Genomic DNA, 461,373 nt, shown 5'->3' with positions numbered 1-461,373 from the left:
CTATCTGTACCTGCTCAATCAGCGCCTCTGAAAACACTCGAGCCTTAGCCTGCCACGGCCCTTGCCGTGAGCGACATCCACTGCGTCTGTTTTTATTGAGGTCATCCTAATGGAATTCTTGCTGGACCCGTCTATCTGGGTCGGTCTGTTCACCCTGATCATCCTCGAGATAGTGCTCGGGATCGACAACCTGGTCTTCATCGCCATCCTGGTGAAGAAGCTCCCTCCCGCCCAGCGGGACAAGGCCCGGCTCATCGGCCTCTCCCTGGCCCTGATCATGCGCCTCGCCCTGCTGAGCGTGATGTCCTGGCTCGTGACGCTCACGACCCCCATACTGCACATCTGGGATCACCCCTTCTCGGGGCGGGATCTCATTCTGATGGGGGGCGGCCTCTTCCTGCTGTTCAAGGCCACCTCGGAGCTGCATGAGCGGCTGGAGGCCAAGCCGGAGGAGCAGGGCCCGGCCGGTGTCTATGCCGGATTCGGGGTGGTGATCGCCCAGATCCTGGTGCTGGATGCCGTCTTCTCTCTGGACTCCATCATCACTGCGGTCGGCATGGTGGAACACCTGGGCGTCATGATGGCGGCCGTGACCATCGCCATGGTGGTGATGGTGATCGCCTCCAAGCCCCTGACCCGCTTCGTCAACGCCCACCCCACCGTGGTGGTGCTCTGCCTGAGCTTCCTGCTGATGATAGGCTTCAGCCTGGTCGCGGAGGGCTTCGGCTTCCACATTCCCAAGGGCTATCTCTATGCGGCCATCGGCTTCTCTGTGCTCATCGAGTTCTTCAATCAGCTCGCCCAGCGCAGTGCCCAGCGCCACGAATCCAGGCAGCCCCTGCGCGAGCGCACCACGGCCGCCATCTTCAAACTGATGGGGGGCAGCCGGGCCAACCAGCACCCGCAGCAGGATGAGGAGGAGGAGCTGGAGGCCCCCCGCCCCATCAGCTTCGGAGAGGAGGAGCGTTACATGGTGACCGGGGTGCTGTCGCTCGCCGAGCGCTCCATCCGCACCATCATGACCCCCCGCGCCGAGATGGAGTGGATCGACGTCAATGACTCCCCGGACGAGATCCGGGCCCTGCTGCAGCGGGCACCCCACAGCCTGTTCCCGGTCTGCGACGGGGAGCTGGATGAGATCATCGGGGTGGTGAAGGCGCGGGATCTGCTGTTTTCCCTCAACGAGGGGCAGTCCCTGGCCGAGCTCGCCAGGCAGAATGACCCCATCATAGTGCCCCAGACCATCAACGTGATCCGGCTGCTGGCGGAGCTGCGCCAGGCCAGGGGCAGCCTCATTCTGGTGGCGGATGAGTTCGGCATCATCCAGGGGCTGGTCACCAACCACGATCTGCTGGAGGCCATCGTCGGCGAGTTGCCGGATGAGGATGAGACCCCGGACATCGTCCAGGAGGGAGAGAGCTGGCTCATCAACGGCAGCACCAACATCCACCAGATAGAGCAGACCCTGGGCCATGACGGCCTGGTGAGCGAGAGCGATGAGTACGTGACCCTCGCGGGCATGCTGCTCTCCCACTTCGGCAGTCTGCCCACCAGCGGCCAGCAACTGCGCCTGGGTCAGCTCTGCTTCGAGGTGCTGGCGGTGAGCGAGCGCCGGATAGAGCGGGTGCGGGTCACCCCGATCGGCGCCAGCGCCGCCTGATCTGCCGCGACACTGAAGAGGGCCAACAGGCCCTCTTTTTCATGGCCTCAGGCCCATTGCTGTGCCAAGGGCAATTCTCTTCTGCAATTACCCCTCTTTTTCACAATGACAATCCCCTCTAGAGTCTCCTCCATCTCAACACGAGGAATTCACCATGCACCACGATCCCCTGTTCTGCCCCCTTCGCCTCGGCCAGTTGCACCTCTCCAACCGCATCGTCATGCCGCCCATGACCCGCTCCCGCGCCAGCCAGCCCGGTGATCTGGCCAACGCCATGATGGCCACCTATTACGCCCAGCGCGCGGGCGCCGGTCTCATCATCGGCGAGGGCACCCAGATAGATCCCCTGGGCAAGGGCTATGCGTGGACCCCGGGCATCCACAGCGCCGAGCAAGTGGCCGGCTGGAAGCAGGTGACCGATGCGGTGCACGCCAGGGGGGGCATCATGTTTGCCCAGCTCTGGCACGTGGGCCGGGTCACCCACCCGGACAACATAGGCGGCGCCCAGCCCATCTCTTCCTCCGCCATCAAGGCCGAAGGGGTGAAAGTGTTTGTCGACAACGGCAGCGATGCCCCCGGTTTTGTGGAGACGGTCACTCCCCGCGCCATGACCCAGGCCGACATCGACGCCGTGGTGGGCCAGTTCCGCCAGGCCGCCCGCAATGCCATGGAGGCCGGCTTTGACGGCATAGAGCTGCACGCCGCCAACGGCTACCTCATCAACCAGTTCCTCGACTCCGAGTCCAACGCCCGCACCGACAACTACGGCGGGTCGCTTCAGAACCGGCTGCGCTTCCTGAAAGAGGTGACACAAGCGGTCAGTGCCGAAATCGGAGCAGACCGCGTCGGGGTGCGTCTCGCGCCACTCACCACCCTCAACGGTACTGTCGATGCGAACCCGCAGGAGACCTATCTGGCTGCAGCGAAGCTGCTGGGGGAAATAGGCATCGTCTATCTGCATATCGCCGAGGCGGACTGGGACGATGCCCCCCTGATGGCGGAGGGCTTCAAGCAGGGGCTGCGGGATGCCTTCCCCAACACCCTCATCTATGCGGGAAAATATGACGGCGAGCGAGCCAGAGCCGCGCTGCAGGCGGGCTGGGCCGACCTGATTGGCTTCGGTCGCCCCTTCGTGGCGAACCCGGATCTGCCGAACCGGCTGCGCCACGGCTATCCCTTTGCCCCCCACGATCCCGCCACCCTGTTTGGCGGTGGTGAGCAGGGGCTCATCGACTACCCCGTCTATCAGGCCGAAACAGCGTCACAGCCTGCCTGAGACTGGCAACCAGCCTGGCCTCGGAGCCACGCGCCCGCCCTTATCGGCGGGCGCGTTGTTGTTGAACGTCCGGGTGCTAGTAGAGAGCCACCCCATGGCAAGCACCATAGCCCCTGATCTCCTGGGTCAGCTTCACCTTGTCGGCGAGGCTCAGCCAGCTCGCCTCCACCCCATTGAGGGAGAGGCGGCAGAGCTGCTCCCGCGTGGCACCGAGACTGTTCGCCAGCGCCTGGAAGTTGGCCCCCATGTAGCCGCCAAAATAGGCAGGATCGTCGGAGTTGATGGTGACGCAGAGCCCCTGCTCCAGCAGGGTCAGTACGTTGTGATCCGCCATCTTGTCAAACACCCTGAGCCGTACGTTGGAGAGAGGACAGACGGTCAGGGGCAACCGGGTATCGGCCAGGTAGCGCACCAGCGCTGGATCCTCGGCGCAGCGCACCCCGTGATCGATGCGTTTGACCTGCAGCTCCTGGATAGTCTGCCAGATGTAGGCCGCCGGTCCCTCCTCCCCCGCATGGGCCACCACCGGCAGTCCCAGCTCACGGCAGCGGGCGAAGACCCGGGCAAACTTGCCGGGCGGATTGCCGAGCTCGCTCGAGTCGAGGCCAATGCCATGGATACGGGACAGATGAGGCCGCGCCTCCTCCAAGGTGGCGAAGGCCGCCTCTTCGCTTAAGTGCCGCAAAAAGCTCATGATGAGACGCCAGCTGATGCCAAGCTGCCGCTCACCCTGCTGCAATGCCCGCTCTATACCGCCGAGCACCGTCTCGAAGGGAATGCCGCGGGCACTGTGGGTCTGGGGATCGAAGAAGATCTCCACATGCACCACCTTGTCGGCGGCGCAGCGTTCCAGATAGGCCCAGGTGAGGTCGAAGAAATCCTGCTCGGTGACCAGCACGCTGGCCCCCAGGTAGTAGAGATCGAGAAAGGATTGCAGGCAGTCAAACTCATAGGCGGCTCGCAGGCTCGCCACGTCGGGCCAGGGCAGGGTCACCCCGTTGCGCTGGCCAAGGGCAAACATCAACTCGGGCTCCAGGGTGCCCTCGATATGCAGGTGCAACTCCAGCTTGGGCAAGCCGGCAATAAAGTTCTCCATGATGACGGCTCCATCGTCAGCGCCTGATGGTTAAGGCAAGTACAGGCGCCAACGGCGCCCTCCCTCTGCCGTCATTGTGCACCCATCTGACGCGCCGGGGGAGACTTGTCATCAAAGCGTCTTATAATGGCGGCACAAAAAAGCCATAAGTGATTGAAGACATTCGAGGTTGGCAACCACCTCCCCCTACAAGGAGTTCCCATGAAGAAAAGCGTCATCTGCGATATCGACGGCGTCATCCTGCACAACAACGATCTGGTGCCCGGCGCCGACCGTTTCGTTCATCGCCTGCTGGAGCAGGGCAGCAAGCTGTTGTTCCTCACCAACTACCCGGCCCAGACCCAGAAAGATCTGCAAAACCGCTTCCGCTCCGCCGGGATCGAGGTGCCAGAGGAGTGCTTCTATACCTCCGCCATGGGCACCGCCGACTTTCTCAAGCGCCAGGATGGCAAGAAGGCCTATGTGATCGGCGAAGGGGCCCTGACCCACGAGCTCTACAAGGCCGGCTTCACCATCACCGACATCGACCCCGACTTCGTGGTGGTGGGGGAAACCCGCAACTACAACTGGACCATGATGCAGCTAGGGGCCAAGTTCGTGGATCAGGGGGCACGCTTCATCGCCACCAACCCCGATACCCATGGCCCCATGATGCACCCGGCCTGCGGCGCCCTCTGCGCCCCCATCGAGCGGATGACCGGCAAGAAGCCGTTCTACGTCGGCAAGCCGAGCGCCTGGATCATCCGCGCGGCGCTCAACCGGATGGAGGCCCACTCCGACGACACCATCATCATCGGCGACAACCTGCGCACCGACATCCTGGCGGGTTTCCAGGCCGGTCTCGAAACCGTGCTGGTGCTTTCCGGAGTGAGCAAGGTGGCGGACATCGACCGCATGCCGTTCAGACCGAATCACATCTTCGACTCCGTAGTCGACATCGATATCGTCTGATCCCCTTCCTTGGTCCCCCTTGGCAAGGTGGCGCACATCGTTTAACGTAAGCGCAACATTGTTAAACAAACTAAACGGGAGCAGGACGCTCCCCTCGCCACCCCAAGGACGCACCATGAAGAGCCTGAACGACTGGATCCTGCTGGACCAGCACCCCGTCTCTCCTACCCCGCTGATGCCCGCCCCAGAGCGGATCCGGGCCGGCAACCCGAGCCAGACCCTCTGGAACCACTATTCGGACCCCAGTCAGCAGTTTCACGTGGGCTTCTGGGCTTGCGAGCCCGGCCGCTGGGCCATCCACTACACCGAGCACGAATATTGTCAGCTGCTGGAAGGGGAAGCGCGGATCCACGACGGCCAGGGGGGCGAGCAGCACCTCAAGCCGGGGGATCAGTTCGTCATCCCGGCGGGCTTCGTCGGCGAGTGGGAGACCCTCACCCCCTGTCGCAAGGTCTATGTGATCTTCGAGCCCGCCGCGACTTGACGCCAACGTCAACCAGGGCCCTGTCTGCGGCCCTTTTTCATGCCGGCCAGGTTGACGTTTGCGGCATGATTTTGTGCGGTTTTCCCGCTTGCAAAAGGTTTTTGCACTAGGCATTGTGATTGGCGAGGAATGTAAATGGAATTTCGAGCCCAAACGTGGGGGGCTCATATAAAAATCAAGAGGATTACCGCCAATGTGTTCTATTTTCGGCATTCTGGACATCAAGACCGACTCCGCCGCCTTGCGCAAATCGGCCCTGGAGATGTCCAAGCGACTGCGTCACCGCGGGCCTGACTGGTCCGGCGTCTACAGCTCCGACAAGGCCATCCTGGTGCACGAGCGCCTGGCCATCGTCGATCCGGGCAATGGCGCCCAGCCGCTCTACAACCCGGAGCGCACTCACGTATTGGCCGTCAACGGCGAGATCTACAACCACAAGGAACTGGAGAAGAACCTCAAGGTCGACTTCCAGTTTCAGACCCACTCCGACTGCGAGGTGCTGCTCGCCCTCTACAAGGAGAAGGGCCCCGCCTTCCTGGACGATCTGAACGGCATCTTCGCCTTCATCCTCTATGACGCCGAGCAGGACGCCTACCTGATCGGTCGCGATCATATGGGGATCATCCCCCTCTACACTGGCCGCGACGAGCATGGCAACTTCTACGTCGCCTCCGAGATGAAGGCCCTGGTACCGGTGTGCAAGAGCGTCGAGACCTTCCCGCCGGGACACTACCTCTGGAGCAAGGATGGCGAGCTCAAACAATGGTACAAACGCGACTGGATGGAATATCAGGCAGTCGAGCACAACGTCAGTGACAAGGCCGAGCTGAAAGCCGCGCTGGAAGCGGCGGTCAAACGCCAGCTGATGTGCGACGTGCCCTACGGCGTGCTGCTCTCCGGCGGTCTGGATTCGTCCGTCATCTCCGCCATCACCAAGCTCTATGCCGCTCGTCGGGTAGAAGACGATGGCAAGAGCGAAGCCTGGTGGCCCCAGCTGCACTCCTTCGCCGTCGGCCTGGAAGGCTCGCCGGACTTGGCCGCCGCCCGCAAGGTGGCCGATCACCTCGGCACCATACACCACCAGATCCACTTCACCGTGCAGGAAGGGCTGGATGCCCTGCGGGACGTCATCTATCACCTCGAGACCTATGACGTCACCACCATCCGCGCCTCCACCCCCATGTATCTGATGGCGCGCTACATCAAGGCGATGGGGATCAAGATGGTGCTCTCCGGCGAAGGCTCCGACGAGCTGTTCGGCGGCTACCTCTACTTCCACAAGGCCCCCAACGCCCGGGAGTTCCACGAGGAGAACGTGCGCAAGCTGGCCTCCCTGCATCTGTATGACTGCCTGCGGGCCAACAAGTCCATGGCCGCCTGGGGCGTGGAGGGCCGCGTGCCCTTCCTCGACAAGGAGTTCATGGACGTGGCGATGCGCCTGCAGCCCGCCGACAAGATGTGTGGCAACGGCAAGATCGAGAAGCACATCCTGCGGGAAGCCTTCGAGGAGCTGCTGCCCCACGAGGTGGCATGGCGCCAGAAGGAGCAGTTCTCCGACGGCGTGGGCTACTCCTGGATTGACAGCCTGAAGGCCATGGTCGAGACCGAAGTGACGGATCAGATGTTCGAGGCGGCGGCGTTCCGCTTCCCCGTCAACACTCCGCTCACCAAGGAGGCCTACTTCTACCGCGCCATCTTCGACGAGCACTTCCCGCTGGAGTCCGCCGCCCGCACCGTGCCCTACGGCAAGTCGGTCGCCTGCTCCACCCCGACCGCGCTGGAGTGGGATGCCAAGTTCAAGGAGATGGCCGACCCCTCCGGTCGCGCCGTGATGGACGTCCACCAGCAGAGCTACTGATCCGCAAGCGGACAGAGCCCGACCAAACAACAAGGCCCCTCTCGAGGGGCTTTGTTGTTTTCTGCCATTTCACTCCCGCTTTTTTGCTTATCTCCTTCCCTGTTTGCGGCTTGGCGAAGGGGTTCGCTCGTGTCACATTATTCCGGCTTGGAAGCAACGACAATACAAGGAAGAGACGATGAAACGACTGTTACTGCCCCTGATGCTGGGCACCCTGCTGTTCAACGGCGCCGCCCGCGCGGGTGACCACCTCTGGGCCAGGGGCTTGCCCGATTACAGTCAGGGCTATGACGAGCAGCGGGATCCGGCGAAAGATCTCGCCGCTGCCACCATCAGGGCGCAACAAGAGGACAAGCAGGTATTGCTGCTGGTGGGGGGCGAGTGGTGCAGTTGGTGTCAGGAGATGAACCGCTTCCTGGACCGGGAGCCAGCCCTTGCCAGTCAGTTCAACCAGACCTTCGTGGTGGTCAAGGTGAACGTCAGCAAGGCGAACAAAAACGCCCCCTTCCTCAAGGCCTATCCAGAATATCTGGGGGTGCCCCACTTCTACGTGCTGGACGCCAGAGGCAAGCTGCTGGAGTCCTTCAACACCGGATTGCTGGAGAAGGGGAAAAGTTACGATGAGGCCAAGTTTGGCAAGTTTATCCGCTACTTTGAGCGCCAGGATGCTCGTAGCTGACAAGCCCTGACAATGATGCAAACACCCCGCACGGTCGGCTGACGGTGCGGGGTGTTTGTTGTTTATCACGGGGAAGAATCAGGCTTGCGCATCCGGCTGATTGGCGGGGGCCGCCTTGACAAAGGCCTGCAACTGCTCGCAGTTGGCAACGATGCGCGCGATGGTGGGGTAGTCGTCCAACGTCATGTTGAAGCGGTGGGCGTTATAGACCTGGGGCACCAGCATGCAGTCCGCCAGGGTCACCTCGTTGCCCACGCAATAGACGCCGGCCGTGGTCATCAACAACTGCTCCAGGGCGGTGAAGGTCTCGTCAATCCAGTGGCGATACCAGGCATCGCGCGCCGCCTTGCTCTGCCCCAGCTCCTGCTCCAGGTAGTTCAGCACCCTCAGGTTGTTGAGGGGGTGAGTGTCGCAGGCGATCATGTTGACTATCTGGCGCACCCGGGCCCGCTCCTCGGGGGCGGAGGGCATCAGGGGGTAGGCCGGATAGGTCTCGTCGAGATACTCCATGATGGCCACCGACTGACCCAGCTGCACATCCCCGTCGATGAGAAAAGGCACCAGCCCCTGGGGATTGACCCGGCGATAGGCCTTCTCTTTCTGCTCACCCTGTCTCAGATTGACCGGGTGTTGCTCATAACCAAGTCCCTTGAGTTGCAGCACCAGACGCACGCGAAAGCTGGCCGATGAACGCCAATATCCAAACAACTGCAGCATATTATGTCCCTATGGTGGCAGGTGTGTGCCACCTGCCGTGTCGCCTGGCCGACCTTGGCCGGCCCAGGCCTTACTAGCTCGTCTGACTGGCGCCCCCTTGCGTGACCCGTTGCAAAATGGTGCCAAACAGACTCATCCCGTTGCGATCCTGCATCGCGATGGACACTGTATCACCAAAGCGCAGAAAGGGTGTAGTGGCTTGACCTGACTCGATAATTTCCAGCATCCGCTGCTCGGCGAGGCAGGAGGATCCCCGGCTTCTGTCGTAGTTGGAGACGGTGCCCGAGCCTATGATGCAGCCCGCGCCAAGGGGCCTGGTCTTGGCCGCGTGGGCAATCAGCTCGAAGAAGTTGAAGGTCATGTCGAGCCCCGCATCCGGCTCCCCGAACAGGGCGCCGTTGAGCTGGGTCACCAGGGGCAGATGCACCTTGCCCTGCTGCCAGTCGCTGCCGAGCTCGTCCGGGGTGATGGCCACCGGCGAGAAGCTGCTGGAGGGTTTGGACTGGAAGAAGCCAAAGCCCTTGGCGAGCTCCCCGGGAATGAGGTTGCGCAGGCTCACGTCGTTGACCAGCATCAGCAGCTTGACGTGCTCCTCTGCCCCCTGCGCGCTGGTGCCCATGGGCACGTCGTCGGTGATGACGGCCACTTCCGATTCAAAGTCGATGCCCCACTCCTCCGACCCCATGACGATGGGGCCGCGGGGGGCGAGGAAGCTGTCGGAGCCCCCCTGGTACATCAGGGGATCGTGCCAGAAGCTCTCCGGCATCTCGGCGCCACGCGCCTTGCGCACTAGCTCCACGTGATTGACGTAGGCGCTGCCGTCGGCCCACTGGTAGGCGCGGGGCAGCGGGGAGAGGCAGGCCGTCTCATCGAAGGGGAAGGCATCGGGGCAGGCGCCGTCGTTGAGGGCCTGATAGACGGCGGTCAGCCGGGGGGCGAGATCGCTCCACTCATCCAGCGCCCCTTGCAGGGTGGGGGCTATGTCGGCCACGGCCACCGCCCGGGTCAGATCCCGGCTCACCACCACCAGGGCGCCATCGCGTTTGCCATTGTTCAAGGTTGCCAATTTCATATCGAATTCCTTATTTGCCGATGGTGCCGTCTGGCCGCTGCCAGCTGGAGACATAGTGGGGATCCTCTATCCCTTCGCAGATCTGGCCGACTCCCAGGGCATCCCGGGTGTCGAGCATCACCGCCACCTCGTCGGTGAACTTTTTGGCATGGGCCTGCCCCGCCGCAAAGGCCTTGGGATGGGGGCCGTGAGTGAAGCCGGCGGGGTGGAAGGTGACCATGCCCCGCTCGATGTTGTCCCGGCTGAAGAAGTCCCCGGCGTGGTAGAAGAGCACCTCGTCAAAGTCATCGTTGCTGTGGTAGAAGGGCACCCGCAGCGCCCCGGGATCGCTCTCGATGGGGCGCGGCACGAAGGTGCAGATGACGAAGCGGCTCGCCACGAAGGTGGAGTGGGCCGACGGCGGCAGATGGTAGCGGTGGCTCATCAGGGGGCGGATGTCCCGCCAGTTGAGGCGTACCACGCAGAGATCCCCGTGCCAGCCCTGGGCATCCAGGGGGTTGAAGGGCCAGGTGATGACCGAGACCTGATCGTGGCGCTTGACCTGCAGCGACCAGGGATTCTCATCCTGCTGGGCCAGGAAACACTCATCGATGGCGGGCACGTCAAGGGCCGCCGGATCGAAGATGGCGTGGTTGCCCACCAGCCCCTTGTCCGGCAGCTGATAGCTATCCTCCGTCGCCTCTATCATCAGGATGAAGAGCGGCGCGGTCGGCTCGATGCGCCACATGGTGCCACGGGGGATCACCACGTAGTCCCCCTCTCGCAGGGTCAGATGGCCGTAGTCGCAGAAGAAGTCGCCGCTCCCCTCGTGAATGAACAAGAGCTCGTCGCCATCGGCGTTGCGCACCAGAAACGGCATCGACTCGGTCAGGCGCCACATCCGGTAGCGGCAGTGGGGGTTGCTGAGCAGATCCGGCATCACCCAGGGGGAGAGGGAGCTCACCGCCTCGCCGAGGGCATTGAGATCAAACAGCCGCGGTCGCAGCGGCCCCTCCCAGCTGCTCCAGTCGGTGGGGGCATGCTTGTGGTGCATGTGGGTGGCGGGGCCGAAGAAGCCGCTGCGCCCGAGCTCGCGCTCGTAGATGGCCTGCTCGGGCAGGTCGGCGTGGGCCTGGCGGGAGTGGGTCCCCTCCCGGTGGGGGAAACTTATCCAGTTACGCATGGCTGTGTACCTCCCATGAAATGAATACCGGCCGACGAGCTAGCATCCCGTTACGCATCGCTCGGCTCCCCCTTCTTCTCGCCCTGCTCGGTTCCGCTCAGCACCCCACGGCGGATCTGATCCAGTTCAATGGATTCGAACAGTGCCTGGAAGTTGCCCTCGCCGAACCCCTCGTTGCCCTTGCGCTGGATGATCTCGAAGAAGACCGGGCCGATGACGGTGTCGGTAAAGATCTGCAGCAGGATGCCGTCCTTGGTGGGCGAGCCGTCGATGAGGATGCGCAGCGCCTTGAGCGCCTCCAGATCCTCCTGATGCCCCTCCACCCGGCTGTTGACCTTCTCGTAGTAGGTGTCCGGGGTCGGCATAAAGCCGGTGCCGCGACCACGCAGGGTACGGATGGTCTGGTAGATGTCGCTGGAGGCGAGCGCTATGTGCTGGATCCCCTCCCCCTTGTACTGGCGCAGGTACTCCTCGATCTGGGACTTGTCGTCGGAGGATTCGTTGATGGGGATGCGGATCTTGCCGCAGGGGGCCGTCATGGCGCGGGAATGTAGCCCGGTCAGCTTGCCTTCGATGTCGAAGTAGCGAATTTCCCGGAAGTTGCCGATCCGCTCGTAGAAGTTGGACCAGGCGTCCATGTTGCCGCGATGGACGTTGTGGGTCAGGTGATCGATCTCGTAGAGCCCCGCATCCACCTCGGCCATGCGCACCTGCCAGTCGGGATAAAAGACGAAATCCACGTCATAGATGGAGCCCTGCTCGCCGTAGCGGTCGACAAAGGAGAGGGTGCTCTCGCCGATGCCGTAGATGGCGGGGATGTTGAGCTCCATGGGCCCTATCTTGCCGACGAAGGGTTTGGCCCCCTTGGCGATGGCGTACTGCTGAGCACGGCCCGCATCCGCCACCCGAAATGCCATGCCGCAGACGCTGGGCCCGTGCAGGCTGGCAAACTGCTCCGCCTGGGAGTGGGGCTCGGCGTTGACCACAAAATTGATGTCCCCCTGGCGGTAGAGCCAGCACTGCTTGTGCTTGTGTCTGGCCACCTCCGCAAACCCCAGGGAGACGAACAGCGCCTTGAGGGCGGCAATGCCCTTGAGATCCGGGGCAGTGTACTCGACGAATTCGAACCCATCGGTGCCGAGGGGATTGATGGTATGGGAACGGGAAGAAGAGGTCGTCATGATGCGCTCCTTGCGATGGATTGATAACGAAACGGGTCACACCGGGACCACGACAGGCAGTCGCCACCGGCATTGTTAACAACTTGTTTCATTAGAAACAGGGGCGGAGCAGAAGAGAAGAGGCGGGTTTCAGATAGTTTGGCGAAAGCCACCGCCATAAGATGTAAATAGATTGTGACATTGCAGCCTGAGCCTTGCGGACAGCCCCACGGCGCACCGCAAGGCTGTCAGCTTTGCCTTACAGCTGCCAGTTTTTCACCTCGAGATGGGGCAGGCTGACCCTGGCCTGTTGCAGCCGGCGGGCGCTGGGATTGATGAGCCAGGCCTCCTCCCCCAGTGCCAGCAGCGGCAGATCATGCAGGCTGTCACTCAAGGCCAGCGTGGCGCCGAGGGCGCGGATCCCGTGCAGGATCTTGTGCCGGCCGTGGCAGTAAAAGCGCGGCACCAGGCCGCCGAGACGATAGTGCATTCGCGAACCGATGATGCGATGGGGCAGCCTTGGCAGTTGCCGATGGAGCTGTGCCCGGACCAGGGCGCGGGGGCTGGCGGAAAGCACCCAGCAACGGTGCCCTTCGGCCAGCAGCAGGGCGCGTGCCTCCCGAAACAACCCCGGCCGGGTGTGGCAATAGGCCCGTACCAGCTGGCGCCAGCCGAGCGGCGAGAGCCCCAGGGTGATGGCCCACCAGATAAGCGAGATCCCCTGACGCCGCAGGCTGGGCACCAGATACACCAGGCCACCCAGTGCGATCACCGGCAGCAGCAGTGGCCAAAGCCGGCGGCGCAGGATGAAGCGCAGCAGGCCGGCGTGACTGTCCCCCGGCGCCAGGGTGTCGTCAAAGTCGGCCAGGATCCAGCCCGAGCCGGGCGCCGCGCGGGAGGCCATCACTCGCTCAATCCAGCGATGGCGGCGTGCAACTCGGGCAGGAGGAACAGCGCCCCCTCATCCGGTGGGCAGACGAGATCGAAAACCTCCCCTGCCAGGGTAAACTGCAGGCGCCAGGCGTGCAGGTAGCCGCGATCGGCGACCGTGCCACCGTAGCGCGCGTCCCCGAGGATGGGGGCACCAATGCTCTTGAGGGCGACCCGGATCTGGTGGGTCTTGCCGGTCTGGGGCTTGATGCGATAGAGCCGCAGCCCCTCCCGCACCGCCACCGAATCGAACCAGCTGATGGCCGGGTTCTGCTGGGTGCGGGCCAGCATCCAGCTGCCGCCACGCCCTTTTTCCATGTCTCCCTTGACCCAGCCCTGCTTCTTCTTCGGCTTGCGATCGGAGAGGGCCAGATACTGCTTGCTCACCTCCCGGGCGGCAAAGGCCATGCTGAGGGCCCGGTTAGCCTCCGGGGTGCGCGCCAGCAGCACCAGCCCCGAGGTCATTTTGTCGAGGCGATGGACAGGATAGAGTTCGAGGCCGGTATCCATCTTGACCCGATTGACGAGCCCGGGCTCACCGCCCTCGTCATGCATGCCAAGGCCTGGACCCTTGTTGATCACCATGAAATCTTTGTGCTGCAACTGTATCCGGTACATCTATAACCCTTTAGAATGTGATTTGTTAACAAGTTGAATGCGGGCCTGCTGGCCACCCCATGGATCCTCAGCACAAGAATCGCACGGATGACGAGATACCTGTTTTGGCTGCTATTGCTTGGCGCCAGTTACGCTTTCCCTGTCCAGGCAAGTGACCGTCCCCATGAACCTCCGGATCGGGTCGTCTTGCAATTGCGCTGGCTGCATCAACCCCAGTTCGTCGGCTACCACATGGCCAAGGCCAAGGGGTTTTACGCCGAGGCCGGACTGGACGTCGAGATAAGACCCGGCGGCAAGGGCATAAGCCCGGTCCAGGAAGTACTCAGCGGTCGCGCCGACTTTGGCGTCGGCAACACCGAGGTGCTGACCGGCTACGCCAATGGCGAACCCCTGCTGGCACTGGCCAGTGTCTACCAGCACTCCCCGTCCATCTTCCTGGCCCGTCGCGACAGCGGCATTCTCACCGTTGCGGACATGCGTGGCAAACGGATCATGATGTTCCCCGGCCATCAGGACGCCGAGCTGCTCGCCACCCTCTACTATCAGGGGCTGCACGAACGCCAGCTCATCCCGGTGCCGACTTCGGTCAACATCGACGATCTGATCGCCGGCAAGATAGACATCTTCAACGCCTACCTGAGCAACGAGCCTTTCTACCTGGAAGAGCGCGGCGTCTCGGTCTCCGTCATCAATCCCCGCAACTACGGCATCGATTTTTACAGCGACATCCTGTTCACCACTCAGGACGAGGAGCACACCAACCCGGATCGGGTGGCGCGGTTTCGGGCCGCGAGCCTCAAGGGGTGGCGCTACGCCCTCGCCCACCCGGCCGAGGCCATCGACCTGCTGCGCAAAGAGTATGGCGTCAACCGCAGCCAGGCCCACATGGAGTACGAGCTGCAGATGAGCAAGGAGATGATACAGCCGCTCTATGTGGAGATCGGGTATATGAATCCGGATCGCTTCGCCCACATCATGCAGCAACTGGTCGAAATAGGGCTGGTTCCAAAGCCGGTGCCACTGACCCGTTTTCTCTATCAGGCCCCCTCCGAGCAGTGGATCTTCTGGCGCCCCTGGTTCTTGCTGAGCCTGGGGGTTGGCAGCATCATACTGCTGCTCGCTCTCTATCTGCTCGCCAACAACAAGCGACTCTACCGGGAGGTGGCCCTGCGCAAGCAGCGGGAGCAGGAGATACTGCTGTTGGCCAGGCGCGATCCCCTCACCGGATTGCCCAATCGCCTGAACCTGATGGAACAGTTGAAAGCACAGGTAAAGAGCGACAGCCCCGGCTGCCTGCTGTTCTGTGATCTCGATGACTTCAAGCGCATCAATGACAACTTTGGCCACAGCCAGGGGGATGCGCTCCTCTGCCAGCTGGCTCAGCGGATCAACGATGCCATCGGCCATCACCGTTTCTTCGCTCGCCTGGCGGGAGATGAGTTCATTCTGCTGTTGCCCGGCTACAACACCCATCAGGCAGAGGAGGTCACCGAGGTGATCCGGCAGGCCATGGAGGCCCCGTTCGTGGTCAATGGCCAGCCCATGCAGGTCGGGATCAGCATCGGGGTCAGTCACTACCAGAGCGGCTGGAGCCCGGAGCAATGGCTCATCCAGGCGGACAGGGCCATGTATTGCGACAAGAACGGCGGCTTCATTGCGCTGGTGGAGCAATCCAGCTGACAGTGCCATCAACGGCGGGGCCACCCACAGCGCCCAGACAATAAGGCCACCCCAGGGTGGCCTTATTGTCATCTTGTGTTTGCTCGAGGCGGACGTCAGCCGAAGGTCTGCCCCAGGGATTTGAGCTGGCGCGCCTTGGTGAGCAGAATGTCGCTCGAGGCATCCATGTCGTGCATCTTGTTGCTGTTGGTGTGGGAGTGCTGGGAGATGGCGTTGACGTTTCGGCTGATGTCCTCCACCACCGCCTGCTGCTGCTCGGCCGCCGCCGAGATCTGGGTCGACAGATCCACTACCCGCTCTATCTCCGTCAACACCTGATGCAGGCTCTGTGACCCCTGCCGGGTCAGGGTTACACAGGACTGGGTCTGCTCCAGATTCTGTTGCATCATCCCCTTCCAGCCATTCAGGGTACGCTGGATCTGCCCTATGCTGCCCTGGATCTGCTCGGTCGCCTTGTGGGTACGGGTAGAGAGGGTACGCACCTCGTCAGCCACCACGGCGAAACCACGCCCCTGCTCCCCTGCCCGGGCCGCCTCGATGGCGGCATTGAGGGCCAGCAGATTGGTCTGATCCGCTATTCCCTGGATCTCGCTCATCAGCACCCCGATGCGATCCGACTCCTCCGCCAGCGCCACCGCCGCCGTGAAGGCCTGTTCGGCCTGGGTAGCCAGCTCGGTGACCCTGTGCTGGGTATCCTCCAGCTGCTGGTCGGTATGCTGGCAGTGCACCTTGGCCTGGGCAATCTGGTTGTCTGTCTCCTGGATGTTGCGAGCTATCTCATGGGCCGTCGCCGCCATCTCGGTGATGGCGGTCGCCACCTGCTGGGTCTGGATGTCCTGCTCGGCGATGTCGGCGCTCGCCTCGCTGGAGGCCGTCTTGAGATGGACCGCCAGATCCTGCAGGGAGAGGGTCGCATCGTCCACCCGCCCGAGCACTGTGCGGATCCTGGCCTGCAGCAGCTTGATGTGGAAATCGGCGATGGCGCTGGGTTCATCCCCCGAGTAGATGAGCCGGGTCAGGCTGTCGTACTCCTCGGCCAGCTGTTGCAGATAGCGGGGGGTGGTGATGATGGCGTGGCGATAGAGGAGGCCAAGCCACAAAAGGGGCAGCAGCATAAACAAGGCCCCCAAGGGCCCGGTCAGATAGGCACCCGCCGCCAGCATCGACAGGAGCCCGGCGATGGCCAGCCCATGGCGCACGGGGCGCAGGCTCAGGCCCGCCTTGCGATCCCCCTGCTCCACCGCCCTCAATCTCCCGTAGGTTGCGGCGGCGACGGCCTTCATCGCGGGCTCGGCCCGATTGCGTACCGACTGATAACCGCTTATCCGCCCCTGCTCGAAGATGGGGGTGACATAGGCGTCGACCCAGTAGTAGCGACCATCCTTGCAGCGGTTCTTCACCATGCCGCGCCAGGGTTTGCCCTGCTTGAGCTTGCCCCAGAGATCGGCAAAGGCTGCCTTGGGCATGTCGGGATGACGCACCATGTTGTGGTGCTGACCTATCATCTCGGCCCTGCTGTATCCCGCAACCCGGCAGAAGTGATCATTGGCATAAGTAATGACCCCCTGCAGATCCGTGGTGGAGACCAACTGTTCATTGGACGGAAAATCCACCTCTTCATCAACGAGATGAATCTGGGTTCTGTTCATGGCGCACGCCTCTTGTGTGATAACTCAGTGAGCGTAGTCAAGCCATGGCGGCCAGGCCAACGCGGCCCCTCAGGCAGTGGGGATGGCTGAGAGGCCTTCCTCTGAATCTATGACGGCGCCCTCAGTTCTCAGCCACCGGACGGCATTCACGCTCCCGGATCAGCTTCTTGTTCACCTTGCCGACACTGGTCTTGGGGATCTCCTGCACGATGCGGATCTGGCGTGGAATGGCCCAGCGATTGATGCGGCCGCTGTCGACGAACCCCTGCAGGTGGGTCTTGATGGCCTGCGCATCCAGATGCGATCCCTCCTTGCCGACCACCAGGGCCAGGGGCCGCTCTCCCCACTGCGCATCCGGCACCCCGATCACGGCCACCGCATGGACGGCGGCATGGGCGCTGATGAGACTCTCCAGCGCGAGGGAGCTTATCCACTCTCCCCCGGTCTTGATCACATCCTTGATGCGATCCTTGATCTCGACCGTGCCGTTCGGGGTGATCGAGGCCATGTCCCCCGTGTGCAGCCAGCCCCCCTGCCAGAGCTCTGCCCCCTTGTCCGGCTCTTTCAGGTAGCCCTGGGCCAGCCAGGGAGCACGCACCACTATCTCCCCCATGGTCTGGCCATCGTGAGCCAGCGCCCGGCCCTCCTCATCGATGATGCGCAAGTCCACCAGCCCGATGGGCTTGCCGGTGCGGATCCGCAGCGGCAGTTGCTCGGCCATGGGCAGCGCCAGCTCCGCCTCGGTCAGGTGCACCACGCACAGCAGCGGGCAGGTCTCCGACATGCCGTAACCGGCGTGCACCAGGATCCCCTGTCGATGGGCCTGGGTCGCCAGTCCGAGCGGCAGCGCACTGCCCCCCAGCAGCATCTTCCACCCCTCGAACGAGGTCTGTCTGGCCTCCTCGCAGTCGAGGATCATCTGCAAGATGGTCGGCACACAGTGGGAGAAACTCACCCCCTCGTCGCGGTAGAGCCGCACCAGCTTGTCTGGCTCGTAACGTCCCGGATAGACCTGCTTCACCCCCAGCATGGTCGCCACATAAGGGACGCCCCAGGCATGGACGTGAAACATGGGGGTGATCGGCATGTAGACGTCGTCGGAGCGCAGCAACGACTGGCCCGCATGGGCCGCCAGGGTGCCCAGTTCATTCAGGGTGTGCAGCACCAGCTGACGGTGGCTGAAGTAGACCCCCTTGGGATCCCCCGTGGTACCCGTGGTGTAGAACAGGGTCGCCACCGAATTTTCATCGAAGTCGGGGAAGTCGAACTGGTCGTCCGCCCCCGCCAACAGGGTCTCGTACTCTCCGAGCAGCGGCAGACCGGTGGAAGGCGACTCCCCATCGGTCAGCCGGATATAGCCGCGCACCGTGGGCAGCTTGTCCTTGATGCTGTCCATCATGGGCAGAAAGTCGTCATGGACCAGCACCAGATGATCCTCGGCGTGGTGCATGGTGAAGGCGATCTGCTCCGGCGAGAGACGCACATTCACCGTGTGCAGCACGGCGCCTGTCATGGGCACGGCGAAGAAGCACTCGAGGGAGCGATGACTGTCCCAGTCCAGCAGGGCGACCGTGTCCCCCGGCCCTATGCCCGAGGCCGTCAGCAGGTTGGCGAGACGGTGGATCCGCTGATTGAGGGTGCGATAGTCATAGCGCAGCCGATCTGCGTAGACGATCTCCCGGTCCGGGTGTTGGCGCACCCCGGATAGCAGCAGGCTCTTGATCAGCAGCGGATAAGCATGGGCTCCCTGGGCTGGCGGTATGATCCTTGTCTTCACCATACGGACTCCTTCCGATTCGTGTTTGGGCGCAGGGAGGCATCCCTCCCCTCGCAATGGGGTTAGCGGGCGTCGAGACGCCCGAGCAAGGCTTCGGCCTGGGGCCAGGGACCAAATCCGCTCGCCGGGTTGAGGTGTCCCACCGCCCCGGCATCCACCAGCTCGCTGCCCCAGTCCAGGGCCAGGGCACGCACCGCCTCCGGGCTCGCCAGGGGGTCGTTGTGGCTCATCACCACCAGGCTCGGGAACGGCAGCTTCATGCGCGGTAGCGGGTGCCAGCCCCCGGCCTGCATGGCGTGGGAACTCGGATAATGGGATGGCCAGCTGGCGTCCAGATCCGGTGGCGTTACCAGCAGGGCGCCACGGATGGAATGGCGACACCGGGTTGCGCCCTGTTGCGCCACCCAGTGAGCCACCATCAGCACCCCGGCGCTGTGAGCCACCAGGATCACCGGGCCGTCGATGCGCTCCAGCGTCTGTGCGATGGCCTCGACCCTGGCCTGGCAGCTCAGCGTGTCAGAGCCTAAAGGCGGCACTGTCACCACCTTCTCAAGCCCCTCGGCGAGCAGAGTCTGCCAATGGTCTGCCACATGCCCACGCAGGCCGGGCACGATCAATACGGTGGCCTCGGGTTGAAATGCCTTCATCTCTCTTCCCCTGTTCAGGCGCTCCGGCGACGGCCGGATGACATCAGGACCACAGTAAGGTGCCAGCTCCCCGGCTGCTTTACCTTGGATGCCATGAAGTTGTCTTTATATGACAGGAGCCGGGTGACCTGAGGATCAGAGGTCTGTGCAGAACGGGACTCGAAAGACCATGAAGTTGGTTGACGGACAGGGTCATCACATGACACCCGAGACTAACAGATCAGTTAATAAGCACTTTCCAACTTGTAAATGAAATGATAAAAACCAGTTAACAACAAGCAACCAGCAGATGAGCTGTCGCCATGGAAATTGCATCATGACCCTCCTTGCCAGAGCCGCCACCCTCACCAATTATCTCGACATCGCCCGCCAGCTGGGCCTCAATACCCCCAACCTGTTGTCGCAAGCCGGCCTCAGCGCCTCCATTCTGGATGTGCCCAATCAGCGCATCCCCGTCTCCACCATCGTCAACCTGCTCGAGCTGTCCGCCCGGACCGGGAACTGCCAGAGCCTGGGCCTGCGCATGGCGGAGCATCGTCAGCTGTCGGACTTTGGCGAGGTAAGCCTGCTGTTGAGCTACCAGCCCAACCTGCGCGAGGCCTTGCAGGTCATAGTCCAGTACATTCACCTGTTCAATAATGCCCTGGCCATCTTCATCGAGGAGGCGGGCAAGGCGGTGATCATTCGCGAGGAGATCATCACCGACGCCCCCATGCCCTCACGCCAGGCCACCGAGCTCGCGGTCGGCGTCATGTATCGCTTCTGTGCGGCCCAGGTCGGGGTCGGCGCCAACTGGCATCCCATCAGCGTCAACTTCACCCATGATGCGCCGGCGGACCTCACCATCCACAAGCGACTGTTCGGCTGCAAGCTGGAGTTTGGCAGCGAGTTCAACGGCATCGTCTGTCACGCCGCCGATCTGGACATTCCGAACCCCCTGGCCAACCAGGCCATGGCCCGCCATGCCCGCCAGTACCTCGACACCCTGCTGGTGGAGACCCAGCAATCCCTGCTGACCGACGTACGCAAGGCCGTCTACCTGCTGCTGCCCATGGGGCGCGCCACCATAGAGCAGATCGCCCGTACCCTGGGGATGAACGTGCGCACCCTGCAGCGTCATCTGGAAGAGAGCGGCGCCACCTTCAGCGAACTGGTCAACGACGTTCGCCGGGATCTGGTGATGCGTTATCTGCAAAACTCCGGCTACTCCCTCGGCCACATCGCCGACATGCTGGGCTACTCCATGCCCAGCTCCTTCACCCGCTGGTTCAACGCCCAGTTCGGCATGCCGCCGGCCACCTGGCGCTCCCGCCACAAGGGCGTGGTGGCGCAACCCGCACGCGCCGGCCTCGCCTACGGCTGAGACAACCGAGCATTGGCCAGACGAGAGCAGGGAGGCATCCAGCCTCCCTGCTCTTTTTCTCCTTCTGCATGCTCTGTCGTCTTGCTAGCTGGCGTCGGCGCCCACCGGGGTGCAGGGCTTGCCGCCCTCTTGAACATCCCCCTCCCGGTGTGCACGGGCCGTTGCCGCCCCGGTACCGGACAGCAGGAAGTAGGAGAGCGCCGGCACCCCGATCAGGGCCCCCAGCATGTTCCACAGGAACATGAAGGTGAGCAGTATGCCCATGTCGGCCTGGAACTTGATGGGAGACCAGATCCAGCCCACTACACCGGCGGCCAGGGTGATCCCCACCAGCCCCACCACCCGGCCGGTGAAGGCCACGGCCTGGCGATAGGCGTCCACCAGTGACATGCCCCGGCGCTGATGGTGCAGTTGCACGCTCAGCAGGTAGAGGGCGTAGTCCACTCCGATGCCGACCCCGAGCGCAATCACCGGCAGGGTCGCCACCTTGACGCCGATCCCCATGAATACCATCAGCGCCTCGCACAGCACCGAGGTGAGCATCAGGGGCACCAGCGCCACCACGGTCGCCCGCCAGCTGCGAAAGGTGATGAGGCAGAACAGGGTCACCGCCAGATAGACGTAAAGCAGCATGGTACGGTTGGCCTCATGCACCACCATGTTGGTGGCGGCCTCGATGCCGGCACTGCCCGCGGCGAGCAGGAACTGGCGATCCGCGGTGCCGTTCTCCTCGGCAAACCGCTCGGCGATGGTCACCACGCCGCTCAGGGTTTCGGCCTTGTGATCCTTCAAATACGCGATCACCGGCATCAGGGAGCAGTCGGTGTTGAACAGCTCTGGGGTGTTGACCGAGGCCTGCTGGGCGGCATAGTTCAGCACGTTCTGGTTGCGCTGGAGGCTGGCGAGCCTCGGGTTGCCCTCATAGGTGCCGGTGGTGATCTGGCGCACCGCATTGACCAGCGAGCTGGTGGCCTGCACGCCGGGATGCTGCTGCAGCTCCCACCCCAGGCGATCGGCCAGGATCAGGGTCCGGTAGTCGAGGCACCCCTCCGGCGCCGTCTTGATCATGACGGCAAAGAGATCGCTCGAGAGGGCGTAGTGGCCGGTGATGTAGGCGTTGTCCCTGTTGTAGCGGGAATCCGCGCGCAGCTCGGGGGCCCCGCTGTCCAGATCGCCCACTTTCAGGTTCAGGCTCACCAGGTAGCCGCCTATCCCCATGGCCAGACCCAGCACAACCACAACGGTGGCCCACTTGCGCTCGGTGCAGCGATCCAGCAGCGCCCAGAGTCTGCCGAACCCCTGGTTGGCGGCGGCGTGGGTCTCTATCCTGAGCGCTCGCTCGGCCGCCTTGCGGCCCACCCCCACATAGGAGAGGGCTACCGGCATCAGCAGCAGGGAGGTGAAGATGAGCACGGCCACCCCGATGCTGGCGGTGATGGCGAGATCCTGAATGACCGGGATGTCGATCAGCATCAGCACGGCGAAGCCCACCGCGTCGGCGAGCAGCGCCGTGACCCCGGCCAGGAAGAGGCGGCGGAAGGTATAGCGCGCCGCTATCTGGCGGTGGGTGCCACGGGCGATGTCCTGCATGATGCCGTTCATCTTCTGGGCCGCGTGGGAGACCCCGATGGCGAAGATGAGGAAGGGCACCAGCACCGAGTAGGGATCGATGGCGTACCCCAGCCAGGCGACCAGCCCAAGCTGCCACACCACGGCGATGAGCGAGCAGCCCACCACCAGCAGGGTACTGCGCACGCAGCGGGTGTAGAGGAAGATAATGACGAGCGAGGTGACTACCGCCAGGGCGAAGAAGAGGATCACCTGAATGAGGCCATCGATGAGATCCCCCACCAGCTTGGCAAAACCGATCACCCGGATCTTGTACTGACCCGTCCCCTCCTCCCCCGCCTGGTGCGGCTTGCTGTCAAATTCAATCTGGCTGCGCAGCTGCTCGATGCGCTGGGAAAAGGCATGGTAATCGAGGGGCTTGCCGGTGGCCGATGCCTTGTCCAGCAGGGGCACGATCAGCATGCTGGACTTGAAGTCGCTCGCCACCAGGCTGCCGACGATGCCGGCCCGGTTGATGTTCTGGCGCAGTTGCTCGATGTCGGCGGGCTTGCCCTGATAGGCATCCGGCATCACGGGCCCACCCTGGAAGCCCTCCTCGGTCACCTCGGTCCAGCGCACCGCCGGGCTCCACAGGGACTTCATCCAGGCCCGGTCGACCCCTTCCGTCAGGAACAGCTCGTCATTGACCCGTTTAAGTACGCCGAGATAGTCGGGGTCGAAGATGTCCCCCCGGGTATTCTCCACCACCACCCGCACCGAGTTGCCGAGGCCACGCAGGGAATCCCGGTTCTCCAGGAAGTTTTTGATGTAGGGCTGGCTCTGGGGGATCATCTTCTCGAAGCTGGGTGCCAGCGCCAGGCGGGTCGTCCCCATATAGCCAAGCACCAGGGTCGCCAGTGTCATCAATAACATGAACAGGGCTCTATGGTTGAACACCAGCCGCTCCAGCAGGTTGCCGGAGTGCCTGTCGAACTGTGCCAACTCGCGGATCACCGGCATCGCATCTTGCTTCACATGGCCCATCTCTGGATCCTCGTTATCGTTATGGGGCCGTCATCCGGTGACGGCCTGCTTTCACACACGTTATTTGGCCGCAGTCGGCATGCGCACCCCGCGGCTGCCCACCAGCGCCAGGGTGCCATCGGCGGTCAGGGCGGCGCCCGCCACCGGCGATGGCTCGGCCTGGGGCAGCAGCGTGAGCGGCTCGTTGCCACGCTGGAGCAGCATGTGACCGGCCTGGGTAAACAGGCGGAACTGGCCATCGGCCCCCTGCATCGCGGTGCTGATGCTGATGCTGATGGGCAGCGGGCTGGCCAGCCGTACCCAGTGCTGGCCGTCATCCGTGCTGCGATAGGCATGGCCGCGCAGCCCGTAGATCAGCAGCTCACCGGGTCGGCCGATGAGGCCGAAGAAGCTGCCGTCATAGGGGCTTGGCAAGGAGACGAAGCGCTGCGTCCCCGGGTCCCACTTGCGCAGCAGGCCCTGCTCACCCACGAGATAGAGGTCGTCACCGGCCCGGGCGATGGCATTGAGGTGCAGCCCCTGGGGGTTGTCGGTGCGATCCTGCAGCGGTGTCCAGCTTTGGCCACCATCCTGGGTGCGCAGGATCAGGTTGAAGACCCCGACCACGTAGCCGACCCTGTCATCCTGGAACCAGACGTCGAGCAGCGGCTTGTCGGCCCCCTCCTCCACCAGGCGCTGGCCCTCCTCCACCCATTGCGGCCACTGCGCGCTGTCCGGCTCGGCACGGGCCAGCGCCGTGTAATGACGCAAGACCAGTTCCCCGATCTGGCGGCCATCCAGTTGTTTTTGCCAGCTGGTGCCGCCATCCTGGCTGTGCAGCACCACGCCATCCCCCCCCACCGCCCAGCCCTGCTCGGGAGTGGGGAAGACGACGGCGTTCAGATCCGAACTCACCGGCACCCTGGCCTGCTGCCAGCCCTTGCCTTCGTCGTCGGAGTAGAGGATGTGACCCCGCTGCCCCACCGCCACCAGCCGCGACCCGGCACGGGTCAGATCCAGCAGAGGGCTGTGCCGGGCCAGGGCGCTCGGCTTGGCTGGCAGATCCAGCACGTCGATGTATTCAGACGCCAGCACGGCACCCTGCATCAGCAGGGCGCAGCACAGCGCCAACTTGTTGAATGAACCCATACGTCCTTGCCTCCATATGCGCCGGGGACGCCGGCACGAACAGCCGGGAGCCGGGCTCGCCTGCGGCGAGCCTGGTTCCCGTCAGCGTCAGCGGATCCCCACCCCGGCCAGAGACTCCGGCGACCACTGTGCCTTCGACAGGGAGGTGCCGTACTTGATGCCGCCGTAGGGACCCACCACGCCGTTGATGTTGTAGCTGCCCGCCACCAGGTCATAGATCATGAAGGGAGTCGCATCCGGGGTCTCCTTGTCGTAGCTCTGGCTCAGGAAGGCAAAGGAGCCACGATAGAGCTGACCACGGGCGTCGTACTGATCGGAGGCCAGCGCCACCCAGCTGTCTTCGTCCAGGTAGAAGCGACGCTTTGCGTAGATGTGACGCTCCCCGGCCTTGAGGCTGCCCTCCACCACCCAGACCCTGTGCTTCTCCCAGCGCACGTGATCCGGTGACAGGAAGTTCGGGGTGGTCAGGGCACTGGCATCGGGCTGATAGGTCAGTCGATAGGTGTTGTAGGGCACGATCATCTCCTGCTTGCCCACCAGCTTCCAGTCGAAGCGGTCCAGCGCGCCGTTGAACACGAACACATCGTCATAGGTGCCCGCCCCCGAGGTACCCGGGTTCGGGGTGTCATAGGCCAGGTTCGGCGCCAGCTTGACCCGGCGCTGCCCCGGCAGGTACTGCCAGGCCTTGCGCGGCTGCTCCAGGGGGTTGGCGGCATCGCGCAGCATGATGGCCTCGCCGGCGCGCCGGGCCGGCCCTGTGTAATGGAGCTTCATCTGGTAGTAGGTGTCTTTGGCCGAGATGGGCTTGGTCATGTCCTCGTAGATGGCGTAGTTGATGAAGGCCTGCCCCGTGGTAGAGAGGGCCGCGACCCCGGCAGAATCGACGTTCCAGGAGTCGTACTTGGTGGCGATGTTCACCCCCTGGTAGCGCAGCAGGAAGTTCCACATCGCCTCGGCCCCGCTCTTGGGGATCGGGAAGGGAATGCCCGGCAACACCTTGTCCACCGCCATGCCCCCCGCCAGGGTGGTGGCGTTCAGCGCGTTCTGCCTGGTGTTATCCAGCACCGCCTGGGGCAGCACCACGCTGCGATGGGTCGGATAAACGTCCACCCGGAAGTCCGGGAAGCGCTTGAGCAGCTCCGCCGTGGTGGCGGTCAGCGCCCCCTGGTATTGCGCCGCGTTCTTGCCGGTGATCACCTGCAGCGGCTGCTCGCCCTCATAAGGATCCGGGCGCATGCTGTCACCGGCCTTGAAGCCGGCGGAGGGCGTGGTCAGCCCCCCGCTGTAAGCGGGGATGCTGCCGTCGGCATTGGCGGCCGCGTCGGCGCCCACCCCGGTCAGGCTGGTGCCGAGCTGCTGTGCTTCACTGCTGGAGACGGCGGCCAGCGCCTGGCCCGCGAGGGCCAGGGTGAGGGCGGCGGTCAGCATGGTCTTGTTGAATGTCATATCTCGTTCTCCGACTCGGTCGCTTGACTCAGTAAGTGGTCTTCAGGGTCAGGTAGAGGGCACCTCTGTCTTCCGTGGTGGCACCGCCACCGGAGAAAGAGGCGTAACCACCGGCATAACAGGTGTTGCGCTGGGCGCCATCGAGGGCGTTGGGCGTGGTGCCATCCTCGGCACCGTCATTGCACTCGGCAGACTCGCCAAAGGAGTCCACGTATTTCAGATCGACGAAGTACTGGTTGTAGAGGGTGGCGCCGAGGCCCACCGCGTAACTCCCGGTATCTTTCGCCCCGCCCGCCTGGACCGGGGAGATCCCCGCCAGCCCCCAGTTCACCGAGAGCGGCATGCTCATGTCGACACCCGGCAATACCTGGTACCAGATCGGCGTGAAGTTGACCGCCAGCCCCCAGTTATCGCGGGTCGGCTTGTCGATGCCGGTGTAGCTGTCGTCCCCCTTGTAGAGCGCCTTGTTGTGGTCATCCAGGCTCAGCAGGTTGCTGTAGTAGAGCTCGCCGAGCAGGGCGGCCCCGTCGAACAGCGCCGTGTCGGCGATGGTCATCAGGCCGTTGAGGGTCCAGTGCAGGGTCTCACCGGTGGCGCCATAGCCATCGGAGTCATCGGTGATCACCCCGGTGTCGGCATTGCGGGGAGGCAGGGCGCCCAGGCCGGCGGCCAGCCCGCCCGGGCCCGGGGCGCTGAGCAGGGCCGGGATGCTGGAGAGCGGCATTTTGTGGCGGTAGTTCAGATCGCTGCCGACGCTGACCCCGGCCACGTCCTTGGAGAGGCTCAGGCCGAAGATGTCGATGTCGTCGCCATAGGCCATGGAGTAGCTGGTGGTCGAGATCGAATTGCGCAGGTTGAGGATCGGGTTGGCGGTGGCACCACGGACACTGAGGCCACGGGCATCGAGCACCGCCTGGGGCAGGATGTCGGCGGTGCGGCGGTAGAAGGCCCCCAGGGTCGCATCCAGCGCCTCGGGTGACCACTTGGCCATGATGCCCCAGTCGCCGTGCTTGCCCGGTTCGATGTCATCCCCCCGGCGAATGTTGCTGAGGGTGCCGCTCGGTCCGGCGAGGCCCGGCCCGCCGGTGTGGCCCAGCAGGAAGGACTGGGCACCGAAGCCCACCAGATCGGAGCTGCCGTAATAGGTGCCGGCTTCCGGCAGGCGGGCGGCGTTCCAGTCCAGGAAGTACTGGGCGGCGAAGGTCCATTCCGGGTTCAGGGTGAAGGAGGCGGAAACCTGGTTGCGGGGCACAAACAGCTCTTTCGCTTCCGTCCCCGGGGAAGCCGCCAGCTTCGCGAGATCGAGCCCCGACTGGCCATAGCTGAGGGCGTGCACCGGGCTCAGCAGGGTTTCCCCCCAGTAGAGGTTGTGCTGCCCTATCTTGACCCCGAGCAGAGACTCGTCACCCAGCTCCATGTTGTGGAACACGAAGGCGTCGAGCAGCTCGCCGGAGGGGCCATGGTAATAGCGGTCGGCATAGTCGCTCAGATGACGGTTGCCCGCCACCGGGGGCTGCCCGACGATGCCGGAGCTGGCGCTGTTGCCGTTGATGAAGGGGTTCTCGTCAGCGCCGACGTCGCGATAGGCGTAGTCATACCAGCTGGCGACGCTGATGCGAAAGCCGGTGTTGCCCTTGTTCACCACGTCCAGCTCGGTCAGCAGATCGAAGCGGGTGGTGACGGTATCGCCGGCATCCTTGAAGTTGTAATCCCCATCGTTGTTGTTCGGGGTGGCGAGCATCCGCTCGTCGGCACTCTCGGTGCGCACACCGTAGTTGAACTTGCCGGTGTTGTCGAAGCGAACGGACCACTCTTCGCTTCCGGTATCGACTTCGACCGCCTGAACGGTGGGCATGAGGACGGCCGCAATGGCCGTCGCCAGCAGGCTGAGGCGCAGGACGCCGCAACCATGACTCGTGTGCATGTAATCCATTACAGTCTCTCCGAGTGTCGTCATCTGATTTAGTTGTTGTTATCTGTTTGATCGCCGTTTCCGTTGGCTTTGCATTGATGCAAGCGAGATGACCTGGCTGATGGCGCACCACCTTGTTTGGCAGTCGAGGATGCAGCTCTGTTTTTGCATCGGCCCCGGGGTGTCGCTCACGCTGATGAGCTCGGTTTTTCTCTCTTGTGTGCCGACTGTAAGGCCTCCCTCCGGGGCCACGCTTGCCATTGAACGTCAGCCACTTTTCATTTGATGACAGCGCTGGCGGAGGATGGCAAAGGGCGCCCAAAGCGGTGCCAGACAACCCCGATTACGGGCCTGTTTGCCTGTCTGGCGGGATGGGCAGGATGCGTGGGGAAGAGTCAGGACGAAAGGGAGACGGGTGTCAGACATAAAAACGGTGGGGAAAGGCCAGGCCCCTTCCCCACCGACAGTCCGACGATCAGCGCGCGATGGCGCAGCCGGTGGCGGCCTGCAACTGCGCGAACTCGATGCCGGGGGCCAGCTCCACCAGGCGAAGGCCGGTGGGGGTCACATCCAGCACGGCGAGATCGCTGATGATGCGATCCACCACGCCGACCCCGGTCAGCGGCAGGGAGCACCACTCCAGTATCTTGTGCTCGCCCCCCTTGGCGCAGTGCTCCATCAGCACCACCACCCGCTTGACGCCGGCCACCAGATCCATGGCGCCCCCCATGCCCTTGACCATCTTGCCCGGGATCATCCAGTTCGCGAGATCGCCGCGCTCGGAGACCTGCATGGCCCCGAGCAGGGCCAGGTTGATGTGGCCGCTGCGGATCATGGCAAAACTCTCGGCGCTGTCGAAGAAGCTGCTGCCGGGCAATGTGGTGATGGTCTGCTTGCCGGCGTTGATGAGATCGGGATCGAGCTCCTCTTCGCCGGGGAAGGGGCCGATGCCGAGCAGGCCGTTCTCGCTCTGCAGCCACACCTCCATGCCGTCCGGGATGTAGTTGGCCACCAGGGTCGGCAGGCCGATCCCCAGGTTGACGTAGAAGCCGTCCTGCAGCTCCTTTGCGGCGCGCTGCGCCATCTCTTCACGAGTCCAGGCCATCGTTAACAACTCCTCTGTGCGCAATGTTGTAAAACGAACGCTGCTGGCAGCACTTGCGCGCAACACGGCGCCATCTCTTCACGGGTCCAGGCCATCGTCAGCTCCTCACTGTCCGCACTTCGATACGCTTCTCGGGATGGGGGTTCAGCACCAGCCGCTGCACATAGATGCCGGGCAGGTGGATCTCGTCGGGGTCCAGCTCGCCGACCTCGACTATCTCCTCCACCTCGGCCACGCAGATCCGTCCCGCCTTGGCGCAGAGCGGGTTGAAGTTGCGTGCGGTCTTGTTGAACATCAGGTTGCCCGCCCGATCCGCTCTGGCCCCCTTGATGAGGGCCAGGTCCGCCGTCAGGGCGTGCTCCATCACATACCACTCGCCGTCGAACTGGCGGGTCTCCTTGCCTTCCGCAATCAGGGTGCCGTAACCGGTGCGGGTGAAGAAGGCGGGGATGCCGGCGCCGCCGGCCCGCAGCTTCTCCGCCAGCGTCCCCTGGGGGGTGAACTCCAGCTCAAGCTCCCCCGCGAGGTACTGGCGCTCGAACTCCTTGTTGCCCCCCACGTAGGAGGAGATCATCTTCCTGATCTGGCGGCTATGGAGCAGCGGCCCGAGGCCGAACTCATCCACCCCGCAATTGTTGCTGATGATGGTGAAGCCGCGCTTGCCGCTCTGGCGCAGCGCCTCGATAAGCTGTTCGGGAATGCCGCACAGGCCGAAGCCCCCCGAGGCGATGGTGATGTCGTCCTGCACCAGATCGCCAAGGGCGGCCTGGGCGCTGGGATAAACCTTGTTCATAAATACCTCTCTGCTCTCTGGCTAGTCCGTTGGCCACGGGGGCGTTTGCTCTTCTTCAATGACGGGGCGTCTTGATTGGACCTGTCTCCCCGCCCCTCCCAGCCCCCTGTGAGAGGAGGACCAGGGTCGGGGTTTCTCCGTACGTTATGGCTTGATGCCCCAATGCATCAGGGTCAGCACCAGGGCGACCAGGAAGGCGGTCTCCCCCACCATCAGCAGGATGGGCTTGATGCCGACGGCCGCCAGCTCTTTCAGCTGGGTTTTCATGCCGATGGCGGCGATGGCGATCACCAGGCACCAGCGCGACAGCTCGTTGACCCCTCCCTGAACCATGGCGGGCACCAGGCCTGTGCTGTTGATGCAGGCCAGCACCAGGAAGCCGACGGCGAACAGCGGCAGCAGGGGCGGACGCTTGCCGGAGGCAGGATCCGCCCCCTGCCTGCGGGTGATCATGGCGGCGACGACGATCACCGGCAGCAGCATGGCGACCCGCATCAGCTTGACCACGGTGGCCACATCCCCGGTCTCGGTGGACATGCTGTAGCCGGCTCCCACCACCTGGGCAACGTCGTGGATGGTGGCGCCGAGGAAGACCCCGGCCTCCACCGGTGTCAGCTCGAAATAGCGGGCGATCATGGGGTAGAGGATCATCGCCAGGGTCGAGAGCACCGAGACCCCGATCACGGTGAACAGGGTGGCTCGCTCCTTCTGGGGATGGCTCGGCAGGGAGGCGGCCAGGGCCAGGGCGGCGGAGGCGCCACAGATGGCGGTAGCCCCGCCGGTCAGCATGCCAAACAGGCGCTGGAAGCCCATCGCCTTGGCGGCGACCACCGACAGGCCTATGGTGACCACCACCAGGGTGACCACCAGCAACACCGGCATCCAGCCCAGCTCGGCGATCTGGCCCAGGGTGATGCGCATGCCGAGCAGGGCGACCCCGATGCGTAGCACGCTGCGCGCGGTGAATTCGATGCCGGCCTTGCAGGTCCCCTCGGCGCTGAGGAAGTTCAACCCCATGCCGAGCAGCAGGGCGAACAGCAGCACGGGAGCCCCGTAGTGTTCGGACAGGAAGGTGGCGGCGGCCGCCACCGTGATGCTGACCGCCATGCCGGGGGCCAGCTCGCGTACCCGCGAGAAACGGGCAGTGGCGGTGGGGTTCAACGCGTGCATGAAGCGGCGTCCTCTTGTGGAATGACGATATGGAGCTGGTCACCCGCCCGCTCGACCGGGTAACAGTTGACTCTGAGCTGGGTGGAGCCCAGCAGATAGCCGGTATTCAGGTTGAAGCGCAGGCCGTGGGCACAGCACTGGATCACCTCCCCCTCCAGCCGGCCACCGCACAGGGAAGCGCCCTGATGGGGACAGCCGTCATCGATGGCGTGGAAACGGCCATCGACGTTGAACAGCACCAGGCTCTTGCCCTCAGCCTCGATGAGGATCCGCTTGCCCGGCGCAGGCACCCGCTCGGCAGGCACCGCAATCCGTGTCGCCGACGTCCGGGCCGCCGCCGCGACGGCCTGGCGCAGGCTGGCGAGCAGGCGCTCCACCGGCTGGGCTCCGGAGAGGACCTGTCCTCCCAGCACGAAGCTCGGAACCCCCTGGCTGGCGGCTCCCTCGGCGGTGCCAAGGAAGGGGATACCATCCCCCTGCAGGCTGCTCACCAGCTCGGCGGACGAGAAGCCGGCCGCCTCGGCCAGCCCCAGCAGGGTACTGCCATCCCCCAGATCCCCACCGTGCAGGAAGTGGCTGGCGAACAGGGACTCCAGCAACACCTCGCACTGGGACGGGCTGCCGAGCTGGCAGGCCCGTTGCCACAGGCGGTGGGCATCGGCGGTGTTCGGCATGCGGGGGATCTTGCCAAAGTCCAGCTCAACGCCGACGCTGGCCGCCGCCTGTCGCACCTGGGCCTGACGCAGGCTCATCCCCTGCTCGCTGCCAAGGCGCCGCAGATAGAAGTCGTGAAACGCCTCCCCCTGCACCGGCAGCGCGGGCAGCAGCTGCACCCCGCTCCAGCTCACGGCAACCTGCACCTCGGGCTGTGCCACCCGCAACTGGGCCAGCGCCTGATCCAGCTGACGCTTGCCGATGAGACACCAGGGACAGATGAAATCGAAATAGACCTCGATGCTGAGCGTCATGCCCTCACCTCGCTGCCCTGGGGGCCGGTGGTGACCAGGCGGGCGTCGCCTTCGAGCCGGGCCACGTCCTTGTGGTAGTGGCGCTTGCCGTAGAAGAAGACCACCGCCGCCGCGACACTGATGAGGGGCACCAGCTGGAAGGCGTTGTCCAGACCGATGTGGTCTGACACCTTGCCGGTGATGAAGGGACCGGGCGCGAGGCCAAGCAGGTTGTTGGCCAGCGTCAGGGTTGCAAACGCCGTACCGTGCACGCTGGCATGGGTGAGATTGGCCACCATGGCACCAGCGGGGCCCGAGGTGCCGGTGGCGATGAACATTCCCAGACCGATCAGCAGCAGCTGGGGCAACCCGGCCGGCAGGGCAAACGCCAGGGAGAGCAGGGCACAGCTGCCGAGGCAGTAGGCGATGGCGAGGCTTATCTTGCGATCTGGCCGGTTGCGGCACAGCCGATCGCTCAGCATGCCGCAGAGGATCATGCCGGCCCCGCTGCACAGCACTATGATGGCGGCCATGAGCCCCGCCTTGTCCGTGTCCAGTCCGTAGTAACGGTTGAAATAGCTCGGCATCCAGACGATGACGGTGCCGCCGACGAACAGTTGCAGACCGCTGCCCACATAGGCCGAGATCACCGAGCGGCTGGAGTAGAGGCTGCGCAGGGGATTGCGACCCACCTCCGTGTTCCCCCGTGCCGCCCGGCTGGTCTGGGAGATCCGCGCCTCCTTGACGATGAGGGGATAGAGGGCCGCCAGCACCAGACCGAACAGCGCCATGCCGGCGAAGGCCCAGCGCCAGCCGAGGAAATGCGCCAGCACGCCCCCGGTGGCCATGCCGAGCACGGAGCCGAACATGCCGCCGGAGATGAAGGCGCCGGAGAGGGTGGCCCGCATCTCCCGCGGGAACACCGAGACCACCACGGCGATGCCGACGCTGCCGTAGGCGGCCTCCCCCACCCCCACCAGGAAGCGGGCGATGAACATCTGCTCATAGTCCTGAGCCAGGGCGCAGCCCAGGGTCGCCAGGCTCCAGAGCGCGGCCATCAGCGCCAGGCTCTTGACCCGGCCGAACCTGTCGGCGAGCAGGGAGAGCGGAAAGGTCAAGAGGCCGACCATCAGCGCCACTATGCCACTGAGCAGCCCCAGCTGGGTGTCGGAGAGTGCCCACTCCCCCTTGAGCATGGGGAAGACGGCGTTGAGCACCTGGCGCGACATGTAATCTGAGATGAGCAGACCGAAGGTCAGCGCAAACACTATCCAGGCATAACGACGGGGCACGGCAACCTTGCCGGCCTGGGGGTCGTCATCGATATGATACGTAGCCATACAATCCCTCGTGCTACTTCAAGTTGGGCAGGATCCCGGTCAGGGCACCGGTGGCCGGAGCCACCGGGCACCCACTACTGATGCATCGCTCAGTTTTGCTGGGTGCTGCATAGTGCAAGGGCTGCCGCCCTTTGGCAAACAGAGTTGACGGGTCGCGGTGCGGGTTTTTCATACCGCGACCCATCTGGCTCAGCGCTGCGGCACACCGAGCTGGCCAGGGACGCGGTTCGGCGCCATGCCATTGGCCAGCAGGGTCTCCTCGATGCTGTCGTACTGCACGCCGATGCGGTAGATGGCGCGGGCCTCCTTGCCATTGGCCACCTCGCGCCCCAGCTCGTGGGCGACGCGCACGCACTGGCGGATCTGCTCCACCGAGCTCATGCGCTGACCGTGCTGGCCTATGATGGTGTCCTCGATGCCGCAGCGGGGGTGCAACCCCATGGCCATGGCCATCATGTTGAACGGCAGCACGTTTTTCAGCAGAGACTCGGCGGTGACGCAGGCACCGTCCGGCGCACGATGGACGAAGTTCATGAAGTTGAACGGGTTGGGGCCGTCGAAGCCGCCGCCGATGCCGATCCAGGTGAGGTTCAGCGGGCCCATGTAGACCCCCTTGCGCACCAGGCGCTCCAGGGTCTCGAGGGCGTGCATGCCGGTCAGCTGGAAGTGAGGCTGGATGCCGCTGGCCATCAGGCGCTTGAGGTGCTCCGCCACCCAGGCCGGGCCGGCCGGCACCGTCATCTCGCTGTAGGCGGCCTGGTAGGCCGGGTTCGCCAGCGACGTGCCTGCCAGGTACTCCGGATAGAGCAGCTCCATAATGTTCATCTGGGTGGTGTTGATGGCCACCGTGACCTGATCCGGTTTCGGGGTCAGCTCCGCCAGCATGTGGCGGGTGTCATCGGAGAGCCACTTGGCCGCCTCCCCCTCGCCTTCCGGGGCGAAGGAGATGGAGCCGCCGACCTGGATGATCATGTCCGGCACCGCCTTGCGTACCCCGGCGATCAGCTCGTTGAACTTGGACAGGCGCTTGGAGCCGGTGCCGTCCAGCTCGCGCACGTGCAGGTGCAGCACGGTGGCACCGGCCTCGTAGCACTCCACCGCCTTCTGGACTTGCTCCTCCATGGTCACCGGGATGTCTTCCGGGAAGTCGCCCGGCGCCCACTCAGGGCCATAGGGGGCCACGGTGATGACCACCTTCTCCATGTTTTCCGGGTGCAGGGAATCGTCAAAAAATTGCATCTGTTTCTCTCCTTGAGGTGAAGCTGTGCCCGGACGATCCACTCGCCCGGGCATCGTTGATCAGAACCTGTCTATCAGAAGGGGGTGTCACCCATGATCCCGGCCCGCTCCATCTTGCGATGGCTGGGGGCGTAGTCCATGGCGGCATAATGCTGGGTGCTGCGATTGTCCCAGATGGCCACGCTGCCCGGCTGCCAGCGCCAGCGCACCTGATATTCCGGGATATAGGCCTGACTGATGAGGTAACGCAGCAGATCGCTGCCTCCCATGCTGTAGTCCTGGCCGACCCGCACGTGGGCCGGTGTGTGGTAGTTGGTGAAATGGGTCGCGAAGGCGTTGACGAACAGGATCTTCTCGTCTGTCTCCGGGTGGGTGCGCACCACGGGGTGCTCCGCATCCGGAAACTGCGCCTTCAAGGCGAGCCGCTTCGGGGTGGGCATGGCCGCCCCGAAGCTCGCCTCTATGCTGTGACGGGCGCGCAGACCGGCGATCTTCTGCTTGATCTCGTCAGGCAGCTGCTCGTAGGCCACCACCATGTTGGCCCAGAGGGTGTCGCCCCCCACAGGTGGGCACTCCACGCAGCGCAGCACGCACCCCATGGGGGGTTGGGCACGCCAGGTGGCATCGGTGTGCCAGGCATTCTCGTAGCGATCACTCGGCACATCCGGCGACTTGTAGATACGCACCAGGCCGGGGTTGTCCGGATCGCTGCCCGCCACCGGGTGATCCTCCAGCTCGCCGAAGCGGCGGGCGAAGGCCACGTGATCGGCCCGGCTGATCTCCTGCTGACGCAAAAACAGCACTCTGTGCCTGAGCAGCAGGGTGCGGAGCTCGGCGAACAGCCCTTCATCATGAACGGCGTCCGCCAGGCGCACGCCGCTCAGTTCGGCGCCGATATGGCAGGTCAGTTGTTCTACACGCATGTCTATCTCCCTGAATGACAAGTCGATGCTGTCAGGCGCCGCCCTTGAGTGCGGACTGGCCTGAGATCCGTGGCCTAGATGATGAAGACGGAAGAGCCCGTGGTCTGGCGCGACTCCAGATCCCGGTGGGCCTGCGCTGCGTCCTGCAGCTCGTACTTCTGGTTGATTTCGATCTTGATCCGGCCGCTGGCCACGTGATCGAACAGCTCGCCGGCCAGCGCCTCCTTCTCGGCCGGGTCGGCGATGTAGTCGGCGAGCGCAGGACGAGTCAGGTAGAGGGAGCCCTTCATGGCCAGCAACTGGGGGTTGAAGCCGTCGATGGGGCCGGAGGCGGTGCCGACGCAGACCATCAGGCCGCGGCGCTTGAGGGAATCGAGCGACCCGATGAAGGTGCTCTTGCCGACACTGTCAAACACCACGTCAACCCCGGCGCCACCAGTCAGGGCACGCACCCGGGTGGCCACGTCTTCACGGCTGTAGTCGATGGTGAAGTCGCAGCCGTGGGCACGGGCCAGCTCGGCCTTGGCGTCGCTCGACACGGTGCCTATCACCGTCAGCCCCAGCAGCTTGGCCCACTGGGCGACGATGAGGCCAACCCCGCCCGCCGCCGCGTGCAGCAAGATGCTGTCACCGGGCTTGAAGGCATGGATGCGGCGCATCAGGTAGGCGGAGGTGAGACCGCGCATGGTCATGGCGGCAGCGGTCTCGAACGCTATGCTATCCGGCAACTTGATGAGCGGGGCGGCCGGGATCAGGCGCTGGGTGGCGTAGGCGCCAAGGGTATTGATGAAGCCGGTGTAGGTGACGCGATCCCCGACGGCGACGTTGGTCACCCCCTCGCCCAGCGCTTCCACGACACCGGCCGCCTCGACGCCGAGGCCGTTTGGCATGGGGATGGGGTAGGTGCCGTTGCGAAAATAGGTGTCGGCATAGTTCAGACCGACCGCCGCGTGGCACATGCGCACCTGGCCTGGCCCGGGCTCGCCAACACTGACCTCTTCATAACGCAGGACCTCGGGCCCCCCGGTTTCATAAAAGCGAATGGCGTTGGCCATGGCTGTTCTCCAGATTCATTCATGGGTGAAAACATCGTCCAGAGTGAATCTAGGGGTTTACGTAAACGTCCGCTTTGCATCGGGCGACAGCCACTTTTCATCTCATGACACCCCCCTTCGAATTCGTTGCCCCCCCTCGTGGAAGACGACAGAATCGGCCCTGCTCCCCATGGCGGCGTCATGCCATTGACCCGGTGCACCTGGGGCATCAAGAGCTATCCAATTGAATGGCAAGTAGTTATCAAAAGAGGGGCCACCTGTACCCGCAGATTGACGGGCCTTGGACCTAAGCATAATTGACGTTAACGTCAACGTAGTGTGAGATGGTTCTATTCACAGCGAAACATGAGCAGCATGAAAGGAGTCACTATGTCTAACTTGTCCCCCTCGGCCGGGGCGCGTTTTCGCACCGCGCTGGCCAATGAGAAACCCCTGCAGATCGTTGGCACCATCAACGCCTATATGGCGCTGATGGCCGAACGCAGCGGCTTCAAGGCCCTCTACCTCTCCGGCGCCGGGGTGGCCAACGCCTCTTATGGCCTGCCGGATCTGGGCATGACCTCCATGAACGACGTGCTCATCGATGCCGAGCGCATCACCGCTGCCACCGAGATCCCCCTGCTGGTGGACATCGACACCGGCTGGGGCGGCGCCTTCAACATCGCCCGTACCGTCCGCGCCTTCGAGCGCGGTGGGGTGGCCGCCGTCCACATGGAGGATCAGGTGGCCCAGAAACGCTGTGGCCACAGGCCGAACAAGGCGGTGGTCTCCATCGCCGAGATGGTGGACAGGATCAAGGCGGCGGTGGATGCCCGCCGAGACGAACACTTCGTCATCATGGCCCGCACCGACGCCCTGGCGGTGGAAGGGCTGGGCTCGGCGCTGGAGCGCGCCGCCGCCTATGTGGAAGCAGGCGCCGACATGATCTTCGCCGAGGCGGTCACCGAACTGGGCCAGTACGACCGCTTCAAGCAGGCAGCCGGGGTGCCGATCCTCGCCAACATGACCGAGTTCGGCAAGACCGAGCTGTTTGACAAGGAAGCGCTCGCCGCCCACGGCGTCGACATGGTGCTCTACCCCCTGAGCGCCACCCGCGCCGCCAACCAGGCCGCCCTCAACGTCTATCAGCAGTTGCGCCGCGATGGCCACCAGCGCGCCGTGGTCGACACCATGCAGACCCGGGAGTCCCTCTACGACTTCCTCGGCTACCACCACTACGAGCAGACCCTGGACAGGCTGTTTACCCAGGACCTGTCTACCAAGGAATAACACGGCGACCGGCCGTCTCATGCTGGCGGCCGGCGCTTCAACGGACTGAATGAGGAAACATGTGATGAGCGCCATTCCCGAAACCACCGGCTTCAAGCCGAAGAAATCCGTCGCCCTCTCCGGCACCACCGCCGGCAATACCGCCCTGTGTACCGTGGGCCTCTCCGGCAACGACCTGCACTACCGTGGCTATGACATCCTGGATGTGGCCACCAGCTGCGAATTTGAAGAGATCGCCCACCTGCTGGTGCACGGCCATCTGCCCAATGTGGCCGAGCTGGCCGCCTACAAGGCCAAGCTCAAGGCCCTGCGCGGCCTGCCCACCGGGGTCAGGACCGCCCTGGAGCAGCTGCCCCCCTCCGCCCACCCCATGGACGTGATGCGCACCGCCGTCTCGGTGCTGGGCTGCCTTTCGCCGGAGAAGGACGATCACAACCACCCGGGTGCCCGGGACATCGCCGACAAGCTGATGGCCTGCCTAGGGTCCGTGCTGCTCTACTGGTACCACTTCAGCCACAACGGCAAGCGCATCCATGTGGAGACCGACGATGACTCCATCGGCGGCCATTTCCTGCACCTGCTGCACGGCGAAAAGCCCCGTGACTCCTGGGTGCGTGCCATGCACACCTCCCTCATCCTCTATGCCGAGCACGAGTTCAACGCCTCCACCTTCACCGGCCGCGTCATCGCCGGCACCGGCTCCGACATGTTCTCCTGCATCACCGGCGCCATCGGTGCCCTGCGCGGGCCCAAACACGGCGGCGCCAACGAGGTGGCCTTCGAGATCCAGAAACGCTACGAGAATCCGGACGAGGCCGAGGCCGACATCCGTGCCCGCATCGAGAAGAAAGAGGTGGTCATCGGTTTCGGCCACCCGGTCTACACCGTCTCCGATCCCCGCAACAAGGTGATCAAGGAAGTGGCCCGCGCGCTCAGCCTGGAGCAGCACAACACCAAGATGTTCGACATTGCCGAGCGGCTGGAGTCCACCATGTGGGAGGCCAAGAAGATGTTCCCGAACCTCGACTGGTTCAGCGCCGTCAGCTACCACATGATGGGGGTGCCCACCGCCATGTTCACCCCGCTGTTCGTCATCGCCCGCACCTCCGGCTGGTCCGCTCACGTCATCGAGCAACGCATCGACGGCAAGATCATCCGCCCGAGCGCCAACTACGTCGGCCCGGAAGACCTGGTGTTCGTGCCACTCAAGGAGCGCAAGTGATGGTAAACACTCAATACCGCAAGCCCCTGCCAGGCACGGTGCTTGACTACTTCGATGCCAGGGAGGCGGTGAACGCCATCACCCCCGGCGCCTGGGACAGGCTCTCCTACACCGCCCGCGTCCATGCCGAGAACCTGGTGCGTCGGTGCGATCCGGCCATCCTCGGCGAGTGCCTCGGCCAGATAGTCCATGGCAAGCGCGAGCGCGACTTCCCCTGGTTCCCGGCGCGCGTGGTGTGCCACGACATCCTGGGCCAGACCGCCCTGGTGGACTTGGCCGGGCTGCGTGACGCCATCGCCGATCAGGGGGGGGATCCCGCCCAGGTCAATCCCGTGGTGCCGGTGCAGCTCATCGTCGACCATTCCCTCGCCGTGGAGTGCGGCGGCTTCGATCCGCAGGCGTTCGAGAAGAACCGCGCCATCGAGGATCGCCGCAACGAGGATCGCTTCCACTTCATCAACTGGACCAAGCAGGCGTTCAAGAACATCGAGGTGATCCCGCCGGGCAACGGCATCATGCACCAGATCAACCTGGAGAAGATGTCCCCTGTCATCCACGCCGATCGCGGCCTGGCCTACCCGGATACCTGCGTCGGCACCGACAGCCACACCCCCCACGTGGATGCCCTCGGCGTCATAGCCGTCGGGGTCGGTGGGTTAGAGGCCGAGAACGTGATGCTGGGCCGCGCCTCCTGGATGCGGCTGCCTTCGATCGTCGGCGTGGAGCTGACCGGTAAGTCGCAACCCGGCATCACCGCCACGGATCTGGTGCTGTCGCTCACCGAGTTCCTGCGCCAGCAGAAGGTGGTCGGCGCCTATCTGGAGTTCCGTGGCGAGGGCGCCGCCGCCCTGACCCTCGGCGATCGGGCCACCATCTCCAACATGGCGCCGGAGTATGGCGCCACCGCGGCCATGTTCTTCATCGACGGCCAGACCATCGACTACCTCAGACTCACCGGCCGTGACGACGAGCAGGTCAGGCTGGTGGAGACCTACGCCAAGGAGGCGGGCCTCTGGGCCGACGCCCTGGTGGATGCCCAGTACGAGCGCGTGCTGCACTTCGACTTGTCGACCGTGGTACGTACCCTGGCCGGCCCCTCCAACCCCCACCGCCGCCTGCCGGTGGCCGAGCTGACCACGCGCGGCATCGCGGTGGATCTGGACAAGGCTCGCGCCCAGGAGGCCGACGGCCTGCTGCCGGATGGCGCCGTCGTCATCGCCGCCATCACCAGCTGCACCAACACCAGCAACCCGCGCAACGTGATTGCCGCCGGCCTCCTGGCGCGCAACGCCAACAGGCTCGGCCTCAGCCGCAAGCCCTGGGTCAAATCTTCCCTGGCCCCCGGCTCCAAGACAGTCGCCTTGTATCTTAAAGAGGCGGGGCTGGACGACGAGCTTGCCGCACTCGGCTTCGGCGTGGTGGCCTTCGCCTGCACCACCTGCAACGGCATGTCCGGCGCCCTGGATCCTGCCATCCAGCAGGAGATCATCGATCGCGACCTTTACGCCACCGCCGTGCTGTCGGGCAACCGCAACTTCGACGGCCGCATCCACCCCTATGCCAAGCAGGCGTTCCTCGCCTCCCCGCCCCTGGTGGTGGCCTACGCCATCGCCGGCACCATCCGCTTCGACATCGAGAAGGACGTGCTGGGAGTGGTGGACGGCAAGGACGTTCGCCTCAAAGACATCTGGCCGTCGGACGAAGAGATCGACGCCGTGGTCAAGGCCTCGGTGAAGCCGGCCCAGTTCCGTCAGGTCTACATTCCCATGTTCACCCTCGAGGAAGAGAGCGGCCCCAAGGTGGCGCCCCTGTACGACTGGCGCCCCATGAGCACCTATATCCGCCGCCCGCCCTATTGGGAGGGCGCCTTGGCGGGTGAGCGCACCCTCAAGGGGATGCGGCCGCTGGCACTGCTGCCGGACAACATCACCACAGACCACCTCTCCCCCTCCAATGCCATACTGCGCAGCAGCGCGGCGGGTGAGTACCTGGCGAAGATGGGCCTGCCGGAGGAGGACTTCAACTCCTACGCCACCCACCGCGGCGATCACCTGACCGCCCAGCGCGCCACCTTCGCCAACCCCCAGCTGGTCAACGAGATGGCGGTGGTGAACGGCGCGGTGAAGAAGGGATCCCTCGCCCGCGTCGAGCCGGAAGGTCGGGTGATGCGGATGTGGGAAGCCATCGAAACCTACATGGCGCGCAAGCAGCCGCTGATCATCGTCGCCGGCGCCGACTACGGTCAGGGCTCGTCCCGTGACTGGGCGGCCAAGGGGGTGCGGCTGGCCGGGGTGGAGGCCATCGCGGCGGAAGGTTTCGAGCGCATTCATCGCACCAACCTCATCGGCATGGGGGTGCTGCCGCTGGAGTTCAAGCCGGGCACCAGCCGCCTCACTCTTGGGCTGGCCGGCACCGAGACCTACGATGTGGTGGGGGAGCGCCAGCCTCGCGCCGATCTCACTCTCGTTGTCCGCCGTCGCAGCGGCGAGGTGATCGAAGTGCCCATGACCTGCCGCCTCGACACCGCCGAGGAGGTCTCGGTCTACGAGGCTGGCGGCGTGCTGCAACGCTTCGCCCAGGACTTCCTGGCGTCGACGGCGCACCAGGCGGCAAGCCAGGCCTAACGTCAAGACGGCAGCCCCCTGGCTGCCGTCTTCTATCCCGAACAAGCACGATCAGGACAATTTCTATGGCCCCACTCTCTTCGACTCACGCACCTCAAGTCAGAATCCCGGCCACCTATATTCGCGGCGGCACCAGCAAGGGCGTCTTCTTCCGTTTATCTGATCTGCCCGAGCGCTGCCAGGTACCCGGCCTGGCCCGCGATGCGCTCTTCCTGCGGGTGATCGGCAGCCCCGACCCCTATTCGGCCCACATGGACGGCATGGGGGGCGCCACCTCCTCCACCAGCAAGTGCGTGATCCTCGCCAAGAGCAGCCAACCGGATCACGACGTGGACTATTTATACGGCCAGATAGCCATCGACAAGGCGCTCATAGACTGGAGCGGCAACTGCGGCAACCTCTCCACCGCCGCCGGCGCCTTCGCCATTCACGCCGGGCTGGTGGATCCGGTCCGCATCCCCGACAACGGCACCTGCGTGGTGCGGATCTGGCAGGCCAACATTGGCAAGACCATCGTTGCCCATGTGCCGGTGACGAACCGTCAGGTTCAGGAGACCGGCGCGTTCGAGCTGGACGGGGTCACCTTCCCCGCCGCCGAAATTGTGCTGGAGTTTCTTGACCCCTCCGACGATGGTGAGGAGGGCGGCGCCCTCTTCCCCACCGGCAATCTGATCGATGAACTGGAGGTGCCGGGCATAGGCACATTAAAAGCCACCCTGATCAGCGCAGGTATCCCGACTGTGTTCGTCAACGCCGAAGATATTGGCTATGAAGGCACGGAGCTGCGCGAGGCCATCAACACCGATCCCGAGGCACTGGCCCGCTTCGAGCAGATCCGCATCGCCGGGGCCCTGCGCATGGGGCTAATCAAGACTGCAGAAGAGGCAGCGACCCGCCAGCACACGCCGAAAATTGCCTTCGTCGCGCCGGCGAAGGATTACCGCACAGCCAGCGGCAAGGAGGTGAAGGACGGTGAGATCGATCTGCTGGTGCGGGCGCTCTCCATGGGCAAGCTGCATCACGCCATGATGGGCACCTGCGCCGTGGCCATCGGCACCGCGGCGGCCATTCCCGGCACCCTCGTCAACCTGGCGGCCGGTGGCGGCGAGCGCGAGGCGGTGCGCTTCGGCCATCCCTCCGGCACCTTGCGGGTGGGTGCAGAGGCGCGGCAGATAGAGGGACAGTGGACGGTCACCAAGGCGGTGATGTCGCGCTCCGCCCGCATCCTGATGGAAGGTTGGGTGCGGGTGCCAGGGGATGCCTTCTAGCCCCTTCGCCACCGACATGAAAGAGGCCCAAGCGATTGCCTGGGCCTCTTTGTGATGATGTTCACCTCAAGGACTTATCTCACCCTGGCCGCTGGCGGGGCTGCTCCACCACTCATCCGCCTGTGGTTGCGGACGCGCCACGCACTCCACACGGCGCGGGATACTCTTCTTCGCATCGCCACCGATCAACCTCTTCACCTGGTCAGCCGGGCATTTGCCGTCGTCCACATAGGCAACCTTCCCATAAGGGAGGATGCCCGGTGCAGGATCCTGGCTCAGATAGGTGATGGGGGTCGGGGCAAGGACACTGCAACCCGACACCAGACCCACCAGCAACAGCGCCCCTGACAACACCACTCTCTTCCATATGACAACCATCTGCCACTCCCTGTCATGATCTGTTACATGCATCGGCACGCCTGCACCCATGCGCCCCTGACACCGGCAGTGTGCCAGCCATCCCCCCGGGCCGACAGCCATCCAGGGCGGCGCTGTGACGATTCCAGACACAGCAAGGACCGGCACAATCACAGGGCCCAGGCCTGGCTGACGGAGCACCTTCGCACCCTTGTTCATGCGCAATACATCTTTGCTCTGGAATAGTAGGAGCCGACACAGTTGGGGGGCGCTTGAAATCAGCGCTCGTCATCCATACATTCAGTGCATACAATGCGTTAACGAAGCGGAATCTGCCGCCTCACCCCGGAAATCAAGAGGACATCAAGATGGATACCCGTTCTATCTACACTGGCACCCAGGGTGCCGTGCGCGACACCAACAAGGTGCTGCGCAATACCTATATGCTGCTCTCCCTCACTCTTGGCTTCTCTGCCGTGGTTGCCGGGGTCGCCACCGTCATGAACATGCCGCCCCTGCACTGGGCCATCTTCCTCGTCGGTGTCTACGGACTGATGTTCCTGACCGAGAAGAACCGTGACAACGGCATGGGGCTGGTGTTCACCTTCGCCCTGACCGGCCTGATGGGCTACAGCCTGGGCCCCATCATCAACATGTACATGAACAATGGCGGCGGCGAGATAGTGATGACGGCCCTTGGCGGCACGGCGCTCACCTTCTTCGGTCTGTCGGCCTACGCCCTGACCACCAAGCGTGACCTCTCCTTCATCGGCGGCATGCTGTTCGTCGGTTTTTGGGTGCTGCTGGTGGCCATGGTCGCCAACATCTTCCTGCAGATGAGCGCCCTGAGCCTGGCCCTGTCCGCCATGTTCATGCTGTTCTCCTCCGGCGCCATCCTGCTGACCACCAAGCAGATAGTGCGCGGCGGCGAGACCAACTACATCTCCGCCACCGTGACCCTGTATGTCTCCATCTACAACATCTTCCTGAGTCTGCTGAGCCTGCTTGGCGGCAACCGCAACTAAGCGCTGTTTCTGATGAACAAAACCCCGCTACGGCGGGGTTTTTATTGTCCGCCTCCCCTGCTAGGGTGAAGGCGTCAGTACAAAACCGGTATGAAGAACCCGGCCCTGATTTGGATCAGGGCTCTTTCGTAGCCAACCGGCTATTCTCTCGCTTTCGATTCGCTCAAGGGTTGCATCTATCCCATGCCCATGGTTTCTGCCGATCTGCGGCACCGTTCACTGATTGCTCACGCTGCCGATGCCCCTGCACACAAGGACAGTGTTTCCCATGCCCATTGATCTTGCGGGCCTGCTGCGCCGCCTGCTGTCTGACAGCCATATCTACTTCGCCCTCAAGGTGCTGCTGGCCATCCTGGGGCTGCTCGCTTTCGCCCTGGCCACAGGCGACATCCAGCTCACCGTGCTGCTCTCACTCGGGGTAGTGGCGGGTGCCATTGCCGAGACCGATGACAGCCTCTGGGGCCGGGTCAAGAACCTCGCCATGACGCTGGTCTGCTTCCTGTTCGCCTCCCTGTGCGTGCAGTACCTCTTCCCCACCCCCTGGCTGTTTGCCCTTGGGCTCGCGGGATCCACCTTTATCTTCGTGATGGTGGGGGCGCTCGGGCAACGTTACGCCACCATCAGCTTCGGCTCCCTGCTCATCGCCATCTACACCATGCTGGGGGCCGCCAAGGCGCCGGATCTCTTCTACCAGCCGCTGGCGCTCGGTGCTGGCGCCCTCTGGTACGGCCTGGTGTCGCTGGTCTGGCTCTGGTTGTTGCCCTACAAGACGCTGCACGAGCAGCTCGCCCAGAGCTATTTCGCCCTCGGCCGCTACCTGCTGGAAAAGTCCCGCTTCTTCCCGGCGGACGAGCACGGCGCCCAGGCCATTCGCCACAACCTGGCCCAGCTCAACATCAACCTGGTCAATGCCTTGAATCTGACCAAGACGGCGCTCAATGCCCGCCTCAGTACCCGCCATCAGGCGGCGCCCGAGCTCACCGGCCTGCTGCGGCTCTACCTGCTGGCGCTGGAGATCCAGGAGCGGGCCACCTCCAGCCACTACCCCTACAGCAAGCTGGAAGCGGAGCTCAAGCAGGGCATCGTCCTCGACGGCTTCCAGGAGGTATTCCTGCAGCTTTCGGAGGCGTGCCAGCGACTCGGTTACGCCATCTTGGTGCACAAGCCCTATGCCCATCACAAGCGCATTCACTGGACCCTGGAGGCCCTCGGCGATCAGCTGGAGTTCACCCATCTCAAGCAGCACTATCCCAAGACACTGCTGACGCCGATGAAGTTCCTGCGCCGCAACCTGGCCAGCATCAACGAGCTGCTGGCCAGCGCCGAGGAGCTGCAAAACCCCGCTGCCCCTCCTGCCAGCCTGCCGCCGCTCGCAAGGCCAGCCTCCTTGCCGCTGCTGACCCTGCTCAAGCAGCACCTGACCCCAGACTCCATGGTGTTTCGCCACGCCCTGCGACTGTCGCTGGGGCTGGTGGTGGGTTATGGCATACTGCAGGCCTTCAACCTGGACAAGGGCTACTGGATACTGCTGACGGTGCTGTTCGTCTGCCAGCCGAGCTACAGCGCCACCCGGCGCCGGCTGGTGCAGCGGATGCTCGGCACCTTCGCCGGCATCTTGATAGGCGTGCCCGTGCTCTGGCTCTTCCCCGAGCTGCACCTGCAACTGGGGATCATGGGGCTGGCCGCCTTCCTGTTCTTCACCCAGGTGCGCAGCAACTACAGCGCCGCCGTCTGCTTCATCACCCTCTACGTGCTGATGGCGTTCAACCTGCTGGACGGCATCGGCTTCGCCATCCTGGGGCCGCGCCTGCTCGATACCCTGCTCGGCTGCCTGCTCTCCTACGCCCTGGTGGCCTGGCTCTGGCCGGACTGGCAATACAAGCGGCTGCCGACCCTGATTGCCAACTCCCTCTCCGCCAACGCGCGCTATCTGTCGGCGGTACTCGCCAGCCTGCACCGCCAGCGGGACGAGTCCCTCGACTACCGGGTGGCCCGCAAGTGTGCCCACCTGGCCGACAGCGAGCTGGCAATGGCCTGGCAGAGCATGCTGGTGGAGCCGAGCAAGCGCCGCCGCTTCCTCGATCTCTGCTTCACCCTCACCTGGCGCAACCACGCCCTGCTCTCCTACATCTCGGCCCTCGGGGCCCATCGGGACAGGCTGGAGCCCATCGAGGGCCTTGACGACATCAGCCGCCACATCAGCCATACCCTGGAGCGGGCCGCCGGCCATCTGGCGGGTGAGATGCCGGCACGGCTCGAGGGGGCATGCCCGGCCATCACCCCGGACAGCAGCGAGGAGCAGCTGATGCTGACGCAGCAGCTCACCCTCATCAGCCAACTGGCGGACGAGTTGCTGATGCTGGCCAACGACGGCCAGTTGCTCACCCGGCAAGGCAACGTCTGACGGGCGAAGAAAGGCACCAGTCCAGAGAACGCACACCGGGCGGGGCGACACCCTGCCCGGTGAATTATGCCCCCTGGCGCGTCTGCGCCGGTTGCTCGCCGAAGATCAAGGCGCTACCATGCCCGCCCAATCCCGACAGCCCGAGGAGCCTCCATGTCCGAGCACCCGTCCGAACACCATCAGCTGCATTTCAACGGCCAACTCATCGAGACCGATGCCAAGGGCTATCTGCGCCACAGCGAAGAGTGGAGCGAGGCGCTGGCGCTGGTATTGGCCGAGCAGGAGGGCATAGTGCTGGAGGAGCCGCACTGGGAAGTGGTGCGCTTCGTGCGGGCGTTTTATCTGGAGTTCAACACCTCCCCCGCCATCCGCGCCCTGGTCAAGGCGATGGAGAAGCAATACGGCCCGGAGAAGGGCAACAGCCGCTACCTCTACAAGCTGTTCCCCGAGGGGCCCGCCAAGCAGGCCACCAAGATCGCAGGCCTGCCCAAGCCGGTGAAGTGCATCTAAAAACCAGATCGGCTTCTCCCTGAGAGACCATCAACAGGTTCAAAAAAATACCGCGCCCATCTGTCAAATGAGGCGCGGTATTTTTGTGTTCGGCGTTCGTCAACCCCCCATCAGGGGTTGTAGGCCACCACGGAGCCGCTCAGCCCTGTCATCTGGCTTATCCTGCTCTGCATGCCCTGCAGCTTGGCCTTGGAGACATCCGGCCCGATAAAGACCCGGTTGATCTGCCCCTGCACCGGCGTTCTCGGCGAGGTCTGGGCCGAGTAGCCGGCCGCCCGCAGCTTGCCCACCAGGGCATTGACGCTGTCAGCATTCTTGAAGGCGCCGAGCTGCAGGATCCAGCTGCCCTGAGCAGGGGCTGCCGCTGCGGGTGCCGGCGTGGCCGCCTGGGTCGTCATCTTGCTCGCGATGAGATCGTCCATGGACTTGATCTGGCCCACCTGCGGCTTGTTCTCCACCGGCTTCTTCACCTCGACAGGCTTGGGCGGCACTGGCTTGGGCTTGGGTTGCTCCACCGGTTTCTTGGCCACTACCTCGGGCTTGGGCACGGGTTTGGGCTCAGGCTTGGCCGCAGTCTGGGTCGCTGGCTGTGCCTGGGCGGCAGCAGAGGCCTGATTGGCAGCCAGAGTCACCGTATCCCCGATCTCTTCCACCTGCCATTGGGTGGCGGCAGAGGCCTGCTGCTGGCTCGCCAAGTGATCGGCCGGCAGGGTACTGGCGGCAGAGACCTGCAAGGCAGGCTTGGCGGGCTCGAGCTCAGGGCGCAGCGGGATCTTGGCAAACGCCTCCTCCTTCTGCTCCAGCTTGTTGCCGTCCATCAGATCCGGCAGAAAGATGACAACCAGGGCGACCAGGATGACGGTCCCCACCAATCTATTTTGAAACTTCGAAGCCAAGTTAATTTCCACCCATGTTACTTAAACTCAACTGCAATCTTGCGGACATCCACGATGCGAAGAGCAGGTCGGGCCGCTCAGGCGCTCGCCGCCAGCACGTCGGCGACAGTGTAAAACGAACCAAAGACGATAACCATATCATCAGGACTCGATGCGGCCAGGGCGGCACCATAAGCCGCACTCACGCCGTCAAAGGTCGCCGCCGATCCCTGTCCGTCCCCGAGGGCAGCGGCAAGCTGCTCTGCGGTGGCGGCGCGCGGGCCGGTGAGGCTGGCCAGGAACCACTGGTCGATGAGGCCATCGAGTTCGGCCAGCGACCCTGCCATGTCCTTGTCCTTGAGCATGCCGACCACGGCGCGGCGCTTGCCCTTGCAGGGGATCTGACGCAGCTGGCTCGCCAGATAGGCCGCCGAATGGGGATTGTGGGCCACATCGACGATGACGAGCGGCGCGGTTTGCAGTCGCTGCATCCGCCCCGCCAGCCGGGCATTGGCCAGCCCGTCACGGATGGCGGACTCCGGCAGCGGCAAGCCGAGGGATTCCAGCGCAGCCAGCACGGTGACCGCGTTCATCAGTGGCAGGGCCGGTTTGGGCAGCCCCAGCCAGTGGTTCAGGCCGTGGTAATCCCAGCCGGTATCCTGCTCATCGCCGTAGAAGTCGCGGCCGACTTGGCGCAGGCAGGCGCCGAGGCGCGCCGCTTCGCTGGCGATGGTGGTCGGCGGATTGGGCTCGCCGCTGATGGCGGGTTTGCCCGCCCGATACACCCCGGCCTTCTCCACCGCTACCGCTTCGCGGGTATCCCCGAGCCAGTCGCAGTGATCCAGCGCAATGGAGGTGATCATGGCCACATCAGATTCCACCACATTGGTGGCATCCAGCCGACCGCCCAGCCCCACTTCCAGCAGCAGCATGTCGGGGGCAGCGCGACAGAAGAGCCACAGGCCCGCCAGAGTGGCGAACTCGAAGAAGGTCAGCGCTATCTCGCCGCGGGCCGCTTCCACCTCGGCAAAGGCGGCGCAGTGCTCGTTGTCAGAAAGCTCGGCCCCGTCGATGCGCACCCGTTCGGTAAAGCGCAGCAGGTGCGGCGAAGAGTAGACCCCCACCTTGTAACCTGCGGCCATCAGTATGCTGGCGGCCATGGCGCAGGAGGAGCCCTTGCCGTTGGTGCCCGCCACCGTGATCACCTTGAACGGCAACTGGGTGAGACCCATGCGCCGGGCGACGGCGCCGACCCGATCCAGCCCCATGTCGATGTTGACCGGGTGGATCTGTTCCAAATAAGAAAGCCAGTCGACCAGCGACCGGCTTTGAGATTGTTGCATGTGCGAACTCATGTTCAGTCTTCGATGACCTGAGTGTTCATCAGTTTGGCCAGCAGGCCGGCCAGACGGTTGCGCATTTCGCGGCGGTCGATGATGAGATCGATGGCGCCCTTCTCCAGCAGGAACTCGGAGCGCTGGAAGCCTTCCGGCAGCTTTTCGCGCACTGTCTGCTCGATGACGCGGGGACCGGCGAAGCCGATCAGCGCCTTGGGCTCGCCCACGTTGATGTCACCCAGCATCGCCAGACTGGCGGAGACGCCACCCATGGTGGGGTCAGTCAGCACGGAGATGAAGGGCAGACCCGCCTTGGTGAGCCTGTCGAGCGCCGCACTGGTCTTGGCCATCTGCATCAGGGAGAACAGCGCCTCCTGCATCCGCGCCCCACCTGAGGTGGAGAAGCAGACCAGGCCGCGACCTTCCTTGATGCTCTCCTCGACGGCGCGCACGAAGCGGGCACCAACCACGGAGGACATGGAGCCACCGATGAAGGAGAACTCGAATGAACAGGCGACGACCGGTACCCCCTTGAGGGTCCCCTTCATCACCACCAGCGCATCTTTTTCTCCCGTCTCTTTCTGAGCGGCAGACAAACGATCCTTGTAGCGCTTGGAATCCTTGAATTTCAAGATGTCCTGCGGCTCCAGCTCGGCACCGATCTCGGTGCGGCCCTGCTCGTCGAGGAAGCTCTCGAGGCGGGCGCGGGCGCTGATCCGCATATGATGATCACACTTGGGGCACACTTCGAGATTGCGCTCCAGTTCTGCCCGGTAGAGCACCTGTTCGCAAGCGGTACACTTGGTCCACACCCCTTCCGGAATGTTGTGACGACGCGGTGTAGTGATCTTGCTCTTGGGAAGGATCTTCTCAAGCCAGCTCATGGAATTCCTTAATGCTTTTGTGCCTGACAAAACGCATCGGGCCTTGATTGTTCAATGACTTACGGCTCGATGGCAATAAATGACGGATCATTAAACCACAAATTTTCGGGCCCAGTTACTAAAAACTGGTCGTACCCGGTGCCGAGTCCGGCAGCCACAGCGGGCCGAGCGGCAACTGCGGCAAGGCAAACTCTGCCGGGTAGTCCACGTCCACCAGATAAAGCCCCCCCGCCTTGGCGGTCGGCCCCGCCAGGTTGCGGTCCCTGGCCGCCAGCACCTCGGCTATCCACTCCACGGGTTTGAGTCCCTGCCCCACCAGCAGCAGGGAGCCGGTGATGTTGCGCACCATGTGGTGCAGGAAGGCGTTGGCCTTGATATCGAGCACTATGTAGGGGCCGGAGCGGCTGACGCACAGGTGGGTCACGTTGCGCCAGGGCGTGTTGGACTGGCAGGCGATGGCGCGGAAGGTGCTGAAGTCATGCTCACCCAGCAGGCTCTGGCCCGCCTGGTGCATCAGGTCGGCATCTATGGTCTCGTGATAGTGGCTGACGCCGCTGCCGAGGATGGCCGGGCGGAAGTTGTGGTTGTAGATGACATAACGGTAGCGACGGGCGGTGGCGCTGAAGCGGGCGTGGAAGCTCTCGTCCACCTCCTTGACCCAGCGCACGGCGATGTCCGGCGGCAGGTTGGAGTTGAGCCCCAGGGTCCAGGCGCCCTCGGCGCGGTTCGCCTCGGTATCGAAATGGATCACCTGGCCGGTGGCGTGCACCCCGGCATCGGTACGACCGGCGCACTGGATGGAAACAGGGTGATTGGCGATGCGGCTGAGGGCTTTTTCCAGTTCGGCCTGCACGCTGATCACTTCGCGCTGACGCTGCCAGCCGAAATACCGGCTGCCGTCGTATTCAATACCTAGGGCAATTCGCATGGATGAATCTTGTCTTGTGGGGAAAGGATGAAAGAAACGGGCCGGATTATACGCCCTTGGGCCCAAAAGTCCCAGACCGGGCAGGCATCCCGTGCCGGCGGCCAACATGAAAGAGGGCAGCCCGCGGGCTGCCCTCTGTGTTGATCACTGGCAAAGGGGATCACCCCAGGCGCCTGAGCAGCTTCTCGGCTTCGCTGCGCTGATGCTCGCTGCCCTGGGCCGCCGCCTCTTGCAGCAGCTCGCGGGCGCTCTCCTTGTCGTCGATCTCGAGGTAGGCGCGGGCCAGATCCAGCTTTGCCCCCACGCCGCCGTCATCGGCATCCACATCGAACCCGGTGGATTCCGGCAACACCTCGGGGAAGCCATCCAGCCCCACGTCCAGGGAGAAGCCCTGGTAGGGCTCCTGCTCCGAGCTGCTGGCGTTGGCCTCGGCCAGCAGCTTGTCTATCTCCACGTAGTCGTTCGCCTGCGCCTGCTCACGAGGCTTCAGATCGCCCTGATGGGGCTCCACCTCGGTGAAGGCATCCTCGAAGTCCGCCAGGGCCAGCTCGTTGGGATCCCAGGCCGGCGCCGCCGGCTTGGTGGGCTCCAGCCCGAGTTCAGCCAGCATGTCATCGATATCATCCTTGCCATAGGCGTCGTCGCCTCGGGCAGCGGTGTCGGTGGCAGGCTCCTGGAAGCCGGTCTCGAGATCGCTGAGATCAAAGTTGGCGAGTTCCGTATCCCGCTGGCTTCGGCTCTGCTCCTGCGCCTGGCTCAGATCGGCCTCGAGATCAGCGTCCAGCTCGGCAAACAGGGCCGCTTGCAGCTCCTCCTCGCTCATGATCTCGTCGCTGGCCCGGGCTCTGGCATCGGACTCGCCGGAGAGATCGAGCTCAGGGGCCGAAGGCAGATCAAAGTCTCCGTCGAGAGCCAGATCGAGCTCGGGCACCAGATCCGGATCCCGGTTGGCCGTCGTCACCGCAGGCTCCACATCGAAGGCGGACAGGGCCACCTCGTCATCGCTGAAGATGACGTCAGTGGAGGCATTTGCCCCCTCCTGGCTGCCATTGCCAGCCGGCCCATTGAGATCCGCCATGGGGTGCATGGGTTCGTCATCGGCGATGCCGACCGTCATCAACTGGTCAAACTCGCTGCTCTCCTCCCCCATCACCATGGAAGTGGACTCGGACAGGCTCTTTTCCTGCTCTTCCAATTCGCGGCGGGCGCGGGCACGCAGCCAGAGCGTCACCAGCGCCAACACCAGCAGCACGGGCAGCAGGATGATCATGGCGAGGTTCAGCGGCGAGGCGAGCAGTTCCATTACCCAGTTCTGCTTGGGCTCGGGGGCCACCACGGGCGGTACCGGCTTGGCCTTGAGTTCCGCCACCTCTTTTTGCAGTGCAGTCTGATCCTGCAACTGGGCCTTGAGGGTCTCCACCTCTTCGGTCAGGGCTTGCAGGCGCAGCTTGAGCCTGTGGTTCATCTCGGTGACCTGACCAAGCTGGGCGTTGGCATCTTCCAGCGCCAGCGCCATCTCGGTGGAGGGTTTGCCCACCACGGTCGCGGCACTGACCGGCAAGGGGGCCGGGGCAGCGGTCGGCGCGGCGGCACTCGCCACCGGGACTGCAGCCTTGGCGATCGCCGTCACCTCGGTCGCCGCCTGGGGCGTGCTCACCTTGGGGGTGGCCGTCGGAAGGGGGGCCGCCTTGGCCACGGCCTTGACCGGCGCGCTGGCAGCCGGCTTGGTCGCCAACGGATGGGTCTGCTTCTCGGCCAGGTATTTGGGGCTCAGTCCCTTCCAGCTGGCGTTGTCGCTATTGAAGCGGCGGCGGGCCTCGGCGTCCGTGATGCGGCCCGCCTCGGCGGCGCTCGGCAGCAGAATGCGGGATCCCACCAGGATGTGGTTGATGTTGCCGTCGGCAAAACTGCGGGGATTCTTGTCATAGATCGCCACCATGGTCTGGTAGACGGTCACCCGGCTGGAGGGGCGATGCTTGCTCGCCAGGCTCCAGAGGGTATCGGTGGAACGAACAGGGCCATAGCTGCCCGCCGCCGCGCTGGGCGCCTGACGCACTATGGGCTGAGCCCTGGCAACAGGCTGGGCCGGCGCCACGGGCTGGGCCTGAGGTTGAACGACAGGAGGCGCGGCACCGTCCGGGCCCTTGAGCTCGACAAAGAAAGGCTCTCGCCCCGCCTCATCGGCCTGAGCCGTGCCCAGAAGACCCAATGCAAGTAGCGTTGCCAGCGTTATGCGGGAATGTCCCATATTCGTTCCTTCGTATGATGGCCCTATCACATTGAAAAATCTGGATAGTTACCCCAAAACAATCGGCTCAATATAAATCAGCCGCCGGTCTCAAGCCAGCGATCCGACATATTTCGCGTCCACATGCCGCCAGAGAGCGGCCCCAGACGCGAACCCGAGTGTAGAAAAAAACCTAGTCCACTGATATCACGCGACATTCTTAAAACCGGAGAGTGCGCCCCCGGTCACATCCCGGAACCCTGGCTCACTTCCTCGGGCGGGGTTCCCTCCCCGCCGCAGGCCGCAAAACGGCCTCAGAGGTAGTCGCGCACCAGCAGCTCGGCGATCTGCACGCTGTTGGTCGCAGCGCCCTTACGAACGTTATCGGCCACGATCCACATATTGATACCGCTCGGATGAGAAATATCCTGGCGCACCCGGCCAACCAGCACCTCGTCCTTGCCGGTGGCGTCGCGCACCGGGGTCGGGTAGTCGGCATCGTCGTCAAACAGGGTGACGCCGGGGGCATTGCGCAGCAGCTCCTTGACCTGCTCGGCGTCCAGCGGCTGGTGCAGCTCGACGTGGACCGCCTCGGCGTGACCGTAGAACACCGGTACCCGCACGCAAGTGGGGTTCACGGCGATGCTGGCATCCCCCAGGATCTTCTGGGTCTCCCACACCATCTTCATCTCTTCACGGGTGTAACCGTTGTCGGTGAAGCTGTCGATCTGCGGGATCAGGTTAAAGGCGATCTGCTGCGGATAGATAGTCGGCTCCACCGGACGGCCGTTGAGCAGATGGGCGGTCTGGCCGGCCAGCTCGCTCACCCCTTCCTTGCCAGAGCCGGAGACGGACTGGTAGGTCGCCACGTTGATGCGGGCTATGCCCACCTCGTCCTGCAGGGGCTTGAGGGCAACCAGCATCTGGATGGTGGAGCAGTTGGGATTGGCGATGATGTTGCGATTGCGAAAATCCGCCAGGGCATCCGGGTTCACTTCCGGGATCACCAGGGGAATGTCTTCGTCGTAACGGAAGCAGGAGGTGTTGTCGATGACGATGCAGCCCTGTTCGGCGGCGATGGGCGCCCACTTGGCAGAGACCTCGGCGCCGGCGGAGAAGAGCGCGATCTGCACCTGGCTCCAGTCAAACTCCTCGACATCCTTGATCTCGATGTTCTTGCCGCCAAAGCGCACCGTATCGCCGGCGCTGCGGCTGGAGGCCAGGGGATAGAGGGTGGCGACCGGGAAGCCGCGCTCCTCCAGGATCTCGATCATGGCCTGACCCACGGCGCCGCTCGCACCCAGTACAGCTACGTTGAATTGTTGACTCACTGATGTTCTCTCCTGTGATATTGCCCGCCGATGAGGCCGAGCGGGTCGGCATCAGGGGTGGCAGGCGTGATCTGTCTGATGGTCGGCCGGCAGGGTGCCGGGCCGAGACGGAGGACCCCGATCCGGTGATCGGAGCCCCCGCATGAATTCCGGTTTATTTTTGCGAGATGGCAAAACCCAGTTGGGCCAGCCTGTCGCAGGCGAAGGGGCCATTCAGGTGCAAGGAGGAGAGCTCACGCCGCTCCGGGTAGTCCTTGCGCTGCCCATCGAAGCTGCCGGGCAACCCGATCCGGTTGCGAAAGCGGGCATCGTCCCGGCGCACGTCATAAATCAGATGCACCAGCTGCTTGATCAACCCCTGATCGGCGGGCTGACCCGGCGTCAGCTCGCGCACCTCGGGGGCGGGCAACAGGGATTGCAGATCCTGGCGTGGCACGCGCCCCAGCTGCTGGCAGAGCGCCTGATAGAGCATCCAGGTGCCGCGGGCCTTGCCCTCCAGGCTGTAGCCAGCGATGTGCGGGGTTGCGAGTTCGGTATGGGGCACCAGGGCGGCGAGCGGCTCGGGCTCCCCTTCCCACACATCCATCACCAGCTTGAGCGGCGCCTGGCTCTGCTGGCGGGCGAGCAGGGCCTGGTTGTCCCACACCTCGCCTCGGGAGGCATTGATGAGGATCTGCCCGGCCGGACGGGCGGCTATCTCCCGCTGCCCCAGCAGGTGGAAGGTGGCATCCGGCCCCTCCCGGGTCAGGGGCACATGGAAGCTGACGATGTCGGCCGAGAGCGCCGCCCGGTAGTCGACGAAGCCAGTGGCGCCCTCCTGCCGTGCCCGCGGCGGATCGCAGCGCAGCACCCGCATGCCGAGCGCCTCTGCCTTGCCCGCCACGCACTCCCCTGTGTTGCCGGCGCCGATGACGGCGAGGCTCATCCGATCGAGGCTGAGCTCATGACGCTCCGCCAGCACCAGCAGGGCCGAGAGCACATAGTCGCCCACCGAATACTTGTTGCAGCCGGGGGCGCTGAAGAAGGGGATGCCCCGCTCGGCCAGGAGAGCGGTGTCGATGTGATCCGTGCCTATGGTGGCGGTGCCGACGAAAGCCAGCCGCGGACAGCTGGCGAGCAGCCCGGCATCGACCCGGGTCACCGAGCGCAGCAGCAGCACGTCGGCATCCTGCAGATCCGCCGCCCCTATCTGCCGCCCGGGCAGGGGCACGACTTCGCCAAATTCGGCAAACAGCTCGCAGGCATGGGGCATATTTTCATCAACGACGATCTTCATCCGCTCTCTTTTCATCCACAACCGGCCATAGGCGCGCCATTCTAGCCCAAACGCATCGAATTTTCAGAGGCTTGTTCTCGGGTTGTCATGGACAAAGAGTGCGCCGCTCTCTTGGAGCCACAGGAAGCCAGAGTATCGAAGCGGGCTCCCGGGCATCCATGGATGAGGCGCGGCACTCATATGTAACAACATGTTGCCCTCGCCTCCCCTGCCTTGACCAGGGGGGCCATGCTGGCACAATGACGCCTCTTTATCATCCGCCCCTGTCATGCGCACCTGTGATGAGCCCTCCCATGCCGACTCATGCCTCTTCGTTGCCACGCCGCCTGGTACTTGGTTTCAACGCCATACTGCTGCTGCCGCTGCTGCTGCTCGTCTGCCTGCCCTGGCAGCCCTTCATGACGAGTGCCCTGCAATCGGACTGGCTCTGGTGGCCCTACGCCCTCACCCGCATGGTGGACCTGCCCGGCCTCGCCATCACCATCGCCGCCCTGCTGCTGCTGACCCGACACAAGCTGACGCTCGGCCACACCGCCCTGCTGGCCCTCGCGGGTGCCCTCTTTACTACGCTGGCGAGCGACTGGATCATCAAGAGCCTGATCAAGCAGCTGACCGAGGAGCCAAGGCCCTATCTGCTCTGGCTGGAGAGCCAGGAGCTTATCCCCGCCATCCGCCAGTTCTATGCCGGCAGCCAGGATCTTCGCAGCGAACAGATCCATGCCGCGACCCAGTTGCTGGCGCTGCCCGCCTGGCTCGGCCACCACTGGCAGACGGAGGTGAACTACGCCTTCCCCTCCGGCCACAGCATAGCCGCCATGAGCCTGGCCCAGTTCTTCGGGCTGATCTGGCTGGCCCGGGCCCCCGCCGGGGTCTGGCTGCTGCCGCTCTGGGCCATCGGCATCGGCCTGTCGCGCACCCTGATCGGCATGCACTGGCCCCTGGACGTGCTGGCGAGCGCCCTGCTTGGCAGCCTCACCGCCCTCGTTGCCGCCCGCTGGTGGTTGCGCCATTACTGACCTCCCAAATAAAAAACGGGCACCCTGGTGCCCGTTTTTCGTTTCAGGTGCTGCTCTCAGCCCTGGCTCTGCCAGCCCTGGGGGTACTTGTAGCCGACGAAACGCTTTGCGGCATAGGCCTTGAACTCGGGGGAGTTGTAGGCCGCCGCCACATCCTTGGCGAACGGCTTGTCCACATCGGCCCCTTTGACCACCACCCAGTTGATAAAGTCATAGCTGCGCTCGAGGAAGAGACCCGTGCTGAAGGGGATCCCGCTCGAGGCGGCGAAGTTGCCGTTGATGACGGAGAAGTCCACGTCTTCACGGGAGCGGGGCAGTTGCGCCGCCTCCAGCAACACCAGCTTGATGTCGTGGGGGTTCTTCACCACATCGAATTCGCTCGCCTTGAGGGGGTTGATCCCCTCTTTGAGGGTCAGCCAGCCCAGGTCCTGCAGCATCAGCAGGGCCCGCGCCTGGTTGGTGGGGTCGTTGGGAATGGCGACGGTGCTGCCCTCTTTCAGGGCCTTGAGATCCCCCAGCTTGCCGGCGTAGAGCCCCATTGGGCCGGTCGGTACCTGGGTAATGGGTGCCAGAGAGAGGCCCCTGTCTTTGGAGAAGCTCTCCAGATAGGGCTTGTGCTGGAAGCAGTTGACGTCCAGCGACCCGTCCGCCAGGGCGATGTTGGGGGTCACGTAGTCGGTGAACTCCACCAGTTTGACCTTGTAACCCTTGGCCTCGAGCTGCGGCTTGATGGAGTCGGTCACCATGTCGGCGAAGTCCCCGACCGTGGTGCCTATCACTATCTCTTTCTTCGCCTCATCGATGGCAAAGGCGGACAGCGGCAGGCTGCTGGCGAGCAGCGCGAGGGCGGAGAGGGTGAAGAAGGAACGACGCTGCATAGAAACTCCCTGTCGAGGTGATCATCAAAATGGTGGGGCTGCGGGTGTCATCATGAAGGCCGACACCACAACCATCTAGCCATCCAAACGGCTAATTAAAGACACCATAACAGAGCTTTTCCCCTTCGCCAAGCAACAAAACCGGGCAAGCTTGGCCAGATGGCGGTGAAGTCCCTCCGGCCCCGAGCTGAAAATCTTTGATAACGCACGCAGTTATCGCGTTTGCCCCCTCCCCGCTTGAGGCACAACTGGCCTATTGTGGTGGTGTGATGTTGGAGTTGCAGCATGAGGCGGGATAATTCTAGATTTTTATAAAAATGAAATGACAGGAGGTCATTTGAAAGATAAGGAAAAAATCGCGGTATTTATTGATGCCGATAATGCTCCAGCGAGCAAGATTGAGAATGTATTGTCTGAACTAGCTCGCTATGGCGTCGTCAATATTCGCAAAGCATATGGCAATTGGAAAAACCCGACGCTCAAAGGGTGGGAGGAAATACTGCATGAATTTGCCATTCAGCCAGTACAGCAATTTGATCTGACCAAGGGAAAAAATGCCACAGATATGGCCTTGGTTATTGATGTGATGGACGTGCTCTATACCAAGGATGTCGACGTCATATGCCTCGTTTCTTCAGATTGCGATTTTACCCCTCTTGTCACTCGCTGTCTGGCTGATGGTAAATTTGTGATTGGATTTGGTGAGCGCAAGGCATCAATGCCATTCGTCAATAGTTGCTCTCGTTTCCTCTATTTGGATGCAGAGCTACAAAATATAAAAGAAGAACTGCCAGTAGCAAAGCAAACAAAAAATTTGAAAAGTGACGCTCGCCTTATAAATTTATTGCGTCAAGCCGTGGATGCAGTAGAAGAAGGTGGAGGATGGGCAATGCTGGGGGCGATAGGAAACCATATATCAAATCACGCCTCATTTGATCAACGAAACTATGGTTTCAAAAAACTCAGTGACCTTTTTCTAGCTATTGACCTATTCGAAATGAAGAAGACTGACAATTCAGTATTATGGGTCAGAGACAAGAAACGGGCGACTCAGCTAAGCAAGCCAAAATAGGAGCAACCATGCTGACCACTTCCACCACCGGCCTGTTGGTCGTCGATATCCAGAGCAAACTGGCCCGTCTGGTCGAGGGGAGCGAGTCGCTCATCGCCAACACGGCCCGACTGGTGCAGGGAGCCAAGGCACTGGGGTTGCCGGTTGTCTGGCTGGAGCAGAACCCGGACAAGCTCGGGGCCACAGTGCCCGAGTTGCAGCCGCAGCAGGCGAGCACCCTTGTGCTGGCCAAATGCAGCTTCGGCGCCCTGGGGGAGCCGACGGTCGCCGCCGCCCTGGCCGGAACCGGGGTCAGTCACTGGCTGGTATGCGGCATCGAGGCCCATATCTGTGTCTACCAGAGCGTGCAGGGGCTCTTGGCCAGCGGCGCCCGGGTCTCTTTGGTGGTGGATGCGGTGTCATCCCGCACCGCCGCCAACCGGGATCTCGCCATCAGCCAGCTGGCGGCCCGAGGCGCAGCCCTCACCTCGGTGGAGATGTGCCTCTACGAGCTGATGGGAGATTGCCGCCATCCGGCATTTCGCCAGATACTGGCACTCGTCAAATAGGCCTAGGCAGACCCCTTCCCCAGCTTCTCCTGCAGATAGCGATAGCCCCCGGCGCCGTCCGGTATGAAACTCAGCCTGTGGGTCAGGCCGGGGGGCGCATCCTCGGGGTGGTGGGAGACGAACAGCAACTGGGTGCCTTGGCCTATGAGGCGCACCACCATCTCCCGCACCAGGTGGCAGTTCAAAGGATCCAGCCCCTGCAGGGGCTCATCCAAAATGAGCAGCGGCGGATGCTTGACTAGGGCTCGGGCAATCAGCACCAGACGCTGCTGACCAAAGGAGAGGGTGTGGAAGGGCAGCGCCCCCTGATCCTTTAGCCCCAGCAGGGCCAGCCACTGGTTGGCGAGCGCCAGCTGGCGATCCCCCGGGCGGGTATAGAGGCCGATGGAGTCATAAAAGCCGGAGAGGATCACCGTCTGCACCGAACAATGGACGCGATAGTCCAGGTGCAGGGCCGGGCTGACCAGGCCGATGTGGCGCTTGATCTCCCAGATGCTCTCGCCACTGCCCCGGCGCACCCCGAACAGGCGCAGATCATTGCTGTACCCCTGCGGATGATCCCCTGTGATGAGGGCGAGCAGGGTCGACTTGCCGGCGCCGTTGGGCCCCACCAGTTGCCAGTGCTCCCCCTCGGCAATAGTCCAGTCGAGCCCGTCGATGATGACCTGGTCCCCGTAGGCGACGCGCAGGGCGCGCATCTGAACCCTGGGGCCGGCGGGCAGGAGCGTGGGCGCCTGGAGCGGCGGGGGCAGCTGCGGGCTCTGCCCCTCGGCCCGTGCCAGCTGGGCCACCTCCTGACTGCCGAGCACGGCGTCACGTTCCCCCGCCAGCAACAGGCGGCGCTCCCCGAGCAGGCCGAGGTGAGTGGCGAAGGGGGGGATCTCGTCGAAGCGGTTGACGATCACCACCAGACGTTGCCCCTGCGCCACCAATTGTGCCAGCAGCGACATCAGATCCCTGCGCGAGCCCTGATCCAGGCCATCGAAGGGCTCGTCCAGCACCAGCAGCTCGGGTCGTCCCAGCAGGGCGCGGGCCAGCAGCAGCTTGCGCCCCTCCCCGCTCGAGAGATGGCGATAGGGGCGATCCCACAGGGACTCGATGCCGAAGCGCGCCAGCAACGATCGGGCTTGCGCCTCCTCTCCCCCCTCCTCCAGCATCAGGGTCGACACCCGATAGCCCGCCTCCTCCTCTTCCCCCAGCATGTCGGTGTTGCGCCGCTGCCAGTCCAGCTCCCCGAGTCGCTGTTGCGACTCAAACGAGAGGCGCTCGGCCCTCACCCGGCCAGTCACCCCCCCTGCACGGACAGCCAGCTCGCCGCACAGGGCAGAAGCCAGTGCCGTCTTGCCACTGCCGTTGCTGCCGACGAAGGCCCAGCAGTCCTGCGGGGTGAGACAAAGTTCTGGAATAACCAGAGTGTGATGGCCATGAAGGGCCAGGGCGGCGGATTGCCACTGCAATGAGGTCATGGGGTCGTCCTGTGATTCGTGCGGAGCACCTTGCTCCCTCTCCCTTGTACCAGAAAATGGCGCTATCAAAAAAACGGCGCCCTTGCGGCGCCGTGTCATTGAAAAGCGGGGGACGGGCTTAGCCAGCCTTGTGTTGTTCGGCCAGATAGAGCCAGGTGTCGACCACGGTATCCGGGTTGAGGGACACAGAGTCGATCCCCTGCTCGACCAGCCAGGCGGCGAAGTCCGGGTGATCGGACGGCCCCTGGCCGCAGATACCCACGTACTTGCCCGCCTTGCGGGCGGCGGTGATGGCCATGGCCAGCAGTGCCTTGACCGCCTCGTTGCGCTCATCGAACAGGTGGGCGATGAGGCCCGAATCCCGATCCAGCCCCAGGGTCAACTGGGTCATGTCGTTGGAACCGATGGAGAAGCCGTCGAAGTGCTCGAGGAACTTGTCCGCCAGCAGGGCATTGGAGGGCAGTTCGCACATCATGATGACTTTCAGGCCCCGCTCGCCGCGGCGCAGGCCGTTCTCGGCCAGGATCTCCACCACCTGCTCAGCCTCACCGACGGTGCGTACGAAGGGGATCATCACCTCGACGTTGGTCAGGCCCATGACGTCGCGCACCCGTTTCATCGCCTCGCATTCGAGGGCGAAGCAGGGACGGAAGCTGTCGGCGATGTAGCGGGACGCGCCACGGAAGCCGATCATGGGGTTCTCTTCGTGGGGCTCGTAGCCGCGGCCCCCCACCAGGTTGGCGTATTCGTTGGACTTGAAGTCCGACATCCGCACGATGACCCGCTCCGGCCAGAAGGCGGCGGCCAGGGTGGCAATGCCTTCACTCAGCTTGGCCACATAGTATTCACGGGGGCTGTCATAACCCGCGATCATCCTGGTGATGGTGGCCTTGAGCTCGGGGGTCTGCTGGTCGAATTCCAGCAGGGCCTTGGGGTGCACCCCTATCATGCGGTTGATGATGAACTCGAGCCGCGCCAGCCCCACACCGGCATTGGGCAACTGGGCAAAATCAAATGCCCTGTCCGGATTGCCGACGTTCATCATGATCTTGATGGGCAAGGGCGGCATATTGCCCACTTCGGTCACCGCTACGTCGAAGTCGAGCTCGCCGTCGTAGATGAAGCCGGTGTCCCCTTCCGCGCAAGAAACCGTGATGAGCTGACCTGCCTCGATGCGGTCGGTGGCATCGCCACAGCCGACCACGGCCGGGATGCCCAGCTCACGGGCGATGATGGCGGCGTGGCAGGTACGCCCACCCCGATTGGTGACGATGGCGGAGGCCCGTTTCATGATGGGCTCCCAGTCCGGGTCGGTCATGTCGGTGACCAAGACATCGCCGGGCTGTACCTCGTCCATCTGGCTGATGGAGCTGATGACCCGCGCCGGGCCCGACCCAATCTTGTGGCCGATGGCGCGCCCCTCGATCAACACCTTGCCAGATTGCTTCAGGGCAAAGCGTTCGAGCGTGTTCGCCTCCTGGCGGCTGCGTACGGTCTCCGGGCGCGCCTGGACGATGTAGAGCTGACCGTCCTGACCATCCTTGGCCCACTCGATATCCATCGGGCGGCCGTAGTGCTGTTCGATGATGAGGGCTTGCTTGGCCAGCGCCATCACCTCCTCATCGGTGATGCAGAAGCGGTTGCGCTCGGCCTCCACGGTATCGACGATCTTTACCTGACGGCCGTGACCGGCGTCCTCGGAATAAGTCATCTTGATGAGCTTGGAGCCCAGCGTCTTGCGCACCACTGCGGGGCGACCAGCCTTGAGGGTCGGCTTGTGCACATAGAACTCGTCCGGGTTGACGGCCCCCTGCACCACCATCTCCCCCAGGCCCTGGGCACCGGTGATGAAGACCACGTCGTTGAAGCCGGACTCGGTATCCAGAGTGAACATGACGCCGGAAGCGGCAAGATCGGAGCGCACCATGCGCTGCACCCCGGCGGAGAGCGCCACGCCCTTGTGATCGTACCCCTGATGCACCCGGTAGGAGATGGCGCGATCGTTGAACAGGGAGGCAAACACATGCTTGATGGCGGTCATGACGGCATCGATGCCGCGCACGTTGAGGAAGGTCTCCTGCTGACCGGCGAAGGAGGCATCCGGCATGTCCTCGGCGGTGGCGGAGGAGCGTACCGCAAAGGAGGCTTCAAGCCCGGCACTCAGCTTGTCGTAGGCAGCACGCACGGCCTGCTCCAGCGCGGGCTGGAAGGGAGCATCCACCACCCAGTCACGGATCTGCTGGCCGGCCTTGTTGAGGGCGGCGATGTCGTCCACGTCCAGGCTGTCGAGCAGGTCGTGGATCTTGCCGTTGAGGCCGCTTAACTCCAGAAACTCGTTAAACGCAAAGGCGGTGGTCGCAAAGCCGCCCGGTACGGACACGCCGGCACCGGAGAGGTTGCTGATCATCTCGCCAAGGGATGCATTCTTGCCGCCGACGCGCTCTACGTCCTGCATACCGAGCTGTTCGTACCAAAGTACGTACTGTTGCATTTGCATGTCTCCAGGTTGGTGGGCCAGGGTGTCAACGCACCTGCTGTGCCAAGTCGTGTGTTTTTGTTAGTGTCTGTTGCCAACGACCATGAAAACGTTTTCTACTTATTGTCAAAAAAATCCCCGAGCAAGAGTTGGGGATGGCCGTTTGACACAGGCATTCTACAATACCGACACAAAAAGGTAACGACTCAGGTTTGCAAGCGAGTTCACAACTTGGGAATGGCAGACCTGTTGACAAAAGAGATATGGTTTCGAGAGATACTTAATGCTCGCAACCCCCCAGGGGCACACCACAGGAGTCCGCTGTGCACACCGTATTCTATGTATCCGATGGCACCGCCATCACCGCCGAGGTGTTCGGCCATGCCGTGTTGAGCCAGTTTCCGCTGGTCTTCGAACAGGTCACCATTCCCTTCGTGGAGACTCTGGAAAAGGCGCGCCAGGTGCGGGCTCGCATCGATGAGCAGTTTCGCCAGACCGGGGTGCGCCCCATTCTGTTTCACACCATAGTCGACCCCCTGGTACGGGAAGAGGTACTCAAGGCCCAGACTAGCAGTCACGATTTTCTCAATACCTTCGTGAGCCCCCTCGAGCAGGAGCTCGGGATCAAGGCCGAGCCCAGGCTGCACCGCACCCATGGTATGGAGAACCGCAAGCTCTACGACGATCGCATCGAGGCGGTGAACTTTGCCTTGAGCAACGATGATGGCATCACCACCAAGGAGTATGACGAGGCGGACATCATCCTCATTGGGGTCTCCCGCTGCGGCAAGACGCCGACCAGCCTCTATCTGGCGCTGCAGTTTGGCATTCGCGCCGCCAACTACCCTTTCATCGAGCAGGACATGGGTTCGCTGGTACTGCCAACCCCCCTCAAGGCCAACCGCCACAAACTGTTCGGCCTCACCATCGCTCCCCAGCGACTGCACGAGATCCGCAATCAGCGCCGCGCCAACAGTCGCTACTCCTCTCTTGAGCAGTGCGAACAGGAGCTGGCGAGCGTGGAGCGGCTGTTTCGCCAGGAGGCGATCCGCTTCCTCGACACCAGCTCCCACTCGGTGGAAGAGATCAGCGCCAAGATCCTGGAAGCAACCGGCCTTCGTCGCCAGCTCTGCTAGATAACATAAAAAAGGCAGGATAAACGCGCGTATCGACAGCCCAGTGGCAAGATAACGAAACAGAAAGACAGGGAGAAATGACGCCAGCGGGTCCGTCGGCGTCATGAGGCTCAGGGGCGAGGGCGGGAAGCTGGCTTGTTGAGCTCCCGATTGTTCATCAACATGCCATGAAAGCGCAGCAAACCATGGCGTTTGCGTACCCGTTCGCTCAACCAGCAGGCGGGAAGCAGGCCCAGCACGGCGGCGAGCGTCAGCACCATGGCGATGCTGTTCACCAGATAATCCGCCCCCTGCCATCCCCAGACCATGAGACAGGCCGCCGCCATGGTCAGCAACATGGGGGATAGCCAGACTCCCAGCCAGAGCGCTGCGAGCAGCAAGCCACCGACAATACCTTCGAACATATGAGTCCTTCCTTGAAAAACGGCTACTAGTGCATCAAATCCCCAGCAGGTCAATAACCCCAAGACCAACCGACTACAAAACCAGCAATCACTTCCAAAACCCCTTTCCAGATCATGAAAAACCTGAACATTGCCCACAAAGCAAACCAATGATGAGGAAAACAGGTGCACAAACGGTCGATTATCACTATTCTGCTCGGGTTGGTAGCCGCTACAAAAAACAGTGCGCGGCAAACCGTAACGATATTAATACGGATTTCGTCACGTTTTCGGCACAAGATGCCGCGCCTGGCACAGGAGGTGCCATGGCAGACGGGGCGCGAGACGAGTGAATTCAGCGACGTAAGGAAGGAAGAATGGATCTTCAACAAGACGGCGAAGAGCTGAAGCGCGGCCTGAAAAACCGCCACATCCAGCTCATCGCACTGGGCGGTGCCATCGGTACCGGCCTGTTCCTCGGCATTGCCGACACCATCAAGATGGCAGGCCCCTCGGTGCTGCTTGGCTATGCCATCGGCGGCTTCATCGCCTTCCTCATCATGCGCCAGCTCGGCGAGATGGTGGTGGAAGAGCCGGTGGCCGGTTCATTTAGCCACTTCGCCTACAAGTATTGGGGTGACTTCGCTGGCTTCGCCTCCGGCTGGAACTACTGGGTGCTCTATGTGCTGGTGAGCATGGCGGAGCTGACGGCGGTCGGCATCTACGTGCAGTATTGGTGGCCCGAGATCCCGACCTGGATGTCGGCGGCCTTCTTCTTCGTGCTGATCAACGCCATCAACCTCTCCAACGTCAAGGCGTTCGGCGAGATGGAGTTCTGGTTTGCCATCATCAAGGTCGTGGCTATCCTCGGCATGATAGGCTTCGGCGGTTACCTGCTGTTCTCCGGCACCGGCGGTCCCGAGGCCACGGTCAGCAACCTGTGGGCTCAGGGAGGCTTCTTCCCCAACGGCGTGGGCGGCCTGGTAATGGCCATGGCCTTCATCATGTTCTCCTTCGGCGGTCTGGAGCTGGTCGGCATCACGGCGGCGGAAGCGGATAATCCCGAGAAGAGCATTCCCAAGGCCACCAATCAGGTGATCTACCGCATCCTGATCTTCTACATTGGCGCCCTGACCGTGCTGCTCTCCCTCTACCCCTGGGGCAAGGTGGTCGAAGGCGGCAGTCCGTTCGTGATGATTTTCCATGCCCTGGACAGCAACCTGGTGGCCAACGTGCTGAACCTGGTGGTGCTGACTGCCGCGCTCTCCGTCTACAACAGCTGTGTCTACTGCAACAGCCGCATGCTGTTTGGCCTGGCCAAGCAGGGCAACGGCCCCAAGGCACTGCTCAAGACCAACAAGAGCGGTGTTCCCCTGACCGCCATCACCATCTCGGCAGCAGCCACCTTGCTGTGCGTGCTGATCAACTACCTGATCCCGGGCAAGGCTTTCGGCCTATTGATGTCGCTGGTGGTCTCCGCCCTGGTCATCAACTGGGCCATGATCAGCCTCGCCCACCTCAAGTTCCGCAAGGTCAAGGCTGCCGAAGGGGTGACTACCAAGTTCAAGGCACTGTGGAGTCCGTTTGGCAACTATCTCTGCCTCGCCTTCATGGCCGCCATTCTGGTGATCATGTACATGAACGATGGCACCCGCATCTCGGTCGAGCTGATCCCGGCCTGGGTACTGGTGCTGGGCCTGGGCTATCTGTTCAAGCAGAAGCGCCAAGAACGGATAGCCACCAATCTGGGCTAAGTCTCTCCGCTTCTCTTACGAAAATGCCGGTCACTGACCGGCATTTTTTTATGTGCTCCATCCCCCCGGCAACAGCGAAGCGGTCCATCACTCCCCTGCCTCTGGCATGCACAGCTGAGGGACGCCACCGGGCATTGCCATTTAACTTCCATGAGCAGGGACTCCATAACGACAAACCCGAGACAGGAGCCTCGGGTTTGGGGAGATCAGGATTAGTTTTGCAGTCCATCATTCCAGCAGGAAGACGGCTTCCACGTTATCTGTGATGCTGATCTGCTGCTGTTGGTAGCTATTCTCCGCCATGTCGGCGGCGGGTGCAGCGGCAGCCTTCATGGCACGGCTATATATCGGCATGGGAGAGCTGTTGCGGTACTCCACGCTGTACACCTTGCCAAGTTTCATGCCAAAGGCCTTGGCCAGAGATTCTGCCTTGCTGGTAGCGTCTGCCACCGCACCAAGACGCGCCTGCTCCTTGATGACCTGAGGCGACTTGAGGCCGTACTCAATCTGGGAGACAGATTCCAGGCCTGCCTTGAGGGCGGTGTCCATCAACTGGCTCAGCTTGTCGAGCTGGTAGAGTTTGACGGCCAACTGGCGCTGGGCTCGGTAACCCACCATCTCGGGCTGCTTGTTCTGCGGGTACTGGTATTCGGGGGAGATCACCAGATTGCCGGCCTCCACATCGCTGCGCTTGATGCCGAGGTTCTCCAGTTGACCAAAGAATGCGGCTACCTTGGTATCGACCTGCTGCTTGGCCTTGATACCCTGTTTTTCCAGCGCGGTGACGGCAACATTGAGCGTCAGCATATCGGGCTCGGCCTTCTGCTCCGCATAGCCACTGACTACCAGATGAGGGGCTTCGGGGACCTCGATGGCAAGCAGCGGAGCACTGATAACGAGCGCAGACAGGGTAAGAAGGGGACGCCACATAGAAAAAACCTCCGTCGATTAGATGGAGGCCATTATGCACGTCGTCGATTGGGATTCATATATCGTGCAATGGGGGGATCTGATCCAGCACCTGATTGGTCATGTCAATGTTGATGCTGATCTCGCCTGCCAGCGGGCTACCATGGCTCGCAAGCACGGGGGCTGGCCCCTGGGCACCCAGCAGCGAGTCTTCTTCGAAATGAAAGGAGTCCCACGACAGAACATGACCTTGGGATGGCAATACCGGGTCTGATGCCGTGACAACCGCCAGCGAGCTCCAGTCAAAGTCATCCCCATGACCAAGCAGATCCTGCAAGGAACTGTCGCTCAGACTCTGCAGTGAATACTCCTGTTGCCCCAGCTCGTGGCCAACCAGCACCACCATGTGGGGCAAGGGTGCGTCCTCTGCTGGCGTGAAGCTGATGCTCGATGCAGCGAAATCCACATTGAGCGCTCCCGCGACCTCACCATCCTCGCTCTCCAGATCCAGGGTGTTTATCTTGTTCCCCGTCATCGTGGCCTGATAGCCAAACCGGCCCGAACAGACGATGTTGTCCTGTCCGTCCCAGCTGTAGCGAATACCATCGATGTCGACCCAGTTGAATGGTTCCATATTTCCCTCACATCTTCGATCCTGCCTATCTTAACGCCCTTCATTCACAAGCAACAGAGGGCAGGCAAGCCTGCCCTCCATCTGCGTCATCAGGGGTGCGGATCTATCTTGAGGTTACCATCGTTAAGCAATTGCTCAATAATGGCCTGGTTTGTGGTGATGGTGCCACCATGGGTCAGATCCGGCCCCCCCTGGAACATAACCGTCAATTGCCCACCACCTGCAGTGCTGCCATTGGTATCGATAGTCAACTTGTTATTGACCGTATCAAACGTCAGATAGCTGTTGAGGGTACTGGCTAACTCACTATTGCTGGCACTGCCCGGCACATTGTCTAGTAATTGCGACAGATCCAGCACATCACCATTACTGCCCGAACCCAAGGTGAAGTCGGTTATCTTGTCCACACTGCCATCGGCCTCCCCTGCTAGCCACTTGAAGGTATCCTTGCCATCTCCTCCTGTCAGGATATCGTTGCCCAACCCGCCAATCAGTAAATTATCTGCTGCGTTGCCGATCAGAGTATCACTGCCAGATCCACCAATCGCACCTTCAATGGAGCTATATGTGTCTCCGTCTGCATCGCCCCCAGAACCGGTACCAGTAAGCAGATTGATGGTATGCGCAGCGCCGTCGTCGCTGTAATCCACCAAGTCATGTCCCCCACCACCGGAGATCACATCATCTTGTGAGCTGCCCGCGAGAACATCATCACCACCAGTGCCTGTCAGGGTATAACTCCCATCCCCCGATACGACGCCAATGTGGAGAGTCGAAGTGGCCGTTGTATCACCGTCTCCATCCGTTCCTTGAATGCCAAAAGACAGATCCTGATCAGCAGGCAAAATCCGTGTCGAGACAATTGCTTCCGTAAAACGCACACCTTGTCCTGATCCACTGATACCTGTAATAGTTACTACGTTGAAGCTGATCGAAGGATCAATCACCGTACTCGTACCACTCACCATCATGGTGCCCGTTTGGGTATATAGAGGATCGGACGGATCCAGGAGGGTGTTTACAGCAGTCCACTGTATGGTCAAAGAACCATTGATACTGTTATTGGTCAGCGTCAATTTATCGATCAACTTGGGATCGGATGTAGAAGGGTTGTCACCAGCCGCCCCCACATTATGAAACTCCATGGTGACACTCTCACCATTGCCCAGGAACTGGTTGTCGACACCAAAACCCTGGGTAGAAGAGTTCACACCATTACTGGTACCCGTAAACTCTATCCGCCCATCCGCCGTTTGTACCCATGGCTGCGGCCCTCCTGCCGTGAGATTCAACAACGAGAACGTCTCGTCACGGGCGACCTCCGAGTTGATCAGATTGAACTGATAATGCCCGTCAGCAAACACGGTCAAGGAGAACAAGCCACTCCCACTGGCGCTTGCCAACAAGGTGGTACTCAGCAAACTGCCATCCAGATTGTATGCACTGGATGAGCTATAACTCACACCAGTTATGGCTGGCCCAGTGATGTTGAAGGCAGACAGGCCATCGGCTCCCGGCTCTACATCAAAGAACCCCTTGAGGGATGTGAGTGGTTCATTTGCCATGAAACCTGACATAAAGCTGCCCAGCGTCGGCACGTCGTCCACGATGCGCACAATTAACTGGTCGCTGGCACTGGTGCCGCCCACCCCGTTCACCCCGATGGTGATGCTGTCGTCAAACCCGGTGCCCGTTGCACCCGCCTTGCTGTCGTTGTCGATGGTCCCGCTCAGGGTGTAGCTGTAACTCACCGTCCCGCCACTGGCCGTCCCCACGTAACTCAGCAGCGTCAGGACGCCCTCGCCCGTGTTGACGGTCTGACTGCCGTTGAACCCTTGCAGTTGCGCCAGGGTGTAGGTCGTTCCCCCTATCACCACATTCAAAATCCCGTCCGTGGCCGAGACCGTGAAGCTGCCGCTCACCGTCTCCGTGTTGGCCGCCGCATCGGACCCGTCCGGATTGAGGCCCGACTCGTACACCAGGTGGTCCGGCCCCGTCGCCGCTGCCGTCACCACGCTCGAGCTGTCATCCGCCCCCTTGATGTTGATGGTCAGCTTGGCAATGCTCTCATCCCCATCCGCATCCTTCATCGTGTACCAGACGTCGTAGCTCAGGTTCGAGCCCGCCGTCAGCGCCTGCGTGGCCGCCTTGCTGTTGTCCAGCACATAGGTCCAGGTGCCGGTGACCGGGTCCTGGGTAAAGGTACCGTAACTGTTCAGCGCGGCGACCGCCGCTCCGTTGTCATGCCCGCTCGCGCTCCACCCCACGAACACCGCCGGGGTGTCCGCCCCGCCAGCGTCGTTGCTCAGCACGTTGCCATTCAGGCTGCCCGCCACATCCTCGGTCAGGGTCCCCCCTGCGTCATTGGCAGCCGTCGGCACGTCGTCCACGATGCGCACAATTAACTGGTCGCTGGCACTGGTGCCGCCCACCCCGTTCACCCCGATGGTGATGCTGTCGTCAAACCCGGTGCCCGTTGCACCCGCCTTGCTGTCGTTGTCGATGGTCCCGCTCAGGGTGTAGCTGTAACTCACCGTCCCGCCACTGGCCGTCCCCACGTAACTCAGCAGCGTCAGGACGCCCTCGCCCGTGTTGACGGTCTGACTGCCGTTGAACCCTTGCAGTTGCGCCAGGGTGTAGGTCGTTCCCCCTATCACCACATTCAAAATCCCGTCCGTGGCCGAGACCGTGAAGCTGCCGCTCACCGTCTCCGTGTTGGCCGCCGCATCGGACCCGTCCGGATTGAGGCCCGACTCGTACACCAGGTGGTCCGGCCCCGTCGCCGCTGCCGTCACCACGCTCGAGCTGTCATCCGCCCCCTTGATGTTGATGGTCAGCTTGGCAATGCTCTCATCCCCATCCGCATCCTTCATCGTGTACCAGACGTCGTAGCTCAGGTTCGAGCCCGCCGTCAGCGCCTGCGTGGCCGCCTTGCTGTTGTCCAGCACATAGGTCCAGGTGCCGGTGACCGGGTCCTGGGTAAAGGTACCGTAACTGTTCAGCGCGGCGACCGCCGCTCCGTTGTCATGCCCGCTCGCGCTCCACCCCACGAACACCGCCGGGGTGTCCGCCCCGCCAGCGTCGTTGCTCAGCACGTTGCCATTCAGGCTGCCCGCCACATCCTCGGTCAGGGTCCCCCCTGCGTCATTGGCAGCCGTCGGCACGTCGTCCACGATGCGCACAATTAACTGGTCGCTGGCACTGGTGCCGCCCACCCCGTTCACCCCGATGGTGATGCTGTCGTCAAACCCGGTGCCCGTTGCACCCGCCTTGCTGTCGTTGTCGATGGTCCCGCTCAGGGTGTAGCTGTAACTCACCGTCCCGCCACTGGCCGTCCCCACGTAACTCAGCAGCGTCAGGACGCCCTCGCCCGTGTTGACGGTCTGACTGCCGTTGAACCCTTGCAGTTGCGCCAGGGTGTAGGTCGTTCCCCCTATCACCACATTCAAAATCCCGTCCGTGGCCGAGACCGTGAAGCTGCCGCTCACCGTCTCCGTGTTGGCCGCCGCATCGGACCCGTCCGGATTGAGGCCCGACTCGTACACCAGGTGGTCCGGCCCCGTCGCCGCTGCCGTCACCACGCTCGAGCTGTCATCCGCCCCCTTGATGTTGATGGTCAGCTTGGCAATGCTCTCATCCCCATCCGCATCCTTCATCGTGTACCAGACGTCGTAGCTCAGGTTCGAGCCCGCCGTCAGCGCCTGCGTGGCCGCCTTGCTGTTGTCCAGCACATAGGTCCAGGTGCCGGTGACCGGGTCCTGGGTAAAGGTACCGTAACTGTTCAGCGCGGCGACCGCCGCTCCGTTGTCATGCCCGCTCGCGCTCCACCCCACGAACACCGCCGGGGTGTCCGCCCCGCCAGCGTCGTTGCTCAGCACGTTGCCATTCAGGCTGCCCGCCACATCCTCGGTCAGGGTCCCCCCTGCGTCATTGGCAGCCGTCGGCACGTCGTCCACGATGCGCACAATTAACTGGTCGCTGGCACTGGTGCCGCCCACCCCGTTCACCCCGATGGTGATGCTGTCGTCAAACCCGGTGCCCGTTGCACCCGCCTTGCTGTCGTTGTCGATGGTCCCGCTCAGGGTGTAGCTGTAACTCACCGTCCCGCCACTGGCCGTCCCCACGTAACTCAGCAGCGTCAGGACGCCCTCGCCCGTGTTGACGGTCTGACTGCCGTTGAACCCTTGCAGTTGCGCCAGGGTGTAGGTCGTTCCCCCTATCACCACATTCAAAATCCCGTCCGTGGCCGAGACCGTGAAGCTGCCGCTCACCGTCTCCGTGTTGGCCGCCGCATCGGACCCGTCCGGATTGAGGCCCGACTCGTACACCAGGTGGTCCGGCCCCGTCGCCGCTGCCGTCACCACGCTCGAGCTGTCATCCGCCCCCTTGATGTTGATGGTCAGCTTGGCAATGCTCTCATCCCCATCCGCATCCTTCATCGTGTACCAGACGTCGTAGCTCAGGTTCGAGCCCGCCGTCAGCGCCTGCGTGGCCGCCTTGCTGTTGTCCAGCACATAGGTCCAGGTGCCGGTGACCGGGTCCTGGGTAAAGGTACCGTAACTGTTCAGCGCGGCGACCGCCGCTCCGTTGTCATGCCCGCTCGCGCTCCACCCCACGAACACCGCCGGGGTGTCCGCCCCGCCAGCGTCGTTGCTCAGCACGTTGCCATTCAGGCTGCCCGCCACATCCTCGGTCAGGGTCCCCCCTGCGTCATTGGCAGCCGTCGGCACGTCGTCCACGATGCGCACAATTAACTGGTCGCTGGCACTGGTGCCGCCCACCCCGTTCACCCCGATGGTGATGCTGTCGTCAAACCCGGTGCCCGTTGCACCCGCCTTGCTGTCGTTGTCGATGGTCCCGCTCAGGGTGTAGCTGTAACTCACCGTCCCGCCACTGGCCGTCCCCACGTAACTCAGCAGCGTCAGGACGCCCTCGCCCGTGTTGACGGTCTGACTGCCGTTGAACCCTTGCAGTTGCGCCAGGGTGTAGGTCGTTCCCCCTATCACCACATTCAAAATCCCGTCCGTGGCCGAGACCGTGAAGCTGCCGCTCACCGTCTCCGTGTTGGCCGCCGCATCGGACCCGTCCGGATTGAGGCCCGACTCGTACACCAGGTGGTCCGGCCCCGTCGCCGCTGCCGTCACCACGCTCGAGCTGTCATCCGCCCCCTTGATGTTGATGGTCAGCTTGGCAATGCTCTCATCCCCATCCGCATCCTTCATCGTGTACCAGACGTCGTAGCTCAGGTTCGAGCCCGCCGTCAGCGCCTGCGTGGCCGCCTTGCTGTTGTCCAGCACATAGGTCCAGGTGCCGGTGACCGGGTCCTGGGTAAAGGTACCGTAACTGTTCAGCGCGGCGACCGCCGCTCCGTTGTCATGCCCGCTCGCGCTCCACCCCACGAACACCGCCGGGGTGTCCGCCCCGCCAGCGTCGTTGCTCAGCACGTTGCCATTCAGGCTGCCCGCCACATCCTCGGTCAGGGTCCCCCCTGCGTCATTGGCAGCCGTCGGCACGTCGTCCACGATGCGCACAATTAACTGGTCGCTGGCACTGGTGCCGCCCACCCCGTTCACCCCGATGGTGATGCTGTCGTCAAACCCGGTGCCCGTTGCACCCGCCTTGCTGTCGTTGTCGATGGTCCCGCTCAGGGTGTAGCTGTAACTCACCGTCCCGCCACTGGCCGTCCCCACGTAACTCAGCAGCGTCAGGACGCCCTCGCCCGTGTTGACGGTCTGACTGCCGTTGAACCCTTGCAGTTGCGCCAGGGTGTAGGTCGTTCCCCCTATCACCACATTCAAAATCCCGTCCGTGGCCGAGACCGTGAAGCTGCCGCTCACCGTCTCCGTGTTGGCCGCCGCATCGGACCCGTCCGGATTGAGGCCCGACTCGTACACCAGGTGGTCCGGCCCCGTCGCCGCTGCCGTCACCACGCTCGAGCTGTCATCCGCCCCCTTGATGTTGATGGTCAGCTTGGCAATGCTCTCATCCCCATCCGCATCCTTCATCGTGTACCAGACGTCGTAGCTCAGGTTCGAGCCCGCCGTCAGCGCCTGCGTGGCCGCCTTGCTGTTGTCCAGCACATAGGTCCAGGTGCCGGTGACCGGGTCCTGGGTAAAGGTACCGTAACTGTTCAGCGCGGCGACCGCCGCTCCGTTGTCATGCCCGCTCGCGCTCCACCCCACGAACACCGCCGGGGTGTCCGCCCCGCCAGCGTCGTTGCTCAGCACGTTGCCATTCAGGCTGCCCGCCACATCCTCGGTCAGGGTCCCCCCTGCGTCATTGGCAGCCGTCGGCACGTCGTCCACGATGCGCACAATTAACTGGTCGCTGGCACTGGTGCCGCCCACCCCGTTCACCCCGATGGTGATGCTGTCGTCAAACCCGGTGCCCGTTGCACCCGCCTTGCTGTCGTTGTCGATGGTCCCGCTCAGGGTGTAGCTGTAACTCACCGTCCCGCCACTGGCCGTCCCCACGTAACTCAGCAGCGTCAGGACGCCCTCGCCCGTGTTGACGGTCTGACTGCCGTTGAACCCTTGCAGTTGCGCCAGGGTGTAGGTCGTTCCCCCTATCACCACATTCAAAATCCCGTCCGTGGCCGAGACCGTGAAGCTGCCGCTCACCGTCTCCGTGTTGGCCGCCGCATCGGACCCGTCCGGATTGAGGCCCGACTCGTACACCAGGTGGTCCGGCCCCGTCGCCGCTGCCGTCACCACGCTCGAGCTGTCATCCGCCCCCTTGATGTTGATGGTCAGCTTGGCAATGCTCTCATCCCCATCCGCATCCTTCATCGTGTACCAGACGTCGTAGCTCAGGTTCGAGCCCGCCGTCAGCGCCTGCGTGGCCGCCTTGCTGTTGTCCAGCACATAGGTCCAGGTGCCGGTGACCGGGTCCTGGGTAAAGGTACCGTAACTGTTCAGCGCGGCGACCGCCGCTCCGTTGTCATGCCCGCTCGCGCTCCACCCCACGAACACCGCCGGGGTGTCCGCCCCGCCAGCGTCGTTGCTCAGCACGTTGCCATTCAGGCTGCCCGCCACATCCTCGGTCAGGGTCCCCCCTGCGTCATTGGCAGCCGTCGGCACGTCGTCCACGATGCGCACAATTAACTGGTCGCTGGCACTGGTGCCGCCCACCCCGTTCACCCCGATGGTGATGCTGTCGTCAAACCCGGTGCCCGTTGCACCCGCCTTGCTGTCGTTGTCGATGGTCCCGCTCAGGGTGTAGCTGTAACTCACCGTCCCGCCACTGGCCGTCCCCACGTAACTCAGCAGCGTCAGGACGCCCTCGCCCGTGTTGACGGTCTGACTGCCGTTGAACCCTTGCAGTTGCGCCAGGGTGTAGGTCGTTCCCCCTATCACCACATTCAAAATCCCGTCCGTGGCCGAGACCGTGAAGCTGCCGCTCACCGTCTCCGTGTTGGCCGCCGCATCGGACCCGTCCGGATTGAGGCCCGACTCGTACACCAGGTGGTCCGGCCCCGTCGCCGCTGCCGTCACCACGCTCGAGCTGTCATCCGCCCCCTTGATGTTGATGGTCAGCTTGGCAATGCTCTCATCCCCATCCGCATCCTTCATCGTGTACCAGACGTCGTAGCTCAGGTTCGAGCCCGCCGTCAGCGCCTGCGTGGCCGCCTTGCTGTTGTCCAGCACATAGGTCCAGGTGCCGGTGACCGGGTCCTGGGTAAAGGTACCGTAACTGTTCAGCGCGGCGACCGCCGCTCCGTTGTCATGCCCGCTCGCGCTCCACCCCACGAACACCGCCGGGGTGTCCGCCCCGCCAGCGTCGTTGCTCAGCACGTTGCCATTCAGGCTGCCCGCCACATCCTCGGTCAGGGTCCCCCCTGCGTCATTGGCAGCCGTCGGCACGTCGTCCACGATGCGCACAATTAACTGGTCGCTGGCACTGGTGCCGCCCACCCCGTTCACCCCGATGGTGATGCTGTCGTCAAACCCGGTGCCCGTTGCACCCGCCTTGCTGTCGTTGTCGATGGTCCCGCTCAGGGTGTAGCTGTAACTCACCGTCCCGCCACTGGCCGTCCCCACGTAACTCAGCAGCGTCAGGACGCCCTCGCCCGTGTTGACGGTCTGACTGCCGTTGAACCCTTGCAGTTGCGCCAGGGTGTAGGTCGTTCCCCCTATCACCACATTCAAAATCCCGTCCGTGGCCGAGACCGTGAAGCTGCCGCTCACCGTCTCCGTGTTGGCCGCCGCATCGGACCCGTCCGGATTGAGGCCCGACTCGTACACCAGGTGGTCCGGCCCCGTCGCCGCTGCCGTCACCACGCTCGAGCTGTCATCCGCCCCCTTGATGTTGATGGTCAGCTTGGCAATGCTCTCATCCCCATCCGCATCCTTCATCGTGTACCAGACGTCGTAGCTCAGGTTCGAGCCCGCCGTCAGCGCCTGCGTGGCCGCCTTGCTGTTGTCCAGCACATAGGTCCAGGTGCCGGTGACCGGGTCCTGGGTAAAGGTACCGTAACTGTTCAGCGCGGCGACCGCCGCTCCGTTGTCATGCCCGCTCGCGCTCCACCCCACGAACACCGCCGGGGTGTCCGCCCCGCCAGCGTCGTTGCTCAGCACGTTGCCATTCAGGCTGCCCGCCACATCCTCGGTCAGGGTCCCCCCTGCGTCATTGGCAGCCGTCGGCACGTCGTCCACGATGCGCACAATTAACTGGTCGCTGGCACTGGTGCCGCCCACCCCGTTCACCCCGATGGTGATGCTGTCGTCAAACCCGGTGCCCGTTGCACCCGCCTTGCTGTCGTTGTCGATGGTCCCGCTCAGGGTGTAGCTGTAACTCACCGTCCCGCCACTGGCCGTCCCCACGTAACTCAGCAGCGTCAGGACGCCCTCGCCCGTGTTGACGGTCTGACTGCCGTTGAACCCTTGCAGTTGCGCCAGGGTGTAGGTCGTTCCCCCTATCACCACATTCAAAATCCCGTCCGTGGCCGAGACCGTGAAGCTGCCGCTCACCGTCTCCGTGTTGGCCGCCGCATCGGACCCGTCCGGATTGAGGCCCGACTCGTACACCAGGTGGTCCGGCCCCGTCGCCGCTGCCGTCACCACGCTCGAGCTGTCATCCGCCCCCTTGATGTTGATGGTCAGCTTGGCAATGCTCTCATCCCCATCCGCATCCTTCATCGTGTACCAGACGTCGTAGCTCAGGTTCGAGCCCGCCGTCAGCGCCTGCGTGGCCGCCTTGCTGTTGTCCAGCACATAGGTCCAGGTGCCGGTGACCGGGTCCTGGGTAAAGGTACCGTAACTGTTCAGCGCGGCGACCGCCGCTCCGTTGTCATGCCCGCTCGCGCTCCACCCCACGAACACCGCCGGGGTGTCCGCCCCGCCAGCGTCGTTGCTCAGCACGTTGCCATTCAGGCTGCCCGCCACATCCTCGGTCAGGGTCCCCCCTGCGTCATTGGCAGCCGTCGGCACGTCGTCCACGATGCGCACAATTAACTGGTCGCTGGCACTGGTGCCGCCCACCCCGTTCACCCCGATGGTGATGCTGTCGTCAAACCCGGTGCCCGTTGCACCCGCCTTGCTGTCGTTGTCGATGGTCCCGCTCAGGGTGTAGCTGTAACTCACCGTCCCGCCACTGGCCGTCCCCACGTAACTCAGCAGCGTCAGGACGCCCTCGCCCGTGTTGACGGTCTGACTGCCGTTGAACCCTTGCAGTTGCGCCAGGGTGTAGGTCGTTCCCCCTATCACCACATTCAAAATCCCGTCCGTGGCCGAGACCGTGAAGCTGCCGCTCACCGTCTCCGTGTTGGCCGCCGCATCGGACCCGTCCGGATTGAGGCCCGACTCGTACACCAGGTGGTCCGGCCCCGTCGCCGCTGCCGTCACCACGCTCGAGCTGTCATCCGCCCCCTTGATGTTGATGGTCAGCTTGGCAATGCTCTCATCCCCATCCGCATCCTTCATCGTGTACCAGACGTCGTAGCTCAGGTTCGAGCCCGCCGTCAGCGCCTGCGTGGCCGCCTTGCTGTTGTCCAGCACATAGGTCCAGGTGCCGGTGACCGGGTCCTGGGTAAAGGTACCGTAACTGTTCAGCGCGGCGACCGCCGCTCCGTTGTCATGCCCGCTCGCGCTCCACCCCACGAACACCGCCGGGGTGTCCGCCCCGCCAGCGTCGTTGCTCAGCACGTTGCCATTCAGGCTGCCCGCCACATCCTCGGTCAGGGTCCCCCCTGCGTCATTGGCAGCCGTCGGCACGTCGTCCACGATGCGCACAATTAACTGGTCGCTGGCACTGGTGCCGCCCACCCCGTTCACCCCGATGGTGATGCTGTCGTCAAACCCGGTGCCCGTTGCACCCGCCTTGCTGTCGTTGTCGATGGTCCCGCTCAGGGTGTAGCTGTAACTCACCGTCCCGCCACTGGCCGTCCCCACGTAACTCAGCAGCGTCAGGACGCCCTCGCCCGTGTTGACGGTCTGACTGCCGTTGAACCCTTGCAGTTGCGCCAGGGTGTAGGTCGTTCCCCCTATCACCACATTCAAAATCCCGTCCGTGGCCGAGACCGTGAAGCTGCCGCTCACCGTCTCCGTGTTGGCCGCCGCATCGGACCCGTCCGGATTGAGGCCCGACTCGTACACCAGGTGGTCCGGCCCCGTCGCCGCTGCCGTCACCACGCTCGAGCTGTCATCCGCCCCCTTGATGTTGATGGTCAGCTTGGCAATGCTCTCATCCCCATCCGCATCCTTCATCGTGTACCAGACGTCGTAGCTCAGGTTCGAGCCCGCCGTCAGCGCCTGCGTGGCCGCCTTGCTGTTGTCCAGCACATAGGTCCAGGCGCCGGTGACCGGGTCCTGGGTAAAGGTACCGTAACTGTTCAGCGCGGCGACCGCCGCTCCGTTGTCATGCCCGCTCGCGCTCCACCCCACGAACACCGCCGGGGTGTCGGCCCCGCCAGCGTCGTTGCTCAGCACGTTGCCATTCAGGCTGCCCGCCACATCCTCGGTCAGGGTCCCCCCTGCGTCATTGGCAGCCGTCGGCACATCGTCGAGTATCACCACATCCAGGCTGGCGCTGGTGCTGTCGCCATCGCTATCTGTCAGTACAACATTGAAACTCTCGGTCAGAGCCGTGTCATTGGCAGGCTGGTTGTGGGTCTCGTTATCGCTCAGGGTGTAGCTGTAAGTCACCGTGCCGGCGCCTGTCACCGGGTTGTAGCTGATACCTGTCACCAGCAACTGATTGCCCAGAGGGCTTGGGATCCCCTGCGGGAAACTGGTGATGACCTGGCCGTTACTGATCAGTACCACGCCACCCAGAGCCAGGCTCTGGATACCATCTGCCGCATTGAAGGTGAAGACACCACTCTTGGTCAGGTTCGCAGTATCCGGGCTGCTGCCATCTGCCAGTGCAGCTTCATTCAGGACAATCTCACCACCGTCTACTTGCAACCCTTCCAGGGAAACGGGTTCATCCACGGGAGTAATGGTAACCGTCAGTATGGAGACATCCGTATCGGCACCATCGGTCACAACGTAGTTGACCGGAGGCACTGATCCTGAGTAGTTCGGGGCCGGCGTAAAGGTATAGGAGCCATCGGCATTGATGATGAGGGTGCCTATCCCGTCCAATGAACTCTCGACACCAGCCGAAATACCGGTGTTGCTGCCCCAGCTATAAGAGACAATCGACGCATCAAGCGGGCCATCCGAGTTGCTGCTGTTGGTCAGCAGGTTGCCACTGATGGCTTGGTCTTCCAGGGTGACGGCAGACTCATCCAGATCATCAAGATCATTCTCGGGCAGGAGATCGTCTTCCTGAAGCACATTCTGCTCAGGCAAGGTGTCATAGCTGGTATCGAATCCGGCAGCGGCAATGGTTGCATCACCAATACGATCGATGACGACAAAGCCGCCGTTGCCGCTGGCTCCCGCGACCCCGCCGATGCCACCGCCGCCACCCGCTGCAGGTGCCCCGCCAGCTGCCGCAGCCTCAAAGTTTTGAGTCGGGTCGACCCCTTGCAAGATGGATTGTTGCAAGGCCGCAATTTCCGGCGACACCTCTGGCGAGCCAGCTTGACGATTGGCGACCGATGAGGAGGGTTGTCCATCGGCGGGAATATCCGGGCCAGCAGGGGCTGCATCGGCCGGAGCCGGGCTGTCATCGTAGGGTGCCAACATCAATTTGGCATCGTCGGCAATATTGAGTCTGGCTCCCGGCTGCAATATCTCGCCAGGCTGGAGAGGACGGCTGCTGCCATCGGCAAGCAGGATCTGAACATTGCCTTCTACGGAAGAGACGACGACGGTTTTGTCGATGATTTGGGTGCGCATATCCATTGCTCCAGGGTGACAGATCTTGATGCCTACACTCTAGATGCGCGTCCATCAGGCTTCAGTTGCAAAAATGTACAACATTGAATCTGTTTGCCTTCATCCGATGCAGCGAATCGAATGAATTTTTTTTACACAGGTAAATCAATAAACTAACAACACATTATTCAGACCTTCTGCATACTCATCGAACAAAAGCTCCTCCGTATATTCTAAATAGATATAAAAAAGGGCCCTTATTGGGGCCCTTTTCAGTATAGGGGGTATGACTCACGGCAGTGGGAATGCCGGATGAACGAAACCCTGATAACCGTCTATGTGCAGACGGGCCAGCATCTCAACCTGCTGTTGATCCTCCACTCGGGTGGCAATGGTCGTTACACCCGCATTGTGGGCCGCCCTGCAGACCGCGGCCAGGAAGGACGTATCCGCTCCCGGCTCCATGATCTGGCTGGTATAGCCATGATCAACCTTGACGTAGGCAGGGGCCAGCTCCTCCAGATACCCAAGGGACTGGAAGTGGCGACCATAGTGATCGACCCCCCACAGGAAGCCATGCTCTTGCAGCACATCGACCAGGTTGGTCACATGCTGCTTGTGTTTCATGATGGCGGCCTCTGGGATCTCGAACAGCAGTTTATCCTTCAACTCGCCGTTCACGGCCAGATAGCCTCTCAGCCAGGTCAGGAACTCATCCGAGCAGAGTGATCCTGCGGTGATATTGACCGCCAATACCAGCTCGGATTGCTGCTTGAACAAGGGCAAGCAGGCCTCCAGTATGGTCTTGTCAAACTCGGCGCCCATCTGGAACTGCTCGATGGCAGGCAAGAACTGGCCAGCGAAGTAGTCGCTGCCATCTCGCGAGATGGCAGCGAACAGCTCGGCATGCAAGCGTGTGCCATCATCGAAGCGACAAGCAGGCTGTGCCTTGAAGCGCCACAGGTTTCTGGCCATTGCATCCTGCACCAGATCACGCCAGGCGAGACGTCCCATCAAACCTTGATCCGCGCCCCCTTCCATGACGACGGCACCCCGTCGCTCGTTGCGGGCCTTGCCCAGCGCATTGTCCGCCTTGGTCAGCAGGGCAGAGAGATCATCATTGCCATCACGACCGGCGATCCCGACCACGGAGAGTGCACCGCTCTCACCCATGGGATTCACCACCAGATCGGCGATACGGCTATTGATCAGCTCCGCCAGCTCCTTGAGTTGTGACAGATCATCGGTAGGGCATAGCAAGGCGTATTCGGTAGCCGAAATCCGGGCCAGCGCCGCACCATCCCAGCCATCCAGCAACTCTCTGAGCACCTGGGCGATGGATTTGACCATGTTGTCCCTCGCGGCAAACCCTTCTTCACGATAGAGATCGTCCAGCATGTCGACGGCCACCAACATGACCCCCCCCTGTCCCGCCTCGGCGATCCAGGCATTGACCTGCCCCACGAAGTAGGAACGGTTGCCAAGCCCGGAGACTGCATCCACATAGACGCGGGCACGCAGATTCTCGGCTTCATCAGCCTGCTCCTTGAACTGCACCGCCAGCTTGCTCGAGAGGGTATTGATGGCCTGCACCACCTGTTTCAACTCGCGACTCTTGGGCTCGGGAATGGTGTGCCCGAAATGGTGAAGCTCTATCTCGACCGCCTGATCGCAAATGAGCTTGAGCGGTTTGAGCAGGTAGTTGAGTGCCCGCATCAGCAGTATGGTGGTGATCAGGAAGCCCACAAGGAACCAGGTCGCCAGCTCGCTCATCCCCTTCCAGAGCTCGTAGTAGGCCTGTCCCGGATGGCCCACGATCTTCAGCTTGCCCAGTTGCAACCAGCCCGACGTCAGAATGGATTCGTTGGATACCTCAGGGAAGAGGCCCAGCCCGATGAACCACTGCGGCACCCCTTGAATGTTGCTGCTGTTCTCGAGTTCGATGACATCCTTGGAAGCCAGCAGATCCAGGCGAACCAACCGATAGTAGCCACCGTCGAACACGGCCTTCATGACGGATTCGGCACTCACCTTGTCCCCGTTCTCCAGATAAGGTGTCAACGCCAGACCCAGGGCAGTGGAGGTGTTGATGACGGTAGTTTCCTGCTGCTGCGCCAGATAGTTGCGAGTCGAATTGAACTGTACCCAATAGGTGGCAGCAAACAGCAATCCGAACAGTAACAGCATGGTTGCCAATAGTTGTCTGTAGAGCGTCATAGGTTAATCATCCAAATTCACCACAGGCCGAGCCAATCGCCCTGAAGTCATGCGATTGCGTAAGTCAGTCCATAATCCCAAGCGGGATGAGTGCCCGGCCAGTTCCCCTTGACTACGCGCCTTCATCAACCACAAGTGACTACCGTTAAAGCTGTAAATTGGCATCAGATCCGCCCGCTGATTGGCCGGGCGAATGGCGCCGACAATATTGTCCAGAATGAGAGGGACTGATGCGGGCGTTTCATAATAGGCAACAACCATATGAAACTGGTTATAATCCAATGCCTTGACATATACCATCCGCATTTTTTCATCCGGAATGCCAAGTTCCAGCAGCGTAAAGTACTTGGAAATGCTGAAGTCTTCACAATCTCCACCAGCCGCCCCCAAAAACTCCAGCGGGGTCGCCCAATAATCCTTCTTGTGCCACAGCTTGATGTCATCGATAAATTGCATCTGATTGAAAAACTGGTTCACCTTCTCCAGCTTCTGCCGCTCTGCCAGACCCGCAGTCCGGCTCTGAAGGGCCAGAGTGCGCCAGCTGGTGACTCGCTTGCCTGCACGAGGGCCATACGTCTCCTCCGCCCGCTTGACCAGCGTCAGATCTTCTGGTGACAAAGGCTGGCTGGCGCTGAGCAGCAGAGGGATCGACAACAGAACCAGCCACAGCAGGTGGAGCCGCCAACGTTGCACGGGGCGGATGGACCATGCTGGCCAAAAGAGCCTGAAGCTCCCAGCCTTGTACCACGATGTCACATGTTTCCCCTGCGGCATTCCATCGCAATCTTCAGTTGAAAACCAGATTCATAAAAGAATGACTGCAGCAAGCTGCAGCCATTTTTTCTGACTGAGATGGCATCAGCACGATAACCATCAGTTGTTGTTGGCCTGCCACTCGGCGGGCGGCTGGACATTCATGGCATTGAGCAGTCCCCCGGTGGCATTGAGGATACGGTAATCCGCTAACAGGGAATCATACTCGGCCGTGATGTAGCTACGACGGGCCTCGAACAGTTCGTTTTCCGTGTTCAGCACGTCCAGCAAGGTCCGTTGTCCCAGACCAAACTGCTTCTTGTACGCCTGTACGGTGTCGTAGCTGGCGTCCACGTGCTCTTTCAGGAAGACCTTCTGCTTGGCCAGCGACTCCTTGGCATTCCAAGCGAGGCGGGTTCCCTCTTCCACCTGACGGAAGGCGTTCAGGTGAATATCTTTTGCCTGGGAATAGAGTGCCGAGGTGGCCTTGCTTTCTGCCAGATCGGAACCACCACGGAACAGGTTGTAACGCATCCGGACCATGGCGGTGAGATCGTCGTTACGCCCCTTGACCGCATCGATATCCTCGTTCCAGTTCTGATCCACCTCGAAGGCCACGTTCGGGTAGAACCCGGACTTGGAGCCTTCATGCTGATACTTGGCTTCTTCGATGTCTTGCAGAGAGGACAACAGGGTCGGGTGCACCTCTGTAGCCGTCTTCAGTGCATCCTCCAGGGTGGCGGGGAGCAACTGGCTGTTGGGGGCCGGTAGCACCAGATCCTTGGGCACTTCGTTCACGACACGGATGAACTCGCTCTCGGCATCCCGGTAGTTGTTCTCTGCCGCAGCCTGGTTGGAGTAGGCCCGCGCAACACGCCCATCGATCTGGGTCTGATCCGCCGTCGAACCAAGACCGGAATCGGTCCGTTTCTGGATGTCGCTACGGATCTGCTCGTGGGTTTCGAGGTTCTGCTTGGACAGTTCCAGGATCTCCTGCTGACGCAGCATGTTGAGGTACACCTCGGCCACACGCAGCGCCGTGTTCTCCGCCTCGGAAATCATGGCAAGACGCTGGGCCTGGGCGGCGGCATCGGTCCGTGCCACGTTGCTGCTGACATCGAAACCGTCAAACAGCATCTGGCGCAGGCTGATCCCGGCCTCCTTTCGGGTCATGGAATCATCGATCGTCTGCGAGTTGGCGCCCGCCGCACGGGTCGAGGGGCTGTCGGTCTTCTCGTAACCAACGCCGCCACGTAGATCGATGGTGGGATAGTAGCCGCCCTTGGCTCCATCATGCTGATACAGTCGTGCCTGATAGAGATCAAAAGCTTCCTTGATTTTCGGATGGGTAGCCAGTGACTGTGCCACTGACTGTTCCAGTGTTTGTGCCTGGCTCAGGCCCGGGAACAGTATGGTGCCACTAACCAGCATGGCAACAATCGTCTTCTTCATGGTATCTCCAGTCATGTTGTTTTTAGATTGTTGGCTTATCGTTCTCTCAGTGCCGACTGCTTAGCCCTCAAGATGGGTTTCAGCAAGTAGTCTAGGACACTCTTTTTACCAGTAATAATATCTGCACTGGCTAACATACCGGGGATGATGGGAAGTGCGTTAAGCTCATCGCCCAGATAACTCTTCTCGGTACGCACCCGAACCAGATAGAAGGAGTTGCCCTCCTCATCCTGGATCGAGTCGGCGCTTATCTGCTCAACCTTGCCATGTAAACCTCCATAAACAGTGAAATCATAAGCGGTTATCTTGACCACGGCCTCCAGTCCGGGTCGCAGGAACGCGATGTCCTTGGGTGATACTTTGGCTTCCACCAGCAAGGTATCCTCCAGCGGCACTATCTCCATCAGATCCATGCCCGGCTGAACAACCCCGCCCAGAGTATTGATCTTGAGCTTCTTGATGGTGCCCTTGAGAGGCGCAATCACGCTGGTGCGATCGACCCTGTCTCGCAGACCGACCTGGCCCTCTGACAACTGGCTCAGCTTGCCCTGGCGTTCATTGAGCTCGGTCTGGGAGTCCGCTCTGAACTTCAAGGCGATATCATTGCGTTTGGAGATGGTTTCCCGCAGCACGGAGTTGAGTTTGGGGATGAGCAACCGGTTGGCTTCCAGCTCTCCCTGCATCTCGTTGACCTGCCGTTCCAGTTTGATTAGCTCCACTTGGGGAACTATACCCTCTTTTGCGAGAGGCCGACTGATGTTCAGCTCCTGACGGGCCAAATCCACGCTGCGGCTCACTGTCCTGATCTTGGCATTGAGCTCTATGGTCTCCTGCTCCTTCTGCTCGATCTGCTGACCGAGAATGTAGAGCTGGTTGTTCAAATTGTTGAGCCTCTCGTCCTGTACCGACTTTTCACGGGCCACGTATTCCGCAAAGACATTCTCAAATCCTTCGGGGAAGACGATGGGCTGCTTGTCGATGACCACCTGCTCACGCCAGCCGAGGTTGGGTTCTCGCTTTACCACCACACTGCGGATCTCGGCACGCAGGCGGGCGATGTCGCCCTTGAGGATCACCAGCTCCTGTTCACGCTCGCGAAAGTCCGACTTGAAGCGGGTATCGTCGATGCGCAGCAGAGGCTGCCCCTTTTCGACTATGTCCCCCTCCTTGACGAAGATCTCTTTGACGATCCCCCCTTCCAGGTTCTGGATAACCTGCAACTGGCGAGATGGGATCACCTTGCCCTGGCCGATGGTGACTTCGTCAAGCTCGGCCCAGGCTGCCCAGACGATGGCGCTCATGAAAAACAGGAAACAGGCCCAGAGCAGCACCCTGGCGCGGGTTGGTGTGCTCAGCAAGACGGCGGCAGCACCATCATCGACATACTCGAGGTGCTCGGGAGCGGGCAACACCTTGTCTGATGCCGTTCTCTTGAACCAGTTGTTAGCCATTGGCCGTCTCCTGCACCCGCACCTTGCCTTCCTTCAGTTGTTGCAGCACCGCCTCTTTGGGGCCGTCAGCCACTATCTTCCCCTGTTCCACGACGATGACCCGGGAGGCCACATCCAGCATGGAGGTCTTGTGAGTGATGAGGATCAGGGTGGTTTCGGGCCCCAGCCTTGCCAGCTCCTGCTTCACATGCATCTCTGACTGGTTGTCCATGTTGGACGTGGGCTCATCCATCACCAGAATGGGCGGATCGTTGAGCAGGGCACGGGCCAGTAAAATGGCCTGACGCTGACCACCGGAGAGCTGGCGCCCACCCTCGCCTATCTGCCTGTCCAGCCCATTGGGATCCCGATTGGTAAAGTTGGTGACACCGGCCCGCTTGGCGGCGCGAACGACCCGGGCATCGTCTACCAGCGGGTTGCCCAGCATGATGTTGTCTCGCACCGAGCCAAAGAACAGGGTCACATCCTGCGGCACACAGCCGATATTGCGGCGAATGGCGGCCGGCGGCAGTTGATCCAGCTCGAAGCCATCAAGGCGCACCAGACCATCAGTGGGTCGGTAGAGTCCCATCAACAGCTTCTCCAGGGTGGTCTTGCCCGCCCCTATCCGTCCTATGATGGCGACTTTCTCCCCCGGCTCGATACGCAGGTTGATGTTGTGCAGGGTGCTGCTTTCCATGCCCGGGTACTTGAAAGAGACGTTCTCGAACTCGATACGCCCCTGGATGACAGGATGGTGGATGTACTGCCTGCCCTCCTCCTGCTCGCCCGGCGTCATCATGATCTTCTCCAGGATCTCCAAGGCAGACTTGGCCTGGTTGTAGCGGGTCGACAGCACGGAGAGCTGCACCATGGGTGCGATGGCGCGGCTGGACAGCATGACTGCAGCAATCATGCCTCCCATGGTCACCAGCCCTTCAGAAATCTGGTAGACCCCGACAATGACCAGTCCTACGGTCACCACCTGCTGGATATAACTCGCCAGAGAGGACATGGAGTTGGTGATGCGTCGTGTTTGCACACCCCAGGTCGAAATGTGGGACACCGCCTGCTCCCAACGATGCTGGAACATGCTCTCTGCGCCGAAAATCTTGACGGTCTCAAGGCCGGATATGCTTTCGATCAGGTTGGCGTTCTTCTGAGAGGCCAGGCGAGAGCCCTCCTCGATGGACTGCTTGAGGGGTGCCTGGATGTAGAAGCTGTAGGCCACCAGGATCAGCATGGCGACGATGGGCACCACCACCATGACACCGGCAAACAGCCAGATGATGAAGAGGAAGAAGACCGCGAACGGCAGATCAATCAGGGTCGATACGGTGGCGGAGGTGAAGAACTCCCGCACCGATTCAAACTCCTGCAGATGCTTGGCAAACGCCCCCGTCGAGGCCGGGCGGGACTCCATCTTCATCCCCATGACCTTGGCAAAGATCTTGGCCGACAGCAGCACGTCCGATTTCTTGCCGGCAATATCGATGAAGTAGCTGCGCAACTGGCGCATCACGAAATCGAAGGTGAACACTACCATGGCCCCCACCGCCAGCACCCAGAGGGAGTCGAATGCCAGGTTGGGGACTATCTTGTCGTAGACATTCATGGTGAACAGGGGGCTGGCCACCGCAAAGAGGTTGATGAGGATGGAGGCAATCAGCACATCGCGATAAATGCCGCGGGATTCAAACAACGTGCTCCAGAACCAGTGACCATCCCGGGTCTCCAGTACCTTGGGGGAGCGCTCATCGAACTTGAACTGCTTCTTGACGAAGAACAGCCGGCCATTGTATTCGTCGCCCAGTTGGGCGGTGCTGACCCACTGCGCCGCGTCACCGGCCTGGGGGAAGATGACCTTGGCCTGGCTCCTGTCCTTGCTCCATTCCAACAGGATGCAGGCGCCGCCATGGCGCGTCTGCAAGACGCAGGGCAACAGCAGGGGGGATATCTGTTCGAGTGGCTGGATGACCTCACGGGCGGACAGACCGCCACGTTCGGCAGCGCGGCTGAAGAGTGCCGTGCTCAGACGGCCCGAGACCAGTGGCAAACCCGTTGTGAGGGCATCCTGGCTATTGGGCACACCATAAAAACGGGTCAAAAAGACCAGGCACTCCAGTAGCTCATCTATATGGCTGGTTTCTGCTTGCATAGCATCCTGTCAAAACATGATTCAGACGGTTGTCGCAGGGAATACATCACCCGGAACCCGGTGGCGACCTGTGAACGCAGAGCAGCTTCCATCATCGCGAACCGACAACCCAATTAGCGCACTGAGCAGTGACATCGAATATCATCGCCAGACTCGCACATCGTCAAGCCGGAACGAAAAGAGCCAAGCACGTCATTTAATAACGGCAAGGGGGGGCGAGATATCCTGCCGGGTACATTAATTACTAAAGAGTTATTGATAACAATGTCTTTTTCAAGCCGACCATCTTATCAAGGCGACTTGAACGAAACTATACTGCAAAGACTGAATTTCATCTAATAACCCTCTGTTTTTTTAATGAAATTAGAGTCGTCACTGATGAGCACAAGCGAGTGAGAAGGGTCGGCCCAACGCACTCCCCTGTGGGCCGGTTCGAGCCAACTCAGTGGCAATCTCAGCCATGGCGGTCCAGCGATTCTCACACCAGGCAGGCGCCAGCAGGGTCGGACGGCGGGCCGACGCCGAGATCCTGTGATAAACCACCTCGGGCGGAGTCTGCTGGATCATGGCCACCGCAGCCTCCACATAGTGTTCCAGAGTCAGCACCTCCAGCCGCCCCGCCTGCCACGCCTTGCCAAGGATGCTCCCCTCCACCACATGGAGCGGATGCAGCTTGATCCCCTCGACCCCGGTCGCAACGATGCGATGCAGAGTATCGAGACTGTCCATCGGCACCTCACCGGGCAAGCCGACAATCAGATGGGCACAGACCTTGATGCCCCTTGCGTGGGCCCGGCTAACCGCGTCTTCATAGGCGGCATAGCCGTGACCCCGGTTGATCCGTTGCAATGTCTTGTCATTGGCGCTCTGCAGCCCCAACTCCAGCCATACCTCGTAGCCACGGGCCTGATAGCCCGCCAGCAGATCCAGCACCGCATCCGGCACACAGTCTGGCCTGGTGCCCACGCAGAGCCCCACCATGTCGCTGACCGACAGCGCCTCCTCATACATGCGTTGCAGGTACTCCACCTCGGCATAGGTGCTGGTATAGGCCTGAAAGTAGGCGAGATAACGCTTGGCACGGGTCACTTCGTCCCGGCGGGCCAGCAATTGCTGCACCACCGAGAGCTGCTGGGCCGACTCGTCGGCAAACGAGGAAACATTGCAGAAGGTGCAGCCGCCGCGGCCCAGGGTGCCATCCCGGTTAGGACAGGTGAAGGCGCCGTGGATGGAGAGTTTGTGGATCTTCTGACCGTGGCGCTGCTTTAGATCTTGGCCGAATGTATTGATGAGTTCGTGTAACTGCATGACACCTCCAATATGAGCTGTCATTGTACTGGCACGGGCCCCACGTCAGACTGAGCTGGATCAAGCTGTCCCGCCGCCAAAAATCATATAAATATTCACATTGCGTGCGATAAATACCCACAGACAGGATTTTAAGGTTACTTTTGGAAACCACAGGCCTCATACAAAGAGGGAAAACGGAAGCAATTCATCCCCTCTAACCGGCTGTTAGTACTGAAAAAATCTCCCATAGCCTGCATACAAATAAATGCAAGATGCAGGATCCTGAAATGTGATCCCCGCCCACCCCTGACGGAATGGATTGGTAAAATTACTACAGTTCAGTGACGCGAAGCAGTCAACCACCAAACCCTCCATTACTAGCCCAATAAACTTTAAAAAATAAAATAAATAGTTTTTTATATAGATAAAATCGAATTGCATCTCTGAAACCCGCATTTTGTTATGGCAGTGTAACATTGCAAACAAGCGGGATGTCCAATTGACCTTGCTCGAAAATCCCATTAGTTTGGAGATTCGCCACCTCAGGCGGACGGAACCACAAGAGCCAATCGCAATTTATGCAATCTGTTGATGACAGTGCGATGGAAGGCCGAGCAAGGGAGAAATGCAATGTCACTATATGATCCAAAGCTGGAGAGGGATAACTGTGGCTTCGGCCTGTTGGCCCACATGGAAGGGGAAGCCAGCCACAAGCTTGTCCGTCTCGCGATGTCAGCCTTGGCTCGCATGCAGCACCGCGGCGGCATCTCCGCCGACGGCAAGACCGGCGATGGCTGTGGTCTGCTGCTGCAAAAACCGGACAGCTTCTATCGCGCTGTCGCCGAAGAGAAGGGATGGCACCTGGGCCGCAACTATGCGGTCGGCATGCTGTTCCTGAACCCGGACCCCGTATTGGCCCAGCAGACCCGCGACATCATCGACGAGGAGCTGGAAAGAGAGACCCTGAGTCTGGTCGGTTGGCGCAAGGTGCCCATCGATACCAATGTGCTCGGTCCCATCGCCAAGGCCTCCCTGCCCAGCATCGAACAGGTCTTTGTCAACGCGCCGCCAGGCTGGGTCGACAAGGATCTCGAGCGCCGCCTCTATATAGTGCGCCGCCGCATCGAGAAGCGCATCAGCGACGACTACTTCTATGTGGTCAGCCTCTCCAACCTGGTCACCGTCTATAAAGGACTGTGCATGCCGGTGGATTTGCCGCGCTTCTATCTGGATCTCGCCGACATCCGCATGCAGGCCGCCATCTGCGTGTTCCACCAGCGCTTCTCCACCAACACCAGCCCACGCTGGCCGCTGGCGCAACCCTTCCGTTATCTCGCCCACAACGGCGAGATCAACACTATCGCCGGCAACCGCCAGTGGGCCAAGGCGCGCAGCTACAAGTTCGCCACCCCGCTGATCCCGGATCTGCAAGAGGCCGCCCCCTTCGTCAACACCACGGGATCGGATTCCTCCAGCCTCGACAACATGCTGGATCTCTTCCTGGCCGGTGGCATGGACCTGTTCCGGGCCATGCGCCTGCTGATCCCGCCTGCATGGCAAAAGCACCCGAACATGGATGACGACCTGCGCGCCTTCTATGACTTCAACTCCATGCACATGGAGCCCTGGGATGGCCCCGCCGGCATCGTCATGACCGATGGTCGCTACGCCACCTGCGCCCTGGACCGTAACGGCCTGCGCCCGGCCCGCTACGTCATCACCAAGGACAAGTTCATCACCCTCGCGTCTGAGGTTGGCACCTGGGACTACACCCCGGACGAAGTGCTGGAGAAGGGCCGGGTCGGCCCGGGCGAGCTGTTCGTGGTGGATACCAGTAACGGCAAGGTGTGGACCAGCTTCGAGATCGATGACGATCTCAAAAGCCGTCACACCTACAAGCAGTGGATGGACAAGCACTGCAAGCGACTGGTGCCGTTCGAGCAGATGGATGACGCCAGCACAGGCGCCCGCGAGCTCCCTGACGATCAGCTCAAGACCTATCAGAAACTGTTCGGCTACTCCTACGAGGAGCTGGATCAGATTATCCGCGTGCTCGGCGAGAACGGCCAGGAGGCGGTGGGCTCCATGGGGGATGACACCCCGATGGCGGTGCTCTCCTCCAGCCAGCGTACCCTGTACGACTACTTCCGCCAGATGTTCGCCCAGGTGACCAACCCGCCCATAGATCCGCTGCGGGAAAACCACGTCATGTCGCTGGCCACCTGTATAGGTCGCGAGCAGAACGTGTTCAACGAGACCTTCGGCCACGCCCACCGGGTGCTGTTCCAGTCGCCTATCCTGCTCTACTCCGACTTCCACCAACTGCTGGCGCTGGAAGGGGAGCACTACCGCCATGCGGTGCTGAGCCTCAACTACCAGCCCGAAGAGGGGCTGCAGGCAGCGCTGGAGCGGCTCTGTGCCGACGCGGCCGACAAGGCCCGCAATGGTACCGTACTGCTGGTGCTGTCTGACAGAGACATCAGTGCCGACACCCTGCCCATTCCGGCCGCCATGGCGGTGGGGGCGGTGCAACGCACCCTGGTGGACAACAACCTGCGTTGCGACGCCAATATACTGGTGGAGACCGCCAGCGTGCGCGACCCGCACCACTTCGCCGTGCTGCTGGGCTTTGGCGCCACCGCCATCTACCCCTATCTCGCCTACGAGACCCTGGCCAAACAGGTCGAGGAAGGGGTGCTGAAGATGAGCCTGCGTCAGGCCATGCTCAACTACCGCAACGGCATCAACAAGGGCCTCTACAAGGTGATGTCCAAGATGGGCATCAGCACTGTGGCGAGCTACCGCTGCTCCCAGCTGTTCGAGGCGGTGGGCCTCTCCCAATCCGTGGTCGAGCTCTGCTTCCGCGGCGTATCCAGCCGCATTCAAGGCGCCGATTTCACCGACATCCAGCAGGATCAGGTCAATCTGGCACGCCAGGCCTGGCTCGGCCGCAAGCCGCTGACCCAGGGCGGCCTGCTCAAATTCGTCCACGGCGGCGAGTACCACACCTACAACCCAGACGTGGTGCAGACCCTGCAAGTGGCGGTGCGCTCCGGCAACTACGCCGATTACAAGGAGTACGCCCGCCTGGTGAACGAGCGCCCCGTCGCCACCTTGCGCGATCTGCTCGTCCTCAAGCAGGGAACGACGCCGGTTGAGCTGGAACAGGTCGAGCCCGCCGCCAAGCTGTTCCCCCGCTTCGACTCCGCCGCCATGTCCATAGGCGCGCTGGGCCCCGAGGCGCACGAGGCGCTGGCTGTGGCCATGAACCGCCTCGGCGGTCAGAGCAACTCGGGCGAAGGCGGCGAGGATCCCAAGCGCTTTGGTACCGAGAAGAATTCGCGCATCAAGCAGGTGGCGTCGGGGCGCTTTGGCGTCACCCCCCACTACCTGATGAACGCGGATGTGGTACAGATCAAGGTGGCTCAGGGCGCCAAGCCCGGCGAAGGTGGCCAGCTGCCCGGTGACAAGGTGACGGCCCAGATAGCCAAACTGCGCTACTCCGTGCCAGGCGTGACCCTGATCTCCCCGCCGCCCCACCACGACATCTACTCCATCGAGGATCTGGCCCAGCTTATCTTCGACATCAAGCAGATCAACCCGGACTGCCTGGTGTCGGTCAAGCTGGTCTCCGAGCCCGGCGTTGGCACCATCGCCTGCGGCGTGGCCAAGGCCTACGCGGACTTCATCACCGTCTCTGGCTATGACGGCGGTACCGGCGCCAGCCCGCTGAGCTCGGTCAAGTATGCCGGCTCTCCCTGGGAGCTGGGGCTGGCCGAAACCCAGCAGGCCCTGGTGGCCAACGGCCTGCGCCACAAGGTGCGCCTGCAGGTGGATGGCGGTCTCAAGACCGGTCTGGACATCATCAAGGCGGCCATCCTCGGCGCCGAGAGCTTTGGTTTTGGCACCGGCCCCATGGTGGCGCTCGGCTGTAAATACCTGCGCATCTGCCACCTGAACAACTGCGCCACCGGCGTTGCCACTCAGGATGAGAAGCTGCGTCGCGAGCACTTCACCGGCCTGCCGGAGATGGTGATGAACTACTTCAAGTTCATCGCAGAAGAGACCCGCGAGCTGATGGCCGAGCTGGGCGTCACCCAGCTCACCGATCTCATCGGTCGTACCGATCTGCTGGAAGCCCTGCCCGGCCTCACCGCCCGTCAGGCCAAGCTGGACTTGTCCGGCATTCTGGCAAGCCCGGTGGCACCGGCAGGCTCCAGCCTGTTCAGCCAGCAGCACAACCCCACCTTCGACAAGGGGCCGCTGAACCTCAAGATGGTGGAGGATCTGCTGGAGGCGGTGGAAAACATGAGCGGTGGCGAATTCCGCTACGACATCCGCAACACCGACCGTTCCGTGGGGGCGCGCCTCTCTGGCGAGATAGTAAAACGTCACGGCAACCAGGGGATGGCCGCCGATCCGGTCAAGGTGCACTTCAACGGCACCGCAGGCCAGAGCTTCGGCGTCTGGAACGCCGGTGGCCTGGAGATGATCCTCACGGGTGACGCCAACGACTACGTGGGCAAAGGGATGACAGGCGGCAAGCTGGTGGTCAAACCCCACGTCGGCGTGGCGTTCAAGTCCCACGAGGCGGCCATCATCGGCAACACCTGCCTCTACGGTGCCACCGGCGGCAAGCTCTACGCCGCAGGCACCGCGGGCGAGCGCTTCGCGGTGCGCAACTCAGGGGCGCTGGCGGTAGTCGAAGGGATTGGCGACAACGGCTGTGAGTACATGACCGGCGGCATCGTCACCGTGCTCGGTACCACCGGCGTCAACTTCGCGGCCGGCATGACTGGGGGCTTTGCCTACGTGCTCGACGAGTGCGGCAACTTTGCCAAGCGTACCAACCCCGAGCTGGTGGAACTGCTGGACGTGGCTGACCTTGCCATCCATCAGGAGCACCTGCGCGGCATCATCACGGCGCACCTCAACGAGACAGGCAGCTCGCGCGCCGAGGAGATCCTGGCCAACTTCGACTCCTATGTGCCCAAGTTCAGGCTGATCAAGCCCAAGTCCAGCGACGTCAAGTCCCTGCTTGGTCACACCAGCCGTTCCAGTGCAGAACTCAGAATCCAGGCGCAATAAGGAGGGAACCCTATGAGCCAGAACGTATTCCAGTTTATCGATGTCCAGCGGGTCGACCCGCCCAAGAAGCCGCTCAAGATCCGCAAGATCCAGTTTGTGGAGATCTACGAGCCCTTCAACCAGGCCCAGGTCGGCATGCAGGCGGATCGCTGCCTCGACTGCGGCAACCCCTATTGCGAGTGGAAGTGCCCGGTGCACAACTACATCCCCAACTGGCTGAAGCTGGCCAACGAGGGGCGCATCCTGGAGGCGGTGGAGCTCTCCCACCAGACCAACAGCCTGCCGGAAGTGTGTGGCCGCGTCTGCCCGCAAGACAGACTCTGTGAGGGGGCCTGCACCCTCAACGACAGATTCGGCGCCGTGACCATAGGCAACATCGAAAAATACATCACCGACAAGGCGTTCGAGATGGGCTGGCGCCCCGATCTCTCCAAGGTGGTGAAGACCGGCAAGCGGGTCGCCGTCATAGGCGCCGGCCCTGCCGGCCTCGCCTGTGCCGATGTGCTGGCGCGCAACGGCGTCACCCCTGTGGTGTTCGACAAGTACCCGGAGATCGGCGGTCTGCTGACCTTCGGCATCCCCTCCTTCAAGCTGGAAAAAGAGGTGATGCAGCGCCGCCGCGAGATCTTCGAGGGGATGGGCGTTGAATTCCGTCTCGAGACCGAAGTGGGCCGTGACGTTACCTTCGCAGACCTCCTTGGCGAGTTCGATGCTGTCTTCCTCGGGGTCGGCACCTACAAGTACATGAAGGGCGGCTTCGAGAACGAAACGGCCCCCGGCGTGTACGACGCCCTGCCCTACCTCATCTCCAACGCGAACCGCTTGCTGGGCTTCGAGAAGGCCCAGGCCGATTACATCGACTTCGCTGGCAAGCAGGTGGTGGTACTCGGCGGTGGCGATACCGCCATGGACTGCGTCCGTACCGCCATCCGTCAGGGGGCCGACCGGGTGATCTGCGCCTACCGCCGCGATGCCGAGAACATGCCAGGCTCCAAGCGAGAGGTGAAGAACGCCCAGGAGGAAGGGGTGGAATTTATGTTCAACCTTCAACCTGTGGGCGTCGAGCTGGACGCCCAGGGCCGCACCTGCGGCATCAAGGTGGTGAGCACCGAGCTTGGCGCCCCCGATGCCAACGGCCGTCGCAATCCGGTGGTGATCGAGGGTTCCGAGCAGGTGCTGGCCGCCGATGCGGTGGTGATGGCGTTTGGCTTCCAGCCCAACCCCCAGCCCTGGATGGCGGAACACGGCATCGAGCTCGACAACCGGGATCGCATAAAGGCTCCCGAGCAGGCCGAGCATGCCTTCCAGACCAGCAACCCCAAGGTGTTCGCCGGTGGCGACGCAGTGCGCGGCTCGGATCTGGTGGTGACCGCCATCTACGAGGGCCGCAAAGCCGCCGAAGGGATCATGGACTACCTGGCCGTGTAAACTGCCGGTTAAGGTCTCAAGCAAACAGCCCCGCCAATGCGGGGCTGTTCTTTTATGTATCACCCAGAGTGACAGCCCCTAGCGCCTCACAGCCAAAAACTCCCCCTTGCCCACCGGTACCAGGGCGATCATGAAGGCCGGATCCTGCGCCACTTCTGCCATCCAGTCGTTCATCTCCTCCCGGTGGGAGATGGCGTTGTCCACCACCAGCAGGCCGCGAGGGGCAAGCAAGCGTTGGATCTCGGGCCACCAGGCCTGGTAGTGCCGGCGATCGGAGTCGAGGAAGATAAGCTGATAAGCGGCCGCTGGCAGGGTGGGCAGCAGTGTGCCTGCCTCGCCTGCCAACTGCTCAATCCAGGGTTCGAGCCCCGCACGCTGGAAGTTATGCGCCGCCAGCGCCAGCTTGCCCTCGTCCTGCTCTATGGTGGTGACCCTGCCACCCAGCCTCTTGACCGCCTCGGCCAGCCAGAGGGTGGAGTAGCCGTTGGAGGTGCCGATCTCCAGCACGGCGTCGGCCCCCCTCGTCTGCACCAGCAGCGCCAGCAGCTCGCCGGTATCCCGTGTGATGTTGAGCATCTTGTGGCCGCGAGCCTGCTGCTCGCCGTCATTGTGTGCGCCAAAGCGCTCCAGCTCCCGTTTGAGTTGTTCCAGTTCCATGTTTCCTCCTGGAAAGTCATCCAGACTGACCCGGCACTGCCCATGGCCTGCGCGGTTCAATCGGTGACAGGGGGCAGATCCCCCAGCAAATAACGGGGGCCGCAGCCCCCTGAGACGGCTTGGTCCTGCGGGTTGTAGAGAGCGCAGTGCTCCAGCGACAGACAGCCACAGCCGATGCAGGCAGTGAGCTTGCGCTTCATCAGTTGCAGGGCGGCTATGCGGCTGTCCAACAGCGTTTGCCACTGGCCGGCGATCCGCTCCCAGTCGTGGCGATCCGGCGTGCGACCATCGGGCAACCCGCTGAGAGCACCCGCTATCTCGTCGAGGGTGAGGCCCATCCCTTGCGCCACCCGGATAAAGGCGATGCGGCGCAACACATCCTGGGGGTAGAGACGCCGGCCGCCTTCGCTGCGCAGGCTCTGGATCAACCCCTTCTGCTCGTAGAAGCGCAGGGCGCTGGCGTTCACGCCGGCACGTTTGGCTATCTGGCCTATGGCCAGCCATTTGCGATCCATCTTCGTCCTTGATCTCAAGTTAACTTCAACTTGCATAATCCTGTCTCCCCCGACAAAAGGAGTCAAACGATAATGGATCATCTCTACCCCCTGCTCGATGCCAACCAGTCCTTCGCCCTCAATGGTCGCGGCACCACCAATCACTGCTCCATGGCGCTGCACGCCCTGCACGAGATGGGGGCCAGCCCCCGGCAGTTGCGGCGCTTCTTCGCCCACTGGCAGACCACTCAAGCCCTGCCCGCCGGGGTGGGCAACCAGGGTGAAGAGGAGGAGACCCGGTTCGTGGCACTGCGCCAGCAACTGCTGACCCGATTCGCCGAAGAGGGTTGGCTGCCATGCTTCGAAGAGCTGCTGGTGCAGCGTTTCTCCCCGGCAGGCGGGGCATTTCACCCCCTCATCCGCTTCGCCTGTGCTCTGGAAAACGGCCACTTGGGGGAACAGGCGGCAGCGCTGGCCGCCTGGCAGTGCAAGGCCCTGATCCTGCCAACGGGGACGGGCGCCCCCTGCCGGGACGTCACCCGCCTGCTGGCGGGGCTGGCGGCCCATTGGGAGGGATCGCGCTGGCAGGGAGAGTGGATCACCGCACGCCTGCGGCAGGTGGCAACCGATCCCCGCTGGCCGGAGTCGCTGCCGTGCAGCCTCGATGATGGGGAAAATGCGCTGGCACAGCTGGCCGAGGCCGCTCTGCCCCTCTACTGGCAGACCGGTAACTTCACCGTCTTGCATATGGTGACCGGCAGCCGGGCCGCCGCCATCGTCGCCCGTCACCTGCCGGATGAGCTGAAGGACGCCTGGCAGAGCCTGATGTGGCAGGCGGTGGCCGCCGCCTACGTCACCGTCGGGGCACCAAGGCTGCAGACGCAGCACTGGCCGGATACGGCAGTGCTGGATTGGGCTCAGGTGTTGCCGAGAGCGATCGAGAGTCTGGACGACCATGTGATCAAGCTGGTGCACTGCTGCTGGCGGGAGCAGGCAAGCTCGCCCCATTATCTGGCGATCGCCGCCCGCGCGGTGGGTTGCTAGAGACGACGTCTCATCCTCAGTTCTCCTAAGGCGCCGCCACCCGGGTAAAGTCGATGGCGGGGCAGCTGGGCGCTACGCCCTTGGTCAGCGTCAGGGGCTGGGCACGATAGCTGAGCCGGTAGCTGCCCGGCTGCGACAGATCGTAGGCCTGCGCCAGATCCGCATCGGCCTGGCTCTGCTCCCCCGGCCCTAGCAGGAGGAAGTCGCCATCACCGGGTTCGCCACGCTTGGCAAGCGGTCCCCGGTAGGCCAGCGGCTGGCCATCGCGGGTGAGGTCGATGGCATCGGCAAACCAGCCCTCGAAGGGGGTGAACCAGGTCAATACCTCAAGGGGGGCCTGCCCCCGGTTGGTCAGGGTCATCACCAGGGGCAGGGGCTCGTTCACCCGACTTTCGGCGTTGACCGACAGCTCGCACTGCAGGGGGGCCAGCGCCAGGGTGGTGAGCAAGAGTGTAATCATGGTGCCTCCGTCAAAAAAGGGGCCATCCGGCCCCTGCTTACGACTCAGTTTTCGCTCGGGGTATTCTCGGCGAAGTATTCGTGGTTGTCGGCGTTGTTCAGCGCCTTGACCGGATCCGTGCTCGCCAGATTGCGGGCATTGGCCTGACCGTATCCCAGATCGTCGGTGCCCGCCACCACGTTGAAGTGGCTCAGCTCGTGGACAATGGTGCCGGCGCGGGAATCTGTCCCGGTGACGGGCGCGGTCCAGAAGCTCTTGCACAGGTAGACCTTGTAGGGCTGATCCGGATAGACGTAGGCAAAGTAGCTCTGCTTGCAACCACAGTCGAAGGTGAGCGGCTTGTTGTCGATGGCATCCTTGATCTTGCTGAAGTTCGTCTCGGCCTGGTTCCAGCGGGCGGCGTCATAGGCGCCAAACCAGCTGCGATAGCGCTGGCCGCTCGGCTTGTCCACCGCCAGATAGCTGCTGGATTCGTTGCTGATGCCGCTGGCGGCATCGAGCGCCGCCAGGATGTCGCTCTTCTGGCTGTTGGTGCAGCGGCCGCTGAAGCTGACCAAGGCGCTCACCGCCTGGGGCTCGGCCAGGGCCGCCTTGGCCAGCACCCGATCGTCAGCCACCCCTTCCACCCACAGGGTCACGGTGTTGGACTCGCGCCCCTGGATCTGTTTGGCCTTGGCGGCTTTCCCCTCCTGTGGCAGCGTCGGCAGCCGGTAACGGATGCTGTACTGACCCTGGGCGCTCATGTCATAGAGACCGGACACCTCCGCCTGCAGCGTCAGGCTCTGGCCGGCCTTGAGCAGCTGGAAGTCCTGGTCGCTCGGGGCGGCCCGTTTGATCAGGGCCCCCTCATAGTCGACCGGCTGACCGTCACGCTCCACCTGGAACAGGGGGGCATCCTCGCTGCCCGGCAGTTGCCATTTGAGCAGGCGAACCGGTTTGTCCCCGGTGTTGGTCAGGGTCAGGTTGACGCGCACATCGTCTGTGCTGCCCTCCACCAGGGTGAGCCGGGCGTCGAGCCCGGCGGCGCAGAGCGGAGAGGCCAGTACGCCGGCCAGCAACAGGGCAAGGGGAGTCGCTTTCATCATGTTTCCTCATTCATTGAGTAGCGCCATCAGGCGGTTTGCTTCCATATGGCCCTCTTTGGGGCCCACTCACCCTAGAGCAGAAGCACCACCCCACCATCCCTCCATATGGGGGACGCCCCCCATCAGAGGGGGCACGCCCCTGCTGCGACAAAGCTTGCCCTGCCCCTTGCGCGATCAGGTAGGCCCTTTGGGCCCATCCGACCATAAAAAACCCCGGCACAGGGCCGAGGTGATGAGGCAGGCATGAGCGTCAGAACCGTGAACAGGTTCAGCCCTCGGCCAACAGCGCCAGGGCGGGCTGGGCATTGCCCGGCACCAGCCGGTAGACCTTGTGGTGCTTGACCAGGGTGCTCTTCTTGTCCCCCTGGCTCAGCAGCAGCCCCTGCTTGAAGGCCGCCTCGGCCAGCTGCTTTTCATCGCCGCGCACATAGAGGGTGAGAGGCTTTACCAGCTCGCCCCCCTCGATATGGCCCTGATACTCGCTGGCGGAGATGACCAGGCTGGACTGGCCCTGGCTCAGCAGCCGCTGTTTGGTGTTCAGCTCGCTGTCGGTAAACACCAGCCAACCCGCACTCTCCAGCTCGGCGACCAGGGTGGCGAGCCTGGCCCCCAGCTGCCCGGGCTCGGCCATGGCCCGGCCGTACTGGCAGACGATGCGCGAGAGCAGCCCCTTGAGATCGGCCCCGGCCCCCAGGGTGCGACCCAGCTGCACCCAGGCTTTCAAATCTTCCATCACCAGGCGGGAGAAGCGCTTCTCCTTGAGGGAGTCCGCCATCCAGGTGCAGAGGAAGTGGCTCTCTTGCGCCGGGGTGCGCTTGCTTGCCTTCTGCTCTGCGGTACGCGCCAGCTCGGCCAGGCTCCGGGTGGCCATGTCGAGCAGGGCCTGGTTGTACTCTTGCGGGTTCTTGACGGGTGACGTCATTGAGCTTCCTCTGTGTGAACAATAAGCAGCATCAAGGCGCCGGATGGCGCCTTGAGTGGGGAGCTGATGCCAACCCCCTCCCCGCCTCCCCCTCCACGAGAGGGAGGTACAGGGCGCCCTCCCCTGTCAAAGGGGAGGGCCGGGGTGGGATTGTTGCTCGCTTATTTCGGCTGACGGGGCTTCTTGGCGGCCGCCAGACGCTTGAGACGCTGGCCCTGCAGCTTGGCCTCGGCCATCACCTGGGCGGCGGCGTTGTCTTCCCGCTGCGGGCGCTTGCCGAAACGGCGGCGCTCCTGCAACTGCTTGATCAGCTCGTCACGGCTGCTCACCTCGTAGCCCGGCACCATGATGCGGCGGATCTTCTGGCCGATCAGTGCCTCGATCTCCAGCAGGGTGCGCTCCTCTTCCCGGCTGACGAAGGAGACGGCCATGCCGCTCTTGCCGGCGCGGCCGGTGCGGCCGATGCGGTGGACGTAATCTTCCGCCAGGAACGGCAGATCGTAGTTGACCACGTACTGCAGATCCGGGATGTCCAGACCACGGGCGGCCACTTCGGTGGCCACCAGCACCCGCACCTTGCCTTCCATGAACTCGCGCAGGGCGCGGCGACGGCTGCCCTGGGCCTTCTCGCCATGGACCACGGCGGACTTGATGCCGTCGAGATTCAGCTCTTCCACCAGCACGTCACAGCTCTCGCGGGTACTGGCGAACACCAGCACCTGTTGCCAGTTCTGCTTGCCGATGAGCTCGGAGAGCAGCTCGCGTTTGCGCTTCTGCTCCACCGGATAGACGGTGTGGCTGACGGTATCGGCGGTGGAGTTCTGCTTGTTGACGCTGATGATCTGCGGTCTGTCGAGCATCAGGTTCGCCAGCTTCTTCACGGCGTCGGAGAAGGTGGCGGAGAACAGCAGGTTCTGCCGGGTCTTGTTGACCGCCTGCAGGATCTGCTGCACATCGGCACTGAAGCCCATGTCGAGGATGCGATCCGCTTCGTCCAACACCAGGGTCTCGACGCCGGAGAGGCTGAGGTTGCAGGCGGTGAGGTGCTCCAGCAGCCGACCCGGGGTCGCCACTATGATGTGAGCGCCGGCCTTGAGCTTGCGGGCCTGCACGTCCTGCTTGCCACCGCCGACCAGGGTCAGCACGCTGATGTCCAGATACTTGGCGAAGTCATTGATGTTGCTCGCCACCTGGGCGGCCAGCTCGCGGGTCGGGGTCAGGATCAGCACCCGGGCGTTGGAAGGCTGGGCCGGTGCCGGGTTATCCACCAGACGTTGCAGTATGGGCAGCGCAAAGGCCGCCGTCTTGCCGGTACCGGTCTGGGCGCTGGCCAGCACGTCGCTGCCACGGCGTATGGTCGGGATCGCCTGCTGCTGTACCGGGGTCATCTCCTGATAACCGCACTCTGAGACGGCACGCAAAATCTCGGGGGCAAAATCGAACGATTCAAATCTCATAATGGGTTCCTGTGTTCCAGCTGAGCTGTAGTTGGCTTAAGTGGCCTGGGCCGGCGTGTGGCACGGCCTCGGCGAGGCTTGGGGCCAAGGACGGCTGGGTCTGACATGACATCAGAAGATGAGCCGGAAAATAACGGGCGCGAAGTGTAACAGATAGGCAGCAGGAATGCCGCCTCAAATGGCTTGTATTTTTACGCTACCGGCGAGCCGCCTGACCCGGACCGCACGGGAAAGAGGGCACAGGACGGGCGGCAGGCCCGTCCCCTTAAGTTCCCATGGTCAGCTCAGCGCGCCCGCTTGGTCGAGCGCTTGAGCAGCCGCATGCCGATGGCGGCCACGGCGATGACGAAGAGGGCGAAGGAGGTCACCAGCAGACACTTGGTCAACAGCTCGTGATGATCGGCCAAGAGCGGGGTCGCCATCATGAACTTGCCAACCATGCTGAGGGCCAGGGCCCAGAGGAAGGCGCTGACAAAGCTGGCCATCGCCACCCGCAGCAGGTGCAGGCGGGAGACCCCCATCAGCATGGGTGTCAGCACCCGCACGAAGGGGATGAAGCGGGAGACGAACATGGCCCAGAAGCCATAGCGGTCGAGCAGGCGGGAGGCACGGGGCAGGCTGCCCTCCGGGATCATCCGCTCCACCTGGCCCATGAAGCGGGTGCCATGGAGCGCATGGCCTTGCCAATACGCCAGGACACTGCCGACGCCGGCGGCCAGAGGCAGATAGAGGAACACCACCTCGGGGCCGAGCACCCCCATGCCCACCAGACCGCCGGCCAGCAGCACCAGGCTGTCTCCCGGCAGTGGCAGAAACACGAAGCTCGATTCGAGAAAGAGGATCACCACCAGGCAGGTGACGAGCAGGCCGACCGCCTGCAGTTGTATTAATTGCTCAAAGTCCTGATGCCATATGGCAAGCAGCATGTCCTGCATCTGGTGTGACTCCCATCAACGTAATGCGCATCCGTCATGTCGGCCCAAAGGCCCGGTCTGGTCATCCTTCCCTGGTACCACCCCCATCTGTTCCTGCGGGAGGCCCGTTATACACCCGGGGAACTGAACAATAAATTAATGTCTGCCATTTATGTGGCTGCGCCCTCATCCGCCACCGGCCCCCCGGTGCCCTGGCGGCGGGAAGATCTCGCCACGGGGCGTCCTTCGGCTCTACGACGAAAACGGCAAAGAATATAGTCAGTTGGCGCCGAGTCGGGCTGCCATGACGGTAGAAAAACCGTTACAGTGTAAGGACTCCTCAGAGGACGAGGAGGTTCACGGAGCTAGGTATGGCGCATCACCCCTCTTCTCATGTTCATGCAAGCATGCTGCTGCTTGGCGGGCTCGGGCTCTTCTGCCAGGCCGCTCACGGCAATGATGAGACCCTCATCCAGCAGCGGGCCAATGCGGTCGTCTCCTTGATGAGCTACACCGTGGTGCCGGACATCACCGCCAGCAACCTGGACATCGGCAGCGGCACCAACGAACAGTCGGCCCTGACCATCACCCAGCTCGGCGGCGGCGCCACCATGAGCGAGGGCTTCCCCATCTACCTGGAGGGCACCCTGGGATACAGCCGCTACGATCCCCAATTCGTCTTCACCGACGGCACCGAGACCCGCACCATCCCGGTCAAATGGAACAGCCTGAGTGCCACCGGCGGCATCGGCTGGGACTTCAGCCTGCACCGTGACCGCTTTGGCGGCAACCTGGTGCTGCGCCCCATCGCCAACTTCACCCTGGGCACGGTGGCGAGCGACCTGCGTATCGGCGCCGCCCTGATCGAGTACAGGACGGGCAGAAACCTCGACTTCCTCGATGGCGGCAACCTCAACGTCTATGGCCTGGGGGGCTCCCTCATGCTCGACTACGAGCTGTTCTCCAAGTCCCAGGACATCGACGCCGAGCTGCGTTACTCCTATCAGCATCTGCAAAGTTTCACCGGCACCGCCGACAGCGTCACAGGTCAGGCCGAGGCGGAGAACCTCGGCCTCTACCTGCGCCGCCGGGCCCCGCTCTTCACCTGGACCCTGCTGGATCGCCCGCTGCGCTACGTGCTGGAAGGCGCCAGAACCGAGTACCTGGGAGAGCAGCGCGGCCTGATCGGCTTCAACAGCCTCAACTCCCTGGGCCTGGGCATCGAGCTCGACAGCAGCAAGTACGACATCTTCATCACCCGCACCCGGCTGGTGGCCCGTTATATGTTCAGTCACAACACCAGCGGCTACTCTATCGGGCTGGCGATGAGTTTCTAACGCGGCCCCAGGGCAACGCTCCCCTTTTCCCTCTGACTTCCGTGCTCGCCTTTTTCAGGCGAGCCTTTTCTGCTGCGAAAATAGTGATGAACCACTCAGTTGATGGATGTTGTCACGCCTTCGCCCCTGCCGACTCGCTACAGTTATTCACTCCAGAACCCAATATTGCGCATGGCTCCTGAGGAAAGACGCCAGCCCTTGCCAATAAAGCATGCCTCGGTTGCCAGGGAGTGGTTACGGGGTCAAGGAGCAATGAGATGGACTTCACTGCCGTTATTTATCCCTTGCTGGCCCAGCTCTGGTTTCTATTGCCACTGCTGTTGTTGGCGACCCTCGTCAAAAGCCCCTGGTTCAAGGGCATGATCGGGGAGTGGCTTATCAACGTCAGCATCCGGCTCTTTCTCGACCAGCGGGAATATCACCTGCTCAAAGATCTGACCCTGCCCATCCCCCAGGGCAGCACCCAGATCGACCATGTGCTCGTCTCCCGCTTCGGGATATTCGTGATTGAGACTAAGAACATGAAGGGCTGGATATTCGGCAATCCGGCCCAAAAGAACTGGACCCAGCAGATCTATCGCCGCAAGCACAGCTTCCAGAATCCCCTGCACCAGAACCACCTGCATATGATGACCCTCAAATCCCTGCTGGGGCTGGCGGATCATCAACTCCACTCGGTCATCTACTTCATTGGCGACTGCACCTTCAAGACCCCCATGCCGGACAACGTGATAAACCGCGGACTGATCCGCCATATCAAAGGAAAAACCACCCAAGTATTGGCCCCTGCCGAGGTCACGCAAGTGGTCGAGACCATCCAGCAAGGGCGGCTGGTGGCAAACTGGCAGACCCGCAGGCAGCATGTGGCCCAGCTAAAGGCGCGTCATGGCGAATCATCACGCAAGCCGTTTTCCACCAAGGCAGTGCCTGACGAAAAGGGCGCGGCGCCCTCCCCTGTCACCATCCAACAGCTCGGTGATCCGAGTCCGCCTTGCCCCAGATGTGGCAATGCCATGGTCTTGCGTACCGCCAGCCGGGGAGAAAACAGAGGCAACTCGTTTTGGGGATGTAGCGGATATCCAACATGCAAGGGAATCGTACCCCTTGCGAAGACTCGCCATGGTGCTGCGACACGGGACATCAGAGCCTGACCCCTCAGCGGGAACTGAAACAAGGGCGGCCACTTGGCCGCCCTTGTTGTCTCTGATTATCAGCGAATGGTCGCCATCTTTCTGACACAGGCCTGCTCCCTGTCATCCACCCGCTTGGCGAACCAGGCGGTGGTGAGGTTGCGGGTGATCTTGGGGCTCTTCAGCTGGATGCCGGGCAGCACGGCGCGGGGCTGCCGTTTGCCCGCCTGCCGGTCAGCCAGGGTGAAGACCCGATGATAGAGGTCGGTCTTGGCAAAATCGGCACTGTCCCCCTTGAGCAGGCTCTGGTGGATGGCCTGCTTGCTCATGTTGACGCGGCTGGCGATGCTGTGCACCGCGAGCTCGGTCTTGCCGGGCAGGTCTGAGTCGTAGCGGACCAGATCCCCGTCCAGTGCCAGGGGCTTGCCGCTGACCCGGCTCACCGCGGCCTGGAAGGCGGCGTTGCGGCTCGCATACCAGCCTGCGTTGAAGTCGGCGAAACGGTAGAGGGTGTCCGGGTAGTCGGCGGGATAACCGAAGATATGTTTGGTGCCAAACCAGATGCCACCCCGGCGGGTGAACACCTCGTGGCGGATGGACTCCTTGACCGGATAGGGATAGCCGCGGGCGTTGGCCTCGGCGAAGGCGATGCTGACCTGCATGGGGCCGCCGGTGCGCACCGGATTGAGGTTACCAAACAGCTGCTTGCCCATGGGCACGGCCCCTATCATATCCTCGAAGATCTCGCTCATCTCCCGCTCGGTGCGAAGGGCATCGATGCGCGCTGCATAGCTCTTGCCAGTGGGAGACTTGATGGAGAGCGCCGTGCGCACCACGAATTCGGGGATCAGCAGCTTGGCCGCCCGGGCGTTGATCTCCTTCCAGGCTATCTTGCCAAGACCGGGCACCACTGGATCCGCCTGATAGGTGGCCTCCTGCTCCGCCACCGCCAGCACTGAGCAGACATTGTGATCGCTCACCGTCAGCCCCTGGGTGCTGAGCGCCGTCACCACGTCGTTGGCCCAGCCCGGCTTGTCCTGCACCTGGCGCGGCAGGAAGCGCACGATGCGGGTCTTCATGTCCGCGGGCTTGCGCGGCTGCATGGCTTTGGGCTGGTTGGCGATGACGGCCGCCTCCTCGACAGGAACGGTCGGTTCACTGGCACAGCCCGCCAGCAACACGGCCATCAGCAGCGGCAGGGGGATCAGGGCGCGCGCAGAAGAGACAACACGAGAAGGAGAGGCAAAACAGGGAGAGAATGTCATGAAGGCTTCCGATAGAGAGCGGGGGCCGGGCCCTCATTCATCACGGATGAAAGGCCCCGAACGCAAACAGGTGCCCATTGTAGAGGATTGGCTCGCCCGGCTAAAGCCTCCAACTCGAGCTTGGGGCAGCCCCGGGGAATAGGGCGCAGCGGCATGACGACAGGTGGCGTGAGCCTGTGCACAGGTCCCATCTGCCAAACCTCGAACAATGGCTTTTATTGATAGTCATTTCTATTTAGAATGCCGCCGACCGACACGCCCGCGGCATGGAGCCCATGGACAAGCTGACCCCCCTCTTCGACCCTCTGCAGCGACTGCTGATCACCCCGCTCTGGCAGAGTCTGTCGGGCTTGTTCGATCTCAACGGGCGCCTGGGCTTTGTTTTCCTGCTGATCTCGGGCACCGTCGCCTACCTGCTCTATCTGCGCCGCCGTCGCCAGGGAGATCCTGAAACCCGCAGCTTTCGCCACTTCCTGGGGGGCCGGGCCGTCTGGTTGCACCCCTCGGCCCTGCTCGATTACCAGTACTACCTGGTGCGCGCCCTGCTGCACGTGGCGGTGATCCTGCCTGTCCTGACCCTGCTCCACCCCTGGTTGCTGCAAACCGGGGACGTGCAATCGGCACTGACCCGGCTCTGGGGTGAGCGCCCGAGGCTGGCCGAGGCGAGCTGGCTGATGATGCTCTATGGCCTGGGGGTCTTCCTCATCAGCGACTTCGTCCATTACTGGCTGCACCGCGCCTTTCACAGCCGATGGCTGTGGGAGTTTCACAAGGTACACCACAGCGCGACCATGATGGTGCCGCCAACGGCGAGCCGCATCCACCTGGTGGAGAAGCTGTGCGAGATGCTGGTCAAGGGGAGCTGCCTCGCCCTCTACGGCGGCATCTTCTATTGGCTCTGTGGCGGCACAGTGCGCCCCTACACCCTGTTTGGCATCAGCTACCTGGTGCTCATCTTCAACGCCCTGGCCGCCAACCTGCGCCACACCCACATCTGGCTCTCCTTCGGCCCCAGGCTCGAACACCTGCTCAACAGCCCGGCCCAGCACCAGATCCATCACAGCCGGGATCCCCGCCACTTCAACCACAACTTCGGCACCAATCTCTCCCTCTGGGACTGGTGGTTCGGCACCCTCTATGTGACCAGCAGCCAGCCCGAGCCGCTCTCCTTCGGGGTGGGCCCGAGAGACAACGAACGCTACAGCCGATTAAGTGCCCTGATCCTGCGCCCCTTCCTGGTGACGGTGCGCAAGATTTGGCGTGCCCTGCCCCGCCCCCGCAAGCCGCTGGTGGATTGAGCAAGGCCCCATAAAGCACAACGCCACCCTGAGGTGGCGTTGTTGTTGGCGGACATGGCTCAGGCGCTTTGGCGCAGGGCGCGGATCTGGGCGGCGCCGTTAATCACCGCCTGCAGGGAGGCGTTGACCACGTCACGGCCGATGGCCACCCCGCACATGCGGGTGCCGTCGACACTCAGCAACACATAGGCGGCGGCGCGGGATTCGGTGCCGGCGCTCAGGGCATGTTCGGAGTAGTCGAGCACATCTATGTGCATGCCGGTCTGGCGCTCCCAACCGTTGACCAGGGCCGTGATGGCCCCCTCCCCCTCACCACACAGTTGCAAGCTGCCATCCGGGGTCTGCAGCTCGAGGCGCAGTGTCTCCTGGCCGTCGTGACCCAGCTGGAAGCGGCCGATACGATAACCGTGCAGCGGCTCGAGGTAGTGCTGCTCGAACAGGGCGCGGATCTGCTCCGGGCTGATTTCGCTGCTGCTCGCCTCGGCCTGGGCCTGGACCCGGCGGCTGAAGTCGATCTGCAGCCAGCGTGGCAGTTGCAGGCCGAGGTCGCGCTCCAGCAGATAGGTGACCCCTCCCTTGCCGGACTGGCTGTTGATGCGGATCACCGCCTCGTAGCTGCGACCGAGATCGGCAGGATCGATCGGCAGATAGGCCACGTCCCAGTAGGCATCGGGCTTCTCGGCCGCCAGGGATTTGCGGATGGCGTCCTGGTGGCTGCCGGAGAACGCCGTGTAGACCAGCTCGCCAGCATAGGGGTGGCGCGGGTGCAGGGCTATCTGGGTGCAGGCCCCCACGGTCGCGACGATGGCATCCATGTCAGAGAGATCCAGCTCGGGATCGATGCCCTGGCTGTAGAGGTTCATGGCCATGGTGACTATGTCCATGTTGCCGGTACGCTCACCGTTGCCAAGCAAGGTGCCCTCGATGCGATCCGCCCCCGCCAGCACCGCCAGCTCGGCCGCCGCCACCCCGCAGCCCCGATCGTTGTGGGTATGGATGGAGATGCTCACCTCGGGGCGCGCCCTGAGGTGGCGGCAGAACCACTCCACCTGATCCGCGAACACGTTGGGGGTGCTCACCTCCACGGTGGCGGGGAGGTTGAGGATCATAGGGCGGGAGGCCGATCGCCACTGGTCGATGACGGCGTCGCACACCTCGACGGCGAACTCCACCTCTGTGCTGCTGAAGCTCTCGGGGGAGTACTGGAAGCTCCACTCGGTGCCTGGGTTGCGGGCCGCGTATTCCCGTACCCAGCGCGCCCCCTGCACGGCGATGGCCTTGACCCCTTCCCGCCCGGTGTTGAACACATAGTTGCGCTGGGTCGGGTTGACCGAGTTGTACACATGAACGATGGCCCGCTTCGCCCCCTTGAGGGACTCGAAGGTACGGGCGATGAGATCTTCCCGGGCCTGCACCAGCACCTGGATGGTGACATCGTCCGGAATGAGATTGCGCTCGATGAGTTCGCGCACGAAGTCAAAGTCCGGCTGGGAGGCGGCCGGGAAGCCCACCTCGATATGCTTGAAGCCGACATGGGTCATCAGCGCCCACATCTGCAGCTTCTGGGCCACCGTCATGGGCTCGACCAGCGCCTGGTTGCCGTCGCGCAAGTCCACGGCGCACCAGAGCGGCGCGCGCTCAAGCACCCGGTTGGGCCATTGCCTGTCCGCCAACGCAATGACGGGGGCCGGGCGGTATTTGCGATGATCGAAGCTCATATTCAGATTCCCTTGGCAGATATGCTGAGGCGCCAGGCGACCGGGCAGGTAACAGAGGGTGCAAGGAGGGGGAGCGGGCTGGCGCGATAACGCTGGCCCTGACTGGAGGTGCGGCGGTAACCTCACAACCGGTTTCCATTTGCCCCTTCTGGTGGAAGGGGCCGACCAGGCTGGCGCGATAACGCCGGCCCTGATCCTCTCGCAACCCTCTGACACTGAATGCTTGCCGGTGCGGACGACCTTGTTTGCTCACGCATGTGATGAGAAACCAGTATAGGGAGACGCTCGGGGTGAGTGATTGCGAAGATTGTTGCCAATGGCATAAAATAGGCAATTTATGATTGAAATTAACTAATTAAAGGGAGTTTATCACCTTTCATTCTCGCTATTGACGCCATCTCGTGCATGAGAGGGCGATGCCCCGGGATCTGCCGGCCCCGTAAAAAGAAACACCCCGCCATCGCTGGCGGGGTGTTGTCAGGCTTGCATCCAGGGCCGTAAGCCGCCCTGGCCGCACGCACCTTAGCGGTGCTTGACCCTGTGGTGCAGCTCCTGCACCGAGTTCACGTTGGCGGTGGCATCGACGCTGATGGCCATGCAGGTGGCGAAGGCCGCGTGCAGCGTGGTGGTGTAGGCCACCTTGTGCTGCAGGGCGCCGCGGCGCAGCTGCTTGGAATCCTGAATCGCCTGACGGCCCTCGGCGGTGTTCACTATGTAGGTGTACTCGCCATTCTTGATGCGATCCAGAATGTGCGGACGGCCCTCATGCACCTTGTTCACCAGACGCGGGTTGATGCTCGCTTCACCCAGGGTCACCGCGGTGCCGTGGGTGGCGTCGAGCTCATAACCCAGCTCCAGCAGCTTGGCGGCCAGGTTCACCACCCGCTCCTTGTCGCCGTGACGCACGGAGAGCAGGGCGCGACCTTCGCTCGGCACCTGATGGCCAGCACCCAGCTGGGCCTTGGCGTAAGCCTCGGCGAAGCTGCTGCCCACCCCCATCACCTCGCCGGTGGAGCGCATTTCCGGCCCCAGCAGCGGATCCACACCCGGGAACTTGGCAAACGGCAGCACCACTTCTTTGACCGAGTAGTAGGGCGGGATGATCTCGGTGGTGAAACCTTGATCCTTCAGGCTCTGACCGGCCATGACCCGAGCGGCGATCTTCGCCAGCGGCGCACCGGTGGCCTTGGAGACGAAGGGCACGGTTCGGGCGGCACGCGGGTTCACCTCGATGAGGTAGATCTCGTTGTCCTTGACCGCGAACTGCACGTTCATCAGACCGACCACGCCGAGCTCCAGCGCCAGCTTGCGCACCTGCTCGCGCATCTCGTCCTGGATGGCCTTGGACAGGGTGTAGGGCGGCAGGGAGCAGGCGGAGTCACCGGAGTGGATACCGGCCTGCTCGATGTGCTCCATGATGCCGCCGATGACCACGTCCACGCCGTCACAGATGGCGTCCACGTCCACCTCGGTGGCGTCGTCGAGGAAGCGGTCCAGCAGTACCGGCGACTCGTTGGAGACGCTCACGGCTTCCGCGAAGTAGCGGCGCAGATCCTGCTCGTCATAGACGATTTCCATGGCGCGGCCACCCAGCACGTAGGAGGGGCGAACCACCAGCGGGTAGGTGATGCGCTCGGCGGTCAGCACAGCCTGCTCCAGGGCAGTGACGGTGCCGTTTTCCGGCTGCTTAAGGCCTAAGCGCTCGACGGCGGACTGGAAGCGCTCGCGGTCTTCGGCGCGGTCGATGGCGTCCGGGCTGGTGCCGATGACAGGCACGCCGTTCGCTTCCAGGGCGCGAGCCAGCTTGAGCGGAGTCTGACCGCCGTACTGGACGATGACGCCCTTGGGGTTTTCGACGCGCACGATTTCCAGCACGTCTTCCAGGGTCACCGGCTCGAAGTAGAGACGGTCAGAGGTGTCGTAATCGGTGGAGACGGTCTCCGGGTTGCAGTTGACCATGATGGTCTCGTAACCGTCTTCGCGCAGGGCCAGGGCCGCGTGCACGCAGCAGTAGTCGAACTCGATGCCCTGACCGATACGGTTCGGGCCACCACCGATGATCATGATCTTGTCGCGGTTGGTCGGGGCCGCTTCGCACTCCTCGTCATAGCTGGAGTACATGTAAGCGGTGTTGGTGGCGAACTCGGCGGCGCAGGTATCGACCCGCTTGTAGACCGGGAAGATGTTGTGGCGGGCACGGGCCTTGCGCACCTCGCCCTCGGCCACGCCGAGGATCTTGGCCAGACGCGCATCGGCAAAGCCCTTGCGCTTGAGGGCGCGCAGGAAGTCGGCATCGAGACCGGCCATGCCGCGCTCTTTGACCTCTTCTTCCAGCTTCACCAGATCTTCAATTTGCACCAGGAACCAGGGGTCAATCTTGGTCAGCTTGAAGATACCGTCCATGGAGAGACCGGCGCGGAACGCATCGGCGATGTACCAGATGCGGTCGCAACCGGCATCCTGCAGCTCGTGGCGGATACGGGTCAGGGAGTCGGGGGTATTGAGATCCACCATGGGGTCGAAGCCGGTCTTGCCGGTCTCGAGGCTGCGCAGCGCCTTGTGCAGGGACTCCTGGAAGTTGCGGCCAATGGCCATCACTTCACCCACGGACTTCATCTGGGTGGTGAGACGGTCGTTGGCACCGGCAAACTTCTCGAAGTTGAAGCGCGGGATCTTGGTCACCACGTAGTCAATCGCCGGCTCGAAGGAGGCCGGGGTACGACCGCCGGTGATGTCGTTCATCAACTCATCCAGGGTGTAACCGATGGCGAGCTTGGCGGCAATTTTGGCGATGGGGAAACCGGTCGCCTTGGAGGCCAGCGCGGAGGAGCGCGACACCCGCGGGTTCATCTCGATGATGACCATGCGGCCGTCTTTGGGGTTGATGCCGAACTGGACGTTGGAGCCGCCGGTCTCGACACCGATCTCGCGCAGCACCGCCATGGAGGCGTTGCGCATCAGCTGGTACTCCTTGTCGGTCAGCGTCTGGGCTGGCGCGACCGTGATGGAGTCACCGGTGTGAATACCCATGGGGTCGAAGTTTTCGATGGCGCAGACGATGATGCAGTTGTCGTTGCGATCCCGCACCACTTCCATCTCGTACTCTTTCCAGCCGATCAGGGACTCATCGATGAGCAGTTCCTTGGTCGGGGAGAGATCCAGGCCGCGCTCGCAGATCTCGACGAACTCTTCGGTGTTGTAGGCAATGCCGCCACCGGAGCCACCCATGGTGAAGGAGGGACGGATGATGCAGGGGAAGCCGACCATCTGCTGCACCTTCCACGCCTCTTCCATGTTGTGGGCGATGCCGGCGCGTGGGCACTCCAGGCCGATGCTCTTCATGGCGATGTCGAAGCGACGACGATCTTCCGCCTTGTCGATGGCATCGGCGGTGGCACCTATCATCTCCACACCGAACTCGGCCAGCACTCCGTGCTTCTCCAGATCCAGCGCGCAGTTGAGCGCGGTCTGGCCACCCATGGTGGGCAGCACGGCATCGGGGCGCTCTTTCTTGATGATCTCGCGCACCACTTCCCAGGTGATGGGCTCGATGTAGGTGGCGTCCGCCATCTCGGGGTCGGTCATGATGGTGGCCGGGTTGGAGTTCACCAGGATGACGCGGTATCCCTCCTCGCGCAGAGCCTTGCAGGCCTGGGCGCCGGAGTAGTCGAATTCGCAGGCCTGACCGATGACGATGGGGCCGGCGCCGAGGATCAGGATGCTCTGTAGGTCGTTACGTTTTGGCATGGCTCTCTTTATCCTCTTAGGCGCGATACTGCTTAATCAATTCAATAAAGTGGTCGAACAGACCGGCACAATCGTGGGGGCCCGGGCTCGCTTCAGGGTGACCCTGGAAGCTGAAGGCTGGACGATCGGTGCGATGGATGCCCTGCAGGGAGCCGTCGAACAGGGAGACGTGAGTGGCACGCAGGCACTCCGGCAGGCTGTTCTCGTCCACCGCAAACCCGTGGTTCTGGGCGGTGATCATGACGGTGTTGTCGTCCAGGCTCTTCACCGGGTGGTTGGCACCGTGGTGACCGAACTTCATCTTGACGGTCTTGGCGCCGGAGGCCAGACCCAGCAGCTGGTGACCCAGACAGATGCCGAACACCGGGGTATTGGTGCCGAGGAAGGTCTTGATGGCCTCGATGGCGTAGTCGCATGGCTCGGGGTCACCGGGGCCGTTGGAGAGGAAGATGCCATCCGGGTTCAGCGCCAGCACCTCGGCGGCCGGGGTCTTGGCCGGCACCACGGTCAGGCGGCAGCCGCGGTCCACCAGCATGCGCAGGATGTTGCGCTTGACGCCAAAGTCGTAGGCCACCACGTGGTATTTCAGCTCATCTGCGGCCGGGGTGACGTGCCCCTTGCCGAGCTGCCAGCTACCCTCGGTCCAGGCGTAGGACTCGCTGACGGTCACTTCCTTGGCCAGATCCATCCCCTTCAGACCGGGGAAGGCGCGGGCCTGGCTCAGGGCATGGGCTTCATCGAGTTGCTTGCCGGCCAGGATGCAGCCGGCCTGGGCACCCTTCTCCCGCAGGATGCGGGTCAGTTTGCGGGTGTCGATGTCGGCGATGCCAACGATGTTGTGAGACTTGAGGTAATCGGAGAGGGATTGCTGATTGCGGAAATTGGAGGCAAGTATCGGAAGGTCCCGGATGATCAATCCCTGCGCGTGGATTTGACTGGACTCTTCATCTTCGCTGTTGGTGCCGGTGTTGCCTATATGGGGGTAAGTGAGGGTGACTATCTGACGGGAATAAGAGGGATCGGTGAGGATTTCCTGATAGCCCGTCATCGACGTATTGAAAACCACTTCACCAACGGAACATCCCTCGGCGCCTATCGACACGCCTTTGAACACAGTTCCATCTTCCAGCACTAGCAATGCAGTGTGATTCAAGACAACCTCCAGTTATTTAGCTTTAAATTCAGCAATTTACCTGGGTGTTGCGGGTCCGGACGCTGTTTGAAACAGGGCTCAAACCCGGCAGATTTCTGGCAAATTGGGCGCATTCTACTTAAAAACGATCTCATTTCAACGTCTTTTCTCGTTTGAAATGCATCTAAATTCAATAAACAAGCAACATTACCCATTATCTATGCACTAAGGCGCTTTGCAACCCCCTCCCCAAAAAGAAAAGCCAAAACCCGAAACAAAAGCACCCACCCATGCCACCCGACAGACAAAAAACGATATTTTATCGTTAATAAACAGATGAATACGAATTTAAAAAACAAACAACTCAAGCCAAAAAGTGCCATTTGGCGATAGAAAACTGACTACTAAAAATAGAAAACGTTTTTCTTTGATTGCATTTTTAGTCTGTTTGACTTGATGTAAGAAAAGCAGACTACAGGGAAGATTGAGACCCAATCCCGTTACCCTCTGATGACATTTTTGTCGCAGGAGTGTGGCGCAGAAATAGGAAGGGGAAGATTTAGGCTGGTTCACCACAAAAGCGGTGCTTAACGCTTATTTTTACAAAAACCATAAACAAAACCCCGGCGAGCCGGGGTCTGACAACCAGATCGGAGAGAGGAGAGCCCTGGTCGGGCTCCCGCTACACCCTATTTGAGGTCGAGTACGTCCTGCATGTCGTAAAGACCCGCCCCCTGCTGGCCGAGCCACTTGCCTGCCCGCACGGCGCCATTGGCAAAGGTCAGGCGGCTCGAAGCCTTGTGGCTTATCTCCACCCGCTCGCCGATGTCGGCAAACATGACGGTGTGCTCCCCCACCAGATCCCCGGCGCGGATGGTGGCAAAGCCGATGGTGTTGCGATCCCGCTCGCCGGTGATCCCCTCGCGGCCATAGACGGCGCACTCTTTGAGATCCCGGCCCAGGGTTTTCGCCACCACTTCCCCCATGGAGAGCGCGGTGCCGGATGGCGCATCCACCTTGTGTCTATGGTGCCCCTCGATGATCTCGATGTCGGTGTACTCCCCCATCACCTTGGCGGCCTGCTCCAGTAGCTTGAACACCAGGTTGACGCCGACCGAGTAGTTGGACGCGAACACGATGCCGATCTGCTCGCCCGCCTCGTGCAGCGCGGCCTTGCCTGCGTCGTCGAAGCCGGTGGTGCCTATCACCATCTGCTTGCCATGGGCCAGGGCGAAGGCCAGGTTCGCCAGGGTCACCTCGGGACGGGTAAAGTCGATGATGAGATCAAACTCATCGCGCACCTTGTCCAGGCTGTCGCTGATGACGACCCCAAGCCGGCCCAGGCCATTGAGTTCACCCGCATCCAGGCCTATCACGGCAGAGCCAGGTCGCTCCAGCGCCGCACCGACCACCACGCCCTCGGCGTTGGTGATGGCCTCCAGCAGCACCTTGCCCATACGACCATTACAGCCCATCACGGCCACACGGATCGGATTGTCCATCTCCACCCTCTCATCTCTTTATTTTGGAAAGAGACCGTTTTACCAGCCCGCGCCGGCTTTGAAAAGCCCTCCGTGGCCGCCGTCTCGGCGCCGCCATATCAACAATAAATATCTGCAAAGTCCGAATAATTGACGGATTTAATCAGCACATCAGAATCACAAAAGAAAAAGACTTATCCATCTGGACGTCTATCTTGACCGAATGCCCCCGACTCACTACTGTAAGCCCCCCATAGCGGCAGGATGCCTACCCTGTGTCCGAACATACTCGGGCCAACACAGGCTGCGACAGGAGGTCATTGTTCAAGTTTCGAGGAACACATGATCCAGACCCAACCCAGTGCCAGAGCCCTGCTGCCCCTTCTGGTCTTTCTTGCTCTCTTCATCGGTACCGGCACCTGGCTGACCCTGCAGGGGGTCGAGTTTGCCTTCTACCAGCTGCCCGCCCCCGTGGCCGCCCTGCCCGCCGTCATGCTGGCGCTGATGCTGGGCAAGGAGGGCTTCAACAAGAACCTTGAAACCTTCTTCAAGGGGGTGGGTGACAGCAACATCATGGCCATGTGCCTCATCTATCTGTTGGCGGGCGCCTTCGCCACCGTGGCCAAGGCCACCGGCGGGGTGGATGCCACCGTCGCTCTCGGCCTCTCCCTGATCCCGGGCTGGTTCCTGCTGCCGGGGCTTTTCCTCATCTCCGCCTTCATTGCCACCGCCATGGGCACCTCCATGGGCACCATAGGGGCAGTGGCCCCCGTGGCCCTCGGTGTCGCCCAGGCCACCGGCATCGATCCCGTGCTGATGGCGGGCACCATTCTCTCCGGCGCCATGTTCGGCGATAACCTCTCCATCATCTCGGATACCACCATAGCGGCGACCCGCAGCCAGGGCTGCGAGATGAAGGACAAGTTCCGCGAGAACGTCAAGATTGCCGCCCCCGCCGCCGTGCTGGTGATCCTGCTCTACCTGCTGCTGGGCTCCACCGGTGAGGCCCCCGCCGCCAACGCCAGCGCTGACCTGCTCAAGGTGATGCCCTACCTGCTGATCCTGGTGCTGGCGCTCGGTGGCATGAACGTCTTCGTGGTGCTCGGCCTTGGCATCCTGGCCGCCGGTGGCGTTGGCATGATCGGAGGCTATCCCCTCGGCCAGTTCAGCAAGGACATCTACCAGGGCTTCACCAGCATGCAGGAGATCTTCCTGCTCTCCATGCTGATCGGCGGCCTCGGCGCCCTGATGGAGCGCCAGGGGGGGCTGGCCTGGATCAGCGCACGCATCGCGGCCCTGATCGCCCGCTTCACCCGTGCCCACGACGGTGAGCAAAACGAGAAGGCGGCCGAGCTCGGCATCGCCGGTGTGGTCGGCTTGACCAACCTCTGCACCGCCAACAATACGGTGGCCATCATAGTCGCCAGCAAGGTGGCCCGGGACCTGGCGGAGCAGCACGGGGTCACCCCGCGCCGCGCCGCCTCCATGCTGGACATCTTCTCCTGCGTGGTACAGGGTCTCATCCCCTGGGGCGCCCAGGCGCTGCTGCTCGGCTCCATCTTCGCCCTCTCACCGCTCTCGGTCGTGAGCATGAGCTTCTACCCCATGGCGCTGGCCCTGGCCGCCCTCGTCGCCGTCTTTATCAAGCATCAGGTGCGCGGCGGCGCCGATAATCGACAAGTCGCCTGATCATCACCTTCTACCACTGAGACCTGGGGCTGGCCGCCATAGTCGCGGCGTTCGTCAAGCACCAACTGCGCTGCGGTGGCCGAGCCGTCGGCGCAGGCCTAAGCAACTTCATCTGGCCGGGGACGATCCCGTCGTCCCCGGCCAGATCCCGGCACCGTCCCTTCCCCGCTTTTCATCCCGATGGCCCCTTGTTAAGGTAACCCAGCCCTTTAGTTCCACCACAGGAGCCCCCATGTCCGATACCCAGCCCGAACGCCAAAGCCTGCGCCAGCTCATCCGCCAGCGCAGAAAGAGCCTGAGTCAGGCCGAGCAGCAGGCGGCGGCCCAGCAACTGGTCACGCGCTTCCAGGAACACCCCGAGATCCAGGGGGCCAGACGCATCGCCCTCTACCTGGCCAATGACGGCGAGCTCGATCCCCTGCCCGCCATTCACTGGCTCTGGAGCCAGCGCAAGGAGGTCTACCTGCCGGTGCTGCACCCCTTCACCCCGGGTCACCTGCTCTTCTTGCGCTACACCGCCACCAGCCCCATGACCCGCAACCGCTATGGCATCGCCGAGCCCGAGCTCGATGTGCAGCAGGTGCTGCCCCACAGCATGCTGGATCTCATCTGCACCCCGCTGGTGGCCTTCGATGCCGAGGGCAACCGGCTCGGCATGGGAGGCGGCTATTACGATCGCACCCTGGCCTGCTGGCACGAACACGGGCTGGGCCCAAGGCCGCTGGGTCTTGCCCACGACTGCCAGCAGGTGGAGTCCGTGCCCCAGGCGCAGTGGGACGTGCCGCTTCCCCAGATCATCACCCCCGCCCGCTGCTGGCGCTTCTCCTAGCAAGTTTTGCCCTGCTGCCGGGGGGCTGGCCCCTCTTCCCCCGCCCCTCGGCTCAATAAACAGGCAAACGATTTACATCTTGGGGCTTTTTGCCCCGGAACGTGACCGCCATGGTCGCTCTGGGCAGGATGCTTGGATATAATGCGCCCGCTTTTTCCATAAGGATCCATCATGACTCAAGATGAAATGAAGAAGGCGGCCGGTTGGGCTGCGCTCAAATACGTGGTACCCGGCACCATAGTCGGGGTGGGCACCGGCTCTACCGTCAATCACTTCATCGACGCACTGGCGACCATGAAGGACGAGATCAAGGGCGCGGTATCGAGCTCCATCGCCTCTACCGAGCGCCTCAAGGGGTTCGGCATCCCGGTGTTTGACCTCAACGACATCGATGCCCTCTCCGTCTACGTGGATGGCGCCGACGAGATCAACGGGACCCGCGACATGATCAAGGGGGGCGGCGCCGCCCTGACCCGCGAGAAGATAGTCGCGGCCGTGGCCGATCAGTTCATCTGCATCATCGACAACACCAAGACAGTTGAGGTGCTGGGCCAGTTCCCGCTGCCGGTGGAGGTGATCCCCATGGCCCGTGAATACGTGGCCCGCGAGATCAGGAAACTGGGTGGCAACCCGGTGTGGCGTGAGGGTGTGGTGACCGACAACGGCAACATCATCCTGGACGTCAAGGGCATGGCCATCACCGATGCCAAAGGGCTGGAAGTGCAGCTCAACGCCATCGTGGGCGTGGTCACCAACGGCCTGTTCGCCCATCGCGGCGCCGACGTGGTATTGATTGGCACGCCAGAGGGCGTGGTCACGCAATAAGGCTGACTGCGGGAGGGAACGCGGGTCGCCAGACCCCCATTATTGCCCCCGCGAATGGACAACGGCGCCTGATGGCGCCGTTTCTATTTATCCCTCAATGGCTTGTAGCAACATCGCTGCAAAAAACGTTGATAACTTCAAAGAATTTGACTTTCGTCACAAATATTCCCTCTCCCAAACGTTTTTGCTACTTTACGGTTTTCTTCACACTGCAAGCCTGAGCGCATTTTTCAAAACAATAGAGGGAACGTCATGACAGCCAAGTTTTCGCTGGACAAGGATAAGATCAAGGTACTGCTGCTGGAGGGAGTGCATCCCAACACGGTGGAGACCTTTCGGGCAGCCGGCTACACCAATGTTGAGTATCTGAAGACCTCCCTGTCGGAAGAGGATCTGGTCGAACGTATTCGTGACGTGCATTTCGTGGGCCTGCGTTCACGCACCCAGATCACCGAGAAGGTGCTGGATGCCGCCAGCAAACTGGTCGCCATCGGTTGCTTCTGCATCGGCACCAACCAGGTTTCCCTGGATGCCGCCCACGTGCGTGGCATCCCCGTCTTCAACGCCCCCTTCTCCAACACCCGCTCCGTGGCCGAGCTGGTACTGGGGGAGATACTGCTGCTGCTGCGCGGCATCCCCGAGAAGAACGCCAAGTGCCATCGCGGCGTCTGGGAGAAGCTCGCCAACCGTTCGGTGGAAGCCCGCGGCAAGAAGCTCGGCATCATCGGCTACGGCCACATCGGCACCCAGCTTGGCATCATCGCCGAGATGATCGGCATGAAGGTCTACTACTACGACATCGAGAACAAGCTCTCTCTGGGCAACGCCATCCAGGTACCGAACCTGGTGGAGCTGCTCAACATGTCTGACGTCATCAGCCTGCACGTGCCGGAGACCGCCTCCACCAAGGATCTCATCGGTGCCGAGCAACTGCGCATGATGAAACCGGGCGCCATCTTCATCAACGCCTCCCGCGGTACCGTGGTGGACATCGATGCCCTGGCCGACGTCATCAAGAGCGGTCACCTCTCGGGCGCCGCCATCGACGTCTTCCCGAGCGAGCCCAAGTCCAACGACGAGGAGTTCCTGACCCCGCTGCGCGGCCTGGACAACGTGATCCTGACCCCCCACATCGGCGGTTCGACGCAGGAGGCCCAGGAGAACATCGGTCTGGAAGTGGCCAACAAGCTGGTCAAGTACTCAGACAACGGCTCCACCCTCTCCGCCGTCAACTTCCCGGAAGTCTCCCTGCCGGGTCACAAGGGTTCCAGCCGCCTGCTGCACATCCACCGCAACCAGCCGGGCGTGATGAACCAGATCAACCAGATCTTCGCCGACGAGGGGATCAACATCGCCGGTCAGTACCTGCAGACCAGCAGCGAGATCGGCTATGTGGTGATCGACGTGGAAACCGAGCACAGCGAGAAGGCGCTCTCCCGTCTCAAGGAGATCAACGGCACCATACGTGCCCGGATCCTGCACTGATGCCCTGAGCCCAGCGCCTGGTCAGCAAAAAGCCCGTCTAAATGACGGGCTTTTTTATGCAAGGAGAAAGGTTGCTCTCGCAAGCTACCACCAGCCGAGCAGATTGCGGCCAATCAAGGCGCCCCACACCAGGGCATTGAGGGCCAGCGCGATGAAGACGGCGGCGGAGCCGAGATCCTTGGCGCGCCCCGACAGCTCGTGATGCTCGGAGCCGATGCGATCCACCACCGCCTCGATGGCGGAGTTGAGCACCTCGACGATCACCACCAGCCAGCTGATGCAGATGAGCAGCAGGATCTCGTTGAGGGAGTTGCCGAGCCAGCCGGCCAGCGGCATCAGAGCCAAGACGAGCACCAGCTCCTGGCGGAAGGCCGCCTCGTTAATCCAGGCCGACTTGAGACCCTTCATGCTGTAACCGGTTGCGTTGATGATGCGGGTAACCCCGGTCGCGCCTGGCTTTGCCACGATAACTACCTCATTTGAAATGGCTTTTAGGCTCACATCCTATCAGAGCCGCCCAAGGTTTCCATCGGGAGAGTTTTGCTTTATTTTATTCCCTTGCATTTCGGCATCCCGCCCCCTTATTCACTCGAGAATTGAGTCGTATGTCCATTCACACCGATGAATTGCGCACCCGTCGCCTGGAGTCCCTGATCACTCCGAGCGAGCTGGCGCACGCCTTCCCGTTAAACGACACCGTCGCCCAGAACCTGCTGGATGCCCGCCACGATGTAGAAGCCATTCTGGCCGGTGAGGATCAGCGTCTGCTGGTCATCGTCGGCCCCTGCTCCATCCACGACCCGGCCGCCGCCCGCGAATACGCCCAGCGCCTGAACACCCTGCGCGAGCAATACAAAGAGAGCCTGTACATAGTGATGCGCACCTACTTCGAGAAGCCGCGCACCATAGTGGGCTGGAAGGGGCTCATCAACGATCCGCGCCTCGACGGCAGTTTCGACGTGAACGAGGGGCTGAAGCTGGCCCGCCAGCTGCTGGTGGACATCAACGAGATGGGCATGCCCACCGCCACCGAATTCCTCGACATGGTGACCGGCCAGTACATCAGCGACCTCATCACCTGGGGCGCCATAGGCGCACGCACCACAGAATCCCAGGTGCACCGCGAGATGGCCTCCGCCCTCTCCTGTCCGGTGGGCTTCAAGAACGGCACCGACGGCAACACCCGCATCGCCATCGATGCGGTGCGCGCCGCCCGCCACAGCCACATCTTCTATTCCCCGGACAAGGACGGCAAGATGACCATCTACCGTACCGCCGGCAACCCCTATGGCCACGTGATCCTCCGTGGCGGCCACAGACCCAACTACGACACCGCCAGCATAGACGAGGCGTGCGAAGCGCTGGCCGACGTGGGCCTGCCCGAGCGGCTGGTGGTGGACTTCAGCCACGGCAACAGCATGAAGGATCACCGTCGCCAGCTGCAGGTGGCGCAGGATATCTGCGATCAGCTGCGCCGCGGCCGCACCGGCATCGCCGGCATCATGGCCGAGAGCTTCCTGGTGGAAGGGCGGCAGGACGTGGAGAACGGCTGCGCCGTCACCTTTGGTCAGAGCATCACGGATGCCTGCCTCTCCTGGGGAGATACCGAGACCCTGCTGGCCATGCTGGCCGAAGCGGCCCAGGTGCGGTTGGAGAAAACCCACCAGGGTTAACGGCTGCGTCATCCTCCTTCGGCCAGAGCATCACCGATGCCTGCCTGTCCTGGAGCGACCCGAGACCCTGCTGGCCATGCTGGCCGAAGCGGCCCAGGTGCGGTTGGAGAAAACCCACCAGGGTTAACGGCTGCGTCATCCTCCTTCGGCCAGAGCATCACCGATGCCTGCCTGTCCTGGAGCGACCCGAGACCCTGCTGGCCATGCTGGCCGAAGCGGCCCAGGTGCGGTTGGAGAAAACCCACCAGGGTTAACGGCTGCGTCATCCTCCTTCGGCCAAAGCATCACCGATGCCTGGCTGTCACGGGAAGACACCGAAACCCTGCTGGCCATGCTGGCCGAGGCGGCGGCTGTGCGTCTAAGCAAACAGCTGGTTTGAACAACTAAACGTTCTGTTCAGCGATACAAAGGGCCAGACATCCCGGATGTCTGGCCCTTTGATTTTCCCGGTAAACGTTGAGTCTCAGGGCTGGTTAGCCGCTTCGCGCTATCCAGCCCGGGCGATCCTTCTCCCTTCTCCCCTCGCGGGAGAAGGGTCGGGGATGAGGGGGTAGCCTCACAGGCTCGGCATAAACCAGACCCGACCGGCCGACTCGACGCGATCCGTCCTGATCTGGAACACCCGCTCCAGCAAGGCTTCGTCGATGACCTCGACGCCCCCCTCGCTCACCACCCGGCCCTGTTGCAGGCAGAGGATGCGATCCGCCCAGTCGATGGCCAGGTTGATGTCGTGGATGGCGATCACCACCAGCAGGCCTTGCCGGGAGAGGCGCTTGAGCAGCCGCAGCAGGGCCAGCTGATGGTGCAGATCCAGCCCAGCCAGGGGCTCGTCCAGCAGCAGCACCCGTCCATCGGGGTTGAGGCCGGGCCACAGCTGCAGCAGGGTGCGGGCGATCAGCACCCGCTGCTGCTCACCGCCGGAGAGGCGGCTGAAGTCCCGCGCCAGCAGGGCATCCAGCTCGAGCGCGGCGCAGATCTCGGCCACCGCCCGACCCTGTGAGGCCGGCAGCCCCCCCTCCTCCAACCCCAGGCTCAGCACCTGGAACACCGGGATATGAAACAGCTGGGGCTGGCGCTGGGGCAGCATGGCGCGGCGCCTGGCAAGCTCGGGCCAGCTCAGGTCAGTGAGCACTTCCCCCCCCAGCAGCACGGCGCCTTCGGCGGGCAGAATGCCCGCCAGGGCACCGAGCAGGGTCGACTTGCCGCTGCCGTTGGGGCCGAGCAGGGCCACCAGCTGGCCCCCGGCCCAGGCGAGATCCAGGGGGGCGAGCCGCGCCGGGATCCCGAGGGCCCGCGCCTCCAGCAACCAGAGGGGATCGGGAGAGGACTTAACGGGAGACATCGGCATCTTGCCTCAGCAGCAGGTAGATAAAGAGCGGCGCCCCGACCGAGGCGGTGATGACGCCGATGGGCAGCTCACCGGCACTAAGGGCCGAGCGAGCCACCAGATCGGCGCCAAGCAGCAGGGCGCCCCCGCCGAGCGCCGAGGCGGGCAGCAGGAAGCGCTGATCGCTGCCGCCGCACAGCCGCAGCAGGTGGGGCACCACCAGGCCGACGAAGCCGATGACACCGCACAGGGACACCGCCACCCCGGTGAGCAGGCAGACCGCCAGCACCAGCCGCACCCGCATGCGGTCCACGTTCATCCCCATCAGCCGGGCCTGGGTCTCCCCCAGCAGCAGCTGTTGCAGTGCCCGGCCCTGCCAGCAGAGCCAGCCCAGGGTCAGCGGCAGCACCAGCCACCACCAGGCGAGCTGCTGGCTGCCATAGGAGAGGCTGCCCATCATCCAGAACATGAATTCCCGCAGGGAGCCGTCGTCGGCAAAATACATCAGCCAGGTCATGGCCGCATTGGTGAGAATGCCGATGGCCACCCCGAACAGCAGCAACCGGGTGTGGCCGAGCCGGGCCCGGCGTGCCAGGTGGATGAGCAACATGGTGACCACCAGGGCGCCGCCGAAGGATGCCAGGGACAACCCCCAGCCCGGCAGGTAGACGCCGAGGGACTTGGCTACCGCCATCGCCACCATGGCGGCGAGACCCGCCCCGCTCGAGACGCCGAGCAGGCCGGGCTCGGCCACAGGGTTATGCAGCATCACCTGCAACACGGCGCCACCACAGGCGAGCGCCGCCCCCGCCAGCAGGGCCAGCAGGGCGCGCGGCAGGCGCAGCTCCAGCAAGATGCGCAGCTCCAGCTCCCCGAGCGGCTGCCAGGGCAGCAGCACGAACTCCCCCAGGGCAAGGGAGAGCAGGAACAGGGACAGGACCAGCAGCGACAGGGCGAACAGCCAGTGGCGCTGCCAGCGCTGCTGGCGGTGGATGAGAGCGAGATACACGCGGGATCCCCGAAATGAGACAGCTGCCACCCCCGAACCGGGGCCAGCAGGAAAGCTGCATGATAACAGCGCGTTACCACCCAAGGTCAAGGCTGGTAAGGCTTGGCCAGCGTCGCTATCTCGCCACTCTCCACCATGGTCTGCAACGCCTGGGCCAGTGCAGGCGCGAGCTCATGGTGGGGTGAGTGCTTGCTCATGCCCAGATAGAGCACCACGGGATGGGGTGGACGATAGTCCGCCTTGATGAGACCGGCCTCGTTGTGCTGGCTCAGGGCGTAGTCCACCTGGCAGTCGGTGCCAATCATCAGCGGCAGATGGCCCCGCTCCACCATGCGCTGCAACTGATCCTCGGTAGGCACCCCGTGCTTGTCGAGCCGGCTGTCATCGTCGAAGGGGGAGAAATAGGCGGAGTTGAGCACATAGCCAATCTCTCGGCCGCGCAGATCCTCGTAAGTTTTCAGGGTGGCCACCGCAGCCGCCTTGCCGTAGAAGGCCGGTCGGCACTGGTAATAGGCCGGTTGCAGGTAATCGATGAAGGCCGCCCGCTCTTGCGTGTGGGCCAGCCCTATCATCAAGTCCGCCTGACCGGTCTGCATCTGCTTGAGCGCCCGTCCCCAGGGCACCCGCTTGAGGGTGAGCGCTATGCCGCTGTGAGCCTGCAGCTGGCGCAGAATGTCGATGTCCAGACCATGGAACTCGTCGTTCTGCGCGAGCATGCGAAACGGGGGCCAGACATCGGTCACCACCGTCAGGGTCGGCGCACCGTTTGCCATCGCGGTAACGGGCGCCATGCAGGCAAACCACAGACCAAGCACTCCCCAGCTTGTCTTGCCCATCCAGCCTCAACCTTCTATTGTCACATCCTTGTGGCATAAAAATACCCGCAAGCCCCACTTATGGAAACCCATGGTGTCGAGATAAAATGCATTGATTTCAAAGGAGAACCTAATGAACCCTATCATGACCAGTATCGGTCTGCTGATCTGCAGCAACGTCTTCATGACCTTCGCCTGGTATGCCCATCTCAAGAGCATGAACCACAAGCCCTGGATCATCGCCGCCCTGGTGAGCTGGGGCATCGCCCTGTTCGAATATCTGTTGCAGGTGCCCGCCAACCGCATCGGCCACACAGTGCTGACGGTCGGCCAGCTCAAGATCCTGCAGGAGGTGATCACCCTCACCGTGTTCGTGCCCTTCTCCATCTTCTATCTGAAAGAGGATCTGAAGTGGGACTACCTCTGGGCTGGCCTGTGCATCCTGGGCGCGGTGTTTTTTGTGTTTCGCGAGAAACTGACCGGTGCCTGAGGCTGTACACTCAAGCACATTGATCCCCCATCCCTTTGAGTGACGAGGCAACACATGGAATTGCGAGACATGCTACAGATCCTGGCCAAGCAGGATGGCTCCGACCTCTATCTCTCCACCGGCGCCCCCCCCTGCGCCAAGTTCAACGGTGCCCTGCGCCCCCTGAACGAGGTCCCGCTCGAGCCGGGCGAGGTGGCCAGGATCGCCGCCGATCTCATGGACTCGGAGCAGAAGCAGCAGTTCGAGAAAGAGCTGGAGATGAACCTCGCCATCTCCCTGCCCCAGATAGGCCGCTTTCGGGTCAACATCTTCAAGCAGCGCAACGAGGTCTCCCTGGTGGCGCGCAACATCAAGACCGAGATCCCCCGCTTCGAGGACTTGAAGCTCCCCCCGGTGCTGCTCGACACCATCATGGAGAAGCGCGGCCTGGTGCTGTTCGTCGGCGGTACGGGCTCGGGCAAGTCCACCGCCCTCGCGGCCCTCATCGACCATCGCAACCGCAACAGCGGCGGCCACATCATCACCATTGAGGATCCGGTGGAGTTCGTCCATCGCCACCGCAAGAGCATCATCAACCAGCGGGAGGTGGGAGTGGACACCCGCAGCTTCCACGCCGCCCTGAAAAACACCCTGCGCCAGGCACCGGACGTCATCCTCATCGGTGAAATTCGCGACCGGGAGACCATGGAGCATGCGCTGGCCTTCTCGGAGACCGGGCATCTGGCCATCTCCACCCTGCACGCCAACAACGCCAACCAGGCGCTGGACCGCATCATCAACTTCTTCCCCGAGGAGCGCCGGCCCCAGCTGCTCAACGATCTTGGCAACAACCTCAAGGCCTTCGTCTCCCAGCGGCTGGTGAAGACCACCGAGGGCGGCCGCCGGGCGGCGGTGGAGGTCATGATCGGCACCCACACCATTCGCGATCTCATCAAGCGCGGCGAGTTTGGCGGCCTCAAGGATATCATGGAGAAATCCAGGGCCCTTGGCATGGTCACCTTCGACAGCACCCTGTTCGATCTGGTGGTGGAGGGGGTGATCGACGAGGAGGAGGCGGTCAAGAACGCCGATTCCCAGAACAACCTGCGCCTCAAGATCAAGCTGTGGAAGGAAAAGGGGCAGATAGGCAACAGTGCGGAGGCCAGCGGCTGGAGCCTGGAGCCCAGCAAGGATGAGAACAACGATATCTTCTAGTCAGGCGCGATCCCTCCCCCGCTGAGCACACAGCCGCCCTCGCGGCTGTGTGCTCAATGACCGCGTGGCCGATGCCTCTCCTCTGCACTCACCTCTTTGCCCTTCATCCGGCCACAGGTGAGCCATCCCCCCGAAGCAATGACGCTCGCCACATAAATGACAAAAAAATCAACTTAAGCCCAAACCCTGCCATCAATGTGGTTGAAAACCCTTTCAAACGGGCCTCAAAAGAGGCACCATTGATGAGGTATATCAATAAAGGGGTATTCAATGTTGTTACAACCAGCCAACACAGCAAGGTCCAGACAGTTATTGAACGAGACCATGGCGTTGGTGTTAGCCGGGGGGCGAGGCAGTCGGCTCCAGCAGTTGACGGACAACAGGGCAAAACCGGCCGTGCATTTTGGCGGCAAGTTCCGCATCATCGACTTCGTCCTCTCCAACTGCATCAACTCCGGGATCCGCCGGATCGGCGTGGTCACCCAGTACAAATCCCACAGTCTGCTGCGTCACCTGCAATCGGGATGGTCCTTCCTGCGCTATCAGATGAACGAATTCATCGAACTGCTGCCGGCCCAGCAGCGCATTGACGAAGTCAGCTGGTATCGCGGCACCGCCGATGCAGTCTACCAGAACATGGACATCATTCGCGAGCACGGCCCCAAATACGTGGTGGTGCTGGCGGGGGATCACATCTACAAGATGGATTACGCCGCCATGCTGCTCGATCACGTCAACCTGGGCAGCCGGGTGACCGTGGCCTGCATCGAGGTGCCGCGCCGCGAGGCCCGCGCCTTTGGCGTGATGGCGGTGGATGAGAGCCGCAAGATCAACGCCTTCGTCGAGAAGCCCGCCGACCCGCCCGCTATGCCGGGCAAGCCCGACACCGCGCTGGCCTCCATGGGGGTCTACATCTTCGACGCCGACTACCTCTACCAACTGCTGGAAGAGGATCTCGCCAACGAGCAGTCCCACCACGACTTCGGCATGGACGTGATCCCGCGGGTGGTCAAGGAGGGTACCGCCTATGCCCATCCGTTCAGCCTCTCCTGCGTCGGCTGCTGCCCTCAGAAGCGTCCCTACTGGCGCGACGTGGGCACGGTGGACTCCTTCTGGGAGGCGAACATGGATCTCGCCTCGGTGACGCCCGAGCTCGACATCTACGATCAGGACTGGCCCATCTGGACCAGTCAGAGGATGACGGCCCCCGCCAAGTTCGTGCAGGATCAAAACGGCCAGCACGGCATGACCATCAACTCCCTGTTCGCCGGTGGCACCATCGTCAGCGGCTCCTTCATCGTGAGCTCTGTGCTGTTCACCAACGTGCGGATCGACTCCTTCTGCACCCTGGATCAGGCGGTGATCTTCCCCGGGGTCGAGATCGGTGCCGGCTGCCGGTTGCGCCGGGTGGTGATCGACAAGGGCTGCACCCTGCCCGAAGGCCTGGTGGTGGGCGAAAATGCCGATGAGGATGCCCGCCGCTTCTACCGCTCCGAGCAGGGCATAGTGCTGGTCACCCAGGAGATGCTGGCCAGGCTGTGATGGCCCGGATGGGCCCTCCCCGCCAAGACAGCAAGACAGCCAATAAAGAGACCCGCCATCGGCGGGTCTCTTGTTGTCAGCTGACGCTCTCTGGCGACAGTGCTCAGCGCCGCTGTACCAGGCCTATCCGGCCTGGCTCGCACCACTCGAACATCACCTCCTCGCTCTTGCCGCAGCAACTGCCGCCGCACACCCGGGTCTCCCGCTTGGTGACGCGGCCCTTGCGCATCCAGACGCCGAGCATGGCCTCCACCGCATCCTCCGAGGTGTGGAAGTGGCGTGCCAACTCCCGCCGGCTCACCCTCTGCTGCGCCGCCAGATAGTCACCCAGCTCTCGCAATATCATGGCGTGACCTCCCCCTGATGGGTCAATCTGCTCTTCTGCGCCGTCACAGGGTCACCACCTTGCGGGCGACGATGTCCCCGTGGCGGCGGCCAAGCCACCACAGCAGCACCAGGGAGATCCCGTAGCTCAGGGTCCAGAACAGGCTCTGCTCGGGGTGAGCGGCGAAGGTCGCCAGCTGATAGAAGAGGGTGGCGCACATGAAGGCCATGTAGTTGCACCAGGCGGCGGTGAACAGGGCCCATTGACGGCCGGTCTCCCGTACCAGGGCGCCCATGGCGGCGGCACAGGGCATGTAGAGCAGCACGAACAGCAGGTAGGCAAAGGCACCGGCCGCCCCGTCGAAGTGGGTCTGCATGTTGCCATAGGTGGAGGTGTCCACCTCCTGGGCCTCGGCGGCCGCCTGCTGATCCGCCAGCTCCCCGACCCTGAGCCCCATGGGATCGGCGGGATCGATGTCCGCCAGGTTCGCGGGAATGGTGGCCAGCGCCTCCTTCAGGCTGCCCAGCAGGGAGTATGCACTCGCCTCCTCGTCACCGGCGCCGCCGGCGTAGAGGCTGTTGAGGGTGGCGACCACCGCCTCCTTGGCGAAGATGCCGGTCAGGATGCCGACCGTGGCCTGCCAGTTGTCGTCACGGATACCGATGGGATGCAGCACCGGCGTCACCGTCTGGCTGAGCTGGCTCAACACCGAACGCTCCTGATCCTGGTTGCCGAAGCTGCCGTCGGTACCGAGCGAGTTGAGCACGCTCAGCACCGCCACCATCAGCACTATGGTCTTGCCCGCGCCGAAGATGAAGCCCTTGAGTTTTTGCCAGGTACGCAGCCCCACGTCCACCGGACGGGGCCACTCGTAGTCCGGCATCTCCATCACCATGGAGTCGCTCTTGCCCGGCAGCAGGGTGCTGCGCAGGAAGAGGCCGGTGAGCACAGCCACCAGGATGCCGAGCAGGTAGAGACCAAACACCAGGTTCTGGCCCGATTCGGGGAAGAAGGCCACCGCGAACAGGGCATAGACCGGCAGCCGGGCGCCGCACGACATGAAGGGTGCCATGGCCGAGGTCATCAGCCTTTCGCGCTCCGAGCCCAGGGTGCGGGTCGCCATCACCGCAGGTACGGTGCAGCCAAAGCCCATCAGCATGGGAACGAACGCCTTGCCGGGCAGCCCGAGGCGGCGCATCAGGGCATCCACCACGAAGGCGGCGCGGGCCAGGTAGCCCGAGCTCTCCAGCACGGCGAGGAACAGGAAGAGGCAGCCCACCACGGGGATGAAGGTCGCCACGGTCTGCAGACCGGCGCCGACGCCGTCCGCCAGCACGGCTCCCAGCCAGTCGGGGGCCGCAGCCAGCCCCAGCAGGTGGTGCACCCCGTCCACGAACAGGGCGCCCCCCAGGATGTCGAAGAAGTCGATGAAGGCGCTGCCCACCTTGATGGCGAACATGAACATCAGGTACATCACCAGCAGGAAGAAGGGGATGCCCACCCAGCGGTTGAGCAGCGCCCTGTCCAGCCACTCGCTCTGGGCGACCGTGAGCTTGCCCTGCTGACGGCACGCCTGCTGACTCCAGTGATGGATGTGGCCATAGCGCAGATCAGCCAGTTGCAGATCGATGTCCTGGGCGTGGTGGGCACGGCTGACCACGTTGCCAGCCGCCGCCTGCTGACCCGCCGCCAGGGTCTCCTGCATGGCGATGTCCTCCTCCAGCAGACGCAGGGCACGACCACGGTCGCTGAGGTGATGAGGAGCAAGCAGGCTCTCGAGCTCGGCGATGTCGGCTTCCAGCGGCTGGCCGTAATCCAGCACCAGGGCGGGCTGGGGCTGGCCGATGAACCGGTGGATCTGCTCCTTGAAGGCCGCCACCTGCTGGCGATTGTGGGCCGACAGCGACACCACGGGGCAACCGAGCGCCTGGCCGAGCAGCCCCTCGTCTATGGTGATGCGGCGCTTTTGCAGCAGATCCATCTTGTTGAGCACCACCACCATGGGCAGGCCCAGCTCCCGCAGTTGCAGGGTGAGATAGAGGGAGCGCTCCAGATTGGCGGCGTCGATGACGTTGAGCAGCAGGTCCGGCTGCTGGCCCTGCACGAAGCGGCTGGCGATCTGCTCGTCCAGGCTCGCCTCCTGATTGGCCAGGGAGTAGATGCCGGGCAGATCCATCAGGGTATACTCCTGCCCCTTGGCGGAAAATTCGCCCATCTTCTTGTCGACGGTGACCCCGCTCCAGTTGCCCACCTGCTGGCGGGCACCGGTCAGGGCGTTGAACAGCGAGGTCTTGCCGCTGTTGGGGTTGCCGACGGTTACCAGGGAATAGTTCATACCGGCTCCACCTCGATGTGCTGGGCCAGGTTCTTTTGCATGGAGAGGCAGATGCCCTGGCACTGGACCTGGAGCGGATCCCCCAGGGGGGCCGCCCGCAGATAGAGGATCTCGGTCTGGGGCAGCAGTCCCATCACCATCAGCTTGCGTCGCAGGGTGCGGCCAAGCTGGTTCATGTTCTTGATGCGAGCACGCTGCCCGGGCGACAACTCTGTGAGTACCATGACGGGCTCCTGAAGTTAAACAAGAATAATTCGCTTTTAGTGGGGAGGATTATAAGCTGTGCCCCCAACATTTATTTGCGTAAAATCAAACTCCGCTTAGCTAACCGACAAAGTATTGCCATGAGTCACGACAACAACAGCCGCCTGGTCTACAGCACGGACGGCGGTATGATCAAGGAATCCGCCCCCACCCAGAGCGCCTCCCCCTTCCCCGCCGACGGCACCGTGCGCATCCGGCGCGAGACCAAGGGACGCAAGGGCGCCGGGGTCATCACCATCCACGGTGTGCCGGCCGAACAGCAGAAAACCATCGCCACCCTGCTCAAGAAGAAGTGCGGTACTGGCGGCGGCCTCAAGGAGGGGATCATCGAGATCCAGGGGGACAAACGGGACCTTATCAAGGCCGAGCTGGAGAAGGCCGGTTTCAGCGTCAAGCTGGTGGGCGGTTGATCTGCTTGTCTCTCCCGCACTTTTTCCCTAGAATGCCGGCTCCCATCGAGGGGGAGTAGTCTCGCCACGGGTGCCAACCCGGTGCGCGATCCTGATCAACATACTTGGTGCCAACTCACCATGGTCAGGATGATCCGGGCAATGCCGGATTTGACAAGACCTTTGACGGGCCAGTGCCAATACCGGGGACGGATGGCGCAGGCTTGTCTTTGGTTTATAACAATTCCGTCCCCCGGTCATATTTATGGAAGCCTTGTTAACCTCAACCCTGAGCGTGGCCATCGCCGAGATCGGCGACAAGACCCAGCTCCTGGCATTGCTGCTCATCTGTCGTTTTCGCAAACCCTGGCCCATCATCGCCGGCATGCTGGTCGCCACCCTGCTCAACCATGCGGGTGCCGCCTGGATAGGGGAGTTCATCAGTCGCTGGATGGATCCCAAGGTGATGACCTGGCTGGTCGCCGGTGCCTTCATCGCCATGGCAGTCTGGATCCTGGTGCCGGACAAGATGGACGATGAAGAGAGTTCCCTCGACAAATACGGCCCCTTCATGGCCACCTTCGTGCTGTTCTTCATCGCCGAAATCGGCGACAAGACCCAGATAGCCACTGTGCTGCTGGCGGCCAAGTACGACTCCCTGACTCAAGTCATCACCGGCACGACCATCGGCATGATGCTGGCCAACGTACCCGTGGTGCTGCTTGGCAAGCTGGGGGCCGACAAGCTGCCCCTCAAGGGGATCCGCATCGCCTGCGCCATCCTCTTCGTGGGTCTGGGCGCCAGCACCCTGATCTTCGTCTGACGCGCCAGCAACGAGGGGATAGGATGGGCGTGAGCACCCATCCATATCCCCGTCTACCCGTCATGCCAGCCCCCTCCTCCCGGTCGGGGCTTTTTTGTTGCCCCTGCCCCTGTCGCTTCAGCGCCAGCGGGGTCTGCCCCGGGGCGCAGCGCCGTGCCATAATGCCTTACCATTCAGGCACGACGGCTTCAGGAGCCCCCATGCACGTCACCTCAAGACAGACCTTGCTCGACTGGGTCAGACGCGGTCGTCTCCCCCGGGAGTCATTGCCCGCCGCCCTCGCCCTCTGCGATCTGCCCCCGGCCCCGGTGCGCTGGCAGTGGTTGTTCGACAGGCTGCTGCTCTGGCTCGGCTGCCTCTGCCTGGGGGCGGGCCTGGTGTTCTTCGTCGCCTTCAACTGGCAGGCGCTGGGCCGTCTCTCACGCCTCGCCCTGCTGGAGCTGCCCCTGCTCGCCATGCTGCTGGTGCTCTGGCGCAAGCCCCTGGCCAATACCCCGCGCCAGGCCCTGCTGCTGGCCCTGGCCCTCAACATAGGCGCCCTGCTGGCCCTGGTGGGTCAGACCTACCAGACCGGCGCCGATCCCTGGCAGCTCTTCGCCACCTGGGCCCTGTTGCTGCTGCCCCTGGCGGCGCTCGGCAGAAGCCCCCTGCTCTGGACCCTCGCCTGGCTGCTCGGCCAGCTGGCCCTGGTGCTCTACTGGCGCCTCGGCCTCATCGATCTCTTCTTCTCCTTCGATGAGGAGGCCCTCGGCTGGTGCCTGACCCTGCTCAACGCCGCCCTCTGGGGTCTGCTCATCCTGGCCCCCGCGCGTCTGGGGCTCATGCCCTCCTGGCTCCCGGGGCTGGCCGCCGGGCTCGGGGTCACCCTGCTGGCCCTGCTGGCACTGTTCGATGCTGCCTCCCCCTGGGTCTGGCCTGCCTGGCTCGCCTGGCTCGGCGCCGCCTACCTGCGCTGGCACCACAGATTCATCGCCGGGCTCGCCATGGGATGTCTGAGCCTTATCGCCGTCACTCTCGCGGCGCTGGGCAAGTGGATGGAGCCGGACATGAACGGCTTTTTGCTGTTATCCCTCATCGCCATAGGTCTGTCGGTGATGGCCAGCCGCTGGCTGCAACAGCAACGGAGGCAACATGTCTGAACTGAGCCCTTGGGAGAGGCTGCGGGCCGCCCATCTGGTGGAGGGCGACGCCCCCCGGGACGAGCAGCCTCACTGGTCGAGCCGTTTCCTGCTCGGCATGGTGGGCTGGCTGGCCGCCCTCTTCCTGCTGTTCTTCCTGTTCATGGCCTTCGAGAGCCTGATCCGCGAGCCAAACCACGCTCTTGTCATGGGCACCCTGCTGATGGCCGCCGCCCTCGGCCTCAACCGCCTGGCCCGGCGTAGCGATCTCTGGGATCAGTTCGTGCTGGCGCTCGCGCTCGCGGCCGATGCCTGGCTGCTCTATGGCCTCATCGACCAGATTGACCCCCACTCGGCCCCGCTCTGGCTGGGATTGGCCCTGCTGTCGCTGGCCATCGCCGCCCTGTTCGAGCACTGGCTGGTTCGCCTGTTCCACAGCTTCGCCGCCGCCATCCTGCTGACCATGGGGCTCGCCTGTCTCGGCCTGCAACTGCTGGCCCTGCCGCTGGTGATGGCCGCCCTCACCTTCTGCTGGCTTTGGGCCGAGCGCGACCCAGAACGCCACTCGCTCTATGAATCCCTCACCCTGGGGCTGGCACTCTCCCTGCTGGTGCTGGGGCGACTGCATCATCCCCTGTGGGACGGCGGCACCAGCGTGCTCGACGAGCTGGGCCACTCCCGCCTGCCGCTTATGCTCAATCCCCTGCTCTGCGCCGCCCTGCTGCTCGCCGTCATGATCCGCCTCAAGCTGCCACTGCTGTATGGCCTGCCGCTGGTGGTGATCAGTGCCCTCATCCCCGGCATGGGGGCCGGCGCTCTGGTGCTGGTGCTTGGATTCTATGCCGGCAGTCTCGGGCTCATGACCCTGGCCGGCCTGCTGCTGCTCGGCTTTGGCTCTCTCTATTACTACGATCTCGGGCTGACCCTGATGACCAAATCCTGGCTGCTGCTGGGCTCGGGGGCCCTGCTGCTCGGCACCCGCCAGCTGTTGAAAATCCTCGGCAAGGAGATCGCCTCATGAAACGCTTTGCCCTTTTGCTGACCGGCCTCGCCACACAGCCGGGCTCCGGTCCCCTGTCGCAGCGCGATGACCAAGGGCTCAAACACCTGGATGGGAGTATCCCCTCATGAGACGTCTTGGTTTCTTTCTGACCGGCCTCGCCATTCTGGTGGGCATCAATGTCACCGTCTGGCGTTTCGAGCACGCCATCAGCAGCGGCGAGACCGTGCTGCTGGAGCTGGCCCCGGTCGATCCCCGCTCCCTGATGCAGGGGGACTACATGCGCCTGAGCTACGCCCTCGCCCGCCAGTTGGGGAGTCCGCACCAGGAGGGCGCCGCCACCCAGACCCTGGTTATCCGCCTCGATGAGCAACAAGTGGCACAGCGGGTGGAAGGGGGCAGAACCGACGCCCTGGCCCCGGACGAGCGGCTGCTGCTGGCCCGCTGGCAGCAAGGCCAGTGGCGGATAGGGCCGGATGCCTTCTTCTTCGAGGAGGGGACGGGCGAACAGTACGAGCAGGCGCGCTATGGCGAATTCCGGCTGCAACCGGACGGCGGAACCCTGCTGGTCGGCCTGCGGGACGAGGCGCTCAAGCCCATCGGCCACACCCGTCCGGCCTGGTGATGCGCCATCCGGGGAGCGCATTCCCGCCTCTCCTCTTGCGCCGCACCCGGGGGGCAGCCGCAGTTGTTCGCCCCCTCGGGTGGCGAAACCCCGTGGCTTGACAACACTTGAAGCTGGGCACTCGGCAGCAGGACGGTCAGGATGAGAACAGGGATGCCAGGGATCACACGCACGCTCGGGGGCACCATCACGGGCATGGCCGCCCTGCTGGCGACACTCTGGGGCGGGCCGGGGGAGATGGGAAAGGCCAGCGCCAGCCCGGCCCTTGGCAAGCTGCATTACCTCAGCGAAGAGTACAAACCCTATAACTTCACCGGAGAAGATGGCACCCCCAGCGGCTTTGCCATCGAGCTGCTGCACCTGGTGTGGCAGAAGACGGGCACCCCGCCCCAGGCGATCAGCATCCTCCCCTGGGCCCGGGGCTACTACCTGCTGACCCAGAAGCCCAACGTGGTGCTCTTCGCCACCGCCCGCACCGAGGCGCGGGATCCCCTGTTCAAGTGGGCCTGCCCCATCGGCTATGCCGAAATCGTGCTGATGGGGCTGGCCAGCCATCCCCTCAAGCTCACCCGGCTGGAGGATGCCCAGCAGCACACCATAGGCGCCGTGCGTGCCGACGTGGGTGAGCAGTTGCTGCTCAACAACGGCTTCGACGAGCAGAAGATAATGACCGCCAACCGCCTACCCCAGGCCCTGCGGATGCTCACCTCGGGCCGGGTCGACCTCATTTCCAGCAACAAGGCCACCTTGATGGATCTCATCCAGGCCCAGCAGCTGGATCCCGCCCAGTTCGAGGTGCGCTGGGTGCTGAGTTCGGAGCAGTTCTGCTTCGCCTTCAGCCATCCGGTGGACGATGCCCTGGTCAAGGAGTTCCAGCACGGCCTGACCCAGGTGCTGGCCAGCAGCGAGTTCCAGCGGATCCAGCACAAGTACTTCCCGATCCCCTGACGCTCAGCGCCACGACAAGGAGCCGGGATGGGCTCCTCCCTTTTTCTGGGCCTGGCATGCCCGCCACGCCCTTCTCGGCCGCTCCCCGCCTCGGCGGTCGCTGACTCCCTCACAAACACCATGGAATGTCAGACGCTGGTCACCACAAGGGGTGACGCGGAGCGTCCCGGCTCCGTAAAATGGTGCCGGGAGCCTGTTGGCCCCACTCTCCCGGTGCAGATGGCACTTTGTTTGGACATATCAGGACTGAACATGCATAAAACAGTGAAGTGGTTGATGGGTGTCTCGGTGTGCGCCCTGTTGATGGCGTGCGGCGGCGACAAGACCACGGGCAAGGCCTGTCTCGGCGCCAACAATGACTCTCTGGTGGAGGGGATGCAGGACAAATGCAAGGCGGGTGACACCGTGGCCACCAAGCACCCGGCCTATTTCTGCGACTTCAACTACGCCGTCGCCTACAACAGTTACAACTCCGCTATCTGCGTCTACTCGGGGGCGTTAAAACCGGAGCGCACCACCGAGAAGTCATAGCTCAGCAGGCTCACCGGGAGGTCGCCATCAGGCCGCAGAGCCAGGGCCCGGATTGCCGGGGCCCGTCGGGCAAAGAGGGACGCCATGGCGGCGCCCCTTATTTGAGCCGCATCATTTGACCCGCATCAGGCGGTGGAGCTGCCCGCCAAACTCCAGCTGGACCACCTGGGATCGCGCCATGGCATCGACCCGGGCCAGCATCTCGGCGCTGTAGCCCTTGCGGTGCATCCACTGCATGGGCTCCTCGAAACTGCCCTCGTTGACGATGAAGGTATCGGTGTAGGCGTCCTTGATGATGCTGACCACCCAGATACGCTGCTGAAACTCCGAAAGTTCCGCAAAGAGGGTGGCCACTTTCGCCGCCAGGGCGCGGAGCTGGCCGATAACGCGGTTTGCCATGGTAGAGGGTGCCTGTGTTGAGGGAGACGCATCCTAGCATCCCGGGCGCGGGGGCAACAATGCGCGGCATCAAGGGCGCGGCGCCTGGCCTCATTCCCATGGGCCGGGGCGCCCTGGATGCAAGGTTCCCGTCACCCCAGCGCGCGGCGCTGGCGCTTGACTTCATACATGCTCGCATCGGCCTGGCGCAGGGCCTCGTCCACGCTGGTGTGCGCAGGATCGACCGCCACCACTCCCACGCTGGCCCCGGGGTAGTGCAGCACCCGGGACTTGATCGGCAACTGCAGCACGCTGTGCTCGAACAGCCGATGTCGGAAGCGTTGTACCGCCGCCTCGAGCGTCTCCTCCCCCGGGATCGGGCCCATGCCCACGACGACGAACTCATCGCCCCCCATCCGCGCCAACATGTCGCCACGGCGCAGGGCCGACCCCAGTTGACGCGCCATGGTGGTCAGCAGCCGATCCCCCGCCTCGTGACCGTGGATGTCGTTGATCTGCTTGAAGCCATCGAGATCGATAAAGGCGATGAGCACAGGGTGTCCGGCCCGATCCGAGAGGGAGAACAGCCGGGTCAGCTCCTGCATCAGGGCCCGGCGGTTCGGCAGCCCGGTCAGGGGATCGCAGAGCGCCTGGCGTGACAGCTCGTCGTTGGCCCGCTGCAACTGCAGCAGCAATTGTTCTCGCTCCACATGCTCGGCGATGAGCCTCGCGAAGAAGGCAACCAGCTCCTCGGAGCCGGCTACCAGGGGTTTTTGCTCGGCGCTGGCGCCACACAGGGTGCCGTAGAGTAACCCCGAAGGGGTGCGCACCGGGCTGCTCAGATAGGTGCGAATGCCCATGGCCCTGGCCGCTTGTGAATCCCCCCAGCACTCGGTGACGTTGTCGGTAAACAAGCGCCCCTCATCGATGGCCCGCCGGCACAGGGTATCGCTCCAGTCCACCGCCGCCCCCTCCGGGATCTGCAGCCCGGCCACGTTGCGGGCATAGCGGATATGCTGGGTGCTCTGCCCGACATCGATCTCGGTGAGATAGGTCGACTCCAACCCGGTCACCGCCTCGAGCATTTCCAGCAGGGGCCGGGTCAGGCTCTCCAGATCCCGCGCCGCCGTGACCCGCTCCGACAGGGTCTGCAATATCTTGTCCATGCCTCTCTCCACTACCTGCATGTGATGGGCGACCACCTTAGCCAACCCGGGACACGCCAGACAAGTGCGAGAAAGGGGTAGGCCGGGGAAATACCACCCCGTTCACACTTTGGCGCGCCCACCGCCACGGTCTGACGCCTCGCCCCGCCCTTGGCATGCGGCCGTAACTTTGAACCAGCGCAAAAAACCTGTCGATTCTGACAGTTGAGTCAGCAATATCCGTGGATCGGGCCCCGTCGGCTCCGTAGGATGGGAGTGGGTGCCCGTTGGCCCCCCCCCTCCTGACGGCGGTTCACGACGCACTCTGGCAGCCGCAGTCAGGCGGTAGCGTCCCTGACGGATGCCAGCCCGGCATCCCGCACCTCGGCGAGGGGCGAGGGATCCCCCCTCGACGGGGTTTCCGTCGGCCCCGGGACAAGTAGGGTCGAGTAGGGTCGATTAGCGAAGCGTAATCGTCCGCGGTAATCGTCCCCTCGCCCCTTGGGGGAGAGGCATTGGGTGCCAATAAACCTGTAGGGTCGATTAGCGAAGCGTAATCGTCCACGGTAACAATCCCCTCTCCCCTTGCGGGTGAGGGGTAGGGTGCAATAAGCACAGCGCATTGCACCACGGTACCAATTCCCTCTCCCCTTGCGGGAGAGGGTTAGGGTGAGGGGTCGGTAACGCCATTGCTTGGTGGAATATCGCTCCACGCCTGAATGGCATGGCTTCGCCATGCAGGACACGAGGGCGCTGCCCTCGACGGGGTTTCGCCGCCGCTGCGCGGCTTGGCGAGTGACTTTGGAAAGACCCAAAGTCACCAAAGGTCTTCTCCCCCACTTGTTCGCCCTCCTGCGTCGGGTTCCCTCGGTTCACCCGTTTGTCCCACGGCACGCGCCGATGGGCCATCCCTGGCCCAGCGGCACTCGCTCGGCGTCCTGCCTCGCGGCCTGGACAAACGGGCTCACCTCGGCGAACAAAAGGGGGCAAAAAACCTGAATCCTCAACTCCGAGGCCAGTTAACCGAACCCAATGTATTCGTGACAATGATCGGGAGGGTTGTTATCTCTGATCCGGCCCCTCGCCCACCCCATGGCGAAATCAGATTGCCACACCTATGCAACAGGCATCATCGATATAGTTGCATAGGTGAAAAAATCATTGCGAGTACAGCAGCAAGCAGCTCGCATCCCTATTGGGAGATAGCTTTATATAGAATGTCCGAAAGTGAAAATCACACTGTGACAAAATGTTATTTCTAGAATTTCTTACTTATTTATTAATTTAAGAGCTCATTCGTAGAAGTTATTTGGAGACATACAAAATTGTCAAACGTAACACCGCAAGTGGTAAATAGCAGTGCGATCCCTGCTTGGAGTGGATTCGTTTATCAAGGGAAAGTAGCCCTCTACCATGTAATAAAAATATTATCTGAAGGTAATACTCATGCTAGGGAAGGTGCGAATAAGTCATATGGCACGAGAGCATTTACTGGTAACCCATTGATATTAAATGACTAAAATTTTCATTTTTTGTTCGTGGGATACTTGTTCGCACTTTCCCTAGGAATTTTCATTGACATGCCTGAAGGAGAGCGAAAAAATGCGACTATGAATTTTTTCACCACAAAAGATTTCCATCACGATGCAGCTCTATCCATGAGTAGCGGGCAAATTAGTGCTTTATCGTTATCATTATTCTTAGCATTAAATAAGAAGTATGCAAAAACAGCATTCTTATTTATAGATGACCCTACGCAATGCATGGATGAAATAAATATAGCATCGCTGAGTGACTTGCTTAGAGTTGAGTTCAGAGATCGACAAGTGATCATATCCACTCATGAGCAAGATATATCTAACTACTTATGTTATAGATATGGTAAAGCAGGTCTTGATAGACAAAAAATTAATTTATTACAAAAATCCAAAAAGCATTAAAGCAGGCTTTTGGTCAAAACTTACAAAAGATAATATATTTAACATTACGCTTTAAAAAACCGCAGCCTTGAGCTGCGGTTTTTATTTCTATTCCCCCAAACACTCTCGTACCCAAACCAAAACGCTATTTCGTCAACCCCCTGCACTGCTCTCCCCCTGCGGCGGATAGGCGGCCAATATGAAATATGAAGGGCAGGCACAGTATTGGTCCCCCTGCAAACCTCCGAGTCGAGTTCAACGGGTCAGGAGCGCCATCAGGGATGATGGCGCAGCCGCAGTCGGCATAGGGGCCAAATCGGGTCAGGGCGAGCACTGCTCGACCCCGATTTGGCGCGAGAACAGGGAGGTTCGAAGCGGGCTTTGGCCGAAGCCAGGGATGGTGTAGGCCAAAGTGCCGTCTGCGGCGCTCCGTCCGACCCGTTGGACGAGACGAGGGAACCCGCGAAGCGGGCGGTTTGCCGGGGGAAAAGACTTTTGGTGTTATTTGCCAAAGAGAGCGGTCTTTCAAAAGTCACTCGCCAAGCCACGTAGCGGCGGCGAAATCCCTTCGAGGGCACCGCCCTCGCGTCCTGCATGGCGAAGCCATGCCATTAAGGCGTTGGACGGCATTCAGCCGAGGAATGACGTTAGCTCCCCTCACCCTGGCCCTCTCCCGCAAGGGGAGAGGGGATCAGAGCGCAGAGGCTTGAGAGGTGTCGAGGGAAAAGGCACAAACAAAAACCGCAGCCCTTGGGCTGCGGTTTTTTTATTGGCTCAACCGGTTGGCGCGAGCAGCGCCACCAGCCTCAGGCACGGCGCCAGCTGGTCTTGCCGGCGCTGTCTTCCAGCACGATTCCCATCTCGGTGAGACGGTTGCGGGCGGCGTCGGCGGCGGCCCAGTTCTTGTCGGCGCGGGCCTGGTTGCGCTGGGCGATCAGTTGCTCGATCTCGGCCACTTCGTCGTCGGCTTCATTGCCCTTGAGGAAGGCGTCCGGATCCTGCTGCAGTATGCCGAGCACGGCGCCGAGTTCTCGCAGGCGGGCACCCAGGCCAGCGGCGACAGCGATGTCTTCGGCCTTCTGGCGGTTGATCTCGCGCACCAGATCGAACAGGGCGGAGTAGGCTTCCGGGGTGTTGAAGTCGTCGTCCATGGCATCGACAAAGCGGGCCACCTGCTCGTCGCCACCGGCGGCGGCGGCCACCGGCAGGTCGCGCAGGGCGGTGTACATCCGCTCCAGGGCGGCGCGGGCCTGCTTCAAGTTATCTTCCGAGTAGTTGAGCTGGCTGCGGTAGTGGCCGGACATCAGGAAGTAACGCACGGTTTCGGCGTCAAAATGGGCCAAGACGTCGCGGATGGTGAAGAAGTTGCCAAGGGACTTGGACATCTTCTCCTTGTCCACCATCACCATGCCGCTGTGCATCCAGGTGTTGACGTAGTCGCCACCGTGGGCGCAGCAGGACTGGGCGATCTCGTTCTCGTGGTGGGGGAACTGCAGATCCGAGCCGCCGCCGTGGATGTCGAAGTGGTTGCCAAGGTGCTTGGAGTTCATGGCGGAGCACTCGATGTGCCAGCCGGGGCGACCCGGGCCCCAGGGGCTGTCCCAGGTCGGCTCGCCGGGCTTGGACATCTTCCACAGCACGAAGTCCAGGGGGTTGCGCTTGGCTTCGACCACGTCGACCCGGGCGCCGGCCTGCAACTGCTCCAGATCCTGGCCGGAGAGCTTGCCGTAGTCGGCGAAGGACTCGACGATGAACATGACGTCGCCATTTTCCGCCACGTAGGCGTGCTCTTTTTCCAGCAGGGTTTCGACCAGAGCGATGATTTCACCAATGTGCTGGGTGGCGCGGGGTTCGATGTCAGGGCGCAGCATGCCGAGGGCGTCGAAGTCCTGGTGCATGTCGCCGATCAGGCGCTCGGTAAGATCGTCGCAGGTGACCTGGGTCTCGGCGGCGCGCTTGATGATCTTGTCGTCCACGTCGGTGATGTTGCGCACATAGGTGAGATCGTAACCGGCGTAACGCAGGTAGCGGGCCACCACGTCGAAGGAGACGAAGGTGCGGCCGTGGCCGATATGACAGTGATCGTAGATAGTGACGCCACACACATACATGCCCACCTTGCCCGGGTGGATAGGTTTGAATTCTTCTTTTTGACGAGTGAGTGTGTTGTATATCTTCAGCATCTTATGACCACTGCCTGTGAGTAAAATGGTCTGACATTCTAACCGCATCCGGTGGAGAAAACGAGGCAGAAAAAGCGCCGGATCCCCCATGCCATCTATGCCGCAGCCCCTCGATGGGCTAGAATTGCCACCACTTTATGCCATACACCTGCGGGCACTTCATCGCCCGCATCAAATGAAAGGACATATCATGGTTACTCTGCACACCAACCACGGCGACATCACTCTGACCCTGAACGCGGAAAAAGCCCCCGAGACCGTGGCCAACTTCCTGCAATACTGCCGTGACGGTCACTACGACAACACCATCTTCCACCGCGTCATCGACGGCTTCATGATCCAGGGCGGCGGCTATGCTCCTGGCTTTGAAGAGAAAGAGACCCGCGCCCCCATCAAGAACGAGGCGGCCAACGGCCTGTCCAACAAGATTGGCACCATCGCCATGGCCCGCACCAGCGAGCCGCACTCCGCCAGCGCCCAGTTCTTCATCAACGTGAACAACAACGACTTCCTGGACTTCAAGTCCGCCACCACCCAGGGCTTCGGCTACTGCGTGTTCGGTGAAGTCACCGCTGGCATGGACGTGGTCAACAAGATCAAGGGCGTCAAGACCGGCAACTCAGGCCGCATGCACCAGGACGTACCGGTTGAAGACGTGGTCATCACCAAGGTCACCCTTGCTGACTGATTGTTTTCTACTGCGTAGCGATGAAACTGCGGCCCCGGCCGCAGTTTTTCCATCTGCGCAGGCCACCCCTGCCAACTGGCGCCGCCTCGACTATCTGGCCCGGGGCAATCCCCGCCAGCGCTCCGCCCACGCCCTGCTAAGCAGTGGTGTGTGGGATACGCTGGGGCGCCTGTGCCAGGACCTGGCCCTGGTGAGCACGGTCGCCATCGGGCTCGACCTGCCCGGCAGCGATCTCGACATCCTCTGCCAGCACCCTGAGCCCGCGCGCCTCGCCGCCCTCTTGCGTGAGCAGGGCTGGACGGTCAGGGGCAAGGGGAACCAGGTGTGGCTGATGGAGCAGACCCTGACCGGCCCGGACCAGGCGCGCTGGCCGGTGGAGCTCTATGTCACCCCGGCCCGGCTTGAGACGCTCAACGGCTGGCGTCACCTCAGCCTGATGGCCGCCCTGCTGGGGCACTTTGGCCACGACTTCCATCAGGCCGTGCTGCGTCTTCGCCTCGGGGAAGGACTCAAAGGAGAGGCCGCCATCTGTCGTCTGCTAGGGCTTTGCGGCGATCCTTACGCCGCGCTGCTGACCCTGGAGGGGCGCAACCTTGCCGAGCTCCACTGGCAGGCACGATCCCTGAGCGACTCGCCCACGCCGGCAGGCTCCCCTGCCCCCCTTTGCCCGGATCCCATCAAGAGCACTCATCCCACATCATGAGCACCCTTTTTATCAGTGACCTTCACCTCTGTGCCCAGCGGCCCGACATGACAGCCGCACTGGTGCGCTTTCTCGAGCGCGATGCCCCCAAGGCCGATGCCCTCTATGTGCTGGGTGATCTGTTCGAGTTCTGGATTGGCGACGACGATCCCAACCCGCTCCACCAGCAGGTGGCCGAGGCCTTCCTGGCCCTGAGCCGGCAGAACGTGCCCATCTACTTCATCCACGGCAACCGCGACTTCCTGCTGGGAAAGGCCTTTGCCAAGCGGGCGGGCATGACGCTGCTCGGCGACCCCTGCGTCATCGATCTCTACGGGCAGCGGGTGCTGCTGAGCCACGGGGATCTACTCTGCACCCTGGATCTCGGCTATCAGAAGTTTCGCCGCATCACCCAGCAGAAATGGCTGCGCTGGCTCTTCCTGCGCCTGCCGCTCACCCGCCGCCAGATCATCGCCAGCAAGATGCGGGGCCAGAGCCAGATGGAGAATGCCGGCAAGCCCCAGACCATCATGGACGTGACCCCGGCGGCGGTCGATGCCCTGCTGCGCCAACACGGCTGCCGCCTGATGATCCACGGCCACACCCACAGGCCCGCCGTCCATGACTTCATGCTGGACGGCACGCCGGCGCGGCGCATCGTGCTGGGGGACTGGTTCGAGCAGGGATCGGTGCTGAGCTGCTCCCCGCAGGGCCAGCGGCTCGAGAGCCATCCTTTCCCCGAGTGACGCCTTGTCAGCGGAGATAAGGGTGCCCTTATGACTGCTTACGTCCCCCTCTTTGGGCAGGAGGCAACACTGAACCCTGCATATACTCTGTGTCTGTGCACACACATGAGGACGAGATGATGGGATTTCTGACCTGGGTGGTATTGGGATTGATCGTCGGCATCCTGGCCAAGTGGATCATGCCGGGCAAGGATGGGGGCGGTTTCTTCATGACGGTGATCCTGGGGGTCGTCGGCGCCATGGTGGGGGGCTATGTCGGCACTCTGCTCGGCATGGGAACGGTGACCGGCTTCAACCTGCCGAGCATCCTCATCGCCACCGTCGGTGCCTTGATCGTGCTGTTTGTCTACAACAAGATCCGCAGCTGACCTGCCTCCCGACACACCCCGTGTACGCCCCTCGCGGGCCAGGATCCGAAACATTGGGTTTCGGATTTTTTTATGGGCGAGCCGCGCCTTTCGCCACGACGCCCCCTAACAGGGCAAGTCGCCCAGCCCGGGGTTCTGGCGCGAGGCGCTGACCAATCGAGGTTGGCAGGTACGGCACTGCGGCCGATCTTGCACTGCCGCTTATGGCATCCCGTTATTGCCATACAGACAGAAGCCGGGGTGATGGCTCAAACGCACGTAGTAATCGCTCACCGCCGCGAGTGGCGGGCGCTCGAAGGGTGTATGGAACCAGCGATTCACCGACAGGCCGATGGGAATGTCCGCCAGCGAGAAGCGGCTCCCGGCCACATAGCCGCCAGTGACCTCGAGTTGCCTATTCAGGATCTGCATGTACCTGGACCACTCGGCACAACTCGCCTCGATCGCCTGGCTGTCCTGATGGGCGGAGGAGAGCCTCACCAGCGACATGAAGGCGTAGCTCCAGGCGCGGTTCAAGTCCGACGACTGCCAATCCATCCATTGATCGACCCTGGCCCTTGCCCGCGCCTCGGCGGGATAGAGCGCGCCGTCACCATAGCGCGTCGCCAGATATCGGATGATGCTGTTCGATTCCCACAGGGAGAAGTCCCCATCTCTCATGACCGGCACCATCCCGTTGGGATTCAACGTCAGAAACTTGGCGCTCCGGGTGGACTGGAAACCGCTCCCCCGCTCCTCCCGCTCGAAAGGGAGATCCAGCTCGGCGCAGGTCCACAACACCTTGCGCACATTGATTGACGACGCCTTGCCCAAGATCCGTAACATCGCTTCGCCCTCCCGTGGAAAAGATCGAGCTTCCATGAAGCACACCGTACCGGTCAAGGGAGAAAGCGACGGCCGTGGCACCCATTTCTGTCCGTCATCGCCATCCACGTCATGACGCCGTTGCTTGGCCCGGCCATGCCTTGGCAAGCACCACGAAACCTTGGGGGACCCAGTGAGCAGGATGGAATGATGGGCGGAGCGCATCAGCAGTGCCCCCTTGGTACAGGCGGGGCCCGGTAACGCGAGGTGACACAGGGAGGATGAGGGAAAAGAGTGGCAGAGCCGGCGCCCTGCCGTCATGGTCACACTGGTAGACGATTACCCGTTACCACAACGCCAGTCACGGGGTCACGGTCAAGTCTGCGGTGGCAGAGAAGTTCTGCCCATTGAGCATCCCGCTCGCGCTGACAGTGGTGGCCCCCGCGCCGACGGCGGTCGCGACCCCTTTACTGCCGATCGTGTTGCTGACGGTGGCGACGGCCTCATCACTGCTGCTCCAGCTCAGGGCCGGGTTGTAGGTCAGATCGATCATGCTGCCATCGGAGAGCGTCGCCTTGGCGGCAAAGACGGTCATGACTATCGGTTGTGATGCCGAGGGCGGCATGCTGGTGGCGATCGCCGGGGTAAGGGTCAGATCGGAGACAACGGCATCTGTCACCTCCAGTTTGGCGCTTGCCTCAAAGACCCTGCCATTCCCGGTCCCTGTAGCTTTGATGCTGGCTATCCCGGCCCCCACGGCAGTGGCACGCCCCGTCTCGTCGACGGTGGCAATGCTGGCATCACTGCTGCTCCAGTTCACGGTCACATCGGCTGCGGCCTCCGCGGTCGAGCCATCGCTCAGGGTGACCTGGGCAATCAGTTGTTGTTGTAATCCTGCCGGGATACGGCTCTCCGAGGGGGTGACTTGCAGGCTGGTGATCTGTGCTGTGTCTGTTCCATTACCTCCGCCGCTCCCACTGGGCACGGGCACCATGGTTTCGGTATCACAGCCACCTAAAAACAGCGTCCACGTGCTGAGGAGCACGTATCTCATCTTGAGCACACTCATAATGGATTCCTTCAGGTTTGTGTTCGTTCAATTTTCGTCCCCGTCTGGTCTGGCTTTGTTGAAGTTCAATCGAGAGGTTCCTTGGTGATAAAGCGCCAAGCGTACGACAGCTTCCGCCGCTGCGCGCGCAAGGGATGGCGCAAAAAATGAGGCTATCCGGACATAACGAACCCGCTCAACAATCGGTTGCTGATGCCCTCCTAGCCAACCGAATCCCCCCTTTTTCCAGTGAAATCGTGGCCCAGCCACGGCAGTTGCATGCTATCAATTTGATTCGGTGGGAGCAGGCGGGATCGAGACAGCGGCAAGAGCCGTAGGCAATGGCAAGCAGGCACAGCCTCGAATAAGGCTCCATTCCCCATGCCAAGTTCGCAGCCGACGTCTAAGTATTTTTTCTTCTATCCAACCATCTCTTCCGACGATATTGCATTGGATAGCCCCAGATGGGGCGAAAACGAGATGAGGGTGCCACCGGCTCGAGGATGGCGGCGGGATCACGCGGTCGTGTCCACCACAGGGCCAGCCCGATGAGCAGAGGCCCGGACCGTTAATCCAGATTGTAACCCCCCATCGACTCGACATTGACCCTTGGCTACGGCTGGGCTTCGGGAGCTACGGGGAGTAAGGCGGGCATACCTGCCGAAATAAGGTCGTGTGGACCAAGTGTGGGTATTGACGCAAAAACAAAAAGGCCACTATCGCTAGCGGCCTTCGTAAGTCTTTGATTTTAATGGTGCCTGAGGCCGGAATCGAACCGGCACGACGCGAACGTCGAGGGATTTTAAATCCCTTGTGTCTACCGATTTCACCACTCAGGCACCGCAATCGGTATCAAGTCCGCGTACGGGCTTGTCAATATGGAGGCACGTTCCGGAGTCGAACCGGACTAAACGGATTTGCAATCCGCTGCATAACCGCTTTGCTAACGCGCCATGCAAAAGAGAGTTGGCTCTCGATTGTCTGAATTTGGAGCGGGAAACGAGACTCGAACTCGCGACCCCGACCTTGGCAAGGTCGTGCTCTACCAACTGAGCTATTCCCGCATTGGTCTGGCTGACTGCCTGACTACGAGAACGCATTCTAGCGATGTTCCTCGTCCAGTCAACCAAAAACATTTAATACGCTGATCGTTCGGGCATTTTTTGCCCTTCCCCCACATTTTGCCACTCATGGCCGTTTCCCGGCCCCAACGACAAGGAAACAACCATTTGCCCATGGGCAGACTAGAAGCGGGAGTGGTAGGTCAGATCGCCCCAAGCGGCCTTCATGTACTGGAACATGGACCAGAACGTCAGCACGGTGGCGACATAGAGCAGCACGTAGGAGAGCCACACCATCCAGATGTCGTACTGCCAGATGAGCCCGGTCAGCGACACCATCTGGATCATGGTCTTCCACTTGCCAATCCAGCTAACCGCCACCGAGGAGCGCTTGCCGAGCTCAGCCATCCATTCGCGCAGGGCGGAGATGATGATCTCGCGGCCAATCATGGTCATGGCCGGGATGGTGACCCAGATGGTGTTGTAGTGTTCGACGATGACCACCAGGGCCGCGGCCACCATGATCTTGTCGGCAACAGGATCGAGGAAGGCGCCGAAGGCGGTGGACTGGTTCAGCTTGCGGGCGAGATAACCATCAAACCAGTCGGTCGCGGCCGCCAGGATGAAGACAAGCGCGGCCGCCAGGTAGGACCACTGATAGGGAAGGTAGAACAGGATGACGAAGACGGGGATGAGCAAAATCCGAAAAAACGTCAGCAGGTTAGGAATATTTGTCATTATTTTCAGCCACTTCTTGTATGCCGCTACATGGTAGCCCCAAGCCGATCACCGTTGCAACCGGACAGGCGCCCGCCTTGGTATATTAATCCGTCAATAACCTCAGGATGCATGCCATTATGGCATTTGCGGGCCCCCTGCGTCACGGCTCTTGTGCGGCCGGAGCCGGTTTGCGGGATCCACATCAACTGCAAGCCACTCTGGGTTGCCCTGGTCAGACCCGCTCCTGACTGATGCCGGATATCCGATTGCACCGAACGCCGCCAGCCCGGAAGAAGCCTGTTTATTCAGGGTTAGAGCGAGTGCAGGGCGTCATGGATGGACTGGGCAAGCTCCTGGCTGATGCCGGGCACCTTGGCGAGCTCGTCTACCCCTGCCTTCTTTACTTCCTGCAAGCCGCCCAGATATTTGAGCAGCGCCTGCCGCCGCTTGGGCCCCACCCCCGGGATATCCTCCAGGGTACTGGTGGTGCGGGCTTTCGCCCGTCTCGCGCGGTGGCCTGTGATGGCAAAACGGTGGGATTCATCGCGAATGTGCTGAATGAGGTGCAAAGCGGGCATATCTGCCGGCAGGTGCAGCTCTTCGTGGCTCTCCCCCAGGATAAGGGTCTCCAGCCCCGCCTTGCGGGTCACCCCCTTGGCGATGCCCACCAGCAGCGGGTATTTGCCACCGAGAAACTCCAGCTGGCGCGCCAGGATCTCCTCGGCGCGGCGCAACTGGCCGAGACCACCATCGATAAACAGCACGTCAGGCACCTTGTCCGGCTCCTGCTGCTTGCCGAAGCGCCGCTCCAGCGCCTGCTCCATGGCGGCGTAGTCATCCCCGCCGGTGATGCCGTCGATATTGAAGCGCCGATACTCGGAGCTGAGCGGTCCCTCCCGGTTGAACACCACACAGGAGGCCACGGTGCGCTCCCCCATGGTGTGGGAGATATCGAAGCACTCCATGCGGGCGATGGGACGCTCCAGCTCCAGCAGCTCCTCCAGCTGGTCGTAGCGGGCGGTGATGGTGCTCTTGTGGGCGAGGCGCGAGCGCAGCGCGGTCTGCGCATTGATGGAGGCTAGCTTGATAAAGCGCGCCCGCTCGGCGCGGGTACGGCTCTGCACCCGCACCTTGTAGCCGGCGGTCTGGCTCAGGGTCTGCGCGATCACGCTCTCATCCTCCAGCGCCACGTCCAGCAGCACCTCGCTCGGGATCTGCCGCCCCCCCTGCCCCGACAGATAGAACTGCAGCAGGAAGGATTGCACCACTTCGTCGAGGGGGGTATCGGCCGGCACTTTCGGGAAGTAGCTGCGCGAGCCCAGCACCTTGCCCTGGCGGATGAAGAGCACGTGGATGCAGGCGGTTCCCTGTTCGAAGGCCACCCCCACCACGTCGAGCTCGTCCAGCACGTTGCCGCTCACCGACTGCTGCTCGGTGACCCGGCGCAGGGCCTGGATCTGATCCCGGTAGCGGGCCGCCTCCTCGAAGCGCAGATCGCCGCTGGCGGACTCCATCTTGCCGACCAGCTCTCCTATCACCTGCTGGTTCTTGCCCGCGAGGAACAGCTTGGCCAGCTCCACCTGCTGGGCATATTCGGTCTCACTCACCAGCCCCGCCACGCAGGGGCCGGCGCAGCGCTTTAGCTGGTAGAGCAGACAGGGGCGGCTGCGGTTGGCGTAGACTGCGTCTTCGCACTGGCGCACCGGGAAAATCTTCTGCATCAGGTGCAGGCTCTCGCGCACCGCACCACCGGAGGGGTAAGGGCCGAAGTACTCCCCCTTGATCTTGCGGGCACCGCGATGCACACCGATGCGCGGGTGCTGGTGCGCCGTGATGATGATCCAGGGGTAGGACTTGTCATCCCGCAGCAGCACGTTGTAGCGCGGCTGGTACTGCTTGATGAGGTTGTGCTCGAGGATCAGCGCCTCTGTCTCTGTGTGGGTGACCGTGACCTGGATGTCGGCTATCTGGCGCACCAGGGTGCGGGTCTTGATGCTGTCGACATTGGTGCGAAAGTAGGAGGCGAGCCGCTTTTTCAGATCCTTGGCCTTGCCCACGTAGATGACGGTACCGCCGCCGTCGTACATGCGGTAGACGCCGCTCTGGTGGGTAACGGCGCTCAAGAATGCCTTGCTGTCAAAATGGGGCTCGGAAGAAAAGGTCATCGGCAACTCGACTCACGGATGAATGCAAAAAGACGGGGAAAGCATACTGCGCCGGTGCGGCAAAAAGCAAAAAGGCGGCACAGGCCGCCTTTGATGGCTACACGCCGCCCGTTACAGGGTATCGGCATCCAGCATGCCATAGCGAATGGCCAGGTGGGTCAGCTCCACGTCACCGTTGATGTTCAGCTTGCTGAACAGCCGGTAGCGGTAGCTGTTGACCGTCTTGGGACTCAGGTTCAGCTGCTCGGAGATGTCGGTCACCTTCTGCCCCTTGGTGATCATCATCATGATCTGCAGCTCACGCTCGGAGAGGGACTTGAAGGGATTCTCGTCCGCCGAGGCAAACTGGCTGAGGGCCATCTGCTGGGCGATTTCGGGGGAAATGTAACGCTGGCCGGAGTGCACCAGGCGAATGGCGTGGATCATCTCGTCCGGCGCGGCCCCCTTGGTGAGATAACCGGCGGCCCCCGCCTGCATCACCTTGGTGGGGAACGGATTCTCGGAATGAATGGTCAGCACAATGATGCGCACATCGGGCCGGATCCGCAGGATCTTGCGGGTCGCCTCCAGGCCGCCGATGCCCGGCATGTTCATGTCCATCAGGATCACGTCAGGGTGATGCTGCCGACAGAAGGCCACGGCGGTTTCCCCGCTCTGTGCCTCGCCCACCACCTTGATCCCGCGGACATCTTCCAAAATGCGTCTTATCCCTGTACGCACCAACTCATGATCATCGACCAGGAATACATTAATCACCCAAACACCCCGTTTTTTATCTCGTTATATGCCAGTTAGGGTTAACACGGCGTCTTGCATCATAACCAAACTCGTTGATTTGGCAAACCATGGCCGGGAAAAGTTTGAAAGCGCTCGTAAATACTGTTTCTAATCAAATAATTATATAAAAATTCAACCAAGAAATGGCCGTTAGGACCGCCCTGATGAAAAAAAGCCCAGGATTTTCATCCCGGGCTTTTTCAGACGGCATCGGCTCTCCTTACTTGGCTCTGGCCGCCTCCTGCATCAGCCGATCATGCTGGAACTTGTACTCCGGTTGGGTCTCATTGAGCCTGCTGCGCAGTTCGCCGTTGTGCCCTATGGTCAGGTGGCAGGAGACGCACTGCAGCGCCTCCCCATTTTGCTGCATCTTCTGGTAGTGCCCATGCATCTCCAGCGACTTGGGATTGCTGGCCACGGTCTTTTCCAGCAGCCCCTGATGGCAGGAGAGGCAACCCGAGTCGTACACAAACTCCTCACGCCGCTCCCGCTTGCCGAGCCAGTCGATCTGGCTGGTGTCCGTCAGCGTTACCTTGTAGACATCGTTGAGACCGCTGGTTGCCTTCTTCAGCAGGTAGTTGAAGGTATTGTCATGGGGCAGGTGGCAGTCGGCACACTCCGCCTTGAAGCCCACCCTGTTGTTGCCTCCGTGTATATCATGCCGATAGGCCTCCACCATGGGCTGCATCTCGTGGCAGGCACCACAGAACTGCTCACCCCCCGTCGCCTTGACCACCTCGGCCCCGATCAGGCTGATCCCCATGGAGACCAGGCCCACCACACAGGCCAGGAGCAGGCCGAACTTCATTCGATTCATTGCGAGGGCTCCTAGGGAGTGGGACCGAACCAGTCACGGGTGTTGTCGTGGCAGGTCTGGCAGAGGTTGTGGGACGGCTTGTGCTCGGCGTGGCACTCGTAGCAATCGAGATCCAGCTTGTCGTGTAGCGAGTTGTGCGGGTTGGTATGGTTCGCATCCATGAACCGGGTGCGATTCGCCACTTTCTGCGCACTGCCGTGGCAGGCCAGGCAATCCTCGGTCTTGAGCCGCTGGTACTGCTTGGGATCCCCACCCTGATGACAATTCTCACAGGTGAAGCCGAGCTTGCCGTGATGGGGCTTGAGCCCATGGGTCGCCGGGGCTGGCGTCATCGCGCCGACCGGGGCCTCGGCCAGGGCGACGGTGCCAACGCAGAGGCTGGCCAGCACCATCAGGGCCAGGAGTAATGATTTCATCCCTCGCTCCTTAGGCCCAAGGCTCTGTTTTAGCCGCGTTTTCACCAGCGATCATGCCGTAGACACCGCTGTCCAGACTGCTGCAGGCGGTCAGCCGGATGTAGCCGAAGGTCCCGGCGGCCGCTTCACCGCACACGAAGGCGCCGGGAATGGGCTGCTGGCTGATCACGTCCAGCGCTTCTGCCCTGGGGCTGATGAGAGCACCGCCCTGGCTGTAGTTGTAACGGGGGTTGAGGTACATGGCGTAATAGGGCGCCTTGCCGATGGCGGTGGCCTTGCCCACCACGGATTTCGGCTTGCCGAAGGCATCCTGATCCCTGGCCATGTTCCCGTTGTATTCGGCGATGGTCGCCTCCAGCCTGGTCAGATCCATCTCGAAACGGGCCGCCAGCGCCGCCAGGGTATCGAACTTCCAGATGGTGCCCTCGGTGCCGTTCTTCGCCTCCAGCGAGAGATGCAGCCGCTGCTTGTCGTGGTAGCTGTCTACCCCGGTCTGGTCATAGATGAGGATCGCCTGCTGACCGGGCTTGAGCTTGCGCCGCTCGGCCAGGATAGCGAGCCCCAGCCCCTGGCGGTCATTGTTGTTGTGCTCGTTGATGAAGCGCCGACAGGTCTGCGGGTTTACCAGAATGCCCCAGTTGATGTCTTCGGTGGGGATGGCGAAGGCGAAGCGGAACAGCGTCATGTGCACCGGCTTGAAGCCCGCCTGCATCATGCACTTGAGGGCACCGCCTGTGGCGCCGGGGCTGGCGGTAGAGACGCAGTCGTGCAACACCCCTATCTCATCGCCGCGGAACTTGCGATCCTGGTTGAAACCGCCGGAGGCCATCACCAAGGCCCGCTTCACCTTGTAGAACCTGGTGACGCCGGTGCCGTTGAAGGCGGGATCGTCATTGCGGCCAAAGTCCGGGGTATCGAGATCGAAGAAATACTCCTCCCTGACCCGCACCCCCACCACGCGCCCGCCGCCATCCCGATAGATCTCTTCCAGCTTGACCCGCTTGCGGATCTCGATGTTGGGCAGGTGCCTGGCCATGTAGGCGTGCAGGTTCTTGATGACACCGGTGCCGCCCTCCTTCGGCCACACGACCCGGGCGCGGGAGTGGCCGCCGAGATCCTTCACGCCGGTGCCGTTGCCCATGCTCTTGTCGTATTCGACCCCGTGATCGGCCATGAAGTTGAACAGCGTCAGGCTGTTTTGCGCCACCACCTTGCTGATGTCCGGGTGATTGAAGCCCCTGGACTCTCTTTCCATGTCTGCATAGAGCAGTTCCCAGCTGTCATCCGTTACCCCCATCGCCTTCTGCCACTCGGAGCCGACCACCGCCATGTTGAGGCCGGAGATCAGCGAGGAGCCACCGAGGCGAGACATCTTGTCGGCGATGACGATCTTCATACCGGCACGGGTCTCCGCCGCCTTGATGGCCGCGACCGAGCCCGCGATACCGCTGCCAATGACCAGGATGTCCATCTCCTCGTCCCAGGGCAGTTGGGTCGGATCGATGCAGCCTGGACTCTGGCCGGCGCTGGCAACACTGGGGATGGCGGTAGCGATGGACGCAAAGGCTGCCGTTTGCAGGCCCTTGGTCAAAAAATCGCGCCGGGAACGGTTGGACTGCTCTGGCATGATGAACTCTCTGCTATTGAAGAAGAGCCTCATGCTCCATAATGCGCGTCCGCCGCTCTATAGTGGCTGACCGCAGATCGGTGCCGACCTTGATCTGGATCAAGGACCAGACAGTACCGGATAGTGCCCTAATCGCCCTTTCCCTCTATCAGGAGCAACGAATCTCATGGGCCGCGTCCTCCTCTGCGTTTCCCTGCTCTGGCTCGGCTGGCTCGGGCCGCTCGTCGCCAAGGAGTGGCAGACCAGCCTCAGGCCGGTGATCCGCATCGGTGTCATCACCTTCGATCAGCCCGACGCCGAGAAGGCTCGCTGGCAACCGACGGTGGATTATCTCAACCGGCGCTTGCCGCAATACCAGTTCCGGCTCGTGAGCGGGGACGTGAGCAGCCTCAATCAGCTCGTGGCCTCCGGCACCCTGGACTTCGTCATCAGCAATGGCCTGAAGTTTCTCGATTACCAGCGCCAACATGATGCGGTACGCCTGCTGAGCCTCAGCCCCCTGCAGGGCTCCGCCGAGCAGGCGGTCGGCTCGACCCTCATCTCCCGTGCCGATGGCCCCCCTATCACCGACTGGCAAATGCTGGGGCACCAGCGCATCGTCGCCACCAGTCCGGAAGCCTTCGGTGGTTTTCAGATCATCCAGGGGCTCTGGCTCAAGGCCGGACTCGATCCCAGAGAGGCATTCCCCGGATTGCTGTTTGCCGGTTTGCCGCAAGAGGATCTGCTGCACCTGCTGCAAGACGGCAGCGCCGAGGTGGCGATCCTGCCGACCTGCATCCTGGAGCAGGCCATCGCTCAGGGACGCTACAGGGCCGATCAATTCAGGGTCATACTGCCGCAGCCCCAATCCGCGCTCCCCTGCCAGAGTTCGACCCCGCTCTACCCCTCCCTCAGCCTGGCCAGGCTGGCGCACGTCAACGAGGCCTTCGCCCGGGATCTCGCCAGAGTGTTGCTGGAAATACCTGCCGACTCGGATGCCGCCAGGGCGGGTCACTATCTGCACTGGACGGCGCCGGTCAAGGACGCCGCCGTCATCGCCCTGCAACAGCAGCTCGACGCCGCCAACGCGCAGCCGCTGGCGTTGCAGATCTGGCATCACTATCGCGGCTGGTTGCTGATCGCCCTGGGGCTGTTGCTGCTGCTGGGGGGCTATCACCTGAGGGTGAAACACCTGGTGCAGTTGCGCACCCGCCAGCTCAAGGAGAGCAACCTGCAACTCACCCAGGCGCTGACCGACAATCGGCTCGCGGCCGAGCGCCTGAGCCAGCAACAGCAGCAGCTCTTCTCGGCGCAGCGGGTGCTGCTGTCCGGTGAGTTGGCGGCCGGGATGGCACACGAACTGAACCAGCCGTTGATGGCGCTCAACAACTACCTGGCGGGTTGCCGGCTGCGCCTGGCGGCCCAGCCACCGGCGCTGGCCGATGTCGAGCAGGGGCTCACGCTGGCCCTCGCTCAGGTGACCCAGGCCAAGGGGATCATCGCCCGGCTGCGCAACTTCATGCGCAAGGGCGAGGCGCAGGATAGCGCCGTCTCCTTTGATGAGCTGCTGCAGTGCACCCTGCCGCTCTTTCGGGATCAGTTCAGGCGCCAGCGCATCGCCCTGAGCCTGCCCGAAGGAGACTCGGTCCTGCTGCGGGTCGATCCCACCCTGATGCAGCAGGTGCTGGTCAACCTGCTGTGCAACGCCGGTGAGGCGGTGGCACTCAACCCCGACACGCGGCCGCCATTCATCGCCATCCGCCAGCGGATCGAGGCCGATCGGGTGGTCATCAGCATTCATGACAATGGCACCGGCATGACCGAGGCACAGCGGGCCCATCTCTTCGTGCCGTTTCATACCAGCAAGAAGGAGGGGCTGGGGCTTGGCCTCATCATCTGCAAGCGGATCATCGAGTCTTATCAGGGAACTATCTGGGCGGAGCAGGTGGCACAGGGAGCGGTGCTCGCCTTCTCTTTGCCACTTCACCCGCAGGCCGATCAGGGAGCGCAACAATGAGAGAAAACGTCTATCTGGTGGACGACGATCCCACAGTACGGGCGTCGTTGAGCTGGCTGCTGGAGGCGATACAGATCACGCTGCAGAGCTACGACGGGGCTCGCCGCTTCCTGGCCGAGGCGGATCTCGACCAGCCGGGTTGCCTGATCCTCGATCTCTGCATGCCGGGGATGAGCGGTGGCGAGCTGCAAGAGGCGCTCAACCGGATACCCAATACCCTTGCCATCGTCTTCCTCACCGGCGAGGCGGATGTCGCCACCACGGTGAGTCTCTTCAAGCAGGGCGCCTTCGACCTGCTGGAGAAACCGGTGGACTCCGACGTGCTGCTGGAGGCGATAGGCCGCGCCTGCGCCCACAGCCGCCAGTTGCATGAACGGCTGCATGCCCGCCGTGCACTGCAGACGCGGCTCGAACGGTTGTCGGCAAGAGAGCGGGAGATCATGGCACTGGTGCAGGAGGGGATGCAGAACAAGCAGATAGCGGATCGGCTCTGCATCGCCCTGCGTACCGTCGAAATTCACCGCCACAACATGATGAAGAAGATGGGCTGTACGACCCCGCTCCAGCTGGTGCAGCAGTTGGCCGAGGCTCAGATCCGCTAGCCGGCTCGAACGGCCATGGTGCGGACGGCCCCGGCGACAATCAAAAAAACGGCGCCTATTGGCGCCGTTTTTTTGATTAGCAAACTGATCTCAGGGGGCCAGCAGGGCACGCACCTTGTCGAGATCGGTCTGGGTATCCACCCCGACCGGGGGGGCCTCAAGCGCCTGGGCCACGTGGATCTTCTCCCCGTACCAGAGCACCCGCAGCTGCTCCAGCGCCTCGACCTGCTCGAGCGCGCTCGGCGCCCAGTCCACGTAACGCTGGATGAAACCGGCGCGATAGGCATAGATGCCGATGTGGCGCTGATAGTGATTGCCAATCTGCTCGTGGCTCTTGGCAAAGCGATCCCTGTCCCAGGGAATGCTGGCGCGGCTGAAGTAGAGGGCGTAACCATCCTTGTCGGTCACAACCTTGACCGCATTGGGATTGAACGCCTCTTCGGCATCCTTGATCGGTACAGACAGGGTCGCCATGGGTGCAGTGGCAGCGGCCAGATTGTCCGCCACCTGACGGATGATGACGGGCGGAATGAGCGGCTCATCCCCCTGCACGTTGACGATGATGGTATCGGCGGCAAAGCCGTAGTGACGGCACACCTCGGCCAGGCGCTCGGTGCCGGACTGGTGATCCGGCGAGGTCATGCACACCTCGACGCCGGTTGCCTGCAGCGCCTGCCGCACCCGCTCATCGTCGGTGGCGACGATCACCCGATCGGCGCCCGATTGCAGGGCCTTCTCCACCACGTGCTGCACCATGGGCTTGCCATGGATGTCCGCCAGCGGCTTGCCCGGCAAGCGGGTCGAGGCGTAACGGGCAGGAATGACGACGACGAAACTCATGGCTTCAGCTCTTCCAGGGGCAGATGACGCGCCCGGTTCTCCAGGAGGACGGGGATCCCCTCCTCCAGCGGATAGGCCAGTCTGTCGAAACGGCAGATCAGCTCATGGGCAGCCTTGTCCGATTGCGGTTGATAGTGCAGCTTCCCCTTGCAAACCGGGCAGGCGATGATGTCGAGCAATTTGATATCCAGTGCCAAAACGAAACTCCTTCAACGATGTCGAGCAAGCGACGATCTCGGGCGGGCTAGGCTGCCGAGCAGTTTAATGTTCCATCGCCGGAGCCGGAACCCGGCTCCTTGCAATTGTGCCGCACGAGCGATGACGTCGTGCAGGCGATGATCTTGCGCCATTCAATGTGCATGGTCGGGGCCGGACGCCTGCAGCGGGGGCAACCGCGGCAGCAGGGTATCGAGCAGGGTGGCGGGCAACTCGGCGCTGACCGGCAGATACCACCAGTGCGCTGGCGCGAAGGCCCGGCACTTGACCGCATCCTTCTCCGTCATCAGCAGGGGGCGCGCGCCGAAGCGGGCGAGCAGCTCATCCCGATCAAAGGCCTGATGATCCGCATAACCGACACGCTCTGCCAGCTCATAACCGAGTCCGGTCAGGGTGGCAAAGAAGCGGGGAGGATGGCCTATGCCCGCCAGTGCATCCACAGGGCCAGCAAGGGGGGCCTCGAGGGGCGCATCGTCGCACACGCGGCGCGGCGCTGCCGCCACCAGCGCCATGGGGTATTCCCCCTGGGCCGGAGTGCCACCGTTGCAGATGATGGCATCGACCCGCTTGAGGCGAGTCATGGGTTCGCGCAGCGGCCCCATGGGGAGCAGGCAGCCATTGCCGAAGCGCCGGGCCCCATCCACCACCACCAGTTCGATGTCCCGGGCCAGGGCGTAGTGCTGCAGGCCGTCGTCGGTGATGATGATGTCCACCTCGCCGCTTTGCTCCAGCAGCCGTACCGCATCGGCGCGCTTGGGCGCCACCACCACGGGGCAGCCGCAGCGCCTTGCGATGAGCACAGGCTCATCCCCCGCCTGGGCGGTGGTGCTCTGCTTATCGAGCCGATAAGGGTAATGGGGCGCCTTGCCACCGTAACCCCGGCTGACCACGCCGGGGCGCCAGCCACGGGCTTGAAGCTGTTCCACCAGCCAGACCACCACAGGGGTCTTGCCGTTGCCACCGACCGAGATATTGCCCACCACGATCACCGGCAGGCTGGCGCGATAGGTGCTGAACCAGCCGCGCCGGTAGGCGAAGCGGCGCCCGCCGCTGACGAGGGCAAACAGCAGGGCCAAGGGAGCCAGCGCCCAGCGCCAGCCACTCTTGCCGTACCATAGACGCTCCAGCATCAGCCCTTGTTACTCACAGCGACGTTGCCAAACTGAATGGCCCGCAACTGGGCATACGTGCCCTGTTGGGCCATCAGGGCATCATGGTTGCCGCGCTCGACGATATGACCCTCGTCGATCACCAGGATCTCGTCCGCCTTCTCGATGGTGGAGAGACGATGGGCGATCACCAGGGAGGTGCGCGCCTTGCACAGCTCGTCGATGGCCGCCTGGATGTGGCGCTCGGACTCGGTATCCAGTGCCGAGGTGGCCTCGTCCAGCAGCAGTACCGGGGAATCACGCAGCAGGGCGCGGGCGATGGCGATGCGCTGGCGCTGACCACCGGAGAGGGAGGCGCCATTCTCGCCGATGACGGTGTCATAGCCTTCCGGCATCTTGCGCACGAACTCGTCGGCATGGGCGATGCGGGCGGCATGCTGGATCTCTTCCCGGCTGTACTTCTCTTCTGCCGCGTAGGCGATGTTGTTGGCCACGGAGTCGTTGAACAGGTGGACATGCTGGGAGACCAGGGCGTACTGCTTGCGCAGCTCGCTCAACTTGTATTCGCGGATGTTGACGCCGTCCAGCAGGATCTCCCCCTGCTCTATGTCATAGAAGCGGGTCAGCAGGCTGGCGATGGTGCTCTTGCCGGAGCCGGAGCGACCCACCAGGGCAACGGACTTGCCCGCCTCCACCTTGAAGCTGATGTTGTGCAGCGCCGGGGTATCCTTGGTCGGGTAGGTGAAGGTGACGTTGCGAAACTCGATCTCCCCACGGGCCCGCTCCAGGGTGCGGGTGCCGGTGTCCTGTTCCGGGGTGGAGTCCAGCAGACCAAACAGGCTCTGGCAGGCGGTGATGCCGCGCTGGAACTGGTTGTTCACGTCGGTCAGACTTTTCAGCGGCTTGAGCAGCATCATCATGGAGGTGACCATGACGGTGAAGGTGCCCGCGGTCAGGGTCGCCTTGACCGAGTCGATGGTCGCCACATAGAGGAAGACCGCCAGGGCGACCGAGGCCACCATCTGGACGATGGGGCTGCCGATGGCGTCGGCCGCCACCATCTTCATGGTCTGCTGGCGCATCCGGTTGCTGACCTGATAGAAGCGCTTGTCCTCCACCTGCTGGCCGCCGAACATCAGCACCTCTTTATGGCCCTTGAGCATCTGCTCGGTGGAGGTGGTGATGTCACCCACCGCCTGCTGGATGTGGCGGCTAATCTTGCGGAAACGACGGCTGATGAGACCAATCAGCACCCCCACCACGGGGCCGACCACCAGGAAGATCACCGACAGCTGCCAGGAGTGCCAGAACATCAGGCCGAGCAGGCCGATGACGGTGGCCCCTTCGCGCACCAGAGACACCAGGGTGGAGCTCGCGGCTGACGACACCTGACCGGCGTCATAGGTCACCTTGGAGAGCAGGTTGCCGGTATTCTGGCGGTCGAAGAAGCTCATGGGCATGGCCATCAGGTGGCTGAACACCTGCTGCTGCAGCCGCATCACCACATGGTTGCCGACCCAGGCCATGCAGTAGTTGGAGAGGAAGGCGGCGCAACCGCGCAGGGCCACGATGCCGAGCACGAAGAAGGGCATCCACTTGAGCACGCTGCTGTCGTTGCCGTTGAGGCCCTGATCGATGAGCGGCTTGATGGAGTAGACGAAGGTGGTATCCACGGCAGCATAACCCAGCATGCCGATGATGCCGCCCACCAGACCCAGTTTGCGATCCCGGACATAACCGAGCAGACGTTTGAAGACGGGCCAGCTCTCTTGTGAGGTTTCTTGTTGCATGAATAGCCGTTAATAAGGGAAATGACGGGGTATTCTAGCCAAAGCGCAGGATTACACCAAGCGTTGCCATAACCCAGGCCCATCCCAAAGGGAAATAACGGCCGAGGGAGAGTCCTAGTGCCATAGCCTGGGCCGCCACCAGTGGCCATTGCGCCTGTACCAGGGGCCCTGCTCGCGCTCGGGCCGGATCTCGAGTCCGGCCTCCCCCAACTCGATCAGGATGGCGCCATCCTGCCCCGTCACCCACTGACGGGCGCCCTGGTATCTCGCCACCACCTCGGGGCGGGGAAACTGCCACTGGTTCCTGTCACCGGCGCTGTGGATGACGACATCCGGGTTCACCGCCGCCACGAAGCCCGGGGTCGAGGAGGTGCGGCTGCCATGGTGAGGGCTCACCAGCACGGCGCTGGCGAGGGTGCTGAAGCGAGTACTGGCAGATGTGCTGGCGAACACGTCTCCCTCTCCCTTGCTCTCCAGGGCCAGCAGGCGGCGCTCCGCCTCCTGCTCTATGTCGCCACTGAGCAGGAGACGATGCCGGCCATCGCTTATCTGCACCACGCAACTGTCGTTGTTGCGACCCACCCCCGGCCGCTCGGGCCAGAGCACGCGAAAATCCAGCCCCTGCCAGTGCCAGCGCTGACCACGGCGACACAGGGTCGTGCTGCGGGCGAAGCCGAACGAAGAGAGCTCGCGGCGCACCGGCATCGCCTGCAACATTGCTTGCCGGTTGCCCGCATGGTCCCTGTCCTTGTGACTGATGATGAGGGCATCGAGTACCCGCACATCGAGCCGGTTCAACACGGGCAGGATGGCGGCCTCCGCCATGTTGTAACCGCCGGGGTAGCGATCCCCGGTGTCATAGAGGATGCCGCGCTCGCCGCGGGTGACGAGTACCGACAAGCCCTGCCCCACGTCCAGCACCCGCACCTGCCAGGGTGTGGGAGCTGGCCAAGCCCCCAGCAACAGGGCTGCCCCCACCGGGAGCAGCAAGCCGCGCCCTCCCGGCAAGTGCCAGGCCCCCCACAGCAGCACCAGCAAGGTGCTGACGGGCATCAGCCAGCCGGGAACCGGCCACCAGAGCTGCAGATGGTCCGCCAGCAGGTCTAGTCCCCACAACACCCACGTCAGCCCCAGATCGGACAGCCAGAACAGGGCATGAGCCAGAGTGCTGGAGAGCGGCGCCAGCAGCACGCCGATGAGCGCCAGCGGAATGATGCCGAGACAGAACAGCGGCAACGCCAGCAGATTGATCAGGAGCGCCAGCGGGGCCATGCCTTCGAACAGCAGCAGTTGCAGGGGCAGCAACCCGAGCAGCAGCAGGCACTGCAGACGCACCAGCCCGGGGCGCGCGTGCAGCAGGCTCGCCAGCAACAACAGGGCCACCGCCATGAAGGAGAGCCAGAAGCCGGCCGAGTAGAGGGCAAAGGGATCCCAGAGCACGAGCACCACGAAGGCCCACAGCCAGATGCGGTGGCTGGGCCAGTCCCGCTTCAGCCAGCGCAGCAAGCTCCACACCAGCACCATGATGAGGGCCCGCTCGGTCGCCACCGCAAAACCCGCCAGCCAGCTGTAGACGGCGGCAAACAAGAGGGAGATCAGAATGGCCCCCCTCAATCCCAGCAGCCGCCCCAGCCACCAGCCGAGCACCGCCACCAGGGCGATATGCTGGCCGGAGATGGCGATGATGTGGGTCAGGCCGCTGCCGCGAAACAGATCCCACTGGGCATCCGTGATGCCCCCCTGCTCCCCGAAGCTGAGCGCCGCCAGCAAGGGGGCCTGCTCCAGCCCCTGCCAGGCGGTGCTGGCAGCGGCCAGCCAGCGCTCCCGCATCCCCGGGGTCGACGCCTGGACCTCAATGAGACGGCGCAGGTTGCCGGTCGCCGTGATCCCCTTGCCAAGCAACAGGCGCCGCCCATCCATGCCAGCCTCGTTGGCCAACCCGTGGGCGGGCTTGAGAGAACTCACCAGGGTAATGCGACTGCCTGCCGGCAGGGGCGGCAGTGCCTGGTAGGCATTGATCCTGACGAGGGGGGCCATCCCGAGGGGCTGCTCGTCCAACGTCTCGACCCGCAGCAGCAGGCGGGCAAATTTATCTCGTGGTTTATCGCCTGAGGACTCCGTACTTTGCACCCGTGCGGTTATGATGTGGCTGGTCTGTGTCTCCAGCTTGTCCAGCCAGGTCAACCGATACTGCAGGTTCAACTGCATCCAGAGCACCCCGAGCACCAGAAACAAGAGCCGCCAGTGGCGGCCATGGGCGAGCAGGATCGCAAAAGCCAGCAGTGCGCCGCCCCATGCAGTAGAGGGTAACCAGGGCCAGAGCAGTGAGGAGCTTGCCCCCAGGGCAAACGACAACAGACGCAGATCCATGGAGCAAGTATTTAGCAAGGTTTCAAACATGCCCAAACGACTCATCAAACGCTGGCTGCCCGATCAGGACAAGCTCAAGGAGCACAAGCACCTGCGGCTGTTCGGCAAGTTGCTGCTCGATGCCAACCTCTGGCACCTCAACCGCCGCTCCGCCGCCGGTGCCTTCGCGGTCGGCCTCTTCATGGCCTGGATCCCCCTCCCCTGCCAGATGCTGCTGGCGGCTGGTGGCGCCATCCTCTTTCGGGTCAATCTGCCCCTCTCGGTCGCCCTGGTCTGGCTCTCCAACCCAGTCACCATGCCGCCGCTGTTCTATGGCGCCTACCTGGTGGGCTGCCAGTTGCTCGGCCACCCCGCCCAGCACATCGATATCCAGTTCACCTGGGCATGGCTGGTCTCGGTATTTGAAACCCTGGCCCCGCCGCTGCTGCTGGGATCCCTGGTGCTCGCGTTCTTGAGTTCGCTGCTGGGTTACACCCTCATCCGCACCTTCTGGCGCATCAACACGGTGCGCCAGTGGCAGAAGCGCAAGGGGGCGCGGGCATGCTGAGCCGCTGGCTGGTCCGAATCAAGATAAACCCCGACACCCTGCGCCAGCAGAAGTGGTTCGCCCTGTTTGGTGAGCGCCTGCTGACCCCCGCCCTCTGGCAGGGTGGCACCCGGGCGCTCAGCGGCGCCGTGGCGGCCGGCCTCTTTGCCAGCTGGATCCCCATTCCCATGCACTCCCTGGTGGCGGTCGGACTGGCGCTGGCGTTCAGCCTCAACCTGCCGCTGGCCCTGCTGGCGGTCTGGTTCAACAACCCGCTGACGCTGCCCTTCATGTACCTCTATGCCTATCGCACCGGCTGCCTGGTGCTGCACCAGACGCCTGAGCCGTTTCACCTCACCTGGTCATTGCACTGGCTGGAACATGAGGCGGCGACCCTGGTGCCCCCCTTCCTGCTCGGCAGCCTGTTGCTGGCGGTGCTGACCGCCACCACCGGGGCCCTGCTCACTCTCTTGATGCTGCAACTGGGCAGGCTGAGCCACTCCCGCTGAGCCCCCTCCCCGACCTTCGGGTTCCCTGTAGGCCGCAACTCGCCCCGCCTTGCCATCGTTTGGCTCTGCCACCACACTCCTTGTAGCCCTCAGCTTGCCGCTACCTGCCAAGACAAGGAGTTCACCATGGCCCAACCGCTGACGCTGGCCTATGCCAATGGCCAACCCATCTCCCTGCTGCCCGCCATGGCCAACCGCCACGGCCTCATCACAGGTGCCACGGGGACCGGCAAGACAGTCACCCTGCAGGTGCTGGCAGAGGGGTTCTCCCGCCTCGGGGTGCCGGTCTTTCTGGCGGATGTGAAGGGGGATCTCAGCGGCCTCGGCGCCGGCGGCACTCCATCGGCCAAGCTGGATGCCCGTCTGGCCCAGCTCGGCATCCCGACCCCCGCTTTTGCCGCCAGCCCCACCCTGTTCTGGGATCTCTTCGCCGAGCAGGGGCACCCGGTGCGCGCCACCATCTCCGATATGGGGCCTCTGCTGCTGGCCCGTCTGCTCGGCCTCAACGACACCCAGAGCGGGGTACTGGAGCTGGTGTTCAAGGTGGCGGACGACGAGGGGCTGTTGCTGCTCGATCTGAAAGATTTGCGCGCCATGGTGCAGTTTGCCGGAGACAACGCCAAATCCCTCACCATCCGCTATGGCAATGTGTCGACCGCCTCCATCGGCGCCATCCTGCGCAACCTGCTCACTCTGGAGAGCGCGGGAGGGGACCACTTCTTCGGCGAGCCCATGCTGGACATTCAGGATCTGCTGCAGACCGACGGGGCCGGCCACGGCCACATCAATGTGCTGGCGGCCGGCAAGCTCACCCAGTCCAGCCGGCTCTATGCCTGCTTCCTGCTCTGGCTGCTCTCCGAGCTGTTCGAGCAGCTGCCCGAGGTGGGGGATCCCGATAAACCCGTGTTGGTGTTCTTCTTCGATGAGGCACATCTCTTGTTCAACGACGCCCCCAAGGCGCTGCTGGAAAAAATTGAACTGGTGGTGCGCCTCATCCGATCCAAGGGGGTCGGCGTCTATTTCGTGACCCAGAGCCCGGCCGACATTCCCGACAGTGTGCTGGGGCAGCTCGGCAACCGGGTGCAGCACGCCCTACGCGCCTTTACCCCGAGCGATCAGAAGGCGGTGCGTATCGCCGCCAACACCCTGAGGGCCAACCCGGCCTTCGACGCGGCCGGCGTCATCACCGAGCTCGGGGTGGGCGAGGCCCTGGTCTCCCTGCTCGACGAGAAGGGGCGTCCAAGCGTGGTGGAGCGCGCCTTCATCGCCCCGCCCGCCAGTCGCATAGGTCCTCTGAGCGACACCGAGCGGCAGGCCCTGATCCAGGGGTCTGTGCTCCACGGCAGATACGAGACCCGCGAGGATCGCGAATCCGCCTTCGAGCGCCTCAATGGCGGGGCACCAGCCGCCTCGGATGATGCTCCCCAGACCCCGTCGGAGCAGGGGGGCGGATTGCTCGATGCTCTCAACGGCATCCTGTTCGGGCGCACGGGCCCGCGCGGTGGCCAGCATGACGGCGTGGTGCAGACCGCCGCCAAGAGTGTGGCCCGCACCCTGGGCAACGAGGTGGGACGTCATCTGGTGCGCGGAGTGCTGGGCTCCCTGCTAGGGGGCAGCAAACGGCGCCGCTGATACCGAAAAACAGGCATGAAAAAGCCCGCCAACATGGCGGGCTTTTGACTGAGCGGATGCCGATGGTTGTGCTTACAGCACCTTGGCGATGGCATCGCACAGGGGATCTATGTTGGCGCGGGTAATACCGGCCACGCTGATCCGGCCTGAGCCGACGATGTAGATGGCAAACTCGCTCTTGAGGCGCTCCACCTGATCCTTGGAGAGACCGGAGAAGGAGAACATGCCGTTCTGCTCGCGGATGAAGCTGAAGTCCTGGCTCACACCGAGGGCAGCCAACTTCTCTACCAGCAGTTCGCGCATCTCGCGAATGCGCACCCGCATGGCCGCCACCTCTTCCACCCACTGTGCATAGAGGGCCGGGTCACTGACGATGGTGGTCACCACGGCGGCGCCGTGTGACGGCGGGTTGGAGTAGTTGGCACGGATGACGGTCTTGACCTGGGTGAAGGCCACGTCGGCAATCGCCTTGGTCGCGCTGACCAGGGTGAAGGCACCGACCCGCTCGTTGTAGAGGCCGAAGTTCTTGGAGAAGGAGCTCGCTACCAGCAGTTCGTCATGGCACTCGGCGAAGATGCGCAGCCCCTCGGCATCTTCCTCTATACCACGGGCAAAACCCTGATAGGCGAAGTCAAACAACGGCAGCCAGCCGGCGGCGGCGCTCTGTTTGGCCAGGGCGCGCCACTGATCAGCAGTGGGGTCTATGCCGGTCGGGTTGTGGCAGCAGCCGTGCAGCAGCACCAGATCGCCGGCCTGCGCTTCGGAAAGCGACGCCTGCATGGCGGCAAAGTCGAGACCCTTGGTCGCCGCATCGTAGTACTTATACCACTTGACGGTGAGGCCGGCGGCCTGGAACACGCTGACGTGGTTGGCCCAGGTGGGATCGGAGATCCAGATGGTCTTGGCCAGACCGTTGCGCACCACGAACTCGGCGGCGATGCGCAGGGCACCGGTACCACCCGGCGCCTGGGCTGTCTTGGCGCGGCCGCTGGCGACCAGGGCGGAATCCTGCCCGAACAGCAGTTGCTGCACTATGCGGCCATATTCGATATTGCCTTCAATACCGAGGTAGTTCTTGGTCTTCTCGTCGGTGAGCAGCTTCTGCTCGGCTTTCTTGACGCAATGAAGGATAGGAGTGGCACCGGTCTCATCCTTGTAGATCCCGACCCCCAGATTGATCTTGTGGCTGCGAGAGTCGGCACGGAAGGCTTCGGTCAGGCCCAGGATCGGATCCGCTGGGGCGGCAACAACCTTTTCAAACATGGTATTCCCTGTATTCCGTTGAGTTCGTTGGCTGGCAAAGTAGGTTGGCAAACAAAAGCGCCCCTTTGGCGAGCGCTCCGTCAACTCTTTATACCACTGCCTTCCATAGGGGAAAACCGCTTTTTCAAGGGGGATGGCGGCCCCCCTCAGCCGATGGCATGCCAGCCCGATGCCAGGGCGCATACCTCGGCCGACAGGCCACGGCTGGACTCCACCAGATCGCTGCACAGGGCCCGCAATGGACGGGGGATCCGGCTCGGCTCCCAGGGGCGGGCGTCCTGCAGAGGGGCGGCATAGGCCTCCTTGATGGGAGCCAGCTCCCGGGGCAGCCACCAGCTGGCCGGGCGTCCCAGCCGCTGGGCCAACACCAGTACCCGGTCGACACCGGCCGGGTCCAGGGCTGTGAGGTGGCTCCAGAGGGTCTGGGGCGGCAAGGCGGCAATCAGGGGTTGCAGGGCGCCGGGATCCTGGGCGGGCAGCCAGACCAGCAAGGCGTCGTCCGGGAGACTCAGCTCGGCGAAGACGCCGACGGAGTCGGTGCTGATCACCCGCTGGATCTCCCCCTCGCCCCAGAGGATCTTGCCAAGGCCCGCCAGGGTGCGGGCGGGTAGCGCCACCTCTCCCAGGGTGTGCAACCAGGGGGCCGCATCGAGCAGGGTGCCACCGCTGAAGAACAGGCTGAACGGGCGGGCGGCCCGCAGGCGCAGCGGCAGATCGCTGCACAGCCGTATCCCCTTGTCTTCGAAGTTGATCTGCTCGACCGGACTGAAGCTCGCCTCTCCCTTGCGATAGAGCGCCGCCAGCACCCGCTCGTTGACCCGCTCCCCCAGTTGCCAACCCTGGGCATGGAGCCACTCCTCGGGCTCGGGGGGAGCACAGGCCAGCTCGGCCAGCATCAGCTCGCGGGTGAGATAGCGCCGTCCGGCCGGGGTCAGCTCATAGCGGTGATTGCCAAGGGGGAGCAGCAACTGATTGTCCCTGAGCATGCCGATAAGGGGCTGCCATTGGCGACCGCGGATAACCTGGGGCGCTTCGTCCAGCAACTGCTGAGCCAGCGCTCGCCACTCGGGGTGACTGAAATCGATCACACTCATCCTTCCCTGTCGGCAGACCATCTTTCAACGAATTGAATAATCTAGCGATTTACGGCAAAGGAGCCAAGGGTGGAAAAGAGACAACGTGACCTGGCGCAGGGCCAAACGGCGGGGAATGAGGAAGATGAAAGGCAGATAAAACAAAACGGCCAAGCAAGCTTGGCCGTTTATCAACTAAATCCGGATTAAGACTGGATTAGAAGTTGTATTGCAGGGCAACAGTGAACTCGTCGTCCAGGTCGTCGATACCCTGGATCTTGTACTCGGTGTACGCCTTCAGCTTGGAAGTAAAGTTGTACTGAACGCCCAGCAGGGTTTCGTCAACCATGTCTTCGTAAGAAGCACCGGCGGAGTTGGAAGCAACCTTGCCTTCTTTGAAGTTGTAACCAGCCAGGAAGGTCCAGGCGTCAACGTTGTAGGAAGCAGCCAGCTCGTAGCCACGGCCCTTGTCCTTGTCACCACCGGTGGTGTTGTCATAGCTCAGATCACCCTGAGTGTAAACACCGGCGAAGTAGAAGCCGTTGATGGCGTAGTGCGCGCCCAGAGCCCACTCTTTCTTGTCACCGGAAGCACTGGAAGTAGTGCTTTCCAGGTCGGAGTAAGCATAACCAGCATCGAAGCCCAGACCGAAGTCGAAGTCATAGCCGGCTGCTGCGGCATAACCATAGTTACGCTTCACGTTTTTGCCATATACGGCAGCTTCTTTGATGCCTTGACCGATATCGGTCACTTTGACAGCTACATCATCGTTGGTCTGGTAAGACAGCTTGCCGCTGAAACCACCGAAGGTGTTGGAGTAGATGATCTGACCTTCTTGACGACCGTCGTAGAAGTTACCTACGTCACCCCATTCGTTGAAGATATCGGTCGGCTCCAGCACGTCGTAGAACGCGGTGTCGGTCTGGCCGAAGATGATCTTGCCGTACTGGGTGCCGTCGAAGCCGACCCAGATGTGACGGGAGTTGAACTTGTTGTCGGAGTTTTCTGCGGAAACCTGCCACTCGGTCTTGGCGATACCGGACCAGGTGTTGTTCAGCGCGACTTTACCGGACCAGCCCAGACGGGAGGAACCAACAATTTCACCATCTACATCTTCGTAGCGATCTGCAGTAGCAGCCACCGGGTCAACGGTGCCAGTCTTAGAGTTGAACTCAAAACCAGCAGGGGTGCCTTCAACAAATTTGTTATGGTCAGCGTAGTAGTTAGCCTGAACACGGCCGTAGATATCAAAAGTAACACCGTCTTTGTCATAAACGACTGCGGCGTTAGCGGCAGATGCGAACAGAGCCGGGATAGCGATAGCCAGAATTGTCTTTTTCATAGTTGTTTCCAATGCCTACTGTAATTAAACACTAAGTCCTTGTTATTCCCTGTGTTAGCGATGTTCTTTGCATCACTATGCCGCCGAGACTATCACCGGGTTTTACGATCCGCAACGAAAAAACTTGGAACTTTTTGAGAAAACCATAGTCACAGGGAAAAAATTGTGAGCTGAATCCCATATTGTTTGCCCTCCCAGGGAAAACGTTTACAGCGATACTCGCTGCCTGAAACGCCCTTTTTTGGTGGTTTATTGCACGTGTCATCCACCCCATGACATAAGTGCGGATCCCGGCCCATAACCCCTGCCTCGCCTTGCCTCGACCCAGGCCGCCTGTTGCGGGTATCCTGTGACCATTCATCCCAGACACGGTCAGGCCTCATTCATGCTATCGACTCGCCTCAAAGCCACTATTCGCAATACCTATCGACAGATTGCCGATGGTTTACCCGGTTTTGTGCCGCGCAAGGAGCAGAATTTTCTGGTGGCCGAAATCGCCAAGACCCTCACCGGAGAGTATGAAAAGAGTCGCCGTATCCTGGTGGCCGAAGCGGGCACCGGTATCGGCAAATCCCTCTCCTATGCCCAGGGCGCCATCCCGGTGGCGCGGCTCACCCAGAAGAAGCTGGTGATCTCCACCGCCACCGTCGCCCTGCAGGAGCAGCTGATCCACAAGGACCTGCCCTTTTACCATCGCCACAGCGAGCTGCCGTTTCGCTTCATGCTGGTCAAGGGGCGCCAGCGTTACTGCTGCGAACATCTGCTTGAACAAGCGGCAAGCGGCGCCGATATGGCCAATTTCGAACTCGATTTCGGCAGCTTGAGCAAGCACAAGCCGTCAGATTCTGACAAGGCGCGTTATCAGGCGCTGTGGCAGGCCTACACCGAGGGGAAGTGGGACGGGGACAGGGACAATTGGCCCAAGCCCATCCCGGATCTGTGCTGGGATCGCATCGCCGCCGATCGCCACAGCTGCAACAAGGCGCTCAGCCATCATCAGCACTGCCCCTTCCACCGGGCCAGGAACGACATGGATGCCGCCGATGTGCTGGTGGTCAACCATGCCCTGCTGCTCTCCGATCTCACCATGGGCGGCGGCATCATACTGCCGCCACCGGACGAGTGTATCTATGTGCTGGATGAGGCCCATCACCTGCCGACCATAGCCCGGGATCACGGCGCCGCCTCGGCCAGCATCAGGGGGTCCCGCCGCTGGCTGGAAAAGCTGGTGCAGAGCGCAGGCAAGCTGGCCAGGGCGCTGAACAAGGAGAGCCTGCTCGACCCCCAGCTGAAACTGCAGGATGCCCTGGCCTCCCTGCAACCGGATCTCAAGGCGCTTGAGCACTGGCTCGCCGGCAACGATCAGCTGTTTGGCTCCGAGCAGCACCACAGATTTGCCGAAGGGGTGCTGCCCGATCCCCTGCCCATGCTGGCGGAGAACCTGAAGGAGGCGAGCAAGAAGGCGCTGCGGGCGCTGGACAGGATGCAGGGCGCCATCGGCGAGGCGCTCAAGGACGGCGAAATCCGTCGCAAGGAGGCCGAGCCCCTGCTGGCGGAGAGCGGTTTTCACCTGCAGCGGCTGGAGAGCTTCTGCGCCCTGTGGGAGATGCTGAGCCGCCACGTGCCAACTGGCAAGACACCGCTGGCTCGCTGGATGGCCAGGAGCGAGGATGGGGACATCTGGCTGCACGCCTCCCCCATAGAGGTGGGTTATCTGCTGGAAGAGTGGCTCTGGTCCCGCTGTCTGGGCGCCGTGCTGGTCTCGGCCACCCTCACCGCCCTCTCCTCCTTCAGCTATTTCCGCCACCAGGTGGGGCTCAAAGAGCATGACGGCACCCGTTATCTGCGCCTGCGCTCTCCTTTCGAGTACCACAAGGCCGAGCTCTATCTGCCAAAAATGACCCATGAACCGAGCGCTCCCGGCTTTACTCAGGAGCTGGTCGATACCCTGCCCCGTCTGCTGGCGGGCAAGGAGGCGAGCCTGGTGCTCTTCTCCTCCTACCGGCAGATGAACGAGGTGGCAGTGGGGCTGCGGGCCAAGGGCCTCTCCCTGCTGGTACAGGGGGAAGCGTCCCGCAACGCCCTGCTCACCCTGCACAAACAGAAGTGCGACGGCGGTCAGGCCAGCATATTGTTCGGTACCGGCAGCTTCTCGGAAGGGCTGGACCTCCCCGGTCACTACCTCACCAACCTGGTGATCACCAAGCTGCCCTTCGCGGTGCCGAACTCCCCGGTGGAGGAGGCGACCGCCGAGTGGGTCGAGAAACGGGGCGGCAACCCCTTCCTGCAGCTGACGGTACCGGAGGCGTCCCGCAAACTGATCCAGGCCTGTGGTCGTCTGATCCGCAAGGAAGCCGATCGGGGCCGGGTCACCATTCTCGATCGGCGCCTACTCACCAAGCGCTACGGCAAGGGCTTGCTCGATGCGCTGCCCCCCTTCACCCGGCGTATCGAATGAGGCATGTCGGGTTTATTTGACAGATGAGTCAGCAAGCTGACTGCCGGGCGGCGCCATAAACGGCTATTGCTGCTGTGGGGCAAACCTGTAAAAATGAGCCCCTATTTTTCAGTGGGCAATCGCCTGACTGTTCAAGGAGATGAAATGAAACTGACTGTTCTGGTGCCGGCCCTGGCTGGTCTGTTGTGGGCAGGTAGCGCCCTGGCTGATAGCCAACTGGAAATACACAATCCCTATGTGGTGCAGCTGATCGATGGCGAATCCATCAATCCCAAGCTGCTGGAGAAGACCAGCAGCTTCCCCATCAGTGCCGGCAAGCACCAGGTAGTGGTGGCCTTCGAAGGCAACTACTCCAACCGCAACGACATCAAGCTGGTGACCGCCGAGCCCCTGGTGATCAACTTCACCGCCGGTGACAACCAGACCCTGATGCTGGATTTCAAGAAGCCCCGTAACGAAGACGAAGCCAAGGCGTTCGTGAAAGAGCAGAAAGTCGTGATCAAGGACAAGGTCAGCGGTCAGGCGCTGGCCAGCGAACAGTTCATCATGCCGAAAGTGGGTGGCTTCCAGCTGACCCGTGACTATCAGCAGGAGCTGCTGAAGATGGGCAAGGCCTTCAACCAGCCAGCCACCGTTGCCGTCTCCAGTGCTGCCGTGATGGCCGCCGCCAGCGCGCCGGTCGAAGTGGCGCCGAGCAAGGCCCAGAGCAATCCGGAAGCCCTGACCCAGCTGCAGAGCTGGTACAACAAGGCCGATGCGGAGACCCGCAAAGCCTTCCAGATCTGGGTGATCCAGCAGCAATAAGGGCGCAGCGCGTCGCTTTATGTATAGAGGGGAGCCTGGCTCCCCTTTTTCATATCAGTTCGGGCCTATTGCCATGTCCCTGCGCATCTTCTACCACCCCTATTACTCCTCCCTGACGCTGCCCGAGCGCCACCGCTTTCCCCTGGCCAAGTACCAGGCGATCTACCAGCACCTGGCAGCACTGGGCTATCCGCTGGCAGAGGCCCCCGCCGCGAGCCGCGAGCAGATAGCACGGGTCCACGATGCCGACTATGTTGAGGCCGCCCTCACCGGGCAGCTTGAAAGAGAGGCCATCCGCAGACTCGGTTTTCCCTGGTCACCCATGCTGATTGAACGCACCCTGCGCTCGGTCGGGGCCACCGTCGCCGCCAGCCGTCACGCCCTCGAACAGGGTTGCGGCCTGCAGATCTCCGGCGGCTATCATCACGCTCACAGGGACTTTGGCAGCGGCTTCTGCCTGTTCAACGATTTGGTGATAGCGGCCCGGGCCTGCCTCGACGAGGGGCGCTGCGAGCAGGTGCTCATCGTGGATCTCGATGTCCACCAAGGAGATGGCAGCGCCGCCCTGTGCACGGGGAGCCGGGACATCATCACCCTCTCCCTGCACGGCGAGCACAACTTCCCCCACCACAAACCCGCCTCCCATCTGGACTTCGCCCTGCCAAGCGGCATGGAGGACGACGCCTACCTCGAGACCCTGAGCCAGGCGCTGAATCTGGCGCTGCGCCTCTACCGCCCCGATCTCATCCTCTACCAGGCCGGGGTCGACGTGCACCAGGCCGACGAGCTCGGCTACCTCTCCCTGAGCGACGCCGGGGTGCGCCAGCGGGACGCCATGGTGTTTGACTATGCGATGAAGCATGGCCTGCCCATCGCCGCCGTACCGGGAGGCGGTTATCGGCGCGACTGGCGGCAGTTGATCCCGTTGCACCTCTCTCTGTTCGAAGAGGCGAAAAAGCGCTATGGCTAGCGCCCCTTTTCCCCTCGCCAGCCCCTGATAACAACAAGGCGGCCCCGGGGCCGCCTCTTCTTATATAGGGCACAGCTGCGTTTTGCAGTGCCTGTCACCAGAGACAGGACAGCGTCATGCCTGGCGCTCGGCGCCCCTTCCCATCAGACACAGCCATCAGGCATGAGCCACTGGCGTCGGATGCTCACTCATGGGGCGCAGCAACATCAGCAGATAGATGAAGGACACGCTGGCGATCATGATAAACAGCAGGTTATCCGAGTAGTGTTGCATCAAGAGCGCGGTATAGGCAGGGCCCAGCAGGCTGCCTATGGTGTAGCTCAGCAGCAGCGCCTGATTCATCGCCACCAGCTGATGCTGCTCGACCCTCTCGCAGGCCCAGGCCATGGCCACCGGATAGAGGGTAAAACCGGCGGCGCCCAGGATGAAGAGCGCCGGTCCCATCGCCAGGTTGCCGAGCATCGCCAAGGCGCCCAGGATGACCACCAGCACCTGCATCCGCAGTACCGGCAAACGACCGAACTTGTCTGCCAGACGGCCGGCGGGCCACTGCCCCAGGATGCCGGCGCTCACCATCACCGCCATCCAGTAACCGATACCGGCATCACTCACCCCCTGATGGTTCAGGTAGAGCGGCATCAGGCCATAGAGCGACCCCAACACGATGCCGGAGATGATGCAGCCATTGACCCCAAGGCGCGCCTGACGCAGGCGCAGCATGGGCCACACCTGGGTTGCCCCCTGCGGCTCCCCCTGCTCGCTGACAATGCGGGTGAACAAGAGCGGCAGGATAGCGGCCAGTACCAGGCCAGTCACCCAGGGCAGCACATCCATCAGCGCGGTCGGCAGCGTGCTGACCAGCAGTTGCCCGAGCACAGTCCCCAGGTAATAGACCATCATGTAGGCGGCGAGCAGACGCCCCCGGTTGCGCGCGTTGCCGCTGCACATCAGCGCACTCTCCACCACCACCCAGATCATGGCGCAGCCGATGCCGGCGATGAAACGCCAGGTGAGCCAGCTCCAGAACCCCAGGGTGACTCCTAAGCCCACACAGCCTGCGGCAAAGATCAGGGATGCCAGGTAGTAGCTGCGGTTGAACCCGGCGCGTTTGATCAGCACCCCCGCCAGCAGGGTCCCCAGCAGGTTGCCACAAAAATAGGCGGAGCCGACCATGCCCACCTGCCAGGTCGGAAGCTGGTCATGGGCGAGCCAGAGCGGCACCAGGGTATTCAACACCGCGATGGCCAGGGTCAACAGCAGCAGGCCACAGAGCAATAACAGCACTGGCCGGGAGTATGTGGTCATGGATAAAACCGTGGGGAGAGTCAAAATGCGAGCGCATCATGCCACTGCCAAAGCCATTGTCAATCGGCGCTGAGCCGTGGCGGTGGTGTTTATCTGCGCGCAGACTCTACAGCCTGGATCTGAGCCGCGAGGTGCCCGCTGGCGGCCAAGGCGTTCAGCCATTTAGGCCGATACCCTGTCCATTGAAAAACGAAGAGGCGACCCCGGGGTCGCCTCCTCTTTCTACCAGCACAATAGACGCTATTTCTGACGCTTTCTGGCGTACTTGCGACGGGCCCGCGCCTGGCGCTCCTCTTCCCGCTCCGCCTTCTCCTTGGCCTTCTGCTCCGCCTCCTCGGCCGCCAGCACGATCTCGGCGCTCACCATCTCCGGGGTCTCCAGGGAGATGCGCCCCAGCATGCCGGAGCGGAACTCGTTGACCAGGATCTCGGAGGCCTTGTGCAGATCCGCCAGGCCGCCCTTGCGCATGAAGGCGCGCTGGCGGGCGATGAGCTCCAGCAGCTCGATCTCGGTTTCGGGCAACTCAGCTATCTGGTAGCGCGCCTTGATCCGCTCCGGGTAGGCCTTGAGGAAGTAATCGGCGGCGAACATGGCGATGTCGGCGTAGTCGAAGACGGTGTCCTTGATGGCCGCTGTGATGGCCAGCCGGTAGCCACAGGAGGGCGGGTTGAGCTTGGGCCAGAGGAAACCCGGGGTATCGGTCAGGATGACGTTGTTGTCCAGCTTGATCCGCTGTTGGGACTTGGTCACCCCCGCCTCGTTGCCGGTCCGGGCGATGATGCGCCCCGCCAGGGTGTTGATCAGGGTGGACTTGCCCACGTTGGGGATGCCCATGATCATGGCCCGCACCCCGCGCAGGTCGAAGTTGCGCTCCGGCAGCATCTCGTGGCACAGGGTCAGCAGCGCCTTGATCTTCTCCGGCTCCTGCTGGGTCAGGGGCAACGCCTTGATCCCCTTCTCTTGTTCCATGTGCGCCACCCACAGCTCGGTGATCGCCGGATCGGCGAGATCCGCCTTGTTCAGCACCTTGATGACGGGAGTATCCCCACGCAGCTCGGGCACCAGGGGGTTCTCGCTGGAGAAGGGGATGCGGGCATCGAGCATCTCGATGATGACATCGACCTGGGGCATGACCTCGGCAATTTCTTTGCGGGCCTTGTGCATGTGGCCGGGGAACCAGTTGATGGACATATCCGTTACTCTCTCATTGGGGATGCGGGCTCCCGCTGGGGGCTGCGGGCGCCTGGTGATGCGCCAAACCGCTGGCACTCATCGCAAGGGGGCGCATTTTACCTGCTGCGGCCCCGATTTGACAGGCCATTGTGGCCACGGGCGTGCATGGCAGCAACACTGGTGCCACCACGGCCGGCGACGGCAGAGGCCCGAACAGCAATCAATAACTCATTGATACAACATAACATTTATCTGTCACCTTCACCGTATTGTCATCCAGACTCACTAAAAGTGTCATCTGCCCCCTCTAGGCTGCGCTCAGGTTTTACAAGGAGCGAACCCCAATGAGAAACATGGCAGGACTTGCAGTGATGATAGGCGCCACCCTGGTCGCCGGCTGCAACTCCAACAATGACAGCAGCACCCCCGAGCCCAGCGCCAAAAACGTCATCTTCTTCCTCGGCGACGGCATGGGCCTCAACACCCTGACCGCGGCCCGCATCTACGGCGTCGGGGAAGAGGGCAGCCTCACCATCGACACCCTGCCGGAGACGGCCTTCATCAAGACCTTCTCCCACGACGCCCAGGTCACCGACTCGGCCCCCTCCATGGCGGCCTACATGACGGGGGTCAAGAGCAACAACGGCGTCATCAGCATGGACAGCGACGCTACCTATGAGAGCGACTGCAGCCAGAGCGCCGGCAAGCCGGTCACCACCCTGCTGGAGCTGGCCAAGGCCGACGGCCGCGGCACCGGCGTGGTCACCAGTACCCGGGTGACCCACGCCACCCCGGCCGCCACCTATGCCCACATCTGCAACCGGGATCTGGAGGCGGACATCGCCGCCCAGCTGGTACCGGGCGGTGCTGGTTACAACGGCGCCCTGAAAGAGGGGCTGGACGTGGTGCTCGGCGGCGGCAGCAGCTTCTTCTTGCCCAAGGCCGACAAGGGCAAGCGGGAGGACGGCCGCAACCTCATCGACGAGATGCAGGCCAAGGGCTACCAGTTTGCCAGCACCCTGGACGAGCTGAACCAGGCCGAGGCGGGCAAGCCGCTGCTGGGGCTGTTTGGTTCGAGCCACATGAAATATGACCTGGACAGGCCTGCCAGCGAGCCCTCCCTTGCCCAGATGACCCTGGCCGCTATCAAGCAGCTCAAAGACAAGGAGAAGGGCTACTTCCTGATGGTGGAAGGGGGTCGCATCGATCACGCCCTGCACGACACCAACGCCAAGCGTGCCCTGCAGGATACCCTCGCCTTCGACGACGCCATCAAGGCCACCCTGGACGAGGTGAAGAAAACAGACCCTGAGCTGAAAAACACCCTGATCGTGGTCACCGCCGACCATGACCACACCCTGGTACTCAACGGCTACGCCAAGCGCACCGGCAAGACCACGGCCGGCAACCCCGGGGTGCTCGGGCTGGTGAAGAACTACGAGACCGGCGAGCCGAGCAAGGACAGCGACGGCATGCCCTACACCATCATCGGCTTTGGCAACGGCTACAACCGGGTGGATGGCCCGCGCAGCAGCGTGGCGCCGCTCGACGATGCCACCGTCTCGGCCGACGACTATCACCAGGAGGTGGTGGTCAAGGTGGGCGAGATCGGCAACGAGACCCACGGCGGCACCGACGTCTTCCTCGGCGCCATAGGCCAGGGAGCTGACAGCTTCCACGGCTCACTCGATAACACCGCCGTGTTCGGCAAGGTCAAGGCTGCGGCCAAGCTGTGAGGATCATTCCCGTGAGAAAAACCATGAACAAAACCCTGGTGTGCACCGCCCTGTTCGCCGCCCTCGGCGGCCTGTCCCAGGCCCAGGCCAGCGACGCCAAGAACGTCATCCTCTTTATCGGCGACGGCATGGGCCCCAGCGTGCTCACCGCCACCCGCCTGTTCAAGGTGGGAGAAGAGGGCAACCTCGAGATCATGTCGCTGCCACGCAGCGCCCGCATCAAGACCTTCTCCCACGACGCCCAGACCACTGATTCGGCCCCCTCCATGGCGGCCTACACCACCGGCGTCAAGATGAACAACGAGGTGATCGCCATGAGCAGCGACACCAAGGCCGTGGCACCGTCCAAGGATGCCAACGGCAACAAGGGCATCAACAACTGCACCGACGACAACGGCACCCCGGTGCCCACCATACTCGAGCTGGCCAAGGCGGCGGGCAAATCGGTGGGCGCCGTCACCACCACGGAGCTGACCCATGCCACCCCAGCGGCTACTTATGCACATATCTGCCACCGGGATGCTGCCTATGCCATCGCCGAGCAGGCGGTGCCGGGCGGCGCCGGCTTCAACGCCGCGCTCGGGAACGGGGTGGACGTGCTGATGGGGGGCGGTGCCAATCACTGGACCCCCTACAGCGCCAGCAACAAGGGGGGCAGGGCCGATGGCCGGGATCTCACCGCCGAGCTCGGTGCCCAGGGTTATCAGTACGTCACCACCCAGAGCGATCTCGCCAAGATAGAGAGCGGCAAGGTGCTGGGTCTGTTCAGCGCCAAGTCCCACCTCGACTACGAGCTGGACCGCGTCGCCAAGGGGGCGGCCAATACCCAGCCGTCCCTCTCCGAGATGACCGCCAAGGCGATCGATCTGCTCAGCCAGAACAGCCAGGGCTACTTCCTGATGGTGGAGGGAGGCCGCATCGACCACGCCCTGCACGCCACCAACGCCAAGCGTTCCCTCACCGATGCGGTGGCACTGGACGAGGCGGTCAAGACGGCGCTGGGCAAGGTGGATCTTGCAGATACCCTGATCGTGGTCACCGCCGACCACGATCACACCATGACCATCAACGGCTACGCCGCCAAGGGCAACCCTGTGCTGGATCTGGTGAAAAATGGCAACGGCTCCACCCAGAACGACGTGGATGGCAAGCCTTTCACCACCCTGGTGTTCGGCAACGGTCCGAACCGAGCTGACGTGCGCCCCAACCTCACCAGCGACCAGGTGATGGCGGACGACTACCTGCAGGAGACCGGGGTCAAGCTCGGCTCCGAGACCCACGGCGGCGGCGATGTGATGCTGTTCGCGGATGGCGCTGGCAGCGGCCGCTTCAAGGGCACCCTCGACAACACCCTGGTGTTCGGCAAGCTCAAGGAGGCGCTCGGTCTGTAAGGCACAGGGCCCGGTGTCACGCCGGGCCCTCTCCTGACGAGCGATCAAGCATGATGCGATTGTTACTTTCGATATGGCTCCTTGGCTGTACCCTCTCCTTTCCCCTGCTGGCCGATGAGGCACCCGATCTGGCCGCCCGCATCCGCTATCAGGACAGGATCACCGGCAGCGATGGCATAGCCCGGGAGAGCGTCTGGCAGGAGAAGTGGCTGCGAGTGGGCAACCAGGTGTGGAGCCAGCGGCTCATCCCTCTGCCCCTTGCCCGAGCCTATCACGCCACTCACGACGCCACGCCCGGCCACAAGCACTTTACCCACCAGATGGCGGCGCGCTGGGTCACCCTGGATGACGGGGGCGACCTGCAACTGCGCTACGCCGACGCCTGGCACAACCAGCTGGTGGAGGTGCCGCCGGAAGAGTATGGCCAGGTGGCCTTCAAACCAGATTGGGAGCGGATCCGCTACCTCGTCAACCCAGCCCTGCTGCAAGAGATGACCCCGCTCGATGAGCAGGCACCCGAGCAGGCCCGCTGGTACGAAAAGCGCGAGGGCAAGCAGCGCACCCGCATCCTCTGGTCGAGCCGCTGGCAGTTGCCGCTGGTGGTGGAGTCGGCGAGCCTCGACGGCTACCGCAGCTACCGGATGGAGGTGACCCTCAAACCCCTGCCAAGGCAGTTGCCCTGGCAACAGCTCGACGGCTACCAGACTCTGGATCTGCGCGACTTCTTCGACTGACCCACCCTCTTCCCCCAATGGGTTGGCTGACTTGGGGTAACGGGATGTTACACTCTGTGTACTCATCCCTGACCCGGCCTTCTATGCGTCTTCCCCTACTGCTTTTATTCTGCTGCGCCCTTCTCTTCCCGGGCCCCCGTGCCCACGCCGTGGTGGTCCTGGCCGCAGACGTTCCCCCTTATGTCATTTGCTCCCAGCAGGGGGCCCCGAGCGGCATGGCCATCGAGGTGCTGGAGGAGGTGGCCCGCCGCCTTCAGGAGCCGCTGGAGATCGAGCTGATGCCGCTGGCCCGCGCCCTCAGCCAGACCCGCCACCGACCGGATGTGCTATTGCTGCCGCCGGCCAGAAATGCCCAGCGCGAGCCTCTGTTCCTCTGGATTGCCCCCCTGCTGGAGGAGGCCTTCGTACTGGTCAGCCACCGCCAGCACCACCCGGCCCCCCTCTCCGTCAAGGAGGTGGCCGGCCTGACCCTGGGGGCCTTGCGCGGCTCTCATGGTCAGAGCCTGATCCAGCCTCTGGAGGGAGTGACCCGGGAGCTGGTCACCGAGGAGGTCAGCAACGCCAGCAAGCTGGCGAGGGGTCGCATCCAGGGCTGGGCGGTGGCCTGGAATACCGCCCGCTACAACCAGCAGCGGGCTGGCTTGCCCCTGGCGGATCTGGTGCGCGGTGACACCCTGCAACAGAGCGCCCTCTATCTGGCCGCCAGCCCGCTGTTTCCTGCGGCAGAGGCGCTGCGCTGGCGCAAGGCGATTGAGGGAATGCGCGAGGATGGCAGCCTGGCACGCATCCTCAAGCAGTACGATTATCAGGCGCCCTGACACCGGCCGGGCATTTGCCAAAGCCATTCAGAATGGTTATGGTATCCCCATGAAAGCGCTCATGATTTTTTCCAGCCTGCTCACACCCCGTTGAGCCCCCGCCCTCGCCCCTGACCGCGAGTCGCTCGGGGGCATCGCGTTTGCGATCTATTCTCACAATCCGAACCCTTTTTCGACCAGCTTGCCCGTCATCCTGGTCCTGTCAGCCATTGATAAGGAATACCCAATGCAACAGCCTCATCTCGTCATCTCCAGCCTGGATCTGGATCGCATCGAGCAACTGCTCGGCAACCACCCGCAACACCTGGCCCTGCAGGAGGAGCTGGACCGCGCCGAGATCCGCGACCCGGCCGACATGCCGCCGGACGTGGTGACCATGAACAGCACGGTGCGCTTCAAGATGCAGAACAGCGGCAACGACTTCTGCCTGACTCTGGTCTACCCGAAGGACGTGCAGGGGGACGAGTCGAAGATCTCCGTGCTGGCGCCGGTCGGCAGCGCCCTGCTGGGATTGAAGGTGGGTGACAGCATCGCCTGGCCGGGCCCGGCCGGGCGCACCATCCAGGTAGAGATCCTGGAAGTGGTCTATCAGCCGGAGCGCGCGGGCGAGCTGCACCGCTGATCGGGCCGGGCACGCTCTGCCCGCCACCGAGACGAGCAGAGCGTGCCCTTCCTTTTTATTGCCGCCCGCGCCCCATGCCCAGACGGGGCGTGCATCGCAGCCTCATCCTGTTCAGACGTTCTCCTCCTCCTTGAGCCAAGTGGCGAGCGGGAGTATCTTGTTGGCCGCGCCAGCGCCCTGGCCGCAGATTTCAGGCTGACATCATGATAAAGATTGCCCTCATCGACGATCACCAGATCGTCCGATCCGGTTTTGCCCAACTGCTCAATCTCGAACCCGATCTGCGGGTTGTCGCCAAATTTGGCTCCGCCGCCGAGGCCCTAGCCGGGTTGCCCGGCAGCGGGGCCCGGGTCTGCGTCTGTGATATCTCGATGCCCGACCAATCGGGGCTGGAGCTCCTCAAGCAGCTCCCATCCGGCCTCGCGGTAGTGATGCTCTCGGTCCACGACAGCCCGGCCCTCATCGAGCAGGCGCTGCAGACCGGTGCCAAGGGATTTCTCTCCAAGCGTTGCAGCCCGGATGAGCTGATCGCCGCCGTGCGTACCGCCGCCCAGGGGGGCTGCTACCTGACCCCGGATATCGCCCAGAAGCTGGCCAACAGCAGCCGGGATCCCCTCACCAATCGGGAGCGGGAGATTGCCCAGTTGCTGGCCCAGGGGCTGGAGGTGAAGAGCATCGCCGAGCAGCTCGGTCTCTCCCCCAAGACGGTGCATGTGCACCGCGCCAACCTGATGGACAAGCTCAAGGTCAGCAACAACGTCGAGCTGGCCCACCGCATGCTGGATAGCTGGTGATCTCCCGTCTGGCCAGCTATGTCGCCATCGCGCTGGCGGCCAGCTTCATCTTTGCCGCTGGCTGGTTTTGCCTCTGGAGCATCAGCCTGCATCTGGCGGGTGGCCCGGCGCTGGCGGTGCTGCTGTTCCCCTTTGGCCTGCGCCTCGGGCTGCTGCTGCAAAGCCCCGGCCACTACTGGCCGCCGCTATTATTGTGCGAAGGGCTGTTGCTCTACTGGCTCAATCAGGAGGTGGGGCTGCCCCACTGGCCGTGGCTGATCGCCGGCAGCCTGTTCACCCTGTTGCCGCTGTTCATTGCCCGTCGCCAGCAGGTGCGCAACGACTGGCAGCAACTGTTGCTGCTGCTCGCCACCGTCACGGCGGCGGCGCTGTTGCAAGCCCTGCTCTGGCATCTGGCGGGGGAGGATGGCCTCTCGGCCCTGCTGCTCAGCCTGACCGGCGGTCTCACCCTCACCTCCACCTGCATGCTGATCTGGCACTACCTCACCCGCGCCACCTGGGTGCCGCTGGGGCCTGCGCTGGTGGATCAACCGGTGGACTGGCGTTTTCGCCATCTGGTCTGGTACCTGCTGCTGTTCGTATTGAGCCTCTGGCTGCAACTGGGGTTGCCCAACTCGCTGGTGCGCTTCACCCCGTTTTGTCTCGCCATCCCCATCATCGCCATGGCGTGGCGCTACGGCTGGCAGGGGGCGCTGCTCGCCACCCTGATGAACACCATCGCCCTGCTGGCGAGCCAGGCCTGGCATGATCACCCCCTCGACCTGCTGCTCTCCCTGCTGGCACAGAGCCTCACCGGCCTGCTGCTCGGCGCAGGCATCCAGCGCCAGCGCGAGCTCAATCAGGCGCTGACCCGCCAGCTCGCCCACAATCGTCAGCTCACCGAGCGGCTGCTGGAGACCGAGGAGAGCATCCGCAAGGAGGTGGCGCGCGAGCTGCACGACGACATCGGCCAGACCATCACCGCCATTCGCACCCAGGCGGGCATAGTGCGCCGGCTCGCCCCCGATAACGCCGGGGTAGGCCAGAGCAGCGCACTTATCGACACCCTGTCGCTCGGGATCTACGACGCGGTGCGCGGCCTGCTCGGGCGACTGCGCCCGCGCCAGCTCGACGACATGACCCTGGAGCAGGCGGTACGCAGTCTGCTGCGGGAACTGGAGCTGGAGCGCCGCGGCATCGTTACCCGACTGGAGTGGCAGTTGGCGGATGGGGATCTCTCCGATGCCCAGCGGGTCACCCTGTTTCGGGTCTGTCAGGAGGGACTCAACAACGTGGTCAAACATGCCAACGCCCACTCGGTCACCATTCGCGCTCGGGCCAGCGGCGAGCAGTTGCAACTGGTGCTGGAAGATGATGGCCGCGGCCTGCCACAGAGTCGCCCGCAGCAGGGCTATGGCCTGCTCGGCATTCGCGAGCGGGTGCAGGCGCTCGGGGGCAGTCTGCAACTCTCCTGCATCCACGGCACCCAGCTGACCGTCAACCTGCCCAGTCGCAGACGGGAGGAGAGTCATGGCTAATCACCACCGGAGGGCCAGCCTGTGCTGAGTTTTATGAGAAGCGCGCCGCCGCAACCGCTTATCCGGGATCAGGCCGAGATCGATGCCACCTATCGCCACTGGCGGCTGCACCTGCTGCTGACCATGTATCTGGGCTACGCGGTCTTCTACTTCACCCGCAAGAGCTTCAACTTCGCCATGCCGGACATGCTGGCGAGTGGCATGCTGGACAAGTCCGACATCGGCATGCTCTGGACCCTGTTCTACATCACCTACGGCTGTTCCAAGTTCTTCTCCGGCATCATCAGCGACCGCGCCAACCCACGCTACTTCATGGGGATTGGCCTGATGGCGACCGGCGTCATCAATATCCTGTTCGGCCTCTCGTCGGCACTCTGGATGTTTGCCGCCCTCTGGGTCACCAACGCCTTCTTTCAGGGCTGGGGTTGGCCCCCCTGCTCCAAGCTGCTCACCAGCTGGTATTCGCGCACCGAGCGCGGGGTCTGGTGGTCGGCCTGGAACACCGCCCACAACGTCGGCGGGGCACTCATCCCCCTCATCGTCAGCACCATTGCCCTGCAGCATGGCTGGCGCTACGGCATGATAGTGCCAGGGGTTATCGCCATCGTCGCGGGGTTGTTCCTCTGCTGGCGGCTGCGGGATACCCCGAGTGCCATGGGGCTGCCCACGGTGGGAGTGTGGCGCAATGATGCCATGGAGCTGGCCCAGCAGACTCAGGATGCGGGGCTCTCCCACCGCCAGATCCTGCGCAAATATGTGCTGGGCAACCCCTATATCTGGCTGCTCGCCTGCTGTTACGTGCTGGTCTATGTGGTGCGCACCGCCATCAACGACTGGGGCAACCTCTACATGACCGAGCAGCGCGGCTTCAATCTGATGAGCGCCAACTCGGCTATCTCCATGTTCGAGGTGGGGGGCTTTATCGGTGCCCTGGTGGCGGGCTGGGGATCGGACAAGCTGTTCAACGGCAACCGTGGGCCCATGAACCTTATCTTTGCGGTGGGGATCCTGCTGGCAGTGGGGTCGCTGTGGCTAATGCCCTTCTTCAGCTACGTGATGCAGGCGGCCTGCTTCTTCACCATCGGCTTCTTCGTGTTTGGCCCCCAGATGCTGATCGGCATGGCGGCGGCGGAGTGTTCCCACAAAAACGCGGCAGGGGCGGCCACCGGCTTTGTCGGGCTGTTTGCCTACATGGGGGCGGCGCTGTCGGGCTATCCACTCGCCAAGGTGATGGAGATCTGGCACTGGAACGGCTTCTTCGTGGTGATCTCGGTGGCGGCCGGGGTCTCGGCTCTGCTGCTGCTGCCCTTCTTAAAAGCCCAGGCACCGCGAGCCCTCGTCACCGAGTCGGGCTGATCACAACAGCTCAGGCCGGCAGGCAGACCCGGTTCTTGCCGCTGCGCTTGGCCTGATAGAGGGCACGATCCGCCTGTCCGAACAGGGTGTCGAGATGCCAGCCCCGGGCATAGGGCACCAGCCCCAGGCTGGCGGTGACCTGGATGCCGTCCAGGGGCAGCGTCGCTATCCCCTGGCGGATCTGCTCGCAACGGGCCTGCTGGGCCAAGGCATCCCCCTCGGGCAGCAGCAGCACGAACTCCTCGCCGCCGAAGCGACTGGCCACCAGATCCCCCTGACCGGCCAGATAGGCACCCACTGCCGCCAGCACCCTGTCCCCCACCTCGTGACCGTGACGATCGTTGATCTGCTTGAAGTCATCGAGATCCAGCACCACCAGCGCCCCCTGTTTGGGTGCAGTCACACAGCGCTCCATAAAGCCACGCCGGTTGAGCAGGCCCGTCAGGGGATCCTGGCTGGCCTGCCGACGCAGGGCCAGTGCCCGGTACTGGGTACAGAGCAGCAGCACCCCAAAGGTGGAGAGGTAGTTGCCCATCAACATGGAGAGAAAGGGCAGTACATTGACCACGTGCTTGTCCATCAGCACCCGCGCCTCACCGCTGAGCAGGGAGCCCATGCGCACCAGGTTGAAGCCATAGAGCAGAATGTTGACCACGGTAAACACCAGCACCGCCGGCAGGTAGGCCGGATAGCCATGACGCCAGATGAGCACCACCACCACGGCCCCCAGCACCATGTAGCTCAGGCAGGCCAGCAACACCCTGGGGGCCATATGGTCGTTGAACAGCACGCTCCAGCAGAGGAACAGCAGGTAGATCAGCATGAAGAGTGCGAATGCCCGCCAGTTCGGCGACTCGCCGAAGAAGCGTTGCAGCGCCAGTGGCATCAGGGCGATGCAGAGGGTGATGAGCAGGTTGGCCAGCCAGATCCCCGCCATGTGCGGCGCGAATGCCTGCAGGAAGAACAGCGACTGGGCCGCCAGGGCACAGAGGCTGGACCACCACCAGAGTCCGAGGCCCGGGATCTCCCTGTGGGTCGACCAGATGATGGAGAGGGTGATGAATCCCAGACTGTAGCCCCCGAGGGCCATGAACATCAGTGTAAATATGTCCAGATTGAGCAGAATTGAGGCGTCCATTCCCGAACCTTCCAATGGGGATGGCTGAGTATATGGGAAGCCCATGACAAGACACAGAGGGAGCCTTCTGGCGCAATAAAATATTTTCCGGGTCTCCGCTTGGCCGCCCCGTCACCCAGCCTGATGTCATGCACTTAAGGTTCGTTCGGCCCCAGATTTCCCGCTTGTCATACAGCAAAATGCCTGCCAACTATTTTTGCACTTGAACCCGCGCCATTAGATAGATATGTTGTTTTCATGTGGTTTTATGAGCCGTGCCACGAGGAAAAAACGTCACTAACCTATTGAGTCGTCTGACACAATCGGATTTTGGTACATTTTTCACTCAACCCACGAAGAATAGAATCCCATATGGGGCTTTTGCCTCAATCAAGACAATAATCCTGTCTTGCCTGTTGCCGGATGCAGCAGTCTCTTGTGCCACGGAGTCGCACGGGAGCAGGTTCAAGGCCGAACACACTTACGACAGAGACGTCACTTATGATCAAAAAACTCATTCTCTCTACCCTGCTGCTGTGCGGGCTCGCCAATGCCGCTCCCAGCTCTACCCTGGATGCCGTGCTGGAGCGCGGTGTGCTGCGGGTCGGCTTCGACGCCGGCTATCAACCCTTCGAGATGACCAACAAGCAGGGCCAGTACATCGGCTTCGACGTGGATCTCGCCAAGATGGTCGCCAAAGAGATGGGCGTGAAGGTGGAGTTCGTCAACACCGCCTGGGACGGCATCATCCCGGCCCTGCTGACCGACAAGTTCGACGTCATCATGGGCGGCATGACGGTCACCCCCCAGCGCAACCTGCGCGTCAACTTCGCCGATCCCTACATCGTCGTGGGCCAGACCATAGTGCTGCGCAAGGACAAGGCGGGCGAGATCAAATCCTTCCAGGACCTCAACGATCCCAAGTACAAGATCGCGGTCAAGCTCGGCACCACCGGCGAGCAGGCGGTCAAGCGCATGATCCCCAAGGCCACCCTGCTGCAGTTTGAAACCCAGGACGACGCCAAGCTGGAAGTGATCAATGGCAAGGTCGACGCCTTCGTCTACGACCTGCCCTACAACGCCATCTTTGCCTCCCAGAACACCGGCGCCGTGGTGCACCTGGACAAGCCGTTCACCTTCGAGCCGCTGGCCTGGGCGATCCGCAAGGGGGATCAGGACACCCTCAACTGGTTCAACAACTACCTGCGCCAGATCAAGGGCGACGGCAGCTACGACCGTCTCTACAAGAAGTGGTTCGAATCCAACGCCTGGCTGAACCAGCTCAAATAACCTCTCAAGGGGCGGCTCGCCGCCCCTTCACGCAGACTCCCACACAATAACGACAAGAGAGGTTGTGACAGTGATCAACCCCAAAATCACAAGACAGATGGAAAAACAGCCCAACCTGCTGCTCTGGCACGGAGTCTTCCTGCTGATGGTGCTGGCCGCCATCTTTGGCATCTACAAGGCCGTGCAGGCAGTGGATTACACCTGGCGCTGGGAACGCATTCCCCAGTACATCGCCTACCAGGCCGAGCAGAAACAGTACGCAGAATTTGACGGCACAGTGGTGACCGGCACCACAGCCGCAGAGAAGGGGCAACTCTTCCTGCAAGACGATCTCGACCCCAACCGTCGCCAGGCCATCGCCAGCACGGGCGCCCAGGTTGCCGAAGGGGATACCGTCTTCCTCGGTGACACCCTGGATGTGCAACTGAGCTGGACCGCCGGTCCCATCGCCTGGGGTGTCTGGGTCACGGTCAAGCTCTCCCTGGTGGCGGGCGTCTTCGCCATCCTGCTGGGCACCCTGGCGGGCCTCGCAAGACTCTCCCCCAATCCCGCCCTGCGCAACCTGGCGGTCACCTATGTGGAGCTCATTCGCGGCACCCCGCTGCTGGTGCAGATCTTCATCGTCTATTTCTTTATCGGCACTGTACTCAATCTGGATCGTTTCACCGCCGGGGTGGCGGCGCTCGCTGTCTTCACCGGCGCCTATGTGGCCGAAATCGTGCGGGCCGGCATCAGCTCCATCCACAAGGGGCAGATGGAGGCGGGCAGAAGCCTCGGCATGACCGCAGCCCAGACCATGCGCTACGTGATCCTGCCCCAGGCATTCAAGCGGGTGCTGCCGCCGCTCGCGGGCCAGTTCATCAACCTCATCAAGGACTCCTCCCTGGTCTCGGTCATCTCCATCACGGATCTCACCAAGGCGGGACGGGAGGTGGTCAGCTCCACCTTCAGCCCGTTCGAGGTGTGGTTCACCGTGGCCCTGCTCTACCTGGTGCTGACTGGCACTCTCTCCTTCCTGGTACGCCGTCTGGAGGTGAAATATGCGCGCAGCAACTGATCCCATTATCAAGGCTCAACCTGTGTCGAGAAGTGCTGCCATCACCGGCACGCCCCGCGCCTTCCTGGTACGCCGTCTCGAGGTGAAATATGCGAAAAGCAACTGATCCGATTATCAAAGCGAGCGGTGTAGAGAAGTTCTACGGCACCGAGGTGCACGCCCTCAAGAACGTCAGCACCCAGGTGGCGGAAGGTGAAGTGGTGGTGATAGTGGGCCCGAGCGGATCTGGAAAATCCACCTTCCTGCGCACCCTCAACCAGCTCGAGACCATCAACGACGGCCATATCGAGGTCGATGGCATCAGCCTGACCGAGCCCGGGGATGTCAACAAGCTGCGGGAAGAGGTGGGGATGGTGTTCCAGTCCTTCAACCTCTTCCCCCACTTGAACGTGCTGGACAACATCAGCCTCGCCCCCCAGAAGGTGCGGGGGCTGTCGCGCAAGGAGGCCGAGGACAGAGCCAAGGCCCTGCTGCTGAAAGTCGGGCTGTCCAACAAGGCCCAGAGCTACCCGTCCCAGCTCTCCGGCGGCCAGCAGCAGCGGGTGGCCATCGCCCGGGCGCTCGCCATGCAGCCGCGCATCATGCTGTTTGACGAGCCCACCAGCGCCCTGGATCCCGAGATGGTGGGCGAGGTACTGGACGTCATGAAGGGCCTGGCCAAAGAGGGCATGACCATGGTGGTGGTGACCCACGAGATGGGCTTTGCCCGGGAAGTGGCGGACAGGGTGCTGTTCATGGAGAGCGGCGAGCTGCTGGTAGACGAGAAGCCCACCGACTTCTTCGACAATCCCCCCTCCCCGCGTCTGCGCCAGTTCCTGAGCCAGGTGCTCTGACGCTGACAGCCGAAGAAAGCAGAAGAGGGAGCCCATGGCTCCCTCTTCTGCTTACATTCCCGACATGATCACCCGGGTCAGCGCCCCTGACGTTTCCCCTGCGACAGGCTCTCGCCATCTGACGATCCGCCGCACGGACGGAGCAAGGATGTTAATGAAATTTTAAATTCATTCGGTATGCTGGAACCCAACTGGTCCAACCGGATGGCTCACATGGATGTGCAACTGCTGCTGCTCTACCTCTCCCCCCTCTTTCTGGCCTTCGTCGGCTGGGAGATGCTCTATCTGCGCAAACACGGGGCGGCCTTTCCCACCGCCACCTACCAGTGGCGGGACCTGTTCGCCAATGCCGCCCTGGCCCTGATGCACCAGGGGGGAGATGCCCTGACGGCCATCGCCATCGCCTACCTCTATGACACCCTGTGGGGCTGGCGGCTGCTGGATATCGAGCTGAACCTCTGGAGCGTGCTGCTGCTCTTCCTGCTGCAGGATCTCTGCTACTGGCTGTTCCACTTTGCCAGCCACCATGTGCGCTGGCTCTGGGCCTCCCATGTGGTGCACCACAGCTCGGAGCGGCTCAACCTCTCCACCGCCTTTCGCCAGAGTCTGATGTACCCCGTCTCCGGCATGTGGCTGTTCTGGATCCCCATGATCCTCATCGGCTTCCCCCCCGAGGCGGTGGTCGCCACCGTGCTGCTCAGCCTGGGCTTTCAGTTCTTCGTCCACACCCAGGTGGTGGGCAAGCTCGGCTGGCTGGAGTGGATTTTCAACACCCCCTCCCACCACAGGGTGCACCACGCCAGCAACCCCAGATATATCGACCGCAACTTCGCCGGGGTGCTGATCATCTGGGATCGGCTGTGTGGTACCTTCGTGGAAGAGGACCCCACCGAGCCCTGTCGCTTCGGTATCACCAAGCCCGTCCACAGCTTCAACCCCCTTACCCTCACCTTCCACGAGTGGCGCGACATGCTGCGCGACGCCCGCGGCCTGCCCTGGTCAGAGAAGCTCAAGGTGCTGTTTGGCAAACCGGCGGGCCCGGGGAACACCTGAGCCACACGCCACAAAAAAGAGAGCGCCCTTGGGCGCTCTCTTGCATTGATCGTCAGGTCCCTCAGACGTGGGCAAAGGACCAGATGGCGGGCACCAGGCTCACCAGGGTTATCCCGGCCAGCAGACGCTCGCGCAGGCTGAGCCGCTGATCCGCCCCGAGCTGACGGCGACTGTAGAGAAACAGCAGCAGACCCGGCCCGTAGAGCAGCAAGGAGAGCAGCAGATACTCCACCCCGGCGGCATAGAGCAGCCAGAGACCGTAACCGCTCGACACCAGCGCCACCGCCCGCACCAGGCCATTGCCCTCTCCACTCAAGGAGAGCTTGAGCAGGAAGAGGCCGATCAACAGGTAGGGCACCAGGATCATGGAGGTGGAGATGAGCAGCAGGTTGGTGTACCCCTTGCCGAGCAGCCACACCAGCAACAGGCAGCCCTGCACCGTCAGGCTGGTGAGCCAGAGCGACGCTATGGGGGTGCCGTTGCGGTTCTGGCGCCGGAAGATGGCGGGAAACGCGCCGTGTCGCGCCGCACTGAAGGGCACCTCGGCCGAGAACAGGGTCCAGCTCACGTAGGAGGCGAGCACCGAGACGATGAGACCGACACTGATCAGCACCTTGCCCCAGGAGCCCGTCATCTGGGCCATCAGCCCCGCCATGGAGGGGTTGGGCAGGGCCGCGAGCTCGGGGCGACTCAATATCCCCAGCGCCAGCACCGAGATGAGCACATAGAGCAGCAGCGCCAGCACCACCCCGAGCACAGTGGCCGTGCCCACGTCCCGCTTGTTTCTCGCCCGGGCCGAGAGCACCGCCGCCCCCTCGATGCCGGTGAAGACCCAGAGGGTGATGAGCATGGTGTTGCGCACCTGCTCGGAGACCGGCACCGCCAGGGTGCTGCCCTGCTGATCCGCCGCGAAGGTGACCGGATCGAACCAGTAGCAGGCGAACAGGATGAACAGCAGCAGTGGCAGGCTCTTGGCCAGGGTCGCCACCAGGTTGAACAGGGCCGCCTGCTGCACGCCGCGGGCCACCAGCAGGTGCACCGCCCAGAGGATGCAGGACTCGCCGATGAAGGCGGCCAGGGTGTTGCCCTCGCCAAACCAGACATTGTCAGGGGTATCGACGAAACTGCCCAGCGCCGCGAAGGCGATCACCAGATAGCCCACCACCCCTATGGTGGCACACAGCCAATAACCCCAGGCGGAGAAGAAGCCCACCAGATCGCCAAAGCCGGCGCGGGCATAGCTGTAGATGCCGCCATCGAGATCCGGTCTGAGCCGCGACAGATAGAGGAAGCTCGCGGCCAGGGCCAGAATACCCACCCCGGTCACGCCCCAGCCGATCAGCACGGCGCGAGCACCGGCCACCTCGGCCATGTTCTGGGGCAGGCTGAAGATCCCCGCCCCCACCATGGAGCTGAACACCAGGGCAGTGAGAGACCAGAGGCCTATCTTGCTCTCTTTCATGGGCTCTCCTTAACGCAGCCGGCTGGCCAGCGCCTCAATGTGTTCCGGGCCTATGCCGCAGCAGCCGCCGATGAGGGAAGCACCGGCACCGCGCCAGCGCTCGGCCCAGCCAAGGTAATCCAACGGCCCCAGATCGCCGCGGATCTCGTCCAGGCCGTCGTTGGCGGTGGCTTCCTTGGGCTGGGGCGGGAAGGCGTTGGCATAGGCGCCGAGGCGAACGTCGGTGCGCCCCAGGGCCTGCAATGCGGCGCCGGCCACCTTGAGCGCCCCTTCGATCACCTCGGGCTGGCAGCAGTTGAACAGGATGGCGTCCACCCCGACCGCCACCAACGCGGCCACGGCATCCTCCACCCGCTCGCCAGAGCGCAGGGTGGGTTCGCTCCCCGGCGCCTCGTCCTCCAGGGTGAAGGAGACCCAGAACGGCTTGCCATCGCCTGGCAGCAGAGCCTTGAGGGCCAGCGGCTCGGCGATGAGGCTCATGGTCTCCGCCAGCCAGAGATCCACATGGGGGGAGAGCGCCCGAATAAGCGGGGTCGCCAGCTCGCTCACCCGTTCTGCCTGATACAGATCGGCGCGGTAGGAGCCAAACAGCGGTGGCAGTGAACCGGCCACCTGCACCGCGCCCCCCTGATCGTCGGCTACCTCCCGCGCCAGCTGGCCGGCCAGCGCCGCCAGTCTCTCCCCCTCGGCGGCGAAACGCTCAGCACCGATATGAAACGGCACCAGGGCATAGCTGTTGGTGGTGATGACCCGGGCACCGCTCGCCGCATAGGCCTGATGCACCTCACGCACCGTCTCTGGCGCCTCCATCAGGGCCAGGGCCGACCACTCCGGCTGGCGAAACGGTGCGCCCCGCCGTGCCAACTCACGCCCCATGCCGCCATCCAGTACCCACAAATCCTTTGTATCCATCTCTGTCTCTCTGCGTGTCCCCGTCATGACGGGTGTTTATTGTGTGAAAAGACATTAAGCCGTCAAAACATCTAGACGGCTATATGTCCTATACATCATGGCGCAAAGCAGAGGGAGAGGCAATCGGGAACTAGGAACAAATCCGGGCAAGCTCAGGATGACAGTGGCAAAGGGAAGCCCCTCGTCCTCGCCACCCTGGGCCCCGGTCCATGGGCCTGAATGACAAGAGGCCACCCCGGGGGGTGGCCTCTTGTGAAGCATGATGGGCTGGCGACTCAGCGCCCTGCCAGTACCCGCTTGGTCTGCTTGACCCAGTCGGAGACGCGCCCCTGCTGGGGATAGCCTTGCCAGATCTGCTCCCACTGGGCCGGACTCAAGGGGCGGCCCAGCCGGCGCTGCACCCCGGCATAGAGGTAATCGTGGGCCGTGGTACGGGCCTGGGCCGAGGTGAGGAACTTGGCCACAGGATCGGTCAGGCGCACGTCCCGCATGCCGAGCAAGGGGTAATCGCTGTGTACCGCCGCCAGCATGGTCTCACGCATGGCCGACTCGATGTAGCCACGGGCGAACAGGGCGGTCACCGATTCCAGCGATCCTTGATCCGGGCCATGGTACTCCTCATCGAACACCGGACTGGGTTCCGCCACGGCACTCTGCACCACGGCATCGGGGTCCGGTTGCGGCACCACCGCCACAGCCTTGGGGGCGGCTGGCTTGGGGGCGGCGGCGGGTTTGCGGGGCGCGCTCTGGCTGCAGGCCCCCAGCGCAAGGGCAAGCGCCACGCAGGCGAGCGCACGGGAATAAGACGGCATCTTCATGACTCCTTGGTAACTTCCTTTCACGATTCCAGGGCGGGTTTCTCGGCCAGCACAGGCTCCACCCGGGTGACCAGCAGCTGATCGATCTTGTAGCTGTCGATGTCCACCACTTCGAACTTGTAGCCCGCGTATTTCACCGAATCGGTACGCTTGGGGATCTTGCGCAGCATGAACATGATGAAACCGGCGATGGTCTCGTAGTTCTGACTCTCCGGGAACTCCTCGATGTCGAAGGCCCGCATCACGTCGGAGATGGGGGTCACCCCGTCCACCAGCCAGGAGTTCTCGTCCCGCTGGACGATCTGCTCTTCCACCACGTGAGTGGCCCACTCCCCCATGACGGTGCTCATCAGGTCGTTCATGGTGACGATGCCCACCACCAGGGCGTACTCGTTCATCACCACGGCGAAATCACCGCGATGGTTCTTGAAGTACTCCATCGCCTCGTAGAGGTTCAGGGTGTCGGGGATGATGATGACGCTCTGCACCAGGGATCCGCTGTTGAGATCAATGCTCTGGCCGCTGATGACGCGGATCAGCAGCTCCTTGGCGTCCACGAACCCCTTGATGCTGTCGAGGTTGTGGTCGCACACCAGGAACTTGTTGTGGGGATGCTCGGCAATCTTGGCCTTGATGCTCTCCTCCCCCTCTTGCAGGGTGAAGTAGATGAGGCTTTCGCGCGCCGTCATGGCGGAGGTGACGCCAAGGGACTGCAGCTCGAACACGTTCTCGATGAGCTGGTGCTCCTCGCGCTGGATGACGCCGGCCTCGGCGCCCGCATCCATCACCGCATAGATGTCGTCCGAGGTAATCTCGTCGTTGCGCACCATGGAGACCCGCAGCAGGCGGAACAGGGCGTTGGCCAGACCGTTGAAGAACCACACCAGCGGCATCAGCAGGGTCACGCACAGCAGCATGGGGCGTACTACCACCACGGCGATCCGCTCCGGCATGGTCATGGCAAGACGCTTGGGCATCAGATCGGCGATCAGGATAAACATGCCGGTGACGAACACGAAGGAGGCCGCAGAGCTTATCTGGCCGAGCCAGGGGCCCTGATAGAAGCCAGCAACGAACTGCTTGATGGCGGGGTTCAGGGCGGATTCGCCCAGGATGCCGCCCAGGATGGCGACGGTATTGAGGCCAATCTGCACCACGGTAAAGAAATTACCCGGCTGGGCCTGCAGCGCCAGCACTTTTTCGGCATGGCGATTGCCCTCGTCGGCCATCACCTGCAACTTGATCTTGCGGGAGGCGGCGAGAGAGATCTCGGAAAGCGAGAAGAACACACTGCCGGCGACCAGCAGCATCAGAAAGAACAAACTATCGGCAAAACTCATGATTAACCTATTGCGACAGCCGCCTTAGCACAAGACGGCAAACTGGGCCCGGGAAACCGGACCGTGACTCCATCCGGGACTCACACAGGGGCAATATTCTAGCAGAAAAGCGCCCCGTGGGGCGCGTTATCTTAAGCCGCCCCCCAATGCAATAAAAAAGGCGCTCAACGCGCCTTTTTATTCATCGTGGATTCAATGCTTGCCGAGCAGGTCGCTCAGTTCATCCGCCTTGGTGTGGCGTACGTCTTTGCCCTTGACGTAGTAGACGATGTATTCGCAGATGTGCTGGCAGCGATCGCCGACCCGCTCGATGGCACGCGCCGCCCACAGGACGTTGAGTACCTGAGGGATGGTGCGGGGATCTTCCATCATGTAGGTCATCAGCTCGCGGATGATGGACTCGTACTCCCGGTCCACCTTGTCGTCTTCCTTGTAGACGGTGATGGCCGCCTCCAGATCCATGCGGGCGAAGGCGTCGAGCACGTCGTGCAGCATCTTGATGGTGCGACGGCCCATGTTCTCGAGCGACACCAACGGCGGCTGCGGCTTGTTGGCGTTGTCGGTCAGCATGCGGGCTATCTTGTCCGCCACATCGCCGATGCGCTCCAGATCCGTGATGGTCTTGATGATGGCCATCACCAGCCGCAGGTCGGACGCGGTAGGCTGGCGCTTGGCGATGATGCGGGTGCACTCCTCGTCGATGGCCACTTCCATGGCGTTGACCTTGTGGTCGTTGGCCACTATCTTGCGCGCCGCATCCAGATCCTGGATGTGAATGGCGGAGATGGCATCGGTCAGCTGCTGCTCCACCAGACCGCCCATCACCAGCACCTGGTTGCGCACGTTCTCGAGCTCGGCATTGAACTGACCGGAGATGTGTTTATTGAGGTTCATATTGTCCATACAAATAATCCTTGTTGCTCCGATTATGCCTTAGCCGTTGAACCGACCGCCAATCTGTTTCTTGTGGTTCATGTCAGTCATCCTCATCTCTTAGCCGTAACGACCGGTGATGTAGTCCTCGGTCTTCTTCTTGGCCGGGGTGGTGAAGATGGTGTTGGTGTTCGAGTACTCGATAAGCTCGCCCATGTACATGAAGGCGGTCTGATCCGACACCCGCGCCGCCTGCTGCATGTTGTGGGTGACGATGACCACGGTGAATTGACTCTTGAGCTCGTTGATCAGCTCCTCGATGGTGAGGGTGGAGATGGGGTCGAGCGCCGAAGTCGGTTCATCGAGCAACAGCACTTCCGGCTCGATGGCGATGGCACGGGCGATCACCAGACGCTGCTGCTGACCACCTGAGAGGCCGAACGCGTTGTCGTGCAGGCGATCCTTCACCTCTTCCCACAGGGCCGCGCCGCGCAGGGAGCGCTCGGCGGCCTCGTCCAGGGTGCGTCTGTCGTTGATGCCCTGCAGGCGCAGGCCATAGACCACGTTCTCGTAGATGGATTTCGGGAAGGGGTTCGGGCGCTGGAACACCATGCCCACCTGACGGCGCAGGGCGGAGACATCCACGCTCTTGTCATAGATGTTGTGACCGTGCAGCTGGATCTCCCCCTCGATGCGGCAGATCTCCACCAGATCGTTCATCCGGTTGATGCAGCGCAGCAGGGTGGACTTGCCACAACCGGACGGGCCGATAAAGGCGGTGACCTGGCCTTTGGGGATCTTCATGTTGACGTTGAACAGCGCCTGCTTGTTGCCGTAGTACAGGTTGAGATCCTTGACCTCAAGGGCAGTCTGCTCCGGGCTCAGGTTGAGCAGGTCCAGTGCGGTATGCTGGGTCGAAGTCGGTGTTACGTTGATCATCTGTTACCTCAAATTCTCTTTGTGGCGGCGGGCACTCTCGTTGCCCGCGGCCTGAACGCTTGGCTGGCAGGGAACCCTGTTCCCGGCCCGTCTCTGTGGTAGCTGGTCTATCAATGCTCCAGCGACCGGAATTTCTCGCGCAGGTGGTTACGAATGCCGATGGCCGTCAGGTTGAGGCCCACGATCACCGTCACCAGCAGGAAGGAGGTAGCGTAGACCAGGGGCCGCGCCGCCTCGACGTTCGGGCTCTGGAAGCCAACGTCATAGATGTGGAAGCCCAGGTGCATGAACTTGCGCTCCACGTGCAGGTACGGGAAGTTGCCATCCATCGGCAACGTGGGAGCAAGCTTCACCACCCCTACCAGCATCAGCGGCGCCACTTCACCGGCCGCCCGGGCGATGGCCAGGATGAGGCCGGTCATGATGGCCGGGCTCGCCATGGGCAGCACGATGCGCCACAGAGTCTCGGCCTGAGTGGCACCCAGTGCCAGCGAGCCCTGACGAATGGTGCTCGGGATCCGCGCCAGCCCCTCTTCGGTGGAGACGATCACCACCGGCAGGGTCAGAATGGCCAGGGTCAGCGCCGACCAGATGACGCCGGGTGAGCCAAAGGTCGGGCTCGGCAGCGCTTCCGGGTAGAACAGCTGGTCCAAGGAACCACCGAGCGTGTAGACGAAGAAGCCCAGACCGAAGACGCCGTAGACGATGGAGGGGACACCCGCCAGGTTGATCACCGCGATGCGGATGATCTTGGTCAGGCTGTTCTTGCCCGCGTACTCGTGCAGGTAGACAGCGGCCACTACCCCAAGGGGTGTCACTATGATGGCCATCAGCAACACCATGAAGACGGTACCGAAGATGGCCGGGAAGACGCCACCCTCGGTGTTGGCCTCACGGGGATCGTCGGAGACGAACTTGCCAATCTGATGGAACCAGTGACCGACCTTGGCGGGCAGGCTCATGTCGTTGGGCCAGACCACGTCCAGCACCTTGGACATGGGCATGGTCACCTGCTCGCCACGCATGTCCTTGACCGTGATGGCGTCTCTGTCCGCCTGGGCACGCAGGGAGAAGAGTTCCTTCTCCAGCACCTGATAGCGATCGTTCAGGGCCTGGCGCTGCGCGGCGAGATCCGCCTTGAGCGCGTCGGTCAGCTCCCCTTCCAGCTCCGCCTTGCGCTCCTTGAGGCGCAACTTCTCGAGCTGATAGTTGATGCTGCCGATGTCACCCTTTTGCAGATCGTTGGCCTGCTCCGACAGGGCGTTGGCTCGGGCCAGCACCCGCTGCAAGGCTGGATGCATATCCTGGGTCAGCTCGCGGCCATCCTCTTTCACCGAAGTGATGTAACCGTAGAAGTTGCCGTTGGTGGTGCGCTCGACCATGGCGAGCTCGGCCGGCTGGGTACGGGACTTGATGTCGGTCTCAAGCACCCAGCGAAAATCGAGGTCGACAAACTCGCGGTTGCCGGTCTTGACCAGATAGCGGGTCAGCAGCTCGCGCTCCTCCCCCTCCAGCGCCTGGCCTGCGGCGCGCAGCCGCTCCACCGGCACCAGCTCGCGGTCGTTGATCTCGCCGATCAGCACGCTCTTGTTGCCGCTGGCGTCCTCAAGCTGCCACTCATAGATGGGGTGCGGCCAGAAATAGACCAGACCGCGCCAGCCGATCAGCAACAGCAGACCCAGTACGGCCACCAGACTCAGGCTGACGGCGCCCCCCGTCATCCAGATCCAGGGGGCCCCCGATTTAAACCACTTACCCATTGTCGATTCCTTAGTCCTTACAGAGAGCTGTACTTTTCACGCAACCGCTGACGGATGAACTCGGCCAGGGTGTTGAACATAAAGGTGAATACGAAGAGGACGAAGGCCGCGAGGAAGAGCACCCGGTAGTGGGAGCTGCCCACTTCCGACTCCGGCATCTCCACCGCGATGTTCGCCGCCAGGGTACGCAGCCCCTGGAACATGGAGAAGTCCATGATGGGGGTGTTGCCGGTCGCCATCAGCACTATCATGGTCTCGCCCACGGCGCGGCCAAGGCCCATCATCACCGCAGAGAAGATGCCCGGACTCGCGGTCAGGATCACCACCCGGCTCAGGGTCTGCCAGGGGGTTGCCCCGAGCGCCAGCGAGCCCTGGGTCAGATGCTTGGGCACCGAGAAGACCGCATCTTCGGCGATGGAGAAGATGGTGGGTATGACGGCGAAGCCCATGGCGATACCGACCACCAGTGAGTTGCGCTGGTCAAACTTGATGCCCATCTCGTGGGTCAGCCAGATGCGCGAATCGCCGTGCATGAAGGCATTCTCGATGAGCGGGCTCAAGGCGAAGGCACCCCAGCCAATCAGCAACAGCACCGGGATCAGCAGGATGGCGTGCCAGCCCTCCGGCAACCAGGCGCGACTGCGCTCCGGCAGGTAGTTCCACACCAGGGCGGTGAGCAACATGCCCATCGGTAGCAGCAGCAGCAGCAGGATCACCCCTGGCAGCGCCCCCTCGATGATGGGTGCCAGCCACAGACCCGCCAGGAAGCCGAGGATGACGGTCGGCAGCGCCGCCATGATCTCAACCGTCGGCTTGACGTATTTGCGCAGGCCCGCCGACATGAAGTAGGCGGTGTAGATGGCACCGGCGACACCGAGCGGCACCGCAAACAGCATGGCGTAGAAGGAGGCCTTGAGGGTCCCGAACACCAGGGGTACCAGGCTCAGCTTGGCTTCGAAGTCGTTGCTGGCGGAGGTGGACTGCCACACATACATGGGCTCGGGATAGCCTTCGTACCACACCTGTTGCCACAGGGCCGACCAGGTCACCTCAGGGTGATCGTTTTCCACGTCAAATATCTTCAAGGTGTCGCCCTGCTGGGTCAGCAACAGGTTGTGACGGGGAGAGATGGCCAGGGCCGCCAGGGCGCCGCCTTCTATGGTCTCACCGAGCAGCTTGGCCTCGCCGGTGGCGTGGAAGAAGTTGATGGTGCCGTCTTTGGCTGCGCTGATGAAGCCCTTGCGGAAATGCTCCGGGGTCAGCAGCGCGACCGGGCCGTCGCCCTTGAAGTCACGGATCTGGGTAAACTCACGCTTGCCATCCTTAGCCACCTCGAACCACTGGGAGATGACGCCATTGTCATTACCCACCAGCAGGGAGGAGGCGCCGGAGAGCAGGGCCACCTGGGTCACGTCGGCGTTGGGAGCATTGATCTCCATGACGTCGCGCAGGGAGATGTCGCTCAGGTTGTGGATGTCATAGACCGACAGGCGATTGCCTTCGCGCACGAACAAGATGCGCAGGTTGGGAGTCAGCAGCATCTGATCCACGTGACGCGGCAGGGAAGGAATGGCGTAGTTTTGGCTGCTCCACTCGACTTCCCCGGAGAGGAAGTTCTCCTCACCGCTCATTACCGTCATCACGCCACGGCCATCTTCGGTCACCGCGGCGGTGGCCATCTTGTCCTTGGTCGCCTCGAACACTATGCGGGTCAGCGCCTTGCCCAGGGGATCTATCACCACAGGCTCTTCGCCGAAGGGATATTGCAGGCTGGGCTCGATGACACGCACGTCATTCGGATAGGAGACCTTGAAAGAGGGCTGCACCACAATGGCCTTGCCATCGGCAAAGCCATAGGCGATGAGCTTCTGGCCCGGTGCCGGCACGGCGACGGCGGTGACGTCACCGGTGACACCGGTCTGACCCAGCACCTGGCCCACCTTGACGTTATCATCCGCCTTGATGGCGAAGAAGCTGACCTGACCCTGGTCGTTGAAGCGATACCCTATCTCGTTTTGTTCCTCGACACCGAGCCATGCCGTCTTGCCCTGCATCGGCAGGGTAAAGGAGGAGGTTGCCTCTACGCTGGCGCCATTGAAGATGGGTTTCACCACATAGAGCAGGTAGAAGAAGATAAGCAGCAGCGCCACCAGTACCAGGGCTCCCCCTGTGGTGACGCCGTATTTGGCCAATTTATCCTTGATCCGGCGTTTTCTACTGCCCGCCATGACCAGGTTTAACGATTCCGATGACATGCAAGACCTCAATGTGAGCTAGGCTTGGCGGCATTATATGGCGGTTGCATGACAGTTTTGTTACATCAAGAGCCTCTGTGAAGAGGTTATTTCGAGGGGGATTCAGGTGGGAGATCAAAGGCAAGCAGCAGTGCCAACCCTATGTTTTATATATGAATATGTGAATAATTTCGGGACGGGGCAAGACGATGCCCCTTGCCCACCTCAGAAAGCCTGGCCACCACTTTGTTTCAGCGCCTCTCTGGCCGCCTTCTTCTCGGCGCGGCGCCGCCTGAAGAAGTCCGATAACTGGGCCGAACACGCCTCTGCCAGCACACCGCCCGTCAGCTCGACGCTGTGGTTGTGGCGCGGGTCCTGCAAAATCTCGAACACCGAGCCCGCAGCCCCGGTCTTGAGATCGCGGGCCCCGTAAACCACCCGCTTCACCCGGCTGTGGATGAGGGCGCCGGCACACATGCAGCAGGGCTCCAGGGTCACATAGAGGGTGGTGTCGAGCAGCCGGTAGTTCTCCAGCGTGATACCGGCAGCACGGATCGCCATGATCTCCGCATGGGCGCAGGCGTCATGGGCACTGATGGAGCGGTTCCACCCCTCGCCAACCACCTCGTCCCCCAGCACCAGCACGGCACCGACCGGGATTTCGCCTATCCCTTCCGCCCTGGCCGCCAGGGCCATGGCATGACGCATCCAGTGCTCGTCCTGCTCACTCTGGCTTACCGGTTCTGTGACGTCTGATGATTTCACACCCTGTTCCTCTCTCTGACGGGTTGCTAGCGTTTACTTGCGGCTTATTGTCTGCCGGTCATTGGCAACAATCGGATAGACCAGCAAAGAAGCTTGATGCCGGAATCCCCTGGCAATACGGGGCGGCGATTATGCCAAAACTCCCGCCAGGGCCCAAGTCGCATCTTGATTGAACAATAAAGAAGCAATCGGCATCTCCCTGATAAAAAAGGAGTTGCACCCTCCTGGCCATCCTATTAGACTCCTTTCCCGTCAGCCGAGTCTGACTCCGTCGGTGTGTAGCGCAGCCAGGTAGCGCATCTGCATGGGGTGTAGAGGGTCGGAGGTTCGAATCCTCTCACACCGACCATTTTCCCCGAGAATAGCCCAGTCAAACGACTGGGCTATTTTTTTGTCTGTTGCCTCCCTTCCCTCTGGCATGCCTCCTTCTTGTCCCATCTCACCACCTTGCATCGGGGCGGTGACGGAATAAATTTTATACAGAACCACTTGAAGCTTTCACAAAGTCCCGCTAGGATACGCAACTTTTCCGCCGGCCATCAGACAGGGAGGTGGCATCAGGGTGAGGGAATCACCAACCGGCTTGCAATCCATTGAGGCAAGCACCCATGACCCAGACTATTGACACTCAGCCCGATCAGCCCCTTATCTCCTCACCTCATTCCGAACTCGAATCCACCGACGCCAGCCTCGGCGGTACAGTGCATCTCGACGTGATCGATCTCGCCGCGCCTGATGATGACTACTGAGGTAGATCTGGCCCTGCCCCTCTCCAACACCGCGGATGAAAGGCCGGTTTTGCTGTCCGGCACCCCATCTCGTCCCGGCTAAAAAGCCGCCAACAAAAATAACCATAAAATGCTGATAACCATCTATTAATTGGTGTTATTCACTACTAAGCTCCCCTTCATCCTCCTCTCCCCTGCTCCCGCCCCTTGATACAAACCTACGTTATTGCTCGTCATTTCCATCACTCGCCTCCTAACGCCTCCGTTTCGCAAGATTCACTCTTTCAGTTTTAAACGGTAGTTCACCTATCAATAGCCTCGCACGCCAGATGCTGGCTGTATTGACTGCAGGTATTTCATACAGCTGTTTTCACAAAGCCTGGAGTAAGGTCGGGATTTGTTTTTGCATTGGTAATTTTATTACGCAATTAATTACATTTTCGATGTGCCATACCCGGCTCATTCATCCCCCCTGACGGCTCCGTCAATCGAGAGCATAACCATCTGCGTAGAGCTTTTATGCTAATCTTATAAATACTTTAAAAACATAAACTTAAACACCAACCAAAAACACCCGTTTTAAAAATCAAGTTGACGAACCAAGCATTATTTTGCACCTTATGAGTCGTGTTACCCCGCTGTTACGGGGAGAGGAATATAGACGTTAGTCGTAGTTAGTAAGTTCAAAATGTAACTTTCAAAGGAGTGAAACCTATGTCGGCACCGGCCCAGACCATCAGCAGCACCCGTCTGCATATCCAAGGCGAGATGCTTCCCGATTACGCGCAGATCCTGACGCCGGATGCGGTGGCCCTGGTATCCGAACTGGTGGAACGCTTCGCTCCTCAGCGCAATGAGCTGCTGAAACAACGGGTGGCCCGCCAGGCCCGCATCGATGGCGGCGAGTTGCCGGACTTCCTGCCCGAAACCGCCCACATCCGCGAAGGCAGCTGGACAGTGCGTCGCATTCCCGCCGATCTGCAGGACCGCCGTGTGGAGATCACCGGTCCGGTCGAGCGCAAGATGGTGATCAACGCCCTCAACGCCAATGTAAAAGTGTTCATGGCGGACTTCGAGGACTCACTGGCGCCGGCCTGGAACAAGGTGATCGAGGGGCAAATCAACCTGCGCGATGCGGTCAACGGTACCGTCTCCTACACCAGCCCGGAAGGGAAGGCTTACAACCTGAACGCCGATCCGGCCGTCCTCATCTGCCGGGTCCGTGGTCTGCACCTGCCGGAAAAACACGTCACCTTCGATGGTGCGCCCATCCCGGGCGGCCTGTTCGACTTTGCACTCTACTTCCTGCACAACCATCAGGCGCTGCTGGCCAAGGGGTCAGGTCCCTACTTCTACCTGCCCAAGTTGCAGAGCCATCTGGAAGGGCGTTGGTGGAGCGAGGTGTTCGCCTGGACCGAGGACAGGTTCGGTCTGCCCCGCGGCACCATCAAGGCCACCGTGCTGATCGAAACCCTGCCGGCGGTGTTCGAAATGGACGAGCTGCTCTATCAGATGAAGGATCACATAGTTGCGCTGAACTGCGGCCGCTGGGACTACATCTTCAGCTACATCAAGACTTTGAAGAACCACCCTGACCGTGTCCTGCCGGACCGCCAGGTGGTGACCATGGACAAGCCCTTCCTCTCTGCCTACTCGCGCCTGCTGATCAAGACCTGTCACAAACGCGGCGCCCTGGCCATGGGTGGCATGGCGGCCTTCATTCCGGCCAAAGATCCGGCAGTGAACGCCGAGGTCTTCGCCAAGGTGAAAGCGGACAAGGAGCGTGAAGCCAACAACGGCCACGACGGCACCTGGGTTGCCCACCCCGGCCTCGCCGATACCGCCATGGCGGTGTTCAACGCCGCCATCCCAGCTGGCGCCAAAAACCAGCTCGGCGTGCTGCGCGAGCAGGATGTTCCCATCACGGCGGCGGATCTGCTGGCCCCCTGCGAGGGCGAGCGTACCGAGGCTGGTATGCGCACCAATATCCGGGTCGCCCTGCAATACCTGGAGGCCTGGATCAACGGCAACGGCTGCGTACCCATCTACGGCCTGATGGAAGACGCCGCCACCGCCGAAATATCCCGCACCTCCATCTGGCAGTGGATACGACACGGCAAGAGCCTGTCGAACGGCAAGGTGGTGACCAAAGCGCTGTTCCGCCAGATGCTGGCCGAGGAGCAGGAGGTGGTCAAAGCAGAGGTGGGCGATGCCCGCTGGCAGGCGGGGCGCTTTGCCGAGGCAGGCGAGTTGATGGAGCAGATCACCTGCGCCGACACTCTGATCGATTTTCTGACGCTGCCCGGATACGAGCGGCTCTGAATCACGGGCCCCGGGCGGGGCTCGCCAATAACAAGTCAATGGAAACGTGAAATCAATGAAAGAGGGAACTGATATGGCACTGACCCGTGAGCAACAGATCCAGGCTATCGAGAAAGACTGGGCGGAAAACCCCCGCTGGAAAGGGATCAAACGCGGCTACAGCGCCGAAGACGTGGTGAACCTGCGTGGCAGCCTGCAGCCAGCACACACCCTGGCCCAGCGTGGCGCCGACAAGCTGTGGGAGCTGATCCACGGCGGCGCCAAGAAGGGCTACGTCAACTGCCTCGGCGCCCTGACCGGCGGCCAGGCGGTGCAGCAGGCCAAGGCGGGCATAGAGGCCATCTACCTCTCCGGCTGGCAGGTGGCGGCGGACAACAACTTGTCCTCCACCATGTATCCGGATCAGTCCCTCTACCCGGCAAATTCGGTACCGTCCGTGGTGGAGCGCATCAACAACTCCTTCGCCCGTGCCGACCAGATCCAGTGGGCCAACAAGGTTGGGCCGCAGGACGAAGGCTTCATCGATTACTTCCTGCCGATCGTGGCGGATGCCGAAGCCGGTTTTGGCGGCGTGCTGAACGCCTTCGAGCTGATGAAGGGGATGATTGAAGCGGGCGCCGCCGGCGTGCACTTCGAAGATCAGCTCGCCTCCGTCAAGAAGTGCGGCCACATGGGTGGCAAGGTGCTGGTACCGAGTCAGGAAGCGGTACAAAAGCTGATCGCAGCCCGTCTGGCGGCCGACGTCTGCGGCACCACTACGCTGGTTATCGCCCGTACCGACGCCAACGCTGCCGACCTGCTGACCACGGACGCCGATCCCTACGATGCCGGCTTCCTGACTGGCGAGCGTACCGCCGAGGGCTTCTACAAGGTGCAGGCCGGCATCGAGCAGGCTATCTCCCGCGGCCTGGCCTACGCCCCTTACGCCGACATGGTGTGGTGTGAAACCGCCAAGCCGGATCTGGACGAGGCGCGCCAGTTCGCCGAAGCCATCAAGGCCCAGTACCCGGACAAGATCCTAGCCTACAACTGCTCCCCGAGCTTCAACTGGAAGAAGAACCTGGACGATGCCACCATCGCCCACTTCCAGCAGGAGCTGTCCGACATGGGCTACAAGTACCAGTTCATCACCCTCGCGGGCATCCACAACATGTGGTTCCACATGTACGAGCTGGCCTACCAGTACGCCCGCGGCGAAGGGATGAAGCACTACGTCGAAATGGTGCAGCAGCCCGAGTTTGCGGCCGCCGAGCGTGGCTACACCTTCGTGGCGCACCAGCAGGAAGTGGGCACGGGTTACTTCGACAAGGTGACCACCGTCATTCAGGGTGGCCAATCCTCGGTGACCGCCCTGACCGGTTCCACCGAAGAAGATCAGTTCCACTGATAGACAGTGCCCCTTGAAATGACAAAACCCCGGCCATCAGCCGGGGTTTATTTTTGTCTGTTTTTCAGGGCAAGCGAACAAACTCCACAGGACTACAACTCGAGGATCTCTTTGACAAAGGGGATGGTGAGCTTGCGTTTGGCGCGAAAGGAGGCGTTGTCAAGCTGATTGAGGGTGGCGAGCAGGGTGCGCATATCGCGGGACAAGCGGTTGAGCAGGAAGCGACCCACGTCGATGGGCAGTTTGAAGCCCCGCAGCTCGGCACGCAGCTGCAGGGCACTGAGCTTGCCTTCATCATCGAGCTCGTCGAGATGGAAACTCACCCCCCAATCGAGGCGGGAGGCGAGATCCGGCAGTTGCAGCCCCAGCTTGCGCGGGGCGCTGCAGCCGGTGACCACCAGGGTGCCCTCGCCTTTCTCTTTCCAGCGATTGTAAAAATCGAACAGGGCCCGCTCCCACACGGTATTGCCAGCAATGACTTCGAGACTGTCGAGACAGACCAGCGGCAGGCTTTCAAGGGCGTCGAGCATGCTGGGATCCAGTTGCTCGAACTGATCGAGGGAGAGATAGGCGGCAGCGGCGTCGCGGGCATTGACCTCGGCGCAGGTAGCGTGCAGCAGGTGGGAGCGTCCGGAGCCCTTGGCTCCCCAGAAATAGAGGAAAGGAGCGCCCTGACCGATGGCCGCATTCTTGAGGGCGGTGATCAGATGGGCGTTGTTGCCGGGATAGAAACTGACGAAGGTTTCATCATCCGGTAATTGTACGGCTAAAGACAGTTGGGCCGGTTGCTTCACTCGTTGGGCTTTGACTGTGATATTTGCGCCCAAGTGTATCATTGCAATGGCAGATAGAGAACCGCCCGGGTCATGCCGGGCGGTTGGGATAAGCAGAAAGCGTCAGGGCTGCGACCATTGATAACGCAGACCGCTCTCGTTGTCTTCGATCTAGCACTGCTGGCTCTCGAGCTGGAGAACCGCACAGACTCTTCATGCCAGGCGGTTGGGATAAGCAGAAAGCGTCAGGGCTGCGACCACTGGTAACGCAGACCGCTCTCGTTGTCTTCGATCTGGTGCAGGCGACTCTCCAGTTGCAGGCCCCTTACCAGCTCGGCCTTGTCTCCCTGAAGCGACAGGTTGAAGGTGACCTTGTCCCCCTCCAGCTTGCCGATCGCCACCTTGGTGACGCTGGCCATGCCCTGCAGCATCTTCTGTATCTGGATCATGCCATCGATGCCGGCAAGCCCCTCCACCACCAGAGTCTGGCTGGAGGCGACCCCGGACAGGCGAGTGCCGTACTGTTGTACCAGCCAGCCCGCCAGGGTATCGGCCATGCCCTGTGCCACCTCGGCCTGCGTGCCTGAGCCGGCTCCCTTGGTCAGCTCGGTCAGCTCTGCGCCGCCCTGGGCTCCCGGCTTGGTGCCATAGAGCCCCCAGTCGATGCTCCACTTCTCCCCTTCCGGCGTCAGCTTGCCCAGCACCACCATCTCGGCGCCATAGCGCTCGCTCGCCTTGAGGATGGGGTCGGCGAAGCGGCCCCAGACATCGGTGGCGCTGACCGCCATGTTGTCATCGAGATCCATCAGCGGGATGCTGACCGGCAATCCCATGGCCTGGGCCTGGCCGCGCAGGGCGGCGGACCAGCCGTCGCTGGACTGATCCGGCAATATGCGGCGCTCCCCTTCATCTATTACCAGCCAGAGTGCCATTTGCGGGCGGACGGGCCCGAGCAGGGGGAACTTGCTCTGGCCTACCAGGGCATTGACCTTGGCCACATTGAAATCGGCCTTGAGAAACTTGACCGGTCCCACATCCTGATAGCCGTAGTGCTGCACATAGTCACCGGGCGCCGCCAGCGCCTTGGCCACCTCGGGCTGGGTGAGAATGTCGCGCCTGCCGGTCACCTTGACGAGCACCTCCCCCAGTGCCTGGGACTGGGCGGCCGTCATGTCGCCGCTGGTCGGCGCCTTGCCCTGATAGAGGTCGGTCACCTGGGCAGCCGACACCATGAGTGGCAGACAACAGAGGAGAGTCGCTAAGCGTTTCAGCATAAAGAAGATTCTCGAAATGGGGGATGCTGCTTATGGTAGCGGCAAGGCGCGCATGGCAGCAAGCCGGAGGGCGGGATAAACGACGGAGCCGGCAAGGTGCCGGCTCCGTTTGCGCTCTTTCAAAGAGAGCGGCTATGGCGTCAGGGGTTACTTGGTGCCGAAGATCTTGTCGCCGGCATCCCCCAGACCCGGGACTATGTAGCCCTTCTCGTTCAGTCCCTGATCGATGGAGGCACAGAACAGCTCCACGTCGGGGTGAGCGGCTTCCAGCGCCTTGATCCCTTCCGGGGCGGCAACCAGCACCAGCACCTTGATGGACTGGCAGCCTTTCTTCTTCAGCAGATCGATGGTGGCAATCATGGAGCCGCCGGTGGCCAGCATGGGGTCGATGACCAGGGCCAGACGCTCTTCGATGTTGCTGACGATCTTCTCGAAATAGGGAACCGGCTGCAGGGTCTCTTCATCACGGTAGATGCCGACCACGCTGACGCGGGCACTCGGCATGTGCTCGAGCACACCATCCATCATGCCAAGACCGGCGCGCAGGATAGGCACGACGGTGACCTTCTTGCCCTTGATCTGGTCAACTTCCACTGGCCCGTTCCAGCCATCGATGGTAACTTTCTCGGTTTCGAAGTCAGAGGTCGCTTCGTAGGTCAACAGACTGCCCACTTCCTTGGCCAGTTCACGGAAACGCTTGGTGCTGATGTCGCCTTCGCGCATCAGGCCGATCTTGTGCTTGACCAGGGGGTGTTTGACTTCAACGACTTTCATTATTATCTCCTCGAACCGGCGCCAAAAAATCGCGGAATCATACAACAAAAGCCGCGGCTTGTAGAGCATTTCTGCGCAAAAACGCGCAAACGATTTTCTTTCTGCTTTTACCCGCCCACTGGTAGAATACGCCCCGAATTTTACCCTCCACTTCTCTATATGACGGGGAATACGCGTGACTGACAAAACCTCACTGAGCTACAAGGATGCTGGCGTAGATATCGATGCCGGCAATGCACTGGTTGAACGTATCAAGGGCGTGTCAAAGCGCACTCGTCGTCCTGAAGTCCTTGGTGGTCTTGGCGGCTTTGGGGCCCTGTGTCAAATCCCTGCTGGCTACAAGGAGCCGGTACTGGTCTCCGGTACCGACGGTGTGGGCACCAAGCTGCGTCTGGCCATCGATCTGAAGAAGCACGATACCGTGGGCATCGATCTGGTGGCCATGTGCGTCAATGACCTCATCGTGCAAGGCGCCGAGCCCCTGTTCTTCCTCGACTACTATGCCACCGGCAAGCTGGATGTGGACACCGCCGCCGCCGTGGTCACCGGCATAGGTGCAGGCTGCGAGCAGTCCGGCTGCGCCCTGGTGGGCGGCGAGACCGCCGAAATGCCTGGCATGTATGAAGGGGAAGACTACGACATCGCCGGTTTCTGCGTCGGTGTGGTGGAGAAGAGCGAGATCATCGACGGCAGCAAGGTCGGCGAAGGGGATGCCCTGATCGCCCTGGCCGCAAGCGGTCCCCACTCCAACGGCTTCTCCCTGGTGCGCAAGATCCTGGAAGTCTCCAAGGCCGATGTGCATCAGCCGCTGGGTGAGACCACCTTGGCCAACGCCCTGCTGGAGCCGACCCGCATCTATGTGAAGCCGGTGCTCAAGCTCATCAAGGAGTGCGAGATCCACGCCCTGTCCCACATCACGGGTGGCGGCTTCTGGGAGAACATCCCCCGCGTGCTGCCCGCCAATACCCAGGCGGTGATCGACGAGCAGAGCTGGCAGTGGCCGGCGGTGTTCAGCTGGCTGCAGCAGGCTGGCAACGTCACCCATCACGAGATGTACCGCACCTTCAACTGCGGTGTCGGCATGATCATCGCCCTGCCGGCGGATCAGCTGGACAAGGCGCTGGCCCTGCTCAAGGCCGAAGGCGAGAACGCCTGGCACATAGGCCACATCGCCAAGGCGGCCGATGGCGAAGAACAAGTCATCATAAAATGACCTCCCCCATGAAACGGATCCTGGTGCTGATCTCCGGCAACGGCAGCAACCTGCAGACCATTCTCGACCACTGCGCCAGCGGCAAGGTTGCCGGTGAAGTGGTCGGCGTCATCAGCAACAGGGCCGATGCCTATGGTCTGGTTCGCGCCAAAGAAGCCGGAGTGGCGACAGCCATCCTGGCCCAGCAGCAGTTTGCCAGCCGGGCGGAGTATGACGTCGCCCTGCTGGCGCTGATGGATGACTATCAGCCGGATCTGGTGGTACTGGCCGGTTTTATGCGGATCCTGAGCGCCGATCTGGTGCGTCACTTCGCCGGGCGGATGATAAACATCCACCCCTCGTTGCTGCCGAAATACCAGGGGCTGCACACCCACCAGCGCGCCATCGACGATGGGGAGCGCGAGCACGGCGCCAGCGTCCACTTCGTCACCGAGGAGCTGGACGGCGGCCCTGTTATCCTGCAGGCTCGCGTCCCCATCTTCGAAGGGGACAGTACCGACGAGGTGGCTGCCCGGGTGCAGGTCCAGGAGCACAGCATCTACCCCCTGGTGGTGCAGTGGTTCTGCGAGGGACGGCTCAAGATGCAGGAGGGCGCAGCCCTGCTGGATGACCTCCTGCTCGGCCCCGCGGGCTATGCCAGCGAGTGACCGCTGCTCGCTGCATGCAAAATGTAACAAGGGAGGCTTTGGCCTCCCTTGTCATTTCTGCATATCGACGCCATGACATGCATTCATGTCAGATGACACCGCCATGCGGCTAATCGACCCTATACCGGATTGTCGATATCGATAAAGGTCACCTCCAGCCCGTGCACGGTGGCGAGCCACTCCCCCAGCGCCTTGACGCCGTAACGCTCGGTGGCGTGATGACCAGCTGCGTAGAAGTGCATGCCCATCTCGCGAGCGGTGTGGATGGTCTGCTCTGAAGCCTCACCCGAAATGAAGGCATCGATCCCCTGCTCGGCCGCTTGGTTGATATAGCTCTGACCGCCGCCGGTGCACCAGGCCACTGAGCTGATGAGCTCGGGGCCGCTGTCGCCGCAATGGAGCGGCTCGCGACCGAGCCGCTCGGCAATCAGTTTGGCAAAGTCAGCTCCGCTCATGGGCTCTTCCAGCTTGCCCACCATGGCCACGCTCTTGCTGTTCCAGGGCTCCAGGCCGCGGCGCACCTTGATGCCGAGCAGCCTGGCGAGCTGGGCGTTGTTGCCCACCTCGGGGTGCACGTCCAGCGGCAGGTGGTAGGCGAAGAGGTTGATGTCGTGGGTCAGCAGGGTCTTGAGACGGCGCTGCTTCATGCCGGTGATCTGGGGCGGTTCCCCGCTCCAGAAGTAGCCGTGATGGACCAGGATGGCATCGGCATCCAGGGCCACGGCCGCATCGATCAGGGCCTGGCTGGCGGTGACGCCGGTGACCACCCGGCGAATGCGCTCGCGCCCCTCCACCTGCAGCCCGTTGGGACAGTAGTCCTTGATGGCATGAGGCTCGAGCAGGTGATTGAGCACGGTTTCCAGTTTGCGATGAGAGATCATAGGAGTCCCTTGTAAAGGCGCTGCTCCCCCTTGTCTGCGATCAGGCTCTTGTCTGCAGTCACAACGGGGCCCAGGCTCATGATGCCGAGGGCCCCATGATAATCGAGCCGGGCCGGCAAGGCCATGACACCGGCAACCGGTGCTAGGCGGGCAGCTCTATGCCGGCGTCACGCATCTGGGCCAGCTTGTAGCGCAGGGTGCGCGGGCTGATGCCGAGCTTGTCGGCCACCGCCTTGCGGCTGCCGTTGCACTCCTGCAGGGTGTCCAGGATGATCTGGTGCTCCTGCTGCTTGAGCTCGCCCCCCAGCCCCTCCCCCGACAGACGTTCGAGGGGGCGCACCAGCTCCTCGTCCGTCTCCTCCAGGATCAGATGCTCGCAATCGATGAGACCATCGGGGCAGAGGATCAGGGCCCGTTGTACCACATTGTCCAGCTCGCGCACGTTGCCGGGCCAGGGGTGGGTCAGCAGGCGTTCGCGCGCCGCATCGGCCAGCTGCGGTGTCGGCAGCCCCTGCTGACTGGCATGCAGCGCCAGCAGGTGCTCCGCCAGGGGCAGTATGTCGCCGGGCCGCTCCCAGAGGGAGGTCCAGCGCAGGGGGAAGACGTTGAGACGGTAGTAGAGATCTTCACGAAACAGGCCGTCCTGCACCGCTTTCTTCAGATCCCGGTTGCTGGTGGCGATGACCCGCACGTCCAGCGGGATCATCTTGCGGCTGCCGAGCCGCTCCACCTCTTTCTCCTGCAATACTCGCAGCAGCTTGGCCTGCAGCCCCAGATCCATCTCGGTGATCTCGTCGAGCAGCAGTGTGCCGCCCTGGGCCTGCTCGAACTTGCCGGGGCACCCCTGCACGGCGCCGGTGAAGGCCCCCTTCTCGTAGCCGAACAGGGTCGCCTCCAGCATGTTTTCCGGAATGGCGGCGCAGTTGATGGCGACGAAGGCCTGCTCGGCCCGGCTGGAGTTGTCGTGGATGTAGCGGGCCAGCACCTCTTTGCCCGTCCCGCTCGGGCCTGTCACCATGACGGTGGCCTCGCTTCTGGCGACCCGGGTCGCTAGCTGGAACAGCTCGGCGGTCCTGGGATCCCCGTACACCACGGCGCGCTTCTCCACCTTCTGGGCCGGCACATAGCGGCTGACCTGGTTGAGCAGCACCTCGGGGGAAAACGGCTTGGCCAGATAGTCGATGGCCCCTTCGCGCATGGCGCGCACGGCCCCGTCGATGTTGGCGTAGGCGGTCATCAGGAGCACAGGTACCTGGGGGTATTGCTGGCGGATGTTGGCCAGCAGGGTGAGGCCGTCCATGCCTCCCATCTGGATGTCAGAGATCACCATGTCAAAGCGTTGGCGAGAGAGCGCCAGCAGGGCCCGCTCGCCGCTGTCCACCTCGCGGCACTCGTAACCGCCGAGCAGCAGGGTATCTACCAGCGCCTCGCGCAGGCCGTTGTCGTCTTCCACCACCAGAATACGGGCCTGGGTCATGCCACACCTCCAACCACGGGCCCGCAGGCCTTGCACCACAGGGACAAGATGGGATTCATGCTACACCTCCAAGCTGCACCGCTTGCTGATGCAGGGGGAACGACAGGGTAAAACAGGTTCCTTCTCCGGGGACCGAGGCCACGCTGACCTCCCCCTGATGGGCACGCACCACGGATTGCACCACGGCAAGCCCGAGGCCTGTGCCCTGGGAGCGGGTGGTGAAGAAGGGTTCGAAGATCTGGTTGAGCAGCTGGGCAGGCATCCCCTTGCCATTGTCGAGGACGCGCATCTCTACCCGGTTACCGCTGCGCACCGCGCTCACCAGGAGCGAATCGGCCCCGGCCTGCCGGGCGTTGGCGATCAGGTTGTTGATGGCACCGGCCAGCGCACTGCTGTTGGCGAGCAGGCAGAGATCCGGCTCAGGCGCCTCCATGTGCAGCGCGCAGCCCTGCTGCTGGCAGAAGGCCTCGGCACCGGCCTGCACTTCCGCCAGCAGCCCCTGTACCGAGACAGGAGCCACCACCTGGTTGTCGCCGTTGCGGGCAAACAGCAGTATGTCGTTTATCTGCTTCTCGAGATCCTGCAAGCGAGCCATCAACTTTTGCTGGAACTGGGTGCGGGATTCCGGTTTCAAGGTGCGGTTCGCGAGGTTGGCCGCATAGAGCATGGCGGCGGAGAGGGGGGTGCGGATCTGGTGCGCGAGAGAGGCCGCCATGTTGCCCAGGGCCGACAACCGCTTCATGTGGTTGACCCTGTCCTGCAACTGGCGCGTCTCGGTGAGATCCGTGATGAATACCAGCTGGCCGGGCTGATCCGGCAGCGGCTGGGTGGAGAGTTGCACCCGGCGACCGTCCCGCAGGGAGATCTCGTGGCCATCGTCTTCCCTGGGCTGGAAACAGCGGGCAATGATCTGGCGCCAGGCCTGCCCCTCCAGCGGCTCCCCCAGCAGGGTCAGGGCAGCTGGGTTGGCGCGAGTGATCCGCCCCTCCCCATCGAGCAGCAGCACGCCGGTCGGCAGTGCCGTGAAGATGGCATAAAGCTGACTCACTTCGTGTGACTGGAGCGGGTTGTCCTGCTGCGAGATTGTCATAAAGCTGACCTCAAACTGGCGATTGGGTCAGCTTATTCAATTTCCATGCCAGTAAATTATTTGTTATATATCAATATCTTGACCATATCCGTCAAAGCATTGACCTCAATTGTCCTTGCTCATGCCGTATTTTTTCATCTTCTCCACCAGCGTGGTGCGGCGCATGCTCAGCAGATCGGCGGCGCGGGCCACCACCCCGTCCTGGGACTCCAGGGCCTGGCGGATCAACTCCACCTCGAGATCCGCCAGCATCTCCTTGAGATTGAGCCCCTCCTGGGGTAGCTGCATGGGCAGCGGCACCGCAAGGCCGGGATCCAGCACGGGGGGGGTCTGGAACACGGCGGCCAGGGCATCCCGCTCATCCATCTCGGTGAGCCGCTCGTCCCTGGGCTCGCTTGGCAGCAGACGGTAGCGACCGGGCAGGTCCGCCACGTCGATGATCTGGTTCGGGTAGAGGATCAGCAGCCGCTCGATGAGGTTCGACAACTCCCGCACGTTGCCAGGCCAGGGGTACTGCATCAGGGACTCCATGGCCCGCTGGGTCAGGCGGATGATCCCCCTGTGCTGCTCCCCATGGCGGTTGAGCAGCTCCTGCAAAAGCAGGGGAATATCGTCGCAACGCTCGCGCAGGGGCGGCGTCTCGATGGGGAATACGTTGAGGCGATAGTAGAGATCTTCGCGAAAACCCTGGGTGCGGATCATCGCCTCCAGATCCCGGTGGGTCGCCGCAATGATACGCACATCGGCCTGGATGGGCTTGCCGCCACCGACCCTGTCGAACAGTCGCTCCTGCAGCACCCGCAGCAACTTGACCTGCATCGGCAGCGGCATGTCACCAATCTCGTCGAGGAACAGGGTCCCCCCCTGGGCCAGCTCGAAGCGGCCGCGACGGGCGGCGATGGCGCCGGTGAAGGCCCCTTTCTCGTGGCCGAACAACTCGCTCTCCAGGAGCTCCGCCGGAATGGCGCCGCAGTTGATGGGCACGAAGGGGCCGGCGCTGCGGGCAGAGAGCTCGTGGATGGCGCGGGCCACCACCTCCTTGCCGGTCCCGGATTCCCCCAGGATCAGCACGTTGGCGTCTGTCTGTGCCACCTGGCCGATGAGGCGGCGCACCTCCTGGATCCCACGCCCCTTGCCCACCAGCAGTCGCAACAGGGTCTGGCCCTTGTCGTGCACCTGCTGGCGGGGATGGAGGGAGATGAAGGCCTGACAGAAGTGCAGGTGGCGCGTCAGGGACTCATAGGTATAGGGCTCGTCGCTGCCACCGATGAAGTTGCTGTTGGGGTGATCCGCCTGCATCAGGGAGAGGAACGGGATGCGGGGGAAGGCGGCCAGCAGCTCGCCGAGGGAGCGCTCAAGCAGCTTGCCCGTCAGGACCCCTTGCAGCGGGCCGGAAGTCTCGATGGCCACATCCAGATCGGCTTCCACCACCTCCTGCCAGGGGATCCCCATGAAGGAGAGCACAGTTCCCAGTTGCTGACGCCGCTGTTCATCGGCATCAACGATCAACACCCCCATAGCCATCATATTTATCTTCCTTACACACCTGACGCCAAGTTATTGTTTTTTAAGTGCTTATGATAATGAGCTATGCACTGTGTTATAGGGTGCACAAAGTGCCAAAATTCTGGCGGTTTGTCAAAACTTGTCGCGCTTGGCGCGGCCCGGGCGGGATGGGGATCACACTCGGACAGCCGCTGTCGGCCAAGTGGAAACCGGTGCGGGAGAACGCAAGGCGCCGACCGCAGCCGGCGCCAGAGCGGGGATCAGTGCCTGGCCTGCTCCTGGGGGGCGGCGTAACGGCACTCGGGGAAACGGCTGCAGGCCAGGAACAGACGGCCGGCATGGGGACCCTTCTTCGCTTCCCGGGCCACCAGGGGCGCCGCGCAGCGGGGGCAATGGGGCACAGAGGCGGAGGCCTCCTCCTCTTCATCCGGGCCGATGAAGGGGTTGTCCATCAGCACCGGCCCCTGCTCGTCAGGCTGGGGCGGCTCGGCCTGTGGCGCCCTGGGCATGCGCCCCCCGTGGTGGGATGCACTCAAGTCCACACCATCGAGCAGCAAGGGGTTGAAGGTCGGCTCGCGACGCTCCCCCGGCAACAGCTCCTCCACCGGGAGACTCATCTTGACCAGCAGGGGCAACAACTGCTCGCGCAGTTCCTCGACCTGGTAATGGCTGCTGGCCGGGATCTGCAGCAGAGGCAGGCCCGCACTGTCACAGGCGGACTTCAGGAAGAGATCCCGCACCTTGCGCTTTTGGTGGCGATGGGCGCTGTCATCGAGTTCGACGGCGCACAGGAAGGAGAGATCCGTCGGGTGGCAGAGCAGATAGTCAAAGCGCTTGGCGCTGATCATGTCGAACGCCTGCTGCCATTTGCCTTTGCCCAGCCGCGCCTGTGGGGTCAGCACATCCGCCACCCTGACCTTGGCAAAGACCCGGGCCTGGTCGCCGACCGCCAGATCCAGCACCCCGAGGAAGGCGCGCTCCGCCGGGCTGAACAGGGTCTCCTGCAGCTCATAGGGCTCGGCCTTGCCCCTCTTGCTCCTGCGCCAGAGGATCACCAGCAGGAGCAGCACCAACAACACGGATCCCGATACGACAAGGCTATTCATAAACACATACCCCGTTCACAAGACATATCCAGTTCATCAAACACGAAGGGGCAACACTCTACCACGGGGGAACCTCGGCAGGCAGAGCTGAAATCAACGCCGCTCCGGCATTCGCGTTTTTTCACTAAATTTGCGTGAGGCGGGCTTCATATGGCCTGTCGCAGCAGGCACAATGCTAGAGCCTATGGACGTTTCGGCGCACAGAAGATACCGCAACGGTCGCGGCGAAACGTCAACTGACCCCAGGCAGTCCCATTCAAGGAGAGCAGGATGCAAAAGCAATTGGTCGTCACCGTGATCGGCGCAGACAAGCCAGGCATCGTCGAGAGCCTGGCCGACACCATCACCCGTCAGCAGGGCAACTGGCTGGCCAGCTCCATGAGCGAACTGGCGGGGCAATTTGCCGGCATTTTGCACGTCGCCGTGCCGGATGAACACTATCGCAGCCTGTGCGAGGCGCTGGTGATGCTGCCGGGTCTCACCGTGAGCTTCGCCGAAGGCCAGCTCAGCCCCGAGCCCGCCCACCAGCTGATGCTGAGCGTCACCGGCAACGACAGACCGGGCATAGTGCACGAGGTAGCCAGCATTCTGCGCCAGCTCAACATCAACGTCGCCGACCTCACCACGGGATGCGAGCCCGCCCCCCACTCCGGGGCCCCGCTCTTCTATGCACATGCTTTGGTGGCCCTGCCGCCCCAGCTCGAACTCGACGATCTGATCACCGCGCTGGAGTCCCTCTCCGACGATCTGGTGGTCGACATCGATCACGATCTGACCGAATAGCGCGGGTTGTCATAAATTTGTCATGGTTTGACGCCATAACTTCCGCGCAGACGCAACCTGAGCACAGAGGCACCAGATGAGCACCGACAGGCAGTATGAAGAGAAAGAGCTTAGCTGGCTCTCATTCAATGAACGGGTGTTGCAAGAGGCAATGGACAAGACGGTCCCCCTCATCGAGCGGGTCCGTTTTCTGGGGATCTTCTCCTCCAACCAGGACGAGTTCTTCAAGGTCCGGGTCTCTGACGTCAAGCGCCGCATCCTCATCAACGAGGTGCACGGTGGCGACGACGAGGCCAAGGTGTTGCTGCGCGCCATCCAGCAGAAGGTAATGGCGCTCGGCGAGGCGTTTGACAACACCTACAAGGAGTTGCTGATCGCCCTGGCCCGCCACAACATCTTCCTGGTGAATGAAAACCAGCTCTCCGAGGCGATCCAGCAATGGCTGCGGGTCTTCTTCAAGGAGAAGGTGCTGCGTCATATCATCCCCATCCTCCTCAACAAGGAGGTCAACCCGGTCAAGTTCCTCAAAGACGAGCACACCTATCTCGCCGTCGAGATGAAGAAGAACGGCCAGGTGATCCAGTACGCCCTGGTGGAGGTACCGACCGACGACCTGCCCCGCTTCTTCCAGCTGCCGCCGGAGGGAACCCGCCGCAAGAAGCAGATCATCATCCTGGATAACGTCATCCGCTTCTGCCTGGACGAGATCTTCAAGGGCTTCTTCGACTACGACGAGATAGCGGCCTATGCGGTCAAGCTGACCCGGGATGCCGAGTACGATCTCTCCGATCAGCTGGATCTGAGCCTGGTGGACAAGATGAGTGATGGCCTGAAGCAGCGCCTCACCGCCATGCCGGTGCGCTTCGTCTACGAGCGGGAGATGCCTGCGGCCATGATAAGCTTCTTGAAGCTCAAGCTGCAGATCAGCTCCTACGACGCCATCATGCCGGGCGGGCGCTATCACAACTTCAAGGATTTCATCGGCTTCCCCAACGTGGGCCGGGACTATCTGGAAAATCCCAAGCTGCCGGCCCTGGATTGCCGTGATTTCGATGGCTTCGTCAACGCCTTCGACGCCATCACCAAGCAGGACATACTGCTCTACTACCCCTACCACAAGTTCCACCACTTCACCGAGCTGGTACGCCAGGCGGCGTTCGATCCGGCGGTGAGCGCCATTCGCATCAATATCTACCGGGTTGCCAAGAAGTCACGGATCATCCACTCCCTCATCGACGCCGCCAACAACGGCAAGAAGGTGACAGTAGTGGTGGAGCTGCGCGCCCGCTTCGACGAGGCGGCCAACATCGACTGGGCCAATATCCTGACCGATGCGGGGGTCAAGGTGGTGTTCGGGGTGCCGAGCCTCAAGATCCACTCCAAGCTCTGCCTCATCACCCGCCACGAAAATGGCGAGGCGGTGCGCTACGCCCATATCGGCACCGGCAACTTCAACGAGAAGACCGCCAAGATCTACACCGACTTCTCCCTGCTGACCCGCCACCCGGACATCACCGCCGAGGTAGAGGGGGTGTTCGAATACATCGAGTACCCCTATAAACGTTACAAATTCAACCACCTGCTGGTCTCCCCCATCAACTGCCGTCGCCAGCTCTATCGTCTCATCGACAACGAGCTGGCCAACGCCAAGGCGGGCCAGCCCTGCGGTATCACCCTCAAGATCAACAACCTGGTGGACAGAGACCTCATCAACCGACTCTATGCCGCCGGTCAGGCCGGGGTGCCCATCCAGATGATCATCCGTGGCATGTGCGCGCTGCGTCCCGGGGTGCCTGGCCTCAGTGACAACATCCAGGTCATCAGCATCATAGACCGCTTCCTCGAGCACCCCCGGGTGATGGTGTTCCACAACAAGGGCAACCCCCAGCTGTTCATCTCCAGTGCCGACTGGATGAGCCGCAACATCGACGGCCGGATCGAGGTGGGTACCCCCATCTACGACGAGCGGCTGAAACAGCGCATCCTGGACATCCTCGATCTGCAACTGAGCGACACCTGCAAGGCGCGGGTCATCGATGCCGACCAGAAGAACGAGTACGTGAAGCGGGGCAACCGCCGCAAGGTTCGCTCCCAGGTTGCGATTTACGACTATCTCAAACGTATCGAGTCAAACAATGGACAATAGTCTGTACGCCGCTGTCGATCTGGGGTCGAACAGCTTCCACATGGTCATCGCCCGCCTCAACGAGGGGCGGATGCAGATCGTCGATCGCATCAAGGAGCGGGTTCGCCTCGCCGAGGGGATGGATGAGCAGCGCCGCATGTCCCCGGAGGCCATGGCACGGGGGCTCGACTGCCTCGCCCTGTTCGCCGAGCGCCTCACCAACATCAAGCCGGATCAGATCCGCATCGCCGGCACCTACACATTGCGCCGTGCCAGCAATGCCCGCGACTTCGTGCGCGAGGCGGCCGAGGTGCTGAACCACCCCATCGAAATCATCAGCGGCCAGGAAGAGGCCCGCCTCATCTATCAGGGGGTCGCCCATACCCAGCACATCGAGGGCCAGGTGCTGGTGGTGGACATAGGTGGCGGCAGCACCGAACTCATCATCGGCGAGGGATTCGAACACAAGGCCCTCACCAGCCGCAAGATGGGCTGCGTCAGCTTCACCCAGAGCTTCTTTGGGAACGGCAAGCTGAGCGAGAAGGCCTTCAACGGCGCCGTGCTGGAGGCGCAGCACCAGCTCGCTCCCATCATCAACCAGTACCGCAAGCTGGGCTGGCAGAGCTGTCTCGGCAGCTCGGGCTCCATTCGAACCGTGCGCGACGTCTTGCAGGGGGAGGAGTGGACCGATGGAGCCATCACGCTGGCGGGACTGGAGCGGCTGAAAGAAGAGATGCTCAAGCACAAGCGGGTCGACCAGCTCAAACTCGTCGGCCTCACCGAGGAGCGCCAGGGAGTCTTTGCCGCCGCCGTGGCCATACTGCTCGGGCTCTTCACCTCATTGCCCATCGAGCGGATGGAGTACTCCGACGGTGCCCTACGCGAGGGGCTGCTCTATGAGTTCGAGGAGCGCCTTCAGCACCACGACATTCGCGAGCGCACCGCGCTGGCCCTCAGCTCCCACTATCACATCGACAAGCGCCAGGCCACCCGGGTGGAGCGGAGCGTCCTCGATCTGTTCGACGCCCTGAGCGATCCCTGGGAAATGCCCATCGAGCCCTATCGCGCCATCCTCGGCTGGGCGGCGCGGCTGCACGAGATCGGCCTTGCCATCAACTACAGCGGCATCCATCGCCACTCCGCCTACATCCTGCAAAACACGGATCTGCCCGGTTTCAACCAGGACGATCAGGCCCTGCTGGCGGCCCTGGTGCGCTTCCAGCGCAAGGGGCTCAAGCTCTCCGAGCTGCCCGCCCTGCCCAACCACGACGAGCAGACGGTGCTGCGCTGCATCCGCATCCTGCGCCTCGCGGTGGCGGCCCACCACAGGCGCCAGGACAACCTGCTGCCAGAGTGGCGGGTGCAGGCCGCCGGGGATCAGCTGGTGGTCACCCTGCCCACCGACTGGTGCGAGGAGAACCGCCTGCTGATCCAGAACCTGGAGAAGGAGCACCGCTATTGCCAGGAGCAGGGCTGGCCCCTGCTGTTCCAGCTCGGGTGATCGTTCACCTCAAACGAAAGAAGGCAGCCGATGGCTGCCTTTTTGCTTTCTGTCGATGTCACTGCAGCTCGGGCAGCAGCCACTTGGCGATTTCGAAATAGATGATGAGGCCGGTGCCATCCACCAGGGTGGAGATGAAGGGGGCAGAAACCACAGCCGGATCGATGCGCAGGCGACGCAGCACCATGGGGATGATGGAGGCGACCGCGGCGCTCCAGAGCACGATGGCGATGATGGTGAGGGTGACCACCATGCCGATCTGGGGACCCACCCCCAGGCTCCAGGCCCGTACCCAGGCGGCCAACGCAATGGCGGCCGAGATGAGCAGACCGGTGGAGAGCTCTTTTCTCAGCACTGTGCCGAGGTTCTTCAGGCTCACCTCCCCCACCGCCATGGCCCGCACTATGGTGGTGGTGATCTGGGTGCCGCTGTTGCCGCCGGTGCCGATCAGCAGGGGGATGAAGAAGGCCAGGGCGATGGCCGCCTCCAGCTGCTCCTCGAAGGCCCGCAGCACTGTCCCCGTGTAGGCCTCCGCCACGAACAGGATCAGCAGCCAGCCCACCCGCTTGCGCCACAGCTGCCAGGGAGTGGCCTGCAGATAGGGGGTATCCAGGGGGGATGAGCCCCCCTGCAACTCCGCATCCTCGGTGGATTCGAGCTCCAGGATGTCGGCGGCGTCATCCACGTGGAAGACCCCCACCAGGCGCCCCTGATCCTCCACCGGCAGGGTCGAGATGTCGCGATCGATCAGCAGGCGGGCGGCCAGCTCCTGATCCGCCCGGGCGTTGATCCGCACCGCCTCCCGCTCCATCAGCTCGCTCACCGGCCGCCGGGGATCGGCGATCAGCAGGGACTTGAGGGAGACGCTGCCAAGCAGGCGCTGCTCGCCGTCGACCACATAGAGGTGCTGAAACAGCTGGGCCTTGTCCCAGGCGTCGTGGATCCGCCGCTTGGCGCTCTCCACCGTGGTTCCCTGATCGACGGCCAGGTATTCGTGGCGCATGTTGGCACCGACCGACTCGCTCGGCCAATCCAACAAGGAGGCATAGATGGCCTGCGCCTGGGTCGGGAAGCGGGTCAGCAGCCTGGTGCGATCCTGAGCACCCAGCTTGCGCAAGATGGCCACCATCTCGCGCCGGGGAATGGCCTCCTGCAGCACGCCCACTATGCTGCCATGCAGGCGCAGCAGCAGCTGGCCTGCGCTCTCCGCCGACAGGGCGCCGAGCAGGGCGGCCCCTCGCGGCACAGGCAGGGTATCGAAGACGCAGTTGAGCTCTTCCGGGCGCAGGGTCAGCAGTTGATCGGCCCGCTGCACCGGGTCCAGGTTGTGGTCGAGCCAGCCCTGCAGAGCGGCGAGATCGAGCAGTTGATGACGGTTGAGCAGGGTGTGTGTTTTCTTCATCACAGATATCCTCATGTGATTTCAGGCAGAGCCTGAAGGCAACCGGCTCACACCGGTCGCTGTCGACAAGAAAACAGCAATTTGATTGACGAGTAACAGGCAGGAAATGACGCCGTCCGGCGTGTTTTCATCCCCACGTACCAGCTTTAGCACTGCATAACGTATCCGGCATGCCGGAAGCCACTTGGGTTGACACCTTAATCCGATGAAAACTGTCCTGATCTTGGGCGTCTCTGGACGTCGTGAGATCAGTGGCCTGTGTTTATGCAGGAGCCTCGCCTAACGAGATGCTGCAAACAATGCGCACCACCCTGAGGAGGTGCGGGCGGCATCATCGGCGCCGGGGCGGGTCGAGTCAAGGCTCGTGGGGCCTCTGGCAACGGGTTGTTACAAATTGGAGGGAAAAGGGGCAGGAGGAGAGCGGACTCCCCCTGCCCGGGGGGGCTAGCCATCAGCGGATGTAATCGAACAGGGTCAGCTTGCTTATTTTGCTGAAGGCGAGCTGGGAGGCGCTCATGGCCGCGTCCTCCTTGGAGAGCGCCGCAATCACCTCGTACATGTCCGCCTCGGATACCTTGGCCCGCGCCTGCTGGTTCAAGGTGCTGAGGCCATCGTTCGACCCCATCACCTGCTCCAGGCTGTTCATCCGGCCACCCAACTCACCGAGCCCCCTGTCTATCTTGGTCCTGGCGTTGTTCATATGGGTGGTGGCATCCGCCACCGCCAACTGGAAGCCATCAGCCGAGAGGCTGGGGTCGCGCAGGGCAGTGAGGAAGTCGGACATGCCGTTGAGCACGCTGTCGTTCTTCGGCTTGTCCAGCACGAAGGTCTGATCCGCCCCCCCTGCCGGCAGATCCAGGCTCAGCTCCAGCCCGTTGAAGGCGATCTTGTTGCCCGCGCTGTAGCCCCCGTTTTGCACGACTGTGCCGCCGCTGTCCGTGATCTCGTAAGTATCCGGCGGGCCCGCGACCGTGCTCACGGTGAACGAATTGCTGGCAAGAGAGGAGTCATAATTGTTGCGATAGAAGCTCTCGAAATTCCCCTGATCCCCGATCCCCACCTGGATGTTGGTGCTGACGGCGCTGGCGGTGCGACGGGTCGCCACCGTCTCGAACAGATCGAAGCCGGAGTCGTTGGCCGGGATCTGCACCGTAGGTGAGACCTGGATGCTGCGCTGACCCGTGTCCCCCTGGAACACGTAGTTGCCGCTGACGTTCTTGACGAAGGGCTGGGTCTTGCTCTGGTTGCCGCCGAAGATGAACTCCCCCTGGGAGTTCTTGCTGTTCATCAGGTCGAACATCTGCTTTTGCAGCCCCTCCAATTCACTTGCAATGGCGTTGCGCTCCTCGGCGCCCATGGCGGAGTTATTCGCCTTCTGGATCAGGGTCTGGGCACTCAGCATGGCGTTGTTGAGGGAGGTGAGCACCGTATCCTCGTGGCCCAGGCTGTTCTCCAGCAAGCTGCCGTTGACGCCGTACTGCTTGAAGAGATCGATCTCCTTGGTGAGCGCCATCTTCTGGCCCATGCCAGAGGGGTCTTCCCCCGCCCGGGAGAACTTCTCCCCCGTCATCAGCTGGTTGTAGGCGGTATTCTGACGCTCGCTCACCTTGCTCATGGTGGCCAGGTTGCGGTCGTAGATCATGTTGGTGGTGATGCGCATGGGTTACCTCACGGACGACAGCAGGGTATCGAAGATGGTCTTGGCGGTGTTCACTATCTGGGCCGAGGCGGCGTAGGACTGCTGGAAGCGGATGAGGTTGGCCGCCTCCTCCTCCAGGTTGACACCGGAGACGCTCTCGAAGATGGCGGTGCTCTGGGTCAGCTTGGCCTCGTTGGCCTGCAGCAGGGTCTTGGCCTGGCTGGCCTTGTTGCCCACCCCGGTCACCAGGCCACTGTAGGCGTCGTTGAAGGTCATCTTGTCGTTGCTGGTGGCGGCGTTGTTGTTCTTTCGCACCAGCTCCTTGTTCTGCAGCTCCGCCAGTGCCAGCCCGTTGGCGTTGTCGGCAAACCCGTCCTTGTTGTAACTCAGCGTGAAGCTGTCGTTGGCCTCCACCTTGCCGGTGATGCTGAAGTCGTAGCCCGGGGTCGGGACCAGCACTATGGGTGTGCCCAGCGGCATCTCGAGGGCGGTCATCAGGTTCTGCCCCTTGCTGGAGGCGGGGGCCACGCCGAGCAGGTTGTTGTTCTTGTCATAGACCTCGTAGTTGCCGCTGTCGTCGATCTTGATGACCTGGGGAGCGCTCGGGTCCAGGGTGTTGGTGCCAAAGCCCGACCCCGCCCCCGTGTTGTAGACGCCGCTCACCTTGATCTCGCCCGAGCCCAGGTTCTGGGCGTTCTTGTCCGCCTTGATGGGGGATGCCAACGCAATGTCTTCCGGCCGGGTGATCGCGGCCTCGAGGTTGGCTGCAGCATGCCTGGTGGGTTGCAGCACTATCTTGTCGCCCCCGACCGGGGTGCCGGACAGGTCTATCTCGATGCCATGTCCGGCCACCTCAAAGGTGGCGGGGGGCGTGGTGCCGGTCGCCACCGAGGTCCGCTGGCCTGAGCCGTCGATGGAGAAGACCTCGTAACCGGTGGCACTGTTGAACTGCACTTCGTAGTCGAAGGTAGTCACTTCCGAGCCCTTGCCAGGCACGAAGTTGACGCTGGCGGCGCCGTTGCCCTGGTTGCCGGCATAGGGGAGCCCCTGGCTCCCCTTGAGGGAGAAGAGGTCCCCCCCCAGCTCGTTGTCCAGATCCATGCCGAGACGATTCTGCTGGTTCATGGCATCGGCCATGGCGACCGCCAGCTGGCCCAGCTCCCGCTTGGCGGGCTCCAGATCGTTGCGCGCCGTGAAGAGGCCGCCGATGGCGCCTCCCAGATCCTTGACATTGATGTTGGCCTGGTTAGCCCCCAGGGTCAGCTGAAGCCTCGTATCCCGGGAGTCCGGGCTGCCCGGCACCACCTTGAACTGGGCCACGCCGCCGTCCAGCACCAGGGAGTGCCCCGTGCTCATGTTGACCAGCATGCTGCCGTTGGGTTGGGTCACGGTGCGGACTTCCATCTTCTCGGAGAGCTGGCGGATCGCCTCATCACGCTGATCGAACAGCATCAGGTTCTCTTCCGGCGAACCCTGGGTGCGGATGATGGCCTGGTTCAGATCGTTGATGCTGCTCAGCAGGCTGTTCATCCTGTCCGTCTCGTCCCCTATGGTGGCGTTGATGGTGTCGCTTTGCTTGTCGAGCTGGGCGGAGAGGGTGTGGAAGCGGTCCACCATGCCGTTGAGCTCGCTCAGGGTGGTCTTGCGCCCGCCCACTTCCGCCGGCGATTCGTTGGCGGTGTGGAAGGCCTTGAAGTAGGAGGTGATGGTGGTGCCCACGCTGTTGCTGGCATCCCCCAGCAGGCTGTCGATCTCGAACAGCTGATCGTAGCGAGAGCCTGCGGCATGGTAGGCGGAGGTATCCCGGCGCACCTCAGCCTGGGCGTAGGCGTTGATGACCCGCTCGCTCACCATGTCGCTCGTGCCCAATCCGACGGAATTGGTGTAGATCAGGGTGCGTTCACGTACATAGCCCTGGCTGTTGACGTTCACTATGTTGTTGCTGGTGGTCTGCAGCAGCCGCTGCTGGGCCAACACACCCGAAGTCCCGATTCCAAGCAGATCGCTTGCCATAGCTTACAGCTCCATCTCTGTGTTCCTGGTCGCAGTGTTGCCGGGTGACGAGTAGCCGGCGATGGCATCACTGCGCAATACCTGTTTCAGTTTGCTGGCGTACTGGGGATCGGTGGCATAACCGGCCTGCTGCAGCGCCTCGAAGTAGCGATCCGGGCTGTCCACTTTGGCCAGCGCGCCCTTGTAGCGGGTCCCCGAGGTCAGGAAGTCCACATAGTCGTTGAAGCTCTCTTCAAACGATTCGTAGGATCGAAACGCCGCCTTCTGCCGCGACGCCACTCCTTGCTCGTACTCCAGGGTGCTCACCACGGCCCTGGGTCCTTCCCAGCGCGGATCCGCCTTGATGCCGAACAAGTTGTGGCTCATCTGCCCCTCCCCGTCCTTGATCACCCGCTTGCCCCAGCCACTCTCAAGGGCGGCCTGGGCCACCAGTACCGCCGGGCTCAGCCCCAGCTTGTCCGCCGCCTTCTTGGCCAGCGGCATCAGGCGCTCGACGAACTCTTCCGGACTGTCAAACACCTTGGCGCTCCCGTCCAGGGCCGATGCCCGCGGGCTGCTGCCCATGGGTGGCACGGTGCGATGGGGGCGTCTGGGCAGGGTCAACGGAGGCTCGGCCCCATTTACCCCTCCCTTCATCTCGCTCTTCATTTCGTTATCAGCAAAATCTTTGCCAACTTTGGAGGCTGCAATCAGATCGTTGGAGGCGCTGGGGGGTTGATAGGGTTTGTAGACCCGCTCGGTCCGCTGGGGCAACTTGAGGACCCGGCCGTCATTGTGGGTAAAGGTCTTCTCGGGGGAGAACTGCTTGGCCACCATCTCGGCGATGCCAAGGCCCCCCTTGCTCGACATGTCCGCGACCCGCTGCTCATCCAGCATCCCCTCGTAGAACTGGGTGTAACTGCTGTTCATCGGGTTGTCTTCGGTCAGCACCGAGTTGGCCTGGCGCATCCCCTTGAACAGGGTCTGGGTGAAGATGGACTCGAACTGGCGGGCAGCCGCCATCAGTGCCTCTTGCTTCCCTTCCTTGCTCAGGCTCATCTGGCGCAGCTTGTCCAGGTTCTGAACGTCCTGCACCATGCCAAGATTGATACCGCTCTGGGTGTCGAACTCTGCCATAACCTACCTCTTTGCCGCCCGTGGCAACCGCTTGCCGCTCAAGAAATTACAAAATGACCAGTTGACCCTGGATCGCACCCGCCTGCTGCAGGGCCTCCAGGATCGCCATCAGATCGCCGGGGGCGACCCCCACCTGATTCACCGCCCGCACCAGATCGTCCAGGGTCGCGCCGGTGTCGAGCTTGAACATACGTCCCGGCTCCTGCTGCACGTTGATGGTGGAGTTGTTGGTGACGGCCGTCTGACCGCCGGCCAGCGGATTGGGTTGGGAGACCTGCTGGTTTTCGGCGATGGTGACCGTCAGTCCCCCATGGCTGATGGCGGCTGGCCGCAACTTGACCTCGCTGCCAATGACGATGGTGCCGGTGCGCGAGTTGACGATGATCTTGGCGGACTCGGTGGCCGGATCCACTTCCAGATTTTCGATGGTGGCGAGGTAAGAGACTCGCTGACTCGGATCCCGCGGCGCGAACACCTTGATCGAGGTCGCGTCCAGCGCCTGGGCCGTGTTCGGGCCCACCAGATCGTTGACCACGTCGGCTACCCGCCGGGCAGTGGTAAAATCTGGCCGGTTCAGGTTGAAGGTGATGGTGTCCCCCTGGGCGAAGGAGTTCGGCACCTCACGCTCCACGGTCGCCCCGTTGGCGATGCGCCCCACGGTCGGGGTATTGACCACTACCTTGGAGCCATCCGCCCCCTCGGCCCCGAGACCACCGACCACCAGGCTGCCCTGGGCCACCGCATAGACGCGGCCGTCCAGCCCCTTGAGGAAGGTCTGGAGCAGGGTGCCGCCGCGCAGGCTCTTCGCCTCGCCGATGGCGGAGACGGTGACGTCTATGGTCTGACCCGGCTTGGAGAAGGGGGGCAGATCGGCGTGGATGGCGACCGGCGCCACGTCCTTGATCTTGGGCTTGATGTTGTCCGGCACCTTGATGCCGAAGTTGTTGAGCATGGTCCTGAAGGTCTGCTCGGTGAAGGCGTTGTTCTTCTCGCCCGTGCCGGGCAGGCCCACCACCAGACCGTAGCCGATCAACTGGTTGCTACGCACCCCTTCCACCGAGCTGAGATCCTTGATGCGGGAGGCGTGCGCCAGCCCGAACGGCAAGATACAGCACAGCAGGCCGAGCAAACGGAGTCGGTTCATGACATCTCCTGACTAAACCATCCTGGCCCCGGGTCTTCGTTGGCGACCCGGGGTCCGAGTATTAAATGGGCCACCAGGGGCCGTTGAAGAAGCTGGTCAGCCACCCCTGTTCCTGGGTGTTGGCCAGATCGCCGGTGCCACCGTAATGGATGCGCGCGTTGGCGACCCGCTGGGACGAGACGCTGTTCTCCGAGCTCACGTCCTCCGGGCGCACCAGTCCGGTGATGCGGATATATTCGTTGCCGTTGTTGAGCATGATCCACTTCTCGCCACGGACCAACAGGTTGCCGTTCGGCAATACCTTGACCACGCTGACCGAGATGTTGCCCTGCAGACTGTTGCTCTGGTCCGCCTTGGCCTGACCCTTGAACGCACTGCTCTGGCCGATGGAGGCAGACAGGTCATAGGGGCTCGCCGTCACTGGCACCCCGCCCAGGGTGACGGGTTCCAGCTCCATCTTGTTGTCCTTGCCGCTCTGGGTGTTGGCCTTCTTCGACGCCGAGGTCGACTCCGCCAGCTCGATGGTGATGATGTCGCCCACCCGATGGGCCTTGATGTCCGAGTAGATGCCGTTGACCTGCTCGGGCTGGAAGATGGCCCCGGTCGGGCGCACCGACACCGGCTCCGACTCGCCATACACGGGGGCGAATTCGGGGTCGTCGGGCCTGGCGGTATTGGGGGTGCTGCTGCAGCCTGCCAACATCAGCAGGCCCAGCATCCAGATGACTTTCATCATGCGTCTCCGCTTAGGTGGCTGGATTAGGTGCGCTGGGTCAGGAAGGACATCATCGAGTCAACTGCCGAGATGACCTTGGAGTTCATCTCATAGACCCGCTGGGCCTGGATCAGGTTTACCAGCTCCTCGGTCACGTTGACGTTGGAGGTCTCCAGCATCCCCTGCTTGATGACTCCGAGCCCGTCCGCACCGGCCGTCCCCTGAATGGGGGCGCCGCTGGACTGGGTCTCGACGAAGAGGTTTTCCCCCATGGGTTGCAGGCCGGTGGGGTTGACGAAATCCGTGGTATTGATCTGGCCCACCACCTGGGACTGGCCATCCCCCTTGAGCTGTACCGACACCTGACCATCCTCCCCCACCGTCACGCTCTGGGCGTTCTCGGGGATCTGGATCTCCGGCTGCAGCGGGTAGCCGTTGCCCGGGGTGACGATGGTGCCCTCGTCATTGAGGGTGAACTGGCCGTTGCGGGTGTAGGCCGCGCTGCCGTCCGGCAGCTGGATTTCGAAGTAACCACGGCCGCTTATCATCAGATCCAGGGAGTTGTCCGTGGTCTGGACGTTGCCCTGACTGTGGTTTTTCTGGGTGGCGACCACCTTGGCCCCCGCCCCCAGCATCAGGCCGGAGGGCAGTTCGGTGTCTGCCGAGGAGCGGCCACCGGGCTGGTTGACGTTTTGATAGAGCAGATCCTCAAAGATGGCGCGAGCCTTCTTGTAGCCCACGGTGCTGGCGTTCGCCAGGTTGTTCGAGGTGACCGAGATGTTGGTCTGCTGGGCATCGAGGCCGGTCTTGCTGATCCAGAGTGCAGGATTCATTTCATCTTCCTTAATTAGCGGATCTAGGGTGCAGGGTCATGTCATCTTTTGATGTGCGAATCCAGAGTGCAGAGTTCATGTCATGCTCCTTGATTAGCTGATACGCAGCAGCTGGGTTTGTGCCTCGTCGTTCTCCTCGGCGGTCTTCATGATCTTGACCTGAGTTTCAAACTGACGTTGCAAGCGAATAAGGTTGGTCATCTCGTCGACCACGTTGACGTTGCTCCCCTCGAGGGAACCGGCGATCAGGCCCACGTCGGCAGACGCGGCCTCCGCCTGGCCATCCTTGCGGCGAAACAGGCCATCCTGGCCCTTCTCCACCGCATCGCTCGGCGGATTGACCAGCTTGATGCGCTGGAAATCCTCCGGCAGGTTGGCAGCGGCGCCCTCGGGACGGCCGCTGATGGTGCCATCCCGGTTGATCTCGATCTTCTCCATGGGCAACGGCAGCACGATGGGCTGACCGGCGTCATCCACCACATTGAGCCCGGCCGAGGTCTGCAGATTGCCGGCGGCATTGAGCTGCAGGTTGCCCATGCGGGTATAGGCCTCTGCTCCATTGGGATCCTGCACCGCAATCCAGCCCGGGCCGTCGACGGCGACGTCAAGATCCCGCCCCGTGGTCTGCAGCAGGCCGTGCTGCAGGTTCTGACCCGGTCGCTCCGTCATGGCGAACACCCGCGTGGGCAGTCCTTCGCCAAACGCCTGCATGCTGCGCGCCTGCTCGAAATCAGACTTGAAGCCGATGGTGTTGGCATTGGCCAGGTTGTTGCCACGCACAGCCAGGCTGTTCATGTTCTCCTTGGCTCCTGACATGGCGATATAAAGCAGGTGATCCATGTGATCCTCCGTCAAACAGATGACTCTCGCAGGACAACTGCAAATTGAGTGCCAAGAGCGGAAGAATGGAGAAACAGGGGAGGAAAAAACACTATGCCGGAAACGACAAGGGGCGCATGAGCGCCCCTTGCAACCGCAAAAACCTTAGCGGATCTGCAGTATGCTCTGCTGCAGGGAGCTGTTCACTTCCAGCGAGCGTGAGTTGGCCTGGAAGTTGCGCTGGGCGGTGATGAGGTCCACCAGCTCGGTGGTCAGGTCCACGTTGGACTGCTCCAGCGCCGACGACTTGATGGAGCCGAAGGTGCCCGAGTTCGGAGTGCCCGGCAGGGCATCGCCGGAGAGCAGGGACTGGCGCCAGGAGGTGTCCCCCACCTGGGTCAGCCCCTGGGAGTTGGCGAACTTAGCCATGGCCACCATGGCCACTTTGACGGTGGTGGCGTTGCTGTAAGTGGCGGAGACTATGCCGTCCGCCCCGATCTCCACCTTGGTCAGCCGGCCGACGGTGGAGCCATCCTGGGTCAATTTGTTGACTTCAAACGGCGAGGCATACTGGGTCACGGTGCCGAGCTTTATTTCAAACTGTTGAGTCCCATCTGCACCATTGGTAATGATGCCAGCACCTGGCTCTCCAGTAACCGGTGTACCTGCAGCAGGTGAACCTAATGAGACCGTCTTGATCACCGCAGGATCAGTCGGGGTGACCATCTTGCCGGAGGCGTCGAAGGTGACGCGGGCACTCAGGGGGGCCTGGTTCAAGCCGGCAGCCATGGCGGTGGGGGCACCACCCGAGATGTCGATGGGCTTGTCCCCCTGATAGAGGTACATACGCCAGGCAGTCGGCACCGCCGCTTTGGCCGGGTCTAGCGGATCAGCTTCCTTGGTGAAGTACTGGGTGATGGTGTGCGGCTCCCCCAGGGAGTCGTAGACCACCACCGAAGTGGAAGAGGAGTAGGTGTCCGAATCCTTGGGATCGAACTTGGAAGCATCCGCCGGAGGGAGGGCCGGAGGTGTATAGGGCGTCCCCCCCGCCGTCAGTGGAGAGGCGGTGGACGGCAGGTTGAAATTGGCTTCGATCTTCGAGGTCTGGACCGGCTCGCCGGCCCTGTCCGGGATCTGGATGGGCTTGGTCGCATTGATGCTCACCGCCTTGGGGGTGCCATCGGCATTGATCTCGTACCCCTGCAGGTAGCCGCCGGAGTTGCTGACCATGTAGCTGCTTTCGTTGAGTTTGAAGGCGCCGGAGCGGGTGTAGCTGCGATCCAGGTTGGTCAGGCCATCGGAGGTCACGAAAAAGCCGTTGCCCTGAATGGCTAGATCCAGCGCATTATTGGTGAATTGCAGCGCCCCCTGATGGAACTGCTGCGCCACCGCCCCCGTCGCCACCCCGTTGCCGACCTGGGTCTTGGCATTGACGAAGATGGAGTTGGCGTAGACATCGGCGAACTCAGCGCGGGACTCCTTGAAGCCGGTGGTATTGACGTTGGCAATGTTGTTCGCGGTGACGTTCAGGTCTTTCTGAGCCGCATTGATGCCGCTGAGGGCATTGTTGAATGACATGTCTTTCTCCTTAGATCACTGCGTTAGAGGTCGGGGTCGGGGTCGGCGTCGGGGTCGTAGCCGACTTGCCGGACGTCCCGCCAATTTCCAATACATCGGTCAGATAGATGCCACCCAGTCCCTTGAGCTTGAGGGTACTGGGGTTGGTGCTGGTGCCCAGGGTGACACTCTCAACCTTGGCATAGGTCAGGGCCGGCACGCTCTCGGACTTGCCATCCACGGTGGCGTGCGCTTCTATCGAATACTTGCCGCTCTTGGCGGCATTGCCCGATTTGTCCAGGCCATCCCACTCGAAGGCCACGTTTCCCTTATGGTCCCCTTCGAGGGAGAACTCCTTGATCACCTGGCCGCTCTCGTCCTTCACCGTCACCTTGACGTTGCTGCCACCGTCACCGGTGGCGATGACGCCGGAGAGGGTGCCGCCCTTCTCCACATACCCCGTGTTGGAGGGGATGAGCACGTTCTGGCCCACCAGGGCAGAGGCCTGCAACGCTTGGCTGGAGGTCATCAGGCTGTTGAGGCTCTCCATCTGGGTGGAAAGGCTGCTGATCCCCTGGGAGGTCGACATCGAGGTCATCTGGGACAACATCTGGGCGTTGTCCACCGGCTTGAATGGATCCTGGTAGGAGAGCTGCATGGTCAACAGCTTCAGGAAGGACTCCTGATCCAGTTCCTTCTTCTGGGTCGTGGTGTTGGTCGTATTGGTCTGGGCGGCCGTCGTCCGGTTGACGCCCAGCAGGCTGTCATAGGTATCTGCCACTTATGATTCCCCCTCTGTCCGGGTTTGCCGCACGCCGTACGGGTCGACCCCATGGCCGCAGTCATGCAGGCCGTCACAAGTCTCAGTCATCTGGGTTCACCTCTATCAGGACTTGCCGAGGCCGAGCGTCTGCTGCAGCATTTTCTTTGCCGCATCAGCAACCTGGACGTTGGTCTGGTAACTGCGGGAGGCGGCGATCATGTCCGCCATCTCCTCCACCATGTTGACGTTGGGCTTGAAGATGAAGCCATCCTTGTTCGCCATGGGGTGGTTCGGGTTGTACTCCTTTAGCAGGGGCGCATCGCTCTCGACGATGCCCTTCACATCCACCCCCACCGAGGCCTGCTTGTCGGACATGGCCTGATCCAGCTGGGCGGCAAAGACTGGCCGCCTGGCATGGTAAGTTTTTTCCACGCTGGAGCTGACGCTGTCGGCGTTGGCCATGTTGCTGGCCACCGTATTGAGGCGGACAGACTGCGCGCTCATGGCAGAGCCTGCAATGTCAAAGACCTTGAACAAACTCATTACTGATCTCCTTTCAACGCCTTGAGCAGGCCGCTTATCTTGCCATTCATGAATTCGAGGGAGGCCTGGTACTCGAGGCTGTTGCGCAGGAACTCGCTGCGCTCCTGTTGCACATCCACCGTATTGCCGTCACCGGTATCCGGTTGCAGGGGGTTGCGATACTGGGTCGACCCGGGGGCATCCATCTGCAAGGCGAAATGCTTCTCGCTGGTGGTGGACAGCCCGAACCCTTGCTGGCTCTGGGCATCCTGCAACGCTTGGGAGAAGTTGATGTCACGGGCCTTGAAGCCCGGCGTATCCGCGTTGGCGATGTTGCTCGATAACACCTCCGCACGCTTGGCGCGAACGCTCAGCGTGTACTGGTGAACACCGAATGCCTTGTCGAATGAAATTGCCATAGCGCACCTCCTGCTTCACGAATGTTTAGCAAGAGGTGTGCCAAAGAGGGACGAGGGGGGAGTTATTTGACCTTGTAGACGATGCCGGGGTTGCAGCGGATCATCTCGAACTTGTCGGTGAGGCCCGCCAGGGACTCCGAGGCCCCCAGCATCAGATAGCCGCCAGGATTGAGGCTGCTGGCAAACTGGTTGAGGATCTTGGACTTCACCTCTGGCGCAAAGTAGATGAGCACGTTACGGCAGAAGATGATGTCAAACTTGCCGAGCAGGCTGTAGCTCTCCAGCAGGTTCAGGGGCCGGAAGCTGGTCAATTTTCTGACACGCTCCGATACCCGCATCTTGTTGTCGCCGCAGGGCTCAAAAAACAGCCGCTTGCGCTCGGGAGACAGGCCGCGGGCCAGTGCCAGGCTGTCATACACCCCTTCCTTGCACTGGTTGAGCATGGTGCTAGAGATATCGGTCCCCACTATCTGCACCCCGCCCGGCAAGGTGCCGGGGCGTTTGACCTGCTGCTCCAGCGCCGTCATGGCGATGGAGTAAGGCTCCTGCCCGGAGGAGGAAGCCGCAGACCAGATCTTGATGGGACGACCACTCTTGCCGAGCTCGGGGAAAATCTTGTCGCTCAGCAGCTGGAACGGGTAGGTATCGCGAAACCACAGGGTTTCATTGGTGGTCATGGCATCGACCACAGCCATCTTGAGCTCCCGTTCACGCACGTTCATCGCCCGGGTCACCAGTTCAGACAGACTCTCGATACCAAACTGAGTCATCAAGGGCGACAGACGGCTCTTGACCAGATACTGTTTGTTGTCACCCAGCACTATGCCGCTCTGCTGCGCCAGAAAATTGCTGAATTGCCTGTATAAGTCGTCCGAAAGTGTCTTCATGCAGTTGTTCTTCTTTATTAGAGAGCGCCTTGTACGGCCTTGGCCAATTCATCAGGCTGGAATTTGGCAATGAAGTTGTTCGCACCAACTTTCTGCACCATGGCCTGATTGAACACCCCACTGAGGGATGTGTGCAGGATAACATGCAAATCCTTGAGGTTGGGATTGTTGCGGATCTCGGCGGTGAAGGTGTAGCCATCCATCTCCGGCATCTCGATGTCGGAGATGACCAGGGCAATCTGATCGAGGATGGGGCCCTGCTTGGCCATCTCCAGCAGCATGTTGAGGGCCTCCCGTCCATCCTTGGCCAGCACACACTGCACCCCGATGGCTTCCAGCGCCCGCTGTACCTGCTTGCGTGCCACCGAGGAGTCGTCGGCGACCAGCACAGGACGGCCATGGGGATTGCGCTCCACGCTGGCTTCCACCAGCTCGGCACTCACCTCGGTGGAGACCGGCGAAATCTCGTTGAGAATACGCTCCACATCCAGGATCTCCACCAGCTCGCCATCCACCTCGGTCACCGCCGTCATGTAGTTGATGCGACCGGCTCCCTTGGGAGGGGGCAGGATGGACTCCCAGTTCATGTTGATGATGCGCTCGACCGAATGGACCAGAAATCCCTGAACGGATCTGTTGTACTCGGAGATGATGATGAAGCACTTGGAGATGTCCTGGATGGGGCGCTTGCCCATCGCCATGCTGAGATCGATCACCGAGATGGTCTGGCCGCGAATGTGCGCCACGCCGCGAATGCAGGAGTTGAGCTTGGGCATGACGGTCAAGGGAGGGCACTGCAGCACCTCACGTACCTTGAATACGTTGATGCCAAATCTTTGACGTCCGTTGAGACGAAACAGCAGCAGCTCCAACCGGTTTTGTCCCACCAGCTGGGTCCGTTGGTTGACCGAGTCCAGAATACTCGCCATAAACACTCCCTAAAAAACGCTTGGCACTGATCGTGCATGTTGTGTGTGCATGCACATTGGCTTGCATCAGACTATCGATGTCTCGACAACCGAAATCTGCAGCAAGCATAGTTAACTGCGATGGTGTACGTGAACAACTTATCGACCGGTAAGCAAAAATGATTAATAGACTTTTCCTCATCTTACTGCCGTTTTGCAGCCTCTCTCACGCCATGGCATCCGAGGTCACCGACTATCTGCAGGAGCAGGCACAGGCGTTCGTTCTCGACCAGCTGGATGTTCCCCTCGATGCCCAGGCCGAGGTGAAAGCCGGCACCATAGATGAACGCCTCCCCCTGCACCACTGCGAAGAGGGGCTGACTATCTCCCTCCCGGCCAAGATGGAGATCCGCCGCAACACCACCGTCTACCTCAAGTGCGAGGGAGACAAACCCTGGGATCTCTATCTTCCGGTGCGGGTCAGCATTCAGAAGCCCTATGTCACCGTCGCGGCTCCCGTGGCCAAGGGGGACATACTGAGCGAGTCCATGCTGACCCTGGCCTATCAGGATCAGACCCTGATCCGTGGTGACTATCTCACCGACCCGAGCGCCCTCATCGGGGTCCGCAGCAAGCGTGAACTCAAGCCGGGCCAGCCAATTCGGCTCACCCAGGTCTGCGTGGTCTGCAAGGGGGACCAGGTCACCCTGAGTGCGGAAAACAGCAGCATGCAGATCAAAACCATGGCCCGCGCCTTGCAAGATGGCAGCTTCGGAGACATGATCAGGCTCGTCAACATTCGTTCGGGCAGAGCGGTGCAAGGCCAGGTCAGTGCCGTTGGCTCCGTGGTAGTCACATTCTGACTGCTTTATTAATGCAGCAATTTTTTTCTAAAGTTCTGACCGCCGTCACCGATAACCGGGTAAGCGAACAGCAAAGCAGACGAAGGTAAACCGTATGGCTATCAACAATATCAACAACTTGGCAAACAGCCGGTTGCAAAACAACGGGACCAGTCAAGGTGTAGCCGCCAAGTCCGCGACCTCTGCCGAGAGCAATCGCGCGGCGACCGTCAAGACCGACTCTGTCTCCTTGACCAGTGAGGCGCAGCAATTGCAACAGATGCAGAAGACCCTCAACACCGCCTCCACCGGTAATGAGAGCCGCGTCGAAAGCCTGAAGAAGGCCGTGGCCAGTGGGGAATACAAGGTCAACAGCGAAGCCGTGGCCAGGAAGATGTTCAGCTTCGAAGCAGACCTGGACAAACGGCTGGGATGATGGAACTGCCTTCGCTGCTGCACGCCCAGGACGACAACCTCTCCCAGATGCAAGGTTTGCTGGCAGAGGAGTTTGACCTGCTCAAGGCACACCGGGCTCTAGCCTTGCCGGCGCTGGCCGAGCGCAAGCAGCAACTGCTTGAGGCCATCGAGACCCTGGACAAGACATTGGCCGAGCTGCCCGATCTGCAGCAACAACTCAGCGCCTTCCCGACCCAGTTGCAGGCCCTGCAAGCCAAACTGGAAGCTTGTCAGGAGCAGAACAACCTCAACGGTCGGCTGCTCGAACTCAGCATCATCTCCAATCGCCGGTTGGCGAGCTTCCTCAGCAAGCTGCGTGACAGCAACTCTCTGACCTATGACGCCAAGGGCAATACCCGCTCCGGCACCCGCTCCCTGGGGATCAAGGCCTAATTCTCTCTTCTTCCTTCTCTTGATGCCCTGCCGTCAGAGCACCAGTTCCATCAGTGTCGTCCCGTCGCGGCAGGCGTGAATGCTCATGACGCCATCCTCATACCGGCCATAGCTGGCTGCCCATTCTCCCCTCGGAAAACAGATGGATCCCGGGTTCACCAGCACCAGTTCCCCTTCTTGCCGCGCTTCTCGTCGCAATATGGGCAGATGGGTATGGCCGCTGATGAAGAGGCTGCCCGCCGGCAAGGGCACCGCCTCGGGATCATAGAGATGACCGTGGCTGACGAACCAGCGCCGCCCGTCCACCAGCAACTGGTTATAGGGGGCCGTGATGGGGAAGTGCAGCAGCATCTGATCCACCTCCGAATCACAGTTGCCCCGTACCGCCATGATCCGGGGGGCCAGCTGGTTGAGCCGCGCCGCCACGGCGGCAGGCTCATACCCCGTCGGCACCGGATTGCGCGGGCCGTGGTTGAGCAGATCCCCCAGAAACAGATAGTGATCCGGCTGCCAAGGGGCAAGCTGTGCCAGCACCTGCTCCAGAGCAGGCAGGCTGCCGTGCAGATCGGAAATGATGGCTATCTTCATCGCGCACTCCTCATGGCTGGCTGAAGTAGAGATCCTTGGTGGCGATGGCCCCCTTCAGGTTGCTGCTCGGCAGGCCGCGCAGGGCGGGGTCCACCAACCTCATCTGGTTGTAGTGATAGACGGGGATGACGGGCATCTCTTCCATCAGCAGTTGCTCGGCCTTGCGGTAGAGTCCGGTTCGTGCGCTGCCATCCAGCGTGTCCGCGGCCTGTTGCAACAGGCCGTCGAAGGCCGGATTGCAGTAGCCACTCTCGTTCTGGGGATCCTGACAGCGGAAACTGCCCAGCATGGACGAGGGCTCCACGTAATCACCAAACAAGAATGAGCGGGCCAGCATGAAATCACCGCTGTCCTTGGCCACCTGATAGGCATTCCACTCCATGTTGTTGAGGGTGATCTCCACTCCCAGCGGCTTCCACATGGCCGCGACCGCCAGGGCCAGCTTCTTGTGGTTCTCCGAGGTGTTGTAGGTCAGCGTCAACTTGAGCGGGTGGGCACTGTTGTAGCCCGCCTCCGTCAGCAAGGCGGCGGCCCTGGCCAGACGGGTCGGCATATCCTCCAGGGCCAGCGCCGACCCCAGCTCTTGATAGTCCGGCATGCCGGGCAGTAGCGACCAGGCTGGCCGCTCCCCCTGACCACTCACCTTCTCGGTCAACAGGCGGCGATCGACGGCCATGGAGAGCGCCTGTCGCACCCGCACATCCTGCAATTCGGGGCGGCGCAGGTTGAAGGTATAGAGGTAGGTGCCCAGCAGCGGCAGGCCCCAGATCCGCTCCGGGGTCTCCGCCATGGTCTTCTGGTAGTATTCCAGCGCCACCCTGTTGGTGAGCTGGATCTCCCCCGCCTCGTAGCGCAGCCGCTCCGCATGCTGGGAGGCGAGGGGCAGATAGGTCACCCGCTGGATCCGGGTATGGGCATCATCCCAGTACTGGACGTTGCGCTCGGCTTCGATCCGCTCGTTCGGCACCCAGTTCACCATCCTGTAGGGACCGTTGCTCACCATCTTGCCAGGCTGGGTCCACTGCTTGCCAAACTGGGCGATGGCCCGCTCGTTGACCGGCACGAAGGGGCGCTGGCTGATGAGTTGCAGGAAGTAGGGCACGGGCCGCTCCAGGATCACCTTGAGGATCTGGTCGCTCTCGGCCTCCACCCCCAGGGCATCGAGATCGAGTGCACCGGCATAGATGGACTGGGCGTTGTTGATGCCGGTCGCGAGCAAGAGGCCGGCGGAGGGCGAGGCTTGCTCCGGGCTCAGCAGACGCCGCCAGGCGTAGACAAAATCCCGGGCGGTGAGCGGCTCGCCATTGGACCACTTGAGCTGCGGGCGCAGGAAAAAACGCCACACCAGACCATCCTCGCTGGTCTCCCAGCGCAGAGCCTGAGCCGGCACTATCCTGCCCTGCCCATCCTCGCTCACCAACCCCTCGAACAAGTCCACCAGCACCACCTCCCCCGGGAAACCGGAGCGGATCTGGGCAGGGTCGAGGGACTCGGGTTCGGCGCCGTTACCCTTGACCAGGGTCTGCCTGTCTGACAGTGCAGGCTGCTGCACCACTGTGGTCGCCTGCAACGGCGGCGCCAGCATCAGTCCGAGCAACAAGGGAGAGAGCCAGCGACGGGCTGGCCGGGCGGCGAAACGGTAAAGCATGACATCAACCTCGTTCAATTCACTTTATTTCAAGAAGGGGGAAGGCCGGCGGCGCGCCTGGAAACGAATGCATGATGCCGCGCTTGTTATCCCCGAAGACGCCCCGTATTGTATCGGGCCTGCCCGGCAGATGGAGTCTTTCGGGTTATTTTTTCAGGTTTTTTTTCCCAACTATCAGCCACGGGTGCGCAAGACAGCCTGAGGGCTCCTCGACTCGCCTCGCATGAAGGCCTGTCAGGCTGACATGGCGCTCGATACTGGCATCCGCCCGGCTGATTTCTACCGTTTCAGGGGTCTTTATGGGGTATGAGTGGCTGGCGCTGGCCGCCGCCAGTTTATGGGCCGTCGCCGCCCTGATTTCCGTCAAACCGGCGCGCCATCTGGGGGCCTTTGCCTACAGCCGCTGGCGGATGTTTCTGGTCAGCCTGATGCTGGCCAGCGCCAGCCTGATCACGGGGGGCTGGCAGACTCTCACCGAGAGCGCCCTGCCACTGCTGGCGTTGTCGGGGCTCATCGGCATCTTCGTCGGTGACACCGCCCTGTTCGCCTGCATGAACCGACTGGGGCCCAGACGCAGTGGCTTGCTGTTCTCCTGCCATGCGCTCTTCTCCGCCCTGCTCGGGCTCTGGTTGTTCGGCGAACAACTCGGTGGCTGGCGTCTGGTGGGGGCCTTGCTGGTGCTGGCCGGGGTCATACTTGCCATCCTGTTCGGCCGCCGTGGTAACGCGCAGCAGCACAACGAGTGGGAGCAGGTGCGCGGCCACCTCGCCGTCGGCATCGCGCTCGGCCTGACCGCAGCCCTGTGTCAGAGCCTGGGGGCCATCATCGCCAAGCCGGTGATGATGGCTGGCGACGTGGACGCAGTGAGCGCCTCCGGCATCCGCATGGGGAGCGCCCTGCTGGCACACTGTGCCTTGCGGGTGCTGAGGGTGCCGCTGGCCATGCCCCACAACCCCATCAACCGTCAGGTGCTTGGCATGATAGGCATCAACGGCTTCCTGGCGATGGCGCTGGGGATGACGCTCATCCTGGTGGCCCTGCGTCAGGGAGACGTGGGCATGGTGGCCATCCTCTCCTCCACCACGCCGGTCATCCTGCTGCCCCTGTTGTGGTGGCACTCAGGGATGCGCCCTGCCCTGCCCGCTTGGGCCGGCGCCCTGCTGGCCACCCTGGGCACGGCACTGGTACTGGGAGCGGGGTAAGTCAGAGGTTGCTGTTGTGCTTCGCTCAGCGCCAACCTACGCCCAATTCTCAGGATCGTCCGAATAGGCTTCGCTATTCGAACCTACAAAATTCAATTGGTTATGTAGGTTCGATTAGCCGCGTCGCGGCGTAATCGGACGCGGTAACATCATTGCGAACGTTCGCCATCGGATGGCGTGATTAAAACTGGGCAACTTCCTCTGCAGTCAGCTCCCGGTATTCCCCCGGTGCCAGCTCGTCGTCCAGACAGAGCGCCCCGATCCGCTCCCGATGCAGCCCTATCACCTTGTTGCCGATGGCGGCAAACATCCGCTTCACCTGATGGTACTTGCCCTCGTGAATGGTCAGCCTGGCCTCGCACTCCCCCAGGATCTCCAGCTGGGCAGGGCGAGTCTTGTCGGTCTCGTTACGCAAGTAGACGCCATCTTCAAACAGCGAGATGGCCTCTTCGCTCACGGGGTCGGCCAGCCAGACGTGATAGGTCTTGGCACACTCGTGACGCGGCGAGGTGATGCGGTGGGACCACTTGCCGTCGTCGGTGATCAGCACCAGGCCTGTGGTGTCGAGATCGAGCCGGCCCACCACATGCAACTTGCCCATGGCGGGCTCATCAAGCAGATGGAAGACGGTGGCATGATCGGGGTCTTCGTTGGAGCAAACGTAGCCTTCCGGCTTGTGCAGCATGAAGTAGCGATTCTGTTGATTCAGGGTCAAGGTCACGCCATCAAACTCGATCAGGCTCTGCTCATTGATGTGGAACGCGGGCTGCTTGACCAGGATCCCGTCCACCATCACCTCCCCCTGACGGATCAGCTTGCCCGCCTGGGAACGGGTCAAATCGGAGCAATCGCAAAGAAATTTATCGAGCCGCATGCACAAAACCTCGGAATCCAACGTTATCAAGGGGCGTCATTATATAGGCCGGTCCCCACAACGCCAGCACTAAGGGAGAAGTTAGGCAGATGGCGCCTGACGCCATGATGTGCCGGTGATAGACTGCCGGCAGCGCGCCGACACCACGCATAATAATAATCCCAGGAAGCCCCATGAAGCCGACTCAGCCTCATCCCGTCATCCCCGTCAACCAGCTGCGACCTGGCATGTACGTCATTGCCATCGCCAGCCAGACCGGTGCCATGGAGATCGCCCAGACGGGGCTGGTGACCACCCGTCAGCAGGTGGATGTGCTGATCCGGCGCGGCGTGCTGACGGTGAAGGTGGATCTCGCCCGCAGTAAGCTGCCCGGGATAGCGCAGGTCATCTCCCCGAGCCCGGCCCACAGCGCCGGCTCGGTGCGTCCCGCAGGCAGTGGCGAAGGGCGCGAGCTCAAGATCCGCCGTCTCTATCAGGAGGCCCGCGAGCTGCAGGGCAAGTTCATTCGCCATCTCAAGGCCGGGGAGCCCATCGACATCACGCCGCTGGCCGCGGTCGCCGAGGAGATGGTGGACACCATGTTCACCCATGGCGACGCCATGCTCTGTCTGGCACGGATCCGGGCCAAGGATGCCTACCTGATGGAGCACTCAATGAACGTGGCCATACTGCTCGCCAACTTCGGTCGTTACCTCGGGCTTGATCGCAGCGTGCTCAAGGAGCTGACCCTGGGCGGCCTGCTCCACGACGTGGGCAAGATCATGACCCCGGACGAGGTGCTCAACAAACCGGGCAAGCTGACCGACGAGGAGTTTGGCGTGATGCGCCAGCACGTGGTGCACAGTTACGACATCCTCAGCAATACCGCCGGTATTACCCCCACCATGCTGGAGGTGGCCGCCAACCACCACGAGCGCCTCGATGGCACCGGCTATCCGCAGCGGCTCAAGGGCGACCAGCTCTCCCTCTACACCCGCATGAGCGGCATCGTCGATGTCTACGATGCGGTGACGGCCGACAGGGTCTACAAGCAGGGAATGCAGCCGACCCAGGCGTTTCGTATTCTGCTCAAAGGCATCAATCAGCACTTTGATGCCGAGCTGGTCACCAAGTTCATCAAGTGCATGGGGGTCTATCCGGTGGGCACCCTGGTGCAGCTCTCCAACCAGCGGCTGGCGGTCGTGATGCAGCGCAACGAGCAGCAGCCGCTCAAGCCGATGGTCAAGGTGATCTACCACGCCACCCAGCGCCACTACCTTGAGGTGCAGTGGCTGGATCTTGCCAGAAACGGGGGACAGGAGAGCATAGAGAGCACGGTCGATCCCAAGGAGTTTGGCATCAACCTGGCCAACTTCGTCTAGCGAGCCTGGGACTCCGGTGCCTGCTCGCGGCAATAGCGGAGGAGGAACTCCTCATCCAGCGGGGAGAGATCGAAGCGGACGCAGGCCTCTTCGATGGCCCGGATGTCGTGTTCATGGTGTTCGCTGAGCCAGCGTACGGCGCGGCGCAGATCCTCACCATGGGGCAGCAGGGTATGGTCGCTCATGGGACACCTCCAGTCAGCCATAGGTAGCCGCCCATCGTATCGGGCGCTCTCCTACTAGCTTAGTCTTCCCCCGGCGTGCCGCCCTCTTTGCTCGAACTACCCGGAGCGATCGCACGCCACCTCGCTTGCGGCTTGACGCCGACCACCCTGTCGAGGGTATGCTCGTTCCCTTCCGACGCCATCTCATGGCCCTGCTTCTCACACAAGGACGCTGTATGCAAGCCAAGGACAAGTGTCTGGCCGCCCTGGTCATTCTCTGCTGGGGACTCAACTTCGTGGCGATCAAATGGGGGCTGGAGGGCATACCGCCGCTGCTGCTGGGGGCGCTGCGCTTCGTCGGGGTGGTCTTCCCCGCCATCTTGCTGGTGCCCAGACCCGCCATGCCCTGGCGCTGGCTGCTGGCCTATGGCGGCGCCATCAGCCTGGGGCAGTTTGCCTTCCTGTTTTGCGCCATGAAGTTCGGCATGCCGGCGGGCATGGCCTCGCTGGTGCTGCAATCCCAGGTGGTGTTCACCCTGCTGTTCGCCATGATCTGGCTGGGGGAGCGCTGGCAACCCCACCACTGGGTGGCGCTGCCGCTAGCGGGGGCCGGTCTCTATCTCATCGCCACCCATGGCGAAGGCAACCTGACCCTGCTCGGCTTCGTGCTGACGCTGTGCGCCGCCGCCTGCTGGGGCCTGGGCAACGTCATCAATCGCCAGATTGGGCTGCGTTACCAGACCGCTCTGCCGAGCCTTATCGCCTGGGGCGGCCTGGTGCCCATCCTGCCCTTCTTCGCGCTCTCCTGGCTGTTCGAGGGGCCCGATGTCATTGCCACCAGCCTGCTCAACTTCAGCTGGCAGGGGTTCTTGTGCGTGCTCTATCTGTCGCTGATCGCCACCTGGCTTGGCTACGGTCTCTGGGGGCGGCTGCTGATGCGCTATCCGGTGGCCCAGGTGGCGCCACTCTCCCTGCTGGTGCCCTGCGTTGGCATGGTTGCGGCCGCTCTGCTGCTCGATGAGCACCCCACGGCCCTGCAGTGGCTGGGATCCGGCCTGGTGCTGCTCGGCTTCGTGGTCCATCTGCTGGGTGGAAAAATGAGGCTGTTCAAGGCACAAGCCGAGCATTGACCTCGATGGGGAAACTTCCCATGATGAAGCAGGCCCTCCCGGGCCTCACGGCTTGACCCCGGCAGGACGCCAACCATCAGGAGAGCAAGGACATGCTGCACAGTTCACCCTCGGTCATCCCCCCTTTGCCCCGTGTCATGCGGGTCGCGGCCATGATGCTCCCCCTCTGCTGGAGCGCCTTCGGCTGGAGCGCCACCCTGCCGGCAGATCTCAAGTGGGAGAGCAATGACACCGACCCCGTCTATGCCGACCCGCAAGCCAAACGGGGCGGCACCTTCCGTGACTTCATGTCGAGCTTCCCGCTCACCTTGCGCAAGTACGGGCCCGACTCCAACGGCGGCTTCGCCGGTTACGTCCGCGAAACCAACCTGCCCCTGCTCGCCACCCATCCGGTGACCGGCAATCCCATTCCCATGCTGGCCAGCGCATGGGCCTTCGGCGCCGACCACAAGACCCTCTATTTTCGCCTCAACCCCAAGGCGCGCTGGTCGGACGGCCAGCCCGTCACCGCCGATGACTGGCTCTTTACCCTCAAGATGATGCGCAGCAAGGAGATAAGCGACCCCTGGTACAACAACTACTACAGCACCCAGATAAGCGAGGTGACCAAGTTCGACGATCACACCCTCGCCATCACCAGCGGCACCGAGAAGAGCCGGGAGGATTTGCTGGAATCCCTGCCGTTCAGCCCGGAGCCGAGCCATGCCATCAGGCTCACGGCCAACTGGGTCAAGGAGTACAACTGGAAGGTGCTGCCGGTCACAGGCGCCTACCAGATTGGCGAGCTGAAGAAGGGCAAGTCGGTCACCTTCAACCGGGTCAAGGATTGGTGGGGTGACGGGGAGCGCTACTTCCAGCACCGCTTCAACCCGGACCGGATAGAGATCAAGGTGCTCAGGGATCAGAACATCGCCTGGCAGCACTTCCTGCGCGGCGATCTCGACACCTTCCCGCTGGTCATGCCCAACTGGTGGCATGACAAGAGCAAGACAGGGGAATTCGAGAAGGGCTATATCGAACGGCTCTGGTTCTACAACCAGACGCCGCAGTCCCCCATGGGGCTTTACCTCAACACCGCCGACCCGCTGCTCAAGGATCTCAATGTGCGGCTCGGCATCCAGTACGCCCTCGCCCTCGACAAGATGATCGCCACCCTACTGCGGGGGGACTACCAACGCCTCAACAGCTACGGCTCGGGCCAGGGAGCCTTCACCAACACCGACATCAAGGCACGCCCCTTCGATCCCAGGCTCGCGCGGGACTACTTCGCCAAGGCGGGCTTCACCAAGACGGGGCCGGATGGCGTCTTGCAAAACGACAAGGGCCAGCCCCTCTCCCTCAGCATCACCTACACCACGGCCGAGCATGCCCAGCGCCTGACCCTACTGCGGGAAGAAGCGAAGAAGGCGGGCCTCAATCTGGAGCTGAACCTGATGGATGCCTCCGCCGGCTTCAAATCCATGCTGGAGAAGAAGCATCAGAGCGCCTGGATGGCCTGGAGCAGTGGCCGCTATCCCGCCTACTGGGAGCACTTCCACAAGGTCAACGCCAACAAGCCCCAGACCAACAACATCATGAACCTCGATGACGACGCCATCTCGGCCTTGGTGGAGCAATACGACAAGGCCTTCGACTTCGGCAAGAAGGCCGAGCTCTCACGGCAGATCCAGCAGCGGCTCTATGAGCTGGCCAGCTTCGTCCCCGCCTATCAGGTCCCCTATACCCGGGCAGGTGCCTGGCGCTGGATAAAACTGCCCAAGACGCCGGCAACGCCCCAGAGCGATCTGCTCTACTGGCCCCTGGATGGCGCCAACTCGGGCTACAGCTTCGGCGGCCTACTCTGGATTGACGAGCAGCTAAAAGCGGAGACGAAAGCCGCCATCAAACAGGGCAAGACCTTCCCTCCCGTCACTGTGATCGACACCCGCTACCAACAACCCTGAGCCGGCTCCGCGCTCTGGCTCGGCGCAAACAAAAGACCCCGCACTGTGGCGGGGCCTTTTTTGTAGCGGCAGTGCCTGGGGGACTTAGCCGCGCTTGGCTTGCTTTTGCGCGATGGCGTCGGCCACGTCGGCCGGATCCAGCACTATGCCTTCCTGCTCCGGGGTCGGGAACACGGCCACGCAGAGTTCGTCCTGCTCCATGCCATCAACCCAGCGATCCAGCCACACCTTGAGGGTGATGGACTGCGGCTTGCAGTCTGCCCACTCGCCTTCGGCCCACGCCTTGGCGTATTCCGGATGCGGCCAGACCGGGATGCAGTCTTCGTCTTCGGTGGTCAGCATCATGACGCCGTGCTCGTCGGTCAGAACAAACAGCTCTTCGTGCTCGACCAGCTTGCTGATGAAGTGATCAAAGCGGTAGTCGGCGTTCAGTTGCAGCGCGGCATTGCGCTCGGTGTCGCTAAGTTCATAGCTCATTGGTCAAGTCTCTCATTCAATAAAGGGCGACATGTTCACATCTTGCTGGCGCCTTGTCCAGCAAGAGTGCTCAGTCGCTCCTGTTTCGGCTATCTCAGCCCAGCGCCGGGGTCACCAGGGTGATCTCCGCCGTCTCGCAGAAACGCTGGCGCAACCAGTAGGCGGACTCCACCTCGACGAAACAGAGCTGGGCCCGCCCGGCCTGCACGCCTTGCATGATCTGCTCAAAGCGTGCCTGTTGCTGCTGTTCCCAGGCGGCCGCCAGCCTGGTGCCATGGGCTTCATCCACCACCTCGCGGCGCAGCTCGAACAGGTTATCGGTGATCGGGCTGTTGATCTTGCCGGGGCTGTGCCAGTACATCTGCAGGTTGTCCAGCATCTCTTCGTCGTAACTTGCCAGTGCATCCAGCTCGGGAGTCTCACCCTCGCCGCCGGTCCCAAAATCGCACCACCCCGCTGCCAGAGGCGCCAGAGTCTGTGCCCCGCCCACCTTGGCATGCTGGCGCAGGGCGGCGACATCCGCCCCCTTGATGGAAGGCAGCCAGAGATCCCCCTGATGCTCATCGAGCAGGGGGAGCAACAAGGAGGGAGCATAAACAGGAAAGCGGGGACCTAGGGTGTGCAGCAGAGATACCAGAGTGACAGTGATCATGAGACGCGCCTTGAGCTGGAAGACCTGGGTTCATACCTGGCCAGGGGGACAAAAGAGGGACCATTCTACCATGTTTAACGGCACGCGGACTCTGCTCGTCCAGCCAGCCGGGGCGTGATGCATCCGACCAAAAAAGCAGCGTTCGGGCACAGCCGGCCCAGACAAAGCCCAATACTTTGAGCCAGCGCCCACTAAAGTCAAACCGGGAATGCTAGTTTGCATACATCTTTAGCGTAAGGAGTGCATCCATGAGTGGGATCGACCAGGTTTCTGACGATTTTGTGAATGAGCTGAAAATACTGGCATGCTTTGATCCGGCGAACATGAGTCTGGGGATCAAGTTACGCAGCGACATGTCTGAAGAGCTGTGCCTGGCGGCGCAGCGCCTGCACAGCCAAGGCATGATCAGTGCCGTCGATGGCGGCTATCTGACCCCCTTCGGCATGACCATGCTGGAGCATCTTCAACACCTGCTGGTGGCACTCAAGCCGAATTGAGTTCCTGCGGCGCCCAGAGCGAGAAGTTGAGCAATTCCCAGCGCTTTCCCTGCCGCAGCAGACAAGCAAACAACAAAGGACCTTCGGGTCCTTTTACCTTGCCATCGATCAGCCACTCCCCCGCCCGCTTTGGGACAGGCTGTGCCTTGATCTCCTCGGGCTGCTCTGCCTTGCCCAAACGGACCTGCACGAATTGCTGGCACACGGTTACAGCCTCGCTTGCCGCGGGATCCTGCTCGGGAGTATTGGCAAGCACCACGGTCAACAAAAGTGATGGGAGCATGATGATGGTCATTGGCAAAGGTGATTTATGAATATGCCATAAAACAAAAAGCCGTGGCACCAGAGGTACCACGGCTTTCTTAAATTCTGTAAGAATTACAGAGCAGTTACGTTCTCAGCCTGCGGGCCTTTCTGACCTTGGGTCACAGAGAACTGTACGCGCTGACCTTCAGCCAGGGTACGGAAGCCGTTACCGCTGATAGCGCTGAAGTGAACGAAAACGTCCGGGCCGTTTTCTTGCTGGATGAAGCCAAAACCTTTGGTTTCGTTGAAAAACTTAACGGTACCGGTGATCATGTTAGACATATCTTTAACCTGTATTCAAAATAATTACTTATGCTTTTCAGCGGGTAAAGCTCAAAAACGGGATTAACTTATGAACAACAGGAAAAGATGCAAAACATCATATTCATTGACATAACTAACGCCCTTTCAAGCTGGTTTAGATTATACGTGCCTTTGTCGATTACGCAACCAAATTTGCACCCCGCCAGGAGCAGGGTGCAATCGCTTACGCCTCCGCCGCTTCCAGTGCCTGAACCAGGGCTTTGAGGAAGCGCGCAGCCTCCCCGCCGGTACAGGCTCTGTGGTCAAATGTCATCGACAAGGGCAGTGCCCGGACCGGCCGCGCTTCCCCATGGATGAAGACCACCTTCTCGAACAGCTTGCCCGCCCCTATGATGGCCACCTGGGGTGGCGTGACGATAGGGCTGGCATAACGGCCTGCGATGGCACCGAAGTTGGTCAGGGTGATGGTCGCCCCCTGCAACATCTCCCGCGGCACGGCGCGCGCCTTCACATCGGCGATCATCCTATCCAGTCCGTGCCGAATGTCCGCCCTCTCCCGCTCGGCCACGTTCTCCATGACCGGCACATAGAGCCCGTGTTTGGAGTCGACGGCGATGGCCACATTGACTTCCCTGAACAATCGCCTCGACAGAGTATCCCCGTCAAACCAGGCATTCATGGAGGGTTCGGCACGGCAGGCAACCCCGATGGCCTTGATGAGGCGCACAGTTACGTCCTCGTCTACCCGCCAGTGGCGCAAGTCCACCTCGTCGGTAATGCTGACTGGCACCACCGTCTGATGAGAGTGCTCCATCGCCTTTGCCATGGCTCGGCGCGACCCCTTGAGAAATTCGTTGCCGCTGCTTTGCAGCGCTTCGAAGGCGCTCTGCACGTCTTGCTCGGTCACCATGCCAGCACTGCCGGTACCCTTGAGCCTGTCGATGTCCAACCCCAGCTTTTGCGCCAGCAGACGCACCGCCGGCATGGCCTGCACCAGGGTGCCACCGGGCGCCATGGCCCCCACCACGAAGTGATCCTCGATGTGGTGCTGATGGGCGCTGACCTTGCCCACCACGGTGCCGTCATCTTCGCCGCCTTCGAACTCAACCAGGGGGGCACCGATGTGAAGAATATCCCCCTCGGCACCACACAGCCTGGCGATCACCCCCGCCACCGGCGAGGGCACATCCACCAGCGCCTTGGCAGTTTCCACCGACAGCAGCACCTGATCGACACTCACGGTGTCGCCGGCACTGACCTTCCATTCAACGATCTCGGCCTCGGCCAATCCTTCACCCAGATCCGGTAATTTGAAAAATTTCATGACCAGTTCTCCATCCGCGGGAACATCACCAAAGATTGACCGACTTCATGGCTCTTCCTTGCTCGGGCGCCTGGGCGCCAACAGTTGAGAGACGTCATAGCCACTTGTTCTCCATCAGTTGGTGAGCCGCATCCGCGATATCCTGCTCGGTGATGAGGTAATACTCCTCGTTGCGGTAGTAGGGGACGGCGGCATCCACCCCGGTGAGGCGCTTTGGCGGCGCCTTGAGGGAGGTCAACGCCTCCTCGGTGACCCGTGCCACAATTTCGGCACCGACCCCGAAGCTGCCGCACGCCTCGTGCACCACCAGCAGACGCCCGGTTTTGCGCACCGAGGCCAGGATGCTCTCCATGTCCAGCGGCTTGATGGTGGCAAGATCCAGCACCTCGCATTGGATATCCTGTTCCGCCAGCAGGGCGGCGGCTCGCATCACCTCCTGGATGCAGGCCCCCCACGCGACCACGGTGAGATCCCGTCCGGGTCGCAGGGTGAAACACACATCCAGCGGCAGGCCAACGCCGTCATCCACCACGTCCGACTTCATGGAGCGATAGATGCGATCCGGTTCGAAGAACATCACGGGATCCGGATCGCGAATGGCCGAGAGCAGCAGGCCATATGCCCGCCTCGGGCTGGAGGGGATGACCACCCGCAGGCCCGGAATATGGGCAAACAGCGCCTCCACACTCTCGCTGTGGTGCTCGGGCGAATGAATCCCAGCACCGTAGGGGGAGCGGTAGACGATGGGGCAGGAGAGCCGGCCGCGGGTGCGGTTTCGCATTCGTGCCGCCTGGCAGATGATCTGCTCCATGCCGGGGAAGATGAAGCCCTGGAACTGGAATTCGGCAACGGGTTTGAGCCCTTGGGTCGCCATGCCGACCGCCACCCCGGCGATCAGTCCCTCCGCCAGCGGCGTGTCGATCACCCGCTTGAAGCCGAACTTGTCGCGCAGGCCCACGGTGGCGCGAAACACCCCGCCGTTGACTCCCACATCTTCACCCAACACCACCACATCGGGGTCGTGTTCCATCTCATGGTGCAATGCCAGATTGACCGCTTCGAGCAGTGTCATGTCACTCATGGTGTGTCTCCCCGCCGCGCTGCTGCATGCCCTTGGCGATGATGCGCTGACGCTGGGCACGATACTCCCTCGGCAGCTCGGCAAACTGATAATCGAGCAGGGTTTCCGGCGCCTGCGCCGTTGTGCCTTCATAAACGGCCACTGCGCGTTCAACCTCGCGGGCCGCCTCGGCCAGCAATGCCTGCTCCTGCTGCTCGTCCCACCAGCCCTGCTCAAACATGAACTGGCGCAGCCGCTTGACCGGTTCCTTGGCCCAGGCAGCTTCCACTTCGGCCGCTTCCCGATAGCGGGTCGCATCATCGGCCGTGGTGTGATCCCCCAACCGATAGCTCACCGCCTCGATCAGGGTTGGCCCCTTGCCGCTGCGGGCCCGCTCGATGGCGGCGCGGGTCGCCTCATAGACGGCCACCACGTCGTTGCCATCGACCTGCAGGCTGCGCACTCCGGCCCCTATGCCTTTCTGGGCCAGGGTAGGCGCGCTCGACTGCAGCTTGCGTGGCACCGAGATGGCCCACTGGTTGTTGTTGATGATCATCACCATGGGCAGGTGCCAGACACCGGCGCAGTTGAGCCCTTCGAGAAAATCCCCCTTGGAGGTGCCGCCATCGCCTATGGTCACCACAGCGACCCTGGGCTGGTTGCGCAGCTTGAAGGCGGCCGCTATGCCGGCGGCATGAGTGATCTGGGTGGCGATGGGAACGCAGATGGGCAAGTCTTCCGACAACTCGCCATCGGCCTTGTAGAAGACACTGCCCCTTTCATCTCCACCCCAATATTGCAGGTTCTGCTCCATGGGCACGCCCCGCACATAGAGGGTGGGCATGTCCCGGTAGTAGGGCACATAGACATCCTCCGGCCGCATGGCGAGACCGACCCCAATCCCCACCGCCTCTGCCCCCAGATGGGAGGGAAAGGTGCCGAGTTTGCCGGTTCGCTGCAGTGCTATCGCTTTCTTGTCGTAACTGCGCACCATCACCATGTTGCGGTAGAAGGTGTGCAGCATCGCCTTGTCCAGCCAGGTCGGTAGTGTCGCGACCGGGCGCCCCTCCTCATCGAGGTAACGAAGGAAGGGGATGTCGACATGGGTCATAACTGGCTCCTTGCCGTTGTCAGCGTCACCACCATGAGGTGACCCTTAGAATGTAAATAATATGTTAAGCAAAGGGCAACGAGATTCAGTCAGGTAAGACCAGTAGAAACTTCTTTAATTTCAGAAAGAAGATGAGATTTTCGGCGAGCAGAAACGAAGAAGGGAGCCCTTTCGGGCTCCCTGTCGGAGCGGGTTCGGGATCACACCCGTATTTGGCGTGCCGCCAAGGGCGCAGGGTTGGTGTGAAAAAATGGGCTCAGATCACTCCCACAAACGGGTCGGCACCACCAGCAGCATGGTACGTTGGCCGATGGCCACGTTGGCGTTGGGGAAGACCACCGCTTCCCGCGGTTTCTCTACCCTGTATTGCCGATCTCCGTCTTCCGCCAGCACAAACCCCTGGGGAAATTCGGTGAAATTGTCCACGTCACTGGCAAACAGGAAACGAAACTCGGCCGTTTGCTTGTTGATCACCCTATCGATGGCAAAAATCGTGAAGTCATCCGCCCGCCAGGGTTCTAGCATCACCTCATCCCGGGTCACCAGCTCCTGCAACGCCTGACGTACTTCGATGAAGCGGGTCATGTCGTTCTCGCCAAAGGGGCGCACCTTGCCGAGCTCCACCGTGAAGGCATGGGCGCCATGCTGGTGCGAGCTGTAATAGCTGAAGGTGGTGGTCGGGCCGCTCGAGAGCAAAATGGTGCGCACCCCGCAAGCCCCGAGGAACTGCACCTGCTCCTTGCAGTGCGGCCGCTCGTGAGGGAAGGGATAGACAGCAAACTTCTCGTGGCGGGAGCCGCGAATGGCGGTGTGCAGATCGTAGTGATAACGGGGCCTGGCGGGGTCGGCAAAGAAGCGGCTCACATACTGCTCCAGACGCATGGCGCGAATTCGCTCCCTGTTGCACAGCCCCTCCCCCTTGCTGTGAGCGCCCGAGAAGAGCCGATTCATGTTCTCTTCCACCTCTCGCACCCCCTGGTTCATGGCGGCGGGGTTGCCAAAGAGGAACAGCACCCGGTGGCAGGCCTGGATCTCCCCGCTGAGCAGCCGGGTCAGCAACTGGTTGCAGATCTCGATGGGGGCGGTTTCGTTACCATGAATGCCGCAGGAGAGCACTATGTCCTTGCGCCCGCCAGGCGACGTCCCTGTGGGCTCCAGGCAGAGTACGCCGGTGTCCCACACACTCACCCGGGTGCCATTGGCCAGATCGAAGGCAAAAGGATCGAGTTGCCACTCGTGGCGGCGGGTCAGAGCCAAAAAGTCATGCTGGGGAATCATCCATCTCACCCTCTTGTCTGGAATGCTATGGCCGGATTATACGCAAGGCAGCCGGGCTTAAAATCAGTTTTTAAACAAATTCAAACAGTAAGGATACAAAGTTGGCGAGGGATGATGACAAATCATGCCGCAGGGGGTAAACAGAAGGAAAAACAGACAAGGGGGAAAACAGGAAGCGGCAACAGGGAAAAATCAGGCCCGTCTGGGGGCGAAGAGCATCAGGCAGAGCAGTTCAGATCAGATCAGATCAGCAAGAAAACGAGGCATCCATGCCCGGCTGATCAACCACGCCAGAACGGCTTGGTGGTCTCTTGATAGCGGTCGGCTTCGTTCAGACCGATGTCCTTGAGCAGGTAGGCGGGCAGCTCGGAGAGCTGGCGACGACTGCGGCTGCGTTCCAGCCAGGTCAGGACGGTCATCTTGACGCGAGCAACCAGATTCGATTCGCTGGAATGCTGGTAACCGGCTTCGGTATAAGTCATGTTGGCCATGATATGGCTCCTCTCTCTAGTTCTGCGCAAGGCTCGGATTTGATGCGCAAAGCTTAGTCAGGACGAGGAGGTGCCTCAATTGACGAATTTTGATACATGGGATTAGTAAAAGTAATGGCTAATCTCGCCATGGGGTGAAACACAAAGCGTTGATTTATATGTAAAATATTAACCAGACATTCCCTCCCTCTACCCAACAGCATTTTCTCCTGCATCATCTGTTTCTAAGTATGCAGTTTCCCACGTTAGCTATGCAGAGCCCGAGTGCCAGGCAGGGCGTGGCTACCTCGGCCCAGGCGCCAATTGTTAATCATTGGATCACTTAAAGATCGTTATTTAACAGGATGATACAGACAGGCAACCCTCGGAAGGCGACCAGGGCTGCCGCCTCCGGACGGCGCTTGAAAGGCGGCACTTGGCGCCTTCCCGTCATACTGGTATGGTTATTTATACAGTACTTTAATCATGCCCCCTGATCGTCACTTTAGGGCGACGAATTGGGGGAACAGACAGGATATGCCGATGGACACCTTTACCCCCACCGCCGCCCTGCGTCAACAGATGGACGAACTGGAAGACGCCCTTGCCCGTCTCGCCAGACAACTCGGCCAGCTCGAGTTGCTGGAGGCCCATGTCTATCCCCTGCCCGCCGTGCCGCAAGGGGAAGAGCACGATCCCATCGAGGCCATCGAAGTGGGCTATCTCTCGGGGGAGGAGGCGCTGGCCGCCACCCTGACCGCCTATCAGGATCACAGCGCCCGCCCCGGCTGCTCCACCAAGGCGACTCACCGGCTGCCTGGCTGGTTGCGCTTCCCCGCCGCCTGTGCCTCCCTGTTGCAGCCGCTGCTCGACGAGATCAACGGCCACAAGCTCGCCTTCAAGGCCCTGGTACAGGCCGCCGGCGGGCGGGACGAGAAGTTCGAACTGGTGCACAGCGCTCTACCCGGGGTCATCACCCTGCAGGTCTATCGCAAGCTCACCCTGCTCACCGGAGAGCTGCATTCCCTCGGCTTCACCTGGGCCGACAAGCAGAGCATCAGCCGCATCAGCCGCGAGCAGGTGCTGGAAATGCTGGAGCGCAGCCGCCGCTATGTGCCGGCACTCTCCAGCAACGAGGAGTGGAGCAAGATGGTGGATCAGGAGGTGTATGACATCCGCCGCCTACCGGCGGATGTGCAGCTGCGGATCCGCCGGCCGGTCAAGACCCATCCCATGATCAACCTGCTCTGGCAGGACAGGGAGCCGCGCAAGCAGCAGCTCAAGGCGAGCCTGCCCCTGCTGCTTTGCTCGGATACCCAACCCGCCGTCACCCATCTGGGCCACTATCCGCCCAAACTGCGCCAGGCGCGGCGGGATCGCAAGATTGGCGGCGAAGCCATCATAGAGCGGCTGCACCTCTACCGTTATCAGGGCTAGCGCCTCCTGGCCAGAGCCGGGCCATGAGTCCCTGAAACAGAGAAGGGGGATGGCCATCAGGACCATCCCCCTCTCACACAGGCAGTGCCGCGCCTAGCTCATCAGCAGGGCACGCAGGCTCTCCACATCCAGGCCGCGCACCTCGGACTGGCCGCTCAGCAGGCCATCGGCCAGGGCCCGCTTCTCGTCGTGCAGTGCCACTATCTTCTCCTCCACCGTCTGCTCGCACACCAATCGATAGACGGTCACCGGCTGGGTCTGGCCCATGCGATGGGCCCGATCGCTCGCCTGATCCTCCACCGCCGGGTTCCACCAGGGATCCAGGTGCAACACGGTATCGGCCTGGGTCAGGTTGAGACCCGTGCCCCCCGCCTTGAGGCTGATGAGGAACAGAGGAACAGGGTCGTGACGGAACCGTAGGATGGACTCCTGACGGGACTTGGCGGAGCAGCCCCCGTCCAGGTAGCAGTAGTCCCATTGCCGCTGCTCGATGCGGGCCCGCAGCAGGCTCAGCAGATCGACGAACTGGCTGAACACCAGCACCCGGTGCCCGCCATCGATGGCTTCGTCCAGCAGCGCCATGGCCTCGTCAAGCTTGCTGCTGGTCTGGGACCACTCCGGCATCACCAGCTTGGGGGAACAGCAGAGCCGCCGCAAGCGGGTCAGGCCGCTCAGCACGTGCATCAGGGCACGACCATCGGCGCTCTGCACCTGCTGCACCACCTCGCGCCGGGTCGCCTCATAGAGCTGACGCTCCTCGGGGGAGAGGCTGATGTGGTGGATGATCTCGGTCTTGTCCGGCAGCTCGGTCAGCACCTGCTGCTTGAGGCGTCGCAGGATGAAGGGGCTGATCACCGCCCGCAACAGCGCCATGTGCTGGGGATCCTTCACCGCCTTGCCGAAGCGGCGCTTGAACTCGCCGAGGCTGCCGAGCAGGCCCGGATTGATGAAGGTGAACAGGCTCCACAGCTCACCCAGGTGGTTCTCGATGGGGGTACCGGAGAGAGCCAGGCGAAAATCCCCCTCGAGCTGGAACAGCAGCTTGGCGCGCTGGGTGCCGGCATTCTTGATCTGCTGTGCCTCGTCCAGCACCATGCTCGCCCAGCGACGGGACTTGAGGGACTGGGCCAGGCTGCCGAGCATGCCGTAGTTGACCAGAATGATCTGGCCGGCCCTGGCCTCCTGGATCAGGGTCTCCCGCTCGGCGGGATTCTCGAACACCACCACCTCCAGCTCGGGGGCAAACCGCGTCACCTCCTCCTGCCAGTTGGTGACCACGGATTTGGGCACCACCACCAGGGCGGGGCCGAGATGCTGGCGCATGCGCAGCACCATGAGCGCCTGCAGCGTCTTGCCAAGGCCCATGTCATCGGCGAGACAGGCTCCGAAGCCATGGTGGGCCAGGGTCGCCATCCAGCGCACCCCCTCCTTCTGATAGTCCCGCAGCGCCGTCAAGAGCTCGGGGGCACACTCCACCTCCTGCTGCCACTCCTGTTGCAGGGAGTGCCAGGCATCATCCCCGGCCGTGGTCACCGCCGACAACAAGCGGGCCAGAGGGTAGGCCAGCTTGTTGTTGATGCGCTGCTCGGTGTCCAGCATGGCCCCCAGCATGGTGAGCCGCTCCACCAGCTTGTCGCTCAGCATCAGACTGGTCTTCTCGTCGAGCTGAACGGTGCGCTGACCCGGGGTCAGCTGGCGCAGGATGAGGCGTAAATCGAGGATCTGGTGCTCGTCCAGCGCCAGCGCGCCCTCCACCTGGAACCAGTCCTGGCGACGCTCGATGCGCAGGCTCAGGGCCGCCTCGTCGAGGCTCTTGAGACGGGCGCTGTCCTGATGCCAGTGAACGACCACTCCGGCGTCCACCAGCTCGGGCAGCGCATTGACCAGGGTCAGTGCCTGCTCACCATCCAGCTTCCATTCGTTGCCCGGCAGGCCGATGGGCAACTGGTTGCGCAGCAACTGGGCCTCGGCCTTCTCGGCGGCCAGATCCCGTTGCCAGTAGTGATAGTCTCTGACCCCCTGGCGCACTATGGCCTCCCCCTTGCCAAGGGGCAACGGCGGCAGCTCCCCCTCCCGGGTCACCAGCTGGACCACCAGCTGACCATCCTGCCAGTCCAGCTGGACCGAAGGTACTCCAGGCCAGGGGGTCAGCTCGGCATTGCCACTGAGCCCCTCGACCTGGCTGTGCCAGGGCTGCTCGGGAATGGCGTCCAGGGTACGTTGCAGCTCGGCAAGCCCGTCCGCTGGCAGCAGCGGTATGGATTCCAGCGCAGGCAGTCTGTCCAGCAGCGCCTGAGGGGTCAGGATGAGCTGCCACAGATCTTGGGCCAGGGGCACGATGTGCGCCCCGCGCGCCGCGGCGGCCGGGCTCAGGACGGCGCTCATGCCCTGCTCGGTGGCGACGATTTGCAACAAGGGGGCACTGATGGCCAGTTGCAGTTTCTGTCCCTTGGCGTTGAACAGGCGCGGATGGCTGGCCAGGGGGGCCCAGGCCTCCCGCGGCAGCTTGCTCATGCCCCGTGGCAGGGTGCGCACCAGCGCCCAGTCCGCCTCGTCGAGCAGGGCGGCATACTGGGTGGAGAGCAGGGCAGGATCGACCCGGCGCCCGGCGGTCCACTCCCCCTTGGTGCTCTGCTTCTGGATCTTGCACTCGAGCTCAGGCCCTTCCGCATGAAGCAGCCATACCAGCCGCTCCTGCGCCTTGCGCACGCCGCTGGAGCGCCCCAGCCCCTGCAACCAGTTGAGCCAGCTGGCCGAGGCGGGGGTCTTGTCCTCATCCTCGGCGTCGCTGATCGCATCGAGAGCCGGAGCGGCACGCAGTTGCTGCAACGGGGGACGCTCGGCCCCCTGTCCCAACAAGAGGCGCAGCAGATCCTGACAGAAAGCCATCAGGCGATGACGGGGCTCGGCCTCCAGCACGTGGGAGAGATCCCACTTGTGCAGTATGGCCACCTGGGGGCTCTGCTCGCCGTGGCGTGCGAGGGCGCAGAGATCCAGCCAGAGGTAGCCCCAGTGAAGCTCCTCCAGCGGCAGTTGCAGGGTATCGAACAGGCCTATCGCCTGACCGTGACGATCACCGGCCCACTGTCCCAGCAGATCCGAAAGCAGGGGGAAATGGTTGCCAAGGCTGCGCTGCCACTTCTTGCGTTGCTCGCTGGCGAGCACGGGATCGGCCTGCTGCAGCCAGCCAAGCCAGAGCAGGGTGCTGAACATCCTGGGCCAGGGCTCGTGCGCCGCCGGCGCCTGCCCCAACGCGGCAAGCAGCCGCTCCGCCAGAGGTTGTTCATCACTCTGCTCGGCCAACTGTTGCAGAGCTGACCAGTGAGTGGTCACCTCGCCAGCCAGCGGGCCGCAGAGCCAGGCCCACTCGCTGGCCAGCGCCTCGAGGTGGCTTGCCAGCACGGGGGCGCAGGCCACGGTCACGGACGCCAGAGGCCAGCGCGCCTCAGGCTCTGCATCGAGCAGGGTCTGCAGGGCGAAATGTTCCAGCAACAGCTGTTGCCAGGCAGGGCTTGAGCCAGGCAGCAGGCGGTGGGCATCGGGCTGGTCGAGCAGGCTCAAGAGATCCGCGCTCTGGTAGTAGGCGGGGATCTGCCCCGCCTCCCCCAGGCAGAGTTCGCGCACCACCCCTTGTGCCATCTCCTGACCAGTGACCGAGGGGACCCGCGTCCAGTCCGGCATGGGGCAGGCCCCTGATCGCACCGCCAGGATCAGGGTCAGGGTCCCATCCGCCGTCAGGCTCCACTGCTGCTCGGTGCGCAGCCGTATCAGCCCTTGCTGCTGCAACTGGTTAAGCCGGTCCGTCAGCGCCTGCCCGGGCGAGCGCTGTGCGTACAGCGTGTCTTGCAAATAACGGGTACTGGCGGCGCGCTGCAGTTGCAGCTCGCTGAGCAGGGCATAGCAATCCGAAGAGAGGGTGAAGGCTGACATCAGAACTCGCGGGCAGGTGCAAAGGCGGAATTTTAACGGGAAAGCGGCGGCGGCTCGACCCTTAACCGCGAATTAGTACAAAAAAAGCGGTCAGGCTCATAAAAGCGGGGACAGGGGCTGGGCAGACCCTCTTCTGCGGGCGGCCAGCAGGGCATGAAAAAAGGCGCCGCAGCGCCTCTTGATGGGGTAAGCAAACTCGCCGGATTCAGCCTTCCAGGTGCGCCAGACGGGCTTCCAGGGCCTGCAACTGCGACTTGAGGCGCTCAACTTCCTCTTCCAGTTGACTCAGGCGATCGGTGGCAGGAGAGCCATAGCTGCTGGCGGGAGCGACCTCGGCCAAGGCTTCCAGATCGATTTCGCCGCCAAACAGGTGGGCGTAGCGGGACTCCCGCTTGCCCGGCTCCCGGGGCAGCTTGACCACATAGGGCCCCCGCTCGACGAGGCCGGCCAGCACGGCATCCACCTCGGTCACGTCGTCGAAACTGCACAGGCGATTGGTGCGCGAGCGCAGTTCACCCGGGGTCTGCGGGCCGCGCAGCAAGAGTTCGCAGACAATGCCGAGCTCCTGGGCCGTGAACTTGAGCTCGCCAAATTCGGTGTTGCAGAAGCGGTGCTGATAGCGCGGCACCCGGGCGTTGAAACCGGCGGTATTGACCACCAGGCGGCGGCGGATCAGCTCGTCGATCACGGCGCGGATGTCCAGCTCGGCGAGCTCCAGCACGGGCTCGCGGTTGCTCTTCTGGTTGCAGGCGTTGACCAGCGCATTGAGCGAGAGAGGGTACTGATCCGGCGTGCAGATCTCTTTCTCTATCAGGCAGCCGATCACGCGCGCCTCTAATGGGCCTAGTACTATCTCCATGTCATACTCCCTTGCCAAACAAGACGTTAAGACGGTTATCTTAGCCAAGACGCTCCCGCCGTCCAGCACTCAAGCCCGTTTTTGCGAGCCGATGACCCCCTTGGTGCAACCTTGTACAGCTCCTGCCCCGACGTGGCTATACAGACTTGTCGACCCGGGTGTCCGCTCCCGTGGTCAGGATGCGCACCCTGTCCCCCTTGGCGAAGGTGAGTGCGGGATCCTGCTCCTGCACGACGTTGAGCAGTTTGCCCGCCTCCGTCCTGATCAGCAGCTCGACCGTCTGCCGGCCCTGCCCGCTCTGCTGGTTACCCTGGCGGCGGCGGGAGACTTCGGCCCCCGCGACGGCCCCCACTGTGGTGGCGACGGTCTGGCCGGAGCCACCGCCAAACTGGCTTCCGACGGCGGCTCCCAGCGCGGCCGCCCCTATGGTGCGAAGGGGCCGGGTAGTTCCCTGCCGGGGCGCCTCCTGGGTGAGGAGGCGGCTCTCCTGTACCGTGCCGTATTCCACCTGGGCGCTGGTGCCCGCGACAGCGGGCGAACCCGTCAGGGCGAGCAGGCTGATGACGATGAATGCACTCTTCTTCACGATATCCACTCCGGTGACGACCAAGACCCGATGACGCCGACCCCGCCTTGGGCCACGCCATCCCCCCGGGGAGACTACACCACCAAAGCTGACTGCCAGCTTGCCCGAGGTGGAAATGAGCACGGCCGCGAGGCGGCCGTGATGGAAAGACACCGAGGGCTGTCACTCCGGACTATGAAGAGGGCTTGCGCTCCAGGGTCGCGGCAACGGATCTCGCCGCCGAGCCGGTGAGCAAGGGCTCACCTGGATAAAGCACCAGGGCCTCGGCCCGCAGGCGATCGGCCTCCTCACGCCGCCCCAGGGCATTGAGGGCGATCACCATGTTGGCGTAAATATTGGCCCTGGGGGTATGGCGCACGAACCCCTGCCCCCAGTCGAGATAGGCCTCCAGCTCCCCCTTGTTGTTGCTCTGCAGGCCCACCATCAGCCGCACCGCGTTCACGTCAAACTCCACCCGGGTCAGCCAGGCCATGGGATTGACGATGTCGAGCAGAAGCGCCGGCTGCTTGTAACCGCCCCGCTCATACTTGGTCACCACCCAGGCGGTGTGCAGGGCCGTCAGCATAAAGGGCACGACTATGAGGGGAATGGTGATGGCCGCGAAGCGCAGCAAGAGCCAGGGGCGACAGACATGCTCCCGCCAGTTGGCGTGGCCGGCCAGCCCCTCCTCCTCCACTTCCGCATCCACCACATGGATGAGCAACAGCAGCGCCCACCACAGGGCAATGGCGTGGTAGAAGGGATATTCGGTCTGGGTATGCAGCAGGATGGGCGTGACCAGGGCCAGCAAGGCCGCCCCCCTGACGATGCCAGCACGACCCAGCCGCCACAGCAGGGCGCCCCCCATCAGCACCATGCCGAGCATGGGGGCCAGCCCCCCCTCCACCGCCCAGTAGAGAAACTCGTTGTGGGGGTGATCCAGGTTGTATTCGATCTGCACCATGGCGGGGTTCAGCGCCTTGTCGGCCATGTAGTGCTGCAGAAAAACGGACTCGAAGCTGCCGTAGCCCCAACCGCTCCAGGGCGCCTCGGCGATGAGCCTGGCAGCATAGGGCCAGTAGACCGAGCGCATGCCGCCGGACTGGTACATCTCGAGCCCCCGCTTTGCCCCCGCCATCCCGTACTGGGAGGCCAGCCCGAGCGCCACACCCAGGGCCACCAGACCCAGCATCCGGCCCAGCAACCGCTCGCGGTGCAACCGGGGCACGAGCAGCAGCAGGGCCAGCACCCCGCCGAGTTGCCCCACCCTGGATTGCACCACCACCAGCAGCAGGGACGTTGCCAGGATCACCCCATAGCGCAGCCCCCTGAGCCAGGGGTGCACATGGCCCCGCAGCTCCAGCCAGATGGCCAGCGACAAGCCGGTCGCCATGAAGCTCGCCATCACGTTGGGTTGCTGGAAGATGCCGTAGGGGCGGTTGACCTTGGTGTCATAGCCCAGCCAGTTGCCCGGCACCAGCAGGTAGTACTGCACCAGGCCGAGCAGCGCCTCTATGGCGACGGCACCCAGCAGCAGATAGAGCAGCCGGTCGCGTGCGCCGCGATCCAGCCGCCACTGGTAGAGGCTGGCGAGGAACAGCAGGCCGGCAAACAGCCCCAGCAGCCGGGGAATGGCGTAATCCTTGAGCTCGAAGCCGGGATAGGCCATGGGCAGCAACAGCAGCAAGCCGCCAAGCCACAGGACCGTCAGCAGCGGCGAAACCATCAGCCGCTGGTTGAGGGTGACCTGCCACAGCCCCAGGGCCATCACCAGGCTCGCGAAGATCCAGCCCCAGGCGTTGAAGGGCAGGTAGAGCCCGGCCCCGCCGGGGTTATGCATAAAGAAATGCATGCCCAGCAGCCAGTACAGCACGCTGATCACCCCAAAGGCCCTTGCTGTTGACGTCATCTTCCCTGACCTCCATGCATTCATGTTCATAACACTATCCCCCAAGCAACAAAAAGGGGGCCGAGCCCCCTTTGATGCACTTGGCAACGATTATGCCTGTTCTGGCTCGGGCTTGCGAAACGCATGGCGAACCAGCACTATGCCCACCCCCAGCATGCCGCCGAGCAGGGTGGCCAGCACCACGACCAAGGGGCGCTTGGGCTTGTCACGGCTCAGGGGTTCTTCGGGTGCATCCAGATAGGAGAAGGGACGGAAGCTTATTCCTTCCAAAGAAATACGCTTGAGACGTGCCATCTGTGCCTGCAGCACCTGCAACTCGGGCTGATAACGCTCAAGCTCAATAGATTTTAACAGGCTCAGTTTTTCTTCCAGCCCCTTCGAACCCAGTGAGATGGGAAAACGCTCCTGGTTGGTGTAGTTTTCCAACGGCGTGGTAGCCCCAGCGGCCTTGGCCACGATATTAGCCAGTCTGGTTTCGGTGATATCCTGCTGCAGCATGCGTTTGGCATCTTCTTGCATCACGGCATAGCGGGTTGCTAGCTCTTCCAGTTGTAAGGTGCGTTTCTCATTCAATCGCTGGATCAATTGTTGCTGCTGTCGTTTGATGACGTAATCGATATACCCTTCCAGCAATATCAACGAGGCATCCGCAGCGGGTGCAGCAAGAGTGAGCTCAATCCCCGGTTCCTCACCTTTCTTGTCAATCGGGTGAGCCGTCACCAGCTTGCTCCAGTCGCGCAACCAGCGCCGCTGAGCCTTGTCGTCCAGGCCCTTCTCTTTTATCTGCTCGGCAAACAGAGGGCTGCCCTTAAGATAATCCCGGCGGTTCTCAAAAGAGTTGAACTCCTGAACAAAGTCTTTGTAGAGCTTTATCCCCGTAGGAAACTCTTTGAGTCCCAATGCGGTAGCCTGAGCCTCTACCTTCTGCATCGGCAACAGCTCTTCCGGTTTGGGCTCCACAATCACTGCCTTGGCGGACCACTGCTGGGGGGCAAAAAAGGCATAACCGACCCCCACCAAGGCAAACAGTACAATGGCGACTAGGATCTGTAATTTCTGGCGCCACAGTACCAACAACAGATCGCGCAGATCGATTTCATCTGTAGTGGCTTGCCAACCTACTGGCAGCTGAGTATCCGGTTTGGGGATCATATCTTTATTTGTCATAGCGACACTCGTTTCCTAATCCAATCAGAGAGGTAATAAGGGGCAGCGATCTTTATCAAGCAAAACTAGGGGACTATTTTCCATAAGTGATCCGGGAATAACCAGCACGGGTTCTGTCCAATTGATTGTTGGCTCAAATTCGGGGCTGTAATGGTCAGTGCACTTGTAGAGCACTACTGCCATCTCACTTAGCACATTAAAACAGTGGACAAAGCCAGACAGGAGCTAGCGCAGTATGAACATTTCAGTATCAAGGTACTACTCCACTCACAGGACATAGCCCGCCCCCTAGTGCAGGTCGTGTTCCCAGACCAAAGATGACCGGCATCAGCTTGAGTGGTGACTGTTCTACACCAGATAGTGCAGGCCATGCAGCGAGCCTTGGTAAGATTTAGGGGGGCATATGAACCCAATAAAAATTCACATCACCGCCGTCTTTACAACAATAAGCGGCAAAGTCCTGTTGACGAAATAATTTCACAAAATCGCCGCTTTCGTTGATTCACTGCCGATGCTCGATTAACACCACATCAGGAATGGACAGGGAAGAAATTTCACAGTAATCATTCTGTCTATGTATTTCCCCCCACATTGCTTGGCCAGATAGCATGATAAGCCTGCTTATTCCGAAGGTGGTAGAACATCACTTACAGATATCACTTTTTCAGTAGCTGGTTGAGTGTCTCTTCGACCCCCTCGCGCCAATGGGGAAGCTCAAACCCGAAAGAGGAGCAAAACTTGGTCGTGTCGAGACGGGAATTCAGTGGGCGCTTGGCAACAGCAGGGTAGACGCAACTCGGCACAGGCTTAATTTCCCTCACTTTTAGCTCAAACCCCAGTTTTTGGGCCTTGGCAAAGATAAAGCAGGCGTAGTCAAACCAGCTTACCTCCCCACCGGCCGTCACATGATAAAGCCCGCATAATGCAGGATTGACCAGCGCCAGCTCAATCGCCCTCAGAGTTCCTCTGGCCAGCATAGTTGCGGAGGTGGGAGCCCCAATCTGATCGCAAACTACTGAGAGAGACTCAAGCTGCTGCCCCAGACGCAACATGGTTTTCACAAAATTATGCCCATAGGGACTATGCAACCAGCTGGTTCTGAGGACCAGATGGCGGCACCCACTGACCTGAATGACCTGCTCCCCGTTCCACTTGCTCAACCCGTAAACATTGAGGGGCGCCGGTTTATCCTCTTCACTCCAAGGCAAGTCACCGCTTCCGTCGAAGACATAATCAGTGGAAAAATGCACCAACAGGGCGCCTATCCGTTTTGCTTCTTCAGCCAAGACCGCTGCCGCCTGAGTATTGACCTGATAGGCCCGCTCGGACTCCGACTCTGCCTGATCAACTTGGGTATAAGCGGCGGCATTGATGATCACACTAGGTTGTGCTCGACCGATAAAGTCCGCTAACGAATAATGATCACCAAAATCGCAGTCTGCATGCCTAGGAGCAGTGACTTGCCAACCCAGAGCGTTAAATGAAAGTGTTCTGGCAATAACCTGCCCCAATTCACCACTTCCTCCTAACAGGAGTAGCTGCATAGCAATCAGCGAGCCCCAAAACCAGTCAGAATTGTGCGGATAGTCTTGAACACGATGAGCACATCCAGCCAGAGGGAGAAGTGCTTGATGTAGTAAAAATCGTGCTCGATCTTGATACGGGTGTCATCGGCATCAGCTGCATAGCCATGCACGACCTGGGCCCAACCACTGATCCCGGGTCGTACGATATGACGATACATGTAGAAGGGAATTTCCCGATCAAATTGATCCACGAAAGTACGCTGCTCAGGTCTCGGACCTATCAGGCTCATATCCCCCTTGAGCACGTTGAAGAACTGAGGCAGTTCATCGATACGCAACTTGCGGATCACCTTGCCCACCCGGGTGACGCGCATGTCGCCGTCCTGGGCGAACTGGGCACCGGCCTTCTCCGAATCTTTGCACATGCTGCGGAACTTGTAGATGCGAAAATCCTTGTTGCCCTTCCCCACCCGGTTTTGCAGGAACATCACCGGACCCGGGCTCTCCAGCTTGATGAGGATTGCCGTCACCAGCATCAAAGGCGAAAAGAGCGGAATCGCGATCAACGCGGCCAGAATATCCATTCCCCGCTTGATGAAAGCATAGACGGGGGACGGCAAGAGGGAGCCGAGCTGGTTCTCGTGGAGATGGTCGATCTTCACCCGTCCGGTCAGGGTCTCGCTGATTTGCTTGATGTGATAGACGGGAATGTGGGCCAAGGCACAGCGCGCGAGGAAACGTTCCCACTCCCCCGCCAGTTTCTCATCCCGAAGGTCAGCGACCACGGCATCATAACGAATAGCCCCCAAATCCGGCTTATCCAATAAACGCCACTGCACACTATTATGCTGGAGGAGGGGTTGATAATTACCGAAAGGCAACAAAGCATATTTGGGGGTGCGATAACGACGACCTATAAAATAGGCAACCCAGCAACATAGCAGCGCAACGACATATGACTCAAAAAGAACCTGCCGACTATAAGGTAGACGTAAAAAGAAGAGGCTCCCGACTAGAAGACCATAGAGAGTTGTCACTGTTGGTATCATGTAAGCGACAGGGCTGGACCCGGGGTAGCGAAGAAAACGCTGGAGCACTATCCCAGTCAGCAGGAACGCAGCAAAGGCCCCACTTAACGTATTTATCCTAACCGCATCAAAATAATTCCAGAACCCCCATCCCCAACGCTCAAGGGCAGGCAAACACACAGCAAGCAAGGCTCCCAGGAAGAATAGAGAAGGAGGACTGAACAATACACGCTCATACCAGCGTGAGTGACGGCGTTGATAACTCAATGTATTACTCCACGAGCTTAAAGTTTGTACGGAATTTTTCTAAACAAAATTTTTAAATCTATTCCAGCAAATATCCAAGACACTGATTCACTATGGACTTCGCACCTCCCATACTATCAGACTCGGCATAACAGCGAAGCTCTGGTGCATTTCCTGAAGGTCTAAGATGTAATACATCTCCTCCGACAAATAAAATTCTCAAACCATCTGTATAATCAACCGACATTATTTCAAACTCATCAAAATGCAATTTTTGCATAAGTCTGGCAATATCAGTTTGCCCCAGTTCGATTATTTCTCTGCTTTTCTCTCTGGGAAAATCTTTGAGCCGGTCGGAACAGGTAAATCTGTGGGGCAGCGCCTCAACCAACGCTGATATTCCGGAAGTGCGTGAGCTGACAAACAATATCAAGGCCGGCAATACTGCATCCCGCGTTGGCAAAGGATCCAAAGTTTGACCATTGAACGTCACCTGACTACCAAGCAGGAATCCACCATTGGCTTCAAAACCAGCCACGGCTCCATATTGAGCATTCAATATCGGAAACGCTTCCAGAACATAGGGTGAACCAATTTTGGTATGGGTCACATTGGCAAATTTTCCGGATGCACTGACGGCAGTATTGCAACTGACAGGAATAGCAACTGCTTCAATACCCAGATTGGCGGCACAGAGCAGGCCCAATATGTCACCTCTCAACCAGTTGCCTGACTCGTCAGCCACCAAAGGCCTGTCACCATCACCATCTGTCGAGAAAATCGCATCGAGATAACATTCATGGGACCATTGTCTGGCCTTCTCTTGATCCTCCTCTGAAACGGCTTCTGTATCGATGGGAACAAAAGTCTCGGTTCGCTCAAGAGAAATGACCTCGGCCCCCAATGCTTCAAAGAGCACGGTATAGAGGTCACGCCCCGCACTCGAGTGCTCATAGATACCAAGGCGCATACCAGTGAGCGGTGCATGGTGGAACAGCGATGTATAGCGCGCGATGTAGGCTTCGGCAGCATCATTTTTTGCACCTAGGCTAACCAGATTGCCTGCAACGCAAAAGGTTTCTTCTGCCGAAATAATGGCCAGTTCATCGCCCTTGGTTATCTCGCCATCGGGACGATAAAATTTAAGCCCGTTGCGATCAAATGGAATATGGCTGCCGGTCACCATGATGCATGGGATACCATCATTCATGGCTTTGTAAGCCAATGCGGGTGTCGGGACAACGCCGTAATATACAGGCTCCAACCCCATTGCCTCGAGGGCCGTTGCGCAGGCCATTGCCATATCATAACTGCTTGGTCTGTTATCGATGGCGAGCGCGACCTGATTGAAGCGATAAGAAGTCCTCATCACGGCAACGAAGGCATAGGTAAATGCAAAACACACGGGTACTGTAAAATCGGTCACAAGACCTCGTGCACCACTGGTACCAAATTCAATACCACTGTGCTTGATCACGTCACGGCTCACAAGATAGTCTTGTTTCATCATTTTTCTCCCCCATCATCTCGGCCATATTTATCACTAAAACGAATGATATCATCCTCATCGAGATATTTTCCGGAGCGGATCTCGATCAACTCCAGGTCAACCTTGCCCGGGTTTTCAAGGGAGTGTATTGCACCTATTGGAATAAATGTGGATTCGTTTTCGGTGATCAGAAACTCACGTTCAGCATTGGTCACCTTCGCAGTACCTGAAACCACGATCCAGTGCTCTGCTCTGTGGTGATGCATTTGTGTTGATAGACACTCGCCGGGTCTGATCAATATTTTTTTTACCTGATAGCCATTGCCGTCATCAATGGAGTCGTACCGACCCCATGGTCGATATACCTCGCGATGAGTGCTATATTCCTTGCGGTCACAGCGTTTCAATTCTTCGACTATCGACTTGACGTCCTGTACCTTGTCCTTGCTTGAAACGAGGATGGCATCCTTTGTTTGAATGATGACCAGATTATCCACGCCAATAGTGGAGACGAGGATGGATTCGGCAGAAACATAGTTATTATGACTTTCGGTCAAAATAACATCGCCACGGCTAACATTACCGCACACATCTTTATCCGATATTTCCCACAAGGATGACCATGAACCTACATCATTCCAGCCAGCATCCATTGGGATGACAACCGCATCCGAGGTTTTCTCCATAATGGCATAATCAATAGAGTCACTGGGACATTGCTTGAATTCATCGTTATTGATCCGGATAAAATCAAGATCACTTCTGACATCATTCATCGAAGCCACACATGCATCGTATATATCAGGACGCGACTGTTTCAACTCGGCAAGATAACGGCGAGCACTGAACATAAACATGCCACTGTTCCAGTAATACTCTCCACTCGCCAGATAGCTCTTGGCAACATCCAGATTGGGCTTTTCGACGAATTGATTGACACAATATGCCTTTGCTTCATCCCGAGAGGCATCCAGTTCACTACCGCGATGAATGTAACCATACCCCGTCTCCGGTGCGTTCGGAACAATTCCGAACGTGACCAGCTTGCCCGACTTGGCAAACGGAACAGCACTGTTGATCGCATTGGTAAATGCCTGTTGATCCTTGATCAAGTGATCTGCAGCCAACACCAGCAATATCGGGTCATGCGCGTCATCAACATTTCTCAGGCTTTGTATTGCAGCTAACGCTATTGCCGGAGCTGTATTTCGTCCTGCCGGCTCCAGAATGATGTTATTGGCAAGGATATCGAGCTGACGAAGTTGCTCAGCCACAATAAAGCGATGCTTTTCATTACACAGGATCAGGGGAGCAGTACATTCAATATCAGCAAGCCTATTTACTGTCTCTTGCAGCATTGAATTATTGCCATACAAATTAAGGAACTGTTTTGGGAAATGCTCACGAGACATGGGCCAAAGCCTGGAGCCAGAGCCCCCAGCCATGATTACGGGAATAACAGCCATATTAATTTTCACTTCTTGCCAACAAGTTATCAAGCCATGTAGATATGGACAACGCATCTACACTCAGCGCGGAGTTCGACATCGCATCCAGGTACCGAGCACACTGTGAATCAGACCATCGTTTTCCTGTATTCCTGTCAATGACAACAATCTCTCTCATGTCTGCATGACAGAGCACTGCCGCATTCGTCGTTACTAATTGATGACCATCGCCCAAGGTTTCCCAAGTGCGCATGGTGAGGCCGGTTTGATTGGCATTATGTATGTCGATGACATATTCACTGTGCTCAGCCACATCAGTAATTGTTGCCCTTGCCAGTGGCTTGAATGTGAGCCACTCCTTGGGTGCAGTGCGCAAGGCAGGATCGAGAAGATAGTAAAATGCAAATTGCAATTTACTCTGGAAAAATATTTTTACATATACACAGACATCATTTTCATGGGAGAAGATACGTTGCAAGACGGCTGCACGATCACCATGATAACTGCCGATGAAACTATATTTATATTTCTTGGCAACAGTATGACTGTGGGATTTTTTATCAGAATAGAACAATGGCAAATAGCCATAGCCATACTTTTTGCAATCGGCGATATCAAATGTATATGCCGCATCAGCTTTGACTGCCAATAAAGGAAACGTCTTTATATTTGGAATGGAATCCCAGCTGTAACAAATGACTCTTGTTTTTGGACTGAGCTTTTTAACTTTATCAATAAAACAAGGAGAGATACAGGTCCCCTTAACAATAATTATCTCAGCGATTCCAGAAAGCTTATCAGAAATCGCATCAAAAATTTCAGCGCTATATCTTTTGGCTGCAACTCTTGTATATCCAAGAATATTAAATTTTATCAAAGCCTTTTCTATGGATGAGCACTGTGGTCGGTCAGAAAAAGAGAGAACCGATTCGTAGCGATGTTCAAGTTCATCTGTAAGCAAATTTTTATAATCAAAAAAATCCGGACATATCAACACGGCACCAGCATTACTTCGCATCCACAGCCACCCATTGCCCGCATTGGAAATCAAACCGCTTAATCACTCTTGCCGGATTACCTACCGCAATGGAATTTGCAGGTATATCTCTGGACACTACCGAATTTGCACCGATGATGGAGGACTTGCCAATTGTGACGCCAGGCAACACGACTACACCCTCGCCAAGCCACACATTTGACTCAATCACAACCGGTTTGGTATGCAGCGTCCGCTCCCTGCTGATGGAATCAGGATGAGAGTGTTCTTCCCCGCTGTAGTTACCATGATTGAGGTCCGTGATAAACACCCGGCTAGCGATCAACACATCATCACCGATCACAATACTGTCGGCTGCAGCAATATGAACCGCATCATTGAGCTGGCAATTCAACCCTATGTCCAGATTGATACCATCTGAGCCATGAGCCTCCAGCCGGCAATATCTTCCGGTGGTAAATCCTCTCCCCAAGCGGATCCTTGATGCTCCCCTGATCTCAAAAGGCCGCCGGATCAAACGGGCATTTCGAAAACACACTCTGGTGATGATGTATTCTACAATCAATCGAATACATCCCCAGAGACCATAGTGCTGGATATATTTTTTCATGATCTAGACAATCCCGTCTCTTATTATATTTTCTACACAATACTTGTTGATACCGGCCTGATTATAATGCGCAATAACCTCTTCCCGAGCTCCGGTCGACTTGCCAGCCACTCTCTCTTGCAGCAGCACATACAGGGACTGTTCATTGAGAATATACCCATTACAGCCATGTTTTATTTTTTTGTTAAAGAATGGAAGATCCGTCACCAGCACAGGAACACCAAATGCATTTGCGATGTCTATTTGTGATGTCGCCGTAACGGAACTATACATCGAATACATGTAGTCAGATACATGCAACTGAGCAACGACCTCTTCAGCATCAACAAATTTATTAATCCAGGTGACATTTCGCCCCTGTGTGGCCCGTAGATAAAGACCCTCAGAATATTTTTCCAGCGCCCCTCTACCCATGATGGTCAAGTGAATATCATCATCGCTGAATTTATCGAGAACCCGCCCCAAAATGTCCAACCCCTTGTAGGATGTGATGGCACCAAAGAAAAGTATCTCCAGCTTGGCATGAGTGCGCTCACCTTTAGTGTCGGCTTTGTTAACCAGGCACGCAAAATCTCCCGACATGGGTAAACAGGTCTTGGTTATTTTCTTCTTTGGGTAGCAAGCGACCGCTATCGATTCCAGCTCATCAGAAGCGACTATCATTCTGGCAGTTCTCAATGCCATGACTCGATCTGACAGAAAGTAATTCATGCCCCTCAAAAAACCGGCTCTCTCGACATGCTTTATGAGTTCATGACCCCAAGCGACGACTTCAATCCTCCTATTCAGCAACATGGTCAGATAGGCAGAGAAAATACCTTGTGAGAAGATGACCACACGATCATATTTTTCATTGATCACTCTCGCCAAAGCTAATACTGAACGAGCGGTCTTGATGGGACTCCGCAAGTTGTAATAAAAAAGATGCTCTGTATATTCAGTTTCTGCTGCTGGATTAGACGATGGAAATGCAAAAGAAACATCGTATTTTTCAAGCGCATGGGCCAGCCCGGTAAACGAGAACCACATGGCAGAATCGCGGCCCGACATGGAAACAAATATGACTTTTTTATTTTGTGTAACCATGCTGATAGGTGCCCTCCTGAATGGCATGCTGGTCGGCTTGCAGCAGTAAATATGTCTTTCCTATAGTCATGAAGAAAGAAATACAAACGAATAAACAGAGTGTTGTCATCTTCTTGTTTCCTTTTGCCACTGCAATTGATGGTAACAGGATCAACAAAGCAATCGGATACAGCCTGATCAAGACAGGGATAAATGTCATGAAGCAAAGAGCAACATAGAGCAGAATCGGGAGCAAGCCACCTTGAGTTTTGAAGAACACGAACGGCAAGATCATGAGCACTAACAACTGCAGCATCGCCACATCCAGACGGATATTCAACGCACCCAAGGCCTGATAATCATTGACTTTGCTTATGATCGCCGGCAAGGCAAGCATCAATATCATCAATCCCACCATACCTAACAAAACTAGTACTTTGGCCTTTATCTTGTTCAAATAAATCAAGGTCATTACGATTGCAGATAGGTGTGATATGACAGCCAGTATCATGAACGCATAAGAGGTTTTGTCTCTGTTCTTAAGATAAAGACAGACGGCTACCAGACCAAAGTGCAAAGATAAAGATTGGCGCAACAAATTCAATTCAAACGTGATGAACGAAATCGGAATGTACAGTCCCATCAGAAATATGAATTTGGTTTTGTCCAGTTTGAGACACGCATACGCAAACAAAATAAAACTAATCAGTCTCAGAGCGACTAAAAATTCTATGTAGTCGAGCCCAAACAGCTTGGCAGTAGCCAACAGCAAACCAAAGACTGGCTCAAAGGGAATGGAGAATGGTGGCTCATAATAGGCCCACTGATATACATGATGATCCGGTCCGGCATCTATATGGAAAAAGATGAAGAACAGGATAATATATAAAAATGCTCCTTTCAACATTCCTTCATCTTTTTCAGAGCAGATAGAGAGAAGTATCAGAGGAATATAAAGTAGCAGAACCAGATATAGTGTCATACATGCATACTACATTTTGAAGCCGTCAACCAGCCCCTTGATGAATCCCTTTCTTACTGCGCCAGCAGAAAGCAATATACGTCCCAACCGAGTGATGGCGGTATAGGAAATACTTATTTCTCTTTTTGGGAAAGGCAGATTCTTTTTAGCAAAATAAATTCTGTTTCGGGTCAGATGATACGCTCCGAAGAAACTCAAATCCCCCCCTGTTGATACGCTGACTTTATGTGATATCACTACATCCTGCTCGAGCTTTACTTTATAACCTGCAATATAAGCACGATACAGGAAGTCGGTATCATCATAATAAGCAAAATAGCGCTCATCCATCATGCCGACTTGCTTGAACACATCACTATTCACGATCAGAAAGCAGGTGGGTGCATAAGCATGATATTCATCAAATTTTGCTACTGCAGCTTTATCCATCCCTGCGTAATCATGAGGAGCCAACGCCCGATACTCATCGAAATGTCCGCCGGCATACCAAAGCTTGCCTTCCGGATAATTCAAGATCAGCGGGCTGACGAGGCTTTCCCCATTGATGGCCACCTGCATCAACTTGTCAAAGACATCTGGCGCCTCAAAAAGAAGGTCATTGTTGATAATCAAAACATATTCGCAACCATCCACCAAAGCGGCTTTAATTCCCTGATTATTACCGGCCGCCACACCGACATTGTTGCCTTGATTATCGATGAAAGTAGTTTCAATACCGTACTGAGAGGCCAGCTCTCGTGCCAAACGAAGTGACTCGGGTTTAGAGCTGTTATCTATTACATAGAGGATAAAATTTTTATAATTTTGACATACAATGCTTTTAAAAAAATCGGGTAAAACTTCAGGTGTATTATAAAGGACAGTAACAAGACCTAACTTTGGTGAATACACTATATTTTCTCCCACACATTCTTATCAAAATTATATTTCTTAATTGTTCTTGCAGGGTTTCCAGCGACTACACTATAATCATCTACATTTTTAGTGATAACAGATCTAGCTCCTACAATGCAGTTACGGCCTATTGTCACGCCAGGATTTATATGTGAACCGAAGCCAATAAAACTTCCATCACCTATCAGAACTGGCATACATGTATCTTCTATTCGATCACCTATTTTATTGGCTGCGAACACATCATTATATGGATGGACAACGTCTACAATAGAACATCCGCCAGTGATAGATACATTATCACCTATTGATATATTGCATCGAGCAACAATATGAACATATTGCTCTATATTAACATTATTCCCAATTTTTATTACAATCTCATTCTGTGGATCAACAACCTCTAACCTAACTCCATTTCTTATAATAACATTATCGCCTACAGAAATATGCTTATGGTTGGAGATTAGCATAGGTTTTATAATTCGACTCTTATGGCCAAAACTATGCATAAGAATCTTGTACTTTAGCTGACTATATATCAAAAATATGCCATTGATGATTTTTCCAAAAATCATAATTAACTCACCCATTTATTAGATTGGGAATCATATTTTTTAATTATTTTAGCTGGATTTCCTGCAATCATTACATAACCAGGAAACGATTTTGTCACAACCGCACCAGCACCAACAATACACCAGTCTCCTAGTGTGACATTAGGCATAATTTTACAGCCAAAGCCAATGAATACATTTTCACCTAAAATTATTGGTCCTTTATCATAAGACTCTTGCTGCATTATTGGTCCTAATTGAGGATCCAGGCCATGTGAGAGAGTGCTTAAATACACATAGTCACTTAAAACAGCTCCCTCCCCAATTATAATTTGAGAGCCAGTATGTATATTTGCATATCTCCCCACATACACATCTTTATTTATTGTTATCTTAGAGTTTGAATTACCAGTAACTATAAATGTCGCAGCATTATGGATGAAAACATTATCAGGTGAAATCTCAACTCTCTTATCAAGGAAGAATCTATATTTTATTTTATATATGAAGTTGATCAATCGTCCGATCATGAATCACACCTCGAGTATTTTTTTAATGTTTTTTGTTCTTCTCAACACCAAATATCCACCGATTGTTAGAGCTAGAGTTGATAAAACATTTAGCATATAACTTACGATATCTATGTTTTCTTTTCTCGCCTCTACTAAACCAATAATAAAAATAAACATTGATAGTGGATATATTAAGAAAATCAATTTATATCTGATAAAATAACTATGATCATCTAGTATATTTAATAATTTAAATGAATATACAAATAGTATTAGAAAAGCTGAAATAGCTAGCCCTATAGGTACCGCATACATTCCATAGGAATGAATCAGAATAATTGTCAATACTACGCTAATGACACTTTCCATTAACGGATAATGCATTATTTTATTCTGCTTAGCTTGAGCAATATATAATAGACCAAGTGGAGCGCCGACTAACCTAACAAGATTAACAGCCATCAGAGATACAAATATATTCTCTACATGAGTAGAAATCGAATCTCCTACCCATAAACTCAAAATGTATGGTCCAACATAAAATGCTATTATTATAGAAATAATAGACAACAACATGACAATAAAAGTTAAGTTGTATAATAATTTATTTAAATTTTCTGAAGAGTCATTTCTATTGGAGAGCTTCACCAACGGCTGTATTATTGGTGACATTGCGGCATTAATAAACCCTACAGCAGCTGTTACCAAACTCATTCCCAGTGAATAATATGCAAACTCATCAAAAGCATATTTCCCTACTAGTATCCCATTTAATCCAACCAACATAAAAGAGGCTAAATTGAAGACGCTTATACCAATGAAATATGAACAAAACTTGCCAAATTTATACTCAGAACCATCTTTTGATGATTGATTATCTAGAGGATTTCTGAAAAATGAATATGATATATATATCGTCAAGTAAGATAGAATATTAACTACTAGATAAACATATGACATTACTTTAATGCCATATTGTGCCGACATTACAATGAGGATACCTAATATAACTCTCGACAATAAATTTATCATTGCTGGGATGTCATTCCTCTCTATCCCAGTGAAAAAACCACTAAATACAGATGATATTAGACCAATAACAAATGATATAGCTACAACAAAAAAAGTTACCTTATCCTCAGATGCTTCAATCCCTTCCACTTTACTAAATAAAGAATAAAAATTGTTATAAATTAAAGTTAATAATAGACAACTAAGAATAATCCCTAGAGAGCTTAAAAAAATACCATTTTTTATTATATGGCGCTCCATTATGGAGTCTTTTTTCTCTCTCGCAATTGTAATGTTTCTCGCAACAGTTAACTGACATCCAAAACCAATGAGAGCAAAGAACGCTCCGACTTGAATACTCAAATTCCATATCGAGAAACTATCAATTGGTAAACGTTGCAATAAGAAAGGGGATATAACTATCCCCAATATTACATTTGAAAAACCATTAATTATATTTGCTACTGAGTTCTTCAGCAGTCTATTAAATTCACTCATCAGTGTGCAGCCAAATGAGTTTTAAATTCTGCTATCATCAGCTCAATGTCTTCGAGTACATTCCTTGGTTGATAATCAGGGATGAGAGACATGATCTTAGTGATTGCTGTCTGAGGGAAGTTTTCATTCGGGAAAGCAATCTTATGCCACACGATTTCACATGCTGTAAATTTATGCAAGACATCAGCTATTTGCTTGGCCGTAATATTATATCCCGCAGCGATATTGATGATTTGTCCCACGCTCTCAGGATGAGTGGCCAAGGTTATACAGGCGCGGGCAACATCCGTTACCGAAACGTAATCTTTTGCATAATCCTGGTCAATATACATATCGACCTTGCCGTGATTGATTGCATTACGGGTGATCGCCGGCAGGAAAAGCGGACTGTGCAGAGCAACACCATAGACATTGCTTGGTCTGACAATAGTGATATCGCGCCCACTTTTCAGGCACAGTTCTTCTGATACCAGCTTGGTCAGGTTGAACAACCGGCGCTGATCATCGGAACATACTTTCAGGTCATCTCCTTCTGCCGCCGAGTCCTGATTCATGTATACACGGGTGGAAGAGACATAAAGGAGACGCTCAAACTTGCCTCGTGCCAGCAGATCGGCCAGCAAACGACAATTGGCATCAAACACTCCCAGCGGGGCATTCTTGCAGTCACCCTGTCCCGCACTGTAGATCACAGTCCCCAGATCGGTGTCGAATACACTTTCATCATCGCGCGGCGGCACCCAGACATTCTGGCCAGCAGCTTCCAGCATGCTGACGATCTCGCTGCCGATAAAACCCCGCCCACCAAATACTGTGTAACGTTTCATGCTCACCACCCATTCACCAGGTTGTCGCGGATCTGGGCTAGCGTGGGTTGCACACTGTCTTTCGGTGACAACAGCGGTGCCGTCAACGGCCACTCTATCTCCAGCGCGGGATCATTCCACAGCAACCCGCTTTCATCGGTCGGGTCATAGTAATCGGTACATTTGTATTGGAAATCGGCCGTTTCACTCAGTACGCAGAAACCATGGGCAAATCCAGGCGGAATGTAAAACTGGACCTTGTTTTCTCCTGTCAGCAAGACAGATTCATGCTGACCAAAAGTAGGAGAGTCTGGCCTTAAATCGACGGCAACATCAAATACACGGCCCTGGGTCACAGTGACCAGTTTTCCCTGTGGCTTGGTTTTCTGGAAATGCAGACCGCGCAGTACATTTTGTGTAGAACGCGAGCGGTTGTCCTGGACAAAATCCGGCGTGATTCCGGCGGCCTTGTAACGCGCTTCCTGGTAAGTTTCATAAAAGAAACCACGCTCATCGCCAAACACTTTCGGCTCAATAATCAGCAGGTCTGCAATTTTTGTTTTGATTACATTCATGTCGACATCTCTTATTTGATCAGACTCAACAAATACTTGCCATAACCGGTTTTCACCATGCTGCTGCCAATAGCCTTGATTTGGTCACGGTTCAACCAGCCATTGTTAAGCGCAATCTCTTCAAGACATGCGATCTTGAATCCCTGACGCTTTTCAACGGTTTGCACGAACTGAGAAGCTTCAATCAGAGAGTCATGGGTACCGGTATCAAGCCATGCGAAGCCACGGCCCAGCTGTTCTACCTTCAGCTGGCCACGATCCAGATATGCTTGGTTGACGCTGGTGATTTCGAGCTCACCACGCTCAGACGGCTTGATGCTCTTGGCGATCTCGATGACGGAGTTGTCATAGAAATACAAACCGGTGACAGCCCAGTTCGATTTCGGTTTTATCGGTTTTTCCTCAATGGACTTGGCACGGAATTCTTCATCGAATTCAACGACGCCAAAACGCTCGGGATCCATGACCTTGTAACCGAAGACGGTGGCCCCTTCCTGATTGGCTATCGCCTTTTGCAACTGCTTGCCGAAGGCCTGACCAAAAAAGATATTGTCGCCAAGCACCAGGCAGACGCTGTCCTGGCCGATGAACTCCTCACCCAGAATAAAGGCTTGGGCCAGTCCGTCCGGTGACGGTTGAACCGTGTATTGCAGATTGATGCCGAACTGCTCACCGTTGCCAAGCAGGCGCTGGAAACTTTCCGAATCCTCGGGCGTCGTGATGATCAAGATATCCTTGATACCTGCCAACATGAGCACGGAGAGGGGATAGTAAATCATCGGCTTGTCATAAATCGGCAGCAGTTGCTTGGAAATGCCACGCGTGATGGGGTGAAGACGAGAGCCTGAACCACCTGCCAGAATAATGCCTTTCATTACTTCTTCTCCCCGTACTGCTTATCGATCCAGGACTGATAGGATCCACTCTTCACGTTGTTGACCCACTGCTGGTTATCCAGATACCACTGCACTGTCTTGCGGATACCGGATTCAAAGGTTTCTTGCGGTTGCCAGGCGAGCTCGGCGCTCATCTTGCTGGCGTCAATGGCATAACGGCGGTCATGGCCAGGGCGGTCGGTCACATAGGTGATTTGATCGCGGTAGGAGCCGGCCTTGGGCACCATTTCATCCAGCAGATCGCAGATGGTATGAACGACTTCCAGATTCTGTTTCTCGTTATGACCTCCAATGTTGTAGGTCTCGCCGATGACACCTGTGGTGACCACGGTATAAAGCGCGCGGGCGTGATCTTCCACATAGAGCCAGTCACGGATCTGGTCACCCTTGCCGTACACCGGCAGCGGTTTGCCATCTAGCGCATTGAGGATAACCAGCGGGATCAGCTTCTCGGGGAAGTGGTACGGGCCGTAGTTGTTGGAGCAGTTGGTGACGACGGTCGGCAGGCCGTAAGTACGGCGCCAGGCGCGCACCAGATGGTCACTTGAAGCCTTGGAGGCAGAATAGGGGCTGCTGGGGGCATAAGGGGTAGTTTCGGTGAAGAGCGGCAGTGCCACACCGGGGGCCACTTCATCCGGATGGGGCAGATCGCCATACACCTCGTCGGTGGAGATATGGTGGAAACGGAAAGCCGCCTTGCGTACCTCGTCCAGGCCGTTCCAGTAGGCGCGAGCCGCTTCCAGCAGCATGTAGGTGCCGACGATATTGGTTTCGATAAACTCGGCGGGGCCGGTGATGGATCGATCGACGTGGCTCTCGGCGGCCAGGTGCATCACGGCATCCGGCTGGTGCTGGTAAAACACCCGGTCCAGTTCGGTGCGGTTGCAGATATCCACCTGTTCAAAGGCATAACGTTCACTGTTTGCGACACTGGCCAAGGATTCCAGATTGCCCGCATAGGTGAGTTTGTCGAGGTTGATCACTGAATCTTGAGTATGTTGAATAATATGGCGAACAACAGCCGAACCGATAAAACCGGCACCGCCGGTTACAAGGATCTTCATTGAAAGGTTCCCGATTGCGATCTAATGAAAAGGAAAGATTTTTGGTTAGGGTTTGCTACTGTGCATCACTCTGGCTGGTTTTTTTCTTCATAGGGCAAAGTGATTGCGCTGAGTTCACAAATGCTTAGACCCACTCAACGAAATTCGTTGGGTGATGTTTGTCTGTCTGCATGCAGAAAGACTCTCAAAGCAAGAGGATTAACGGAGATGAACCAACGCAAGATTGAAATGGATAAATGATCACGCTACCGCCCGTAGGTTACAGCTCCCAACATGCTGCTTTTAACCTGATTGTGCGCGCTGTTGGTCATCATATCCTCCAGCTTCTTCTTTTTGCGGATGTCTCACAATGGCGTTACATCACATTACTCAGCCAAGGATTCCTGGCGGCGACATTGTACACATCTTGGGCAACCGAGAGCCCCAAACCCGATTTGGGCCAGATTCTATCTCGTTTGGCGCAGGGATTAATAGTCAAAACCGCAGAAAACCTCTCGTACGATAGGGCTTCAAAAAAGCAACTAATTCGACCTGCCGACTTTTCCTGTGCAATATCCTCCTTTACACATCCCCAGAAGTTGCTCACGAACGCCCCTAAAAGCAATAAAATTCAATTTATTCATATGATTACAAACACATACAAGTAGTCCAAGATAACCGGTGCCAAACTGTAACGACTAACACTGCTGCAACAGTACAGTGAGCCCCCATCCCCACCAGTGCGATCAGAACAGTCGCAAGTAGTCACCAATGGAACCCCGGCAGTCCTCATCTGATTCGACAGCATGACTCACAATAAAGTACGAAAGGCATGGCTGCCGATACAAGGACGGGTAGAGGAGACAAAGGCTGGCATGATTCAGTCCCGATACAGGGGGGTCAAGTAGGATCCGCATTGACTCTCCTTCTTGTTGACCCTCTAATTGACAGCCCGGACCCTTATCATCATGCATCTTATGAAAATCCTACTGGTCGAAGACGACAAGCTGCTCAATCACCATCTCTCCACGCTGTTGACCGAGGCCCAGAATCAGGTTCACAGCACGGACAATGCCCAGGTGGCGCTGCACTATGCGACCGACTACCCCATCGACGTGGCCATCATCGATCTCGGCCTGCCGGACATGGACGGCCTGCAGCTCATCAGCCGCCTGCGCGAGCAGCAGATCCCCTTCCCTATCATAGTGTTGACCGCGCGGGGCAACTGGCAGGACAAGGTGGAAGGGCTGGAAGCCGGGGCGGACGACTACCTGGTCAAGCCCTTCCAGAAGGACGAGCTGCTGGCCCGCCTCAATGCCCTGGTGCGCCGCAGCGCCGGTTTCATCTCCCCCAGGGTGAAGGCGGGTGACTACGAGCTGGATCTCTCCCGCAAGGAGCTGACCATCGCCGGCGAAGTCACCGTGCTCACCAGCTTCGAGTATCTGATCCTGGAGTACCTGATGCGCAACGCCCGCCAGGTGGTCTCCAAGCAGCAACTGCTGGACCAGCTCTACGGAGATGGCGAAGGGGATCCCAACACCATAGAGGTGATGGTGAGCCGACTGCGCAAGAAACTGGATCCGGAGGGGCTCATCCAGCCCATTTCCACCATCCGCCGCCAGGGTTACATCTTCAACCTCTCCTGCAGTTGATGCCCCTTGCCATGCTGCACCCCATGACACTGATCCGTCGCTCACTGCACCTCAAGCTGATGCTGAGCGCCATGCTGGTCATCGCGCTCATCATGGCCTTCTCCGTCTATATCCTCTACCTCGGCCACGCCGAGGAGCAGGCCCAGAAAGCCAGCATCCGTATGCAGGAGAACCTATCCAAGCTGTTCTCCTCCAAGCAGCCGGAGCCCCACGCCATCACGGATCTCGGCGGCCTGACCCCGGATGCCATCGACCCCAATCTCGACACCCTGATCTGCCGCTCCGATGGAGAGCTGAGCTGGTCCAGCCTGCACATGCCCGAGGTGATCACCATCAAGGAGACCATCTGCCGGGATTTGATGAAGTACCTTGGGGGCCTGGATCAGGACTATTTCTTCAAGCTGCACACCATCAAGAATGGCGAGAGCTACTTCATCTACAGCCTGCGCTTCCTGCGCAACCACGGCGACGGCCCCACGACCTACTACGTGGTGATGGTCGATTCCGCCAAGCGCTACCAGGCCCAGACCCGGGACTATCTCTACCGGTGCATTCGCCAGGCCTTGCTCGCCTACAGCCTGCTCGGCGCCCTGCTGCTGCTCACCAGCTTCTGGAGTCTCTCTTCCCTGCGCACCATGGCGCGGCAGATAGACGAGATCCGTGCCGGCACGCGGGAGGCGCTCTCCAAGGACTACGAGCGGGAGTTGACGCCGCTGACCGAGTCGGTCAACCAACTGCTGGAAAACGAGCGCCAGCAGACCCAGCGCTATCAGCATGCGCTCAACGATCTCGCCCACAGTTTGAAGACCCGGCTGGCCCTGATCCAGATCACCGCCCAGGAGCTCAAGCTCGGCCACGACATCCATGACAACATCAGCGAACAGATCACCACCATGGACCAGATCATCCAGTACCAGCTGCGCCGCGCCGTCACGGGTCGCAAGCGCCTCGCGAGCAAGGGCACCGAGCCGGTACCGCTCATCGAGAAGCTGCTGGCCAGCCTCGCCAAGGTCTATCGCCACAAGAAGCTGCAGACCGGCTTCCAGTTCGATGACGATGTCTTCTTCCACGGCGAGCAGGGCGATCTGATGGAGTTGATGGGCAACCTGCTCGACAACGCCTGCAAGTTTGCCATCAGCGAGATCCGGGTCCATGTCGGCCACCAGGACAACGGCCTGCTCATCGTGGTGGAGGATGACGGCCCCGGCATCGCCCCCGGCAAGTCGCAGCAGATCTTCCAGCGCGGCGTCAGGGCCGACAGCTCCCCGGGCCAGGGGATAGGGCTCGCCGTCGTCACCGAAATCGTGCACAGCTACGGCGGCAAGATCCGGGTGGATGAGTCTCCCCTCGGCGGCGCCCGCTTCCATATCACCCTCCCCTGACAGATCGGGGCCAGGCCAGTGCCTGGCCCCTGCCGCATTCGGGCATCGCCATCCCGGCGCTCACCTTCTCCCACCCTTTCCCCTGTGCTGCCCGGCGATGCCTGGCCGAGGGCAATGGTGCTGACAAGTTGCCTCCCATCAGAAACCGACGGGCCTCTCCCCTCACCCCCTGCTCGAGCAGAAACGACGGGCATAAAAAAACCGGCCGCGAGGGCCGGTGAAACAGTTCAGGCTTGTCAGGTGACAATTCGCACCCAGCGGATGAAGACAGCTTCCAATTCCCTGTGAAACCCTGTCCTCTTGAGTACGTGAGCCTACTCTACGCCAGGGCCACTGAATCAGGGCTGAACCGCGATGAAATCGTTTCCCTAGCCTGTCAGAGACGGATCCCGAGGGACTGACGCAGATAGGCGCCCGCACCGAGCAGGCCCGGACCTTCGTGGGTGATGAGGAACACGGGGATGTCCTTGAGGTAGGACTTGAAGCGCCCCTTGTCCTCGAACGCCACCCGGAAACCGGAGGCGATAAAAAACTCCTGGAAGCGCGGTACTATGCCGCCGGCGATGTAGACGCCGCCGAAGGTGCCCATGTTGAGGGCCAGGTTGCCGGCAAAGCGCCCCATCAGCACGCAGAAGAGGCTCAGGGTACGGCGACAATCCAGGCATTCCCCCGCCAGTGCCCGCTCTGTGATGTCCTTGGGTTCGAACGCCTCGGGCTCCCGGCCGTCGGACTTCACCAGCCCGCGGTACAGGTTCACCAGACCCGGACCGGAGAGGAAGCGCTCGGCCGACACATGGCCCAGCTCGCCGCGCATCACCTGCAGCACCGCATCTTCCTCTTCCGTGTTGGCGGCGAAGTCCACGTGCCCGCCTTCACCCGGCAGACTGAGCCACTGTTCGCCGGCCTGCACCAGGTGGGCGACCCCGAGGCCGGTGCCTGCGCCATAGATGGCGATGGGCTTGCCGGCCACCGGGGCCGCGCCGCCCAGCTGGATGCGATCAGCCTCTGTCAGCACGGGCACCGCCATGGAGACGGCAGTGAAGTCGTTGATCACCTGCAGGCGATCCAGGCCCAGATTGGCCTGCATCTCGCTGATGGAAAACTCCCAGCTGTGGTTGGTCATGGCGACCCAGTCGCCGTTGATGGGACAGGCGATGGCGATGCAGGCCTCGCCCACCTTGGCGCCATGTTCTTCCAAATAGAGGCGCACCACGGCCTCCAGGCTGGGGTGGGCCAGCCCTGAATAGGTCTTTGCCTGGGAAATGGCGCCGGTCGCCAGCTCGCAGAGGGCCAGCCGGGCATTGGTACCGCCTACGTCGCCCACCAGCGCATGGGTATGCTGCATAACAAACTCCTTCGTTACCGACTCGGGGCGGCCCTTACCGTCCCGACCTTGTTATTTGGCTGCAATACTACTCGAGGCCGCTTCCCGGCGGCGCGTTTTATGAATGCAACTGTGCGCCCGCTCACAGTGTTGTTGCTTTGCAACATTTGTAAGCGTTTTCAAGGGCGGAATGGAAGTTTGTAACTAAAAACACGAAATAATTAGACATGAGTCATACTTTGTATGGACGAGATTAGTTCCGATAAGCGCTTGTCTTGTATAGTCATCGCGGAGATTGGAAACCTGCTTGAGCTGTGAATTTAGTGCACAGACACTGAAGTTAAATTACAAAAATGCCTGGTGGTAATGATGAATACCCTCGATAAAATTACGAACAATTTGGAAAGTTTCAGTAAATCAGAGCGTAAGGTGGCGGAAGTGATCCTGGCGTCGCCCCAGACCGCCATTCACTCCAGCATCGCCACCCTGGCCAAGCTGGCGGATGTCAGCGAACCCACCGTCAATCGCTTCTGCCGTCGCCTCGATACCAAGGGCTTTCCCGACTTCAAGCTGCACCTCGCCCAAAGCCTGGCCAACGGCACCCCCTATGTGAACCGCCACGTGGAAGCGGAAGACGGGCCAGACACCTATACCGCCAAGATCTTCGAATCCACCATGGCCTGCCTCGATGCGGCCAAGAACAGCCTGGACATTTCCGCCATCAACCGCTGCGTCGACATCCTGACCCAGTCCAAGAAGATCAGCTTCTTCGGCCTGGGCGCCTCTTCCGCCGTGGCCCGCGATGCCCAGAACAAATTCTTCCGCTTCAACATCCCCGTGGTGAGCTTCGAGGACATCGTCATGATGCGCATGAGCTGCATCAACAGCAGTGAAGGGGATGTGGTGGTGCTGATCTCCCACACCGGCCGCACCAAGGCACTGGTAGAGATCGCAGCCCTGGCCCGTGAAAACGATGCCACCGTCATCGGCATGACAGCCAAGGACTCCCCCCTGGCCCGCGAGTGCAACCTGGTGCTCTCCATGGACGTGCCGGAAGACACCGACGTCTACATGCCCATGGCGTCCCGCATCGCCCAGCTCGCCCTGGTGGACGTGCTGGCCACCGGCTTCACCCTGCGCCGTGGCATGAAATTTCGCGAAAACCTGAAGAAAGTCAAAGAAGGTTTGCGCGAATCCCGCTTTGATACCCCGCATAATTCCTGAATCATTCGGGGGTCCGCCCCCGACTGTCTAAGCCACCGGGCTTGGTGTAGTATCGTAATTCAATGACACAAGGCCACCCAGATGGCCTGCAAGCAGGCGCCATGCCACACGCTTGACGGGGCAGTATTTCAAGTCATATCAACTTCACATCGGAGTCTTTCATGCCAAGACGAACAAAGATTGTAACCACACTCGGTCCGGCGACCGATCGCGACGGCATCCTCGAGGGGATCATCCGCGCCGGTGCCGACATGGTGCGGATGAACTTCTCTCACGGCACTCCTGAAGATCATATCCAGCGCGCCAACCAGGTGCGTGAAATCGCCGCCAAGCTGGGCCGTCATGTGGCCATCATGGGTGACCTGCAAGGCCCCAAGATCCGCGTTTCCACCTTCAAGGATGGCAAGGTCTACCTCGCCATCGGTGACAAGTTCATTCTCGATGCCGCCCTCGGCAAGGGCGAAGGCTGCCAGGAGCAGGTCGGCATCGACTACAAGAGTCTGCCAAACGACGTGGTGGCCGGCGACATCCTGTTGCTGGACGACGGCCGTGTGCAGCTGAAGGTCGAGCAGGTTGAAGGCACCCGCATCCACACCACGGTCACCGTGGCCGGGCCGCTCTCCAACAACAAGGGGATCAACAAGAAGGGCGGTGGTCTCTCCGCGCCGGCCCTGACCGAGAAGGACAAGGAAGACATCAAGACCGCCGCCCGCATGAACGTGGACTACCTGGCTGTCTCCTTCCCCCGCAGCGGCGATGATCTGCGCTACGCCCGCGAACTGGCCCGAGAAGCCGGCTCAAACGCCAAGATCGTGGCCAAGGTCGAGCGTGCCGAGACCGTTGCCAGCGACGAGGCGATGGAAGACATCATCCTTGGCTCCGACGCCGTCATGGTGGCCCGTGGCGATCTCGGCGTCGAGATCGGCGATCCCGAGCTGGTTGGCGTGCAGAAGAAGCTGATCCGCCACTCCCGTCGCCTGAACCGGGTGGTGATCACCGCGACCCAGATGATGGAGTCCATGATCAACGCCCCGCTGCCGACCCGTGCCGAAGTGATGGACGTAGCCAACGCCGTGCTGGACGGCACCGATGCGGTGATGCTCTCCGCCGAGACCGCCGCCGGCCAGTTCCCCATCGAGACCGTGACCTCCATGGCCAGCGTCTGCGTGGGCGCCGAGAAGCACCCTAGCCTGAACGTCTCCAACCACCGCATGAGCTATACCTTCACCTCGGTGGAAGAGGCCGTCGCCATGTCCACCATGTACGCGGCCAACCACCTGGAAGGGGTCAAGGCGATCGTGGCGCTGACCGAATCCGGCACTACCCCGCTGCTGATGTCCCGCATCAGCTCCGGCCTGCCGATCTTCGCCATGTCTCCCCACAACAAGACCCTGGCATGGACCAACCTCTACCGTGGCGTGACCCCGGTACTGTTCGACGGCGACGAGAGCAAGCCGGTGTACGAGGTGTGCCGCGAGGCGCTCGACGTGCTCAAGGCCAAGGGACTGGTCCAGAGCGGCGACATGGTGCTGCTGACCCATGGCGACAAGATGGAAACCGTGGGCAGTACCAACACCTGCAAGGTGATGATGGTCGAGTAATCGCTCGCCTCGACATCGACAAAAACGGCTCCTGCGGGAGCCGTTTTTTATGGCGTCATACCCGATTCAACCACGAAACAGCTCCACCTTGTCCCCATCCTGCAGGCTGCCTGCCCCGCGCACCACCACCCGGTCCCCCAGCTTGAGCGCCCCGCTCACCGCCACCTGCCGGTTGTCGCCAAACAGCACGGTCACCGGCACCCGGTTCACGGTCAGCGCCTCGCCGCGCTGCTCCACCTGATAGACCACGCTCCCCTCGGTGCCGAGCACCAGGGCATCCCGTGGCAGCAGCATGGTCTGCTGCTCCCCCAGCGGCAGCGCCACCCGCACCGGCGAGCCGATGATGAAACTGCCCGGCTCGGGCCTGAGGCGCAACTCGATGAGCCGCGACTTGGGATCGGCGCTGGCCGCCCGCTGGTAATAGGTGGCGTGGCTGCTGATCTGCTCCCCCTCGACCCGCAACCTGGCCTGATCTTCCAACTGACTGGCCCAGACAATGGGGGCCCTCAGCCGGATATCCGGCTGATCCGGATTGACCAGCTCCAGCGCCTGCTCCCCCGCATCCACGTGCTCGCCGGGCTGGATGAAGTGCTCGTTCACCACACCATCGAAGGGGGCGAAGATGTGGGTCCTCTGCAGTTGCGCCTCGATCTGGCGCACCTGTACCCGTGCCAGTTGCTCGGCCAGTTCGGCCTGCTCCACGTCGTAGCGCGCCTTGTCGTACTGACTCTGGGAGGCGCTCTTCTGCTGGTGCAACCGATCCAGGCGCTGGAACTCGGCACGTGCGTAGCGCAGGTTGCTTGCTTCTCTGGCCTGTTCTGCCCGTGACTGTTCAAGGGAGAGGCGCAGGGTGGCCGCGTCCAGGCGCAGCAGCTCATCCCCCTTGCTGACCCGGCTGCCGAACTCGGCAACCCACTCCACCCGTCCGCTGACCTCGGCGCTGAGCGCCGCCTGCTGACGGCTCGCGACCGTGCCGCTGACCCAGATGCTGGCCCCCGCCTCCCCCTGGGCCACCTCCGCCAGGGTCACCATCTTGCTCTGCGCCTGCGCGGGCAACGCGCCCGCCAGCAGCAGGGCACCCACTGCCATCCTTGTGAACACAGGTTTCATTGATGAGCTCCTTGCTCAGGCCCGCTGCCGGATGGCATGCGGCGCGTCGACCCGCTCACCCAGCCTCAGGAAGGCAGGCAACAGGATCAGGGTAAACAGGGTGCTGCAACTCATGCCACCGACGATGACGGTAGCCAGCCCCCGGTAGATTTCACTCCCCTCGCTCGGGCTCAGCATCAGCGGCAACATGCCGAAGATGCTGGTGAGGCTGGTCATGGCGATGGGGCGCATCCGGCTTTGCAGGGCATCGGCCACCGCCAGCTGGCGACTCATCCCCTCTCGCTCCGCCGTGCGAGTCTGGTGTACCAGCAGGATGGCGTTGTTGACCACCAACCCCAGCAGGATGACGAAGCCAATGATGGTGAGCAGATCCATTGGCAGCGGCACCAGCAATCCGCTCAGACGCAGCGCCAGCACACCGCCGACGGCGGCAAGGGGCAAGGTCAGCAGCACCAGCACGGCATCCTTGAGGGAGGCGAACACTCCCCACAGCAGGATGAGCAGGATCAGCACCGCAAACAGGAAGATGCTGCCCAGGTTGTCCAGCGCCTGCTGCAGGCTGTCGGCATTGCCGGCGATCTGCAGCTCCCCGCCAGCCGGCAGTCTGGGTCTGATGGTGGCAAAACTCTTGCTCTGCAGGGTCTCCAGCACCTGCTCCATGCTCATGCCTTCCGGTGGGGTGATCATGAGCTGGATGCTGCGCCGGCCATCGGCCCGGAAGATGCTCTCCGGCCCGAGAGCAGGCTCCACCCGCAGCAGTTCGCCGAGGGGGACGATGCGCCCGGATGGGGTCGCAAGCGGCACCGCCTTGAGTTCATCCGGATTGGCCGAGCTCTGCCCTATCAGCAGGATGTCCAGCCGGTCTTCCCCATCGAAATACTCACCGACCCGCAGGCCGTCGCCGAAGGTCTGGATGATGGTGGGCATGGGGGTGCGATCCCAGCCTACCTCGGCCAGACGCCTGTCTTGCGGCACCAGCCTCAGCTCGGGGGCGGTGAAGTCGAGACCTGGCTCTGGCCTGACCTGGGCCCCCGGCAGGTCCTTTTGTACTATGGCCATGCTCTCGCGGGCCGCCTGATAGAGCTCGGGCAGGGTGCCCCCCTGAATAAGCAATGAGATGCTGTTCTCGCTGTCGAAGCCGCCAAACAGGGAGCCCTGGCCGCCGAAGACCCGGGTGTCCGGGATATTGGTGAGCAGCTTGTCCATCAGCAGGCGCTCGAGCACCTTGATCCGGGTCTCGTCTCTGGGACGCACCCCGATCTGGGCGCCACCCGGGTAGCGCAAGATGTAATAGTTCTTGAGGGCCGGCTCCTTCTCTCCTTTCATGTAAGAGTCGAGGCGGGCGATCAGGGTATCGATCACCTCCTCCCTCTGGGCTTTGGGGTTGACCCCCGGGGTGAAGCTCATCCAGACGTCGATGGCATCACGTTTCACGTCCGGCAGGTAGTTCATCTTGGGCAGCAGCAGCCAGCTGGCCAGCACGGGCAGGCTCATCATCAGGATGATGATGGTCCAGCGCCGATGGGGAGTCGCTGTCCAGCGGATCACGTGGCGGGTGGTGCGCCGCCAAAGCCCGTCATAGGGGTCGACCAGTCGCTCGCGCCCCATCCAGCGCGCCGCCACGGCGGGCAGTACGGTCACAGCCACCATCATGGAGACGGTCACGGCGCAGGCGATGGTCAGCGCAAGATCGGCAAACAACTGCCCTTCCACGTCGTTGAGCAAGAGCACCGGTAAGAAGATGGCCACCGTGGTCAGGGTCGAGGCCACCAGCGCCGTCCACACCCGGCTGGTGCCTTCCAGTGCCGCCTCCGCCTTGCTGACATCCCCCGGCTCGGTGCGGCGATAGATGCTCTCCAGCACCACGATGGCGGCATCCAGCACCATGCCGACCGCGAAGGCGATGCCGGCGAGGGAGATGACGTTGAGGGTGCGCCCCATCACCTTGAGCAGACAGAAGGTGAGCATGATGCTGATGGGGATGGCAATCGCTATCATCAGGGTCGCCTTGAGCTGGCGCAGGAAGACCCAGAGGATGGCGCAGGAGAGCAGCACCCCCAGCCCCAGGTTGGCGGTGACCATGCCCACCGCCCGGTTGATGTAGAGGGAGGCGTCAAACGACTGCTCCATGTGCAGGCCGACCGGCTCCAACACCTCACGGTTGAGCTCCCCGACCTTGGCCTTGATCCCCTCCAGTGCCGCCAGGGCGTTGGCGCCACTCTCCTTGAAGATCTGGGCCACGATGGCGGTGTTGCCGTTCTGGATGCGCAGTACCGGGTTATCCTCTCGGGCCAATCGCACCTCGGCCACGTCCCGCAGGTAGATGGGCAGGCCGTCGCGCCAGTCCACCACCTTGTCCCCCAGCGTCTCCACATCGTAGCGCCCGGCGAAGCGCAGCTTGTACTCCCAGCGGCCGATGTCGAGGGTGCCGGCGGAGACGTCCCAGTCGGTGCTGGCCCGACTGGCGAGCACCGGGATCTCCACCCCCAGCTCGGCGGCGCGGTAGGGGTCGAAACGCACCTGGATCTGGCGCTCGTTGATCCCCTCTACCTCCACGGTGGAAACCCCGGGGATCCGCTCCAGCTCCGGCTTGACCCGCGCCTCGATCAGCGCCTGATGATCGTCGATCACCCCCTTGGCGCCGGGCAGTTGCTGGATGAAGAAGAAGGTAAGGGTGTCGTTGCTGCTGTAGTTGTTGACGTAGGGGCCGTCGATCCTGTCCGGCAGGCCGGAGACCCGGTTAAGCCGCGAGATGACGTCGAGCTGGGCCCGCTGCATGTCAGTGCCGAGAGCAAACGCCATGTTGATCTCGGTGAAGCCGGGGTAGCTGTTGCTGCCGATGCTTTTCAGCCCCTGCACCCCCTGCATCTCCTGCTCGATGGGGTCGGTTACCTCCGACTCCATCTCCTGGGGCGAGGCGGAGCGCCAGCTCACCGAGATGTTAAGGTGGGGACGGTCTATGTCGGGGAACAGCTGGATCGGCAGCCCCCGGATGCTGAGCAGGCCCAGCACGAAAATAAGCACGACCGAGACCGCCACCCAGATGGGGCGTTCGATCGCCGTTTTGGCGAGGTTCATTCACTCTTCCTGAGTTGTTGTTATCGGCCATTCCGCTGGCCTTGCTTCCTGCCCCAAGGGTGGGGGCCATTGCATTAAACTGGAATTAATCGGCCTTGTAAATGCCTGGTTAAACAACAAAAAAACCGGCCACATGGGCCGGTTCTGCAATCGAGCATCAGACTCAGGCGGCGTGCACCGCCGGGGCCGGTTGAGACAGCCCTTCCAGCTCGCCCGGGGCGAAGTTGTCCACCTGGATCGCCTCGTAGCGCAGGGCATCGGCGGCCAGCAGCTTGTCCGCCTCCTCCTTGCCGAGGATGGACTGGGACAGGGCCGCGGCCACCAGCTCCGGCAGGGCCATCTTGCGGGGCAGTTTGCCCTCTTTCTGGGCCTGCACCAGCTTCTTCTCGATGGGCTGCACCGCCACCATGGCCTGGAAGGCACGCTCCATCAGACCAACAGGGTCAGCGTCATCCTTGCCCACGTAGCAGAGCGCGGTCAGACGATCGCGGAACTCGCCCGGCGTCATCATGGCCAGACAGATGGCGTGGCAGCGATCGTCCGCCGGCATCTTGTAGCCCACACCGAACGGGAACACCACACGCTTGAGCACGGCACCGACCACCTTGTTCGGGAAGTTCTGGAAGAAGCCCTCGAACGCCTTGCCGATGAGGTAAAGATTGCGCTCCACCGCGTACTGCACGAACGGCAGATCCGAGACCATGCGACCCTGATCCTCGTAGTGCTTGAGGGTCGCAGAGGCCAGATAGAGGTGGCTCAACACGTCACCCAGACGGGCGGAGATCATCTCCTTGCGCTTGAGATCGCCACCCAGCATCAGCATGGACACGTCGGCACACAAGGCCAGCCCTTTACTCATGCGAGAGAGCTGCTTGTAGTAGCGGGCGGTTTCGCCTCCCACGGGAGCATTGTTGAACTGCCCCAGGGTCAGCCCCTGGAACAGGGCACCGAAGAAGTTACCGGTGCCGAACGCGATGTGCTTCATCAGCAGGGCGTCAAACTTCTCGAGGCCACGTTCCACGTCGGTGTCGGCGGCGGCTTCCAGCTCGGCAAACACGTAGGGATGGCAGCGAGTGGCACCCTGCCCGAAGATCATCAGGTTGCGGGTCAGGATGTTGGCCCCCTCCACCGTGATCGCGACCGGAATGCCCATGTAGGCGTAGCCGGTGTAGTTTTTCGGGCCGAGCTGGATGGCACGACCGGCATGGATGTCCATGGAGTCATCCATGATCTGGCGCGCCATTTCGGTCATGTGGTACTTGGAAATCGCGGTGACGATGGCGGGCGCCTGACCGAGATCCAGGGAACCTGCCGTCATGCGACGGGCCCCTTCCAGTTGGTAGGTGAGACCACCGATGCGGGCCAGCGCCTCCTGCACCCCTTCAAACTTGCCGATGGACATGCCAAATTGCTTGCGCACATAGGAGTAGGCGCCCACGGTGCGGCTCGCCATGTGGCCACAGGCGGTACCCAGGGCAGGCAGCGAGATGCCGCGACCGGCGGAGAGGCATTCGACCAGCATGCGCCAGCCGCGACCCGCGTATTCAGGGCCACCGATGATCCAGTCGAGCGGGATGAACACATCCTTGCCGAAGGTCGGACCATTCAGGAACGCCAGCCCCATGGGGTAGTGGCGATCGCCGACCCGCACACCCGGGTGGTTGGTCGGGATGAGGGCACAGGTGATGCCGATCTCTTCCTTGTCACCCAGTAACTTGTCCGGATCGTACATCTTGAACGCCAGACCCAGCACGGTGGCGCGCGGTGCCAGGGTGATGTAGCGCTTGTTCCAGTTCAGGCGAAGCCCGAGGACCTCCTCCCCCTTGTACATGCCCTTGCAGACGATCCCCTTGTCCGGGATGGCGCCCGCATCGGAGCCCGCTTCCGGACCGGTCAGGGCAAAGCAGGGAACTTCCTTGCCGTTGGCCAGCCCCGGCAACCAGAAGTCCTTCTGGGCCTGGGTGCCGTAGTGCATCAGCAGTTCACCCGGGCCGAGGGAGTTCGGCACCATGACGGTGACCGCCACGCTCAGGCTCTTGGTGGCGATGCGAGTGACGATGGTGGAGTTGGCAATGGCCGAGAACTCGCGGCCGCCGTAGGATTTCGGGATGATCAGGGCGAAGAAGCCTTCTTTCTTCAGATAGTCCCACACCGGCTCCGGCAGGTCTTTGGTCTCGTTGACGATCTTGAAGTCGTCCACCATGGCGAGCAGGGTCTCGACCTGATTGTCGATGAAGGCCTGCTCCTCGGCGCTCAGTTCGGCCTTGCCGTAACCATGCAGTTTCTTCCAGTCCGGGTTGCCGCGAAACAGCTCGCCATCCCACCAGACGGAGCCGGCTTCCATGGCCTCCCGCTCGGTGGCCGACAAGGGCGGCAGTATCTTCTTGAAGATGCCGAACACGGGACGGGTTACCACCTTTTTACGGATGGCGGGCACGCCGAGCACTACGGCTATCGCCAGCACCAGCAGGACAAGCAATGTGATCATACCGAAGTTCCTTCTATTTCACTGTTTCCGTTGATTATTGTTAGGTGTTACACGGCCAGGGAGAGCCTGGTCGACTCCACGGGCGCCCCGACACCGGACGCCAGATAAGGAATAACGTTGCGCACCAGCCCTTCCACATCGAGCTGCTGGCCAAAATCGGCCTGGGCGATGTCACGCAGGGCATCGGCGGAAGCCATGGTGAACACGACGGTGCCCAGGGTGAAGTGCAGGCGCCAGAACAGATCCGCCGGCGACAGGGCCGGGTTGGCCTTGGAGATCGCCTGGGTGATCCCGTGCAGGGTCGCCCCGTAGTGGGTGGTGATGAAACGGCGCAGGTGGCCCTGACTGTCGATGTAACCGCGCCCCAGCAACTGCATGAAGAGCGCCGGGCCGTTGGCCCGCACCGCCACCAGCTTCATCAGGGGATCGACAAAGCTCTCGAACACCTGCAGCAGGGTCAGCTGCTCCTGCACCATCAGGGTCTGCAGGCGCGCATCCAGCGCCGGCATGAAGATACTCAGGTAGCGATCGAGCACCGCCTGGATCAGCTCCTTCTTGGAGCCGAAGTGGTAGTTGACCGAGGCCAGGTTCACATCGGCCTCGCTGGTGATCAGACGCAACGAGGTATCGGCGAATCCCCGCTCGGCAAACAGCACCTCGGCGGCATCGAGAATACGGTTTTTGGTATCGATTTTACTCACTGGACACCTCACTTAAACGAATGTTTAAAAAGTACGTTTCACGCCCAGTCATGTCAAGAGAATGTGAACAGGTGTTGGCGAAATGTTTTCAACCAAAAAAGCGGGAACAAGATGGGAACTTAGCGGCCAGGTCGGACTCTATATCTATGCCACTGCAATTAAACATTAAGTCTCGCCCAACTTGCGCCATGCTAGTTGGGCATTTTTTTATCCGGGTGGCGGCGAAGATTGCGGGCAAAAAAAACCGTCGCAGGGGCGACGGTGGGGAAAAGTGAGTCGAATCATCCAGTTTCGACTCATCGATGAGAGTTCAGGCTTGCATCGATGGGGCTATGCTCGCAGACAAAGGTGGTCAGACTTTGTCAGTCCTGGCGTAATTTGTGACAAAGTATGGCAGGCCGCCACATGGCCCGAGTCCGCCAATTTTGCTATGCTGGCGCCTCATGCCAGAGGGGAGAGAAGATGAAGTATACGGTCGATACCCACACGCACACCGTCGCCAGCACCCACGCCTACAGCACCATTCACGATTACCTGCCCATTGCCAGGGCCAAGGGGATCAAGCTGTTCGCCACCACGGATCACGGCCCCGACATGGCCGATGCCCCTCACTTCTGGCACTTCGTCAACCTGCACGTGCTGCCGCGGGTGGTGGACGGGGTCGGCATACTGCGCGGCATCGAGGCCAACATCAAGAATATAGACGGCGACATCGACTTCCCCGAGCGCTACGAGTCGCGCCTCGACATGATCATGGCCGGCTTCCATGAGCCCGTGTTTCCTCCCTGCGATCAGGCCACCCATACCCAGGCCATGATCAACGCCATCAAGAGTGGCCGCGTCGACATGATAAGCCACCCGGGCAACCCGGCTTTTCCCATCGACATCCAGGCCGTGGTCAGGGCTGCCGCCGAATACAGGGTGGCGCTGGAGATCAACAACTCCTCCTTTAGTCACTCCCGTCCTGGCAGTGAGGGCAACTGCCGCGCCATCGTCGAGGCGGCGCGCGACCTCGGTGCCTATCTCACCTTCGGTTCAGACTCCCACGTGGCCTTCAGCCTGGGAGATTTTGACCACTGCCATCGGCTGGTGACCGAGGCCGGCTTCCCCGAGGAGCGGATCCTGGCACGCTCCCCCCGCGCCCTGCTCGCGTTTCTCGAGAACCGTGGCCGCGCCCACATTCCGGAATTCGTCGATCTCTGAGGTGTACCCGTAACTCCATGAGCAGGCTCATAAAAACAGCCCAGTCTCATTGACTTGCCAACACATTTTCGGGAATCTAACGACAAGCCGGTATAGCTCAGTTGGTAGAGCAGCGCATTCGTAATGCGAAGGTCGCAGGTTCGACTCCTGTTTCCGGCACCAGATAGATGAGAAGGCTCGCAGCGATGCGGGCCTTTTTCTATTTCAGCCTGGGCAAGCCTGGCGTTCGCGAACCGGGCCTGCGCTCGGCAGCGAAGTGTCCAGAAGAGGCGGCCATTTACACATAAAAACGGGGCGAACCCTGCGGTTCGCCCCGTTTTTGTCACATTGTCAGCAACGGATGAGAGACTAGCCCTGCCCTTCGGAGGCCGCCGAGGCCTCCTTGGGTGCCTGCCAGCCACCGCCGACCGCCTTGTAGAGTGCAACCTGGTTGCTCAGCTGGGCCAGGCGGGTGCTGATGAGCCCCTGCCGTGCGCTGAACAGGGTGCGCTGGGCATCGAGCCGGGTGAGATAACTGTCCACCCCCTGCTCGTAGCGGAACTCCGCCAGCTTGAAGTAGGTCTGGTTGGCATCCACCAGATCCTGCTGGGCCTGCAGCTGCTGCTGGTAGTCCGCCTGGGCACCGAGCGTATCCGCGACCTCCTTGAAGGCGGTCTGGATGCTCTTCTCGTAGCTCGCCACCGCCTGTTTGGTGCCGACCTCGGCTACATCCAGATCTGCAATGCGCTTGCCACCGTCGAAGATGGGCAGGTTTATCTGGGGCATGAAGGTCCAAGTGCCGGTGCCGCCGTCAAACAGCCCGCTCAGCTGATTGCTGGCGGTGCCCGCCGTCGCGGTGAGCGAGATGGTCGGGAAGAAGGCGGCACGGGCCGCGCCTATATTGGCGTTGGCCGCCTTCAGGCTGTGCTCCGCCGCCAGTATGTCGGGCCGCTGTTGCAGCAGGCTGGAGGGGGCCCCCACCGGGATCGGCGCCAGTTGCACCTCGGCCAGGGTCGCCGGTTGGCCTTCCTGCACGGGCACTTCTGTGCCGAGCAGCAGGGTCAGGCCATTTCTGTCCTGTTTCACCTGGCGCTGGTATTGCGCCTGGCTGACCCGGGCGTTCTCGAGCGCCGTGCGCCCCTGCGCCAGCTCCATCTCGGAGGCCGCTCCCAGCCGGTACTTGTGCTGGGTCAGGGCATAGCTCTCCTGCTCGGTCGCCAGCGTCGCCTGGCTCAGGGCCAGCAGCTCCTGATCCGCCAGCAGGGTGAGGTAGGCATTCGCCACCGAGGCGATCAGCGCTATCTGGGTGCTCCGCTGGGTCTCGATCTGCGCCAGGTAGTTCTCCAGCGCCTGATCTTTCAGGCTCTGGATCCGGCCAAACAGATCCAGCTCATAGGCGGTGATGCCGATGTCGGCGCCGTACTGGCTGCTGATGTTCCCCTGCCCCGTGCTGCTGAGATCGTCGGATCCCTGCTGACGGGTGCCGGAGCCGCTGGCGGCCAGGGTCGGCAACTGGGCCGCCCGCTGGATCCGGTATCTCGCCTCATAGGCCTCGACGTTGAGGGCCGCGAGCCGCAGATCCCGGTTGTTCTCCAGGGCGGTGTCGATCAGCTTTTGCAGTGCCGGATCGAGGAACTGTTGCTGCCAGGGCGCCAATGCCCCCTGGGTGGCGAGGTTCTCTTGCCAGGAGGCGCCTTGCGGCACCTCGGGGCGTTGGTAATCGGGGGCCATGGAACAGGCCCCCAGCAGCAGCGTCACACTCAGGGCGACCAGGGTCTTAGTCATGTTGGGTCTCCTTGGTCAGCGCGACGCGCTCCTCGGCTGAACTGTGTTTGGTGAAGTAGCGCATCACCAGCACGAAGAACAACGGTACGAAGAAGATGGCGAGCACGGTGGCCGTGATCATCCCCCCCATCACGCCGGTACCGATGGCGTTGCGGCTGCTGGCGCCGGCACCTGTGCTGATCACCAGCGGCAAGACGCCGAGGATGAAGGCAAGGGACGTCATCAGGATCGGACGCAGACGCTGACGGGAGGCTTCCACCACCGCATCGCCGAGTTTCATCCCCTTGTCATGGAGCTCCTTGGCGAACTCGACGATCAGGATGGCGTTCTTGGCCGAGAGCCCTATGGTAGTGAGCAGGCCCACCTGGAAGTAGACGTCGTTCTCAAGCCCGCGCAGGGTTGCGGCCAAAATGGCCCCCAGCACCCCGAGCGGCACCACCAGCATGACCGAGAATGGAATACTCCAGCTCTCGTAAAGCGCCGCCAGACAGAGGAAGACCACCAGCAGCGAGATGGCGTAGAGCGCCGGCGCCTGGGAGCCTGCCTGACGCTCCTGGAAGGAGAGCCCTGTCCACTCGATGCCGATGCCTTCCGGCAGTTGTTTCACCATCTGCTCGATGGCCGCCATGGCGTCACCGGTACTCTTGCCCGGCGCAGCTTCACCGACGATCTCCATGGCGGAGACACCGTTGTAGCGCTCCAGGCGGGGCGAGCCGAAGCTCCACTCGGTACTGGCAAAGGCGGAGAAAGGCACCATCTGGCCCGTGCTGTTGCGCACGTACCACAGCTTGAGATCCTCCGGGTTCATCCGGAAGGGGGCATCCGCCTGCAGGTAGACCTTCTTGACCCGGCCTCTGTCGACGAAGTCATTGACGTAGGAGGAGCCCCAGGCCGCCGACAGGGTGTTGTTGATGTCGCTGATGGAAAGCCCCTGGGCCAGCGCCTTCTCGTAGTCGATCTTGATGTCGAGCTGGGGGGTGTCTTCCATCCCGTTCGGGCGTACCCGTACCAGGTTGGGATCCTGCGCCGCCATGCCGAGCAACTGGTTGCGCGCCTGCATCAGCTTCTCGTGACCCAGACCACCACGGTCCTGCAGGAAGAAGTCGAAGCCGGTGGCCGTGCCGAGTTCAGGGATGGGGGGCAGGTTGAAGGCAAAGACCTGCGCCTCCTTGATGCTGAACAGATACCCCATGGCGCGGCCTATGATGGCATTGGCGCTGCGCTCTTCCCCTTTACGCTCGCTCCAGTCCTTCAACTTGATGAAGGCCATGCCGCTGTTCTGGCCGCTACCGGCGAAGCTGAAGCCCGCCACCGTCAGCACGGAGTCGACGTTATCCTTCTCGTTTTCGAGGAAGTAGTCGCGCATGTCGGCCAGCACCACCTCGGTACGCTCCTTGGTGGCCCCCACCGGCAGCTGCACCATGGACATGATGACCCCCTGATCCTCTTCCGGCAGGAAGGAGGTGGGCAGACGCATGAAGAGCACCGCCAGCACCGCCAGCATGGCCAGGTAGATGATGCCGTAGCGGGTCCCCTGCTTGATCACCTTGCGCACACCGTTCTGGTAGCGGTTGGCATTGGTATCGAAGAAGCGGTTGAACCAGCCGAAGAAGCCGCGTTGGGCACCAAACTCCCCGTGTTTCATGGGTTTGAGCAGGGTGGCACAGAGCGCCGGGGTCAGGATCAGCGCCACCAGCACCGACAGCACCATGGCCGAGACGATGGTCAGCGAGAACTGGCGATAGATGGCGCCGGTCGAGCCGCCGAAGAAGGCCATGGGCACGAACACCGCCGACAGCACCAGGGCGATGCCCACCAGGGCGCCGGTGATCTGGGTCATGGACTTGCGGGTCGCCTCCAGCGGGGAGAGCCCCTCCTCGCTCATCAGCCGCTCCACGTTCTCCACCACCACGATGGCGTCATCCACCAGCAGGCCGATGGCGAGCACCAGACCGAACATGGTCAGGGTGTTGATGGAGAAGCCGAAGGCTGCCATGACCCCAAAGGTACCGAGCAGTACCACGGGCACGGCGATGGTCGGGATCAGGGTCGCCCGGAAGTTCTGCAGGAACAGATACATAACGCAGAACACCAGGAAGATGGCCTCGATCAGCGTCTGCACCACCTCCTCGATGGAGATCTTCACGAACGGCGTGGTGTCGTAGGGGTAGACGATCTTCATGTTGGCCGGGAAGTAGGCTGAAAGTTCACCCAGCTTGGCACGTACCATCTCGGCGGTATCCAGCGCATTGGCTCCGGTGGCCAGCTTGATGGCAACCGCCGCCGTGGCCTGACCGTTGTAGAGCGCGGAGGCATCGTAACTTTCGCCGGCGAGCTCGACCCGGGCCACGTCTTTGAGCAGCACCTTGGAGCCATCCTGATTCACCCGCAACAGGATGTTGTTGAACTCCTCCGGGGTGGAGAGACGGGTCTGCCCCATGATGGTGGCGGTAAATTGCTGATCGCTCACCGCCGGGGTGCCCCCCAGCTTGCCGAACGCAACCTGGGCGTTCTGGGCCTGGATGGCGGCCTGCACGTCTCCCGGGGTCATCTGTACCCGGTTGAGCTTGTGAGGATCGAGCCAGACCCGCATGGAGTACTGGCTGCCGAACAAGGTGATGTCACCCACCCCGTCCAGCCGGCTCAGGGGCTCCTTGATGTTGGAGACCACGTAATCGGCGAGATCGTCGTTGGTCATGTTGCCATCGGTGGAGATGAAGGCGGCCACCATCAGGAAGCTGCTGGAAGTCTTCTGGACCCGGACACCCTGCTGCTGCACCTCTTGGGGCAGGAGCGACATGGCCTGCTGCAACTTGTTCTGCACCTGCACCTGGGCGATGTCGGGATCGGTGCCCGGCTTGAAAGTGAGGGTCACGCTGACGTTGCCGGACGAATCGGACTGGGCAGACATGTAGAGCAGGTGATCCAGCCCCGTCATGTTCTGCTCGATGATCTGGGTCACCGAGTCTTCCACCGTTTTGGCGGAGGCCCCCGGGTAGCTGGCGGAAATGCCGACGGCCGGCGGGGCTATGGTCGGGTACTGGGCGACCGGCAGGCCTATGATGGCCATGGCCCCGGCCAGCATGATCACCAGGGCGATCACCCAGGCGAAAATGGGTCTGTCTATGAAAAATCGTGCCATGAGGCGACTACTCCATCCTACTGCTTGGTGACCGGGGTCTGATTGGCCTGTGTGGTCGTGGTGTTGCCGGTGCGCTCAGCGGGCGCCACCACGGCACCGGGTTTGACCTTCTGCAAACCGGCCACTATCACCTTCTCGCCGGCATCGAGGCCGGATTCCACCACCCAGCTGTCGCCGACGACGCGGCTGAGCTGCACTTCCCGCAGCTCGACCTTGTTGTCCGCGGTCACCACCATGACGGTGGCCCCACCTTTCGGCGTGCGGGTCACGGCGGTCTGGGGCACCAGCAGGCCTTCTGGGCGCTCGCCCTCCTGCAGGGTGGCGCGCATGAACATGCCGGGCAGCAGCAGATCATGGGGATTCGGGACCAGGACCCGCAGGGTCACCATGCCGGTGGTCTCGTCCACGGTCACGTCGGAGAACTGCAAGGTCCCCTGCTCGCCGTACTGGCTGCCATCTTCCAGCTGGAAGCTGACCTTGGCGCCATCCTGTTTGCCCTGGGTCAGCTTGCCGGCGGCGACCTGACGCTTGAGGCGCAGCAGATCGGCGGTGGACTGACGCACATCCACGTACATGGGATCGAGCTGCGAGATGGAGGTGAGGCTGTCCGCCTGCTGGGCGGTGACCAGGGCACCCTCGGTCACCGCAGACTTGCCGATGCGGCCGCTGATGGGGGCCGTGATCCGGGTATAGGCCAGGTTGATGTTGGCGCTCTGCAGGGCGGCCTTGGCGGCCCCGATCTCGGCAACCTGCTGCTTCCAGGCCGCGTCGGCGTCGTCATACTCCTGACGGCTGATGGCTTTCACCTTCACCAGTTCGGCATAACGCTGGGCCTTGAGGCGGGCGCTCTGCTCGTTGGCCTGTGCCTTGGCCAGATTGGCCTTGGCACTGGCAACGGCGGCCTGATAGACGGCGGGATCGATCTGGTACAGCAACTGGCCAGCCTTGACGTCGCTACCCTCGGTGAACAGGCGCTTGAGGATGATGCCATTCACCTGGGGGCGCACCTCGGCCACCCGCAGGGGGGCGGTGCGGCCGGTGAGCTCGGACATGAGTTGCAGCGGTGCGGCATGGAGCGTGACCACGTCCACGGCAGCAGGCGGCATCTCGCCCGCCCCTTGCCCGGCCTCGCCCTTGTCGCCACAACCAACCAGCAGGCCGCTTGCCAACAAGGCAAGGCCCACCGAACGTGCGAGAATGTGTTTATGCATGGAGTTTCTGAGCCTCTGTTTCAAACAAAAAAAATCACAAAACCACAGGGTTTATGGGGTCCCTGTTGGTAAAACTGCGAAGATGAGGCAATATACATACATTCATAAATGTATGTAAGTAACTTTTTCCCCTTTTAACAGGTACGGATCCGATGGCCAGAAGAACCAAAGAAGAGGCGCAGCAGACCCGCTGCCACATCATGGGCACGGCCCTGAATCTGTTCTGCCAACAGGGATTGGCGAAGACCAACCTGACCGACATCGCCAAGGCGGCAGACCTGACCCGGGGTGCCATCTACTGGCACTTCAAGAACAAGGAGGAGCTGTTCGTCACCCTGTGGGAGGAGCTGTGCGCCCCCCTCTCCCACCAGATAGACGCCTGTGTGGATGAGCAGGAGCAGGATCCCCTCGGCAAGCTGCGCGGCTTCCTCAAGGAGGTGATGTACAAGATCAGCACCGAACCCGCCCACCAGCAGATGTTCACCATCATCTTCAACCTGGAGCCTCTGGAGGGAGAAGCCGAAGCCCTGAGGGATCACATGCGTCTGCAATCCATCAACTTCTTCCGGGATCTGGAGATCACCCTGGGCAACGCCGTGCGCCTCGGCCACCTGCCCCAGGGGCTGGATCTACGCCGTGCCACCACCCTGCTGCACTGCACCCTGGACGGCTACATCATCAACTGGCTGCACTTCCCGGAGCGCATCAACCTGATTCAGGAGGCCGACTTCCTGCTCGACACCCTGTTCGGCCTGCTCGCCAACCCCTCGCCCTCGCTTCTGCGCCGCCCCTGATGGCGCTGGCGCCGCCAAGGGCCGGGGAGGATCCTCAGCAGATCTGAACAGAGCGGGGCAAATTTGCTAGAGTAGCCGCCCACCTTAGAGACGAGCCCTATGCCACTGTCACTCTCACCCGCCCAAGGCACCCAGAGCGCTGCCCCGCTGGCGCCCCGCCTCGCCCTCATCGGCCAGGCCCACTCCCCCTTCCTGGCCCGCTTGCAGCCGGGCGCCCACCTGCTGGAAGCCGGCTGCGGCGCGGGGGAGGATCTGCACCATTTTCGGGAGCTGGGGTTCATGGTCACCGCCTTCGATGCCAGCCTGAGCCAGGCCAGCACCGCCTCGTGCCTGTGCGGCCAGCCGGTGCGGGTCTGCCGCTTCGAGCAGATGCACAACGTGCTGCCCTATGACGGCGTCTGGGCCAGCGGCTCGCTGCCCTGCCTCACCGAGGATGAGCTGGTCCCCGCCCTGATGCACCTCGCCGGCCTGCTCAAACCCCAGGGGCCCCTCTACTGCTCCTTCCCCTATGGCGAGAATGAACCCGGCAGCCCCTTGCCCCTCTCACAGGACGAATACCCGCTGCTGACCCGGCTCGATGAGGCACGGTTGCAGCAGCTGATCGCCCCCCTGCCGTTTGAGCTGCATCACAGCTGGTGCAGCGACGATGCCGTGCACGGCCGCTGGCTCCATGCCCTGCTGATCCGCGACCCCAATCCCGCCACAATCAATCAATATCGCGGCCGTCGTTCCAGACAGGGTGCCCGACGCGATTCAGCATCCAGATAACAATATTTAACTCTGAGTTAACCAGGTGATGGCAGACAAGATGCGGCATTTGTGTTAAAAAGCGGCATTAAAATCAAGATTAAATAACAAAACAGACACCAACACCTGGATTCCCCCATGAAACTCGTCCTCAATCTGATTGCCGGTATCCTCGCCGGTCTCCTGCTCGGCCTCTACGCCCCGGAATGGGTCGCACGGGTGCTGTTCACGGCCAAGACGGTGATAGGTCAGCTGATCACCTTCACCATTCCGCTCATCATCCTGTTCTTCATCATGAGCGGCATCGCCAGCCTGCCGAAGAACTCCGGCAAGCTGCTCGGCAAGACGGTGGCCCTCTCCTACTGCTCCACCATACTGGCGGGCCTGTTCGCCTTCACGGTGGCGAGCCAGCTGATCCCGCAGCTGACCACCGCCGCCGAGCCCACGGCGCAAGCCGCCATCAAGCTCAGCTCCTACATCAGCCTCGAGATACCGCCGCTGTTCGGGGTAATGTCGGCCCTGGCCGCCGCCTTCGTGTTCGGCATCGGCATCAGCGCCACCCAGGCCACCGACCTGCGCCGGGTCGCCGATCAGGGCCGTGACATCATTGACCGCCTGCTGGCCCGCGTGATCATCCCGCTGCTGCCCTTCTACATCGCGGGCGTCTTCGTCGAGATGACGGTGGAAGGCACCGTGTTCGCCACTCTCAAGACCTTTGGCGTGGTGCTGGTGATGGCCATCGTCATGCACTGGCTCTGGCTCAGCCTGCTCTTCATCGGCACCGGGCTGGCGCTGGGTCGCTCCCCCGCCATGCTCATCAAGAACATGCTGCCCGCCTACTTCACCGCGCTTGGCACCATGTCCAGCGCCGCCACCATCCCGGTGGCCCTGCAGGCCAGCAAGAACAACGGTGTGAGCGACGGCATCGCCAACTTCACCGTGCCCCTGTGCGCCACCATTCACCTCTGTGGCTCCACCATCACGCTGGTGACCTGTGCCACCGCGGTGATGTTCCTCTCCGAGCACCTGGCCATCCCGGGCTATGGCACCATGCTGCCCTTCATCATGATGCTCGGCGTCATCATGATTGCGGCGCCGGGCGCCCCCGGCGGCGGCGTCATGTCTGCGCTCGGCCTGCTCACCTCCATGCTGGGTTTCGGTGAGGCCTCCATCGCCCTGATGATCGCCCTCTACCTGGCCCAGGACAGCTTCGGCACCGCCTGCAACGTCACCGGGGATGGCGTCATCGCCCTGTGGGCCGACCGCTTCGCCCAGAGCGAAGCGCCCCTGGCCGCACCGGAGCGTGACGCCGCCTGAGGGCCTGCACCACAATAAAAAAACGGGAGCCACTGGCTCCCGTTTTTGTTGATGCACCGTGATGAAGGCAGGTTCAGCCCCGGCGACGGATCACCCCTTCCTGCATGGTGCTCGCCACCAGCACGCCGTCGCGGGTGAAGAACTGGCCGCGTACCAGACCACGCCCGCCGCTGGCACTCGGGCTGTCTACCACGTAGAGCAGCCAGTCATCGAGCCGGAACTCCCGGTGGAACCACATGGAGTGATCTATGGTGGCCACCTGCATGTCCGGCTCCCAGTACGACACCCCATGGGGCTGCAGGGCGGCAAACAGGAAGTGGAAGTCGGAGGCATAGGCGAGCAGGTAGTTGTGCACCCGCTGATCGTCCGGCACCGGGCCGTTGGCCTTGAACCAGGTGTAGCGCAGCGGCTCGTGCACATCCGGGCGAATGGGATCAACCAGGGTCACGGGGCGGATCTCGATGGGCTTCTCGCACAGGATCTTGTCCCGCAGGGCCGCCGGGATCATCTGCTCGTAGGGGCGCACCAGCTCCAGCTCGCTCTTGAGCTGCTCGGGGGGCGTGATGCCTTCGGGCATCTGGGCCTGATGCTCGAAGCCTTCGGCCTCCACCTGGAAGGAGGCGTTGAGGTAGAAGATGGGTTTGCCATTCTGAATGGCCTTGACCCGACGGGTGGAGACGGTCTGGCCGTCGCGGATGTTCTCCACGTCGTAGACGATGGGCTTGTTGGCATCCCCCGGGCGCAGGAAGTAGGAGTGACAGCTGTGGACCTGGCGATCGAGGGCGACCGTCTGCTTGGCGGCTGACAAGGCCTGCCCCATCACCTGTCCGCCAAACACGGATCGCAATCCGAGATCCTGGCTCTGGCCCCGAAACAGGCCCTCCTCGATCTTCTCAAGCGCCAGCAGTGCCAGCAGCTCATCCAGTACCTTGCTCATTGGTTTCTCCTGTATCTGTGCGCGAAAGGCTAACAAGCCAGCCCCTGCAGGGCAACCATCCTGATCCACATCCCACAGCAACAACCCCCTCCCGACCTCCCATTTCAACAGGGGGAGGAGCATGTCCGACCCTGTCTCTCAGCCCTGTGCACTTTGAGTCGCAGTCAATTCCGGCGGGAGCCGCAAACAAAAAGCCCGCACCAGAGGGTGCGGGCTTTGTTAGCCGAGGCCAATCACGTCAGGCACGGAGGCGGCTTACTTGCTGCCGGTACCGGAGTTGCGGGTCGAGGCTTGCGGCTTGCGGCGGGCCGTGGTGCTGCGCGCACGCGGCTCCATGCCCTGCATGTCCTTGTGGCGCTTGACGGCGCGGCGGATCTGGGCGGCCTGCTTGTGGCGGGTGCTCTTGCCATCCTGCTGCAGGTCGACCTTGGACTCGGTCTCGTTGGGCAGGTTGACCAGGCCGCGCAGGTAGTTCACCTCGGGCAGTTTCAGTTCCTGCCAGCCACCACGGGGAATGCCGCGATCCAGAGTGACGTCACCGTAGCGAATACGCATCAGGCGGCTCACCTGCACTTCCTGGGATTCCCACAGGCGGCGCACTTCACGGTTGCGACCCTCGGTCAGGGTGACGTTGAACCACTGGTTCAGCCCTTCACCGCCGGCCGGCTTGATCTTGTTGAACTTGGCCATGCCGTCTTCCAGCTGCACACCCTTGCGCAGGCGCTGCAGCATGGCTTCGGTTATCTCGCCAAAGACACGCACCGCATATTCCCGCTCCACTTCGTGGCTCGGGTGCATCAGCCGGTTGGCCAGCTCACCGTCGGTGGTGAACAGCAAGAGGCCGGAGGTGTTGACGTCGAGGCGACCCACCGCAATCCAGCGGGCTCCGTCCATCTTGGGCAGACGATCAAACACGGTGGGACGACCTTCCGGATCGTGACGGGTACACATCTCCCCTTCGGGTTTGTGGTACGCCAGCACGCGGCAGATCTGCTCTTCCGCCGCACGGGTCTTGACCTGGTGACCATCCACCCGGATCACGGCGTTCACTTCGACGCGATCCCCCAGCATGGCGACCTTGCCATCCACGCTGACCCGACCTGCGGTGATCAGGGCCTCCATCTCACGACGGGAGCCTTGACCCGCGCGGGCCAATACTTTTTGCAGTTTTTCACTCATCGGGTTTACCTGATTGTTGATCGCTGCCCGCTGACATAGCGGACAACATTGACTCCTATGACGCGCCCTCGGGCATCGTCACCACGTTCATTCTCAAGACGGCCTGCCGCTTATTGACCGTCGCTCCCCTCGCCCAGCATGACCGGCAAGGGGGAGTGCAGTTCGGGATCCAGCTCGGGGAGCTGCTCCAGACTCTGCAGATTGAAATAGTCCAGAAATTCTCGGGTGGTGGCGAGCAGCTCGGGGCGACCCACCACCTCCTTGTGACCTATGCTGCGCACCCAGCCGCGCTCTTTCAGGGTATTGATGATCTGGCTCGATACCGCCACCCCGCGGATGGCTTCTATCTCGGCCCGGGTGATGGGCTGACGATAGGCAATCAGAGTCAGGGTTTCCAACACGGCGCGGGAATAGCGGGGCGCCCGTTCGCTCCACAGCCTTGAGAGCTCCTCGGCATACTCCTGGCGGGCCTGGAAGCGCCAGCCGGAGGCGACCTCCTTGAGCTCCACCCCCCGCTCGCTGTAGTCCTGCCTGAGCTCCGCCAGCAGCAGCTGCACATAGCGGCTGGTGACAGGGTAATCCGAGAGCACCCCGGCCTTGAGCTCGCTCACCGTGAGCGGGCGGCCGGCCACGAACAGCGCCGCCTCGATCAGGGTCTTCAGCCGTTCAGCTGGCAGCGCCATGACGCATCCCTCCCTGAGTCAGGGTCTTGAGTCGTTCAATGGGCAGCGCCACGGTTGCCCTCCTCGCCCTGCTCGGCCAATGCAAAATGGATGGGCCCCAGCGGCTCGGCCTGCAGGATCCAGATAAGCTGCTCCTTGCACAGCTCCAGCAGGGCCAGGAAGGTCACCAGCACCCCCATGCGCCCCTCTTCGGCCCGCAGCACCTGCTCCAGCCGCAGGGTCTGGCCCAGAGACAACATGGCGAGGATCTCCGCCATGCGCACCCGGGTCGGGATCTGCTCGCGGCGGATCTGGTGATGTTCAAAATGAGTCGCGCGTTTTACCACACTTTGCATGTAAAGGGCGAGCTCAACCAGCGAAACATCGGGAGCCAGCGGCTTCAAAGCGCCAAAATCCGGTGGCAGGGCGGTGGCGATGAAGATCTCCCGCTCCAGCCTCGGCAAGGCGTTGACCCGCTCTGCGCCCAGCTTGAAGCGCTCGTACTCCTGCAGCCGACGGATCAGGGTGACGCGAGGGTCTTCCCCATCATCCTCGTCTTCCAGCTCCGGGGCCTTGGGCAGCAGCAGGCGGGATTTTATCTCCGCAAGCCAGGCCGCCATCAGCAGGTATTCCGCCGCCAGCTCCAGATTGAGCCCCTGCATCAGCTCCACGTACTCCATGTACTGGGCGGTGATCTGCAGGATAGGCAGGTTCAAGATGTCGAGCTGCTGACGCCGGATGAGGTAGAGCAGCAGATCCAGCGGCCCCTCGAAGGTGTCGAGAAACACCTCGAGCGCATCGGGAGGAATAAACAAATCCTGGGGCAGCTCATGGTAGGGCTGCCCCAGCACTTTCGCGATGGGCGGGGGAAGCAGTACCTCCCCCATCGCACCCGGTGCGATCATCGTCTCGGGTACGGGCTCGGCAGTATCACTCAAACGGCGTCGGATCCCCGGCACCGCGACGGCGCAGCACGGGCTCGTCGTCGGAGAAGTCCACCACAGTAGTGGGTTGCTCACCCAGATAGCCGCCGTTGACCACCAGATCCAGCTGCTTGCCGAGCTTGTCGAAGATCTCTTCGGGGTCGAACTCCGCCATCTCGGAGCCCGGCAGGATCAAGGTGGTGGAGAGCAGCGGCTCACCGAGGGCCTCGAGCAATGCGAGCGCTATATTGTTGGCGGGCACCCGGATGCCGATGGTCTTCTTCTTCTCGTTCATGAGGCGGCGTGGCACCTCCTTGGTGGCCTTGAAGATGAAGGTGTAGGGCCCTGGGGTGTTGTTCTTCACCAGCCGGAAGGCGGTGTTGTCCACCTTGGCGTAGGTGGAGATCTCCGAGAGATCCCGGCACACCAGGGTGAAGTCGTGATTCGGCTCGATGCGGCGGATGCGGCAGATGCGCTCAAGCGCATCCTTGTTGCCCATCTGGCAGCCCAGGGCATAACCGGAGTCGGTAGGATAAACGATGACGCCGCCGTTTTGCAGGATCTGCACCGCCTGACCGATGAGGCGAACCTGGGGATTGTCCGGGTGTACGTAAAAATGCTGACTCATATGCTCTTCTCGCGATAGGGGCACACCGGGTGCCCGCTTCATGGTCACGGGCCCCTTGGCCCATGACACTACCTTACCCTGTTTGGCACAGACTCGCCCGCACCAAAGATGCTGGCCCGCCCATTGTGCTCAGCGGCTGGCCAGCAGACTGGCATGCTGCTCCTGGCTGAGCCCAAAGTGATCGGGGTGTCCGAGCCAGAGCGGCATGCCCTCCTTGGGCAGCCACAGATGGCGGCCCAGCTCGGTCCAGTTGGAGGGGAAGTGAAAATCGGACCCCACCGAGATGTAGAGGTCGTGATCCTTGGCCCATTGACCGAGGTTGGCCCGCTCCTGGGGGCTCTGCTGGGGCAGGGAGACCTCCATGGCATCGCCACCGGCCGCCTTGAAAGCCACCAGCAGCCGCTTGATCCACTTGGCGGTGAGATCGTAACGGCTGGGGTGGGCCAGCACCGCCAGCCCGCCCGCGGCATGAATGGCGACGATGGCCTCCCCCATCTCGGGCCACTCGGCGGGCACATAGCCCTTGTTGCCCCGGCTCAGGTACTTCTTGAATACCTTTTGCATGTTGTCGGCCACCCCGCGCGCCACCAGCACCCGGGCAAAATGGGCACGGGTCACGGCGGCGTCACCGGCGAGCTGCTTGGCCTCTTCATAGGTGCCAGGGATGAGGCACTTCTCCAGACGGCGCCCTATTTCCTGGGCGCGCGCCTCGCGGCGGGCCCGCTGACCGGCCAGGAAGGTGACCAGCTGCGGATTTTTTTCATCTACTCCGAGCGCCACTATGTGGATCTCGTGGTGCTCCCACCCGGTGGAGATCTCGACCCCGCTCACCAGTCGCAGCGGCAACTGTTCGCTGTTGATCGTCTGGCGGACTTCATCAAGCCCGTCAAGGGTATCGTGGTCAGTGACCGCTAACACCTCAACCCCTTTCTCGGCGGCGCGGCGCACCAGATCGGCAGGGCTCAGCACGCCATCCGAGGCCGTGGTATGACAGTGAAGATCGAATCTCATCGGCTTGTTTCGCTCTCATCAGGGGGCCTGCTTGGGAAAAAGAAGGCAAAAAAGCGACTTGACTTGGCCGCGGCTTTATCGTTTTCTGTAGGCACTTCATTGCAAACATCTTTTTACAGGACTTTATCATGCAAACGACTTCCATCCTGACCATCTGGTGGTGGCACACTCCCTGACATGCGGGCGTGTGGTCGTTGCTGTACCTGTAATCTGACAGCAAATTAAGAACCCAAAGAAAAAGCCCGCTGACCCCAGCGGGCTTTTTTATTATCCGGCAAATGGACCTGTGATGAAACCGACAATTCAGACAAGTGCACTGACATGGCGATGGCGAACTCGCTGACGTGACGAAACCCCCATCCCAATTCGAGAGAAACGCCATGACCATCGGTTACACACAACACATGCAAGGGAAGGCATTATGACAGGCAACAAGACCCGGTTACCCCTGGGCGAATTCGATACCATCAGGCTCAATGCCCCTTATGTGACAGATCCCCTGGCGCTCTACACCCGACTCTGCCAGGACAGCCCCAACAACCTGCTGCTGGAATCGGTGGAGATCGACTCCAAGGCCGGCACCCAGAGCCTGCTGCTGGTGGATGCCTGCCTGCGCATCGAATGCCGTGGCCGCACAGTGCGGGTCCGTGCCCTCACCAGCAACGGCGTCCAGTTGCAGCGCCTGCTCGAGCAGCGCCTGAGCGCCGTCATCACCCAGACCCGAGTGGCGGACGAGCTGCAACTCGACTTCCCGGCCTCCGACCGCATCCTTGACGAAGACAGCCGCCTCAAGGGCAGCAGCGTGCTGGACGTGCTGCGCACCCTGCAACGGGAGCTTGAGTGCCAGCAGGGCAAAGAGGCGCTCTTCATGGGCGGCAGCTTCGCCTACGACCTCATCGCCTCCTTTGAAGAGTTGCCAGAAGTGCCTGAAGGGAGCAACGACTGCCCCGACTACTGCTTCTATGTGGCCGAGACCCTGATCACCATCGATCACATCAAGCAGAGCACGGCCCTGCTGGCCTGCCTCTTTGGCGGCGAGCAGGACGAGAGCCAGCTCGATGAGCGTTACGCCCAGCTGACCGCCCGCCTCGAGGCCTTCAAGCAGGCCTGCCAGCAGCCGCAACCGGGGGCTCAGGGCGCCAAGCCGCTCACTGGCAACCTCCAGATCGACAAGAGCGACAAGCAGTTCTGCGCCGAAGTGGAAAAACTCAAAGGCTTTATCCGCCGTGGCGACATCTTCCAGGTGGTGCCGTCCCGCAGCTTCTCCCTGCCCTGCCCCGACCCGCTGGCCGCCTATCGCCGCCTCAAGCAGACCAACCCCAGCCCCTACATGTTCTATGTGCAGGATGAGGGCTTCACCCTGTTTGGCGCCTCCCCGGAGAGCGCGGTCAAGTTCTGCGCCGCCAGCCGCCAGGTGGAGATGTACCCCATCGCCGGTACCCGTCGCCGCGGCCTCAACCCCGATGGCAGCATCAATCTGGATCTCGACGGTCGCATCGAGCTCGAGCTGCGTCAGGACGAGAAAGAGGTGGCCGAACACCTGATGCTAGTGGATCTCGGTCGCAATGACATCGCCCGCATCTCCGAGCCCGGCACCCGCTACGTGAAGGATCTGCTCAAAGTGGATCGCTACAGCCACGTGATGCACCTGGTCTCCCGGGTGGTGGGCCGCCTTCGTGCCGACCTTGACGCCCTGCACGCCTATCAGGCGTGCATGAACATGGGCACCCTGACCGGCGCCCCCAAGCTGCGAGCCAGCGAGCTTATCCGCATGGTGGAAGGCAAGCGCCGTGGCAGCTATGGCGGTGCCGTCGGCTACCTCAACGGCGCGGGGGAGATGGACACCTGCATCGTCATCCGCTCCGCCTTCGTGAAAGCGGGCCTGGCCCATGTCCAGGCCGGTGCCGGCGTGGTCTATGACTCCAAGCCCCAGGCCGAAGCGGACGAGACCCGCGCCAAGGCGGCCGCCGTGCTGGCCGCCATCGCCGCCAGCCATGGCACCTCCCTGCAAGCCCTGAGCGCCCAGCAGGAGCAACATAAGGACGTGAGCCATGACTAACATCTTCCTGCTCGATAACTTCGACTCCTTTACCTACAACCTCGTGGATCAGTTCCGCACCCTGGGCTATCCGGTGCGTATCTACCGCAACAGCCTGCCGGCGAGCCGCATCATGCAGGAGATAGAAGCCTGTGACGGTGATGCCGTGCTGGTGCTCTCCCCGGGACCGGGCGCCCCCCACGAGGCGGGCTGCCTCATCGATCTCATCAAGCTGGCCCGCGGCCGGGTGCCCATCCTCGGCATCTGCCTCGGTCATCAGGCCCTGTGCGAAGCCTACGGCGGCACCGTCGGGGCGGCTGGGGAAATCGTCCACGGCAAGCGATCGCTGATTGAGCACAACGGTCACGGCGCCTTCGCGGGGCTGCAAAGCCCCTTGCCGGTGGCCCGCTACCACTCCCTGGTGGCGACCTATGTGCCGGAGGAGTTGCAGGTGATTGCCCACTATCAGGGCATGCCCATGGCCATAGAGCAACGGGACGAGCGGGTGCTGGGCTTCCAGTTCCACCCGGAATCCATCATGACCTCGGAAGGGGCCCGCCTGCTGACCCAGGCCCTCGCCCACATCACCCGTCCAGAAAGCCACGTGCGGTAAGGAGACCCCATGCATCATCATCTCAACACCCTCTATCAGGGGCAGTCTCTCACCCGCGACGCCGCCCGCGACGCCTTCGGCCAGGTAGTCCGTGGCGAAGTGGATCCCATCGTCCTCGCCAGTCTCCTGACCGCCCTCAAGATCAAGGGGGAGACCCCGGAGGAGATCGCCGGCGCCGCCGAGGCCCTCTTGGCGGAAGCGCGCGACTTCCCGCGCCCGGACTATGCGTTCTGTGACATCGTCGGCACAGGTGGCGATGGCCTCAATACCATCAACGTCTCCACCACCTCGGCACTGGTGGCCGCCGCCTGCGGCCTGAAAGTGGCCAAGCACGGCAACCGCTCCGTCTCGAGCAAGTCGGGTTCCAGCGATCTGCTGGACAAGATGGGCATCAAGCTCGACATGAGCCCGGCCCAGGCTCGCCGCTGTCTGGACGAGCTCGGCATCTGCTTCCTGTTCGCCCCCCAGTACCACGCCGGGGTGCGCCACGCCATGCCGGTGCGCCAGGCCTTGAAAACCAGGACGCTATTTAACGTCCTGGGGCCGCTTATCAACCCGGCCCGCCCCAGCTACCAGCTGATGGGAGTCTATGCCCCCGAGCTGGTGCGTCCCATCGCTGAAACCCTGCTGGCACTGGGGCTGAAAACCGGTATGGTGGTACACGGCGCCGGGCTGGACGAAGTGGCCATTCACGGTCCGACCCAGGTGGCCGAGATCCGTGACGGCGAAATTCGCGAATACCTGCTCACCCCGGCCGACTTTGGCCTCGAGACCTACCCGGTCAGCGCCATTCAAGGGGGGGAGCCGGAAGAGAACCGTGCCATCACGGACGCCATCCTGGCAGGGGAAGGCACAGCGGCCCACAACGCCGCCATCGCCGCCAACGTGGCGCCGCTCCTGGTGATGGCGGGCAAGGCCCCGGACTTCAAGCAGGCGGCCGCACAGGTGCTGGCCAAGCTTTCAAGCGGTGAAACCCGCATGCTCGCCCAGGCCCTCGCCACCCTGAGCCATCAGGAGGCATGATGTCAGTCAGTACTCACGGCAGCCAACAAGGCAGTACCACTCTTAGCAAGGATATCGAGATGCTCGACCCCCTCTCCTCCCCCGATGCCTTCCTGAATCGGGCTTCCATCAACCAGACCATTCTCGGCAAAATCGTGGCCGCCAAGCAGGAGTGGGTCGCTGCCCGCAAGCTGGCCCAGCCCCTGGAGAACTTCCAGGGCGCCCTGGTGCCAAGCGATCGGGACTTCGAAGGCGACCTGCGGGCAGGCTCCACCCGCTTCATTCTCGAATGCAAGAAGGCCTCCCCCTCCAAGGGCTTAATCCGCGACGACTTCAGCCCGGAGGCCATCGCCGACATCTATGGCAACTACGCCACCGCCATCTCTGTGCTGACGGACGAGCAGTTCTTCCAGGGGGATTTTGCCTTCCTGCCCAGGGTGCGTGGCCGGGTCAAGCAGCCGGTGCTGTGCAAGGACTTCATGATTGACCCCTACCAGGTCTATCTGGCCCGCCACTATCAGGCAGACGCCATCCTGCTGATGCTCTCCGTGCTCACCGACGAGGGCTATCGCGCCCTGTTCAAGGTGGCCAAAGAGTTAGGTCTAGGGGTGCTCACCGAGGTGAGCAATGCAGAGGAGCGGGATCGCGCCATCGCCCTCGGTGCCCCCGTGATTGGCATCAATAACCGGGATCTGCGGGATTTGAGCGTGGATCTCGCCCGCACCAAACAGCTGGCGGCCGAGATCCCCGCCGATCGGGTGGTCATCAGCGAGTCCGGCATCAACCACCGCGCCCAGGTGGCGGAGCTGCGCGCCCATGCCAAGGGCTTCCTGGTGGGCTCCTCCCTGATGAGCGAGCCAGATCTGGAGGCCGCGGTGCGCAAGCTGGTGCTGGGTCAGAACAAGGTGTGCGGCCTGACTCGCCCCGAAGATGCCGCAGCAGCCCATCAGGCGGGTGCCGTGTTCGGTGGCCTCATCTTTGTCGCCAAGAGTCCGCGCTACGTGGACATTCCCGCCGCCCGCGCCGTGATGGCGGGCGCGCCGCTCTGTTACGTAGGGGTATTTCGCAATGCCCAGCCCCAGACCATAGCCAAGACGGTCGAGGCCCTGAACCTCGCAGCCGTGCAACTGCACGGGGATGAAGACGCCGCCTATATCGAGGCGCTGCGCCCCCTGCTGCCAGCCAACTGCCAGATCTGGAAGGCGGTCGGCATCACAAGCGGCGAGCCGCTGCCTGCCCTCGACTACCAGGTGGATCGCCTGCTGCTGGATACGAAAGTGGGCAGCCAGAGCGGCGGCACCGGCCAGGCGTTCGACTGGGCCCTGCTGGCCAATCTCGATAAAGCCAGGCTGATGCTGGCGGGGGGGCTCAATCCCGACAACGCCCTGCAGGCCGCCCAAGTGGGCTGTGTGGGCCTCGATTTCAACTCCGGGGTGGAGAGTGCCCCGGGCCAGAAGGATGCGCACAAGCTGGCGGCGGCCTTTGCCGGTCTGCGAACCCTCTAGTGACATGTACCAAATTAATGAACTGCGTTTGCCTATAAGCACAAGGAATAATGTATGACCCTGCTCAATCCGTTTTTCGGTGAATTTGGTGGTATGTATGTGCCCCAGATCCTCATCCCCGCCCTGCTCCAGCTGGAGAAGGCCTTCGTCGATGCCAAGGATGACCCGGCCTTCGTTGCCGAGTTTGGGGAACTCTTGACCGAGTATGCCGGGCGCCCGACGCCCTTGACCCTCACCCGCAATCTGACCAAGGGAACCAAGACCCGGCTTTACCTCAAGCGTGAAGACCTGCTGCACGGCGGCGCCCACAAGACCAACCAGGTGCTGGGTCAGGCCCTGCTCGCCAAACGCATGGGCAAGAGCGAGATCATCGCCGAGACCGGCGCCGGTCAACACGGCGTGGCGACGGCGCTGGCCTGCGCCCTGCTCGGCCTCAAGTGCCGGGTCTACATGGGTGCCAAGGATTGCGAGCGCCAGAAGCCGAACGTGTTTCGTATGAAGCTGATGGGCGCCACCGTCATTCCGGTGCACTCGGGCTCATCCACCCTCAAAGATGCCTGCAACGAGGCGCTGCGTGACTGGGCTGCCAACTACGACAGCGCCCACTACCTGCTCGGCACCGCCGCCGGCCCCCACCCCTTCCCCACCATAGTGCGGGAGTTCCAGAAGATGATCGGGGAAGAAGCCAAGGCCCAGTGCTTCGAGAAGGAAGAGCGCTTGCCCGACGCCGTGATCGCCTGCGTCGGCGGCGGCTCCAATGCCATCGGCATGTTTGCCGACTTCATCGATGAGCCGTCGGTGCGCCTTATCGGGGTCGAGCCCGGTGGTCACGGCATCGAGAGCGGCGAGCACGGTGCACCGCTCGGTCACGGCAGCAAGGGGGTCTTCTTTGGCATGCACTCCTACCTGATGCAGGACAAGCAGGGACAGATTCAGGAGTCCTACTCCGTCTCGGCGGGACTCGACTTCCCCTCCGTCGGCCCCCAGCACGCCCACCTGGCCTCCATCGGCCGCGCCGAGTATGTCTCTGTCACAGACAAGGAGGCGCTGGACGCCTTCCAGGAGCTGGCCAAATCAGAAGGCATCATACCGGCGCTGGAGTCCTCCCACGCCCTGGCCCACGCCCTCAAGATGGCCCGCAGTGAACCGGAAAAAGAGCAGGTGCTCATCGTCAACCTCTCCGGCCGTGGCGACAAAGATATCTTCACCGTTGCCGACATTTTCGAGAAAGAAGGAACCTTGTCATGAATCGCTACGCACAACTCTTCTCCCGTCTGGACAAGGCCAATCAGGGCGCCTTCGTGCCGTTCGTGATGCTGGGTGACCCCACCCCCGAATTGTCCCTGGCCATCGTCGATGCCCTGGTCGAAGGGGGCGCCGACGCCCTGGAGCTCGGCATTCCCTTCTCCGATCCGGTGGCGGACGGCCCCACCATTCAGGGTGCCGCCCTGCGGGCCTTTGCCAGCCACACCACCCCGGACGACTGCTTCGGCCTGCTTGCCCGCATCCGCGCCAAGTACCCGCAGCTCCCCATTGGCCTGCTGGTCTACGCGAACCTCGTCTATGTGCGCCACATCGACGGCTTCTACGAGAAGTGCCAGCAGGCTGGCGTGGATTCGGTGCTGGTGGCGGACGTGCCGGTGCAGATGTGCGCCCCCTACAAGGCGGCCGCCGACAAGTTCGGCATCGACAGCATCTTTATCGCCCCGCCCAACGGTGACTCCGAGACGCTCAAGGCAGTTGCCGAGCTTGGCTCTGGTTACACCTATCTGGTGAGCCGCGCAGGCGTCACCGGCGCCGAGACCAAGGCCGGCATGCCGGTGGATGGCCTCATCAACACCTTGCGCGAGTTCAACGCCCCCCCCGCCCTGCTCGGCTTTGGCATCAGCGAACCGGCTCAGGTGCGTGAAGCCATCAAGGCCGGCGCCGCCGGTGCCATCTCCGGCTCCGCCGTGGTGAAGATCATCGAGACCCACCACCAGAATCCGGAACATATGCTCACTCGTCTGAAAGAGTTTGTGGAGGGGATGAAGGCCGCGACCAATCGATAAGGAGTGGCTTTGGCCAAATGCCATTGGCCGTGAATGGTCAGGCTGCGTATCCGCCTTACGCATAGCGGCATCGTTGTATCACCCTATCAACGCATCAAAGGGAGCCTGACCGGCTCCCTTTCTCTTTCCTGCTTGCTGCCGCTCCCGACGTCTTTGTCCCCTCTCCTCTTGGGAGAGGGCTAGGGTGAGGGGAGTCAGGGTTCCCCGAAGGTTAACGATTTGATGGGTGCCCGTAGGTTCGAATAGCGAAGCGTATTCGGACGCTCGCGATCCGGGCGGAGTTAATCCGAACTCCCAATCCTGCGGATGCCCCTGATGGCGTGGCTTTGCCACGCAGGATGCGAGGACTCCGTCCTCGATGGGGTTTCGCCCGCCCTTCGGGCCTGGGCGAGTGACTTTTCTTTGCGTGGCCAAAGAAAAGTCACCCCCGTTTGTTCGCCCGACTGACGTCGGGTACCTTCGGCTCATCCTCTTGTCCAACGGCACGCGCCGATGGGCCTTTGGTCTTCGCCATCCATGGCTTCGGCCAAAGTCCGTTTCGAACATCCGTGTTCTCGCGCCAAATCGGGTCGAGCTGTGCTCGCCCTTTCCGATTTTGCCCATGCCCCAGCGCCGCTCGCTCGGCATCCTGCCTCGCGGCCTGGACAAGAGGGCTCGCCTCAGCGAATAAGAGGGGGATCAAAACCGTGCCGGCCCTCAGCTTCTGCCTAAACCGCAGATATGCACCCTCTCCCCCTGGGAGAGGGCTGGGGTGAGGGGAGTTTTCGCATTTCTGCTCACCCAACAGCCCACTTAAAACAGCAGTTGCTCACTAATTGATTGAACCAGCTCAGATTTCTATCAACCACCCCTTCCCATGCCTCGATCAGGGCCCTTAAGATAGCCAAACGACAATCAACCTCTCGGGAGGACACCATGGGAGTGATTGCTGATATCTCGCAGGTGAAAGCAGCGGAGTGGGGCTGAAACCCAGGGGCGGTAGCGTGGTTTTTGTAGGTTGGCGCAGAGCATAGCGAAGTCCAACAGATGAGCATTATTGCGCCAACCTGAGCGGGATAAATATGGATTTGGCAGATCCATAAAACAGATATTCAGATATATTCACGGTCAACTTTGGGCTTCACTTCGTTCAGCACCAACCTACGTTTTTTAGCTCAACATTTGAGATGTGGCAAAAAATACTTTGTTCACGAAAGCCACAGATATAATTTCCCTTGGGTAGAGAGGTCTGCAATCACCTAACTAGTGGTTTAAATCGTTCGCTTCGCCCACTCGGGACATCCAAAGCTTCGCTTTTGTACGCCCCTCAACCAAACTTTAGAGCCTAGGACATAACTTTGACAGGCATCGAAATAAAAGACATCACAATCATAATTAGCGGCCTTATAACTGCTGTATCGACACTACTTGCAGTCGTCATCACAAATCTTTTCAATTTAAAGCTATCAAAATCCAATTCTGAAACGCAAGCAAAGCAGAAATATGCCGAGCAGCGAATTCTAAAAATAGAAGAAACCTATCTTCTATTTGAAAAATGGGAAGTCAATTTTTCCAACATTTATCTGCATCATTTACGCTGCTACTCAGGAAAGCTAAGGAAGGTGCGAATAAGCGGGGAAATTCTTCTCGGCTGACTCAGTCATTTCATTTTTTCAGTTTGAGCCGATCTTTTCTCCCGTAAATGCCTTGAATCAGCCTATTTAGACCGTTTCTTCGCCATTTAAGGCGTTATTCCCAGTTTTTAGTGAGATCTCTCCCACTGACGTATCATTTGGTCCGCCCGAAACAGGTTGGCCAGCGTGAATAACATCGCCAGTTGGTTATCGTTTTTCAGCAACCCCTTGTATCTGGCTTTCACGAAGCCGAACTGTCGCTTGATGATGCGAAATGGGTGCTCCACCTTGGCCCGGATGCTGGCTTTCATGTATTCGATGTTGATGGCCGTTTTGTTCTTGCGTGGATGCTGTTTCAAGGTTCTTACCTTGCCGGGGCGCTCGGCGATCAGCCAGTCCACATCCACCTCAGCCAGCTCCTCGCGCTGTGGCGCCCCTTGGTAGCCGGCATCGGCTGAGACAAATTGCTCCTCTCCATGCAGCAGATTACCCAGCTGATTGAGGTCATGCTCGTTGGCCGCGGTGGTGACTAGGCTGTGGGTCAGGCCACTCTTGGCATCGACACCAATGTGGGCCTTCATGCCAAAGTGCCACTGATTGCCTTTCTTGGTCTGATGCATCTGCGGATCGCGTTGCTGCTCTTTGTTCTTGGTCGAGCTGGGTGCCTCAATGATGGTGGCATCGACCAAGGTGCCTTGAGTCATCATGACGCCTGCTTCGGCCAGCCAGCGATTGATGGTCTTGAACAATTGGCGGGCCAGTTGATGCTGCTCCAGCAGGTGGCGGAAATTCATGATGGTGGTGCGGTCCGGCAAGGCGCTATCCAGGGATAACCGGGCAAACAGACGGATGGAGGCGATTTCGTACAGAGCATCTTCCATCGCGCCATCGCTCAGGTTGTACCAATGCTGCATGCAGTGAATGCGCAGCATGGTTTCCAGCGGATAGGGCCGACGACCATTACCGGCTTTGGGATAAAACGGCTCGATGACTTCCACCATGTTTTGCCATGGCAGAATCTGCTCCATGCGGGACAAGAAAATCTCTTTTCTGGTCTGACGGCGCTTACTGCTGAATTCACTGTCGGCGAAGGTAAGTTGATGACTCATGATGAACCCTGTTCCATGGCTCCAGATGACAAACATGATCTCATATCAGGGACTTGTTCGCACCTTCCCTAAGGAAGGTGCGAATAAGCGGGGAAATTCTTCTCGGCTGACTCAGTCATTTCATTTCTTCATGTTTGAGCCGATTTTTTCTCCCGTAAATGCCTTGAATCAGCCTATTTAGACCGTTTCTTCGCCATTTAAGGCGTTATTCCCAGTTTTTAGTGAGATCTCTCCCACTGACGTATCATTTGGTCCGCCCGAAACAGGTTGGCCAGCGTGAATAACATCGCCAGTTGGTTATCGTTTTTCAGCAACCCCTTGTATCTGGCTTTCACGAAGCCGAACTGTCGCTTGATGATGCGAAATGGGTGCTCCACCTTGGCCCGGATGCTGGCTTTCATGTATTCGATGTTGATGGCCGTTTTGTTCTTGCGTGGATGCTGTTTCAAGGTTCTTACCTTGCCGGGGCGCTCGGCGATCAGCCAGTCCACATCCACCTCAGCCAGCTCCTCGCGCTGTGGCGCCCCTTGGTAGCCGGCATCGGCTGAGACAAATTGCTCCTCTCCATGCAGCAGATTACCCAGCTGATTGAGGTCATGCTCGTTGGCCGCGGTGGTGACTAGGCTGTGGGTCAGGCCACTCTTGGCATCGACACCAATGTGGGCCTTCATGCCAAAGTGCCACTGATTGCCTTTCTTGGTCTGATGCATCTGCGGATCGCGTTGCTGCTCTTTGTTCTTGGTCGAGCTGGGTGCCTCAATGATGGTGGCATCGACCAAGGTGCCTTGAGTCATCATGACGCCTGCTTCGGCCAGCCAGCGATTGATGGTCTTGAACAATTGGCGGGCCAGTTGATGCTGCTCCAGCAGGTGGCGGAAATTCATGATGGTGGTGCGGTCCGGCAAGGCGCTATCCAGGGATAACCGCGCAAACAGACGCATGGAGGCGATTTCGTACAGAGCATCTTCCATCGCGCCATCGCTCAGGTTGTACCAATGCTGCATGCAGTGAATGCGTAGCATGGTTTCCAGCGGATAAGGTCGCCGGCCATTACCAGCCTTGGGATAAAACGGCTCGATGACTTCCACCATGTTTTGCCATGGCAGAATCTGCTCCATGCGGGACAAGAAAATCTCTTTTCTGGTCTGACGGCGCTTACTGCTGAATTCACTGTCGGCGAAGGTAAGTTGATGACTCATGATGAACCCTGTTCCATGGCTCCAGATGACAAACAGGATCTCATATCAGGGACTTGTTCGCACCTTCCCTCTCTTTCACCGCGTACCGCGAGCTGCATGAGGACGAAGAACTGCTTGACCGCGTTATAAAAATGGCGCTTGACAGGTGATCTACAACACCTGTCGTTTATCAAACCAATATCTGGTTTTAGTGGGTCTTGTCACGACACGGCGGCGTAGATTTCCCTGGCAAGGTATCATTCGATCTGGAGGGTAATGATGGACATTCGACATAGAGAGCCAGTCAAAGAGTATGTTATCAAGGCAGGCATGACGTCTGTTTCGAACAATTCCAAATGGAATCGTCTTTTTGCGTTGCTGCATCAGAACAACAGGTTCTTCCAATACCGGCGAACGGATCTGGATGGTTCCACATTTCCAGAAGATGGCAAGAGCTATACACCAGAACTGGCACAATATGGGGGCAACTTCTGGGCCATGGAGTTCCTGGACGTCCTGGCATACCAGGCTCACTCCAGAGGGGCATTGCTGGCACCGGACATTGAAGATTTCACGGATGAAGCGATTCATATTGCGAGCCAGGCCGGTGTCAAATTTACCATGCTGGAGCGTGGTATCCGGGTCTGGGGCTATGTGAGAAAAGAGAGCCATCCCGTTTTCGTCTGCATGCACAACAAGCCTCTACAGGCGCAGCGGCAGGACCACTGCGCGAACTAGCGTACTGTGTTGACCCTTATTTTTCTGCATTGCGCAAACGACTTGCGCCCCAAAAAGAGCGACGAATGTCTTGGTGCAAATACACGCCCTACACAGGGTTGTGTCACTGGACATATCAACCATCGTCACCACACCTGATGTTGCAGGTAAAGCAATATGCTTGATGAAATACAGCTGGCATCTACGCCAGACAATGTAAAACAGGTTTTAACGTGGGGCGCCCATCCAGAAAGTGCACCTCACCATCATGAGTCCATTGCTCACTGGTGTGAGGCTTTCTGGAACAGATACGCTGATGTCGATGCCCCCGCAGAGATTGATGCCGTGATGCCCATCCTCGCGGAGGTAGAAACGAACTGGGATATCCACGTTGCACGGAATCACACGTCTGCCTCCATGCCTGCTGAATGGTTTGTCGCATGGTTATCTCAACTACCGGAGTGACAAGGCAACTCCTCGTCAGGCCGGAATCGCAAAATAGCACGCACGTGACAAAATAGAGTGCCGGAAGAAGAAGACCCATTGTTGAATTACACCAACTGGCATGGCTGATTAACGCAGCGAAAGGCTCGCGACAAGCACCTGCTCCTCCATATTTCTCATCCAATAAGTCAATCGCCCCATGATAAGAACACTTATCCAGCTTCTGTTGACACCGCTTCTGGCGGTTGCCTTCCTCTATCTTTGCAGCCTGCCGGAGGATCTCTATTTCGACCCGCCGCTCTGGAGCTATGTCGTCATGTTTCTTGTCACTCTGGCTGGCACCGCCTATGGCAGGATCAAGGCCTGGCGCGCCTCCTGACCGACCTCATCACAGATTTTCAAGGCTGCGCCGACGCTGCCTTGAGCCCGGCGGGGCCATTGTCTACAATGGCGCACTTTGCATCCACAACAGGTAATGACCATGAGCGACAACAAACCTGCACTGCCCGACCGCCTGGCGGCCAACCCGCGCAGCCCGCACCATGTGGCAGAGTGCTTCCAGCACGAGATCGGCATTCGCGTGAACGGCAAGGAGCGCACCAATGTCGAGGAGTACTGCATCAGCGAAGGTTGGGTGAAGATCCCCTCCCCCAAGGCCAAGGACCGCTACGGCAATGCCATGCTGATCACCGTCAAGGGCACAGTCGAAGCCTTCTACGCCTAAGCTGCGTATGCCCGCGACGCCCCGAGCAGGGGCGCGACCTTGTTATTTCAGAACACCGGCCAAGGGCCGGTGTTCTGCGTTTTGGGTCGGGCCTGGCTTATAGGCGGGCTCTCTTTCTTTGTTCTCCTTTGCCTTCCTTTTTCTTCTTTTCCCTCCCTTTTTTTCGCCTTTTCCCTTTCGCCAGGGCCCTGATCTGGCTGGCCCTTGCCTTTCCCGTCAAGGCAGGGCGGCGCGCTTGTCACTTGCTTCCTGAAGGTCGCCACGCCAGCGCCCCTCATGGCGAAGGGCACGGCTTGCCGGCCTGCCAGCGTTGCAGCGCGGCCCCTGTCAGCACCAGCAGAATGCCGAGCAGATCGCTCGCAGCCAGCCGTCCGGCCAGGGCATCGAGCAGTGCGCCCCCCGCCAGCTGGCCCGTGACGATGAGCAGGGCGCAGGCCAGGGCGCCGACCTGGCCTATGGCCCAGCTGCTGATGGCGACGAACAGCGCCCCCAGCACGCCGCCGAGCAGCAGCCAGGGATCGAGCCCGGCGAGCCGCTCCCAGGGCGCCCCCTTGAGGATGAGCAGGGCGCCGAGCAGCCCAAAGCCGAGCAGGTGGTTGGCAAGGGCGGCCGTCATGGCGCCCCGGGCGCTGGCGAGGCGGCCATTGAGGGTGCGCGACAGGCTCACCGCCACGCCGTTGAGCAGTCCCAGCAGGATCAAAATGGTCATGGTGTTTCTCCTAGCCGAGCACGATAAGCAGGGCGCCGGCCATCACCAGCAAGGCGGCGAGCAGTCCCAGCAGGATCAATAGGGTCATGGTGTTTCTCCTAACCGAGCACGATAAGCAAAGCGCCGGCCAGCACCAGCAAGGCGGCGAGCGCGTCCTTCCCCGAGGGGCGGCGGCGGGCCAGCCCGAACCAGCCGAGGTCATCGCACAGGGCACCAAACAGCAACTGGCCGAGCAGCAGCAGGGCCAGGGTGCCCGCCATGCCGAGGGGGGTGTTGAGGCACAGGGCCGCCAGCACCACGGTGAGCGCCCCCGGCAGGCCGCCGAGCCAGGCCCAGGGCGGGGCCGCCTCCGGCGTCGGGGGCCTTGGGGAGAGCCACCACAGGAGCGCGGCGACCAGGCTGCCGACCCCGTGGGCCAGCCAGCTCCCGAGCCAGGGGTCGGTGGCGCGGGCCAGGGCGCCGTTCTGGGCGATCATCAGCGCCAGCAGCAGGCCAGCGGCGAAGGCAGCCAGAGCGCCCAGGGTCTGGCCGAGTGTCTGGCCGAGGGCGGGGCGGCCGGGGCCGCGGTCAACAAGAGGGGGGATCATGGGGTTGCTCCTTGGTGTCACTGGCGAGCAGGGTAAATTGTTTTTGATTTGGGGATAATCTACCCTCCTGGAACAACATTGTTTCCATATTGAGAGCAGCATGAACCAGGAAGCCTTCGCCCTGCTCCCGGCCTTCGTCGCCGTGGTAGAGTCGGGCAGTTTCTCCGGCGCCGCCCGTCAGCTCGGCCTCAGCAAGTCGGTGCTGAGCAAGAAGGTGAGCCAGCTCGAGCAGGCCCTCGGCTGCCAGCTCATCTATCGCACCACCCGCTCCCTCACCCTCACCGAGGCGGGGGAGCGCTACTTCGAGACGGTGCGCCATGCGGTACGTCTGGCCAGCGACGGGGAAGATGCCATCGGCGCCCTGCAATCGGCCCCCCGCGGCCTGCTGCGGGTAACTGTGCCCATGGTCTATGGCCGGCGCCACATCGCCCCCCTTGTCCCCGAGTTTCTCGCCCTCCACCCCGAGGTGCAGTTGCAGCTCGAGATGAGCGACGCCCAGCAGGATCTGGTGGCCGAGGGGTTCGACGTGGCGGTGCGCATCGGCGAGCTGGAGGATTCGAGCCTGGTCGCCCGCCGCCTCGCCCCCTGTCTCAGCACCCTGTGCGCCGCCCCCGCCTACCTGGCGCAGGCCGGCACGCCCCGCACCCCGGCCGATCTCGAGCGCCACAACTGCCTCTTCTACTCCCTGTTTCGCGGCGGCACTCTGTGGCGGCTGCACGGGCCAGAGGGAGAGGTGGCCATCACCCCCAGGGGCAATTTCGAGGTCAACAACAGCGATGCCATCCACACCGCACTGCTGGCGGGGCTCGGCATCGGCAACATGCCGGACTTCATCGTGGCACGGGATCTCGCCATCGGCCGACTGGTGCCCGTGCTGCCTGACCATGCCCTGCCCGAGCACGGCGTCTGGTGCGTCTATCCCAGGCGCCGCCACCTGCCCGCCAAGGTGGAGGCCTGGCTCGCCTTCCTGCAGGAGCGGCTGGGGCCGCGCTGAGGCGCGCCATCGGGATAACCGGAAGGGTTCACGTTTTTTTCATCGGGAAAGGAGTAGAGTAGGCAGCAAACCAAGCATCTGTTTTTATTGGAAAAGCATTCAGGGGACGAGCCACGGCATCGCACCCCTCACCCCAGGTGGAGCCCCATGATGAAGAAAACTGCGATTGCCCTGACCCTCACCAGCCTGCTGGCGCTGTCACTCTTTGTCTCATCCGATGCCTGGGCCGCCCCGGTGCGCTCCCTGCAAAAGGAGCAGAACTACGATCAGTACATCAGCAAGCGCCAGGTAGTGGATCAACTGCTGGCGGACGCCACCCGCATCTTCCACTCCCCCGCCCGGGTCTCAGATGCGGGCTTCACCGCCAAGATGCCGAGCAACATGGAGCAGGTGACCACCCTGCTGCTGGAGGCCCACCAGCTCGAGCCCTATCGCACCGATCTGCTCATCTCGGCGGCCAACGCCCAGATCTACAACGGCAACGTGGAGAGGGCCATCGCCCTGTTCGAGCAGGCCCTCACCGCCGCGCCGGATGATCTGGACATCAACACCTATCTGGCCACCTGGCTGCGCTTCAAGGGCGATCAGGCCAAGTCCGATGGCTACGTCAAGCGGGTCGGCGAGCTCAACGCCGGTCGCGCCGCCGATCTTCAGCGGCTGTTCGCCACCGTCGACCGGGTGGTCGCCACCCCGCTCAAGGAGCGTCAGGGACGGGGCGAGAAGAAGGGGCGCCGCGCCATCGTCACCCTGGGCTATGCCCTCAATCCCGATGGCTCCATGAACGATATCCTGCTGGGGCGCCTCGAGACTACCCGCGCCCTGGCCCAGGCCGATCCGGCGGCCCTCGTCATCCTCACCGGCGGCATGCCCCAGAACCGCCAGACCGAGGGCAAGCTGATGGCGGACTGGCTGGCGAAAAAGGGCATCGACCGCTCCCGCATCATCGAGGAGAACTACGCCACCAGCACGGTGGAGAACGCCCTCTACAGCGGCTATGCCCTCGCCCGCCACGAGATTGAATACGCCACTCTGGTGAGCTCGGCGAGCCATGTGCGCCGGGGCCAGACCCTGCTGGAAATCGCCTGCTGGCAGAGCGGCCCGGCCAATATCCGCATCGACAGTGTCGCCTACCCGGACAAGCCCCTCTCCGCCCTGGCCAAGGCAAGCCCGGAGGAGCTGCTCGGCATCTACCGCGACGCCCTGCGCACCTATGGCCTCTGGAGCTACCGCTCGGCCCCGCTGATCGAACGCTGATCCCATGGCATGACGCCCAGCAAAAAGCCCGCCGAATGACGGGCTTTTTCATCATCTGACGGGCCTGGGTGTCTCTGGCGGGCCTCAGCCCTTGAGCTCCAGCCACAATGGTGAAGCCCTCCAAGGCCAGGCGGGCTTTTGGCTCTAACGGCCCTCAGCCCTTGAGCTCCAGCACTGTAGTGAAGCCCCCGAAGATCATGCGGGCGCCATCGAAGGGCATGGTCTGGTGCATGGGGCTGGCCGGATCCATCCTGGGGTCCTTCATCATTTTGGTCATGGCCTCGTCCCGTACCGCCTTGCTCGGCCACTCCACCCAGGAGAAGACAACGGCTTCGTCATCCTTGGCCGCCACCGCGCGGTAAAAGTCGGTCTGCTTGCCGTGGGGTACGTCATCCCCCCAGCACTCCAGCACCCGGGTGGCACCATATTCGAGAAAGATGGGGTCAAACAGCCCCGCATGATCGATCAGGGCCTGCTTGTTGACCGTGGGCACGGCGATCACGAATCCGTCTACATATGACATGAGAGGTTCCTCCTGTGGTTGAGGATCTCAGCATAGCAGCCGCGCCCCTGGCCGCCCTCAGAGGGACACCAGCCGCTCCAGATCGCCGCGGGTCAGGCGCTTGCTGTCCACCTTCACGTAGAGGGAGTGCTCCTCGCGCACCAGCAGCACGTCGCTCACCCCGTCGCAGGCGCGGATCCGCTGCTCCAGCGCCGGAGTGGCCTCGACCCCCTCCGGCAGCACTATGCGCAGGCTGCTGACGTAGGGGGGCTCCGTCATGGTGAGGCTGACCCCGAACCAGAGCAGGGCCAGCACGGCGCAGCCGCCAAACACCAGAGGGCCGCCCCCCAGGCTGTAGAGCAGGCCCCCCAGGCTGCCACCGATGGCGACCCCGAGAAACTGGCTGGTGGAGTAGACCCCCATGGCGGTCCCCTTGTAACCCGGGGGGGACTCCTTGCTGATCAGCGACGGCAGCAGCGCCTCCATCACGTTGAAGCCGACGAAGAAGAGCTGCAGCCCGGCGAGCAGGCCCCAGAGCTGCAGACCTGCCTGCCAGAGCACCAACTCGGCAACCAGCATCACCCCCACGCATCCGATGAAGACCCGCTTCATCTGCCTGTGCTTCTCGGCATAGATGATGAAGGGCACCACGCTCACGAAGGCGACCAGCATGGTGACCAGATAGGCCTGCCACTGGTGCTCCCGAGCCAGCCCAGCTTGTTCGAGCAGGGGCGGCAGCGCCACGAAGCTCGACATCAGCAGGGTGTGAACGCAGAGGATACCGAGGTTGAGCTTGAGCAGGCGCGGGTTGGTGAGCACGGTGCGAAAACCGCCGCGCACCATGGCGGACTCGCGATTTTGCAGGTGGGCCGCCGGGGTCGGTACCACCCAGATCACCATGGTGATGGCCGCCAGCGCCAGCAGGGCGATGAGCCAGAATAGCCCGGAGAGTCCCACCGTCTGGGTGATCAGGGGGCCGGTCACCATGGCGATGGCGAAGGTGATGCCAAAGCTCACCCCGATGAAGGCCATGGCCTTGGTGCGATTCTGCTCCCGGGTGAGATCCGACAGGAGCGCCATGACGGCGGCGGAGATGGCGCCGCTCCCCTGCAGGGCGCGCCCGACGATAACCCCCCAGATGGAGTCGCTCAGGGCGGCGATGACACTGCCTGCCGCAAACATCAGCAGGCCACCGACGATGAGGGGCTTGCGGCCGATGCGATCGGAGAGCAGGCCGAAGGGGATCTGGAACAGCGCCTGGGTCATGCCGTAGATGCCGATGGCAAGGCCGATCAGCGCCTCCGAGGCACCCGCCAGGGACATGCCGTAGGTGGTCAGCACCGGCAGGACCATAAACATGCCGAGCATGCGCAACGAGAAGACGGAGCCGAGCGCCCAGGTCGCGCGGCGCTCGCCCCTCGTCATGGTGAAATCATTCATGATGGCCTCGATAGGTCAGAGAGAGGAGACAGAAAGGGGCGGATGACAAGGCACGCCACACCCGAAAAAGCCGACAATGCGCCCCGTGGGGCGGGCCTCATAATAACAGAGCCGGGAAGGTTCCCGGCTCTGGATTTCATGCATTTAGGGGGGCAGTTCACACTATCAGGGCAGCATGCTCACCAGCACGGGCGCTGCGTCCGGCTGGAAGTCCACCGACATCATCACGCTCAGGCAGGTGAAGATGATGACGACGATGGAGAACATGTCAGCTCCTGAGTCAGGGCAGCATACTCACCAATACAGGCGTTGCGTCCGGCTGGAAGTCCACCGACATCATCACGCTCAGGCAGGTGATGGTGACGATGGAGAACATGAACAGCTTGCGGGCCCAGAGGGAGTCATCCACCGCCGCCTTGTAGCCAGACAGCGCCATCCCCAGCCACCAGACGCTCACCGCGGTGGCGACGATCAGGTACTTGTAACCGGCGTAACCGCCGAGGAACAGCATCAGGGTCGGCACCATGAACGCCAGTATGTAGAGGGTGATGTGGTGCTTGGCTACCGAGATCCCCTTCACCACCGGCAACACGGGGATGTTGGCGGCCTGGTAATCCTTGAAGCGGAAGATGGCAATCGCATAGGAGTGCGGCATCTGCCACAGGCTGAAGATCGCCAGCAGGATCAGCGCCCCCGAGTCGAACTGGCCGCTCACCGCGCAGTAGCCGATGACGGGTGGCGCGGCGCCGGAGAGGCTGCCGACCAGGGTGCCATAGACAGAATGACGCTTCATGTAGAGGCTGTAGACCCCCACATAGACCAGGAAGCCCAGCACCGCCAGCAAGGCGGCCAACGGGTTGGCAGCAAAGTAGAGCAGTGCAATGCCCGCAACGCCCAGCGCCGTCGCATACCAGAGCGAGACGCCCGGCGCGATCAACCCCTTCACCAGGGCGCGGTTCTTGGTGCGCTCCATGATGCAGTCGATGTCCCGGTCGATGTAGTTGTTGAACACGCAACCGGAGGCCACCACCAGTGACACCCCCACCATGGTCAGGATGAACAGGGGCACATCCAGGCTCCCCTTCGAGGCCAGCAGGAAGCCGCCGATAACCGAGATGAGGTTACCGAAGATGATGCCCGGCTTGGTCACTTGCAGGTATTGCTTCATCATCACATCAACCCGCTCAGTGAACCATCATGTTGATGTTGAGGTTGTACATGATCCACAGGGAACCCACGACCACGATGGCGATGATGAGCACGGTAAAGACCAGTGCCACCAGGTTCCAGCGCTCCTCGGAGGAGGTGTTCATGTGCAGGAAGTAGATCAGGTGCACGAAGATCTGCACCACCGCCATGCCGACCACGGTGCCGAGCACCATGGCATGGGAAGCGGAGCCGTCCATCACCATCCAGAACGGGATTGCGGTCAGGATGAGTGACAGCACGAAGCCTATCATGTAGGACTTGACGCTGCCGTGGCTGGCGCCGTGATTGTCAACGGAATGAGTGCTCATTTACATGACCCCCTTCAGATAGGTTCTGACACTGTCGTGGCTGGCACAGTCAATATTGTCAACGGAATGACTCATTTACATGACCCCCATCAGATAAACCACGGTGAAGACGCAGATCCACACCACGTCCAGGAAGTGCCAGAACAGGCTCAGGCACATCAGGCGAGTGCGGTTGCGCTCGGTCAGCCCCTTCTTGGTGATCAGGACCATCATCACGATGATCCAGATAAGGCCGCTGGTGACGTGGATACCGTGGGTACCGACCAGGGTGAAGAAGGCGGACAGGAAGCCGCTGCGATCCGGGCCCGCATCATTGACGATTAGATGATGGAACTCGTAGATCTCCATGGCGATGAAGCCAGCGCCAAGAATGAAGGTGACCAGCAGCCAGGTGTTGACCGCCGAGACCTTGTTCTTGTTCATGGCCAGCATGCCGAACCCGAAGGTGATGGAGCTCAGCAGCAGCAGCATGGTTTCGGCGAACACGAACGGCAGTTCGAAGATGTCCTTGCCGGTGGGGCCGCCGGCAGTGCCGTTGACCAGGACTGCATAGGTTGCGAACAGGGTCGCGAACAGGATGCAGTCACTCATCAGGTAGATCCAGAAGCCGAACACCTTGGTGGCACCGGCATCATGGTGCCCATCCTCATGGGCACCGTGAGAGTGATGTAGAACGTCAGTCGCCATGGAGTTAAGCCACCTTGTTGATATTGTCGAAATGCTGACCTTCGATGCGCTCGATCTCGTCAACCTGTACGTAGTAGTCCACATCGTCGTTGAAGCTGTGGATGATCCAGGTGGCGATCATGCCGACGAAGCCGGCGATGGCCATCCACCAGATGTGCCAGATCATGGCAAAGCCAAACACCACGCTGAAGGCGGCGATGATGACACCGGCACCTGAGTTCTTCGGCATGTGGATGGGAGCGTACTTGGCCGGCTGGCGATAGGCGCTGCCGTCCTCTTTCGCTTCCCAGAAGGCGTCCAGACCGGTCACCTTGGGCTCGATGGCGAAGTTGTAGAAGGGCGGCGGAGAGGAGGTGGCCCACTCCAGGGTACGGCCACCCCAGGGATCGCCGGTCCAGTCACGGTTCTTCTCGCGGTCACGGATACTGACCACGACCTGGATCAGCTGGCACAAGACACCGATGGCGATGAGGCCGGCGCCGCAGGCGGCAACCACCAGCCAGCCGTGGAACTCGGGATCGATGTTCTGGCTGACACGACGGGTCATGCCCATGAAGCCCAGCACGTAGAGCGGCATGAAGGCCACGAAGAAGCCGGTGATCCAGAACCAGAACGCACGCTTGCCCCAGACGTCATCGAGCTTGAAGCCGAACGCTTTCGGGAACCAGTAGGTGATACCGGCGAAGCAACCGAACACCACGCCGCCGATGATGACGTTGTGGAAGTGGGCAATCAGGAACAGGCTGTTGTGCAGCACGAAGTTGGCGGCCGGCACGGAGAGCAGTACCCCTGTCATGCCACCCACGGTAAAGGTGATGATGAAGCCGACGGTCCACAGCATGGGCGAGGTGAACTCGATGCGACCGCGGTACATGGTGAACAGCCAGTTGAAGATCTTCACCCCGGTCGGGATGGAGATGATCATGGTGGTGATGCCGAAGAAGGCATTCACGTTGGCGCCAGACCCCATGGTGAAGAAGTGGTGCAGCCAGACCACGAAGGAGAGCACTGTGATTGCCACGGTCGCCCACACCAGGGAGGTGTAGCCGAACAGCTTCTTCTTGCAGAAGGTCGCCACCACTTCGGAGAAGATCCCGAACACCGGCAGCACCAGGATATACACCTCGGGGTGACCCCAGGCCCAGATCAGGTTGATGTACATCATCATGTTGCCACCCATGTCATTGGTAAAGAAATGGGTACCCAGATAGCGGTCTGCGGTGAGCAGGGCGATGGTGACGGTCAGGATCGGGAAGGAGGCGATGATCAGGATGTTGGCGCACAGGGCGGTCCAGGTGAAGACCGGCAGACGCATCATGGTCATGCCGGGGGCACGCATCCGGATGATGGTGGCAAAGAAGTTCACGCCGGTCAGCAGGGTACCTAACCCTGAAATCTGCAGACTCCAGATCCAGTAATCGACCCCGACCCCGGGACTGAACTCCAGCCCCGACAAGGGCGGATAGGCCAGCCAGCCGGTCTGGGCGAATTCACCGACCCCGAGGGAGACGTTGATCAGCACCACGGCCGCGGCGGTAAACCAGAAGCTCAGGTTGTTCAGGAAGGGGAAGGCGACGTCACGGGCACCGATCTGCAGCGGCACGACGATGTTCATCAGGCCGATCACCAGCGGCATGGCCACGAAGAAGATCATGATGACGCCGTGGGCGGTGAAGATCTGATCGTAGTGGTGCGCGTTCAGGTAGCCTTCGCTACCGGCGGAGGCCATGACCTGCTGACCACGCATCATGACCGCATCGGCGAAGCCGCGCAGCAGCATGACCATGCCCAGAATGAGATACATGATACCGAGGCGCTTGTGGTCTACCGAGGTGAACCACTCTTTCCACAGATATTGCCACTTGCCGTAATAAGTGATGAGACCGGCAAGCGCCAGCCCACCCAAGATGATACCGGCTATCGTGACCATGATGATGGGTTCATGGTACGGAACAGCCTCGAGTGTCAATTTTCCAAACATCGATTATTCCTCGGATCCTGCTTTCACACTCTTGTCAGCCATGGACGTGGCCATGTGTCCGGCATGCTCGTCGTGACTCATGGCCGCGTGGTCCATGGGTTCTGCTTTTGCAGCGTCATGGTTCATGGCCTTGTGGTCCATGGGTTCTGCTTTCGCGGCGTCATGCTTCATGGCCTCGTGGTCCATGGCGCCATCTTTTGCAGCGTCATGGCCGCCATGGGACATGCCGCCCATGAACTTGTTGATCACATTGACGAACAGCTTGGGATCGGCGCTGGCGAAGTACTCAACCGGGTGGTTTTCGCTCTTCTTGGCCAGGGCATCGAACTCACCCATGGTGCTCAGCATCTTGGGCGACTGTTTCACCTTGGCGACCCAGGCATCGAAACCGGCCTGGTCCTGGGTGGCAATCGCCTTGAACTTCATGCCAGAGAAACCGGCACCGCTGTAACTGCCGGAGATCCCCTTGTACTGACCCGCCTCGTTGGCAATCAGGTGCAGCTTGGTCTGCATCCCGGCCATGGCGTAGATCTGACCGCCCAGCTGGGGGATGAAGAAGGAGTTCATCACTGTGTCTGAGGTCACCCGGAAGTTGATCGGGGTGTTGACCGGGAAGGCCAGCTCGTTGACCGAGGCGATCCCCAGCTCCGGATAGACGAACAGCCATTTCCAGTCCAGCGAAATCACATCGACCTGGATCGGCTTGACGTCAGATTCCAGCGGCTTGTAGGGGTCGAGGGAGTGGGAGGTTTTCCAGGTAATCACCGCCAGGATGGCGACAATAATGACAGGCACGGTCCAGACGACCGCTTCAATCTTGTTGGAGTGGGACCAATCCGGGGTGTATTTGGCAGTGGTATTGGATGCTCTGTATTTACGAGCAAATGCCACCGTCATAATAATCACAGGAATCACCACGATTAACATCAACCCGAGTGCGGTCAATATCAGTGACTTCTGCTCCAGACCAACCTGCCCCTTGGGGCTCATCAGAGCCATGTCGCAGCCACTCAGCAAGCCAGCGGTTGCCATCAACAGCAAAGCGCCCAAGCCCCTCTTTACTTCAAAAGGTCTCATGCAATGTCCTCATCGTTTCAAGGCTTATTGGTATAATAAAAATGCCGCATTTTATTGCATCAGACCGGCATGTGAACAACATGAAAAATTAATCCCAAAAATGTTCCAAGGGTGGTGAAAACAGGTATCAGATGTTAATCGCTTGACAGCGACCAATTTATTAAATTCACAGACTCTCAATTCATCTCCCGTTAATTTATCCCCCCGCCAAAATCGCTCACCAATTAATCAAAATGGTCCATTACCCTTATTTTCAGAGGGAGAAACAGGGCAAAAAAGAGTCATTCAACCCCCTTCTTGATGCACAAGCGCCCTCACCATTCCTTGATCTGGATGCGCATATTCCGAGGTGGAATAAAAAAATAATTAATCAAACGAATGTATGATTAACTTCCCGGGACCGATGGAGGTGCAGAAGGGGCTGCCCTGTCTGAGGCCCGCCATGAAAATCGGGCCTCATACGAAGCCCGCTGAAGACAACGCCCCACCACGGGGTCTCCCTCAGGGGTGTTTATGCTCCATTCGGGTCGCTACTGCGATCCGGTTCCAGGCATTGATGGTGACCACCTGCATCAAGCACTGGGCCAGCAGGGTTTCCCCCAGCAGGGCCAGGGCCTGTTGGTAGGTCTCCTCGGTGAGTCCTCGCTCGCCGATCAGGGTCACCTCGTCGGTCAGGGCCAGCACGGCCCGCTCCCGCTCGTCGAACAGCGGGGATTCGCGCCAGGCGGCCAGCGCCAACAGGCGCTGCGGGCTATCACCGTGTTTCATGGCCACCTCGGCGTGCATCTCGATGCAGTAGGCGCAGCCGTTGAGCATGGAGGCCCGCAGCTTGATGAGCTCCTTGAGCGACAGGGGAATATCGGTCCCGCCGAGATAGGCCTCGAGCCCCATCATGGCCGAGACGGCGGCGGGTACCTGGCTGGCAAGCTGGATACGATCTGACATGGCAATACTCCTGAGGTGAGCGCCCCCCTTGGGCGATGAGCACATTGTTCACACTTTCATCCATGGATAGAATACCGCCATAACCTGCAACAGTTTTGCGCTTATCGCAAAGGTATACCCATGCTGGATCGCGTCCGCATCCTGGCTCAGGTGGTGGAATCGGGAAGTTTCTCCCGGGCCGCCCGGGCCCTCAACCTGGCCCCCTCCTCGGTGACCCGCACCATAGATGCGCTGGAGCAACAGCTGGGGATCCCGCTATTCAAGCGCAGCACCCGTCAACTGGTGTTGACCGAGCAGGGTGAGTACTTCCTTGCACGCTCGGTGCGCCTGCTGGAGGAGGCGGATCAGCTGGTGCAATCCCTGCAGCCCCTGCCGGTGGCGCCAGAGGGCCCGCTTCGGGTCTCGGTATTCGAGAGCTTCGGCGCCGCCTGGCTGGCACCGCGCCTGCCGGCCTTCCTGGCCCGCTACCCCGGGGTGCGGCTCGAGATCGAGCTCGACAACCGGCTGGTGGATCTCGACGCCGAAAACGTGGACGTTGCGGTGCGTATCGGGCGCCCCGTGGACAGCGGCCTCCATGCCCGCCACCTGCTCACCAACCGGACCCTGCTGGTTGCCTCCCCCGCTTATCTGGCGCGCCATGGCGAGCCCGCCCATCCCGATGAACTGGCACACCACAACTGCCTCATCCGCGGCCATGGCCGTCAGCGCCAGCACTGGTATTTCCGGCAAGGGGCGCAGCGGCACAGGGTCGCGGTGCGGGGCAACCTCGCCTCGGTCGGCGGCACGCCGCTGCTGTGCGCGGCCCAGGCGGGCACCGGCATCCTGCTGCTGTCGAGCTGGATGGTGCAACAGGGGATCGACGATGGCACTCTGCAGCCGCTGTTGCCGGACTGGCAGGCCTCCCCGTACGAGGATCGCCATGACGAGATCCATGCGGTATTTCGCGGCGGCCGCTTCTTGAAGCCCCAAACCCGCGCCTTCATCGACTTTCTGATCGAGGTGATGAAGCCCCTGCAAGTGCCGCGCTGATGACTGCGTCCTGGCCATGACTTATGGGAAAAGCAAACGCCGGGCAGAGTGCCCGGCGTCCGGTGTGAACAGCACGTTCAGCGGAAGAGTTCAGCCCGCGGGTTCAGCGAGCATTGCGCCCAGCCGGGGGTGAGGTGACGCCGCGATAATCCCCATAGGGGAAGACGCTGCGCAGGCGCTGGGCCACGGGCTCAGGGATGGAGCGGGAGAAGACCAGCCTGACCCCGTTGCCATCGCGCTGACCCAGGATGCGCCCCCGTACCGGCTCCTGCTGCAGGATCTGCTTGGCCTGGGCCAGGAAGCGCGGCGGCACAGAGCCTCGCTTCAGCAGTACCTTGCCAGGCTGCAACCGGATCTCGAACAGGGCGCCCCGCCCCAGCTTCATCAGCCACCAGATGAGGGCTATCGCCACCAACAAAGACAACCAGGCCATCCGCTTGCTCCTTGAATACCTCAGTTTTCGTCAGTATAGGCCAGCGTCGGCTGGCAATTATTTGGCGAGCCTCACGCTTTGTCTATCACGCTGGCGAGCGTCTCAGCAATCCTTCCCCCAGGCCACCAGCGTCTCACGATAGAGCGCCAGCAGGGCCTGATCCCGCACCGCCACCCCGACCCGCTGAGCGGGGAGGCCCGCCCACTCATCGTGGGGATGGGACTTGCCGTCGAACTTCTGCAGGGTATGGCCGATGGCGGGACCATGGTCGATGACTCGCACCGGCCCCTCCCGCAGGGTGAACAGCTCGGGATCGATCACATAGGCGATGGCGGACGGATCGTGCACATGGCAACCATTGAGGCCGATGCGCTCGGAATAGAAGCGCAGGTAGAAGCGGCTCACCGCCCACAGGAAGCGGCCGGGCTCACCGGCATCGTCCCGCAGGGCATCCAGGTAGGCACTGCTGAAGAAGCTCTGCTGGGTCACGTCCAGCCCGATGATCACCACGGGCCAGGGGGCAGTGAACACCCGGTCGGCCGCCTCGGGATCGTCGTGAATGTTGGCCTCGGCATAGGGGGTCACGTTGCCGCGATGGCCGTTGACGCCAAAGGCGCCCCCCATCACCACCACCTGCTTCACCAGCGCGGTGATCTCGGGGGCGGCCTCGAGCGCCAGCGCCAGGTTGGTGAGGGGCCCGATTGTCACCAAGGTGATCTCGCCGGGGTTGGCCTTCACCGTCTCGACGATGTATTGCCAGGCAGGGCGAGGATCCGGCGCCAGGGTCACCTCCCCCGCCTCCACATCCCCCAGCCCGCTCGGGCCGTGCACCACAGTGGTCGGCCCCACGGGTTCGCGCAGCAGCGGCGCGGCGGCACCCTGGGCCACCTCTGCCTTCATGCCGTATTTCTGCTTGAGCCAGAGCGCGTTGCGGGTCCCGTTCTCTATGGTGGCGTTGCCAAACACCGTGGTGATGGCGAGCAAGTCGATGGCAGAGTGGGCCTCGGCAAAGAGTATTGCCATGGCGTCGTCAATACCGGGATCGGTATCCAGAATGATCTTGTGGGTCATGGGGCCTCCATACGGCAGAAGTGCCAGTGTAGCGACCTCGAGCTCGTTTAACAGCGTCAGGATCACAGCCTCGACCTTTGACTCACCCCCACTCCGCCGATCGGCGACATCTTGAGCACCTCATCCAGGAGCCTGTGATGGTCAGGGGCCAGAGTGACGACATTCTGGACAGTCGGACCGTCCCCAGCCCCCCGCGCCTTGTGGGCGGGCGTGCGGGATGGTATCACTTGGCCTCACTCTCCCCACTCCTTGCCGAGGCGCCAACGTGATCACCCTGATTAAAGAGTCTGACCAGCTAAAGATGCCCTGGAAAAACAAGCAGGGCACCACGGCCCAGATCCTTGTCTCTCCCCCGGGCTCGAGCCTGGACAAGCTCGATTTTGACTACCGACTGAGCTCGGCCCCCATCAAGGCGGCGGGCCCCTTCTCCAAGTTTCCCGGCTATCAGCGCATCCTGCTGCCCGTCAGCGGCGCCGGTTTCGTGCTCAACGGCCACCCCTATGCCACCTTCGAGGCGGCCCATTTCAGCGGGGATGATGAGACCCACTGCGAGCTGCTGAAAAAGGAGGTGACGGATCTGGGGCTCATCTACGACCCGAAACGCCTCAGCGCCAACGTGCGGGTGCTCAATGTGCCCTTCCCCCTGACCCTCACCCTGGAGACGGACAAGACCTACCTCTGCCATCTGCTGAGCGGTCAGCTCGAGGTGGATGGCCGAGCCGTCGCGGTCAACGAGACCCTGGTGGTCACGGGGGAAGAGAGCATACGACTGGAGTGTCAGAAGAAGACGGCCATCGCCTTCTTTACCCTGCAACCGATCGGCTGAACAACAGGCAGGATCAGCGTTTGGGGGCCCGACCTCCGCTATCGAGGCAAGCCTGCATGCTGTCGTAGGGTTCGTAGTACTTGGTGCGGCTGTAGTAGGTGCCGCCCTTGGGATGGCAGATGCCGTTGCGGCTCTTCTTGACCGGGGCTCCGCCGCCAGCGCGATGGCACACATCAGCAGCAGGCAGCAGCCGAGCACCCATTTGACTGCTCTCATTCTCTCTATCCGTTCGGTTCATCGGCGGGACGCTGGCCCGTTTGCGGCCCAGTCTATCTCATTGATTCTCCGGCTACCGCCGGTCAGATCATGAAAAGAGACGCTTATTCACCGCCCTTCTCCCCCGATGTAAACCCCAATAAAAAAGCCGGGAGATCCCGGCTTTTTAATGTCATGACAGGCAAAGCGGCTTAGCCGACCTTGAAAGCGCCCTTCATCATGGCGAAGTGGCCGGGGAAGGAGCAGAAGAAGGTGAGATCCTTGCCTGCCAGCCCGTCGGTCTTGAAGGTGACGCTGGTGCTCTCGCCGCCGCCCACCAGCTTGGTGTGCGCCAGGATTCGGGCATCGTCCTTGGGCAGGTAGTCGTGATCGACACCGGCGCTCATGCCCGCGGTGGCGACGGCCTGATAGTCGGCGGTGTTGGCCAGCACCCAGTTGTGACCCATGTTGGCCACCGGCAACTTGCCCGTGTGGTTGAGGGTGATAGTCACCTCCTTGCAAGTGGCCGGCACGCTCATCTCTTTGAGGTTGTACTGCATGGCGTCATTGCCTTCGATGACCAATGCGCACTCATCGGCCAGCACCGGGGCCGCCAGTGAACTCAGAAGCAGCAGGGTTAACACCTTTTTCATAATCTTCTCCTTTGATTGACGAGGAATGGCAACACCCTTGTCTGGCGAATCGCTCGGCGACACGCTAAAGATGCTGTCATGATCGATCTTTATTGTACCCAAATGTCGCCGGAGGAAGACGGCTTTTGCTCAAAGCTGCGGACCAGGTCACTCCCCGATGGCATTGACGGTGAAACAGATCCGCAGGCTCACCGCCAGCGTCGCTTAATTATTTCCAGTCAAGTCCGGCGTCAGGGGCTCGTCAACCCAGGCCCCCTTGGCTAAGCTGCTCCCCCGTCGATGACTCCCGCGAGAATGCAAGATGAAGACCCTCTCCCTGGCCCCCCGCGGCCTGCTGCTCTCCCTGCTGCTGTTGACCGCCTGTCAGCCGGCGCCGACCCAGACCCGCATTCAGGGCAACACCATGGGCACCTACTACGCGGTGACCCTGAGCGATCCCTTCCCCGGCGGCCAGGCCGCGCTGCAGGGGGAGGTCGATGCCCTGCTGGCGCGACTCAACCAGGAGATCTCCACCTATGATCCGGACTCCCTCATCTCCCGCTTCAACCGGGACGCAGGCAAGGCCCCCATGCCCATACCGGCCAGCATGGCCAGGATAGTGCGGCAGGGCATGGATGCGGGACGCTTCACCCGGGGCAAACTGGACGTCACCGTGGGTCCCCTGGTCAACCTGTGGGGCTTCGGGCCGGACAAGCGTCCGGTCAAGCGGCCCACCGCGGAGCAGATCACCCAGGCACGGGAGCGGGTCGGCATCGACAAGCTGAGCCTGACGCCGCAAGGGGACCACTTCCTGCTCGGCAAGAGCATCCCCAACCTTTATCTGGATCTCTCCACCCTGGGGGAAGGGGCTGCCTCGGACGAGATAGCCACGCTGCTGGAGCGCAAGGGGGTGCACAACTACCTCGTCGAGGTGGCAGGCGCCGTGCGCAGCAAGGGGCATAACGACAAGGGCAACCCCTGGCGGGTGGCCATCGTCGAGCCCTCGGACAGGCCGGGAGCCATCGAGGACGTGGTCACCCCGAACGGCATGGCCCTCAGCACCGCAGGCAGCTATCGCAACTATTACGAACTCGATGGCCGACGCTACTCCCACATCATCGATCCCGCCACTGGCGAGCCCGTCACCCACAAGCTGGTCTCCGCCAGCGTCATCACCCCGACCGCGCTCGAGGCCGACGCCCTCGATACCGCCCTCATGGTGATGGGGCCGGAGCAGGCGATGGCCTTTGCCACCGAGCACAAGCTGGCGGTCTATCTCATCGAGAAGACGGATCAGGGGTTTGCGGCGCGCCACACCCCGGAGTTCGCCCCCTATCTGGTGCGCAGGCAGCCATGAGCAACGAGGCCCCGCAATGCGGGGCCTCTTCATGATGGCGCGTTATTCAATGGGGACCCGATGGGGCGCCGGGGTGACCGCCTGCTTGGGCAGTTGCAACGTGAGGATGCCGTTGTCGAAGCGGGCGCTGACCTTGTCCGGCGCCACCTCCACCGGCAGTTCGACGGTGCGTGACACGCTGCCATAGTAGCGCTCGCTGCGCAGGGCCCTGTCCTCCTTGTTCTGACTGTCGTGCTGGCGGATCTCCGCCTTCAGGGTCACCAGCTTGCCGTGCACGTCCACGTGGATATCCTCTTTAGCCACCCCGGGCAGCTCGGCCTGCAGCAGGTAACCACCGTCGCTCTCCCTCAGATCCAGCTTGATCTGGCTGGGCAGGGGATCTCCGTGCAGGGGCCGGATGTAGAAACCGGAGGCCATGTCGTGGAACAGGTCATCAAACAGGCTGGTTCGGCTCGGTAGCAAACTCATTTGATTCCTCCTTATGGTGCGGGTAAAACATCGGCGGGCCCGCTGCCCGTCTGCAGATCGCCGGGATCTGCCTCCCTTCAAGTCTAAAAAACGGATGGAACCGCGCCACTGTCATCTCGTGCCCGGTTGACGGAGATCAAGTACGCGCCATGATTTTTTGCGGCCCGGCTCTGCGCTCGGCGGGAAAAACGGGGACCCTTCCCATGTTCAATTGCCTGCCTGCGGACTTTGGTGGCACACTTCTCCCACCAGCCCGCAGCGCCTCGATGCAAGACAGATGCAGACACCGGATCCCGCACCAGAGAAGAAAGCACAGCCCAAACCCAGGCGCATCCTGCTGGTCAACGAGCAGCGATCCTTCCAGATGATGATGAAGGCAATGCTGATCAACATCGGCATCAGCCGCATCACCTACATCAATTCCGCCGACGAGGCCCGCCGTCGCTGCCAGAAAGAGAGCTTCGACATCTATCTGCTCGACTACGAGCTGGGGGCGGGTGAGAACGGCCGCCAGTTGCTGGAGAGCCTGCGGGATCAGCAGCTGATCCCGCCCCAGAGCGTGGTGATCATGGTCAGCAGCGACAGCTCCCGCGCCATGGTGCTGAGCGCCCTTGAAGCCGAGCCCGACGAATACCTGATGAAACCCTTCTCCCAGGAGCAGTTCTCGTTTCGCTTGAAGCGCGCCCTCGCCCGCCGCCAGGCCCTGGAGAGCGTCTTCACCGCCCTCACCCGGGATGACCTGCCGGCGCTGGTCGAAGCCTGCGCCAGGCAGGCCGATGCGGCGCCGCGCTTCGCCAACTTCTGCCGCTGCCTGCAGGCCGACACCCAGCTCAAGCTCGGCCAGGCCAAGGAAGCGCGCAGCCTGATGCGCCAGCTGCTGGCCGGCCAGGAGAACAGCTGGGCCAGACTGACTCTGGGCAAGGCCTGCTACCGTCTGGCGCTCTATGACGAGGCGGTGAGCCACCTGCAGGCGACGCTGAAGAATACCCCCCTGATGGTGGAGGCCCATCTCTGGCTGGCGGAGTCCCTGCTCTCCCTGGGCAAGGAGGAGCTGGCACAGCAGGAGCTGCGCCGGGCGGTGGACATCTCCCCCCAGTCGGTGCAGCTCTCCCGCCGCCTGGCAGAGGTGTGCCTGCAGCGCCACGACTACGGCCAGGCCAAGGATGTGTTGCTCTCCCTCATCGACCTGTCGCGCAACTCCATCCATCGCACGCCCCACTACCTGGGGGCCTACATCCAGACCCTGACGCTCTATGCCCTCAACAGCAACGACGGCTATCACATCGCCAACCTGCAAAAGCAGGTGAACTCCGCTCTGTCGCGCATTCGCGATTCCCTGATGATGTCGGAGTTCAACTACCCGGTGTTCGAGCAGATCTGTCAGGCCAGGGTCCGGATTGCCCTGGGAGAACTGCTCAAGGGCAAGAAGATGCTCTATCGCGCCAACCAGAACTGGCTGGACAAGCCCGAGACCATGCCCCCCGCCCTGCTCGGCGAGACCATACTCGCCCTCTACCAGCTTGGGGAGTTCGAGTACGCCGAAAGCCTGCAATCCCTGCTGGCACAGGACGAAGACCGGCTGCTCACCACCTGCATCCAGGTGACCCGCGACGACAAGACGGTGCAGGAGCGCCGTCAGCGCTACCAGCAACTCAACGATCTGGGCATCAAGGCCTACCAGAGCGGGGAGCTGGAGCAGGCCCTCGGCCATTTCCGCGAGGCCCTGCGCCGGGCGCCCGCCAATACCGGCGCCGCCCTCAACAAGATCCAGGTGCTGCTGCAACTGATGCAGAAACACCGCAAGAGCCCGGAATTCGGCGCCGAGTGCAAGGAGACCCTGGAGGTGCTGGAGGGCATCCCCCTCAATCCCGCCCAGCAGGATCGCTTCCGCAAGCTGCGCCAGGAATTTAACCAGATAGCCTAACCAGCGGCGCGCCTCCCTCACCTATGCTGATACAGACTCAGGCAAGGAGGGGCGACAGCATGGGGATGTGCCGATACCTGGTGGCAGATGGCCGCCACTGCAGCGAAGAGGCGGGGGATCACGACCTGTGCCACTGGCACGACCCTCACGCCTCCCACTTATCCCCGGACACCGCCGCGGCGCTGGAGCGCTATGTGCGCCAGGGAGGCCTGTGCCACGGTCTGCAACTGGCCCGCGCCGATCTCGCCGGTCTCAACCTGGTGAACAGAGAGGGGCCACAGGGGTTCCTGCTGGAGCAGTGCAACCTCTATCGCGCCAACCTGCGCGGCGCGCACCTCTACGGTATTCGCATCAAGGGCGGCAGCCTGATGAAGGCCGATGTCAGTGACGCCAACCTACACTGCGCCGAGTTGCACGACGTCAACCTGCTCGGCATCCGCTGGAAGAACACCCGGCTCGATAACTTGGATACCGGCAGGCGCCTGATGCAGGACAGGAAGGGGCGAAGCGAACGGGATCCGGTGCAGGCCCGCGTCTGGTTCAAGGAGGCGGAAGAGACCTATCGGGATCTGCGCAAGGCCTCGGAGGCCCAGGGGATCTTCACCATGTCCGGCCGTTACATCCAGCAGGAGCTCACCATGCGCCGCCTGCAGATGCCGTTCTGGTCCTATCACCGATTCGCCTCATGGATAGTGGATCTCTTCTGCGGCTACGGCGAGGCCCCCATGCGGGTGGTGCTCTTCTCCCTGCTGCTCATCTTCATCTGCAGCATCTTCTACTTCTTCTGCGGTCTCAACTTCGCGGGCAACCACCTCATCTACCGCCCGGAGGCGACCCTCGAAGAGAACGCCATCTTTCTGCTGGAATGCCTCTACTACAGCGTGGTGACCTTCACCACCCTGGGTTATGGCGACTTCACCCCGGTCGGCCTCTCACGGATCTTCGCCGCCTTCGAGGCCTTCACCGGCAGCTTCACGCTGGCGCTGTTCGTGGTGGTATTTGTCAAAAAGATGACCCGCTGACAAGCTCTCCACACTCCTGCGGCGGGGCAGTAAACAGGTTGCCGATAACCCTATACCGGGCAGAGGAGCCGCGCCGAGCACAGCCCGGGAACTTGCATCCAGACCGGATTCCTAGTCCAATAGCGACTAATAAAAACGACATGAGCATCCCTGACATGAAGATCATCTCTTTCAATATCAATGGCCTGCGTGCCCGTCTTCATCAGTTGCAAGCCATCATAGACAAGCATCAACCGGATGTGATCGGCCTGCAGGAGATCAAGGTCCACGACGAAGCCTTCCCGGTCGCGGACGTGGAGGCCATGGGCTACCACGTGGTCTTCCACGGCCAGAAGGGTCACTACGGGGTCGCCATCATGAGCAAGCAGGCGCCCATCGACGTACAGAAGGGGTTCCCCACCGATCCCGAGGATGCCCAGCGCCGCATGATCATGGCCAGTTTCAAGCGGGAAGATGGCTCCCTCATCAAGGTGATGAACGGCTACTTCCCCCAAGGGGAGAGCCAGGATCACGAGACCAAGTTCCCGGCCAAGCAGAAGTTCTACGAGGACCTGCAGCACTACCTCGAGACCCACCACAGTCCGGACGACCAGATAGCGCTGATCGGGGATATGAACATCTCCCCCACGGATCTCGATATCGGTATCGGCGAGGCGAACCGCAAGCGCTGGCTGCGGGATGGCAAGTGCTCCTTCCTGCCCATCGAGCGTGAGTGGATGGAGCGGCTCAAAGGCTTCGGCCTCACCGACACCTTCCGCGCCGCCAACCCCACCGAGTGCGAGCGTTTCTCCTGGTTTGACTACCGCTCCAGGGGCTTTGACGAGAACCGTGGCCTGCGCATCGACCTCATCATGGCGTCCAATGCCCTCAAGGACAAAGTGACCGAGACCGGCATCGACTACGAGCTGCGCGGCATCGAGAAACCCTCCGACCACGCCCCCATCTGGACCTGCTTCGCCTGATCCCGGTGCCGGGCCTCCTGGCCCGGATCTCTGCCATCTCCCGACCCCAAGCCCCTGCCGATGCGGGGGCTTTTTCGTTTATAGCCCCGCCATTTCTTAATCCATATCAACTCTTTGGCAGAGCGGGTCTGCCATACCTTGACCTTCTCCTGTTGGTAAGGTTTACATTTCTCATATTCGTCACAGGAAAGATGCACCATGTTGTCATCGAGATTGCCCACAGAACTCATCGCCCGGCTATTGCTGGCGTTGTTGCTCGTCTGCAATCTCACCCTCTGCATCAGCTGGCATGGTGCGGCCACCGCCCTTACAAGCCACTCACCCGACACCACCCTGACCCCGATGGCACAGCCCCATCCCCTGTCTCATGGGTTGCACGGGAGCGAGTCGGTACAGCACGCCGCCATGAACCATGACCAGGCCGGCACAGCTCCCCTCTCCTGCCATTCGGGCACAGTGAATGCGGAGTCCCTGTCGGGGGATGAGTGTCAGATGCAGAGCGGCTTCTCCGGTGCTGCCAATGCGCCTCCCCTGTTCGGCCTGCTGCTGTCATTGCTGCTGCTTCCGCTGTTGTTGCTGCCCCCTTCGTGGCATGTCGGTCCCCTGCTGGACAACTGGCTTCGGGATCCCTTCCTGCGCCTGCGTGGTACCCATCCGCCCTCCTGGCCCAGACGGCATCTGATGCTGTCCGTGCTGCGCCATTAGAAACCACTTCTCCCGATAGCCCGTGCGATGGTGCTGCCATCGCCATACCGTGCACCGGCCGCTCCGTCGGCGGTGCCCCGATTGTCGGCCAATCCTGTCCACCGCGAGCCGAGCGCCACGTGCCTGTTGCACCGCATCCGCTCACGGCCGGACGGCCCGATACGAGAGAAGAAGTACCATGTCATCACCCAAGACGTTCGCACCCTCGTGCGCCCGGCCCTCCCGCCCGCTGTGTGCCGGAGGCCTGTCATGAACAAGACCCTGTTAATGGCCGCGTTGCTGCTCGCCCTCGGCGCCGGTGGCGGCTACTGGGCCGCCAGCCACCTGCCTGGCGATGGCGCCAGCGCCGAGAAGACGCCCCTCTACTGGGTCAACCCCATGGATCCCCGCGACAAGCGCGACGGCCCCGCCAAGGACAACATGGGGATGGACTTCATTCCCGTCTACGAGGAGCAGAAGAGCGGCTCGCCGGGCACCGTCACCATCAGCCCCGAGATCCAGCAGAACCTGGGGGTGCGCCTCGCCAAGGTGGAACGATTGCCCATCCACCAGCAGATCGAGACGGTGGGCTACGTCGGCTATGACGAGGACCGACTGGAGGCGGTCAACGCCCGCATGGCAGGCTGGATCCGCACCCTCGCCATCAAGAGCGAGGGGCAGCAGGTCAGCAAGGGAAGCCTGATCTACGAGCTCTATGCCCCGGATCTGGTCAACGCCCAGCACGAGTACCTGCTCGCCCTCAACACCGCCAACCCGCTGCTGCTGCGCGCCGCCGAGGGCAAGCTCAAGTCCCTGCAGGTACCGGCGGATCAGATAGCCGCCCTCAAGCGCAGTCGTCAGGTGCAGGAGACGGTGCGCATCTATGCCCCGAGCAGCGGTTATGTCTCCGAGCTGAAGGTGCGCGAGGGCCAGTATGTGGAGCCCGCCGCGGCGCTGTTCAACATCAGCACCCTCAAGCAGGTGTGGGTCAGTGCCGAGGTGTTCGAGCGCCAGGCGGCCCAGCTGAAGGTGGGCGATCCGGTCACCATGACCCTGGATTACGCCCCCGGCCGCAGCTGGCAGGGCCGGGTCGATTACCTCTACCCGACCCTGGATGCCTCCACCCGCACCCTCAAGGTACGGCTGCGCTTCGCCAACCCGGACGAGTTCCTGAAACCCAATATGTTCGCCAAGGTAGCCATTCGCACCAGCAAGGGAGAGCCCCGGCTGGTGGTGCCGAGCGAGGCGGTGATCCGCACCGGCAGCCAGGACAGGCTGGTGCTGGCGCTGGGAGATGGCAGCTTCAAGTCGGTGGCCGTTACCCTGGGCCCCCAGTTTGGCGACAAGGTGGCCATCCAGGAGGGGGTTGAAGCGGGGGACAGCATCGTCAGCTCGGCCCAGTTCCTGCTCGACTCCGAATCGGCCATCACTTCGGACTTCCAGCGCATGACGGCGGTGCGCCCGGCTCAGGTGTGGACTCAGGGCGAGGTTGAAAGTATCGATCTCGCCAACCGCACCCTGATGGTCTCCCACCAGCCCATCCCCGAGTGGCAGTGGCCCGCCATGGAGATGGAGTTCACCGTGGCGGACGGGGTCGACATGAGCAAGCTGACCGAGGGTCAGACCCTGCATCTGCAAGTGATGCAGGAGGGAGATGAGTACAGCATCACCACCATCCATCAGCAGCAAGCGCCGACAAGCGGCGACACCACCAAGCCCGCAACGGATGAGATGGAGAAGATGGAAGGCATGGACCATAGCCAGCACGATATGGGAGCCAAGTCATGATCCCTGCCATCATTTGCTACCTTGCCGACAAACAGGTTCAGCTCTCTGCACCAAATGAGCAAGGAGCCCAATCATGATCCCGTCGATTATTCGCTGGTCCGTGGGCAACCGCTTTCTGGTGCTGCTGCTGACCGTCATGCTCACAGCCTGGGGGCTCTGGTCGGTCAAGCAGACCCCGGTGGACGCCCTGCCGGATCTCTCCGACGTGCAGGTGATCATCAAGACGGCCTACCCGGGCCAGGCGCCCCAGGTGGTGGAGGATCAGGTGACCTACCCGCTCACCACCGCCATGCTGGCGGTGCCGGGGGCCACCACGGTACGCGGCTACTCCTTCTTCGGCGACTCCTTCGTCTATGTGCTGTTTGACGACAACACCGACCTCTACTGGGCCCGCGCCCGGGTGCTGGAGTATTTGAGCCAGGTTGCGCCCAACCTGCCCGCCTCCGCCCGCCCCCAGCTCGGCCCCGATGCTACCGGGGTGGGCTGGGTCTACCAGTACGCGCTGGTGGACAGAACCGGCAAGCACGACTTGAGCGAGCTCACCTCGCTGCAGAACTGGTTGCTCAAGTTCGAGCTGCAGACGGTGGACGGCGTCTCCGAGGTCGCCACCGTGGGCGGCATGGTGCGCCAGTATCAGGTGCGGGTCGATCCCGACAAGCTGCGCGCCTACGGCATCCCGCTCTCCCTTATCGAGACCGCCATCCAGCAGGGCAACCAGGAGACAGGCGCCTCCGTCATCGAGATGGCGGAAGCGGAGTACATGGTGCGCTCCAACGGGTACCTCAAGAGCGTGGAGGATCTGAAGCAGATCCCGCTCGGTACCAATGTGCGCGGCGCCCCGCTGCTGCTGGGTGACGTGGCGGATGTGGTCACCGGCCCCCAGAGTCGACGCGGCGTCGCCGAGCTCAATGGCGAAGGGGAAGTGGTCGGTGGCATCATCGTCATGCGTTTCGGCGAGAACGCCCAGCACACCATAGACGGGGTCAAGAAACGGCTCGCAGAGCTCAAAAGCAGCCTGCCGGAAGGGGTGGAGATCGTCACCGTCTACGATCGATCCGACCTTATCCAGCGCGCCATCGACAACCTCTCCGGCAAGCTGCTGGAGGAGTTCGCGGTGGTGGTGCTGGTCTGCCTCGCCTTCCTGTTCCACCTGCGCTCATCCCTGGTGGTCGTCATCTCCTTGCCCATCGCCATCCTGACCGCCTTCATCGTCATGCACCTGCAGGGGATCAACGCCAACATCATGTCGCTGGGGGGCATCGCCATCGCCATCGGCGCCATGGTGGATGGCGCCATCGTGATGATCGAGAACGTCCACAAGCATATGGAGCGCACCGAGCTGACGGAGAAGAACCGCTGGCAAGTGATCGTCGAGGCGAGCATCGAGGTGGGGCCCGCCATCTTCTTCTCCCTGCTCATCATCACCATCAGCTTTTTGCCGGTGTTCGCGCTGGAGGCGCAGGAGGGGCGGATGTTCCACCCCCTCGCCTACACCAAGACCTACGCCATGGCGGCGGCGGCCGGGCTCGCCATCACGCTGGTGCCGGTGATCATGGGCTACTTCATCCGTGGCAAGGTGCTGGCGGAGCAGGCCAACCCCCTCAACCGCTGGCTAAGCCAGGGCTATGTGCCGCTGCTCAAGGCCGTGCTGGCCCGTCCGAAAACCACGCTGGCCATCGCCGCCGTGGTGACGGTGGCAGGCTTCTGGCCCCTCAAGTACCTGGGCTCGGAGTTCATTCCGCCGCTGGATGAGGGGGACATCATGTATATGCCCACCACCGCGACCAACATCTCGGTGGGCAAGGCGCGGGAGATTTTGCAGCAGACCGACAAGCTCATCCGTACCGTGCCCGAGGTGCAGAACGTGTTCGGCAAGGCGGGGCGTGCCGATTCGGCCACCGACCCCGCCGATCTGGTGATGATGGAGACCAGCATCCAGCTCAAGCCCCGCGACCAGTGGCGCCCCGGCATGACCCCTGAGAAGCTGAAAGAAGAGCTCGACTCCCTGATCCGCTTCCCCGGTCTCACCAACGCCTGGGTGCCCCCCATCAAGACCCGCATCGACATGCTGGCCACCGGCATCAAGACCCCGGTCGGCATCAAGATTGCGGGGCCCGATCTCAAGGTGATCCAGCAGCTCGGCCAACAGCTTGAGCAAGTAGTCGGCAAGGTAGAGGGCGCCTCATCGGTCTACGCCGAGCGGGTAGCAGGCGGCCGCTATGTGAAGGTGGATATCGACCGGCTCAAGGCGGCCCGTTATGGCCTCAATATCGCCGACGTGCAGGCGGTGCTCGCCACCGCAGTGGGTGGCATGGAGGTGGGGCAGACCATCGAGGGGCGCGAGCGCTACCCCATCAACCTGCGCTACCCCCAGAGCTATCGCGATTCGGTGGCCAGCCTGGAGCTGCTGCCGCTGGTCACCCCGAGCGGCGCGCGTATCGCCCTGGCGGACGTGGCCCGGGTCTACATCAGCGACGAGGCCCCCATGCTGCGCAGTGAGAATGCTCGCCTCAACGGCTGGGTCTACGTGGATATTCGCGGCCGCGACATTGGCTCCTTTGTAGCCGAGGCCAAGACCGAGGTGGGTAAGCAGCTGGTGCTGCCGGCGGGCTACGCCCTCACCTGGTCCGGCCAATATGAGTACATGGAACGGGCCAAGGCGCGCCTCGCCTACGTGGTGCCGCTCACGGTCGCCATTATCGTGCTGCTGCTCTATCTGGCGTTTCGTCGCGTTCAGGAGGTGCTGCTCATCCTCACCACCTTGCCGCTGGCGGTGGTGGGCGGGATCTGGACCCTCTGGCTGCTCGACTTCAACCTCTCGGTGGCAGTCGGGGTGGGCTTTATCGCCCTCGCCGGGGTGGCGGTGGAGACCGGCGTCTTGATGCTGGTCTACCTCAACCACGCCTGGGATGACCTCGTGGCCTGCGGCAAGCCGGACCAGGCAGGCCTGCACCGGGCAGTGATCCACGGCGCCGCCCTGCGCCTGCGCCCCAAGATGATGACGGTGGTGACCATCATCGCCGGCCTCTTGCCCATCATGTGGAGCCAGGGCACCGGCTCCGAGGTAATGCAGCGCATCGCCGCCCCCATGATCGGCGGCATGGTGAGCGCGCTGGTGCTGACCCTGCTGGTGCTGCCCGCCGCCTTCTACCTGTGGCGCAGCCGGCACCTGGGAGCGACCGAGCACCAACCCGCCGGCTAACCCGGTGGCTGCGCCCTTTTTAACAACCAAGAATGTGAATAAACGACGAGGAAACACCATGAACTACAAGACACTGACCCTGACCCTGCTGCTTGGTCTCGCCGCTCACACCGGCCTGCAGGCCGAGGAGATGATGAACCATGCCGGCCACGACATGGGCCAGATGAGCCAGATGGAAGGCATGAACGAGATGGGCGAGATGGCGATGACCCAGGGGGTCATCAGCCGCATCGACGCGGCCAACGGCAAGGTAGGCATCAAGCACGAGGCCATCGACAACCTCAAGATGCCGGCCATGACCATGGTGTTTCGGGTGGCCGATCCGGCCCTGCTGGAGGGGCTCAAGGTGGGGGATGCGGTGCGCTTCCACGCAGAGAACCCGGCGGGCAAGCTGACGGTGACCGCCATCCAGCGCCAGTAACGGGGTCACCCCGATAATGAAACGGCGGGCACTGGCCCGCCGTTGCTTTATCTGTGATGTCAGCCCCCATCAGCCGCGAATATGCTCGATAAAGGCGTCGATCTGTTCGCGGGTGCAGGCCGGGTTCATGAAGACCGCCTTCTCGCCGGCGATGTAGGAGTACTTGCCGCGCTCGTCGTATTCCGAGTGCGCCACCGCCTCCACCCAGTTGGTGTAGAGCCCCACCTTGCCGCGCTGCTTGAACAGGTTGCGGTGGTATTCGGTGTTGCGGGCCAGCCGCGCCTTGTAGGCCGCGTCCGGGCTGCGGGCCAGCTCGAAGGTGAACTCGGCCTCCGGGTCGCTCACCCACTCGGGGTTGTAGATCTTGAAGCCCACGCTCGGGCCCTGATTCTCCTGGGCCACCAGCTTGACGTTGCCGAGCTGGCTTAACCGGAAGCGGAAGTAGTTGGCGTTTTGCAGGCAGTGGGCCAGCACGGTGCGATAGCCCTCCACCCCCAGGTAGTTGAGCGCCGCATAGGCGCCGAACAGGCCGCTCGCCCCGCGGGAGCACTCGATGGTGGACTGCAGGTGGGTCTGACCCTGGATGTCACGCTCGAAGTAGGAGAAGTTTTCCGGGTCATTCTCCATCGCCTTGAGGTCCTCCCGCTCCCTGATCATCACCAGGCTGGAGGTGTAAGGCACATAGCCCCACTTCTGGAAGTCGACGGTGAAGGAGTCGGCGAATTTCAGCTCCGCAAAGCGCGCCACATTGCGCTCGATCCCGGCCAGGGTCGCGGCGTTGATGGCCAGCGGGTTGGCGGCAAAGTCGTAATCCAGGAAGAAGATCATCGACCAGCCGATGGCAGCATCCACGTGGATGTGCGGCTTGACCGCCACCTCGAACCGTTCGCACAGCCGATCCCGCAGGTCCACCACGGGTTTCACCCTATCCACCCCGAAGGTGTCGGTGGTGCCCATGGTGAGCATGATGGTGGGCACCACGTGTTTGAGGGCAAAGCAGGCGGTCAGGGTACGCTCGAGATCCACCAGATCGATGTCGTTGTTCTCGCCGACCTGGATGCGGATGGTCTTGTTCTCGATGTCGACCCCGAGCAGGGAGAGGTTGGTGATGTTGGAGTAGTGACCGCCCTGGGAGTTGATGATGCGGTAATCCTGATAGTGGCCGAGCCCCTTGTGCTTGGCCTCTGGCAAACTCTTGCGAATGCCGAGCAGGTAGCCATAGAGGTTACAGAAGGTCCCCCCCTGGGTGAAGATGCCGGTGGCGCTGGCCGGGTCGTAACCCGCCAGCAGGGCAATCTGGCGTACCACCTTTTTTTCGAGCTCCTCGGCCACCCCGGCATATTCGGAGTAGACCAGGTTGGGGTTGGCGAGGATCCCCATCTGGGCGCCATAGATGGCGGGATCCGCCGACATGGTGATGACGTTCTCGACGCTGGAGGGGTTCTCCCAGTCTTTGGAGAGGGCGCCGGCAAACAGCAGCTCGGTCATGGGTTCACCCGGGGTGCGCATCTGTGCGGGCACCGGCATGGTCTCGCACAAGTCGGCGAGGCGGGCACGGCCATCGGGCCAGGCATTGAGGCGCGCATCCGGGGCCAGGCCACGGGCGCGAAACTCGTTGAGGGTGGCGAAGCCGGGTTCGCGGAACACCGGCCAGAGATCGGGGTTGCGCGAGAAGAAATTGGCTTTGACGGTGGCAAAACGGGCGGAGAAGTCGGGGTGGACGGCGTTGACGCCTTCCTCTTTCAGATAGACAAGATCGTTCATGACAAGACCATTAGTACTGCAAATGTGTCCCGGTTATACCCCCGGGGCGGCACAGGAAACAGCGACAATAACTAATGGTCTGCCCTACTTTTTATCATGACCGCGACAGTCGCGGGCTGACGACAAACCGGCGACGGATGGCTTGCTCCGTTTCGTGATCCGGGTCAAGCGTCTCAGCGTAGCGCCGTCACCAGCCAGGCCTCCAGTTCCGCCAGCTCATGGGCCCTGGCCGGGAACTCGCTCATCAGCTGGCGCAACAGCACCGCCATCGCCTCGGGTCTGTAGGACGCGCCCACCAGCCGCTCGGCCAGCACATCCAAAGGGGCCGGATCCAGGCTGTCGCTGAAGATCTGCGCCCGCCCTATCACCCCCTTCTCCACGTCGAAGTGCAGCTCCACCCCGCCCCAGCCGAAGCGCTCGTCCAGCTGATGGCTGAACGCCGGGGCGTGACCGAAGTTCCACTCCCAGCTGCGCTGACGGGCGAAGGTCTCGGCAAAGCCTGGCAGGTCGGGCATCTGTTCGGGGGAGATATGCTCGGGTAGCACCCGCTCACCGTAGTAGCCGAAGAAGGCCTCGACTAGCGCCTCGCTCACCCCTTGATGGTCGATCCCAGGCCGCAGATCGCAGAGGTTCGCGACCCGGCTGCGCACCGAGCTGATCCCCTTGGCCGCCAGCTTCTTGGGGTCGGGATTGAGGTAGTTGGCGAGTCGGCCAAGGTCGGCGTCCAGCAGCAGGGTGCCGTGGTGAAAGCCGCGATCTTGGGTCTCCCGGTAGGCGGAGCCCGACACCTTGCGATCCCCGTCCGGGGTCGCCACCAGCAAATCGTTGCGACCGGAGGCAAAGGCCTCGACCCCGAGCCGCCTCAGCGCATCCAGCACGATGGCGGTGGAGACGCTCTTGTCATAGCCGGGCTTGCCCGCCATGAAGGTGAAGCAGCTGTTGCCAAGGTCGTGAAACACGGCCCCGCCCCCGCTGCTGCGCCGGGCCAGGGTCACGCCGTCCTCTTCCATCCGGCGAGTATTGCACTCCTTCCACGGATTCTGGGCCCGGCCGATCACCACGGTATTGGCGTTGCGCCACAGGAACAGCACCCGCTGGGCGGGATCCATCTGGCGGAAGATGCACTCTTCCACCGCCAGGTTGAACAGGGGATCGTGGGAGTCGGAGACCAGCAGGCGCAGGGAAGACATGGGGGGACCTCATTGGAAAAAGGGGAGACTACCATACCACCGTCCCCACGGGGCGTCCTCTCCTGGCCACAGTGGCAATACGAGGTGGCACAGAAGGCCTGAAGATGCAGCCCAGCAGCAACCGGCGCGATAACAGCCGCAAGGAGGGAGGATGACGGTTTGCCCCCATGACAGGGTCCATGACAAGGTCGGATAAGGCTCAAAAATGTACCATTTCCTCATTGCGCGTGATGAATGACACAAAAATGACTTTTAATGCCACGCATCGTCCCTCTTTATGGGCTTCTCTCCCCTTGCGGATAACCAGAAATTGTTTGACTCTAGCCAGCAGAGCACCTCCCGAGAGAATCGCGGTATGACGGAGTCCGATGCCCCCTGCCAGCGTAGATGCTGGCTCCTGTCCATCTGGGTGGTGATATCCACCCTGATCACGCTTCCCCTCCGAGCAGACGAGCACGTCATAGTGCAACTGCCATGGCAGCATCAGTTCCAGTTTGCCGGCTACTATGCCGCCATCGCCAAGGGCTTTTATCGGGACGCCGGTTTGCGGGTCACCCTGCGCGAGGCAGACCCCCACACCGATGTGATCAACGAGGTGACCACGGGCAGGGCCCAGTTCGGCATCCGCGGCAGCGATCTGCTGCTGGCCCGAGCCGCAGGGCGACCCGTGGTGGTGCTCGCCGCCATGTTGCAGCACTCTCCCCTGGTACTGCTCACCCTGGACAGACCCGATATCCGCACCCCGGCGGACCTGGCCAACAAGCGCCTGATGCTGGAGCCGGGCTCCAACGAGCTGCTGACCTATCTTCACCACTATACGCAGACCAGACAGTGGAACACCCTCCCCTACGAACAGGGCGTGCAGGCGCTGTTGACAGGCAAGGTGGATGCCATCAGTGCCTACAGCTCCACCGAGCCCTTCTATCTGCAACAGAGAGGGATCCCCTATCGGGTCTTCAGCCCGCGCGCCATGGGCTTTGACTTCTACGGGGACAACCTGTTCACCTCCGAACACGAGCTCGTCACCCGTCAGGAGCGGGTCCATGCCTTCCTGCAGGCGAGCCTCAAGGGGTGGCGCTATGCCATGGACCATCCCGAAGAGATGATCGACCTGATCATGGTGCAGTACCCGAGTGGTGCTGGTCGTGAGCGGTTGGCGTTCGAGGCCCGCGAAACCCGGGCGCTGATGCAGCCGGATCTCATCGAGCCTGGCTACATGCAGCAGGAGCGCTGGCAACAGATCGCCAGAACCTATCTGGACGCGGGCATGCTCAAGGCCATGCCCAGCCTGGCCTCCTTCATCTACGACCCGGCCCAGGCCCGCCTGCACCAGCAGCGGCAACTGCTCGACAGGAGCGTGGCGGTGGCCATCCTGATCACCTTCAGCCTGCTGGTGCTGCTCGGCATCTTCCTGTACCTCCATCTGCGGCTGCGCCAGGAGGCGCGGGATCGCCAGCGGCTCACCCGCGAACTGGCCCAGCGCGAGCAGCACTACCGCTTCGTGGCGGAGAACAGCGCCGACGTGATCTGGACCATGGATACCGCCTCCCTGCGCTTTCGTTACGTCAGCCCGGCCATCGGCCCCCTCAGCGGTTATGAACCCGCCGAGCTCTTCACCATGTCCCTCAAGCAACTGTTGCCCGACGAATCCAGAAGGCAGTTGCGCGACGAGATCACCGCCGCCCTGGCCGCCTGGCAACGGGGTGAGCAGGCCCATACCCGCTGCGTCATCCACTCCCAGCTTCGCCACAAGGATGGTCATCTGGTGGCCATCGAGACGATCACCACCTTGCACGGCAACGCCCGGGAGCGGCCGGATGCCATTCTGGGGGTGACCCGGGATGTCACCGAACGGGCGGCCCGGGAGGAGATGATGCGCCGCCTCGCCTTCCATGATCCCCTCACCGGCCTGCCCAATCGCCGCCTGCTGCAACAGCGGCTGAAAGAGAGGCTGCAGCAGGAGCCAGACCGCCCCCTGGCCCTCATCTTCATCGATCTCGATCACTTCAAGCCGATCAACGACACCTTTGGCCACGAGACCGGAGACCGGCTGCTCAAGCTGGTGGCCGAGCGCATGGGTCATTGCGTGCGAGAGGACGACCTGGTGGTGCGGCTCGGCGGCGACGAATTCGTGGTTCTGCTGCCCGATACCGGCGATGGCGCGCTGGCGGTGGCCGACAAGCTGCACCAGAGCCTGCACCATGCATTCCAGATTGAACAGCAGGCGCTGCGCATCTCCAGCAGCATTGGGGTCGCCCTCTATCCGGAACACGGTGCCGACCCGAAGACCCTGATGCACCACGCCGATCAAGCCATGTATCAGGCGAAGAACCAGGGGCGTGGCCGGGTTTGCCTGTTCACGGCCACCTGGGATCCGGCGCAGGGAACCCTGCTGTGGCATCCCGGCCATGCATGCGGCCATCCCCGTATCGATGCCGAGCATCACCGGCTCTTCATGCTGGCCAATCGCCTGCTGGAGCACATGAAGGATCAGGGCGAACAATCCGGGCAGTTTCTGGAGAGTCTGGAGAGCCTGTTCGTGATGACCCGCCAGCACTTTGCCTTCGAGGAGCAGATGCTGGCAGCGTGCGACTACGGGGAGCTCGCCAGCCATCGACTGGATCACCAGAGATTGCTGGACAAGGCCTCCCAGCTGATGACCGCCGCCAGAGCGGGGACGCTCGGCAACGACGAGCTGCTCAACTTCATCATTCAGGAGCTGGTGGTCGGCCACATGAGCCAGGCGGACAGGCGTTATTTCCCGCTGTTCAAGGCTGGCGACCCCCAACAGATTGCAGAGGCCATCCCCTAGTCCCCCCGCAGGGCGACCACGGGGTCGAGGCGCACCGCCCGCAAGGCGGGGGCGACCCCGGCCAGCAGGCCGACCAGAGCACTGCAACCCAGCGCCAGCAGCAGATAGAGAGGATGGAGGGTGAGCGGCAACCCGGCCGCCAGCAAGGCGAGCAGCAGCTTGAGCCCGCCGAGCAGGGCCAGCCCCATGGCCCCGCCCAACAGCGCCAGCACCACGGCTTCGAGCAGAAACAGCAGCAGGATGCGCCGCCGCGGGCAACCCAGCGCCATCAGCAACCCCACCTCGGGGATCCGCTCCTGCTGGGCGATGCTCATGATGCTGAAGATGCCAACCGCCCCGATCAACAGCGAGATGATGCCGAGCCCACCGACCGCCAGCTTGATGATGGAGAGGATCTTGTCGAGGCTGGCCAGCATGTCCTGCTGGGAGGTGAGGGTAAAATCCTCGGCGCCGTGGCGGGCGATCAGCACACGTCGGATCTGGGCGGAGATGTCGGCCTCCGTCTGCCCGGCGCGATAGATGACGTCGATCTCCTGCAACCCCTCCTTGTTGAACAGCGCCTGGGCGTGGGCGGCGGGCAGATAGATCATGTCGTCCAGATCGAAGCCGAGAAACTGCCCCTTGGGCGCCAGCACCCCCGCCACTCGAAAGCGGCGATCACCGGCGCGCAGCAGGCTCCCCGGCCCATCGCCGCCAGGAAACAGTTCCGCCGCCACCTTGGCGCCTAGCACCGCATAGGCGCGGGGCATGGCGCTGTCATCCGCGGGCAGAAAACGCCCCTGCATCAGGGTGAGTCGCCAGCCGGAGAGTGCCGCCGGGCCGGTACCCAGAATGGCGGTGCTGCGGGTCAGTCCGTGGCTGCGCACCTCCCCCTGCCCCTGCACCACAGGAAGCGCCGCTTCTACCCCCGGCAATCTGGCGAGGGCATCGGCATCCTCCAGCAGCAGGGGACGACTGCTGGAGAGGATGCCGGGCGGCCCGCCGGCGGTTTCGGTCTTGCCCGGGGTCACGGCGATCAGCCGGGTGCCAAATTGGGAGAAACTGTCGAGCAGATAGAGCCTGAGCCCCTCGCCGATACCGGTGAGCAGGGTCACCGAGGCAATCCCGATGGCGATGCCCAGCGCCGACAGCAGGCTGCGACTGCGCCCGGCCAGCAGGGCGCGCCAGAGCCAGAACAGCAGATCGGCTGCGCGCATCAGCCACCACTCCATTGCCCGCTGCGCAGGCTGCTGACCGGATCCTGCCGTGCCGCCCGGGAGGCGGGCAGCCAGCTAAAAAACAGCCCGGTCAGCAGGGCCGCCGGCAGGGTACAGAGGGTCGCGAGCAAAGGGACCGCCGCCGGGAAGCTGGGCCAGATCAACCCGGCGATAGCGACCAGGGCATAGCCCAGGGCCGTGCCAAACAGCGCGCCACTGCCGCTGAGCAGCAGCGCCTCCCACAAGAACAGCTGGCGGATCTGGCGACTGTCGGCCCCCAGCGCCTTGAGCAGGCCGATCTCCCCGGTGCGCTGGCGGGTGCTGATCAGCGCCAGATTCATCATCATGATGCCGGACACCAGCAGGCTGATGGCACCGATGCCGGCGACCGCCAGGGTGAGGGTGGCCAGAATGGTGGAGAAGGTGGCCAGCATGGCGTCACGGCGCACCACGGTCACATCGAGCACCCCGTGGCGCGCCTGCATCAGTTGCTCCAGTCGCTTGACCAGCGGGGGCACTGCTTGCCCCGCCAGCGGCTGGATCAGCAGGCGAAACAGCCCCTCGGTATTGAACAGCCGCATGGCGCTGCCCACCGGGATCAGCGCTGCCTCGGCCATGTCCATCCCCAGATTGCTGCTCTGGCTGGTGAAGACTCCCACCACCCGAAAGCGGCGATTGTCAAAACGCAGCCACTGGCCGACCGGCTCGGTCTGACCGAACAGCTCCCGGGCCGCCACGGCCCCGAGCAGGACGACCGGCCTGTCCTCTGTGGCCTCCCCCGGCAACCAGCGGCCGGAGAGCAGTTCCAGCCCGTGGGTATCGCGTAGCCCGTTGCTGCTGCCAAGCAGCATGGTCTGGCGCAACCGCGCCCCCTGCTTGGCCTCGGCAAAGCCCATCACCAGCGGCACCAGCCTGAGCTGGGGTTGATGCTGGCCAAGGTAGTGCATGTCGTCGAGGGTGATCTGCCGCAGGCTGTTGCCGGTGACCGGCGGCAGCCCGCCGGTGGTCTCCTTGCGGCCCGGGAACATCACCAGCAGATCCTTGCCAAGGGAGCTGAACTGGTCGGCGACGTAGCGTCTCGCTCCCTCCCCCAGCGCGGTGAGCAGCAGCACCGAGGTGACGCTCAGGCTGACCGCCAGGATCAGCACCAGCGCCCGTGAACGCTGACGCAATAACGCCACGGCGGCGAAGCGGATGGCATCGGGGCGCCGCATTCAGTCCCCACCGCTGTCGCTGCTGATACGGCCATCGTTCATCAGGATCCGCCTGCCCGCCCGCTCGCCGAGGCGCGGGTCGTGGGTTACCACCACCAGGGTGATCCCCTGCTCGCGGTTGAGCCCCTCGAGCAGGGTGATCACCTCCTCCCCGGAGCGGGAGTCGAGATTGCCGGTGGGCTCGTCCGCCAGGATCAGCCGCGGCGCCATGGCCATGGCCCGGGCGATGGCCACCCGCTGACGCTGACCGCCTGAGAGCTCTGCGGGCCTGTGGTCGGCCCTATTCTCCAGCCCCAGCTCCTCCAGCAGGCGCTGGCTGCGGCGATGGCGCTCGGCGGGGACGACGCCGCACAGCATCAGCGGCAACTCGACGTTTTCACGGGCGGTGAGGCGAGAAACCAGGTGAAACGACTGGAACACGAAGCCGATGCGATGGCCGCGCAGCCGGGCCAGCGCCGGCTCTGGCAGGGTGGCGGTGTCCTCGCCCCCCAGCCAGTAACACCCCTCGTCGGGCCGATCCAGCAGCCCCAGCACGTTGAGCAGGGTCGACTTGCCCGAACCCGAGGGGCCCATCACCGCCAGATATTCCCCCTCGGCAACCCGCAGAGAAACGCGATCGAGGGCGGCCACTTCGCTCCCCCCCAGGGTGAAACGACGGCTGACGGCTTCGAGGCGAATGAGCTCACTCATCCGCCGGCTCCGTGGCGGCGCTGAAAGGCCCCTCCCCGACAATCTGACTGGGCTGGGCCGCCAGCCGATCACCGGCGGCGAGCCCCTCTGCCACCTCAATCCAGTTCCAGTTCTCCACGCCCCAGCGGGGCAGCACCCGCACCAGCCGCTCCCCCTCCAGCCGCAGCACGCTGCCATCGTCGGCCCGGCTGCTGGCCGCCACCCGCAACACCTCGGTGGCGCGGGTCACCTCGACCTCAAGGTCGGCGCTGTAGCCGATGAGCAAAGGTACGTCGTCGGGCGGAGCGGTGAGCACCGCCTCCACCTCCACGGTGCGAGCCTGCTTCTCCAGCTCCTTCACATAGGGGGCGATACGGGTGACGGTGGCGGCAAAGTCACGCCCAGGCATTGCATCGAGCAGTATCCGGGCGCTCTGGCCCACCTTGAGACGAGCAGCATCCACCTCATCGATGGGGGCGGAGACATAGAGGCAGTTATCGTCGATGAGATCGATGACGGGGGGCATGGCCACCCCGGGGGGCGAGGGAGTCATGTATTCACCCAGCTTGCTGTTGACCTCGGCCACCACACCGGCAAAGGGCGCCTGCAGGCGGCGCTCGCTCAGGCGGGCTTCGACCTGAGCAACCAGCGCCTCGTCGACCCGCTCCTGCTGACGGGATGCCCGGCAGATATAGCGGCGGGTATCGGCCAGGTTCTGGGCCTGCTCGGCCAGGGTGCGGGAGGTGAGGTTCTTGGCCAGCAAGGTGGCCAGCCGATTGGCCTCTCGCTCGTAGTAGGCCGCCTCGCTGCAGCGCTCCTCGCGCTGGGTCTTGCCAAGGGCCTGCTGGGCGAGGGCGCGGCTGAGATCGGCGCGGATATCGTCGCTCCAGAGCGTCAGCAGCAGATCCCCCTTCGCCACCTTGTCCCCGGCCTTGACGGCGATCTGCGCAACCACGCCGCCACCGGGCAGACTGAGCCCGGCCCGCTGGCACGACTTGATGGTGCCGGCCCGAGTGTTGACCACAGTGACCAGCACATCCCCGCGCCCGACCTCAGTCAGCCTGATCGGCGTCGGCTGCGGTCGCCACCACCATGCCACAGCAGCCACCGCTACCACGGCGCCACTTCCCCACCACAGCCAACCTCTCTTCATCGCGCATCCTTTCGCTGTTCACTCCCGTCATCAGCGTCGGGAGAGCAGGGCATAATAGAGCAAGGGTATCACCACCAAGGTGAGCAGAGTGGAGACCAGGATCCCGAAAATCAGGCTGATGGCCAGTCCGTTGAAGATGGGATCATCGAGGATGAACAGGGCCCCGATCATCGCCGCCAGCGCCGTCAGCATGATGGGTTTGGCCCGCACCTGGGCCGCCGCAATCACCGCCTGCTCGAACTCCACTCCGGCGCTGCGCTGCTGTTCGATAAAGTCCACCAGCAGGATGCTGTTGCGTACGATGATCCCGGCCAGGGCGATCATCCCGATCATCGAGGTGGCGGTGAACTGGGCCCCCAGCAGGGCGTGACCCGGCATCACCCCGATGAGGGTGAGCGGAATGGGAGCCATGATGATGAGCGGCACCAGATAGGAGCGGAACTGGGCCACCACCAGCAGGTAGATGAGGATCATCCCCACCCCGTAGGCGATACCCATGTCGCGGAAGGTCTCGTAGGTGATTTTCCACTCCCCGTCCCACAACAACGCCACTTCCCCCAGCTTGTCGGGTTGCTGCACGTAATACTGGGGCAGCGAGATGTCGGCACCGGCGGCAAACATGCCGTAGAGCGGGCTGTCGGCATGGCCGCCCATGTCGGCCACCACCATCACCATGGGCTGCATGTTCTTGTGCATGATATAGCTGGGAGCCACCTCATCGCGGCGACTCACCAGCTCGGATACCCGGATGAGCTGGCCGCTCTGGCTGCGCACCTTGAGGGCCAGTACGCCCGCCAGATCCCGCTTGTCGCCGGGAGCGAGCTCGATGCGGATCGGCACCGGATACTTGGCGCCGTGCCCCTGCAGCCAACTGGTATCCTGATAGCCCACGCCGCCATTGAGGGTGCTCACCAGGTCGCCGAGATCGACCCCGAGCAGGGCCGCCTTGCTGCGATCCACCACCAGCCGCCACTTGGGTTGCGGGTCGGTCAGATAGATATCCACATCCACCAGATCCGGCGTCGCCACAAAACGGGCCTGTACCGCGCGCGCCGCCGCTTCGCGGGCGGCTTGAGTCGGGCCATAGACCTCGGCGACTATGGGTGACCAGACCGGCGGGCCGGGTGGCACTTCCACGACTTTCAGGTTGCCCCCCACCGTGCTGGCGATAGCCTGCAGCGGTGCCCGGATCGACTGGGCAATCTGGTGACTGCTACGATCCCGCTCATGCTTGTCCACCAGATTGACCTGAATATCCCCCACGTTGGCGCCGCTGCGGATAAAGTAGTGGCGCACCAGCCCGTTGAAGTTGATGGGGGCCGCGCTGCCGGCGTAGATCTGGTAATCCTTCACCTCCTCCACCTTGGCAAGCTCCCGCCCGACCGCCAGCAGGGTGCGCTCGGTCTGCTCCAGGGTCGCCCCCTCCGGCATGTCGAGCACCAGCTGGAATTCCGACTTGTTGTCAAAGGGAAGCATCTTGAGCACCACCCACTGCACCACTGGCATGGCGGTAGCCGCCCCGACCAGCAGCAACACCACCAGCCAGAGCTTGCGTCTGGCACGCTGGGCGCCGTCACCGATCAGGAAAGGGGTCATCAGCCGGTGAAAGAGACCGACCTTGGCCTCGCCGTGGGCACCGTGTACCTCCCCCTTGAGCAAATGGCTCGCCAGCCAGGGGGAGAAGATAAAGGCCACCAGCAGGGAGATAAGCATCCCCATGCTGGCATTGATGGGGATGGGGCTCATGTAGGGGCCCATCAGGCCGCTGACAAAGGCCATCGGCAGCAGTGCCGCGATGACGGTCAGGGTCGCCAGTATGGTCGGCCCGCCCACCTCGTCCACCGCCCCCGGAATAAGATCCTTGAGCGCCCCCTTGCCCAGACCGCGATGGCGGTGGATGTTCTCCACCACCACGATGGCGTCATCCACCAGAATGCCGATGGAGAAGATCAGCGCAAACAGCGACACCCGGTTGAGAGTAAAGCCCCAGGCCCAGCTGGCAAACAGGGTCAGCGCCAGGGTGATGACGATGGCAACGCCCACCACCAGCGCCTCGCGCCAACCCATGCTCACCAGCACCAGCAGCACCACCGCCGTGGTGGCAAAGATCAGCTTGCCGATTAGGGTGTTGGATTTGGTCTCGGCGGTGACGCCATAGTCACGGGTCACCGTCACCTCGACCCCGGCAGGGATAAGCCGGTTCTGCAAACTCTCGACCCGCTCCTCCACCCGCTTGGCCACCTCGACCGCGTTCTGGCCAGGCTGTTTGCCGATGGTCAGTGTCACCGCCGGATAACTGGCCTGCCCCTGCCCCATCCAGCTGCGCTTGGTCGGGGTCTCCTGACCTAGGGAGACCTTGGCAACCTCCCCCAGATAGACCGGCTTGCCGTCGTGCAGCCCAACTACCAGTTCTCTAGCCTCCTGCTCGCTTTGCAGGAACTGCCCCACCTGCACCTTGATCTCACTGTTGTCTTGCTCGATAGCCTGTGTTGTGCCCACCTGATTGGCGGCCGCCAGTCGCTGACTCAGCTCGCCCCAGCTGATGCCGTGGGCGCTGAGGGCCGCCGGATCCGGCATCACCCGCAACACGGCGCTCTGGCTGCCCAGCGTGTAGATATCTCGGGTGCCGGGAATCCGCTTGAGTTCGGTCTCCAGCTCATGGGCGACCCGAGTCAGCTCGGGGGCACCCAGCTGCTTGCTCCCCTCTTTGCTCCACTCTTTGCTCCATAAGGTGAGACTGACGATGGGGACATCATCGATCCCCCGGGGTTTTACCAGCGGCTGGCCGACCCCGATCCCCTGTGGCAACCAGTCGCGGTGGGAGTCGAGTTGGCTGTTGAGATCGACGATGGCCTGCTCGCGGCTCACCCCCACCTTGAACACCACCACCAGCAGGGCCCCATCGGGTTGGGAGAAGGAGTAGAGGGTATCGATCCCCTTTATCTGGGAGACCACCTGCTCGGCAGGGGTGGTGACGAGAGAGGCCACTTCAGCCGGGGTGGCCCCCGGGAAGGGGATATAGACATCGGCGAAGGTGACATCGATCTGCGGCTCCTCCTCCTTGGGGGTCACCAGCACCGCAAACAGGCCGAGCAAGAGCCCCACCAGCGCCAGCAGCGGAGTGATGGCCGAGCCCTGAAACAGCGCAGCCAGCCGACCCGCGGGCCCCAGCCTCTCCCTGTTGCCGTTCAGCTCGTTACTCATGGGCCACCTCCTGCTGCTGTGCCCAGGCATCGGGGGCCAGCTTGTCACCGGCTTGCAGCCCGGCCAGGATCTCGCACTGTCCCTCGACGCAATGGCCGACCCGCACCGGCGTCAAGGCCCAGCCAGCGGGCTGCTGCAGATAGACGCCGTTGAACTCCCCTTGCCGCAGCAGGGCACGTACCGGCACCTGCAACACCTGACGTTCACCCTGTTTGAGCTGCACCTTGAGCCACATGCCGGGCAATACTCCGGCGGTGTGCGGCGGCAAGTCGAGGCGCAACCTGAAGGCGTGGTTCTGGCTGTCGGCATAGTTGAAGCGGGTCAGTTTGGCGGGGGTAACGGTCTTGCCATCGGGCAACAGCACCTGCACATCCGAAGGTTGACCGGCGAGGGCGAGCGCGGATTGGGGCAATTCCACCTCCACTCGCAATTCGTCAAGGGAGAAGCCCGACAGCAGCGGCGTACCGGGGGCCACCGTCTCCCCCAACTCCACCAGCCGCTTGGTCACCACACCAGCGTAGGGGGCCAGAATGCGGGTATAACCGTAAGCCTCGCGGGCCTGGGTGAGGGCCGCATCGGCCGCATTGACCTCGGCGCGGGCGGCGCGATCGGAGGCCTCGGCATTGTCGAGCTGGGCGCGGGTGATCACCCCCTTGGCGATCAGCGCCTGAAAGCGGGCGAGCTGGCGCTCTGCCTCCACCTGCTGGGCCTGCGCCCGGGCCAGCCGCGCCTCGGCCCCCGTGACGGCGGCAAACTGCTCCTTGCCGCTGATCTCGAGCAGCGGTTGCCCCGCCTGTACCTCGTCGTTCACATCCACCAGCATGCGGGAGACCCGGCCGCTGGTCTGGGCCGCCACCGTCCCCTGATGGATGGCGCTGACGGTGCCATCCAGCGTGAGCCAGTCGGTCACCGGCTGTGGCGCCACTGTCAGCAAGGGCTCTGTCAGTGGGGCAATAGGCTCCACGTCTGCGGCCAGGGCCTGGGGGGATGTCATGGCCTGCGATGTCATCACCAGCAAGGTGATCCCCAGCAACCGGATCTTTTCCATCATCACTCTCCTTCCCTGGCATCATCAGTCACTTCACGGGATCAGGCGGTACGGGGCTGGCGAGCCTTGTTCCATGCGTGAACCAGCACCCGGTCGACCAGCAAGATCCCGGCCACCATGGCCGCTATAAACAACATTATCATGGGCTGCCCGCTGGAAATGAGACTCAAGGCTGGCCCCGGGCAGATGCCCACCAGCCCCCAGCCGATGCCAAACAGCGCGGCCCCGCCGATCAGGCGGCGATCCAGCCTGGGGGTGGGGACGGCGACGATGGGCTCTCCCAGCAGACTCTGGCGGCGGGGTTTCACCAGCAGAAAATAACCCGGCATAAAGACCAGCAGGGCGCCTCCCATCACGAAGGCGAGGCTGGGATCCCAGGCCCCGGCCAGATCGAGAAAACCGGTGACCCGGGCGGGATCCACCATGCCGGAGATGGCCATCCCCAGCCCGAACAGCAGGCCCGCAAACAAACTTGTCAGCAACTTCATGGCGATCAGCTCCTTACAGCAGATGATGAGTGACGAAGACGGTGATGAAGCCTGCCGCCATAAAGATCAGGGTGGCGACAATGGAGCGCAGGGAGAGCCGCCCAATGCCGCAAATACCGTGACCGCTGGTGCAGCCATTGCCAAGACGGGTACCGATACCGACCAGCAGACCGGCCAGCAGCACAACGGGCCAGCCGGGCAGCGTGGTGAATGCAGGCATGCTGGCCCAGCCCAGGGTCAACGCCAGCCAGGCGCCCGCCCCGAGCCCCAGCAGAAACAGTACCCGCCAGGGCGCCCGGTGTTGCAGCGCACCGGCCAGAATGCCGCTGATCCCGGCGACCCGGCCGTTGAACAACATCAGGATCAGGACCGACAGCCCCGCCAGCATGCCGCCGCCCAAAGAGAGCAGCCATTGGCTTTCCATCATCAAGATTCCTTATTTTCTGAGTGACAAAAATGGGTTTGCAGCGCCGCCAGCACATCGGCGGCCGCCTCGCTCACCAGCGAGTAGTAGATCTGCTGTGAGACCTTGCGCGAACGGATAAGGCCATGGCGCTTCAATACCGACAGTTGCTGGGAGAAGGCCGATTGCCCGAGCTGGCTGTGGGCCAACAGCTCCCCGACCCCCTTCTCCCCCTCCACCAGCTGGCAGAGCACCATCAGGCGCTCAGGATGGGCCAACGCCTTGAGCAGGGAGGCGGCCGCCGTCGCGTGTCTGTGCATCTCGTCGAATGGGCTCATAAGCATAAATTAGCAATTGCTGATATTTAGTCTATTGTATAAATCAACACTAAATTAGCAACCACTAAATAACCAAAAAAAGAGGAGAGACACATGACAGTCGATAACGGAGTCAGAGTGGTCGCAGGCTGCATCTTGCTGCTGTCGCTGCTGCTCACTGCCTGGGTCCACCCGGGCTTCGTCTGGCTGAGCGTCTTTGTCGGGGTCAACCTGATACAGAGTGCGTTCACCGGCTTCTGCCCCGCCGCCATGATCCTGAAGCGCATGGGCATGAAATAGCCCAAACCGGACGATGAAAACGAGGGAGCTATGGCTCCCTCGTGGTAAAACCCCATTTTGTTTCAATATGTTGCTGTCAGAGCCCCAAGGTTTACCCCTGTTGCCACATCGGCTACCATGTCGCCTCTTTATCACTAGCGGAGACCATCGGTGGGCAACTCATCAAGTGACAGATGCACGCCGACCCTCATCGTCGGCACCTCGGTCGCGAGCTAGCCGCAGAGTCCCTCTGCCGCAACTCGCAACCCTGCGAGAAGCGGAAATCCACTCCCCTCTTCTCTTTTTACACTTGACGTCGGGTGACCCTGGCCAACCGCCACGGGCGCCTTGCCTGCATAGTTTCTGCTTCCCACAAGGAGGCTGCTATGCGTTTTATCTCAATCAAACCGGCTGCGGATCGCGCGGTCGCAACAGGTTCCGTTGCTACCCGGGCTCATCCCCTGCTGAGCAAGCTCGGCCTTGGCATGCTGCCGCGCTGGCTGGGCGGCAAACCGCGCCAGCACCACTACCGGCTGCAGATCCGCTGCGAGGATCGCGCCGATCTGGAGCAGGTGCTGGAGATGGTGAGCCACACCCTGCAACCGGCCGGGCTGCACCCCATGCAATCGATGAAACCGGGTCGCAGCGGCGGACGTGAGCTGGTGCTCAACCTCCAGTGCACCCCGCCCCAGCGCCGCTATCTGGTGCAATTTGTCCATCAGGTCGGGGCAGACCATCCGGTACGCTGGGAACTGCGTCCGCGCCGCGGCGGCGATCCCGAGCGCACCTGACGGCGCTCACCTTGCCCACGCAGTAATCCGGGTCATCGGCACTATCGGGGGCTGGCCAGGCAGGCTCCCTTCCCCCCTTGCGTGCCCGGAGCCAGAACCGCGTCCCAGCGTGCATTTTTCATGCAGGCCTGTCGCACGCACATCCTTGCGATTCATCCGCCATCTCACCTGGCGTGCCATCATGGATTGCGCGAGGCCATCACTGATCAGAAGGAGTACCTCATGAGAATGTGGCAACAACTCGATTTTCTCGCCCTGCTCGACACCCTGGCCAGCCTGTTGCTCGCCTTCGTGCTGGGCAGCCTGGTCGGACTGGAGCGTCAGTACCGACAGCGTACCGCCGGCCTTCGCACCAACGTGCTGGTCGCCGTGGGGGCGGCCCTGTTCGTCAACCTGGCCCAACGCATCTATGACCTGTACGGCGGCAGCTACGGGGTGGTGCACGTGGTGGCCTACATCGTCTCCGGCATCGGCTTTCTCGGTGCCGGCGTCATCATGCGCGAATCGGGCAACATCCGCGGCATCAACACCGCCGCCACCCTGTGGGGCGTGGCGGCGGTCGGGGCGGCCAGCGGCGCCGGATTCGCCATGGAGGCGGTGCTCGGCGCCCTGTTCGTGCTGGCCGCCAACACCCTGCTGCGTCCTCTGGTCAATCAGATCAACCGTCATCCGGTGGACAATACCGACACTGAGGTGACTTACCGCGTCACGGCGCTCATCCGCCGCACTCATCAGAAGGAGGTGCTGCCCTGGCTGGAGCAGAAGCTGGAGCAGGCCAACTACCCCCTGAGCGAGCTGGATATCGAGCCGTTCGGGGACCAGGACATCGAGATCTCGGCGGTGCTGCTCGCCACCTCCATCGACGGCGATGAGCTGGACGCCTTGATGAAGACGCTGGGAGAGCATCCCCGCATCAAGCAGATCTTCTGGCGCGCCAGCACCACGGATTGAAGGGTGCAGCCCCGCCATGTCGGCCAACAAAAAGCCCCGCCAGGATTGGCGGGGCTTTTTCATATGGGATGGGCGAAGCGGCGTGACTAGCGGCGACTACGCCAGCGCACCCGGGGGGTGATCACCTGGGCGGTCTGCGCAGGAGGGTTACCCGCAATCAGCTGCTGCATCAGTTCGAAGGCAGCGCGGGCCAGCGCCGGACAATCCTGCGCCACCGAGTCGATGCGCATGGGAATGCAGTCGAGCAGGTCGTGATCGTCGAAGGTACAGAGCCGCATCCCCGTCTCCATCAATCCCGCCTCGTTGAGGTAGCGCAGCACCCCTTCCAGCAGGGTGAAGGAGGCAGTGAAGAGTCCACGGGGCGGTGCGCCGAGCTCGGCCACCAGCTCGGCCATCAGCTGATAACCTGAGCTCGGCTGATAGTCTCTATGGCGCACCCGGGTCGGGTCTGCCTCCAGCCCAGCGCGGTGCAGCCCCAGCTCGTAGCCCGCCAGCCGATGGCGGCTGGGGGAGAGATCCAGCAGGCCGCCAAAGTAGTAGATCTCGGCGTCGCACTCGCTCGCCATGTCCCGCACCAGTTCGGCGGTGGCCTTGCAGGCATCCGAGATCACCATGGGCAGGCGCGACTCCCCGATGTGACGGTCGAGCTGTACCACCGGCAGGCGGTCGTGAATGCGGGCATAGATGTCATCGCTGTGGCCGCTGGAGGCAACAATCAGCCCATCCACCTGACGGCTGATCAGGTTGTCCACCACCCGCTGCTCGAGGGCGGGATCATCCTCGGAGCAGGCGATCAACAGCTGGATGCCCGCCTCCCGGCAGTGGGCCTCGAGGGCGCGCGCTATGCTGGCAAACCCGAAGTTGGTGAGATCGGGGATCACCAAGCCCCAGGTGTAACTGCGGGTCTCGCGCAGGGAGCGGGCGTGAAAGCTCGGCAGGTAGTGACACTCGTCCGCCACCGCCTGAATGCGCTTGCGGGTATCGTCGGCGATCCGGTACTCCGCACTCTTGCCGTTGAGCACCAGACTGGCGGTCGCCTTGGACACCCCCGCCAGTTCGGCTATCTGGGCAATCGTGATCCGTTTCTTCTTCTCCACCTGGCCTCCCGGCTGACTAGAACCGGGCTATTGTACTAGGCAGGCCGCCAGCGGCCAGTAATCAAGGCAAATTTTGCAGCCATCATCGCCGTTACCCGATGAAAGTTGCGGCTTTTCTCCGGGGAAGTAGCGCGCAGACAGGCTCTGGCGACCGTCATCGATGAAGCACTCCAGACTGGAGCGATCGCACAGCACGGTGATCCGCCCGCCAGCCCATGGGCTGCTGCGGGTCTCCCACTCCCCGTTCTGCCAGTTCTGGCGCCGCAAATTGATGCGCCCCGGCTGCCACACCAGTTCGGCCACGGCGCCGAACCAGAGGCTCCCCTTGCCGCACAGATCCAGATCGAGCCAGGCCGAGTCGATGGCCAGCCCCGGAAACTCGCCGAGCGTCCCCTCGAAGCGGGTCCGCTCTCCCTTGAGCGCCGCAAGCTCGGCCACCGGTCGCTGGCAGAGCCACTCATCCTGCCAGAACAGCTCCCGCGGGCAGCTCATCTGGTGCAGCCAGCCATAGGTGATGGTGGGTTGGCTCATCTCGTTCTCCTCCGGCAGCCCCAGCCAGCCAAACAAGAGGCGGCGCCCCTGACTGTCTCGGGTGGTTTGCGGCGCATAGAACTCGAAGCCCCTGTCCAGCTCGTGGAAAGCCCCGTGGGCGAAGTGCGTGCCATCGAAACTGCCCGCCAGCCAGCCGCACTGGTAGAGGTTGCGATAATCCTCCCCTTGCGGGGCAATACCCTGCGGGCAACTTATCAACACATGGCGGTCGGCCAGCGGGAAAAGATCAGGGCACTCCCACATGTAGCCAAACTCGCCAAGACCGCCGCGCCCGCTGCCGGCGATGGGGCCCACCAGCGTCCAGGCATCCAGCGCATCACCGCGATAGAGCAGCACTTCCCCTTTGTCGTCCAGGGTGTGCGCTCCCAACACCATCAGCCACTGCTGGCCGTCGTGCCACACTTTGGGATCCCGCACATGGCCGCTGTAGCCTTGCGGCAAATCGAGCACAGGCCCCAGCTTGGCAAAACCGCCCTCACCGTCGGCGCGGGCCAGACACTGATAGGCGGTGCGGCTGCCATCCGGGTATTTGACGTTGCCGGTGTAGATGAGGGTCAGGCACCCCTGCTCGTCGCTGACCGCCGAGCCGGAATAGCAGCCGTGGCTCTCATAGGCTTCGGTGGGCAGGAGCGCCATCGGCTCGTGCTGCCAGTGCAGCAGATCGGTGGAGCTGACATGGCCCCAGCCCTTGTTGCGATGCTCGCAGTCAAGCGGGTTCCACTGGTAGAAGAGGTGATAACGCCCGTCGTGCTCGATAAAGCCGTTGGGGTCGTTGAGCAGCCCCACCGGGGCTGCCAGGTGCCAACGGGGCCGATGGGGATCGGCCGCCGCCTTGAGCTGTCCGGCCAGCAGTGACCGGACAACCTGGTTGAGAAAATGGCTTTCCTTCATCACTCCACCTTGTACTTGAGCAGGTAGGAGGCGGCGAAGGCAGCGCCAAAGGCGATCACCAGCCCGATGACGTAGTGGATGAGGCTCATGGGCTGGACGATGGCCATGCCGGGGATGCCAGTCAGACCCACCGCCGTCATGCCCACCTTGGCGGCCACCACGTAGGCACCGCCGCAGGCCCCGCCGAACAGGCCGGCGAGGAAGGGCTTGATGTAGCGCAGGTTGACGCCAAAGATCGCCGCCTCGGTGATGCCGAGCAGGCAGGACATGGCCGCCGGCACCGTGATCGCCTTGATCTTCACATCGCGGGTCTTGAAGTAGACAGCCAGGCAGGCCCCGCCCTGGGCCACGTTGGCCATGGCCCAGATGGGCAGCAGGAAGTTGACGCCTATGGCCGGATTGGTGAGCAGCCCCGCCTCGATAGCGTGGAAGCTGTGATGGATGCCGGTGATGACGATAAGCGAATAAGTCCCACCAAACACCAGCCCCGCCAGCCAGCCCGCCTGCTCATAGAGAGCGCTCAGGCCAAACGAGATGCCATCCCCCAGCACCCGACCCGCCGGGCCGATAAAGAGCAGCGCCACGAAGCCGGTGATGATGACGGTCAAAAACGGGGTGAGGATCAGATCCAGGGCGTCCGGAATGCGCTTGCGCAGCTGTTTTTCCAGATGGGACATGAACCAGACCGCCAGCAGCACCGGGAAGACGGTGCCCTGATAGCCGATCATGGCCACATCCAGCCCGAAGAAGTCCATGGTCTTGAAGCCGCCCGCCACGCCCCAGGCGTTGGTCAGGGCCGGGTGGGTCAAAATGCCGCCCAGCGTTGCCCCGAGGTAGGGGTTGCCGCCAAACTCCCGCGCCGCGGTGAAGCCGATCAGGATCGGCAAAATGATGAAGGCCGCCGAGCTGAACATGTCGAGCATGACGAACAGCGAGCTGTCGGCATTGACCCAACCGTAGGTGCGCACCATGCCGAGCAGCCCCATCAGCAAGCCCGACGCGACGATGGCCGGAATGATGGGCACGAAGATGTTGGAGAGGGTCCGCGCCAGGCGCTGGGCCACGTTGAGCTTGGCCGTCGCCATGTCGGTCAACTCCGCCTTGCTGGCGGTGCCTGTACCGGTCAACGCCACAAACTCCGCATAGACCTTGTTGACCAGACCGGTGCCGAAGATCACCTGGATTTGACCCGCGTTGCTGAAGCACCCCTTGACCCCGTCCAGCTTGTCGATGGCGGCCTTGTTCACCTTGCTGTCGTCCGCCAGCACCAGCCGCAGCCGGGTGGCGCAGTGGGCGGCACTGACGATGTTCTCACTGCCCCCGAGCAGGGGCACCAGATCCTTGGCTATCGCACTGATATTCATATTATTCCTCTTATGACCCGCCAGTTGGCGGGCCCTTGTCATATGAGATTAAGGGCTGTTGAGCTGCGGTTCTAGCCGCAGATCAACGGCCGCTTGCGCTCGATCGCGCTCAATAGCAAAAATTCATCCAGCTGGGTGCGGGTGGGCAGCGCCGTCATGGCCCCCTTGGCGGTGGTGGCGAGCGCCCCGCAGCCGTGGGCCTGAGCCAGGATGGCGGGCAGCTCGACCAGCGTCGGCAGCGACGAACGCCCGGCCAGCGCCGCCAGGAGACCGGCGACAAAGGCATCCCCCGCCCCCGTGGTGTCGAGCGGGGTCACCTTGGGCCCCATCCACTCCAGCAACTCGCCATCCAAACGGGCCACCACACCGGCCGCCCCCCGGGTCACCAGCACCAGGGCGGGCCCTTGTATGGTGGCCAAGCCCGCGGCCAGATCGTCCAGACCACTCAGCAATTGCAGCTCCTCCACCGAGAGCTTGACCACGTCCGCCAGGGCGATGGCCTCCCGCACCACGGGCAGCATCTCGGCCGGGTTGCCCCACACTTCGGGCCTCAGGTTGGGGTCGAAGCAGACCCGCCCCCCGACCGCCTTGATGGTCGCCATGGCCTGCTGGCAGCTGCCGCGCACCGGTTCATTGGCCAGGGCGATGGAGCAGGTCAGCAGCCACTGCCCGGCCTGGAAGACCGGCAGATCGGCGGGGCTCAGGAACTGATCGGCGCTGGGGCACACCATAAAGGTGAAGCTGCGCTCACCCTCGTCATCCAGTTCCACCAGCACTGTGCTGGTGCGATGGGCCGGATCCTGGGTCAGATGACGGATATCGACGCCCTCGTTTGCCAGGGTCTCGGCCATAAAGCGGCCGAAGGGATCGGCGCCGACCCGGCCGATAAAGGCCGATTCACCGCCGAGCCGTGCCACCCCGACCGCCACATTGGCGGGCGCACCGCCCGGACATTTGAGGTAGTGCACCTCCCCTTCCGGGATAAGATCCACCACCGCATCCCCCATTACCCACACACGATTCGTCACCTTGCTACTCCACTGCTGCACAGGATTTGCCAGAGCCGGGCTCTGTTCTCTTGGTCGGCATTATCAGCTAAACCGTTTTAGCCAACCAACAGATCCCGGCGCCTGCTGCCATTTTTGTGATCGGGATAACGAACTAGAACCAGGTTTCCATCTGCACGCCAAAGTTCCACTCACCACCGGCGGTGAAATCGCTCTGGCCCATGGCGTCGTCGCTGGCGTAGTTGTCGAGCTCGGAGGACCAGTCCATCCAGGTGGCGAACACCCGCAGCTCGGGCCGCTCGAAGAAGCCGGCGGTCTGCGCCTTGAAGGTGGGCGCGAAGGTGAGCTTGGTGAAGTTGCCGCTCACCGCCTGCCGTCCCTTGTAACCCTTGGGATCCAGGTCCATGTACTGCCAGGCGGCCTCGTAGACCAGCTCCACGTTCTGGCTCAGCACCTGGGCCACCCGGGTGTTGAGGGTCAGCCACTGATACTCGTCCCCCTTCACGTAGCGATCCTGGCTCTGCTCCGCCAGCAGGGCCGGGGCGACACGCCAGCGCGGAGCAAGATCGGTTGCACCGAACACTGCCAGGCGCACCGCATCGGCGTCCGCCAGCAACTCGCTGTCGGAGCCCAGCCCCTTGAGCTCGGCCCCCAGGCCATGACCGTAGAGCACCGCCGCCTTGGAGAAGCCGGGGTTGATGCCAAAGAAGCTGTCGGCGTGGTAGGCCACCAGGGTGTGCGCCCCCTTGTTCGCCGCCTCGCTGCCAACGCCACCGTCGTTGATGCGCGCCTCGTTGTCCTTGGCGGAGAGGCCGTTCAGCATCCACTGCCAGTTGCCGAAGCGGTTGTTCATGGTGAGGATGTAGCTCTCTATGTCCGAGAGGCCGCTGGCGCTGATGTCGCCGTAGTCACGCCCGTAGAGGGAGAAGTTCGCCTTCCAGCTGTCGGCCAGCTGCACGTCGTAGACACCGCCGCCGGTCCCGGCCAGGAAGACCACATCCGAGTCGAGCCAGTGGATGTCGAAGTTGTCCCGATCGAAGCGCTTGCCCGCCCAGAGCACCGAGTGCTGGAAGGGGCCGCTGAAGCTCGCCAGGTCGCCGATCTCGGCAAACACCTGGCGGGTATTGAGGCTCGAATCGCTGGCGGTCCAGTCGTTGCTGGTCTCCACCCCGTCCGCCAGCATCAGCTTGTAGCGGGCCCAGCTGCCATCGTCGAAGGTCTGGGTCTTCAGCAGGTTGGCCTCCATGTAGGTGTCATCCTCGTTGCCAAGGCGACCCACGGCCCCGCCCACAGAGCCGGCTGGCGTCACGTAGGGACCGCCGCGCCCGCCGTTGCCGTTGCTGTTGACCAGCAGGCCGGAGCGGGCGTAGCCGTGAAACTCGAAGCCCTGGGCACCGGCGGTCTGCTTGTCCACCTTCTCGCTCTGGGCCTTGGCCACCACTGCTGTCTCCCGGGCCTCGCTCGCCTTGCTCTGGGCCTCATCTGCCCGCGCTTCGGCGGCGGCAGCGCGGGACTCTGCCGCCTGCACTCGCGCCTCCAGCGCAGCCATACGCGCCTCGATACCGCCCTCGGCCGCCCACAGCGGGCTGCTCATCCCCAATCCCAGCGCCACCGCCACCGCCACCGCCAACTTACTCTTGAACATCGTCATCTTCCTCACCTGTCATCTGCCGCCCGTCCGGGCGCTGTTGTTATGAACGAGCAGAGAATAGCTAAACCGCTTTAGCCAACTCAATATGCCAGCTAAACCGTTTCAGCCACTTGTGATCAGCGTAACGTTTGCACAGGGAAAACCGACGGGAGTTGTGAGGAGGATCCCTCATCGGGATCCACTCAATAGGGCGGATCCGGGGCAAATTGCAGGCAAAAAGAAAGCCGGCACTGAAGGCCGGCTTGGGTCACGCGGGTCGCGGTTACTTGGTCAGGTCGTCGAAGAAGCGTTTCACCCCTTCGAAGAAGCCTTCGGATTTCGGCTTGTGAGTCTTGGCGGCGGCACCGCTGAAGGACTCGTCCAGCTGGCGCAGCAGATCTTTCTGGGTCTCGGTCAGCTTGACCGGGGTCTCGATCACCACCTTGCACATCAGATCCCCCACCTGGCCGGAGCGCACAGACTTGACCCCCTTGCCCCGCAGGCGGAACAGCTTGCCGGTCTGGGTTTCCGCCGTGACCTTGAGCTTGACCCGGCCATCCAGGGTCGGCACTTCGATCTCGCCGCCCAGCGCCGCAGTGGTGAAGCTGATGGGCACCTCGCAGTAGAGATCGTTGCCGTCACGGACGAAGATCTCGTGCTCCTTGACGTGGACCTGTACGTAGAGATCCCCTGCCGGTGCGCCGGCCTCCCCCGCTTCCCCTTCGCCGGAGAGACGGATGCGATCGCCGGTATCGACGCCCGCCGGGATCTTCACCGACAGTGTCTTGGTCTTCTGGTAGCGCCCTTCCCCATGGCACTTGCGGCACGGATCCTTGATGATCTTGCCGCGACCGTGACAGTGGGGGCAGGCCTGCTGCACCGCGAAGAAGCCCTGGCGCATCTGCACCTGACCGGAGCCGTGGCAGGTCGGGCAGGTATGGGCCTGGCTGCCGGTGTGGGCGCCGGACCCGTTGCAGACCTCGCAATGGACCTGGGTCGGTATCTTGATCTCCTTGGAGACCCCGCGCACCGCCTCTTCCAGGGTCAGCTCCATGTTGTAGCGCAGGTCGGAGCCACGGGCCGGGCCGCGACGACCACCCCCACGACCACCGAAGATGTCACCAAACACATCGCCGAAGATGTCACCGAAATCGGCACCACCGCCGAAGCCGCCCTGGCCACCGCCCTGGCTCTGATCCACGCCGGCATGACCGTACTGGTCATAGCGGGCACGCAGGTTCTCGTCGGTCAGGACCTCGTAGGCTTCCTTGACCTCTTTGAACTTCTCTTCCGATGCGGCATCACCCTGATTGCGATCCGGGTGATACTTCATCGCCAGACGCTTGTACGCCTTCTTGATCTCGCGCTCGTCGGCACCTTTCGATACCCCGAGCACTTCGTAGAAATCGCGCTTCGACATACTCATCCTGTTCTACTTGAGCCGTTATGCAGACGGGCGTTGGTTACCCAACGCCCGTGAAATCATTGACTGAGCCGATGGGCAGAGTCTGCTCTGCCCATCTGGGTTGGGCTTATTTCTTGTCGTCTTTCACTTCTTCGAACTCGGCGTCGACCACGTCGTCGTCAGCCTTGGCGGAAGAAGAGGAGTGACCGGCCTCGGCACCGGCGCCTTGCGCCTGAGCCTGCTGCTGGGCAATCTCCATCAGCTTCTGGGACGCTTCCATCAGGGCCTGTTGCTTGGCTTCGATGGCAGCCTTGTCGTCACCCTTGATGGCGGCTTCCAGCTCGGACAGTGCAGTCTCGATCTTGGTCTTGTCGTCGGCAGGCAGGGCGTCACCGGCTTCGGTGACCTGCTTGCGTACCGAGTGGACCAGACCGTCAGCCTGGTTGCGGGTCTGCACCAGCTCTTCGAACTTCTTGTCTTCCGCCGCGTTGGCTTCGGCTTCGCGTACCATGCGCTCGATCTCGTCATCGGACAGACCGGAGGAGGCCTGGATGGTGATCTTCTGCTCCTTGTTGGTCTCCTTGTCTTTCGCGGAGACGTGCAGGATGCCGTTGGCGTCGATGTCGAAGGTCACTTCGATCTGCGGCAGACCGCGCGGTGCCGGACGGATGCCTTCCAGGTTGAACTGGCCCAGGGACTTGTTGTCGCTGGCGCGCTTGCGCTCACCCTGCAGCACGTGAATGGTCACGGCAGACTGGTTGTCTTCGGCAGTGGAGAACACCTGGGACTTCTTGGTCGGGATGGTGGTGTTCTTCTCGATCAGCGCAGTCATCACGCTGCCCATGGTTTCGATACCCAGAGAGAGCGGGGTCACGTCCAGCAGCAGCACGTCGGTCTTGTCACCGGACAGTACGGCACCCTGGATGGCGGCACCCATGGCCACGGCTTCGTCCGGGTTGACGTCTTTACGCGGCTCTTTGCCAAAGAAGTCGGCAACGGTCTTCTGAACCAGCGGCATACGGGTCTGACCACCCACAAGGATGACGTCGTCGATCTCGCCAACCGCCAGACCGGAGTCTTTCAGGGCGACACGAACCGGCTCCAGGGAATCTTTCACCATGTCTTCCACCAGGGATTCCAGCTTGGCGCGGGTCACCTTGATGTTCATGTGCTTCGGACCTGTGGCATCTGCAGTGATGTACGGCAGGTTGACGTCGGTCTGCTGGGCAGAAGAGAGCTCGATCTTGGCTTTCTCGGCGGCATCTTTCAGACGCTGCAGAGCCAGCTGGTCGTTGCGCAGGTCGATGCCCTGCTCGCGCTTGAACTCGTCTACCAGGTAGTTGATGACGCGGTTGTCGAAGTCTTCACCACCCAGGTGGGTGTTACCGTTGGTCGCCAGTACTTCGAAGGTGGTCTCACCTTCCACTTCGTCGATCTCGATGATGGAGATATCGAAGGTACCGCCGCCCAGGTCATAGACGGCAACCTTGCGCTCGCCCTTGACCTTGTTCACGCCGTAGGCGAAGGCCGCAGCAGTCGGTTCGTTGATGATGCGTTTTACATCCAGACCGGCGATGCGACCGGCATCCTTGGTGGCCTGACGCTGGGCGTCGTTGAAGTAGGCCGGTACTGTGATGACCGCTTCGGTCACCGGCTCGCCCAGGTAATCCTCGGCTGTCTTCTTCATCTTCTTCAGCACTTCGGCAGAGATCTGCGGCGGTGCCATTTTCTTGCCTTTGACTTCTACCCAGGCGTCACCGTTGTCAGCCTTGGCGATGGCGTACGGCATGATCTTCAGATCGCGCTGTACTTCTTCATCTTCGAAACGACGGCCAATCAGACGCTTGATAGCGAACAGCGTGTTCTTCGGGTTGGTGATGGCTTGGCGCTTGGCCGGCTGACCAACCAGGATTTCGCCGTCATCGGCATAGGCAATGATGGACGGAGTAGTACGGTCGCCTTCCGCGTTCTCGATCACGCGAGCATGGTCGCCATCCAGAATAGCAACGCAGGAGTTGGTAGTACCCAGGTCAATACCGATGATTTTACCCATTTGACGAATCTCCAAATACTTTGAATAAACTGGCGAGGGGCTCGCCTTAAATACGTTAACGGCTAGGTGGGGCCTGCCACTGTGGCTTTCAAGCACCCGACATCAAATTCTTTCCGTGTCACCTAAATTTCCATGCCACTGAAATCAGATGCCGCCGTGGCCTTGCCACCTATATGGGGTCTCAAGCCGACGCTTCAAGCCCTGACCTTAAAAAACCGCGCATTCTTGCCCCTTGGGCGCAAGAGTGCTTGCCAAATGGCGCCAACAAATACCCTGATGGCGCCGCTACCAATAAAAAGCCCGCCGAGCGGCGGGCTCAGCACAGGGACGGTGCTCAGGCCGGGGCCTTGGAGACCATCACCATGGCCGGACGGATCACCCGACCGTTGAGTTCATAGCCCTTCTGCATCACGGCGATGACGGTGTTGGGCGCCAGCTCGGCGTTCTCTATCATGCTCATGGCCTGATGGGCGTTGGGGTCGAACGGCTGGTTCTGCGGATCCAGGGCGACCAGGCCAAACTTGGCCACCGAGCTCTGCATGGATTTGAGGGTCAGCTCGACCCCTTCGATCATCGGCTTGAGCGCTTCGCTCTCCTTGTCGGCGAGCTCGATGGCACGCTCCAGGTTGTCCAGCACCGGCAGCAGCTCGGCGGCGAACTTCTCCAGCGCGAACTTGTGTGCCTTCTCCACGTCCTGAGCGGCGCGGCGACGCAGGTTTTCCATCTCGGCGACGGCACGCACGGCGCGCTCACGCTCTTCCAGGGATGCCTGCTGGGCTGCCTCCAACTGGGCCTCCAGCTCGGCAATGCGGGCCTGCTCGGCTGTCACTTCACTGTCTACATCGGTCGGCTCGACTGGCTGGACTTCCACTTGCTCCATCGCTTCAACCTTTTGTTCTTCGTGGCTCATGACATCTCCAATATTCAGGGGTTACTTATGAGGGGTTGCTGACGTTCAGGTAAGCGACACGCGTCAACGGACCCTGTGTTGGCGCTATTATGGGGACGCAGCCCCGGCTTTCAAGGGGAAAAGGCCATATCAGGCACAATGCCTGCCGCCAGCCGGCCAGCTTGCCGCTTTTCGGGGCCGATTGCGCCAAGGACCATGGAGACAGACAAATCCCCGGCAAAGCGCGGTATACTCCCCGCAAGACTTCCCCAGACCCGATAACCTATGGATTCTCCGTTCAAAACCGTTGCCCTCATCGGCAAGCCCCATCATGAAGGGGCCAACCAGACCCTCAGCGGCCTGTATCAATACCTGAGTACCCGCGGTTTTCGGGTGCTGCTGGAGAGCCGGGTCGCCCAGACCCTTGGCATGCTGGGTGACAACGTGATGGATCTGGTGCAGCTCGGTGAGCAGGCGGATCTGGCCATCGTCGTCGGCGGTGACGGCAACATGCTGGGGGCGGCCCGGGTGCTGTCCCGGTTCGATGTGGCGGTGATAGGGGTGAACCGGGGCAACCTCGGCTTCCTGACCGATCTCTCCCCCCAGGATTACCTGCTGCCCCTGGAGCAGGTGCTCTCCGGCCACTTCAAGAGCGAGCACCGCTTCCTGCTGGAGGCCGCCGTCTATCGCCACGGCGAGCGCAAGTCGAGCAACCTGGCGGTCAACGAGGCGGTGCTGCACCCGGGCAAGATAGCCCACATGATCGAGTTCGAGGTCTATATCGATGGCAGCTTCATGTACAGCCAGCGCTCGGACGGCATCATAGTGGCTACCCCCACCGGCTCCACCGCCTACTCCCTGTCGGCGGGGGGCGCCATCCTCACCCCCAAGCTCAACGCCATCACGCTGGTGCCCATGTTCCCGCACACCCTGAGCAGCCGCCCCATCGTACTGGACGCGGACAGCGAGGTGCGGCTGCTGGTCTCCCCCGACAATCAGGATGACGCCATGCAGGTGAGCTGCGACGGCCAGGTGACCCTGGCGGTCCACCCGGGGGACGAGATCCTCATCAAGAAGAGCCAGCACAAGCTGCATCTGGTGCACCCGCTGGATTACAGCTACTTCCACGTGCTGCGCAACAAGCTCGGCTGGGGCAGCAAGCTGTTCTAGAAGGCGGGCCCGGGCCGCGGCAAGGCTGGCGGCGAGAGCCTAGCCCTCGCCGCCCTCAACCAGCCGAAGCGGTCCGGGCTCGAGCTGCAGATGCACGCCATTTCGCCCCGCCGCCTTGACCCTGTACATGGCCTCGTCGGCCTTCGTCAGCAAGTGCGCCAGCCCTGACTCCGCGCCCGCGCAGACGCCCCCCACACTGACCGTCACCCCCTCGCACGGCGGGCAGGCCCCCTGACGGGAGCCAGTCTCTATCTGGCGGCGGATCCGATCGCAAATGTCATGGGCCATCTGGCCGTTCACCCCTCCCATGATGATGGCGAACTCCTCGCCACCTATGCGCCCCACCAGATCATCCTTGCGCGTCTCGGCCACCAGCACCCTGGCCACGTACCGGATCACCTCATCACCGCAGCCGTGACCAAATCGGTCATTGACGCGCTTGAAGTGGTCTATGTCGAGCACCACCACGCAGCGCATCTGCCCTGGCCGCGCCCGCTCCCCCTGCCTGAACAGGCCGCGCCGGTTGAGCACCCCGGTGAGGGGATCCCGCTCCGAGAGGGCCAGCAGCGCCTGCTCCGCCTCCACATAGGCCACCAGGGGCAGCAGCAATACCGAGCCTATGGTCAGCACCATGTGCATGAAGAAGATGCCATCGAGCAGCCAGTCTCCCTCACTCACGGGGCCAGTGGCCCCCAGCAGGAGCAGCAACCCCTGGCTCAGCAGTATGGTGAAATGCAGCAGGTAGATGACGGCGACGGCATGAAGTACCCGCTTCTGGTGCCGGCTGAGGGAAACGATGAGACAAGCACACCAGAGGTAGACCACAGACTCCATCAGGGCCAGCACCATGCGCACCTCGAAATGGCTCGACAGCCCCAGATAGGCAACCAACAGCAGGGCAACCCCTCCCCACAGGGTGCGGGGGCGCCAGGACAGGCCATAGAGGGCATAAAAGCCGGCCAACAACAGCAATATGCTCATGAGGGAGACCAGGCCACCGACCCTGATCCCCAGGGCCGGATAACCACTCCCTATCCCCAGGCTGAGCAGCAAGATGGAGAAGGAGAAGAGGAAGGCCGACAGGGACCAGAACAGGAAGTTGCGCCGACCAGGCTTCAAGAAATGGATGAACAACATGAGCAGTGCCGACATCAGATTGATTGCCAGGGAGATCAACAGCAGGGTCGGGGTGTGGATCATCTAGATGCATCCTTGGTGAAAGCATGGTGGCCTGCCCGTTGAACCCGAGCCATGCCTGTCTCGAGTGTGTCTCAGCCATCCCGACTCCACAAGTTCACTGCCTCTACAAGACCCCATAAAGGTGAACCAATACAGGCTGATCGCGCACCTGGCCCCTAAGGACACATCGCCCATGGGATGCCATGACGGCTAGGTGTGGCACCTCGCACAGCCCCTCACCCCCTTTGCCCGGCAAAAAATCCCGCCCCGCACACTTTACTGTATATAAGACCAGTATATACTGGATGCATACACAGTGATGTTGACCCATACAGGATGAGACCATGCTGACCCAGCTGACCGTCAACAACTTCGCCATAGTCAAGTTTCTCGAACTCGATCTGCAATCCGGCATGACCTGCATCACAGGGGAGACGGGGGCAGGCAAATCCATTGCCATCGACGCCCTCGGCCTCTGCCTCGGCGAGCGGGCCGAAGCCAGCATGGTGCGGCCGGGCAGCGACAAGACGGAAGTCAGTGCCCGTTTCCTGCTGGACGGCAACCCGGCCGCCCGCGCCTGGCTCGCCACCAACGAGCTGGAGAACGACGGTGAGTGCATAGTTCGGCGGGTACTCTCCGCCGAGGGGCGCTCGCGCAGCTACATCAACGGCGTCCCAGTCCCCCTGGTGCAGCTCAGGAGCCTGGGCCAGTTGCTGGTCAACGTTCACGGCCAGCACGCGCATCAGCTGCTGCTCAAGCCTGACTATCAGCTCGCCCTGCTGGACGGCTATGCCGGTCACCACCTGCTGCTCGATGAAGTACGCCAGCACTATCAGCAGTGGCGCCAGCTGCAGAACGAGCTCAACCGCCTCAAGGCCGAGCAGCAGCAGCGGGAGGCCCGTCGCCAGCTCATCGAGTATCAGGTGCAGGAGCTGGACGAGTTCGCCCTGCAACCCGGGGAATTTGAGGCCATCGAAGAGGAGCACCAGCGCCTCGCCAACGGCACCGAACTGATGCAGGAGTGCGGCTATTGCCTCGACCTGCTCTATGACAACGAGGAGACCACCATAGCCGGCCTGCTGCAGGTGGCGGTGGACAGGGCCGAGACCCTGGTCGGCATGGACAGCCGCCTTGGCAACGTGCTCGGCATGCTGAACGAAGCCCTGATCGGCGTGCAGGAGAGCCACAGCGAGCTGCGCAGCTATCTGGATCTGCTGGAGCTGGATCCCGAGCGTTTCAACGAGCTGGAGGCCCGCCTCTCCAAGGCGATCAATCTGGCCCGCAAGCACCACGTCAAGCCGGCGGATCTCCCGTCGCAGCATCAGGAGCTGGCCAGCGATCTCGCCCGCCTCCACTCCGATGAGGAGCGGTTAGAGGGGATGGAGGATGAACTGGCCGAGGCCCGTCAGGCCTTTGTCCAGGCGGCAGAGGTGCTCAGCCAGAGCCGTCAGCGTTATGCCCAGGAGCTGGCCACCCAGGTGACCGCCAGCATGCACGAGCTGGCGATGCCCGATGGCCGCTTCGTCATCGAGGTGCGCCCCGACGCCCAGAGCAGCCTGTCGCCACTCGGCATCGATCGAGTGGAATTCATGGTCACCACCAACCCGGGGCAGCCCATACAGCCGCTGGGCAAGGTGGCCTCCGGCGGCGAGCTGTCGCGCATCAGCCTCGCCATAGTGGTGATCAGTGCCCGCAAGATCTCCACCCCCACCCTGATTTTCGACGAGGTGGACGTGGGGATCAGCGGCCCGACGGCGGCAGTGGTGGGCCGTCTGCTTCGCCAGCTCGGCGAATCCACCCAGGTGATGGTGGTCACCCACCTGCCCCAGGTGGCCGGCAAGGGCCACCAGCACATGGTGGTCAGCAAGCACACGGACGGCAAGACCACGGAGACCCAGATGCAGGCGCTCAACCAGGGGGCCCGCCTCAACGAGCTGGCCCGTCTGCTGGGGGGGGATCAGATCACCGACAACACCCTGGCCAATGCCCGCGAGCTGCTTGCCTCCTGATGGCAGCGCGGCAAGCCATCGACCCCCCTCGCCGCCCCAGGGGCGGCGAGCCCCATCAGCCCCTTCGATGACCTGACCGGGAGTGAGTCACCTGCCTCCCGGCACCAGTCCTAGCGTGTCATCAACCTTTTCGGTGGCCTGATCGGGGAGGTGAGTAACCACTCTCCGGCAGCCTGCCTTGAGTGGCGAGCCATCAAGCCTTCGGCCATCTGACTGGATAAGCGAGTAGCAAACCTCTCAAGCAACCTGCCCGGAAAGGCGAGCCATCCTCCTCGGTAGCCTGCCCAGAGAAGCGGGCCTTCAATCCTTTCGGTGACCTGACCGGGAAGACGAGTAGCAAACCTCTCAAGCAGCCAGCCCGGAAAGGTGAACCATCCCCCTCGGTGGCCTGCCCAGAGAAGCGGGTCTTCAATTCTTTCGGTGACCTGCCCGAAATCACGAACCCAAGCACGCCCACTCAGTCACCCCATGATCCGGACCCGCCGCCAGCGGCCCTGGTCAATGACGGCGGTGCGCCCTCTCCTTCTCCGACTCTCGGTGCCCCAGGCCAGAGGCCAGAGCCTGGCCGGATTTGCCCCCATCACCGCCAGACAGTAGAGTGGAACCGACTCGGGCCCCATGGCCCTCTCTGGCCCGGCGCCGCGACATGCGGTCGAGCCCATCACCCGACATCAGGAACCGCCTCATGCTTCATGTCTTTGGCCACAAGAATCCCGACAGCGACAGCATCTGCACCGCGCTGGTCACCGCAGACTGGCTCAACCGTCAGGGTCGCCCCGCCCAGGCCTATGCATTGGGTGAACCCATTGCCGAGACCCGCTTCATCCTGGAGACGGCAGGGATGGAGGCCCCCCCGGTTCTGACGGGCAGCGTCGCCAACAAACCGGTCTTTCTGGTGGATTTCAGCGAGCTAGAGCAGGGGCCGGAAGGGTTGGCCGAGGCCGATGTACAGGGCCTCATCGATCACCACCGCATCGGCACCCTCATCACCCGTGGCCCCCTCGATGCCTGGATCAGGGCGGTCGGGTGCAGTGCCACTGTGCTGCTGGAGCTGATGGGCCATGAGAGTCTGTCCCGCGCCCAGGCCAGGTTGTTGCTGGGGGCCATCATCAGCGACACCTTCAACTTCACCTCCCCCACCACCACGGCAGAGGACAGGCTAGCGGTCGACCGGCTGCTGCCCATCGCCGATCTGGCCCTGGCCCCCTTTGCCCAGACCCTGCTGGAGCGGCGCACCCAGTTGGGCGATACCCCCCTGCGCGAGCTGCTCGTGGCCGACGAGAAGGCCTACCAGATAGCGGGTCATTCCCTCATGGTCAGCCAGATCTGCGTGATGGATCCGAGCCAGATGCACAGCCGGATGGAGGAGCTGCATCAAGCCATGGCACAGAGGCTGACCCTGGACTCGCTGGATGGCTATGTCTTGATGCTGACCGATCTGGCCAAGGGAAACAGTGAGCTCCACTTTGCCAGCAGGGGCATACTGCCCGCCGAACCGGTCCAGCTGGCGGGGGCCCTCAGTCGCAAGAAAGAGGGGCTTCCCTGGTTGACCCAGCTGTTGTCAAAAGTGCCCCGCTAAGCCCTGTCACAGTGGCGGCCCCCCGACCGCCACTGAGATTGCCCGCCCTTCGACACCAGGTCCCGGCACCTTGGCTTGAAGCCGGGCGAGCAGCATGATCACCAGGCTCATCCAAGAAAAATCCCACAGCTATGCTGCCCATAGACCATTTACCCATGCCATTCCTCCATCAAGGGGGTCATGGGCGGCATGTCTTCATTCTCCGTTCAACTGCGTCTGTTATGCTGATGTAAACGAAGATGATCTTGCGCGCCCTCACCGACAAAGGATGACGTCTGGCGCCCGCAGACAACTGAGTACCATGCAATACAGAGCGGGATCATTGTGGTAGGGGACAGCTCCTTTGTTCCCGGTGACCCGCGCCATGCCAAGGAGAACTGCTTATGACCCACACCAACATAGTGCTGTTGCTGGAAGGCAAGGATTACGAGCAGGAGACGCTGGCCAAGGCGAGCCGCCTGGCACAGGGACTGGGCTGCGACCTGACCCTGCTGCACCTGACGCACAGCAGCAAGGTGCGCCGCAAGAGCCTGTCGCTGTCCGAGGAGGAGCGCAGCGCCCAGGGCACGCTGGATGCCAAGGCCATCATCAGCGAACTCATCACCCTGCTGCCTCATCCGGTGGATTACCACTGCCTGGTGGTCGATGACGTGGTCAGGGATCTGGGCCAGTGGCTGAGCACCCACCCGACCTCGCTCCTGCTGGTCGGCAGCCGCCACCACTGGATGGAAGGTTCGCTGGCCCGCCTGCTCATCTACAAGCTGCCCGTCGATATCCAGATCTGCCACGAGCCCTATGCCGAGCAGCTCAAGGCCGTCAGCTGAGTACCAGGAAGCCCGCTCAACGAGCGGGCTTCCTGCATTTATCCCCTCGGTAGACCTCCCAAGCCCCTTGCTCCGCCCCCATCGGGTATCATGCAGGTCTGGCCTTCCCTCCCCTGCCGACATTCAGCCCCTCTTAATTGACAACTTCATCTACATGATTTCTTACACATTGCTCGCTTCTTTTTAAGTGTCATTTGCTGCAGGATATCGCCCTTGCACGCCTTCACTCGTTTCGTTCAGGTGATAAATGAAGACTCTTCCAAAACCAGGCAAGTACGCCCTGTTCGCCCTGGCGTTGCTGGCCCTCGTGGTCTGGCTGGCCTGGCCCGGCAAGACCCCGGACCCCGTACTGACTGCGACCGTGACCCGTCAGGACGTGGAGCAGACGGTGCTGGCCAGTGGCGTCCTGCAGGCCATAGAGCAGGTGGATGTGGGGGCCCAGGTCTCGGGTCAGGTCACCTATCTGGCGGTAGAAGCCGGGCAACAGGTCAAGCAGGGGGATCTGCTGGCAGAGATAGATCCCCTGATAGCCCAGAACAACCTCAAGACCGCCGAGGCCGAACTGGCCAGCCGCCGTGCCCAGCTCAAGATCAAGCAGGCGCAGCTCAAGCAGAACGAGCTGGCCTGGCGCCGCCAGCAGCAGATGTTCAGGCAGGAGGCGAGCTCCCGGGCCGATCTGGAGAGTGCAGAGGCGCAGCTGGCCGTCACCCGGGCCGAGTTGCAAAGCGCTCAGGCGGACATCGACAACGCCCTGATCAAGGTGGAGCGCACCAAGACGGAGCTCGGCTATAACCGCATCCAGGCCCCCATGGATGGCACAGTCGTCTCCATAGTGACCCGCCAAGGGCAGACCCTGGCCGCCAGCCAGACGGTCCCGACCCTGCTCAAGCTCGCCAACCTGGACACCATGACGGTCAAGGCACAGATCTCGGAGGCGGACGTCACCAAGGTCAGGGCCGGCATGCCGGTCTACTTCACCCTGATCGGAGACCCGGACCGCCGTTATCACGGCACCCTGCGCACTGTCGAGCTGGCCCCCACCAACATCAACGAGCAGAGCGCCAACACCACGACCACCAGCAATGCCGCCATCTACTACTACGCCCTGTTCGATGTGCCCAACCCCGACCATCAGCTGAGGGTCGCCATGACGACCCAGGTCACCATAGTGCTGGGTGAACGCAAACAGGTTTTGGCCATCCCCCAGACCGCCCTCGGCAAGAAGCTGGGGGAGAACGAATATGAGGTCTCCCTGCTCAAGGAGGATGGGCAGAAAGAGACCCGCCGCATCAAGACCGGCATGAAGGATGACATCAAGATAGAGGTGGTGAGCGGCCTTGACGAGCAGGACAAGGTGACACTGGAGCAGGGCAAGCCCGTCCAGAACGACGAGATGGAGATGGTCCCGTGAGCGAGCCCCTGATCCAGCTCAAGGGCATAGAGCGCCGCTACCAGAGCGGTGAGCACGAGGTGACTGTGCTGCACCCGCTGGATCTGACCATAGCGGCGGGGGAGATGGTGGCCATCGTCGGTGCCTCCGGCTCCGGCAAGTCCACCCTGATGAACCTGCTTGGCTGCCTCGATCGCCCGAGCGGCGGCCAGTACCTGTTTCGCGGTCAGGACACCGCCGGCCTGGATGCCCTGGCCCTGGCGCGGCTGCGCTGCCACCACTTCGGTTTCATCTTCCAGCGCTACCATCTGCTGCCCCATCTGGATGCGGCCGCCAACGTGGAGATCCCCGCCATCTATGCCGGCACCTCCCGCCCCGAGCGCCAGATACGTGCCCGCACCCTGCTGACCCGCCTGGGCTTGAGCGATCGCAGCCACCACAGGCCGGGCCAGCTCTCCGGCGGCCAGCAGCAGCGGGTCAGCATAGCCCGGGCGCTGGCCAATGGCGGCGAGGTGATCCTGGCGGACGAGCCCACCGGCGCCCTCGACAGCCACAGCGGCAAGGAGGTGATGGCCATCCTGAAGGAGCTGCACGAGCAGGGTCACACCATCATTCTGGTGACCCACGACATGGCGGTGGCCAACCACGCCAATCGCATCATCACCCTGCGGGACGGACGCGTGGTGGAAGACAGCGGCCAACCGGCGGCCAGCCCCGCCATCTCCCCGAATAGGGCCCACGCCCACGGGATGGACGAGTGTGAGCAGATCCCGCAGACCACTGTCGATCAGGTATCTTCCGAGCTCCCCCGACCAGCCGCCGGGCAGGAAGCGCGCGCGTCGGCGCCGGGCCGGGTCGCCACTGCCTCCGTCGCCAAGCGCGGCAGCCAGGGCTGGGATCGCTACCGGGAGGCGGGTCGCATGGCGCTGCACGCCATGCTGGCCCACCGCATGCGCACCTTCCTCACCATGCTCGGCATCATCATCGGCATCGCCGCCGTGGTCAGCGTGGTGGCGCTGGGCCAGGGGGCCCGCGCCAAGGTGATCGACGACATCAACGCCATGGGCACCAATACCATCGACATCTTCCCCGGCAAGGACTGGGGCGACGAGAAGGCCGCCAGCATCCAGACCCTGAACGAGCGGGATCTCGACGCCCTGCTCGGCCAGCCCTATCTGGAGGGGGCCAGCCCCCAGATCGCCACCTCGGGCCAGCTGCGCTATCGCAACAAGACCAGCAGCGGCAGCGTGGTAGGGATCGGCAGCGACTTCTTCCGGGTCAAGGGGATGACCCTCACCCAGGGCCGCCTGCTCGATGAGCGGGACATCCGCAGCCGGACGGCGGTGGCCGTGGTGGATGGCAAGACCATAGCCAGCCTGCTCGGCAAGACGGATCCCGTCGGCCAGGTGGTGCTGGTCGGCACCCTGCCGGTGCGCATCGTCGGGGTGGTGGCCCAGGAGACCGGCTTTGGCCCCAGCAGCCAGTCGGTCAATGTCTGGCTGCCTTACAGCGCCGTGATGAGCCGCCTCATCTCCCAAAACCACTTCAGCCAGATCACCATAAGGGTCAAGGACGGGGTCCAGCCCGCGCTGGCCGAGCAGGCCGCCGTGGCGCTGCTGACCCAGCGCCACGGGGTGAAGGATTTCTTCACCTTCAGCAGCGACAGCATCGTCAAGTCGGTGGAGAAGACCACGGCCACCCTGACGCTGCTGGTCTCCGCCATAGCGGTGATCTCCCTCATCGTCGGCGGGGTCGGGGTGATGAACATCATGCTGGTGTCTGTGGTGGAGCGCACCCGCGAAATAGGGATCCGCATCGCGGTCGGCGCCCGCCAGTCCGACATACTGCAGCAGTTTCTGATCGAGGCTGTGATGGTCAGCCTGCTGGGGGGCCTGCTCGGCATCGGCCTGGCCATCTTCATCGGTTTTATCTTCTCCCTGCTCGTGGAGAGCTTCCAGATGCGTTTCTCGCTCTTCTCCATCCTGATGGCCTTCGGTTGCTCCTCGCTCATCGGGATCCTGTTTGGTTACCTGCCCGCCCGCAATGCGGCCCGGCTCGATCCGGTCGAGGCACTGGCGAGGGAATGATGATGCACAACTTATCCGGCCGGGGGCTGCGCCTCTCGTCCAACCAGGAGCACAGCCCCTTGTCAAAAACGGCGCTTAGCCTGATTCTCACCGTCTGCCTCAGTGCCTGCAGCCAGCAGAGCACCTACCACAGACCCGAGCTGGACGTGGCGCCAGCGTGGCAGCAGGACGCCCGGGATCTTGGCGACCAGCAGGCCGGGCTCTGGTGGCAGGGGTTCCAGGATCCCGCCCTCGACCAACTTGTCGATAAGGTGCTCGCAGCCAACCCGGACATGCAGGTGGCGGGGCTCAGGCTCAAAAGTGCTCTGCTCGGCGCCGATCTAGCCGACACCAACCTCACCCCGTCGGTCAACGCCAGCCTGGGGGCGAGCGGCAACAAGAACATCAAGGACGGCAGCGCCAGCAGCAACCTGGGCCCCTCCTTCAACCTGAGCTATGAGGTGGATCTCTGGGGCAGGCTCGCCTCGGTGCGGGATCAGGCCCAGTGGGAGACAGAGGCCAGCGAGCAGGATAGCGCCGCCACCCGTCTGATGCTGGTAGGCAAGACCCTGGAGCAATACTGGCAGCTGGCTTACCTCGGCTCGGCCCTCTCCCTTGGCGAGCGTCAGCTGGCCAACTACGAGCGGATAGAGCGGCTGACCCAGGCAAAATACGACGCCGGGGCCGTCACCCGCCTCGATCTGGTGCAGGCCAGCCAGCAGAAAGCCGGCAAGCAGGCGGAGCTCGCCTCCCTCACCCTGCAACGGGAGCAGGCCGGCAACGCCCTGCGCCTGCTGCTCGGCCGCAGCAGCGGCCCGCTGGAGTTTGCCCCGACGTCCCTCGCCATGGGCCCCATTCCTACGCTGGCGGTCGGCATTCCCGCCGATGTGCTGGCCAGGCGCCCAGACGTGCGGGCCGCCGAGCTGCGCCTTCGCAAGACGCTGGCCAGAGGGGACGAGATTCGCACCGGTTTCTACCCCACCCTCAGCCTCACCGGCGGCGCCAGCACCACCTCGGACACCCTGACCCAGGTGCTGCAAAACCCGGTGGGGACCCTGGGCGCGACCCTGGCGCTCCCCTTCCTCGAGTACAACAAGACCCGGCTCTCCATCGCGAGCTCCGAGATTGACTATCAGATAGCCGAAACCGAGTTTCGCAAGCAGCTCTATACGGCCCTGCTGGAGGTGGAGGACGGCCTGGCCGCTCGTCAGCAAGGGGAGCAGCGGCTGCGTTATCTCGAGCAGCAACTGGCCTATGCCAAAGAGGCCGAGCGGCTGGCGGGGGCCCGCTTCCTGGCGGGCGCCACCGGGGTTCAGCCCTGGCTGGACGAGCAGAATCGACTGTGGGATGCGGAGCTCGGCGTGCTGGCCCAGCAACAGAGCCAGCTCAAGACCATGGCCGGGATCTACCGGGCGCTGGGAGGGAGCGATCGGAGCTAGAGCCCGGTCAGACCCCAGGGCAGCCGACATGGCCTCCATGCTGGCTGCCCTTGCCCCTTCCCCGCCACAAAGCAATTGATAATAATTTTCATTTAATGAAAAATGAGCGCTCTCGTCTGTCAGGAGTACTCAAATGTCACAGTCCGCCCCGGTCAATCGCCCTCGCCTGCTCACCGTCAAGCATGTCCACGATGTGAGCCCCCATCTGCGCCGAGTCTGCCTGACCAGCCCCGAACTGGCGGATTACCCCTTCAGCTGTGGCGGCGCCCATATCAAGATCATGCTGCCCCGGCCGGGCCAGAGCGAGATAGTGCTGCCAACCCCGACCCCCAAGGGTCCCCGTTGGGAGGATCCGAGCCAGAAGCCCATCATCCGCACCTTCACCATCCGCGCCTTCCGCCGCGAGGCCCTGGAGATCGACATCGACTTCGCTCTGCACGGTGATGTCGGCCCCGCCAGCCGCTTCGCCCTCCACGCCAAGCCGGGGGACAGGCTCGCCATCTCGGGTCCGGGCGGTCCGGACCCCATGTTGCAGCTGGCCGATCACTACTACATGGCCGGCGATCTCACCTCCCTGCCCGCCATCAGCGCCATGGCCGAGGTGATGCCGGCAGAGGCCCGGGGCCATATCGCCCTGCTGGTGCCCCATCAGGACGATGTGCAGGATCTGTCGCTGCCCGAAGGGGTCAGCCTGCGCTGGTTTGTCGGCACGCCGGACCAGACCGGCCCCCTGGTGGAGTACTTCACCGCCCAGCCCATGGCTGCCGAGGGAAGTTATTTCTGGTTCGGGGGGGAAGAGGGTCTGGTGGTGCCCCTGCGTCGTCATGTCAGGCGAACCCTGGACACCGATCGCCAGCGGGTCTATGCCGTGCCTTACTGGCGCAGCGGCAAGGATGAAGACGCCTACCATCAGGATCGCCACGTCGTGATGGATAGCTGATAACCACCTGTATTCCTTGTACTTGTCAGGCCTTCTCCCGCTCGGGAGCGGGCCTGGTTGCCATTCTCCCCTCCCCCTTACGGCCCGCCCCCCATCTTTGGTGATCCTCTCGGTAGTGCTTGCATTTGAGACGAACAGCAAGATAATGATAATCACTCTCAACAAAGATGGTGTGTCCTGGACGCAGATCCCCTGATCCAGACACCCGGGCGTTACGGGCCCATCGTCGACCCCATTTCCACAGCAAGGTAATCCCAGATGGCTGTTTTGAATTCGGTAATGCGCGCCTTCGCGGTGGAGGCGCTCCCCACCCCTGCCGACCTGTTGGCACAGCATCCCTGCTCGGCCGATATGGCGCAGCACATTGACCAGCACCGCCACCAGGTGCGCCAGATCCTGAGCGGGGCGGACGATCGCCTGCTGGTGGTGATAGGCCCCTGCTCCATCCACGACCCCGTCGCCGCCCTCGACTATGCGAAAAGGCTGGCACGGCTCGCCACCGAGTATCAGGAGAGCCTGCAGATAGTGATGCGCACCTATTTCGAGAAACCCCGCACCACAGTCGGCTGGAAGGGGCTGGTATTCGACCCTCATCTCGATGGCAGCAACGACATCGGTCACGGGCTCCACCTGGCCCGTCAGCTGCTGCTCGACATCAACCGGCTGGGGCTGGCCACCGCCACCGAGTTCCTCGATACCACCAGCTTCCTCTATCTGGCTGATCTCATCAGCTGGGGGGCGATCGGCGCCCGCACCACCGAATCCCAGGTACACAGGCAACTGGCCTCGGCCCTGCCCTGCCCCGTCGGCTTCAAGAACGGCACGGACGGCAACATCCGGGTGGCCATCAATGCCATCTTGGCCAGCGAGGCCTCCCACCTGTTCACCGCCCCAGGCAGTCAGGGGGGCATGGTGGTGATCAAGAGCGAAGGCAATCCGGGCGGCCACATCATACTGCGCGGCGGCACCCTGCCGAACTATCACCAGAGCGACGTGATGGACGCGGCCGAACGCCTGGCGCGCCAGGGGCTGAACCCTCGGCTGATGGTGGATTGCAGCCACGGCAACAGCCAGAAGCTGCACCAGAACCAGCTCCTGGTCGCCGGGGAGCTCTGCCGCCAGTTGCGGGGCGGGAGCACTGCCGTTGCCGCCGTCATGGTCGAGAGCTTTCTGCAAGGGGGCAGCCAGAAACCGGCGCCACTGAGTGAGCTGCAATATGGCTTGTCGGTCACCGATGCCTGCCTCTGCTGGGAGGAGAGTGAAACCCTGCTGGCCATGCTGGCCGATGCCATCGAGGCGCGTCGTCAATGTTCAAACAGGCGCGCCATTCCCCTTCGCAATGAAGTCAGCCAGCCTGTCAGCTAACACATTGCCTATTTCTCCACAGCGGGGTCGCCAGACCCCGATTCACATCTTCGGCCTGGGTAAATGACATTCACATATTGTCCTGGCAAGGGTGCCAAATAGAGCAGTCATGAGGGAAGAAATTGGTACAAGAGGGACAATGTCTCCCCATGATAGAAAAATGGGCAGACAGGCAGAGCGAGAGATACACCGGCAACCCCACCTATTTAATCCCATCGTGACGCCCGCTAATTTGTTGTCTTGTGCCATCAGAGATAACAAATGGGCTGTATGAGTCCTCATCGTGTGGCTGACAACACGCCACAGAGATTAGCTTCCCGCTAATGGATCCTTTTTATTGGCCCATGATGGTCATGGCTATTCCGGATAGGTAATCGTAATTCGGTGTCATCTTCTCTGGACAATAGAACAACAGGATCCTGAAAATAATAATGCCGCCCCTTGGGCGGCATTATTGATGAAGCGATCCTGGCAATCAGATCAGGAAGTCGTTCAGATCCTTGCCCAGCGCAACTTGCTCGGCAATGGCTTTGGGCATGCGGCCCTGGCCGGTCCAGGTCTTCTCCTGGCCATCTTCCTGATACTTGTATTTGGCAGGGCGCGGAGCGCGCTTGCTCTTGGTCGCGCCAGCAGCTGCCGGAGCGGCCACGCTGCCGATCAGCTCGCGCGGATCGATGCCAGCCTGTTGCAGCATCTCGGTAAACTCGCTCAGCTTGCGCTGACGCTCTTCCTGCTCGGCCCGCTCTTGCTCTACGGACTCGGCACGCTCGTTATATACCAGATCAAACTTTTCTTTCGCTTCTTGCAGTTGCTCAAACGGCAGTTCACGAATGGCAGCACGCAAGCTGCGAATGTTCAGCAGAACCTTCAGAAACTCGTTCATTACTTCCTCACAGAATTATTTTTGTATGTCACAGGGATTACACATTCTGAGAATAGCATGTCCGCTCGATAACAACATAATGATTTTATAGTGCCGGAGCAATTCCTGGCACCTGGATGTCATTATTCCCTGTGGTTAATTCACGCCGTCACTCTTATCAGATGGTCCACTCAACAGACATTATTTCTTCAACACAGCTTAATCGGTGCCAGTTTCCCAAAGTATTCATCAGCCAGATAAAAGAGGTGCCATCCAAGCACCGCCATGTATATATCCCACCCCATTTCGCCATCAACACAGCTCGGTGTTCCATGTACAAATATTGGCCGCACCATCCGGGCATCGGATGAAAAAGCACCATAGCCAAACCGTGCAGCGCCATGCATCAAGGGCACTCTTCTCCCTGGCTCAGCCAATTTCCTTTGCCTGGGCGCTTATCCATTCGATGAATGCCTGGATCTTGGGGCATTGGCGATGGGGGAGCGTGGCCATGTAGTAACGTTGATTGCAGCGAACCGCCTTGCCCGGGAAAGGCTCCACCAGTTCGTTGCGCTCCAGCCGCTGGCGCACCAGGTTCTTGCGGCCCATGGCCACGCCGGCGTGATTCATGGCGGCGATGATGGCGAGATCGGAACGATCGAAGCCCATGCTCGACTGGCAGCCATCGAGGGAGACATCCGCCTGGCGGGCCCAGCTGCACCACTCGTCGGTATCCGAGTCATATCCCCAGGCCTGCCTGTCGTGCAGCAGGCGACAGTGGTTCAAGTTATCCGGGTTATTCAGCAACTGGTGTCGCTCGGCATATTCGGGGCTGCACACCGGCACCATGTATTCATCCATCAGCGGGTGGATGGCGAGCCGCTCCGGCACCTTGTCATCGAAATAGATCGTCAGATCGATACCATAGCCGTGCAGATTGACGTTCTCGTTGCCTGTCATGATGTTGAGATCGATCTGGGGATGCAGGCGGGAAAAATCCGCGAGCCGCGGCACCAGCCAGCACTGGGCGATGGAGGGACGGGAGTAGACGGTCAGGGAACCGGACAGCTCCTGATTCTTGATCTCCAGGATCTCCTGGTTGATGAACTCCAGCGATGACTTGAGCGCCCAGAACACCCGCTGCCCCTCCGTCGTCAGCACCACCTTGCGATGAAAGCGCTGGAACAGCTTGAAGCCGAGCTCCTCTTCCAGCGCGCTGATCCTGTGGCTCACCGCACTCGGGCTGAGCGCCAGCTCATCCGCCGCCAGGGCAAAGGAGCTGTGGCGGGCCGCCGCCTCGAAGGTGTGCAGCTTGGAGAGCTGATAGCCGCTGAGCAGCTTGTTTCTCGATACGTAGTTGTCTTCGGTATACATCCGCCTTCCCCGTCACCGGCTCAACATCGCCGTCATGATATCCCGGATGACCTGATTCAGGGTGAGGCAACCGAACCCAAGTCACATAAATACCGCTAAATGTGATGAATGTGGCACCTTTGCATCAACCCAGCTCATCCAAGAGGCCATTTTCATCATTTGTCAGCCCGACGTCCTTCCCGTTCAATAGGCCCATCATTTATCTCTAATCATCCTTGTCGAGGCGCAGTATGAATTCTGAAGTGTGGGTCGTCGGTACCTTGCTGACTAGCATCATTCTGATTGTCGTCACCATAGTGAAGGGCAAGGTACATCCTTTCCTCGCCTTGCTGCTGGCGAGCTTCTATGTGGGCACCATGATGGGAATGAACCCCGTCAAGATGGTCAATGCCATGGAAGAGGGCATAGGCGGCACCTTGGGCTTTCTCGCCGCCGTCATCGGCCTTGGTACCATACTCGGCAAGATGATGGAGGTGTCGGGGGCGGCGGAGCGCATCGGCCTCGCCCTGCAGAAGTGCCGCTGGCTTTCGCCCCAGGTGATCATGGTGCTGGTCGGTCTGGTGTGCGGCATCACGCTGTTTGTCGAGGTCGGGGTGGTGCTGCTCATTCCGCTGGCCTTCTCCATCGCCCGCAAGACCAGAACCTCGCTGCTGACCCTGGCCATTCCGCTCTGTACCGCCCTGATGGCCGTGCACTGCATAGTGCCGCCCCACCCGGCCGCCCTCTATGTTACCAACCAGCTGGGTGCCGATGTGGGATCCGTCATCGTCTATGGCCTCGCGGTCGGACTCTTTGCCTCCCTGGTGGGCGGCCCGCTGTTTCTGAAGCTGCTCGGCAAGCGGGTGCCATTCAAGGAGGTGCCCGACGCCTTTGCCGACATCCAGGCCCGCGATGAGGCAAGCCTCCCTACCTTGAGTGCCTCCCTCTTCACCGTGCTGCTGCCCATCTTGTTGATGCTGGCCAAGACGGTGGCCGAGCTCAACATGGATCACGCAAGCCACCTCTATACCGTGCTGGAGTTTATCGGCAACCCCATCACCGCCATGTTCATCGCCGCCTTCACCGCCTATTACGTACTGGGGATCCGTCAGCGTATGAAGATGGAAGGGCTGCTGGACCAGACAGAGCAGTGCTTCTCCTCCATTGCCAACATCTTGCTGATCATCGGCGCGGGTGGCGCCTTCAACGGCGTACTCAAGGCCAGCGGCCTGGGGGACAGCCTGGCGACCATCCTCTCCCAGCTGGACATGCACCCCATACTGCTGGCCTGGCTGGTCGCCATCATATTGCACGCCGCCGTGGGCTCGGCCACCGTCGCCATGATGGGGGCCACCGCCATCGTCTCCCCCATCATGGTGCACTACCCCGAGATAAGCCCCGAGATCATGACGCTCGCCATCGGCTCAGGCGCCATCGGCTGCACCATGGTGACAGACTCCCTGTTCTGGCTGGTCAAACAGTATTGCGGTGCCACCCTGAACGAAACGCTCAAGTACTACACCAGTGCCACCTTTGTCGCCTCCCTGATGGCGCTGGCCGGTACCTTCCTGCTCTCCTATATCGTGTAACAAGACCGAGACATCCCATGAAAAACATCGACGTCCAACAACTCATTACCCAATTCCCGCTGGTTCGCTCCCTGATCGCACTCGAACCCGTGACCTGGTTCAACCCCAAGGCCACCACGCTGGCGGTCGGTCTGCCCTATGTGGGCCTGGATGGCAACGATGTGGCGGATGCCTCCGCCCGCCTCGCCCGCTTCGCCCCCTACATGTGCGACGCCTTCCCCGAGACCCGCGTCAGCAAGGGCATTCTGGAGTCCGAGATCGCCGCCATCCCGGCCATGCAGGCAACGCTCAATGCGCGTTACGGCATCGAGGTAACCGGCAAGTTGCTGCTGAAAAAAGACAGCCACCTGCCCATCTCCGGCTCCATCAAGGCCCGTGGCGGCATCTATGAGGTGCTGACCCACGCCGAACGGCTGGCCATCAAGGCCGGGTTGCTCTGCGAGGAGGACGACTATCGCAAGCTGTTCACGGACGAGTTCCGCCAGTTCTTCGGCCAGTACAGCATTGCGGTGGGCTCGACCGGCAACCTCGGCATGTCCATCGGCATCATGAGTGCCAAGCTCGGTTTCACCGTCACCGTCCACATGTCTGCCGATGCGCGGGAGTGGAAGAAGCGCAAGTTGCGCGAACATGGCGTCATCGTGGTGGAATATGCCGAAGATTACGGGGTAGCGGTGGAGCAGGGTCGCAAGGAAGCCGAGCGCGATCCCAACTGCTTCTTCATCGACGACGAGAACTCCCGCACCCTGTTCCTCGGCTACTCGGTGGCGGGCGAGCGGGTGAAGAAGCAGTTCGACGAGATGGGCATCAAAGTGGATGCCGAGCATCCGCTGTTCGTCTACCTGCCCTGCGGCGTCGGTGGCGGCCCGGGCGGCGTGGCCTTTGGCCTCAAACTCGCGTTCGGGGACAACGTCCACTGCTTCTTCGCAGAACCGACCCACTCCCCCTGCATGTTGCTCGGGGTCCACACCGGCTTGCACGATGCCATTGCAGTGCAAGATCTCGGGATCGACAACCTCACCGCCGCCGACGGTCTCGCGGTGGGGCGCGCCTCCGGTTTCGTCGGCCGCGCCATGGAGCGGCTGCTGTCGGGCTTCTACACCCTGAGCGATCAGGAGATGTATGACCTGCTGGGGCTGCTGGCGCGGGATGAGCAGATCAAGCTCGAGCCCTCCGCCCTGGCAGGCATGCCGGGCCCCTGGCGGGTCAGTGCCGATGGCGAGTGGCAGACATCGCACGGTCTGGATGCCCGACGCATGATGCAGGCCACCCACCTGGTCTGGGCCACCGGCGGTGGCATGGTGCCCGCCGAGGAGATGGAAAAATACCTCGCCACTGCCCACCTCTGATCTTTTTTTCAACTAAAAAACCCGCCACCCTGGCGGGTTTTTCTCTTCTGGGATCAGCAAGATGGCATGCTCTTTGCCCAAGCTTTGCCGTTCCCCCTCCCCTTCCTCCTGCCGTCAATCCCCCCAAGTTGGTTATTTTGTGATACGATAGGGGCCGTTTTTTGACATCTGCGCCCCGTTGTCGCCTTGATCCTGCAAGATCACCACCCAGTCCGGTGGGCACAACACGCGGCGGCGCAGCACCACAAGTGACCCGGTTGAGTCAATGCTGGCGGCCTGTGCCAGCGAGCGACACGACACCAGGGACACCTTAGATAAGGAGATCGGGCTATGAAACAGTATCAAAGCTGGCTTGGACAATATCTGATGAGCCGTCGCGATGGCGATCACGCCATGGCGTCCGAGCTCGCCAACTCCATCTGCGAGTTCTGGCAGACGCAGGGCGATGAAGCCGAAAGCAGCAAGTGGCAACAGCTCTATCAACAGCACGTGGAAAAGACCACCTGATCACAGGTGCACCTTCAGGCCAGCGGCCTGTCACCCATAAAAAAACCGGCGCTCAGGGCGCCGGTTTTGCATTTTTTGCATTAAGAGAACCGGATTACATCTGGTCGACCATGTCCTGGGCGAACTGGGAGCAGGAGCGCAGGGTGGCACCTTCCATCAGACGCTCGAAGTCATAAGTCACGGTCTTGTTGGCGATGGCTGCCTCCATGCCCTTGACGATAAGATCGGCCGCTTCGACCCAGCCCATATGGCGCAGCATCATCTCGGCGGAGAGGATGAGGGAACCCGGGTTGACCTTGTCCTGGCCGGCGTATTTCGGCGCAGTACCGTGGGTTGCCTCGAACAGGGCCACGCCGTCACCGATGTTGGCACCCGGCGCGATGCCAATACCACCGACCTGAGCGGCCAGGGCGTCGGAGATGTAGTCACCGTTGAGGTTCATGCAGGCGATGACGTCATACTCGGCCGGACGCAGCAGTATCTGTTGCAGGAAGGCATCGGCGATGACGTCCTTGACGATGATGGTCTTGCCGGTCTTCGGGTTCTTGAAGGAACACCAGGGGCCGCCGTCGATGAGCTGGGCATCGTACTCTTTCTGGGCCAGGGCATAGCCCCAATCCTTGAAGGCACCTTCGGTGAACTTCATGATGTTGCCCTTGTGCACCAGGGTCACGGAGTCGCGATCGTTGTCGATGGCGTACTCGATGGCGGCACGGACCAGACGCTCGGTACCGGCCTTGGACATGGGCTTGATGCCGATGCCGCAGGACTCGGGGAAGCGGATCTTCTTCACGCCCATCTCGTTTTGCAGGAAGGCGATCACCTTCTTGGCTTCATCGCTGTCCGCCTTCCACTCGATGCCGGCGTAGATGTCTTCGGCGTTCTCGCGGAAGATCACCATGTCGGTCAGCTCGGGGTGCTTGACCGGGCTCGGGGTCCCTTCGTAGTAACGAACCGGGCGCAGGCAGATGTAGAGATCCAGCTCCTGACGCAGGGCCACGTTGAGGGAGCGAATACCGCCACCGACCGGGGTGGTCAGCGGGCCCTTGATGGCCACGCAGTATTCACGAATGAAATCCAGGGTTTCGGCCGGCAGCCAGGCACCTTCGCCATAGACATGAGTCGATTTCTCGCCGGTATAAATCTCCATCCAGGCGATCTTGCGCTCGCCCTTGTAGGCTTTCTCGACCGCAGCGTTCACCACGTTCAGCATGGCCGGGGTCACGTCCACACCGATACCATCCCCTTCGATAAACGGAATGATGGGATTGTGGGGAACCTGCAGCTTGCCGCTGGCATCGACGGTGATTTTCTGACCCTGGGTCGGGATAACTACTTTGCTTTCCATCGGCATCTCCTAACTTCCGTTTGTTATCAATCTGATCGTTGATCGTTGCGCGCGGCCATCTTAGCCCATCCATTTGCATAATCAAATGGCGGGCGTGCATGTCCGACCATAGTCGAGTACTGGATCACAATGCCCACCCTCTCCCCCCGGGATGAGGATCCTGCCATTGCCATCGAGGCATGGCGCCAGCCTTTGTCATGGCGTCAGGCTCTCGCTTTGCCCCTGGGGCTGGCTCAGGGCGCGGTACTGGGAGGGGGTGAGCCCGGTCTTCTGCTTGAACACCCGGCAGAAATAGTTCACATCCATGTAACCACAGCGGCTCGCCACCTCTTCGAGACGGAAGCGGTATTTTTTCAGCATGAACTTGGCCCTATCGATGCGTACCCAGCTGATGTAGTCCGCCAGGCGCATGTGGCCCTGCTCGCGAAACAGGTGGGAGAGGTGGCTCGCCGAGACGTTGAAGCGGTGGGCAATGGAATCACGGCTGATGGGGCGGTGAAAATTCTCCTGGATATAGATGCAGATGCCGTGAAACAGCTCAGCCCCTCGCGGCCGCTCGAAGGCGGACTCCGTCAGCAGTTGACGGGCGCTGGTGAGCAGCGCCTGCAACAGGTGGTTGTCGGTGGGGGAGCGGCCCTGATCTTCCACCAGCACGTTGAGGGCCGCCAGTATGTGTTCGTTCACATGACCGGCCCGGGCCATGATGCTGTGCTTTTGCACGTCGAAGAAATCCGGGTCCTCCCGCCGTTTGCTCACCAGGCTGAAACCGAGCTGACGCTTGCCAAACAGCAGGCTCAGCACAGAGCAGTCCGTGGTCCAGAGCGGCTTGTTCCAGCCGTTGGGGGGGATGTAGAGCGCCTGCCCCGGCAACACGCTGACCTCCTGGCAACCCGACTCCCTGTCCCAGATCTGGTTGAGGTACTCACCGCTGAACACCAGCTCGAGGCGCGGGAAGTTGACCTGATAGCTGAAGCCGGGGGGCACCCCCTGATCCTGGGCGAACCAGATCTGCTCGAAGGGAACTTGGTCGTGGAGAGCGCCGTCGAGCAGCTGGCTGAAGATGAGTGACATGATGATCCCGATCAAGAGAGAGGCAAGCGATTGCGGCGGCAAAGGCCGCCCATGTTATAGTCCGGGCCGGACCGTCAATTCCACCCTTTTCTTCACCCGACTTTCTTCACACCAAATGAGGCGTCCCTTATGAGCAGTCGCGATCTGCCCTCCTTTTTGTTGATGCAAAATCCGATTCAAGGCTACGACTGGGGCAGCCATGACGCCCTGACCACCCTGTTTGGCATCCCCAATCCAACTGGCAAACCCCAGGCGGAACTCTGGATGGGGGCCCACCCCAACGGCTGCTCCGAGGTGGTGCTGGCGGGGGATGTGCAGAAACTCTCGACCCTGATAAACAGCGCCCCCGCCACCGTGTTGGGGGACGCCACCCAGGCCCGCTTCGGCAGCCTGCCCTTCCTGTTCAAGGTGCTGTGCGCCGAAAATGCCCTCTCCATCCAGGTGCACCCAAGCAAGGCCCAGGCTGAAGCCGGTTTTGCCAGGGAAGAGGCCGCCGGCATCGATATCAAGGCGAGCAATCGCAACTACAAGGACCCCAACCACAAGCCGGAGCTGGTGTTTGCCCTCACCCCCTATCAGGCGATGAACGGCTTTCGCGCCATTCCCGCCATCCTGGCGCTGTTCGAGCGGGTCAAGCTGGCGACCATCGCCGATCTGGTCGCGGACCTTGCCGCCAATCAGAACGAAGCGGGCTTGCAACACTTCTTCCACCAGTTGCTGATCCTGACCGGGCCACGCAAGGAAGACGCCCTGGCGGGTCTGCTGGCCTATGCCGCCGCCCATCAGGACGAGGAGACCTTTGCCCTCGTCACCAGTCTGGCCGCCCAGTATCCGGGGGATGTGGGCCTCTTCTCGCCGCTCTTGCTGAACGTGGTGACCCTGCAGCCGGGTCAGGCCATGTATCTGGATGCCTGCACCCCCCACGCCTATGTGCGCGGCACCGGCCTCGAGATCATGGCCAACTCCGACAACGTGCTACGCGCCGGGCTGACCCCCAAGTACATAGACGTGGCCGAGCTGCTGGACTGCACCCGCTGCCTGGCCAAGCCGGACGACCAGATCCTGCTCAGTCCCCGCATGGAAGGCGCCGTGCAGCACTACGACGTCCCCGTACCGGACTTCACCTTCAGCGTCTACCCGGCTGGTGAGCATGCACTCACCACCGCCAGCGCCGAGATCCTGTTTGCCATCGATGGCACCGTCATCCTTCAGCAAGGTAAGCAGTCACTGCGCCTGGAGAAAGGGCAATCCGCCTTTATCCCCGCCGCCACCGGCAGCTACCAGCTGCTGGCCGATGGCCGGGTCGCCCGTGCTGGCAACCGCTGCTAAGACATCATCAGCAACATCGTGAATAGACGAGGGCCATCTTCTGATGGCCCTCGCTTCGAAGGCTTCCCCATGCATGATCCCTTGACTCCATCAGTCCCGCTCACCGCCCAGCTTCCCAAGGCGCAGCCAATTCTTAGCCCGCGCAATGAACGCTGGGTGCGAACACGGTTCCTGCGCCGGGGTGGCCTGTGAGCCTGGATCTCGGCGGACTGATGCCGCTCTGGACGCTGTTCCAGCAACAACCTCTGGCACAGGGCATCGGCCTCGCCGCCATGCTGGTCGGGATCAGCGCCTTCCGGCAACGGGATGACGGGCGCTTTCGGTTGCGGCTCTGCCTCTATCAGGCGGCCATCGCCCTCCACTTCTTCCTGATGGGGGCCGGCACCGCGGCCCTCAGTGCAGGCCTCAGTTGCATTCGCACCACCGCCTCTGGGTACACCCGCAGCCCCTGGGTGATGCTGTTGTTCCTGCTTCTGGTCTGGGGGCTCGGCATTCCCGGGATCACCAGCGCGGTACAGTGGCTGCCCATCATAGGTACCACCATCGGCACCTGGGGACTGTTTCGGGCCCAGGGCATCACGCTGCGACTCAGCATGCTGGCGGGTGGCCTGTGCTGGACCAGCCACAACATCTTGATCGGCTCCATCGGCGGCAGCCTGATTGAGCTGAGCTTCCTGTTCGTCAACTGCCACACCATGTACCGCATGTGGCGACAACCGCAGTCGAGCCCTGCCTGATCCCTTGCCCTCAGGTGTCGCTGGCCGCAGTCAAGGAATGAGGAAGGCCGATAGCGGCCTTGAAAAAAACCACCGCCCTGAGTCAGGGCGGTGGTTTTTCATTATCTGCTCAACCGATGGCCATCACGGCCGTCGGGGGCTAGTGTTCTGCCGCTTCCGGCTGGGGAGCTTCCGAGCGTTCCCGCTGCAGTTCATCGACCCTGGCTTGCCATTTGTCATGGGCCTGTTTTTGCCCTTGTGACTCGAATTCCTGGCGCATGGTGTCGATTTCTTGGTCAAGTTTTTCCATCAGGATGTCTCCTTGTATCTCGGGTTACACACTGGCTGACGGCGCTGTTGGCCAACCTGCTCTATTCGATTGGACACCAATTATTCCCCGATTGTCCAACTAAATAAACGATTTATTATGCAAAAGCCAATCTATAAAACAGCAAAAAGCCTCTTGTGAGACCATATTAAACCCTCCAGAACAGGCGCGACAAAAACACACATTTAGCTTAATTATCAATTACTTGAATTCATAACACCCGACCTTTCCGCCGCCCTTTTCGAGGCCATCTGGTTATGCACATATTTTTTCACGCCCTCCGCTCAACTCCGCCTTGCCGGTGCACAACCGCTCCCGGGCCACACTTTTGCCGGATGGCTCACATTTCAGGGCGCGGCCATGGCGCACAAATCTCCAATCCTCTCGCCTGACTTTGGGTCGGCATGTCGCCGCCACCTTCTGATAAGATCGTCAAAAAACAAATCAACCATCTGTTTTAAAAAGAAATAAAAAATAATCCTCCGTTCTGGAAAGACGATATCAAAATGCGAACGGGGTCACAGGATGAGGTGGGCGACACAAAAATCCAGTAAAGGGCACATATGTCCGATTTCGACCCGGGGGTAAGGGCGAAACAATAGGCGGGTCAATTGTTACTCATCACAACGGCTCCAAGAAGGAGCCAGGAGACACCTATGCTCACCTCCTTGATAGACGAAGGACTGATCTGCCTTGACATAGCGGCCAATGACAAACAGGGGCTCTTTGTGGAGCTGGCTGCCCGGCTCAAGGCCAGCGGCAAGATAGCCAATCAGGATCAATTCGTGCGCGACCTCTGGGCGCGAGAAAACCTCGACAACACAGGGTTTGAACAGGGAGTTGCCCTGCCCCACGCCAAGAGCGAGGCGGTGCTGCAGCCCGCCATCGTCATCGGCATCAGCCGTCAGGGCATCGACTACGGCGCCGAAGATGGCTTGCCCTCCAGGCTGTTCTTCATGATTGCCTCCCCGGCAGGGGGCGCCAACCACCATATCGAGGTGCTGGCCGAGCTCTCCACCAAGCTGCTGGAGCCCGGCTTCATTGCCGGAATGCAGGCTGCCACCAGCAAGGCAGAGGTGCTCAAGCTGCTGGCGGCGGCGCCTCCGACCAGCCTCCGACCACAGACAAAAGTTCAACCCCAGCCGTCAGAGCCGGTCGATCGCAGCCTCAAGGGCCAGCTCAATACCCTCAAGCAGCACCTGCTGTTCGGCACCTCCCACATGATCCCCTTCATCGTCGCGGGGGGCGTCTTGCTGTCACTCTCGGTGATGATGAGCGGCAAGGGTGCCGTACCCGAGGCCGGGGTACTCAAGGACATGGCCGACATGGGGATCGCGGGGCTGACCCTGTTTACCGCCGTGCTCGGTGGCTATATCGCCTACTCCATGGCGGACAAACCGGGCCTGGCCCCCGGCATGATCGGCTCCTGGATTGCGGTGCAGCAGTTCCACACTGGCTTTCTCGGCGCCATCCTGGTGGGCTTTATCGCCGGCCTCATCGTCAATCAGCTCAAACGCATCAAGCTGCCGGACTCCATGAGTTCGCTCGGCTCCATCTTCATCTACCCGCTGATCGGCACCTTCCTGGTGTGCGGCATCGTCATGTGGGTCATCGGGGCGCCCATCGCCGCCATGATGGAGGGGATGAACCACTGGCTCTCCAGCATGGCGGGCTCCGGCAAGGTGATGCTGGGCGCCATCCTCGGCGGCATGACCGCCTTTGACATGGGCGGCCCCATCAACAAGGTCGCCACCCTGTTCGCCCAGACCCAGGTCAACACCCAACCCTGGCTGATGGGGGGTGTCGGCATCGCCATCTGCGTGCCGCCGCTCGGCATGGCGCTGGCGACCCTGCTCTCGCCCAAGCGCTACAAGAAGGAGGAGCGTGAAGCAGGCAAGGCGGCCGCCATCATGGGCATGATCGGCATCAGCGAGGGGGCCATTCCCTTTGCCGCCGCCGATCCGGTGCGCGTCATCCCGGCCATCGTCGCGGGCGGCATCGTCGGCAACGTCACCGGCTTCATGATGCACAGCATCAACCACGCCCCTTGGGGCGGCTGGATAGTACTGCCGGTGGTGGAAGGCAAGATGGGCTATATCCTCGGCACCATCCTCGGTGCCCTGACCACGGCCCTTGTCGTCAACCTGCTGAAAAAGCCGGTGACCGACGAGGAAGAGGTCACCACCCCGGATGGCGGCTATGAGGCCATCGAAGCAGAAGGAGAAGCTGACGTACTCGCCATCACCGCCTGCCCCTCCGGCGTCGCCCATACCTTCCTCGCCGCCAAGAGCCTGCAAAAGGCGGCCGCCAAGGCGGGGATCAAGCTGAAAGTGGAGACCCAGGGCGCCAACGGCATCATCAACCGCATCACGGCAAAGGACGTGGCCAACGCCCGCTGCGTCATCCTGGCCCATGACGTGGCCATCAAGCACCGGGATCGCTTCGCCAATATCGACATCATCGATGTCAAAACGAAGGATGCTATCCACAATCCAGATGGATTGCTGGCCCGCACCCTGGAAGGCAGCAGCAAGGTAGCCTGACGAGGCTGAATTAGCCGTGCTGAACATAAGGGGCCCCGAGGCCCCTTTTTGCCGTGGCAGGAGATGCGGTTGCGAGCTCACCGCCCCTGCACCACGCCTTGCCATCCCCATAAGCAATCCGGCGCCAATGGTGGGCGCCGGATAGGTCGTGGTGACTGCTCAGCCAGGCTGGCTTGTCTGGTCTATGCGCCGCAGGATCAGGGGGTCGGCTTGACCAGGGTATCGAGTCCGCTCACCACCAGGGTGCCTCTGCCTCGGGTCATCTTGTGGAAGTTGGTGCCTTGCTGGGATGGATTGTCTGTCCTGGCCAGCAGGGTGGCCCCGTTGTTGTAGTTCTGGATCTCGGTGGCGGTGAGTGGCCGATCAGACAGGATCAGCAGCAGAACACGGAACGTCTTCCGCGAGTTAACGGCGCTCGGCACCCTGGGTTTCTGGTCGGCCGGGATCAGGGCATAGGCATAGAGACTGGCGGGATCCGTCATCTCGGAGGCGTCCATCAACCCCATCAGGTAGAGCTCGATATCGGCGTAATTCGCACTCACATCGTTCAACTGCCCCTTGATCCCAAGCTCGTTTCCCCAGTGGCCAGGATAGCTGGTCGGCACCACCCAGTTTGCCCAGCGATGGGTCATCTCATGCAGGATGGGCCCGTAGGTGGAGGTCGACAGATACTGCTTCTTGTACAAGAAGGAAATGCCCTGCAGCTTGCCGTCCGAGTGAAACACCGCCGTGTTATCAAACATAGAGAGCCCGATACCAGAGACGTCGTTCTTGATGTGGGTGAACTCGCCGGTGGGCATACCCAGGGGCTTCGCCTCGTTGTTCATCAGCACGGTGATAAAGTCGAACTGGTCCTGAAACTGGCCATAGACCCGCCCGGTCAGATCTTTCAGCGCCGCCTGCCCCTCGGGGGAGTTGATGGAGGTCGCATTCCAGAATGCGAACGCCTCCGGGCTCAGTTGCAACGAGGCTATCTGGTTTTGCCGCGGTTCGATGACGATGGGGGCCTCAGGGGCCATCGGCATCACGGTGAGCTGCGCCGACGTGCTGGTGACACCGCCCAGATTGGCGGTAATGAGCGCCATCCCCTCGCTCAGACCGATCGCCTCCCCCCGGCTACCAGAGGCATTGCTGATGGGCGCGACGGCAGACGCATCGGAGGACCAGAAGGTGGCCTCGTCGTCCGTCACATCCTGGTTGCTGCCATCGGAGAGGGTGGCCATGGCCTGATACTGCACCTTGTCCCCCACCATCACGGAGGCATCCGGTGGCGTCACGTCCAGGCTGGTCACCACGGCGGATGATACCGTCACCGGAGCCGAATCGGTGAAGGCTGCACCGTCGAGCGTGCCATTCGCCATGATGGTGGCAGTTCCCACCGCCAGGCCGGTCACCAGCCCCTTGCTCCCCGCCTGGTTGCTGACGCTCGCAATCCCGGGTTGGTTGCTTTGCCACTGAATGAGGGGGTTGTCGGTGACATCGAACGAGGTCCCATCGGTGAGATAGGCCGTGGCGGCAACCTGTGTTTGCAGACCGACCGCAATGTCACCCCCCATCAATTGCACCTCGATCCCGATGACGGCGGCCGAGCTCACCCTGAGCGACTCGGTCGCCTCGAGAGAAACTCCGTTCACCATGCCGCTCACTCCTATGGTGACACTCCCCGGTGTCAGCCCGGTGACCAGCCCGGTCTCGCTGATACTCGCCACCGCCGGATCGCTGCTGCTCCAGGTCAAGGCGTCATGTCCGGTCACCTCGATGGGGTCACTGCCATCGGACAGGGCGGCAAATGCGTGCACCTGCGCGCTCAATCCCATGGGTAACGGATCCTCCGGCGTATGGATATCCAGCCCGGTGATCACGGCATCCGTCACCGCCAGCGGGACAGAAGCCTGGAAGGACGCGTCGTTGAGGGTGCCACTGGCCTCAATGTTCGGCTCCCCGACTGCTACCCCGGTGGCGACGCCCTTCTTGCCGGCGTCGTTGCTGACCAGGGCGCTGCCCTCGTCACTGCTGCGCCACTGCAGGCCTGCTGCGTTGGTCACGTCTCGCGACTGGCCGTCGGAGAAGGTGGCGATGGCCACGAAGGTCTGACTCAATCCCACCGGTACTCTGGCCATGGTCGGGGTCAGTTGCAGCTCGGTCACATAGGCATCGATCACCTCCACCCTGGCGGTGGCGCTGTGAGATTCACCATTGACAGTGCCCGTCGTGGTAATGGTGGCCGTGCCCGGGCCAACCCCGGTGGCGAGGCCCTGCTCATCCACGGTGACCACGGCGGTGTCGCTGCTGGTCCAGACGATGTCAGGATGACGGGTCACGTCCTGCACAGCACCATCATCCCAGGTCGCCTGCGCCTGGAACTGCTGCTCGACGCCGACGGGAAACCTGGCCTCCTTGGGACTTATCTGCAGCGAGGCGAGGGAGGAACCCTCCCCCGTTGAACCCTCATCGTCATCGCCGCCACACCCCAACAGCGCCAGGGCTGCCAATCCTGCTATCAAAAACTTGCCCAATGCCATTACCCATTTCTCCCTAAACCATTCCCTTGTCCGACTCGCCCAGAGTGAGCCGGGGCCGCCTGTCGCTACGGCTGTTTGAACCTGGCGGGGAGTAGAACAACGGGGCATTTTGCCGTCCACCGAAAGCCACGGCGAAGACAGGCTGGGTTAAGAAAACCGCGATGAAACCAGGCAATCCGCCCCTGGTCCATCGCCGCCCCCGGCGTACGCCAATGAATGAGGCCCTTTCGGGCCCCTGTCATTGCCAATCAGGACTCATGGCGCCGGGCGCAGGCTGAGTGTCATACCAAGGCTCATGCGATCCCCTCGGCCGAGCAGGCGCAAGCCGGGGTGACCGGCCAGGTGGTGGGCATTGGCTGCGTGACTCCGGGGTTCCAGACAGACAAAGCCTCTGACCTCATCGGGCATGTGAATAGGTGACATCTGCCATCCCATGAGAACACAGGGCCAGACAGAGATGGCGACATCAGCCATCCGTTTCTACGAATCCAGAAGCCTGCTCAGCAAGGTGAGCGATATCGAGGCACGGGAGGCTCGACTGCGTCAGAACAAGCTGCCGTTGCAGGCCTGCTCCCGCCGGAGGAGCCCAACCCCGACGAGATGTCGTGCGAGGAGAACGCCGCCCGGGTATTGGCCAGCATGGGCATACTGTCCCCAGGGCAGCCCTGAGCCCGGCACGATCGGCTTGGCGCGCTTGCCCTCCTCTGCTGCCCCGCCAGCCCCCCGTCCCTTGTCACAAAGAGGATTGCACTTGCCATCGATAAGGCATCCCGGTGCAGACGCCGTCCGCGCCCCTCGCAACCAAGGGCCCTTGTCTCGGGGAATTTATTGATCTTGAACAGGATTTATCCAGTATGGCGTTTTGCAAAATCATGCCATTGGTTAACATGTTTACCTCATCGCCAGCCATGGCGAGGGAATGTCCATGGGGGGCGCCACGGCTCGAAGAGTGCCGCAGGGTCACCATATGTTCGGTATCAATGGCTCGATTTATTGGCACTAGATAGCTGAGGTAGACGATGTACGGATTGGCACTGTTGTTACATATACTGGCGGCCACCATCTGGACGGGGGGACACATAGTGCTGTCGGTGGTCGTACTGCCAAAGGTATTGAGAGAACGCTCACCCGCCAGGTTGCTGGAGTTTGAGTCGGTTTACGAAAAGATCGGCATGCCGGCACTGATCATCCAGGTGATAACGGGCCTGTTTCTGGCCTATCGAATGCTGCCGGATGTCAGCCAGTGGCTGGACTTTTCCAATCCCCTCTCCCACCCGATCCTGTTGAAACTGTCGCTGCTGACCTTGACGCTCTGCTTCGCCATGAGTGCACGGTTTAGAGTCATCCCCCATCTGTCCGAGAAAAACCTCACCACCATGGCCTGGCATATCATCCCGGTGACGATTATCTCCATCCTGTTTGTCATCACCGGCGTGTCGTTCAGAACCGGGTGGTTCTATTGATGCTTGGGAATGAGCAGGACTAAAATATCCATTCCCCGGTATAGCATCCCGGCTTTAACTCCCCCAATACTGCCGGGTGGGCCGAATCGTTGAACCCGACGCCACCCAAGTCGGTTAGGCCGTGACACAGCCCCTGAACGGGGAGTTGAGAGCCAAGTGGAAAAGATTATGATGGGCGCCCCCCACCTCGAGAGCGACGCCAGTATGACAACCTTGAGCGAACCGTGCGAAATCCATCGTTGCGACCGCTGCGGCGAGCGCACCCGCCATATAGTGGTGCTGGTCCCTCGCGACCACAGCCAGGACGTGATGCCCAAAGAGCCGCGCAAGGCCTTCTGGCAAGCCTTTCGCGCAAGCACGATCACTAACTGGGCATTTGGCTCGACCCTGGCCTACCAGACCACCCATGTAAAGCACTTGATCTGCGAACGCTGCGGCGAGACCTTTCTCGAGTATTGAGCCCTGTTCCTAGCGCCATGTCACAAAGTGGCTGGCGCCTCTGCGGTAACTCAAGTCAGCCCCGCCAATTCCGCGCTGGCCGCCCCCCTGAACAAGCCATTTGTTGATCCCGAGCCGGTTTTTATCGGCTCCCTGTGTTACTACCGCACCGCTTTGATTAAGATGTTCCACTTGGCTACCAATGCCTTTGTGGAGTCGCATCCATGACACAGATCTATCACGCCATTTCAGGTCAATCGCAGATGAAAAGCAGCAAGTTGGAGGCTGAGATCCAGGGGCGGTAGCTTAGTCTGATGAAAAGGTGAAGGTCTTGAATATGTCTTCGCGAAAGTCCGATTACGCTGCGCTAATCGAACCTACAGTTCTAATCGGAGCGACACTTAACCGAGTGTATTAGAATCAGCATTCCGATTTTTCCAAGAAACTGACAGTATTGACTGGTTAGATTTAAACGTCCTTTCAAACAACATTCCCGCAAAGAGCTTGTATTTGAGGTGTGGCTTCAAAACCATAGGTTAAGCATCTGATTTTTATCGCATTGATGGATAATCAGTGTCAGAAACCACGATGACTCTCTGCACAAAAAAACATGTATAAGGAATGATTTTAGAGATGTACAGATCTAGTTATCGCCTGACACCGGCCTCAAACTGCATAACAAAACGGTACCCCTACCGTGTTATCTGGAGTCACCGTATGACCACTCCCTTTTGTGGGCAATTGTCAGGTGAATACCATCTCCATACAGAGCCTCAACTTTTATATACATGAGATAGGTGATTATAAGATGCAGATAAGAACAGCCTGCAGACATGAACTGGATATCATCTATCTTATGGGCTTCGATGTTTGGGGTGAGGGTCTGTCCCGAGATGAATTTCTTGCTGGTTGTCAAAACAGCAAGAAATACCAGTCCGGTGTTTGGTATGTATTGGTTGTCGATGAAAAGCCGGTCTCTTCCCTTATCGTCTATAGCGACCTATTTGGCCTCGGCCAGGGTTGTTTTGGTATCGGCTCCCTGGCAACGGATCCCGCGATGAGAGGAAAGGGGTTTGGCTCCCAGCTGCTGTGCGGCGTGACAGAAATGCTCCTGAACGCTCCAAATACTGTCGCTACTTTTCTGCATGCGGATATCGGCCATCACTACTACGAGAGGCTGGGATATAGGCGCATTCCGGGGGGGGAGGATTGCATGTATTTCTCTCTTGGGCTGTCACGCTATGTCGGTGAACCGCCGACCTACTTTTAATCCACCTCCAGCCACCATCCATAATGGCTGCCACCCGATGGCTAACGACTTTTCTCCACCTTTCCCCTCGCTTGCTTCTCCTCTCAACCTCCCCATGACCGCCATTTACGTGCGTTGGCTCACATCTAGAAGCCTCTTCGTACCTCACAAATTTACAGGAATGCAGCTCCCCTCGCTCAGGTGAGGACTAGCTCAATGGATGAAAAATATCGGTAAGAACACCTTCAACCAATTGATTTTTAACTACAAGAATTCATTACTCGATTCAGTTCAGACCTATTTAATCAGCTGGTCTGCTGTGAGATCGGGGTCACACTCAAGTCTATAGCGCACAAAAATCCAGTATTTCGCAGTTTTGTCCCATAGGGGGAATGGCGTGCCCCCACCATACTAGGAGGGTCAAATTTGTCTGCATGTCCCGGGGTAGAACCTATCGTGGTCAACTAAACCCGGGAAGCGATGCCAACAGGCTCCATCAAGGGAGCAGGGAGAACGCCATGATCACCACCCTTATCAACGAGCAACTGATCGCGCTCGATTTAAAGGCCACGCGCAAGGAGGAGGTCTTCACCGAAATGACCCGTCTGCTCGCGGCGCAAGGCAAGGTCAGCGACGAGCAGCAGTTCATCAAGGACCTGTGGGCCCGGGAAGAGCTGGACAACACCGGCTTTGAAGAGGGCGTTGCCCTGCCCCACGCCAAGAGTGCGGCAGTGAGCACCCCGGCGGTGGCCATCGGCATCAGCCGTGCCGGCATCGACTACGGCGCCGAGGATGGCAAGCCCTCCCGGCTGTTCTTCATGATTGCCTCCCCGGCGGGTGGTGCCAACCACCATATCGAGGTGCTGGCCGAGCTCTCCGCCAAGCTGATCGAAGAGGGCTTTATCGATGCCCTGCTGGCAGCCAAGAGCCCGGCCGAGGCGCTGGCCCTACTGCTCGAGAAGAAAGAACCGCAAGTGGCCACCCCGGCCGCCGACAAGGGGCTGATCATCGGCGTCACCGGCTGCCCGGCCGGTATCGCCCACACCTATCTGGCGGCAGAATCCCTGGAGCGCGCCGCCAAGGAGCTGGGCTTTGAGGTGAAGGTGGAGACCAACGGCTCCATCGGTGTCAAGAACAGCCCGACGGCGGCCGAGATCGCCCGCGCCAGCGCCATCGTGGTGGCCTGTGACAAGCAGGTGGACATGGCCCGCTTCAACGGCAAGCCGCTCATCAAGACCGGCGTGAAGGCCCCCATCAAGGATGGCAAGGGGCTGATTGAGCAGGCGCTGAAGGCCCCCGCCTACGTGGCGGACAAGGATGAGCGCAAGAGCGAGGAGAAGAGCTCAGGCGGCAGCTCGGATCTTTACCGTTATCTGATGAACGGCGTCTCCCACATGATCCCGTTTGTGGTCACCGGGGGTCTGCTGATCGCCCTGGCACTGGCCATCGGCGGTGATCCTACCCCAAGCGGTATGCAGATCCCGGCAGGGAGCATGTGGAACCAGATCCTCAACGTGGGTGTCGCCGCCTTCACCCTGATGATCCCCATTCTGGCGGGCTACATCGCCTACGCCATCGGTGATCGTCCGGCACTGGCACCGGGCTTTATCGGCGGCTGGATCGCCAACAACGGCAGCTTCTACGGCGCCGACGCCGGTACCGGCTTTATCGGTGCCATCATCGCAGGCCTGTTGGTCGGTTATCTGGTGCGCTGGATTGCGACCCGCCACTACCACAAGATGGTACAGCCGCTGGTGCCGATCCTGATCGCCCCCATCGTCGGTTCCCTGTTTATCGCTGCGGTCTTCATCTTCATCATCGGCGCCCCCATTGCCGACATGATGACGGGTCTGAACGCCATGCTGCTCTCCATGAGCGGTGGCAGCCTGGTGCTGTTGGGGATCGTGCTGGGGGGCATGGCCGGCTTTGACATGGGCGGCCCGGTCAACAAGGTGGCCTTCCTGTTCTCGGTGGGCATGATCGCCTCCGGCCAGACCCAGTTCATGGGTGCCATGGCCTGCGCCATTCCGGCCGCCCCCCTTGGCATGTCGCTGGCTACCGTGCTCGGTCGCAAGCTCGGCATCTTCGACGCCACCGAAATCGAAGCGGGCAAGGCTGCCGGCGCCATGGGTCTGGTGGGGATCTCCGAGGGGGCGATTCCGTTCGCCGCCCGGGATCCGCTGGCGGTCATCCCCGCCAACGTGCTGGGCAGCATGACCGCCGCCGTGATGGCCTTCCTGTTTGGCATCACCAACAGCGTCGCCCACGGTGGCCCCATCGTGGCCCTGCTGGGTGCGGTCAACAAGCCGCTGCTGGCCCTGCTCTGCATGATCTGCGGCGCCATCGTTACCGGCGTGGTGGCGGTTGCCCTGAAAAAACTGCGGGTGAAGAAAACCGACCAGGTGGCGCTGGCCAAGGCAGCCTGACCCTTGTTTACCCCACGTACTTGAGATGACAGCAGGCCACCCCCGGGTGGCCTGCTTGTTTGTGCGCGTCCCCTTGCCACCGGTTTGCGAGCCTGATGGCTCCCCCCCCTGCGGCGCCGCGCCACCCCGGGCGCGTGAGCAGACTCTGTGATCCCCTTCACGCTTCAGGGCCACAAGCCGCCAAACTAGGAAATTTTCCTACGTGTCCTAGGGATGGCTCTCACGCCATCTACATCCCGCCTCTTTACAGTCGACCTACCTGATGTAGTTACCCGACCCCAGCGCAGGTGCCAGGGCCGGGCATGGGTTCAATCGACAGGGGAGCGCTCTGCAGTTCGCCCTCTTCCTGTCGCCCTTCCCGTGGCGTGACCTCCCATAACAGATTGAACGAGTTCAATACACAAATGAGGAGCGCGGCGGGAATAGCGTCTATCTCGCAGAGGATGAACGAAGATGTTTAAACTGCTCGAACAGGTCCGGATCCCCACTCTGGACCTGCCGGTCGAAGCCCGGCGCAAGCTCTGGTTCAAGCCATTCATGCAATCTTATCTGGTTGTATTTATTGGCTATCTGACCATGTATCTGATCCGCAAGAACTTCAACATCGCCCAGAACGACATGATCCAGGAGTACGGTCTCTCCATGACCGAGCTCGGCATGATAGGCCTTGGCTTCTCCATCACCTACGGGGTGGGCAAGACGGTCGTCTCCTACTATGCCGACGGCAAGAACACCAAGCAGTTCCTGCCGCTGATGCTGATCCTCTCCGCCCTCTGCATGCTGGGCTTCAGTGCCAGCATGGGGGGCACGGGGTTCAGCCTCTACTTCATGATCTTCTTCTATGCCCTGAGCGGCTTCTTCCAGAGCTGTGGTGGCTCCTGCAGCTACTCCACCATCACCAAGTGGACCCCCCGCAACAAGCGCGGCACCTACCTCGGCATGTGGAACCTCTCCCACAACGTGGGCGGCGCCGGGGCGGCCGGTGTGGCGCTGTTCGGTGCCAACTACCTGTTCGATGGCAACGTGCTCGGCATGTTCATCTTCCCCTCCATCATTGCGCTCATTGTCGGCTTTATCGGCCTGCGTTTTGGCAGCGACTCGCCGGAGGCCTATGGTCTGGGCAAGGTGGAAGAGCTGTTTGACGAAGTCGCCAGCGAAGAGGACATCGCCACCGAAGAGCAGAAACTGACCAAGTGGCAGATCTTCGTGAAGTACGTGCTGATGAACAAGGTGATCTGGCTGCTCTGCTTTGCCAACATCTTCCTCTACGTAGTGCGCATCGGCATCGACCAGTGGTCCACCGTCTACGCCCACCAGGAGCTCGGCTTCTCCAAGGAAGTCGCCATCCAGGGCTTTACCTTCTTCGAAGTGGGCGCCCTGGTCGGCACCCTGATGTGGGGCTACCTCTCGGATCTGGCAAACGGTCGCCGTGGTCTGGTGGCCTGCGTGGCACTGGCGCTCATCATCGCCACCCTGGGGCTCTACCAGCATGCCACCACCCAGTTCATGTTCCTGGGCTCCCTGTTCCTGCTGGGCTTCCTGGTGTTCGGTCCGCAATTGCTGATCGGCGTGGCCGCCGTGGGTTTCGTGCCCAAGCAGGGCATCAGCGTGGCCGATGGCGTCAAGGGCACCTTTGCCTACCTCATCGGTGACAGCTTCGCCAAGCTGGGCCTGGGCATGATAGCCGACGGTACCCCCATCTTCGGCCTGACCGGCTGGACCGGCACCTTCGCGGCGCTGGACATGGCCGCCGCCGCCTGTCTGGTGCTGATGGCCTGCGTGGCGGTCGCCGAGGAGCGCAAGATCCGCCGCATCAAACGGGAACTGCGCGCCGCCGAGCTGGCTACCCAGTCCGCCTGATGGCCATCATCCGCTTTATATCCTGATATGTATTCGGCTCGCCCTCTGGCGGGCCGTTTTTTTACCCGCACAACCCCACACTCAAACGGGGCCATGCCTTGTGCAAAGCGGCACCAGAGCGCCGCCAAGATCCCACTTTCACCCCGCACCTTTGGCAAAAACCGCCCCTTGGCGCTATCTTGTTGCCCCACCTCAATTCGCTTCGAGAGCCCATGAAGATCCTCGCCGTCACCGCCTGCCCCACCGGCATAGCCCACACCTACATGGCCGCCGAGGCGCTGCAAAAAGCTGCCGACAAGCTGGGGCTCAAGATCAAGGTGGAGACCCAGGGCGCCATGGGGCTGGAGAACGTGCTGACCGCCAGGGAGATCGCCAGCGCGGATCTGGTGCTCATTGCCTCCGACATCGAGATAGAGCAGAAGGAGCGCTTCCTCGGCTGCAATGTGCGCCAGGTATCCCTGGAGTCCGTGCTGCTGGACGCCTCCGCCGTGCTCAAAGCCAGCACCCCCGGCGCCTGAATGCTGCGCCGCGAGCTCACCTTCTGCTGCCACCAGGGCTTGACCATCACCCAGGCCAAGCAGCTCTGTCGACTGGCCGGGCTGTTCAAGTCCCAGATCCTCTTCATCAACATCAGCCGTCGCCAGCGGGCGGAGGCGACCAGCCAGCTCGCCCTGCTCACCCTGGCCACTCAGCCCGGAGATATCTGCCAGTTGCTGATCGAAGGGCTGGATGCCGAGCTCGCCCACATAGCCTTCACCTGCTGGTGCGTGGAGCTGGGCCAGCCACTGGGGCGCCCCGCTACCTCGGCCCGGGCCGAGCAACGTCTGGCCGCCGCCCTGCCCGACTACGGTTTTTCCCTCGCCCAGCTCGGCCACAGCTCGGCCCCCCTCGACAAGGCGCTGGCGTTGCAGGTGCTGGTGGATCTGCTGCCAGCGGAGCGGGTGCGCGACAGATCCGCGCTGGAGCAAGCCATAGCAGATCGGGAGCGACTCGCCGCCACCATCATCAGGCCGGGCCTCGCCATGCCCCATGTGATCTGCCCCGCCATCGCCAGGCCAAGCCTCTCGCTGCTTAGCTGCGATGATCCCCTCCCCTGGGGATCGGCGCTCGGGCCTGTGCAGACCATCATCTTGCTGGCCATTCCGGCCGGGCTCGCCCCCGAGCAGCTGCGCCCCCTCACCCGACTGGCTCGCGCCCTGATGGACGAGGTGGTCAGCACGGCGCTCTTACACGCAAGCTCGGCCCCCGCCCGCCAGGCCATCGTCATCGACAGCCTGCTCGGCTGAGAGGCGCCGGGCTACCCGGGTGCGCTCATCCCCGATGACCCATGGCGAGCGCCGCCGTGATACACTCCGGCATCCCCTGTTTTTGGTATGCACGCGATGAAACCTGCCCGTCCCCGCCTCTCCCTTTCCGGCCGCACCAGTGCCGCTGGCCGCCCCGCACAGGATGAGGCTCACAAGCCCGGCCTTGCACGCTCACGGGCTGGCACCCGGCAGGCGGGCGACGCCAGAGTGGCGGGGCAAAAACCAGAGGTGGCACCGGCAGATCGCAGGCTCTTGCTGCTGAACAAGCCCTACATGGTGCTCTGCCAGTTCACCGACGAGGCGGGGCGCGAGACTCTCAAGGACTACATCCGGGAGCCCGGCATCTATGCCGCAGGCCGGCTGGATCGTGACAGCGAGGGGCTCTTGCTGCTCACCAACGACGGCAAGCTGCAGGCGCGCCTCACCCAGCCGGGGGAGAAGACCCCCAAGACCTACTGGGTACAGGTGGAGGGCATTCCAAGCGAGGAGAAGCTGGCGAGTCTGCGCGCCGGGGTGGAACTCAACGACGGCATGACGCTGCCCGCCGGGGCGCGGATCATGGCTGAGCCCGATGTGTGGCCGCGCAATCCGCCCATACGGATGCGCAAGGAGATCCCCACCAGCTGGCTGGAGATCACAATCATCGAGGGGCGCAACCGTCAGGTGCGGCGCATGACGGCCCATATCGGCCACCCCACCCTGCGCCTCATTCGCTACGCCATCGGTGACTGGACCCTCGATGGGCTCGCCCCCGGCGAGAGCCAAAGCCTGCCCGCCCCCGAGCTGGCACAGGCCAGGCGCCAGCCGTCATCACACCGAACCAGTGGCAACGCAGCCAAACCGGCAAGCAAGGCGCCGAGCCTGGGGAACCAGTCCCAGCGAAACGATAAACCGCGCGGCACGGGCAAATCCAAATCACCCACGGCGGGGGAGAGCAAGCCCCGCAGCAGCGGCCGGGGCACGGCCCGCAGACCCGCCCGTCACCCCAGCGACAAGGAGTTATCATGATCGAACACCCGCCCCTGCCCGCCCGTTTGACGGTGGCCGCCCTGGTGCACTGGCAGGGCCGTTTCTTGCTGGTGGAAGAGGAGATCAAGGGGCTGCGCCGCTTCAACCAGCCCGCCGGCCACGTGGAGCCGGGGGAAAACCTGCTTGAAGCGGCCTGCCGCGAGCTCAAAGAGGAGACGGGGCTGACCGCCCCCCCCAGCGCCTGGCTCGGGGTCTATCTGTTCAAACCGGCGGACAGCGAGGCCACCTTTGTGCGCACCGCCGTCATCTTCGACCTTGAAAAGGCGCCGGGTCAGCACCATCCAGAGGATCCCGACGGCGATGTGCTGGCCTGCCACTGGCTCACCCTGGAAGAGATAGCCGAGTGCAAGCCCGCCCTGCGCAGCCCCCTGGTGTGGCAGTGTATCCAGGACTACCTGGCTGGCACCCGCCTGCCGCTGTCGGCGCTCAAAGCCTTTATATGAGGCCAACTGAAGCCGTTTTTTGCCCATCTTGGCAAACGACGGAAAAACGATTTCCCGCCGCCAGGCTCCCGAGGGGAACGACGGCAGGGAGATGTGACCGGGGGCGCAAAACTCTGGTAGAATACGCCCCGTTTAAACGAACTGGTAACTTCGACTAATGACAGACAACAGCCAAATCAAGGTGATCGTCGGCATGTCCGGCGGCGTGGATTCTTCCGTCTCGGCCTACCTGCTCCAGCAGCAGGGTTATCAGGTCGAAGGCTTGTTCATGAAGAACTGGGAAGAAGACGACACGGACGAGTACTGCTCCGCCTCCCAGGATTTGGCTGATGCCAAGGCCGTCTGCGACAAGCTGGGCATGAAGCTGCACACCATCAACTTCGCCGCCGAGTACTGGGACAACGTGTTCGAGCACTTCCTGGAAGAGTACAAGGCAGGGCGCACGCCGAACCCGGATATCCTGTGCAACAAGGAGATCAAGTTCAAGGCGTTCCTCGAATTTGCCGCAGAAGAGCTGGGTGCCACCTACATCGCCACCGGCCACTATGTGCGCCGTGACGACAGCACGGGCCGCCTGCGTCTGCTCCGTGGTCTGGACACCAACAAGGATCAGAGCTACTTCCTCTACACCCTGAGCGAAGCCCAGGTGGGTCAGAGCCTGTTCCCGGTCGGGGATCTGGAAAAACCCGAGGTGCGCCGCATCGCCGAGCAGCTGGATCTCATCACCGCCAAGAAGAAGGATTCCACCGGTATCTGCTTCATCGGCGAGCGCAAGTTCAAGGACTTCCTGGCCAAGTTCCTGCCCGCCCAGCCCGGCCCCATCGAAACCGTGGATGGCAAGGTGATCGGCGAGCACCAGGGGCTGATGTATCACACCCTGGGCCAGCGCAAGGGGCTCGGCATCGGCGGCATGAAGGATGCGACCGAAGAGGCCTGGTACGTGGTGGACAAGGAGGTGGAGCGCAATACCCTGGTGGTGGCGCAAGGGGAACATCCCCGCCTCTACTCCGATGGCCTGATCGCGAGCCAGCTGCACTGGGTGGATCGCACCCCGATCCGGGCGCCGCGTCGCTGCACCGTCAAGACCCGCTACCGCCAGCAGGACATCCCCTGCCTCATCCAGCCCATCGACGATGAGACCATACGGGTCATCTTCGACGAGAAACAGGCTGCGGTGACCCCGGGCCAGTCCGCCGTCTTCTATGACGGGGAAGTGTGCCTGGGCGGCGGCATCATAGAACAGCGTTTCAGCCATCCGGTTTGAATCCTTAACAGAAGGCAGCAGACGTGAGCGACAAATTCCAAGACAGAACAATGGCTTTCGCCGGCATCTGCCAGGCGGCCTATCTGGTGCAGAAAGTGGCCCGTGACGGCAACTGCGACGAGGCCTCCCTGCGCGAGAGCCTGCAAAGCGTGCTGGTGACCAATCCCAAGCAGCCGCTGGAAGTGTTCGGCAGCCACCTCGCCATCCGCGACGGTTACCGCGCCCTGGTGGAGCAGCTGGGGGCCGACGGCAGCCAGAAGAACGCCGAGCTGACCCGCTACGTGGTGAGCCTGATTGCGCTGGAGCGCAAGCTGGCCAAGCGCAAGGACATTCTCAACATGCTGGGGGAGCGGATCGGACAGATCGCCCGCCAGCAACAGCATTTCGATCTGCTCGACGAGCAGATCCTGGCCAACATGGCGAGCATCTACAGCGATCTCATCAGCCCCATAGGGCCGCGCATCCAGGTGGCGGGCACCCCGCTGTTCCTGCAGCAGCCCCTGGTGCAGCACAAGGTGCGCGCCCTGCTGCTGGCCGGCATCCGCGCCGCCGTGCTGTGGCGCCAGCTTGGCGGCAGCCGTACCCAGATCATCTTCGCTCGCAAGAAGATGGTGGAACTGGCCAAACGTTTCTAAGAATCGGCTCGAGCTTAGTAGTGAAAGGCCGGAAGCAAGGTGAAGAGCAGCACAGGTACCGGAGTTTATGTCGATAAATGAGGATGCCGAGCAGCACATGAGCCTTGATAACGGCCTCGCAACAGGAGCGCGAGTTGATGAGAATCCCCCACACCAATCATCAGGAGTTCACCCCATGGAGCTGTCCGCGCTGACTGCTGTTTCCCCGATTGACGGTCGTTATGGCGACAAGGCCGATGCCCTGCGTCCCATCTTCTCCGAATTCGGTCTGCTGCGTTTTCGCGTCGAAGTCGAGGTGCGCTGGTTGCAAAAACTGGCCAGCCACGCCGGGATCCCGGAAGTCCCTGCCCTGAGTGCGGCCGCCAATGCCGTGCTGGACGGCATAGTCCTGAACTTCAACGAAGCGGACGCCGCGCGCATCAAGCAGATCGAGCGCACCACCAACCATGATGTGAAAGCGGTGGAGTACTTCCTGAAAGAGAAAGTGGAAGTGAACCCCGAGCTGGCCGCCGTCAGCGAGTTCATCCACTTCGCCTGCACCTCGGAAGACATCAACAACAACTCCCACGGCCTGATGCTGAAAACCGCCCGCGACGAGGTCATCAAGCCTTATTGCGAGAAGCTGATTTCCGAGCTCAAGCGCCTGGCCGTTGAGTACCGCGACATGCCGCTGCTGTCACGCACCCACGGCCAGCCGGCGACCCCGAGCACCATGGGCAAGGAGATGGCCAACGTCGCCTATCGCCTGGAGCGCCAGTACAAGCAGATCATGGCGGTGGAGATCCTCGGCAAGATCAACGGCGCCGTGGGCAACTACAACGCCCACGTGAGCGCTTACCCTGAAGTGGACTGGCACCAGTTCTCCGAGGAGTTCGTCACCTCTCTGGGCCTGAACTGGAACCCCTACACCACCCAGATCGAACCCCACGACTACATCGCCGAGCTGTTCGACGCCATGGCCCGCTTCAACACCATCCTCATCGATTTTGACAGGGACGTGTGGGGTTACATCTCCCTGGGTCACTTCAAGCAGCGCACAGTGGCGGGTGAAATCGGCTCCTCCACCATGCCGCACAAGGTCAACCCCATCGACTTCGAGAACTCCGAAGGCAATCTGGGTCTGGCCAACGCCGTGTTCCAGCACCTGGCGAGCAAGCTGCCGATCTCCCGCTGGCAGCGTGATCTGACCGACTCGACCGTGCTGCGCAACCTGGGTGTGGCCGTGGGTTACTCCCTGATTGCCTATCAGGCGACCCTCAAGGGCATCTCCAAGCTGGAAGCGAACGCGGACGCCATGGCCGCCGATCTGGACGCCAACTGGGAAGTGCTGGCCGAGCCCATCCAGACCGTGATGCGCCGCTACGGCATCGAGAAGCCCTACGAGAAGCTCAAAGAGCTGACCCGTGGCCGCCGCGTGGATGCCGAAGGCATGCGCACCTTTATCGACACTCTGGAACTGCCCGAGGCCGTCAAGGTCGAACTGAAGAAGCTGACTCCGGCCAACTACCTCGGTCAGGCCCAGCGTCTGGTCGATCTGCTGAAATAAGCCGGCAGGATGAATGCGGGGCCCTGGGCACGACAGCCACAGGGCCCCTGTTATTTTTGACCGCCACCTGTTTTGCCATAGAGGCCTTGCCCAAGGCCGGCGCCCCCCTTGGGCAAGACCTCTCTAACTTTGTCTGACCTTTTGACGAGAAGACCTATGTACGAACTCAATCTGGATATTGCCCACTTCCTCGAGCATTACTGGCAGAAACGCCCCCTCCTCATCAAGGGCGGCTTCACCGACTTTCAGGATCCCATCAGCCCGGACGAACTGGCGGGCCTGGCCATGGAGGACGTCATCGAATCCCGCCTGGTGACCCGCTTCGACGGCAAATGGGAAGCCGCTCACGGCCCCTTCGAGTCTTACGATCACCTGGGGGAAGAGAACTGGACCGTGCTGGTGCAGGCCTGCAACCACTGGGCCCCCGAGGTGCACGAGCTGGCGTTGCCGTTCCAGTTCATCCCGGGCTGGCGCTTTGACGATGTGATGGTGAGCTTCTCCACCCCCCATGGCGGGGTCGGCCCCCACATCGACAACTACGACGTCTTCATCACCCAGGGCCAGGGCAAGCGTCACTGGCGTGTCGGCGATGCCAAGCCCTTGAACGAATTTGCCGCCCACGCAGCCCTGCTGCACTGCGAGCCGTTCGAGGCGATCATCGACGCCATCATGGAGCCGGGCGACATCCTCTACATCCCGCCTGGATTCCCCCACGAGGGCTACGCCATCGAGCCCTCCCTGAACTTCTCCGTGGGCTTCCGGGCACCGGATGCCAAGGCGCTCATCTCTTCGTTTGCCGATCACCTGATCGACAACGACCTGCGCACCGAGCGTTACGGCGATCCGGACCTCAAGCCACGCGTTCGTCACGGCGAGATCCAGCCCTTTGAGCTGCATCGCCTGCGGGAGCTGATGCAGCAGGCCCTCGATGACGAGACCCTGTTCAAGGAGTGGTTCGGCACCATGATTTCCGAGGCCAAGCACGACCTGGACGTGAGCCCCATGGAGCCAGACTACAGTGCCGAAGAGATTGCCGATCTGCTGACCCAGGGCGAGCCCGCCATCAAGGTGCCGGGTCTGCGCTCGGTCTGGTTCAGCGGCGAGAGCCGTACCTGCTACATCGATGGCGAGGCCTGGACCCTGCCAAGCGAGGATGCGGCCGCCATTTCGCTCTTGTGCGACAAGGACATCATCACCCAGGCCGACATGGTGGACCTCGCCGATCAGGCCGGCTTCCTGCAACTGCTGACCCGTCTGGTCAACCGCGGTTACTGGTTCTTCGGCTAAGCCTGTGCAACAGGCGCGTCGCCTGCCCGGGCGACGCGCCTGGTCGCGACCCGATGCCAGCCCCGCGCAGTGGCCGCCCAGTGACTACACTGGGTGACGGCCAGAGGGGAAAGGGGCCCTGCCCCCCTCGCCGGAGGCCTCCCTCTTGTTTGTCATTTAACAACATGGGATGGCAACGACGAGCAGGCCAGAAATGGGAACCAAATGGCCTCACTCGCGGAAAATCAATTATTTTAGCCCCTAAAATCAGCTGTGAGCGAAAACGTTATCTTGTGAATTGAGGCGCTTTTAGCTCAAAACGTTGTTTCTGGATCATAAAAAGTATCCAAAAACTGGTGTATATTGCACGGCGGAAACTCCTTAACCATGAAGACTGACATGAAAAAGACCAAAATCGTCTGCACCATCGGTCCCAAGACCGAATCCAAAGAAATGCTCGGCAAGATGCTCGACGCCGGCATGAACGTCATGCGCCTGAACTTCTCTCACGGTGATTACGAAGAGCACGGCACCCGTATCCGCAACCTGCGTGAAGTGATGGCCGAGACCGGCAAGCACGCAGCCATCCTGCTGGATACCAAGGGTCCGGAAATCCGTACCATGAAGCTGGAAGGTGGCAACGATGTCTCTCTGGTTGCCGGCCAGACCTTCACCTTCACCACCGACCAGACCGTGGTTGGCAACAAAGACAAGGTCGCCGTGACCTACGCCGGCTTTGCCAACGACCTGCGCGTCGGCAACCGCATCCTGGTGGATGACGGCCTGATCGGTCTGGACGTCATCGAAATCACCGAACGTGAAGTCATCTGCAAGGTGCTGAACAACGGTGATCTGGGCGAGAACAAGGGCGTCAACCTGCCGGGCGTCTCCATCAAGCTGCCGGCCCTGGCCGAGAAAGACAAGCGTGACCTGATCTTCGGTTGCGAGCAGGGCGTGGACTTCGTTGCCGCCTCCTTCATCCGCAAGAAAGAAGACGTGCTGGAAATCCGTGAGCACCTGAAGGCCCATGGTGGCGAAGCCATCCAGATCATCTCCAAGATCGAAAACCAGGAAGGCCTGGACAACTTCGACGACATCCTGGCTGTCTCCGACGGCATCATGGTTGCTCGTGGCGACATGGGTGTGGAAATTCCGGTTGAAGAAGTGATCTTCGCCCAGAAGATGATCATCACCAAGTGCAACAAGGCACGTAAAGTGGTCATCACCGCCACCCAGATGCTGGATTCCATGATCAAGAACCCGCGTCCGACCCGCGCCGAAGCCGGTGACGTGGCGAACGCCATCCTGGATGGCACCGACGCCGTCATGCTGTCCGGCGAGTCCGCCAAGGGCAAGTACCCGCTGGAAGCCGTGACCATCATGGCCACCATCTGCGAGCGTACCGACGCCGTGATGCCGTCCAACCTGTCTGCTGCCAACGACAGCAACAAGCTGCGCATCACCGAAGCCGTGTGCAAGGGTGCGGTCGAGACCTCCGAGAAGCTGGACGCCCCGCTGATCGTGGTTGCCACCGAAGGCGGCAAGTCTGCCAAGGCCATTCGCAAGTACTTCCCGAAAGCCTGGATCCTGGCCATCACCACCAACAAGAAGACTGCTGCCCAGCTGGTCCTGACCAAGGGTGTGGTTGCTCACGTGGTTGACAGCATCGCCTCCACCGACGATTTCTATCGCATCGGCAAAGACGCAGCGCTGCAAAGCGGCATGGGTCTGAAGGGTGACGTGGTCGTCATGGTTTCCGGTGCCCTGGTACCGAGCGGTACCACCAACACCGCCTCCGTTCACGTACTGTAATCAGTCTTGAACCATTGAAAGCGGCGCCTTTGGGCGCCGTTTTTTTTATCTCTCCCCCCTGCTTCGCCTCTCAAGCCGGTGCTAGAATCCACGCGGATTTTCCCCCAGTGGAAAACCACCCGAATCTCGCATAATCACCCGGACGTTTTATGCCCTCAATACAGTTCAGAAGAGCCTCGGCCACCCTGTTGCCGCTGCTCTGTTTACTCATCAGCCTCTGCGCACCGCAAGCCGTGGCGCAAGACCTGCCCCAGCGCACCACAGTACAACGGTCGCTCGATGCCCTCGGCAAGTCCGAGACCCTCACCGTCAGCCAGCAGGCGGACCAGAGATTTCTGACCGACACCCTGGCCCTGCTCGACAACATCGAAAAAGAGCAAGCCAAGGCCAAGACGCTGGCACAGCGGGTACGCACCCTGCCCGGTGAATTGAAAGAGATCAGTGCCAAGCTCGATGCCCTGGCCCTGGACAAGGGTCCGGAGCAACTCAAGAGCGAATACGCCACCATGAGCCTGGCAGAGCTGGACAACCGCCAGCCCGAGATCATGGCCAACATGCAGGAGGCCCAGGAGGCCCTCGGCACCATCGGCAGCCAGATCACCAACCTGCAGACCCTGCCGGAGCGGGCCCAGGCCAACATGAGCCGCGCCTATCAACGCAGTCAGGAGATCCGTACTCGCCTGAACTCAGGGGACGGGGTGAGCAGCGCCGAGAAGATGAAGCTCAATACCGAGCTGGTGTTGCTGGACCTGCAACTGGCCAACCTGCAAAAGGAGCTGGACAACCGCACCAGCATGCAGGATCTGGCAGTCAAGCAACGGGACTACCAGAGCGCGCGCCTCGCCCACGAGGAACAGAAGCTGCAGGCCCTGCAGGAGCAGAGCAGTGCCAAGCGCCTCGGCGATACCGAGAAGACCGCCGAGCAGACCGGCGAACTGGTGGCCACCGAAGACAACCCGCTGGTGCAAAAAGAGCAGGAGATCAACCACCAGCTCAGCCAACAGCTCATCAGCGCCACTACCAACCTCAACTCCCTCGCCCAGAAGAACCTGCAGGCCAAGAGCTGGCTGGAGCGTGGCACCCAGACCGAGCGCAACCTCAATGAACAGGTACAGATGCTCAAGGGCAACCTGCTGCTGTCACGCATCCTCTACCAGCTCTACCAGCAACTGGAGGCCGCCCCCTCCACCCTGGTGAAAAACCTGGAGGAGCAGATCGCCGACTTGCACCTGGCCCAGTTCGAACTGAGCCAGCAGCGGGATCAGCTGTTCCAGAAGACCCAGTACCTTGACAACCTGATCGCCAGCAGCAGAGAGGCGGTCAGCGAGGAGGACAAGGCGAGCCTGGCCAAGCTGATCGACACCCGTATCAGCCTGCTCGACCAGCTCAACCGCCAGATGGATGCCCAGCTGACCAACGCCATCAGCCTGCAGCTGACCCAGCAGCAGCTGACGCGCATCTATGCCTCCATCGAATTCACCCTGCAACAACACATCTTCTGGGTCAGCAGCAACAAGCCCATCGATGGCAAGTGGTTCATCAACTGGCCGAGCCATGCCTACAAACAGGTCTCCGATCTGGTGCTCAAGCCGGACTGGCAAGGTTGGGGCGACATGCTGCTGGCGGTCTCCCTGCTCGCCTTGCCGCTGCTGCTGGTCGGCGGTCTGCTGATGTGGAAGCGCCCGACCCTGGTCAAGCGCCAGCAGAGGATCACCAAGGATCTCGGCCGTTTCCGCCAGGACAGTCAGTGGCACACCCCGCGCGCCCTGCTCTACACCGTATTGCAGCGCCTGCCGGGTACCCTCTTCATCCTGGCCGCCGGCCTGCTGCTCGCCTATTGCGGCCTGCTCAGTCCCAAGCTCATCTTCCAGATCACCCTGAACCTGGCACTCGGCTACCTGGTGTTCAGCGTCTACTTGTCGGTGATGCGACCCGGTGGCATCGGCGAGAGCCACTTCCGCATCCCGCGGGACGAGCTGCAAGCCAAGCGCAACAGCATGCGTTACCTCTGGCTGCCCCTGCTGCCCCTCATCATGCTGTCGACCAAGGCGGTGGTTGAACCCTCATCGCTGGGTAACGACGTGATTGGCCAGGCGCTGACCATGCTGCTGCTGGGTCTGACCGCCTACCTGGTGTTGCCCATCTCCCGCGCCCGCATCAAGGGCGAGGCCAGCATGCTGCAGACCCTGACGGCGGTCGCCCTGGCACTGGCGCCGGTGGCCCTGATGGTGCTGGCGGCGCTCGGCTACTACTACACGGCCCTGAAGCTGACCGGCCGCCTCATCGAGTCCTTCTACCTCATCATCATCTGGAGCCTGGTCTATCGCACCGCCCTGCGAGGTCTGGAGCTGGCGGCCCGCCGTCTGGCCTATCGCCGCGCCGTCGCCAAGCGCGAGCACAAGTCCTCGGAAGATGCGGAAGGGGGCGAGGCCATCGAAGAGCAGCCCATGGATCTGGAGGAAGTCAGCCAGCAGTCCCTGCGCCTGACCCGGATCATGCTGTTGGTGGTGTTCGGCGTCGCCTTCTACTGGCTCTGGTCCGATCTGGTGGCGGTCTTCACCTACCTCGACAGCGTGGTGCTGTGGCACAAGAGCGAGGGGACAGGGGCCAATGCCGTGCTCTATCCCATCAGCCTGAGCGACGTGCTGACCGGCCTGTTCCTGTTCGGGGCGGCCCTGTCGCTGGCCCGCAACCTGCCCGGTCTGCTGGAGGTGCTGGTGCTCTCCAAGCTGCGCCTCGCCCAGGGTACCGCCTACGCCTTCACCACCATGCTCAACTATGTGCTGATCGGGATGGGCTCGCTCACGGCGTTGGCCATGCTGGGAGTCCAATGGGAGAAGCTGCAGTGGCTGGCCGCAGGCCTCTCGGTCGGTATCGGCTTCGGCATGCAACAGATCGTCTCCAACTTCATCTCGGGCATCATCATCCTGTTCGAGCGCCCGGTACGGATCGGGGATACGGTCACCATCGGCACCATCTCGGGCACGGTCAACAAGATCCGGATCCGCTCGACCACCCTCACCGACTTCGACCGCAAGGAGGTGATCATCCCGAACCAGCAGTTGATGATAGAGCGACTGATCAACTGGTCCCTGAGCGATACCGTCACCCGGGTCATCGCCCGGGTCGGGGTGGCCTATGGTTCCGATCTGGAGCTGACCCGCACCCTGCTGATGCAGGCGGCCATGGAGAACAGCCGGGTGTTGAAAGAGCCGGCGCCCATCGTCTACTTCCTCACCTTCGGCCCCAGCACCCTGGATCACGAGCTGCGCTTCTTCGTGAGTGAACTCGGGGATCGCAACCCGGCCATCGACGAGCTGAACCGCCGCATCGACGTGCTGTTCCGCGAGCATGGCATCGAGATCGCGTTCAATCAGATGGATGTCTACATCAAGAACATGCAGGGGGACGAGCAGAAGGTGGAATCCCGCCCGGCCCTGCCGCCGGCGGGGAACCACCCCGTCTGATCCCGCCCGCTTGCACAGGCCCCGTCATGGGGCCTGATTTTTTTCTACCCTTCCCACACCTTGAAAGCGGGGTCAGTCCCCCAATATAGGGAAGACAACGGACTGTCAGCCACGAGGAACTCAATGGACTATCTCTACGCCGTGGTGCTCTTTGCCATCTCGGCCTCGGTCACCCCGGGGCCGAACAACATCATGGTGATGAGCGCCGGTGCCAACTTCGGGATACGCAAGAGCCTGCCGCTGCTCATGGGGATCTGCGTCGGCTTCACCCTGATGCTGTTGCTGGTCGGGCTGGGTTTCGGTCAGCTGTTCACCCTCTTCCCCAGCCTGCATTTCATCATCAAGTGTGTCGGCACCCTCTATCTGCTCTATCTTGCCTGGCTGATTGCCCGCTCCGCCGACGAGGTGACGGGAGACGCCTCTGCCCGCCCCCTGGGGTTCCTCAAGGGCGCCCTGTTCCAGTGGGTCAATGCCAAGGCCTGGGTGGTCGCCACCGGCGCCATCGCCGCCTTCACCAGCGCGGGGGCCGACTTCCATCAGCAGAACCTGACCATAGCCCTGACCTTCTTCATCGTCTCTTTCCCCTGCGTCGGGCTCTGGCTCCTGTGCGGCACCCTGCTGAAACGCTGGCTGACCCATGCCCTCGCCCGCCGCCGATTCAATTACGCCATGGCGACCCTGCTGGCCCTCTCCGTGGTGCCCGTCATCCAGGAGATCCTGAGCCGCCCCTGACGACGCCGCATGAGCCCATCAAGAAACACAGGCCCCGAAGTGGGGCCTGTGTTGTTAGGTGACAGCTATCACCCAGCGCGCATAAAGGGCGCTTAGCTGCAGGCACCGATCAGCTTCCAGGGGTCCCCTGCGCTCGGCACATTGCCACTGTTCCACCACTTGGCCTCATAGATGTTGCCGTTGTAGGTCACCTTGTTGCCCGTGGTGTACACAGACCCGGTGGCCCAGCTTGCCGGGCAACTGCTGCCCTGCTCGAAGCTGACCGACAGGCTATGGGCACCATTCACGGCGGTGAAGGTGTAGCTACCGGCCACAGCCTGCGCCACACCATCGACGGTGAGGGATTTCACCTTGTAACCGGTATCGGGCAACAGGGTGACGGTGAAGCTGGTTCCCCCCTTGGCCTTCAACACACCGTTCACCGGCGCCGGTGACAGAGTGCCGCCGACCCCGACGTTCACGCTGATGTCGAAGAAGACGGGAATGTCAATGGTAGCTTCGCTGTAGCTGCCGCTAAAACCGGCGAAGTTGGTCGCACTGAGGGTATTCACCGCCGTGTTCTTCAGCACTATCTGCTTGGCATCCCCCTTGGCATAGGGTTCAACCAGGCTGATGACCACGTCGCTCCCCTCCTGGCTCAGCTTGATGCCAGAGAAAGGTACCGGCTGGTTGCTCGGGGTGGTGATGACCGTCTTGGCCGGATCGAAGCGACTGACGACCAGCGTCATGTTCCAGCCCCAGTTCAGCGAGCTAAGCGGCACTATATAGCCGAGGCGATCGTAGCTGCCGGTGACATTGGTGAACATCTCGGGCCTGATATCCTTGAGGGTCAACCCCACCAGCTCATAGGAGGAGTAGATGCCGCCATCCTCCGCCTGCGGGCCTATCACCACCGAGGTGGCCGTCTCATAAGCCTTCAGGTGTTTGAAGCCGATGCCAGCACTGCCCGCAATCTTGTCGACCGCAGGATCGAAGCCCTGGACCACCTGCTTGCCCGAGTTCCAAGCCAGGGTGTAGATATCGGATTTGGTGATGACGGCAGCCGGATTGGCCTGCACCGACGCCGCGCTGACCCCCTTGAGCAGGACGCGCTGACCGGCAAACTGCAACTCGGCGCCATCGGCAACATCACCAATCACCAGATCCGCCAGGGGATCCGCCATGCTCCAGCCACGCAACACGATGAGATCATTGCCCAGAGTGAAGTCATTGACCGTGGTCAGGCCGTTCGCCTGCTCGTTGAGCAGGATCTGATCCTTGCCACCACCTGTGATGACAATGTCATTGCCCCAACCGGCCGTCAGCACCTCATCATAAGGTGAGCCCTGGGTGATGCTGTCACCCGGGGTGTCAAACAGGCTGTTGTAGTCACCAAACTTGTAGACGTACTTGGTGATGCAGGTCCCGAGCTCATCACAGGTGATCTGATCCTTGGTCAGCAGGGCGCCGACCCCCCAGGCGCCACGCAGGTGTGCCGCCGCCAGTATGCCTGACATGGTGGCACGGACCTGAATTGGCTGACCGTTGTCATCCTTATCGGGCCAGCTCTTGGCCAGGGCCTGGGCCCAGGTCATGTTCGCGTCCTTGAGCAGCTTGCTTATCACCTGATAGTTGAAATGCATGGCGTCGCGCATCACCAGCTCCTGCTTCTCCGGCAGGCGCAAGTCCGCCAGGGAGTTGACCCCATTCTTGCCGACAAAGGTGCCCTGCCAGCGGTTGACATCGGTCACATAGACCTTGTTGCCGCCCGAGCCCTCAATCTCGGCAAGGGCCTCGGTCTTGCAACCCGCCCAGGTGGAGTCCGGCACGAACATGTAGAAGCTGTCGTACTCCTTGCCATCGACAGTCACCTGTTTCGGGCTGTAGTAACCGGCATCGATCAGCACAGCTTCACCCAGCTGATAACCGATAAAACCCCAAGCGTTCAAGGAGTTATATTGCATCTTCCGGAACATGACCGCATCGGTCGGGGTGGCGGAATTATAGATGTTCCCCACCCCCAGCTTGTTGAAGAAGCCACTGATGGTGGTCGGCTCGGACAACATGCTGCCGGTCGAACAGTCCCGTACCAGACGACCCGGCGCCGTCACCTGGGCATAGGTGTAGACAGGGTTGTCGAGGTTTTGCAGATAAAAATCTGCCAGTGCCGGATTGATACCGGATTCAAAGTTGCGCAGCGCATCCAGGAAGTCCTGAGTGCCGCCCTTGGCCGCCAGAGCGGGGACAGCCAACGCGAGCAACACGGTTGCCGACACTATTTTCATGGTGCTTTTCAAAGCCTGAACCCTCTAATTAGTCCATTAATCACCGGGCAATTGCCCATGCAGGCTCCCAACAACAGACTCCTAGGAGAAATCCCCCGCCATCCGGGATGGCGGGAAAAACAAAAGTTAACTGACCAGACTCACCGCACGGCTGTGCTGGGTCGCCAGGGTGCCATTCAACACTTTTGCGGCGGCGCGAGCGCTCTCGGGGCGGGCCGAGTGGCTGCACAGGTAGTAGCGCACATCCGGATAACCGAGCAGGTCATAAGGGCTGCGCAGTGCCACCACTATCAGCTTCTCGACCTCGCGGCTGAGCCGGCGGACCAAGGCCTGGGCCTCCCCTTGGGCGAAGTCTTCTCCGGGCAGAGGATGGTGCTCGGTCACCACCAGCAGCCAGTCGTCGCCAACGGTTGTCAGCTGCTCGGGCGTCACGGACAGCACCCGTCGAGCGCCCTGGTCCAGAGCCGCAAGGAAGTGATCGAAGGCAGGTTCACGCTGGTTGGGGCCTATGCCACGGGGATTGGTGAGGTTGTGATAGCTGGTCGCCGGTGTGGCGTTGAGCACATAGAAGGGCCCCTCGCCCAACTCGGGCACCTGGCGTAGCCAGGTGAGCGCCTGGTTGGCACAGCGGTTGGCCACCTGCTGGTTTGCCGCCATGTCGGTGGGTTGATAAAGCGCCATGGGCACCAGCTTGGCGAGCTTGAAGGCAAGGATGCGAGCCAGGGCGGCATCGATCACTGCCTCGTCCAGATCCCCCGCCGCCACCGCGGCCATGATGCCGTGGATCATGGCGAACTGCTTGTCGAGGTAAGAGTCGCTGTGATCGTAGTGCTCCTCGGAGAGCATGATCATGTTGATGCCTGCCTTGAGCGCCAGCACTGCCGCCGTGGCGGGGGAGTAGTGGTGGACGATGGCCCCCATGTTCATGCTGTCGGAGATGATGACACCCTCGAAGCCCATCTCGGTACGCAGCAGATCCTGCAAGATGATCGATGAGAGCGTGGCCGGGTGCTGACTGTCGAGCTGCGGATAGAGGATGTGGCTGGTCATGATGAGATCCACCCCGGCATCGATGGCGGCCTGGAAGGGCCGCAGATCCTGCTCGCGCAACTCGCTGAGGGATTTGTCGACCCTGGGGATCTCCCTGTGGGTGTCACCCTGGGTGTCGCCGTGCCCGGGGAAGTGCTTGCCGCTGCCACAGATGCCCCCCTGGTGCAGACCGCGCACCGCCGCCGCCGCGTGCAACGCCACCTTGGCGGGCCTGTCCCCGAAGGAGCGGCTGTCGATGATGGGGGAGCTTGGATTGAAGTTCACATCGCAGCAGGGCCCCAGAATGCAGTTGAAACCGGCAAGGCGCATCTCCTCGGCCATGGCCTTGTACATGGCTTCGGTACCCTGCCCGGTCTCGGCCACACCGAGAGCCAGATTGCCGGGCCCAGTGGTGGACTCCCCCACCAGCACACCCCAGGCCCCCTCCTGATCCACTCCGAGCAGCAGCGGTAGGCGACCCTGCTCGGCACCTATGCTGGCCAGCTCCCGAGTCAATTGCTGGGCCTCGGCGAAGGTATCGCCGTTGTCCTGGCTCAGGTAACAGCCTCCCAGGTTGTACTCGACTATCATGGTGCGCGCCTGCTCGGCGGACTTGCCCGGGAAGGCCAGGATGAACAACTGACCCACCTTCTCTTTCAGGCTCCAGCTGGAGATGATGCTTGCCACCTTGGGATCCATCTTCATGATCTCTTCCTTAAGTATCTGATAATAAATTTATTTTTTTCGCAGCTGCTTGAGCTGCCCCATGGTGAAGGTGACGGCGACGATGACGATGATGCCGCGCAGGATCAGTTGCTGATCCACGTTCAGCCCCATCAGGATCAGGCCATTGTTGACCATGCCCATGATGAGGGCGCCGATGACGGATCCCACCACCATGCCCTTGCCACCAAACAGATTGGTCCCCCCTATGATGACGGCGGCAATCACCAACATGAGATCGCTCTCCCCTAGGGTGTAGCGGGCGCTTTGCAGCCGCCCCGAGTAGAGGATGCCCGCGAGAGCGGCGAGAAAACCGTTGAGCATCAGCACGTAGAGCTTGATGCGGTTGATGTTGATGCCCGAATACATGGCGGAGATCTTGTTGCCCCCGGTAGCCAGCACCTGCTTGCCGAAGCGGGTATTGCGCAGCACGAAGGCGCCTGCCACAGTCACCAGAATGGTCCAGATGAAGAGCACCGAGATGGGTCCTATGTCACCCGAGCCGAAGATGAACACATAGAGGTCGTTGTCGATGGGAATGGATTGCAGCGAGGTGGACCAGCGAGCGATGCCGGTGATGATGCCGGTGGTACCCAGGGTCACAAGGAAGGAGGGAATGCCGACCTGGGTCACGAACAGGCCGTTGATGGCCCCTATCATGGTGTCCACCAGGAGCGACGCCGAGACCGCCAGCAGAATGCTGTCCGTCTCCTGCAGGGTCAGCGCCGCGACTATGGCACTGAGTGCGACCGTGGCACCGAACGAGAGATCTATCTCGGCGGCACTCAGCACGAAGGTCATGCCCACCGCCATGATGGCGATGGTGGCGGTCTGACGCGCGATGTTCATCAGATTGACGGCGCTTAGGAAGCCCTTGTCATGCAATACCACGGAAAAGAACACGAAGATGCCCACGAACACCATGTAGATGATGTAGTCGCGCCAGTTGATACCGCGGCCCTTGGGCGCCGGCAGAGTTAAATCTTTCATCCTTGACTCCTTGCTTGTTATTGAACCGCCGCCAGCAGCGTTTCTTCATTCATCCGTCGCCCTTCCAGGCAGGCGACGATCCGCCCCTTGTTCACCACATAGATGAGGTCACAGAAGCTGGCGACCTCGGCATATTCACTCGACACGAAAATGGCCCCGTTACCGGCGGCGACATAGCTGTCCACTATCTTCATGATTTCGTACTTGGCATGGATATCGATGCCGAAGGTGGGATCGTCGAGCAGCAACACCTTGGCCTTGGTGGAGAGGCACTTGCCGATCACCACCTTCTGCTGGTTGCCGCCGGAGAGAAAACGCACCGATTGCTCGGGACCGCTGGTCTTGACCCCCAGGCTCTTGATCTGGGCCCGCACCATGGCGTCTCCCTTGAGCTTGTCCAGACCCAGTCCCTGGGTGAGCCGGTCATAGGCGGCCATCAACATGTTGTCGGCCACCGAGAAATCGAGCACCAAGCCCTGGCTGCGCCGCTCCTCCGGTACCATGTTGATGCCAAGCGAGATGGCCTGCCTGGGTGAGCGGATCCGCACCGGCTCGCCATCGATGCGGATCTCGCCAGCCTGGATGGGTGTCAGGCCATAGATGGCCTCAAGGATCTCGGTACGGCCACTGCCCAGCAGACCCGCCAATCCCACGACTTGGCCCGGCATCACCCTGAGGGAGATGTCGTGCAGCTGTGCATTCGAGACGCCCTCCAGCTCGAGCAGAGGCACGGCATCCACGGCAGATCCCGGGCGTGACCAGCTCAGGCTGGTGTCACCCTTGCTGCCGAGCATGGCCTCGACCAGTGCCTCGACGCTGGTGTTGGCCGTGTGGGTGGCAAGCACCGTATGGCCGTCACGCAGCACGGTCACGGCGTCGCAGACCCGCATGATGTCGCTGAGATAGTGGGTGATGTAGATGATCGACATCCCCTGGCCCTTGAGGGTGGCGATCACCTTGAACAGTTCGTTGATCTCATTGTTGGAGAGCGAGGCTGTCGGCTCGTCAAGCACCAGGATGCGGGCATTCTGGGCCAGGGCCTTGGCTATCTCGACGAACTGCTGCTGACCAACGCTCAGCCGCCCCACCTCGCAGTCCGGATCCAGATCGACACCCAGCATGGCGAGCAGGGGGGCGGAGCGCCTGACCCTGTCCCGGTTGGAAATGATCGAGCCACTCTCGCCGCCGCCAGCCAGGAAGATGTTATCGGCCACCGACAGGGTCGGCACCAGGCTGAGATCCTGATACACCATGGCGATCCCCTCGGCCTGCGCCTCTTTGGGGGTGGTGAAGCTGCAGGGCTTGCCAAACAAGAGCACCTCGCCACCGTCCCGACCATGAAAGCCGTTGAGCAGCTTGACCAGGGTGGACTTGCCCGCCCCGTTCTGACCGACGATGGCATGCACCTCGCCACGCTTGAGACGAAACGACACATCCTTGAGCACGGGGATGCCGTCAAACCCCTTCTTGATACCACTCGCCTCTATGGCGTACAGCTCCATGTGATAACTCCTTCCGTGAGATGGAACGGGTAGCCGCCTGCGAGGCGGCTACCCGTACGCTTATTGACTGAGTGCCTTGGTAACGGCGGCCGGAGGATCTCGACGCAGCGCCTGTTGCCAGGCATCGGCCAGGTTGTCGCGGGTCACCGCATCGGCGGAGACGGTGACGAAGGGAGGGGTCTGTTCTCCCAGCTTGGCCAGGGCCCCCATGGTGGCCAGAGTCTGGCCGAGGTCATAAGGTAAATCCGTCACTATGCCGGCCACGTTGCGGCCCTTGGCCATGTCCAGGGCATTGGCGGCGCCCAGGTCCATGGTGATCACCTTGATGTCACTGCGTCCGGCGGCCCGCGTCGCGGCAACCACCCCTTCGGCGATGGAATCCCAGGGGGCATAGATGGCCTGGATGTCCGGGTGCTGTGTGATGAGAGCCGAGGCAACCACTTCACCATCATTGGCGTTGGCAATGCCCTGCTTGGCGAGGATCTGGACGCCCGGGTGATGCTTGGCCAGGTTGGTCAGCACCGCCTGATCCCGCTGATTGGTGACGTAGTAATTGGCCTCGTGGTAGATGAAGCCTATCTTTCCCTGCTCACCCACCGTCTTGGCCAGCATGTCGGCAGCCAGACCACCCATCTCGAACAGGTCGTCGGTGACGATACCGGCGTAATCCTTGCCATATTCAAATCCCGTTGGCAGGTTGCTGATCAGCACCAGCTTGCTGCCTTGCTGGACCGCGGGGCGAAAGGCCGCGGCGCCGGAGACAGGGTCGACCACCAGGGTAAGAATGATGTCGGGAGCCATGGCCATCACGGTTTCCACGTCCGTCCTCTGCTTGTTGGCATTGAATTCGGCATCGGTCACCGCCACCACTTTGACGTTCAAGTCATGGAATCTGTCTTTGGCACCCTTGATGAGGGCACTCGACCAGTCGGAGGTGGTGTGCATCAGGATGGCGGCCGTGTAATGCTGGGCCTTGACCCTGTCTTGCTGGGCAGTAGTGAGTGTTACCTGGGTATAAGGGGTTGGTTGTTCGCCATTGGGCCCCAGAGTCGTGGTCGCCTCGGCGGCCTGGGCCCCGTTGCCGAGCAGCATGGCGGCGGTCAATGCCGCCAGTAAAAAGTGTGAGCGTTTTGCCAACATGGTATTCTCCCTATATCCATTGAGTGGTTGATAGGTATTATCTAGGTGTTTTATAGCCTGTAATGAGATGTACCTCACTAAAGAGCGCGATGTTTTTGCGACGCAGCTCACAGGATGTTCAATTTTTGTTAATTAATGACGGGAAAAATCTGAGCGTCTGGGTATTCACTGGGTGAGCCGAACACAACAACAGGGATGAATGAAGGCGAAATACGGGGACTTATCACGAGATGCAGAACTGGAAGGAACATGAGTAACAAGCTGATCCCTATCGTCGAGCAGGGGCTCTGCCATCAACTGCTGGCGCGCAATGACATCTATTTCATCAGCTTCGATGAGCAGGAGCAGGTGGTGGCATCCAGCTATCCGGTGGATACCCTGACCCTCAATCGGCTAGACGATCTGGTGTTCCTGGTAGGTCCCGACTACCTGAAGGCCATACGCCAGCGGATCCGGGGCAACCTGCCCACCTTGCATTTCGAGATCCTCAATCTTGCCTTCGAGCTCTTCGCCCATGACGGACCGGACGGCACCCGCATCTGGTGCCTGCAGATCAAGCCGAGCGAGAGCCAGGACGCCTCAGGCATAGAGCAGGATCACCGGCTCATCAACGAACTCGGTCACTCCCTGGCCGCACTCAGCGACAGCCAGGGAGCGGCGCCCGGTGAGCAGCATCAGCAGCTGATCGCCCGCCACCTGCCCGAAGTGGAGCAAAAACTTACCCAAATTCAAGATCCGGCCCTCAAGATGTGCCTGGAGCTGATCCGCGCCAGCATGGAGAAGAGCCTGCAGGCCGACGGCAACCAACGCCTGCTGGAGGTGTTGACCCCCTCGGAGATGCAGGTGGCCGAGTTCATTCGCAGCGGCATGTCCAGCCAGGAGATCGCCAGTGCCCTCAATGTGGCGCGCAAAACGGTGGAGAATCATCGCAACAGCGTGCGCATCAAGCTGGGGCTGGCCAATCGCGGCGTCAATCTGCGCAACTACCTGCTGAGCCTGGAAAAATAACCCGTCCCACAACAAAGACAGGGCCGGCCAATTACGACGATACCCTGCACAACTACTTGTCTGGCCTGGAACAATCATCCGATGATGAGCGCCAGAGCATGAAGGAGATCACAATGCAGCAAGTCGTTTATGTCGCCAACCCGGTGAGCGGGTTGATCCATGTGTTTCGACTCGAGGACGGCGAGCTGGTCCCGCTGCAGGAAGTCCTGACCGGCGGCGAGGTGCAGCCCCTGGTCATCAGCCCGGACCAGCGCTGGCTCTATGCCGGAGTACGCCCCGACTTTCGGGTGCTGAGCTACCCCATCAGCGCGGATGGCAAGCTCGGGGCGCCCTCCTCGGCCCCGCTCGCGGGCAGCGCCTCCCACACCTGCACCGATGGGACGGGGCGCTTCTTCTTTGCCGCCTCCTACGCCTTCGACCACGTCAGCGTGTCGCCCATGGATGACGGGGGCCGGGTGCTGGCACCCCACCTGCGCATCGACCGGCTGATGGCCGCCCACTCGGTGACCTGGCTGGCGGGGCAAAACGGGGAGCAGGAGCTGCTGGTCGCCTGCCTCAAGGAGGACGTCATCCGCCGCTTCACCCTGGGAGAGTATGGCCACCTGAGCCCCCATCCCCTGGGCGACATCCACACCGCCCCCGGCGCCGGGCCCCGTCACCTGACCCTGCACCCGACCAACGGGGAGCTCTACTGTCTCAATGAGCTCGACTGTACCCTCAACCGCTACCACAGGGAGGCGGACGGTCGCATCAGCACGCGGGAGAGCCTGGACATGCTACCCGAGGGTTATCAGGGAAAGCGTTGGGGAGCAGATCTGCACCTGACCCCGGACGGCCGTTTCCTCTTTACCAGCGAACGGACCAGCAGCCTGCTGACCCTGTTTGGTGTTGATCAGGAGGACGGTGCCCTGACCCCGCTTGACCACTTCCCGACCGAATCCTGCCCCCGTGGCTTTGCCATCGACCACAGCGGCCACTATCTGATCGCCACCGGGCAGCGCTCCCGCAGCGTGGCCGTACACCGCATCGCGGCGCAGACGGGCGAGCTCAGCCTCTCCTCCCGCCACCCCGTGGGGGAAGGGGCCATGTGGGTGAGGGTGCTGAGGCTGGACAAGCCCGCCTAGCAGGCCTCAAGGCTGCAGAAATGCGCGCGGCGCTCTGATGAGCGCCGCGCAGTGACAAGCTGTGGTTGGAGGTTATCTGGTGCCGTTGAGTTCATCATCCGGCCAGTACTTGTAACCCTGCATGGTGGCCTGCGCCGCCAGCCCCTGCTCGGTGAGCTGGTACATCTTCACCTTCTGGAAGTCGGCGTTGGCCGCCTCGCTGACCACCACCTTGCCATCCTCCGCCGATTTGGCGGCCAGATCCGCCTGGGCACTGGCATCGAAGCCCGTGGTGATGAAGCGATCCAGCGCGGCGGCGTCGTTGAAGATGATCACGGCCTGGAACTTCTTGATCCCCATGCCGATCCCCATCCCGGCGGTCGCCATCTTCATGTAGGTGTCACGACCGGTGCGGTTGTCACGAAGCACCCCATAGCCACTGCCGGCGCTCAGTACCAGCAGGTTGTTGTTCACATTGGTGAAGACGGCATACCCCTTGGATCTTGCCACCTCCTGTCTGGTACCCCCATCCTGCCCATACAGGGTGGAGAGGGTCTGCTGGCGCATCTGTTGAATGTGGCTGCGCTGCTCGGCGGGGGTATCGCCCTTGGCACAGCCAACCAACAGCAGAACGGCCAGAATATGAGTCCATAGACGCATGTCATTACTCCTTCGTATCTCATGTGCGGGGGCTGACGGGCCCTCTGCCGATCCAGAATCGAGTCAGGACTATCCCGGTGACCCGTTATTTGTGTTCAACATCCGGAGCATGGCTCTGGCCAGATGCAAGTCTCTCATCGCGTCAGTATAACCAGCGCCACTGAACTTCTGCTGACCCGGCCAGCAAGGAGTGGGGCCCCGCGACAGGTGAATGGCATGACCCCTTGCCTGCCGCCGCTCACCGCCCTACCCCTTGGTCACCTCGCCGAGAAACTCGGTGAAGCGCCGCCAGGACTTGGCATCGGCATCGCTGCGGTAATTGTCCGAGCCAAAGACGCTGAAGGCATGGGGGGCGCCGCTATAGCTGGTCGCCTCATGTTTCACCCCGGCGCTCTCCAGCTCGGTGATGAGGGCCGCGAACTGACCCAGCGACACCGCCTGATCCGCACTGCCATGCTGGATCAGCAAGCTGGTCCGGGTCTGCTTATAGTCCTGTCCGGCCGGGGTCTCCAGCCCCCCATGCACGCTGACGACCCCCTTGAGGCTGGCGCCGCTGCGGGCCAGCTCCAGCACGGCGGCGCCGCCAAAGCAGTAGCCGAGCGCCACCGCATTGTCGAGCCGCCCTCCCTGTTTGCCCGCCTCGGCGAGCCCTGCCTGCAACAGCTTGCGCATCTTGGCCCTGTCCTGATAAAGCGCCCCGGTCAGCTTCTTCTTCTCCTCCATGGCGGTCGGCCTGATCCCTGCACCGAACAAGTCCACCGCGAACACACTGTAACCGAGCGCCACCAGCATCTCGGCCCGCTTGATCTCGTAGTCGTTGAGCCCGTCCCAGTCATGAACCAGCACCACCAGGGGCGCCTGTTTGTCGGCGGCGGCCAGGTAATAGCCCTCGAAGGGTTGACCATCGACCTGGTAGCGCACCGCACCGGCCTGGGCCGCGCCCCCCCAGATGAGCCCAAGCAGGGCCAGGATCCATCTCGTCTTCATGTTCGTCTCCTTGACTGTGAACAACGTCCCTGATTGTAGACGCCAGGCCGAGCCACGATGAGTCAAGGCCCTCCGACCGGGAGCGACAAAAGCAAGAGGCCACCCTGGGGTGGCCTCTTGGCATTGCAGTGGCTGGCGGGTCGTCACTCAGTCCTTGGCCGACGCCATCACACCCTCTTCGGAGTGCCGGGGCAGAATGAGGTTCAGCAGGAAAGAGAGAGGCCACCCTGGGGTGGCCTCTTGGCATGGCAGTGGCTGACGGGTCGTCATTCAGTCCTTGGCAGACTCCATCGCGCCCTCTTCGGAGTGCTGGGGCAGAATGAGGTTCAGCAGGATCGCGGCCACCGAGGCCAGGCCGACACCGGCCAGGGCGAAGTCACCTATCTTCATCTCCAGCGCACCGACCCCTACTGTCAGGGTCACGGCCACGATGGCGATGTTGCGGGACAGCCCCAGATCCACCTTGGACTCCACCAGGGTCTTGAGACCGATGGCGGCGATGGATCCGAACAGCAGCAGCATGATGCCACCCATCACCGGCATGGGGATGGAGGTGAGCAGGGCGTTGAACTTGCCAAAGAAGGCCAGAATGATGGCGAACACCGCGGCCCAGGTCATGGTGACCGGGTTGAAGTTGCGGGTGATCATCACGGCGCCGGTCACTTCTGCATAGGTGGTGACGGGAGGGCCACCGATGAAACCGGCGAAGCAGACGCCGATGCCGTCACCGGCCAGGGTGCGGTGCAGGCCCGGGTTCTTGGTGTAGTCCTGCCCGGTCACACCGCCGATGGCCAGTACGCCACCGATGTGCTCGATGCAGGGGGCGATGGCCACTGGCAGCATGAAGAGGGCGGCAGCCCAGTTGATCTCGGGGGTCTCGAAGTGGGGCAGCGCCAGCCAGGGGGCATTGACCATGCCCTCGAAACTCACCTGACCCATCAGCACCGCGGCCACATAACCGGCGATGACGCCGGAGAGGATGGGGATGAGCTTGATCCACCCCTTGCAGAACACGGCCGCAATCAGCGTGACAGCGAGCGAGATCCCCGCCAGCGTCAGCGCGGTGGCAGGGGCCACCACCTGCTCGGCTCCGGCACGGCCCATGGCCATGTTGCAGGCCACCTGGGCCACCGACAGGCCGATCACCATGATCACCGGACCAATCACCACGGGGGGCAGCAGCTTGTGCACGAAACCCATGCCCCGCACGCGAATGAGGGCCGCCAGGATGAAGTACATGAAGCCGGCGGCAAACAGACCGAACATGGTGGAGGGCAGGCCCCAGGTCTGGGTGGCATAGATGATGGGGGCGATGAAGGCGAAGCTGGAGCCGAGGAAGATCGGCACCTGGCGACGGGTGCAGAGCTGGAACAACAGGGTGCCTACACCGGCGCCAAGCAGGGCCATGGAGGGGTTCAATCCGGTGAGCAGGGGCACCAGAACCATGGCACCGAAGGCGACAAACAGAATTTGCAGCCCGGCGACACTTTGCTTGACCAAGGAAAACATGGGTATCCTTAATTTTTTGATAACTGACAGGGATAATTGACACTTTTCAGTTATCACAAGACTTTTTCAAGGCATGAAATGAGCCTGTTGGCGTCATTTGTTACCTTTTACTGCTTGGGGAGGGCATGAAACTGGCTTTTTAGGCGGGATTCGTTGCTACAAGCATCGAGTATGCGATTTTACGCACTTTTGTGGCCGACGCCAATCGTTTTTCTGGCCGGGTGTGATGACAAGGTTTTCAGCCCGGGCCATCACCCAGCGCCTGCGTCGGGAGCTGGGCTCAAAAAAGTGCGGCATCCACCGACCATGGTCCCGCTGTGGTCGGTGGACACAAAAAAACGGGGTGGCTGGCGCCACCCCGTCGAGTTTTTCGACACCCCGTCAGACCCGGCGGTAGGGCAGATAGACCGGCTCCCACATGTGGCTCAGGAGGTGCTGCTGCAGATCCTGGCCGATGAGCGGGTGGGAAGGATCCTTGCGCACTATGTCTTTGAGTACGGCGGTCGCCACGTGTACCGAGATGCTGCGCAGCTCGCTGATCCTCGGGTAGACGGTGCCGCGAGCGAGATCCGCCTCATCCACGCACTCCGCCAACGCGAAGGCCGCGGTGGTGAAGATATCCGGGCTTATCTCGCGGATCTGGCTGACGATGGCGGCCAGCCCCACACCGGGGAAGATGAAGACGTTGTTGCCCTGCCCGACACGGTAGCGCTGCCCCTCGAACTCCACGTCCTTGAACGGGCTGCCGGTGGCGACGATGGCGCGGCCCTGGCTCCAGCGATAGATGTCTTCCGGCAGCGCCTCGCAGTTGGCGGTGGGGTTGGAGAGGGGGAACACCATGGGGCGCTCGCAGTGGGCCAGCATCAGCTGGATGTGCTCTTCCTGGAAGGCGCCACCGGCCCCGCTGGTGCCAAGCAGCACGCTGATGGGCACGTGACGCAGCACCTCGGTCAGCCCGGCCTTGCCCTGCAGATCCCACTGGGCCAGCAGCAGGCCCGGTTTGGCGTAGCGGCGCTTGTATTCGTCCAGCCCCTCGCGGTTGTCGCACACCAGCCCCTGAGTATCCAGGATGTAGATGCGATCCCGGGCCGCCTGCGGGTCAAGCCCCTCGCGGATCATCCCTGCGCAGATCTGATCCGCCACCCCGACCCCGCCGGCCCCGGCGCCATAGACCAGGTAGTTCTGCTGGCCCAGGGTCTCGCCCTTGGACTTGACGGCGCCGATGATGCCCGCCAGCACCACGGCTCCGGTGCCCTGGATGTCGTCGTTGAACGAGGGCAGCGTCTGCTGGTAGCGCGACAGATTGTTGAAGGCGTTGGACTTGCTGAAGTCCTCCCACTGCAGCACGGCGTTGGGGAAGTGGCGCTTGACCCCGGCCACGAACTTGTCGATGAAGTCGTCGTACTCCTTGCCGCGAATGCGCTTGTGGGGCTGACCCAGGTACATGGGGTCGTCCAGCAGCGCCTGATTGTCGGTACCCACGTCCAGCGCGATGGGCAGGCAGCAGGCCGGATGGATGCCGGCCCCCAGGGTATAGAGGGAGAGCTTGCCGATGGGAATGCCCATGCCCCCCACCCCCTGATCGCCGATGCCGAGGATCCCCTGGCTGTCGGTCACCACTATGATGCGTACCGCCTTGGCGTCCATGTGCCGCGCCAGCGAACCCATGTCATCGACGTTCTTCGGGGTGATGTAGAGGCCGCGCGGCTTCTGGAAGCGGTGGCTGAACTCCTGGCACGCCTTGCCCACGGTCGGGGTATAGATGTAGGGGGTCATCTCCTCCACGTGACGCGACAGCAGGGCGTAGAACAGGGTCTCGTTGCGATCCTGCAATGCCCGCAGGTTCTGGTACTTCTCGATATCGCTGCAGGCGCTCAGGAAGCCCTGATAGACCCTGTCCAGCTGGGCTTCGAAGGTCTGTACCTGGGGCGGCAACAGGCCGTCGAGCTCGAAATCGGCGCGCTCCTGTTCGGTGAAGGCGGTGCCCTTGTTGAGATTGCGATCGTTGAGCAGATCGGTGCCTGTCAGTGCAACGGGGCGAAAGTCCTCTCCCTGTACGTCTTTCCACAGCAGATATTGTCCGGTAGCCATAGTCATTCTCTTTGATTTACATGAAGTTGCCATTCGGCAGGAGAGCAAGACTCAGATTACCTGGGATCATATGACGTTTGGGGATTCGGTTTTGTGAGCTTGGGCATACCCTGCGGCCAAAGCCCCCTCTCCTGCCTGGCTCATGGCCGCCGGGCTTGCCCCAGCGAGGCGCTTGGCGCAAGATCGGCGGACACTCGATGCCGTGATCGCCTTTGCAACAGCAGACCCTTGATGCGCGGCATGCCACCCCTATCGATCTCTGGAGCCCCATGAGCCGCAGCGACCCCACCTTCCCCGTCTCCGCCGTGATCCTGGCCGGCGGCCGAGCCACCCGCATGGGGGGCGACGACAAGGGCTGGGTGCCCCTGGCGGGCCAGCCCCTGGTAGTCCATGTGCTGGAGCGCCTGCGCCCCCAAGTAGACGAGGTGCTGATCAACGCCAACCGCAGTGAGGATCGCTACCGGGCGCTTGCCCCCGTCATCGGCGACGCACAGGCCGATTTTCAGGGGCCGCTGGCGGGCATGCAGGCTGGCCTTGCCGCCGCCCGCCACGACTGGGTGCTGTTTGTCCCCTGTGACGGGCCCGCCCTGCCACGGGATCTGATGGCCCGCTTTCGCGCCGCCCTGACGCCGCAGACCGAACTGGTGGTGGCCCACGACGGGGAGCACCTGCAACCCGTGGTCGCCTTGCTGCACCGCAGCCTGCTGCCCTCACTGCAACGGGCGCTGGCAGAGGGAGAGCGCAAGACCGGGGCCTGGTTTGCCCGCCACCGGATGACGGTGGTGCCCTTTGCCGATGCGCCGGATGCCTTCATCAATCTCAACAGCCCGGCCGAGCTCGCCGCCTACGAGGCGAGGCTGCTGGCGGGCGGAGACACGCCATGAGTCCCCTCCCCCTGCTCGGCTTCGTCGCCTGGAGCGGTACCGGCAAGACCACCTTGCTGGAGCGGCTCATCCCCCTGCTCGGTCAGCGTGGCCTGCGGCTCGGGGTGCTCAAGCATACCCATCACGACTTCGACATGGACAAGCCCGGCAAGGACAGCCATCGCCTGCGCCAGGCGGGAGCCCGGCAGGTGATGGCGGCCTCCGACCGGCGCCACGCCCTGATCTGCGAGACCCCGGAGGGCGAGCCCCCCCTGGAGGCGCTGCTGGCACGTTTCGACCGGAACCAGCTCGATCTGCTGCTGATCGAGGGGTTCAAGCATCGCCATTTTCCCAAGATTGAGCTGCACCGCGGCGCCATCGGCCGGCCGCTGCTGTTTCCGGATGACCCGGACATCGTCGCCCTCATCAGCGATCGGCCTCAGGCCACGACGCTGCCCCAGTTTCGTTTCGAGGATCTGGATGCCATCGCCGACTTCATTTGTGCCCGGCTGCCCATCCGGGACGCCCAGCCCCCTCTCCCGCCGCTGCGCCTGCTCGCCCGCGCCCAGGAGGCTATCCCCAATCCGGCGGGGGAGACCTGCCTGCCCGGCTACCTCAGCCAGGATGCCGACGGCTGCTTGCTGGTCCGTCCGGCCAGTGCTGTCATGCCCTCTACCCTGCCTGCGGCCAACTGCCTGATCGAATGCGCCACCAACTCGGCCATTGCCCCCGGCGAGCGGGTCCGGATCCGCCTCTTGTCGGGGGAGTAACAGTCGCTGCGGCCTCCCACACAAGAAGTTCGACCCGACATGAGATGGTGCCGCCCGAACACAGCGCTCGCCCGCGTCACTCTGCCGAGCTAAAGCCATCAGTAGCTGCTCGCCAGCCTGTCCCCTGCTTGGGCTGGTAATACTCCCCCCTCAGCCAGCGCTCCAAAACAACACACCCCGCAATGCGGGGTGTGTCTGTCTTTGCATCTGGCCGCTTGGCCATGACGGGGCTAAAGGCCTTAACCGGCCTGCGCCAGCGGCTGCTCGGGACTGAGGTAGATGGAAAAATCCCGGATCCCCGCCTGCAGGGCGGCGAAACAGTCGGGATCGATGGCGGTGCCCAGATGCTCGGCCATCATCTCCAGCGCCTGGGGCACCGGGATGGCCCCGCGATAGGGACGCTTGGCGGTAATGGCATCGAAGATGTCGGCAGTGGTGATGATGCGCGTCTCGAGCGCGATGTCCGCAGCGCTGAGCCCCTTTGGATACCCCTTGCCATCCAGGCGTTCATGATGGGCCCCCGCCACTTGCGCCAGCTCCTCGAAGGCGCCAATCCGGCTCAGGATCTCCTCGGTATAGGCGGCATGCATCTGCACCGCGGCCCACTCCTGCGCATTGAGCTTGTCCGGTTTGTCGAGAATGGCGTTGCTCACCCCAAGCTTGCCCACGTCATGGAGCAGGGCACCCCGTTTGAGCCATCGCCGCCTCGATTCAGACAGCCCCATCTGAGCGGCAATGATGTCGGTATAGAGCGCGACCCTGCCGCTGTGGCCCGCGGTGTATGGACTCTTGGAGTCCACCACCTGACCGAAGGCCGCCGCTATCTCGTCCAGATAATCCTCATCCAGCGCTACCTCCCCCTGACCGGCCGGGTGGTCGAAGACCCACTCGGTCAGCCTGGGGTCGGTCAGCCCTTGCCAGAAATCGTCGTCGGCAAGCGCTTCAAATTCGCTGACCAGGGCGGGATCAAACCAGCTGCCGCTGCGCTCGCGCAGCTCCCTGAGCGCAGCATCCGGCCCTGCGGCGGCGTGAAACACATCGACCACCTGGCAGAGCAGGGCAATGCGGGAGAAGAGAGGGATCCTCTCGCCAGCCAGTTGCAGTGGCCGCCCCTTGCCGTTCCAGTGTTCATCGAGGGAGAGAATGCCTGCGGCCACCTCGTCACTGAAGCGCAGCTGGCGAGCGATGTCCGCCCCCCGATGACAGCGGGTCTGGATAAGTTCGTTGGCTATCTGATCGCCGTTGCGAAAGATATGGAACAGGCTGCGAAAGCGCCCCAGCAGGTCCGTCTGCAAGCCGGTGTGACCCAACACGAAGTTGACCACCTCGGAGAGGGAGCCATCCACCAGCTTGAAGTCGCGCTTGAAGTGAAGATCGTCGGTGAGGTAGAGCTCGCAGATACGGGCGGCATTGCTGCTGCAACCCAGATCCTTGAGCAGGAGCGTGTAGTAGAGATCGTGGCGTTGCCGGGCATCCAGTCCCAGCCGCTCCCCCAGACGAGAACCTATCCAGCAACAGCGGATGCAGTGCCCTCTGGGTTGACCCTCCGTCATGTCCAGAGCATGACTAAGGGAACCAATCAACTCTGCCAATCGCAAACCCCTCACCGTCATAACCTGCTTCCTTGGACGTCATGGCGATCTTGCCAGCAGCTTATGTATACCCTTTCCAGAGAAGAAAAGATCAGGATCCTGAGGAACTTAAACGTCAGCCTTGCCTGAGCTTGCCGTTTCGTCCAACTGCTGGCGGGTCAGGGTCGAGACCAGCTTGTCGTCCAGATAGATCTCCAGCAGTTCGCCGCGCATCTCCCCCCGCATCATGTCGCGATGGCCGTCGATGTAGTGGATCTCCATCTGGGCCGTGCGCTCGTCGGGGTAGCTCACCTTCACCTCGCGCACCCCTTGCGGCAGCATGGCGAGCGGCACCTTGTTGAGGGCCGGATCCAGATGCTGGTTGACCTTGATCACCGCATCGGCCTTGTGATCCACCAGCGCCGGGGACTTGCCGGTGATCGGGTTCTTGCCAGACCAGAATTCGATGGTGTTGAACACGAACAGATCCGCCGTCGCCGCCAGACCATAGACGGGGGAGAGCAGGACGAAGACACCGGCACGACCGTAGCGATTGTCCACCACGCTGAGGTTGCCCTTGGTCACCATGGAGGAGAGGCCCATCTGCCCCATGCAACCGCCGAGCCCCATGCTCGCCACCGTCCCCAGCAGCAGGGCCAGGGCCCTGCCTTTCTGTCGTACTGCCATTGTTCTCTACCTGCTCATTGAAAAAAGAGGCGGCAGCCTAAACAAGGCGGCGGGGCGCCACAATTCACAAGGGCGGGGTCGTACAGCCAGGGTTCAGCTTGAGTGCTCGTTCGCTCACTCTTTTGGCGATCTCGCCAGACGGTGTCGTCAGGGACGACGACTCAGATGGAGAGTGCCGAGACCGTCTGCGAAACCCGGCTCGCCTCCCGGTGGATGTCGCTCATCAGCTTGTCCACCTCGCTGATTTGCTGCTTGCCGAGTTCGGCGCTGCCCGCCACCCCGGCCATGTCGTCGGTCACCCTGGCGGTCAGCTCGCGGTTCTTCTGCACCACCTTGGCTATCTCGCCGGTGGAGAGGGAAGTGCGAGCCGCCAGTTGACGCACCTCGTCGGCCACCACCGCAAAGCCCCGTCCCTGCTCCCCCGCCCGCGCCGCCTCGATGGCCGCGTTGAGGGCCAGCAGGTTGGTCTGATCGGCGATGGCGCTGATGGTCGAGACGATGGCCTCGATACTCCTGGACTGCTCGTTGAGCTGACCGATGAGGGCGATGGCCGCATCCACCTGGGCGGCGATGAGGGAAGAGGTATCGACCACGGCGCGCAGCAGCTCGGCCCCGGCCTCGGCGCTGCCAAGGGTCTCCTGCGCCGTGCTGTGGGCGAGCCGGGCCGCTTCCCGGGTAGCATTGTTCTGCTCGATGCGGGCCGTGATGTCGCTGGCAAACTTGACGACCCTGACCACCTTGCCGCGCTGGTCCCGGATCGGGTTGTAGGTGGCCTCCAGCCAGACGGGCTCTCCCCGGCTGTTGTGGCGCATGAAAAGGCCTGACTTGAACTGGCCACGGGCCAGCTCCTCCCAGAATGTGGGCTGCTCGCGCAGGAAGGCCTCGTCACAGAACATCCTGTGATGCTTGCCCGCCAGCTCGCTCAGGCGATAGCCCATGGTGTCGAGGAAGTTGGCGTTGGCGCTGATGATCTCGCCGTTCGGGGTGAACTCTATCATGGCCCGGGAGCGGTCCAGCGCCTGGGACAGCGCCTCCAGGTGTTGCAGCCGCTGATGTCGGGCCGTCACATCGCTGGCCATCTTCACTACCCGGGTCACCCTGCCCTGGGTCTTCACCGGGAAATAGCTCGCCTCGAGCCAGCGGGTCTCCCCCTGCCGGTTGACCCGCTCGAAGGTGCCGGACTGCGCCTCCCCCTGGGCGAGGCGGCGCCAGAACTGCTGATAGTCGGTGGAGCCGGTCCAGCCTTCGGGGCAGAGCAGGCGGTGGTGGTGCCCTAGCAGCTCGCTCGCGCCATACCCCATCAGGCTCAGGAAGGGCTCGCTGACCTCCAGGATCTCCCCGTCCGGGCTGAAGATGATGGTCGCGGCGCCGTCCTTGATCGCCTCGACGACACTCTGCTGCTCATCGAGCCGGGTCTGACAGGCCAGCAACTGCGCCTTGAGTTTGTGATTGAACATGACACTCCTACCTCGTTGACGATCCGGATCGGCACCACAGCCTGACCCCACTGACTGTATCGGCCCCACCAACCTCGATATGAGTGGTCAGATGACGTTGGATCATGGGGGCGCGCAGTGCAGAGAAAAGCGACTAGGCCGCCAAGGGCTGCCAATACGTAGCAGAATCCTCTCCGGATCACTGCGCCTCGATCAGCGCGCCGGGCACCACTCCAGGCAGGCCGGATTGGCCACGAAACCGATCCGCTCGTAGAGCGGGCGTCCCTCGTCGCTGGCGTGCAGCCACAGCTTGCCGAGTTGCTGTTCCCGGGCATGGCGCGCCATGGCATCGAGCAAGGCGCTCGCCATGCCCCGCTTGCGCCAGGCAGGCCGGGTGTACATGTTGAGCAGATAGGCCTCGCGCCCCGCCAGGTTGCCCGGATAGGGTGGTCGCACGAAGAGGGCCAGCGTGCCGCACGCCACCGCCTCGCCCTCGACCTCCACCAGCCAAGAACGGGCGCTGCCATCCGCCTGCGCCGCGCTGAAATAGGCCTGGGTCGCCTGCCACAGCGCCGCATCCGCCAGCGGGTCATCAAGCTCCCCCACCTCGCAAAACAGCGCCATGCGCAGCCGCACCAGGGCGGGAACATCGGCAGCCAGGGCCTCGCGAACCATCATCTCTTTCTCCTTGGGTGGCATGACGGGGCTCTTTGCCCCCTGTCACCATGACAAGAGGGGCCAACCATCACTCATTTGGCACCCACGTTAATGGCCGCGACGCCCCCTGGCAAGTCGCCAGCTGTCCAGCGCCAGGGGGCCTGCGCCCCACACCGCCAGGGTCAGCAACATCCAGCCCCACAGCTGGTGATCGTGAAAGCCCCCCGCCCACAGGGCCGGGTAGGAGATGATCGCCATGGCGTTGAAGCCAAACAGCAGCAAGGCGACCGGGCGGGTGAAGAGGCCCGCCAGCAGGAAGAGCGGCAGCAGCAGCTCGGTCGCGGTGCCCACGTAGGCCGCCCACTGCCAGGGCAACAGGGGCACCTGATACTCGAACTCGAACAGGTAGAGGGTGGAATCCCAGGCCGTGAACTTGAGCCAGCCGGATCGCAGGAAGACGGCGGCGACCCAGAGTCTGGCCAGCAGCAGCAGGGCGCCGCTGCACCAGGGCAGGATGCGTTCGGCAAAGAGGCCAAGCGGCTTGGAGTGAGTCTGTGTTGTCATGGGGCAAGCTCCAGATCGACCAGCAGATCGAGGGTGATGAGGGGGGCAAGGTGCTCGGCCATGGCCGGATCCTGTGCCAGCAGGCTGGCCAGCGGCCTGCCCTGCTGGCAGCCTTGCAGCAGGCGCCAGGGGGTTGCATCCAGAGGAATGGGCTCGACCCTGTGGCCGGGGCGTTTCTTGAGGGCCAGCCAGCAGGGGGCATCCAGCTCGCTGACCGTCTCCCCGCCGTGCAGTGCCATCTGCCAGAGCGCCAGCACAGGATGCTGGCTCTCGAGGAGCAGCAGATCGCAGGCGGGGTGCAGCACCAACCTATCCCACTGGCTCGGGGCGAGGGCGGCGAGCCGCTCGGCGGGCCAGCGCCTCGGCTCTGGCGCCAGCAGGGAAGCGCGCTCCAGCATCCACTCGAAGCGGGCCAGCTCCCCGAGCCAGGGCAGGGCCCCGGTGGTCGGCAGGCGGGTGAGCCAGTCGCCGAAGCCTTCCCCATAGTGCATGACACTCCCCTCCCGCAGGGGCTCGGCCAGCACGAATCCCCGGGCGGCGGCGGCAAAGAACGCCTCCCCCACCATGGCCTTGACGGCGGGATAACTGCTGGCGAGCACCTCGGTGAGGCCGAGGATGACGTTGTTGCGATAGATCTGCAGCACGGCGTCGGCAGGAAAACGCCCCGGCTGGAGGTGCGCCAGGATGGTGTCATCCTCGCCGAGCAGGCCACTGGCGAACCCCTGTTGCAGGCGGGCAAGCTCAGACATGGGCGGCCTCCTGCGAAATCCGCCGCGCCGCGCCGAGGATGGCGTCGGCACGCCCGGCCTCCCCCAGCAGCACCGGCAGCGGGGGAATGTCCTGATCCCACTCGATCAGGGTGGGGATGGCGCGCTGCTGGCAGACCTGCCGATAGAGCTCCCACACGGGGGGCGCCACCGGGGTGCTGTGGGTATCGATATAGAGGTGCCCCTGTGGCAACACCTTGTCGGTAAAACCGGCCAGATGGATCTCCCCGACCGTCTCGAGGTCGATGGCGGCCAGGTAGTCGGCGCAATCCAAGCCGTGATTGACGCTGCTGACATGCAGGTTGTTGAGATCGAGCAAGATGCCGCAGCCGCTGCGCCGCGCCAGCTCGGCCAGAAACTCAGCTTCCCCCATCTCCCCGGGCAGTTGCAGATAGGAGGACGGATTCTCGATGAGCAGTTGCCGGCCCAGCGCCTGCTGTACCCGCTCCACCTTGTCAGTCATGTGCGAGAGGGCCTCACGGGTGTAGGGCATGGGCAGCAGATCGTTGAAATAGCGCCCGTCGATGCTGCCCCAACTCAGGTGCTCGGAGACCCGCACCGGTGAGATGGCCGCCACCAGAGCCGCCAACTGGCGCAGGTGGGCGGGATCGAGCGAGTCGGCAGAGCCGAGCGACATGCCGACCCCGTGCAGGCTGACGGGGTAGTGTGCGGCGAGTTCGGCCAGCACCTCGAAGCCGTTGCTGTGGCGCTCGAAGTAGTTTTCGCTGTGCACCTCGAGCCAGCCGACTGCAGGCAGGGTCTGGCGGATCTCGTCGTAGTGGGGGGGACGTAAACCTATACCGATCAGGGGGTTCATGGCAGGGCTCCCTCAGAGGAAGGGGCCATGGTGCGGCGGGTGCCACACCATGGCATGGGGCTTACTTGGGTTGCAGCGACCCGCCCGCCAGCTTCTCGCACAGGCCCTTGGGCACCACCACGAAGGCATCCCCCTGGGCATCCATCTTGGCGGTACCGGCGCAGGAGCCGCCCTTGCTGGCGCAATCGTTCTTGCCCGCCTTGACCACGCCGTAGCACTTCTCCTTGTCGTCCGCCGCCATGACTGGCGCGGCGATGAACTGGGCACCCAGGGCCAGCAGACCCGTCATGGCAGAGGCGATGGCAGTACTCTTTTTCACGTTCATATCCCTATTCCTTATTGTCGAGAGTGATGTCTCCGGCGCATGTCATCCGGCTACGTCCAATAGAACCGGCGCCGGGGAGAAAAGATTTCCGACAAATTGAAAAAACCTGAAAAAATGCCCATAAAAAGCCAGCAAGAGATTGTTTTTAAATGGATATTTATTTAATCAAAAAAGAGGCGGAGTGAAGCTCCGCCTGCTGTCCCTCATCAACGCGTCGTTCGCAGCCCTTGCCGAGGCGCACCGGGGTCACGTCAATCCGGCTCTGGCACCACCACAAGAGAGGGGCCTATGGCCCCTCTCCTCCCTCGGGCGACGATCTTCCCAAGGCGCTCGCTCACTCCTGGCCCCCAAGGGTTCAGGTGGTCTTGACGCACTTTTGCACGAAGCTGTTCTTGGCCGCCCCGGCGAGCTTCTTGTCCGCCGCCGCCTTCTCGCACTGAGTCGCCTTGTCGGCGGCTGCATCCGTCTTCACGCACTTCTGGATAAAGCTGTTCTTGGCAGCCCCCGCCAGCTTCTTGTCGGCGGCAGCTTTTTCACACTGGGCTGCCTTGCCGTTGGCCGAGGCATCCTTGACGCACTTGCCCACGAAGCTGGTCTTGGCGGCGCCCGCCAGCTTCTTCACCGCCGCCTGGGCCTCGCACTCTTGCTGCGCGCCAGAGGTTGCGCCCTGGGCCACCCCCATTCCCATGCCCATTACCGTCACACACAGACTCAACACCATCAGGATCCGCTTCATATGACCAACTCCCATCGTTCTATCCATTGTGGTTAGCCCCCACTCACGCGGGCCAAACGAGGCACCCTCGCCTCGCTGCACTATAGTCCCCCCGCCCCGTGACAACAAAAAGCACACCGGCTCGCCGAATACGCCATCCCACATCCCGCCCCTTCCTCCCCGCTCAGCCCCTGCAATTGTTGAGCTGGCGCAAAAAACGCAGATCTTCCTGATAATTGCGTCACTTTCTGACTGGTTTGCGTATGAGGCTTGAGGATATGCTGGTCATTCGGCGCCTACAGCACCATCCGGGGCCCGCCCGCTGGTCCATGGAGCGCATTGGAAGCTGTAATCCAGGGGCGGTAGCTTGGAGTTTGTTCATCATCCTCAGGGATATTGAGGCTTGTGACGTTGGTTTGCACTGAATTAAATGAAACCCGGCAAATGAGAAATACTTTCTAAAAGAATATTTAATATTTGATGACACAAACATTAAATAAACCGAAATACCTTCGCAGTAGACATTTAGCTTCACAGAAAGAAATATCAACCTACGAAAACTGTAAAATATACGATACTCCTCGGCCAATAAATACAATCTTTCATTTATATACCACCATTATTTATCTGAAATAGATAGCCACCAACTAATCCATTGAGGGAAACATGAATCCAGAAATCAACCGAAGAAAAACGGCAATGGTTCTTCATGAGCTTGAAATAGCTCTAGGGAATTATGTAGTATCTAGGGAAGGTGCGAATAAGTCATATGGCACGAGAGCATTTACTGGTAACCCATTGATATTAAATGACTAAAATTTTCATTTTTTGTTCGTGGGATACTTGTTCGCACTTTCCCTAGTCAATGGTAGCTGGGGCGAGTGGAGCAAATTAAAAGAGGGTGATCAAATCGCAATAAAACCAGATAGTAGAAATCCTCGGCCAGGAAAAGCCATATCAGTTATTGAAGTTCATTTCATTTCTACCTAGTCATAGAAGCAATATCGGCGTACCACCATTCTGAGCCAGCCATTACTCGGCTGGCTCATGTTTTATCCCTATCCCTCCAACCAATACTCCCGCCCAATCCCCACTCCGGCGACAAACTCGGGATCGTGGGAGACAAGCAGCAATGTGCCCGGATAATCGGCCAGCACCCCAGTCAGAAACTGGCGAGAACAGTGATTCGGCGGTTACTCAACCATACCCAGCAGCGCAGTGCCGTAGGAGTTGTCTATGGTGCAGCGCCACTGGCCATCGCTCTCTTTGCGAAACACATAGGTGGCGCGGCGGGTCTCGTCCACCAGGCCGCCTGGCGCGTCCGGGTAGCGCAGCCGGGTCTCCATGATCACCAGGGCGTTGTCGGCCCCCTCTATCACCTCCATGGCTCCCTGGGTCACCTCAAGCCGGCCGTCAAAGTAATCGGAGATGGCGGTGAAGGCGCGGCGGATGGCGGGAATGCCGCGCGCCACCATGCCGGGTTTGACCACCAGGGCGGCGTCCTCTGCATAGAAGGCCATCAGGGCGTCGAAGTCGCGCCGGGAGATGGCTGCGTCGCAGGTCTCGATCAATGTGCGAAGGGGATGTTGGCTCATACAGTGCTCCTTAGGATCTGCTCACGCTCTGATCGTGAAATGGTGCTTAATCCAATGCGGGTTTCCCCGCCCTATACCGGACATAAAAAATCCCCCGCTCTCGATATAAAAGCGGGGGATCTTCAGCGTCTCATGGCGGCTTAACCGAGCAGGAAGGCCTTGAGGCGGCCAAAGTCGGCGGGCAGGTTGTGGGAGAGCAGCGGCAGGGCGGCGTGCTTGGCGAGCGGGCCCGGCAGCGGCACATCGAGGCCCAGGATCTCGTCCACCGACTCCTTGAACTTGGCGGGATGAGCGGTGCAGAGGAAGACCCCTACTTCGTCCTCGGCGAGCTGCTCATTCAGCAGATCCCAGGCGATGGCGCCGTGAGGCTCGCACAGGTAATCGAGCTGGTGCAGGCGTTTAAGGGCATCGCGAGTCTCGGCATCGCTGCGCATGCCAGACCCCAAGGTTTCCAGCGCCCAACCTTCGCGGCGGCACAGCTCTTCCACGCGCGGCCAGTTGTTGGGGCGGCTCACGTCCATGGCATTGGACAGCGTTGCCACCGTCTGGTGTGGCTCCCAGCTGCCGGTTTTCAAGTAGCGCGGCACTGTGTCGTTGGCATTGGTGGCGGCGATGAAGCGCTTCACCGGCAGCCCCAGCGCCTTGGCGATGAGACCCGCAGTGAGGTTGCCGAAGTTGCCGGACGGCACGCTGATGACCGCCTTGGCACGATCGCCCTTGGGCAACTGGGCCACCGCCTCGAAGTAGTAGCAGACCTGGGCCAGCAGGCGGCTGATGTTGATGGAGTTGGCGGAGTTGAGGCCGATGGCGGTCTTGAGCCCCTCGTCGTCGAAGGCATCTTTGACCAGCGCCTGACAGGCATCGAAGTCGCCGTCGATGGCGATGGTGCGGATGTTGCCGCCGAGGGTGCAGAACAGCGCCTCCTGCAAGGGGCTGATCTTGCCCTTGGGGTAGAGGATGACCACCTCAATCCCCTCCAGCCCGTAGAAGGCGTGGGCCACGGCGGCGCCGGTGTCGCCCGAGGTGGCGGTGAGGATAGTGATCTTGTCGTTGGTGCGGAAGGTCGCGAGGCACTGGGCCATAAAGCGACCGCCGAAGTCCTTGAACGCCAGGGTCGGGCCGTGGAACAGCTCGAGGGCATAGGTGCCGTCTTTCAGCTTCACCAGCGGCGCCGGGAAGGTGAAGGCGGCATTGATCAGCTCGCTCACCTTAGGCTTGGGCACTTCGTCCCCCAGCAGGTGGCTGATGATGCGCGCGGAGCGCTCGGCCAGCGGCAAGTCCAGCAGGGCATCCACATCGGCCAAGGGCGCAATCACCTCGGGGAAGAAGAGCCCCTGCTCGCGACCCAGACCCTGGCGCACCGCCTGGGCAAAGCTGACCTGTTCACTCTTGTCCTTGATATTGTAAAGATTCATAGCTCGCTTCCTGTTACCCGTGCCCCTTCGATGTCTACTTTGCAGACCCGGGCAAATCCATCTTCATTGCGCACGAAGTGCGCCTCCATCCACTCTTTCATCCGTTCGGCCTGGGCCAGATCCTTCATCACCACGAACACGGTGGGACCGGAGCCCGAGATGCCGGTGGCGAGTGCCCCGTTCTGGGCGCCCTGGGCCCGCACCTCGTTGAAGCCTTCAATGAGCGCCGCACGGTAGGGCTCGGCGATCACGTCCTTCAATACGCTGGCCGCCAGCCCCTCTTGTCCTGTGTAGCTGGCGTGCACGAAGGCCGCCAGGCGGCGACCGTAGGTGAGGCAATCCTGACGGCGATACTGCGCGGGCAGGATGGCGCGGGCGGCGGCGGTGGAGACGACTGTGCCCGGGTAGCAGACCACCCAGTACCACTGCTCGAACACCGGTATGCCCTGGCTGATGACGCCGTGCTCTTCCAGCACCAGCTGCATACCGCCGAGATAACAGGGGGCCACGTTGTCGTAGTGGACGGAGCCGGAAATCTTGCCTTCCATCTCCCCCATCAGCAGCAACATGTCGTGTTCATTGAGGGGCGCGCCGTGGAAGGCGTTGAGCCCTTCCAGCGCCGCCACCACGCTGCAGGCGCTGGAACCCAGACCCGAGCCCACCGGCAGGTTCTTCTCCAGTACCATCGCCAGCGGCTTGAGGCCCAGGCCGCGCTTCTCCAGCGCCTCGCCATAGGCGACCCAGCAGTCATAAAGGATGTTCTTCTTGGGATCATCCGGCAGCTTGTGGGCGTAGCGGCCCACGGAGGAGAGGGCGAAAGGCACCTCTGCCGATTTGACCTGGACGCGATCCCCCAGCAGGGAGCCATCCACGGGGGCGAGCGCCGCCCCCAGTACATCGAATCCCACGCTCAGGTTGGCGCTGGAGGCCGGTGCATAGGCGACCACGCTGCCGCCCTGCGCCATGGCATCTTGTTCAAAATCGGGGTTCATCGCTGAACTCATGTTACAGCTCCTGCTTCCAGTTCTGGGTGCGCAGCACGTCGGCGAAGACGCCGGCGGCGGTCACTTCGGTCCCTGCGCCATAGCCGCGCAGCACCAGGGGGATGGGCTGGTAATAGGTGGAGAAGAAGGCGAGCGCGTTCTCCCCGTCTTTCACCTTGAACAGGGGCTCGTCGGCACCGACCGCCTTGATGGCGACCTTGCACTTGCCCCCTTCGATGGAGCCCACGTAGCGCAGCACCTTGCCCTCGCTCTGAGCCAGGGCGAACTGATCGCGGAACCAGCCATCGGCCTCGGGCAGACGAGCCATAAAGGACTCCACATCGCCACTCACATCAAAGCCAGGTGGCAGCGCCTGCTCCACTTCCACGTCGGAGAGCTCCAGCGCCATGCCGGCCTCGCGGGCCAGGATCAAGAGCTTGCGAGCCACGTCCATGCCGTTGAGATCGTCGCGGGGATCCGGCTCAGTGAAGCCGTTGCCACGGGCAATCTTGGTTGCGTCGGAGAAGGCCATCCCCTCGTCCAGCTTGCCGAAGATAAAGGAGAGCGACCCCGACAGGACGCCGTCGAAGGCGCGCAGCTTGTCACCGGCCTTGATCAGATTCTGCAGGTTCTCGATGACCGGCAGGCCCGCGCCCACGTTGGTCTCGTAGAGGAACTTGCGGCGGGTCTGGCGGGCGGTGCGGCGCAGCGCCTTGTAGTAATCCAGCGACCCTGTGTTGGCCTTCTTGTTCGGGGTGACCACGTGGAAACCGGCGGCCAGGAAGTCCGCATACTGGACGGCGATGGCCTCGCTGGAGGTGCAATCGACGATCACCGGGTTGATGAGGTGGCTCTCTTCCACCAGCTTCTTCACCGCTTCCAGGCTGAAGCTGTCACGGGCTTCCACCAGCTGTTCACGCCAGTTGGCGAGGCTCAGCCCATCCTTGTTGACCGCCATCTGGCGGCTGTTGGCGATGCCGACCACCCGCAGGCCGGTGCCCTGCTCGGCGAGCACCGGCTGCTGGCGGGCAATCTGATCCACCAGGGCCGCGCCGACGCCGCCCACACCGACCACGAAGAGATCGATGAACTGCTGGCTGCCGAAGAAGTTCTGATGGCACGCCTTGATGGCTTCCGCCACCTTGCGATCCCGCACCACCGCAGAGATGGAGCGCTCGCTCGAGCCCTGGGCGATGGCGACGATATTGATGGAGGCCTGGGCCAGGGAGGTGAAGAAGCGCGCCGCCATCCCCTTGCTGGTGCGCATGCCATCCCCGATCAGGGAGATGATGGCGAGATCGGTCATGATCTCGAGCGGATCCAGCAGCTGGTTCTTGAATTCCAGCTCGAACTCGCGCTCCAGCACCTTGCGGGTCTTGTCGCTGTCATAGCTGTGGATACAGAAGCTGACGCTGTACTCGGAGGATGACTGGGTGATGAGGACGATACTGACCCCGGCGCGGGAGACGGCGGAGAAGATGCGACCCGCCATGCCCACCATGCCCTTCATGCCGGGGCCGGAGACGTTGAACATGCACATGCCGGAGAGATCCGAGATGGCCTTCACTTTCAGGTCATCATCCCCCTGATCGACCCCGATGAGGGTACCAGGCCCCTGGGGGTTGAAGCTGTTCTTGATGAGGCAGGGAATGTGGAACTGGGCCACGGGGGCGATGGTTTTCGGGTGCAGCACCTTGGCGCCGAAATAGGAGAGCTCCATCGCCTCTTTATAGGAGAGAGTTTTCAGCAGGTAGGCATCCGGCACCAGGCGCGGGTCGCAGTTGTAGCAACCTTCCACGTCTGTCCAGATCTCGCAGCACTCGGCGTCCACACAGGCGGCCAGGACGGCGGCGGAGTAATCCGAGCCGTTACGGCCCAGCAGCACAGTCTCGCCCTTGTCGCTGCCACCGGTGAAGCCCGGCATCAGGTAGAGGCAATCGGTACGCAAGCCTTTGGCGGCAAAGCGCAGGCGGGAGGCCTCGATGTCCACATGGGCTTCGAGGTAACCGCCGTCGGTCACCAGCAGCTGCTCCGGCACGATGAGATCCAGTTCGAGACCGCGCACCCGCAGCAACTCGTGCATGAAGGCGATGGAGAGGTTCTCCCCCCGGCTCAGGATGCGGGCCTGGACATTGTCCGGGCAGAGGCCCAGCAGGCGGATGCCCTGCATCAGGCGCTCTACCTGATCCAGCTCGGCGGTGAGGCGAGCCTGCAACGCCTTGTCATCCAGCGCCGGGTAGGCCGCCTTCAAACCCGCCAGCAGGCGGGAGAAGATGCCGTTGATTTCAAACAGGGTATTGCTGGCATCCATGCCGCGGCTGGTCTGCTCTACCAGGGCCACCAGGTGGTTAGTCACCTTGGCCGGAGCCGACAGCACCAGGGCAACCTGGGATTGGCCGTGGGTGTTCACCGCGATATCGGCGACCCGTAAGAAACGCTCTGCGTCGGCCAGTGACGACCCGCCAAATTTCAACACTCTCATCGCTTTCTCTCCCTGTAAATCTATGAAATGCAATCTAAAAACCAATCCAACAAAAAGGCCCGTACTGGGTGGGTACGGGCCTTTTAAGATTTCTGTGCTTGTTCGTCA

Annotated in this window: 382 protein-coding genes, 5 tRNA genes, 4 pseudogenes and 1 riboswitch; of the genes and pseudogenes, 157 read left to right on the top strand and 234 right to left on the bottom strand. The window is 61.7% G+C overall.

Annotated elements, in window-relative coordinates; all coding sequences use genetic code 11:
• Nucleotides 1–109: 109 nt before the first annotated feature.
• The gene (locus tag KI797_RS08050; RefSeq protein ID WP_005330231.1) at nucleotides 110–1,660 is read left to right on the top strand and encodes a TerC family protein; all 1,551 of its coding nucleotides are present in this window, start codon (nucleotides 110–112) and stop codon (nucleotides 1,658–1,660) included.
• A gap of 154 nt (nucleotides 1,661–1,814) precedes the next feature.
• Nucleotides 1,815–2,936, top strand: coding sequence for an alkene reductase (locus tag KI797_RS08045; protein WP_042649321.1), 1,122 nt, complete (start codon nucleotides 1,815–1,817; stop codon nucleotides 2,934–2,936).
• A 76-nt stretch (nucleotides 2,937–3,012) separates the two neighbouring features.
• Here the strand turns inward: KI797_RS08045 and KI797_RS08040 are convergent, their stop codons facing one another.
• The gene (locus KI797_RS08040) at nucleotides 3,013–4,032 is read right to left on the bottom strand and encodes an adenosine deaminase (protein WP_226172477.1); all 1,020 of its coding nucleotides are present in this window, start codon (nucleotides 4,030–4,032) and stop codon (nucleotides 3,013–3,015) included.
• A 201-nt stretch (nucleotides 4,033–4,233) separates the two neighbouring features.
• Here KI797_RS08040 and KI797_RS08035 point away from each other — a divergent pair, with 201 nt between their 5' ends.
• The 4 genes from KI797_RS08035 (at nucleotide 4,234) to KI797_RS08020 (ending at nucleotide 8,004) form a co-directional block, all read left to right on the top strand.
• Nucleotides 4,234–4,983: an HAD-IIA family hydrolase gene (locus KI797_RS08035; protein WP_005302324.1), complete on the top strand. Its 750-nt coding sequence runs from the start codon at nucleotides 4,234–4,236 to the stop codon at nucleotides 4,981–4,983.
• A gap of 115 nt (nucleotides 4,984–5,098) precedes the next feature.
• Entirely contained in the window at nucleotides 5,099–5,467 is a 369-nt protein-coding gene (locus KI797_RS08030) for a cupin domain-containing protein (RefSeq protein WP_226172475.1), read from the top strand.
• Between the two features lie 193 nt (nucleotides 5,468–5,660).
• Nucleotides 5,661–7,325 (top strand): asparagine synthase B, encoded by a 1,665-nt coding sequence (asnB, locus tag KI797_RS08025; RefSeq protein WP_171273670.1) that lies wholly within the window; start codon nucleotides 5,661–5,663, stop codon nucleotides 7,323–7,325.
• A gap of 178 nt (nucleotides 7,326–7,503) precedes the next feature.
• A complete protein-coding gene (locus KI797_RS08020) occupies nucleotides 7,504–8,004 on the top strand; it encodes a thioredoxin family protein (protein WP_226172472.1) in 501 nt (166 codons plus the stop codon).
• A 78-nt stretch (nucleotides 8,005–8,082) separates the two neighbouring features.
• Here KI797_RS08020 and maiA read toward each other — a convergent pair whose 3' ends face one another.
• From maiA to KI797_RS07990, 6 genes are all read right to left on the bottom strand, one after another.
• Nucleotides 8,083–8,721: a maleylacetoacetate isomerase gene (gene maiA / locus KI797_RS08015; RefSeq protein WP_041205966.1), complete on the bottom strand. Its 639-nt coding sequence runs from the start codon at nucleotides 8,719–8,721 to the stop codon at nucleotides 8,083–8,085.
• A 73-nt stretch (nucleotides 8,722–8,794) separates the two neighbouring features.
• Complete coding sequence (locus KI797_RS08010) at nucleotides 8,795–9,793, bottom strand: fumarylacetoacetate hydrolase family protein (protein WP_226172469.1); 999 nt, start codon at nucleotides 9,791–9,793, stop codon at nucleotides 8,795–8,797.
• 10 nt (nucleotides 9,794–9,803) lie between these two features.
• Complete coding sequence (locus KI797_RS08005) at nucleotides 9,804–10,955, bottom strand: homogentisate 1,2-dioxygenase (protein WP_226172467.1); 1,152 nt, start codon at nucleotides 10,953–10,955, stop codon at nucleotides 9,804–9,806.
• 50 nt (nucleotides 10,956–11,005) lie between these two features.
• Nucleotides 11,006–12,136: a 4-hydroxyphenylpyruvate dioxygenase gene (hppD, locus tag KI797_RS08000; protein ID WP_226172465.1), complete on the bottom strand. Its 1,131-nt coding sequence runs from the start codon at nucleotides 12,134–12,136 to the stop codon at nucleotides 11,006–11,008.
• A 238-nt stretch (nucleotides 12,137–12,374) separates the two neighbouring features.
• A complete protein-coding gene (locus KI797_RS07995) occupies nucleotides 12,375–13,019 on the bottom strand; it encodes an HAD family hydrolase (RefSeq protein ID WP_226173047.1) in 645 nt (214 codons plus the stop codon).
• Complete coding sequence (locus KI797_RS07990; protein WP_226172463.1) at nucleotides 13,019–13,663, bottom strand: TIGR01621 family pseudouridine synthase; 645 nt, start codon at nucleotides 13,661–13,663, stop codon at nucleotides 13,019–13,021. The genes KI797_RS07995 and KI797_RS07990 overlap by 1 nt, the downstream gene beginning before the upstream one ends.
• Before the next feature lie 87 nt (nucleotides 13,664–13,750).
• Here KI797_RS07990 and KI797_RS07985 point away from each other — a divergent pair, with 87 nt between their 5' ends.
• Nucleotides 13,751–15,343, top strand: coding sequence for a GGDEF domain-containing protein (locus KI797_RS07985; RefSeq protein ID WP_226172461.1), 1,593 nt, complete (start codon nucleotides 13,751–13,753; stop codon nucleotides 15,341–15,343).
• Between the two features lie 95 nt (nucleotides 15,344–15,438).
• Here the strand turns inward: KI797_RS07985 and KI797_RS07980 are convergent, their stop codons facing one another.
• The 3 genes from KI797_RS07980 to KI797_RS07970 form a co-directional block, all read right to left on the bottom strand.
• Entirely contained in the window at nucleotides 15,439–16,992 is a 1,554-nt protein-coding gene (locus KI797_RS07980) for a methyl-accepting chemotaxis protein (protein ID WP_226172460.1), read from the bottom strand.
• 121 nt (nucleotides 16,993–17,113) lie between these two features.
• Complete coding sequence (locus tag KI797_RS07975) at nucleotides 17,114–18,772, bottom strand: fatty acid--CoA ligase (protein ID WP_226172459.1); 1,659 nt, start codon at nucleotides 18,770–18,772, stop codon at nucleotides 17,114–17,116.
• A gap of 59 nt (nucleotides 18,773–18,831) precedes the next feature.
• Nucleotides 18,832–19,416, bottom strand: coding sequence for an RBBP9/YdeN family alpha/beta hydrolase (locus tag KI797_RS07970; RefSeq protein ID WP_226172458.1), 585 nt, complete (start codon nucleotides 19,414–19,416; stop codon nucleotides 18,832–18,834).
• 316 nt (nucleotides 19,417–19,732) lie between these two features.
• Here KI797_RS07970 and KI797_RS07965 point away from each other — a divergent pair, with 316 nt between their 5' ends.
• The gene (locus tag KI797_RS07965; protein WP_042648392.1) at nucleotides 19,733–20,779 is read left to right on the top strand and encodes an AraC family transcriptional regulator; all 1,047 of its coding nucleotides are present in this window, start codon (nucleotides 19,733–19,735) and stop codon (nucleotides 20,777–20,779) included.
• Nucleotides 20,780–20,863: 84 nt separating this feature from the next.
• On the opposite strand, the gene KI797_RS07960 is transcribed toward KI797_RS07965, so the two are convergent.
• From KI797_RS07960 to KI797_RS07905, 12 genes are all read right to left on the bottom strand, one after another.
• Nucleotides 20,864–23,371, bottom strand: a complete 2,508-nt coding sequence (locus KI797_RS07960; protein WP_226172457.1) for an efflux RND transporter permease subunit — start codon at nucleotides 23,369–23,371, stop codon at nucleotides 20,864–20,866.
• A gap of 60 nt (nucleotides 23,372–23,431) precedes the next feature.
• A complete protein-coding gene (locus tag KI797_RS07955) occupies nucleotides 23,432–24,499 on the bottom strand; it encodes a WD40/YVTN/BNR-like repeat-containing protein (RefSeq protein ID WP_226172456.1) in 1,068 nt (355 codons plus the stop codon).
• Between the two features lie 87 nt (nucleotides 24,500–24,586).
• Nucleotides 24,587–25,945, bottom strand: a complete 1,359-nt coding sequence (locus KI797_RS07950) for a DUF1329 domain-containing protein (protein WP_226172455.1) — start codon at nucleotides 25,943–25,945, stop codon at nucleotides 24,587–24,589.
• 28 nt (nucleotides 25,946–25,973) lie between these two features.
• The gene (locus KI797_RS07945) at nucleotides 25,974–27,869 is read right to left on the bottom strand and encodes a DUF1302 domain-containing protein (RefSeq protein WP_226172454.1); all 1,896 of its coding nucleotides are present in this window, start codon (nucleotides 27,867–27,869) and stop codon (nucleotides 25,974–25,976) included.
• Between the two features lie 463 nt (nucleotides 27,870–28,332).
• Entirely contained in the window at nucleotides 28,333–28,962 is a 630-nt protein-coding gene (locus tag KI797_RS07940) for a CoA transferase subunit B (RefSeq protein WP_226172453.1), read from the bottom strand.
• Between the two features lie 97 nt (nucleotides 28,963–29,059).
• Nucleotides 29,060–29,755 (bottom strand): CoA transferase subunit A, encoded by a 696-nt coding sequence (locus KI797_RS07935; RefSeq protein WP_042648400.1) that lies wholly within the window; start codon nucleotides 29,753–29,755, stop codon nucleotides 29,060–29,062.
• Between the two features lie 144 nt (nucleotides 29,756–29,899).
• On the bottom strand, nucleotides 29,900–30,925 hold the full coding sequence (locus KI797_RS07930) for a YeiH family protein (RefSeq protein WP_171268889.1): 1,026 nt from the start codon (nucleotides 30,923–30,925) through the stop codon (nucleotides 29,900–29,902).
• A complete protein-coding gene (locus KI797_RS07925) occupies nucleotides 30,913–31,893 on the bottom strand; it encodes a DsbA family protein (RefSeq protein ID WP_226172452.1) in 981 nt (326 codons plus the stop codon). Before KI797_RS07925 ends, KI797_RS07930 begins: the two co-directional genes overlap by 13 nt.
• Complete coding sequence (locus tag KI797_RS07920; protein WP_226172451.1) at nucleotides 31,890–33,212, bottom strand: MFS transporter; 1,323 nt, start codon at nucleotides 33,210–33,212, stop codon at nucleotides 31,890–31,892. Before KI797_RS07920 ends, KI797_RS07925 begins: the two co-directional genes overlap by 4 nt.
• Nucleotides 33,213–33,401: 189 nt before the next feature.
• A complete protein-coding gene (locus KI797_RS07915) occupies nucleotides 33,402–34,451 on the bottom strand; it encodes a BKACE family enzyme (protein ID WP_042648403.1) in 1,050 nt (349 codons plus the stop codon).
• Between the two features lie 74 nt (nucleotides 34,452–34,525).
• Nucleotides 34,526–35,374, bottom strand: a complete 849-nt coding sequence (locus KI797_RS07910) for a TauD/TfdA dioxygenase family protein (protein ID WP_226172450.1) — start codon at nucleotides 35,372–35,374, stop codon at nucleotides 34,526–34,528.
• A gap of 74 nt (nucleotides 35,375–35,448) precedes the next feature.
• On the bottom strand, nucleotides 35,449–36,429 hold the full coding sequence (locus tag KI797_RS07905; protein ID WP_226172449.1) for a quinone oxidoreductase family protein: 981 nt from the start codon (nucleotides 36,427–36,429) through the stop codon (nucleotides 35,449–35,451).
• 369 nt (nucleotides 36,430–36,798) lie between these two features.
• On the opposite strand from KI797_RS07905, the gene prpB reads away from it, so the two are divergent.
• The 4 genes from prpB (at nucleotide 36,799) to prpF (ending at nucleotide 42,812) form a co-directional block, all read left to right on the top strand.
• Entirely contained in the window at nucleotides 36,799–37,698 is a 900-nt protein-coding gene (prpB, locus tag KI797_RS07900; protein WP_042648405.1) for a methylisocitrate lyase, read from the top strand.
• A gap of 64 nt (nucleotides 37,699–37,762) precedes the next feature.
• A complete protein-coding gene (prpC, locus tag KI797_RS07895) occupies nucleotides 37,763–38,920 on the top strand; it encodes a bifunctional 2-methylcitrate synthase/citrate synthase (protein WP_226172448.1) in 1,158 nt (385 codons plus the stop codon).
• Nucleotides 38,920–41,544: a Fe/S-dependent 2-methylisocitrate dehydratase AcnD gene (acnD, locus tag KI797_RS07890; RefSeq protein ID WP_226172446.1), complete on the top strand. Its 2,625-nt coding sequence runs from the start codon at nucleotides 38,920–38,922 to the stop codon at nucleotides 41,542–41,544. Before prpC ends, acnD begins: the two co-directional genes overlap by 1 nt.
• Nucleotides 41,545–41,609: 65 nt before the next feature.
• Nucleotides 41,610–42,812: a 2-methylaconitate cis-trans isomerase PrpF gene (gene prpF, locus KI797_RS07885; protein WP_226172445.1), complete on the top strand. Its 1,203-nt coding sequence runs from the start codon at nucleotides 41,610–41,612 to the stop codon at nucleotides 42,810–42,812.
• A gap of 66 nt (nucleotides 42,813–42,878) precedes the next feature.
• On the opposite strand, the gene KI797_RS07880 is transcribed toward prpF, so the two are convergent.
• A complete protein-coding gene (locus KI797_RS07880; RefSeq protein ID WP_218409982.1) occupies nucleotides 42,879–43,190 on the bottom strand; it encodes a DUF6719 family protein in 312 nt (103 codons plus the stop codon).
• Between the two features lie 347 nt (nucleotides 43,191–43,537).
• Between KI797_RS07880 and KI797_RS07875 the strand changes: the two genes are divergently transcribed.
• From KI797_RS07875 to KI797_RS07865, 3 genes are all read left to right on the top strand, one after another.
• Nucleotides 43,538–44,194: a Bax inhibitor-1/YccA family protein gene (locus tag KI797_RS07875; RefSeq protein ID WP_226172443.1), complete on the top strand. Its 657-nt coding sequence runs from the start codon at nucleotides 43,538–43,540 to the stop codon at nucleotides 44,192–44,194.
• A 268-nt stretch (nucleotides 44,195–44,462) separates the two neighbouring features.
• Nucleotides 44,463–46,598 carry a YccS family putative transporter gene (yccS, locus tag KI797_RS07870; RefSeq protein WP_226172440.1) on the top strand — a complete coding sequence of 712 codons (2,136 nt, stop codon included), beginning with the start codon at nucleotides 44,463–44,465 and terminating at the stop codon, nucleotides 46,596–46,598.
• A 153-nt stretch (nucleotides 46,599–46,751) separates the two neighbouring features.
• Nucleotides 46,752–47,108: a TusE/DsrC/DsvC family sulfur relay protein gene (locus tag KI797_RS07865; protein WP_043132186.1), complete on the top strand. Its 357-nt coding sequence runs from the start codon at nucleotides 46,752–46,754 to the stop codon at nucleotides 47,106–47,108.
• A 110-nt stretch (nucleotides 47,109–47,218) separates the two neighbouring features.
• Here KI797_RS07865 and dedD read toward each other — a convergent pair whose 3' ends face one another.
• The 7 genes from dedD to KI797_RS07830 form a co-directional block, all read right to left on the bottom strand.
• Nucleotides 47,219–48,004, bottom strand: coding sequence for a cell division protein DedD (gene dedD / locus KI797_RS07860; RefSeq protein ID WP_226172437.1), 786 nt, complete (start codon nucleotides 48,002–48,004; stop codon nucleotides 47,219–47,221).
• 77 nt (nucleotides 48,005–48,081) lie between these two features.
• Nucleotides 48,082–49,338, bottom strand: a complete 1,257-nt coding sequence (gene folC / locus KI797_RS07855; RefSeq protein ID WP_226172434.1) for a bifunctional tetrahydrofolate synthase/dihydrofolate synthase — start codon at nucleotides 49,336–49,338, stop codon at nucleotides 48,082–48,084.
• Between the two features lie 2 nt (nucleotides 49,339–49,340).
• On the bottom strand, nucleotides 49,341–50,204 hold the full coding sequence (accD, locus tag KI797_RS07850; RefSeq protein ID WP_005329453.1) for an acetyl-CoA carboxylase, carboxyltransferase subunit beta: 864 nt from the start codon (nucleotides 50,202–50,204) through the stop codon (nucleotides 49,341–49,343).
• 118 nt (nucleotides 50,205–50,322) lie between these two features.
• The gene (gene truA, locus KI797_RS07845) at nucleotides 50,323–51,132 is read right to left on the bottom strand and encodes a tRNA pseudouridine(38-40) synthase TruA (protein WP_042648411.1); all 810 of its coding nucleotides are present in this window, start codon (nucleotides 51,130–51,132) and stop codon (nucleotides 50,323–50,325) included.
• Between the two features lie 160 nt (nucleotides 51,133–51,292).
• Nucleotides 51,293–53,380: a FimV/HubP family polar landmark protein gene (locus tag KI797_RS07840; RefSeq protein ID WP_226172432.1), complete on the bottom strand. Its 2,088-nt coding sequence runs from the start codon at nucleotides 53,378–53,380 to the stop codon at nucleotides 51,293–51,295.
• A gap of 293 nt (nucleotides 53,381–53,673) precedes the next feature.
• A complete protein-coding gene (locus tag KI797_RS07835; RefSeq protein WP_226172429.1) occupies nucleotides 53,674–54,690 on the bottom strand; it encodes an aspartate-semialdehyde dehydrogenase in 1,017 nt (338 codons plus the stop codon).
• 154 nt (nucleotides 54,691–54,844) lie between these two features.
• A complete protein-coding gene (locus tag KI797_RS07830; RefSeq protein ID WP_226172426.1) occupies nucleotides 54,845–55,966 on the bottom strand; it encodes a 4-phosphoerythronate dehydrogenase in 1,122 nt (373 codons plus the stop codon).
• A 293-nt stretch (nucleotides 55,967–56,259) separates the two neighbouring features.
• Between KI797_RS07830 and KI797_RS07825 the strand changes: the two genes are divergently transcribed.
• Complete coding sequence (locus KI797_RS07825; RefSeq protein ID WP_226172424.1) at nucleotides 56,260–56,982, top strand: phosphatase PAP2 family protein; 723 nt, start codon at nucleotides 56,260–56,262, stop codon at nucleotides 56,980–56,982.
• A gap of 56 nt (nucleotides 56,983–57,038) precedes the next feature.
• Here the strand turns inward: KI797_RS07825 and KI797_RS07820 are convergent, their stop codons facing one another.
• Nucleotides 57,039–57,860, bottom strand: a complete 822-nt coding sequence (locus tag KI797_RS07820) for a MetQ/NlpA family ABC transporter substrate-binding protein (protein WP_226172422.1) — start codon at nucleotides 57,858–57,860, stop codon at nucleotides 57,039–57,041.
• A gap of 337 nt (nucleotides 57,861–58,197) precedes the next feature.
• Here KI797_RS07820 and KI797_RS07815 point away from each other — a divergent pair, with 337 nt between their 5' ends.
• A complete protein-coding gene (locus KI797_RS07815) occupies nucleotides 58,198–58,932 on the top strand; it encodes an NYN domain-containing protein (protein ID WP_168235323.1) in 735 nt (244 codons plus the stop codon).
• Nucleotides 58,933–58,940: 8 nt separating this feature from the next.
• Entirely contained in the window at nucleotides 58,941–59,480 is a 540-nt protein-coding gene (locus KI797_RS07810) for an isochorismatase family protein (protein ID WP_226172418.1), read from the top strand.
• 2 nt (nucleotides 59,481–59,482) lie between these two features.
• On the opposite strand, the gene modF is transcribed toward KI797_RS07810, so the two are convergent.
• Nucleotides 59,483–60,946 carry a molybdate ABC transporter ATP-binding protein ModF gene (modF, locus tag KI797_RS07805; RefSeq protein ID WP_226172415.1) on the bottom strand — a complete coding sequence of 488 codons (1,464 nt, stop codon included), beginning with the start codon at nucleotides 60,944–60,946 and terminating at the stop codon, nucleotides 59,483–59,485.
• Nucleotides 60,947–61,064: 118 nt separating this feature from the next.
• Entirely contained in the window at nucleotides 61,065–63,437 is a 2,373-nt protein-coding gene (gene ppsA / locus KI797_RS07800) for a phosphoenolpyruvate synthase (RefSeq protein ID WP_226172414.1), read from the bottom strand.
• Nucleotides 63,438–63,745: 308 nt separating this feature from the next.
• Here ppsA and ppsR point away from each other — a divergent pair, with 308 nt between their 5' ends.
• On the top strand, nucleotides 63,746–64,558 hold the full coding sequence (gene ppsR, locus KI797_RS07795) for a posphoenolpyruvate synthetase regulatory kinase/phosphorylase PpsR (RefSeq protein WP_139751838.1): 813 nt from the start codon (nucleotides 63,746–63,748) through the stop codon (nucleotides 64,556–64,558).
• Between the two features lie 110 nt (nucleotides 64,559–64,668).
• Here ppsR and KI797_RS07790 read toward each other — a convergent pair whose 3' ends face one another.
• On the bottom strand, nucleotides 64,669–64,962 hold the full coding sequence (locus tag KI797_RS07790) for a hypothetical protein (protein WP_226172411.1): 294 nt from the start codon (nucleotides 64,960–64,962) through the stop codon (nucleotides 64,669–64,671).
• A gap of 356 nt (nucleotides 64,963–65,318) precedes the next feature.
• On the opposite strand from KI797_RS07790, the gene KI797_RS07785 reads away from it, so the two are divergent.
• Complete coding sequence (locus KI797_RS07785) at nucleotides 65,319–66,695, top strand: amino acid permease (protein ID WP_005332864.1); 1,377 nt, start codon at nucleotides 65,319–65,321, stop codon at nucleotides 66,693–66,695.
• Between the two features lie 228 nt (nucleotides 66,696–66,923).
• Here the strand turns inward: KI797_RS07785 and KI797_RS07780 are convergent, their stop codons facing one another.
• The 9 genes from KI797_RS07780 to KI797_RS07740 all read right to left on the bottom strand — a co-directional run bounded on the left by KI797_RS07780 (nucleotide 66,924) and on the right by KI797_RS07740 (nucleotide 89,819).
• Nucleotides 66,924–67,625 carry an SIMPL domain-containing protein gene (locus KI797_RS07780; protein ID WP_005332865.1) on the bottom strand — a complete coding sequence of 234 codons (702 nt, stop codon included), beginning with the start codon at nucleotides 67,623–67,625 and terminating at the stop codon, nucleotides 66,924–66,926.
• A gap of 55 nt (nucleotides 67,626–67,680) precedes the next feature.
• A complete protein-coding gene (locus tag KI797_RS07775; protein ID WP_226172408.1) occupies nucleotides 67,681–68,238 on the bottom strand; it encodes a hypothetical protein in 558 nt (185 codons plus the stop codon).
• Nucleotides 68,239–68,327: 89 nt separating this feature from the next.
• On the bottom strand, nucleotides 68,328–80,522 hold the full coding sequence (locus tag KI797_RS07770; RefSeq protein WP_226172405.1) for a retention module-containing protein: 12,195 nt from the start codon (nucleotides 80,520–80,522) through the stop codon (nucleotides 68,328–68,330).
• Between the two features lie 270 nt (nucleotides 80,523–80,792).
• Entirely contained in the window at nucleotides 80,793–82,718 is a 1,926-nt protein-coding gene (locus tag KI797_RS07765; RefSeq protein ID WP_226172402.1) for an EAL domain-containing protein, read from the bottom strand.
• Between the two features lie 3 nt (nucleotides 82,719–82,721).
• Nucleotides 82,722–83,492 (bottom strand): transglutaminase-like cysteine peptidase, encoded by a 771-nt coding sequence (locus KI797_RS07760; RefSeq protein WP_404801076.1) that lies wholly within the window; start codon nucleotides 83,490–83,492, stop codon nucleotides 82,722–82,724.
• A gap of 99 nt (nucleotides 83,493–83,591) precedes the next feature.
• On the bottom strand, nucleotides 83,592–84,923 hold the full coding sequence (locus tag KI797_RS07755; protein ID WP_005328118.1) for a TolC family outer membrane protein: 1,332 nt from the start codon (nucleotides 84,921–84,923) through the stop codon (nucleotides 83,592–83,594).
• Nucleotides 84,924–84,958: 35 nt separating this feature from the next.
• On the bottom strand, nucleotides 84,959–86,374 hold the full coding sequence (locus KI797_RS07750) for an HlyD family type I secretion periplasmic adaptor subunit (protein WP_041205981.1): 1,416 nt from the start codon (nucleotides 86,372–86,374) through the stop codon (nucleotides 84,959–84,961).
• The gene (locus KI797_RS07745) at nucleotides 86,367–88,511 is read right to left on the bottom strand and encodes a type I secretion system permease/ATPase (RefSeq protein ID WP_218409100.1); all 2,145 of its coding nucleotides are present in this window, start codon (nucleotides 88,509–88,511) and stop codon (nucleotides 86,367–86,369) included. Before KI797_RS07745 ends, KI797_RS07750 begins: the two co-directional genes overlap by 8 nt.
• Nucleotides 88,512–88,883: 372 nt before the next feature.
• Nucleotides 88,884–89,819, bottom strand: coding sequence for a TIGR01212 family radical SAM protein (locus KI797_RS07740; protein ID WP_226172400.1), 936 nt, complete (start codon nucleotides 89,817–89,819; stop codon nucleotides 88,884–88,886).
• Nucleotides 89,820–90,431: 612 nt separating this feature from the next.
• Between KI797_RS07740 and gltB the strand changes: the two genes are divergently transcribed.
• Both gltB and KI797_RS07730 read left to right on the top strand, forming a co-directional pair.
• Complete coding sequence (gltB, locus tag KI797_RS07735) at nucleotides 90,432–94,889, top strand: glutamate synthase large subunit (protein WP_226172398.1); 4,458 nt, start codon at nucleotides 90,432–90,434, stop codon at nucleotides 94,887–94,889.
• Nucleotides 94,890–94,901: 12 nt separating this feature from the next.
• Entirely contained in the window at nucleotides 94,902–96,317 is a 1,416-nt protein-coding gene (locus KI797_RS07730; RefSeq protein WP_218409102.1) for an FAD-dependent oxidoreductase, read from the top strand.
• A 78-nt stretch (nucleotides 96,318–96,395) separates the two neighbouring features.
• Here the strand turns inward: KI797_RS07730 and KI797_RS07725 are convergent, their stop codons facing one another.
• Nucleotides 96,396–96,974: an O-methyltransferase gene (locus KI797_RS07725; RefSeq protein ID WP_226172396.1), complete on the bottom strand. Its 579-nt coding sequence runs from the start codon at nucleotides 96,972–96,974 to the stop codon at nucleotides 96,396–96,398.
• Nucleotides 96,975–97,030: 56 nt separating this feature from the next.
• Nucleotides 97,031–97,489, bottom strand: a complete 459-nt coding sequence (gene soxR, locus KI797_RS07720) for a redox-sensitive transcriptional activator SoxR (protein ID WP_226172394.1) — start codon at nucleotides 97,487–97,489, stop codon at nucleotides 97,031–97,033.
• A gap of 72 nt (nucleotides 97,490–97,561) precedes the next feature.
• Here soxR and KI797_RS07715 point away from each other — a divergent pair, with 72 nt between their 5' ends.
• Nucleotides 97,562–98,512 (top strand): questin oxidase family protein, encoded by a 951-nt coding sequence (locus KI797_RS07715; RefSeq protein WP_226172391.1) that lies wholly within the window; start codon nucleotides 97,562–97,564, stop codon nucleotides 98,510–98,512.
• 25 nt (nucleotides 98,513–98,537) lie between these two features.
• On the opposite strand, the gene KI797_RS07710 is transcribed toward KI797_RS07715, so the two are convergent.
• From KI797_RS07710 to KI797_RS07690, 5 genes are all read right to left on the bottom strand, one after another.
• On the bottom strand, nucleotides 98,538–98,972 hold the full coding sequence (locus KI797_RS07710; RefSeq protein WP_226172388.1) for a protease: 435 nt from the start codon (nucleotides 98,970–98,972) through the stop codon (nucleotides 98,538–98,540).
• A 44-nt stretch (nucleotides 98,973–99,016) separates the two neighbouring features.
• Nucleotides 99,017–100,057, bottom strand: a complete 1,041-nt coding sequence (locus tag KI797_RS07705; protein WP_226172385.1) for a M35 family metallo-endopeptidase — start codon at nucleotides 100,055–100,057, stop codon at nucleotides 99,017–99,019.
• Nucleotides 100,058–100,325: 268 nt separating this feature from the next.
• Entirely contained in the window at nucleotides 100,326–100,979 is a 654-nt protein-coding gene (locus tag KI797_RS07700; RefSeq protein ID WP_226172382.1) for a DUF2913 family protein, read from the bottom strand.
• A 161-nt stretch (nucleotides 100,980–101,140) separates the two neighbouring features.
• Nucleotides 101,141–102,436, bottom strand: coding sequence for a DEAD/DEAH box helicase (locus KI797_RS07695; protein WP_226172379.1), 1,296 nt, complete (start codon nucleotides 102,434–102,436; stop codon nucleotides 101,141–101,143).
• 284 nt (nucleotides 102,437–102,720) lie between these two features.
• A complete protein-coding gene (locus tag KI797_RS07690) occupies nucleotides 102,721–103,371 on the bottom strand; it encodes a DedA family protein (protein WP_226172376.1) in 651 nt (216 codons plus the stop codon).
• A 350-nt stretch (nucleotides 103,372–103,721) separates the two neighbouring features.
• Between KI797_RS07690 and KI797_RS07685 the strand changes: the two genes are divergently transcribed.
• On the top strand, nucleotides 103,722–104,687 hold the full coding sequence (locus KI797_RS07685) for a hypothetical protein (protein WP_404801075.1): 966 nt from the start codon (nucleotides 103,722–103,724) through the stop codon (nucleotides 104,685–104,687).
• A gap of 257 nt (nucleotides 104,688–104,944) precedes the next feature.
• Nucleotides 104,945–105,838 carry a nuclease-related domain-containing protein gene (locus KI797_RS07680; protein ID WP_226172374.1) on the top strand — a complete coding sequence of 298 codons (894 nt, stop codon included), beginning with the start codon at nucleotides 104,945–104,947 and terminating at the stop codon, nucleotides 105,836–105,838.
• Between the two features lie 59 nt (nucleotides 105,839–105,897).
• Here the strand turns inward: KI797_RS07680 and KI797_RS07675 are convergent, their stop codons facing one another.
• Nucleotides 105,898–107,004, bottom strand: a complete 1,107-nt coding sequence (locus KI797_RS07675) for a DUF1615 domain-containing protein (protein WP_226173041.1) — start codon at nucleotides 107,002–107,004, stop codon at nucleotides 105,898–105,900.
• Between the two features lie 353 nt (nucleotides 107,005–107,357).
• Here KI797_RS07675 and KI797_RS07670 point away from each other — a divergent pair, with 353 nt between their 5' ends.
• Nucleotides 107,358–108,380, top strand: coding sequence for a sterol desaturase family protein (locus KI797_RS07670; protein WP_226172372.1), 1,023 nt, complete (start codon nucleotides 107,358–107,360; stop codon nucleotides 108,378–108,380).
• A 59-nt stretch (nucleotides 108,381–108,439) separates the two neighbouring features.
• Here KI797_RS07670 and leuA read toward each other — a convergent pair whose 3' ends face one another.
• The 4 genes from leuA to dapB all read right to left on the bottom strand — a co-directional run bounded on the left by leuA (nucleotide 108,440) and on the right by dapB (nucleotide 116,479).
• A complete protein-coding gene (gene leuA / locus KI797_RS07665) occupies nucleotides 108,440–110,098 on the bottom strand; it encodes a 2-isopropylmalate synthase (protein ID WP_226172371.1) in 1,659 nt (552 codons plus the stop codon).
• 522 nt (nucleotides 110,099–110,620) lie between these two features.
• Nucleotides 110,621–113,845 carry a carbamoyl-phosphate synthase large subunit gene (carB, locus tag KI797_RS07660; RefSeq protein ID WP_226172370.1) on the bottom strand — a complete coding sequence of 1,075 codons (3,225 nt, stop codon included), beginning with the start codon at nucleotides 113,843–113,845 and terminating at the stop codon, nucleotides 110,621–110,623.
• Nucleotides 113,846–113,861: 16 nt separating this feature from the next.
• Nucleotides 113,862–114,998 (bottom strand): glutamine-hydrolyzing carbamoyl-phosphate synthase small subunit, encoded by a 1,137-nt coding sequence (carA, locus tag KI797_RS07655; protein ID WP_226172369.1) that lies wholly within the window; start codon nucleotides 114,996–114,998, stop codon nucleotides 113,862–113,864.
• A 668-nt stretch (nucleotides 114,999–115,666) separates the two neighbouring features.
• Nucleotides 115,667–116,479: a 4-hydroxy-tetrahydrodipicolinate reductase gene (gene dapB, locus KI797_RS07650; RefSeq protein WP_226172368.1), complete on the bottom strand. Its 813-nt coding sequence runs from the start codon at nucleotides 116,477–116,479 to the stop codon at nucleotides 115,667–115,669.
• 321 nt (nucleotides 116,480–116,800) lie between these two features.
• Between dapB and KI797_RS07645 the strand changes: the two genes are divergently transcribed.
• The 4 genes from KI797_RS07645 to serA all read left to right on the top strand — a co-directional run bounded on the left by KI797_RS07645 (nucleotide 116,801) and on the right by serA (nucleotide 121,286).
• Nucleotides 116,801–118,147 carry a Na+/H+ antiporter NhaC family protein gene (locus tag KI797_RS07645; protein WP_226172367.1) on the top strand — a complete coding sequence of 449 codons (1,347 nt, stop codon included), beginning with the start codon at nucleotides 116,801–116,803 and terminating at the stop codon, nucleotides 118,145–118,147.
• 232 nt (nucleotides 118,148–118,379) lie between these two features.
• A complete protein-coding gene (locus tag KI797_RS07640) occupies nucleotides 118,380–118,976 on the top strand; it encodes a 5-formyltetrahydrofolate cyclo-ligase (RefSeq protein ID WP_005328071.1) in 597 nt (198 codons plus the stop codon).
• A gap of 171 nt (nucleotides 118,977–119,147) precedes the next feature.
• Entirely contained in the window at nucleotides 119,148–119,801 is a 654-nt protein-coding gene (gene rpiA, locus KI797_RS07635; RefSeq protein ID WP_005328069.1) for a ribose-5-phosphate isomerase RpiA, read from the top strand.
• Between the two features lie 252 nt (nucleotides 119,802–120,053).
• Entirely contained in the window at nucleotides 120,054–121,286 is a 1,233-nt protein-coding gene (gene serA / locus KI797_RS07630) for a phosphoglycerate dehydrogenase (RefSeq protein WP_043130189.1), read from the top strand.
• A gap of 84 nt (nucleotides 121,287–121,370) precedes the next feature.
• Here serA and KI797_RS07625 read toward each other — a convergent pair whose 3' ends face one another.
• Entirely contained in the window at nucleotides 121,371–121,751 is a 381-nt protein-coding gene (locus KI797_RS07625) for a diacylglycerol kinase (protein WP_005328065.1), read from the bottom strand.
• 140 nt (nucleotides 121,752–121,891) lie between these two features.
• Here KI797_RS07625 and KI797_RS07620 point away from each other — a divergent pair, with 140 nt between their 5' ends.
• Both KI797_RS07620 and KI797_RS21205 read left to right on the top strand, forming a co-directional pair.
• Complete coding sequence (locus tag KI797_RS07620) at nucleotides 121,892–122,959, top strand: 3-deoxy-7-phosphoheptulonate synthase (RefSeq protein ID WP_226172365.1); 1,068 nt, start codon at nucleotides 121,892–121,894, stop codon at nucleotides 122,957–122,959.
• 135 nt (nucleotides 122,960–123,094) lie between these two features.
• Nucleotides 123,095–123,213 (top strand): annotated as a pseudogene (locus KI797_RS21205) (3-deoxy-7-phosphoheptulonate synthase); the annotation flags it as partial.
• A 302-nt stretch (nucleotides 123,214–123,515) separates the two neighbouring features.
• Here KI797_RS21205 and KI797_RS07615 read toward each other — a convergent pair.
• The 3 genes from KI797_RS07615 to KI797_RS07605 all read right to left on the bottom strand — a co-directional run bounded on the left by KI797_RS07615 (nucleotide 123,516) and on the right by KI797_RS07605 (nucleotide 126,131).
• Nucleotides 123,516–124,301, bottom strand: a complete 786-nt coding sequence (locus KI797_RS07615; RefSeq protein ID WP_226172363.1) for an ATP-binding cassette domain-containing protein — start codon at nucleotides 124,299–124,301, stop codon at nucleotides 123,516–123,518.
• On the bottom strand, nucleotides 124,288–125,295 hold the full coding sequence (gene btuC / locus KI797_RS07610) for a vitamin B12 ABC transporter permease BtuC (RefSeq protein ID WP_226172361.1): 1,008 nt from the start codon (nucleotides 125,293–125,295) through the stop codon (nucleotides 124,288–124,290). The genes KI797_RS07615 and btuC overlap by 14 nt, the downstream gene beginning before the upstream one ends.
• An 86-nt stretch (nucleotides 125,296–125,381) precedes the next feature.
• On the bottom strand, nucleotides 125,382–126,131 hold the full coding sequence (locus KI797_RS07605; protein WP_226172359.1) for a substrate-binding periplasmic protein: 750 nt from the start codon (nucleotides 126,129–126,131) through the stop codon (nucleotides 125,382–125,384).
• A 112-nt stretch (nucleotides 126,132–126,243) separates the two neighbouring features.
• Here KI797_RS07605 and KI797_RS07600 point away from each other — a divergent pair, with 112 nt between their 5' ends.
• The 3 genes from KI797_RS07600 to glgC all read left to right on the top strand — a co-directional run bounded on the left by KI797_RS07600 (nucleotide 126,244) and on the right by glgC (nucleotide 129,336).
• On the top strand, nucleotides 126,244–126,600 hold the full coding sequence (locus KI797_RS07600) for a DMT family protein (protein WP_005328056.1): 357 nt from the start codon (nucleotides 126,244–126,246) through the stop codon (nucleotides 126,598–126,600).
• A gap of 54 nt (nucleotides 126,601–126,654) precedes the next feature.
• Nucleotides 126,655–127,794: a type IVa pilus ATPase TapW gene (tapW, locus tag KI797_RS07595; protein WP_226172358.1), complete on the top strand. Its 1,140-nt coding sequence runs from the start codon at nucleotides 126,655–126,657 to the stop codon at nucleotides 127,792–127,794.
• A gap of 270 nt (nucleotides 127,795–128,064) precedes the next feature.
• Nucleotides 128,065–129,336 carry a glucose-1-phosphate adenylyltransferase gene (glgC, locus tag KI797_RS07590; protein ID WP_041205992.1) on the top strand — a complete coding sequence of 424 codons (1,272 nt, stop codon included), beginning with the start codon at nucleotides 128,065–128,067 and terminating at the stop codon, nucleotides 129,334–129,336.
• A 103-nt stretch (nucleotides 129,337–129,439) separates the two neighbouring features.
• Here the strand turns inward: glgC and KI797_RS07585 are convergent, their stop codons facing one another.
• The 3 genes from KI797_RS07585 to KI797_RS07575 are packed head-to-tail and all read right to left on the bottom strand — an operon-like array spanning nucleotide 129,440 to nucleotide 132,220.
• Nucleotides 129,440–129,682 (bottom strand): FeoC-like transcriptional regulator, encoded by a 243-nt coding sequence (locus KI797_RS07585; RefSeq protein WP_205642018.1) that lies wholly within the window; start codon nucleotides 129,680–129,682, stop codon nucleotides 129,440–129,442.
• A gap of 43 nt (nucleotides 129,683–129,725) precedes the next feature.
• The gene (feoB, locus tag KI797_RS07580) at nucleotides 129,726–131,996 is read right to left on the bottom strand and encodes a Fe(2+) transporter permease subunit FeoB (RefSeq protein WP_226172357.1); all 2,271 of its coding nucleotides are present in this window, start codon (nucleotides 131,994–131,996) and stop codon (nucleotides 129,726–129,728) included.
• The gene (locus KI797_RS07575) at nucleotides 131,993–132,220 is read right to left on the bottom strand and encodes a FeoA family protein (protein ID WP_226172356.1); all 228 of its coding nucleotides are present in this window, start codon (nucleotides 132,218–132,220) and stop codon (nucleotides 131,993–131,995) included. Before KI797_RS07575 ends, feoB begins: the two co-directional genes overlap by 4 nt.
• A gap of 120 nt (nucleotides 132,221–132,340) precedes the next feature.
• On the opposite strand from KI797_RS07575, the gene KI797_RS07570 reads away from it, so the two are divergent.
• From KI797_RS07570 to KI797_RS07540, 7 genes are all read left to right on the top strand, one after another.
• A complete protein-coding gene (locus KI797_RS07570) occupies nucleotides 132,341–132,670 on the top strand; it encodes a translation initiation factor (RefSeq protein ID WP_218409123.1) in 330 nt (109 codons plus the stop codon).
• Nucleotides 132,671–132,914: 244 nt separating this feature from the next.
• Nucleotides 132,915–133,472, top strand: a complete 558-nt coding sequence (locus KI797_RS07565) for a TMEM165/GDT1 family protein (protein WP_041205993.1) — start codon at nucleotides 132,915–132,917, stop codon at nucleotides 133,470–133,472.
• 200 nt (nucleotides 133,473–133,672) lie between these two features.
• On the top strand, nucleotides 133,673–134,611 hold the full coding sequence (locus KI797_RS07560; protein ID WP_226172355.1) for a DUF2157 domain-containing protein: 939 nt from the start codon (nucleotides 133,673–133,675) through the stop codon (nucleotides 134,609–134,611).
• The gene (locus KI797_RS07555; protein ID WP_226172354.1) at nucleotides 134,604–135,611 is read left to right on the top strand and encodes a DUF4401 domain-containing protein; all 1,008 of its coding nucleotides are present in this window, start codon (nucleotides 134,604–134,606) and stop codon (nucleotides 135,609–135,611) included. Before KI797_RS07560 ends, KI797_RS07555 begins: the two co-directional genes overlap by 8 nt.
• A 106-nt stretch (nucleotides 135,612–135,717) precedes the next feature.
• Entirely contained in the window at nucleotides 135,718–136,215 is a 498-nt protein-coding gene (locus tag KI797_RS07550; protein ID WP_218409126.1) for a GDYXXLXY domain-containing protein, read from the top strand.
• 195 nt (nucleotides 136,216–136,410) lie between these two features.
• Nucleotides 136,411–137,163, top strand: a complete 753-nt coding sequence (locus tag KI797_RS07545) for a substrate-binding periplasmic protein (RefSeq protein ID WP_005328035.1) — start codon at nucleotides 136,411–136,413, stop codon at nucleotides 137,161–137,163.
• Between the two features lie 252 nt (nucleotides 137,164–137,415).
• Entirely contained in the window at nucleotides 137,416–137,694 is a 279-nt protein-coding gene (locus tag KI797_RS07540) for a hypothetical protein (protein WP_042648950.1), read from the top strand.
• Nucleotides 137,695–137,805: 111 nt separating this feature from the next.
• Here the strand turns inward: KI797_RS07540 and KI797_RS07535 are convergent, their stop codons facing one another.
• Both KI797_RS07535 and KI797_RS07530 read right to left on the bottom strand, forming a co-directional pair.
• Nucleotides 137,806–138,093, bottom strand: coding sequence for a hypothetical protein (locus KI797_RS07535; protein WP_226172352.1), 288 nt, complete (start codon nucleotides 138,091–138,093; stop codon nucleotides 137,806–137,808).
• Nucleotides 138,094–138,224: 131 nt separating this feature from the next.
• Nucleotides 138,225–139,238: a GGDEF domain-containing protein gene (locus KI797_RS07530; protein ID WP_226172348.1), complete on the bottom strand. Its 1,014-nt coding sequence runs from the start codon at nucleotides 139,236–139,238 to the stop codon at nucleotides 138,225–138,227.
• Nucleotides 139,239–140,797: 1,559 nt separating this feature from the next.
• Between KI797_RS07530 and KI797_RS07525 the strand changes: the two genes are divergently transcribed.
• Nucleotides 140,798–141,157 (top strand): P-loop NTPase family protein, encoded by a 360-nt coding sequence (locus KI797_RS07525; protein ID WP_226172345.1) that lies wholly within the window; start codon nucleotides 140,798–140,800, stop codon nucleotides 141,155–141,157.
• Nucleotides 141,158–141,942: 785 nt separating this feature from the next.
• Here the strand turns inward: KI797_RS07525 and cysS are convergent.
• On the bottom strand, nucleotides 141,943–143,319 hold the full coding sequence (cysS, locus tag KI797_RS07520) for a cysteine--tRNA ligase (protein ID WP_226172342.1): 1,377 nt from the start codon (nucleotides 143,317–143,319) through the stop codon (nucleotides 141,943–141,945).
• A 190-nt stretch (nucleotides 143,320–143,509) separates the two neighbouring features.
• On the opposite strand from cysS, the gene KI797_RS07515 reads away from it, so the two are divergent.
• The 4 genes from KI797_RS07515 to KI797_RS07500 all read left to right on the top strand — a co-directional run bounded on the left by KI797_RS07515 (nucleotide 143,510) and on the right by KI797_RS07500 (nucleotide 145,803).
• On the top strand, nucleotides 143,510–144,007 hold the full coding sequence (locus KI797_RS07515) for a peptidylprolyl isomerase (RefSeq protein ID WP_005330899.1): 498 nt from the start codon (nucleotides 143,510–143,512) through the stop codon (nucleotides 144,005–144,007).
• The gene (locus tag KI797_RS07510) at nucleotides 143,997–144,710 is read left to right on the top strand and encodes a DUF4269 domain-containing protein (protein WP_226172339.1); all 714 of its coding nucleotides are present in this window, start codon (nucleotides 143,997–143,999) and stop codon (nucleotides 144,708–144,710) included. Before KI797_RS07515 ends, KI797_RS07510 begins: the two co-directional genes overlap by 11 nt.
• Complete coding sequence (gene lpxH, locus KI797_RS07505) at nucleotides 144,707–145,435, top strand: UDP-2,3-diacylglucosamine diphosphatase (protein ID WP_226172336.1); 729 nt, start codon at nucleotides 144,707–144,709, stop codon at nucleotides 145,433–145,435. Before KI797_RS07510 ends, lpxH begins: the two co-directional genes overlap by 4 nt.
• 119 nt (nucleotides 145,436–145,554) lie before the next feature.
• Nucleotides 145,555–145,803, top strand: coding sequence for a GlsB/YeaQ/YmgE family stress response membrane protein (locus tag KI797_RS07500; protein WP_042649749.1), 249 nt, complete (start codon nucleotides 145,555–145,557; stop codon nucleotides 145,801–145,803).
• A 201-nt stretch (nucleotides 145,804–146,004) separates the two neighbouring features.
• Here KI797_RS07500 and KI797_RS07495 read toward each other — a convergent pair whose 3' ends face one another.
• The 11 genes from KI797_RS07495 to KI797_RS07445 all read right to left on the bottom strand — a co-directional run bounded on the left by KI797_RS07495 (nucleotide 146,005) and on the right by KI797_RS07445 (nucleotide 155,238).
• The gene (locus KI797_RS07495; protein WP_226172333.1) at nucleotides 146,005–146,628 is read right to left on the bottom strand and encodes a glutathione S-transferase family protein; all 624 of its coding nucleotides are present in this window, start codon (nucleotides 146,626–146,628) and stop codon (nucleotides 146,005–146,007) included.
• 340 nt (nucleotides 146,629–146,968) lie between these two features.
• A complete protein-coding gene (locus KI797_RS07490) occupies nucleotides 146,969–147,676 on the bottom strand; it encodes an Ig-like domain-containing protein (protein ID WP_226172330.1) in 708 nt (235 codons plus the stop codon).
• Nucleotides 147,677–148,407: 731 nt separating this feature from the next.
• A tRNA-Leu gene (locus KI797_RS07485) sits at nucleotides 148,408–148,494 on the bottom strand.
• A 40-nt stretch (nucleotides 148,495–148,534) separates the two neighbouring features.
• Nucleotides 148,535–148,608: transfer RNA gene (locus KI797_RS07480), tRNA-Cys, on the bottom strand.
• Between the two features lie 35 nt (nucleotides 148,609–148,643).
• Nucleotides 148,644–148,719, bottom strand: a tRNA-Gly gene (locus tag KI797_RS07475).
• A 180-nt stretch (nucleotides 148,720–148,899) separates the two neighbouring features.
• Nucleotides 148,900–149,454: a CDP-diacylglycerol--glycerol-3-phosphate 3-phosphatidyltransferase gene (gene pgsA, locus KI797_RS07470; RefSeq protein ID WP_041206001.1), complete on the bottom strand. Its 555-nt coding sequence runs from the start codon at nucleotides 149,452–149,454 to the stop codon at nucleotides 148,900–148,902.
• A gap of 293 nt (nucleotides 149,455–149,747) precedes the next feature.
• Complete coding sequence (gene uvrC / locus KI797_RS07465) at nucleotides 149,748–151,601, bottom strand: excinuclease ABC subunit UvrC (protein WP_226172327.1); 1,854 nt, start codon at nucleotides 151,599–151,601, stop codon at nucleotides 149,748–149,750.
• Between the two features lie 111 nt (nucleotides 151,602–151,712).
• The gene (gene uvrY / locus KI797_RS07460) at nucleotides 151,713–152,357 is read right to left on the bottom strand and encodes a UvrY/SirA/GacA family response regulator transcription factor (RefSeq protein ID WP_041206003.1); all 645 of its coding nucleotides are present in this window, start codon (nucleotides 152,355–152,357) and stop codon (nucleotides 151,713–151,715) included.
• A 241-nt stretch (nucleotides 152,358–152,598) separates the two neighbouring features.
• On the bottom strand, nucleotides 152,599–153,195 hold the full coding sequence (locus KI797_RS07455; protein WP_218409180.1) for a cytochrome c3 family protein: 597 nt from the start codon (nucleotides 153,193–153,195) through the stop codon (nucleotides 152,599–152,601).
• A gap of 11 nt (nucleotides 153,196–153,206) precedes the next feature.
• The gene (locus KI797_RS07450) at nucleotides 153,207–153,611 is read right to left on the bottom strand and encodes a cytochrome c3 family protein (RefSeq protein ID WP_226172325.1); all 405 of its coding nucleotides are present in this window, start codon (nucleotides 153,609–153,611) and stop codon (nucleotides 153,207–153,209) included.
• A 10-nt stretch (nucleotides 153,612–153,621) separates the two neighbouring features.
• A complete protein-coding gene (locus KI797_RS07445) occupies nucleotides 153,622–155,238 on the bottom strand; it encodes an FAD-dependent oxidoreductase (RefSeq protein WP_218409182.1) in 1,617 nt (538 codons plus the stop codon).
• A gap of 166 nt (nucleotides 155,239–155,404) precedes the next feature.
• Here KI797_RS07445 and KI797_RS07440 point away from each other — a divergent pair, with 166 nt between their 5' ends.
• Together KI797_RS07440 and KI797_RS07435 are read left to right on the top strand one after the other, a co-directional pair.
• Entirely contained in the window at nucleotides 155,405–157,234 is a 1,830-nt protein-coding gene (locus KI797_RS07440; protein ID WP_226172322.1) for a sensor histidine kinase, read from the top strand.
• On the top strand, nucleotides 157,231–157,836 hold the full coding sequence (locus KI797_RS07435; RefSeq protein WP_218409184.1) for a response regulator transcription factor: 606 nt from the start codon (nucleotides 157,231–157,233) through the stop codon (nucleotides 157,834–157,836). The genes KI797_RS07440 and KI797_RS07435 overlap by 4 nt, the downstream gene beginning before the upstream one ends.
• 90 nt (nucleotides 157,837–157,926) lie before the next feature.
• Here KI797_RS07435 and kdsB read toward each other — a convergent pair whose 3' ends face one another.
• The 5 genes from kdsB to KI797_RS07410 all read right to left on the bottom strand — a co-directional run bounded on the left by kdsB (nucleotide 157,927) and on the right by KI797_RS07410 (nucleotide 164,161).
• A complete protein-coding gene (kdsB, locus tag KI797_RS07430) occupies nucleotides 157,927–158,676 on the bottom strand; it encodes a 3-deoxy-manno-octulosonate cytidylyltransferase (RefSeq protein WP_218409185.1) in 750 nt (249 codons plus the stop codon).
• Nucleotides 158,673–158,873 carry a Trm112 family protein gene (locus KI797_RS07425; protein WP_005331987.1) on the bottom strand — a complete coding sequence of 67 codons (201 nt, stop codon included), beginning with the start codon at nucleotides 158,871–158,873 and terminating at the stop codon, nucleotides 158,673–158,675. Before KI797_RS07425 ends, kdsB begins: the two co-directional genes overlap by 4 nt.
• A 153-nt stretch (nucleotides 158,874–159,026) precedes the next feature.
• Nucleotides 159,027–160,022 (bottom strand): tetraacyldisaccharide 4'-kinase, encoded by a 996-nt coding sequence (gene lpxK, locus KI797_RS07420; RefSeq protein WP_226172319.1) that lies wholly within the window; start codon nucleotides 160,020–160,022, stop codon nucleotides 159,027–159,029.
• Entirely contained in the window at nucleotides 160,022–161,791 is a 1,770-nt protein-coding gene (gene msbA, locus KI797_RS07415) for a lipid A ABC transporter ATP-binding protein/permease MsbA (protein WP_005331991.1), read from the bottom strand. The genes lpxK and msbA overlap by 1 nt, the downstream gene beginning before the upstream one ends.
• Before the next feature lie 114 nt (nucleotides 161,792–161,905).
• Entirely contained in the window at nucleotides 161,906–164,161 is a 2,256-nt protein-coding gene (locus KI797_RS07410) for a DNA internalization-related competence protein ComEC/Rec2 (RefSeq protein ID WP_226173039.1), read from the bottom strand.
• 28 nt (nucleotides 164,162–164,189) lie between these two features.
• Here KI797_RS07410 and KI797_RS07405 point away from each other — a divergent pair, with 28 nt between their 5' ends.
• The 3 genes from KI797_RS07405 (at nucleotide 164,190) to KI797_RS07395 (ending at nucleotide 166,828) form a co-directional block, all read left to right on the top strand.
• Nucleotides 164,190–164,708, top strand: coding sequence for a DUF2062 domain-containing protein (locus KI797_RS07405; RefSeq protein ID WP_226172316.1), 519 nt, complete (start codon nucleotides 164,190–164,192; stop codon nucleotides 164,706–164,708).
• Nucleotides 164,702–165,196 carry a DUF2062 domain-containing protein gene (locus KI797_RS07400; RefSeq protein ID WP_226172314.1) on the top strand — a complete coding sequence of 165 codons (495 nt, stop codon included), beginning with the start codon at nucleotides 164,702–164,704 and terminating at the stop codon, nucleotides 165,194–165,196. Before KI797_RS07405 ends, KI797_RS07400 begins: the two co-directional genes overlap by 7 nt.
• 126 nt (nucleotides 165,197–165,322) lie before the next feature.
• Nucleotides 165,323–166,828 (top strand): helicase HerA-like domain-containing protein, encoded by a 1,506-nt coding sequence (locus KI797_RS07395; RefSeq protein WP_226172313.1) that lies wholly within the window; start codon nucleotides 165,323–165,325, stop codon nucleotides 166,826–166,828.
• 72 nt (nucleotides 166,829–166,900) lie between these two features.
• On the opposite strand, the gene KI797_RS07390 is transcribed toward KI797_RS07395, so the two are convergent.
• The 3 genes from KI797_RS07390 to KI797_RS07380 all read right to left on the bottom strand — a co-directional run bounded on the left by KI797_RS07390 (nucleotide 166,901) and on the right by KI797_RS07380 (nucleotide 170,506).
• Nucleotides 166,901–168,091: an amino acid aminotransferase gene (locus tag KI797_RS07390; RefSeq protein ID WP_226172312.1), complete on the bottom strand. Its 1,191-nt coding sequence runs from the start codon at nucleotides 168,089–168,091 to the stop codon at nucleotides 166,901–166,903.
• Between the two features lie 146 nt (nucleotides 168,092–168,237).
• Nucleotides 168,238–169,179, bottom strand: coding sequence for a hypothetical protein (locus tag KI797_RS07385; protein ID WP_226172311.1), 942 nt, complete (start codon nucleotides 169,177–169,179; stop codon nucleotides 168,238–168,240).
• A 202-nt stretch (nucleotides 169,180–169,381) separates the two neighbouring features.
• Nucleotides 169,382–170,506, bottom strand: coding sequence for a porin (locus tag KI797_RS07380; protein ID WP_226172310.1), 1,125 nt, complete (start codon nucleotides 170,504–170,506; stop codon nucleotides 169,382–169,384).
• A gap of 385 nt (nucleotides 170,507–170,891) precedes the next feature.
• On the opposite strand from KI797_RS07380, the gene dinG reads away from it, so the two are divergent.
• The 3 genes from dinG (at nucleotide 170,892) to KI797_RS07365 (ending at nucleotide 174,738) form a co-directional block, all read left to right on the top strand.
• Nucleotides 170,892–172,964, top strand: coding sequence for an ATP-dependent DNA helicase DinG (gene dinG / locus KI797_RS07375; RefSeq protein ID WP_226172309.1), 2,073 nt, complete (start codon nucleotides 170,892–170,894; stop codon nucleotides 172,962–172,964).
• A 144-nt stretch (nucleotides 172,965–173,108) separates the two neighbouring features.
• The gene (locus KI797_RS07370) at nucleotides 173,109–173,768 is read left to right on the top strand and encodes a YccT family protein (RefSeq protein WP_226172308.1); all 660 of its coding nucleotides are present in this window, start codon (nucleotides 173,109–173,111) and stop codon (nucleotides 173,766–173,768) included.
• 73 nt (nucleotides 173,769–173,841) lie between these two features.
• Complete coding sequence (locus KI797_RS07365; RefSeq protein WP_226172307.1) at nucleotides 173,842–174,738, top strand: histone deacetylase family protein; 897 nt, start codon at nucleotides 173,842–173,844, stop codon at nucleotides 174,736–174,738.
• Between the two features lie 156 nt (nucleotides 174,739–174,894).
• Here the strand turns inward: KI797_RS07365 and KI797_RS07360 are convergent, their stop codons facing one another.
• Together KI797_RS07360 and ylqF are read right to left on the bottom strand one after the other, a co-directional pair.
• The gene (locus KI797_RS07360) at nucleotides 174,895–176,043 is read right to left on the bottom strand and encodes an MFS transporter (protein WP_226172305.1); all 1,149 of its coding nucleotides are present in this window, start codon (nucleotides 176,041–176,043) and stop codon (nucleotides 174,895–174,897) included.
• Nucleotides 176,044–176,283: 240 nt separating this feature from the next.
• Nucleotides 176,284–177,234: a ribosome biogenesis GTPase YlqF gene (gene ylqF, locus KI797_RS07355; RefSeq protein WP_041206031.1), complete on the bottom strand. Its 951-nt coding sequence runs from the start codon at nucleotides 177,232–177,234 to the stop codon at nucleotides 176,284–176,286.
• A gap of 326 nt (nucleotides 177,235–177,560) precedes the next feature.
• On the opposite strand from ylqF, the gene KI797_RS07350 reads away from it, so the two are divergent.
• The 8 genes from KI797_RS07350 (at nucleotide 177,561) to uhpC (ending at nucleotide 186,184) form a co-directional block, all read left to right on the top strand.
• Nucleotides 177,561–178,952, top strand: a complete 1,392-nt coding sequence (locus tag KI797_RS07350) for an alkaline phosphatase (RefSeq protein WP_041206032.1) — start codon at nucleotides 177,561–177,563, stop codon at nucleotides 178,950–178,952.
• 23 nt (nucleotides 178,953–178,975) lie between these two features.
• Nucleotides 178,976–180,343: an alkaline phosphatase gene (locus tag KI797_RS07345; RefSeq protein ID WP_226172302.1), complete on the top strand. Its 1,368-nt coding sequence runs from the start codon at nucleotides 178,976–178,978 to the stop codon at nucleotides 180,341–180,343.
• Nucleotides 180,344–180,393: 50 nt separating this feature from the next.
• A complete protein-coding gene (locus tag KI797_RS07340; protein ID WP_171276413.1) occupies nucleotides 180,394–181,077 on the top strand; it encodes a hypothetical protein in 684 nt (227 codons plus the stop codon).
• An 83-nt stretch (nucleotides 181,078–181,160) separates the two neighbouring features.
• Complete coding sequence (locus KI797_RS07335; protein ID WP_226172299.1) at nucleotides 181,161–181,895, top strand: substrate-binding periplasmic protein; 735 nt, start codon at nucleotides 181,161–181,163, stop codon at nucleotides 181,893–181,895.
• A 226-nt stretch (nucleotides 181,896–182,121) separates the two neighbouring features.
• Complete coding sequence (gene rnk / locus KI797_RS07330) at nucleotides 182,122–182,517, top strand: nucleoside diphosphate kinase regulator (protein ID WP_041206035.1); 396 nt, start codon at nucleotides 182,122–182,124, stop codon at nucleotides 182,515–182,517.
• 203 nt (nucleotides 182,518–182,720) lie between these two features.
• A complete protein-coding gene (gene uhpA / locus KI797_RS07325; RefSeq protein WP_226172297.1) occupies nucleotides 182,721–183,311 on the top strand; it encodes a transcriptional regulator UhpA in 591 nt (196 codons plus the stop codon).
• Nucleotides 183,308–184,828, top strand: coding sequence for a signal transduction histidine-protein kinase/phosphatase UhpB (gene uhpB, locus KI797_RS07320; RefSeq protein WP_226172294.1), 1,521 nt, complete (start codon nucleotides 183,308–183,310; stop codon nucleotides 184,826–184,828). The genes uhpA and uhpB overlap by 4 nt, the downstream gene beginning before the upstream one ends.
• A gap of 21 nt (nucleotides 184,829–184,849) precedes the next feature.
• Entirely contained in the window at nucleotides 184,850–186,184 is a 1,335-nt protein-coding gene (uhpC, locus tag KI797_RS07315; protein WP_226172291.1) for an MFS transporter, read from the top strand.
• A 10-nt stretch (nucleotides 186,185–186,194) separates the two neighbouring features.
• Here the strand turns inward: uhpC and KI797_RS07310 are convergent, their stop codons facing one another.
• On the bottom strand, nucleotides 186,195–187,322 hold the full coding sequence (locus KI797_RS07310; RefSeq protein ID WP_226172290.1) for a GGDEF domain-containing protein: 1,128 nt from the start codon (nucleotides 187,320–187,322) through the stop codon (nucleotides 186,195–186,197).
• A 480-nt stretch (nucleotides 187,323–187,802) separates the two neighbouring features.
• On the opposite strand from KI797_RS07310, the gene KI797_RS07305 reads away from it, so the two are divergent.
• The 5 genes from KI797_RS07305 (at nucleotide 187,803) to KI797_RS07290 (ending at nucleotide 191,534) form a co-directional block, all read left to right on the top strand.
• Nucleotides 187,803–188,591, top strand: a complete 789-nt coding sequence (locus KI797_RS07305) for a transporter substrate-binding domain-containing protein (protein ID WP_042649645.1) — start codon at nucleotides 187,803–187,805, stop codon at nucleotides 188,589–188,591.
• Between the two features lie 97 nt (nucleotides 188,592–188,688).
• A complete protein-coding gene (locus KI797_RS07300) occupies nucleotides 188,689–189,648 on the top strand; it encodes an amino acid ABC transporter permease (protein WP_005330345.1) in 960 nt (319 codons plus the stop codon).
• Complete coding sequence (locus tag KI797_RS21030) at nucleotides 189,632–189,754, top strand: hypothetical protein (protein WP_005330346.1); 123 nt, start codon at nucleotides 189,632–189,634, stop codon at nucleotides 189,752–189,754. Before KI797_RS07300 ends, KI797_RS21030 begins: the two co-directional genes overlap by 17 nt.
• Entirely contained in the window at nucleotides 189,738–190,481 is a 744-nt protein-coding gene (locus tag KI797_RS07295; protein WP_041206038.1) for an amino acid ABC transporter ATP-binding protein, read from the top strand. Before KI797_RS21030 ends, KI797_RS07295 begins: the two co-directional genes overlap by 17 nt.
• A 213-nt stretch (nucleotides 190,482–190,694) precedes the next feature.
• Nucleotides 190,695–191,534 (top strand): sterol desaturase family protein, encoded by an 840-nt coding sequence (locus tag KI797_RS07290; RefSeq protein WP_226172288.1) that lies wholly within the window; start codon nucleotides 190,695–190,697, stop codon nucleotides 191,532–191,534.
• Between the two features lie 61 nt (nucleotides 191,535–191,595).
• Here the strand turns inward: KI797_RS07290 and KI797_RS07285 are convergent, their stop codons facing one another.
• The 9 genes from KI797_RS07285 to tadA form a co-directional block, all read right to left on the bottom strand.
• Nucleotides 191,596–192,996, bottom strand: coding sequence for a basic amino acid/polyamine antiporter (locus KI797_RS07285; RefSeq protein ID WP_226172286.1), 1,401 nt, complete (start codon nucleotides 192,994–192,996; stop codon nucleotides 191,596–191,598).
• A 9-nt stretch (nucleotides 192,997–193,005) separates the two neighbouring features.
• Complete coding sequence (locus tag KI797_RS07280; protein WP_171276422.1) at nucleotides 193,006–193,908, bottom strand: homocysteine S-methyltransferase family protein; 903 nt, start codon at nucleotides 193,906–193,908, stop codon at nucleotides 193,006–193,008.
• Between the two features lie 275 nt (nucleotides 193,909–194,183).
• On the bottom strand, nucleotides 194,184–194,726 hold the full coding sequence (locus KI797_RS07275) for a hypothetical protein (protein WP_161507019.1): 543 nt from the start codon (nucleotides 194,724–194,726) through the stop codon (nucleotides 194,184–194,186).
• A gap of 20 nt (nucleotides 194,727–194,746) precedes the next feature.
• On the bottom strand, nucleotides 194,747–196,066 hold the full coding sequence (locus KI797_RS07270) for a hemolysin family protein (protein ID WP_041206040.1): 1,320 nt from the start codon (nucleotides 196,064–196,066) through the stop codon (nucleotides 194,747–194,749).
• Nucleotides 196,067–196,258: 192 nt separating this feature from the next.
• Nucleotides 196,259–196,969, bottom strand: a complete 711-nt coding sequence (gene phoU / locus KI797_RS07265; RefSeq protein ID WP_139751100.1) for a phosphate signaling complex protein PhoU — start codon at nucleotides 196,967–196,969, stop codon at nucleotides 196,259–196,261.
• Between the two features lie 90 nt (nucleotides 196,970–197,059).
• On the bottom strand, nucleotides 197,060–197,878 hold the full coding sequence (gene pstB, locus KI797_RS07260) for a phosphate ABC transporter ATP-binding protein PstB (RefSeq protein WP_005328825.1): 819 nt from the start codon (nucleotides 197,876–197,878) through the stop codon (nucleotides 197,060–197,062).
• A 110-nt stretch (nucleotides 197,879–197,988) separates the two neighbouring features.
• Nucleotides 197,989–199,638, bottom strand: coding sequence for a phosphate ABC transporter permease PstA (gene pstA / locus KI797_RS07255; protein ID WP_139751098.1), 1,650 nt, complete (start codon nucleotides 199,636–199,638; stop codon nucleotides 197,989–197,991).
• 17 nt (nucleotides 199,639–199,655) lie between these two features.
• Entirely contained in the window at nucleotides 199,656–201,893 is a 2,238-nt protein-coding gene (locus tag KI797_RS07250) for an ABC transporter permease subunit (RefSeq protein WP_226172284.1), read from the bottom strand.
• 204 nt (nucleotides 201,894–202,097) lie between these two features.
• Entirely contained in the window at nucleotides 202,098–202,637 is a 540-nt protein-coding gene (gene tadA / locus KI797_RS07245; protein WP_226172282.1) for a tRNA adenosine(34) deaminase TadA, read from the bottom strand.
• A 272-nt stretch (nucleotides 202,638–202,909) separates the two neighbouring features.
• Here tadA and KI797_RS07240 point away from each other — a divergent pair.
• From KI797_RS07240 to aceA, 4 genes are all read left to right on the top strand, one after another.
• Nucleotides 202,910–202,986 (top strand) — tRNA-Pro (locus tag KI797_RS07240).
• A 259-nt stretch (nucleotides 202,987–203,245) separates the two neighbouring features.
• Complete coding sequence (locus tag KI797_RS07235; protein ID WP_182788450.1) at nucleotides 203,246–203,386, top strand: hypothetical protein; 141 nt, start codon at nucleotides 203,246–203,248, stop codon at nucleotides 203,384–203,386.
• Between the two features lie 693 nt (nucleotides 203,387–204,079).
• Entirely contained in the window at nucleotides 204,080–205,687 is a 1,608-nt protein-coding gene (gene aceB, locus KI797_RS07230; RefSeq protein WP_226172280.1) for a malate synthase A, read from the top strand.
• 73 nt (nucleotides 205,688–205,760) lie between these two features.
• Nucleotides 205,761–207,074, top strand: a complete 1,314-nt coding sequence (gene aceA / locus KI797_RS07225) for an isocitrate lyase (RefSeq protein WP_226172279.1) — start codon at nucleotides 205,761–205,763, stop codon at nucleotides 207,072–207,074.
• A gap of 92 nt (nucleotides 207,075–207,166) precedes the next feature.
• Here the strand turns inward: aceA and hda are convergent, their stop codons facing one another.
• The 3 genes from hda to upp all read right to left on the bottom strand — a co-directional run bounded on the left by hda (nucleotide 207,167) and on the right by upp (nucleotide 209,895).
• Nucleotides 207,167–207,868: a DnaA inactivator Hda gene (gene hda / locus KI797_RS07220; RefSeq protein WP_226172277.1), complete on the bottom strand. Its 702-nt coding sequence runs from the start codon at nucleotides 207,866–207,868 to the stop codon at nucleotides 207,167–207,169.
• 224 nt (nucleotides 207,869–208,092) lie between these two features.
• Nucleotides 208,093–209,121, bottom strand: coding sequence for a DUF2066 domain-containing protein (locus tag KI797_RS07215; protein WP_226172275.1), 1,029 nt, complete (start codon nucleotides 209,119–209,121; stop codon nucleotides 208,093–208,095).
• Nucleotides 209,122–209,268: 147 nt separating this feature from the next.
• Complete coding sequence (upp, locus tag KI797_RS07210) at nucleotides 209,269–209,895, bottom strand: uracil phosphoribosyltransferase (protein WP_005302745.1); 627 nt, start codon at nucleotides 209,893–209,895, stop codon at nucleotides 209,269–209,271.
• 175 nt (nucleotides 209,896–210,070) lie between these two features.
• On the opposite strand from upp, the gene purM reads away from it, so the two are divergent.
• Entirely contained in the window at nucleotides 210,071–211,108 is a 1,038-nt protein-coding gene (purM, locus tag KI797_RS07205; RefSeq protein WP_226172274.1) for a phosphoribosylformylglycinamidine cyclo-ligase, read from the top strand.
• Between the two features lie 8 nt (nucleotides 211,109–211,116).
• Nucleotides 211,117–211,755 (top strand): phosphoribosylglycinamide formyltransferase, encoded by a 639-nt coding sequence (gene purN, locus KI797_RS07200; protein ID WP_226172272.1) that lies wholly within the window; start codon nucleotides 211,117–211,119, stop codon nucleotides 211,753–211,755.
• Between the two features lie 119 nt (nucleotides 211,756–211,874).
• On the opposite strand, the gene KI797_RS07195 is transcribed toward purN, so the two are convergent.
• The 5 genes from KI797_RS07195 to KI797_RS07175 all read right to left on the bottom strand — a co-directional run bounded on the left by KI797_RS07195 (nucleotide 211,875) and on the right by KI797_RS07175 (nucleotide 217,815).
• Nucleotides 211,875–212,636 carry a Nif3-like dinuclear metal center hexameric protein gene (locus KI797_RS07195; protein WP_226172269.1) on the bottom strand — a complete coding sequence of 254 codons (762 nt, stop codon included), beginning with the start codon at nucleotides 212,634–212,636 and terminating at the stop codon, nucleotides 211,875–211,877.
• Between the two features lie 142 nt (nucleotides 212,637–212,778).
• A complete protein-coding gene (locus KI797_RS07190) occupies nucleotides 212,779–214,113 on the bottom strand; it encodes a sigma-54-dependent transcriptional regulator (protein ID WP_226172267.1) in 1,335 nt (444 codons plus the stop codon).
• Between the two features lie 55 nt (nucleotides 214,114–214,168).
• Nucleotides 214,169–215,203, bottom strand: a complete 1,035-nt coding sequence (locus KI797_RS07185; protein ID WP_043128822.1) for a sensor histidine kinase — start codon at nucleotides 215,201–215,203, stop codon at nucleotides 214,169–214,171.
• A gap of 105 nt (nucleotides 215,204–215,308) precedes the next feature.
• Nucleotides 215,309–216,730 (bottom strand): sigma-54 dependent transcriptional regulator, encoded by a 1,422-nt coding sequence (locus KI797_RS07180; RefSeq protein WP_226172265.1) that lies wholly within the window; start codon nucleotides 216,728–216,730, stop codon nucleotides 215,309–215,311.
• Nucleotides 216,731–216,969: 239 nt separating this feature from the next.
• Entirely contained in the window at nucleotides 216,970–217,815 is an 846-nt protein-coding gene (locus tag KI797_RS07175; RefSeq protein ID WP_226172263.1) for a DUF2726 domain-containing protein, read from the bottom strand.
• A 270-nt stretch (nucleotides 217,816–218,085) separates the two neighbouring features.
• Here KI797_RS07175 and KI797_RS07170 point away from each other — a divergent pair, with 270 nt between their 5' ends.
• From KI797_RS07170 to ppx, 3 genes are all read left to right on the top strand, one after another.
• A complete protein-coding gene (locus KI797_RS07170) occupies nucleotides 218,086–218,598 on the top strand; it encodes a glycine cleavage system protein R (protein ID WP_106886366.1) in 513 nt (170 codons plus the stop codon).
• A 76-nt stretch (nucleotides 218,599–218,674) separates the two neighbouring features.
• Nucleotides 218,675–220,744 (top strand): polyphosphate kinase 1, encoded by a 2,070-nt coding sequence (gene ppk1, locus KI797_RS07165; protein ID WP_182788431.1) that lies wholly within the window; start codon nucleotides 218,675–218,677, stop codon nucleotides 220,742–220,744.
• Nucleotides 220,734–222,224 carry an exopolyphosphatase gene (ppx, locus tag KI797_RS07160; protein ID WP_226172261.1) on the top strand — a complete coding sequence of 497 codons (1,491 nt, stop codon included), beginning with the start codon at nucleotides 220,734–220,736 and terminating at the stop codon, nucleotides 222,222–222,224. Before ppk1 ends, ppx begins: the two co-directional genes overlap by 11 nt.
• 58 nt (nucleotides 222,225–222,282) lie before the next feature.
• Here ppx and mgtE read toward each other — a convergent pair whose 3' ends face one another.
• The 14 genes from mgtE to KI797_RS07090 form a co-directional block, all read right to left on the bottom strand.
• Nucleotides 222,283–223,626, bottom strand: coding sequence for a magnesium transporter (gene mgtE, locus KI797_RS07155; protein WP_226172260.1), 1,344 nt, complete (start codon nucleotides 223,624–223,626; stop codon nucleotides 222,283–222,285).
• A gap of 124 nt (nucleotides 223,627–223,750) precedes the next feature.
• Nucleotides 223,751–223,920: riboswitch (M-box (ykoK) riboswitch) on the bottom strand.
• A 157-nt stretch (nucleotides 223,921–224,077) separates the two neighbouring features.
• Nucleotides 224,078–225,286 carry a flagellar hook-associated protein FlgL gene (gene flgL / locus KI797_RS07150; protein WP_226172258.1) on the bottom strand — a complete coding sequence of 403 codons (1,209 nt, stop codon included), beginning with the start codon at nucleotides 225,284–225,286 and terminating at the stop codon, nucleotides 224,078–224,080.
• Nucleotides 225,287–225,289: 3 nt separating this feature from the next.
• Entirely contained in the window at nucleotides 225,290–227,278 is a 1,989-nt protein-coding gene (locus KI797_RS07145; protein WP_226172256.1) for a FlgK family flagellar hook-associated protein, read from the bottom strand.
• 3 nt (nucleotides 227,279–227,281) lie between these two features.
• Nucleotides 227,282–228,394 carry a flagellar assembly peptidoglycan hydrolase FlgJ gene (flgJ, locus tag KI797_RS07140; protein WP_180344968.1) on the bottom strand — a complete coding sequence of 371 codons (1,113 nt, stop codon included), beginning with the start codon at nucleotides 228,392–228,394 and terminating at the stop codon, nucleotides 227,282–227,284.
• 46 nt (nucleotides 228,395–228,440) lie between these two features.
• Nucleotides 228,441–229,538, bottom strand: a complete 1,098-nt coding sequence (locus KI797_RS07135; protein WP_041206051.1) for a flagellar basal body P-ring protein FlgI — start codon at nucleotides 229,536–229,538, stop codon at nucleotides 228,441–228,443.
• A 61-nt stretch (nucleotides 229,539–229,599) separates the two neighbouring features.
• Entirely contained in the window at nucleotides 229,600–230,271 is a 672-nt protein-coding gene (flgH, locus tag KI797_RS07130; RefSeq protein ID WP_171276438.1) for a flagellar basal body L-ring protein FlgH, read from the bottom strand.
• A 26-nt stretch (nucleotides 230,272–230,297) separates the two neighbouring features.
• A complete protein-coding gene (gene flgG, locus KI797_RS07125; RefSeq protein ID WP_005329779.1) occupies nucleotides 230,298–231,086 on the bottom strand; it encodes a flagellar basal-body rod protein FlgG in 789 nt (262 codons plus the stop codon).
• A 93-nt stretch (nucleotides 231,087–231,179) separates the two neighbouring features.
• Nucleotides 231,180–231,926 (bottom strand): flagellar basal-body rod protein FlgF, encoded by a 747-nt coding sequence (gene flgF / locus KI797_RS07120; RefSeq protein WP_226172253.1) that lies wholly within the window; start codon nucleotides 231,924–231,926, stop codon nucleotides 231,180–231,182.
• Between the two features lie 144 nt (nucleotides 231,927–232,070).
• A complete protein-coding gene (flgE, locus tag KI797_RS07115; protein ID WP_226172250.1) occupies nucleotides 232,071–233,483 on the bottom strand; it encodes a flagellar hook protein FlgE in 1,413 nt (470 codons plus the stop codon).
• A gap of 10 nt (nucleotides 233,484–233,493) precedes the next feature.
• On the bottom strand, nucleotides 233,494–234,243 hold the full coding sequence (locus KI797_RS07110; protein WP_218409222.1) for a flagellar hook assembly protein FlgD: 750 nt from the start codon (nucleotides 234,241–234,243) through the stop codon (nucleotides 233,494–233,496).
• A gap of 105 nt (nucleotides 234,244–234,348) precedes the next feature.
• Nucleotides 234,349–234,768, bottom strand: a complete 420-nt coding sequence (gene flgC, locus KI797_RS07105) for a flagellar basal body rod protein FlgC (RefSeq protein ID WP_226172247.1) — start codon at nucleotides 234,766–234,768, stop codon at nucleotides 234,349–234,351.
• A complete protein-coding gene (gene flgB, locus KI797_RS07100) occupies nucleotides 234,768–235,166 on the bottom strand; it encodes a flagellar basal body rod protein FlgB (protein ID WP_005329774.1) in 399 nt (132 codons plus the stop codon). Before flgB ends, flgC begins: the two co-directional genes overlap by 1 nt.
• Nucleotides 235,167–235,228: 62 nt before the next feature.
• Nucleotides 235,229–236,053, bottom strand: a complete 825-nt coding sequence (locus KI797_RS07095; protein WP_005329773.1) for a CheR family methyltransferase — start codon at nucleotides 236,051–236,053, stop codon at nucleotides 235,229–235,231.
• Between the two features lie 17 nt (nucleotides 236,054–236,070).
• On the bottom strand, nucleotides 236,071–236,982 hold the full coding sequence (locus KI797_RS07090) for a chemotaxis protein CheV (RefSeq protein ID WP_025327540.1): 912 nt from the start codon (nucleotides 236,980–236,982) through the stop codon (nucleotides 236,071–236,073).
• Nucleotides 236,983–237,218: 236 nt separating this feature from the next.
• Between KI797_RS07090 and flgA the strand changes: the two genes are divergently transcribed.
• The 3 genes from flgA to KI797_RS07075 all read left to right on the top strand — a co-directional run bounded on the left by flgA (nucleotide 237,219) and on the right by KI797_RS07075 (nucleotide 238,652).
• Complete coding sequence (flgA, locus tag KI797_RS07085; protein WP_041207010.1) at nucleotides 237,219–237,824, top strand: flagellar basal body P-ring formation chaperone FlgA; 606 nt, start codon at nucleotides 237,219–237,221, stop codon at nucleotides 237,822–237,824.
• A gap of 94 nt (nucleotides 237,825–237,918) precedes the next feature.
• The gene (gene flgM, locus KI797_RS07080; protein ID WP_005329758.1) at nucleotides 237,919–238,239 is read left to right on the top strand and encodes a flagellar biosynthesis anti-sigma factor FlgM; all 321 of its coding nucleotides are present in this window, start codon (nucleotides 237,919–237,921) and stop codon (nucleotides 238,237–238,239) included.
• Nucleotides 238,236–238,652, top strand: coding sequence for a flagella synthesis protein FlgN (locus tag KI797_RS07075; RefSeq protein ID WP_161507001.1), 417 nt, complete (start codon nucleotides 238,236–238,238; stop codon nucleotides 238,650–238,652). The genes flgM and KI797_RS07075 overlap by 4 nt, the downstream gene beginning before the upstream one ends.
• A 33-nt stretch (nucleotides 238,653–238,685) precedes the next feature.
• Here the strand turns inward: KI797_RS07075 and yfcE are convergent, their stop codons facing one another.
• Nucleotides 238,686–239,240: a phosphodiesterase gene (yfcE, locus tag KI797_RS07070; protein ID WP_226172244.1), complete on the bottom strand. Its 555-nt coding sequence runs from the start codon at nucleotides 239,238–239,240 to the stop codon at nucleotides 238,686–238,688.
• A gap of 10 nt (nucleotides 239,241–239,250) precedes the next feature.
• Entirely contained in the window at nucleotides 239,251–240,888 is a 1,638-nt protein-coding gene (locus KI797_RS07065; RefSeq protein ID WP_226172242.1) for a peptide ABC transporter substrate-binding protein, read from the bottom strand.
• A gap of 299 nt (nucleotides 240,889–241,187) precedes the next feature.
• Between KI797_RS07065 and KI797_RS07060 the strand changes: the two genes are divergently transcribed.
• Complete coding sequence (locus tag KI797_RS07060) at nucleotides 241,188–242,090, top strand: DMT family transporter (RefSeq protein ID WP_226172240.1); 903 nt, start codon at nucleotides 241,188–241,190, stop codon at nucleotides 242,088–242,090.
• A gap of 181 nt (nucleotides 242,091–242,271) precedes the next feature.
• Here KI797_RS07060 and rsuA read toward each other — a convergent pair whose 3' ends face one another.
• Nucleotides 242,272–242,964 (bottom strand): 16S rRNA pseudouridine(516) synthase RsuA, encoded by a 693-nt coding sequence (gene rsuA, locus KI797_RS07055; protein ID WP_226172238.1) that lies wholly within the window; start codon nucleotides 242,962–242,964, stop codon nucleotides 242,272–242,274.
• A 173-nt stretch (nucleotides 242,965–243,137) separates the two neighbouring features.
• Here rsuA and KI797_RS07050 point away from each other — a divergent pair, with 173 nt between their 5' ends.
• Complete coding sequence (locus tag KI797_RS07050) at nucleotides 243,138–244,325, top strand: HD-GYP domain-containing protein (protein WP_182788410.1); 1,188 nt, start codon at nucleotides 243,138–243,140, stop codon at nucleotides 244,323–244,325.
• Here KI797_RS07050 and KI797_RS07045 read toward each other — a convergent pair.
• Entirely contained in the window at nucleotides 244,322–244,510 is a 189-nt protein-coding gene (locus KI797_RS07045) for a hypothetical protein (RefSeq protein WP_005331455.1), read from the bottom strand. The genes KI797_RS07050 and KI797_RS07045 overlap by 4 nt on opposite strands.
• Before the next feature lie 215 nt (nucleotides 244,511–244,725).
• Between KI797_RS07045 and KI797_RS07040 the strand changes: the two genes are divergently transcribed.
• Nucleotides 244,726–245,619 (top strand): EamA family transporter, encoded by an 894-nt coding sequence (locus KI797_RS07040; protein ID WP_226172236.1) that lies wholly within the window; start codon nucleotides 244,726–244,728, stop codon nucleotides 245,617–245,619.
• Between the two features lie 137 nt (nucleotides 245,620–245,756).
• Nucleotides 245,757–247,562, top strand: a complete 1,806-nt coding sequence (locus KI797_RS07035) for an extracellular solute-binding protein (RefSeq protein ID WP_396336631.1) — start codon at nucleotides 245,757–245,759, stop codon at nucleotides 247,560–247,562.
• A gap of 84 nt (nucleotides 247,563–247,646) precedes the next feature.
• Here the strand turns inward: KI797_RS07035 and KI797_RS07030 are convergent, their stop codons facing one another.
• Nucleotides 247,647–248,039, bottom strand: a complete 393-nt coding sequence (locus KI797_RS07030; RefSeq protein WP_005331447.1) for a DUF2750 domain-containing protein — start codon at nucleotides 248,037–248,039, stop codon at nucleotides 247,647–247,649.
• A 94-nt stretch (nucleotides 248,040–248,133) separates the two neighbouring features.
• Nucleotides 248,134–248,691, bottom strand: a complete 558-nt coding sequence (locus tag KI797_RS07025) for a hypothetical protein (RefSeq protein ID WP_226172231.1) — start codon at nucleotides 248,689–248,691, stop codon at nucleotides 248,134–248,136.
• A 248-nt stretch (nucleotides 248,692–248,939) separates the two neighbouring features.
• Between KI797_RS07025 and KI797_RS07020 the strand changes: the two genes are divergently transcribed.
• Nucleotides 248,940–249,188 (top strand): TIGR02647 family protein, encoded by a 249-nt coding sequence (locus KI797_RS07020; RefSeq protein WP_139434838.1) that lies wholly within the window; start codon nucleotides 248,940–248,942, stop codon nucleotides 249,186–249,188.
• On the opposite strand, the gene KI797_RS07015 is transcribed toward KI797_RS07020, so the two are convergent.
• The 7 genes from KI797_RS07015 to KI797_RS06985 all read right to left on the bottom strand — a co-directional run bounded on the left by KI797_RS07015 (nucleotide 249,175) and on the right by KI797_RS06985 (nucleotide 255,022).
• Nucleotides 249,175–249,471 carry a hypothetical protein gene (locus KI797_RS07015; RefSeq protein WP_226173037.1) on the bottom strand — a complete coding sequence of 99 codons (297 nt, stop codon included), beginning with the start codon at nucleotides 249,469–249,471 and terminating at the stop codon, nucleotides 249,175–249,177. The genes KI797_RS07020 and KI797_RS07015 overlap by 14 nt on opposite strands.
• A 95-nt stretch (nucleotides 249,472–249,566) precedes the next feature.
• Complete coding sequence (locus tag KI797_RS07010; RefSeq protein WP_005331438.1) at nucleotides 249,567–249,776, bottom strand: cold-shock protein; 210 nt, start codon at nucleotides 249,774–249,776, stop codon at nucleotides 249,567–249,569.
• Between the two features lie 205 nt (nucleotides 249,777–249,981).
• Complete coding sequence (locus tag KI797_RS07005) at nucleotides 249,982–251,082, bottom strand: dihydrolipoamide acetyltransferase family protein (RefSeq protein WP_226172228.1); 1,101 nt, start codon at nucleotides 251,080–251,082, stop codon at nucleotides 249,982–249,984.
• A gap of 94 nt (nucleotides 251,083–251,176) precedes the next feature.
• Nucleotides 251,177–252,163, bottom strand: coding sequence for an alpha-ketoacid dehydrogenase subunit beta (locus tag KI797_RS07000; protein ID WP_218409232.1), 987 nt, complete (start codon nucleotides 252,161–252,163; stop codon nucleotides 251,177–251,179).
• Nucleotides 252,156–253,253: a pyruvate dehydrogenase (acetyl-transferring) E1 component subunit alpha gene (gene pdhA / locus KI797_RS06995; protein ID WP_171273545.1), complete on the bottom strand. Its 1,098-nt coding sequence runs from the start codon at nucleotides 253,251–253,253 to the stop codon at nucleotides 252,156–252,158. Before pdhA ends, KI797_RS07000 begins: the two co-directional genes overlap by 8 nt.
• A gap of 261 nt (nucleotides 253,254–253,514) precedes the next feature.
• The gene (gene astE / locus KI797_RS06990) at nucleotides 253,515–254,531 is read right to left on the bottom strand and encodes a succinylglutamate desuccinylase (RefSeq protein WP_103244600.1); all 1,017 of its coding nucleotides are present in this window, start codon (nucleotides 254,529–254,531) and stop codon (nucleotides 253,515–253,517) included.
• A 281-nt stretch (nucleotides 254,532–254,812) separates the two neighbouring features.
• On the bottom strand, nucleotides 254,813–255,022 hold the full coding sequence (locus KI797_RS06985; protein WP_010675316.1) for a DUF1127 domain-containing protein: 210 nt from the start codon (nucleotides 255,020–255,022) through the stop codon (nucleotides 254,813–254,815).
• A gap of 522 nt (nucleotides 255,023–255,544) precedes the next feature.
• Here KI797_RS06985 and KI797_RS06980 point away from each other — a divergent pair.
• A complete protein-coding gene (locus KI797_RS06980) occupies nucleotides 255,545–256,438 on the top strand; it encodes a DNA replication terminus site-binding protein (RefSeq protein ID WP_226172225.1) in 894 nt (297 codons plus the stop codon).
• A 93-nt stretch (nucleotides 256,439–256,531) separates the two neighbouring features.
• Here the strand turns inward: KI797_RS06980 and KI797_RS06975 are convergent, their stop codons facing one another.
• The 22 genes from KI797_RS06975 to rfbB form a co-directional block, all read right to left on the bottom strand.
• On the bottom strand, nucleotides 256,532–260,368 hold the full coding sequence (locus KI797_RS06975; RefSeq protein ID WP_226172222.1) for a DEAD/DEAH box helicase: 3,837 nt from the start codon (nucleotides 260,366–260,368) through the stop codon (nucleotides 256,532–256,534).
• Between the two features lie 205 nt (nucleotides 260,369–260,573).
• Nucleotides 260,574–261,227, bottom strand: coding sequence for a YceH family protein (locus KI797_RS06970; protein ID WP_226172220.1), 654 nt, complete (start codon nucleotides 261,225–261,227; stop codon nucleotides 260,574–260,576).
• Between the two features lie 136 nt (nucleotides 261,228–261,363).
• Complete coding sequence (locus tag KI797_RS06965; protein ID WP_226172218.1) at nucleotides 261,364–261,813, bottom strand: glycine zipper 2TM domain-containing protein; 450 nt, start codon at nucleotides 261,811–261,813, stop codon at nucleotides 261,364–261,366.
• A gap of 172 nt (nucleotides 261,814–261,985) precedes the next feature.
• On the bottom strand, nucleotides 261,986–263,701 hold the full coding sequence (locus KI797_RS06960) for a PglL family O-oligosaccharyltransferase (RefSeq protein WP_226172216.1): 1,716 nt from the start codon (nucleotides 263,699–263,701) through the stop codon (nucleotides 261,986–261,988).
• A 90-nt stretch (nucleotides 263,702–263,791) separates the two neighbouring features.
• Nucleotides 263,792–264,868 carry an LPS O-antigen chain length determinant protein WzzB gene (locus KI797_RS06955; RefSeq protein WP_226172214.1) on the bottom strand — a complete coding sequence of 359 codons (1,077 nt, stop codon included), beginning with the start codon at nucleotides 264,866–264,868 and terminating at the stop codon, nucleotides 263,792–263,794.
• A 24-nt stretch (nucleotides 264,869–264,892) separates the two neighbouring features.
• Complete coding sequence (locus KI797_RS21150) at nucleotides 264,893–265,090, bottom strand: dTDP-4-dehydrorhamnose 3,5-epimerase family protein (RefSeq protein ID WP_226173034.1); 198 nt, start codon at nucleotides 265,088–265,090, stop codon at nucleotides 264,893–264,895.
• Nucleotides 265,091–265,524: 434 nt separating this feature from the next.
• The gene (rfbD, locus tag KI797_RS06945; protein ID WP_226172211.1) at nucleotides 265,525–266,412 is read right to left on the bottom strand and encodes a dTDP-4-dehydrorhamnose reductase; all 888 of its coding nucleotides are present in this window, start codon (nucleotides 266,410–266,412) and stop codon (nucleotides 265,525–265,527) included.
• Between the two features lie 5 nt (nucleotides 266,413–266,417).
• Nucleotides 266,418–267,689, bottom strand: coding sequence for a sugar transferase (locus KI797_RS06940; protein ID WP_226172208.1), 1,272 nt, complete (start codon nucleotides 267,687–267,689; stop codon nucleotides 266,418–266,420).
• A 58-nt stretch (nucleotides 267,690–267,747) separates the two neighbouring features.
• Entirely contained in the window at nucleotides 267,748–269,175 is a 1,428-nt protein-coding gene (locus tag KI797_RS06935) for a phosphomannomutase (protein WP_226173032.1), read from the bottom strand.
• Nucleotides 269,175–270,623, bottom strand: a complete 1,449-nt coding sequence (locus KI797_RS06930; RefSeq protein WP_226172204.1) for a mannose-1-phosphate guanylyltransferase/mannose-6-phosphate isomerase — start codon at nucleotides 270,621–270,623, stop codon at nucleotides 269,175–269,177. Before KI797_RS06930 ends, KI797_RS06935 begins: the two co-directional genes overlap by 1 nt.
• A 1-nt stretch (nucleotide 270,624) precedes the next feature.
• Nucleotides 270,625–271,623 (bottom strand): hypothetical protein, encoded by a 999-nt coding sequence (locus KI797_RS06925; protein ID WP_226172202.1) that lies wholly within the window; start codon nucleotides 271,621–271,623, stop codon nucleotides 270,625–270,627.
• On the bottom strand, nucleotides 271,613–272,212 hold the full coding sequence (locus KI797_RS06920) for an LbetaH domain-containing protein (protein ID WP_226172200.1): 600 nt from the start codon (nucleotides 272,210–272,212) through the stop codon (nucleotides 271,613–271,615). The genes KI797_RS06925 and KI797_RS06920 overlap by 11 nt, the downstream gene beginning before the upstream one ends.
• A gap of 3 nt (nucleotides 272,213–272,215) precedes the next feature.
• Nucleotides 272,216–273,298, bottom strand: coding sequence for a glycosyltransferase (locus KI797_RS06915; RefSeq protein ID WP_226172198.1), 1,083 nt, complete (start codon nucleotides 273,296–273,298; stop codon nucleotides 272,216–272,218).
• Nucleotides 273,282–274,259 (bottom strand): EpsG family protein, encoded by a 978-nt coding sequence (locus KI797_RS06910; RefSeq protein ID WP_226172197.1) that lies wholly within the window; start codon nucleotides 274,257–274,259, stop codon nucleotides 273,282–273,284. Before KI797_RS06910 ends, KI797_RS06915 begins: the two co-directional genes overlap by 17 nt.
• Nucleotides 274,260–274,268: 9 nt before the next feature.
• Complete coding sequence (locus KI797_RS06905) at nucleotides 274,269–275,150, bottom strand: glycosyltransferase family 2 protein (protein ID WP_226172196.1); 882 nt, start codon at nucleotides 275,148–275,150, stop codon at nucleotides 274,269–274,271.
• Complete coding sequence (locus KI797_RS06900; RefSeq protein ID WP_226172195.1) at nucleotides 275,150–275,746, bottom strand: acyltransferase; 597 nt, start codon at nucleotides 275,744–275,746, stop codon at nucleotides 275,150–275,152. Before KI797_RS06900 ends, KI797_RS06905 begins: the two co-directional genes overlap by 1 nt.
• Nucleotides 275,734–276,240 carry an acyltransferase gene (locus tag KI797_RS21090; protein WP_310503648.1) on the bottom strand — a complete coding sequence of 169 codons (507 nt, stop codon included), beginning with the start codon at nucleotides 276,238–276,240 and terminating at the stop codon, nucleotides 275,734–275,736. The genes KI797_RS06900 and KI797_RS21090 overlap by 13 nt, the downstream gene beginning before the upstream one ends.
• A 3-nt stretch (nucleotides 276,241–276,243) precedes the next feature.
• Nucleotides 276,244–277,731 (bottom strand): lipopolysaccharide biosynthesis protein, encoded by a 1,488-nt coding sequence (locus tag KI797_RS06890; protein ID WP_226172194.1) that lies wholly within the window; start codon nucleotides 277,729–277,731, stop codon nucleotides 276,244–276,246.
• On the bottom strand, nucleotides 277,731–278,558 hold the full coding sequence (locus KI797_RS06885; RefSeq protein WP_226172192.1) for an NAD-dependent epimerase/dehydratase family protein: 828 nt from the start codon (nucleotides 278,556–278,558) through the stop codon (nucleotides 277,731–277,733). The genes KI797_RS06890 and KI797_RS06885 overlap by 1 nt, the downstream gene beginning before the upstream one ends.
• Before the next feature lie 2 nt (nucleotides 278,559–278,560).
• Nucleotides 278,561–279,112 (bottom strand): dTDP-4-dehydrorhamnose 3,5-epimerase, encoded by a 552-nt coding sequence (gene rfbC, locus KI797_RS06880; RefSeq protein WP_226172191.1) that lies wholly within the window; start codon nucleotides 279,110–279,112, stop codon nucleotides 278,561–278,563.
• Nucleotides 279,113–279,123: 11 nt separating this feature from the next.
• Nucleotides 279,124–279,987: a glucose-1-phosphate thymidylyltransferase RfbA gene (rfbA, locus tag KI797_RS06875; protein ID WP_226172189.1), complete on the bottom strand. Its 864-nt coding sequence runs from the start codon at nucleotides 279,985–279,987 to the stop codon at nucleotides 279,124–279,126.
• Nucleotides 279,987–281,072 (bottom strand): dTDP-glucose 4,6-dehydratase, encoded by a 1,086-nt coding sequence (gene rfbB / locus KI797_RS06870; protein ID WP_226172186.1) that lies wholly within the window; start codon nucleotides 281,070–281,072, stop codon nucleotides 279,987–279,989. Before rfbB ends, rfbA begins: the two co-directional genes overlap by 1 nt.
• Nucleotides 281,073–282,028: 956 nt before the next feature.
• Between rfbB and KI797_RS06865 the strand changes: the two genes are divergently transcribed.
• On the top strand, nucleotides 282,029–282,703 hold the full coding sequence (locus KI797_RS06865; protein WP_010675337.1) for a response regulator: 675 nt from the start codon (nucleotides 282,029–282,031) through the stop codon (nucleotides 282,701–282,703).
• A gap of 23 nt (nucleotides 282,704–282,726) precedes the next feature.
• The gene (locus tag KI797_RS06860; RefSeq protein WP_080560554.1) at nucleotides 282,727–284,085 is read left to right on the top strand and encodes an ATP-binding protein; all 1,359 of its coding nucleotides are present in this window, start codon (nucleotides 282,727–282,729) and stop codon (nucleotides 284,083–284,085) included.
• Between the two features lie 376 nt (nucleotides 284,086–284,461).
• On the opposite strand, the gene glk is transcribed toward KI797_RS06860, so the two are convergent.
• Complete coding sequence (gene glk / locus KI797_RS06855; RefSeq protein ID WP_210538691.1) at nucleotides 284,462–285,430, bottom strand: glucokinase; 969 nt, start codon at nucleotides 285,428–285,430, stop codon at nucleotides 284,462–284,464.
• 348 nt (nucleotides 285,431–285,778) lie between these two features.
• On the opposite strand from glk, the gene KI797_RS06850 reads away from it, so the two are divergent.
• Together KI797_RS06850 and pyk are read left to right on the top strand one after the other, a co-directional pair.
• Complete coding sequence (locus KI797_RS06850; RefSeq protein WP_171276452.1) at nucleotides 285,779–286,633, top strand: MurR/RpiR family transcriptional regulator; 855 nt, start codon at nucleotides 285,779–285,781, stop codon at nucleotides 286,631–286,633.
• 161 nt (nucleotides 286,634–286,794) lie between these two features.
• On the top strand, nucleotides 286,795–288,234 hold the full coding sequence (gene pyk / locus KI797_RS06845) for a pyruvate kinase (protein ID WP_042649695.1): 1,440 nt from the start codon (nucleotides 286,795–286,797) through the stop codon (nucleotides 288,232–288,234).
• A 66-nt stretch (nucleotides 288,235–288,300) separates the two neighbouring features.
• On the opposite strand, the gene KI797_RS06840 is transcribed toward pyk, so the two are convergent.
• From KI797_RS06840 to KI797_RS06825, 4 genes are all read right to left on the bottom strand, one after another.
• Nucleotides 288,301–289,344, bottom strand: a complete 1,044-nt coding sequence (locus KI797_RS06840) for an efflux RND transporter periplasmic adaptor subunit (RefSeq protein WP_226172182.1) — start codon at nucleotides 289,342–289,344, stop codon at nucleotides 288,301–288,303.
• 15 nt (nucleotides 289,345–289,359) lie between these two features.
• On the bottom strand, nucleotides 289,360–292,422 hold the full coding sequence (locus KI797_RS06835) for an efflux RND transporter permease subunit (protein ID WP_226172179.1): 3,063 nt from the start codon (nucleotides 292,420–292,422) through the stop codon (nucleotides 289,360–289,362).
• A gap of 163 nt (nucleotides 292,423–292,585) precedes the next feature.
• Nucleotides 292,586–294,910, bottom strand: a complete 2,325-nt coding sequence (locus KI797_RS06830; protein ID WP_226172176.1) for an acyl-CoA dehydrogenase — start codon at nucleotides 294,908–294,910, stop codon at nucleotides 292,586–292,588.
• A gap of 47 nt (nucleotides 294,911–294,957) precedes the next feature.
• Nucleotides 294,958–295,611: a TetR/AcrR family transcriptional regulator gene (locus KI797_RS06825; protein ID WP_025327582.1), complete on the bottom strand. Its 654-nt coding sequence runs from the start codon at nucleotides 295,609–295,611 to the stop codon at nucleotides 294,958–294,960.
• A 462-nt stretch (nucleotides 295,612–296,073) separates the two neighbouring features.
• On the opposite strand from KI797_RS06825, the gene KI797_RS06820 reads away from it, so the two are divergent.
• Nucleotides 296,074–296,814 carry a phosphatase gene (locus KI797_RS06820; RefSeq protein WP_226172175.1) on the top strand — a complete coding sequence of 247 codons (741 nt, stop codon included), beginning with the start codon at nucleotides 296,074–296,076 and terminating at the stop codon, nucleotides 296,812–296,814.
• A gap of 86 nt (nucleotides 296,815–296,900) precedes the next feature.
• Nucleotides 296,901–296,976, top strand: a tRNA-Thr gene (locus tag KI797_RS06815).
• 186 nt (nucleotides 296,977–297,162) lie between these two features.
• On the opposite strand, the gene KI797_RS06810 is transcribed toward KI797_RS06815, so the two are convergent.
• Genes KI797_RS06810 through KI797_RS06800 form a run of 3 tightly spaced genes read right to left on the bottom strand, consistent with a single transcriptional unit; the run spans nucleotide 297,163 to nucleotide 302,931 of the window.
• The gene (locus KI797_RS06810; RefSeq protein WP_226172174.1) at nucleotides 297,163–298,578 is read right to left on the bottom strand and encodes an efflux transporter outer membrane subunit; all 1,416 of its coding nucleotides are present in this window, start codon (nucleotides 298,576–298,578) and stop codon (nucleotides 297,163–297,165) included.
• On the bottom strand, nucleotides 298,571–301,720 hold the full coding sequence (locus tag KI797_RS06805) for an efflux RND transporter permease subunit (protein WP_218409283.1): 3,150 nt from the start codon (nucleotides 301,718–301,720) through the stop codon (nucleotides 298,571–298,573). The genes KI797_RS06810 and KI797_RS06805 overlap by 8 nt, the downstream gene beginning before the upstream one ends.
• Before the next feature lie 17 nt (nucleotides 301,721–301,737).
• Nucleotides 301,738–302,931 (bottom strand): efflux RND transporter periplasmic adaptor subunit, encoded by a 1,194-nt coding sequence (locus tag KI797_RS06800; protein WP_226172173.1) that lies wholly within the window; start codon nucleotides 302,929–302,931, stop codon nucleotides 301,738–301,740.
• Nucleotides 302,932–303,083: 152 nt separating this feature from the next.
• On the opposite strand from KI797_RS06800, the gene KI797_RS06795 reads away from it, so the two are divergent.
• The 3 genes from KI797_RS06795 to KI797_RS06785 all read left to right on the top strand — a co-directional run bounded on the left by KI797_RS06795 (nucleotide 303,084) and on the right by KI797_RS06785 (nucleotide 305,789).
• Nucleotides 303,084–303,725, top strand: coding sequence for a TetR family transcriptional regulator (locus tag KI797_RS06795; RefSeq protein ID WP_226172172.1), 642 nt, complete (start codon nucleotides 303,084–303,086; stop codon nucleotides 303,723–303,725).
• Nucleotides 303,726–303,824: 99 nt separating this feature from the next.
• Nucleotides 303,825–304,493 (top strand): class I SAM-dependent methyltransferase, encoded by a 669-nt coding sequence (locus tag KI797_RS06790; RefSeq protein ID WP_139750972.1) that lies wholly within the window; start codon nucleotides 303,825–303,827, stop codon nucleotides 304,491–304,493.
• Nucleotides 304,494–304,610: 117 nt separating this feature from the next.
• Nucleotides 304,611–305,789, top strand: a complete 1,179-nt coding sequence (locus tag KI797_RS06785) for a dicarboxylate/amino acid:cation symporter (protein WP_171273519.1) — start codon at nucleotides 304,611–304,613, stop codon at nucleotides 305,787–305,789.
• A 73-nt stretch (nucleotides 305,790–305,862) separates the two neighbouring features.
• On the opposite strand, the gene tesB is transcribed toward KI797_RS06785, so the two are convergent.
• The 6 genes from tesB to rnm all read right to left on the bottom strand — a co-directional run bounded on the left by tesB (nucleotide 305,863) and on the right by rnm (nucleotide 311,129).
• The gene (tesB, locus tag KI797_RS06780; RefSeq protein WP_005323471.1) at nucleotides 305,863–306,726 is read right to left on the bottom strand and encodes an acyl-CoA thioesterase II; all 864 of its coding nucleotides are present in this window, start codon (nucleotides 306,724–306,726) and stop codon (nucleotides 305,863–305,865) included.
• Nucleotides 306,727–306,981: 255 nt separating this feature from the next.
• Nucleotides 306,982–307,905 carry a 23S rRNA pseudouridine(2605) synthase RluB gene (gene rluB / locus KI797_RS06775; protein ID WP_139750970.1) on the bottom strand — a complete coding sequence of 308 codons (924 nt, stop codon included), beginning with the start codon at nucleotides 307,903–307,905 and terminating at the stop codon, nucleotides 306,982–306,984.
• A 110-nt stretch (nucleotides 307,906–308,015) separates the two neighbouring features.
• On the bottom strand, nucleotides 308,016–308,588 hold the full coding sequence (gene scpB, locus KI797_RS06770; protein WP_139750969.1) for an SMC-Scp complex subunit ScpB: 573 nt from the start codon (nucleotides 308,586–308,588) through the stop codon (nucleotides 308,016–308,018).
• 35 nt (nucleotides 308,589–308,623) lie between these two features.
• Nucleotides 308,624–309,505 (bottom strand): segregation and condensation protein A, encoded by an 882-nt coding sequence (locus KI797_RS06765; protein WP_404801074.1) that lies wholly within the window; start codon nucleotides 309,503–309,505, stop codon nucleotides 308,624–308,626.
• Nucleotides 309,498–310,118, bottom strand: a complete 621-nt coding sequence (locus KI797_RS06760) for an L-threonylcarbamoyladenylate synthase (protein WP_005323475.1) — start codon at nucleotides 310,116–310,118, stop codon at nucleotides 309,498–309,500. Before KI797_RS06760 ends, KI797_RS06765 begins: the two co-directional genes overlap by 8 nt.
• A 129-nt stretch (nucleotides 310,119–310,247) precedes the next feature.
• Complete coding sequence (gene rnm, locus KI797_RS06755) at nucleotides 310,248–311,129, bottom strand: RNase RNM (protein WP_226172171.1); 882 nt, start codon at nucleotides 311,127–311,129, stop codon at nucleotides 310,248–310,250.
• Between the two features lie 421 nt (nucleotides 311,130–311,550).
• Between rnm and KI797_RS06750 the strand changes: the two genes are divergently transcribed.
• From KI797_RS06750 to KI797_RS06720, 7 genes are all read left to right on the top strand, one after another.
• Nucleotides 311,551–313,188 (top strand): anthranilate synthase component 1, encoded by a 1,638-nt coding sequence (locus KI797_RS06750; protein ID WP_226172170.1) that lies wholly within the window; start codon nucleotides 311,551–311,553, stop codon nucleotides 313,186–313,188.
• The gene (locus KI797_RS06745) at nucleotides 313,181–313,780 is read left to right on the top strand and encodes an aminodeoxychorismate/anthranilate synthase component II (RefSeq protein WP_171273514.1); all 600 of its coding nucleotides are present in this window, start codon (nucleotides 313,181–313,183) and stop codon (nucleotides 313,778–313,780) included. The genes KI797_RS06750 and KI797_RS06745 overlap by 8 nt, the downstream gene beginning before the upstream one ends.
• 9 nt (nucleotides 313,781–313,789) lie before the next feature.
• Nucleotides 313,790–314,803: an anthranilate phosphoribosyltransferase gene (gene trpD / locus KI797_RS06740; protein ID WP_218409297.1), complete on the top strand. Its 1,014-nt coding sequence runs from the start codon at nucleotides 313,790–313,792 to the stop codon at nucleotides 314,801–314,803.
• Nucleotides 314,800–316,287, top strand: coding sequence for a bifunctional indole-3-glycerol-phosphate synthase TrpC/phosphoribosylanthranilate isomerase TrpF (gene trpCF, locus KI797_RS06735; protein ID WP_226172167.1), 1,488 nt, complete (start codon nucleotides 314,800–314,802; stop codon nucleotides 316,285–316,287). Before trpD ends, trpCF begins: the two co-directional genes overlap by 4 nt.
• 54 nt (nucleotides 316,288–316,341) lie before the next feature.
• The gene (trpB, locus tag KI797_RS06730; protein WP_005323481.1) at nucleotides 316,342–317,535 is read left to right on the top strand and encodes a tryptophan synthase subunit beta; all 1,194 of its coding nucleotides are present in this window, start codon (nucleotides 316,342–316,344) and stop codon (nucleotides 317,533–317,535) included.
• Nucleotides 317,532–318,338: a tryptophan synthase subunit alpha gene (gene trpA / locus KI797_RS06725; RefSeq protein WP_226172166.1), complete on the top strand. Its 807-nt coding sequence runs from the start codon at nucleotides 317,532–317,534 to the stop codon at nucleotides 318,336–318,338. Before trpB ends, trpA begins: the two co-directional genes overlap by 4 nt.
• Before the next feature lie 1,337 nt (nucleotides 318,339–319,675).
• Nucleotides 319,676–319,972: a hypothetical protein gene (locus KI797_RS06720; RefSeq protein WP_226172165.1), complete on the top strand. Its 297-nt coding sequence runs from the start codon at nucleotides 319,676–319,678 to the stop codon at nucleotides 319,970–319,972.
• Between the two features lie 107 nt (nucleotides 319,973–320,079).
• Here KI797_RS06720 and KI797_RS06715 read toward each other — a convergent pair whose 3' ends face one another.
• Both KI797_RS06715 and KI797_RS06710 read right to left on the bottom strand, forming a co-directional pair.
• Entirely contained in the window at nucleotides 320,080–321,060 is a 981-nt protein-coding gene (locus tag KI797_RS06715) for an IS5-like element IS5 family transposase (RefSeq protein WP_026141181.1), read from the bottom strand.
• Between the two features lie 218 nt (nucleotides 321,061–321,278).
• Nucleotides 321,279–322,259, bottom strand: coding sequence for an IS5-like element IS5 family transposase (locus KI797_RS06710; protein ID WP_026141915.1), 981 nt, complete (start codon nucleotides 322,257–322,259; stop codon nucleotides 321,279–321,281).
• Nucleotides 322,260–322,514: 255 nt separating this feature from the next.
• Between KI797_RS06710 and KI797_RS06705 the strand changes: the two genes are divergently transcribed.
• From KI797_RS06705 to KI797_RS06690, 4 genes are all read left to right on the top strand, one after another.
• Nucleotides 322,515–322,976 carry a DUF6678 family protein gene (locus tag KI797_RS06705; RefSeq protein ID WP_226172162.1) on the top strand — a complete coding sequence of 154 codons (462 nt, stop codon included), beginning with the start codon at nucleotides 322,515–322,517 and terminating at the stop codon, nucleotides 322,974–322,976.
• Nucleotides 322,977–323,132: 156 nt separating this feature from the next.
• Nucleotides 323,133–323,420 (top strand): hypothetical protein, encoded by a 288-nt coding sequence (locus KI797_RS06700; RefSeq protein WP_226172161.1) that lies wholly within the window; start codon nucleotides 323,133–323,135, stop codon nucleotides 323,418–323,420.
• A gap of 178 nt (nucleotides 323,421–323,598) precedes the next feature.
• The gene (locus KI797_RS06695; protein ID WP_095592360.1) at nucleotides 323,599–323,778 is read left to right on the top strand and encodes a hypothetical protein; all 180 of its coding nucleotides are present in this window, start codon (nucleotides 323,599–323,601) and stop codon (nucleotides 323,776–323,778) included.
• 102 nt (nucleotides 323,779–323,880) lie between these two features.
• The gene (locus KI797_RS06690; RefSeq protein ID WP_005332143.1) at nucleotides 323,881–324,123 is read left to right on the top strand and encodes a DUF3297 family protein; all 243 of its coding nucleotides are present in this window, start codon (nucleotides 323,881–323,883) and stop codon (nucleotides 324,121–324,123) included.
• Between the two features lie 274 nt (nucleotides 324,124–324,397).
• Here the strand turns inward: KI797_RS06690 and KI797_RS06685 are convergent, their stop codons facing one another.
• Both KI797_RS06685 and KI797_RS06680 read right to left on the bottom strand, forming a co-directional pair.
• Nucleotides 324,398–324,832 carry a DMT family transporter gene (locus KI797_RS06685; RefSeq protein ID WP_226172159.1) on the bottom strand — a complete coding sequence of 145 codons (435 nt, stop codon included), beginning with the start codon at nucleotides 324,830–324,832 and terminating at the stop codon, nucleotides 324,398–324,400.
• A 98-nt stretch (nucleotides 324,833–324,930) separates the two neighbouring features.
• Complete coding sequence (locus KI797_RS06680) at nucleotides 324,931–325,419, bottom strand: DMT family transporter (protein ID WP_226172156.1); 489 nt, start codon at nucleotides 325,417–325,419, stop codon at nucleotides 324,931–324,933.
• Nucleotides 325,420–325,519: 100 nt separating this feature from the next.
• Here KI797_RS06680 and KI797_RS06675 point away from each other — a divergent pair, with 100 nt between their 5' ends.
• The gene (locus KI797_RS06675; protein ID WP_226172152.1) at nucleotides 325,520–326,413 is read left to right on the top strand and encodes a LysR family transcriptional regulator; all 894 of its coding nucleotides are present in this window, start codon (nucleotides 325,520–325,522) and stop codon (nucleotides 326,411–326,413) included.
• A gap of 150 nt (nucleotides 326,414–326,563) precedes the next feature.
• Nucleotides 326,564–327,667 carry a YdcF family protein gene (locus KI797_RS06670; RefSeq protein WP_226173028.1) on the top strand — a complete coding sequence of 368 codons (1,104 nt, stop codon included), beginning with the start codon at nucleotides 326,564–326,566 and terminating at the stop codon, nucleotides 327,665–327,667.
• Nucleotides 327,668–327,821: 154 nt separating this feature from the next.
• On the opposite strand, the gene KI797_RS06665 is transcribed toward KI797_RS06670, so the two are convergent.
• The 10 genes and pseudogenes from KI797_RS06665 to KI797_RS06625 form a co-directional block, all read right to left on the bottom strand.
• On the bottom strand, nucleotides 327,822–328,190 hold the full coding sequence (locus KI797_RS06665; RefSeq protein WP_226172149.1) for a DUF1428 domain-containing protein: 369 nt from the start codon (nucleotides 328,188–328,190) through the stop codon (nucleotides 327,822–327,824).
• A 57-nt stretch (nucleotides 328,191–328,247) separates the two neighbouring features.
• On the bottom strand, nucleotides 328,248–328,412 hold the full coding sequence (locus KI797_RS21145) for a hypothetical protein (RefSeq protein WP_404801081.1): 165 nt from the start codon (nucleotides 328,410–328,412) through the stop codon (nucleotides 328,248–328,250).
• Nucleotides 328,413–328,559: 147 nt separating this feature from the next.
• Nucleotides 328,560–329,594, bottom strand: a pseudogene (locus KI797_RS06660) (MFS transporter); the annotation flags it as partial.
• 180 nt (nucleotides 329,595–329,774) lie between these two features.
• Nucleotides 329,775–329,876, bottom strand: a pseudogene (locus KI797_RS21200) (heme o synthase); the annotation flags it as partial.
• A gap of 13 nt (nucleotides 329,877–329,889) precedes the next feature.
• On the bottom strand, nucleotides 329,890–330,783 hold the full coding sequence (gene cyoE / locus KI797_RS06650; protein ID WP_226172143.1) for a heme o synthase: 894 nt from the start codon (nucleotides 330,781–330,783) through the stop codon (nucleotides 329,890–329,892).
• Between the two features lie 10 nt (nucleotides 330,784–330,793).
• Nucleotides 330,794–331,126 carry a cytochrome o ubiquinol oxidase subunit IV gene (locus KI797_RS06645; protein WP_226172140.1) on the bottom strand — a complete coding sequence of 111 codons (333 nt, stop codon included), beginning with the start codon at nucleotides 331,124–331,126 and terminating at the stop codon, nucleotides 330,794–330,796.
• Nucleotides 331,127–331,201: 75 nt separating this feature from the next.
• Nucleotides 331,202–331,897: a cytochrome o ubiquinol oxidase subunit III gene (locus tag KI797_RS06640; RefSeq protein ID WP_226172137.1), complete on the bottom strand. Its 696-nt coding sequence runs from the start codon at nucleotides 331,895–331,897 to the stop codon at nucleotides 331,202–331,204.
• Nucleotides 331,818–333,794, bottom strand: a complete 1,977-nt coding sequence (cyoB, locus tag KI797_RS06635; RefSeq protein ID WP_139436392.1) for a cytochrome o ubiquinol oxidase subunit I — start codon at nucleotides 333,792–333,794, stop codon at nucleotides 331,818–331,820. Before cyoB ends, KI797_RS06640 begins: the two co-directional genes overlap by 80 nt.
• A gap of 3 nt (nucleotides 333,795–333,797) precedes the next feature.
• Entirely contained in the window at nucleotides 333,798–334,826 is a 1,029-nt protein-coding gene (gene cyoA, locus KI797_RS06630; protein WP_241672775.1) for a cytochrome o ubiquinol oxidase subunit II, read from the bottom strand.
• A gap of 546 nt (nucleotides 334,827–335,372) precedes the next feature.
• The gene (locus KI797_RS06625; protein WP_171269910.1) at nucleotides 335,373–335,816 is read right to left on the bottom strand and encodes a carboxymuconolactone decarboxylase family protein; all 444 of its coding nucleotides are present in this window, start codon (nucleotides 335,814–335,816) and stop codon (nucleotides 335,373–335,375) included.
• Nucleotides 335,817–335,936: 120 nt separating this feature from the next.
• Here KI797_RS06625 and KI797_RS06620 point away from each other — a divergent pair, with 120 nt between their 5' ends.
• Nucleotides 335,937–336,845 carry a LysR family transcriptional regulator gene (locus tag KI797_RS06620; RefSeq protein WP_226172135.1) on the top strand — a complete coding sequence of 303 codons (909 nt, stop codon included), beginning with the start codon at nucleotides 335,937–335,939 and terminating at the stop codon, nucleotides 336,843–336,845.
• Nucleotides 336,846–336,948: 103 nt separating this feature from the next.
• On the opposite strand, the gene KI797_RS06615 is transcribed toward KI797_RS06620, so the two are convergent.
• Entirely contained in the window at nucleotides 336,949–337,278 is a 330-nt protein-coding gene (locus KI797_RS06615; protein WP_226172133.1) for a DUF3634 family protein, read from the bottom strand.
• 102 nt (nucleotides 337,279–337,380) lie between these two features.
• Nucleotides 337,381–338,349 carry a nucleoside hydrolase gene (locus KI797_RS06610; RefSeq protein WP_226172130.1) on the bottom strand — a complete coding sequence of 323 codons (969 nt, stop codon included), beginning with the start codon at nucleotides 338,347–338,349 and terminating at the stop codon, nucleotides 337,381–337,383.
• A gap of 265 nt (nucleotides 338,350–338,614) precedes the next feature.
• Here KI797_RS06610 and KI797_RS06605 point away from each other — a divergent pair, with 265 nt between their 5' ends.
• Nucleotides 338,615–339,175, top strand: a complete 561-nt coding sequence (locus KI797_RS06605) for a HutD family protein (protein WP_218409309.1) — start codon at nucleotides 338,615–338,617, stop codon at nucleotides 339,173–339,175.
• Between the two features lie 13 nt (nucleotides 339,176–339,188).
• Here the strand turns inward: KI797_RS06605 and KI797_RS06600 are convergent.
• Both KI797_RS06600 and azu read right to left on the bottom strand, forming a co-directional pair.
• A pseudogene (locus KI797_RS06600) lies at nucleotides 339,189–339,391 on the bottom strand (hypothetical protein).
• 191 nt (nucleotides 339,392–339,582) lie between these two features.
• Complete coding sequence (gene azu / locus KI797_RS06595; protein WP_182788330.1) at nucleotides 339,583–340,023, bottom strand: azurin; 441 nt, start codon at nucleotides 340,021–340,023, stop codon at nucleotides 339,583–339,585.
• Nucleotides 340,024–340,324: 301 nt separating this feature from the next.
• Between azu and KI797_RS06590 the strand changes: the two genes are divergently transcribed.
• Nucleotides 340,325–341,359: an FAD:protein FMN transferase gene (locus tag KI797_RS06590; RefSeq protein ID WP_226172125.1), complete on the top strand. Its 1,035-nt coding sequence runs from the start codon at nucleotides 340,325–340,327 to the stop codon at nucleotides 341,357–341,359.
• Nucleotides 341,360–341,401: 42 nt separating this feature from the next.
• Here KI797_RS06590 and KI797_RS06585 read toward each other — a convergent pair whose 3' ends face one another.
• Nucleotides 341,402–341,827, bottom strand: a complete 426-nt coding sequence (locus tag KI797_RS06585; RefSeq protein WP_041205380.1) for an Hsp20/alpha crystallin family protein — start codon at nucleotides 341,825–341,827, stop codon at nucleotides 341,402–341,404.
• Between the two features lie 277 nt (nucleotides 341,828–342,104).
• Here KI797_RS06585 and KI797_RS06580 point away from each other — a divergent pair, with 277 nt between their 5' ends.
• From KI797_RS06580 to KI797_RS06550, 7 genes are all read left to right on the top strand, one after another.
• Entirely contained in the window at nucleotides 342,105–343,751 is a 1,647-nt protein-coding gene (locus tag KI797_RS06580) for a tetratricopeptide repeat-containing response regulator (protein WP_182788326.1), read from the top strand.
• Between the two features lie 59 nt (nucleotides 343,752–343,810).
• Nucleotides 343,811–344,773, top strand: coding sequence for an ion channel (locus KI797_RS06575; RefSeq protein WP_226172122.1), 963 nt, complete (start codon nucleotides 343,811–343,813; stop codon nucleotides 344,771–344,773).
• 155 nt (nucleotides 344,774–344,928) lie between these two features.
• Nucleotides 344,929–345,735 carry an exodeoxyribonuclease III gene (xthA, locus tag KI797_RS06570; protein WP_041205378.1) on the top strand — a complete coding sequence of 269 codons (807 nt, stop codon included), beginning with the start codon at nucleotides 344,929–344,931 and terminating at the stop codon, nucleotides 345,733–345,735.
• Nucleotides 345,736–345,933: 198 nt separating this feature from the next.
• Nucleotides 345,934–346,440, top strand: coding sequence for a hypothetical protein (locus KI797_RS06565; protein WP_226172119.1), 507 nt, complete (start codon nucleotides 345,934–345,936; stop codon nucleotides 346,438–346,440).
• A 249-nt stretch (nucleotides 346,441–346,689) separates the two neighbouring features.
• Nucleotides 346,690–348,207 carry an efflux RND transporter periplasmic adaptor subunit gene (locus tag KI797_RS06560; RefSeq protein WP_226172116.1) on the top strand — a complete coding sequence of 506 codons (1,518 nt, stop codon included), beginning with the start codon at nucleotides 346,690–346,692 and terminating at the stop codon, nucleotides 348,205–348,207.
• Nucleotides 348,208–348,280: 73 nt separating this feature from the next.
• Complete coding sequence (locus KI797_RS06555) at nucleotides 348,281–351,409, top strand: efflux RND transporter permease subunit (RefSeq protein WP_226172114.1); 3,129 nt, start codon at nucleotides 348,281–348,283, stop codon at nucleotides 351,407–351,409.
• A 58-nt stretch (nucleotides 351,410–351,467) separates the two neighbouring features.
• Nucleotides 351,468–351,830 (top strand): copper-binding protein, encoded by a 363-nt coding sequence (locus KI797_RS06550; protein ID WP_226172112.1) that lies wholly within the window; start codon nucleotides 351,468–351,470, stop codon nucleotides 351,828–351,830.
• A gap of 69 nt (nucleotides 351,831–351,899) precedes the next feature.
• On the opposite strand, the gene KI797_RS06545 is transcribed toward KI797_RS06550, so the two are convergent.
• Together KI797_RS06545 and KI797_RS06540 are read right to left on the bottom strand one after the other, a co-directional pair.
• Complete coding sequence (locus KI797_RS06545; protein WP_182788312.1) at nucleotides 351,900–353,594, bottom strand: pyridoxal phosphate-dependent decarboxylase family protein; 1,695 nt, start codon at nucleotides 353,592–353,594, stop codon at nucleotides 351,900–351,902.
• A 173-nt stretch (nucleotides 353,595–353,767) separates the two neighbouring features.
• Nucleotides 353,768–354,784: a lipoate--protein ligase A gene (locus tag KI797_RS06540; protein WP_226172110.1), complete on the bottom strand. Its 1,017-nt coding sequence runs from the start codon at nucleotides 354,782–354,784 to the stop codon at nucleotides 353,768–353,770.
• 355 nt (nucleotides 354,785–355,139) lie between these two features.
• Here KI797_RS06540 and KI797_RS06535 point away from each other — a divergent pair, with 355 nt between their 5' ends.
• A complete protein-coding gene (locus tag KI797_RS06535; protein WP_226172108.1) occupies nucleotides 355,140–357,596 on the top strand; it encodes a diguanylate cyclase domain-containing protein in 2,457 nt (818 codons plus the stop codon).
• Here the strand turns inward: KI797_RS06535 and KI797_RS06530 are convergent.
• Genes KI797_RS06530 through KI797_RS06490 form a run of 9 tightly spaced genes read right to left on the bottom strand, consistent with a single transcriptional unit; the run spans nucleotide 357,593 to nucleotide 367,309 of the window.
• Nucleotides 357,593–358,792, bottom strand: a complete 1,200-nt coding sequence (locus tag KI797_RS06530) for an ABC transporter permease (RefSeq protein ID WP_043132527.1) — start codon at nucleotides 358,790–358,792, stop codon at nucleotides 357,593–357,595. The genes KI797_RS06535 and KI797_RS06530 overlap by 4 nt on opposite strands.
• Nucleotides 358,792–360,006 carry an ABC transporter permease gene (locus KI797_RS06525; RefSeq protein WP_043132518.1) on the bottom strand — a complete coding sequence of 405 codons (1,215 nt, stop codon included), beginning with the start codon at nucleotides 360,004–360,006 and terminating at the stop codon, nucleotides 358,792–358,794. The genes KI797_RS06530 and KI797_RS06525 overlap by 1 nt, the downstream gene beginning before the upstream one ends.
• Nucleotides 360,007–360,696: an ABC transporter ATP-binding protein gene (locus KI797_RS06520; protein ID WP_043132516.1), complete on the bottom strand. Its 690-nt coding sequence runs from the start codon at nucleotides 360,694–360,696 to the stop codon at nucleotides 360,007–360,009. It abuts the gene before it with no gap.
• Nucleotides 360,689–361,828, bottom strand: a complete 1,140-nt coding sequence (locus KI797_RS06515; protein ID WP_043132514.1) for an efflux RND transporter periplasmic adaptor subunit — start codon at nucleotides 361,826–361,828, stop codon at nucleotides 360,689–360,691. The genes KI797_RS06520 and KI797_RS06515 overlap by 8 nt, the downstream gene beginning before the upstream one ends.
• 30 nt (nucleotides 361,829–361,858) lie before the next feature.
• Nucleotides 361,859–365,032, bottom strand: a complete 3,174-nt coding sequence (locus KI797_RS06510; protein WP_226172105.1) for an efflux RND transporter permease subunit — start codon at nucleotides 365,030–365,032, stop codon at nucleotides 361,859–361,861.
• Complete coding sequence (locus KI797_RS06505) at nucleotides 365,025–366,080, bottom strand: efflux RND transporter periplasmic adaptor subunit (RefSeq protein ID WP_226173026.1); 1,056 nt, start codon at nucleotides 366,078–366,080, stop codon at nucleotides 365,025–365,027. The genes KI797_RS06510 and KI797_RS06505 overlap by 8 nt, the downstream gene beginning before the upstream one ends.
• Before the next feature lie 41 nt (nucleotides 366,081–366,121).
• Nucleotides 366,122–366,568, bottom strand: a complete 447-nt coding sequence (locus KI797_RS06500) for a YeeE/YedE family protein (protein ID WP_043132510.1) — start codon at nucleotides 366,566–366,568, stop codon at nucleotides 366,122–366,124.
• A 13-nt stretch (nucleotides 366,569–366,581) separates the two neighbouring features.
• Nucleotides 366,582–366,995 (bottom strand): YeeE/YedE family protein, encoded by a 414-nt coding sequence (locus KI797_RS06495; protein WP_226172103.1) that lies wholly within the window; start codon nucleotides 366,993–366,995, stop codon nucleotides 366,582–366,584.
• Entirely contained in the window at nucleotides 366,995–367,309 is a 315-nt protein-coding gene (locus KI797_RS06490) for an ArsR/SmtB family transcription factor (protein WP_043132507.1), read from the bottom strand. The genes KI797_RS06495 and KI797_RS06490 overlap by 1 nt, the downstream gene beginning before the upstream one ends.
• A 93-nt stretch (nucleotides 367,310–367,402) precedes the next feature.
• Here KI797_RS06490 and KI797_RS06485 point away from each other — a divergent pair, with 93 nt between their 5' ends.
• The 3 genes from KI797_RS06485 to KI797_RS06475 all read left to right on the top strand — a co-directional run bounded on the left by KI797_RS06485 (nucleotide 367,403) and on the right by KI797_RS06475 (nucleotide 369,309).
• Entirely contained in the window at nucleotides 367,403–367,588 is a 186-nt protein-coding gene (locus KI797_RS06485; RefSeq protein WP_043132505.1) for a YgaP family membrane protein, read from the top strand.
• Between the two features lie 365 nt (nucleotides 367,589–367,953).
• On the top strand, nucleotides 367,954–368,358 hold the full coding sequence (locus KI797_RS06480) for a hypothetical protein (RefSeq protein ID WP_043132503.1): 405 nt from the start codon (nucleotides 367,954–367,956) through the stop codon (nucleotides 368,356–368,358).
• 222 nt (nucleotides 368,359–368,580) lie between these two features.
• Nucleotides 368,581–369,309, top strand: coding sequence for an MgtC/SapB family protein (locus KI797_RS06475; RefSeq protein ID WP_042649827.1), 729 nt, complete (start codon nucleotides 368,581–368,583; stop codon nucleotides 369,307–369,309).
• Between the two features lie 86 nt (nucleotides 369,310–369,395).
• On the opposite strand, the gene KI797_RS06470 is transcribed toward KI797_RS06475, so the two are convergent.
• The 8 genes from KI797_RS06470 to grpE form a co-directional block, all read right to left on the bottom strand.
• Nucleotides 369,396–370,406 (bottom strand): substrate-binding domain-containing protein, encoded by a 1,011-nt coding sequence (locus tag KI797_RS06470; RefSeq protein ID WP_043132502.1) that lies wholly within the window; start codon nucleotides 370,404–370,406, stop codon nucleotides 369,396–369,398.
• 27 nt (nucleotides 370,407–370,433) lie between these two features.
• Nucleotides 370,434–371,849, bottom strand: coding sequence for a glycoside hydrolase family 32 protein (locus KI797_RS06465; protein WP_043132500.1), 1,416 nt, complete (start codon nucleotides 371,847–371,849; stop codon nucleotides 370,434–370,436).
• Entirely contained in the window at nucleotides 371,849–373,213 is a 1,365-nt protein-coding gene (locus tag KI797_RS06460) for a sucrose-specific PTS transporter subunit IIBC (protein ID WP_226172101.1), read from the bottom strand. Before KI797_RS06460 ends, KI797_RS06465 begins: the two co-directional genes overlap by 1 nt.
• A 71-nt stretch (nucleotides 373,214–373,284) precedes the next feature.
• The gene (locus tag KI797_RS06455; protein ID WP_226172099.1) at nucleotides 373,285–374,262 is read right to left on the bottom strand and encodes an aminoimidazole riboside kinase; all 978 of its coding nucleotides are present in this window, start codon (nucleotides 374,260–374,262) and stop codon (nucleotides 373,285–373,287) included.
• 112 nt (nucleotides 374,263–374,374) lie between these two features.
• A complete protein-coding gene (locus tag KI797_RS06450; protein WP_226172097.1) occupies nucleotides 374,375–375,871 on the bottom strand; it encodes a carbohydrate porin in 1,497 nt (498 codons plus the stop codon).
• A gap of 262 nt (nucleotides 375,872–376,133) precedes the next feature.
• Entirely contained in the window at nucleotides 376,134–377,270 is a 1,137-nt protein-coding gene (dnaJ, locus tag KI797_RS06445) for a molecular chaperone DnaJ (protein WP_025327676.1), read from the bottom strand.
• Between the two features lie 112 nt (nucleotides 377,271–377,382).
• The gene (dnaK, locus tag KI797_RS06440; RefSeq protein ID WP_025327677.1) at nucleotides 377,383–379,308 is read right to left on the bottom strand and encodes a molecular chaperone DnaK; all 1,926 of its coding nucleotides are present in this window, start codon (nucleotides 379,306–379,308) and stop codon (nucleotides 377,383–377,385) included.
• Nucleotides 379,309–379,642: 334 nt separating this feature from the next.
• Nucleotides 379,643–380,218 carry a nucleotide exchange factor GrpE gene (gene grpE, locus KI797_RS06435; RefSeq protein ID WP_025327678.1) on the bottom strand — a complete coding sequence of 192 codons (576 nt, stop codon included), beginning with the start codon at nucleotides 380,216–380,218 and terminating at the stop codon, nucleotides 379,643–379,645.
• A 264-nt stretch (nucleotides 380,219–380,482) separates the two neighbouring features.
• Between grpE and nadK the strand changes: the two genes are divergently transcribed.
• Entirely contained in the window at nucleotides 380,483–381,367 is an 885-nt protein-coding gene (gene nadK, locus KI797_RS06430; protein ID WP_025327679.1) for an NAD(+) kinase, read from the top strand.
• A gap of 39 nt (nucleotides 381,368–381,406) precedes the next feature.
• Here the strand turns inward: nadK and KI797_RS06425 are convergent, their stop codons facing one another.
• Nucleotides 381,407–382,567, bottom strand: coding sequence for a GGDEF domain-containing protein (locus KI797_RS06425; RefSeq protein WP_226172094.1), 1,161 nt, complete (start codon nucleotides 382,565–382,567; stop codon nucleotides 381,407–381,409).
• 323 nt (nucleotides 382,568–382,890) lie between these two features.
• Between KI797_RS06425 and recN the strand changes: the two genes are divergently transcribed.
• From recN to KI797_RS06385, 8 genes are all read left to right on the top strand, one after another.
• Nucleotides 382,891–384,555 carry a DNA repair protein RecN gene (gene recN / locus KI797_RS06420; protein WP_226172092.1) on the top strand — a complete coding sequence of 555 codons (1,665 nt, stop codon included), beginning with the start codon at nucleotides 382,891–382,893 and terminating at the stop codon, nucleotides 384,553–384,555.
• Between the two features lie 685 nt (nucleotides 384,556–385,240).
• Nucleotides 385,241–386,134, top strand: coding sequence for a DHHA2 domain-containing protein (locus tag KI797_RS06415; RefSeq protein ID WP_226172089.1), 894 nt, complete (start codon nucleotides 385,241–385,243; stop codon nucleotides 386,132–386,134).
• A 383-nt stretch (nucleotides 386,135–386,517) separates the two neighbouring features.
• Complete coding sequence (locus tag KI797_RS06410) at nucleotides 386,518–386,958, top strand: histidine kinase (protein ID WP_226172086.1); 441 nt, start codon at nucleotides 386,518–386,520, stop codon at nucleotides 386,956–386,958.
• A gap of 247 nt (nucleotides 386,959–387,205) precedes the next feature.
• Nucleotides 387,206–388,369 carry an efflux RND transporter periplasmic adaptor subunit gene (locus KI797_RS06405; protein ID WP_226172083.1) on the top strand — a complete coding sequence of 388 codons (1,164 nt, stop codon included), beginning with the start codon at nucleotides 387,206–387,208 and terminating at the stop codon, nucleotides 388,367–388,369.
• Entirely contained in the window at nucleotides 388,366–390,435 is a 2,070-nt protein-coding gene (locus KI797_RS06400) for a MacB family efflux pump subunit (RefSeq protein WP_226172080.1), read from the top strand. The genes KI797_RS06405 and KI797_RS06400 overlap by 4 nt, the downstream gene beginning before the upstream one ends.
• Entirely contained in the window at nucleotides 390,435–391,853 is a 1,419-nt protein-coding gene (locus KI797_RS06395) for an efflux transporter outer membrane subunit (RefSeq protein WP_226173024.1), read from the top strand. Before KI797_RS06400 ends, KI797_RS06395 begins: the two co-directional genes overlap by 1 nt.
• Before the next feature lie 133 nt (nucleotides 391,854–391,986).
• Nucleotides 391,987–392,793 (top strand): siderophore-interacting protein, encoded by an 807-nt coding sequence (locus KI797_RS06390; RefSeq protein ID WP_226172077.1) that lies wholly within the window; start codon nucleotides 391,987–391,989, stop codon nucleotides 392,791–392,793.
• 258 nt (nucleotides 392,794–393,051) lie between these two features.
• Nucleotides 393,052–394,158 (top strand): 3-deoxy-7-phosphoheptulonate synthase, encoded by a 1,107-nt coding sequence (locus KI797_RS06385; RefSeq protein ID WP_226172075.1) that lies wholly within the window; start codon nucleotides 393,052–393,054, stop codon nucleotides 394,156–394,158.
• Nucleotides 394,159–394,633: 475 nt separating this feature from the next.
• Here KI797_RS06385 and KI797_RS06380 read toward each other — a convergent pair whose 3' ends face one another.
• Nucleotides 394,634–395,041, bottom strand: a complete 408-nt coding sequence (locus KI797_RS06380; protein WP_005332615.1) for an H-NS family histone-like protein — start codon at nucleotides 395,039–395,041, stop codon at nucleotides 394,634–394,636.
• A 408-nt stretch (nucleotides 395,042–395,449) separates the two neighbouring features.
• On the bottom strand, nucleotides 395,450–396,394 hold the full coding sequence (dsdC, locus tag KI797_RS06375) for a DNA-binding transcriptional regulator DsdC (protein WP_043132497.1): 945 nt from the start codon (nucleotides 396,392–396,394) through the stop codon (nucleotides 395,450–395,452).
• 230 nt (nucleotides 396,395–396,624) lie between these two features.
• On the opposite strand from dsdC, the gene dsdX reads away from it, so the two are divergent.
• The 3 genes from dsdX (at nucleotide 396,625) to KI797_RS06360 (ending at nucleotide 399,818) form a co-directional block, all read left to right on the top strand.
• Nucleotides 396,625–397,962, top strand: coding sequence for a D-serine transporter DsdX (gene dsdX, locus KI797_RS06370; protein WP_043132495.1), 1,338 nt, complete (start codon nucleotides 396,625–396,627; stop codon nucleotides 397,960–397,962).
• Between the two features lie 17 nt (nucleotides 397,963–397,979).
• Nucleotides 397,980–399,311, top strand: a complete 1,332-nt coding sequence (locus tag KI797_RS06365; protein WP_043132494.1) for a D-serine ammonia-lyase — start codon at nucleotides 397,980–397,982, stop codon at nucleotides 399,309–399,311.
• Between the two features lie 330 nt (nucleotides 399,312–399,641).
• Nucleotides 399,642–399,818, top strand: coding sequence for a hypothetical protein (locus KI797_RS06360; RefSeq protein ID WP_005328937.1), 177 nt, complete (start codon nucleotides 399,642–399,644; stop codon nucleotides 399,816–399,818).
• Between the two features lie 94 nt (nucleotides 399,819–399,912).
• Here the strand turns inward: KI797_RS06360 and icd are convergent, their stop codons facing one another.
• Together icd and KI797_RS06350 are read right to left on the bottom strand one after the other, a co-directional pair.
• Nucleotides 399,913–401,166 carry an NADP-dependent isocitrate dehydrogenase gene (icd, locus tag KI797_RS06355; protein ID WP_005328927.1) on the bottom strand — a complete coding sequence of 418 codons (1,254 nt, stop codon included), beginning with the start codon at nucleotides 401,164–401,166 and terminating at the stop codon, nucleotides 399,913–399,915.
• Nucleotides 401,167–401,361: 195 nt separating this feature from the next.
• Nucleotides 401,362–402,237, bottom strand: coding sequence for a helix-turn-helix transcriptional regulator (locus KI797_RS06350; protein ID WP_041205357.1), 876 nt, complete (start codon nucleotides 402,235–402,237; stop codon nucleotides 401,362–401,364).
• Nucleotides 402,238–402,366: 129 nt separating this feature from the next.
• On the opposite strand from KI797_RS06350, the gene manA reads away from it, so the two are divergent.
• Both manA and KI797_RS06340 read left to right on the top strand, forming a co-directional pair.
• Nucleotides 402,367–403,566 carry a mannose-6-phosphate isomerase, class I gene (gene manA, locus KI797_RS06345; protein WP_226172073.1) on the top strand — a complete coding sequence of 400 codons (1,200 nt, stop codon included), beginning with the start codon at nucleotides 402,367–402,369 and terminating at the stop codon, nucleotides 403,564–403,566.
• Between the two features lie 188 nt (nucleotides 403,567–403,754).
• Nucleotides 403,755–404,303, top strand: a complete 549-nt coding sequence (locus KI797_RS06340) for a YgjV family protein (RefSeq protein ID WP_005328921.1) — start codon at nucleotides 403,755–403,757, stop codon at nucleotides 404,301–404,303.
• Between the two features lie 139 nt (nucleotides 404,304–404,442).
• Here the strand turns inward: KI797_RS06340 and KI797_RS06335 are convergent, their stop codons facing one another.
• Entirely contained in the window at nucleotides 404,443–404,592 is a 150-nt protein-coding gene (locus tag KI797_RS06335; protein WP_005328920.1) for a hypothetical protein, read from the bottom strand.
• Between the two features lie 674 nt (nucleotides 404,593–405,266).
• On the opposite strand from KI797_RS06335, the gene KI797_RS06330 reads away from it, so the two are divergent.
• Complete coding sequence (locus KI797_RS06330; protein ID WP_005328918.1) at nucleotides 405,267–407,153, top strand: PTS fructose transporter subunit EIIC; 1,887 nt, start codon at nucleotides 405,267–405,269, stop codon at nucleotides 407,151–407,153.
• A gap of 197 nt (nucleotides 407,154–407,350) precedes the next feature.
• On the opposite strand, the gene KI797_RS06325 is transcribed toward KI797_RS06330, so the two are convergent.
• Nucleotides 407,351–409,675: an Ig-like domain-containing protein gene (locus KI797_RS06325; RefSeq protein WP_041205355.1), complete on the bottom strand. Its 2,325-nt coding sequence runs from the start codon at nucleotides 409,673–409,675 to the stop codon at nucleotides 407,351–407,353.
• Between the two features lie 1,037 nt (nucleotides 409,676–410,712).
• On the opposite strand from KI797_RS06325, the gene KI797_RS06320 reads away from it, so the two are divergent.
• From KI797_RS06320 to KI797_RS06245, 16 genes are all read left to right on the top strand, one after another.
• Nucleotides 410,713–411,138 (top strand): CopD family protein, encoded by a 426-nt coding sequence (locus KI797_RS06320; protein ID WP_226172071.1) that lies wholly within the window; start codon nucleotides 410,713–410,715, stop codon nucleotides 411,136–411,138.
• 204 nt (nucleotides 411,139–411,342) lie between these two features.
• Nucleotides 411,343–411,597 (top strand): hypothetical protein, encoded by a 255-nt coding sequence (locus KI797_RS06315; protein ID WP_041206859.1) that lies wholly within the window; start codon nucleotides 411,343–411,345, stop codon nucleotides 411,595–411,597.
• A 787-nt stretch (nucleotides 411,598–412,384) separates the two neighbouring features.
• Nucleotides 412,385–412,846, top strand: coding sequence for a GNAT family N-acetyltransferase (locus KI797_RS06310; RefSeq protein WP_226172068.1), 462 nt, complete (start codon nucleotides 412,385–412,387; stop codon nucleotides 412,844–412,846).
• A 497-nt stretch (nucleotides 412,847–413,343) separates the two neighbouring features.
• Nucleotides 413,344–415,251: a PTS fructose transporter subunit IIABC gene (locus KI797_RS06305; RefSeq protein WP_226172066.1), complete on the top strand. Its 1,908-nt coding sequence runs from the start codon at nucleotides 413,344–413,346 to the stop codon at nucleotides 415,249–415,251.
• A gap of 453 nt (nucleotides 415,252–415,704) precedes the next feature.
• Nucleotides 415,705–417,111 carry a hexose-6-phosphate:phosphate antiporter gene (uhpT, locus tag KI797_RS06300; protein ID WP_005328717.1) on the top strand — a complete coding sequence of 469 codons (1,407 nt, stop codon included), beginning with the start codon at nucleotides 415,705–415,707 and terminating at the stop codon, nucleotides 417,109–417,111.
• A gap of 212 nt (nucleotides 417,112–417,323) precedes the next feature.
• Nucleotides 417,324–417,629, top strand: a complete 306-nt coding sequence (locus KI797_RS06295; protein ID WP_042650703.1) for a PTS fructose transporter subunit IIB — start codon at nucleotides 417,324–417,326, stop codon at nucleotides 417,627–417,629.
• Complete coding sequence (locus KI797_RS06290) at nucleotides 417,630–418,397, top strand: PTS sugar transporter subunit IIA (RefSeq protein WP_226172063.1); 768 nt, start codon at nucleotides 417,630–417,632, stop codon at nucleotides 418,395–418,397.
• Between the two features lie 96 nt (nucleotides 418,398–418,493).
• Nucleotides 418,494–419,426: a pseudouridine synthase gene (locus KI797_RS06285; RefSeq protein WP_226172061.1), complete on the top strand. Its 933-nt coding sequence runs from the start codon at nucleotides 418,494–418,496 to the stop codon at nucleotides 419,424–419,426.
• Complete coding sequence (locus KI797_RS06280; protein WP_214006140.1) at nucleotides 419,423–419,890, top strand: NUDIX hydrolase; 468 nt, start codon at nucleotides 419,423–419,425, stop codon at nucleotides 419,888–419,890. The genes KI797_RS06285 and KI797_RS06280 overlap by 4 nt, the downstream gene beginning before the upstream one ends.
• 157 nt (nucleotides 419,891–420,047) lie before the next feature.
• Nucleotides 420,048–421,154, top strand: coding sequence for a tRNA 2-thiouridine(34) synthase MnmA (gene mnmA / locus KI797_RS06275; protein ID WP_226172059.1), 1,107 nt, complete (start codon nucleotides 420,048–420,050; stop codon nucleotides 421,152–421,154).
• Nucleotides 421,155–421,177: 23 nt separating this feature from the next.
• The gene (gene hflD, locus KI797_RS06270) at nucleotides 421,178–421,789 is read left to right on the top strand and encodes a high frequency lysogenization protein HflD (RefSeq protein WP_042649668.1); all 612 of its coding nucleotides are present in this window, start codon (nucleotides 421,178–421,180) and stop codon (nucleotides 421,787–421,789) included.
• A gap of 175 nt (nucleotides 421,790–421,964) precedes the next feature.
• On the top strand, nucleotides 421,965–423,335 hold the full coding sequence (gene purB / locus KI797_RS06265; protein WP_226172056.1) for an adenylosuccinate lyase: 1,371 nt from the start codon (nucleotides 421,965–421,967) through the stop codon (nucleotides 423,333–423,335).
• Between the two features lie 156 nt (nucleotides 423,336–423,491).
• The gene (locus KI797_RS06260; protein WP_042649666.1) at nucleotides 423,492–424,622 is read left to right on the top strand and encodes a ribosomal protein uL16 3-hydroxylase; all 1,131 of its coding nucleotides are present in this window, start codon (nucleotides 423,492–423,494) and stop codon (nucleotides 424,620–424,622) included.
• Between the two features lie 378 nt (nucleotides 424,623–425,000).
• Nucleotides 425,001–426,413, top strand: coding sequence for a pyruvate kinase PykF (gene pykF / locus KI797_RS06255; RefSeq protein ID WP_041205351.1), 1,413 nt, complete (start codon nucleotides 425,001–425,003; stop codon nucleotides 426,411–426,413).
• A 149-nt stretch (nucleotides 426,414–426,562) separates the two neighbouring features.
• Nucleotides 426,563–429,880: a mechanosensitive channel MscK gene (gene mscK / locus KI797_RS06250; protein ID WP_226172053.1), complete on the top strand. Its 3,318-nt coding sequence runs from the start codon at nucleotides 426,563–426,565 to the stop codon at nucleotides 429,878–429,880.
• 123 nt (nucleotides 429,881–430,003) lie between these two features.
• The gene (locus KI797_RS06245; RefSeq protein ID WP_226172051.1) at nucleotides 430,004–430,612 is read left to right on the top strand and encodes a LysE family translocator; all 609 of its coding nucleotides are present in this window, start codon (nucleotides 430,004–430,006) and stop codon (nucleotides 430,610–430,612) included.
• Between the two features lie 92 nt (nucleotides 430,613–430,704).
• Here the strand turns inward: KI797_RS06245 and KI797_RS06240 are convergent, their stop codons facing one another.
• The 5 genes from KI797_RS06240 to KI797_RS06220 all read right to left on the bottom strand — a co-directional run bounded on the left by KI797_RS06240 (nucleotide 430,705) and on the right by KI797_RS06220 (nucleotide 438,260).
• A complete protein-coding gene (locus tag KI797_RS06240) occupies nucleotides 430,705–432,876 on the bottom strand; it encodes a carbohydrate-binding protein (protein WP_226172049.1) in 2,172 nt (723 codons plus the stop codon).
• Between the two features lie 126 nt (nucleotides 432,877–433,002).
• Nucleotides 433,003–434,610, bottom strand: a complete 1,608-nt coding sequence (locus tag KI797_RS06235) for a glycoside hydrolase family 3 N-terminal domain-containing protein (protein WP_226172046.1) — start codon at nucleotides 434,608–434,610, stop codon at nucleotides 433,003–433,005.
• Between the two features lie 30 nt (nucleotides 434,611–434,640).
• Nucleotides 434,641–435,618 (bottom strand): ABC transporter permease, encoded by a 978-nt coding sequence (locus KI797_RS06230; protein ID WP_226172043.1) that lies wholly within the window; start codon nucleotides 435,616–435,618, stop codon nucleotides 434,641–434,643.
• 17 nt (nucleotides 435,619–435,635) lie between these two features.
• Entirely contained in the window at nucleotides 435,636–437,120 is a 1,485-nt protein-coding gene (locus KI797_RS06225) for a sugar ABC transporter ATP-binding protein (RefSeq protein ID WP_139751739.1), read from the bottom strand.
• 60 nt (nucleotides 437,121–437,180) lie between these two features.
• Complete coding sequence (locus KI797_RS06220; protein ID WP_197970377.1) at nucleotides 437,181–438,260, bottom strand: substrate-binding domain-containing protein; 1,080 nt, start codon at nucleotides 438,258–438,260, stop codon at nucleotides 437,181–437,183.
• Nucleotides 438,261–438,509: 249 nt separating this feature from the next.
• On the opposite strand from KI797_RS06220, the gene KI797_RS06215 reads away from it, so the two are divergent.
• On the top strand, nucleotides 438,510–439,268 hold the full coding sequence (locus KI797_RS06215) for a helix-turn-helix transcriptional regulator (protein WP_218409360.1): 759 nt from the start codon (nucleotides 438,510–438,512) through the stop codon (nucleotides 439,266–439,268).
• A gap of 113 nt (nucleotides 439,269–439,381) precedes the next feature.
• Nucleotides 439,382–440,392: a 6-phosphogluconolactonase gene (gene pgl / locus KI797_RS06210; protein WP_182788251.1), complete on the top strand. Its 1,011-nt coding sequence runs from the start codon at nucleotides 439,382–439,384 to the stop codon at nucleotides 440,390–440,392.
• Nucleotides 440,393–440,464: 72 nt separating this feature from the next.
• On the opposite strand, the gene KI797_RS06205 is transcribed toward pgl, so the two are convergent.
• The 4 genes from KI797_RS06205 to KI797_RS06190 all read right to left on the bottom strand — a co-directional run bounded on the left by KI797_RS06205 (nucleotide 440,465) and on the right by KI797_RS06190 (nucleotide 445,618).
• Nucleotides 440,465–441,031, bottom strand: coding sequence for a lipid-binding SYLF domain-containing protein (locus KI797_RS06205; protein WP_042650687.1), 567 nt, complete (start codon nucleotides 441,029–441,031; stop codon nucleotides 440,465–440,467).
• Between the two features lie 246 nt (nucleotides 441,032–441,277).
• Nucleotides 441,278–442,018, bottom strand: coding sequence for a dienelactone hydrolase family protein (locus KI797_RS06200; RefSeq protein ID WP_226172040.1), 741 nt, complete (start codon nucleotides 442,016–442,018; stop codon nucleotides 441,278–441,280).
• A gap of 270 nt (nucleotides 442,019–442,288) precedes the next feature.
• A complete protein-coding gene (locus tag KI797_RS06195) occupies nucleotides 442,289–443,527 on the bottom strand; it encodes a uracil-xanthine permease family protein (protein WP_041205344.1) in 1,239 nt (412 codons plus the stop codon).
• 381 nt (nucleotides 443,528–443,908) lie between these two features.
• Nucleotides 443,909–445,618: an NAD-dependent malic enzyme gene (locus KI797_RS06190; protein ID WP_226172038.1), complete on the bottom strand. Its 1,710-nt coding sequence runs from the start codon at nucleotides 445,616–445,618 to the stop codon at nucleotides 443,909–443,911.
• A 269-nt stretch (nucleotides 445,619–445,887) separates the two neighbouring features.
• Here KI797_RS06190 and mobA point away from each other — a divergent pair, with 269 nt between their 5' ends.
• Both mobA and mobB read left to right on the top strand, forming a co-directional pair.
• Nucleotides 445,888–446,502, top strand: a complete 615-nt coding sequence (gene mobA, locus KI797_RS06185; RefSeq protein ID WP_226172036.1) for a molybdenum cofactor guanylyltransferase MobA — start codon at nucleotides 445,888–445,890, stop codon at nucleotides 446,500–446,502.
• Nucleotides 446,499–447,251, top strand: a complete 753-nt coding sequence (gene mobB, locus KI797_RS21195) for a molybdopterin-guanine dinucleotide biosynthesis protein B (protein ID WP_226172034.1) — start codon at nucleotides 446,499–446,501, stop codon at nucleotides 447,249–447,251. The genes mobA and mobB overlap by 4 nt, the downstream gene beginning before the upstream one ends.
• A 239-nt stretch (nucleotides 447,252–447,490) precedes the next feature.
• Here mobB and KI797_RS06175 read toward each other — a convergent pair whose 3' ends face one another.
• From KI797_RS06175 to thrA, 13 genes are all read right to left on the bottom strand, one after another.
• Entirely contained in the window at nucleotides 447,491–448,864 is a 1,374-nt protein-coding gene (locus tag KI797_RS06175; protein WP_182788244.1) for an HD-GYP domain-containing protein, read from the bottom strand.
• Nucleotides 448,865–448,951: 87 nt separating this feature from the next.
• On the bottom strand, nucleotides 448,952–449,509 hold the full coding sequence (locus KI797_RS06170; RefSeq protein ID WP_226172031.1) for a DUF3332 domain-containing protein: 558 nt from the start codon (nucleotides 449,507–449,509) through the stop codon (nucleotides 448,952–448,954).
• Nucleotides 449,510–449,670: 161 nt separating this feature from the next.
• Nucleotides 449,671–450,966, bottom strand: a complete 1,296-nt coding sequence (locus KI797_RS21080; protein WP_182788241.1) for a methyl-accepting chemotaxis protein — start codon at nucleotides 450,964–450,966, stop codon at nucleotides 449,671–449,673.
• Between the two features lie 192 nt (nucleotides 450,967–451,158).
• Nucleotides 451,159–451,623, bottom strand: a complete 465-nt coding sequence (locus tag KI797_RS06160; RefSeq protein ID WP_182788239.1) for a GNAT family N-acetyltransferase — start codon at nucleotides 451,621–451,623, stop codon at nucleotides 451,159–451,161.
• Between the two features lie 87 nt (nucleotides 451,624–451,710).
• Nucleotides 451,711–452,166 (bottom strand): DoxX family protein, encoded by a 456-nt coding sequence (locus KI797_RS06155; protein WP_226172028.1) that lies wholly within the window; start codon nucleotides 452,164–452,166, stop codon nucleotides 451,711–451,713.
• Nucleotides 452,163–452,915, bottom strand: coding sequence for an HvfC/BufC N-terminal domain-containing protein (locus KI797_RS06150; RefSeq protein WP_226172025.1), 753 nt, complete (start codon nucleotides 452,913–452,915; stop codon nucleotides 452,163–452,165). The genes KI797_RS06155 and KI797_RS06150 overlap by 4 nt, the downstream gene beginning before the upstream one ends.
• Nucleotides 452,908–453,750: an MNIO family bufferin maturase gene (gene bufB, locus KI797_RS06145; protein WP_226172023.1), complete on the bottom strand. Its 843-nt coding sequence runs from the start codon at nucleotides 453,748–453,750 to the stop codon at nucleotides 452,908–452,910. The genes KI797_RS06150 and bufB overlap by 8 nt, the downstream gene beginning before the upstream one ends.
• A 61-nt stretch (nucleotides 453,751–453,811) precedes the next feature.
• Entirely contained in the window at nucleotides 453,812–454,075 is a 264-nt protein-coding gene (locus KI797_RS06140; RefSeq protein ID WP_005328858.1) for a BufA1 family periplasmic bufferin-type metallophore, read from the bottom strand.
• 355 nt (nucleotides 454,076–454,430) lie between these two features.
• Nucleotides 454,431–454,811: a hypothetical protein gene (locus KI797_RS06135; RefSeq protein ID WP_226172022.1), complete on the bottom strand. Its 381-nt coding sequence runs from the start codon at nucleotides 454,809–454,811 to the stop codon at nucleotides 454,431–454,433.
• A 1,172-nt stretch (nucleotides 454,812–455,983) separates the two neighbouring features.
• Nucleotides 455,984–456,385 carry a YybH family protein gene (locus KI797_RS06130; protein WP_226172020.1) on the bottom strand — a complete coding sequence of 134 codons (402 nt, stop codon included), beginning with the start codon at nucleotides 456,383–456,385 and terminating at the stop codon, nucleotides 455,984–455,986.
• 140 nt (nucleotides 456,386–456,525) lie between these two features.
• Nucleotides 456,526–457,800 carry a threonine synthase gene (gene thrC, locus KI797_RS06125; RefSeq protein ID WP_226172018.1) on the bottom strand — a complete coding sequence of 425 codons (1,275 nt, stop codon included), beginning with the start codon at nucleotides 457,798–457,800 and terminating at the stop codon, nucleotides 456,526–456,528.
• Nucleotides 457,797–458,765 carry a homoserine kinase gene (gene thrB, locus KI797_RS06120; RefSeq protein WP_171274337.1) on the bottom strand — a complete coding sequence of 323 codons (969 nt, stop codon included), beginning with the start codon at nucleotides 458,763–458,765 and terminating at the stop codon, nucleotides 457,797–457,799. The genes thrC and thrB overlap by 4 nt, the downstream gene beginning before the upstream one ends.
• A gap of 40 nt (nucleotides 458,766–458,805) precedes the next feature.
• The gene (gene thrA, locus KI797_RS06115) at nucleotides 458,806–461,265 is read right to left on the bottom strand and encodes a bifunctional aspartate kinase/homoserine dehydrogenase I (protein WP_226172016.1); all 2,460 of its coding nucleotides are present in this window, start codon (nucleotides 461,263–461,265) and stop codon (nucleotides 458,806–458,808) included.
• Between the last annotated feature and the right edge of the window lie 108 nt (nucleotides 461,266–461,373).

Source organism: Aeromonas media (assembly GCF_020423125.1).
GTDB lineage: Bacteria > Pseudomonadota > Gammaproteobacteria > Enterobacterales > Aeromonadaceae > Aeromonas > Aeromonas media.
Note: the sequence above shows the minus strand (reverse complement) of the source record. Positions and strands in the feature narration are given on the sequence as shown.

Coding starts and splice junctions, on each gene's coding strand:
- KI797_RS08050 (WP_005330231.1), top strand. CDS start 110: ATGGAATTCTTGCTGGACCCGTCTATCTGGGTCGGTCTGTTCACCCTG.
- KI797_RS08045 (WP_042649321.1), top strand. CDS start 1,815: ATGCACCACGATCCCCTGTTCTGCCCCCTTCGCCTCGGCCAGTTGCAC.
- KI797_RS08040 (WP_226172477.1), bottom strand. CDS start 4,032: ATGGAGAACTTTATTGCCGGCTTGCCCAAGCTGGAGTTGCACCTGCAT.
- KI797_RS08035 (WP_005302324.1), top strand. CDS start 4,234: ATGAAGAAAAGCGTCATCTGCGATATCGACGGCGTCATCCTGCACAAC.
- KI797_RS08030 (WP_226172475.1), top strand. CDS start 5,099: ATGAAGAGCCTGAACGACTGGATCCTGCTGGACCAGCACCCCGTCTCT.
- asnB (WP_171273670.1), top strand. CDS start 5,661: ATGTGTTCTATTTTCGGCATTCTGGACATCAAGACCGACTCCGCCGCC.
- KI797_RS08020 (WP_226172472.1), top strand. CDS start 7,504: ATGAAACGACTGTTACTGCCCCTGATGCTGGGCACCCTGCTGTTCAAC.
- maiA (WP_041205966.1), bottom strand. CDS start 8,721: ATGCTGCAGTTGTTTGGATATTGGCGTTCATCGGCCAGCTTTCGCGTG.
- KI797_RS08010 (WP_226172469.1), bottom strand. CDS start 9,793: ATGAAATTGGCAACCTTGAACAATGGCAAACGCGATGGCGCCCTGGTG.
- KI797_RS08005 (WP_226172467.1), bottom strand. CDS start 10,955: ATGCGTAACTGGATAAGTTTCCCCCACCGGGAGGGGACCCACTCCCGC.
- hppD (WP_226172465.1), bottom strand. CDS start 12,136: ATGACGACCTCTTCTTCCCGTTCCCATACCATCAATCCCCTCGGCACC.
- KI797_RS07995 (WP_226173047.1), bottom strand. CDS start 13,019: ATGGCCTCCCGCGCGGCGCCCGGCTCGGGCTGGATCCTGGCCGACTTT.
- KI797_RS07990 (WP_226172463.1), bottom strand. CDS start 13,663: ATGTACCGGATACAGTTGCAGCACAAAGATTTCATGGTGATCAACAAG.
- KI797_RS07985 (WP_226172461.1), top strand. CDS start 13,751: ATGACGAGATACCTGTTTTGGCTGCTATTGCTTGGCGCCAGTTACGCT.
- KI797_RS07980 (WP_226172460.1), bottom strand. CDS start 16,992: ATGAACAGAACCCAGATTCATCTCGTTGATGAAGAGGTGGATTTTCCG.
- KI797_RS07975 (WP_226172459.1), bottom strand. CDS start 18,772: ATGGTGAAGACAAGGATCATACCGCCAGCCCAGGGAGCCCATGCTTAT.
- KI797_RS07970 (WP_226172458.1), bottom strand. CDS start 19,416: ATGAAGGCATTTCAACCCGAGGCCACCGTATTGATCGTGCCCGGCCTG.
- KI797_RS07965 (WP_042648392.1), top strand. CDS start 19,733: ATGACCCTCCTTGCCAGAGCCGCCACCCTCACCAATTATCTCGACATC.
- KI797_RS07960 (WP_226172457.1), bottom strand. CDS start 23,371: ATGGGCCATGTGAAGCAAGATGCGATGCCGGTGATCCGCGAGTTGGCA.
- KI797_RS07955 (WP_226172456.1), bottom strand. CDS start 24,499: ATGGGTTCATTCAACAAGTTGGCGCTGTGCTGCGCCCTGCTGATGCAG.
- KI797_RS07950 (WP_226172455.1), bottom strand. CDS start 25,945: ATGACATTCAACAAGACCATGCTGACCGCCGCCCTCACCCTGGCCCTC.
- KI797_RS07945 (WP_226172454.1), bottom strand. CDS start 27,869: ATGCACACGAGTCATGGTTGCGGCGTCCTGCGCCTCAGCCTGCTGGCG.
- KI797_RS07940 (WP_226172453.1), bottom strand. CDS start 28,962: ATGGCCTGGACTCGTGAAGAGATGGCGCAGCGCGCCGCAAAGGAGCTG.
- KI797_RS07935 (WP_042648400.1), bottom strand. CDS start 29,755: ATGAACAAGGTTTATCCCAGCGCCCAGGCCGCCCTTGGCGATCTGGTG.
- KI797_RS07930 (WP_171268889.1), bottom strand. CDS start 30,925: ATGCACGCGTTGAACCCCACCGCCACTGCCCGTTTCTCGCGGGTACGC.
- KI797_RS07925 (WP_226172452.1), bottom strand. CDS start 31,893: ATGACGCTCAGCATCGAGGTCTATTTCGATTTCATCTGTCCCTGGTGT.
- KI797_RS07920 (WP_226172451.1), bottom strand. CDS start 33,212: ATGGCTACGTATCATATCGATGACGACCCCCAGGCCGGCAAGGTTGCC.
- KI797_RS07915 (WP_042648403.1), bottom strand. CDS start 34,451: ATGCAATTTTTTGACGATTCCCTGCACCCGGAAAACATGGAGAAGGTG.
- KI797_RS07910 (WP_226172450.1), bottom strand. CDS start 35,374: ATGCGTGTAGAACAACTGACCTGCCATATCGGCGCCGAACTGAGCGGC.
- KI797_RS07905 (WP_226172449.1), bottom strand. CDS start 36,429: ATGGCCAACGCCATTCGCTTTTATGAAACCGGGGGGCCCGAGGTCCTG.
- prpB (WP_042648405.1), top strand. CDS start 36,799: ATGTCTAACTTGTCCCCCTCGGCCGGGGCGCGTTTTCGCACCGCGCTG.
- prpC (WP_226172448.1), top strand. CDS start 37,763: ATGAGCGCCATTCCCGAAACCACCGGCTTCAAGCCGAAGAAATCCGTC.
- acnD (WP_226172446.1), top strand. CDS start 38,920: ATGGTAAACACTCAATACCGCAAGCCCCTGCCAGGCACGGTGCTTGAC.
- prpF (WP_226172445.1), top strand. CDS start 41,610: ATGGCCCCACTCTCTTCGACTCACGCACCTCAAGTCAGAATCCCGGCC.
- KI797_RS07880 (WP_218409982.1), bottom strand. CDS start 43,190: ATGGTTGTCATATGGAAGAGAGTGGTGTTGTCAGGGGCGCTGTTGCTG.
- KI797_RS07875 (WP_226172443.1), top strand. CDS start 43,538: ATGGATACCCGTTCTATCTACACTGGCACCCAGGGTGCCGTGCGCGAC.
- yccS (WP_226172440.1), top strand. CDS start 44,463: ATGCCCATTGATCTTGCGGGCCTGCTGCGCCGCCTGCTGTCTGACAGC.
- KI797_RS07865 (WP_043132186.1), top strand. CDS start 46,752: ATGTCCGAGCACCCGTCCGAACACCATCAGCTGCATTTCAACGGCCAA.
- folC (WP_226172434.1), bottom strand. CDS start 49,338: ATGAGTTCGCACATGCAACAATCTCAAAGCCGGTCGCTGGTCGACTGG.
- accD (WP_005329453.1), bottom strand. CDS start 50,204: ATGAGCTGGCTTGAGAAGATCCTTCCCAAGAGCAAGATCACTACACCG.
- truA (WP_042648411.1), bottom strand. CDS start 51,132: ATGCGAATTGCCCTAGGTATTGAATACGACGGCAGCCGGTATTTCGGC.
- KI797_RS07840 (WP_226172432.1), bottom strand. CDS start 53,380: ATGGGACATTCCCGCATAACGCTGGCAACGCTACTTGCATTGGGTCTT.
- KI797_RS07830 (WP_226172426.1), bottom strand. CDS start 55,966: ATGAAGATCGTCGTTGATGAAAATATGCCCCATGCCTGCGAGCTGTTT.
- KI797_RS07825 (WP_226172424.1), top strand. CDS start 56,260: ATGCCGACTCATGCCTCTTCGTTGCCACGCCGCCTGGTACTTGGTTTC.
- KI797_RS07820 (WP_226172422.1), bottom strand. CDS start 57,860: ATGCAGCGTCGTTCCTTCTTCACCCTCTCCGCCCTCGCGCTGCTCGCC.
- KI797_RS07810 (WP_226172418.1), top strand. CDS start 58,941: ATGCTGACCACTTCCACCACCGGCCTGTTGGTCGTCGATATCCAGAGC.
- modF (WP_226172415.1), bottom strand. CDS start 60,946: ATGACCTCATTGCAGTGGCAATCCGCCGCCCTGGCCCTTCATGGCCAT.
- ppsA (WP_226172414.1), bottom strand. CDS start 63,437: ATGCAACAGTACGTACTTTGGTACGAACAGCTCGGTATGCAGGACGTA.
- KI797_RS07790 (WP_226172411.1), bottom strand. CDS start 64,962: ATGTTCGAAGGTATTGTCGGTGGCTTGCTGCTCGCAGCGCTCTGGCTG.
- KI797_RS07785 (WP_005332864.1), top strand. CDS start 65,319: ATGGATCTTCAACAAGACGGCGAAGAGCTGAAGCGCGGCCTGAAAAAC.
- KI797_RS07780 (WP_005332865.1), bottom strand. CDS start 67,625: ATGTGGCGTCCCCTTCTTACCCTGTCTGCGCTCGTTATCAGTGCTCCG.
- KI797_RS07775 (WP_226172408.1), bottom strand. CDS start 68,238: ATGGAACCATTCAACTGGGTCGACATCGATGGTATTCGCTACAGCTGG.
- KI797_RS07770 (WP_226172405.1), bottom strand. CDS start 80,522: ATGCGCACCCAAATCATCGACAAAACCGTCGTCGTCTCTTCCGTAGAA.
- KI797_RS07765 (WP_226172402.1), bottom strand. CDS start 82,718: ATGACGCTCTACAGACAACTATTGGCAACCATGCTGTTACTGTTCGGA.
- KI797_RS07760 (WP_404801076.1), bottom strand. CDS start 83,492: ATGCCGCAGGGGAAACATGTGACATCGTGGTACAAGGCTGGGAGCTTC.
- KI797_RS07755 (WP_005328118.1), bottom strand. CDS start 84,923: ATGAAGAAGACGATTGTTGCCATGCTGGTTAGTGGCACCATACTGTTC.
- KI797_RS07750 (WP_041205981.1), bottom strand. CDS start 86,374: ATGGCTAACAACTGGTTCAAGAGAACGGCATCAGACAAGGTGTTGCCC.
- KI797_RS07745 (WP_218409100.1), bottom strand. CDS start 88,511: ATGCAAGCAGAAACCAGCCATATAGATGAGCTACTGGAGTGCCTGGTC.
- KI797_RS07740 (WP_226172400.1), bottom strand. CDS start 89,819: ATGCAGTTACACGAACTCATCAATACATTCGGCCAAGATCTAAAGCAG.
- gltB (WP_226172398.1), top strand. CDS start 90,432: ATGTCACTATATGATCCAAAGCTGGAGAGGGATAACTGTGGCTTCGGC.
- KI797_RS07730 (WP_218409102.1), top strand. CDS start 94,902: ATGAGCCAGAACGTATTCCAGTTTATCGATGTCCAGCGGGTCGACCCG.
- KI797_RS07725 (WP_226172396.1), bottom strand. CDS start 96,974: ATGGAACTGGAACAACTCAAACGGGAGCTGGAGCGCTTTGGCGCACAC.
- soxR (WP_226172394.1), bottom strand. CDS start 97,489: ATGGATCGCAAATGGCTGGCCATAGGCCAGATAGCCAAACGTGCCGGC.
- KI797_RS07715 (WP_226172391.1), top strand. CDS start 97,562: ATGGATCATCTCTACCCCCTGCTCGATGCCAACCAGTCCTTCGCCCTC.
- KI797_RS07710 (WP_226172388.1), bottom strand. CDS start 98,972: ATGATTACACTCTTGCTCACCACCCTGGCGCTGGCCCCCCTGCAGTGC.
- KI797_RS07705 (WP_226172385.1), bottom strand. CDS start 100,057: ATGATGAAAGCGACTCCCCTTGCCCTGTTGCTGGCCGGCGTACTGGCC.
- KI797_RS07700 (WP_226172382.1), bottom strand. CDS start 100,979: ATGACGTCACCCGTCAAGAACCCGCAAGAGTACAACCAGGCCCTGCTC.
- KI797_RS07695 (WP_226172379.1), bottom strand. CDS start 102,436: ATGAGATTTGAATCGTTCGATTTTGCCCCCGAGATTTTGCGTGCCGTC.
- KI797_RS07690 (WP_226172376.1), bottom strand. CDS start 103,371: ATGCAGGACATGCTGCTTGCCATATGGCATCAGGACTTTGAGCAATTA.
- KI797_RS07685 (WP_404801075.1), top strand. CDS start 103,722: ATGGCGCATCACCCCTCTTCTCATGTTCATGCAAGCATGCTGCTGCTT.
- KI797_RS07680 (WP_226172374.1), top strand. CDS start 104,945: ATGGACTTCACTGCCGTTATTTATCCCTTGCTGGCCCAGCTCTGGTTT.
- KI797_RS07675 (WP_226173041.1), bottom strand. CDS start 107,004: ATGGCCGTGTTGCTGGCGGGCTGTGCCAGTGAACCGACCGTTCCTGTC.
- KI797_RS07670 (WP_226172372.1), top strand. CDS start 107,358: ATGGACAAGCTGACCCCCCTCTTCGACCCTCTGCAGCGACTGCTGATC.
- leuA (WP_226172371.1), bottom strand. CDS start 110,098: ATGAGCTTCGATCATCGCAAATACCGCCCGGCCCCCGTCATTGCGTTG.
- carB (WP_226172370.1), bottom strand. CDS start 113,845: ATGCCAAAACGTAACGACCTACAGAGCATCCTGATCCTCGGCGCCGGC.
- dapB (WP_226172368.1), bottom strand. CDS start 116,479: ATGGACAATCCGATCCGTGTGGCCGTGATGGGCTGTAATGGTCGTATG.
- KI797_RS07645 (WP_226172367.1), top strand. CDS start 116,801: ATGATCCAGACCCAACCCAGTGCCAGAGCCCTGCTGCCCCTTCTGGTC.
- KI797_RS07640 (WP_005328071.1), top strand. CDS start 118,380: ATGTCCGATACCCAGCCCGAACGCCAAAGCCTGCGCCAGCTCATCCGC.
- rpiA (WP_005328069.1), top strand. CDS start 119,148: ATGACTCAAGATGAAATGAAGAAGGCGGCCGGTTGGGCTGCGCTCAAA.
- serA (WP_043130189.1), top strand. CDS start 120,054: ATGACAGCCAAGTTTTCGCTGGACAAGGATAAGATCAAGGTACTGCTG.
- KI797_RS07620 (WP_226172365.1), top strand. CDS start 121,892: ATGTCCATTCACACCGATGAATTGCGCACCCGTCGCCTGGAGTCCCTG.
- KI797_RS07615 (WP_226172363.1), bottom strand. CDS start 124,301: ATGTCTCCCGTTAAGTCCTCTCCCGATCCCCTCTGGTTGCTGGAGGCG.
- KI797_RS07605 (WP_226172359.1), bottom strand. CDS start 126,131: ATGGGCAAGACAAGCTGGGGAGTGCTTGGTCTGTGGTTTGCCTGCATG.
- KI797_RS07600 (WP_005328056.1), top strand. CDS start 126,244: ATGAACCCTATCATGACCAGTATCGGTCTGCTGATCTGCAGCAACGTC.
- tapW (WP_226172358.1), top strand. CDS start 126,655: ATGGAATTGCGAGACATGCTACAGATCCTGGCCAAGCAGGATGGCTCC.
- glgC (WP_041205992.1), top strand. CDS start 128,065: ATGTTGTTACAACCAGCCAACACAGCAAGGTCCAGACAGTTATTGAAC.
- KI797_RS07585 (WP_205642018.1), bottom strand. CDS start 129,682: ATGATATTGCGAGAGCTGGGTGACTATCTGGCGGCGCAGCAGAGGGTG.
- feoB (WP_226172357.1), bottom strand. CDS start 131,996: ATGAACTATTCCCTGGTAACCGTCGGCAACCCCAACAGCGGCAAGACC.
- KI797_RS07575 (WP_226172356.1), bottom strand. CDS start 132,220: ATGGTACTCACAGAGTTGTCGCCCGGGCAGCGTGCTCGCATCAAGAAC.
- KI797_RS07570 (WP_218409123.1), top strand. CDS start 132,341: ATGAGTCACGACAACAACAGCCGCCTGGTCTACAGCACGGACGGCGGT.
- KI797_RS07565 (WP_041205993.1), top strand. CDS start 132,915: ATGGAAGCCTTGTTAACCTCAACCCTGAGCGTGGCCATCGCCGAGATC.
- KI797_RS07560 (WP_226172355.1), top strand. CDS start 133,673: ATGCACGTCACCTCAAGACAGACCTTGCTCGACTGGGTCAGACGCGGT.
- KI797_RS07555 (WP_226172354.1), top strand. CDS start 134,604: ATGTCTGAACTGAGCCCTTGGGAGAGGCTGCGGGCCGCCCATCTGGTG.
- KI797_RS07550 (WP_218409126.1), top strand. CDS start 135,718: ATGAGACGTCTTGGTTTCTTTCTGACCGGCCTCGCCATTCTGGTGGGC.
- KI797_RS07545 (WP_005328035.1), top strand. CDS start 136,411: ATGGCCGCCCTGCTGGCGACACTCTGGGGCGGGCCGGGGGAGATGGGA.
- KI797_RS07540 (WP_042648950.1), top strand. CDS start 137,416: ATGCATAAAACAGTGAAGTGGTTGATGGGTGTCTCGGTGTGCGCCCTG.
- KI797_RS07535 (WP_226172352.1), bottom strand. CDS start 138,093: ATGGCAAACCGCGTTATCGGCCAGCTCCGCGCCCTGGCGGCGAAAGTG.
- KI797_RS07530 (WP_226172348.1), bottom strand. CDS start 139,238: ATGGACAAGATATTGCAGACCCTGTCGGAGCGGGTCACGGCGGCGCGG.
- KI797_RS07525 (WP_226172345.1), top strand. CDS start 140,798: ATGCCTGAAGGAGAGCGAAAAAATGCGACTATGAATTTTTTCACCACA.
- cysS (WP_226172342.1), bottom strand. CDS start 143,319: ATGCTGAAGATATACAACACACTCACTCGTCAAAAAGAAGAATTCAAA.
- KI797_RS07515 (WP_005330899.1), top strand. CDS start 143,510: ATGGTTACTCTGCACACCAACCACGGCGACATCACTCTGACCCTGAAC.
- lpxH (WP_226172336.1), top strand. CDS start 144,707: ATGAGCACCCTTTTTATCAGTGACCTTCACCTCTGTGCCCAGCGGCCC.
- KI797_RS07500 (WP_042649749.1), top strand. CDS start 145,555: ATGGGATTTCTGACCTGGGTGGTATTGGGATTGATCGTCGGCATCCTG.
- KI797_RS07495 (WP_226172333.1), bottom strand. CDS start 146,628: ATGTTACGGATCTTGGGCAAGGCGTCGTCAATCAATGTGCGCAAGGTG.
- KI797_RS07490 (WP_226172330.1), bottom strand. CDS start 147,676: ATGAGTGTGCTCAAGATGAGATACGTGCTCCTCAGCACGTGGACGCTG.
- pgsA (WP_041206001.1), bottom strand. CDS start 149,454: ATGACAAATATTCCTAACCTGCTGACGTTTTTTCGGATTTTGCTCATC.
- uvrC (WP_226172327.1), bottom strand. CDS start 151,601: ATGACCTTTTCTTCCGAGCCCCATTTTGACAGCAAGGCATTCTTGAGC.
- KI797_RS07455 (WP_218409180.1), bottom strand. CDS start 153,195: ATGAATCGAATGAAGTTCGGCCTGCTCCTGGCCTGTGTGGTGGGCCTG.
- KI797_RS07450 (WP_226172325.1), bottom strand. CDS start 153,611: ATGAAATCATTACTCCTGGCCCTGATGGTGCTGGCCAGCCTCTGCGTT.
- KI797_RS07445 (WP_218409182.1), bottom strand. CDS start 155,238: ATGCCAGAGCAGTCCAACCGTTCCCGGCGCGATTTTTTGACCAAGGGC.
- KI797_RS07440 (WP_226172322.1), top strand. CDS start 155,405: ATGGGCCGCGTCCTCCTCTGCGTTTCCCTGCTCTGGCTCGGCTGGCTC.
- KI797_RS07435 (WP_218409184.1), top strand. CDS start 157,231: ATGAGAGAAAACGTCTATCTGGTGGACGACGATCCCACAGTACGGGCG.
- kdsB (WP_218409185.1), bottom strand. CDS start 158,676: ATGAGTTTCGTCGTCGTCATTCCTGCCCGTTACGCCTCGACCCGCTTG.
- lpxK (WP_226172319.1), bottom strand. CDS start 160,022: ATGCTGGAGCGTCTATGGTACGGCAAGAGTGGCTGGCGCTGGGCGCTG.
- msbA (WP_005331991.1), bottom strand. CDS start 161,791: ATGCAACAAGAAACCTCACAAGAGAGCTGGCCCGTCTTCAAACGTCTG.
- KI797_RS07410 (WP_226173039.1), bottom strand. CDS start 164,161: ATGGATCTGCGTCTGTTGTCGTTTGCCCTGGGGGCAAGCTCCTCACTG.
- KI797_RS07405 (WP_226172316.1), top strand. CDS start 164,190: ATGCCCAAACGACTCATCAAACGCTGGCTGCCCGATCAGGACAAGCTC.
- KI797_RS07400 (WP_226172314.1), top strand. CDS start 164,702: ATGCTGAGCCGCTGGCTGGTCCGAATCAAGATAAACCCCGACACCCTG.
- KI797_RS07395 (WP_226172313.1), top strand. CDS start 165,323: ATGGCCCAACCGCTGACGCTGGCCTATGCCAATGGCCAACCCATCTCC.
- KI797_RS07390 (WP_226172312.1), bottom strand. CDS start 168,091: ATGTTTGAAAAGGTTGTTGCCGCCCCAGCGGATCCGATCCTGGGCCTG.
- KI797_RS07380 (WP_226172310.1), bottom strand. CDS start 170,506: ATGAAAAAGACAATTCTGGCTATCGCTATCCCGGCTCTGTTCGCATCT.
- dinG (WP_226172309.1), top strand. CDS start 170,892: ATGCTATCGACTCGCCTCAAAGCCACTATTCGCAATACCTATCGACAG.
- KI797_RS07370 (WP_226172308.1), top strand. CDS start 173,109: ATGAAACTGACTGTTCTGGTGCCGGCCCTGGCTGGTCTGTTGTGGGCA.
- KI797_RS07365 (WP_226172307.1), top strand. CDS start 173,842: ATGTCCCTGCGCATCTTCTACCACCCCTATTACTCCTCCCTGACGCTG.
- KI797_RS07360 (WP_226172305.1), bottom strand. CDS start 176,043: ATGACCACATACTCCCGGCCAGTGCTGTTATTGCTCTGTGGCCTGCTG.
- ylqF (WP_041206031.1), bottom strand. CDS start 177,234: ATGTCCATCAACTGGTTCCCCGGCCACATGCACAAGGCCCGCAAAGAA.
- KI797_RS07350 (WP_041206032.1), top strand. CDS start 177,561: ATGAGAAACATGGCAGGACTTGCAGTGATGATAGGCGCCACCCTGGTC.
- KI797_RS07345 (WP_226172302.1), top strand. CDS start 178,976: ATGAACAAAACCCTGGTGTGCACCGCCCTGTTCGCCGCCCTCGGCGGC.
- KI797_RS07340 (WP_171276413.1), top strand. CDS start 180,394: ATGATGCGATTGTTACTTTCGATATGGCTCCTTGGCTGTACCCTCTCC.
- KI797_RS07335 (WP_226172299.1), top strand. CDS start 181,161: ATGCGTCTTCCCCTACTGCTTTTATTCTGCTGCGCCCTTCTCTTCCCG.
- rnk (WP_041206035.1), top strand. CDS start 182,122: ATGCAACAGCCTCATCTCGTCATCTCCAGCCTGGATCTGGATCGCATC.
- uhpA (WP_226172297.1), top strand. CDS start 182,721: ATGATAAAGATTGCCCTCATCGACGATCACCAGATCGTCCGATCCGGT.
- KI797_RS07310 (WP_226172290.1), bottom strand. CDS start 187,322: ATGGACGCCTCAATTCTGCTCAATCTGGACATATTTACACTGATGTTC.
- KI797_RS07305 (WP_042649645.1), top strand. CDS start 187,803: ATGATCAAAAAACTCATTCTCTCTACCCTGCTGCTGTGCGGGCTCGCC.
- KI797_RS07300 (WP_005330345.1), top strand. CDS start 188,689: ATGGAAAAACAGCCCAACCTGCTGCTCTGGCACGGAGTCTTCCTGCTG.
- KI797_RS21030 (WP_005330346.1), top strand. CDS start 189,632: ATGCGCGCAGCAACTGATCCCATTATCAAGGCTCAACCTGTGTCGAGA.
- KI797_RS07295 (WP_041206038.1), top strand. CDS start 189,738: ATGCGAAAAGCAACTGATCCGATTATCAAAGCGAGCGGTGTAGAGAAG.
- KI797_RS07290 (WP_226172288.1), top strand. CDS start 190,695: ATGGATGTGCAACTGCTGCTGCTCTACCTCTCCCCCCTCTTTCTGGCC.
- KI797_RS07285 (WP_226172286.1), bottom strand. CDS start 192,996: ATGAAAGAGAGCAAGATAGGCCTCTGGTCTCTCACTGCCCTGGTGTTC.
- KI797_RS07280 (WP_171276422.1), bottom strand. CDS start 193,908: ATGGATACAAAGGATTTGTGGGTACTGGATGGCGGCATGGGGCGTGAG.
- KI797_RS07275 (WP_161507019.1), bottom strand. CDS start 194,726: ATGAAGATGCCGTCTTATTCCCGTGCGCTCGCCTGCGTGGCGCTTGCC.
- KI797_RS07270 (WP_041206040.1), bottom strand. CDS start 196,066: ATGAGTTTTGCCGATAGTTTGTTCTTTCTGATGCTGCTGGTCGCCGGC.
- phoU (WP_139751100.1), bottom strand. CDS start 196,969: ATGGACAATATGAACCTCAATAAACACATCTCCGGTCAGTTCAATGCC.
- pstB (WP_005328825.1), bottom strand. CDS start 197,878: ATGATCAACGTAACACCGACTTCGACCCAGCATACCGCACTGGACCTG.
- pstA (WP_139751098.1), bottom strand. CDS start 199,638: ATGGGTAAGTGGTTTAAATCGGGGGCCCCCTGGATCTGGATGACGGGG.
- KI797_RS07250 (WP_226172284.1), bottom strand. CDS start 201,893: ATGTCATCGGAATCGTTAAACCTGGTCATGGCGGGCAGTAGAAAACGC.
- KI797_RS07235 (WP_182788450.1), top strand. CDS start 203,246: ATGACCCAGACTATTGACACTCAGCCCGATCAGCCCCTTATCTCCTCA.
- aceB (WP_226172280.1), top strand. CDS start 204,080: ATGTCGGCACCGGCCCAGACCATCAGCAGCACCCGTCTGCATATCCAA.
- aceA (WP_226172279.1), top strand. CDS start 205,761: ATGGCACTGACCCGTGAGCAACAGATCCAGGCTATCGAGAAAGACTGG.
- KI797_RS07215 (WP_226172275.1), bottom strand. CDS start 209,121: ATGCTGAAACGCTTAGCGACTCTCCTCTGTTGTCTGCCACTCATGGTG.
- upp (WP_005302745.1), bottom strand. CDS start 209,895: ATGAAAGTCGTTGAAGTCAAACACCCCCTGGTCAAGCACAAGATCGGC.
- purN (WP_226172272.1), top strand. CDS start 211,117: ATGAAACGGATCCTGGTGCTGATCTCCGGCAACGGCAGCAACCTGCAG.
- KI797_RS07195 (WP_226172269.1), bottom strand. CDS start 212,636: ATGATCTCTCATCGCAAACTGGAAACCGTGCTCAATCACCTGCTCGAG.
- KI797_RS07190 (WP_226172267.1), bottom strand. CDS start 214,113: ATGACCCAGGCCCGTATTCTGGTGGTGGAAGACGACAACGGCCTGCGC.
- KI797_RS07185 (WP_043128822.1), bottom strand. CDS start 215,203: ATGACAATCTCGCAGCAGGACAACCCGCTCCAGTCACACGAAGTGAGT.
- KI797_RS07180 (WP_226172265.1), bottom strand. CDS start 216,730: ATGATGGCTATGGGGGTGTTGATCGTTGATGCCGATGAACAGCGGCGT.
- KI797_RS07175 (WP_226172263.1), bottom strand. CDS start 217,815: ATGAATAGCCTTGTCGTATCGGGATCCGTGTTGTTGGTGCTGCTCCTG.
- KI797_RS07170 (WP_106886366.1), top strand. CDS start 218,086: ATGCAAAAGCAATTGGTCGTCACCGTGATCGGCGCAGACAAGCCAGGC.
- ppk1 (WP_182788431.1), top strand. CDS start 218,675: ATGAGCACCGACAGGCAGTATGAAGAGAAAGAGCTTAGCTGGCTCTCA.
- ppx (WP_226172261.1), top strand. CDS start 220,734: ATGGACAATAGTCTGTACGCCGCTGTCGATCTGGGGTCGAACAGCTTC.
- mgtE (WP_226172260.1), bottom strand. CDS start 223,626: ATGAAGAAAACACACACCCTGCTCAACCGTCATCAACTGCTCGATCTC.
- flgL (WP_226172258.1), bottom strand. CDS start 225,286: ATGCGCATCACCACCAACATGATCTACGACCGCAACCTGGCCACCATG.
- KI797_RS07145 (WP_226172256.1), bottom strand. CDS start 227,278: ATGGCAAGCGATCTGCTTGGAATCGGGACTTCGGGTGTGTTGGCCCAG.
- flgJ (WP_180344968.1), bottom strand. CDS start 228,394: ATGGCAGAGTTCGACACCCAGAGCGGTATCAATCTTGGCATGGTGCAG.
- KI797_RS07135 (WP_041206051.1), bottom strand. CDS start 229,538: ATGAACCGACTCCGTTTGCTCGGCCTGCTGTGCTGTATCTTGCCGTTC.
- flgH (WP_171276438.1), bottom strand. CDS start 230,271: ATGAAAGTCATCTGGATGCTGGGCCTGCTGATGTTGGCAGGCTGCAGC.
- flgG (WP_005329779.1), bottom strand. CDS start 231,086: ATGAATCCTGCACTCTGGATCAGCAAGACCGGCCTCGATGCCCAGCAG.
- flgF (WP_226172253.1), bottom strand. CDS start 231,926: ATGGATCACCTGCTTTATATCGCCATGTCAGGAGCCAAGGAGAACATG.
- flgE (WP_226172250.1), bottom strand. CDS start 233,483: ATGTCATTCAACAATGCCCTCAGCGGCATCAATGCGGCTCAGAAAGAC.
- flgC (WP_226172247.1), bottom strand. CDS start 234,768: ATGAGTTTGTTCAAGGTCTTTGACATTGCAGGCTCTGCCATGAGCGCG.
- flgB (WP_005329774.1), bottom strand. CDS start 235,166: ATGGCAATTTCATTCGACAAGGCATTCGGTGTTCACCAGTACACGCTG.
- KI797_RS07095 (WP_005329773.1), bottom strand. CDS start 236,053: ATGAAGACACTTTCGGACGACTTATACAGGCAATTCAGCAATTTTCTG.
- KI797_RS07090 (WP_025327540.1), bottom strand. CDS start 236,982: ATGGCGAGTATTCTGGACTCGGTCAACCAACGGACCCAGCTGGTGGGA.
- flgM (WP_005329758.1), top strand. CDS start 237,919: ATGGCTATCAACAATATCAACAACTTGGCAAACAGCCGGTTGCAAAAC.
- KI797_RS07075 (WP_161507001.1), top strand. CDS start 238,236: ATGATGGAACTGCCTTCGCTGCTGCACGCCCAGGACGACAACCTCTCC.
- yfcE (WP_226172244.1), bottom strand. CDS start 239,240: ATGAAGATAGCCATCATTTCCGATCTGCACGGCAGCCTGCCTGCTCTG.
- KI797_RS07065 (WP_226172242.1), bottom strand. CDS start 240,888: ATGCTTTACCGTTTCGCCGCCCGGCCAGCCCGTCGCTGGCTCTCTCCC.
- KI797_RS07060 (WP_226172240.1), top strand. CDS start 241,188: ATGGGGTATGAGTGGCTGGCGCTGGCCGCCGCCAGTTTATGGGCCGTC.
- rsuA (WP_226172238.1), bottom strand. CDS start 242,964: ATGCGGCTCGATAAATTTCTTTGCGATTGCTCCGATTTGACCCGTTCC.
- KI797_RS07050 (WP_182788410.1), top strand. CDS start 243,138: ATGAAGCCGACTCAGCCTCATCCCGTCATCCCCGTCAACCAGCTGCGA.
- KI797_RS07045 (WP_005331455.1), bottom strand. CDS start 244,510: ATGAGCGACCATACCCTGCTGCCCCATGGTGAGGATCTGCGCCGCGCC.
- KI797_RS07040 (WP_226172236.1), top strand. CDS start 244,726: ATGCAAGCCAAGGACAAGTGTCTGGCCGCCCTGGTCATTCTCTGCTGG.
- KI797_RS07035 (WP_396336631.1), top strand. CDS start 245,757: ATGCGGGTCGCGGCCATGATGCTCCCCCTCTGCTGGAGCGCCTTCGGC.
- KI797_RS07030 (WP_005331447.1), bottom strand. CDS start 248,039: ATGAGCTATGAACTTAGCGACACCGAGCGCAATGCCGCGCTGCAACTG.
- KI797_RS07025 (WP_226172231.1), bottom strand. CDS start 248,691: ATGATCACTGTCACTCTGGTATCTCTGCTGCACACCCTAGGTCCCCGC.
- KI797_RS07020 (WP_139434838.1), top strand. CDS start 248,940: ATGAGTGGGATCGACCAGGTTTCTGACGATTTTGTGAATGAGCTGAAA.
- KI797_RS07015 (WP_226173037.1), bottom strand. CDS start 249,471: ATGCTCCCATCACTTTTGTTGACCGTGGTGCTTGCCAATACTCCCGAG.
- KI797_RS07010 (WP_005331438.1), bottom strand. CDS start 249,776: ATGTCTAACATGATCACCGGTACCGTTAAGTTTTTCAACGAAACCAAA.
- KI797_RS07005 (WP_226172228.1), bottom strand. CDS start 251,082: ATGAAATTTTTCAAATTACCGGATCTGGGTGAAGGATTGGCCGAGGCC.
- KI797_RS07000 (WP_218409232.1), bottom strand. CDS start 252,163: ATGAGTGACATGACACTGCTCGAAGCGGTCAATCTGGCATTGCACCAT.
- pdhA (WP_171273545.1), bottom strand. CDS start 253,253: ATGACCCATGTCGACATCCCCTTCCTTCGTTACCTCGATGAGGAGGGG.
- astE (WP_103244600.1), bottom strand. CDS start 254,531: ATGATTCCCCAGCATGACTTTTTGGCTCTGACCCGCCGCCACGAGTGG.
- KI797_RS06985 (WP_010675316.1), bottom strand. CDS start 255,022: ATGGCCAACATGACTTATACCGAAGCCGGTTACCAGCATTCCAGCGAA.
- KI797_RS06980 (WP_226172225.1), top strand. CDS start 255,545: ATGGACACCTTTACCCCCACCGCCGCCCTGCGTCAACAGATGGACGAA.
- KI797_RS06975 (WP_226172222.1), bottom strand. CDS start 260,368: ATGTCAGCCTTCACCCTCTCTTCGGATTGCTATGCCCTGCTCAGCGAG.
- KI797_RS06970 (WP_226172220.1), bottom strand. CDS start 261,227: ATGGAGATAGTACTAGGCCCATTAGAGGCGCGCGTGATCGGCTGCCTG.
- KI797_RS06960 (WP_226172216.1), bottom strand. CDS start 263,701: ATGACGTCAACAGCAAGGGCCTTTGGGGTGATCAGCGTGCTGTACTGG.
- KI797_RS06955 (WP_226172214.1), bottom strand. CDS start 264,868: ATGACAAATAAAGATATGATCCCCAAACCGGATACTCAGCTGCCAGTA.
- rfbD (WP_226172211.1), bottom strand. CDS start 266,412: ATGCAGCTACTCCTGTTAGGAGGAAGTGGTGAATTGGGGCAGGTTATT.
- KI797_RS06935 (WP_226173032.1), bottom strand. CDS start 269,175: ATGAAACAAGACTATCTTGTGAGCCGTGACGTGATCAAGCACAGTGGT.
- KI797_RS06930 (WP_226172204.1), bottom strand. CDS start 270,623: ATGGCTGTTATTCCCGTAATCATGGCTGGGGGCTCTGGCTCCAGGCTT.
- KI797_RS06925 (WP_226172202.1), bottom strand. CDS start 271,623: ATGCGAAGTAATGCTGGTGCCGTGTTGATATGTCCGGATTTTTTTGAT.
- KI797_RS06920 (WP_226172200.1), bottom strand. CDS start 272,212: ATGAAAAAATATATCCAGCACTATGGTCTCTGGGGATGTATTCGATTG.
- KI797_RS06915 (WP_226172198.1), bottom strand. CDS start 273,298: ATGGTTACACAAAATAAAAAAGTCATATTTGTTTCCATGTCGGGCCGC.
- KI797_RS06910 (WP_226172197.1), bottom strand. CDS start 274,259: ATGACACTATATCTGGTTCTGCTACTTTATATTCCTCTGATACTTCTC.
- KI797_RS06900 (WP_226172195.1), bottom strand. CDS start 275,746: ATGGGTGAGTTAATTATGATTTTTGGAAAAATCATCAATGGCATATTT.
- KI797_RS21090 (WP_310503648.1), bottom strand. CDS start 276,240: ATGATCGGACGATTGATCAACTTCATATATAAAATAAAATATAGATTC.
- KI797_RS06890 (WP_226172194.1), bottom strand. CDS start 277,731: ATGAGTGAATTTAATAGACTGCTGAAGAACTCAGTAGCAAATATAATT.
- KI797_RS06885 (WP_226172192.1), bottom strand. CDS start 278,558: ATGAAACGTTACACAGTATTTGGTGGGCGGGGTTTTATCGGCAGCGAG.
- rfbC (WP_226172191.1), bottom strand. CDS start 279,112: ATGAATGTAATCAAAACAAAAATTGCAGACCTGCTGATTATTGAGCCG.
- rfbA (WP_226172189.1), bottom strand. CDS start 279,987: ATGAAAGGCATTATTCTGGCAGGTGGTTCAGGCTCTCGTCTTCACCCC.
- rfbB (WP_226172186.1), bottom strand. CDS start 281,072: ATGAAGATCCTTGTAACCGGCGGTGCCGGTTTTATCGGTTCGGCTGTT.
- KI797_RS06865 (WP_010675337.1), top strand. CDS start 282,029: ATGAAAATCCTACTGGTCGAAGACGACAAGCTGCTCAATCACCATCTC.
- KI797_RS06860 (WP_080560554.1), top strand. CDS start 282,727: ATGACACTGATCCGTCGCTCACTGCACCTCAAGCTGATGCTGAGCGCC.
- glk (WP_210538691.1), bottom strand. CDS start 285,430: ATGCAGCATACCCATGCGCTGGTGGGCGACGTAGGCGGTACCAATGCC.
- KI797_RS06850 (WP_171276452.1), top strand. CDS start 285,779: ATGAATACCCTCGATAAAATTACGAACAATTTGGAAAGTTTCAGTAAA.
- pyk (WP_042649695.1), top strand. CDS start 286,795: ATGCCAAGACGAACAAAGATTGTAACCACACTCGGTCCGGCGACCGAT.
- KI797_RS06840 (WP_226172182.1), bottom strand. CDS start 289,344: ATGAAACCTGTGTTCACAAGGATGGCAGTGGGTGCCCTGCTGCTGGCG.
- KI797_RS06835 (WP_226172179.1), bottom strand. CDS start 292,422: ATGAACCTCGCCAAAACGGCGATCGAACGCCCCATCTGGGTGGCGGTC.
- KI797_RS06830 (WP_226172176.1), bottom strand. CDS start 294,910: ATGATCACATTGCTTGTCCTGCTGGTGCTGGCGATAGCCGTAGTGCTC.
- KI797_RS06820 (WP_226172175.1), top strand. CDS start 296,074: ATGAAGTATACGGTCGATACCCACACGCACACCGTCGCCAGCACCCAC.
- KI797_RS06810 (WP_226172174.1), bottom strand. CDS start 298,578: ATGACTAAGACCCTGGTCGCCCTGAGTGTGACGCTGCTGCTGGGGGCC.
- KI797_RS06805 (WP_218409283.1), bottom strand. CDS start 301,720: ATGGCACGATTTTTCATAGACAGACCCATTTTCGCCTGGGTGATCGCC.
- KI797_RS06800 (WP_226172173.1), bottom strand. CDS start 302,931: ATGCATAAACACATTCTCGCACGTTCGGTGGGCCTTGCCTTGTTGGCA.
- KI797_RS06795 (WP_226172172.1), top strand. CDS start 303,084: ATGGCCAGAAGAACCAAAGAAGAGGCGCAGCAGACCCGCTGCCACATC.
- KI797_RS06790 (WP_139750972.1), top strand. CDS start 303,825: ATGCCACTGTCACTCTCACCCGCCCAAGGCACCCAGAGCGCTGCCCCG.
- KI797_RS06785 (WP_171273519.1), top strand. CDS start 304,611: ATGAAACTCGTCCTCAATCTGATTGCCGGTATCCTCGCCGGTCTCCTG.
- tesB (WP_005323471.1), bottom strand. CDS start 306,726: ATGAGCAAGGTACTGGATGAGCTGCTGGCACTGCTGGCGCTTGAGAAG.
- rluB (WP_139750970.1), bottom strand. CDS start 307,905: ATGAGTGAAAAACTGCAAAAAGTATTGGCCCGCGCGGGTCAAGGCTCC.
- scpB (WP_139750969.1), bottom strand. CDS start 308,588: ATGGCGCTGCCAGCTGAACGGCTGAAGACCCTGATCGAGGCGGCGCTG.
- KI797_RS06760 (WP_005323475.1), bottom strand. CDS start 310,118: ATGAGTCAGCATTTTTACGTACACCCGGACAATCCCCAGGTTCGCCTC.
- rnm (WP_226172171.1), bottom strand. CDS start 311,129: ATGAGATTCGATCTTCACTGTCATACCACGGCCTCGGATGGCGTGCTG.
- KI797_RS06750 (WP_226172170.1), top strand. CDS start 311,551: ATGACAGGCAACAAGACCCGGTTACCCCTGGGCGAATTCGATACCATC.
- KI797_RS06745 (WP_171273514.1), top strand. CDS start 313,181: ATGACTAACATCTTCCTGCTCGATAACTTCGACTCCTTTACCTACAAC.
- trpD (WP_218409297.1), top strand. CDS start 313,790: ATGCATCATCATCTCAACACCCTCTATCAGGGGCAGTCTCTCACCCGC.
- trpCF (WP_226172167.1), top strand. CDS start 314,800: ATGATGTCAGTCAGTACTCACGGCAGCCAACAAGGCAGTACCACTCTT.
- trpB (WP_005323481.1), top strand. CDS start 316,342: ATGACCCTGCTCAATCCGTTTTTCGGTGAATTTGGTGGTATGTATGTG.
- trpA (WP_226172166.1), top strand. CDS start 317,532: ATGAATCGCTACGCACAACTCTTCTCCCGTCTGGACAAGGCCAATCAG.
- KI797_RS06715 (WP_026141181.1), bottom strand. CDS start 321,060: ATGAGTCATCAACTTACCTTCGCCGACAGTGAATTCAGCAGTAAGCGC.
- KI797_RS06710 (WP_026141915.1), bottom strand. CDS start 322,259: ATGAGTCATCAACTTACCTTCGCCGACAGTGAATTCAGCAGTAAGCGC.
- KI797_RS06705 (WP_226172162.1), top strand. CDS start 322,515: ATGATGGACATTCGACATAGAGAGCCAGTCAAAGAGTATGTTATCAAG.
- KI797_RS06700 (WP_226172161.1), top strand. CDS start 323,133: ATGCTTGATGAAATACAGCTGGCATCTACGCCAGACAATGTAAAACAG.
- KI797_RS06695 (WP_095592360.1), top strand. CDS start 323,599: ATGATAAGAACACTTATCCAGCTTCTGTTGACACCGCTTCTGGCGGTT.
- KI797_RS06690 (WP_005332143.1), top strand. CDS start 323,881: ATGAGCGACAACAAACCTGCACTGCCCGACCGCCTGGCGGCCAACCCG.
- KI797_RS06685 (WP_226172159.1), bottom strand. CDS start 324,832: ATGACCATTTTGATCCTGCTGGGACTGCTCAACGGCGTGGCGGTGAGC.
- KI797_RS06680 (WP_226172156.1), bottom strand. CDS start 325,419: ATGATCCCCCCTCTTGTTGACCGCGGCCCCGGCCGCCCCGCCCTCGGC.
- KI797_RS06675 (WP_226172152.1), top strand. CDS start 325,520: ATGAACCAGGAAGCCTTCGCCCTGCTCCCGGCCTTCGTCGCCGTGGTA.
- KI797_RS06670 (WP_226173028.1), top strand. CDS start 326,564: ATGAAGAAAACTGCGATTGCCCTGACCCTCACCAGCCTGCTGGCGCTG.
- KI797_RS06665 (WP_226172149.1), bottom strand. CDS start 328,190: ATGTCATATGTAGACGGATTCGTGATCGCCGTGCCCACGGTCAACAAG.
- KI797_RS06645 (WP_226172140.1), bottom strand. CDS start 331,126: ATGAGCACTCATTCCGTTGACAATCACGGCGCCAGCCACGGCAGCGTC.
- KI797_RS06640 (WP_226172137.1), bottom strand. CDS start 331,897: ATGTGGACTACTACGTACAGGTTGACGAGATCGAGCGCATCGAAGGTC.
- cyoB (WP_139436392.1), bottom strand. CDS start 333,794: ATGTTTGGAAAATTGACACTCGAGGCTGTTCCGTACCATGAACCCATC.
- cyoA (WP_241672775.1), bottom strand. CDS start 334,826: ATGGCAACCGCTGGCTTGCTGAGTGGCTGCGACATGGCTCTGATGAGC.
- KI797_RS06625 (WP_171269910.1), bottom strand. CDS start 335,816: ATGTCAGATCGTATCCAGCTTGCCAGCCAGGTACCCGCCGCCGTCTCG.
- KI797_RS06620 (WP_226172135.1), top strand. CDS start 335,937: ATGCTGGATCGCGTCCGCATCCTGGCTCAGGTGGTGGAATCGGGAAGT.
- KI797_RS06615 (WP_226172133.1), bottom strand. CDS start 337,278: ATGGCCTGGTTGTCTTTGTTGGTGGCGATAGCCCTCATCTGGTGGCTG.
- KI797_RS06610 (WP_226172130.1), bottom strand. CDS start 338,349: ATGACCCACAAGATCATTCTGGATACCGATCCCGGTATTGACGACGCC.
- azu (WP_182788330.1), bottom strand. CDS start 340,023: ATGAAAAAGGTGTTAACCCTGCTGCTTCTGAGTTCACTGGCGGCCCCG.
- KI797_RS06590 (WP_226172125.1), top strand. CDS start 340,325: ATGAAGACCCTCTCCCTGGCCCCCCGCGGCCTGCTGCTCTCCCTGCTG.
- KI797_RS06585 (WP_041205380.1), bottom strand. CDS start 341,827: ATGAGTTTGCTACCGAGCCGAACCAGCCTGTTTGATGACCTGTTCCAC.
- KI797_RS06580 (WP_182788326.1), top strand. CDS start 342,105: ATGCAGACACCGGATCCCGCACCAGAGAAGAAAGCACAGCCCAAACCC.
- KI797_RS06575 (WP_226172122.1), top strand. CDS start 343,811: ATGGGGATGTGCCGATACCTGGTGGCAGATGGCCGCCACTGCAGCGAA.
- xthA (WP_041205378.1), top strand. CDS start 344,929: ATGAAGATCATCTCTTTCAATATCAATGGCCTGCGTGCCCGTCTTCAT.
- KI797_RS06565 (WP_226172119.1), top strand. CDS start 345,934: ATGTTGTCATCGAGATTGCCCACAGAACTCATCGCCCGGCTATTGCTG.
- KI797_RS06560 (WP_226172116.1), top strand. CDS start 346,690: ATGAACAAGACCCTGTTAATGGCCGCGTTGCTGCTCGCCCTCGGCGCC.
- KI797_RS06555 (WP_226172114.1), top strand. CDS start 348,281: ATGATCCCGTCGATTATTCGCTGGTCCGTGGGCAACCGCTTTCTGGTG.
- KI797_RS06550 (WP_226172112.1), top strand. CDS start 351,468: ATGAACTACAAGACACTGACCCTGACCCTGCTGCTTGGTCTCGCCGCT.
- KI797_RS06545 (WP_182788312.1), bottom strand. CDS start 353,594: ATGAACGATCTTGTCTATCTGAAAGAGGAAGGCGTCAACGCCGTCCAC.
- KI797_RS06540 (WP_226172110.1), bottom strand. CDS start 354,784: ATGTCTTCCCTGCGCCTGCTGGTCTCCGACTCCCACGATCCCCTGTTC.
- KI797_RS06535 (WP_226172108.1), top strand. CDS start 355,140: ATGACGGAGTCCGATGCCCCCTGCCAGCGTAGATGCTGGCTCCTGTCC.
- KI797_RS06530 (WP_043132527.1), bottom strand. CDS start 358,792: ATGCGCGCAGCCGATCTGCTGTTCTGGCTCTGGCGCGCCCTGCTGGCC.
- KI797_RS06525 (WP_043132518.1), bottom strand. CDS start 360,006: ATGCGGCGCCCCGATGCCATCCGCTTCGCCGCCGTGGCGTTATTGCGT.
- KI797_RS06520 (WP_043132516.1), bottom strand. CDS start 360,696: ATGAGTGAGCTCATTCGCCTCGAAGCCGTCAGCCGTCGTTTCACCCTG.
- KI797_RS06515 (WP_043132514.1), bottom strand. CDS start 361,828: ATGAAGAGAGGTTGGCTGTGGTGGGGAAGTGGCGCCGTGGTAGCGGTG.
- KI797_RS06510 (WP_226172105.1), bottom strand. CDS start 365,032: ATGAGTAACGAGCTGAACGGCAACAGGGAGAGGCTGGGGCCCGCGGGT.
- KI797_RS06505 (WP_226173026.1), bottom strand. CDS start 366,080: ATGGAAAAGATCCGGTTGCTGGGGATCACCTTGCTGGTGATGACATCG.
- KI797_RS06500 (WP_043132510.1), bottom strand. CDS start 366,568: ATGAAGTTGCTGACAAGTTTGTTTGCGGGCCTGCTGTTCGGGCTGGGG.
- KI797_RS06495 (WP_226172103.1), bottom strand. CDS start 366,995: ATGATGGAAAGCCAATGGCTGCTCTCTTTGGGCGGCGGCATGCTGGCG.
- KI797_RS06490 (WP_043132507.1), bottom strand. CDS start 367,309: ATGAGCCCATTCGACGAGATGCACAGACACGCGACGGCGGCCGCCTCC.
- KI797_RS06485 (WP_043132505.1), top strand. CDS start 367,403: ATGACAGTCGATAACGGAGTCAGAGTGGTCGCAGGCTGCATCTTGCTG.
- KI797_RS06480 (WP_043132503.1), top strand. CDS start 367,954: ATGCGTTTTATCTCAATCAAACCGGCTGCGGATCGCGCGGTCGCAACA.
- KI797_RS06475 (WP_042649827.1), top strand. CDS start 368,581: ATGAGAATGTGGCAACAACTCGATTTTCTCGCCCTGCTCGACACCCTG.
- KI797_RS06465 (WP_043132500.1), bottom strand. CDS start 371,849: ATGAAGGAAAGCCATTTTCTCAACCAGGTTGTCCGGTCACTGCTGGCC.
- KI797_RS06460 (WP_226172101.1), bottom strand. CDS start 373,213: ATGAATATCAGTGCGATAGCCAAGGATCTGGTGCCCCTGCTCGGGGGC.
- KI797_RS06450 (WP_226172097.1), bottom strand. CDS start 375,871: ATGACGATGTTCAAGAGTAAGTTGGCGGTGGCGGTGGCGGTGGCGCTG.
- dnaJ (WP_025327676.1), bottom strand. CDS start 377,270: ATGTCGAAGCGCGATTTCTACGAAGTGCTCGGGGTATCGAAAGGTGCC.
- dnaK (WP_025327677.1), bottom strand. CDS start 379,308: ATGGGTAAAATCATCGGTATTGACCTGGGTACTACCAACTCCTGCGTT.
- grpE (WP_025327678.1), bottom strand. CDS start 380,218: ATGAGCCACGAAGAACAAAAGGTTGAAGCGATGGAGCAAGTGGAAGTC.
- nadK (WP_025327679.1), top strand. CDS start 380,483: ATGGATTCTCCGTTCAAAACCGTTGCCCTCATCGGCAAGCCCCATCAT.
- KI797_RS06425 (WP_226172094.1), bottom strand. CDS start 382,567: ATGATCCACACCCCGACCCTGCTGTTGATCTCCCTGGCAATCAATCTG.
- recN (WP_226172092.1), top strand. CDS start 382,891: ATGCTGACCCAGCTGACCGTCAACAACTTCGCCATAGTCAAGTTTCTC.
- KI797_RS06415 (WP_226172089.1), top strand. CDS start 385,241: ATGCTTCATGTCTTTGGCCACAAGAATCCCGACAGCGACAGCATCTGC.
- KI797_RS06410 (WP_226172086.1), top strand. CDS start 386,518: ATGACCCACACCAACATAGTGCTGTTGCTGGAAGGCAAGGATTACGAG.
- KI797_RS06405 (WP_226172083.1), top strand. CDS start 387,206: ATGAAGACTCTTCCAAAACCAGGCAAGTACGCCCTGTTCGCCCTGGCG.
- KI797_RS06395 (WP_226173024.1), top strand. CDS start 390,435: ATGATGCACAACTTATCCGGCCGGGGGCTGCGCCTCTCGTCCAACCAG.
- KI797_RS06390 (WP_226172077.1), top strand. CDS start 391,987: ATGTCACAGTCCGCCCCGGTCAATCGCCCTCGCCTGCTCACCGTCAAG.
- KI797_RS06385 (WP_226172075.1), top strand. CDS start 393,052: ATGGCTGTTTTGAATTCGGTAATGCGCGCCTTCGCGGTGGAGGCGCTC.
- KI797_RS06380 (WP_005332615.1), bottom strand. CDS start 395,041: ATGAACGAGTTTCTGAAGGTTCTGCTGAACATTCGCAGCTTGCGTGCT.
- dsdC (WP_043132497.1), bottom strand. CDS start 396,394: ATGTATACCGAAGACAACTACGTATCGAGAAACAAGCTGCTCAGCGGC.
- dsdX (WP_043132495.1), top strand. CDS start 396,625: ATGAATTCTGAAGTGTGGGTCGTCGGTACCTTGCTGACTAGCATCATT.
- KI797_RS06365 (WP_043132494.1), top strand. CDS start 397,980: ATGAAAAACATCGACGTCCAACAACTCATTACCCAATTCCCGCTGGTT.
- KI797_RS06360 (WP_005328937.1), top strand. CDS start 399,642: ATGAAACAGTATCAAAGCTGGCTTGGACAATATCTGATGAGCCGTCGC.
- icd (WP_005328927.1), bottom strand. CDS start 401,166: ATGGAAAGCAAAGTAGTTATCCCGACCCAGGGTCAGAAAATCACCGTC.
- KI797_RS06350 (WP_041205357.1), bottom strand. CDS start 402,237: ATGTCACTCATCTTCAGCCAGCTGCTCGACGGCGCTCTCCACGACCAA.
- manA (WP_226172073.1), top strand. CDS start 402,367: ATGAGCAGTCGCGATCTGCCCTCCTTTTTGTTGATGCAAAATCCGATT.
- KI797_RS06335 (WP_005328920.1), bottom strand. CDS start 404,592: ATGGAAAAACTTGACCAAGAAATCGACACCATGCGCCAGGAATTCGAG.
- KI797_RS06330 (WP_005328918.1), top strand. CDS start 405,267: ATGCTCACCTCCTTGATAGACGAAGGACTGATCTGCCTTGACATAGCG.
- KI797_RS06325 (WP_041205355.1), bottom strand. CDS start 409,675: ATGGCATTGGGCAAGTTTTTGATAGCAGGATTGGCAGCCCTGGCGCTG.
- KI797_RS06315 (WP_041206859.1), top strand. CDS start 411,343: ATGACAACCTTGAGCGAACCGTGCGAAATCCATCGTTGCGACCGCTGC.
- KI797_RS06310 (WP_226172068.1), top strand. CDS start 412,385: ATGCAGATAAGAACAGCCTGCAGACATGAACTGGATATCATCTATCTT.
- KI797_RS06305 (WP_226172066.1), top strand. CDS start 413,344: ATGATCACCACCCTTATCAACGAGCAACTGATCGCGCTCGATTTAAAG.
- uhpT (WP_005328717.1), top strand. CDS start 415,705: ATGTTTAAACTGCTCGAACAGGTCCGGATCCCCACTCTGGACCTGCCG.
- KI797_RS06295 (WP_042650703.1), top strand. CDS start 417,324: ATGAAGATCCTCGCCGTCACCGCCTGCCCCACCGGCATAGCCCACACC.
- KI797_RS06290 (WP_226172063.1), top strand. CDS start 417,630: ATGCTGCGCCGCGAGCTCACCTTCTGCTGCCACCAGGGCTTGACCATC.
- KI797_RS06285 (WP_226172061.1), top strand. CDS start 418,494: ATGAAACCTGCCCGTCCCCGCCTCTCCCTTTCCGGCCGCACCAGTGCC.
- KI797_RS06280 (WP_214006140.1), top strand. CDS start 419,423: ATGATCGAACACCCGCCCCTGCCCGCCCGTTTGACGGTGGCCGCCCTG.
- mnmA (WP_226172059.1), top strand. CDS start 420,048: ATGACAGACAACAGCCAAATCAAGGTGATCGTCGGCATGTCCGGCGGC.
- purB (WP_226172056.1), top strand. CDS start 421,965: ATGGAGCTGTCCGCGCTGACTGCTGTTTCCCCGATTGACGGTCGTTAT.
- KI797_RS06260 (WP_042649666.1), top strand. CDS start 423,492: ATGTACGAACTCAATCTGGATATTGCCCACTTCCTCGAGCATTACTGG.
- pykF (WP_041205351.1), top strand. CDS start 425,001: ATGAAAAAGACCAAAATCGTCTGCACCATCGGTCCCAAGACCGAATCC.
- mscK (WP_226172053.1), top strand. CDS start 426,563: ATGCCCTCAATACAGTTCAGAAGAGCCTCGGCCACCCTGTTGCCGCTG.
- KI797_RS06245 (WP_226172051.1), top strand. CDS start 430,004: ATGGACTATCTCTACGCCGTGGTGCTCTTTGCCATCTCGGCCTCGGTC.
- KI797_RS06240 (WP_226172049.1), bottom strand. CDS start 432,876: ATGAAAATAGTGTCGGCAACCGTGTTGCTCGCGTTGGCTGTCCCCGCT.
- KI797_RS06235 (WP_226172046.1), bottom strand. CDS start 434,610: ATGAAGATGGATCCCAAGGTGGCAAGCATCATCTCCAGCTGGAGCCTG.
- KI797_RS06230 (WP_226172043.1), bottom strand. CDS start 435,618: ATGAAAGATTTAACTCTGCCGGCGCCCAAGGGCCGCGGTATCAACTGG.
- KI797_RS06225 (WP_139751739.1), bottom strand. CDS start 437,120: ATGGAGCTGTACGCCATAGAGGCGAGTGGTATCAAGAAGGGGTTTGAC.
- KI797_RS06220 (WP_197970377.1), bottom strand. CDS start 438,260: ATGTTGGCAAAACGCTCACACTTTTTACTGGCGGCATTGACCGCCGCC.
- KI797_RS06215 (WP_218409360.1), top strand. CDS start 438,510: ATGAGTAACAAGCTGATCCCTATCGTCGAGCAGGGGCTCTGCCATCAA.
- pgl (WP_182788251.1), top strand. CDS start 439,382: ATGCAGCAAGTCGTTTATGTCGCCAACCCGGTGAGCGGGTTGATCCAT.
- KI797_RS06205 (WP_042650687.1), bottom strand. CDS start 441,031: ATGCGTCTATGGACTCATATTCTGGCCGTTCTGCTGTTGGTTGGCTGT.
- KI797_RS06200 (WP_226172040.1), bottom strand. CDS start 442,018: ATGAAGACGAGATGGATCCTGGCCCTGCTTGGGCTCATCTGGGGGGGC.
- KI797_RS06195 (WP_041205344.1), bottom strand. CDS start 443,527: ATGTTTTCCTTGGTCAAGCAAAGTGTCGCCGGGCTGCAAATTCTGTTT.
- KI797_RS06190 (WP_226172038.1), bottom strand. CDS start 445,618: ATGGCTACCGGACAATATCTGCTGTGGAAAGACGTACAGGGAGAGGAC.
- mobA (WP_226172036.1), top strand. CDS start 445,888: ATGAGCCGCAGCGACCCCACCTTCCCCGTCTCCGCCGTGATCCTGGCC.
- mobB (WP_226172034.1), top strand. CDS start 446,499: ATGAGTCCCCTCCCCCTGCTCGGCTTCGTCGCCTGGAGCGGTACCGGC.
- KI797_RS06175 (WP_182788244.1), bottom strand. CDS start 448,864: ATGACGGTGAGGGGTTTGCGATTGGCAGAGTTGATTGGTTCCCTTAGT.
- KI797_RS06170 (WP_226172031.1), bottom strand. CDS start 449,509: ATGGCAGTACGACAGAAAGGCAGGGCCCTGGCCCTGCTGCTGGGGACG.
- KI797_RS21080 (WP_182788241.1), bottom strand. CDS start 450,966: ATGTTCAATCACAAACTCAAGGCGCAGTTGCTGGCCTGTCAGACCCGG.
- KI797_RS06160 (WP_182788239.1), bottom strand. CDS start 451,623: ATGATGGTTCGCGAGGCCCTGGCTGCCGATGTTCCCGCCCTGGTGCGG.
- KI797_RS06155 (WP_226172028.1), bottom strand. CDS start 452,166: ATGACAACACAGACTCACTCCAAGCCGCTTGGCCTCTTTGCCGAACGC.
- KI797_RS06150 (WP_226172025.1), bottom strand. CDS start 452,915: ATGTCTGAGCTTGCCCGCCTGCAACAGGGGTTCGCCAGTGGCCTGCTC.
- bufB (WP_226172023.1), bottom strand. CDS start 453,750: ATGAACCCCCTGATCGGTATAGGTTTACGTCCCCCCCACTACGACGAG.
- KI797_RS06140 (WP_005328858.1), bottom strand. CDS start 454,075: ATGAACGTGAAAAAGAGTACTGCCATCGCCTCTGCCATGACGGGTCTG.
- KI797_RS06135 (WP_226172022.1), bottom strand. CDS start 454,811: ATGAAGCGGATCCTGATGGTGTTGAGTCTGTGTGTGACGGTAATGGGC.
- KI797_RS06130 (WP_226172020.1), bottom strand. CDS start 456,385: ATGAGCCAACATCCCCTTCGCACATTGATCGAGACCTGCGACGCAGCC.
- thrC (WP_226172018.1), bottom strand. CDS start 457,800: ATGAATCTTTACAATATCAAGGACAAGAGTGAACAGGTCAGCTTTGCC.
- thrB (WP_171274337.1), bottom strand. CDS start 458,765: ATGGCGCAGGGCGGCAGCGTGGTCGCCTATGCACCGGCCTCCAGCGCC.
- thrA (WP_226172016.1), bottom strand. CDS start 461,265: ATGAGAGTGTTGAAATTTGGCGGGTCGTCACTGGCCGACGCAGAGCGT.